Source organism: Vibrio sp. 10N.286.49.B3 (assembly GCF_002873395.1).
Taxonomy (GTDB): domain Bacteria; phylum Pseudomonadota; class Gammaproteobacteria; order Enterobacterales; family Vibrionaceae; genus Vibrio.
Window position 1 is genome coordinate 115343 of sequence record NZ_MCUV01000001.1, and the last position, 389934, is coordinate 505276.

The 389934-nt window shown below is 40.8% G+C and carries 337 protein-coding genes, 4 tRNA genes, 1 riboswitch and 2 other annotated features; of the genes, 128 read left to right on the top strand and 213 right to left on the bottom strand.

Annotated elements, in window-relative coordinates; genetic code table 11:
• The first annotated feature begins 318 nt into the window (after nt 1–318).
• The 3 genes from BCU68_RS00495 (at nt 319) to BCU68_RS00510 (ending at nt 6951) form a co-directional block, all read left to right on the top strand.
• Nucleotides 319–678, top strand: coding sequence for an MmcQ/YjbR family DNA-binding protein (locus tag BCU68_RS00495; RefSeq protein ID WP_102562833.1), 360 nt, complete (start codon nt 319–321; stop codon nt 676–678).
• A gap of 479 nt (nt 679–1157) precedes the next feature.
• A complete protein-coding gene (locus BCU68_RS00505) occupies nt 1158–5876 on the top strand; it encodes a transporter substrate-binding domain-containing protein (protein WP_102562835.1) in 4719 nt (1572 codons plus the stop codon).
• Nucleotides 5860–6951: an HD domain-containing phosphohydrolase gene (locus BCU68_RS00510; RefSeq protein WP_102562836.1), complete on the top strand. Its 1092-nt coding sequence runs from the start codon at nt 5860–5862 to the stop codon at nt 6949–6951. The genes BCU68_RS00505 and BCU68_RS00510 overlap by 17 nt, the downstream gene beginning before the upstream one ends.
• Nucleotides 6952–6953: 2 nt before the next feature.
• Here the strand turns inward: BCU68_RS00510 and BCU68_RS00515 are convergent, their stop codons facing one another.
• From BCU68_RS00515 to BCU68_RS00565, 11 genes are all read right to left on the bottom strand, one after another.
• Nucleotides 6954–8135 (bottom strand): PcfJ domain-containing protein, encoded by a 1182-nt coding sequence (locus BCU68_RS00515; RefSeq protein ID WP_102562837.1) that lies wholly within the window; start codon nt 8133–8135, stop codon nt 6954–6956.
• A gap of 227 nt (nt 8136–8362) precedes the next feature.
• Nucleotides 8363–8671: a hypothetical protein gene (locus tag BCU68_RS00520; protein ID WP_102562838.1), complete on the bottom strand. Its 309-nt coding sequence runs from the start codon at nt 8669–8671 to the stop codon at nt 8363–8365.
• Nucleotides 8672–8986: 315 nt separating this feature from the next.
• Entirely contained in the window at nt 8987–9460 is a 474-nt protein-coding gene (locus tag BCU68_RS00525) for a response regulator (protein ID WP_102562839.1), read from the bottom strand.
• 49 nt (nt 9461–9509) lie between these two features.
• Nucleotides 9510–10928: an SLC13 family permease gene (locus tag BCU68_RS00530; RefSeq protein ID WP_102562840.1), complete on the bottom strand. Its 1419-nt coding sequence runs from the start codon at nt 10926–10928 to the stop codon at nt 9510–9512.
• 265 nt (nt 10929–11193) lie between these two features.
• Nucleotides 11194–11667 (bottom strand): DUF2947 domain-containing protein, encoded by a 474-nt coding sequence (locus tag BCU68_RS00535; protein ID WP_102562841.1) that lies wholly within the window; start codon nt 11665–11667, stop codon nt 11194–11196.
• A 33-nt stretch (nt 11668–11700) separates the two neighbouring features.
• On the bottom strand, nt 11701–12303 hold the full coding sequence (rimJ, locus tag BCU68_RS00540) for a ribosomal protein S5-alanine N-acetyltransferase (RefSeq protein WP_102563151.1): 603 nt from the start codon (nt 12301–12303) through the stop codon (nt 11701–11703).
• 38 nt (nt 12304–12341) lie between these two features.
• Nucleotides 12342–13889, bottom strand: a complete 1548-nt coding sequence (gene tyrR / locus BCU68_RS00545; protein WP_102562842.1) for a transcriptional regulator TyrR — start codon at nt 13887–13889, stop codon at nt 12342–12344.
• Nucleotides 13890–13983: 94 nt separating this feature from the next.
• Nucleotides 13984–15045, bottom strand: a complete 1062-nt coding sequence (locus BCU68_RS00550; protein ID WP_102562843.1) for a TIGR01620 family protein — start codon at nt 15043–15045, stop codon at nt 13984–13986.
• Nucleotides 15042–16424 carry a YcjX family protein gene (locus tag BCU68_RS00555; RefSeq protein ID WP_102562844.1) on the bottom strand — a complete coding sequence of 461 codons (1383 nt, stop codon included), beginning with the start codon at nt 16422–16424 and terminating at the stop codon, nt 15042–15044. Before BCU68_RS00555 ends, BCU68_RS00550 begins: the two co-directional genes overlap by 4 nt.
• Before the next feature lie 114 nt (nt 16425–16538).
• Nucleotides 16539–16724 (bottom strand): hypothetical protein, encoded by a 186-nt coding sequence (locus BCU68_RS00560; protein WP_102562845.1) that lies wholly within the window; start codon nt 16722–16724, stop codon nt 16539–16541.
• A 63-nt stretch (nt 16725–16787) separates the two neighbouring features.
• Complete coding sequence (locus tag BCU68_RS00565; RefSeq protein ID WP_102562846.1) at nt 16788–18305, bottom strand: fumarate hydratase; 1518 nt, start codon at nt 18303–18305, stop codon at nt 16788–16790.
• A 206-nt stretch (nt 18306–18511) separates the two neighbouring features.
• Here BCU68_RS00565 and pabB point away from each other — a divergent pair, with 206 nt between their 5' ends.
• Nucleotides 18512–19921: an aminodeoxychorismate synthase component I gene (gene pabB, locus BCU68_RS00570; RefSeq protein ID WP_102563152.1), complete on the top strand. Its 1410-nt coding sequence runs from the start codon at nt 18512–18514 to the stop codon at nt 19919–19921.
• 83 nt (nt 19922–20004) lie between these two features.
• Here the strand turns inward: pabB and BCU68_RS00575 are convergent, their stop codons facing one another.
• Both BCU68_RS00575 and BCU68_RS00580 read right to left on the bottom strand, forming a co-directional pair.
• On the bottom strand, nt 20005–21720 hold the full coding sequence (locus tag BCU68_RS00575) for an ATP-binding protein (protein WP_102562847.1): 1716 nt from the start codon (nt 21718–21720) through the stop codon (nt 20005–20007).
• A 4-nt stretch (nt 21721–21724) separates the two neighbouring features.
• Entirely contained in the window at nt 21725–22267 is a 543-nt protein-coding gene (locus BCU68_RS00580; RefSeq protein ID WP_102562848.1) for a heme NO-binding domain-containing protein, read from the bottom strand.
• A gap of 270 nt (nt 22268–22537) precedes the next feature.
• On the opposite strand from BCU68_RS00580, the gene BCU68_RS00585 reads away from it, so the two are divergent.
• The 6 genes from BCU68_RS00585 (at nt 22538) to BCU68_RS00610 (ending at nt 29983) form a co-directional block, all read left to right on the top strand.
• Nucleotides 22538–24301: a response regulator gene (locus BCU68_RS00585; RefSeq protein ID WP_102562849.1), complete on the top strand. Its 1764-nt coding sequence runs from the start codon at nt 22538–22540 to the stop codon at nt 24299–24301.
• 19 nt (nt 24302–24320) lie between these two features.
• Complete coding sequence (locus BCU68_RS00590) at nt 24321–24656, top strand: Hpt domain-containing protein (protein ID WP_102562850.1); 336 nt, start codon at nt 24321–24323, stop codon at nt 24654–24656.
• Nucleotides 24657–24685: 29 nt separating this feature from the next.
• Nucleotides 24686–25285, top strand: a complete 600-nt coding sequence (locus tag BCU68_RS00595; protein WP_102562851.1) for a CoA pyrophosphatase — start codon at nt 24686–24688, stop codon at nt 25283–25285.
• A gap of 302 nt (nt 25286–25587) precedes the next feature.
• Nucleotides 25588–26841 (top strand): aromatic amino acid transport family protein, encoded by a 1254-nt coding sequence (locus tag BCU68_RS00600; RefSeq protein WP_102563153.1) that lies wholly within the window; start codon nt 25588–25590, stop codon nt 26839–26841.
• A 351-nt stretch (nt 26842–27192) separates the two neighbouring features.
• Nucleotides 27193–28593 (top strand): asparagine--tRNA ligase, encoded by a 1401-nt coding sequence (gene asnS, locus BCU68_RS00605; protein ID WP_102562852.1) that lies wholly within the window; start codon nt 27193–27195, stop codon nt 28591–28593.
• Nucleotides 28594–28792: 199 nt separating this feature from the next.
• A complete protein-coding gene (locus BCU68_RS00610) occupies nt 28793–29983 on the top strand; it encodes an amino acid aminotransferase (RefSeq protein WP_102562853.1) in 1191 nt (396 codons plus the stop codon).
• Nucleotides 29984–30090: 107 nt separating this feature from the next.
• On the opposite strand, the gene BCU68_RS00615 is transcribed toward BCU68_RS00610, so the two are convergent.
• Nucleotides 30091–30723, bottom strand: coding sequence for an outer membrane beta-barrel protein (locus BCU68_RS00615; RefSeq protein ID WP_102562854.1), 633 nt, complete (start codon nt 30721–30723; stop codon nt 30091–30093).
• Nucleotides 30724–30913: 190 nt separating this feature from the next.
• On the opposite strand from BCU68_RS00615, the gene BCU68_RS00620 reads away from it, so the two are divergent.
• The 4 genes from BCU68_RS00620 to purT all read left to right on the top strand — a co-directional run bounded on the left by BCU68_RS00620 (nt 30914) and on the right by purT (nt 35971).
• Complete coding sequence (locus BCU68_RS00620; protein WP_102562855.1) at nt 30914–32803, top strand: DUF294 nucleotidyltransferase-like domain-containing protein; 1890 nt, start codon at nt 30914–30916, stop codon at nt 32801–32803.
• Nucleotides 32804–32813: 10 nt separating this feature from the next.
• Nucleotides 32814–33530: a 3'-5' exonuclease gene (locus BCU68_RS00625; RefSeq protein WP_102563154.1), complete on the top strand. Its 717-nt coding sequence runs from the start codon at nt 32814–32816 to the stop codon at nt 33528–33530.
• 190 nt (nt 33531–33720) lie between these two features.
• Nucleotides 33721–34608: a cytidine deaminase gene (cdd, locus tag BCU68_RS00630; protein ID WP_102562856.1), complete on the top strand. Its 888-nt coding sequence runs from the start codon at nt 33721–33723 to the stop codon at nt 34606–34608.
• 181 nt (nt 34609–34789) lie between these two features.
• A complete protein-coding gene (gene purT / locus BCU68_RS00635; protein ID WP_102562857.1) occupies nt 34790–35971 on the top strand; it encodes a formate-dependent phosphoribosylglycinamide formyltransferase in 1182 nt (393 codons plus the stop codon).
• Between the two features lie 125 nt (nt 35972–36096).
• Here purT and BCU68_RS00640 read toward each other — a convergent pair whose 3' ends face one another.
• From BCU68_RS00640 to BCU68_RS00650, 3 genes are all read right to left on the bottom strand, one after another.
• Entirely contained in the window at nt 36097–37785 is a 1689-nt protein-coding gene (locus BCU68_RS00640; RefSeq protein WP_241901242.1) for a hypothetical protein, read from the bottom strand.
• 80 nt (nt 37786–37865) lie between these two features.
• Nucleotides 37866–39965 carry a carboxylesterase family protein gene (locus tag BCU68_RS00645; RefSeq protein ID WP_102562858.1) on the bottom strand — a complete coding sequence of 700 codons (2100 nt, stop codon included), beginning with the start codon at nt 39963–39965 and terminating at the stop codon, nt 37866–37868.
• 198 nt (nt 39966–40163) lie between these two features.
• Complete coding sequence (locus tag BCU68_RS00650; RefSeq protein WP_102562859.1) at nt 40164–40817, bottom strand: thiopurine S-methyltransferase; 654 nt, start codon at nt 40815–40817, stop codon at nt 40164–40166.
• Between the two features lie 246 nt (nt 40818–41063).
• On the opposite strand from BCU68_RS00650, the gene BCU68_RS00655 reads away from it, so the two are divergent.
• The gene (locus BCU68_RS00655; protein ID WP_102562860.1) at nt 41064–41843 is read left to right on the top strand and encodes a RelA/SpoT domain-containing protein; all 780 of its coding nucleotides are present in this window, start codon (nt 41064–41066) and stop codon (nt 41841–41843) included.
• A gap of 99 nt (nt 41844–41942) precedes the next feature.
• On the opposite strand, the gene ihfA is transcribed toward BCU68_RS00655, so the two are convergent.
• The 5 genes from ihfA to BCU68_RS00680 all read right to left on the bottom strand — a co-directional run bounded on the left by ihfA (nt 41943) and on the right by BCU68_RS00680 (nt 50723).
• A complete protein-coding gene (gene ihfA / locus BCU68_RS00660; protein ID WP_102562861.1) occupies nt 41943–42239 on the bottom strand; it encodes an integration host factor subunit alpha in 297 nt (98 codons plus the stop codon).
• Nucleotides 42240–42719: 480 nt separating this feature from the next.
• Entirely contained in the window at nt 42720–46376 is a 3657-nt protein-coding gene (pulA, locus tag BCU68_RS00665; protein ID WP_102562862.1) for a pullulanase-type alpha-1,6-glucosidase, read from the bottom strand.
• 394 nt (nt 46377–46770) lie between these two features.
• Nucleotides 46771–49158 (bottom strand): phenylalanine--tRNA ligase subunit beta, encoded by a 2388-nt coding sequence (gene pheT, locus BCU68_RS00670; protein ID WP_102562863.1) that lies wholly within the window; start codon nt 49156–49158, stop codon nt 46771–46773.
• 18 nt (nt 49159–49176) lie between these two features.
• Nucleotides 49177–50160: a phenylalanine--tRNA ligase subunit alpha gene (gene pheS / locus BCU68_RS00675; RefSeq protein WP_102562864.1), complete on the bottom strand. Its 984-nt coding sequence runs from the start codon at nt 50158–50160 to the stop codon at nt 49177–49179.
• Nucleotides 50161–50423: 263 nt separating this feature from the next.
• Entirely contained in the window at nt 50424–50723 is a 300-nt protein-coding gene (locus BCU68_RS00680) for a YkgJ family cysteine cluster protein (protein ID WP_102562865.1), read from the bottom strand.
• A gap of 181 nt (nt 50724–50904) precedes the next feature.
• Here BCU68_RS00680 and BCU68_RS00685 point away from each other — a divergent pair, with 181 nt between their 5' ends.
• Entirely contained in the window at nt 50905–52617 is a 1713-nt protein-coding gene (locus BCU68_RS00685; protein ID WP_102562866.1) for a pseudouridine synthase, read from the top strand.
• Nucleotides 52618–52732: 115 nt separating this feature from the next.
• Here the strand turns inward: BCU68_RS00685 and BCU68_RS00690 are convergent, their stop codons facing one another.
• The 6 genes from BCU68_RS00690 to gyrA all read right to left on the bottom strand — a co-directional run bounded on the left by BCU68_RS00690 (nt 52733) and on the right by gyrA (nt 61408).
• On the bottom strand, nt 52733–54304 hold the full coding sequence (locus BCU68_RS00690; protein ID WP_102562867.1) for a BCCT family transporter: 1572 nt from the start codon (nt 54302–54304) through the stop codon (nt 52733–52735).
• 302 nt (nt 54305–54606) lie between these two features.
• A complete protein-coding gene (locus BCU68_RS00695; RefSeq protein ID WP_102562868.1) occupies nt 54607–54984 on the bottom strand; it encodes a MarR family transcriptional regulator in 378 nt (125 codons plus the stop codon).
• 206 nt (nt 54985–55190) lie between these two features.
• A complete protein-coding gene (locus tag BCU68_RS00700; RefSeq protein WP_102562869.1) occupies nt 55191–55844 on the bottom strand; it encodes an MBL fold metallo-hydrolase in 654 nt (217 codons plus the stop codon).
• 119 nt (nt 55845–55963) lie between these two features.
• Nucleotides 55964–57748 (bottom strand): L,D-transpeptidase family protein, encoded by a 1785-nt coding sequence (locus BCU68_RS17205; RefSeq protein ID WP_277868774.1) that lies wholly within the window; start codon nt 57746–57748, stop codon nt 55964–55966.
• A 180-nt stretch (nt 57749–57928) separates the two neighbouring features.
• A complete protein-coding gene (ribA, locus tag BCU68_RS00710; protein ID WP_102562870.1) occupies nt 57929–58525 on the bottom strand; it encodes a GTP cyclohydrolase II in 597 nt (198 codons plus the stop codon).
• Nucleotides 58526–58771: 246 nt separating this feature from the next.
• Nucleotides 58772–61408 (bottom strand): DNA topoisomerase (ATP-hydrolyzing) subunit A, encoded by a 2637-nt coding sequence (gene gyrA / locus BCU68_RS00715; protein WP_102562871.1) that lies wholly within the window; start codon nt 61406–61408, stop codon nt 58772–58774.
• Between the two features lie 260 nt (nt 61409–61668).
• Between gyrA and ubiG the strand changes: the two genes are divergently transcribed.
• The 4 genes from ubiG to yfaE all read left to right on the top strand — a co-directional run bounded on the left by ubiG (nt 61669) and on the right by yfaE (nt 66722).
• Nucleotides 61669–62424, top strand: coding sequence for a bifunctional 2-polyprenyl-6-hydroxyphenol methylase/3-demethylubiquinol 3-O-methyltransferase UbiG (gene ubiG, locus BCU68_RS00720; protein WP_198591670.1), 756 nt, complete (start codon nt 61669–61671; stop codon nt 62422–62424).
• Between the two features lie 523 nt (nt 62425–62947).
• Entirely contained in the window at nt 62948–65224 is a 2277-nt protein-coding gene (gene nrdA / locus BCU68_RS00725) for a class 1a ribonucleoside-diphosphate reductase subunit alpha (RefSeq protein WP_102562872.1), read from the top strand.
• An 86-nt stretch (nt 65225–65310) separates the two neighbouring features.
• The gene (gene nrdB, locus BCU68_RS00730; protein ID WP_102562873.1) at nt 65311–66444 is read left to right on the top strand and encodes a class Ia ribonucleoside-diphosphate reductase subunit beta; all 1134 of its coding nucleotides are present in this window, start codon (nt 65311–65313) and stop codon (nt 66442–66444) included.
• Nucleotides 66444–66722 (top strand): class I ribonucleotide reductase maintenance protein YfaE, encoded by a 279-nt coding sequence (gene yfaE, locus BCU68_RS00735; protein WP_102562874.1) that lies wholly within the window; start codon nt 66444–66446, stop codon nt 66720–66722. Before nrdB ends, yfaE begins: the two co-directional genes overlap by 1 nt.
• A 102-nt stretch (nt 66723–66824) precedes the next feature.
• Here the strand turns inward: yfaE and BCU68_RS00740 are convergent, their stop codons facing one another.
• Nucleotides 66825–68075, bottom strand: a complete 1251-nt coding sequence (locus BCU68_RS00740) for a molybdopterin-binding protein (protein ID WP_102563158.1) — start codon at nt 68073–68075, stop codon at nt 66825–66827.
• A 268-nt stretch (nt 68076–68343) separates the two neighbouring features.
• Here BCU68_RS00740 and BCU68_RS00745 point away from each other — a divergent pair, with 268 nt between their 5' ends.
• Nucleotides 68344–69213 carry a DUF3943 domain-containing protein gene (locus tag BCU68_RS00745; RefSeq protein WP_241901251.1) on the top strand — a complete coding sequence of 290 codons (870 nt, stop codon included), beginning with the start codon at nt 68344–68346 and terminating at the stop codon, nt 69211–69213.
• A gap of 79 nt (nt 69214–69292) precedes the next feature.
• Here BCU68_RS00745 and nspC read toward each other — a convergent pair whose 3' ends face one another.
• The 11 genes from nspC to uvrY all read right to left on the bottom strand — a co-directional run bounded on the left by nspC (nt 69293) and on the right by uvrY (nt 82770).
• Entirely contained in the window at nt 69293–70426 is a 1134-nt protein-coding gene (gene nspC, locus BCU68_RS00750; protein ID WP_102563160.1) for a carboxynorspermidine decarboxylase, read from the bottom strand.
• A 96-nt stretch (nt 70427–70522) separates the two neighbouring features.
• Nucleotides 70523–71767, bottom strand: a complete 1245-nt coding sequence (locus BCU68_RS00755) for a carboxynorspermidine synthase (protein ID WP_102562875.1) — start codon at nt 71765–71767, stop codon at nt 70523–70525.
• Nucleotides 71768–71784: 17 nt separating this feature from the next.
• On the bottom strand, nt 71785–74685 hold the full coding sequence (locus BCU68_RS00760; RefSeq protein WP_102562876.1) for a pyridoxal phosphate-dependent class III aminotransferase: 2901 nt from the start codon (nt 74683–74685) through the stop codon (nt 71785–71787).
• Nucleotides 74686–75231: 546 nt separating this feature from the next.
• Nucleotides 75232–78810 (bottom strand): DUF6701 domain-containing protein, encoded by a 3579-nt coding sequence (locus tag BCU68_RS00765; RefSeq protein WP_102562877.1) that lies wholly within the window; start codon nt 78808–78810, stop codon nt 75232–75234.
• Nucleotides 78811–78927: 117 nt separating this feature from the next.
• A tRNA-Gly gene (locus tag BCU68_RS00770) sits at nt 78928–79003 on the bottom strand.
• 39 nt (nt 79004–79042) lie between these two features.
• Nucleotides 79043–79129 (bottom strand) — tRNA-Leu (locus BCU68_RS00775).
• Nucleotides 79130–79232: 103 nt separating this feature from the next.
• Nucleotides 79233–79308 (bottom strand) — tRNA-Gly (locus BCU68_RS00780).
• 22 nt (nt 79309–79330) lie between these two features.
• Nucleotides 79331–79404: transfer RNA gene (locus BCU68_RS00785), tRNA-Cys, on the bottom strand.
• A 285-nt stretch (nt 79405–79689) separates the two neighbouring features.
• Nucleotides 79690–80247 carry a CDP-diacylglycerol--glycerol-3-phosphate 3-phosphatidyltransferase gene (gene pgsA, locus BCU68_RS00790; protein WP_102562878.1) on the bottom strand — a complete coding sequence of 186 codons (558 nt, stop codon included), beginning with the start codon at nt 80245–80247 and terminating at the stop codon, nt 79690–79692.
• Nucleotides 80248–80293: 46 nt separating this feature from the next.
• Nucleotides 80294–82126: an excinuclease ABC subunit UvrC gene (gene uvrC, locus BCU68_RS00795; protein WP_102562879.1), complete on the bottom strand. Its 1833-nt coding sequence runs from the start codon at nt 82124–82126 to the stop codon at nt 80294–80296.
• Nucleotides 82126–82770, bottom strand: coding sequence for a UvrY/SirA/GacA family response regulator transcription factor (gene uvrY / locus BCU68_RS00800; RefSeq protein WP_102563161.1), 645 nt, complete (start codon nt 82768–82770; stop codon nt 82126–82128). Before uvrY ends, uvrC begins: the two co-directional genes overlap by 1 nt.
• Before the next feature lie 448 nt (nt 82771–83218).
• Here uvrY and BCU68_RS00805 point away from each other — a divergent pair, with 448 nt between their 5' ends.
• Nucleotides 83219–85594, top strand: a complete 2376-nt coding sequence (locus tag BCU68_RS00805) for a DNA polymerase II (protein WP_102562880.1) — start codon at nt 83219–83221, stop codon at nt 85592–85594.
• Nucleotides 85595–85617: 23 nt separating this feature from the next.
• Here BCU68_RS00805 and BCU68_RS00810 read toward each other — a convergent pair whose 3' ends face one another.
• Entirely contained in the window at nt 85618–86385 is a 768-nt protein-coding gene (locus tag BCU68_RS00810; protein ID WP_102562881.1) for a nucleotidyltransferase domain-containing protein, read from the bottom strand.
• Between the two features lie 135 nt (nt 86386–86520).
• Between BCU68_RS00810 and BCU68_RS00815 the strand changes: the two genes are divergently transcribed.
• Nucleotides 86521–86841: an HI1450 family dsDNA-mimic protein gene (locus BCU68_RS00815; RefSeq protein ID WP_102562882.1), complete on the top strand. Its 321-nt coding sequence runs from the start codon at nt 86521–86523 to the stop codon at nt 86839–86841.
• A gap of 77 nt (nt 86842–86918) precedes the next feature.
• Here the strand turns inward: BCU68_RS00815 and rluB are convergent, their stop codons facing one another.
• The 3 genes from rluB to BCU68_RS00830 form a co-directional block, all read right to left on the bottom strand.
• Nucleotides 86919–87974, bottom strand: coding sequence for a 23S rRNA pseudouridine(2605) synthase RluB (gene rluB, locus BCU68_RS00820; protein WP_102562883.1), 1056 nt, complete (start codon nt 87972–87974; stop codon nt 86919–86921).
• Between the two features lie 161 nt (nt 87975–88135).
• Complete coding sequence (locus BCU68_RS00825; RefSeq protein ID WP_102562884.1) at nt 88136–88756, bottom strand: L-threonylcarbamoyladenylate synthase; 621 nt, start codon at nt 88754–88756, stop codon at nt 88136–88138.
• A complete protein-coding gene (locus tag BCU68_RS00830) occupies nt 88756–89646 on the bottom strand; it encodes a PHP domain-containing protein (protein ID WP_102562885.1) in 891 nt (296 codons plus the stop codon). The genes BCU68_RS00825 and BCU68_RS00830 overlap by 1 nt, the downstream gene beginning before the upstream one ends.
• A gap of 85 nt (nt 89647–89731) precedes the next feature.
• Between BCU68_RS00830 and BCU68_RS00835 the strand changes: the two genes are divergently transcribed.
• The 10 genes from BCU68_RS00835 (at nt 89732) to BCU68_RS00880 (ending at nt 98621) form a co-directional block, all read left to right on the top strand.
• The gene (locus BCU68_RS00835; protein ID WP_102562886.1) at nt 89732–89842 is read left to right on the top strand and encodes a Trp operon leader peptide; all 111 of its coding nucleotides are present in this window, start codon (nt 89732–89734) and stop codon (nt 89840–89842) included.
• Nucleotides 89789–89891: a sequence feature (Trp leader region), on the top strand. It overlaps the preceding gene by 54 nt.
• 170 nt (nt 89892–90061) lie before the next feature.
• Complete coding sequence (locus tag BCU68_RS00840) at nt 90062–91627, top strand: anthranilate synthase component 1 (RefSeq protein WP_102562887.1); 1566 nt, start codon at nt 90062–90064, stop codon at nt 91625–91627.
• A 3-nt stretch (nt 91628–91630) separates the two neighbouring features.
• Entirely contained in the window at nt 91631–92239 is a 609-nt protein-coding gene (locus BCU68_RS00845) for an aminodeoxychorismate/anthranilate synthase component II (RefSeq protein WP_102562888.1), read from the top strand.
• A 15-nt stretch (nt 92240–92254) separates the two neighbouring features.
• Nucleotides 92255–93256, top strand: coding sequence for an anthranilate phosphoribosyltransferase (gene trpD, locus BCU68_RS00850; RefSeq protein WP_198591664.1), 1002 nt, complete (start codon nt 92255–92257; stop codon nt 93254–93256).
• A gap of 4 nt (nt 93257–93260) precedes the next feature.
• Nucleotides 93261–94697 carry a bifunctional indole-3-glycerol-phosphate synthase TrpC/phosphoribosylanthranilate isomerase TrpF gene (gene trpCF, locus BCU68_RS00855; RefSeq protein WP_102562889.1) on the top strand — a complete coding sequence of 479 codons (1437 nt, stop codon included), beginning with the start codon at nt 93261–93263 and terminating at the stop codon, nt 94695–94697.
• 86 nt (nt 94698–94783) lie between these two features.
• Nucleotides 94784–96001, top strand: a complete 1218-nt coding sequence (gene trpB / locus BCU68_RS00860) for a tryptophan synthase subunit beta (RefSeq protein WP_102562890.1) — start codon at nt 94784–94786, stop codon at nt 95999–96001.
• Between the two features lie 2 nt (nt 96002–96003).
• On the top strand, nt 96004–96810 hold the full coding sequence (gene trpA, locus BCU68_RS00865) for a tryptophan synthase subunit alpha (protein WP_102562891.1): 807 nt from the start codon (nt 96004–96006) through the stop codon (nt 96808–96810).
• 195 nt (nt 96811–97005) lie between these two features.
• A complete protein-coding gene (locus BCU68_RS00870; RefSeq protein WP_102562892.1) occupies nt 97006–97599 on the top strand; it encodes a septation protein A in 594 nt (197 codons plus the stop codon).
• Between the two features lie 145 nt (nt 97600–97744).
• A complete protein-coding gene (gene yciA, locus BCU68_RS00875) occupies nt 97745–98143 on the top strand; it encodes an acyl-CoA thioester hydrolase YciA (protein ID WP_102562893.1) in 399 nt (132 codons plus the stop codon).
• 70 nt (nt 98144–98213) lie between these two features.
• On the top strand, nt 98214–98621 hold the full coding sequence (locus BCU68_RS00880) for a GspS/AspS pilotin family protein (RefSeq protein ID WP_102563163.1): 408 nt from the start codon (nt 98214–98216) through the stop codon (nt 98619–98621).
• A 132-nt stretch (nt 98622–98753) separates the two neighbouring features.
• On the opposite strand, the gene metE is transcribed toward BCU68_RS00880, so the two are convergent.
• Nucleotides 98754–101063: a 5-methyltetrahydropteroyltriglutamate--homocysteine S-methyltransferase gene (gene metE / locus BCU68_RS00885; RefSeq protein ID WP_102562894.1), complete on the bottom strand. Its 2310-nt coding sequence runs from the start codon at nt 101061–101063 to the stop codon at nt 98754–98756.
• Between the two features lie 239 nt (nt 101064–101302).
• Between metE and BCU68_RS00890 the strand changes: the two genes are divergently transcribed.
• Nucleotides 101303–102214: a LysR substrate-binding domain-containing protein gene (locus tag BCU68_RS00890; protein ID WP_102562895.1), complete on the top strand. Its 912-nt coding sequence runs from the start codon at nt 101303–101305 to the stop codon at nt 102212–102214.
• Between the two features lie 3 nt (nt 102215–102217).
• Here BCU68_RS00890 and BCU68_RS00895 read toward each other — a convergent pair whose 3' ends face one another.
• Both BCU68_RS00895 and BCU68_RS00900 read right to left on the bottom strand, forming a co-directional pair.
• Nucleotides 102218–102418 (bottom strand): DUF4250 domain-containing protein, encoded by a 201-nt coding sequence (locus tag BCU68_RS00895; protein WP_102562896.1) that lies wholly within the window; start codon nt 102416–102418, stop codon nt 102218–102220.
• Between the two features lie 109 nt (nt 102419–102527).
• Nucleotides 102528–103211 carry a hypothetical protein gene (locus BCU68_RS00900; protein ID WP_102562897.1) on the bottom strand — a complete coding sequence of 228 codons (684 nt, stop codon included), beginning with the start codon at nt 103209–103211 and terminating at the stop codon, nt 102528–102530.
• Nucleotides 103212–103369: 158 nt separating this feature from the next.
• Here BCU68_RS00900 and BCU68_RS00905 point away from each other — a divergent pair, with 158 nt between their 5' ends.
• Nucleotides 103370–105649 (top strand): YgiQ family radical SAM protein, encoded by a 2280-nt coding sequence (locus BCU68_RS00905; protein WP_102562898.1) that lies wholly within the window; start codon nt 103370–103372, stop codon nt 105647–105649.
• Nucleotides 105650–105870: 221 nt separating this feature from the next.
• Nucleotides 105871–106773: a 1-aminocyclopropane-1-carboxylate deaminase/D-cysteine desulfhydrase gene (locus BCU68_RS00910; protein WP_102562899.1), complete on the top strand. Its 903-nt coding sequence runs from the start codon at nt 105871–105873 to the stop codon at nt 106771–106773.
• 79 nt (nt 106774–106852) lie between these two features.
• On the opposite strand, the gene BCU68_RS00915 is transcribed toward BCU68_RS00910, so the two are convergent.
• The 10 genes from BCU68_RS00915 to thrS form a co-directional block, all read right to left on the bottom strand.
• Nucleotides 106853–108505 carry a mechanosensitive ion channel domain-containing protein gene (locus tag BCU68_RS00915; protein ID WP_102563164.1) on the bottom strand — a complete coding sequence of 551 codons (1653 nt, stop codon included), beginning with the start codon at nt 108503–108505 and terminating at the stop codon, nt 106853–106855.
• A 275-nt stretch (nt 108506–108780) separates the two neighbouring features.
• Nucleotides 108781–109419, bottom strand: coding sequence for a pyroglutamyl-peptidase I (gene pcp, locus BCU68_RS17000; protein WP_198591665.1), 639 nt, complete (start codon nt 109417–109419; stop codon nt 108781–108783).
• Nucleotides 109420–109428: 9 nt separating this feature from the next.
• A complete protein-coding gene (locus BCU68_RS17005; protein WP_198591666.1) occupies nt 109429–110334 on the bottom strand; it encodes a DUF979 domain-containing protein in 906 nt (301 codons plus the stop codon).
• 4 nt (nt 110335–110338) lie between these two features.
• Nucleotides 110339–111016 (bottom strand): DUF969 domain-containing protein, encoded by a 678-nt coding sequence (locus BCU68_RS00925; RefSeq protein WP_102562900.1) that lies wholly within the window; start codon nt 111014–111016, stop codon nt 110339–110341.
• Nucleotides 111017–111522: 506 nt separating this feature from the next.
• A complete protein-coding gene (locus BCU68_RS00930; RefSeq protein WP_102562901.1) occupies nt 111523–111963 on the bottom strand; it encodes a GNAT family N-acetyltransferase in 441 nt (146 codons plus the stop codon).
• Entirely contained in the window at nt 111960–113093 is a 1134-nt protein-coding gene (locus BCU68_RS00935) for an NADH:flavin oxidoreductase (protein ID WP_102563165.1), read from the bottom strand. Before BCU68_RS00935 ends, BCU68_RS00930 begins: the two co-directional genes overlap by 4 nt.
• Before the next feature lie 167 nt (nt 113094–113260).
• Nucleotides 113261–113614, bottom strand: coding sequence for a 50S ribosomal protein L20 (gene rplT, locus BCU68_RS00940; protein ID WP_102562902.1), 354 nt, complete (start codon nt 113612–113614; stop codon nt 113261–113263).
• A gap of 37 nt (nt 113615–113651) precedes the next feature.
• Complete coding sequence (gene rpmI, locus BCU68_RS00945; RefSeq protein WP_102562903.1) at nt 113652–113846, bottom strand: 50S ribosomal protein L35; 195 nt, start codon at nt 113844–113846, stop codon at nt 113652–113654.
• Nucleotides 113847–113954: 108 nt separating this feature from the next.
• The gene (gene infC, locus BCU68_RS00950) at nt 113955–114506 is read right to left on the bottom strand and encodes a translation initiation factor IF-3 (protein ID WP_102562904.1); all 552 of its coding nucleotides are present in this window, start codon (nt 114504–114506) and stop codon (nt 113955–113957) included.
• Nucleotides 114507–114508: 2 nt separating this feature from the next.
• Nucleotides 114509–116434 carry a threonine--tRNA ligase gene (thrS, locus tag BCU68_RS00955; RefSeq protein ID WP_102562905.1) on the bottom strand — a complete coding sequence of 642 codons (1926 nt, stop codon included), beginning with the start codon at nt 116432–116434 and terminating at the stop codon, nt 114509–114511.
• Between the two features lie 266 nt (nt 116435–116700).
• Here thrS and BCU68_RS00960 point away from each other — a divergent pair, with 266 nt between their 5' ends.
• Entirely contained in the window at nt 116701–117429 is a 729-nt protein-coding gene (locus BCU68_RS00960) for a DUF3581 domain-containing protein (RefSeq protein WP_102562906.1), read from the top strand.
• A gap of 56 nt (nt 117430–117485) precedes the next feature.
• On the opposite strand, the gene BCU68_RS00965 is transcribed toward BCU68_RS00960, so the two are convergent.
• Entirely contained in the window at nt 117486–118745 is a 1260-nt protein-coding gene (locus tag BCU68_RS00965) for a serine protease (RefSeq protein WP_102562907.1), read from the bottom strand.
• Nucleotides 118746–118924: 179 nt separating this feature from the next.
• On the bottom strand, nt 118925–122011 hold the full coding sequence (locus tag BCU68_RS00970; protein WP_102562908.1) for an FAD-binding and (Fe-S)-binding domain-containing protein: 3087 nt from the start codon (nt 122009–122011) through the stop codon (nt 118925–118927).
• A 208-nt stretch (nt 122012–122219) separates the two neighbouring features.
• Between BCU68_RS00970 and BCU68_RS00975 the strand changes: the two genes are divergently transcribed.
• The 5 genes from BCU68_RS00975 to BCU68_RS00995 all read left to right on the top strand — a co-directional run bounded on the left by BCU68_RS00975 (nt 122220) and on the right by BCU68_RS00995 (nt 125976).
• Nucleotides 122220–122912: a DUF3334 family protein gene (locus BCU68_RS00975; RefSeq protein WP_102562909.1), complete on the top strand. Its 693-nt coding sequence runs from the start codon at nt 122220–122222 to the stop codon at nt 122910–122912.
• Between the two features lie 168 nt (nt 122913–123080).
• Nucleotides 123081–123773 (top strand): DUF2786 domain-containing protein, encoded by a 693-nt coding sequence (locus BCU68_RS00980; protein WP_102562910.1) that lies wholly within the window; start codon nt 123081–123083, stop codon nt 123771–123773.
• A 115-nt stretch (nt 123774–123888) separates the two neighbouring features.
• Entirely contained in the window at nt 123889–124077 is a 189-nt protein-coding gene (locus BCU68_RS00985) for a hypothetical protein (RefSeq protein WP_102563166.1), read from the top strand.
• A gap of 209 nt (nt 124078–124286) precedes the next feature.
• Nucleotides 124287–124709, top strand: a complete 423-nt coding sequence (locus tag BCU68_RS00990) for a SulA-like leucine-rich domain-containing protein (RefSeq protein ID WP_102562911.1) — start codon at nt 124287–124289, stop codon at nt 124707–124709.
• A gap of 163 nt (nt 124710–124872) precedes the next feature.
• Nucleotides 124873–125976, top strand: coding sequence for a phosphoribosylaminoimidazolesuccinocarboxamide synthase (locus BCU68_RS00995; protein WP_102562912.1), 1104 nt, complete (start codon nt 124873–124875; stop codon nt 125974–125976).
• A 62-nt stretch (nt 125977–126038) separates the two neighbouring features.
• Here the strand turns inward: BCU68_RS00995 and BCU68_RS01000 are convergent, their stop codons facing one another.
• The gene (locus tag BCU68_RS01000; protein ID WP_102562913.1) at nt 126039–126449 is read right to left on the bottom strand and encodes a transporter; all 411 of its coding nucleotides are present in this window, start codon (nt 126447–126449) and stop codon (nt 126039–126041) included.
• Nucleotides 126450–126812: 363 nt separating this feature from the next.
• Between BCU68_RS01000 and BCU68_RS01005 the strand changes: the two genes are divergently transcribed.
• The 8 genes from BCU68_RS01005 to BCU68_RS01040 all read left to right on the top strand — a co-directional run bounded on the left by BCU68_RS01005 (nt 126813) and on the right by BCU68_RS01040 (nt 137574).
• Nucleotides 126813–128501: an NAD-dependent malic enzyme gene (locus BCU68_RS01005; RefSeq protein WP_102562914.1), complete on the top strand. Its 1689-nt coding sequence runs from the start codon at nt 126813–126815 to the stop codon at nt 128499–128501.
• 215 nt (nt 128502–128716) lie between these two features.
• Nucleotides 128717–129367: an ElyC/SanA/YdcF family protein gene (locus BCU68_RS01010; RefSeq protein WP_102563167.1), complete on the top strand. Its 651-nt coding sequence runs from the start codon at nt 128717–128719 to the stop codon at nt 129365–129367.
• A gap of 193 nt (nt 129368–129560) precedes the next feature.
• Nucleotides 129561–130931 carry a DASS family sodium-coupled anion symporter gene (locus tag BCU68_RS01015; protein ID WP_102562915.1) on the top strand — a complete coding sequence of 457 codons (1371 nt, stop codon included), beginning with the start codon at nt 129561–129563 and terminating at the stop codon, nt 130929–130931.
• A gap of 134 nt (nt 130932–131065) precedes the next feature.
• Nucleotides 131066–131896 (top strand): DUF2797 domain-containing protein, encoded by an 831-nt coding sequence (locus BCU68_RS01020; protein ID WP_102562916.1) that lies wholly within the window; start codon nt 131066–131068, stop codon nt 131894–131896.
• 195 nt (nt 131897–132091) lie between these two features.
• The gene (gene trxB, locus BCU68_RS01025) at nt 132092–133054 is read left to right on the top strand and encodes a thioredoxin-disulfide reductase (protein ID WP_102562917.1); all 963 of its coding nucleotides are present in this window, start codon (nt 132092–132094) and stop codon (nt 133052–133054) included.
• A 145-nt stretch (nt 133055–133199) separates the two neighbouring features.
• The gene (gene cydD, locus BCU68_RS01030; RefSeq protein ID WP_102562918.1) at nt 133200–134996 is read left to right on the top strand and encodes a cysteine/glutathione ABC transporter permease/ATP-binding protein CydD; all 1797 of its coding nucleotides are present in this window, start codon (nt 133200–133202) and stop codon (nt 134994–134996) included.
• Complete coding sequence (gene cydC / locus BCU68_RS01035) at nt 134989–136710, top strand: cysteine/glutathione ABC transporter ATP-binding protein/permease CydC (protein ID WP_102562919.1); 1722 nt, start codon at nt 134989–134991, stop codon at nt 136708–136710. The genes cydD and cydC overlap by 8 nt, the downstream gene beginning before the upstream one ends.
• 177 nt (nt 136711–136887) lie before the next feature.
• Nucleotides 136888–137574 (top strand): cation transporter, encoded by a 687-nt coding sequence (locus BCU68_RS01040; RefSeq protein ID WP_102562920.1) that lies wholly within the window; start codon nt 136888–136890, stop codon nt 137572–137574.
• An 87-nt stretch (nt 137575–137661) separates the two neighbouring features.
• On the opposite strand, the gene serC is transcribed toward BCU68_RS01040, so the two are convergent.
• The gene (gene serC, locus BCU68_RS01045) at nt 137662–138756 is read right to left on the bottom strand and encodes a 3-phosphoserine/phosphohydroxythreonine transaminase (protein WP_102562921.1); all 1095 of its coding nucleotides are present in this window, start codon (nt 138754–138756) and stop codon (nt 137662–137664) included.
• 152 nt (nt 138757–138908) lie between these two features.
• On the bottom strand, nt 138909–140171 hold the full coding sequence (locus tag BCU68_RS01050; protein ID WP_102562922.1) for a DUF945 family protein: 1263 nt from the start codon (nt 140169–140171) through the stop codon (nt 138909–138911).
• Between the two features lie 234 nt (nt 140172–140405).
• Here BCU68_RS01050 and BCU68_RS01055 point away from each other — a divergent pair, with 234 nt between their 5' ends.
• The 3 genes from BCU68_RS01055 (at nt 140406) to BCU68_RS01065 (ending at nt 143626) form a co-directional block, all read left to right on the top strand.
• The gene (locus tag BCU68_RS01055; protein WP_102562923.1) at nt 140406–142355 is read left to right on the top strand and encodes an ATP-binding protein; all 1950 of its coding nucleotides are present in this window, start codon (nt 140406–140408) and stop codon (nt 142353–142355) included.
• A gap of 44 nt (nt 142356–142399) precedes the next feature.
• A complete protein-coding gene (locus tag BCU68_RS01060) occupies nt 142400–142897 on the top strand; it encodes a response regulator (RefSeq protein WP_102562924.1) in 498 nt (165 codons plus the stop codon).
• 180 nt (nt 142898–143077) lie between these two features.
• Nucleotides 143078–143626: a hypothetical protein gene (locus BCU68_RS01065; protein WP_102562925.1), complete on the top strand. Its 549-nt coding sequence runs from the start codon at nt 143078–143080 to the stop codon at nt 143624–143626.
• A 54-nt stretch (nt 143627–143680) separates the two neighbouring features.
• Here the strand turns inward: BCU68_RS01065 and BCU68_RS01070 are convergent, their stop codons facing one another.
• Nucleotides 143681–144301 carry a TfoX/Sxy family DNA transformation protein gene (locus BCU68_RS01070; RefSeq protein WP_133126117.1) on the bottom strand — a complete coding sequence of 207 codons (621 nt, stop codon included), beginning with the start codon at nt 144299–144301 and terminating at the stop codon, nt 143681–143683.
• 307 nt (nt 144302–144608) lie between these two features.
• Between BCU68_RS01070 and BCU68_RS01075 the strand changes: the two genes are divergently transcribed.
• The 5 genes from BCU68_RS01075 (at nt 144609) to BCU68_RS01095 (ending at nt 150048) form a co-directional block, all read left to right on the top strand.
• On the top strand, nt 144609–145532 hold the full coding sequence (locus tag BCU68_RS01075) for an HDOD domain-containing protein (RefSeq protein ID WP_102562927.1): 924 nt from the start codon (nt 144609–144611) through the stop codon (nt 145530–145532).
• A gap of 33 nt (nt 145533–145565) precedes the next feature.
• A complete protein-coding gene (locus tag BCU68_RS01080) occupies nt 145566–146471 on the top strand; it encodes a lysine exporter LysO family protein (RefSeq protein ID WP_102562928.1) in 906 nt (301 codons plus the stop codon).
• An 86-nt stretch (nt 146472–146557) separates the two neighbouring features.
• Nucleotides 146558–147070, top strand: coding sequence for a hypothetical protein (locus BCU68_RS01085; RefSeq protein ID WP_102562929.1), 513 nt, complete (start codon nt 146558–146560; stop codon nt 147068–147070).
• A gap of 115 nt (nt 147071–147185) precedes the next feature.
• Complete coding sequence (panP, locus tag BCU68_RS01090; protein WP_102562930.1) at nt 147186–148838, top strand: pyridoxal-dependent aspartate 1-decarboxylase PanP; 1653 nt, start codon at nt 147186–147188, stop codon at nt 148836–148838.
• Between the two features lie 355 nt (nt 148839–149193).
• Entirely contained in the window at nt 149194–150048 is an 855-nt protein-coding gene (locus BCU68_RS01095; protein WP_102562931.1) for a MurR/RpiR family transcriptional regulator, read from the top strand.
• Between the two features lie 111 nt (nt 150049–150159).
• On the opposite strand, the gene BCU68_RS01100 is transcribed toward BCU68_RS01095, so the two are convergent.
• Nucleotides 150160–151401: an iron-containing alcohol dehydrogenase gene (locus BCU68_RS01100; protein WP_102562932.1), complete on the bottom strand. Its 1242-nt coding sequence runs from the start codon at nt 151399–151401 to the stop codon at nt 150160–150162.
• 356 nt (nt 151402–151757) lie between these two features.
• Between BCU68_RS01100 and BCU68_RS01105 the strand changes: the two genes are divergently transcribed.
• Nucleotides 151758–152024 (top strand): GrxA family glutaredoxin, encoded by a 267-nt coding sequence (locus tag BCU68_RS01105; protein ID WP_102562933.1) that lies wholly within the window; start codon nt 151758–151760, stop codon nt 152022–152024.
• A gap of 165 nt (nt 152025–152189) precedes the next feature.
• Nucleotides 152190–153872 (top strand): aspartate:alanine antiporter, encoded by a 1683-nt coding sequence (locus BCU68_RS01110; protein ID WP_102562934.1) that lies wholly within the window; start codon nt 152190–152192, stop codon nt 153870–153872.
• Nucleotides 153873–153953: 81 nt separating this feature from the next.
• On the opposite strand, the gene fabV is transcribed toward BCU68_RS01110, so the two are convergent.
• The 7 genes from fabV to BCU68_RS01145 form a co-directional block, all read right to left on the bottom strand.
• Nucleotides 153954–155156 (bottom strand): enoyl-ACP reductase FabV, encoded by a 1203-nt coding sequence (gene fabV, locus BCU68_RS01115; RefSeq protein ID WP_102562935.1) that lies wholly within the window; start codon nt 155154–155156, stop codon nt 153954–153956.
• Between the two features lie 172 nt (nt 155157–155328).
• Nucleotides 155329–157611, bottom strand: coding sequence for an acyl-CoA dehydrogenase (locus tag BCU68_RS01120; RefSeq protein ID WP_102562936.1), 2283 nt, complete (start codon nt 157609–157611; stop codon nt 155329–155331).
• A gap of 90 nt (nt 157612–157701) precedes the next feature.
• Complete coding sequence (locus tag BCU68_RS01125) at nt 157702–158352, bottom strand: TetR/AcrR family transcriptional regulator (RefSeq protein WP_102562937.1); 651 nt, start codon at nt 158350–158352, stop codon at nt 157702–157704.
• Between the two features lie 513 nt (nt 158353–158865).
• Complete coding sequence (gene nhaA, locus BCU68_RS01130; RefSeq protein ID WP_102562938.1) at nt 158866–160017, bottom strand: Na+/H+ antiporter NhaA; 1152 nt, start codon at nt 160015–160017, stop codon at nt 158866–158868.
• Between the two features lie 359 nt (nt 160018–160376).
• Nucleotides 160377–161501, bottom strand: a complete 1125-nt coding sequence (locus tag BCU68_RS01135; RefSeq protein WP_102562939.1) for a lipocalin-like domain-containing protein — start codon at nt 161499–161501, stop codon at nt 160377–160379.
• Nucleotides 161502–163958 (bottom strand): ABC transporter permease, encoded by a 2457-nt coding sequence (locus BCU68_RS01140; RefSeq protein ID WP_102562940.1) that lies wholly within the window; start codon nt 163956–163958, stop codon nt 161502–161504.
• Complete coding sequence (locus BCU68_RS01145) at nt 163939–164610, bottom strand: ABC transporter ATP-binding protein (protein ID WP_102562941.1); 672 nt, start codon at nt 164608–164610, stop codon at nt 163939–163941. The genes BCU68_RS01140 and BCU68_RS01145 overlap by 20 nt, the downstream gene beginning before the upstream one ends.
• Before the next feature lie 208 nt (nt 164611–164818).
• On the opposite strand from BCU68_RS01145, the gene BCU68_RS01150 reads away from it, so the two are divergent.
• On the top strand, nt 164819–166261 hold the full coding sequence (locus tag BCU68_RS01150) for a DUF2867 domain-containing protein (protein ID WP_102562942.1): 1443 nt from the start codon (nt 164819–164821) through the stop codon (nt 166259–166261).
• Between the two features lie 61 nt (nt 166262–166322).
• Here BCU68_RS01150 and BCU68_RS01155 read toward each other — a convergent pair whose 3' ends face one another.
• Genes BCU68_RS01155 through rsuA form a run of 3 tightly spaced genes read right to left on the bottom strand, consistent with a single transcriptional unit; the run spans nt 166323 to nt 168901 of the window.
• Nucleotides 166323–166982, bottom strand: coding sequence for a DUF2913 family protein (locus BCU68_RS01155; protein WP_102562943.1), 660 nt, complete (start codon nt 166980–166982; stop codon nt 166323–166325).
• Nucleotides 166982–168190, bottom strand: coding sequence for a Bcr/CflA family multidrug efflux MFS transporter (locus tag BCU68_RS01160; RefSeq protein ID WP_102562944.1), 1209 nt, complete (start codon nt 168188–168190; stop codon nt 166982–166984). The genes BCU68_RS01155 and BCU68_RS01160 overlap by 1 nt, the downstream gene beginning before the upstream one ends.
• Before the next feature lie 12 nt (nt 168191–168202).
• The gene (rsuA, locus tag BCU68_RS01165) at nt 168203–168901 is read right to left on the bottom strand and encodes a 16S rRNA pseudouridine(516) synthase RsuA (RefSeq protein ID WP_102562945.1); all 699 of its coding nucleotides are present in this window, start codon (nt 168899–168901) and stop codon (nt 168203–168205) included.
• A gap of 91 nt (nt 168902–168992) precedes the next feature.
• Between rsuA and BCU68_RS01170 the strand changes: the two genes are divergently transcribed.
• The 5 genes from BCU68_RS01170 to rplY all read left to right on the top strand — a co-directional run bounded on the left by BCU68_RS01170 (nt 168993) and on the right by rplY (nt 173687).
• Nucleotides 168993–170735: a DEAD/DEAH box helicase gene (locus BCU68_RS01170; RefSeq protein WP_102562946.1), complete on the top strand. Its 1743-nt coding sequence runs from the start codon at nt 168993–168995 to the stop codon at nt 170733–170735.
• 62 nt (nt 170736–170797) lie between these two features.
• Nucleotides 170798–171199, top strand: coding sequence for a PepSY domain-containing protein (locus BCU68_RS01175; protein WP_102562947.1), 402 nt, complete (start codon nt 170798–170800; stop codon nt 171197–171199).
• Nucleotides 171200–171245: 46 nt separating this feature from the next.
• On the top strand, nt 171246–171905 hold the full coding sequence (locus tag BCU68_RS01180) for a response regulator transcription factor (RefSeq protein ID WP_102562948.1): 660 nt from the start codon (nt 171246–171248) through the stop codon (nt 171903–171905).
• Nucleotides 171895–173262, top strand: coding sequence for an ATP-binding protein (locus BCU68_RS01185; RefSeq protein ID WP_102562949.1), 1368 nt, complete (start codon nt 171895–171897; stop codon nt 173260–173262). Before BCU68_RS01180 ends, BCU68_RS01185 begins: the two co-directional genes overlap by 11 nt.
• A 146-nt stretch (nt 173263–173408) precedes the next feature.
• The gene (gene rplY, locus BCU68_RS01190) at nt 173409–173687 is read left to right on the top strand and encodes a 50S ribosomal protein L25 (protein WP_102562950.1); all 279 of its coding nucleotides are present in this window, start codon (nt 173409–173411) and stop codon (nt 173685–173687) included.
• A 141-nt stretch (nt 173688–173828) separates the two neighbouring features.
• Here rplY and BCU68_RS01195 read toward each other — a convergent pair whose 3' ends face one another.
• The 4 genes from BCU68_RS01195 to BCU68_RS01215 all read right to left on the bottom strand — a co-directional run bounded on the left by BCU68_RS01195 (nt 173829) and on the right by BCU68_RS01215 (nt 178684).
• Nucleotides 173829–175370, bottom strand: coding sequence for a hypothetical protein (locus BCU68_RS01195; protein ID WP_102562951.1), 1542 nt, complete (start codon nt 175368–175370; stop codon nt 173829–173831).
• Nucleotides 175371–175465: 95 nt separating this feature from the next.
• Nucleotides 175466–176074 (bottom strand): class I SAM-dependent methyltransferase, encoded by a 609-nt coding sequence (locus BCU68_RS01200; RefSeq protein ID WP_241901243.1) that lies wholly within the window; start codon nt 176072–176074, stop codon nt 175466–175468.
• 484 nt (nt 176075–176558) lie between these two features.
• Nucleotides 176559–177509: a glycosyltransferase family 2 protein gene (locus tag BCU68_RS01210; protein ID WP_102562954.1), complete on the bottom strand. Its 951-nt coding sequence runs from the start codon at nt 177507–177509 to the stop codon at nt 176559–176561.
• Nucleotides 177506–178684: a glycosyltransferase family 4 protein gene (locus tag BCU68_RS01215; protein ID WP_241901244.1), complete on the bottom strand. Its 1179-nt coding sequence runs from the start codon at nt 178682–178684 to the stop codon at nt 177506–177508. The genes BCU68_RS01210 and BCU68_RS01215 overlap by 4 nt, the downstream gene beginning before the upstream one ends.
• 274 nt (nt 178685–178958) lie before the next feature.
• Here BCU68_RS01215 and BCU68_RS01220 point away from each other — a divergent pair, with 274 nt between their 5' ends.
• The 3 genes from BCU68_RS01220 (at nt 178959) to BCU68_RS01230 (ending at nt 181790) form a co-directional block, all read left to right on the top strand.
• Nucleotides 178959–179279: a DUF6804 family protein gene (locus tag BCU68_RS01220; RefSeq protein WP_133126118.1), complete on the top strand. Its 321-nt coding sequence runs from the start codon at nt 178959–178961 to the stop codon at nt 179277–179279.
• 216 nt (nt 179280–179495) lie between these two features.
• Nucleotides 179496–180869, top strand: coding sequence for a sodium:alanine symporter family protein (locus BCU68_RS01225; protein ID WP_102562956.1), 1374 nt, complete (start codon nt 179496–179498; stop codon nt 180867–180869).
• Nucleotides 180870–181025: 156 nt separating this feature from the next.
• A complete protein-coding gene (locus BCU68_RS01230) occupies nt 181026–181790 on the top strand; it encodes a fumarylacetoacetate hydrolase family protein (RefSeq protein ID WP_102562957.1) in 765 nt (254 codons plus the stop codon).
• Between the two features lie 67 nt (nt 181791–181857).
• On the opposite strand, the gene hflX is transcribed toward BCU68_RS01230, so the two are convergent.
• The 4 genes from hflX to BCU68_RS01250 form a co-directional block, all read right to left on the bottom strand.
• A complete protein-coding gene (gene hflX / locus BCU68_RS01235; RefSeq protein ID WP_102562958.1) occupies nt 181858–183189 on the bottom strand; it encodes a GTPase HflX in 1332 nt (443 codons plus the stop codon).
• Between the two features lie 228 nt (nt 183190–183417).
• Nucleotides 183418–184644, bottom strand: coding sequence for an extracellular solute-binding protein (locus BCU68_RS01240; protein WP_102562959.1), 1227 nt, complete (start codon nt 184642–184644; stop codon nt 183418–183420).
• 100 nt (nt 184645–184744) lie between these two features.
• On the bottom strand, nt 184745–185596 hold the full coding sequence (locus BCU68_RS01245) for a carbohydrate ABC transporter permease (RefSeq protein ID WP_102562960.1): 852 nt from the start codon (nt 185594–185596) through the stop codon (nt 184745–184747).
• Complete coding sequence (locus tag BCU68_RS01250; RefSeq protein ID WP_102562961.1) at nt 185596–186513, bottom strand: sugar ABC transporter permease; 918 nt, start codon at nt 186511–186513, stop codon at nt 185596–185598. The genes BCU68_RS01245 and BCU68_RS01250 overlap by 1 nt, the downstream gene beginning before the upstream one ends.
• 345 nt (nt 186514–186858) lie before the next feature.
• On the opposite strand from BCU68_RS01250, the gene ugpC reads away from it, so the two are divergent.
• The 8 genes from ugpC (at nt 186859) to BCU68_RS01290 (ending at nt 196354) form a co-directional block, all read left to right on the top strand.
• Nucleotides 186859–187941, top strand: a complete 1083-nt coding sequence (gene ugpC / locus BCU68_RS01255; RefSeq protein WP_102562962.1) for a sn-glycerol-3-phosphate ABC transporter ATP-binding protein UgpC — start codon at nt 186859–186861, stop codon at nt 187939–187941.
• A gap of 198 nt (nt 187942–188139) precedes the next feature.
• On the top strand, nt 188140–189894 hold the full coding sequence (locus BCU68_RS01260; protein ID WP_102562963.1) for an RluA family pseudouridine synthase: 1755 nt from the start codon (nt 188140–188142) through the stop codon (nt 189892–189894).
• Nucleotides 189895–190025: 131 nt separating this feature from the next.
• On the top strand, nt 190026–190475 hold the full coding sequence (locus tag BCU68_RS01265; protein WP_102562964.1) for an META domain-containing protein: 450 nt from the start codon (nt 190026–190028) through the stop codon (nt 190473–190475).
• Nucleotides 190476–190729: 254 nt separating this feature from the next.
• The gene (locus BCU68_RS01270) at nt 190730–191878 is read left to right on the top strand and encodes an ABC transporter substrate-binding protein (RefSeq protein ID WP_102562965.1); all 1149 of its coding nucleotides are present in this window, start codon (nt 190730–190732) and stop codon (nt 191876–191878) included.
• Entirely contained in the window at nt 191879–193591 is a 1713-nt protein-coding gene (locus BCU68_RS01275) for an ABC transporter permease subunit (protein ID WP_102562966.1), read from the top strand.
• Nucleotides 193557–194222 carry an ATP-binding cassette domain-containing protein gene (locus BCU68_RS01280; RefSeq protein ID WP_102562967.1) on the top strand — a complete coding sequence of 222 codons (666 nt, stop codon included), beginning with the start codon at nt 193557–193559 and terminating at the stop codon, nt 194220–194222. Before BCU68_RS01275 ends, BCU68_RS01280 begins: the two co-directional genes overlap by 35 nt.
• Before the next feature lies 1 nt (nt 194223).
• Nucleotides 194224–194850 carry a CDP-alcohol phosphatidyltransferase family protein gene (locus BCU68_RS01285; protein WP_102562968.1) on the top strand — a complete coding sequence of 209 codons (627 nt, stop codon included), beginning with the start codon at nt 194224–194226 and terminating at the stop codon, nt 194848–194850.
• A gap of 244 nt (nt 194851–195094) precedes the next feature.
• A complete protein-coding gene (locus tag BCU68_RS01290; protein ID WP_102562969.1) occupies nt 195095–196354 on the top strand; it encodes a GGDEF domain-containing protein in 1260 nt (419 codons plus the stop codon).
• 15 nt (nt 196355–196369) lie between these two features.
• Here the strand turns inward: BCU68_RS01290 and BCU68_RS01295 are convergent, their stop codons facing one another.
• From BCU68_RS01295 to BCU68_RS01385, 19 genes are all read right to left on the bottom strand, one after another.
• Nucleotides 196370–197491 (bottom strand): YibE/F family protein, encoded by a 1122-nt coding sequence (locus tag BCU68_RS01295; protein WP_102562970.1) that lies wholly within the window; start codon nt 197489–197491, stop codon nt 196370–196372.
• A 72-nt stretch (nt 197492–197563) separates the two neighbouring features.
• Nucleotides 197564–199786 (bottom strand): 5'-nucleotidase C-terminal domain-containing protein, encoded by a 2223-nt coding sequence (locus BCU68_RS01300; RefSeq protein ID WP_102562971.1) that lies wholly within the window; start codon nt 199784–199786, stop codon nt 197564–197566.
• 666 nt (nt 199787–200452) lie between these two features.
• Nucleotides 200453–201094: an OmpA family protein gene (locus tag BCU68_RS01305; protein WP_198591667.1), complete on the bottom strand. Its 642-nt coding sequence runs from the start codon at nt 201092–201094 to the stop codon at nt 200453–200455.
• The gene (locus BCU68_RS01310; protein ID WP_102562973.1) at nt 201081–201512 is read right to left on the bottom strand and encodes a hypothetical protein; all 432 of its coding nucleotides are present in this window, start codon (nt 201510–201512) and stop codon (nt 201081–201083) included. Before BCU68_RS01310 ends, BCU68_RS01305 begins: the two co-directional genes overlap by 14 nt.
• A gap of 2 nt (nt 201513–201514) precedes the next feature.
• Nucleotides 201515–202105, bottom strand: coding sequence for a tight adherence pilus pseudopilin TadF (gene tadF, locus BCU68_RS01315; RefSeq protein WP_241901252.1), 591 nt, complete (start codon nt 202103–202105; stop codon nt 201515–201517).
• Nucleotides 202098–202640 (bottom strand): TadE family protein, encoded by a 543-nt coding sequence (locus tag BCU68_RS01320; RefSeq protein WP_102562975.1) that lies wholly within the window; start codon nt 202638–202640, stop codon nt 202098–202100. The genes tadF and BCU68_RS01320 overlap by 8 nt, the downstream gene beginning before the upstream one ends.
• Complete coding sequence (locus BCU68_RS01325; RefSeq protein WP_157935154.1) at nt 202627–203436, bottom strand: tetratricopeptide repeat protein; 810 nt, start codon at nt 203434–203436, stop codon at nt 202627–202629. Before BCU68_RS01325 ends, BCU68_RS01320 begins: the two co-directional genes overlap by 14 nt.
• 19 nt (nt 203437–203455) lie before the next feature.
• Complete coding sequence (locus tag BCU68_RS01330) at nt 203456–204337, bottom strand: type II secretion system F family protein (RefSeq protein WP_102562977.1); 882 nt, start codon at nt 204335–204337, stop codon at nt 203456–203458.
• On the bottom strand, nt 204337–205257 hold the full coding sequence (locus tag BCU68_RS01335; RefSeq protein WP_102562978.1) for a type II secretion system F family protein: 921 nt from the start codon (nt 205255–205257) through the stop codon (nt 204337–204339). Before BCU68_RS01335 ends, BCU68_RS01330 begins: the two co-directional genes overlap by 1 nt.
• Nucleotides 205254–206543: a CpaF family protein gene (locus tag BCU68_RS01340; RefSeq protein ID WP_102562979.1), complete on the bottom strand. Its 1290-nt coding sequence runs from the start codon at nt 206541–206543 to the stop codon at nt 205254–205256. Before BCU68_RS01340 ends, BCU68_RS01335 begins: the two co-directional genes overlap by 4 nt.
• Before the next feature lies 1 nt (nt 206544).
• On the bottom strand, nt 206545–207792 hold the full coding sequence (locus tag BCU68_RS01345; protein ID WP_102563169.1) for a chromosome partitioning protein ParA: 1248 nt from the start codon (nt 207790–207792) through the stop codon (nt 206545–206547).
• Between the two features lie 5 nt (nt 207793–207797).
• Nucleotides 207798–208319: a hypothetical protein gene (locus BCU68_RS01350; protein ID WP_102562980.1), complete on the bottom strand. Its 522-nt coding sequence runs from the start codon at nt 208317–208319 to the stop codon at nt 207798–207800.
• Nucleotides 208316–209644 carry a type II and III secretion system protein family protein gene (locus BCU68_RS01355; RefSeq protein WP_102562981.1) on the bottom strand — a complete coding sequence of 443 codons (1329 nt, stop codon included), beginning with the start codon at nt 209642–209644 and terminating at the stop codon, nt 208316–208318. The genes BCU68_RS01350 and BCU68_RS01355 overlap by 4 nt, the downstream gene beginning before the upstream one ends.
• 13 nt (nt 209645–209657) lie before the next feature.
• On the bottom strand, nt 209658–210467 hold the full coding sequence (gene cpaB / locus BCU68_RS01360) for a Flp pilus assembly protein CpaB (protein ID WP_102562982.1): 810 nt from the start codon (nt 210465–210467) through the stop codon (nt 209658–209660).
• 9 nt (nt 210468–210476) lie between these two features.
• A complete protein-coding gene (locus BCU68_RS01365; RefSeq protein WP_102562983.1) occupies nt 210477–210917 on the bottom strand; it encodes an A24 family peptidase in 441 nt (146 codons plus the stop codon).
• A 1-nt stretch (nt 210918) separates the two neighbouring features.
• Nucleotides 210919–211152 carry a Flp family type IVb pilin gene (locus BCU68_RS01370; RefSeq protein ID WP_102562984.1) on the bottom strand — a complete coding sequence of 78 codons (234 nt, stop codon included), beginning with the start codon at nt 211150–211152 and terminating at the stop codon, nt 210919–210921.
• Nucleotides 211153–211525: 373 nt separating this feature from the next.
• Nucleotides 211526–212464 (bottom strand): class I SAM-dependent methyltransferase, encoded by a 939-nt coding sequence (locus tag BCU68_RS01375; protein ID WP_102562985.1) that lies wholly within the window; start codon nt 212462–212464, stop codon nt 211526–211528.
• 11 nt (nt 212465–212475) lie between these two features.
• On the bottom strand, nt 212476–213165 hold the full coding sequence (locus tag BCU68_RS01380; RefSeq protein ID WP_102562986.1) for a TIGR01621 family pseudouridine synthase: 690 nt from the start codon (nt 213163–213165) through the stop codon (nt 212476–212478).
• A 235-nt stretch (nt 213166–213400) separates the two neighbouring features.
• Nucleotides 213401–214828, bottom strand: coding sequence for a sodium-dependent transporter (locus BCU68_RS01385; RefSeq protein WP_102562987.1), 1428 nt, complete (start codon nt 214826–214828; stop codon nt 213401–213403).
• A 385-nt stretch (nt 214829–215213) separates the two neighbouring features.
• Between BCU68_RS01385 and cls the strand changes: the two genes are divergently transcribed.
• Both cls and BCU68_RS01395 read left to right on the top strand, forming a co-directional pair.
• The gene (gene cls, locus BCU68_RS01390; RefSeq protein WP_102562988.1) at nt 215214–216668 is read left to right on the top strand and encodes a cardiolipin synthase; all 1455 of its coding nucleotides are present in this window, start codon (nt 215214–215216) and stop codon (nt 216666–216668) included.
• Between the two features lie 119 nt (nt 216669–216787).
• Nucleotides 216788–217981, top strand: coding sequence for a cystathionine beta-lyase (locus BCU68_RS01395; RefSeq protein WP_102562989.1), 1194 nt, complete (start codon nt 216788–216790; stop codon nt 217979–217981).
• 74 nt (nt 217982–218055) lie between these two features.
• Here BCU68_RS01395 and BCU68_RS01400 read toward each other — a convergent pair whose 3' ends face one another.
• The 7 genes from BCU68_RS01400 to pspA form a co-directional block, all read right to left on the bottom strand.
• Nucleotides 218056–218628, bottom strand: a complete 573-nt coding sequence (locus tag BCU68_RS01400; protein ID WP_102562990.1) for a DNA-3-methyladenine glycosylase I — start codon at nt 218626–218628, stop codon at nt 218056–218058.
• A 70-nt stretch (nt 218629–218698) separates the two neighbouring features.
• Entirely contained in the window at nt 218699–221821 is a 3123-nt protein-coding gene (locus BCU68_RS01405) for an efflux RND transporter permease subunit (protein WP_102562991.1), read from the bottom strand.
• Nucleotides 221818–222921 carry an efflux RND transporter periplasmic adaptor subunit gene (locus BCU68_RS01410; protein WP_102562992.1) on the bottom strand — a complete coding sequence of 368 codons (1104 nt, stop codon included), beginning with the start codon at nt 222919–222921 and terminating at the stop codon, nt 221818–221820. The genes BCU68_RS01405 and BCU68_RS01410 overlap by 4 nt, the downstream gene beginning before the upstream one ends.
• A 1-nt stretch (nt 222922) precedes the next feature.
• Nucleotides 222923–223957 (bottom strand): efflux RND transporter periplasmic adaptor subunit, encoded by a 1035-nt coding sequence (locus BCU68_RS01415; protein WP_102562993.1) that lies wholly within the window; start codon nt 223955–223957, stop codon nt 222923–222925.
• 145 nt (nt 223958–224102) lie between these two features.
• Complete coding sequence (gene pspC, locus BCU68_RS01420) at nt 224103–224489, bottom strand: envelope stress response membrane protein PspC (RefSeq protein WP_102562994.1); 387 nt, start codon at nt 224487–224489, stop codon at nt 224103–224105.
• Nucleotides 224482–224712: an envelope stress response membrane protein PspB gene (gene pspB, locus BCU68_RS01425; RefSeq protein ID WP_102562995.1), complete on the bottom strand. Its 231-nt coding sequence runs from the start codon at nt 224710–224712 to the stop codon at nt 224482–224484. Before pspB ends, pspC begins: the two co-directional genes overlap by 8 nt.
• 42 nt (nt 224713–224754) lie before the next feature.
• Complete coding sequence (gene pspA / locus BCU68_RS01430; protein WP_102562996.1) at nt 224755–225432, bottom strand: phage shock protein PspA; 678 nt, start codon at nt 225430–225432, stop codon at nt 224755–224757.
• Between the two features lie 237 nt (nt 225433–225669).
• Here pspA and pspF point away from each other — a divergent pair, with 237 nt between their 5' ends.
• The 7 genes from pspF to BCU68_RS01465 all read left to right on the top strand — a co-directional run bounded on the left by pspF (nt 225670) and on the right by BCU68_RS01465 (nt 233172).
• Nucleotides 225670–226668 carry a phage shock protein operon transcriptional activator gene (gene pspF, locus BCU68_RS01435; RefSeq protein WP_102562997.1) on the top strand — a complete coding sequence of 333 codons (999 nt, stop codon included), beginning with the start codon at nt 225670–225672 and terminating at the stop codon, nt 226666–226668.
• 126 nt (nt 226669–226794) lie between these two features.
• Nucleotides 226795–228414, top strand: coding sequence for an ABC transporter substrate-binding protein (locus tag BCU68_RS01440; RefSeq protein ID WP_102562998.1), 1620 nt, complete (start codon nt 226795–226797; stop codon nt 228412–228414).
• A gap of 3 nt (nt 228415–228417) precedes the next feature.
• Nucleotides 228418–229380 (top strand): ABC transporter permease subunit, encoded by a 963-nt coding sequence (locus tag BCU68_RS01445; RefSeq protein WP_102562999.1) that lies wholly within the window; start codon nt 228418–228420, stop codon nt 229378–229380.
• On the top strand, nt 229367–230254 hold the full coding sequence (locus BCU68_RS01450; protein ID WP_102563000.1) for an ABC transporter permease subunit: 888 nt from the start codon (nt 229367–229369) through the stop codon (nt 230252–230254). Before BCU68_RS01445 ends, BCU68_RS01450 begins: the two co-directional genes overlap by 14 nt.
• Nucleotides 230254–231288 (top strand): oligopeptide/dipeptide ABC transporter ATP-binding protein, encoded by a 1035-nt coding sequence (locus BCU68_RS01455; RefSeq protein WP_102563001.1) that lies wholly within the window; start codon nt 230254–230256, stop codon nt 231286–231288. The genes BCU68_RS01450 and BCU68_RS01455 overlap by 1 nt, the downstream gene beginning before the upstream one ends.
• Complete coding sequence (locus BCU68_RS01460; RefSeq protein WP_102563002.1) at nt 231285–232070, top strand: ATP-binding cassette domain-containing protein; 786 nt, start codon at nt 231285–231287, stop codon at nt 232068–232070. Before BCU68_RS01455 ends, BCU68_RS01460 begins: the two co-directional genes overlap by 4 nt.
• A gap of 310 nt (nt 232071–232380) precedes the next feature.
• Nucleotides 232381–233172 (top strand): phosphatase PAP2 family protein, encoded by a 792-nt coding sequence (locus BCU68_RS01465; RefSeq protein ID WP_133126119.1) that lies wholly within the window; start codon nt 232381–232383, stop codon nt 233170–233172.
• Between the two features lie 64 nt (nt 233173–233236).
• On the opposite strand, the gene BCU68_RS01470 is transcribed toward BCU68_RS01465, so the two are convergent.
• The 8 genes from BCU68_RS01470 to BCU68_RS01505 form a co-directional block, all read right to left on the bottom strand.
• Nucleotides 233237–233626, bottom strand: coding sequence for a DUF2750 domain-containing protein (locus tag BCU68_RS01470; RefSeq protein ID WP_102563004.1), 390 nt, complete (start codon nt 233624–233626; stop codon nt 233237–233239).
• 39 nt (nt 233627–233665) lie between these two features.
• Nucleotides 233666–234571 (bottom strand): manganese-dependent inorganic pyrophosphatase, encoded by a 906-nt coding sequence (locus BCU68_RS01475; protein ID WP_102563005.1) that lies wholly within the window; start codon nt 234569–234571, stop codon nt 233666–233668.
• Nucleotides 234572–234697: 126 nt separating this feature from the next.
• Complete coding sequence (locus BCU68_RS01480; protein ID WP_102563006.1) at nt 234698–235045, bottom strand: hypothetical protein; 348 nt, start codon at nt 235043–235045, stop codon at nt 234698–234700.
• A 192-nt stretch (nt 235046–235237) separates the two neighbouring features.
• On the bottom strand, nt 235238–235804 hold the full coding sequence (gene yeiP, locus BCU68_RS01485; protein ID WP_102563007.1) for an elongation factor P-like protein YeiP: 567 nt from the start codon (nt 235802–235804) through the stop codon (nt 235238–235240).
• Nucleotides 235805–235975: 171 nt separating this feature from the next.
• Entirely contained in the window at nt 235976–238438 is a 2463-nt protein-coding gene (gene torA / locus BCU68_RS01490; protein WP_102563008.1) for a trimethylamine-N-oxide reductase TorA, read from the bottom strand.
• Nucleotides 238439–238462: 24 nt separating this feature from the next.
• Nucleotides 238463–239644 (bottom strand): pentaheme c-type cytochrome TorC, encoded by a 1182-nt coding sequence (torC, locus tag BCU68_RS01495; RefSeq protein ID WP_102563009.1) that lies wholly within the window; start codon nt 239642–239644, stop codon nt 238463–238465.
• 44 nt (nt 239645–239688) lie between these two features.
• Entirely contained in the window at nt 239689–239865 is a 177-nt protein-coding gene (torE, locus tag BCU68_RS01500; protein ID WP_102563010.1) for a trimethylamine N-oxide reductase system protein TorE, read from the bottom strand.
• A gap of 623 nt (nt 239866–240488) precedes the next feature.
• Entirely contained in the window at nt 240489–241727 is a 1239-nt protein-coding gene (locus BCU68_RS01505) for a hypothetical protein (RefSeq protein WP_102563011.1), read from the bottom strand.
• A gap of 298 nt (nt 241728–242025) precedes the next feature.
• Between BCU68_RS01505 and BCU68_RS01510 the strand changes: the two genes are divergently transcribed.
• Together BCU68_RS01510 and BCU68_RS01515 are read left to right on the top strand one after the other, a co-directional pair.
• A complete protein-coding gene (locus tag BCU68_RS01510) occupies nt 242026–242259 on the top strand; it encodes a TIGR02647 family protein (RefSeq protein WP_102563012.1) in 234 nt (77 codons plus the stop codon).
• Between the two features lie 87 nt (nt 242260–242346).
• Entirely contained in the window at nt 242347–243231 is an 885-nt protein-coding gene (locus BCU68_RS01515; RefSeq protein WP_102563013.1) for an NAD(P)H-binding protein, read from the top strand.
• Between the two features lie 3 nt (nt 243232–243234).
• On the opposite strand, the gene BCU68_RS01520 is transcribed toward BCU68_RS01515, so the two are convergent.
• A complete protein-coding gene (locus BCU68_RS01520) occupies nt 243235–243813 on the bottom strand; it encodes a thymidine kinase (RefSeq protein WP_102563014.1) in 579 nt (192 codons plus the stop codon).
• A gap of 135 nt (nt 243814–243948) precedes the next feature.
• A complete protein-coding gene (gene cysS / locus BCU68_RS01525) occupies nt 243949–245334 on the bottom strand; it encodes a cysteine--tRNA ligase (RefSeq protein WP_102563015.1) in 1386 nt (461 codons plus the stop codon).
• A gap of 227 nt (nt 245335–245561) precedes the next feature.
• Between cysS and BCU68_RS01530 the strand changes: the two genes are divergently transcribed.
• The 4 genes from BCU68_RS01530 to BCU68_RS01545 all read left to right on the top strand — a co-directional run bounded on the left by BCU68_RS01530 (nt 245562) and on the right by BCU68_RS01545 (nt 248805).
• The gene (locus tag BCU68_RS01530) at nt 245562–246056 is read left to right on the top strand and encodes a peptidylprolyl isomerase (protein ID WP_102563016.1); all 495 of its coding nucleotides are present in this window, start codon (nt 245562–245564) and stop codon (nt 246054–246056) included.
• A gap of 56 nt (nt 246057–246112) precedes the next feature.
• Complete coding sequence (lpxH, locus tag BCU68_RS01535) at nt 246113–246844, top strand: UDP-2,3-diacylglucosamine diphosphatase (RefSeq protein WP_102563017.1); 732 nt, start codon at nt 246113–246115, stop codon at nt 246842–246844.
• 102 nt (nt 246845–246946) lie between these two features.
• Nucleotides 246947–248167 carry an EAL domain-containing protein gene (locus BCU68_RS01540; RefSeq protein ID WP_102563170.1) on the top strand — a complete coding sequence of 407 codons (1221 nt, stop codon included), beginning with the start codon at nt 246947–246949 and terminating at the stop codon, nt 248165–248167.
• A 122-nt stretch (nt 248168–248289) separates the two neighbouring features.
• A complete protein-coding gene (locus tag BCU68_RS01545) occupies nt 248290–248805 on the top strand; it encodes a YchJ family protein (protein WP_102563018.1) in 516 nt (171 codons plus the stop codon).
• Nucleotides 248806–248886: 81 nt separating this feature from the next.
• Here the strand turns inward: BCU68_RS01545 and hisIE are convergent, their stop codons facing one another.
• From hisIE to BCU68_RS01590, 9 genes are all read right to left on the bottom strand, one after another.
• Nucleotides 248887–249537 (bottom strand): bifunctional phosphoribosyl-AMP cyclohydrolase/phosphoribosyl-ATP diphosphatase HisIE, encoded by a 651-nt coding sequence (gene hisIE, locus BCU68_RS01550; RefSeq protein WP_102563019.1) that lies wholly within the window; start codon nt 249535–249537, stop codon nt 248887–248889.
• Nucleotides 249534–250307, bottom strand: a complete 774-nt coding sequence (hisF, locus tag BCU68_RS01555) for an imidazole glycerol phosphate synthase subunit HisF (RefSeq protein ID WP_102563020.1) — start codon at nt 250305–250307, stop codon at nt 249534–249536. Before hisF ends, hisIE begins: the two co-directional genes overlap by 4 nt.
• Nucleotides 250289–251026, bottom strand: a complete 738-nt coding sequence (gene hisA, locus BCU68_RS01560; RefSeq protein WP_102563021.1) for a 1-(5-phosphoribosyl)-5-[(5-phosphoribosylamino)methylideneamino]imidazole-4-carboxamide isomerase — start codon at nt 251024–251026, stop codon at nt 250289–250291. Before hisA ends, hisF begins: the two co-directional genes overlap by 19 nt.
• A 74-nt stretch (nt 251027–251100) precedes the next feature.
• Nucleotides 251101–251724: an imidazole glycerol phosphate synthase subunit HisH gene (gene hisH / locus BCU68_RS01565; RefSeq protein ID WP_102563022.1), complete on the bottom strand. Its 624-nt coding sequence runs from the start codon at nt 251722–251724 to the stop codon at nt 251101–251103.
• The gene (hisB, locus tag BCU68_RS01570; protein WP_102563023.1) at nt 251724–252812 is read right to left on the bottom strand and encodes a bifunctional histidinol-phosphatase/imidazoleglycerol-phosphate dehydratase HisB; all 1089 of its coding nucleotides are present in this window, start codon (nt 252810–252812) and stop codon (nt 251724–251726) included. The genes hisH and hisB overlap by 1 nt, the downstream gene beginning before the upstream one ends.
• Nucleotides 252813–252892: 80 nt before the next feature.
• Nucleotides 252893–253933 carry a histidinol-phosphate transaminase gene (gene hisC, locus BCU68_RS01575; protein ID WP_102563024.1) on the bottom strand — a complete coding sequence of 347 codons (1041 nt, stop codon included), beginning with the start codon at nt 253931–253933 and terminating at the stop codon, nt 252893–252895.
• Between the two features lie 10 nt (nt 253934–253943).
• Nucleotides 253944–255245, bottom strand: coding sequence for a histidinol dehydrogenase (gene hisD, locus BCU68_RS01580; protein ID WP_102563025.1), 1302 nt, complete (start codon nt 255243–255245; stop codon nt 253944–253946).
• Between the two features lie 5 nt (nt 255246–255250).
• Nucleotides 255251–256147, bottom strand: coding sequence for an ATP phosphoribosyltransferase (hisG, locus tag BCU68_RS01585; protein ID WP_102563026.1), 897 nt, complete (start codon nt 256145–256147; stop codon nt 255251–255253).
• 57 nt (nt 256148–256204) lie between these two features.
• Nucleotides 256205–256337: a sequence feature (His leader region), on the bottom strand.
• Nucleotides 256338–256553: 216 nt separating this feature from the next.
• A complete protein-coding gene (locus BCU68_RS01590) occupies nt 256554–258128 on the bottom strand; it encodes a Na+/H+ antiporter NhaC family protein (RefSeq protein WP_133126120.1) in 1575 nt (524 codons plus the stop codon).
• 112 nt (nt 258129–258240) lie between these two features.
• Nucleotides 258241–258420: riboswitch (Lysine riboswitch) on the bottom strand.
• Nucleotides 258421–258810: 390 nt separating this feature from the next.
• On the opposite strand from BCU68_RS01590, the gene BCU68_RS01595 reads away from it, so the two are divergent.
• On the top strand, nt 258811–259218 hold the full coding sequence (locus BCU68_RS01595; RefSeq protein WP_102563028.1) for an H-NS family nucleoid-associated regulatory protein: 408 nt from the start codon (nt 258811–258813) through the stop codon (nt 259216–259218).
• A gap of 95 nt (nt 259219–259313) precedes the next feature.
• Here the strand turns inward: BCU68_RS01595 and BCU68_RS01600 are convergent, their stop codons facing one another.
• Nucleotides 259314–260618, bottom strand: coding sequence for an inosine/guanosine kinase (locus BCU68_RS01600; protein WP_102563029.1), 1305 nt, complete (start codon nt 260616–260618; stop codon nt 259314–259316).
• A 103-nt stretch (nt 260619–260721) separates the two neighbouring features.
• Nucleotides 260722–260991: a hypothetical protein gene (locus tag BCU68_RS01605; RefSeq protein WP_102563030.1), complete on the bottom strand. Its 270-nt coding sequence runs from the start codon at nt 260989–260991 to the stop codon at nt 260722–260724.
• A 249-nt stretch (nt 260992–261240) separates the two neighbouring features.
• On the opposite strand from BCU68_RS01605, the gene mnmA reads away from it, so the two are divergent.
• The 3 genes from mnmA (at nt 261241) to purB (ending at nt 264463) form a co-directional block, all read left to right on the top strand.
• Nucleotides 261241–262365, top strand: a complete 1125-nt coding sequence (gene mnmA, locus BCU68_RS01610) for a tRNA 2-thiouridine(34) synthase MnmA (protein WP_102563031.1) — start codon at nt 261241–261243, stop codon at nt 262363–262365.
• Nucleotides 262366–262402: 37 nt separating this feature from the next.
• Nucleotides 262403–263020, top strand: a complete 618-nt coding sequence (gene hflD / locus BCU68_RS01615; protein ID WP_102563032.1) for a high frequency lysogenization protein HflD — start codon at nt 262403–262405, stop codon at nt 263018–263020.
• Nucleotides 263021–263092: 72 nt separating this feature from the next.
• Nucleotides 263093–264463, top strand: a complete 1371-nt coding sequence (gene purB / locus BCU68_RS01620; RefSeq protein ID WP_102563033.1) for an adenylosuccinate lyase — start codon at nt 263093–263095, stop codon at nt 264461–264463.
• A gap of 75 nt (nt 264464–264538) precedes the next feature.
• Here the strand turns inward: purB and BCU68_RS01625 are convergent, their stop codons facing one another.
• From BCU68_RS01625 to htpX, 8 genes are all read right to left on the bottom strand, one after another.
• Nucleotides 264539–265147: a chalcone isomerase family protein gene (locus BCU68_RS01625; protein WP_241901246.1), complete on the bottom strand. Its 609-nt coding sequence runs from the start codon at nt 265145–265147 to the stop codon at nt 264539–264541.
• Entirely contained in the window at nt 265095–265619 is a 525-nt protein-coding gene (locus BCU68_RS01630) for a DUF2878 domain-containing protein (protein WP_102563034.1), read from the bottom strand. The genes BCU68_RS01625 and BCU68_RS01630 overlap by 53 nt, the downstream gene beginning before the upstream one ends.
• A gap of 8 nt (nt 265620–265627) precedes the next feature.
• A complete protein-coding gene (locus BCU68_RS01635; RefSeq protein WP_102563035.1) occupies nt 265628–266890 on the bottom strand; it encodes a cyclopropane-fatty-acyl-phospholipid synthase family protein in 1263 nt (420 codons plus the stop codon).
• Between the two features lie 89 nt (nt 266891–266979).
• Nucleotides 266980–267717, bottom strand: a complete 738-nt coding sequence (locus tag BCU68_RS01640; protein ID WP_102563036.1) for a DUF1365 family protein — start codon at nt 267715–267717, stop codon at nt 266980–266982.
• Nucleotides 267717–268994: an NAD(P)/FAD-dependent oxidoreductase gene (locus BCU68_RS01645; protein WP_102563037.1), complete on the bottom strand. Its 1278-nt coding sequence runs from the start codon at nt 268992–268994 to the stop codon at nt 267717–267719. Before BCU68_RS01645 ends, BCU68_RS01640 begins: the two co-directional genes overlap by 1 nt.
• Before the next feature lie 12 nt (nt 268995–269006).
• Nucleotides 269007–269741 carry an SDR family NAD(P)-dependent oxidoreductase gene (locus BCU68_RS01650; RefSeq protein WP_102563038.1) on the bottom strand — a complete coding sequence of 245 codons (735 nt, stop codon included), beginning with the start codon at nt 269739–269741 and terminating at the stop codon, nt 269007–269009.
• On the bottom strand, nt 269734–270156 hold the full coding sequence (locus BCU68_RS01655; RefSeq protein WP_102563039.1) for a nuclear transport factor 2 family protein: 423 nt from the start codon (nt 270154–270156) through the stop codon (nt 269734–269736). The genes BCU68_RS01650 and BCU68_RS01655 overlap by 8 nt, the downstream gene beginning before the upstream one ends.
• A gap of 187 nt (nt 270157–270343) precedes the next feature.
• Nucleotides 270344–271207: a protease HtpX gene (htpX, locus tag BCU68_RS01660; protein WP_102563040.1), complete on the bottom strand. Its 864-nt coding sequence runs from the start codon at nt 271205–271207 to the stop codon at nt 270344–270346.
• A gap of 271 nt (nt 271208–271478) precedes the next feature.
• Between htpX and BCU68_RS17010 the strand changes: the two genes are divergently transcribed.
• Complete coding sequence (locus tag BCU68_RS17010; protein ID WP_198591668.1) at nt 271479–271643, top strand: hypothetical protein; 165 nt, start codon at nt 271479–271481, stop codon at nt 271641–271643.
• 91 nt (nt 271644–271734) lie between these two features.
• On the opposite strand, the gene bioD is transcribed toward BCU68_RS17010, so the two are convergent.
• Genes bioD through bioB form a run of 4 tightly spaced genes read right to left on the bottom strand, consistent with a single transcriptional unit; the run spans nt 271735 to nt 275439 of the window.
• Nucleotides 271735–272424, bottom strand: a complete 690-nt coding sequence (gene bioD, locus BCU68_RS01665) for a dethiobiotin synthase (RefSeq protein WP_102563041.1) — start codon at nt 272422–272424, stop codon at nt 271735–271737.
• Complete coding sequence (gene bioC / locus BCU68_RS01670) at nt 272421–273227, bottom strand: malonyl-ACP O-methyltransferase BioC (protein WP_102563042.1); 807 nt, start codon at nt 273225–273227, stop codon at nt 272421–272423. Before bioC ends, bioD begins: the two co-directional genes overlap by 4 nt.
• The gene (bioF, locus tag BCU68_RS01675) at nt 273227–274381 is read right to left on the bottom strand and encodes an 8-amino-7-oxononanoate synthase (protein WP_102563043.1); all 1155 of its coding nucleotides are present in this window, start codon (nt 274379–274381) and stop codon (nt 273227–273229) included. Before bioF ends, bioC begins: the two co-directional genes overlap by 1 nt.
• The gene (gene bioB / locus BCU68_RS01680) at nt 274381–275439 is read right to left on the bottom strand and encodes a biotin synthase BioB (RefSeq protein WP_102563044.1); all 1059 of its coding nucleotides are present in this window, start codon (nt 275437–275439) and stop codon (nt 274381–274383) included. The genes bioF and bioB overlap by 1 nt, the downstream gene beginning before the upstream one ends.
• 148 nt (nt 275440–275587) lie before the next feature.
• On the opposite strand from bioB, the gene bioA reads away from it, so the two are divergent.
• Nucleotides 275588–276871 carry an adenosylmethionine--8-amino-7-oxononanoate transaminase gene (gene bioA, locus BCU68_RS01685; protein WP_102563045.1) on the top strand — a complete coding sequence of 428 codons (1284 nt, stop codon included), beginning with the start codon at nt 275588–275590 and terminating at the stop codon, nt 276869–276871.
• A 72-nt stretch (nt 276872–276943) separates the two neighbouring features.
• On the opposite strand, the gene serS is transcribed toward bioA, so the two are convergent.
• From serS to lrp, 5 genes are all read right to left on the bottom strand, one after another.
• Complete coding sequence (gene serS / locus BCU68_RS01690; protein ID WP_102563046.1) at nt 276944–278251, bottom strand: serine--tRNA ligase; 1308 nt, start codon at nt 278249–278251, stop codon at nt 276944–276946.
• 92 nt (nt 278252–278343) lie between these two features.
• Nucleotides 278344–279693, bottom strand: coding sequence for a replication-associated recombination protein A (locus BCU68_RS01695; protein ID WP_102563047.1), 1350 nt, complete (start codon nt 279691–279693; stop codon nt 278344–278346).
• A gap of 27 nt (nt 279694–279720) precedes the next feature.
• Nucleotides 279721–280314 carry an outer membrane lipoprotein chaperone LolA gene (lolA, locus tag BCU68_RS01700; protein WP_102563048.1) on the bottom strand — a complete coding sequence of 198 codons (594 nt, stop codon included), beginning with the start codon at nt 280312–280314 and terminating at the stop codon, nt 279721–279723.
• A gap of 64 nt (nt 280315–280378) precedes the next feature.
• On the bottom strand, nt 280379–283579 hold the full coding sequence (locus BCU68_RS01705) for a DNA translocase FtsK 4TM domain-containing protein (RefSeq protein WP_102563049.1): 3201 nt from the start codon (nt 283577–283579) through the stop codon (nt 280379–280381).
• A gap of 233 nt (nt 283580–283812) precedes the next feature.
• On the bottom strand, nt 283813–284307 hold the full coding sequence (lrp, locus tag BCU68_RS01710; protein WP_102563050.1) for a leucine-responsive transcriptional regulator Lrp: 495 nt from the start codon (nt 284305–284307) through the stop codon (nt 283813–283815).
• Between the two features lie 156 nt (nt 284308–284463).
• On the opposite strand from lrp, the gene ald reads away from it, so the two are divergent.
• Nucleotides 284464–285585 carry an alanine dehydrogenase gene (gene ald / locus BCU68_RS01715; protein ID WP_102563051.1) on the top strand — a complete coding sequence of 374 codons (1122 nt, stop codon included), beginning with the start codon at nt 284464–284466 and terminating at the stop codon, nt 285583–285585.
• Between the two features lie 58 nt (nt 285586–285643).
• Here ald and BCU68_RS01720 read toward each other — a convergent pair whose 3' ends face one another.
• Both BCU68_RS01720 and cysB read right to left on the bottom strand, forming a co-directional pair.
• Nucleotides 285644–286834, bottom strand: a complete 1191-nt coding sequence (locus BCU68_RS01720) for a methyltransferase (protein WP_102563052.1) — start codon at nt 286832–286834, stop codon at nt 285644–285646.
• A gap of 68 nt (nt 286835–286902) precedes the next feature.
• A complete protein-coding gene (gene cysB, locus BCU68_RS01725) occupies nt 286903–287877 on the bottom strand; it encodes an HTH-type transcriptional regulator CysB (protein WP_102563053.1) in 975 nt (324 codons plus the stop codon).
• A 323-nt stretch (nt 287878–288200) separates the two neighbouring features.
• Here cysB and BCU68_RS01730 point away from each other — a divergent pair, with 323 nt between their 5' ends.
• A complete protein-coding gene (locus BCU68_RS01730) occupies nt 288201–288965 on the top strand; it encodes a DNA repair protein (RefSeq protein WP_102563054.1) in 765 nt (254 codons plus the stop codon).
• A complete protein-coding gene (locus BCU68_RS01735) occupies nt 288959–289717 on the top strand; it encodes a tRNA isopentenyl-2-thiomethyl-A-37 hydroxylase MiaE (RefSeq protein ID WP_102563055.1) in 759 nt (252 codons plus the stop codon). The genes BCU68_RS01730 and BCU68_RS01735 overlap by 7 nt, the downstream gene beginning before the upstream one ends.
• Nucleotides 289718–289919: 202 nt before the next feature.
• Here BCU68_RS01735 and pyrF read toward each other — a convergent pair whose 3' ends face one another.
• From pyrF to sohB, 7 genes are all read right to left on the bottom strand, one after another.
• Entirely contained in the window at nt 289920–290615 is a 696-nt protein-coding gene (pyrF, locus tag BCU68_RS01740) for an orotidine-5'-phosphate decarboxylase (RefSeq protein WP_102563056.1), read from the bottom strand.
• Between the two features lie 59 nt (nt 290616–290674).
• Entirely contained in the window at nt 290675–291844 is a 1170-nt protein-coding gene (gene lapB / locus BCU68_RS01745) for a lipopolysaccharide assembly protein LapB (protein ID WP_102563057.1), read from the bottom strand.
• Between the two features lie 38 nt (nt 291845–291882).
• Nucleotides 291883–292200, bottom strand: coding sequence for a lipopolysaccharide assembly protein LapA domain-containing protein (locus tag BCU68_RS01750; RefSeq protein ID WP_102563058.1), 318 nt, complete (start codon nt 292198–292200; stop codon nt 291883–291885).
• Between the two features lie 157 nt (nt 292201–292357).
• Nucleotides 292358–292654 (bottom strand): integration host factor subunit beta, encoded by a 297-nt coding sequence (gene ihfB / locus BCU68_RS01755; protein ID WP_157935155.1) that lies wholly within the window; start codon nt 292652–292654, stop codon nt 292358–292360.
• Nucleotides 292655–292770: 116 nt separating this feature from the next.
• On the bottom strand, nt 292771–294441 hold the full coding sequence (rpsA, locus tag BCU68_RS01760; RefSeq protein ID WP_102563060.1) for a 30S ribosomal protein S1: 1671 nt from the start codon (nt 294439–294441) through the stop codon (nt 292771–292773).
• Nucleotides 294442–294551: 110 nt separating this feature from the next.
• Nucleotides 294552–295229, bottom strand: a complete 678-nt coding sequence (gene cmk, locus BCU68_RS01765) for a (d)CMP kinase (protein ID WP_102563061.1) — start codon at nt 295227–295229, stop codon at nt 294552–294554.
• A 187-nt stretch (nt 295230–295416) separates the two neighbouring features.
• Nucleotides 295417–296481 carry a protease SohB gene (gene sohB, locus BCU68_RS01770; RefSeq protein ID WP_198591669.1) on the bottom strand — a complete coding sequence of 355 codons (1065 nt, stop codon included), beginning with the start codon at nt 296479–296481 and terminating at the stop codon, nt 295417–295419.
• A 132-nt stretch (nt 296482–296613) separates the two neighbouring features.
• Here sohB and BCU68_RS01775 point away from each other — a divergent pair, with 132 nt between their 5' ends.
• Nucleotides 296614–297354 (top strand): YciK family oxidoreductase, encoded by a 741-nt coding sequence (locus tag BCU68_RS01775; protein WP_102563062.1) that lies wholly within the window; start codon nt 296614–296616, stop codon nt 297352–297354.
• A 106-nt stretch (nt 297355–297460) separates the two neighbouring features.
• Here BCU68_RS01775 and BCU68_RS01780 read toward each other — a convergent pair whose 3' ends face one another.
• From BCU68_RS01780 to yceD, 20 genes are all read right to left on the bottom strand, one after another.
• Nucleotides 297461–298399 (bottom strand): chemotaxis protein CheV, encoded by a 939-nt coding sequence (locus tag BCU68_RS01780; RefSeq protein ID WP_102563063.1) that lies wholly within the window; start codon nt 298397–298399, stop codon nt 297461–297463.
• 114 nt (nt 298400–298513) lie between these two features.
• Entirely contained in the window at nt 298514–299731 is a 1218-nt protein-coding gene (locus BCU68_RS01785; protein ID WP_102563064.1) for an ROK family protein, read from the bottom strand.
• A gap of 335 nt (nt 299732–300066) precedes the next feature.
• Nucleotides 300067–301188, bottom strand: a complete 1122-nt coding sequence (locus BCU68_RS01790) for a patatin-like phospholipase family protein (protein ID WP_102563065.1) — start codon at nt 301186–301188, stop codon at nt 300067–300069.
• 48 nt (nt 301189–301236) lie between these two features.
• A complete protein-coding gene (locus tag BCU68_RS01795) occupies nt 301237–301326 on the bottom strand; it encodes a YnhF family membrane protein (protein WP_102563066.1) in 90 nt (29 codons plus the stop codon).
• A gap of 215 nt (nt 301327–301541) precedes the next feature.
• Complete coding sequence (locus tag BCU68_RS01800) at nt 301542–301874, bottom strand: PBPRA1643 family SWIM/SEC-C metal-binding motif protein (protein ID WP_102563067.1); 333 nt, start codon at nt 301872–301874, stop codon at nt 301542–301544.
• A 97-nt stretch (nt 301875–301971) separates the two neighbouring features.
• A complete protein-coding gene (locus BCU68_RS01805; protein WP_102563068.1) occupies nt 301972–304017 on the bottom strand; it encodes a methyl-accepting chemotaxis protein in 2046 nt (681 codons plus the stop codon).
• Between the two features lie 315 nt (nt 304018–304332).
• Nucleotides 304333–305766, bottom strand: coding sequence for a PTS glucose transporter subunit IIBC (gene ptsG, locus BCU68_RS01810; RefSeq protein WP_102563069.1), 1434 nt, complete (start codon nt 305764–305766; stop codon nt 304333–304335).
• Between the two features lie 451 nt (nt 305767–306217).
• Nucleotides 306218–306988, bottom strand: coding sequence for a YchF/TatD family DNA exonuclease (locus tag BCU68_RS01815; RefSeq protein WP_102563070.1), 771 nt, complete (start codon nt 306986–306988; stop codon nt 306218–306220).
• Nucleotides 306979–307944, bottom strand: a complete 966-nt coding sequence (holB, locus tag BCU68_RS01820) for a DNA polymerase III subunit delta' (protein ID WP_102563071.1) — start codon at nt 307942–307944, stop codon at nt 306979–306981. The genes BCU68_RS01815 and holB overlap by 10 nt, the downstream gene beginning before the upstream one ends.
• A gap of 9 nt (nt 307945–307953) precedes the next feature.
• Nucleotides 307954–308583 (bottom strand): dTMP kinase, encoded by a 630-nt coding sequence (gene tmk / locus BCU68_RS01825; protein ID WP_102563072.1) that lies wholly within the window; start codon nt 308581–308583, stop codon nt 307954–307956.
• Nucleotides 308580–309596 (bottom strand): endolytic transglycosylase MltG, encoded by a 1017-nt coding sequence (gene mltG / locus BCU68_RS01830; RefSeq protein WP_102563073.1) that lies wholly within the window; start codon nt 309594–309596, stop codon nt 308580–308582. The genes tmk and mltG overlap by 4 nt, the downstream gene beginning before the upstream one ends.
• Nucleotides 309593–310396, bottom strand: coding sequence for an aminodeoxychorismate lyase (gene pabC / locus BCU68_RS01835; protein ID WP_102563074.1), 804 nt, complete (start codon nt 310394–310396; stop codon nt 309593–309595). The genes mltG and pabC overlap by 4 nt, the downstream gene beginning before the upstream one ends.
• A gap of 77 nt (nt 310397–310473) precedes the next feature.
• A complete protein-coding gene (fabF, locus tag BCU68_RS01840) occupies nt 310474–311718 on the bottom strand; it encodes a beta-ketoacyl-ACP synthase II (protein WP_102563075.1) in 1245 nt (414 codons plus the stop codon).
• A gap of 90 nt (nt 311719–311808) precedes the next feature.
• Entirely contained in the window at nt 311809–312042 is a 234-nt protein-coding gene (gene acpP / locus BCU68_RS01845) for an acyl carrier protein (protein WP_017051317.1), read from the bottom strand.
• Between the two features lie 165 nt (nt 312043–312207).
• Nucleotides 312208–312942, bottom strand: coding sequence for a 3-oxoacyl-ACP reductase FabG (gene fabG / locus BCU68_RS01850; protein ID WP_102563076.1), 735 nt, complete (start codon nt 312940–312942; stop codon nt 312208–312210).
• Nucleotides 312943–312965: 23 nt separating this feature from the next.
• Nucleotides 312966–313889, bottom strand: coding sequence for an ACP S-malonyltransferase (gene fabD, locus BCU68_RS01855; protein WP_102563077.1), 924 nt, complete (start codon nt 313887–313889; stop codon nt 312966–312968).
• A gap of 114 nt (nt 313890–314003) precedes the next feature.
• Nucleotides 314004–314957: a beta-ketoacyl-ACP synthase III gene (locus BCU68_RS01860; RefSeq protein WP_102563078.1), complete on the bottom strand. Its 954-nt coding sequence runs from the start codon at nt 314955–314957 to the stop codon at nt 314004–314006.
• 5 nt (nt 314958–314962) lie between these two features.
• Nucleotides 314963–315988, bottom strand: coding sequence for a phosphate acyltransferase PlsX (plsX, locus tag BCU68_RS01865; protein ID WP_102563079.1), 1026 nt, complete (start codon nt 315986–315988; stop codon nt 314963–314965).
• 11 nt (nt 315989–315999) lie between these two features.
• On the bottom strand, nt 316000–316170 hold the full coding sequence (rpmF, locus tag BCU68_RS01870) for a 50S ribosomal protein L32 (RefSeq protein ID WP_017051312.1): 171 nt from the start codon (nt 316168–316170) through the stop codon (nt 316000–316002).
• Nucleotides 316171–316203: 33 nt separating this feature from the next.
• A complete protein-coding gene (gene yceD / locus BCU68_RS01875; protein WP_102563080.1) occupies nt 316204–316731 on the bottom strand; it encodes a 23S rRNA accumulation protein YceD in 528 nt (175 codons plus the stop codon).
• Between the two features lie 149 nt (nt 316732–316880).
• On the opposite strand from yceD, the gene BCU68_RS01880 reads away from it, so the two are divergent.
• The gene (locus BCU68_RS01880) at nt 316881–317477 is read left to right on the top strand and encodes a nucleoside triphosphate pyrophosphatase (RefSeq protein ID WP_102563081.1); all 597 of its coding nucleotides are present in this window, start codon (nt 316881–316883) and stop codon (nt 317475–317477) included.
• 97 nt (nt 317478–317574) lie between these two features.
• Here BCU68_RS01880 and rluC read toward each other — a convergent pair whose 3' ends face one another.
• Nucleotides 317575–318516, bottom strand: coding sequence for a 23S rRNA pseudouridine(955/2504/2580) synthase RluC (rluC, locus tag BCU68_RS01885; protein WP_102563082.1), 942 nt, complete (start codon nt 318514–318516; stop codon nt 317575–317577).
• A gap of 597 nt (nt 318517–319113) precedes the next feature.
• On the opposite strand from rluC, the gene rne reads away from it, so the two are divergent.
• The 3 genes from rne (at nt 319114) to cobO (ending at nt 324683) form a co-directional block, all read left to right on the top strand.
• On the top strand, nt 319114–322212 hold the full coding sequence (gene rne / locus BCU68_RS01890; RefSeq protein ID WP_102563083.1) for a ribonuclease E: 3099 nt from the start codon (nt 319114–319116) through the stop codon (nt 322210–322212).
• 189 nt (nt 322213–322401) lie between these two features.
• Nucleotides 322402–323958, top strand: a complete 1557-nt coding sequence (locus BCU68_RS01895; protein ID WP_102563084.1) for a SulP family inorganic anion transporter — start codon at nt 322402–322404, stop codon at nt 323956–323958.
• Between the two features lie 119 nt (nt 323959–324077).
• Complete coding sequence (gene cobO / locus BCU68_RS01900; protein WP_102563085.1) at nt 324078–324683, top strand: cob(I)yrinic acid a,c-diamide adenosyltransferase; 606 nt, start codon at nt 324078–324080, stop codon at nt 324681–324683.
• A 61-nt stretch (nt 324684–324744) separates the two neighbouring features.
• Here the strand turns inward: cobO and BCU68_RS01905 are convergent, their stop codons facing one another.
• From BCU68_RS01905 to apbC, 12 genes are all read right to left on the bottom strand, one after another.
• On the bottom strand, nt 324745–325188 hold the full coding sequence (locus BCU68_RS01905; RefSeq protein WP_102563086.1) for a F0F1 ATP synthase subunit epsilon: 444 nt from the start codon (nt 325186–325188) through the stop codon (nt 324745–324747).
• 17 nt (nt 325189–325205) lie between these two features.
• Nucleotides 325206–326591: a F0F1 ATP synthase subunit beta gene (gene atpD / locus BCU68_RS01910; RefSeq protein WP_102563087.1), complete on the bottom strand. Its 1386-nt coding sequence runs from the start codon at nt 326589–326591 to the stop codon at nt 325206–325208.
• A 20-nt stretch (nt 326592–326611) separates the two neighbouring features.
• Complete coding sequence (gene atpG, locus BCU68_RS01915) at nt 326612–327478, bottom strand: F0F1 ATP synthase subunit gamma (RefSeq protein ID WP_102563088.1); 867 nt, start codon at nt 327476–327478, stop codon at nt 326612–326614.
• Between the two features lie 35 nt (nt 327479–327513).
• Nucleotides 327514–329055 (bottom strand): F0F1 ATP synthase subunit alpha, encoded by a 1542-nt coding sequence (gene atpA / locus BCU68_RS01920; protein WP_102563089.1) that lies wholly within the window; start codon nt 329053–329055, stop codon nt 327514–327516.
• 12 nt (nt 329056–329067) lie between these two features.
• The gene (locus BCU68_RS01925; protein ID WP_102563090.1) at nt 329068–329616 is read right to left on the bottom strand and encodes a F0F1 ATP synthase subunit delta; all 549 of its coding nucleotides are present in this window, start codon (nt 329614–329616) and stop codon (nt 329068–329070) included.
• A 17-nt stretch (nt 329617–329633) separates the two neighbouring features.
• Entirely contained in the window at nt 329634–330104 is a 471-nt protein-coding gene (locus BCU68_RS01930) for a F0F1 ATP synthase subunit B (protein WP_102563091.1), read from the bottom strand.
• Nucleotides 330105–330155: 51 nt separating this feature from the next.
• On the bottom strand, nt 330156–330392 hold the full coding sequence (gene atpE, locus BCU68_RS01935; RefSeq protein ID WP_004730405.1) for a F0F1 ATP synthase subunit C: 237 nt from the start codon (nt 330390–330392) through the stop codon (nt 330156–330158).
• Between the two features lie 43 nt (nt 330393–330435).
• Nucleotides 330436–331206, bottom strand: a complete 771-nt coding sequence (gene atpB / locus BCU68_RS01940; protein WP_102563092.1) for a F0F1 ATP synthase subunit A — start codon at nt 331204–331206, stop codon at nt 330436–330438.
• Between the two features lies 1 nt (nt 331207).
• On the bottom strand, nt 331208–331606 hold the full coding sequence (locus BCU68_RS01945) for a hypothetical protein (RefSeq protein WP_102563093.1): 399 nt from the start codon (nt 331604–331606) through the stop codon (nt 331208–331210).
• A 338-nt stretch (nt 331607–331944) separates the two neighbouring features.
• On the bottom strand, nt 331945–334032 hold the full coding sequence (locus BCU68_RS01950) for an AsmA family protein (protein WP_102563094.1): 2088 nt from the start codon (nt 334030–334032) through the stop codon (nt 331945–331947).
• Between the two features lie 158 nt (nt 334033–334190).
• Nucleotides 334191–334832 carry a uridine kinase gene (gene udk, locus BCU68_RS01955; RefSeq protein ID WP_102563095.1) on the bottom strand — a complete coding sequence of 214 codons (642 nt, stop codon included), beginning with the start codon at nt 334830–334832 and terminating at the stop codon, nt 334191–334193.
• 165 nt (nt 334833–334997) lie between these two features.
• Complete coding sequence (apbC, locus tag BCU68_RS01960; RefSeq protein WP_102563096.1) at nt 334998–336074, bottom strand: iron-sulfur cluster carrier protein ApbC; 1077 nt, start codon at nt 336072–336074, stop codon at nt 334998–335000.
• Between the two features lie 160 nt (nt 336075–336234).
• On the opposite strand from apbC, the gene metG reads away from it, so the two are divergent.
• A complete protein-coding gene (gene metG, locus BCU68_RS01965) occupies nt 336235–338295 on the top strand; it encodes a methionine--tRNA ligase (RefSeq protein WP_102563097.1) in 2061 nt (686 codons plus the stop codon).
• Between the two features lie 75 nt (nt 338296–338370).
• Here metG and fadR read toward each other — a convergent pair whose 3' ends face one another.
• On the bottom strand, nt 338371–339210 hold the full coding sequence (gene fadR / locus BCU68_RS01970; RefSeq protein ID WP_102563098.1) for a fatty acid metabolism transcriptional regulator FadR: 840 nt from the start codon (nt 339208–339210) through the stop codon (nt 338371–338373).
• 605 nt (nt 339211–339815) lie between these two features.
• Between fadR and nhaB the strand changes: the two genes are divergently transcribed.
• Both nhaB and dsbB read left to right on the top strand, forming a co-directional pair.
• Nucleotides 339816–341408: a Na(+)/H(+) antiporter NhaB gene (gene nhaB, locus BCU68_RS01975; protein WP_102563099.1), complete on the top strand. Its 1593-nt coding sequence runs from the start codon at nt 339816–339818 to the stop codon at nt 341406–341408.
• Between the two features lie 128 nt (nt 341409–341536).
• Nucleotides 341537–342067, top strand: a complete 531-nt coding sequence (gene dsbB, locus BCU68_RS01980; RefSeq protein ID WP_102563100.1) for a disulfide bond formation protein DsbB — start codon at nt 341537–341539, stop codon at nt 342065–342067.
• Nucleotides 342068–342228: 161 nt separating this feature from the next.
• On the opposite strand, the gene BCU68_RS01985 is transcribed toward dsbB, so the two are convergent.
• Nucleotides 342229–342828, bottom strand: coding sequence for an SEC-C metal-binding domain-containing protein (locus BCU68_RS01985; RefSeq protein ID WP_102563101.1), 600 nt, complete (start codon nt 342826–342828; stop codon nt 342229–342231).
• Between the two features lie 162 nt (nt 342829–342990).
• Here BCU68_RS01985 and dusC point away from each other — a divergent pair, with 162 nt between their 5' ends.
• Nucleotides 342991–343938 (top strand): tRNA dihydrouridine(16) synthase DusC, encoded by a 948-nt coding sequence (dusC, locus tag BCU68_RS01990; RefSeq protein WP_102563102.1) that lies wholly within the window; start codon nt 342991–342993, stop codon nt 343936–343938.
• Between the two features lie 133 nt (nt 343939–344071).
• On the opposite strand, the gene yfbV is transcribed toward dusC, so the two are convergent.
• Nucleotides 344072–344524, bottom strand: coding sequence for a terminus macrodomain insulation protein YfbV (gene yfbV, locus BCU68_RS01995; RefSeq protein ID WP_102563103.1), 453 nt, complete (start codon nt 344522–344524; stop codon nt 344072–344074).
• 326 nt (nt 344525–344850) lie between these two features.
• Here yfbV and BCU68_RS02000 point away from each other — a divergent pair, with 326 nt between their 5' ends.
• On the top strand, nt 344851–346047 hold the full coding sequence (locus BCU68_RS02000) for an acetate kinase (RefSeq protein WP_102563104.1): 1197 nt from the start codon (nt 344851–344853) through the stop codon (nt 346045–346047).
• Nucleotides 346048–346182: 135 nt separating this feature from the next.
• Entirely contained in the window at nt 346183–348348 is a 2166-nt protein-coding gene (gene pta, locus BCU68_RS02005; protein ID WP_102563105.1) for a phosphate acetyltransferase, read from the top strand.
• 176 nt (nt 348349–348524) lie between these two features.
• Here the strand turns inward: pta and sucD are convergent, their stop codons facing one another.
• The 8 genes from sucD to sdhC form a co-directional block, all read right to left on the bottom strand.
• Nucleotides 348525–349397, bottom strand: a complete 873-nt coding sequence (gene sucD / locus BCU68_RS02010) for a succinate--CoA ligase subunit alpha (protein WP_102563106.1) — start codon at nt 349395–349397, stop codon at nt 348525–348527.
• On the bottom strand, nt 349397–350563 hold the full coding sequence (gene sucC, locus BCU68_RS02015; RefSeq protein WP_102563107.1) for an ADP-forming succinate--CoA ligase subunit beta: 1167 nt from the start codon (nt 350561–350563) through the stop codon (nt 349397–349399). Before sucC ends, sucD begins: the two co-directional genes overlap by 1 nt.
• A gap of 245 nt (nt 350564–350808) precedes the next feature.
• Nucleotides 350809–352014, bottom strand: a complete 1206-nt coding sequence (gene odhB, locus BCU68_RS02020) for a 2-oxoglutarate dehydrogenase complex dihydrolipoyllysine-residue succinyltransferase (RefSeq protein WP_102563108.1) — start codon at nt 352012–352014, stop codon at nt 350809–350811.
• A gap of 28 nt (nt 352015–352042) precedes the next feature.
• Nucleotides 352043–354853 carry a 2-oxoglutarate dehydrogenase E1 component gene (sucA, locus tag BCU68_RS02025; protein WP_102563173.1) on the bottom strand — a complete coding sequence of 937 codons (2811 nt, stop codon included), beginning with the start codon at nt 354851–354853 and terminating at the stop codon, nt 352043–352045.
• A gap of 89 nt (nt 354854–354942) precedes the next feature.
• Entirely contained in the window at nt 354943–355656 is a 714-nt protein-coding gene (locus BCU68_RS02030; RefSeq protein WP_102563109.1) for a succinate dehydrogenase iron-sulfur subunit, read from the bottom strand.
• A gap of 14 nt (nt 355657–355670) precedes the next feature.
• Nucleotides 355671–357437 carry a succinate dehydrogenase flavoprotein subunit gene (gene sdhA, locus BCU68_RS02035; protein WP_102563110.1) on the bottom strand — a complete coding sequence of 589 codons (1767 nt, stop codon included), beginning with the start codon at nt 357435–357437 and terminating at the stop codon, nt 355671–355673.
• Nucleotides 357438–357785, bottom strand: a complete 348-nt coding sequence (gene sdhD / locus BCU68_RS02040) for a succinate dehydrogenase, hydrophobic membrane anchor protein (protein WP_102563111.1) — start codon at nt 357783–357785, stop codon at nt 357438–357440. It lies immediately after the preceding gene.
• The gene (sdhC, locus tag BCU68_RS02045) at nt 357779–358171 is read right to left on the bottom strand and encodes a succinate dehydrogenase cytochrome b556 subunit (RefSeq protein ID WP_102563112.1); all 393 of its coding nucleotides are present in this window, start codon (nt 358169–358171) and stop codon (nt 357779–357781) included. The genes sdhD and sdhC overlap by 7 nt, the downstream gene beginning before the upstream one ends.
• A 431-nt stretch (nt 358172–358602) precedes the next feature.
• Here sdhC and BCU68_RS02050 point away from each other — a divergent pair, with 431 nt between their 5' ends.
• Nucleotides 358603–359892, top strand: a complete 1290-nt coding sequence (locus BCU68_RS02050) for a citrate synthase (protein ID WP_102563113.1) — start codon at nt 358603–358605, stop codon at nt 359890–359892.
• Nucleotides 359893–360039: 147 nt separating this feature from the next.
• On the opposite strand, the gene BCU68_RS02055 is transcribed toward BCU68_RS02050, so the two are convergent.
• Entirely contained in the window at nt 360040–360798 is a 759-nt protein-coding gene (locus BCU68_RS02055) for a Nif3-like dinuclear metal center hexameric protein (protein WP_102563114.1), read from the bottom strand.
• An 87-nt stretch (nt 360799–360885) separates the two neighbouring features.
• On the opposite strand from BCU68_RS02055, the gene BCU68_RS02060 reads away from it, so the two are divergent.
• Nucleotides 360886–361635 carry a DUF1853 family protein gene (locus tag BCU68_RS02060; RefSeq protein ID WP_102563115.1) on the top strand — a complete coding sequence of 250 codons (750 nt, stop codon included), beginning with the start codon at nt 360886–360888 and terminating at the stop codon, nt 361633–361635.
• Between the two features lie 122 nt (nt 361636–361757).
• Here the strand turns inward: BCU68_RS02060 and pgm are convergent, their stop codons facing one another.
• Nucleotides 361758–363404: a phosphoglucomutase (alpha-D-glucose-1,6-bisphosphate-dependent) gene (gene pgm / locus BCU68_RS02065; RefSeq protein WP_102563116.1), complete on the bottom strand. Its 1647-nt coding sequence runs from the start codon at nt 363402–363404 to the stop codon at nt 361758–361760.
• A 96-nt stretch (nt 363405–363500) separates the two neighbouring features.
• Entirely contained in the window at nt 363501–364052 is a 552-nt protein-coding gene (gene seqA / locus BCU68_RS02070) for a replication initiation negative regulator SeqA (RefSeq protein WP_102563117.1), read from the bottom strand.
• Nucleotides 364053–364144: 92 nt separating this feature from the next.
• On the opposite strand from seqA, the gene BCU68_RS02075 reads away from it, so the two are divergent.
• The 4 genes from BCU68_RS02075 to fcrX all read left to right on the top strand — a co-directional run bounded on the left by BCU68_RS02075 (nt 364145) and on the right by fcrX (nt 366579).
• Nucleotides 364145–364915: an alpha/beta fold hydrolase gene (locus tag BCU68_RS02075; protein WP_102563118.1), complete on the top strand. Its 771-nt coding sequence runs from the start codon at nt 364145–364147 to the stop codon at nt 364913–364915.
• Between the two features lie 113 nt (nt 364916–365028).
• Nucleotides 365029–365250, top strand: coding sequence for a DUF2788 domain-containing protein (locus BCU68_RS02080; RefSeq protein ID WP_102563119.1), 222 nt, complete (start codon nt 365029–365031; stop codon nt 365248–365250).
• Nucleotides 365251–365299: 49 nt separating this feature from the next.
• On the top strand, nt 365300–365833 hold the full coding sequence (gene fldA, locus BCU68_RS02085; protein WP_102563120.1) for a flavodoxin FldA: 534 nt from the start codon (nt 365300–365302) through the stop codon (nt 365831–365833).
• Between the two features lie 296 nt (nt 365834–366129).
• Nucleotides 366130–366579, top strand: coding sequence for a ferric iron uptake transcriptional regulator FcrX (gene fcrX, locus BCU68_RS02090; RefSeq protein WP_102563121.1), 450 nt, complete (start codon nt 366130–366132; stop codon nt 366577–366579).
• A gap of 133 nt (nt 366580–366712) precedes the next feature.
• On the opposite strand, the gene glnS is transcribed toward fcrX, so the two are convergent.
• Both glnS and nagE read right to left on the bottom strand, forming a co-directional pair.
• Complete coding sequence (gene glnS / locus BCU68_RS02095) at nt 366713–368374, bottom strand: glutamine--tRNA ligase (RefSeq protein ID WP_102563122.1); 1662 nt, start codon at nt 368372–368374, stop codon at nt 366713–366715.
• A gap of 346 nt (nt 368375–368720) precedes the next feature.
• On the bottom strand, nt 368721–370220 hold the full coding sequence (gene nagE / locus BCU68_RS02100) for an N-acetylglucosamine-specific PTS transporter subunit IIBC (protein WP_102563123.1): 1500 nt from the start codon (nt 370218–370220) through the stop codon (nt 368721–368723).
• A 495-nt stretch (nt 370221–370715) separates the two neighbouring features.
• Here nagE and nagA point away from each other — a divergent pair, with 495 nt between their 5' ends.
• From nagA to asnB, 4 genes are all read left to right on the top strand, one after another.
• A complete protein-coding gene (nagA, locus tag BCU68_RS02105) occupies nt 370716–371852 on the top strand; it encodes an N-acetylglucosamine-6-phosphate deacetylase (protein ID WP_102563124.1) in 1137 nt (378 codons plus the stop codon).
• 2 nt (nt 371853–371854) lie between these two features.
• Complete coding sequence (locus BCU68_RS02110) at nt 371855–373072, top strand: ROK family protein (RefSeq protein WP_102563125.1); 1218 nt, start codon at nt 371855–371857, stop codon at nt 373070–373072.
• 85 nt (nt 373073–373157) lie between these two features.
• Nucleotides 373158–374747 (top strand): cation:proton antiporter family protein, encoded by a 1590-nt coding sequence (locus BCU68_RS02115; RefSeq protein WP_102563126.1) that lies wholly within the window; start codon nt 373158–373160, stop codon nt 374745–374747.
• A gap of 227 nt (nt 374748–374974) precedes the next feature.
• Nucleotides 374975–376645 (top strand): asparagine synthase B, encoded by a 1671-nt coding sequence (asnB, locus tag BCU68_RS02120; RefSeq protein WP_102563127.1) that lies wholly within the window; start codon nt 374975–374977, stop codon nt 376643–376645.
• A gap of 121 nt (nt 376646–376766) precedes the next feature.
• Here asnB and rfaH read toward each other — a convergent pair whose 3' ends face one another.
• The 4 genes from rfaH to htpG form a co-directional block, all read right to left on the bottom strand.
• Nucleotides 376767–377282, bottom strand: a complete 516-nt coding sequence (rfaH, locus tag BCU68_RS02125) for a transcription/translation regulatory transformer protein RfaH (protein WP_102563128.1) — start codon at nt 377280–377282, stop codon at nt 376767–376769.
• Between the two features lie 52 nt (nt 377283–377334).
• Nucleotides 377335–378291 carry a ferrochelatase gene (gene hemH, locus BCU68_RS02130; RefSeq protein WP_102563129.1) on the bottom strand — a complete coding sequence of 319 codons (957 nt, stop codon included), beginning with the start codon at nt 378289–378291 and terminating at the stop codon, nt 377335–377337.
• A 95-nt stretch (nt 378292–378386) separates the two neighbouring features.
• Nucleotides 378387–379031, bottom strand: coding sequence for an adenylate kinase (gene adk, locus BCU68_RS02135; RefSeq protein ID WP_102563130.1), 645 nt, complete (start codon nt 379029–379031; stop codon nt 378387–378389).
• 327 nt (nt 379032–379358) lie between these two features.
• On the bottom strand, nt 379359–381263 hold the full coding sequence (htpG, locus tag BCU68_RS02140) for a molecular chaperone HtpG (RefSeq protein WP_102563131.1): 1905 nt from the start codon (nt 381261–381263) through the stop codon (nt 379359–379361).
• Nucleotides 381264–381520: 257 nt separating this feature from the next.
• Between htpG and BCU68_RS02145 the strand changes: the two genes are divergently transcribed.
• The gene (locus BCU68_RS02145) at nt 381521–382399 is read left to right on the top strand and encodes a transcriptional regulator (protein ID WP_102563132.1); all 879 of its coding nucleotides are present in this window, start codon (nt 381521–381523) and stop codon (nt 382397–382399) included.
• 15 nt (nt 382400–382414) lie between these two features.
• Entirely contained in the window at nt 382415–382930 is a 516-nt protein-coding gene (locus BCU68_RS02150; RefSeq protein ID WP_102563133.1) for a regulatory protein ToxS, read from the top strand.
• Nucleotides 382931–383019: 89 nt separating this feature from the next.
• Here the strand turns inward: BCU68_RS02150 and yfcE are convergent, their stop codons facing one another.
• Genes yfcE through BCU68_RS02175 form a run of 5 tightly spaced genes read right to left on the bottom strand, consistent with a single transcriptional unit; the run spans nt 383020 to nt 385888 of the window.
• Nucleotides 383020–383565 carry a phosphodiesterase gene (gene yfcE, locus BCU68_RS02155; RefSeq protein WP_102563134.1) on the bottom strand — a complete coding sequence of 182 codons (546 nt, stop codon included), beginning with the start codon at nt 383563–383565 and terminating at the stop codon, nt 383020–383022.
• Nucleotides 383566–383609: 44 nt separating this feature from the next.
• Nucleotides 383610–384026 carry a CBS domain-containing protein gene (locus BCU68_RS02160; protein WP_102563135.1) on the bottom strand — a complete coding sequence of 139 codons (417 nt, stop codon included), beginning with the start codon at nt 384024–384026 and terminating at the stop codon, nt 383610–383612.
• Nucleotides 384023–384373 (bottom strand): P-II family nitrogen regulator, encoded by a 351-nt coding sequence (locus BCU68_RS02165; protein ID WP_102563136.1) that lies wholly within the window; start codon nt 384371–384373, stop codon nt 384023–384025. Before BCU68_RS02165 ends, BCU68_RS02160 begins: the two co-directional genes overlap by 4 nt.
• On the bottom strand, nt 384363–385157 hold the full coding sequence (locus BCU68_RS02170; protein ID WP_102563137.1) for a DUF1538 domain-containing protein: 795 nt from the start codon (nt 385155–385157) through the stop codon (nt 384363–384365). Before BCU68_RS02170 ends, BCU68_RS02165 begins: the two co-directional genes overlap by 11 nt.
• Complete coding sequence (locus BCU68_RS02175) at nt 385154–385888, bottom strand: DUF1538 domain-containing protein (protein WP_102563138.1); 735 nt, start codon at nt 385886–385888, stop codon at nt 385154–385156. The genes BCU68_RS02170 and BCU68_RS02175 overlap by 4 nt, the downstream gene beginning before the upstream one ends.
• 210 nt (nt 385889–386098) lie before the next feature.
• Between BCU68_RS02175 and BCU68_RS02180 the strand changes: the two genes are divergently transcribed.
• The 4 genes from BCU68_RS02180 to BCU68_RS02195 all read left to right on the top strand — a co-directional run bounded on the left by BCU68_RS02180 (nt 386099) and on the right by BCU68_RS02195 (nt 389727).
• A complete protein-coding gene (locus BCU68_RS02180; RefSeq protein WP_102563139.1) occupies nt 386099–387025 on the top strand; it encodes a TIGR01777 family oxidoreductase in 927 nt (308 codons plus the stop codon).
• A 343-nt stretch (nt 387026–387368) separates the two neighbouring features.
• The gene (locus BCU68_RS02185; protein WP_102563140.1) at nt 387369–388223 is read left to right on the top strand and encodes a co-chaperone YbbN; all 855 of its coding nucleotides are present in this window, start codon (nt 387369–387371) and stop codon (nt 388221–388223) included.
• A gap of 128 nt (nt 388224–388351) precedes the next feature.
• On the top strand, nt 388352–389269 hold the full coding sequence (locus BCU68_RS02190; RefSeq protein WP_102563141.1) for an SPFH domain-containing protein: 918 nt from the start codon (nt 388352–388354) through the stop codon (nt 389267–389269).
• Nucleotides 389270–389274: 5 nt separating this feature from the next.
• The gene (locus BCU68_RS02195) at nt 389275–389727 is read left to right on the top strand and encodes an NfeD family protein (protein WP_102563142.1); all 453 of its coding nucleotides are present in this window, start codon (nt 389275–389277) and stop codon (nt 389725–389727) included.
• Nucleotides 389728–389934 lie beyond the last annotated feature (207 nt).

Sequence of the window (389934 nt, forward strand, 5' to 3'; positions counted from 1 at the left end):
CAATTGCCGATAAGAATTTAGTCTTTTAAGGCTATTTAAAGGGAAACAAGTAGAATTGTTATTTGGTCAAATATGGTTAAAAAACCGAAACATGTAATGAGCGCAAACTTCTTAGTCACATAGTACTTAGGTGAACTGAGTTTTTGATCGACTGTAACACTGAATAGGACATAATAAGTCAACGCAGATCTCTGTTATGCATCTTCGTCAGCATGCCTCTAACCAAAAGTTTGTCAGTGACTCGACTAAACTTTATAGCCGATACGGCTAATCTGAACGATACTATTTGCCACTCCTATTTATACATAAGAGCATTCCATGAACCATAATGATTTCAACCAATATTGCGACTCATTCAAAGCATCAACCTATGTAATGCAATGGGGTGGCTCTCATGTATGGAAAGTCGGTGGCAAAGTGTTTGCCATTGGCTTTACTTTGAAAAATGGACAAGCGGCATATACCTTTAAAGCCTCTGAGCAAAATTACTACTTTTTACATGAAAGTGACGGTTATCGCCCTGCTCCCTATTTTGCTAATCGCGGGATGAAATGGGTTCAACAGACCGACACTTCTGCGAACTTAGATGAGCAGCTAAGATATTATTTGTCTGAGTCGTATCACATTGTATTATCGGGGATCAGTAAACCAAAGCAGATCAAAATGGGTCTGTTGTAAACAGTCGGATAATGCTGTTATCAACTAACTGTTATAAAAGATAAATCTCCCATTCATGCGAGTTTGTGCACATAAAAATATAGCGAATATTAGGGTATATTCAGATTGATACTATTTCAGTGGTGCAGGGAGATTTGATAATTAGCGAACGGAAAAACTTTCATAAGGTCTATGATCTAACCCAAAGAGTGCTACCTGCACATATAGATACATCGATACCTTCACCTGAAGAGCATGCCAGGTTTTTGGTACAAAGTTACCTTGCTAAGTCAAGTCTCGCATTCGAGGCACTGTACCTATGTAACTCCCTCCCCCTAAAATAGACCATTTGATTTCAACTCAACCAAAGCAATAAATAATATTTATATGCGTCAAAATAATAACACCCAGTTGCATATCTGGCTATCAGTGTTAAGCTTAACCAAGTGCATCTATGCACATAATGGGTTTAATTATTCAATTTGATACAGGGAGTTAGCATGAGTCGCTTGATAAGGGTTCTCCGTCTAATTTTCGCCTACTCTATTCCATCACTTTCTGTCAGGAAATTGGTCTACATAGCTTTACTCTTGACCGTTAGCAACCCTTTCTATAGTTATGCCATAACATTAACGCCATCCGATGCTCATGATAATAAGCCTGTTATACGTATTGGTTATCGAACTGATAGCACACCACTGCAGTACCAAAATGAGAAAGGCGAAGCTGACGGAATTTTAATTGATTACTGGCGTACTTGGGCACAAATATCAGGAAGAAGGATAGAATTTATTCCCGGCTCTAATGCTGAAGGGCAAATTTGGTTAGAACAAGGAAAAGTCGATTTACTCGCTGGTGTATTTAGAAATGAAAAACGCGCTCAAACCATGTCTTTTTCTGCGCCACTTTTACACAGTGAATACTATTTATTCGCCAATACTTCGGAAGTTGAATACATTCAACAAGCAATAAACTATCCTATCGGCGTCACTCTCAATAGCTTTCACCATAACTGGCTAAAACAACATTTCCCCAATGCAGATATCCGTACATTTAAAGGTTATAAAGCTCTTTTTGACGCGGCAGTAAGCGGGGATATTAACTTATTCATCAGTCAACCCCTTTATCTTGATACTTATTTAAAACAAACCCCTTCCACAACTAAATTTAGACCGGTTGAAGGTGCATTGTATTCTCATCCTTATCGTGCAGCTGTAAAGAAAGGAAGCTTCAGCTTACTAAAAGAAATCAACTATGTAATACAAGACATCGATATTAATAAAAAAGATGCCATTTCAGCCAAATGGAGTGGATTTCATTGGGAGTATCAACAAATACCTGACCCACAATTAGTTACACCATCTGGAGTCTTACTTACTAAAGAAGAAAAAGCATGGTTAGAAGAGCACCCAGTCATCCCGATAGGTGTTGATGGGCGCTGGCCTCCTGTTGATTTTACCGACCCTAATGGCGATCTTTCTGGAGTTTTACAAGATTATTTGAGTGTTTTTGAAACGCAGTTAGGCGTCATCTTCAATCCAATTGTCTTTGCCAATTTTCAGGATATGCTCTTTTCAGTTCGCAATGGTAATTTAAAAGTCGGTGCTACTATAGTCAAAAAACCAGACAGAGCGAAAAACGTCTGGTTTACCTCACCATACTTTAGTGCTGTCAAAGTTATTGTTTCTCAGAGTGATAGCCAGCAATACTCACAACTATCTGAACTTTACGGTAAAAAGTTAGCACTTGAAAAAGGCTTTTATATCGTTGAAGAAATTAAAACTAATCATCCAGAAATTATCGTCCGTACTTTTGCCGATACTGAAGAGGCATTAAAAGCGGTATCTTTTGGCAAGGTTGATGCCTACATAGGAAACCAAGCTGTTGTGGATTGGTTGATGGATAGCTTACAACTCACAAATTTGACCTTTAGCGGCGACCCTCAATTTCCACCAGGTCATCAAAGGTTTGCTATTTTCAAAGACCCAGAGTGGGAACCTTTAGTTGGCATTTTAAATAAAATATTGGACGCAATGACAGTCTCACAACACCAACAAATACATGCAAGATGGATAAACCAAGAAAACCAACTCACTTCCCCACTCATTCTATCTAATCAACAGCGCCTCTGGTTAGAAGCTCACCCAACTTGGCGTTTAGGCATTGATAATAGCTGGCCGCCATTTGAGTTCATTGATAATGAAGGCGTTTATTCTGGCATTTCCGCTGATGTGATGGGCACACTAGCACGTATGATTGAGACTAGTTATTCCCCTCCAGTAGATAAGCCCTGGTCACAGATTCTGACGGATTTTTCGGCTGGAAAAATCGATATTTTACCAGCGGTAACCCCAACGCCAAAACGGCGTGAACAGATGCTATTTTCTAATCCCTACCTTGAAAGCCCGTATATGATATTAGTTCATCAAGATACTCGCTTAGTTACTAGCCTTGATACACTAATTGATAAACAAGTTGGCGTTGTTAAAGGGCATGCCATCGAAGAGATATTGATGCGCGATTATCCCGATTTAAATTTAGTCTCATTTGAATCAAATAAAGAGGCACTGATGGCATTAAGTGCTCGTGACATTGATGGCTATATTGGTAATTTAAATGCATCATCCTGGACATTAGAAGCACTCGGTATCCGTAATGTAAAGGTGACCGCAACGACTCCATACTCCTTCCAGCAATCTATTGGTATCCGTAAAGATTGGCCTGAGCTACTTGAAATCATCAATTTGGCTATCGAAAATATTAGTGACAAAGAAATTCAAGATATTGAAAATAAATGGTTTTCTGTCCAATTTGAGCATCAGGATAATCACTTTCAAATTTGGCGAGCAATTTTAATTACCTGCAGTATATTAGTGCCGTTTATTATTTATACTCTCGTTTGGAATAGAAAGCTGAATAAAGCACGCCTTAAGTTAACGGAAAGCAGTCTTCACCTTGAAGCCGCCAAACAAGAAGCACTACAAGCCAGCGCATTTAAAAGTCAATTTCTGGCCAACATGTCCCATGAAATTCGCACTCCAATGAATGCCATTATCGGTATGACTCACCTATTGCAAGATACCCAATTAAATACTAAACAACTGGATTACTCTGAAAAAATTCGACGCGCTTCTATAAGCTTACTGGGGATCATCAATGACATACTCGACTTTTCAAAAGTAGAAGCGGGGAAATTAGAAATTGATGAAAATGAATTCTCCCTGCAAGAAGTCTTTACCAATATCGCTAATTTAGTCGGAATGAAAGCTGCCACTAAAGACATCGAATTATTATTTGAATTAGACCCTAGCATCCCTGATCTTCTTATTGGAGATGCACTGCGCATAGAGCAAATATTAATTAACCTGACTCAAAATGCGATTAAATTTACCGAACAAGGAGAAGTACTACTAAGTACTAAAATCATCTCCCAAACGGTTCATAAGCTATCCATAGAGTTCTCGATAAAAGATACCGGTATTGGTATTGACCCTAGCAATCTAGAAGCCATCTTTAACGCCTTTACCCAAGCGGATGGCAGCATTACTCGCCTTCATGGCGGGACGGGCTTAGGGCTTAGCATCAGTAAACAATTAGTCGAATTAATGCACGGAACGATTACCGCAGCCAGTGAACCCAATAAAGGCAGCACCTTTAGCTTTACACTTCCCTTAACTTTACCTTCTACAATTGCTTGTAAAAAAACGGAAATCAATAAGTACGCATCAATTAAAGGAATGAAAGTGCTCGTTGTTGACGATAATGGCAGTGCAAGGAAGATTTTAAAATCATTATTAGAGTCATTTTCCTTTAAAGTGGATACTGCCTCCAATGGTGCTCAAGCCATTGATATGGTAAGTGTCATGAATAATGTGAAAAATGAATCTCCATACCATTTGGTATTTATGGACTGGCAAATGCCTAAAATGAACGGAATTGATGCAAGTCAAAGCATTAAATCTTTACCGCTTAGCAAGCACCCATCAATCATATTAGTGACGGCTTATGGTCGTGAAGATGTGATACAAAAAATTGATGATGAGATTTTCGATGCTGTTTTGATCAAACCAATTAATGCTTCCGTCTTATTTGATACTTTAATGAAAGTATTCGACCCATCACAACCGTCTAGCCCTGTAATAACAAAAAATACGATTGATCAGTTAGAAGGTCATATTTTATTAGTTGAAGACCAAGAGATTAACCAGCAAGTGGCAACAGAGTTTCTACAGCGTATGGGGGTAACATCGACAGTTGCAAACAATGGTAAGCAAGCGATAGAACGACTTGATGAACAAACATTTGATGTCATTTTAATGGATCTGCAAATGCCGATTATGGACGGTTTTGAAGCAACAAAAATAATTCGTACCCGCTACGACCAAAAACAATTACCTATTATTGCTATGACAGCTCACGCAATGAAAGGTGACCGAGAAAAATGCTTAAAAGCTGGTATGAATAATCACCTACCTAAACCTGTCGAGCCTGATCAACTCTTTTCAACTCTGAGCGCTTACCTTAATCATAAGCACATTAAATTACCTGATGATATTCCAGAGAAGCCAGCACAAAACACTCTACTCTCTCCGATAGAAGGCGTTGATGTACACTGGGGAATGAAACGCTTAGGTGGGAACCAAACACTCTATGTCCAACTCATTAGTGAGTTTTACCTTCGCCATAAAGATCAACTACACAAGCTAGAAAATTATAAAGATGCGGGTGATTTAAAATCAACAGTACGTACTGTGCACACGTTAAGAGGTGTTGCGGGTAATTTAGGCGCTAAGCAATTAGAGCAAGTGGCCGCCAAGTTAGAAAGCCAATTAAATCATCACTCCTCTCCTTTTGATGCGCTGGAATGGCAACCTTTTATTGATAGTTTTACCGCATTATTTGCAGAGCTTAAACAGTGCCCATGGATCAATCATAAAACCTTAATAAATTCAGTGAATAATAACAAAGAAACGTATATTTCAGCCACTGATTTAAAAACCATATTAGCCCCTATTGATGAACTATTAGCGGCAGGAAATCCAAAAGTGAAAGAGCAAATTCTCACTCTTGATGGCAAAGTAGATAACGAACTGGTTCAACAACTGACGGCACAGATCAATGAGTTTGAGTTTGATACCGCTAGAGAGTTAATAGCCCAAGCAATAGTCAATGTGAATAACCAAGTAACACAGGGAGCTAACAATGTCACAGCACCTTAAAGATAAAATTTTAATTGTTGATGATGAAACATTCTACATCAGTGTCTTGGTTGAAATACTTGGGGATGAATACCATGTATCAATAGCAAAAAGTGGCGAACAAGCCCTTGACCGCATTGCTAAAGGCTTTATACCAGATCTAGTGCTGCTCGATATTTTAATGCCTGGGTTAGATGGTTATGAAGTATGTAAGAAATTAAAAGATAGCCCTGATACTTCCAATGTACCTGTTATCTTTTTAACCGTGAAAAATGAAGTGGAAGAAGAGATACTCGGTTTTGAGTTAGGCGCTGCTGACTACATCATTAAACCATTTAGTCTTCCTGTTATTCGTGCAAGAGTAAAAACACACCTTGCCCTTTCCGCTGCCAATAAAGCGCTAACCGAACAAAATCATACTTTAGAAGCCAAAGTGATAGAGCGAACGGCTGAGATATCTCGGACGCAAGATGTCGCAATTTACTGTATGGCATCACTTGCCGAAACCCGAGATAATGAAACAGGTAAACACATTCGTCGTACTCAATATTATGTCAAAGCATTGGCAGAGTATTTAAGACTGCATTCCACCTATGCAGACCAAATTGATGGTGATTATATTGATATATTATTTAAATCGGCTCCCCTACATGATATTGGTAAAGTTGGGGTTCCTGATGCTATTTTGCTCAAGCCAGGCAAACTAAATAGTGCAGAGTGGGAGGAAATGAAAAAACACGCCGAATACGGTAAGCTAGCAATGGAGAATGCTGAACATGAATATGGGACTTCGAGCTATCTAAATGTCGCCAAAGAAATTGCTTATGGCCATCATGAGCGTTGGGATGGTAGTGGCTACCCGCAAGGTTTAATGGGAATCAATATCCCTTTATCAGCACGAATTATGGCGCTAGCCGACTGTTATGATGCACTGATTAGTCGCAGGGTTTATAAAGCCGCTTTCTCACACGAAAAAGCGACAGAGATAATTAAGCAAGGTAGTGGTAGTCACTTTGACCCACAAATAGTTGAGGCTTTCGAAGTGATTGAGGAGCAATTTATGAAAATAGCAGACCACTTTCGAGATGACGATTAGCATTAGCTAATTTTTCGGCTCAATTTTTTATTGTTTCGAGCTTGCTCTAGCCACTCATAGACCTTTGTACGAGTTTCATGACTTGGTACTTTATTTCGTAGACCATATATTTGCTCAATCGTATATGGGAATTTATTATTATCATTAATAGTTACGCCAACCGTCATTCGTTCTGGGTGAGTCAACTTAAATGCGGCATAACGACCTTGTGCGATGCGGTTGTGATATACCGCGATGCAATGAAGCATATCCTTACCTTCTTTACACAACTCTTGATAATCAACAATTTGTGATATAGATGCTGTTTCATGAAGATGTTTAGTGTAAGGAATATCAGCATCAGTCGGCTTTGTTGACTCAATTCGCATGTCATTACGACGTCTAACCCACTCATCGTGAAGCTCAACAAGTGATTGATAATCAGTCAGATTGACAATATTTTCCATTGGTGCTTGCACACCTAATGCCTGACCAAGCCTCAGTGTATCTTCAATGCATAAGGTTATTTTAAGACGTGTTGTATAACTAATTTGCCCAATAGCTCTACCAAGATGCGTGCCGGTTAAAAATGGATGCGTATGATCTAAAGAAAGACTTGCGAAGTTAACCTTAGAGTAATGGCTAAAGCGCTTAAAATACCCCGTCCTTGCATCCAGCATTTTCATAACATAAATGATTTCACTCGTGCGGTGATAAGTAAGATCTAATTTATCAATAAATCTTAATACCGCTTTAGTCGAAGCAAATCCTAAATGGTCTAAAATTTGACGTTGGCCCAACTCTGCAACACTCAACGCCTTGCTATTATCTACTGGGTAACGCTCACAAATCAGCGCCAAAATAAGCGGACGTACTGCCAAAATATCTTTTGCTTTATCACTATTTGCTGCAAGCCAAAGCATCTGATACTGGTGCTCTGGGAGAAGGCCTGTTTTACTTAAAAAACCATCAGGAATAGTAGACAACCACTGCTCTTTGTCAGCATCGTCTTGAATAAAATTAAGACCGACACCTACTCCGCCCTCGATAAGCTCAAGGCGACCATTCTCATAACGGCGAAAAGCGCTGAACCCCTCATTCCATGGACTGATTTGAACATCATAGCGGTAGCCGATAGATGTCGTAGGTATCGTCACTAATAAAGACGACGCCGAACGTACTGGCTTATTTAAAAGGGCTTGCATAAGTTATTGTAATCCTAGTTCTTTAAAGCTATTAATTTCCATTTACTATCATACACGATGAAATCAATTCAGGATTCCAAAAATTACTGGTAACTTAAATGTTCTTTTACTAATCAGCGTTAAGTGAATTCAGTGCTTACTTCGTTATATTTACACGTTGTGACAGAATCAATATCACAGTGCAATATAGACCTAATCGATTGAAGGCTAGCCTCAACCTGCGTGGATTACCAGTTAAGCGCATTAAAAGTGAACAACAGCCCAATGAAATTTAATATAGCTATAAACTTAAACCATCTTGATAAGTCTTTGATAGATAATAAATAGAGTGTCGTAAAGAATATGAAAATCATACCTGGAATGGTAATAAATAAGTATGCAAGCCCTTGGGTCATAGCAATACCATCAGTATCACTTGCGATATTGTAATCTTCGTAAAAAGGAGCGCGTAGAAAACTCCAAGCGATAATCTGCACTATCAGGACTGAGAATGCTTTAAGGTTTTTATTTAGATCTTCACTCGTTTCCGTTTTCATATGCACTCGCTAACATTATATTAGTGTACATGCCCATCGATACTTTTCAGATCGACTCATAACTATCAAACGGTTGATAATAACTATAAATAAAACTCGCATGCTCACTTTGCGAATAATATTTTACTCTCTTAAAACATCAAGACAAACGCCTTAGGGTTAATAACAAATATTTCGTTCGGTATGTCTTATTTATGAGTTAGTGATATCACTAGATTGACTTATACACGTGGATCACGGTGCTCTCTTCCAAATACAACCAAGGCAATAACCAATATCTCTATCTATTATTGCCCTGCTTTCGTTGCCTTTGCTTTAACGTAAACGCTTGAGTACGACCATTTGATCAAGGTTTTCTTGATAATCGGTATAATCAAAACCGCGATCAAACACATATTCCGTAATCAAACGTCGAACTGCATCAATCAAGGCTTCGCCATCCCACGGTTTCTCAAAATACTGATGAATGCCAGCGGTATTAATTGCAGTGATGGTGTCGTAGTGGGTAGCTTGCCCTGTTAGCAAAATCTTCTTCGTTTGCGCAAAGCGTGAGTCTTGAGTCACTTCACTTAACAACTCAACTCCCGTTTTACCTGGCATAACATGGTCGGAAATAATCAACGCAATATGCTCACCTTCCGCATCAAGATCATCCATCAGTTCTAGCACTTCATCGGCTGATTCACAGTCTTCAATATGCACCCAACTCGATAACGTATTAAGATCTTGCAACACTGCACTTAATACTTCTCGTTGGTCATCCACACAAATTAGGTTCAACTTTTCCATTTTTACCCTCACCGTATATTTTTCTAATAATTATATTTCAGACCGAGATTTAACCGATATGACCGACATAATGTAAAACCCATACCATGATGAAACTTAAAAACACCCCAACTACGCCTAAAATAATACCCACTTTCGCCATGTGATTGCTTTGTATATGACCGGTTGCATGAGCCAGTGCATTAGGTGGTGTACTAATTGGTAGCGACATACCCAACGAAGCAGCAAACGTCACAACCAGAATCAAGGTCACTTCACCACCAAGCGGCGTCAGTGAAGCCATTGATGAACCAAGTGCAGCCATGATCGGCATCAACAAGTTAGCCGTTGCTGTATGTGACATAAAGTTCGCCATCACAAGACATAAGAACGCAGCACCAAACAAAACAACATAAGGAGAATAAGCATCAAACGGAATGCTATGAACTACTAAACGAGCCAGTCCGGTTTGATCTAATGCTAAGCCAAGTGCTATACCACCAGAAACCAGCCATAACACATCCCAAGAGATCTTCTTCAAATCTTCTTTATTGATGATGCCAGTAATCGAGAATATCGCCACAGGAATCAGTGCGACAGTGTAAGAGTTCATACCATGACTTGAACCCATCAACCACAACAAGATGGTTAGGCCAAACGTGATGTAAACCACGATCGCTTTTGGTGTTTTTAAGAATTTACCTTTGATAGACAGTTCGATTTTTTGCTGCTCTGCTTTAAAGATATAGCAAATCAAGAACCATGCTAATGCCATCATGATAACCACGAACGGGACACCAAAGGCCATCCACTCGCCAAAGGAGATCAGGTTATCACCGACTAAATATTTTAATGCAATCGCATTCGGTGGAGTTCCGATTGGGGTTCCGATCCCGCCGACGTTCGCTGCAACAGGGATACACAATGCAAACGCAATACGACCCGGATCGCTTGGCTTAAAGAGTGCAATCACAGGGGCTAGAATAGACAGCATCATTGCCGTGGTGGCGGTATTTGACATAAACATTGAGAAGATACCAGTGATCAGCATCAACCCCAGCATTACGTATTTTGGTTGGTGACCAAATGGACGTAATAACACTCGCGCTAGGTTGACGTCCAAACGATATTTCGTCGCTGCCATGGCCAGAAAGAAACCACCCAAAAACAGCATGATGATTGGGCTAGCAAAGGTCGCCATGATATCTGAGTAGGTGAGCAAGGTGCCGAAATGATCTTGCCCCTCCTCTAACCTAAAGAAGAAAATACCTTTATCCGATAACATCAATAGCTCTAAAACAATGATAACCACCGAGGTCGCGTAAATAGGAATGGGCTCAAACACCCAACAAAGTGCGGCGAGTAAGAAAATAGCAATCACACGCTGCTGTATAACAGTGATGCCTTCAAACGGAAAGGCACTGAGCGGCAACATTAAAACAATAAATGGAATAACCAGTGGGATAATATATTTGATGTACTGACGCATGAGATGACTACTCTTCCTGAGGTAAAACGGGCTCTAATCTTCTAAAATTTAAAACAAACTCATCACCAATTGACTCGTTTGTCTCTATAGAACCGTAACATGATGTAACATTTAGTATTTATGAAAAGAAAGGGGCTATTCTTGGGGCAGATCAAAAAGAAGTGAAGTTGAGTGTTATTTATTCTATTTATGTGCTTTAACGCATAAAAATAAATAACACTCTGATTTTATAAAGCAATCTCACGACTGCGGAGGATGATGAGGGTTAAGCTCTTTTGCCGAGTTTAACTTTGCCTTTACTGTCAAACCATAATGCTTCGCTACGACGACGACCTAATAGGATTGGACCATCATCGTAAAATAAGAAGTTTTTCCAATGCTTTTTAAACACTGACCATTTGGTTTCAATCACATTGTACTTTTCATAGCAGAAGTACACAGTGACATCATCTTGCCAATCGATAAAGTCAAGAATGCCTTGCGGAAGCGCTTCTTCATCGGCTTCCCACTCTGTCATCCAATCGATAGTATCACTCCAGTTACTCTCTTTACTTGCCCAATCTTGAGGGCTAAAGCGATCAGCATCAGGGCTTTGTGGGCTCACGTTTTCTTGCCATAATTGTGAAGCCCTTGCTTGGCTCATTGGGTGAATTTTAGCTAAATCTTCTGCCGGTACTGGCATTGATTGGTGAGTGAAAATCCACTTTCTTTGATATTCATCCAAAGTGATATATGACATTAACTATCCTTAATGTATTAATTGGAATTCGGGTTAAGCTTGCCAGTTGGGGTTGATAAGCGCCATTAATTTATGATCTTCCCAGCGGCCATTAATTAACAAATACGCTTTTGCATACCCTTCTTCGACAAAACCAAGTGCCTTTAAGACACCTTCACTTTTTTTATTCTCTGGCATGTAATTAGCGGTAATACGGTGCATATTATGCTGATCGAACATGTAATCACACGCTAAGTGCAATGCAGAACGCATGATGCCCTGCCCTTGCGCTTGCTTATCTAAAGAATAACCAACATTACACGCATGCAATGGAAAGCGAGACAGCTGGCTAAAAGAGAGCGTACCTAATACTTCTTGTGTGTGATGATTCAGTATCAAACAATAATAGCCTAAGCCCATACGATGCAGTTCATTGAGCTTGATAAGCTTTTGTGCCCAACCATTGACGGAAAAAAAGACGCTGTCTCTTTTCGGCTCCCAAGGCTGTAAGTGATCGCGGTTATCTTGAAAGTATTGACTCAATAGCAATGCATCGGTATTTCGCACAGTGCGCAAACAAATCGTCAAGTTAGAGTTGGCTAATTTGACGACTTTGAATACCCTCTGCTTGGTGCACACATCTTGTTCAAGAAACATGTTCTGCTTAATAAGCTTATCTTGATCAACAGACACGGTTAACCCTGTTTTTTAATTGAGTAATCACGTAATTTATTCGCAATGGAGGTATGTGATACATTCAAACGTTTCGCCAATTTACGGCTTGATGGGAATGATTGATACAGACGCTCAAGTACTTGAGATTCGTAATCTTTCATTATTTCATCTAAAGAGCCTTCGATGGCTACGTGCGGATTAATCGTGATATTTGCTTCCACTTTAGGCAAATTAAAGTGCTGATAACGCAGAGTATCACCGTCTAGTTGGGTTAATGCTCTTAGTACCATATTGTCTAACTGACGAATATTACCCGGCCATGGATAGGTCGCTAACTGCTCGATTACATCACGTTCTAGCTCTGGCTTTTTAATGCCTAACTGTTGAGTGTACTTGGCAATAAATAGGGCTAACAATGGCGCGATATCATTTGGACGCTCACGTAAAGGCGAAATAGACAGAGTTAAGACGTTCAAGCGATAGAACAAATCTTCTCTGAATGTGCCTTCTTGCGCTAAATCGGCAAGGTTATGACGTGTAGAGGCAATGATACGCACATCAATATGCATTTCATGCTCTTCACCTACGCGGCGGAAAGTGCCATCTTGCAAGAAACGTAGCAGTTTAATTTGCAAGTGAGGGCTCATTTCACCAATTTCATCGAGGAAAACAGTGCCACCGTGTGCTTGCTCAAAAATGCCTTTATGACCTTGCTGGTGATTAAATGAACCAGGTGCATGACCAAATAGCTCGGTTTCCGCAACATCATCAGGCATTGACGCACAACTTAAAATCAAAAACGGCGCACTTGCTCGGTGAGAACGGTTATGACACGCCTTTGCCAGCATCTCTTTACCCGTACCGGTATCCCCTTCAATCAGAAGCGGTTGATCAAGCATCGCTAATTTTTTCGATTGACTCATCAATGCTTTATGACGGTTAGAAATACCAACAAAATGGTCAAAGCCTAAATTGTTATAATCAGCAATCATTTCCACCGACGCACTATCTTTGTGTTCGGTATGGATTGTCACTAGTGCACTGGCAAGAAGTGGCTCATCGGATTCGCTATTTAGGTAGACGGGCATGACTTCCATCATGTAATCCAAACCATCAATAATAATGCGCTCACGTTGACGAACAATATCACCCTCTAACCAACGGCTAAAGTTAAAATATGGCAGCAAAGTAGCGACAGGTTCACCGAGCACTTCATCGCGAAACTTGGCAAACAACTTTAATGCCGCATTGTTAGCTGTATTGATGTTACCTTTTAAATCTATCGACAACACAGGATCAGGCAGGTTAGCAAGAATGGCGACTAACTCGGTGTTTTGTCTTTCGCTTGGCATAAACTGAATGCGTCTCACGTCATTAACGCCAGCAATTCGACGTATTTCTGCCATGAGTTCGCTAAAAGTATCAAAGTCTATTTCCGGGCAATTAAGGTAAATAATGCCCACAGTATCAATTTCAATACCGCGCAAGTCAATACTTCTAGATACGAGTATATCCAGTAGTTCTCGCGTTAAACCAAGTCGATCTTCACATAAGACTTCAAGACGCACAGAGAGATCCCCAAAATTAAAAGTGTCACGAAATATTGACAGTAGTTTGAATTAACCCTGCTATATCGTCAAGTTATGTTGCGCTCCTAAGTCATTATTTTACGACTACCTGTTTGACTTTTGCCGTGATCTGTTTACGAATTGCACTAAGCTTAACCACTTGCGGTTTTTTCCAAGGAATTGGGCGTAATAATGACATCGCTTTGATACCTAATCGTGCTGTTAATATCCCCACACCAAGCCCCTGGCCTGCTCGCGCTGAAACCTTACCAGCTAAGTCCATTGAGAGCATATCCATACTGGCATCAACCGCCACTTCACTCGCCCCAGCCATGGCCATATTCACCAGTACTAGCTTGAACAATTTAAGTCTTGACCAGTAACCTAACTCAACGCCGTAGACTTGAGCCAGTTGATCGACCATTTTAAAGTTACGCCATGCCACCAGCAACATATCGGCTATCGCCAGTGGGCTGATCGCCACCATAACGGCTGATTCCCCTGAGTACTGGGTAACAATTTTAGTGGCTTTTTTGTCTTGCTCACTAATCACAATCGCATCGTACATTTCTAAGATTTCCGCATCACTATGCGCAGGGTTAACACTATTTTTCCAACGGTCAAAGGCTGGGCTTTCCGCTATGATGCCGCCACTTGTCGCTAACTTTTGGCAAAATGCGACACCCTTACCGACACCTTGTCCCTCTAAGAGTTGTTCACTCTGCTCTTGAACCGAGAAGTGACGACGTAACTTAGACAGCGTCCATAACTCTTTACCTAGCGCACCGAAACCTAAACTGGCTATTACAGCAATAAAGCCAGACCAACCTAACGCTAACCAATCGGCTTGCGAGATGGCACTCATGACATTATCCACCGCCTGCCAAGCGAGCAATCCACCAAATGTGGCGATCCCGCTAGCCAATAAGACTAAGCGCCCTTTTTTGGGTCTGATCACTTGCTCAAGCTCTAGTGGGTTATCATCTGTCACATCGACAGTGTTAACGACTTCTTTAAATTCATCATCTTGAGTAAACTCTTGCATACTGGCAAGTTCAGGGCTTTTCTCTTTTCCCACATTCAATTGCTGTGTATTTAAGTCACCAGAAAAGACTTGAGCGGGTTCATAATAGTCACGACTCTCTTTATTGCTCATCGTAATTTATCTCCAATTAAGTAATCTAATGCTTTATCCATTCTTAAGTGTGGGCAAGGTTCATCACTATTGGTCGCAAGTGGTCTAAAGGCTCGAAAATCAAACTGGTTATTGTGCCAGTAATCCTCTTGAGGCAGCTTTTTCGGTACTTGACCTGGAAATAGTGTCATCGCTTGATCATCTAACGTTAGCCCTTGCAATGCTGGTGAGTTCTGTCCTGCTGGTGTGGTAATAAAACCAGTTTTGGTTGCTTGAATTGAAGCTATGCTCATACAGCTCATTTCAATATGTTCAAAGGCGGTATTTTGCCAAGTGGGATGCACCATTTGCTGTAGCAGCGACACTAAATTCGGATGCTGCTCTGGTGTGACATGATCCGCCTTGGTTGCTGCAAATAACACCTTATCAATACGTGGTGAGAATAAGCGTCTTAGAAAACCATTTTGTCCATAACGAAAACTGCCCATCAACTGTTCCAAAGCATCACGCATATCTTGAAAGGCTTCATAACCTGCATTTAATGGCTGCAAACAATCAATTAATACAATCTGGCGATCAAAGGTCGAAAAATGATTACGATAAAAAGCTTTCACTACTTTTTGCTGATATTGCTCATAACGAGATTTAAGCATCATGTAGTTATTCTCTTTATGATTGGCTAATTCTGCCTCTTTTACCAAGTAGGGAAAAAACTGCAAGACCGGCGCACCAGCAAGTTCGCCCGGCAATACAAAGCGTCCTGGTTGTACCCAATGCAGACCGTTATCCTTACACTGATGCAAATATTGCGTATATTGCTCAGCGATGTCACTTAGTTCTTGCTCATTCGCGGGTTGCATTTCATCAAAGGATTCCAGTCGCTCTAGCCAAGGTTGTGCCAGTTGTTTACGCACCCCTTTCATTGCCTGGAACTGACTTTGACTCCATTGCTCATAGTCCATCGTTAACAACGGGAGATCGAGTAACCACTCACCTGGGTAGTCAATAATATCTAAATACAGAGTACTACTTTTGGTCAAAAATCGTTTTGCCCCTTTGGCTGGCTGATACTTTAGTGCTAAACGTATTTCGCCCACATCACGTGTTGGCGTTGGCCAGTTTGCTGGTGTGCTATGTAGTGAATCCATCGCTTGATCATAAGCAAATCGCGGGATCATAATATTGCTTTGAGGGACTCGCTTAGCGCCAATTAAACGTTTATCGCGTGCCGCTTCCATCAAAGGCAGATTTTGGTGTGTCGAGGTATGCAAAAGCTGGTTAACCAGAGAGGTTATAAAGGCGGTTTTGCCTGCTCGAGATAGACCGGTGACGGCAATACGAACATGAGAGTCCATACCACGGTTAATCAGATCGTTTACTTCTTGGGTGATTTTGTTCATTGTGTTACTCCAACCTATAGGCGGCTAGTCTACTTATCTCTATCTTAATGCTAGATGAACAAAAAAGCCCCTGATATGAACCAGAGGCTTAATTTTTACTGCCAAATCAAATTGTTAATCGTCTTCAATAAGTTTCACTATGACGAAAAGGCTGATCACTAACAATACCATTAGGGAAAGTGAAATAGTGATGTACTTATTATCAAAAATAGAGACACCGTATAAGACCAAATCATAGCCAACAAATGCTCCGACTACGACCAGAATGATTAATTGCAATATTTGAATAAAACGAACCATACTTTCTCCTGATATCCCTATTTATTATTGTAATCTATTGAAGATTATAGCATTAGAATTAGACTATGATTCCATTTCTGCAATATTGACTTTCCAGGTATCAGGACCGGTCTGGTGTGCATTTTCTCCCGTTGAGTCAACGGCCACGGTTACTGGCATATCTTCCACTTCAAATTCATAAATGGCTTCCATACCTAAGTCTTCAAATGCGACAACACGTGCTTTTTTGATCGCTTTCGCCACCAAGTATGCGGCACCACCAACGGCCATCAAATACACCGCTTTATGCTGCTTGATTGAGTTTACGGTTGCAGGTCCACGTTCTGCTTTACCAATCATGCCTAAAATGCCAGTTTCATCGAGCATCATATCGGTAAATTTATCCATACGTGTCGAGGTCGTTGGACCAGCAGGCCCTACTGCTTCATCACCTACTGCATCAACAGGACCTACGTAGTAAATGAACTTACCTTTAAAGTCGACACCTTTTGGCAAGCCTTCTCCACTTTCTAACATGCTTTGAATGCGTTTATGCGCAGCATCTCGACCTGTCAAAATTTTACCCGATAATAAAACGGTTTCGCCTGTTTTCCACTGTTCAATATCAGCTTGAGTCACGTCATCAAGGTTAACGCGACGAGTGTTCGCGCCAGCTTCCCAAGTGATATCTGGCCAATCTTCTAATTTCGGTGGCGTTAACTCTGCAGGACCATGACCATCTAAAGTAAAGTGTACATGTCGAGTGGCTGCACAGTTTGGAATTAAACAGACGGGTTTCGAAGCGGCATGTGTTGGTGCGGTTTTGATTTTCACATCAACCACGGTTGTTAAACCACCCAAACCTTGTGCACCGATACCGAGTTTATTCACACGATTGAAGATATCTAAGCGCAATTCTTCTTCAGCATTTTGCGGACCACGAGCTATCAAATCATTGATATCGATATGCTCCATTAATGACTCTTTTGCGAGTACCGCTGCTTTTTCAGCAGTACCACCAATGCCTATACCTAGCATACCCGGTGGACACCAACCTGCGCCCATTAAAGGTAGCGTTTTTTCCACCCACTCTGCAATATCATCAGAAGGGTTAAGCATGACCATTTTGGTTTTGTTTTCAGAACCACCACCTTTAGCCGCAATTTGGATTTCCACCTGATTGCCTGGCACCATATTGATATGAACCACTGCTGGTGTGTTATCTTTCGTGTTGATGCGCTTGCCAGCAGGATCCATTAAGACCGAGGCTCTTAGTGGGTTTTCAGGGTTAAGGTAAGCTTGACGCACGCCTTCATCAACCATCTGCTGTACAGTCAAGTCCGTATTATCCCACTGTACTGCCATACCGATATTAACAAAGCAGGTTACAATCCCTGTGTCCTGACAGATTGGGCGCTTCCCTTCTGCCGACATACGAGAGTTAATTAGAATTTGTGCAATGGCATCTTTAGCCGCTTGGCTCTGCTCTTTGTGATAAGCCTCTTCCAATGCCTGGATGAAATCTAATGGGTGGTAGTACGAAATATATTGAAGTGCGTCAGCTACACTGCTGATGACATCCTGTTGGCGAATAATCGTCATGACTGCCTCTTTATTATCTTTATTTCCATCGTTAACTTTTAGTTACTGCCTTTTGTTTTACTGTCAATCACGCTAAAAGAGCGACCAAAGCAATAAAACTTATCGGCGAAGTAAACTAACAAGCCACCTTTAATTTTAATTTATGATACTCTTGCTTTCCTTCGTATGCCATGAAGTGATTAAACTCTTTGTCACAAATTAAACAAATGAATTATAAAGCATTCCAATCCGATAAAATTATGAATATTCCATATCAGTCAGATATGGCAAGTCAGTTGTTTTCTCATATAGAAAGTCAGCCGTGGGCAATGCTGCTGCGTTCTGCTTCGACCACCCATATTGACAGTCGTTATGACATACTCGTTGCTAACCCTATCGCAACGCTAAAAACAACCGGTAAATGCACGACCATCACTCATGAAGGTAACCAAACTGTCTCTGAGCGAGATCCGTTTGAGCTTCTTAGCGAATATCAAAATAAGCTATTACCACCTAGAGATTGCGAGATCGACTTGCCGTTTATTGGTGGTGCTTTAGGTTACTTTAGCTACGATTTAGGTCGTCGAGTGGAGTCTTTACCGACATTGGCTATTAATGATATTCAAAGTGCTGATATGGCGGTCGGTTTATATGACTGGGGACTTGTCATTGACCACAAGACGCAACAGTCTTACTTGGTCGGTGATAATGCACTTCAGCAGTGGCAATGGTTGAATCAGCAAGCCGATTTGAACATGCAGCAAAAAACGTCAAGTCAACAAACCAAGTTTAGATTGCAAGAGCAATGGCAATCTAACATGACTGTGCAAACGTACGCTGATAAGTTTGCTCAAATCCAAGAGTACCTACTCTCTGGCGACTGCTATCAAATTAACTTAGCGCAACGCTTTAAAGCTCGTTACCAAGGCAGTGAATGGCAAGCCTACCAACACCTTGAGAAACATAATCAAGCACCATTTTCTGCATTTATTCGCACTGATGAAGCCGCGATCTTAAGTATATCTCCTGAGCGCTTCCTACAGCTAAATCGCACCATTATTGAAACTAAGCCGATTAAAGGAACTCGACCACGCTCAACCGACCCTGTTCAAGATAAACGCCATGCGATTGAACTTGCGAATACAGAGAAAGATCAAGCTGAAAACCTGATGATTGTCGATCTATTAAGAAATGATATCGGTCGAGTTGCTATGCCAGGATCAGTACACGTACCAACGCTGTTTGATATAGAAAGCTTTCCAGCTGTGCACCATTTAGTGAGTACGATTCGCGCGAAACTGCGCCCTGAATATCAAGCTTGTGATTTGTTGAGAGCTTCTTTTCCAGGTGGGTCTATCACTGGCGCACCCAAAATACGGGCTATGCAAATCATCGAAGAGTTAGAGCCACATCGTCGCTCTGTTTATTGTGGCAGTATTGGTTATATCAGTCGTAATGGACGAATGGATACCAATATTACTATTCGTACGCTGATTGCAGAAAATGACCATCTCTATGCTTGGGCTGGTGGCGGTATTGTGGCAGATAGCCAATGTGACAGTGAATATCAAGAAACCCTCGATAAACTCAGTCGTATTTTACCGATTTTAAGTCACCCACCTGGCAGTGACAACTAGCCTGACACAGAGGCTGGCACGCTCCCTCATTACGGTTTATTCTTTCGAAAGCGATCACCCTTCCAAAACCGATCGCTTTTTCATTAAATCCATTTACTTAATATTTGTTTTAAATCATTAGCAGTATAAGGTTTGGTTAAAATATCATTCATCCCCACCTCCATACACTTATCACGCTCCTCGAGGGTTGTACCTGCTGTGACGGCTAAGATAGGATTCTTATAACCTTGACCTCTTAATGTTTCTGTAGCCGTAAAACCGTCCATAACAGGCATTCGACAATCCATAAATATAATATCAAATTCACTTTCTGTCGCAGCATTTACTGCCAGCAGACCGTTATCGACAATTTGTGGTTTCACGTCCAACTTTGCCAACATTTTAGTGATGACTATTTGATTCATTTTAATATCGTCGACCACCAGCACCTTTAGTCGAGAGTAGTCAGCTAAAGGCATGGCTGTGATTTCACTTTGATCGCTTTCTTTATCGACTTCCATTAGCTGTAAAGGCAGTGTGACCTTAAACTCAGTCCCGCTTCCTAAAGTACTTTGTAAGGTTATGCTGCCTTTCATTAACTCGACGAGTTGCTTACAAATAGCGAGACCCAACCCTGTTCCTTCGTATTTGCGACTACTAGAACGATCAGCTTGAGTAAAAGGTTGAAACAGCTTTTCCTGAGCCTTTTCAGAGATGCCAATACCGGTATCTTTTACGCTCACCATGAGCTGGTGCTCTGCCCAACAGACACCGACTGTCACCCCCCCTGATTCTGTAAATTTAACCGCATTACCAATTAAATTTACTAAGACTTGGGTAATTCTTTCTAAATCACCAAAAAAACGCTCAGGTACTGACTGATCAGCATGAATCGAAAACTTTATCTGTTTTTCCAGTGCTCTATTTAGGAAGATACTATTCAAGGTATAATGCAAGTCTTGCCACTTAAATGCAGAAGGAATTAACTCCATCATCCCTGCATTAATTTTGCTGTAATCAAGGAGGTCATTAATAATAACGCGTAAAAACTCACCGGATTGACCTAGGTTATGACACAGCGCTTGCTGGTGTTCATCTAACTGTGTATCTCGTAATAGCTCAGCACTACCAAGCAAACCGTTAAGTGGTGTTCGCAATTCATGGTTTATCATTGCTAGAAAGTCACGAGTTGAACGCTCAGATGCTTCTGCCCTTTGTCTCGCTTCTATTGCTCTCAATACATTCAATTGACGTATGATTGCATTAGAAAGAAGTTCAACCACCAACGACATTTGACTCTCTATGTAGCTATTATCTTCTTCATTATCGTGAATTTGAATATTGAGTGATCCAATCACTTTATTTTCTACTTTAATTGGCACATACAACAAATGACCATTCCAATGTAGCTGTGATTTTTTACCTTCTAGCGGTGATGTGATGAGTTCTGCATGCCCATATACGCCACGAGTGACTTCTGGCAATATGTTTGCATCAAGCGTTATTTTACTGTACTCAACAATGCCTATACCGTCATTGGTTAAGTGCTGAATTAAGTCTGATATAAGAATGTCATCAAGGCTTTTTCTTAAAAACATCCCACCAAAGTGAATAAGGATAGTATCTATCTGTTCTTGAAACTGTAAGCGACGGATCTGCCCTTCTGATTTCGTTTCAAGCTGTTTAAGGGCGACTTCTAATTTTTGGTTGGTGCGAAATAGCTCTAAACTTTTTTCCTCTAACAGTAATTCAGCCTGCTTTCTCGAGGCTATTTCTCGTTTAAGTTTTCGCTCTATGGCAGCATGAGTCGGTGTATTCAAAGCACTAAGCTACTTTCGTTAAGTTAAAGCGCACTAAGTTGTCATCATCCGAAATAGATTCCATCGATATATCAATCTCTTCATCGAAGTAATCGGCACAGCCCTTAATTAAACCGAAGCAGACGTGAGACATACAACGTGCACTTTGATAATCTAAAGTCATCTTTGACTCACCTTCACTAATAAAATTAAATGTTGGCGGTGAAGCTTCTGGATAGAGTTTTTTCACCTCTACATGAATATAGGTTTCTACGTGCTTAATAAATTGAAAGGTTCCCGAGCTTTCAATTAAGCTGGCATCTAAAGGAATGGATGCTAATAAGCTTTTAAAAACTGAACGACCAAACACCTGTTGCAACGTCTCTGCGTCTATGTCTGTTTTTTTACTCAAATTCACAATCAATTTGACCAAGCTGCGATGATCATAACTACCGACAGAGGTATAAATCCCCTCATCTTGCGACATAGCCAGCACTTCATCAAGCACATCTAAGCCAAATTGGTCTTCAACGAGTTCCATAAACTCAGTAAAAATGATTCCTTTCATCTCGGCACCTTAATTCGCTATTTACGTTAAAATATTGAAGTAAAAATATTGAAGTAAAAATTCATCTAATAGGTAAATTTTTAGTCACAAAACTGCGATAAATCAACACGAAAACCGCACTATTTTCTAATTTTAGCGACGCTCCCCCCACCACATAAGAATATGCAACAAAGTTAACCTATAAATAGCAGTATAGAATAAAACTGTACTAGACTTAAAAATACCCAACTCAATTGCGCCAATTGCCTAAAGATATGAGGCTCGTAATTCATGAATGACTTTATCTCCGAACATCGAGGGCTTTTAGAGAAGTTAGCTATACTCGTTGTGGATGATTCAAAAACCTCTGCACAGATGTTGGGGCAACAATTACGCCAATTGGAGATCAAGCCTAACCATATTGATTGTGTAAATTGCTATCAGCAAGCGATGAGCCAAGTATCTAAACGTTACTACGATATTATTTTTATTGACTACCATTTAGAACAAAACATTAACGGTAATGAGTTGGCGACCTTACTCTATCGTCGTCGCTTACTCAGTATAAATACTGGCATTATTTTTATCTCATCAGACGCAACACAAACGACTGTCCTTACCGTCTTAGCTGGTCATAGCCCTTATTTTTTGAAAAAGCCGTTCAAAACCGTTGATATTGGTAACAAAATTATTGAGGTTAAAAAGAATCTACACGCAATTCAATATATAGAGCATCAGCTAAAGGAAGGAAAAATAGAACGTAGCACTTTAGATAATATCTTGCGTATGATTGACCGCTCACCTTCACCTATTCTGGTTGAGAACCTTATTTTAAACTCTCTTTATGATGATAAGAACTGGCCAGTTTTAAAGTATTTGATTGAACATTCATCAACCGCAACTTCGCTGACTAAAGTTTTCTTAAATGCTTCTATTGCACTCAATGAAGGTGAGATAGAACGTAGCATTGAAATCGCACAGCACTATCTAGCTAAACACCCAGCATCACCAAGAATTTTAGACCAATTGGTGCATACGTATTTACACTTAAACAATAAAAAAGAAGCCCTGCACTACGCTCAAAAAAGTTTTGACTTAACACCATCGGTCAATTCACGCGCTGTCATGGTATGCCGCATTGCTACTGAATTGAATTTACATAAAACGGTCTTAAAGGTGGGAATGAGCTTTACCCGTCATTTGTCAATTATTGATGTTGGCTGGGTAACCACTGTCTCTATTTATTGTGATTGCATTAAAGCCTTTTATCATAAATACCAAGAGCCTGCGAATAAACAGGAACTTAAGCTATATATTTTTGATTTACTTAGCGCTATTCGAAAGCGATTAACCTCTGGTCAAAAAAGATATCTTGATAGCTACCAACTCTTGATGAAAGCCTATTTTTCATTAGAGGATCAAGATAGTAAAAACGCCAAACTATTCTTATACAAATCTATTTCTCCTTTTTATGATCACTTTGACTCAATACCAAGTATTGTGATGACAAGCATTATCCCAATTGCAGTGACGCTAGGCGAAGTGTGGTTAGTTGACGATCTAATGGCCATTTTACAAAAGCGAGACAAGTTTGATGCAGAAACACAGCAACAATTACAGCGCTTATATAGCAATATAGCGAGCAACTCAGCATTAACTGAACTTCGAGAGCACTTGGCTCAAAATAAGAGGTTTGCAACTGATCCAAGTGTGTTAAATCAGTCATCAGAGTTAACTCAACAATACCAAGCAATTCTGAATCATTATCCGCATTGCAGTGAAGCTCAAGTCGGTTTTATTTTTTCTATTTATCCGCACCAATCATCACTAAACGCGGATAAATATATGACAGATAGAGAAATTGATTCTAAGATAAAAGTACAAGCTAAACAGGTAATTGATGAACTTAGCGTAATAGCGCTACCCAGTTGTTGGCAAGAATGGGCATCATTATCAGCAGAGGGAAAAGGCAATAAAAGTCACTTATCCTCTATTACTAAAGCGCATAACATTTCAATACAGCAACCTGAAAATTCAAACCCATTAATAGAATAACGGCGATAAGGACATACGAATGATAAATTTTGACATACTCAGAAGCTATTTAGATAACGATGACGACATCGTAGAAGCTGTTTTAATGGCTTATGTTGAAGAGCATAGTGAAAGCATTGATAAGCTTCAGTTACAGTTCTCAACACAAAACTGGTCAGAGTTATTCATGACAGCACACTCGCTCAAAGGCATTCTAGCTAGCTTCGGTGAAGATACTGCGGTTGACGTTTTAGAGCGTATTGAAGGACAAACCCGCGATAGTATTGCACCCGATGACAGTGATGTTGCAGTAGTGGTGACTGAACTAGGTAAAATTAATAAACAAGTTGATGATTTTTTGGCATCTTTGGGTTAACCGATCATTTTTTTAACTGATTTTCAGCGATGAGAGATGTCGATAAAGAGACTTTTGTGCAGAGGTTTCAGCTGCATGCTCCCTTGGGTTATCACCCCGAAAGTATCTTGCGAGTCTCTCATCTTAAACCACTAGATCTACGTAAAGCTGCGGTTTTAATTGGGCTTGTAGAGCGAGAGTCTGGGCTAAATGTTATTTTAACTAAACGCTCTAATCACTTACGCCATCATCCTGGGCAGATTAGTTTTCCTGGAGGTAAACTAGAGCCCGATGATCACTCCTTACAAACTGCCGCCATTCGTGAGACGTATGAAGAAATTGGCATTCCTGCTGACAAAATTAAAGTATTCGGTCACCTCCCTCCATTGAGTACGATAAGTCGCTTTTCTGTAACGCCTATTTTAGCCTTTATCGACCACGACTATAGTTTGAAGCTCGATACCAATGAAGTTGAAACGGTTTTTGAAGTACCTCTCTCTTTTCTTTTTAATCAATCAAATCTATATAGCCAACATTTCATCGTGAAAAACACACCACATCGATTATTTGCCATCCCCTATCAAGGACATTTTATATGGGGAGTCACTGCGCAAATTATTCAAGCTTTACAGGTCCAACTCGGCACGTGAGATATTTAATACCGTATAATTTTACAAACCACCATTCACCTGGTCATATTACATACAATCCATAGCAAACGTTTACAGTCAACCGCACACATAAAAATACCGCTCAAGCATTAGATTTACTAATCTCAAAAGACAATCAAACTCACCTGTAGCACACAAAAAACGTGAGGCTAGCGTCAGATTTGATGAAACTATCATTAAGTCTTTATTTATATGATTTAGATCGTTTTCTTCTGCCTTTTACTTAGGCAGAATCTGCGCTCTTAATTTTTCCTGTATCCAATGAGTATCTAAACATGAATATGAAAACGGCGACGACGACCAGTTGTGAAGTATCGTCTAAATCCAAATGGACCTACCAAGACTTTACGTGGGCATTATCTTTATTTGGTACGGCTGTGGGGGCTGGCGTACTATTTTTACCTATTAAAGCAGGTGCTGGTGGTTTCTGGCCGCTTGTAATCCTAGCGCTAATCGCAGCACCGATGACATGGTTTGCACATAAAAGTTTAGCGCGTTTTGTTTTGTCATCAAAAAACCCTGATGCTGATATTACTGATACCGTTGAAGAACATTTTGGAAAAACTGGCGCTAACCTTATTACGTTTGCTTACTTTTTTGCCATTTATCCAATCGTTCTAATTTATGGTGTGGGTATAACAAATACTGTGGACTCTTTCCTTGTTAATCAAATGGATATGGTCTCTATCCCTCGCTGGTTGCTATCTGCAGCTCTTATCACGCTGATGACAACGGGTGTTGTATTTGGCAAAGAGCTAATGTTAAAAGCAACATCATTAGTAGTTTATCCTCTTGTATCTATTCTATTAGCTTTATCTTTGTATTTGATTCCTGATTGGAATACATCGATGATGTCTGTTGCTCCTGTTTGGGGTGATATGCCTAAAACAATTTGGTTAGCAATCCCAATTATCGTTTTCTCTTTTAACCACAGCCCAATTATTAGCCAGTTTGCGAAACAACAACGCCAAACTTACGGTTCAAATGCGGTCAAGAAAACTGATATGATTACCGGTGGTGCAGCGACCATGTTAATGGGTTTTGTAATGTTCTTTGTATTCTCTGTTGTGTTATCTCTAACACCAGAACAATTAACATCAGCACAAGAACAAAATATTAGTATTTTGTCATACCTTGCAAACATCCACGAATCTCCAGTAATTTCTATTCTAGGTCCTATTGTTGCTTTTGCTGCAATTACATCAAGTTATTTTGGGCATTTTCTAGGCGCACAAGAAGGTCTTGTTGGTTTAGGTAAAGCAACAACAAAAGTATCTACAAGTATTGTCGAGAAAGCGTCTCTTGCCTTCATCGTAATCACAACTTGGATTGTCGCAATCATTAACCCAAGTATTCTGGACATGATTGAAACAATGGGTGCACCTATGATTGCAGGTATTCTATTCCTTATGCCTGTAATCGCTATGCAGAAAGTACCAGCAATGCGCAACCTTAAAACATCAATACCAGCACAGATCTTCACCGTTATTTGTGGTATTGCTGCTATGACATCGGTTATTTATGGTGCTTTTTAATTCAATCAATTGAATTAAAATTCTTATATTCACATGAATCAAGGCGACTATTTGGGTCGCCTTTTTATTGATATTCAAACCTTACTCTTTATCTGGTGACATTCTCAATTCACCGCTACTCAGCTAAAAAATTTACCCATACCAATATATCGCCCATAAAAATACTCAATAGTTAACCAGTTACCTGCTTTTCACAAATAATTATTGCTATAAATGACAATAAAGGTTGAAGCTATCAATTTGACAGGTAATATGGAGAATCAAATAAAAATATTTAACAGCTCGTATGTAATGGTGACTTTCCTACAAGTACTGAGCTGAGTTTTAACCTCAATGGAGATTGTATTAAACATGACTTACGCGCCTGTAACTGACGTTCTTGGTGGCAAACTAGCTGTAGACAGTGAAGTAACTGTTCGTGGTTGGATCCGCTCACGTCGTGATTCCAAAGCTGGAATCTCTTTCCTTGCCATTTATGACGGCTCTTGTTTCGACCCGATTCAGGCCGTGGTCCCTAATGATCTTAATAATTACGAAAATGAAGTATTAAAGCTAACCACTGGCTGCTCTGTTGAAGTAACGGGTAAGATTGTTGAGTCTCCTGCTAAAGGACAAGATTTCGAACTAGCAGCGACAGATGTTAAAGTGGTTGGTTGGGTTGAAGATGCTGATACTTACCCAATGGCTAAAACACGTCACTCTATTGAGTACCTTCGTGAAGTTGCTCACCTTCGCCCACGCACAAACGTGATTGGTGCAGTAGCACGTGTTCGTAACTGTCTATCTCAAGCGATTCACCGCTTCTACCACGAGCAAGGTTTCTTCTGGACTTCTGCTCCGTTAATTACTGCTTCTGATGCTGAAGGTGCTGGTGAAATGTTCCGCGTATCTACGCTTGATCATAATAACCTTCCTTTAGATGACAAAGGCAACGTTGATTACAACGAAGACTTCTTCGGTAAAGAAACGTTCCTAACGGTTTCTGGTCAACTTAATGCGGAAGCTTACGCTTGTGCACTAAGCAAAGTTTACACGTTCGGCCCTACTTTCCGCGCAGAAAACTCGAACACAAGTCGCCACCTAGCTGAATTCTGGATGGTTGAACCTGAAATCGCATTCGCCGATCTTGATGATGCAGCAAAGCTTGCTGAAGACATGCTAAAGTACGTTTTCGCAGCGGTTCTTGAAGAGCGTCGTGATGATCTTGAGTTCTTTGCTTCTCGCATCGACAAGCAAGCTATCACTCGTCTAGAGCAATTCGTTGACGCTGACTTTGCACAAGTTGACTACACTGACGCAATCCAAATCCTACTTGATTCAGGTAAGAAATTTGAATTCGACGTTGAGTGGGGCATCGACATGTCTTCTGAGCATGAACGCTACCTAGCGGAAGAGCACTTCAAAGCACCTGTTATCGTTAAGAACTACCCGAAAGACATCAAAGCTTTCTACATGCGCTTAAACGACGACGGCAAAACAGTTGCTGCAATGGACGTACTTGCACCAGGCATCGGTGAAATCATCGGTGGTGCACAACGTGAAGAGCGTCTTGATGTTCTTGACGAGCGTATGATTGCAATGGGCATTGATCCTGAGCACATGAGCTGGTACCGCGATTTACGTAAATACGGCACAGTGCCTCATGCTGGCTTCGGTCTTGGTTTTGAGCGTCTAGTATCTTACGTAACAGGCATGGGTAACGTACGTGACGTAATCCCATTCCCACGTACACCACGCTCTGCAAACTTCTAATCATTTAGATGTTTTGAGATAAATCTAAAACCTCTGCCCTTTGCAGAGGTTTTTTATTGATAAAATCTGCCCTTTCCTCTCTTTTCTGCTTCAAATCAAATTATTTGATATTTTCTGTCTTATTGTTATTGTCAGGCAAAAACCTTAAAGGTATAAATACTACAGTGTATTCCCCTTTCAATTCGCATGGATGAAGATTATGTTTGAAAAAGTCATAGCAGCGCCCGCAGACCCTATTCTTGGACTTACTGAAGAGTTTAAAAAAGACTCAAGAGCTGAGAAAATCAACCTAGGTGTTGGTATTTATAAGAATGAAGCTGGAGAAACACCAGTTCTTGCTACGGTAAAAAAAGCGGAAGCGGCACTACTTGAAACAGAAAAAACCAAATCTTACTTAACTATCGAAGGGACTGCTGAGTATGGCTTAGCTGTGCAAAAACTTCTCTTTGGTGAAGATTCTTCCATCGTTAATCAAAAACTCGCCAAAACAGCACAAGCGCCAGGTGGTACAGGTGCATTACGTGTTGCGGGTGAATTTATTAAACGCCAACTTGATGGGGCTAAAATTTGGATCAGTAACCCAACTTGGGCAAACCATAATGGTGTTTTCGCTGCTGCTGGTATCGAAACCGCGCAGTACAGCTACTACAACTCGGAAACAAAAGATAAAGACTTTGCTGGAATGCTAGCGGATTTAGAGCAAGCTAATGCTGGTGATATTGTTCTTCTTCATGGTTGCTGTCATAACCCGACAGGTATCGATCCAACACAAGATGAATGGGAAACGTTAGCTAAACTGGTTGCTGAGAAATCCTTACTTCCACTGTTTGACTTTGCCTACCAAGGCTTTGCTAGCGGTGTAGAAGAAGATGCTGCAGGTCTGCGTATCTTTGCTCGTTATAATAAAGAGATATTGGTTGCTAGCTCATTCTCTAAAAACTTTGGTTTATATAACGAACGTGTTGGTGCATTCACTCTTGTTGCTGAATCAAGTGAAATTGCTGAAACAGCGTTCTCACAAGTAAAAGGCATTATCCGCTCTATTTACTCAAATCCACCAGCGCACGGCTCTGCTGTTGTTACTCACATTTTAAATAATGCTGATCTACGTGCTGAATGGGAAGCGGAAGTGGCAGAGATGCGTAATCGTATCCAAGAAATGCGTACACTGTTTGTTGATACTTTAAAAGCTGAAGGCGTATCAGCAGACTTTAGCTTTATTGAGCGTCAAAACGGCATGTTCTCTTTCTCTGGTTTGAGCAAAGAACAAGTAAATCGCTTAAAAGAAGAGTTTGCTATTTATATCGTAGGCTCTGGTCGTATTAGTGTTGCAGGTATGACTAAATCAAATATGGGTCCACTATGTAAAGGCATTGCTGCTGTACTTTAAGTGCCAGCACATTACTGCATTAGATAGAACTACCATGCTAGTAAACGGGTGAACGTCAATTCACCCGTTTTTCTTTTATATAGGCCGTAGACAATAACGAGAGTCTCTTAATAATCAAACTGTAAAGATACACCACCTTCATTGGTTGTTTGCCCCTTCGCATCACGATAAGTGTAAGAGCCACCGAGAGAAAATCGTTGACTCATAAAGTAGCGTAACTCAATAGAGTAAATATTTTCATCAAGTAAATCACTACTGTTAAATTGTACACTTGCTGTACTAAACCAACGTGACGTCATCGCGTAATTTAAACCGATATAACCTGCCTGAATAAATTCAGTATCTGATGAATTAGTGATTGATGAATGATCGAGTTCACTTTTTGCTTTCGTTGCTCCTAACTTATAAGCAGCAACGATATCCAAGTTATCTTGCAACGGGAACCGATAACCTCCCCCCACCGTCAATATGTCGAGTTGAACGCTTGCGTCATCTGGATGAATATAGCGAGCGTTATAATCTGCTAATATTAACCAGTGATCGGCAAATTGGTGACTTAAGCCTAAAGTTAATGATGAAACATTAGTGCTATCCCCATACTCAGGATTAAAACTGCCTGAACTAAATCCGAGATTTACATAGTCATAACTTGCTTTTCCACTGCGTTGATCATTCATTGATTGAGCAAAAACATTCATACTGAGTGTGGATATAAATAATAGTGGCCAGCACTTGATCATTGACTTTCATCTCCTTGAAAAATCATCATTATTAATAATATTATACATTATAATTTACTATTATTTCCCTTCAAGGATATTAAATTGCTATTAATACAGGATTGCTTTTGACCTGCCAATAAAATCTTTATTACAATATAAATTAATTGCTGTATTATCAGCTGATTAAAGATCAAAGGACACACCGCAAATGGAAGCTGAATTACTCGAGATACAAAACTTTCTTTCTCAATACCCACCATTTGATAGACTTCCCGAAGATGTTCTCACGACAGTGACTCAAAGCATCGAGATCTCGTATTACCGACAAGATACTCCAATCATACATTTTGGCGATGATATCAAAGACTTGTTTATGGTTCGTAGTGGTGTTGTTGAAGTATATCGCCGTAAAGGGGAGCTCTATAATCGCCTAGATCAAGGTGATCTATTTGGCCAGATGGGGTTACTGACTAATAATAAGATTCGTTTTCCTGTAAAAGCTATTGAAGATTCACTAATCTACTGCATTCCTGGCAGTGTTTTCCAAGATCTCTATGATCATTTTGATTCGTTCGCCGATTTTGTTGAAGTCGCCGATAATGCGCGTTTACGTCAAGCTGTCATGCATAATGAAGAAGCAAATGATCTCACGACATCTAAAGTTCGCACGCTGCTAACTCGCGATGCACCTACAATAGATAAAAACCAAACGATTCAACAAGCTGCTATTTTAATGGCTGAAGAAAACATCTCCTCTATATTGATTAGCGATCCTGATATTGTCGAAAACAGTGACGATGACCAAAACCCGGTGATAGGCATTATCACCGACCGCGATCTCTGTACACGTGTGTTAGCAAACGGATTAAGTCCTGAAGATACAGTAAGTACAGTAATGACACCTGAACTTGTCTCTCTTGATCATAATGCTTACGTTTATGAGGCGATGTTGGTAATGCTGCGCTATAACGTTCATCACCTTCCTGTTTTGAAAGACAAAAAACCAATTGGTATCATTGAGACGACGGATATTATTCGCTATGAATCTCAAAACTCACTGCTTCTTGTTAGTAGTATTTTTCAGCAACAAACCATTGAAGAGTTAGCAAGCCTTGCCGAACAAGTAAAAGACAGTTTTGTTCGCCTTGTGAATGAAGATGCCAACTCGCACATGGTTGGAACTGCAATGTCTGTTATTGGTCGCAGTTTTAAGCAGCGCATCATTGAGTTAGCTGAAGATACTCTAGGCAATGCTCCTGTCCCTTTCTGTTTTCTTGCTTTGGGTTCTATGGGGCGTGATGAGCAGCTTCTCGTTACGGACCAAGACAACGCCATGATATTAGATGACGATTATGATGAAGAAAAACACGGCGCTTACTTTGCCGAATTTTCGAAATTTATTTGTGATGGTTTAGATAAATGTGGCTACAGTTATTGTACTGGCGACATAATGGCAACGAACCCAATGTGGCGCATGAAGCGTGGTGAGTGGGAAGAGTGCTTTGCAGATTGGATCGATAATCCAAATCCAAAGGCACTACTCAATGCTTCAATATTTTTTGATTTAGATGGCGTGTCTGGTCGACTTAAATGGGCGGAGCAGCTACAAAGTTTTATTGTGCGCAGAGCACGTAAGAATAACCGATTCTTAGCCTGTCTCGCTCGTAATGCCTTAAACCGTACTCCTCCATTAGGCTTCTTTAAAGACTTCGTAATGGAAAAAGATGGTCAGCATAAAAATTCGATTAACTTAAAACGCCGAGGTACCGCGCCTCTATGTGATTTGATTCGTGTACATGCTCTTGCTGTTGGTTCTCATTCACAGAACTCGTTTGAGCGTTTAGATGACATCATTGATGCTGGCATTTTACCCAAAGGTCGAGCTCAAGATTTACGCGATGCATTAGAATTTATCTCAATGGTTCGTATTCGCCACCAAGCTTATGATGTTGAGAGCACCATTACTCCTGATAACAACATTGAGCCAGAGAACTTATCTGATTTTGAACGCCGTAATTTAAAAGACGCATTCCAAATTTTAAGCAATGGGCAAAACTTCCTTAAGTTCCGTTACCAAGCCAGCAATAACTTTAAGTAGGATGATTATGATTTCAAAACTATGGCAAAAACCAAGTATTGACTGGCAACGAAAATTCCAAGCTCGCCTTGAGCAAGCTCAAGATGAAAGATTGCAGTCTTTCTATCAGCAAGCTTTACCTCACCCTGAAACACCGCTAAATGAGATAACTTTTTTAGCACTTGATTTTGAAACGACAGGGCTAGATGCAAAAAGCGATGGCATCATCACTATTGGTGCTGTTCCTTTTAATTTAAACCGTATTTTCCTCAGTCAGGCGAAGCACTGGATTGTACGCCCTAAGCAGCAACTTGAAGAAGAATCCGTAATCATTCACGGTATTACTCATAATGACATTTTGGATGCTCCTGATTTAAGCGAAATTATCGAAGATGTTCTTAATACGCTTTCAGGTCATGTCATGGTTGTTCATTACCGTAAAATAGAACGGGAGTTTTTAGATAGAGCTTTGAGATCGCGCCTAGGGGAAGGAATCGAGTTTCCTGTTCTTGATACATTAGAAATAGAAGCCGAATTACAGCAGCGGCTAATGGGTGGAATATGGCAGCGACTGCAAGGGAAAAAGCCAGCATCAGTCCGTCTAGGTCAAAGTCGTAAACGCTACGGATTGCCCTCTTATACGCCTCACCATGCATTAACGGATGCCATTGCGACCGCTGAATTACTTCAAGCTCAAATCGCACATCATTTTGAACCTAATGCTCCAATTCGTAATTTTTGGTTATAATTTAGCTTTCATTTCGCTTGATTAACAACCACTAAGCCTAGGTTTTTCTCTCAATCGATCAACTTGGGCTTACTGTTACCACTCTAACTTGTAACAAAATAACCTGTTACATACACAAGTGAGATCCAGATCACGGTTTTGTTTTTGATTTAAAATAAAATGGCGTTCATAGCTTTTATAAGGATTCAACATGCACTGCCGCATTAAAAACGCATTACAAGAAACGCCACAAAATCTTGCTACGCATCTTACCCCTCTTTTATTATCTGATGACTTTGATGCCACAATTAGTCCAGAACAATTTGAGCAATTATGCCAAGCAACAGGTCTATCTGATAATGAATTACGTATTGCGCTATTACCTTTTGCTGCAGCCTATTCTTATGCACCATTATCTAAATTTTACGTTGGCGCGATCGTAAGAGGCTTATCTGGTCGATTGTACTTCGGTGCTAACATGGAGTTCTCTGGCGTACAACTTGGCCAAACCGTTCATGCTGAACAATCAGCGATTAGCCATGCTTGGATTAAGGGGGAAGAAGGGATCAGTGATATCACCATCAACTTTAGCCCTTGCGGCCACTGCCGACAGTTCATGAATGAATTAACAACGGCTGATAAATTAAAAGTTCAACTTCCACAGCGTGATGAAAAAACGTTGCAAGAGTACCTGCCTGAATCGTTTGGTCCAAGCGATCTCGGTGTCACTTCCGCGCTCATGACAAAGGTTAATCACAACTATCAGTTAGCCAGCGATGACTCAAATCTCGCTGTTGCGATAGGTGGGTTAAATATTAGTCACGCACCTTACACTAAAAACTACAGCGGTATCGCAATCACAACAAAGCAAGGCTCTGTTTATCAAGGTGCATACGCTGAAAATGCTGCTTTTAACCCAAGCCTTCCACCATTACAAGTTGCTCTGATCCAACTACTACTTGCTCAAGACAGCTTCGAGAATATTGATACAATTACATTAGTCGAAATGCAGGATGCCTCCATTAGCCATCTTGCAGATACTCAGGCAACCATCGAATCGATTAACCCTGATATTCCTTTCCTTTATAAAGCAATTTAAGACCAAATAATTTAATTATCGATTTTCGATAAATCAGATAGATAAAAGTAAAAGGACGCATCGTTGCGTCCTTTTTTTCTATCTAGTGTTAAAATCAGCGCGCAAACGTTTGCTTATCATTTAAATTGCAGTATCATCACACCCGTCGAATTGTTCAATTTGTTATATCTAAGGGTTTTCTATGTTTGGTACTGCTTTGCGCAAGAACGCAACTCGTGTTCTTCTTTTAGGATCTGGTGAGCTTGGAAAAGAAGTGGCAATTGAATGCCAACGCCTAGGGTTAGAAGTGATCGCGTGTGATCGCTATGCCGATGCACCAGCAATGCAAGTTGCTCACCGCTCTCATGTTATTGATATGCTTGATGCCGATGCACTAGAAAAGCTAATTAAAATAGAGCAACCTGATTATGTTGTCCCTGAAATTGAAGCTATCGCTACCGATAAGTTAGTTGAATTAGAAGCAAAAGGACTTAATGTTGTTCCAACAGCACGAGCGACTCAACTGACGATGAATCGTGAAGGTATTCGTCGCCTTGCTGCAGAAGATCTAGCACTACCAACCTCACCATATCGTTTTGCTGATACTTTTGAAGACTTCAGTGCTGCAGTTGAGTTCGTTGGTACCCCTTGCGTAGTGAAACCTGTGATGAGTTCATCAGGTAAAGGGCAAAGTATCATCAAAAATCAAGATGACATCAAAAGTGCCTGGGAGTACGCTCAAGAAGGTGGTAGAACAGGGGGTGGTCGCGTTATTGTCGAAGGCTTTATTGATTTTGACTATGAAATCACTTTGCTAACGGTTCGCGCTGTTGATGGTGTTCATTTTTGTGCTCCAATTGGTCATCGCCAAGAAGATGGTGACTACCGAGAGTCTTGGCAGCCTCAAATTATGTCTGAAAACACTCGAAAAGCGGCTGAATATGTTGCTGAGCAAGTTGTTAATTCACTTGGTGGTTATGGGCTGTTTGGTGTTGAACTATTTGTTAAGGGCGATAAAGTTATCTTCAATGAAGTCTCCCCTCGCCCACATGATACTGGCTTAGTTACGCTTATCTCACAAGATCTTTCTGAATTTGCACTGCATGTTCGTGCATTTACCAAAATGCCGATTGGTAACATCGAACAATATGGTCCTGCAGCCTCTGCGGTGATACTTGGTGAAGGCACTTCCACTAATCTTTGTTTTGAAGGGATGCAAGAGTCCCTCGTGACACCGCAAACTCAATTACGTTTATTCGGTAAACCTGATATTGATGGTAGACGTCGATTAGGCGTTGTACTAGCAAAAGATAAATCGACAGAAAAAGCGATTGATAAGTCAGTGAATGCTGCAAAGAAAATAAAAATTTCATATGATAAATAGAAACAATAGCAGTACATTAGGATTAACGATAATTGTCGTATAATTTTTATTGTAGACTAGTAATTAAAAATGGATTGACTCTTACAAAAATCAATCCATTTCATTTTTCAGGCGAATATACTTAGCTAAAAGCGATAGCCTAAATTCACAGTGAACGCTTCACGCGTCTCTCCTTTATTGTATAATGCAGTGATATTATAATGACGTCCAATCTGTTTATTAAAACCAACTAAATAAGCCCATTGATTAATATCAACACCAATATCATATTCAAAATCACCACCAAGTTCTTCAACATAACCTAAGTTACCCTTCATCTTTGAAGATAAACCCTGGTACTCGGCACCGACTAGAATTTGTGCTCTATAATCGACTAATTGATAACCAACCATTGGCTGAGCAACAATCAAAGAATCCCCAAAATCATCCTGACCATCAAGACGTGTCTTTGTCATACTAATATTAAGTGAAGCAAAAAATTCTCGATAACCAACAGATAAAGTTGTACCAATACCTGCAACGTCATAGTCGAGACTAAGAGGGACATTAAGACGTCCACGATCACAGAAGGGTAAGCCATTATCTGCAAGTGTATTACAAATGCCTGTTCCTAAACCTGGTACCTGGCTATTTAATGAGTCACGGATTTCATTCATGGTTTCTGCGGTATATTCAGCATCAACATTCGCCACTACTTTTATTTTTCCTAATAAAGCATATACATTCCAAAAGGGTAAAATATATACGTCACCACGTAAGGTAAAACTTTCAGCAGAAACAGTCGCAAAACTCTTTGTTGGATCAAAATCTTTATTCAGATCCACCTTACCTAAGCTACCTAGACCTAAGTTGAATGACTCAAAATCTATATCCATATCTTGATTACGGTAGGCAACAGAAATACCGTAAGGTAAAGGTAGGTCAATACCTTGACGTCTGACTAAATCTCCCATCAATGGAAAAGTTCTATCAACTTGTAATTCTTTTTCGCGAATACGAGGATCAGAGACATATTGAAGTTTTTCTACATCTTTGACAATGGTACCCAAAGCATCATCATAGAACGCCACAGGTGACATTGTTACTCTCAAGGTTACTGGTTTCTGCTTATAAGTCCCTACCCCAATTATCGATTTTTCATTTACAATAATTCGACCATCTTCCAAGTAATCTAACGTTATTTCTTGTCGATATTGTTCAATATTATACTTTCCATAACTGAAAGGTTGACTATTTGTCATAATCATTGATTTAGGTTGACCATCAACAACTTTAATTTCAACATGCATAAACCTAAAGTAAGCTATATCCTGAGGAAGTGCATATTTTGAATAGTTAAATGAAACTATCGCTGTTTTTTCATCAATATCCCTTACACTAACTGATGAAGTATCATAGGATTGAGCATATTGACGAAGTTTATATTCTATTTTGGTCAAGTTCTCAATAGAATCAAGTCCTCCATCAACTTCAACAAGCCCTGGTTGATCTTTTCCACCACTAATATCTTCATCAAAATATTTAATTCGAAGATCGATATTTCCTTTTTTGTCAGTACTCTGAACGAGAAAAAAGCTATCTGTATTAGTCTTACCATCAATTGTTACTTTTTTATTGACATATTCAACTAAGTGGTCGCCTTGACTTAATGTACTTAAACCAAGTTTAGGTAAATTTTTAGGTATTCCATATTGCTCGAAAATATCGATCTCTTCAGGTAATTCTCGTACTTCTGAAAATACTGGCAATGAAATCAAACAACATAGTAACATCATGATTGATGACATTACGCTGCAAAATAAATCTTTAGACATTTTCATCATACTCCTCCTTGATAACTATAGGTAAATCCAAACTCTTGTTATTATTAAAATGAAAATATCTACAATTAACTTTAATCATAAATTGCCCCACAAATACCATCAAGTGTCTGACTATCTACACCATAATTGATTGAACTATCCCAATCTGAAATTTCTTCTATTTTTCCTATGTCATTTTCACCATCAGAGATATTGTGTATCATCAGCGCATTATCATTTGCATCCACATAAGCATAGTTTTCAAATAGTGCATCGCTAAACCATAACCTCGAAACCTCCTGAATTAAGTCACTATCGACGTCTGTAGGACTAATGACAGAGCCTCTTTCATTATATAAACGATTAAAAATAAAGGGGGTTTCTGCTTTATTACACGCTTTTCCAGAAAAACAGCTTAAATTACCTAGTGTACCAAGAAGTGAATCATCAAGAATATTAGTATTAAAGCTTGCTATGTAATCAAAATGATACATAGTTATATTTTCATCAGATGAATTTCTCTGAATGAAATCTCTAGCTTCACACTTGAAAATAAGTTGATTATTTAATGCATTAAATTTAGACATATTCTCTTTAATACCCGTTAAGTTAGTATCATCTTCTGCTGGAGAAAAATCACTTAAAGATAATGCATCAATGTTATCTAAATGAATAATAGCCGAGAGTATTGTATAGACAGGGATATTAATCGAGTCATCACTATATGTTATAAATTCATCGATATCCGTTGGTAATATGCTGTCATTATTTAACAACCATTGAACAATATCGATAATATTAATACCATCGATGATCTCTAGGTTGATTAAGAATGGTATTTTAAATGCAGCGGTATAAGAATTGGAATTATCACTATTAAAACCAACAACTGATGAGACTGTTAGTTTAGTATCCATCGCTTGTTGGGTAACATGATAGCCAGTATAGTCTGCATACTCTTTGCAGCCAAAAATACCTGATGATATACATTCCCTATGGGATTCTAAGTATGGAGCAAAAGCTATCATCTTTGCTCTTGACTCTATTGCCGCAATTGTTGTTGCATATTTAGCTGTAAGCTTAATTCCTATGGCTGCGGTACTATCACCTGCTTCTATCCAATCTAAGATATCAGTAATAATCTCCTCAACCGTCCCATCAGGTAAACCAAATAATCGCCCTGTAATTTCAGACTTTACTTGAGACTGTATGGTAAGTAATTCATCAACGGATAAATCCTCTAGTGTTTTACCTGAATAGTCTTCATTTTCCAGAATGGCTGCTATCGTCTCATTGGTGTCTTTCGCTAAGCTATAGCTTTTAAAAGGGATTCCAAAAGGTAAGCTTTGCATGATACTTTTATGAAAATATTGTCCTGCTGCATTATCAATATTTAATGTGTCAATGACAGGATCTGGCACTTGATGCATAATATTAACTGCGGTAGCTCCTGCCCCTTGACCAAAAATAGTAATATTTTCCGCAGTACCACCAAAATAGCTAATATTCTCTTTCACCCACTGCAGTGCGCGCTTTTGATCACCAATACCAAAGTTACCCCCTTTAGTATCCCCGTTATCTTCTTGCCACAAAGTACCTAAAAGACCTAACCGGTAATTTAAAGTAATAGCAATAAATGGGGTATCTCTGCGACCTAGCTCTGTATCTGAAACACTTTGTGCCACTATAATATCAGGTATAATATCAACTGATTGTCCAGATCCAGTTTCAAATGATCCACCATGCATGTATACAAATACGGGTAGATCATCACCCTCTACCGTTCCTTCTGGTCTCCATATATTTAAATTTAAACAGGCTTCAGACATCGCTAAATCGGTATTTAATTGTGGGCACACATCGCCAAATTTAGTCGCATCGAAGGGTTGTTGCTGAGCTAAGCTCGATATAGGCAACAATTCACTATGTTCAAATCGTTCAGAATATGCATAAGGAATGCCCTTAATTTCTTCGATATTAATCGAATTTTCTTCACCATTAATTGATGTAATAGTAACGGGAGCAAGTGTTGCGGTCACATCCACTTCACGAATTTGAAGGTTTAGTTCTTCTGGACCAGGTAGTTCTGGTGATGGGGTTGGAGTAAAGGTTAATTCACCCGGATCATCAGTACAACCAGAAGCTAACACCCCTAATATTAGTACTGATGATGTACGTAAAATCCATTTCATAAAAGACCTCAACTTGTTTCCACTTCACTGCCATGGAATGCTTAAATACAAAAATTAGACCTCTAAGAAAGGGCTAATTTTCAGATATATTTAAACTATAGTTAGGTTTTAATGAATTGCGATATGTTTTTGTAACAAAAGCATGCGGTTGATTAACTTAAGCGCAACTTTTTAAGCCGCGCATAAAGTTGATACTTATTACTCTTTATGATTTTCAATTACCCACACTTCCTCAGCAAAGCGTGATAAGCCTTTTTGTATTTTAGGGTGATTGTTATCGGCCTCATCACGAGATAATAATTGAATGTCATAACCACTAAACAGACTCTCAATTTCGACTTTATCAACACTAAATGGAGGACCTGACATCTCTTGTTGAACGTAATCTAAACTAACCAATAAAATTCGACCTTCGGGCTTTAGTAAGCTCTTTAAGCGCTGAACATACACTTCTCGCAACGCTTTCGGCATCGCAACTAATGCCGCTCTATCATAGATAATATCGACGGGTTCAATTGGCGCTGTAAAATAATCCCCAGTATAAATCGTCAGTTCATCAAATAGGTACTCTTCATGCTGAGAGTTAATTTGGGTAACTTGAGGCGTATATAAATGCTCAGCAAAAAAGCTTCTTACCGCAATCTTGCTCAGTTCGACACCTTGAACCTTACTATGCTGAGTCGCTAACCAAACTAAGTCTTCACTTTTCCCACACAGAGGAACAAAGACCGAGGCTTCATAGTGCGGATTTACATGATGCCAATGCTGCTCTAATAATGGGTTCACATCGTTCAAGTGAAAACCAATTTGATTCGCTGCCCACTTATTGTGCCAAAATTCAGGATCGTGCATAAAACGCTCTTTAATTCATCATCTAAAAGGATAACTCTACTCTAATTGATTCGCTCATTTTTATCCTTCTTTTTCTAATCAAGCAGATTTTTCTATATTGATAACATTATTATGTATTCCATCATATTAATTTCAGTTATGTAATACAGATCGCAACAAGCTTCATCTATTATCGATATAATCGTCTGGCAAACTAATGTTACTGCCCTTTTTTATCCCATTTTAGTAACTTAATTAGGAGCATCAATGAGTCCATTTTTACGTACCGCGGCTTTAATGTTTTTGGTACTCAGCAGGGCACCTGCATTTGCAGCAGCGGCACCGCTACCTTCTTCTATCGAGCAAAATTCTCGCTCTACAGTCCAAAATGAAACGTCGTCTCGACGCTTTAGACATAGTTTAAGTGGTTTATACGGCATAAAATCACTCTCCACTGATCCTATTCAGCCCTACTCTGATTTTGATGAGCTTTATAGCCACTCACACCAAGCACAGAGTGAGCTTGAAGCTTTGTGTATTAATACTGCTCTACTTACCGGTTCAACGACCTCCTTTGCTGGGATTAAATCTCAACAACGGGCACTAGAAAAGATCAATCTAAAGTTTAATGGTCAGGTCAATAGGATAACTGATATAGCCAGGGCTACCATTGTTTCCAATGATGTTGAAAGCCTAGTTGATGTGTATGAGAAATTGAGTCAAGAAGCAGAAATCGTACAAGTCAAAAATCGCTTTAAGTCGCCAAAAGCATCAGGCTATCGCGATCTGAATTTATTAGTAAAATTACCAAAAAGCGAAATAGTGGCAGAAGTTCAGTTGCATCTGGAGGCGATTGCCCATGTTAAAAATGGTAAGGAACACGGATGGTATGAAGATATTCAAGCCATTGAAAGGCAAGCATATAGCCAGCAGCGCTCGTTAAATGAACTTGAAAGCGCTAAAATTGCCATGATACGTAGCCAATCAGCACAACTTTACCAAGAGGCATGGCAGCCTTATATCACTACGCATATACAAGCAGCCTAGACTTCCCTCTCTGTATAACAGCCCTACGCTCCATCCCGTTACTTTTATTTATCTCAAAACCAAAAAGACCACGCGATTAGGCGTGGTCTAGTGCTTGGCTTACTTTTCGATCTTGATATCTTCAACACGAGCTTTGAGCTTTTGCCCAGGTCTGAAGGTAACAACACGTCGAGCAGTAATTGGAATGTCCTCTCCGGTTTTAGGGTTGCGTCCTGGTCGTTCATTTTTGTCACGTAGATCAAAATTACCGAAGCCAGAAAGCTTAACCTGTTCGCCATTTTCCAGTGCTTTACGAATTTCTTCAAAAAACACTTCAACCGTTTCCTTGGCATCCCGTTTACTATATCCAAGATTTTCAAACAGGTTCTCAGCCAAATCGGCCTTTGTGAGCGCCATAAACTATCCTCAGAGCTGTGTTAAACATTGCTACTATTTTAGTAGCGCCAAAGCATTTCATTCAGCCAATCAATAAGATATTCGCTGTATGAAGAAAGTGTATGCCAAGCTTCTGATTTTCGCCAACTTTTTTATTGATAAGAAGAGACTATTTATATAAAACAAATACATAAAAAGACTATTTACTGAACAGTAAACAAGATTTAAATCCATAATAACATGATATAACAGATAATAATACCAGTTACATCATGATATGCAAATTAAAAAACTTATCTATGTTGCGTAATTCTCTGTAAAAAAAAATTAAAAAAAAATTCTTTATCATTATTTATCAGTGCTTTGCACACAAATTTTTTATGAACATTGTTTTCTATATTCTACTTTTATACACTAAACTGGTTAATATAAAAAAATGCCACTAACCAATAAGCTAGTGGCATTGAGTGGTTATATGGTTAATAACCCTTGATTAAACCCTTACTCTTTTACTACAGAAACAACCGGTTTTTCGATGCTATTAGAGTTAACATAGCTGGCATCAAGTGTGAAAGAGTAGCTACCAGCCTCTTCAATGGTGACTTTGCAGTTGCCATCAACACCTAAGTCCATAGAGCCATCTGCTTGCTCTGTTGACTCTGGACTACAACCGATATCTGGCGCGCTCCAAGAGCTATCCGCAAACTTAAAGCTATACTCGCCTACTTCTAATGGCGTAGAAAGCGTATAGATACCCTTACCAGTAAATGATAGTGCAAAGTCCTCATCATCACCCCAACCATTCATATCACCCTTAACATAGACGGTTGTGCTGCCGTATGGTGGGATATTAGATTCATCTTTATCGCCATCAATAGGTAAGCCCGCACCTTGTTCGCCATTTTGTGGTTGAACAAAAACCGCAGTGGTTAATGCTGGAACAGTGAAATTGCCTTGATCAAAACTGGCTTCTTTTACTATGCTATCGGCAGAACTTTGTTGAACATCATGCAGCTCAAAGTTAAGGCTGTTTTCGATGTTAAACACTTGTTCTTCACTAGTAGCGTTAATCACAACGACAACGGCGTCGTAATTAGGGTCTAAGTCTGCTCCAGCCAAAGTGCCATCATCAATCGACATAACAATAAGACCACGAGTTTGCTCTTTGCCTACATTACGGAAATCGACTCTGTCTTTCACTTCATCAGCCGTTTCTAAACGGAACAGTTCACTACCACTACGAATACTCAGTAAGTCAAAGAACTGCTGTTTAGCGGCTTCGATTTCTAATGCTGTTGGACCTTCTGGGGCATTGTTTAAAATCTCTTTGATTAAATCATAGTTTGAACCATCTTTATCTTCACGTGGCAAACCAACATTCCAGTTGTTGTCTGATCCGTCAAAGCGTACACGGTTAAACCAGTCACCTGAATCGTATGAATCTCGCTGCATAGATTTTGAACGCAGTAATTCTGAACCCATGTGAATAAATGGAATACCTTGACCTAACATGACCGTTGATAGAGCCACAGTCTGCATTCTGGCTTTTTCAGCATTAGTGACAGCATAATCCGCTTTGTAAGCATTGTTATCCCACAACGTTTGGTTGTCATGCTTAGAGACATAGGAGATGTTCTCTGATGGGTGCATTGTATAACCGGCTGGTGCGCCATTATAGTCAACCTGCTTGCCATATTTGAGTTCATCATTAGAATCAATCAATAGATAATCGGCTAAGTTCCCCGCCATGCCTAAACGAATTAAATCTTGATTATGCAGTGCACTATCTCTAAATGCAGCCTCATCACTATTGTTGTCATTTAAGTATGCAGCGTTAGCAAAACCTTGATTTTTACGAATAGAGCGTGTGTTATCTGCTGGGTTCAGAGTGCCATCATCAAATGGGCTACCACCACGCACACCATCTCTTAAGCGATCAGAGAATGTACCAATTTCAGTACCTGCCATTTCGATTTGAGTCGCTTGGGTAAAGCGCGCATTTTGTGCCACTTCACCAAAGTCCCAACCTTCACCATAAAATAACGTGCCAGAATCAATTTTGCGCACTTCTTCTAATGCTTCAACCATCAAATCTTTTGGCTGGTGACCCATTAAGTCAAAACGGAAACCATCTACGTTGTACTCTTGTGCCCATACCTTCAGAGAATCAATCATGAGCTTGCCCATCATCAAGTTCTCTGTTGCCGTATTGTCGCAACAAGTCGACTGCTCTACACCACCGGTATTGGCATCTAAGCGGTGGTAGTAACCAGGGACGATCTTATCCAGCACCGACTTATCATTGATTCCGGAAGCATTGGTGTGGTTATACACAACATCCATGATAAGTTTTAGACCCATATCATGGGTTGCTTTGACCATCTCTCGGAACTCTTTAATACGAGCAGAACCTTGAGCGTCTGAAGCATAACTCCCTTCAGGCACTGTGTAATGGAATGGATCATAACCCCAGTTGAAGCCATCCAGTGCACGCAAGTCATTCATTAATGCTTGAGCATCTGTAGTGGTTGGATCATAAGAAGTCAGTAGATCCTCAATGATCACTTCTGATCCTACTTCATCACACACCGTCGCATCTGGTTTAATGCTACAGAGTTTTTCTACGCTATCAGTAATTTCAACGCGAGTTTGTGGATTTTCATCAACCGTCGCAATATCAAATGCAGGTAGAATGTGTAATGTCGTTAAACCAGCATCAGCCAATGCCTGTAAGTGTTGGACTGACTCTCGATCACTTTCCGTTAATGCTAAGTATTTACCTTGATTGCCCGTTTGCCCTTTCGTATCACTAAAACTAAAGTCACGAATATGCGACTCATACAAAATATGATCAATATCTTTGTTCATTTCTGGACGAGTATAATTATCCCAATCTGCTGGTTTTAATAATTCATCATTTTCTAAATCCACAACATGTGAATATAGTGAATTCATCGACAAGCTTAATGAATATGGATCCGTCACTTCACGAGTTTCGATTTCTTTCGTGGTTGGATGATAAACAGTAACGGTATATCGATAAAACTTATCAACGACATCAGAAATGGACTCTGACTGCCAAATACCGGTATTTGGGTCTTCGGTCATCTCATGTGTTGAAAGTACGCTGTGCTGACCTTCAACATAATCATAAATGGTTAATGATACGTTTTGTGCGGTTGGTGCCCACAATTTAAACTCAGCATCCGTACCACTTACAATGGCGCCAAGTGTTTCATTAATAGCATTACCAGCCTCTTCCTCAACAAACACATCATCAAGAACGCCTGGCTTTTGCACTTCGGTTGCCGCTAAAGTTTTACCGTCTGAGTCATAGGCTGCTAAAACGATCTGACTTTTTAAAATGGTGTGTAACAGCTCACTATCAACATCAATTTCAGCGGCAGATAGACCTGATAAGTGTGGAAACTTCGCTTTTAACTCATCACTAATTGAACCAGCAGATAGGGTAATAATTTCCCCACCCTCTAACTCTTTAGTTTCGGCATCCATGACGATTTTATTATTTAAGTCATAGCGTAATTCGACGCTATCGGCTCCTGCGATGGATTCCCATGCAATCGTTGTTTCATCTAACCAATGCGCTTTTTGACCATCAATCAGCACTGGGCGCTCTGCGGTTGGCACATAATACAACTCACTGCTACCATGGAACCCAAATAAACCTTTACTGTCACCTACACGTTCTAAATGGACTTTTTGGTTAGCACTTCCAAATCCTTTATCATCGCCCTTATGCAAAATAAAATTCATACATTTATGCGGATCTGATGCCATAGGATCAAATTTTATGACGTAATAAGCACCGTAAGTATCACTAATTCCTTTGAATAAATAAGGTGAATTCCAATCTGTTCCACCTGCTGGCAAACCCATTGCTTCTAAATCAGTACTAGTACATCCTTCTCCATTCCAAAGATGTAAGCCCCAATCATTATAAACAGAGTCACCACTGCGTGTTTGTGCATCATCACGCTTGTAGTAGATGACCACTTCATTGTCAGCGGCTGGATATAAACCATCAACTAAGTCACCAGGAGTTTGTGGATTATCATCTGAACCTCCACAGCCCACCACTAGTGCAGAAACTAATAAAGGCATAGTTAGTTTCGCTAAGGTACTTATTTTCATTTCCATATATTATGTCCTAGGCGTTAATTAAATTAACGTCTTGTTTATTGTTATTTAGAGTATTGATTCACTGTTGAATAAAGCATCTAAATAATAAAAACAATCTATCTACACATAATGTGATTGATATAGGAATTATTGCAAAGTGGGCATTATTAGTGATTTTATTGATACTAAATCACACATTGTATATATACAGAGGTCGATCTAAGTCAATATTTGTTAATATCAAAATAAGCACATATAGGGCGTAGAAGGTACGCCCTATATATAAAAACTACGCCTTATAATTCACCCTTAGTATTATATTTATTAAAATAAGGCTATTCTAAATGCATAAAAAAAGCAGACTTATAATAAGCCTGCTTATATCAATATGACTTAATTAATAGGGTATTAATTAGTCACGTAATGCTGCACCAAACTGTTCTGAAATTGCCGCAACAATTGCTTCTACAGAGCCAGCAATATCAGCATCTTCCAATGTACGCTCTAAAGACTGTAGGCTTAAAGCGATAGCAAGACTCTTCTTACCTTCTTCAACGCCTTGTCCAACGTATACGTCAAACAGTGTTGCATCCGTTAAGAATTCGCCACCAGCAGCGCGACATGCAGCCACGATATCACCAGAAGCGACCTCTTGATCAACAACAACGGCAATATCACGACGGTTTGCAGGGAATTTAGATACCGCTACTGCTTCAGGAAGCACGCGAGTATTGATTGCTGCCCACTCAATTTCGAATACGATAGTACGACCGTTAAGACCAAATTTACGCTCAAGTTCTGGGTGAACGGTACCAATGATGCCAACTTCTTTACCATCAACGATAATCGCTGCAGTTTGACCTGGGTGAAGTGCTGGGTGCTTAGCCGCTTTAAAGCTGTATGCTTTTTCGTTCGCAGAAAGCTCAAGAACCGCTTCTAGGTCACCTTTAAGATCAAAGAAATCGACAGTGTTCGTTGCCATATCCCAGTGCTCTTCACCACGTGTACCTGAGATAACGCCCGCAAGCATCATTTCTTGACGCATGCCGTTTTCAGCGCTTGTTTCAGGGATGAAACGTAGACCCGATTCGAATAGACGAACGCGAGACTGTTGACGCTTCTGGTTATGAACAACGGTGTTTAGCAGACCTTGGATTAGACCAAGACGCATCGCTGACATATCCGCAGAGATTGGGAATGGCAGGATCAGTGGCTCAACACCAGGAACAATCAGTTTTTGCTGTTCTGGTTCTACAAAGCTGTATGTGATCGCTTCATGGTAACCACGATCAACAAGAAGGTCACGAACACGCTTAAGCGGTTGGTTTGCTTCTTTATGGTCATTCATCACTAATGCGGCAATAGGTGCTTGGTTTGGAATGTTATCGTAACCGTAAATACGACCTACTTCTTCAATTAGGTCTTGCTCGATTGCGATATCAAAACGCCAAGATGGAGACGTTGCCGTCCAACCTGCATTTGTGCTTTCTACTTCACAACCTAGACGAGTTAGGATCTCAACCACATCTGTCGATGGGATTTCGTGACCTAGTAAGCTGTCTAGTTTAGCGCGACGTAAAGCAACAACATTTGCTTTAGGAAGGCCTGCTTCTGACTCGCTACCGTTCACTGGCGCAACTTCACCACCACAAATTTCAACAAGAAGCTGTGTTGCACGCTCCATTGCCGTTAACTGTAGCGTTGAATCAACACCACGTTCAAAACGTAGAGAAGAATCCGTGTGAAGACCGTAAGCTCTTGCACGACCACGGATATGATCTGGTGCAAAGAATGCTGCTTCAAGAAGTACGTCAGTGGTTTCTGTCGTTACACCAGACGCTTCACCACCAAAGATACCAGCGATTGCTAGTGCTTTAGTGTGGTCAGCAATAACTAATGTCTTGTTGTTAAGCTTTGCTTCGTTACCGTCAAGTAAAGTCAGTTTTTCACCTTCTTCTGCTAGACGTACAACGATGCCGCCTTCGATCTTAGCAAGATCAAATGCGTGCATTGGTTGACCTTGCTCAAGCATCACGTAGTTAGTGATGTCGACAACAGGATCGATTGAACGAATACCACAACGGCGCAGTTTTTCTTGCATCCAAATTGGAGATTCGGCTTTCACGTTTACGTTCTTAACCACACGACCAAGATAACGTGGACATGCCTCTGTTGCTTTGACTTCAACAGATACCGTATCTTCAATGCTTGTAGCTACAGCTTCAACCGTTGGCTCTGTAACGTCTGCGCGGTTTAGTACGCCAACTTCACGAGCAAGACCGCGAATGCTGAAGCAGTCAGCACGGTTCGCTGTTAGATCTACGTCGATAGTTACGTCGTTTAGCTCTAGAAGCTCACGAACGTCCATACCAAGTGCTGTACCTTCAGGCAGCTCAAGGATACCGTCAGATTCAACATCGATACCTAGCTCAGAGAAAGAACAAAGCATGCCGTGTGATGGCACACCACGTAGTTTTGCTTTCTTAATTTTGAAGTTGCCAGGAAGAACAGCACCAACCGTCGCAACAGCAACAGTAAGACCAAGGCGACAGTTAGAAGCACCACATACGATGTCTAATAACTCTTCTGCGCCGATATCAATTTTTGTTACTTGAAGTTTATCTGCGTCTGGGTGTTGACCACACTCAACCACTTTACCTACTTTAACGCCGGTGAATTCACCAGCAACAGGTGCTACTTCATCAACTTCCAAACCAGCCATAGTGATTTGGTGAGCTAGCTCTTCGCTGTTAATTGCGGGTTTAACCCACTCGCGTAGCCAAGATTCACTGAATTTCATAGTTTTGACTGCCTCGGATTACTTGAATTGTTTAAGGAAACGAAGGTCGTTCTCAAAGAACGCACGAAGGTCGTTTACGCCGTAACGGAGCATCGTTAGACGTTCAACACCCATACCGAATGCAAAACCAGAGTATTTCTCAGGGTCAATGCCTACACTACGTAATACGTTAGGGTGAACCATGCCACAACCTAAAACTTCTAACCATTTACCATCTTTACGTTTTACATCAACTTCAGCAGAAGGTTCTGTAAACGGGAAGAATGATGGACGGAAACGAACTTCAACATCTTCTTCAAAGAAGTTGCGTAGGAACTCAGCTAGAATGCCTTTTAGTTGTGCGAAGTTTACATTTTCATCAACCAGCATACCTTCCACTTGGTGGAACATTGGCGTATGAGTTTGATCGTAATCGTTACGGTAAACACGACCAGGTGCGATGAAGCGGAATGGTGGTTGACCATTTTCCATCGTACGGATCTGAACGCCTGAAGTATGCGTACGTAGCATAAGGTCAGGGTTAAAGAAGAAAGTATCGTGGTCAGTACGCGCTGGGTGATCGTCAGCAATATTCAGTGCATCAAAGTTGTGGAATGCATCTTCAATTTCTGGACCTGATTCGGTATTGAAACCTAGTTCACCAAAGAACTGCTCAATACGCTCAACGGTACGAGTTACAGGGTGAATACCACCGTTCTCGATACGACGACCTGGTAGGCTCACGTCAATCATTTCAGCCGCAAGTTTTGCTTCAAGCTCAGCGCGTTGAAGTGCATCTTTGCGCTCTGCAATTAGTTTTTGAACCGCGCCCTTCGCTTTGTTGATCTCTTGACCAGCAGTACGACGCTCTTCAGGTGGAAGTTTACCTAGGCTTTGAAGTTGAAGGGTTAATTCACCTTTCTTACCTAAATACTGAACACGCACCTCATCAAGTGCGACTAACGAATCAGCGCTTTCAATCGCTGTCGTTGCATTAGCAATGATCTCTTCTAGATGTTGCATCGTTTCCTCATCTACCCTGTGGTCTGCCCATAGGGAGTAATGGTATTTTTCGGATAACTATACATATTAATCAAACCCGCAACCAATGCCAAATTGAATCTGAAAATTCGCTTTAATATGACTAAATAACCATCATATCAGGACAATTTTCTAAGATTTAACTTCATTACTCACTGTATCAAGAGCATGAATTCACATCTGCTGGGTTTAGAGCAATAGTATAAGAATGATTGACTCGTTATACTTAAGCGACAAATAGCACTTTAATCAATAATATTGTGCTCTGTTCTTTCAATACGACACTCATAAGAACCCATTTCAAATTCACGGCAAATCCATGGGCGAACTTCGTAAATAGTACACATTTTGGTTTCTCGATCTAAAGCTGCACACCAACCATCATCGAGTCGATTCATCACTTCCCCACCCCAAGCATCAGTGGCAATGAACTCTTCAGGGACACCAGTTTCAGTAATGAGCATAACTTCAAGTCGACAGCAGCACGCTTGGCAAGTACTACACGTCACTTCTTTTGTTGGTATTTGGGTGATAGGAATTGTCATTGAAATGGTCTTTATAAAAGTTTCTAATATAGTAACTCAATTTACCCTCAATCACCGAAATATCTTAGTGACCTGATATTTCCTAGCAGGTACACTCCTCGATCATCGACGCATACCGTGCGAGTTGTCGCTAGCTCCTCTACACTATTTTTATCGCACTCACAGGCAGAACGTTCTCATTATGATTTCATCACACGATTCCTTTACTCCATTTCAGCAAAGTACTGAAGGCTACACCAAGCCCGAACGCTTCACCTTCCCGTTTTACTATGAGCCGCATCCATTGAGTGTACTCGCCGCTTCCGAGTTACAACGTCACTTAAATCAAGCGCATGAATGGCAGCATGACTTTGGTGTTGATGCACACGGTCACTTAAAGCCTCAAGAGCAGACTAAAGATGCGATCGGCAAAATGTTTGGTGTTTTAGTGGTTGAAAATGCTCAAGGTCAATTAGGTTATCTGTCCGCTTTTTCTGGCAAGATTGCCGATTCCAATCAAATTCCAAACTTTGTTCCCCCTATTTTCGATATGCTCGAGCAAGATGGTTTCTTTCGCGATGAGCACAATGCCATAAACAAAGTAAGCCGTGAGTTCAAAGCCCTTGAGAAAAGCCCAGATTATCAGCAACTTTTAACCCTGCACTCACAGCAAAAACAACTTGCTGAGCAAGAGATTGAAAATCATCGTGCGCTGATGATAGAGAACAGAAAGAATAGAAAGTTGCAACGAGAACAAGCTGAGCATACCTTGGATCACGAACAACTGACTCAGTTACAGATCCAAATGAGTCGTGAAAGTGTAATGGACAAAAATGCCCTAAAGCAATTAAAAAGCACTTGGCAAGCGAAAATCACGGCTATTGAACTGCAGTTAACAGAGTTTAAGCGTCAACTTGATGATAAAAAACAACTGCGCAGAAAAATGTCGAACACGCTACAGCAGAAGTTATTCGACCAATATCAATTTTTAAATGCCAATGGGGTGACAAAAAGCCTCACCGCTATATTTGAACCAACACCTAATAAAGTCCCCCCTGCTGGTGCTGGTGAGTGTGCTGCCCCTAAGCTATTACAATATGCTTTTAAAAATAACCTCACCCCTATTGCACTTGCTGAGTTTTGGTGGGGATGTGCACCTAAATCCGAAATTAGACAACATAAAAAATTCTATGCCTCTTGTATGGGTAAATGCCACCCTATTCTCGGCCATATGATGTTGGGGTTGCAGGTGGACGATAATCCATTACTGATCAATCCGGCGCAAGGAAAAAGTGTCGATATTCTTTATCAAGATGAAGACATCGCGGTGGTCAACAAACCTGCTGATTTCCTTTCTGTACCAGGAAAAACCATTCAAGACTCGGTACTATCACGCATGCAGGAGATATTCCCTGAGGCGACGGGACCTTTAATTGTTCATCGTTTAGACATGGCAACATCAGGGTTAATGGTGATTGCAATTTCAAAACGAGCGAACAAAAGTTTGCAGAAACAATTTATTGGTCGCTTTGTACAAAAGCGCTATGTAGCTCTCATTGAAGGTGTGCCAGAAGTAACATCTGGTACTATTGAACTCCCTTTGCGTGGCGATTTATACGATCGACCGCGTCAATTAGTCTGCCATACCCACGGCAAGCCCGCGAATACCTTCTGGCAGGTCATTGAGACTAACTCAGAGACATCACAAACAAAAGTTTACCTCTACCCTAAGACAGGTCGTACTCACCAGTTAAGAGTGCACTGTGCACACCCTGATGGGCTCGGTATGCCAATTGTTGGTGACGGCTTATATGGTCAAAAGAGCAAGCGACTGCACTTGCATGCTGAATCCATTGAATTTACCCATCCGATTACAAATGAAGTTATTCATTTTCAAGTTGATGCTGACTTTTAAGCCAATAGATATTGCATCTATTCACGAAATTGAATTGATTTAAAGATATTGAATATAAAAAAAGAGAGCCACTGGCTCTCTTTTTCATTTCATAATATAACGATTTAACCGAGTTCTATCGTTCTTCTGTACGCATACCCATGATAAGGCTGACACACATCATCAATAGAATGAAGGTAAATGGTAAGGCTGTTGAAATTGCACCAGCTTGTAGTGCTTGAACAGCTTCATTGCCGCCAATCCACAATAGCGCAACAGCAATAGCACCTTCCATGAAGGCCCAGAATACACGCTGAAGTACAGGTGCATCAACTTTACCACCAGCGGTAATGCTATCGATAACCAATGATCCTGAGTCTGACGATGTAATAAAGAAAATCAGAACAAGTAGAACAGCAATAACCGATAAGATTGCGCCAAATGGTAATACATCAAACATTTGGAACATAGCCAAAGAAACATCCGTTAAGCCATTTGCGCCTAACTCACCAACACCGTTAATGATTTGGTCAATTGCCATCCCACCGAATACTGACATCCAGATAAGAGTCACTGCCGTTGGAACAATTAATACCGCTGTCATGAACTGACGAATGGTACGACCTTTAGAAACGCGAGCAATGAACATACCTACGAATGGTGACCATGAAATCCACCAAGCCCAGTAGAATACCGTCCAACCGTGCATCCAACCTTCATCTTCACGGCCATGAGGGTTGCTTAATTCAATAATATTACCAAAGTAAGCACCAAATGTTATCGCTATAGATTCAAACGTAACATGGTAACCAATCACGCCGACAAGTAGCAGTAAGACAAACGCAACGATCATGTTGATGTTACTGATAACTTTTACGCCACCATCAATACCACGTAGAACGGAAACCACAGCTAGTAACGTTACAATGGAAATAACGGCAACTTGCAGCCCCATGCCTGCATCAAGACCAAAGACGTGATGAATACCACTTGCCGCTTGTTGAGCACCTAAGCCAAGCGATGTCGCTAGACCAAATAGGGTTGCAACTACAGCTAAGATATCAACAACATGCCCAGGCCAACCCCACACTCTATCACCTAAAATAGGGTAGAAAATTGAGCGAATAGAAAGTGGTAACCCTTTATTATAAGTAAAGAATGCTAAAGATAATGCAACAACACCGTAAATAGCCCAAGGATGGAAACCCCAGTGGTACATTGTTGCACCTAGCGCTAAACGAGCAGCTTCTGGTGTGTTAGCTTCTACCCCTAGTGGTGTTCCATACCAACCAGTGAAGTAAGCTGCTGGCTCTGCCACACTCCAGAACATAAGACCAATACCCATACCTGCAGCAAAAAGCATTGCTATCCAAGACATGAATGAGTAATCAGCCGTTGCTTCTTTACCACCTAAACGGATCTTACCAAATGGCGATACAATTAGAGCTAAACAAAATACAACAAATACGTTACCTGACCAGATAAATAGCCAATCAAAAGAATGAATTATTGTATTCTTAACACCATCTAGTGACTCTTTTACTGTATGAGCATCAAAGATCATAGTGATAACAAGAAACAGCGCAATAAAACCTGCACTGATACCAAATACAGGGTTATGAACATCAAACCCCCACTTTTGTACATTATCTTGACCTACAGTGTAATCTGTACTGTCAATACTGTACTTATCAATACCTTTTGTCATCTTCCCTCTCTCTTATGAGTAAATAAATTCAGATCAAAAAACTTCGGTTAAAATACGATAGATATAAACCATCAATTGTTTATTTCTGGTTATATAAGTTTCTCCACTGAAATACCCCTTTAGTCTACACATCTTATTTTACTAATCCACTAAACGGTTGTTTTTCGACCTAAAATAATTCAAGAGCCGAATCAATTGATGAATATATAGCTAAAGTATATAGGTTTCATTCCCTTTGCTCAGACCAAAAAAAAGCCTCAAATCATTGAGGCTTTTATCACTACATAGGATCGAAAAAGATATTAGATAGCTTTATAGATAACTTTATTACCTGCTAGTTGTTCTTTAGCAACTAGGTTTTCTTCTAAAAGTTTCTTTAGTGCTCCTGTTGCCCAAGAGCCCGCTTTTGCATCTTCCTGACCAGCAGCAAGACCAATACCTTTTGGATTGATACCATCGGCATTACTCACAACGATATCTAAAACTTGTTGCTGTTTAGGCGTTAGCGCTACAGTGATTGCTTTTGGAGCTACAGCTTTTGGAGCTACGGCTTTCTCAACTGCTTGTTTAGCGACTACGACAGGCTTAACTGTTTTAGATGCTGCTGCAACATTAGCAACAGTCGCTTTGATACGCTTTTGCAGTTTAGCCTGCACTTTGCGTTTATGAGCAAGTCTCATTGAATATTTCTCCAGTTCACTGCTCTAACGCAGTGGTGAAAATTTGAAGCGCGTGTTATACCAAAAAAACATCGTAATTTGTAGTATCTAGACCCAAAAGAGGCCTAAAAGTCGATATTTCGCACCTGACCGATGAAAAATCATACAAATATAATTTCTGTTACTTTACTCTCGCAAAGAAGGTAATGCATGCAATTGCGTATATTTTAATACAACGGCATTTCATCAGCGACAAATGGATTTGATGCTCTTTCATGACCAAATGTTGATTGCGGACCGTGACCAGGAACAAAAGTAACGTCTGAACCTAAAGGCCAAAGTTTGGTTTTAATTGAATGGATTAAGGTATTGAAATCCCCTTGAGGAAAGTCCGTTCGACCGATAGCACCATTAAATAATACATCACCTACAAAGGCTAAACGAGCTTCTTCACTGAACAAAACAACATGACCTGGCGTGTGACCGGGTGTATGAATAACTTGCATTGTTTGATTACCAAAGACAACACTGTCACCTTCTTGTAACCAGTGGTGCGGTTCAAATGCATGTGTCAATGGGAAACCAAACATCTGACTCTGACCTTCTAAGCCCTGCAGCCAAAAGTTATCATCTTTATGAGGACCCACGATTTCTACGTTTAAAATATCAGCGAGTGGCTCTGTTCCACCCACGTGATCAAGGTGTCCATGAGTTAAAACTAGATTGACTACCTCAACACCTAGCTCTTCAATTAACATCGCGAGTTGCTTTACATCACCACCAGGATCCACAACCACACCTTTCATGGTCTCATCACACCATACAATCGAACAGTTTTGTGCAAAAGAAGTCACTGGAACAACTTGATATTTAAGGGACATGCTATACCTTCAAAAACATAAAATGATTTGAATAATGACATTGAGAAAGTGGTTTTACAAGCCTAAGTATTAAACACAAAGGGCATCTTGAGGAAAGATACCCTTAAATATTTTTATCATTAATTAGCAGCTAAGTGATCGTATTCATAAATATCATCACGATAATTTATATTGCCATTATCAAACCACACCGTTTGATAAATAATATGAACGGGTACTTTTTGATGCAGTGGAACACGGGCGTTAGATGACCGTGTTGAGTTCTCTAAGCGACTTTTTTTATACGCACCTTGAGTATCAACCAGCGACATAGCGAACTGTCGAGCACCCTCAACCCGAATGCAGCCCGAACTGTATGCACGAGAGTCTCGATTAAATAAACCTTTGCTTGGTGTATCATGCAGATATATTGCTTGAGCATTTGGCGTGTTAAATTTATATAATCCTAATGCATTATTAGACCCCGAACGTTGACGCATTTTATATGGGAAGTTTTTAGGATTTAACGTATTCCAGTTAATATTCGCTGGGTTTATTGTTCGTTTTGAGCCCCACTTTGGAATGATTTCGATTTTATTTTTACTCAAATAACTCAAGTTTCGCTTCGCTTTCGGTAAAATATCTTCAACCATTATCTTTCTTGGTACATTCCAACTCGGGTTTAGAATCACCGAATCAAGCTTAGTGATCATTAAAGGTGTTTTGCGCTCTGTTTTGCCAACGATAACTCGTGATTCAAAAACCGTTTTTCCTTGATACCAATACTTCATATTAAACGCTGGGACATTCACCATGATGATGGATTCTCTATCTTTCGGCCATAAACGCATACGCTCAGCATTTAGCGCTAATAGCTTAATTCGATCATCAACATCGATATTGATCCATTTCATTGTTTTAGGTCCAATCACCCCATCAGGGTTTAGACCATGCATGGTTTGAAATTTCTTAACAACCACCAATAAGTCGTTATCTAATGTATCTTGGTACGGTTGTGGCTTGGTGACTTCAACAGCGCTCTCCTGTTGTGTTAAATCAACTTCTGTAGCCATCAATGATGCAGACTCCATGCCCACTAGCGCATCATCTTCCGTCATTGGGTTTGGCTCTTCAACCGCTTCAATAGGCTCAATCGATTCATCGATAAAAGTAGCCATCGCAATTTCTGCTTGTTTTTTATCCTCTCTCATTTTGCCTTCAAGAGCAGAGACATCAATACCAGCGAGACTGATTCTATCTAGCAACTGAGATTTGTTAGGTAGTGCATCTCCTGATCTTTTTAAACCTTCTTGTTGGTATAGAGGGGTCTTTAATTCGTTCTGCTGCTCTAGCAAGGCATAAGCTTGCACAAAAGCATCATAGTGCTGAACTGGCGGTGCATAATGATCGAGCAGTTTAGATAACTGTACAGCACTGGATTGTGGATTTTTGACGACAGCATCTGCAAAGATAGGGGTAATTTCCTCTCCTACCGCTAATGAAGATTGGTTTAGCGAACCTATTTTTTGATCTTCAAAAAACCATGTCATGCCAAGCTTTGGGGCTTGCTCCACATAATTCAGATAAGAAATTAATGTATCTGTTGCCAATAAATCATATTCAAAGGCTTGGTTTTGCTTACGATATGTACGCAGCATCTCAACATTACGGCTAAATAGAGGGCTCAGTTGTGCTTTATCCAGAATACCTATTTGAAACTCAAGCTGGTTAGCTAATTCATCATTATTCCACATGAGCTCATGCTGATTAGTAAAATATAACTCATCAACTAATTTCGGGTATTGAATAAGTTTCTCAATTTTCGCCCCTGGCTTTATCCAACCTAGTTCATAAAAACTATCTAAAGCCCAAAGTTGAGTTGACACAAATAGTGACAACAACGCTATATATTTATTTAAATTCATACACCACCTCAAACATGTCTAAATTCAAGTATGGCAAAGATCTCACTTTTCGATAGTTTGATTTGCATCAATTTCACAAGTTATGTTATGTACTGTTCTAGTTGAGATGAAAAGCTCTATCTCACCAAAACAAAAAACCTCACCGAAGTGAGGTTGTTAAATAAGAGTAGCTATATAGTTTTATAACTTAAGATCATGTTTACCATGGGAGACTTTAGCCTGCAAATAACTCTCATTACCAGACTTAATATGGGCTGCTGTATTGACCACAGACTCGATTTCTACCCCATTATCTTGCAGTTCTTTAATTTTTTTAGGGTTATTAGTGACTAAACGAATCTTTTCAATCCCAAGCGCCTTTAACATCTGAGCTGCTTCTGTAAAGTCACGTAGATCATCACCAAAGCCAAGATGGTTATTCGCTTCGTAAGTATTCATCCCTTCACTTTGTAAGCGATAAGCATCTATTTTATTATACAATCCAATACCACGACCCTCTTGGCGTAAGTAAAGAATAATGCCACCTTCCTCACCCATCATATTGATCGTTTCTTCTAATTGTTCGCCGCAATCACAGCGTGATGAATGAAACACATCACCTGTCAGACACTCTGAATGCATACGAACTAAAGGCGTTTCTGGACATTGATCCGCTAGCTTGAAGATCACGGCAACATGCTCTTTCTCTGTTTTTAGCCCATGAAAAGATAAGATTTCAGCATCAATATCACTTTTAACACCGACTTTAAATTCTACTCTGGCACGCACTTCAGCCATATTATCACTCACTTGAAATTATTTTGATTGTGTCATTGAAATCATTAACCCGACTAATTGACTCAACTATGGGGGCTAAACCTGATATTTTCAACAAGCACGATAATAAATTATTAATGTTATAATATAACATTATTGCCAAACAGCAACATAAATGAACCGTTGCGTATAAAATAAGCTAAGTATGAAATTTAAAACAAAAAACCGAGCACTAGGCTCGGTTTTTCTAAGATATCAGCAGTAAACTTATTCTTCGTCTACACTACCATCTTCTTTCGGTGCTTCAGCATCTAGAGTAGCATCTGTTGTTTCAGATTCTGAATTTTCTAATTCATCACCTTCAACTAATTCTGCTTCTTCAAGCTCTTCGATACGTTGAAGACCAACAACGCTTTCATCTTCAGCAGTACGGATCAGAGTGACACCTTGAGTATTACGACCCACTTGGCTTACTTCTGATACGCGTGTACGAACTAAAGTACCAGCGTCGGTGATCATCATCATCTCGTCGCCTTCTTCTACTTGTACTGCTCCAACAACTGGACCATTACGTTCAGAAACTTTGATTGATACCACACCTTGCGTTGCACGGCCTTTCGTTGGGTATTCAGCAAGCGTTGTACGCTTACCATAACCATTTTGCGTTACTGTTAGAATGTCACCTTCATTTGAAGGAACAATCAGTGACACAACTTGATCATCTTCAGCCAACTTCATACCGCGAACACCTGCTGCAGTACGTCCCATTGCACGTACTTTATCTTCACTAAAGCGAACCACTTTACCCGCTTTAGAGAACAACATAATGTCGCTGTCGCCATCAGTAATATCAACACCAATTAGCGAGTCATCATCACGTAAGTTAACAGCGATTAGACCGTTAGCTCGTACGTTAGAGAAGCTTGCTAGTGATGTTTTCTTCACTGTACCGTCACCTGTCGCCATGAAGATAAACTTATCTTCAGTAAACTCAGAAACCGGTAGAATTGCTGTAATACGCTCTCCCTCTTCAAGAGGTAGAATGTTAACAATCGGCTTACCACGAGCTGTACGACTTGCTTGAGGCAGTTGATAAACCTTCAAGCGATATGTCTTACCACGCGTAGAGAAACATAGAATGTTATCATGCGTATTCGCAACAAGAAGACGTTCGATGTAATCTTCATCTTTCATCTTCGTAGCACTCTTACCTTTACCACCACGACGCTGAGCTTCGTAATCGCTTAGGATTTGGTACTTCACGTAACCGGCATTAGAAAGCGTCACAACCACATCTTCTTGAGTGATCAGATCTTCCATATCGATATCGTGAACTGCTGCTGTAATTTCAGTACGGCGCGCATCACCATAGTTAGCACGAACCATTTCTAGCTCTTCACGAATAACTTCCATTAGACGCTCTGTGCTAGCAAGAATATGCATAAGTTCAGCAATTTCTTCGAGTAGTACTTTATATTCATCTAGAATTTTTTCGTGCTCTAAACCGGTTAGACGGTGTAGACGAAGTTCTAGAATCGCTTGTGCTTGCTGTTCAGTTAAGAAGTACTGACCATCACGGATGCCGTATTCATCTTCTAACCAATCAGGGCGAGCAGCATCAGTACCAGCACGCTCTAGCATTGAAGCAACATTACCTAGATCCCAACCACGAGCAACTAAGCCCGCTTTAGCTTCTGCAGGTGTTGCTGCGTTACGAATTAACTCAATGATTTCATCGATGTTCGCTAATGCTAGTGCAAGTGCTTCAAGAATGTGTGCACGATCGCGCGCTTTCTTCAATTCGAAGATAGTACGACGAGTAACCACTTCACGACGGTGATCAACGAAACACTTGATCATCTCTTTTAGGTTAAACAACTTAGGTTGGCCATTATCAAGCGCAACCATATTGATACCAAATGTCGTTTGAAGTTGTGTTTGTGAGTAAAGGTTATTTAAAACAACTTCACCGACAGCATCACGCTTACATTCAATAACAATACGCATACCATCTTTATCAGATTCGTCACGCAGTGCACTAATGCCTTCAACTTTTTTATCTTTAACTAGCTCTGCGATCTTTTCAATCAAGCGAGCTTTGTTCACTTGATAAGGGATCTCAGTAACGATAATGGTTTCTTTGCCATTTTTCTCTACTTCAATATCCGCTTTCGAACGCATGTAGACTTTACCACGACCAGTCTTATAAGCATCAACGATGCCTTTACGACCACTAATGATCGCAGCTGTCGGGAAGTCAGGGCCAGGGATATAATCCATTAGCTCATCAATGGTAATGTCTTCGTTACCAATGAACGCCAAGCAACCATCAATCACTTCATTTAAGTTATGAGGTGGGATGTTTGTTGCCATACCTACAGCGATACCAGAAGAGCCGTTCACTAATAGGTTAGGAATTTTAGTTGGTAGAACCGCTGGAATGTGTTCAGTACCATCATAGTTAGGTACGTAATCCACCGTTTCTTTTTCTAAATCAGCCAATAGTTCATGGGCGATCTTCGCCATACGAACTTCGGTATAACGCATTGCCGCTGCTGAATCGCCATCGATAGAACCAAAGTTTCCTTGGCCATCTACAAGCATGTAGCGCAACGAGAATGGTTGTGCCATACGTACGATAGTATCGTAAACTGCACTGTCACCATGTGGGTGATATTTACCGATTACGTCACCTACCACACGGGCAGATTTTTTATATGCTTTGTTCCAATCATTACCCAGCACGTTCATCGCGAACAACACGCGACGGTGAACCGGTTTTAGGCCATCGCGAACATCTGGAAGAGCTCGACCAACGATAACAGACATCGCATAGTCTAAGTATGAACCTCTAAGCTCATCTTCAATGTTTACGGGCGTGATCTCTTTAGCTAGATCGCTCATAGAGCCATTTTCCCTCTATAGTCAGATCGTATTTTTGAATACGTATAAGACCAAAAAATATAACACAAAATTACCCAATTCGGCATCTCTTTCCCCGACCTTTTATCATGTTGTGACCTTTGTTGCGAATCAATTGATGATAAATCGTCCATTCAGCCTAGATGTTACAGAATGAAGGTTGTTTAATGCCCAACAAATAGGCAAATTATAGACTATTACTTTTCAGTAAATTTCTTCTCGATATAATGCTAAACACTATCATGGATGCATTATTAACTATGGACCAAACCATTATGACCAAAATGACACTGAATAAAGCCCAGAATGTCGACCCTAATGAGATCAAAAAATTTGAGGATATGGCTTCTCGCTGGTGGGATCTTAACGGTGAATTCAAGCCGTTGCACCAAATCAACCCACTGCGTTTAAATTACGTTTTAGAGCGCTCAAATGGGCTATTTGGCAAGCATGTCCTCGATGTCGGTTGTGGTGGTGGTATTTTGACAGAAAGCATGGCACGCGAAGGAGCAATTGCTACAGGGCTAGACATGGGGAAAGAGCCATTAGAAGTTGCACGCCTACATGCTTTAGAAACAGGAACTCAAGTCAGTTACATCCAAAGTACAATTGAGGACCATGCCCTAGAGCACCCAGGTCACTATGACGTTGTGACATGCATGGAAATGTTAGAGCATGTGCCAGATCCTCTATCTGTCATTCAGTCTTGTGCAAAATTAGTCAAACCTGGTGGTCATGTGTTTTTCTCCACCTTAAATCGCAACTTAAAATCCTACCTCTTTGCTATTGTCGGGGCTGAAAAGCTCTTAAAAATTGTTCCCGATGGTACTCACGACCATGATAAGTTTATACGCCCTTCAGAAATGATCAAAATGATCGATCAAACCCCACTGCAAGAGTTAGGGATCACTGGGCTATTATATAACCCTTTAACAGATACCTATAAACTGGGTAATAATGTTGATGTCAATTACATCGTGCATACCTGTCTCGTTTAACAATCCCACAGCATAAACAAAAGAAAAAACGGAGCTGATTGGTATTTATATCTATACTCCGTTTCATTCTCACTTGATGACCCTCTCATCTTTCATATCCCCTATTTTGCTTGGAAAATTTTCGATTTATTACCATACTCACAGCGAGAGTTGATTTAATTTTAATCGATAGAAATAACGCTTAAATTTAATTAAAGATCAAGCCATTTTTTTTAATAAGCCATAAATCTCAACTATTTCTAAAATGGATGATTATAGACAACTAAGTGTGGTCTAACCCCATCAGTAAGTAGCTACTAACTGTTTTTTTTATTCCATGTATAAATCATCCACATGCTCTAAAAGTCAATATTGAAATTTCATGAAAATAGCACTATCTTGTAGCCACGAAACAAAGCACCCCTATATATAGTGTTTCTATCACTATTTGTTAGGACGATTTAGCTCACAAAGCCACCATAAAATTGATAACAATTACACTAAAACATGGCTTTAATCAGTTTTGTTAGGGAAATAAAGCAGAATGAACCAAAAACTTACCGTTACTAAGCGTGATGGCCGCAAAGAAAGTATTGAACTAGAGAAACTTCACCGTGTCATTACATGGGCAGCTGAAGGTCTCCATAATGTCTCAGTATCACAAGTAGAATTGAAGGCTCACATTCAATTCTATGATGGTATTACTACCACAGATATCCATGAAACGATCATCAAATCGGCCGCTGATCTGATCTCAGAAGAGACGCCAGATTATCAATATTTAGCAGCCCGTCTGTCCGTTTTCAATTTACGTAAAAAAGCTTACGGTCAGTATGAGCCACCAGCTCTTTACGACCACATCAACAAATTAGTTGATATGGGTAAATATGATAAGCACATCATTGAAGACTACAGCAAATCTGAAATTGATGAGCTCGATGCTTATATTGATCATACTCGTGATCTTAATTTTTCCTATGCAGCCATCAAGCAATTAGAAGGGAAATATTTTGTTCAAAACCGAGTAACCAAAGAGATTTATGAAAGCGCACAGTTTCTCTATATTTTAGTTGCCGCGTGTTTATTCGCGAAATACCCAAAAGAGAGTCGCCTACAGTACGTTAAGCGTTTTTATGATGCGGCTTCTACATTTAAAATTTCATTACCTACGCCAATTATGTCTGGTGTACGTACCCCTACTCGTCAATTTAGTTCATGTGTACTCATTGAATGTGGCGATAGCTTAGATTCAATTAATGCGACAGCAAGTTCGATTGTTCGCTATGTTTCTCAGCGTGCTGGCATCGGCATCAACGCCGGAAGAATTCGTGCATTAGGATCTGAAATCCGTAATGGCGAAGCTTTCCATACTGGTTGTATCCCGTTTTATAAGTACTTCCAAACCGCGGTTAAATGCTGCTCTCAAGGCGGTGTACGTGGTGGTGCTGCAACTGTATTTTACCCACTATGGCATGGTGAAGTTCAATCTCTATTAGTATTGAAGAACAACCGTGGCGTAGAAGAAAACCGTGTCCGTCATATGGATTACGGTGTACAACTGAACAAACTGATGTACTCACGCCTTGTTCAAGGTGGCAACATTAGCTTATTTTCACCGTCAGATGTACCAGGCCTATACGACGCTTTCTTTGAAGATCAAGATCGTTTCGAATCTTTATATGTACAGTATGAAAATAACCCACTAATTAAGCGTGAAACGGTTCGTGCTGTCGAACTATTCTCTCTTCTGATGCAAGAGCGGGCTTCTACGGGTCGTATTTATATTCAAAACGTTGATCACTGTAATACCCATAGCCCATTTGACTCAAAAGTGGCACCTGTACGCCAGTCGAATCTATGCCTTGAAATTGCTCTGCCAACAAAGCCACTAAGCAATGTTGAAGATGATGAAGGTGAAATTGCCTTATGTACTCTATCGGCATTTAACTTAGGCGCTATTGAATCACTCGATGATTTTGAAGAGCTATCTGAACTTGTCGTTCGTGCTCTTGATGCGCTATTAGACTATCAAGATTACCCGTTACCAGCGGCTCATAAATCAACAATGAACCGTCGTACACTAGGTGTAGGTGTCATTAACTACGCCTACTACTTGGCAAAAAATGGGGTTCGTTACTCTGATGGTAGTGCGAATAACCTCACTCACCGCACCTTTGAAGCGATGCAATATTACTTGCTAAAAGCGTCGGTTAAGTTAGCAAAAGAGCAAGGTAAGTGCCCTCTTTTTGATGAAACCAATTATGCGAAAGGTTTACTGCCTATCGATACTTATAAAAAGGATCTGGACTTAGTTTGCCAAGAGCCTTTGCATTATGATTGGGATACATTACGTGAAGAGATTGTCGAGCATGGTCTTCGCAACTCAACGCTAACAGCATTAATGCCTTCAGAGACCTCATCTCAAATCTCGAATGCTACCAATGGTATCGAACCCCCGCGCGGTTTCGTCTCTGTCAAAGCATCAAAAGATGGGATCTTGAAGCAAGTTGTACCTGATTTTATCAATCTTAAAAATAATTATGAACTCTTGTGGAATATTGGCAGTAATAATGGTTACCTCCATTTAGTTGGTATTATGCAAAAGTTTATCGATCAATCGATTTCAGCCAATACAAACTATGATCCGAGCTTATATGGAAATGGCAAAGTGCCAATGAAAAAGCTACTACAAGATCTATTAACTGCTTATAAATATGGTGTGAAGACACTCTACTATCACAATACTCGAGATGGTGCCAAAGACGACCAGGGTGATACTGCTCAAGACGATGATTGTGATGGCGGCGGTTGTAAAATTTAACGCTTGTTACTTTATAACGCTCTGAACATAAAAATTAGCATTGCCTCTTTAGTCAAATAAAGAGGCTTAAGGAAATTGAGGCATTTATGGCTTACAGTACTTTTTCTCAAAAAAAGAACGACCAGTTAAAAGAACCTATGTTTTTAGGCCAATCTGTTAACGTGGCGCGCTACGATCAACAAAAATTCGAAATATTTGAAAAGCTTATCGAAAAGCAATTATCCTTCTTCTGGCGCCCTGAAGAAGTGGATGTGTCAAGCGATCGCATCGACTATAACAAGCTTCCTGATCATGAAAAACACATTTTTATTAGTAACTTAAAATACCAAACGTTATTAGATTCGATCCAAGGTCGCAGCCCAAATGTGGCGCTTCTTCCTCTTGTTTCACTGCCAGAAGTTGAGACATGGATTGAGACATGGTCATTTTCTGAAACGATTCACTCACGCTCTTACACGCATATTATTCGTAATATAGTTAATGACCCGAGTGTTGTTTTCGATGATATCGTTGAAAATGAACAGATCTTAAAGCGTGCGAAAGACATTGCTAAATATTACGATGAGTTAATTACGCTCTCAAATGATTATCACCGCTACGGTGTTGGTCAGCATCAAATCAATGGACAATTGGTTACCGTCAGCTTAAACGAACTAAAGAAAAAACTGTACGTGTGCCTAATGTCTGTCAATGCATTAGAAGCGATCCGTTTTTATGTTAGCTTTGCTTGTTCATTTGCGTTCGCTGAGCGTGAATTAATGGAAGGTAATGCCAAAATCATTAAGCTAATCGCTCGTGATGAAGCACTTCACCTCACTGGTACTCAGCATATGATCAATATCCTGCGTAACGGTCAAGATGACTTTACCTTTATGCAGATAGCTGAAGAGTGTAAGCAGGAATGTTTTGATTTATTTAAAGATGCTGCTGAGCAAGAGAAAGAGTGGGCAGAATACTTATTTAAAGATGGCTCTATGATCGGATTAAATAAAGATATTTTATGCCAATATGTTGAGTATATAACTAACATCCGTATGCAAGCTGTAGGCTTAGGTGTGGCGTACCCTGAAGCAACTTCAAACCCAATCCCATGGATTAATGCTTGGCTATCTTCTGATAATGTCCAAGTTGCTCCACAAGAAGCCGAAATCAGCTCTTACCTTGTTGGTCAAATTGATAACCAAATTAATGCCAATGATTTTGAGGGATTTGAGCTCTAATGTCTGTTATCAAGATCAACACGCTCACCTCTATTCGTTCCAACCCTTCTAGTACATTATTAGAAACAATGGAAAAAGCAGGACTTAAACCCGAATATAACTGTCGTGATGGGCACTGCGGAGCATGTCGTTGCACGCTTGAATCAGGTAAAGTTGAGTATGTTGGTTTTGCTATGGCCTATACCGAGAATAGTGAAATATTGCCTTGTATATGCCGAGCGAAAACAGATTTAGTATTAACAAATGTCAATTTCACGCTCAACCAAGAAGCCGTCTAACACTTAATTGGTCCAATCAAAAGCTTGTTAAAAATGCCCTCTTGAGCCAAAAAATTCAACTCCACTCTACATAACGTGTGGAGTTGAATCTTATTTAAATCATTACATATCAGCAAGTGGAGTAATGCCTGCTGGAATATATATCTCTCTTACTCTGTTCACACTACCATATTTCGCAAATATCGGTTTAGCCACAAGGTGACGACGTAACATATCAAGCGCTAATGCTCCTATGATAGTACGTGCATCATCCTCTGGATAATCGCGTTTGAACTCTAATAGCTGTGACCACTCCCCTGTTACCGTCGATAAAGCAAGTGCAAACTGATTCCCAGTTCGCTTTCCGGTAATAAGACCAATATCACCTAAACACTTTACACGGGTTGCTGTCGCGAGTGCCAATGCTGAAGCTAAAATATCACCGCTGTCATCTAGCTCTTGACTACCACTATCCAAGATCCAGCTTGCTGTTGAGCATTGCTCTATGTACGGTTCCGATCGTAACCAAGCGCTTAAATGCCCTTGAGTTGAGGTTTCAGCTACCGAAATGCGTTTATTATGAGCTAAAAGTAACAGTCCAACATGATTCAGCATCGTCTCATTAAAGCTGACCACATTAGGCTCTAAGATACTGTGGATAATATCGACAACTCTGTCTCTGGTTAGCTCATCTTCACTAGGACCAAATACCTTCACTTCAATAAATGGCAGAGACGAACGGTAACCGAGTTCATAACCAGGTGGAAGCTCAACGGGTGCCAATGAATCTGAAATTCCTGATTCTGATAACCCTAAAGTGTATAAACGGGTACATTCAAAACCTTCGACATCAGGATGGTTTTTCTTTAAATCGACGAGTATTTGCTCTTCAACCATCATTTTAAACTCCTTGGGAACGCCCGGAGTAAAATAAAATGTTGCGTCATTAATTTTCATCTTAAAGCCACAAGCTGTGCCAATTGGATTATCTAAAATCGTAGCACTCTTGGGCAGCATAGCTTGCTTTAAATTGCTATTGGGCATGACACTGCTTCGGCTACTAAACATCGTTTCCATTCGTTGCAACCAACTTGGAGATAGCACTAACTCTTCGTCCGCTGCTTGAGCTGCAGCCGAGGCTGTCATATCATCACTTGTTGGCCCAAGGCCACCATTAACTATGACCACATCACTATTAAAACTCAGCATTAACAGCTCTTCAATAAGGGCCTGCTCTTGATCGCCTACTGTCGAGCGTTTTGATAGTGAAAAACCATTTTGATAAAATAAGCCAGATAGCCAACTTGCATTTGTATCAACAATATCCCCATGAAGAATTTCTTCGCCTGTACTCAGCATTGCAATTTTCAACACACCACTCCTTTGTTCTGATTCTAGAAATGTCGAGGTCATCATTCCCTCATTAAAGATATTACTCTACTTTTACAGATATTACGAAATGACCGCTCTTTTTTAAGGTATAATTCTCAATAATAAATAATAAGTAGGCATACACCAAACTCATACTTAACCTACTATTTATTAACAAGTGATCAATTCTAACTACTGCGACTTTTAGGAGTGCTCTTTGCTAAACATTGCGACGCTAAAACCGTTTTTGCGTACAGGCCTATATGCCACACTGATTTTACCAATACCTACATTGGCATCATCATTTGACAGTGAATCTCACAACGCCATAGAGTTATCTTATCCTTCAAATTGTGATAATGTTTTTTGCAATCCTAGCTTTTATACATATCAAAATAAGAGTATTAATGCATTTGCAGAGGAAGAGTCTGGTCTCGATTTTTCTGTTCCTGACCTACCTGCTTATTTACACCCTCGCAGTGAGAAAGATTGGGATTACCTTATGGAGCAGACTTACACTATTTTAGGCTTAAGTGTTATTACTGTCGGCTTTATGACCTTATTACCAGAAAGTATTACTAAATGGGATCCCGATGATCGTGATTTAAGTAATCTAGGCAAAAAATGGAAAGAGAATGTCAGATCGGGTCCGGTGTGGGATCGTGATGAACACTTTCTCAACTACGTAATGCACCCTTATTTCGGTGGTGTGTACTACACTGCTGCCCGTCACTCTGGTTTTAATGAATTTGAATCATTTCTATATTCTTTTACTATGTCGGCATTTTTTTGGGAGTATGGGGTTGAAGCATTCGCCGAAGTTCCTTCATGGCAAGATCTATTCATCACTCCATTCTTTGGCGCTGTTGCCGGTGAACTGATGTTTGAAGCTGAGCAAGATATAGTGGCAAATGGTGGTGAGGTTATGGGATCAGAAACAATGGGAAATGTCTCTTTGTTTTTCCTAAACCCTGTTGGTCATATTCATTACTGGGTTAAAGATGCATGGGGTGGCTCTGCGGAGTTTCAGTTTACTCACACGCCTTGGTTTGGTAATACAAACGCTGCTCAATTTGCTATGGATGCGGGTGCTTCATACGATAGCCAATTTTATGGTGTTAACTTAATGCTTAAATACTAATCCGCACTCTACCTATGAATGGGTAGCTTTGACGAGAAAGAGTCAAAAGGCTACCCATTATAATCAAACCATCACAACATTAAGAAATAGACCACTGTGATAGTGAGCGCTTAAAGTCGTCATAACCAAAGCTATTAAGCAGTTCAATATCTCCCGAAGCTCTCTCACAATAAATTGAAGGCATCTTCAAGCCATTAAACCAGTTCAATTTCACCATGGTATAGCCTGCGCTATCCATCAAGTGTAATTTTTGACCAATTTCTAATGGCTGCTCAAAAGAGGTTTCACAAAACTGATCACCAGCAAGACAAGAGCATGAACCAATGACGTAGTCAAACTCGCCCTTATCTGATGCTTCTAATACTGACGCTGGCTCATTATAAATAAGCGTATCAAGACGGTGCGCTTCGGTTGCTGAGTCAACAATGGCTGTTTTTTTACCGTTTTCTACGATATCAACCACACTCACAACCAAATCTGTCGTCTTAGTGATGATGGCTTCACCAGGCTCTAGATACAGTTGAACTTGGTGTTTATCTGCAAATGCTTTCAATGCAGCAGCTAACTTCTCGACGTTGTAACCAGGCCAAGTGAAGAATACGCCACCACCTAGGCTAACCCAGTCAAGCTTATCTAAATATTGACCAAACTGCTGAGAAATAGAGTCTAATAGAGCGGTAAATGCATCAACGTCTTTATTTTCACAGTTCATATGGAACATCACGCCATTTAAACGATCAAACACACTTGGATCTATCTTATCGGCTTGAACACCTAAGCGAGAGAATGGACGAGCTGGGTTGGCTAAATCTTGCCCTGCATAGCTAACACCAGGGTTTAATCGCAGCCCAATCGATACTTTATCTTCAACAAGATGGCGGTATGCAGCAAGTTGAGATTGTGAGTTGAAAATCATCTTATTACAGATGCTTGCCACTTCCTTCACGTCATCTTCGCTATAGCCCACACTATAAGCATGAGTCTCTCCACCAAAAGTCTCGTGACCTAGCTTAACCTCGTTTGGACCACTACTCGTTGTGCCATCTAAATAAGGCTTAATGATGTCAAAAACACCCCATGTTGAGAAACATTTTAACGCTAGAACGAGCTTCACACCTGATAACTCTTTTAAGCGCTTAGCAATTTCTAAGTTAGCGACCAGTTTCGCTTCATCAATCATGAAGTAAGGGGTTTTTAATTCATTTTTTTTCAGTGATGATGTCATGATTATCTCTCTAAAATCCAAAAAGCCGACATGAAATCATATCGGCTATATTTGCTTAACTTTTCTACCAGAATTATCGCAAGATTATTTTAAAATCTTAATATCTGGCTGTCCTGGCTCAAGTTCTTGAACATGCCAATCTAAACCAATCTCTGGCATTGTTGCTAGGAACGGATCAGGGTTTAGCTGTTCCATGTTGAAGACACCTGCATCTGCCCACTCACCACGGAAGTACTGTAGCGCTGCAGTAATTGCAGGTACACCTGTTGTGTAAGAGATCGCTTGATGCTCAACATCTTTATAAGCAACTTCATGGTCAGCATTATTGTAGATAAATACGCTGCGTGGCTTACCATCTTTTGTACCTTGAACCCAAGTACCAATGCACGTCAAGCCAGTGTAGCCTGGTGCTAATGAGGTTGGATCAGGTAGCAGTGCTTTTAACACATGTAGAGGCTGAACAACGGTGCCATCATGTAGTGTTAATGGATCAGGGCTTAGTAGACCAATGTCACGCATACAGTTGAAATAGTTTAGGTATTTATCACCGAAACCCATCCAGAATTCAATACGCTTTGCAGGGATAAATTCTTGCATTGAACGAACTTCATCGTGCGCCATTGAGTAAACTTTATGTGTGCCACAGTTAGGGAAATCAAACTCAAGCATACGTGTATGACAAGGAACCTGTTTCCACTCTTCATTTTCCCAGTAGAACGAGTCACCTTGAATTTCTAGCATGTTTGTTTCTGGATCAAAGTTAGTTGCAAACTTCTTACCGTGATCACCATTGTTGATGTCCATTACATCAATCGTGTCGATCTCATCAAACAAGTGCTTCACTGCGTGAGCAGCAAAAACACTCACTACGCCTGGATCAAAACCTGCACCTAAAATACCAGTGATGCCTGCTTTCTCAAACTTCTCACGGAAGCCCCACTGCCAATCGTAAGCTTCTGGTACTTGCTGACCTTCCGAACATAAATCAACCGCTACAGAAGTATCTAAGTACGATACTTTCGCCTGTAGACACGCTTCCATGATAGTAATGTTTACCCACGGAGGACCAGCATTAATAACAAGGTCAGGTTTTACTTCTTTAATCAATGCAACTAGAGCATCAACATCATCGGCATCAACCGCTTTTGCTTCTAGTTTCTTGCTTGCATCTTTAAGGTTATTTTTACCTTTAATCGATTCAATGATTTTTTCACATTTAGATACAGTGCGTGATGCGATAGTAATATCACCTAAGGTATCATTATTTTGAGCTGCTTTATGTGCAACAACCCAGCCAACGCCGCCTGCACCAATTTGTAAAATGGACATTATCGCTTTCCTTTCTATTAATTCACTTGTACCACTAGCTCTGCAGCTAGTTTATTCAATTTCTGTAATAATGACTGAAAATCCATCATCGTTAAGCATGGGTTTAGAATAGTAAATTTCAGAGCAGTCTGACCATTCACTACTGTTTCACCCAATACAGCAACACCACGAGTCAGTGCTTCCATTCGTAATACATTATTAAACGCATCTAAATCACTTACACCATCATGTACTGCACGGAATAATACCGTTGATAATGATGGTTCGATAAGCAGCTCAAAACCATCTGTCTGGCTCACTAAATCGGCAACTTGTACTGTCTGCTCTAGTAAATGATCATACATTTGACCAAGTGCTTGAGGACCAACATTTTGCATTGTCATAAAGACTTTTAATGCATCAAAACGCTTCGTGGTAGCAATTGACTTATCCACTAGGTTTGGTAGTTCATCATGCTCACGATTTAAGTAATCAGCATGATGTAATAGATACTTAAAGTTATGTTTATCTTTTACCAGTATAGCGCCACAGCTAATTGTTTGATAAAAAAGTTTATGGAAATCAACACTCACCGAATCTGCACGCTCAATTCCTTGTAAGCGATCTTTATGACTGCTCAGAATTAATGCACCGCCATAAGCGCTATCAACGTGGAACCATAACGACTCTTTTTCAGCGATTGTTGCTAAGGCATTAAGATCATCAATTGCACCGTGATCGGTTGTGCCTGCTGTGCCAACAAGAGCAAATGGAATTAAGCCCTGCTGCTTCAACTCAGCCACAGCTGACTCAAGCGCTTTAGGTTGAATCGTGCCATTTGGGTTAGTCGCAACGCAATGTACGGCTTTCTCACCTAAACCAAGTAACGAAGCTGATTTCTGCACCGTAAAGTGAGATTTATCAGAGCAGATAATACGCAACTTATCCGCGTAGTCTGGTAGACCTAACTTTTGAATTGAGTGTTGATTTTGACGGTCAGCAACCCAATCACGAGCCAATAGCAGCCCCATGAAGTTACTTTGTGTGCCGCCACTGGTGAATACACCGTCAGCGTTTGCACCTAATTGGTACTTTTCACACATCCAATCAACAACTTTCTGTTCAACATAAGTTGCCGAAGACGCTTGATCCCATGAATCCATTGATTGGTTCAGTGCCGCAATCATTGATTCAGCCGCAACAGCTGATAGTAATGGTGGCGTGTGTAAGTGTGCAATACAGTCTGGGTGTTGAACAAAAATCGAGTTTTTAGCAACAAGCTCAGCGGTGTCTGAAACTACGTCAACTAAACTCGAGTGATCGCTATCTAGATTGACATCACGGATAGCTTGCTCTAGTTGTTGCGGTTCAAATGCTGAATATGGCGCTTCAACCTGTTCAAAAACGCTCTTCATCGTTTGAGTCGTATGGTTTAAAACTTTCTCAAACTCTTTACTGCCTTGCATGCCAGTATGAATAAAGTGCTGACGCCAGTTACTTTGAGCCACTTCATTCTTCACTACTGATTCACCACCAGCAACTAAAATTGCCGATTCAATCGTGCTTAATGCAAAATCGATTTGTTCGTAAGAGATGATCAGCGGTGGTAAGAAGCGAATAACAGAGCCATCACGTCCACCCTTCTCTACCATCAAGCCACGCTCTAAAGCTGCACGTTGAATAGCAAGCGTCAGTTCACCATCAGCGACAGGCTCACCAAAACGGTTTTGCTCACCGTTAGATTTGATAATTTCAACACCTAGCATTAAGCCTTGGCCGCGAACTTCACCAATGCAATTTACACGCTGTTGGATCGCTTCAAGACCTGCACGTAGGTAGTCACCGGCTTTTTGAGCGTGCTCAACTAAACCATCGCGCTCAATGATCTCAAGTGCTTTTGTGCCCGATACCATTGCAAGTTGGTTTCCACGGAAAGTACCGGTGTGCTCACCTGCATTCCATGTGTCATTGCGCTTATTAAATACCAGCAATGACATTGGTAGACCACCACCAATCGCCTTAGATAAACAAAGGATGTCTGGCATCACATTCGCAGCTTCAAAAGCAAAACGGCTGCCTGTTTTACCAACACCACACTGGATTTCATCAAAGATAAGTAGAATGCCGTGCTCATCACAAACTCTACGTAACTCTTTAAGCCAAAATGCAGGTGCAGGAATAACGCCACCTTCACCTTGAACGGGTTCAACGATAATAGCAGCAGGCTTCATAATCCCTGCTTCATCATCATGAAGTAAACGTTCAATATAACGAATGCTTTGTTTAGCACCCGCATCGCCACCTAGCCCAAATGGACAGCGGAAGCTATATGGGAAAGGCATAAAGTGAACATCTGACATCAAACCAGTACGACGAGCTTTCGTCCCCAGGTTACCCATCATCGCCATAGTGCCATTCGTCATACCATGGTAACCACCACGGAATGCAAACATCGTATTACGACCTGTCGTTTGTTTCGCTAACTTAATCGCAGCTTCAACAGCATCAGCACCTGAAGGGCCACAGAACTGAATCACGCTATCTTTAGCAAACTCTTGAGGAAGGAAAGCTTTAACACGCTTCATGAACGTATCTTTCACTGGCGTCGTAATATCTAACGTCTGATATGGCAAACCAGAATCAAGTTGATCTTTTAGCGCTTGATTGATTTCTGGATGGTTATAGCCCAGAGCCAATGTTCCTGCACCAGCCAAACAATCCAAGAAAACTTGGCCTCGCGTATCTTCAACTAAAGCACCAAAAGCACGCTTGATGGCAATAGGTAGACGTCGAGGATAAGAACGAACGTCTGATTCATTCTCAATTTGATCTAGCAATGCTTGGTCTAAGCTCAGATCATAAGTTCCATCAACATGTGGAACCTGGATAGACAATAGTGGGGTGATGCTCGATGTTTCAATATTAAAGGCTGTACTCATTTACCTAAAACCTTAGAACTAGCTATCTTCACATCAATAATGGTTACTGATGAGCGAAAGCAATTAGAATTTTATTTTGAATAATGAAGAAGTAATACCCATGCAAAATGCATCAGCACAACAAATGGCTACTACTTTTGAATAGCAAAAAACGCGGATACTAGAATCAAGGTTCAGTGATGCTGCTGTTTTCTAAAACAGGGCAAATTGGTAATACAACGCTGATTAATACAATATGATTATTTGGATTCAATGTTGGGTTTCCCATGAACATGATGCAAGCACCATTAGTATCCCGTCTATTAGTTAAAGGCTTAACTAATACCTACCCTACGCAATGTCACAATCAGCAAGAAGGTCATCACGCGTATCCCCCAGAAGCATTCCGAGATTGCGGCAGAAAATAGCACAATCTCGGATATGAAATCAATATTATTGCTTGAGATTTGTCAAATAAAAGCGCTTTTGTAGTTTACAGTACTCCATTAATATGCAAGTTGTTTACAGTGCTTCATTTATATGAGTGTATTCCACACCACTTTCCTATCAGTAGCCAGTCATCCTTGCTTCACCTCGGAAGATAACTCTGTCATTCCCTCGGTAAACACCAAAGGTAACTAATGCTGCTGGATCTCCATCGCCAAGGTTATCCCAGTTATATTGTAGCCATGGGCGATCGCCGTGACTGCCAACACATGATTGCGCTTCATAGCGTGTTTCTAAGTATTTTGAGCTTTCACTACCAAAACGCAACCACATCTGTACTTGTTCACGTACATAGCCCTCTTCTGCGACTTGGGACATCGCAAGCTCATTGGAAATACCTGCGAGCACCTGCCCTTCACCAATCAGCAAAGGATCCGCTTGACCCTCTTGCTCATGCCAACGCGTATCAAAACAATAGTTAGCACTGCTAAACTCAGAGCCACTATCTAAACTATTAGTTTCAAATTGGCGACCATTCCAGAATTCCACTTTAAGCGGCACAGTAAGCGTGCTACCACTACTCCCATTGATATCTTGCAAAGCTGCGCGTCCATAGCGAAAATGAGGTTGAGTTAATAGAGGCGACTCGGTTTCATCGTCACTCCCTGGTGCAAAATCAACACCATCAACTGTATTTGATATAGCAAGTTTAAAACCTTCTAAGAATGGACCATCCGGTATCGTTGCCACTCTTTTATCATCTTCATTACTTTGTGCACCATCTTTATGGAAAACAAAGGTATCAAATTCAACACGTAAACCTTGAGGTGTCCAATCTTCAGCAGTCCATGACAAATCATTAAAGCTCGACACTGAACTCGCTTTATCTACTACTCTCTTGGTTATTCGCTCACCATGCCTGTCATAAATTTGATAATTCAAGTCAACAACATTGCCATTGCTAAACAGGCCATAATTACGCGTTTGTCTATCATGCTTATTAAAAGCTTGCACAGCAAAAGTATGCCCTATACCTTGCCCCATATAAGCAAATCCATGGTGCTTGCTTGCATACTGCCAAGTAGTGTCAGTGACTGCGATATAATCCGGGACAAAGCGACCAATTGGACGCTCACCAACCACTCCAGTTTCAATACCACCAAAATCTGGAATAACAGAGAGATCGCTATAAAATGAGGAGTGATCATGAGCGATAAGCGTCATACTGCCCACTTCACTGTATTCCAACTCATCAAAAGTGCTTTCTGAGATATCAACTAATTTACGATCCAATTCCTTTGCGCTGCTTAGTACCCCACTTGTACCGTCAACAGGTGAATGTAACTGATGTGATAATGCAATCGCAGCATTAGGGTATTGACTAATCGGCAGCCAGTAATTATTCACACGAGTACTCGAGTCGCACTCCATCGCCTTATCTTGGTAACGAACCGGGATGATCTGCAAATCAAAAGCTTCACCTGCGATGGCAAATTTATCCCCTGAAGACGAAGTGCCGTTCAAAGGTTGCTGGGTTGGTGAGCATATATCAAAGCGCCAAGGTTTTACATTTACAGCAAAGCGCCCCATTAAATCGCCACCGCCATCAATTGGGCAATCAATACTTGGGTAATCATGACAGTTAAACTGATTATCGGTGATATTAACGGTAAAACTGCCCACTTCAGAAAGCGTTAAATCATCGCTTGAAATGCCGTTGGAAAAACGAGGCTGATAAGCCAATGAACCTTGCTGACCTTGAACAGGAAAGTTAAGCGTAAAATAAATCTCTGGCTTACCTGCATAGGCAACGTCAATCGGTTTATCGTTTGTATTACATGATAAAACCGCTGCATTGATATTGGTCTTCATACCAGCGATCGCATTAACCCCTGCTACCTCAAATTTATAAGGGACAAAGTTAATCACCGTGGTCGCATCACTATCTTGCGTACTGTTTTTTATCTTGGCAGTAAGAGCAACATCAAGTTCTGGTTTATCATGACTTGCCGTAAACCATAACTCACCATTTGGGTTTGGCTGATAGCTATTGCCCACCTGACTGCCATAGTTAGGAACAAGCTCTATCCGATCAAATTCATGATCCAATTCAACAACCGTACCACTTGGCAGCGCACTTGGATTACCGTCTTGATCAGTAATTAAAAATTGAATTTGTGGCGATTGACACGTTAATGCCATCTGCTCAACCTGCTGCACTGAGATAAAATACTCGTCACTCGGTGCTGCAGGGCGATCGTAGCAATAACCCGTACCGATCACTTTTGAACCATTAGTCATCTTAAGGTGATTCGCTGTGATCCCTCCATTGATATTGGTCTTATTACTCAACTCTAAATTATCAGCCACAATAAAGGCATACACATTTTCATTATCAGTACTGGTGTTATGGATGGTGATATCTGCACCTGGTCCATAAATAAACAGATCCCTCATATCTCCAACATCCTGATAGCTAACAGGGTTTCTTTGCGTCAAACTATTCACAATATTGAGTACTACATGAGATTCAGTTTCAACAACCTTTAAGCCACCACCGCCAAAGTTCAACTCACTAAATGTATAGGCATTATTTTCACGAAAACGTAAATTGAGATCAGAGCCAGTATCAAAAGAGTTAAAAAACAATGGCTGCCCTTCAGAACTTTCAAAAATAATGTATCTAATCGGTTTTGGCGCGCCGCTTTGATAATAAACATTAATATTATAATCAAATACCGACTTTCTCATGGTTAACGTCTGAGTCGCTAAGTCATAACTGCAGGCATTAGCTAAAGTTTCACAATGCGTATCAGGATCGGAGCTATTGTAGCCTTGGAATGTTAATAGCGGTAAGCCGGAGATAAATTCTTCCTCTAATGCATGTGGTGTTTTTGCTAGCGGTCTTTTATTTTCATCTCCTGAAAACGGACTACAAACCCCTCCTGCACCACAGCTGTTCTTCGTGACATTGTTGACAAGGCTACTTCCACTATAGCCTGTCATTACTGCGTCATATTCTTTGTTACCTTGCGTAACTGTGGTTTTATATTGCGTTAAATAATCACTAGACCAACCTGTTATATCCTCTCCTGCTACGTTAGAAATAAACAGAGAGGAGTCTTTACTCCAAGGTTGGATAGGTTCAGGAAAGTATTCACAATACGCATCGCGAGTTGGTGGTGTATAAGCTTGTTGACAATGTAAGGATGTAAAACGCCACTGATCATCAGCATTGCTATGATCAGTGCGAAATACAACAGTTTCATTATGGGATAATGAGGATGTGACGATTTGTGGTGTTGTCCACTCTCCCCATCGCCCTCTTGATTTGATTCTTTTTGAGTAGCTAAACTGATTCAGGTCTGCATCGTAGTTGAGTCGATACTGGTTTTCTAAGTAATCACTCAGTGCAAATAAGGCATCATCGTAAAAATACGTATTGGGTTGCTTGCTATTGCCGCTTAGCCAAAAAATTTCTTGAGATCGATTAGTAAAACCCTGAATAGCCAATACATTATGATTTGCTTGATCATAACCATCGACACTCCAAGTTAATTCAAAATCATTATGAGTCGTCACTTGGCAACTGTAGATTGATCTTGCATGAGCTGTCGACACTACAAACAAAAAACCAAACAAGATAAGAAACAGGTAAGATATACTATGGCGAGTCGGTTTTGATAACATAAATGGCATGATGCCCTATTTATTTAATATAAAATAGGCAGTTATATTAATTAAGTGACAATAGCTGTCAACCTTTAAATTCAAAACAAAAAAAGCCCCGATATTTCTATCGGGGCTTTCTTTATTTGGAGCGACACACGAGGTTCGAACTCGTGACCTCAACCTTGGCAAGGTTGCGCTCTACCAGCTGAGCTAGTGTCGCATGCTATATTCTCAACAAAAAGAATATAGATTTAATAGATGGTGCCCCGGGCCGGACTTGAACCGGCACAGCGCGAACGCCGAGGGATTTTAAATCCCTTGTGTCTACCAATTCCACCACCAGGGCACGCAATTCTTTATTGCGATGCTCCTAACCAATGTGCTTTAAAAGCAGGTTAGACACCATCTTTATAACAGCCTGCCATATAATGGCTGTTAGGTACAAAATTTGGAGCGACACACGAGGTTCGAACTCGTGACCTCAACCTTGGCAAGGTTGCGCTCTACCAGCTGAGCTAGTGTCGCATATCAAATCACTAATAAGTGATGGAGGCGCCTCCCGGAGTCGAACCGAGGTCCACGGATTTGCAATCCGCTGCATAGCCACTCTGCCAAGGCGCCTTTAATCTTCACTACCCTTTAAAGTATGTTGCCATCCTCTTGGGTACGGGATGCATTCTACGGATTCTCAGGGATGAGTCAATAGTTTTTTCTACTTTTTATTTCATTTGAATGAAAGTTGAGCTAACTGGTCATATTTAGCACTTAATTTACTTTATTAAGCGAGTTATAAGCAAATATTACTGTTATTACTAAGCCCTTAGTGCTTTATTGTACGCGGATAAGAACACTCTAAAAGTCAACTCAAGGCTATTTAAACGAAAAAACGAGCCGAAGCTCGTTTTTCTAATGATAGTCTTTGTTTAAAAGATCGCTTTTAGCCGCAGATAAATACTGCATCATCGACCAATAAGTTAAAGCAGTCGCAATATAAAGCCCAATATAGCCAGCCCAGATCATTGCGTCATTGTAGCCCCAAATTAAAAACCATAATGCGAACATTTGAGATGCTGTTTTTACTTTTCCAACCCATGAAACGGCAACACTTGCTCGCTTACCTATTTCAGCCATCCACTCCCGTAAAGCTGAAATGATAACTTCTCGCCCTATCATTGTAATGGCAGGAACTGTCACCCAAACCGAATAATATTGCTCAGTGATCAAAATTAATGCCGTGGCAACTAATACCTTATCAGCAACGGGATCAATAAAAGCGCCAAAACGAGAGGTTTGCCCTAGCTTCCTCGCCAACATACCATCTAGCCAGTCAGTAAAGCTAGCAATGAAGAAAATCGTTGCTGCAGCGAAAGGTGCCCATGCATAAGGCAAATAATATGCCACAACAAGAACAGGTATAAGAAATAATCTCAATAATGACAAAATGTTAGGTATATTAAAACGCATAGTATTAGGCTCTTTTGGATTGCGTGTTAATGGTGCGTGATTTTTACTATTGTTTCAATGCTTGATAAATGATTTCTGCTAAAGAAATACTAATACCGGGTACTTTGGCTATTTCTTCAACAGTTGCACGCTTGAGTTCTTGTAATCCACCCATATTTTTAAGCAAAGCTTGTCGGCGTTTTGGTCCGACACCTTCAATACCTTCTAATGGGCTAGTACGACGAGTTTTCCCTCGCTTAGCGCGGTGACCAGCAATGGCATGATTATGACTCTCATCACGGATATGTTGGATTAGATGTAAAGCTGGAGCATCACTCGGTAAATTAAACTCCTCACCATCAATATTGATTATAGTTTCTAATCCAGGCTTACGAGTCACACCTTTGGCAATACCAAGTAATAGTGGTTTTTTAGGCCACTCATGCCAATATTGGCTAATAATCTCATGAGCTCGGTTTAGTTGTCCTTTACCACCATCAATAAAGACAATATCAGGGATTTTATCGACATCAATTTGCTTCGAGTAGCGGCGCTCAAGCACCTGTCCCATGGCTGCATAGTCATCCCCGCCCGTAATGCCACTGATATTATAACGACGATACTCTTGCTTTACAGGCCCTTCATGATTAAAAACCACGCAAGAAGCTATCGTACTCTCCCCCATCGTATGGCTGATATCAAAACACTCCATACGCGAGATAGATTCTAGTCCAATTTCTGCCTGTAATGCTTTAAATCTCTGATTTATCGTCATCTTATGATTAATCTTAGTGGTAATAGCAGTCAAAGCATTAGTATTTGCCAATTTTAAGTAACGCTGGCGAACACCTGTTGGGTTAACATGAAAGTGAATTTTTCTTCCTGCCACTTTGGTTAGTGCTTCTTGTAATGAATGATAATCATCACTTAATTCTGGATTTAGAATTAAACGGCTTGGAATCGTACGCGCTTCATTATGGCTCAAATAATATTGGCTCAAAAAACTATAAAATACTTCTTCTCGACTCGTTTTATTTGGTATTTTAGGAAAGTGGCTACGGCTTCCGAGTACCTTACCGTGACGAACCATTAGGATATGAATACACGCAACACCGTTTTCTTGAGCAAACCCTAAGACATCAATATCATCCATGCTGTCTTCGGATACAAATTGCTGCTCTTGAACTCGACGGATAGCTTGTATTTGATCACGAAAATTAGCGGCTTGTTCAAAATTAAGACTTCGACTCGCTGTATCCATTTTCTCAATCAAGGTTTCTAAGACTTGTTTATCTTTACCTTGCAAAAAAAGTCGTACATAACTCACTAACTCGGCATAGTCTTCATCAGAGATAATTCGCTGAACGCAAGGCGCAGCGCAGCGACCTATTTGATACATCAAGCAAGGACGAGTTCGGTTGGCATAGACACTGTCTTCACACTGTCTAACGGGAAAGATTTTCTGGATAAGATGTAAAGACTCTCGCACGGCACCAGAATCTGGGTAAGGACCGAAATACTCGCCTTTACGTTTTTTCGCACCTCGGTGCATCGATAAACGAGGATGTTTATGATGGCTAATAAAGACATAAGGGTAAGACTTATCATCTCGCAATAATACATTGTATTTAGGCAAGTATTGCTTGATGTAATTATGCTCAAGAATTAATGCTTCAGTTTCAGTATGCGTTACCGTCACATCAATTTTAGCGATATTACTCACTAAGGCTCGAGTCTTTTCACTATCTACTCGCTTACGAAAATAGCTCGTCAGCCTTTTTTTTAAATCTTTCGCCTTACCAACATAAATCACAACAGCATCGGCGTTATACATACGATAAACACCGGGCTGATGCGTCACAGTCTTTAAAAAAGCAACTGAGTCAAACAATTCACACACTATAATGTCTCTGCGTCTAGCATTCCGTGACGTATAGCTAAATGAGTTAACTCAACATCACCACTGATATCTAGCTTACTAAATAAGCGATAGCGGTAACTATTTACTGTTTTTGGACTTAAGCTTAACTGCTCTGATATATCGGTCACTTTCTGTCCCTTGGTGATCATCATCATAATTTGAAGTTCACGTTCAGAAAGATCTTTAAAAGGGTTCTCAGAGGCTGGCGAAAGTTGACTTAATGCCATCTGTTGTGCAATTTCAGGCGAAATGTATCGTTGCCCACTGTGAACAATTCGAATTGCATTAACCATCTCATCTGGTCCAGCACCCTTCGTTAAGTAACCTGAAGCTCCTGCCTGCATTACTTTTGTTGGGAACGGATTCTCAGTATGAACCGTTAATACTATAATTTTAACATCTGGATTAAATCGTAAGATTTTCTTGGTTGCTTCTAAGCCACCAATTCCAGGCATATTCATATCCATCAAAATAACATCAGCGTTATTTTCGCGACACCATTTTACAGAATTTTCACCGCTTTCAGCTTCCCCTGCTACGTTCATACCACGGACGTCTTCAATTATACGTCGTATCCCTGTGCGAACCAGCTCGTGATCATCTACAAGGAAAACATTTATCACACTTGTATCTCCACACTTATCAATCGGCTCTGCCACTGCATATTCTGCGTAGCATCATTCTCTATTTTACCGCATCTAAAAAAAAATGCTTGGACTCAATATGTGCTGAAACGCAAACTTTGGCAAGAAGTAATTGATTGGTTGCATATAATTCCATCAAACCAGCGCTATATCTCACCAAATAGCAACATAAGTGTACAATTCACCTGTCATCAATGACGAGGAATTTAAACTGGTTGTACCAATTGATTGACACTTATAACATCTTAATTATTAATTGAAAAACGATTTTATCTACTACTTTTACCGGTTATCTACCCCTTTAAGGATGAAGCCCCACAATAACCAAGATTTTAGTGTAGAGCATTCTCTTATGGCGCTTTATTCCTCTCTCCTACTTCGTTATATTAGCACCTCGATTGTGTACCACTAGAGCTAGGAATACAGAGTGACTATTGAGCAAGGATTTATCTTAACTCGCCAAGCACGAGACTATAATGGCAATGCTCATATTGAATTGTGGGTCAGTACCGCACAAGGTCCAGCTTTACTGACTACGCCAGCAGAAAAGCCGGTTTTCTTTATTACACAATCTGACCAAAGTGCCGTTGAAACGCTGATTACGCAAGGTCAGTATGCAGCGCAATGTAAACCTTTAGCCCTCACTACTTTTCAATCGCAACCAATCTCAGGCGTCTATTGCCAGGCGAATCGTCAAGCGCAAGCCCTTGCTCAAGTCATTACCCAGAACAACATCATCACTTTCGAAGCTGATATTAAATTGGCTGATCGCTACCTAATGGAGCGATTTATTCAAGGTGGCATCGAGTTCTCTGGTGAACAAAAGCGGATCCATAAAGGCGCTCTCACCTACCAGCATTTTTCACAAGTAAAGTGCCGTAGCACCGATTTCACTCCGACACTCTCTATGGTCTCTCTCGATATTGAGTGTTCAGAAAAAGGGATTTTATACTCTATTGGACTCGACAGCCCAATAGATAGCCGGGTGATAATGATTGGTCCAGAGCAAGAATGTGAAACACCAGTACAATGGGTAGCCGACGAGAAAGCGCTCTTACTTGCTCTCATAAATTGGTTTCATCGCTTTGATCCTGACATTATTATCGGGTGGAATGTCATTGATTTTGATTTTCGATTATTACATCGACGTGCTGAGTGGCATAAACTAAAACTCACCATTGGGCGCGGGCAGCAATCTAGCTTTTATCGCCAATCGAATCAAAGCCAACAAGGGTTTATTACCATTCCAGGTCGCGTAGTTCTTGATGGTATTGATACCCTAAAAACGTCAACCTATCAGTTCCGTTCATGGTCACTAGAGTTTGTCTCTCAAGCACTATTGGGAGAAGGCAAAGATATTCATAATGTTCATGACCGCATGGACGAAATCAATCGTATGTTTCGTGATGATAAGCCGGCATTAGCCAAATATAACCTTCAAGATTGCACCCTTGTTCAGCAAATTTTTGCCCATACTCACCTGCTCGATTTTGCCATTGAACGATCGCGCCTGACCGGGTTAGAGTTGGATCGTATTGGTGGCTCAGTGGCGGCATTTACTAACCTCTATTTGCCGCAGATCCATCGTGTCGGTTACGTTGCACCAAACTTAGCCCCAGAAGCATGGAGTGCCAGTCCTGGTGGTTATGTTATGGACTCTATCCCTGATCTCTATGACTCGGTTTTAGTGTTCGATTTTAAAAGCCTATACCCTGCTATTATTCGATCGTTTTTAATTGATCCTATTGGCTTGATTGAAGGGTTACAGCTGCCTATTGGTCATCAATCTGAGCAATCTGTGGAAGGATTTGTTGGTGGGCGCTTTCATCGCTCTAAGCACTTTTTACCTAAGATGATCGAGGATCTATGGGCTGCGCGCGATCAAGCGAAGAAAAATAATGACAAAGCTTTTTCTCAAGCGATAAAAATTATTATGAATTCGTTTTATGGCGTTTTAGGTTCATCTGGCTGTCGATTTTTTGATGTTCGTTTGGCCTCATCAATCACCATGCGTGGTCATGAAATAATGAAAACGACTAAGCGCTTAATTGAAGAACAAGGCTATCAAGTTATTTATGGGGATACTGACTCAACGTTTGTTTCTCTCAATGCTCGCTTCTCACAACAAGATGCCGATCGTATTGGTAATAAACTGGTCGAGTTAATCAACAATTGGTGGACGAGTCACCTACAAACCGAGCACAACCTAACTTCTATTTTAGAGATTGAGTATGAAACCCATTATCGAAAATTTCTGATGCCGACGATCCGAGGTTCCGAAACAGGTTCAAAGAAACGCTATGCTGGTTTAATTGGTGAAGGTGATAATGAGCGTATTGTTTTTAAAGGGCTAGAGAGTGCTCGTACAGACTGGACACCGTTAGCTCAACAGTTTCAGTTAGCGCTCTATACCATGATATTTAATGGTGATGATCCCAGTGACTACATCCGTCAATTTGTACAAGACACGGCAAATGGCGTCTATGATACTGATCTCACCTATCAAAAACGCTTACGTCGTAACTTGCATGATTATCAAAAAAATATCCCACCGCAAGTGCGCGCTGCCCGTATGGCTGATGATATTAACGCCCAACTCGGTCGTCCTTTGCAATATCAGAATAAAGGTCGCATCGAGTACGTTATCACACTTGCCGGTCCTGAGCCTAAAGAGTATCAAAAGAGCCCTATTGATTATCAGCATTATATTGATAAACAATTAAAACCCGTTGCAGAGGCTATTTTACCTTTTATCGATTTAGATTTTGAACGGCTCAATGCTCCACAGCTTGGTCTCTTTTAATCGATAACCCCATTGCAGCAGGACTAGCCAATGCGAAACTCTGTTTTTTGGTATTGCTTAACAAGCCAACCACCAAAACTATCGAGTAAACCAACCACAGAGCGTTTGGGAATTAAACGACCCGATAACAAAATACCTAAACGTTCAATCTCTTGCTTTTTATCATTATGATAGCGTAAAAAATGCTCGCCACACTCAATAGGATCATCATACCAACTTTTATCTTTATGCATGATTAATGAGTAACTGGCTCTTAGTAACTTTTTAGCAATGATAGTTTGAGCGTCAACAAGCTCTTGAGGGGTTGCAGCTGCCACGATTTTTTGACGATAAAGTACAAGCCATTCATCAACATCCATATTCCAGTATTTCGCAATTTCCCAACTAGGCTCATACTCACCATAACAGTTGGCTAGATCCTCACCATACACACAAACGCTACAGTGTTTAAGCATAAAGCCCCACGTAAAAATGCTCTCTAAGCTTGCCACCTCTTTAACCAGTGCCGTCTGAATTGAGATGCCACGAACTTGCGGGAAACTTTTTTGAAAACGCCACTTGATGCTATTAAATAAGGTCGCCTGTTGCTGACTAAACTCCGACTTTGTCACCACAACAACATCTAAGTTAGACACGCCGACTTTAGCCGTTTTGCGGGCAACACTGCCAAACAGGTAGACACTGTGCAGATTGCCCGCTAAGCCACTTTTGAGAAAGCGAAGTAAGTCCGCAATAGCAGGTGTGAATTCGGTTTGAAAAGGCGCATTGGGATCAATGATAGGTAATGGCATAAGCACTATAAATAAAAGGTACAAATAGAAGCTTTATGATCGCCTAACCGACGAGGGTTATCAAGTTATTCCTTATCATGCTCAATAGTTAAGGTATACTATTATAAAATTACTCCGATAAAATTAGGGTTACACATGACTGAATTAATTTCTTACGATGATGCTATCGATGCCGCTTATGATATTTTTCTTGAGATGGCTGAAGATAACCTTGAAGCTGCTGACGTAATTTTATTTACCGCTCAATTTGAAGACCGTGGTGCTGCAGAGCTTGTAGAAACAGGCGATGACTGGGCAGGCCATGTTGGCTTTGATGTCGATAAAGAAATCTATGCTGAAGTGCGAATTGGTCTTGTCAACGAAACCGATGATGTATTAGATGATGTTTTTGCTCGTATGTTGATTAGCCGTGATCCAGAGCATAAATTCTGCCACATGTTATGGAAGCGTGATTAGTTTTTATTGCGTTGAATGTAAAAAACCTGCTTTCGGCAGGTTTTTTATTAACGATAACTCAGTCAATTAAATATTGATTATTGACGAGTACGTGGCTTATTGGGACCAGTATTGCGAACATTGCGCGAATTTGGTTTACCGTTACCACGTTGAGTAGAACCGCCTTTATTATTTGCGTTTCCACCTTTATTCGTTGGTGTTTTTGGCTTTGCATCACCTGTCGTTGTGCCGCGAGTGTCTGGTTTTGGACGCTTCGCTTGATTACTACGACCTTTTGGTGTTGTTACTCGCTCTTCGTGACGCTTAACAGCACGACGAATCTTTTGGCTACGAGAACGCTCACGCTTACGTGAAGTATTGTTTGGATCTAAGTCTAATAGTGTATCTTTCTCATGACCAAGCTCAACAAGTTCACGTAAGTAGTTAACTTCTTTAAGATCAAGCTCTTTCCAACCGCCACGAGGCAGTTTTTTATCAAGATAAATATCACCGTAACGAACACGCTTCAAGCGGCTAACGGTAGTTTCTTGTGATTCCCACAAACGACGAACTTCACGGTTACGACCTTCGTTAATCGCAACATAGAACGTGTGGTTCATACCTTCACCACCCGCATAAACTACGTCTTCAAAACGAGCCATACCATCTTCTAGCTTAACACCACGCACTAAGTTTTTAACTTTTTGCTCAGTAACTTCACCGAAAACACGTACTAAATATTCACGTTCAACTTGGCGACTTGGGTGCATTAGACGGTTTGCTAATTCACCATCAGTGGTAAACAGTAGTAAGCCTGATGTATTAGCATCTAGACGACCTACTGAGATCCAACGAGAACCACGAATTTTAGGTAAACGGTCAAATACAGTACGGCGACCTTCTGGATCGTTACGGGTACATAACTCACCTTCTGGTTTGTAATAAGCTAAAACGCGACATACGACTTCTTCTGATGCCTTACCTGTAATGATATGACCATCAATACGGATAACCGCAGTGTCGTCTTCTAAACGTTCGCCTAGTTTTGCCACTTGACCATTAACACTTACACGGCCTGACTTGATTAAAGTTTCAAGTTCACGACGAGAGCCATGACCAGCTCGTGCTAATACCTTCTGTAATTTTTCGCTCATTTACTTACTATCTACCTTTGTGTCGTCTTCACAGACGTCGAATGAATTAGGTGCGAATAGAATCGCGGGCGCATATTATCTCAAATTCAACGTAAGAAAGCATCTGTTATTTATGATTACAGAATAAGCGCATTATAATGCTACTTTATTCTCAGTTCGATTTACTCAAATGGTGCAGGATCGCCCGCTCCAACTCGCGCAATAGCTACCTCATCATCACTAAAGTCGACCACCGTTGTGGGCTGTTCACCCAAATAGCCACCATTTAAAATAACATCAACCGAATGCTCTAGATTATCGCGGATCTCTTCTGGATCAGATTCAGCATAATCGTTACCAGGTAAAATCAAAGACGTTGACATTAATGGCTCGCCCATCGCTTCCAATAAATCTAACGCGATACGGTTATCTGGCACACGTATGCCTATCGTTTTACGCTTCGCATTCATCAAACGTCGAGGCACTTCTTTTGTTCCTTTAAAAATAAAGGTGTATGCCCCTGGCGTATTATTTTTCAACAAACGAAAAGCCGTATTGTCCACACGAGCATAGATAGACAGTTCAGATAAATCACGACATAACAAAGTAAAGTTATGTTTATCCGTTAAGCGACGAATTTGACAAATACGCTCTAAGGCTTGTTTATTTTCTAACTGGCAACCTAAAGCGTACCCTGAATCGGTTGGATAAACGACAACACCACCCTTACGAATAATAGAGACGGCTTGATTGATTAATCGCGTCTGCGGGTTATCTGGGTGTACATAAAAAAACTGACTCATTACTTTCCCTCATCATCGAGTCGTTCGACCCTATTTTCTGCGATCTCTTTTGGTGACACAAGACCCCAGTCTGTCCATACCCCTTCAACTCCTGAAGGTAACCAGAGATTTCGTCCTAACTCCATCCACGGAGACGGGTAATGAAAGTCACTGCCTTGAGAAGCAAGTAGTTTATAGTGTATAGCATAGTCAGCAAGTGTGCGTCTTTCTTGTTGCCCTTGTTGAGGTTGAGCCACTTCCATAGCGTCACCATTGGCTTCAACAAAAGCTGTTAATAAGCGCTTAACCCATTTAGCCGTTAAATCATAACGACCTGGATGAGCAAGTACCGCTTGGCCACCAGCAGCATGAATAGCGGTGACAGCATCAGCCATACTACACCAAGTAGGTGGCACATAACCTGGCTTGTCTCTAGTTAGGAATTTCTTAAATACCTGCTGCATATTTTTTGCGTAATTATTTTCAACTAGCCATTTGGCAAAGTGAGCACGAGTAATCGGCGCATCTCCAGCAATGGCTTGCACTTCTTCAAGTACACCTTCACGCGTTGCTTTTTGTAATCGATGAGCAATTAATTCTGCTCGCCCAATACGGTGCGCTTTTTGCTGCTCTATTAATGCCTGTAGCTGTGGATTGTCTGGATCAATATTTAAGCCAACAATATGAATATCTTTATTTTGCCATACCGTCGAGATTTCAATTCCGTTGATTAAACCAATCGGTAATGCATTATCTTCTATGAAGCGTCGAGCAGGAGCAAGACCATCTATGGTGTCGTGATCCGTAATGGCTAAAAACTCGATGCTAAAACTCAGCGCTCGGTCAACTAAATCTTGTGGTGACAAGCGACCATCGGATGCTGTGGTGTGACTATGTAGATCTATTCTCATATTTCCATACTTTTTGACTTGACTTTTTACCTCTGCACTAGTTAACTAGTACACAAATACACGAAGCTATTTCATTAGGTTGATCATGGTACAAGAATTAAGCCCAAATCATAATAACAATACTCGCTCAGCGAAGGCTGCGCTATGTTGGTGGCGCTCTTGGACTCAATCTTGGCGGGTGAACGTGTACTTCTAATATCGAAAGTATATACCTTCAAGCCCGCTCACTCAGCGGGCTTTTTCATATTTATCATTTTATTTATTGTATTAATCATAGCATCTAAATCACTTTTACTTGAAATGCTGTCTAAACGGCTAATAAATAAACAAAATTAATCGATTGCTATTTGGGTGAGTCTGCGCTTTATGCGACTATGTACACAATAGGTTGTTTTAACAAATTAAAGGAGGTCTTGTGAATAAGGCCATTAAAATTGAAAAGTTAGGTCACGTTGAAGTTCTATATACTGACGTTCCTTACGCGCAAGATCCAACTCGTTTATTTCATACTCTTTGTGAAAATAAGCGCGATAGTTTGCTCCTTGAGTCCGCTGAAATTGACTCTAAAAAAGATCTAAAAAGCTTATTACTGATTGACTCTGCTGTGCGTATTATTTGTTATGGTCATGAGGTCACTTTTCAAGCATTGACCGATAATGGTCGTCAACTATTAGCACATCTCGCGATGAATATTCGTGATGATGTTACGATGACTTATACACCAGATAACCTGGCGCTTACTTTCACTGCACCGAATGACCTCCTTGATGAAGACAGTCGATTGCGTGAGGCCTCTTCTTTTGATGCTTTGCGTCTTGTGCAACATAGCTTTGATTTAGAAGGCAAGGATCGTCATGCTATTTTCCTAGGTGGTTTATTTGCTTATGACTTAGTGGCGAATTTTGAGTCCCTTGGCGATGCTGCTAGTAATAACCAGTGTCCTGACTATGTTTTTTACCTTGCAGAAACATTGATGATTGTTGATCACCAGCAACAGTCTTGCACACTACAGGCCAGCATCTTTGAACCAACAAAGTCCACCACACACGAATTAGAGCAACGCTTAGCATCCATTTCCGAGCAATGTCAGACGCTTGATTTACTGCCACCAGCGACGAAAGTAAAAGACCTCAGTGTTGCCACCAATGTTAGTGATAACGATTTTTGCCAAACCGTTCGTGACTTAAAGCAATTGGTTATCAAAGGGGATATTTTCCAGGTAGTGCCATCGCGCCGCTTTACCCTGCCATGCCCATCACCACTTTCAGCATACAAGGCACTAAAAGAGAGCAATCCAAGCCCTTACATGTTCTATATGCAAGATGAGCTCTTTACTCTGTTCGGTGCTTCTCCGGAAAGTGCATTGAAGTACGCAACGGACAATAACCAAATCGAAATATACCCGATTGCAGGTACTCGCCGCCGCGGTAAACACAGCGATGGTAGTATTGATTTTGATTTAGACAGTCGCATTGAACTTGAACTGCGTACAGATACGAAAGAAAACGCCGAGCACATGATGTTGGTTGATTTGGCTCGTAACGATGTCGCACGCATTGCAACTGCCGGCACTCGCCACGTTGCCGATTTACTCAAAGTGGATCGTTATAGCCATGTTATGCATTTAGTCTCTCGAGTGGTGGGTCAGTTACGTGACGATCTTGATGCTCTGCATGCTTATCAAGCTTGTATGAATATGGGGACACTAACGGGAGCACCAAAGATCCGTGCTATGCAGTTAATTCGTGATGTAGAAAAAACGCGCCGTGGCAGTTATGGCGGCGCTGTTGGTTACCTTACTGGTGAAGGTGATTTAGATACTTGTATTGTTATCCGCTCTGCCTACGTAGAAAACGGTATCGCTCAAGTACAAGCCGGTGCTGGTGTTGTATTTGACTCGGACCCTCAAGCAGAAGCCGATGAAACTCGTGGTAAAGCTCAAGCAGTGATCGCCGCAATTCAAGCCGCTCATAAGGAGTAACTCATGGCGAACATCGTATTTATCGACAACTTTGACTCATTTACCTATAACTTAGTTGATCAGTTCCGCTCGCTTGGTCATCACGTCACTATTTACCGCAATAGTATCTGTGCACAAACGATTGAGCACGCTGTTAAACAACTTGAAAACCCAGTTGTGCTTTTATCTCCTGGACCTGGCGCACCATCAGAAGCCGGTTGCATGCCAGAACTTATTCAGCGCCTAAAGGGACAGGTACCAATGATTGGTATTTGCCTGGGTCACCAAGCCATTGTTGAAGCATATGGCGGTACGGTGGCTGGCGCTGGTGCGATTATTCACGGCAAAGTGTCGATGATGGCGCATCAAGATCATGCAATCTATCAAGGTTTACCTTCACCACTCGCAATTGCCCGTTACCACTCTCTGGTAGCAACATCCATTCCAGACAGTTTAACGATTACTGCAGAAGTGGATAGCCTAGTTATGTCTGTCACTCATGAACAAGATAAGGTTTGTGGTTTCCAGTTCCACCCAGAATCTATCATGACCACTTATGGCGCAACACTACTCGCTAATGCTATCAACTGGGCACAAGAACCAAGTGCACAATCAACCATCGCCAACGCTTAATCAAGGATAGAGATTATGATACAAACGATTATTAACAAACTTTATGACCAGCACTCTTTGACCCAACAAGAGAGCCAAACATTGTTTGATGCCATTATCCGTGGTGAGCTTGAGCCTATTTTAATGTCGGCTGCGCTAACAGCGCTGAAAATAAAAGGGGAAACACCCGATGAAATAGCCGGCGCAGCAAAGGCACTACTTGCAAACGCTAACCCATTCCCTCGCCCAGATTATGATTTTGCTGATATTGTCGGCACAGGTGGTGACGGCTCAAATACGATTAACATTTCAACCACAGCGGCCTTTGTTGCTGCCGCTTGTGGATTGAAAGTGGCAAAACATGGTAACCGTGGCGTTTCAAGTAAGTCGGGCTCTTCTGATTTGTTAGACTCTTTTGGCATCAACTTAGCCATGAGCGCAGAAGATACCCGTAAAGCGGTTGATGAACTTGGCGTGGCTTTTCTCTTTGCTCCTCAATACCACAGTGGCGTTCGTCATGCGATGCCTGTACGTCAAGCAATGAAAACGCGCACTCTATTCAATATCTTAGGACCACTGATTAACCCTGCACGCCCGAACATTGAGTTAATGGGTGTTTACAGTAAAGAGTTAGTCAAGCCTATCGCTGAAACTATGTTGCAAATGGGGATGAAACGCGCGGCTGTCGTTCACGGTAGCGGCTTAGATGAAGTGGCGATTCATGGCGAAACATTGGTTGCTGAAATTCGCGATGGTCAAATCTTTGAGTACACGCTCACTCCTGCTGACTTTGGGGTGAATAGCCATCCTTTAGAAGCGATTAAAGGTGGAGAGCCAGAAGAAAACCGCGCCATCATAACCAACATATTGACTGGCAAAGGAACAGAAGCACAACTAGGCGCAGTAGCGGTAAATGTGGCACTATTGATGCGTTTATTTGGCCATGAAGATTTAAAAGCAAATACTTTACAAGCCATTGAAGCGATGAACTCAGGTAAAGCATTTACTCTTGTCGAACAACTAGCAGCACGAGGCTAACAACATGACACAAAATACCCACCAAGGTTCAGAGCATATTTCTCAGCAAAATAAAGAAATGGCTCAAGTACTAGTGAAAATTGTCGCCGATAAAGAGATTTGGGTTGCCGAACGTAAGAAGTCACAACCTCTGGATTCATTCCAGTCACAACTCACAGCCTCTGACCGTGACTTTTATGCGGCATTAACCAGTGATAAAACTGCTTTTATCTTAGAGTGTAAGAAAGCATCGCCATCAAAAGGCTTGATCCGTGATGACTTTGATCTTGATTACATTGCCAGTACTTATAATCGTCATGCTAACGCTATTTCAGTATTAACCGATGAGAAGTACTTTCAGGGTAATTTTGATTTCTTACCACAAGTTCGTGCTATCGCTTCGCAGCCAATCTTGTGCAAAGACTTTATGATCGACCCTTACCAAGTTTACCTAGCTCGTTATTATCAAGCTGATGCCATTCTATTAATGTTATCTGTGCTAAATGACGACCAATACACTGAACTTGCCGATATTGCTCACTCATTGGGCTTAGGGGTGTTAACTGAAGTCAGTAACGATGAAGAGCTTGAGCGTGCACTCGCTTTAAAAGCAAAAGTTGTCGGTATTAACAATCGTAACCTGCGTGATTTATCAACAGATTTAAATCGCACAAAAGAATTAGCTCCAAAAATCCCTTCTGGTACGATTATTATCTCAGAATCTGGCATTTACACTCATCAACAAGTTCGTGATCTCTCTGAATTTGCCCATGGCTTCTTAATTGGCAGTTCATTAATGGCGGAAGACGATCTTGAACTTGCCGCGCGCAAAGTCATTCTTGGTGAGAATAAAGTCTGTGGTCTAACTCATGCTGACGATGCTGCAAAAGCTTACCAAGCTGGTGCTATCTTTGGTGGTCTTATTTTTGTCGAAGCCTCAAAACGGCATGTTGATTTAGAAGCCGCTCGTTTCGTGATGAGTGGAGCTCCGTTACGTTATGTGGGTGTTTTTCAAAACCACAGTATCGATGACATCATTAGTACGTGTAAAAGCTTGCACTTAGCGGCAATTCAATTGCATGGACAAGAAGATCAGCTTTTTGTTAATGCATTAAAACAAGCACTAAATAATCAACAGTTAGAGCAAGTTGAGGTTTGGAAAGCTTATGGCGTTAGTGCTATTGTACCTGCACTACTCACTGAAAATATTGATCGTCACTTGTTAGACTCTCAAGTTGGTCAGCAAACCGGTGGGACAGGTGTCGCGTTTGATTGGTCACTACTTGACGCACAATTAAGCCAAAATATCATGTTGGCCGGTGGTCTAAATCCAGACAATGCACAGCAAGCAGCAAAACTGGGCTGCTTAGGTTTAGACTTCAATTCTGGCGTTGAAACAGCACCAGGCACAAAAGACAGTAATAAGCTTGCGCTTGCATTTGCAGCCGTTCGCCAATTTTAAATTTTTTACGGTTCCGCCCTCTCTTGCTTTTCAAGATAAGTGAAGTTAGGGCGTAACTGAACAACAGAATAAAGGAATACACAATCATGGCTAAACTCGATGCTTATTTTGGCGAATATGGTGGGCAATATGTACCTCAAATTCTTGTTCCTGCACTTGACCAATTAGAACAAGCCTTTATCGATGCTCAAGCTGATCCTGAATTTCAAGCTGAGTTTATGGGGTTACTACAAGAGTACGCTGGTCGTCCAACTGCACTGACGCTGACTCGTAACCTAACGAAAGGTACAAAAACAAAACTTTACCTAAAACGTGAAGACTTACTGCATGGTGGCGCGCACAAAACAAACCAAGTTCTTGGACAAGCGCTACTGGCAAAACGTATGGGTAAGACAGAGATCATTGCAGAAACCGGCGCTGGTCAACATGGTGTTGCAACCGCTCTTGCTTGTGCTTTACTCGATCTAAAATGCCGCGTTTACATGGGGGCAAAAGATGTTGAGCGTCAAAGTCCAAATGTATTTCGTATGGAGATGATGGGAGCAACCGTTATCCCGGTGCATTCAGGTTCATCAACACTAAAAGATGCCTGTAACGAAGCGCTGCGTGACTGGTCGGCAAGCTATGAAACGGCACATTATCTGTTAGGCACCGCAGCAGGTCCTCACCCATTCCCAACGATCGTACGTGAATTCCAACACATGATTGGTGAAGAGACAAAAAACCAAATTTTAGCGCGTGAAGGTCGCCTACCCGATGCTGTTATTGCTTGTGTTGGTGGTGGTTCCAATGCCATTGGTATGTTCGCTGATTTTATTGAAGAAGAGAACGTGCGCTTAATTGGTGTTGAGCCAGCTGGTAAAGGTATTGATACCGACCAACATGGTGCACCATTAAAGCATGGTAAAACTGGTATTTTCTTTGGTATGAAAGCCCCTCTTATGCAAGATGAAAATGGTCAAGTTGAAGAGTCTTACTCTGTTTCTGCTGGTCTAGATTTCCCATCAGTGGGTCCTCAACATGCCCACCTAAGTGCAACTGGTCGTGCTGAATACGAAAGTGTTACTGATGATGAGGCATTAGATACATTCCAGCTCATTGCTCGTAAAGAAGGTATTATTGCTGCGCTTGAATCTTCTCATGCATTGGCTCATGCACTTAAAATGGCATTTGATGAACCAGAGAAAGAGCAACTACTCGTGGTTAACCTATCTGGTCGTGGTGATAAAGATATCTTCTCTGTTCACGATATTCTTAAACAAAAAGAAGCCGAGCAACGCAACACTGAAACTCAAGGAGAGTAATTATGGATCGTTATCAAGCTCTATTTCAGCGTTTGGCTGACAAAAATCAAGGTGCATTTGTTCCTTTCGTGACTGTGGGTGATCCAAACCCTAAACAGTCATTAAAAATAATGGAAACCCTCATTGAAGCCGGTGCTGATGCGCTAGAGTTGGGGATTCCATTCTCTGATCCTCTTGCTGATGGCCCAACGATTCAAGGCGCTAACATCCGCGCCCTTGATTCACAGACGACACCAGCAATTTGTTTTGATCTTATTGGTCAGATCCGTAGCAAATACCCAGATCTACCTATTGGTCTACTGACCTATGCCAACCTTGTGTTTGCTCGTGGTATTGAGAACTTTTATGCTCGTTGCGAAGAAGCTGGCATTGATTCCGTGCTGATTGCCGATGTACCAACTGGTGAAAGTGCTGAGTTTGTTGCTGCGGCAAAAAAACATGGTATTCACCCAATATTTATTGCTCCACCAACAGCAAGCGACGAAACACTAGCAGAAGTCTCTTCTCTTGGTGGTGGTTACACCTACCTACTGTCTCGCTCTGGGGTCACTGGCGCTGAAACAAAAGCAAATATGCCCGTTGGTGCTTTGCTTGATCGTTTAAATCAGTTTGATGCACCACCTGCTTTATTAGGGTTTGGTATCTCTGCACCCGAGCAAGTAAAAGAAGCCATTCAAGCTGGGGCTGCTGGAGCAATTTCGGGCTCTGCTGTGGTAAAAATCATTGAAAAAAATGTTGATGATCACGAGCAAATGCTCACGGAACTACATCAATTTATTGCTCCAATGAAAGCGGCGACTCAAAAATAGTAATAATTATAAATAGTTACTATTGATTCAATATTATTAGAGTGGCTCTTTAGCCGCTCTTTTTTATTTCTAAAGATTATAAATACAAAGAACAATCTAATATTCCCTTCTATCTTCAGGATAAATTTGCAGTTGTTATTATTTGAAATTTCTGGTTAAACTGTCATCACTCAATTGACTAGGATGCTCTGCACCATGAAGCAAATTATTGATTTTATTCCACTGATTATCTTTTTTACTCTCTATAAAATGTTCGATATTTATACCGCAACTGGGGCGTTAATTGCCGCTTCAGCTGTACAAATTATAGTGACTTATTTCATCTATAAAAAAGTTGAAAAGATGCAGGTCATTACTTTTATTATGGTAGCTATTTTTGGTGGCATGACTATTTTCTTACACGATGATAATTTCATAAAATGGAAAGTTACCATTGTGTATGCGATATTTGCCTTAGGTCTGTTAATCAGCCAACTAATGGGTAAGTCAATAATTAAAGGTATGCTTGGTAAAGACATTAATTTACCTGATCGAATATGGAATCGCATCAATGGTGCATGGATCGGTTTTTTCTCTATATGTGCCGCATTAAATGTCTATGTCGCTTTCAACCTCCCTTTAGATGTGTGGGTGAACTTTAAAGTCTTTGGCTTACTCGCTGCTACATTGACTTATACCGTCCTGACGGGAATGTATATTTATAAGCACTTACCAAAAGAGTCATTAGCCACTGAAAATAATACCGCTAATCATCACAGTGCTAATAACGACTTATCGGATAAAAAGTAATCGTTATTAATACACTAATTTATATGTTAATGAATAATTAACAACAGTGTACTAACGTACTCACTGCAACTTTGATATGATAGCGATTATGCTAATACAGCGGTCATCAAGGTCGCTGATTCATTTGTAACACTAAGGTATTGTTATGACAGATATAGACTCACCAAAGGGACAGCTCCTACTTCGCACGCTTGCAATGCCAGCAGATACGAATGCGAATGGTGATATTTTTGGTGGTTGGATTATGTCTCAACTTGATTTAGCGGGCGGCATCCTTGCGAAAGAAATATCCTGCGGTCGAATTGTAACGGTATCGGTTTCAAGTATAACGTTCAGAAAACCCGTTAAAGTGGGTGATGTTGTCTGCTGTTATGGTGAATGCACTAAGATTGGCCGAACGTCCATGAGCATTGATTTAGCCGTATGGATTAAACCAATTAAAGAAAATGGCGTTGGTGAACGTTTCATGGTTTGTGATGCAACTTTCAACTATGTTGCGATTGATAGCAATGGTAAGCCTCGCCCTATCCCAACCAATGGTTAGTAGCAATCTCCCTAAAAGTGATGTTGTTTATGGCAACATCACCATAAACCTTTTAAAAAAGTATTCTAATATGAAAAAGTTTCCTCTCATTGCAGGTGTGCTCGCTGCAATTGCCTTGTTATCAGGATGTGCAAGCTCGGCTGACAAAGAAGAGCAGCAGCGTATTGAAATGATGGCAAAAAATCGTGCTGCGGTTTTATCAACAGGGCTACCACTAAAATCGGGGCCACTTTCCATTATGCGAGCAACGGCAAAATCTGGCGTAGTTGAAATGATGATGCTCTATAACGAAGATGCTGAAGGAGCAAAACCTATCAGCCAAGTGATGGCAAGTAGCATTAATTATTACTGCCATAACGTTGAAGTAAAAGCCAGTCTAGAGCAAGGGTTAGCGTACCGTATTCAATTGCGAAACTCGCGTGGTCAATTAATGGTTGATGAGTTTATAACGAAGGCAACCTGTAGCCCTGTGCAATAACAATGACAATGACAACCTTGTCATATAATGAACCTTAATTAACCGCTGCGTTAACAAGTAAAGTCATTTAGATATAAAACACAACAGCCTGATATTCATAATGAGTATCAGGCTGTTTCTTTATCTAGTTAATTATAACTGCCACTCTTTACGCAGTGCTTTGGTTGCTGCTACCAAATTGGATAACGCGGCTTCCGTCTCCTCCCAGTTACGTGTTTTTAAACCGCAATCAGGGTTTACCCATAAACGCTCATGTGGGATTTTCACTGCGGCTTTACGCAATAAATCGGTAATCCATGCTTGCGATGGTATATTGGGTGAGTGAATATCATACACACCAGGACCAATTTCGTTCGGGTAATTAAAATCTTCAAACGCTTGCAGTAACTCCATGTTTGAACGCGAAGTCTCTATGGTAATCACGTCGGCATCTAAATCAGCCACCGACTGAATAATTTCATTAAATTCGCTATAACACATATGAGTATGAATTTGAGTTTCAGGCTTTGCACTCCCTGCTGAAATCTTAAATGCATCAACTGCCCAACGTAAATATTCACTATGTGCCGCTTTTTTTAAAGGTAAACCTTCTCGAATAGCCGGTTCATCAATTTGAATAATATTAATGCCTGCAGTTTGTAAATCGTTAACCTCATCACGCAATGCAAAAGCCAGTTGGTTAGCAATCTCTTTACGTGATACATCCTCACGCGGGAACGTCCAACATAAAATAGTTACAGGTCCTGTTAGCATGCCTTTCATTTGCTTTGACGTTAATGACTGTGCATAGGCCGACCACTCCACGGTCATAGGTTTTTCACGTTCAATATCGGCAACAACAATGGCAGGTTTCACGCATCGTGAGCCGTAACTTTGTACCCAGCCAAATTGGGTCGTCTGAAACCCTGCCAGATTCTCAGCAAAATACTCGACCATATCATTACGCTCGGCTTCACCATGGACTAATACATCAAGATCGAGCGCTTCTTGGCGTTTAACGGCATCGCTGATATGCCCTTTTAATGCAATCTCATACGCCTCTTTTGTTAACTCTCCACGGCGGAATGCACTGCGCTGAGTTCGGATTTCACGGGTTTGTGGAAAAGATCCTATCGTCGTGGTCGGTAACGGTGGCAATTGTAGTACTTCCGCTTGATGGTGAGCACGCTCAGAATATGGGGCACTTCGACGCGTCAACTGATCAGTAATACTATTTAAGCGCTGCTGAACTTGCGCTTTATTGACCTGAGTTGATAAGCGACGCTCAATAATCGGTTGGCTGTAAGCTTTGCAGGCAGCAATGGCCATTAGATCGCCATCAAGTGCAGAGCCTAAGAGACTGATCTCTGAAACTTTTTGTTTAGCAAAAGCAAACCAGTTATAGGTTTCCTCGCTAAGACCTTCTTCTAATGTGACATCAACAGGGCTATGCAGCAACGAACATGAGCTAGCGACCCATAAGCGCTCACCTAATGCGGCTTTAATGGGTTGCAGTGTCGTGACAAGATTAGCTAGATCAGCACGCCATACATTACGTCCATTAATGGCTCCAACCGATAACACCCACTCGTTTGGCAATGCATTAACGACGCTATTTAACTGCTCTGGTGCCGCCGAAATATCAATATGTAAACCGTCGACAGGCAACTCAACGATTTTATCCAGTACGCCGTCAACAGCATCAAAATACGTCGTTAAAAGTACCTTCACTTCACTTTGCAATACTTGATAAGCCAGTTTAAAAGAATCTAACCACGGCTTTGCCAAATCTAAAGCGAGAATGGGCTCATCTATTTGTACCCACTCCACTCCTAATGCCGCCAGTTTAGCGAGAATCTTTTGATAAGCCGTCAACAGGCGCGGTAATAAACTCAGTCGATCAAATTCATCATCATTAACTTGTGCATCAACCTCTTTGCCTAAAAACAAGTAACTCAGTGGTCCAAGTAAAACTGGCTTTACGTTATGACCGTGTTTTTTAGCTTCGCTTATTTCATCAAAGAGCTGAGGCCAACTTACTTCAAATGTATCATCACGGCTAAACTCTGGGACAATATAATGGTAATTCGTGTTAAACCACTTGGTCATATCAGACGCTGCACTGCCCTCATTAGCGCAACCACAGACAACTTGTGATTGCCCACGACCAACACGAAATAGCGTATCTAAATCAGGAAAGCCTTGATGGTGACGTTTGGGAACATGACCCAGTAATAAGCTTGTTGTTAGCACATGATCATACCAAGCAAAGTCTCCTGCTGTTGCAAAGGTCAGCCCAGATTCTTGCTGTGTATCCCAGTTCTTTTTACGAATACCGTAACCAATAGATTTAAGCTCTGCTTGATCGATATCACCACGCCAATACTTCTCTAGTGCAAATTTAAGCTCGCGTTTTTCGCCAATGCGTGGGTAACCTAAAATATGCGTAGTTGTTTTTGTCATTGTTGAATTCCTTTCCTAAATAAACGTTGCTGACACTTTCAATAAGATGTCTGGATGGCTAAACTATCGCGTTTTTTGTAAACATGAACAATCGTTAAATATTCATTTCAACTATGAGAAAAATTCAACTTAAGTGGGGCAATAGCCATCTAGCCGTTTACAAATGGTCGATATACACGTAATTTAACTCTGAAATATTGATTTATGAATTCAAGCTTAAGGAAATATGAGGACTTCTCATGATAGAGCTAAAACATTTACGCACATTGAGTGTATTAAGAGATACAGGGTCATTAACGGCTACAGCGACCAGTTTGCACTTAACACAATCAGCCTTATCACATCAATTAAAAGAGTTGGAGTCGAGGTTAGGTGGACCACTTTTCTTGCGCAAAACTCGCCCAGTAAAATTCACCTCTGAAGGTAATATTCTATTAAAATTAGCGGATGATATTCTTCCTCGAATAGGCAAAGCTCAAAATGAATTAGCCAGCCTAAAAGAAGATGTAAATGGCAGATTGCATATGGCAATTGAATGCCACTCTTGCTTCCAGTGGCTGATGCCAGCATTAAAGGAATACCAAGTTGCTTGGCCAAGTGTCACTCTCGATTTTTCTTCTGGATTTGGTTTTGAACCTCTACCTGCGCTGCTTGCTGGAGAGCTCGATTTGGTTATCACTTCCGACATACAACCGCGCTCGGAAGTACATTACGAGCCATTATTTGATTTTGAGATGTGTTTGATCACCTCAACTACCTCTCCCCTTGCCAATGTAGAGTCTATTCAACCCCATCACCTTAGCGATCAAACCATGCTATCTTATCCCGTACAAAAGCAGCGCTTAGATATCGTGAAGCATTTTTTACAGCCAGCAGGGGTTGAACCAGCAAAGTGGAAACAGGCTGACAATACATTAATGTTGGTGCAGATGGTATCGGCAGGCTTAGGGGTTGCCGCTTTACCTAACTGGGCAATTAATGAATTTTCAAGACAGGGATTAATTACTAGTAAACCGTTAGATACAGGGTTATGGCGACGCTTATTTGCCGCAACGAGAAATTCAGAAAAAGAGAAACATTATCTGCAAGCCTTTTTTAACACTGCCCGCCTACAATGTAAAAGCCACCTTGATGGGATCAAGATGGCATAATATTCAAGATTTACTGGCTTTAAACTGATTGGTAAGTGGATCGTATTGATAGCCTAATACATCAAACTTACCAACAACATGCTCGACATCCATTTCGTAAGCAATAACCAACTCATCAAAACTATCGCATTCTAAGCGTAATTTTTCATTGACTATACCCAGCAAAATCGTACTGTCGAACCCCTTAACATTACTTAAATCCATAGCCGTTCTCCAATGTGAGGTTAACGTTTTAAGCATAGTTCGATTTAGGCCAATGAGGAATATTCTCTGTCACATTCCTTACGATTAAACCTTATAATGAATAAACACCTTAAAACACGCTAAGTACCATTTGAAAATAAGTCGCAGCCATCAAGCCAACAGCCACGCTAATAAATAACTGGATTTTTTCCGCACTTTTCTGGGTAAATAAATGCCAACAACTGATCACAATCGTCGTAACTAGTAATGCAAAACCCATTAAAAGTGCTGGCGTCATTGCTGATAAAGTATCGTCTGACAGAGTGTAAGTATGAAAAATGATCGAGAGTACGATGAACATCCCTGAGACAAGAGCAGCAAGTGGCAATATATGGTGGAAAGCCTGTAAGCGAGTACGCGCTATAGTTAGGAGTAGATGAGTAAAGCCTGAACCTAAAAAAAGAATAAAGAGGCAATAAGTTATACCACCAGCCAATGAGTTTTGCTCAAAGGCCTGCATCAGCATAATGATAGAGGCAAAAATATTCGCACCATACAGTAACCACATAGGTCCTTGATCACGGGTTTTCTTGGTTTGAACTTGAGAGAAAAAATAAAATATTGTCGCAACAACAAGAAAAGCTTCAATATGATGCAAAGTCACGGTTAACCACAAAACACCAATCGCGGGTAGTACTTTATGTATACGCCCTCTTTGGCCTGGGCAAATATCTCCCTTTAACAAAATTAGCGTTAAAATCAGTTGTGTACCTAATAGCATAGGAACAAATACAGTTAATAGGGCATCCAGCATTTTTCTTCATCATTTGGTCAGGGTAATGTTTGATAATAGCAAAACCTGCTACGATCTCTCTATTCCTTTTTCATTTCTGGCTTTATAAGCAGTGATGGGTGTAGATAAGCCTATAACATATCGCTATAATGCCCCGCTCTTCAACCTGAGGCCGTAATATGTACAGCGACGATATCACCCCAATTCATCAATACAAAAAATACTGGGCCGAGTGCTTCGGTAGCGCACCCTTTCTTCCAACCAGTAGAAAAGAGATGGATGCCTTAGGATGGGACAGTTGCGACATTATTATCGTCACTGGTGATGCCTATGTTGATCACCCAAGTTTTGGTATGGCGATTATTGGTCGCTTATTAGAAGCCCAAGGCTTTCGCGTCGGTATCATTGCGCAACCAGAATGGAATAACAAAGACGACTTCATGAAACTCGGCCAACCAAATTTATTCTTTGGTATCACCGCCGGCAACATGGATTCGATGATTAACCGTTACACTTCGGATAAAAAACTACGCCACGATGATGCTTACACGCCTAACAATGAAGGTGGTAAGCGCCCTGATCGTGCAACTCTGGTTTATTCTCAGCGTTGTCGTGAAGCCTATAAAGGTGTCACGATTGTGCTAGGTGGCATTGAAGCGAGCTTGCGTCGTGTTGCCCACTACGATTACTGGTCAGATAAAGTCCGCCGCTCAGTACTTTTGGATGCCAAAGCCGATATTCTTCTATTTGGTAATGCTGAACGCGCACTTGTTGAAGTGGCTCATCGCCTTGCTAATGGTGAAGAAAAAACGCAGTTAACTAACATTCGTGGTACTGCAGTTAACTTAGCAGCGGTACCAGAAGGTTACACTGTGATTGATTCATCGCGCATTGAAAAACCAGGCAAGGCTTATGTGCCGGTTAATCCATATGAAGTGGAAACTCAATGTGAGACCAACAAAGAAGCAAAAGCAGAAGTGGTGGCTCAACCTATCACTATCCGCCCTTCTCGACATGACTCGAAAACTACCGCCGTTCGTCTGCCTCCGTTTGAAAAATTAAATAATGACCGCATTTTATACGCGCATGCTAGCCGTGTAATGCATTTAGAAACCAACCCATACTCAGGTCGAGCACTGATCCAACGTCACGGTGATCGTGAACTATGGGTTAACCAAATGCCGATCCCGCTAGAAACGGAAGAGATGGATTACGTTTTTGCATTGCCTTTTGCACGAGTCCCTCACCCGATGTACGGCAAAGCTAAAATCCCAGCTTATGACATGATCAAAACTTCGGTCAATATCATGCGTGGCTGTTTTGGTGGTTGTTCTTTCTGTAGTATCACTGAGCATGAAGGTCGTATTATTCAAAACCGTTCAAAAGAGTCTATTTTGGATGAGTTAGAAGAAATTCGCGACAAAGTTCCAGGTTTTACAGGCACAATTTCAGATCTTGGTGGTCCAACGGCGAACATGTATCGTCTAGGCTGCTCTGATCCTAAAGCGGAAAGAAACTGTCGACATCCATCATGTGTTTTCCCTAAAATTTGTAGCAAATTAGATACGGATCACAAGCACACCATCGATCTATATCGCTCTGCTCGTAAGCTAAAAGGGATTAAGAAGGTCATGATTGCTTCTGGTGTTCGCTATGACTTAGCGATTGAATCACCAGAGTACGTCAGAGAGCTGGTTACTCACCATGTCGGTGGCTACCTGAAAATTGCACCAGAGCACACTGAAAAAGGTCCTCTGGATATGATGATGAAACCAGGTATGGGCTCTTACCATCGCTTTAAAGAGATGTTTGAGAAGTACAGTAAGGAAGCAGGTAAAAAACAATACCTTATCCCTTACTTCATTTCAGCTCACCCAGGCGCTGAAGATGAAGACATGCTAAATTTAGCCTTATGGTTAAAGAAAAATAACTATGAGTGTGATCAGGTACAAAACTTCTACCCTTCACCTATGTGTAATGCAACGTCTATGTACTACTCAGAGACGAACCCATTAAAACGTGTGAAGTATAAGAAACGTGAAGAAGTACCGGTTGCTAAAGGTGAACGTCAACGTCGCCTACACAAAGCATTACTTCGTTACCACGATCCAGCAAACTGGCCTCTTATTCGTGAAGCATTGATCAATATGGGTAAAAAGTACCTTATCGGTGATAAGCCAAGCTGTTTGATCCCAGAAGAAGATCTTGAAGCACAAACGCCAGCTCAACGCCGTAAATCAGGCCGTCATGGCGCGAATCGTTTTGCGACTAAGCATACGGGAGCAAAAGGACAACCTGGATTAGGTGGTGAGCAAAGCCGCGATAACCGAGGGCAACGTAAAAAGCCAGCGGGTAAAGCGCCAGGACAAAATAAGTCGGGTAACCGTAATAATACTGGCAATGGTCAGTCTAACGATAGACCCGCTGCAGCAAGAGGAAAACCTAAGACGCGTCGATAGCAAGTTGCTAGTTGCTAAGTTGCTAGTTGCTAAGAAAGCCGGTTTCCAATTGAAAACAAAAGCGCAGACTATTCTGCGCTTTTTTTATTGCTTGAACATCCATTTACCTCATCAATATTTGCAGCATAAATATTAAAATATAAAAAGTTATCATCTAATCATTTACACCAGATGCAGAGTGCTAGATACTGTCGCCCCACAAAAATGCAATGTCTTGAACCATGAAGCTAAATAACAGCCCGATAACGCAACACCGCTTTGATAACCAGACCTTTTTTATTAAGCGTGATGATAAGCTACATCCTCTATTCTCTGGCAATAAAGCGAGAAAGTTTATGAGCTTACTCGAAGGTGACTACCCAGGTGTCAGCACCTTAATTGGTTATGGTTCAGCTCAAGCTAACTCACTTTATTCTTTAGCAGCACTGGCGCATATCAAAGGTTGGCAATTAGAGTTTTACGTTGATCGTATTCCGCAATGCCTCAAAGATAATCCATCGGGTAACTACCGTGGTGCTATGGAGCTTAACGCGAAAGTTATCGAGGTCGCTCATCTTTCGGATTTACACCCAGCTGAATACATTAATACCATTCGTCAACCCGATGCGAGTTGTCTATCGGTACCTGAAGGTGGTCGTTCAAAAATCGCAGAGCATGGTGTGAAACAACTGGCACAAGAAATTGTCGACTGGATACGATTTGAACCTAAACATGATTTCGTGGTTGCCTTACCATCAGGAACGGGCTGTACTGCTCTGTATTTAAATAAACACCTAAAGCCGCATAATATTCCGGTGATCACCTGCGCATGTGTTGGTGGGGATGACTATTTGACAACCCAGTTTAATGAGCTTGAAGAAAGCCAGCATCCTGATATTTTACCACTGGAAACTAAGCATCACTTTGGCAAGCTGTACGAAGAAGATTACGCGATATGGTTAGAGCTTGAAGAAGAAACAAATATTGAATTTGATCTACTTTATGATCCATTGATGTGGCAATGTTTACGCAACTGGCAACAAGAGAACCCGGAAAAAACCATCTTATATATTCACCAAGGGGGGATTCTAGGCAATGAAAGTATGTTGCCAAGGTACCAACGTCGGTTTCCTGAACTAAGATAATGCTAAATTAAAGTAATTCTGAGTCTGATAACCTTTCCCCATGGTTATCAGACTTTATATAAACCATATATTTTTTGACTTAGCTCTTTTCAGGAGTATGTGTATATAAATGAACATCTCGCTGTGGGAATGGTATCGAAACACCTTCAGCATCTAAGCGCTTTTTAACTTGCTCAGTGACATCCCAGTACACATCCCAATAATCGGTGGTTTTAACCCAAGGTCGAACAATAAAATCAACCGAAGATTCATTTAATGTATGCAGCTTTACCATAGGATTCGGCGTTTTTAAGACACGCTCATCGCTGGTTAAAATGTCCATAAAAATCATTTTAGCTTTATCAATATCATCGGCATAACCAATGCCAAAGACCATATCAACCCGACGTGTTTTTTCTGCTGTAATATTATTAATCACATCACCCCAAATTTTATTATTCGGGATCACCAACCTCTGATTATCAATCGTTTGTACTGTGGTTGACACCAAACTCATATTTTTAACAGTACCTTGAATACCAGCCACTTTAACCATGTCGCCAACATCATACGGACGATAAACCAGAATCATAAGACCAGAAGCAAAGTTTGATAAGGTATCTTGCAAGGCGAAACCAATAATCACCCCAGCAACCCCGAAACCTGTTAATAGTGGGGCGAGTTCAATACCGACCTGAGATAGAGCGATGAGTAAGCCAATGAAAATGACCACTTTAGCAGCGATAGAAACAAAGAAATCTTGCATTAATACGCTAAAATCCATCTTCGAGCGCTTAAGACTTTTACCCACGGTTTTCGCGACTAAACGTGAAACCTTACGCGTTAGATATAAGATACCGAGAAATACTGCAACCTTAACAATAATTGAAGGTGTATTCTCAAAAAGCCACGCTTTGAATGAAGTGACCCACTCTTCAAGTAAGCCATAGGCAACACTTGCATCCAGAACATCCGCATTAATATTACCCGTGAGTAACACTAATAATTGCTTATAATCTGTGACATTAACGCCCATAGGCTCCATTAGCTTCATGCCAGCTTCTAAGCTCTGCACAATCATCGCAATTCGCTCATTATATCGAACGACCACATCTTTTAACTCAGCTTTCTCAGTCGCGCTGACATAAGCGAGTCTTGCTTCCACTTCTTTCTTCTGTGTATCGGTATAAAGAATTAAGTTAGATAGCATTTCAGCTCGTTCAATAAGCGTTAGCTTAAAGCTATCCTGTGTTTCAGTAATGTCTAATCCATTATCTGCAGCTAGCTTCAACGTGGTATCAAGCTGTTTATAATAAACATCCATTATTGAAATACGTCTTTGCATTTTAAGTTCTAGCTTTAGCTTTTCTTCATCACTGGCAGCGCGAACCTCTGAGGCTAAGCTGTGTAACTTAGTGTCGCTTAATGCCAATAAATCTTCCAGTAACTTGATTTGTCCAAGTAACAGGTCAGTAACAAGTTCAGGTCTCCCCTCTACCTTCTCTGTATTCTCTGTATTCTCTGTATTCTCTGTATTCTCTGTATTCTCTGTGATTTTAAGCCTAATCTGGTCACGTAAATGCTCATTTTTACGACGCAGAATATCCTCTAGAAACTCTTTATCATTCTCATGAGCTTGTTCTAACTCGACAAGATCGGCGGTTAACTTTTGCTGTAATTCAATAAGAGCCTGAGCATAGACCGGAGTTGCCAATAATACTCCACTCAAAATTAGTATTTTAAAAAAAGCCATCACACACTTCATACACACCTTCCCTGTCTCTAATAAGCTATTAATAAACGCTGTGACCGCCTATCAATAACAACTCATTAAGTGTATGTAGCGCTTAGTTATCTATCCATCTGATCACGATAAAAAACAACGATTTGTGACCTTAATAACAGATAATGGTGAGATATTATTCACGACGCCGAAACTAAGCCCTTATTACCGAAACAAGATCAAAAAAGCCTAACAACAATACGTTATTAGGCTTAATAAGATGAACTCGTTTTCAGCGTCCACAGTTAGCAGATTGTTCCGCCACCTTGCTGAATATCTTGTTCATTATCAATGATAGCTTGTGCTGCAATAGCCAAACCTTCAGCGATAACCTCAAGCTTCATAGTTGGTTGCGAACCATCAACGGACTGCTCAGGTAAAAGAGGAATATGAACAAAACCATGTCGAATATTACTATCTTTTAAATAATGCTGAATACCGTAAAATAAGTGGTTGCAAACAAAAGTACCAGCCGTATTAGAAAGCACCGCTGGAATGCCTTGCTTTTGCATTGCATCTACCATTGCCTTTATCGGTAATGTCGTAAAGTAGGCATCTGGACCACCTTGAACAACTGGCTCATCAATCACTTGAATACCATCGTTATCTGGGATGCGGAAGTCATCAACATTAATCGCTATACGCTCAGGAGTAATGGCAGCACGTCCAGATGCTTGCCCAACAGTAATCACCGCGTCTGGCTTTTGCTCTTCAATCGCTTTTTGTACAACATCAATCGATTTATAACGAACAACAGGCACCTGACAAATTGTAATTACCCCACCATTCAACTGACGGTTTGCAATTAACTTCACTGCTTCTAATGCAGGGTTTATCTTATCATTGCCAAATGGTTCAAAACCTGTAATTAAGATTTTTTTCATAATAAACTCCTAAAAAGCAAACATATACATAAATGCAGTGTTAATCACTAACATAATAAGACCAGGAATAAATTGAGTCATGATGACTTGGTTCTTATTTTCTAATTCTAATAATGCTGCAGGAACAACATTAAAGTTGGCTGCCATTGGCGTCATTAAGGTACCGCAATAACCTGAAATCATACCAAGAACACCAATAACTATCGGATCTCCGCCCATTTCAACCATAAGCAGCGGGATACCAATGCCGGCAGTAATCACAGCAAAAGCTGCAAATGCGTTCCCCATTACAATGGTAAATATCGCCATTCCGAATGTATAAGCAATCACATAAGCCAGTACACTGCCATGAGGAACGATCTCTTTTACTATCTGTGAAACCGTATCACCGACACCAGCTTGACCAAATAAGTAGCCTAGTGCCGCGAGAAATTGAGATAAAATTGCTGCCCAACCAATGGTATCAATTAAGCGACGCCCTTCATGAATACTTTGTACAGGCTTGCATTTAGTTAAGACATTCGCCGCTAGCAGTGCCAAAATAGAACTAAAACCAAGACCAATTAACGCACTTGTCCCCGTCAGTTGACTCCATAAAATAGTACCAATCGGCACGATAATGGCTGGTAGGAATAATTTATTTTTCAGTGATTGTGCACTGGCTGCTCTAAATTCATTGTTACTAGTGTTATAAGACCCGATGCCCATCAATCCAGATGCCGCTATCAGTGTCATGACTAAAACAAGTACACCAACAAACCAATCTGGTAAGACACTGCCAAGACAAAAAGAGACACCGTAAGCGAGCCAGAAACAGCCTGTTCCGATGGATTTAGCATTTTGTTTATCTGCAAAACTCTGAATAGCAAATGCAATTAATAGTAAACCTGTTGCTTGATAAATATACTCTAACATTGTCTTACTCCTGCTCACCTGCTTTCTTTAAGCGAGAATCTTCAATCCAAGCTCTAATATAAAATACGACGCATGAAGCAAGTGCTGTCGGAATTGCCCACATGAACATTTCATTTAATGCCACGCTATAGCCATGATCTTCTAGAACACCTTTGATGAGTAATAATCCACCAGCACCAATAAAGATTAATTGACTAAAGAAGTTAGCAAAGTTTTCACTCATTGCTGCTAATGCTCGTAGATGCTGTCTTTCTTTATTTGATAGTGGCTTTCTTCCCTTTTCTGCTGCCGCTTCTGCCATTGGTGCAACAAGAGGACGGATCATTGAAGGGTGACCACCTAAGTTAAGACCTAACCCATTAGTAACTTTGCGAAGTAATAAGTAAGTCAGCATCACACGCCCCGCTGAAGCTTGCTTTATCGAGCCAATTAGCGTTTCAGCACGCTCCCTTAAACCAAACCTTTCTAGCACACCTATCATAGGCAACACTAAAATAAACAATGACATGTAGCGGTTCTGTGTAAAAGAAGCACCGAGAATCGATAAGATCTCAATAAAATCAATCTTAGCAACCAGTCCTGTTACTATCCCTGCAATCAAAATAACCAATAAGGTATTTAAGCGTAACGCTAAGCCAATGGTGATAATTGCTACACCAATTAAAGGCCAAAAATCAATCATGATAAACCCTTTCATAAACATCGTACGCGCGTGGGTGCAATGAAAGCTATTGAACTTTATCGCCAATAACTTCCCCGCTCTTTAAGGAACATAATTATTCCATTTAAAGTACTATATTATAATTACCAACAATAACAAGCATGCTGAATTCACATGCTCACTAATCAACCACACAAGAAGATTATTTGTTAATACTATAATTAATACTGATTAATATGGCGAGACACACCACAACAAAGTAAATATATGAATATTTAATCCAATAAATAGAAATAATTATAGCGATGGTAGCTCGTACTATAAAAGACGCTCCTCGAAGCTAGCATTAAGCATACTGAATATTTATTCATTTTAATTATTTATATCTAATTTATAAATAATAGAGGTGAGGTTTTATAAGCCGCTCAGATAGTATTACGCAGTAATTAATCTGAACGGTTTATTAATGGCGTAGAAATACCTTTAAATATCGTATATTTGATAGGTATTGGTTAAAAGCGTGAGCGTTATTTTACTAGTGTTTTTATGAAGCTGATTTTACTGTCTGATGTTGAGCCATTATCTTCATAGCCACTAATTTGATATTGGCTAGAAATAAGTAACTGGAGCATAGCTGGGTAGCGGTTCATCGATTTTACACTTAATTTACTATACCCTGCACTTAAAGCCCACGCTTCTTGTTTCTCTCGTAAAATAGTAGCAATCCCTTGTTTACGATAACTAGGAATGACCCCACCTAACCAACTATAGAATTCACTGTCGGATAGCTGGTAACCGACTTTATAAGCAACAGGAGTATCACCTGACTTGGCAATCAAGATCAGAGATGGCTTATTTACGAGTCTTGCTTCGATTTTTTGTCTTGTGGTACGACCGTCGAACTCTGGCACTTGAGCATCAACCAATAAAAGATCATCAATAGTCCCCAGCGAAAAAGTTAACGTCACAATTTCCCCTCTCTCAATTGCACTGATCTTTCTTTATTACGATTGGCATTATAGACAACACAAAAATTACCACGCCTGGTTCGACATTTAGAGCAACGCTCACAATCAACAGGGGCTTGCTGACCTTCTTTCCAACGCTTAATTAAATGTGGTTCTGCAAGTAATGGTCTAGATACAGCAAAAAATTCAATCCCTGTTTTCTCAGCCATACTTTCTATTGCATGAATATCACTTAAGCCACCAACAGTTATAACGGGAATATCAACCTCTCGACTAATGATATCTCCGTATTCATGAAAATAACCTTCCGCTTGCAAAGTACAGCCATCAAATGACTCACCCACTAATGCACTGGCATTACCATGAATATTACCTGAGACAATAATGGCATCGACACCAATTTGTTCCAGTTTTTTACATATTTCACGCGTTTCAGTAAATGTTAAGCCACCTTCAAAAAACTCGCTTGCTGTTAGTTTAACTAAAAGTGGAAAGTCATCACCAACTAACTGTCTCGTTTGTTCTAGTATTTCGATTAAAAAACGCAGACGATTATCTAAACTACCACCGTGCTGATCATCACGACGATTGTAGTAAGGACTTAGAAACTGATTAATCAGATAAGTATGAGCAGCGTGGATTTCTACACCATCAAAGCCTGATTTTTTAGCCCGTAAACTAGCATGAGCAAAAGCATTCACGATGTAATCTATTTCATCTTTTGTCATCGCCTTACCTTGGGTTTTTGTTCCCCGCTCAGGCACTTCACTAGGAGAAAAAATCACTCGCTCGCCAACATTGTAAGTCGTTTTTGTTCCACCATAGGCTATCTGCATAACTATTTTAGCGTCGTATTGATGCACAAGATCGGTCAATGTCTGGTATTCATCAATGAAGCTATCGTTATAAATACCCATCATGCCAGCATTAGGCTTCTCTTCTTCAACAATATTGGCATAGCCCGTTACGATAAGCCCAACCTCTCCTTGAGCTAACTTTTCATAAATATCATACAGTTTTGCCGTCATATGCCCATCATCTGTTGCCATATTTTCCCAAGTTGCACTACGTACAAACCGGTTTTTTAATGTCATATTGCCAATACGGGCTGGTGAAAATAATATGCTCAAATCTAACTCTCTTACCATTTGTTGAGGAGGTACCAATGCAAAATAAAATCTTAATGAAGAATGCCAATCGTAGTAAATGCTGGTATAGCGTTACTTTTCTTAAATGACAGGCAATAAAAAAGGAGAGCCGAAGCTCTCCTTTTTCTTAAACCTTACGGCAACTCTAATTAAAGAGCAGCTTTCGCTTTAGCAACTAGAACTGCAAATGCAGCCTTGTCGAATACTGCGATATCAGCAAGGATCTTACGGTCGATCTCGATAGATGCTTTCTTAAGACCGTTGATGAAACGGCTGTAAGATAGACCATTTTGACGAGATGCAGCGTTAATACGAGCAATCCATAGCTGACGGAACTGACGCTTTTTGTTGCGACGGTCACGGTAAGCGTATTGGCCAGCTTTAGTAACTGCTTGGAAAGCTACGCGGTAAACACGTGAACGTGCTCCGTAGTAACCTTTTGCTTGTTTTAGAACTTTCTTATGACGTGCACGAGCTTGTACACCACGTTTTACGCGAGGCATTATGTCTCTCCTAAACTAAAATAAATAAACTAAAAAATTAAGCGTATGGCAACATACGTAGTACAGCAGCAACTTCACACTTAGGTAAGATTGCGTTTGGACGTAGCTGACGCTTGTTCTTAGTAGTACGTTTAGTCAGGATGTGGCGTTTTGTAGCGTGCTTAAATTTGATACCACCAGCAGTTTTCTTGAAACGCTTAGAAGCACCTTTGTTGCTTTTCATCTTCGGCATGATGAAGACTCCGCATTGTTAGTTGTTAATAAACATAGTAATCAGGGCGAATAAAACACCATCGCTGTATAATACAGCAATGATGTCATATTACTTGTAGGCCGTTAATTACTTCTTTTTAGGCGCCAATACCATAATCATCTGGCGACCTTCAATTCTCGTTGGGAAAGATTCGACTACTGCAAATTCTTCAGTATCCGCTTTCAAACGATTTAGAACGTCAACACCGATGTTTTGGTGGGCCATTTCGCGACCACGGAAGCGAATTGTTACCTTCACTTTGTTGCCGTCTTCTAGGAAACCAGTCAGGTTGCGTAGTTTTACCTGATAGTCTCCAATATCAGTCCCAGGACGGAATTTAATTTCCTTGATCTGGACCTGCTTTTGCTTCTTCTTCTGCTCTTTCGCAGCTTTACTCTTTTCAAAGAGGAACTTACCATAGTCCATCACACGACAGACTGGTGGCTCGGCGTTAGGGCTGATCTCTACAAGATCCATACCAGCTTCAGCAGCTGCTTCTAGCGCTTCGTTGATCGATACGATACCTACGGCTTCGCCGTCTGCACCAGTTAAACGAACTTCACGAACGCCACGAATGTCACCATTTAAACGGTGCTGGTTTTGTTTGGCCGGTTGTTGGCCACGTCTTCCGCCTTTAATAGCTATTCCTCCAGATTGAGCTTACGGTTTGAAACCTCAGCTTGGATGTATGAAATAAAGTCATCCACTTTAAATTTGCCAAGGTCATTACCTTTACGTGTACGTACTGCAATTTCGCCGGCTTCCATTTCTTGGTCACCACAAACTAACATGTACGGAACACGCTTCAAAGTATGTTCACGGATTTTAAAGCCTATCTTCTCATTTCTCAAGTCTGCTTTGACTCTAAATCCACTTTTTTGCAATTTTTTTGTAATTTCTTGCACATATTCGGACTGTTTGTCCGTAATGCCCATTACAACAGCCTGCTCCGGCGCCAACCAAGTTGGGAAGAAGCCTGCATATTCTTCAATTAGGATACCGATGAAACGTTCAAGAGAGCCTAAAATCGCTCTGTGAATCATAACTGGCGTGTGACGCTCGTTATCTTCACCAACATAAGTTGCACCTAAACGCTCTGGTAATGCAAAATCAAGCTGCACTGTACCACATTGCCACGCACGATCCAGACAATCATGCAAAGTAAATTCAATTTTCGGTCCGTAGAAGGCACCTTCACCATCTTGAATTTCGTACGGTATCTCCATCGACTCAAGCGCTAGCTTAAGATCGGCTTCGGCACGGTCCCACATTTCGTCAGAACCAACGCGTTGCTCAGGACGAGTCGATAGTTTAACAACAATGTTCTCAAAACCAAATGTTGTATACGTATCGTAAACCATCTCAATACAGCCTTTCACTTCTTCTTGTACTTGTTCTTCAGTACAGAAAATGTGAGCGTCATCTTGAGTGAAGCCACGAACGCGCATTATACCATGTAATGCACCAGAAGGCTCGTTACGATGACAAGAACCAAATTCAGCCATACGCAATGGCAAATCACGGTACGATTTCAGACCTTGGTTAAAGATTTGAACATGACCAGGACAGTTCATTGGCTTAATTGCATATTCACGGTTCTCAGAACTTGTTGTGAACATCGCTTCAGCATATTTGTCCCAGTGACCAGAACGTTCCCATAATACGCGATCCATCATTAATGGACCTTTTACTTCTTGGTAATCGTATTCTGTTAGTTTCTCACGAACAAAAACTTCAAGATCACGGAAGATAGACCAACCATTATGGTGCCAGAATACCATACCAGGTGCTTCTTGCTGCATGTGGAATAGATCTAGGTGCTTACCGATTTTACGGTGATCACGCTTCGCTGCTTCTTCAAGACGCGTTAAATGTGCTTTCAGTGCTTTTTTGTCATGAAATGCTGTACCGTAGATACGCTGAAGCATTTTATTGTCACTATTACCACGCCAGTATGCGCCAGCAACGTTTAATAACGTAAAGTGCTGACAGAAGCTCATGCTTGGTACGTGAGGACCACGGCACATGTCAATGTATTCTTCATGATGATATAAGCCTGGGCGATCATCTTTTGATACATTTTCATCTAGAATTTCAATTTTGTACGTTTCGCCGCGTGCTTCAAATGCATCGCGAGCTTCCTGCCAGCTAACTTTTTTCTTAATTACTTGATACTTAGTTTTAGCTAGCGCCTTCATGCGCTTTTCAATTGCATCTAAGTCATCTTGAGTTAAAGATTGCTCAAGATCGATATCATAGTAGAAGCCGTTGTCGATGGTCGGACCAATCGCCATTTTTGCTTCAGGGAAAAGTTGCTTAATTGCATGACCTAGTAGGTGAGCACACGAGTGACGAACAATCTCAAGACCGTCTTCATCTTTTGTCGTGATAATTTCTAGGCTAGCATCGTGTTCAATAAGATCACAAGCATCAACACGGGTACCGTCAACGCGTCCAGCGATTGTCGCTTTAGCAAGGCCTGGACCAATAGATGCAGCAACATCCATCGTAGATACAGGTGCGTCGAATGAACGTTGACTACCGTCAGGAAGAGTAATTACAGGCATTTTATATCCTTTACAGTGGTGTTGCATACCAAGCAACACTTGCTAAGTTTATCTCTCTAATCAATACAATGCTTAGAGATACGGGTAAATCATCTGATTTGAGATAACACAAACTAAGTACAAATACTGATGCACCTAAATTGAGTCAGTTGCACATTGTAACTGACACTACAAAAATAACAACCTTATGCCAAATAACTGGATAGACCATTTAGCACCTCCTAGTTGTTTATAATCACTGCAGTTCCCATTACCGATAGATATTTATGTTTTTAACACCCTACCACTCAAATACCAATAATCAGTTCCAATTCACTCGTGAGCAAGCGAGTCACTTTGCCAAAAAAGTGGCTGGAGACTTTAACCCCATCCACGATGAAGACAATAAGCGTTTTTGTGTCCCTGGTGATCTGCTATTTGCAGTATTGCTTCAAAAAGAAGGGATAAGCCAAAAAATGCAGGTGAAATTTTCAGGGATGGTTAGCGATAATACCCCACTACAGATCATGAATATTAGTGCGAGTGATAGTGCGCTCGTTGATGATAACGGCAAAGAGTATCTACACATGACTCGTCAAGGTGATTCATCACAGGATCTTAGCTTTATCGAGCATGTTGTCACCAATTACGTACAGTTTTCTGGCATGAACTTCCCACACATCATGGTACCGCTAATGGAAGAACAGCAGATGATGATCAATTGCCAACGTCCTTTAGTTATATATGAAAGTATGGATATTGAGTTTAGTCGCCTTGATCTCTCGCATCCTGAAGTCGATTTTACCGGTGCTACTTTCAATGTTGACGGTAAACGTGGCGTTGTAACATTAAATTTCGCCTTTAAAGAAGAAGGAGAAGTGGTTGGTCATGGCATAAAACGCATGGTTGCTAGCGGACTAAAACCTTACCAACAAGACGCTATTGACGATCTTGTTGAGCGCTTCAATGCCTGTAAGTCTGCTTTTTTGGCCGCAGAGATAAGCACTTCTCTTTAGGGAAACCGACATTTCAATCAGTCCCCCTTATTAAGGTTAATTAACGATAATTGAACTTAATCATTATATCGAGTGATGCCCTTAAAAATCACTCGAGTACACCTCCTGCTCAATCGCTTCCCTACCATGGCGAATAAAACCAAGAGCCACCAACCCATAGCACCACCACTTGAACCACTATCTAATTCTATTTCTGCTGCATCCATTCCTATATAATGTATTTCCAATGTGAATGGTTCAATACCTTCTACATCATGACTCAACACGATGGCACTTTGCGCTTCACCGTAATCTAATACTGAAAAAATGATGCTGACAGTGCATGAACCACCATTATTGATCACTAAATCACTACAGTTATCTTCATCTAAGGTTGCATTCTCTAATTCGCTAAGTTGATACACTACGCTCTGTGAATTGTTATTCTCAATAGTGAAAGTATGCGAATAATGTTGTGAGCGAATTTCTAATACACCAAGATCGTCTTGATTAATAAAGTGCTGGCCTGCTATTTTCTGCGCTATCCACTCTTCAAAATACCCAACATTGGCATATACACCGTAAGCATTTTCTTGAGCGCAGCCAACACCCCAACTGACAATGCCTAACTGTTTATATTCACCATTATCATTAAATACTATCGGACCACCACTATCCCCTTGGCAAGAATCTTTTCCACCTGCTAAGTAGCCCGCACAAAAAGCATCATCTCCAATACCTGCATAGTCACCACCTAAACTGCGACACTGAGTTTGTGAAACTAAAGGGACATCGACTTGATAAAGCAGCTCTGGATAGTCAGCAACTAAATTGGGATCGGATTGTAAATTCCCCCACCCCATAACCGTTAAAGTTTCTCCTGTATTAACTTGACCATAATCTAGCCAAGTCGCTAATAAGGCTGTTTCGACGGATGGAAGTTGCTCCAGTTCTATAAGCGCAATATCATAATCAGTGCTATTTAAATTATATAATTCATGTACATATAACTCTTTTATTGCAATACGCTCACCAACCAAAGGGGAATCGGTCAAATCACTGACACCCAGAACAACCTCAATCTCATCAGCGTCTTTATCTGCGACACAGTGAGCAGCGGTCAATACATACCCGTCACCAATATAGTTTCCACCACAAAAATGACCATCAAATGCATTCACTCCAGCCTGTATAAGTGCCGCCATCGAAGGCCATTGCCCTGACTTTGCCTCTTCTCCACCAATAATTCGAGTTGACGAGTCAGACTCTTGCGCATGTAAAGGAAAAAAAGCAAAACAAAAAAGTGCTGTACTTAAAATAAGGCGTAACAATCGCATGGTCACTATGTCCTTTCGAGTAATCAAAGTCGTCAGTGATAAATATAAGCCATGAATCGATTTTCTGACACTTACGCACCAAAAAGCCTCCTAAAATAGATTCATTTTAGGAGGCTTTATTTGATAACTAGTGGTTATTGAGTTGATTAATAAAGCAAACAGAAAGGCATCACTAAAAATTACAGCATCTCATTTAGTGCTTGCAGTGGATGTAACAATACTTGTCCTTCAAAGCGCTTAACTTGACTTCGACACGAATACCCAGTGATCAAACAGCGCTCTTTAGGTAGTGTTTGTAGGCTTGGTTGCCAACTTAAATCGTAAATATCTTTCGACATCTGTAATTTATCGGCTTCGTGCCCAAAAGTACCTGCCATGCCACAGCAACCAACAGGAACTGTATTTAACACCCCACCAAAGTGAGTAAATATAGCGCCCCACTCTTTTTCGGCATTAGGAAGCTTGGTTTTCTCAGTACAGTGAGCAAGCAGGTACCAAGGTTTGGTCAGCGCATCACTCTCTTTTTGTGCAGTCGATGGAGTAAATTGTGCCAAATTCGGCATAAGCCACTCATGCACCGTTAATACTTCAAAATCACCTCGTTTATCCCCTAGTACTTCGGCATATTCATCTCGATAGCAAAGTACTAAAGCAGGATCAACACCAACCATAGGTATTGATAAGCTAGCCACATCAGTTAAAAAGTCAGAGGCTGTTTGTGCACTCTTCGCAAACTGTTTTAAAAAACCTTTAATATGCTGCGCTTTACCATTGGGTTTAAACGGTAACATAACAGGAACTTTATCCAGCTTGCGTACTAATGAAACAAAGTCGGCTACAACTTGCGCATCGTAATAGCTAGTAAAAGGGTCTTGAACAATCAATACATACTGTGCTTTTTCCTCAACCGTCAGAGCATCTAGCATCGCTAAATCAAAATCAACCACCCCTTGCTCAGCCTGCATTGTTAAATGGCGCTCTAATGTTGGTACTGATAATAAAGGAGTATCAACATAGCCGACCGTTGCTTTGGTTAACCCTTTCACCCAAGGTTGGGCAATAACGGTATTCACCACTTTAGGAAACTTCGCCATTAACGGCAGCATTGTTTCAATATTTGCAACTAAATAGTCTTTTGCTGGGCGCTGATAACGAGAGTAGTAAATATTTAAAAAACGCGATCGAAAGCTTGGGACATCGACTTTGATCGGGCACTGCGTAGCACAAGCTTTACAAGCTAAACATCCATTCATCGCTTCATAAACTTCATGTGAAAAATCGTACTCATGGCGTTTATTTATCCCATTGCGTACTTTTTCTATCATGGTTTTAATTGACGGTGTTGATTCAAGAACCAGTTTTTCTAGGTCAAGAATATCAATCCCTTGTTCGGTTAATTGACGCAGCCACTCTCGAACTAACCCAGCGCGCCCTTTTGGTGAGTGACGACGATCAGCGGTAACTTTCATTGAAGGACACATCGGAGAACTTGTATCGTAATTAAAACACAAGCCATTACCATTACACTCCATCGCCTGCTTAAAGCTATCTCTAACTTGAACATCGATCTGGCGGTCGTAATAGCCACGTTTAACCGCACTAACCTTGACTAAACCTTCTGTATGCGCAGTACGTGCTGCTGCATTCGCTTCTAGCGGTGTACAAATTTTGCCAGGGTTCATCTTATTATGAGGGTCAAAAGCCGCTTTGATACGACGCAGTTCTGTAAATAATTCATCACCAAAAAAAGCGGGACTGTATTCAGAGCGAAAGCCTTTACCATGCTCACCCCACATTAATCCACCATATTTAGCGACTAATGCGACAACTTGATCAGAGATTTGATGCATCAATGCTTCTTGTTTTGGATCGCACAAATCAAGCGCTGGGCGAACGTGTAAAACCCCTGTATCAACATGCCCAAACATACCGTAGCGCAGCTGATGGCTGTCTAAAAGCTGTCTAAACTCAGCAATAAAGTCCGCTAAATTTTCAGGTGGTACACACGTGTCTTCTGCAAATGGAACCGGTTTAGCACGACCTTCTGCAGCTCCTAATAACCCAACGGCTTTTTTCCGCATGGCATAGATACGCTGGATACTCACTAATTCTGAACACACTTGAAAACCAATAATACCAGACTGCTGCGCTGCTAATTGTTCATCCAGCTTATCGGTAAGATCCTCAACCTGTTGCAGCACTTCATCTTTACTCTGCCCAGCAAATTCGACAATATTAATACCGAGCATTTCCTGATTAGGCACATCGGTTAATAGATCGCTAACGGTATGCCAAACAATATCTTGCTTAGCGAGATCAAGAACTTTTGAGTCAATGGTTTCGACTGATAAAGCCTCTGCTTCAACCATAAATGGCGCATTACGCAAAGCAGCATCGAAACTATCGTATTTAACATTCACTAATATTCGAGTTTTCGGTATTGGCGTTAGATTAAGTTTCGCTTCCGTTATAAACGCCAATGATCCTTCAGAACCACAAAGTATGCGTGTAAGATCAAATTGATCCGTTTTGTCATTAAGGGCATTTTTTAGATCATAACCCGTTAAGAAACGGTTGAGCGGCGGAAATTTGGCGTTAACTTGCTCTCGCTTATCTCTACAAACCTGTTCACTTACCTTTAATGCATTCGCAGCGTACTCTTGCTCTAAAGGAAGGCCATGAGATAAATCTGACTCTAGGCATGAACCGTCTGCTAATACAGCTTGAACCGATAAAACATGGTCTGAGGTTTTTCCATACTTTAACGAACCTTGACCTGAAGCATCGGTATTGATCATTCCACCAATTGTGGCACGATTACTGGTTGATAGTTCTGGAGAAAAGAAATAACCATAAGGTCTAATAGCATCATTGAGCTGATCTTTAACAATGCCAGTTTGAACCCTAACCCACCCCTCTTTTTCATTTATTTCAATAACCTTATTCATATATCGGGAAAGATCAACGACGAGGCCTTGAGTGAGAGATTGCCCATTCGTACCTGTCCCCCCCCCACGAGGTGAAAAAGTAACACGCTCATAAATAGAGTCCGTGCTTAACTGACCGATAAGAGTGACATCGTGGGTGTTTTTAGGGTGTACCACAGCTTGTGGTAATTGTTGATATACACTGTTATCCGTCGCTACAGCAAGTCGGCTTGAATAGTGTGTTTCGATATCTCCGCTAAAACCAGCCGTTTTTAGTGCTTCTAAAAACTGGACAATAACGGGATCAACATCTGAATGTAATTGAAGTCTTGGTAACATAGTGCTTCCTGCCCCCTAAAACACTGATCCAATCAGTTATGGGTTAAATGTTCATTAATAATCTTTGAATCTGATCACTTTACACCATCTAAAAAGGCGATCAAATCATAATCTCAACTCAAAAATACAACTCATGCTTTCTTTATTTTAATTTCACGGCACAATAGCTGACGTTAATTTAGAGCACAGGACTCATTGAGCATAAAAAATGAAAAAAAATAAAGTAATAACCACGGAAGATATTCTACTAAAATTATGTCAGTCGGTTTCAAGCGTGCTAACTTCAGCCACAGATTCTCAAGTCTCTTATTCGGCGATGGTACAAAAAATCAACAAAACGAGTCTAAAGCCTGACTTTGGTTGTTTTGTTCTCTTTGATGGTGGTTTTTCAGGTTTAGTTGTTATCAACTTCACGGCAAAAGCGGCATTAGAGTTATATAGCAATTATATGCGCAATATGGGAATGCCTGAAGAAACACTAGCGATTTCACATACCTCAGATGAAGTTGCCGATGTACTTGGTGAGCTAATGAACCAACTTGTTGGCAATTTTACCAATAAGATCCGTAAAGAACTACAGACACATATCACGCAAAATCAACCTAAAATGCTGGCACTAAATAAGCAAGTTATCTTATCTGTTGATACTAATTTAGACCGCCCACAAGCACGCCGCGTTAGCTTCTCAACTGAACAAAATAATATTTTCTATCTTGAGCTTGCTATGGATAAAACGGAGTTCATTCAGCTAGAAGAGTTTGAAGTCGAAACCGACGTTTGCCCAGATGAGATTTTAAAAGAGACACAATCAAACATGCAAAAAGTGTCAAAAAACTCTGACAATCAAGCGGCTTCAAACAAAAACGAAGCTAATGACTTGTTAGATGAGTTAGGTATTTAGCCCCTTCTTGCCTTTACACTCCTACACCAAAATCCTTTTCTATTATTTCGATCTGCTCCACAGAATGAACTGTGAGGCAGATCTATTTTCTCACTTCATTTGAGTTCATAGCAAAAAACAGTAAAATGATTGGCTATTCAAAAATCGTAGATCGTTGTATTAAATTTGATGGATAAGAAAAAAGCTCTAAAAAAAATCGCTAAATGCCTTGAACTCGGTAACTCAGCAAATGTAAACGAAGCAGCCAATGCCATTAAGATGGCGCATAGGTTAATGATGAAATATGGTCTTGATAAAGACGATATTGAATTCATTAAAATGGGAAAAACACAATCTAGCCATCTTTTACCTGCGAATGTCGGGTCGACTATCTTGCGTATTGTGCGCGGTATCAATACAAAGTTTGGCGTTGAAGCTGTTTTACTTAACCATAAAGGTCTTAAGCGCTTAGAGTTTATTGGTGAAGCGGATCGCGCTATTTTTGCCGCGTTTGCTTTTGATATTGTTTATCGTGAAATGAATGAACACACAGGGCAGTTCCGTAATAGCTTTGCAGGTTCAGGGACAAGCAGTGCAGAAGTCACGCGCCGTGTTAATTCATTTGTTTCTGGTTGGGTTGAGGGGGCTTTAGAAAAGTTACCGACTATCACGCCTGATGATGAATCGAATAACAAAATCAATGATTATATTGATCGCGAATTTCAAAATATTGATCGCGAAACTTTCAAACAACAACTACGTGATGCAATGAAAAATATCACTGCAGATTATGAAGTTGGGCTTAAAAAAGGACGTAAAGTTTCGGTTAATCGTCCAGTCAATGGGGCTCAAGAAATCAAACGTATCAGCAAAGAATCTTAATAATAATATTCAACGATACTTTTTAACAAAAACGTCATGAATTATTCACTTGATTGAACTCAATATGCCATACTCTTTTTCAAAAATAAGAAAAACAAAAGCAGCGGAGTATCTAATGTTAAAGCAAGAAGGGATTTGTGATTGGTGTAAACAACATAATTATGTCATGAGACATGATTATCTCGATGGCCTTTTTCACCACTCATGCCAAAACTGTAATGAGTGCGCTACACACGATGTGCGTCAATTTAATAATGAAGAGCAAGAAGAACGAGATAAAGAGAAGCTGAAACAAGCCAGTTAATTTATCTTATTGTTTAAAAGCTTCAACAACCTAGTTACAGGCATATAATCGCCTGAGGTTATACCGCCTGAACAAAAGCGCCTATTGGCGCTTTTTTTATATTCGTTACATCAAACATATTTTATTAGAACAATCATACTTTTCTCTTGATCTCACTCCCAAAAAAAACTACTGTATACACACACAGTATGTACAAGGGAACAGTATTTATGTTTAAGGTTGAATCACACAACGACACACCATTAGAGCAACATCATTTCTATGATCACCACTCATACTTTACTGGTCTAAAAGTCATACAGAATGATAAGAAGAAAGTAGATTATTTAAATAATTTAGCTCAATTATCATTAACTAAAAAATGGATCTTGTTCACAGCAGAATGCGATCGCCCTTCGAAGCAGAACTTAAAAAAACATGCGATACAATACGATTACATTATTCATATGAAACGTTCCCTACAGTTATCTGAAGCCGATGTGGTCGAAAAAGCCATTCGAACAGGTACGGCAAGTGCCATTGTTGCGAGCGATAGAGTAAGTTACTTATCTCAACGCCATTTACACCGCTTAGCAATCATTCACCATTGTGAGGTGTTTTTTATTCCCGCAAAGGTTTATTCCGTACATTAATCATTTCAGTGCCTCTTTCAGTTAGAGGCACTAATTTTGCCCACCAAAGGCAAACGTTTGCTTTTTATCTGGAAGCTAGTAATAGTTCTGGTATGATAGAGCCTTACCACCTGTGTAAAGCATATTTTTTGTGTGACATTTGATAAAAGATAGGAATGTCTAAATGAGTCTCGCTGATCAAGTTCTTGCCGTAAATGATGACCTACCCATTCGTACTGACAAACCCGTTCATAGCGGTAAAGTGCGCTCTGTCTACTGGTTAACTGAAGCTGATAGCCAACGCTTAATTAAAGAAAAAGGCTACGATGTATCACCAGATGCCCCGCTTGCTATCATGGTAATTAGTGACCGAATATCTGCTTTTGATTGTATCTGGCATGCTGAAGGCAATATAAAAGGAGTTCCAGGTAAAGGTGCTGCACTGAATGCTATCTCTAACCATTGGTTTCAATTATTCAAAGATAATCAATTAGCCGATAGCCATATTCTTGATATCCCCCACCCTTTTGTCTGGATCGTACAAAAAGCAAAACCGGTTATGATTGAGGCAATCTGTCGTCAATATATTACTGGCTCAATGTGGCGCGCCTACGATAATGGTGAGCGTAACTTCTGTGGCATTGATATGCCAGAAGGGCTAATTAAGGATAGTATATTACCAGAGCTTTTGATTACCCCATCGACAAAAGGGATCTTAAAGAACATCCCAGGAGTTCCTGAAGCTGACGATGTCAATATTACTCGTCAAAACATTGAAGATAACTTTGCTGCTTTTAACTTTTCTCAAGCTGAAGACATTGCGCGCTATGAAAAGCTACTAAAAGAAGGGTTTACTGTTATTAGTGAGGCATTGGCTAAAGCTGAACAAATTTTCGTAGATACTAAATTTGAGTTTGGCTACGTTAATGATGCAAATGGCAATGAAAAGCTAATTTATATGGATGAAGTTGGAACCCCCGATTCCTCACGCATTTGGGATAAAAAACACTATGAGCAAGGGCGTATTGTTGAGAACTCAAAAGAAGGGTTTCGACAATTTCTGCTTAATTACTTCCCAGATCCAGACATTTTATTAAACAAAGAAAGAATGCCTGAACGTGAAGCTTTAGCACGCGACAATGCATTACCTCTATCTGCTTTAATGGATATATCAAAAACCTATCTTGGTATTGCTGAAAAAATCATTGGTAAGCCTGTCGAGCTCAGCCAAAATCCAAAGCAAGAAATCATTGATGTATTACGTTCTAAATACAACTTAATTGATTAACAAAGTTAACTGAATTGAGCATATGACCAACCATGCAGGTTCTACCCATGGTTGGTCAATAACTAAACCATCACATTGTCTTTCACTTTATCATCCGCGCCTAAGTCAACCACAAACTCTTCTAAACCTTTACAGCATACTTTCAAATGACTTCGCTGTTCCATGTACTGAATTTGCTCTGGCTCCAATGCATAAGGCATTATTACCGTAAGCTTGCTAATACCTTCAAGCCTCGCTAATTTAAATAACACCACTAAATTAACTTCATCACTCTTACGTGCTGAAAGTGATTTAAGTGCCATGTCCCATAAGCGATCTTCTGGCTTGGTATTCTCTTTAATACTATCTTTCCACACCGTTGAAAAAACGGGAGCAAATGTGGTCATGGCTTCTAAAAAGGTCCACTTTTTATTGCATGATGCCCCTAAAAAAGATGTGTAATCAAAAATCACATGATTAAGATGATTCATCATATCCCCTGACGTATTCACCACTGTTAATACATACTATCAACCAACTTTATCTATATAGCAATAGGATATAAAAGAATGGTCTTTTATTCCCTATTTAACTATCAAAAGGCTATATTAAAATCAAAGGTGTAACAAAAGGTAAACAAACCGACTACCTATGCATCTGGTTGCTGTCATTTTTCTTACATTTATTCTCATTTCAGGCGCTTCTAGCTATTTATTTAGCAATATTACTTTCAGCCCTATCACTAACACTTCTTGCAACACTTATTTACTGATCAAATATGCCGAAATTCGTTATCATTTTATTGTAAAATAGCAATGTAACATCCTTATTCTTCTACACTCGACGATAGGCACCCAATGATCAACGATAAACGCCCATTATATATCCCTTACGCAGGTTCAGCGCTTCTTAGTACCCCTTTACTCAATAAAGGCAGTGCATTTACAGCAACAGAAAGAAGCGCTTTTAACTTAGAGGGTTTATTACCGGAAACAGCGGAAACCATTCAAGAACAAGTAGAGCGTGCTTATCAACAATACCGTAGTTTTGAAAGTGATATGGATAAACACATTTATTTACGTAATATCCAAGATACTAATGAAACCTTATTCTACCGCCTAGTACAAAACCATATCTCCGAAATGATGCCTATCATTTACACCCCTACCGTTGGGGCTGCTTGTGAGAACTTCTCTAATATCTATCGTCGCGGTCGTGGTCTTTTTATCTCTTATCCAAATAAAGACAAAATTGATGACTTACTAAACAATGCCGCTAACCATGATATTAAAGTCATTGTTGTAACGGATGGTGAACGTATTCTTGGTCTAGGCGATCAAGGTATCGGTGGTATGGGTATTCCGATCGGTAAGCTTGCTCTTTATACGGCATGTGGTGGCATTAGCCCTGCACATACGCTACCTATCGTGTTAGATGTAGGTACTAACAACCCGCAACGTTTAGCTGATCCAATGTATATGGGTTGGCGTCATCCTCGTATTACTGGTGCTGAATATGATGCTTTTGTTGAAGCGTTTATTCAGGCAGTACAACGTCGCTGGCCTGATGCCCTCATTCAATTTGAAGATTTTGCGCAAAAGAATGCAATGCCTCTATTGGAGCGTTATAAAGATCGTATCTGTTGTTTTAATGATGATATTCAAGGAACGGCAGCGGTAACTGTCGGCTCTTTACTTGCAGCATGCCAAGCCGCAGGCACAAAACTTTCTGATCAACGTATCACTTTCTTAGGCGCTGGCTCAGCTGGCTGTGGAATCGCCGAAGCAATCATTGCTCAAATGGTTTCTGAAGGCGTCAGTGATAGCCAGGCACGTTCACAAGTCTACATGGTTGACCGTTGGGGCTTACTGCAACAAGGTATGCCAAATCTTTTAGATTTCCAACAACGCTTAGTGCAAAAAACAGAAAATACACAAAGTTGGGTCTCTGCTGATTCAGATTTCTCACTATTTGATGTCGTTCACAATGCAAAACCAACGGTACTGATCGGTGTTTCAGGAGCGCCTGGCTTATTTAGTCAAGAGATCATTCAAGAGATGCACCAGCACTGTGAGCGTCCAATTGTTTTCCCACTATCAAATCCAACAAGTCGTGTGGAAGCAACCCCTAACGATATTCTTCGCTGGACGAATGGTGAAGCATTAGTGGCTACCGGCAGCCCTTTTGAGCCTGTGTTACACGATGGCAAAACCTACCCTATTGCGCAGTGTAATAACAGTTATATCTTCCCAGGTATTGGCTTAGGTGTACTGGCTGTTGGAGCTTCGCGTGTAACGGATGAGATGCTAATGGAATCGAGCCGTACATTAGCGATGTGTTCGCCATTAGCACTCAATGGAGAAGGCCCTCTACTTCCTCCACTTGAGGAAATTCACTTAGTGTCAAAGAAAATTGCTATCGCCGTTGCTAAAAAAGCCATTGAGCAAGGTGTCGCACTTGCTTTAACTGATGAAGCGTTACAGCAAGCTATTGATCAACATTTTTGGCAACCTGTATACCGTCGCTACAAACGCTCTGCCTTCTAATATCTAACGATATAGCGATATAGCAGTAAAGCCCTTACCACTTCTTATATTCTTTTCTAATAGAAAGAGGATAAGAAGTGGAAGGGCTTTTTCGTTTGCGCTATATTTAGTTACCTGCTGCATGATCAATGACATAGGATCTAGTTGTCACAGTGAAATTACAACCGCTTATACAATTCTTTACTGCTAAAAAAATCAAGCATATTGCCTATCATATGACGAAATGGACTGGCATTTTATTATTACTTTTTGTCCTTGTCGTGGCGGGTATTGATCGCTGGGTGTCATGGCAGTCTCAGGACCGTATTATTCGTAAAATAGATGATGTACCACTTTTTGATGTTGCTGTCGTTCTAGGAACTAGCAAGTATTTAGGTAAGACACTCAATGAATACTATACCCATCGAATTGACGCTGCTATCACCCTTTATAAGCAGAAGAAGGTGTCACAGTTTTTATTAAGCGGTGATAATGCACACCGCTCTTATAATGAACCATGGACCATGAAACGAGACTTACTGAAGGCTGAGGTCCCTGAAGATGTGATCTATTTAGATTATGCCGGCTTTAGAACCCTCGATTCTATCGTGCGTACAAAAAAAATCTTCGACCGCGATCGCTTTCTTATCATCACCCAAAAATTTCATTGTGAACGCGCTTTATTTATTGCCCACTCATTTGATATCGATGCGCACTGCTTAGCGGTTTCTGGTCCCACTCATCATTCTGGTTATAGCATCCGCTTACGTGAAGTTTTTGCTCGCAGCAAAGCTTTTCTTGATTTGTTTATTCTAAACACTCAGCCAAAGTTTCTCGGTCCCAAAGAGCCAATTGCTGAAAAAAAAGTCTCGATTGATAATCAATAATGTTGTTATGGGTAAGTTTCTACCCATTTTGTTTTCTCATCTCACACTTTCACCACTCCTCGCTGATTCATTCCGATCTTCATCAAATAGCGCTAGTAACATTAGACTGACAATAACAACACCATCAGCTGAACATTAAATGAATACCTCACTAATAAAAAATAAATAGAGGTAAACATAAGGAACCTGCCCTATGACGACACTTGCACTAACCTTTAAACATTGGTTTTTTACGCGCAATAGCATGATTTTGACTGCTAATGCCGCCCTATTCATCACTCTATTAAATACCTTACCTTTTGACCCCAATGTGGTCATTGGATTAAGCATTCTCGTCTTTGTCGCTGTACTTTGGTTGACCGAGGCGATACACGTCAGTATCACGGCTCTGTTAGTACCAATGCTTGCTGTTATACTTGGTGTTTTTGATACTCAAACTGCACTAAATAATTATTCTAACTCCATCATTTTTCTATTTTTAGGAGGCTTTGCTCTTGCTGCAGCTTTACATGCTCAAGAGTTAGATAAAGCTATCGCTGATAAAGTACTCATTTTAGCTAAGGGAAAGATGTCGGTTGCCGTATTTATGCTCTTTGGTGTAAGCGCTGGACTATCAATGTGGATCTCGAATACTGCAACGGCAGCAATGATGTTGCCTCTAGTTTTAGGGGTTATGACAAAGGTCGATCCAGACAAAAACCGCAGCACATACGTTTTTGTACTGCTCGGCGTTGCTTACTGTGCATCGATTGGTGGGATTGCCACTCTCGTTGGTAGCCCTCCCAATGCTATTGCCGCAGCAGAAGTTGGACTCAGCTTTACAGAGTGGATGGCACTAGGTCTTCCTATTTCATTGATTTTACTACCTATCACCATGATAGTTCTCTATACCGTGACAAAACCAAAACTGAATCATACCTTCAAACTCAACCATGAGCCTGTAGTATGGTCGAACAGTAAAAAAATCACCCTCGCTATTTTCTTACTAACCGTAACGTGTTGGATATTTAGTAAACCGATTAATGCCCTGCTTGGCGGATTTTCTAAGTTTGATACTTTGGTTGCGATTGGCGCGATTGTGTTACTTGGAGCCTCTCGAGTGGTTAACTGGAAAGATATCGAAAAGACTACAGACTGGGGCGTTTTAATCTTATTTGGCGGTGGTATCTGCTTAAGTAATATATTAAAAGCAACCGGAACCAGTGTTTTTCTTGCTCACTCTTTAAGTGGTTTCCTAGAGCAAGCTGGGCTTTTCCTCGTCATATTAACCATTGTGGCTTTTGTGGTTTTTTTAACTGAGTTTGCGAGTAATACTGCCAGTGCAGCGCTACTTGTCCCTGTATTTGCAACCATTGCAGAAGCGCTCGGGGTATCACCGGTTATCTTATCAGCGTTAATTGCCGTTGCTGCCTCTTGTGCATTTATGCTCCCTGTTGCTACTCCACCAAATGCCATCGTTTTTGCTTCTGGGCATATAAAGCAATCAGAGATGATGCGAGTAGGTATGATCTTAAATATTGTTTGTATTGCTATACTGACCCTATTCGCTTGGATATTTTGGTAATACTATTGTTAATACTCCTCTCTTTTAGGTGGCTGAAATGCCACCTTTTTCATTTAAAGAAAAGCACTAAGTTGATTACTTAGAGTGTTCAAATTACTATGAAAGAAACAAAAACAACAATAATGAGTTCAGTCATGTCGATTATAGCCAAAGGCACTTTATCAAAAATGCGTGCATCGCTTGAAAATAGCCATGTACTCTATCAACTACCGGTTGGAGAGGCGTTTGTTGATTTAAACCCTTTCATCGGACACCCTCTCACTCTGACCCATACTGGGCGTATTTTTTGCTCATCCTGCGGTAAGAAAACCAAGAAAAGCTATTCACAAGGTCACTGCTTCGTCTGTATGCGTAAGTTAGCGAGTTGCGATCTTTGCATCATGAAACCAGAAACTTGCCATTATGATGCTGGTACTTGTCGTGAGCCTGAGTGGGGAGAAGCTAACTGTATGGTTGACCATTTTATTTATCTCTCTAATACCTCAAGTTTAAAAGTCGGCATTACTCGCCACACGCAGTTGCCAACCCGTTGGATCGATCAAGGCGCAACGCAAGGACTCGCGATTTTAAAAGTTAAAAACCGTCATATTTCTGGTCTAATTGAAGTTGAATTAGCCAAACATATTGCCGATAAAACTAACTGGAGAACGCTACTAAAAGGGGATAATGACCCACTAGCTCTAGCGCAATTAGCAGAGCAACTACTCCCTTTAGCCGATGCAGTTATTGCTGATATCCGTGCTAAATATGGTGACAATAGTGTTGAAGTTCTCTCTGAAACGATTACGGATATCCACTACCCAGTTACGCAACATCCAGTAAAAATAACCTCACATAACTTTGATAAAAACCCAGAAGTTAGTGGCCTTTTGCAGGGTATCAAAGGGCAATATTTAATTTTTGATAACGGGGTTATTAATATTAGAAAATTTGGCTCATACGAAGTTGAAGTAACCGCTAAATAACATCTTGATATCGTAGATTCAGTAATCTTAAGATATTTCTGGGCAAGCTACTTCATTAAGTATGCAGTGCATTCGAGGGACTGGAAAGTATGGGCTATTTTTGATTAGCCCCCTTGTTTATTACATCTTCCTCCCTCATATACGTAATAATCGCATGATTTTTTTTGGTGGAATAGCCACCGGTTTGGAGACACTATGAGCAATGTAAAGCACTGTAATCTATTAATTCTTGGGTCTGGCCCTGCTGGCTATACGGCTGCAGTCTATGCTGCTCGTGCAAATCTAAAGCCTGTCCTAGTGACTGGGATGCAACAAGGTGGTCAACTAACAACCACCACTGAAGTCGAGAACTGGCCTGGCGATCCTGAAGGGTTAACGGGACCAGGTTTAATGGAGCGCATGAAAGAGCATGCAGAACGCTTTGAAACTGAAATGGTATTCGACCATATCAATGACGTTGATTTTTCTACCCGTCCTTTCCGACTAAAAGGTGATAGCTCTGAGTACACCTGCGATGCATTAATTATCTCAACAGGTGCATCTGCTAAATACCTTGGCTTAGAATCTGAAGAGGCATTTAAAGGTCGTGGTGTTTCAGCGTGTGCAACATGTGATGGGTTCTTTTATCGCAATCAAAAAGTGGCTGTAGTTGGTGGTGGTAATACGGCTGTTGAAGAGGCCTTGTACCTTTCAAATATCGCTTCTGAAGTACATTTAATTCACCGCCGTGATACATTCCGTTCAGAAAAGATCTTAATCGACCGTTTGATGGATAAAGTCGCAACGGGCAATATCATTTTGCACACTGATCGCGTTTTAGATGAAGTCCTTGGTGATGAAATGGGAGTTACGGGCGTACGAATCAAAGATACTAAATCAGATCAATTTGAAGAACTTGATGTGATGGGTGCTTTCATTGCCATCGGTCACCAACCCAATACTGCTATCTTTGCAGACCAACTGGAAATGAAAGATGGTTACATCGTGGTGCAATCTGGCTTAAACGGTAATGCTACCCAAACCAGTATTCCGGGTATTTTTGCCGCAGGTGATGTTATGGATCACAACTACCGCCAAGCCATTACGTCTGCCGGTACCGGTTGTATGGCAGCTTTAGATGCTGAGCGCTATTTAGATGCGCTTGCTCTTAACCAATAAACTTTACTGCGTCGTATTCTAAGCAAAGTAAAGCTTATTTTTCATTTCTGAGCAAAAACCCTAAAACCCAGTGGTATATACACTGGGTTTTCTTTTGTATACTAGATAACTCCAATCATATAATAATTATCATTAAGCCTTCGATATGGATAAAACGAAACAAAGAAATTTAAATAAATGGCTCAAGCAGCAAGGAAAACTAGCTCAGCGCTGGTTGATGGTTGCTATCGGTCTTGGGATCGTTTCAAGTCTATTCTTATTGGTACAGGCGGCTTTAATTGCCTCTATATTGCATCAATTAATTATTGAACATACTGATAAGTATGAGCTTATTCCTCACTTTATCGGTTTACTTTTTACTGTTGCAGCCCGTGCTGTTTGCTCTTGGGGGCGAGAAGTTGCCGGATATCGCAGCGGTGAACAAGTTCGTCTTTACATTCGCCAACTTATCCTTGATAAACTTCGAGAGTTAGGTCCTGCGTACATCAAAGGAAAACCTGCGGGGAGCTGGGCAACATTACTGCTTGAACAAGTGGAAGATATGCAAGACTTTTTTGCTCGTTATCTACCTCAAATGTCCTTATCTGTCTTAATTCCCTTTATTATATTAGTGGTTGTCTTCCCTATAAACTGGGCTGCTGGGCTGATCTTTTTGATCACTGCCCCACTCGTCCCTATGTTTATGGCCTTAGTGGGGATGAAAGCCGCCGATGCAAATCGAAAAAACTTTAAAGCAATGCAGCGCCTTTCTGGTCATTTTTATGACCGGCTACAATCGATGACAACGATACGTTTATTTAATCGTGCTGATGAGGAAACAGAAGTGCTAAAAGGTGCATCTGAAGTTTTCCGTGAAAGAACGATGGATGTATTAAAAGTTGCCTTTTTGTCCTCTGCGGTCTTAGAGTTTTTCACTTCAATTTCAATTGCAATTACTGCTGTTTACTTTGGTTTTAGCTACATTGGTGAACTTAATTTTGGTCACTATGGTACTGGTGTGACACTCTTTGCTGGGTTATTCATATTGATTCTCGCCCCTGAGTTTTACCAACCACTTCGTGACTTAGGTACCTTCTATCATGCGAAACAGCAAGCCGTTGGTGCAGCAGAAAGTATTGTCGATTTCTTAAATACGGATGCAACCGAACTTAAATCTGGTGCGACGTCTTTACCTACTGAGCTTACCGATGGGATCACGATTGAAGCCAAAGGGTTATCGATATTAAGCCCTGATGGTACCAAACTCGTTGGTCCTATTACCTTTCACTTAGACGCTCAAACTCGCACTGCACTTGTAGGGCCAAGCGGCGCTGGAAAAACCAGTTTGGTCAACGCCATTTTAGGTTTCATGCCCTATGAAGGCAGCTTAAAAATTAATGGCATTGAGATCAGCGATCTCGATTTAGCCAGTTGGAGAAAACAGATTAGCTGGATTGGGCAAAATCCATTACTACTGCACGGCTCAATACGTGACAATGTCACATTGGGCAAGGAGAATGTTAAGGATGAACGTATTCAACAAGTTCTTAATGATGCGTATGCCAGTGAGTTTGTCAATAAACAAGGTCTAGAATATGCTATCTCTGATCGCTCTGGTGGACTATCCGTTGGTCAAGCACAACGTATTGCCTTAGCGAGAGCCATGCTACAAAATGGACAGTTCTGGCTACTCGATGAACCGACAGCTAGCTTGGATGCACGTAGTGAGCAGCTCGTTGTACAAGGTATCGAACGCTATACCCAATCAACGACTTCGCTGATGGTAACGCACCAATTACTACCACTACAGCATGTCGATCAAATTTTTGTCATGCAAGATGGCCAATTAGTTCAAACTGGATCTTATCAACAACTTTCAACTCAAGATGGGCTTTTTGCCACCATGCTAAAAAGTAACCTTTCCGAGACTCAAACAACCTTGAAGGGGAACTTAGATGCGTGATTTACTCCCTTACCTTAAGCTCTATAAAAAACACTGGTTTGGTTTATCGCTTGGCATGTTATTAGGCTTCGCTACCCTATTTGCTTCAATTGGCCTACTGACGCTATCTGGTTGGTTTATTGCAGCTTCCTCAGTGGCAGGTTTAACCATTGCACGTGAAACTTTTAATTACATGCTACCTGGCGCGGGTGTGCGTGGGTTAGCAATGAGCCGCACCGCTGGCCGATGGGGAGAGCGTGTTGTTAGCCATAATGCGACCTTTAAACTACTCACTGACTTACGTATTTTTTTCTTTCAAAAGTTAACCCCTCTGATCCCTGGCAGAGTTTCAACCTTGCGAGATGCCGATTTACTCAACCGCCTTGTTGCTGATGTTGATGCCATGGATCATGTCTATTTGCGCTTAATTAGCCCTATTACGGTTAGCACATTAGGGATCATCTGTTTAACCGCAGTGCTTTGTTGGTTCGATATGACTCTAGGCTTATTGCTTGGTGGGATCCTCTCTGCTTTGCTTATTATCTGGCCCATTTTATTTTATAAACTCGGCAAACGAAATGGCAGTGAGTTAACGCAAAATAAAGCAGATTTACGCATCGCAACCCTTGATTGGCTAGAAGGATACAGTGAACTGACACTGTTTGGAGCTGAAGAGCGCTACCGTAATGCTATTTTAGACGCGCAGCATAAACTCATCAGCAATCAATACATCCACGCTCGTTTAACTGGATTAGCATCGGCATTGCTCATGCTCGTTAATGGCTGGACCTTAATTCTCATGCTGTGGCTTGCTGCCGATGGTGTTGGCGGTGATATTCCTAATCCATATATTGCTCTGATGGCGTTTGCCACAATGGCCAGTTTTGAACTATTAATGCCGATTGCAGGTGCATTCCAATATTTAGGTCAAACACTAACTTCAGCACGTCGACTGAACGAGATCATTTTAGTTGAACCTGATGTTCTGTTCCCGCAAGAAGAGGTCAACCATTCTAGCAACTATGATATTCAGTTTAATAATATTCACTTCCATTATCCAGATAGTGATCAAACGGTTATCAATGATATCTCTATTGATATAGCCGCAGGGCAGCGCATCGCAATCGTCGGACAAACAGGCTCTGGTAAATCTACGCTACTGCAACTATTATGTCGCTACTGGGATCCACAACAAGGTAGTATTTCTATCGCTGGGCAGCCAATAACGACCTGGAGTGAAACACAATTACGTCAAGCAATCAGTGTTGTTAGTCAGCGTGTTGATATATTAAATGGCACATTGCGCGATAACCTACTCATGGCAGCACCAGAGGCTACTGATGACCAACTTGAAGCGATTTTAACGCAAGTAGGACTAGAAGGGTTACTTGAAAACCATGGTCTAGATGCCTGGCTGGGTGATGCTGGTCGCCAATTATCTGGCGGTGAAAAGCGTCGAATTGGTATTGGTCGAGCACTCCTGCATGATGCGCCAATCTTATTACTTGATGAGCCTACTGAAGGACTAGATAAGCAGACGGAAAGTACGATTATGGCTTTATTGGAACAACATTTTTCCGATAAGACGGTTATCTTTATTACTCACCGTTTAATCCAACTTGATCGTATGGATTCAATTTGTCTACTTGAAGAAGGGAAAGTCATTGAACACGGTCATCATGATGAGTTGATAGCAAGCAAAGGTCGCTACCACCAGCTATGCCAAACACTTTGATTTCTTAATATTCCCCAATACGAGCCATTTCACAAAAATGTAATCGTGGTATGGCTTGTAAACTAAATCATTAGCGGCTAACAGCTAATAAATACTGTTCAATTTCTTCTGATATCCATTTAGTTATCACACTTTTTGGTTATGCTCTGACTTAATTATTTCACCATAAGGCTACCAATGCATAGTTCGAATCTTCAATCGAATAAAAAAAACTCAACACACATCCAAAAAGAACAACAATTACTCTTATTTTCAACATTATTCGCCCTTTTCTTTGCTTTACTTGGTATTGGGCTAGGTTGGTGGATGGGCTCTCTCGTTATTTTATTTGATGGCGTTTATTCACTGGTCAGTTTAGCACTTACTTTAGTTTCATTAATGGCTGCTACTTTTATAAATCATCCTAAAAATAATAGTAACTCAGCTTTTATTGAACATGCCGTCATTGCATTTAAGGGCTTTATTATTACCTTAATGTGCCTTTTTTCATTCTACTCTGCACTAGCCACACTGCTTTCTGGTGGTCATGAAGTAGATGCTGATCTAGCCATCGTTTTCGCGGTTGTGAATGTCATTGGGTGTGTTGTTTCGTATCGAATTATGAAGCAAGGGGCAAAAGCAATTCGTTCGTCATTAGTTGATGCTGAGGCTAAGCAATGGATGATGGATGCAATAATTAGTGGTGCTGTTCTGGTGGGCTTCTTTATTGCCAAAGTATTAAGTTTAACCTCATTGAGTGCCTATGCGGCTTATGCAGATCCTATGATGGTTATTATTGCTTCACTCTACTTTGTTATTATTCCAATAAAAATGACCTTGAATGCCAGTAAAGAGCTATATCGGAATCAGTTTAGTCAGTTGTAGATTAATTTAATCATACCCAAGTTTTTACAATTTAGTTGCTCTAATCCAACTATTTGATTATGACCTGGGTATGAAATCTAGCTATGATTAAGCATTCTGTGCTTCAAACTCACCCATAAACGTCACGAGTGCCTGAACACCTTCCAACGTCATTGCGTTATAAATAGATGCTCTCATACCGCCAACCGCTCGGTGACCTTTTAGCGCTTGTAAGCCTCTTTCTTCTGCTTGAGATAAGAAAAGTGCATCTAACTTAGGGTTCGCCAATTGGAAAGGAACATTCATTAAAGAACGGTTATTCGGATGAATCGTATTTTTATAAAAAGAGGACTCATCAATGCATGAATACAATAATGCCGCTTTTTCACGGTTTACTTTTTCAATCGCTTGCACGCCACCTTGTGCTTTTAGCCACTTAAACACTAAACCAGAAAGATACCATGCGTAAGTCGGTGGAGTGTTAAACATCGACTCTTTTTCAAACAAGACTTTGTAATTTAGAATACTCGGCAAAGTGTCACAGGCAAGATCTAATAAATCATCACGAACAATAACAATGCAGATCCCTGCTGGACCGATATTTTTTTGTGCTCCAGCATAGATAACCCCATACTGAGACACATCAATTTCACGAGATAAAATCGTTGATGACATATCAGCGACAATTGGCTTATCCGTTACAGGTAAATCATTAATTTCAACACCATCAATCGTTTCATTTGGACAAAAGTGAACATAAGCCGCATCGGGATCAATCACCCATTCACTGGCTGGAAGAATCGCACTTTTACCATCAATGACCGTTTTGGCATCAAAGGCGTCTATTTCGCAATACTTTTGCCCTTCATCAACGGCACTTCGAGCCCAGTAACCGCCATCGATATAAGCCGCTTTCTTTTTATTGCCTAAAAGGTTCATCGGCACAGCAGCGAACTGAGCACGAGCACCACCTTGACAGAACAGTACTTTATAATTAGCTGGAATAGAGAGTAACTCAATCAAATTTTGCTCAGCTTCTGCAGCAACGTTAAGAAAGGCTTTACTACGATGACTGATCTCCATCACTGAAGTTCCTAGTCCTTCCCAATTAACAAATTCGGCTTGTGCCTGCTGCATGACTGCTTTTGGTAAGCCTGCTGGACCGGCACTAAAGTTAAAAACGTTATCCGATGTTAATTCCATGATGTCATTGCTCCTGCTAGTGATAATAAGTTCTAAATATTGCTAACCTAAATTAATACCATTTTTTTCTCGACATAAAAAGCAAGAAAAGAGACCTTTCGATCTCTTTTCTTCTTTTATTGCCTACTTTTATTCATATGCCTGCAAATAACTTAATATTGCCCAAGCAGTAGCGGTAAAAACAATGTCATTGCCGGGATCTCATAACCGCTTTCAAACACAAAGTTACCTTGCACTAAGTTAGCCTTCATTTCATAACCATCCTCTGTGCTATTAATCATTTCCATAACCACTAGCTCATCAATACCTTGTTGAATAAATGGGTATGACTCGACCAGTTGATTAGAAAAATACGTTGAGAACTCACCGGTTAAAGCGGGTAATAATCCCATCATATTTTGCGTAATATTATCGGTACCTTGAGGAACGCTCAATAACCACTGCGAAGAGAAATCCCCCTCACCGACTTTCAACGATAAATCATTCAATGCCAGGCTAAAACCTTGTGAGAATAGGATATCAATATAAGGCAGCATTCCTTTAATATCCTGATCCGATAACTGTGGTGCATTACGGTAACGAGTTAAAACCTCATCAAAAGCGCCTTTATCTAAATCTGTTAAAGCAAAATCAACCTTAACATCATTCACGGCACCATCTGTGGTCGTCAAGTTAGCAACATCAAGTTTAATTTGGCTATTTAAACGCGAAGTAGCTTCATCTTGTACGGAGTTAAACCAGTAAGTTGAATCGTTCATAGAAAAAACAGACTGTTGAGCCGTGTCTGTAATATCAACACCTCCAACGGCCATCGTTTGTGTGCCTAACCAATAGCCTTGTGCTTGCTTTCCTTCTCCTTGCCCTACGATATCGGATAAGTGAAGAGCCTCACCACTGGCAAAGTTAATATGAATAGACGGCGCATCAACTTGATAATCGATCTGACCTAAAACGGTGACATGACCTGATAATGTTGCCGGCGATATCGAGAAGTCCGTGCCAGATTCACTCTGATGATTCCAATTGGCTAAATTTAGCTCAAAGCTAGTATTACCATTGAGTTGTGTTGTCGTGTTTAGCACTAAAGGTAATGCATCCATATCCTCTAGTGTTGATGTCGATGATAAGCTAAATAAACCATGCTTAACTTTACTATCTAAAACAAACTCTGTTGGTAAGCCATCAACGACTAATTGCTCTCTCAAAGACGGATCTGAAATACTATAACGCGTCTGAACGATAGAAGATAAATAACCACGGTCGTAATCGACAATTTCAGCCTTTACTTGACTACTGTTGAGCTCTTGGATCCCATCAGTAATGACTTTTTGACCAATCTGCCCAACAGCTAGTGGCCAACATAAAACTAAAACAACAGCACCACCGATGGCACCTAACTTTTTCAATTGTTGCATGATTACTATTAATTCCTTGATGTGAATAGTTTGAGTCTACCTTATGTCATTGCAGGTTGAAATCTTTGCGTCATAGGTAGCAACACTTTCCCGAAAAGAATATAAGGGGCTATATCAAAAAATATCGTCATAATTGTTTTTTACTAACGTTTTTATACTTAGCTCTCAACCCTATTGATCCATATTTGCTACTTTAATTAGAATTAACATCATTTTAGCATTGAAGGAGTATGTGTGAGTCGTTATGCATTGTTATATTTAGAGAACCAGCCCATGGTCGCCAAGCAAATTGCCAGTGATCTAGCCTGCTTTGCCTCTAAGTTTGATATTCATAGCGCACGAACTATTGAAGATGCGGAACATGCACTCTCATCAATGAAGCTTCAAGGGCAAACATTAGCACTTGTTATCGCAAGCCATGAGCAAGCACTGAATGGAGCTCGATTTTTAACCCATTTAGATAAACAATCCCATACCCAACAAGCACGAAAAATTTTAATCAGTGATGCAAATGATATACACACTATCTTAAGCGTAGTTAATGATGGTCGACTTGATCACTGCTTAACAAAACCGCTGCAAAGTAACCAACTGCACGATATTGTTTTAAAGGAACTCACGACCTTTATTCTAGCCTGTAAAGAAGCGGATTTACTCCGTTATAGTAGCATCCTGGATCAACCCAAAATCATGCGAGGGCACATTGAGCGCCAGTTGCATGACTATCGTGTCGGTTTTATTCATGATTTTCACAAGTTATCGGATGTTGACTTAGCACAGCAAGTCATCAATGCCCTACGTCAGTTTTTTTCACAACAAGATGACTCTCACGCCTGTCGTACCTATTCAACCGATCACTTACTAACAAAAGAAGGAGAACCTAACCGCTTTCTATGGTTCATTACACGCGGTGAGGTTTCATTGTATAAAAAAGATGATATGGGGGTGCAACGTGAAGTTGTCAGACATAAGAAAGGTAACATTGTCGGTGGGATGTCTTTTGTTACTGGAGAGGACTCATTTTCAACGGCGATAACTTTGACCCAAACTGAAGTGATTAAACTCGATAAAGATATTTTTGCTCAAGTGATGCACACTAATGATAGGCTATTACCACTTTTTACTAACTTGTTATTACGTCATTTTAATCGTCGATTACAGCGCAGCATTGATACCAAAATCATCTTGCAGAAAACCTTAGAGTCACTTGAACTCGCCCATCAACAGTTAATTGAACGCGAAAAAATGGCAATGCTTGGTCAGTTGGTCGCAGGGGTTGCTCACGAACTCAACAATCCAATAGCAGCAATTTTACGTGGCGCAGAAACACTCACCCAAACACTCAATGAGTTAATGCAGCAACCGATCAGTACTGATAATCAGCAACAAGCAATAAAGCTAATGCAGCATGCACTATGTTCACATCCTATGTCGACGTCACAGATTCGCTCTGAAACTAAGTCACTGACAAGCTTAACTAATGATCGACTAGCTGCAAAAAAAATAGTCCAATTTGGTCTACATCAAAACGAACCGTTTATTCAGCAATTGAAAAAAAATAAGAAATTAGCACTCGCAAATATTAATGAGTTTGAAAAATGCTACTTAGCCGGTACAACCTTACGCTCGATTAATGTTTGCGCACAGCGTATTGCCGATATGGTAAGAAGCTTAAAAGGTTACGCTCGCCCTGATGACGAATCTTTACAAGTTGTTGATATACACGAAGGAATAGAAGACACACTTGTTATCTTCGAAAATAGATTAAAACGTCATAATCTCACCAAAGAGTATCAACCCTTGCCAGAAATCCAATGCCAACCTGTCGTTTTGCAGCAAGTATGGACCAACCTGATCTCTAACGCCTTAGATGCATTACCTAGTCAAGGTCAACTATTGGTAAAGACCGAGCTAAGTAATATCAACAACCGTGAATATATTGTTATCTCTATACGCGATGACGGCTGTGGAATGTCTGAGGACGTTATAGAGAAAATATTTGAGTTAAACTACACCACCAAAAAAGAAGGACATTTTGGCTTAGGTATTGGTTTGTCTGTGTGCCAACAAATTATTAATAGTCATAACGGCTGGATAAAAGCAGAGTCAAAACCTGGCTTGTATACGCTTATGCAAGTCGGTCTTCCAACGGGCAAGCACATCGAGCCTGCTACTTTACGATAAAACGATAGTGATCATTAAACCGATTTTTTATGGAGAAATAAACGATGAATAAATACCTTATCTTATGCGTCGATGATGAACGTGAAATTCTCGATTGTGTCCTCCATGATCTCGCTAGGTTTGAATCACACTTCATTTTGGAAGGCGCTCAATCGGTTCATGAAGCCAAAAGTATCATTGCTGAGTGCGCAGAGGATGGAATAGAGCTTGCGCTTATCTTATGTGATCACATCATGCCAGGAGAAACTGGAATTGACTTTTTAATTGAGCTCAGTGAATCAACTGCTACACAAGATACACGGAAAGTCTTACTAACAGGTCAAGCGGGCTTAGAGGAAACGGTTGAGGCAGTTAACCATGCGAGCCTAGATTTTTATCTATCAAAACCTTGGGATGGTGAGGCACTGTGCAATATAATCACAGCTCAATTAAGCCAATATGTTATTTCTCATGACTCACAATTGCTATCTTGGGTATCGATACTTGATAGTGAAGCTATCTTAAATGCGGCAGCTAAAAACCGTACTAACTTTAGTGATTAATTCAACAAGCAATGCCAAAAAGGAAGCTTAGCTCTCTTTTTTCGGTACAGAATGTAAATGAGAGGCAACTTTTGATGGTGATTATGCCATTGAATGAATTAAGATATACTATCTGTTAATGGGAGAGATACCTTGGATTACTCTCCCAACAATTTTTTTGAACATAGGTTTGTCGTTATTATGCGTAAAGCACTTATTACTGTTGGTTTATTATTAGCCTCTACCTCATCGTTTGCAGCTCCTAATGAGCAAAACCAAGCAATTATGAGTAACTTCAATTACGATTTTTTTGAAGCTCGCATTGGCGCAGGTCCAATGACTATGGGTGCAGCATTGAGTAAATCTATTCACCCTAATGCTCACTTTATTGCCCGTGTTGATTCTGAATTTGAGAGTGACTTTGATGTTGCTACAGGGCTAGGTTTTCATGCTCCGATTAATAACTGGGCTGATTTCACCGGTGAGATGCTAATGCGCATTGTACAGCCAGAAAAAAGCAGCAGTACCGATCTTGGTATGGAGCTTAATTTAGGTGTTCGCCAGTGGTTAGGTCCACAACTTGAAATTGGTGGTAAAGCGGGTTATGTATCCATTGATAACAGCGATGACTGGATTGGTTCTGTTTATGCTCGCTTCCACTCTACTGAGCTATTTTCAATTGGTGCAGAAGCTCGCATTAATGACACTTACAATGAACAATTAATGCTGACAGCACGTTTTAAATTTTAAACAACTTTTCAGCTTTTTGTCACACCGAGTATCACAAAATACTCGGTGTTTTTATTAGTGAAACATAGACTTTTCATAGTTTGTCAATTTACATTTAACTAATAATTGCTCTCTATCTTCCTGAGAAATAAGACTCCAGTGCTTACCTTCAACAGCGCCAGCTAATTGCCACAATAAAGCAACGCCAATTCTAGGACCCACACTTCGTCGAATCTGCATAAACGATCGAACTGCGCCCTCCTCTCTAAGCTTAGACACGGAATCAATCCCTATGTTTTTTAACAAGCGAACATGGCGATTATCAATATTGGGTAACTGCTTAAAATCCCCATTAGCTGCAGGTCTATCTGACTCTTTTTGAACGTCTAACTCATCAACGGCTTCTTTTATCAGCTGCTCACAAAACTCGCGTTGAGAATTGAATAACCGAGTGATATTGTAATATGGATAGAGCAAAAACCTATTTTTCGGCATATCCCTTCGATATTGACAACAGTTGTGATCAAGTAACGTCCCTGCAAGCTGTCCTTCGGACTTTAAATAGATATCATTTTTTACAATCCGTATTAAAGCTGATTGATTAACATATAACGTATACTCACCAAACTTCTTCCGAGTTTTAAAATAACCTAATGTCATAAGGTACTGATATAAATCTTCCATTATTTCTTTCACATCCCTCTTCGTATAAGCTTATCTTCCTAAATACTTCCACTTGCAACAAATTTGCAACCAGATTATAACAACACTAGTGAACAAAAAACCATCACCACCTTGGAACGAAGATCACACTTTCAAGAGTTAGAATTAAATAAAACGTTGATTTAGATCATTGAAGGCTAAATAAGATCGTAAAATTTTGACGAAGTGTATCCTAAGCCAAAAAAATGTCACATCAGTTGCTATTTTCTACTTAGATAAGTTGCGGTTAGCATCCTCCTAAAGGTAAACTGCTCAATACCGCCCTTTAGACCTTTACAACATGACAGAACATTTATCTCTTTTTTGGTTACCTAGCAGTAAAAACCTACTCATTAAAAGTTTAGAGGCTGAATTCTCAACACTGGTTATACAATCGATTCAAGCTGGCAAAATATCACTACCTCCCATTCCTGAAGCTGTTGTTAAAATCCAACAACTATGTGCTGATGAAGACAGTTCTGTTAATGATATCGCTGAATGCTTAATTCAAGATCCGAGTTTAGCGGCTGTTGTTATACGTATTGCCAACTCCGTTATTTTTAATCGCCGTAATATTACTTTCCACGATATTAATACTGCGGTTTCTCGCCTAGGGATTTTTAGAGTTCGTGACATTGTGACTGCACAATCTATCGACCAATTAAAAAATGCCACCACACTAAGTGATGAATGTCGTGCTATTTTAGTAAAAAGTGCTGCTATTTCGCGTCAGTTAGGTGCAACAATGGTATTAGTGACCAATGAGTTTAAGCGACTTGAGCCAAAGGAATACAGACATTTAGAACAAGAAAAGGCACTGTTGGTCGGCCTGCTTGCTGATATTGGTCTATTTTGCTTGGTGAGTGAGTATCATAACTACTTAGACAACGGCAATTACCTTGACCCTGCTATCGCCTTACAAATCTTCCACTCTCGTTGTTCAAGCAGTAGCCAGTTAGTATTGAAGCAATGGGGTTTTGATCAAGATTATATTGAAGTTGCCACTAATGAATTATTAGCTGAGTCTCGACCAGAAGTGTCTTATCTTGATATTGCACGCATTGCCAATCACCTACTGATGTTCCGTAATAACGATGATGGTATTGATGATCATGAAGTCGAAATCAATGTGACAGGTGCCGAAGTTTTATATTCCTTAACCAACTTAAGTGATATGGAGTTTAATACTCAAATTAATGATATTATCAAAGTGAGCGGCCTATAGGCTTGTAACTTACTAAGGAATATCGAATATATTATGTTTTCAGGGATGATTTTTATTTTTGCTCCACTTGTTGCTGGCTACCTATTCTCAATTAATAATAAGCGAGTATTAACAAGAATTAACCAAGCCACATCGTATCTAATTTATGTCATTTTATCCTTGATGGGATTAAGCCTCGCTGCTCTAGATAATTTAAGCGCTAACTTACAAACTATTTTATTGTATACCTTTACCTTCTTTACCTGTCTAAGTGTATGTAATTTAATGACGCTGCCCATCATAGATAAAATCCTCCCACTAAAAACGACTGAAAACCAAACTAAGCTTCCCCTATCTAGCATGGCATTTGAGTCATTAAAGTTAGTTTTTGTCGTTGGTGGCGGTCTAGCCGCGGGATTAATTTTACCTATATCTTTGGCTTGGGTTGATAGCGCAAGTGAATGGATTCTATTTCTTCTGCTCTTTTTTATTGGTATTCAATTAAGAAATAGTGGACTTACACTACGTCAAATTTTACTCAATAAACATGGTCTTATTATCTCTCTAGTGGTGATAATAAGCTCATTGATAGGTGGTTGTATTGCTGCCTTAATTCTTAATATTCCTCTTTTCCAAGCGCTCGCCATGGCATCTGGGTTTGGCTGGTACTCTTTATCAGGTATCTTAATGGGTGATGCGTTCGGGCCTGTTTTTGGTGGCGCATCTTTCCTTATTGAGCTTTCAAGAGAATTAGTCGCTCTTATTATGATCCCTTTGCTTATTCACTCTCGACCTTGCACTTCTATTGGATATGCTGGCGCAACAGCAATGGATTTCACTCTTCCTGTAATACAAACAACAGGCGGGGTTAAATGTGTCCCTATTGCGATTGTCAGTGGCTTCATCCTTAGCCTATTAGTCCCAGTTATGATGCTGTTTTTTATCTCATTAGCAACTTAGCTTACGTGACAAATGAAACATTTATCTTACAATAGATACACAAGTGACTTACTTGTTATCGAATGAGAATAATGAAAGGATTCAATATGAAGCGTTTTTTTATTGGCTTAGTATTAGCGACGACGTCAACCTTAACTCTTGCAGAAGATACACAGTGCTTAAACGGTAAATATGACGCATATATTGATGCCTCATTAACTTGGTACCAAGATCTCATTGCACTGACCACAGAACAATACCCTGACTTGCAAGACGTCGGTGAGTGGTTTCTAGTTGGTAGAAATAACCATTTTGAGTTAAATCGTGCAGCAGTACATTATTATCTTGAAAATGAACCGGCTAAAGTCGCTACCGAGCAATCGGTTGAGGCTTGGTTACAGTTAGAGCAGCAAGACATCAAGAGCTTATCGGCTCGACAAGACAAATTAGGCCAATTGGCATTGGTGACTTTTACTGATCGTCAAGCTACCCCTCACCAGCAAAACTATCAATTACGCTCCGCATTTGCAGAGTTGCTTAGTCATCCAAAACAGATCGATGAGGCTCTACAAAAATATAACCTTGCTATCGCAAATATTGCAGCAATCTCTTGCTTATAAGCGAGGCTTTTTAGGTGCGGAAAATTAGGTTTACATAATAAAGACGGGACATTAGTTCCGTTTTCGTTTAGATTATTCCGCTCGCGCAAAATAATAGATCAAATAGAACGCTGTCATGGTAACAGAACAGAAAACTGCAGATGTAAATTTCGAAAACCTACTTCGAATTTTTACTGTGCCCGAAGGGCCAGATTCAACACTCACTCAAATTGAAAATAAACTCTCGCAAAACCTTAATGAGTTCTTACGAGAGCACATTGTCGCAGAAGAAAAGCCTTTAAAAGAGATTGAAAAAGACTTCTCTAATGCGCATATTCCAGAACACGCTGAATTTGTTTCTGAGCATACAGAGCACCTTCTGAGCTCTCTAGTCGCTCACTCTGTTCATACATCCGCACCAAGCTTTATTGGCCACATGACATCAGCGCTGCCTTATTTTTTAATGCCGCTATCTAAGATCATGATTGCTTTAAATCAAAACTTAGTAAAAATCGAAACGTCCAAAGCATTTACACCGTTAGAGCGTCAAGTTCTCGGTATGCTACACCGATTGATTTATCAACAAAGCGATGAGTTTTATCACCACTGGATGCACAGTGCTAATCATTCATTAGGCGCTTTTTGTTCTGGTGGCACAATTGCGAATATTACCGCTCTTTGGGTTGCTCGTAATAATGCCCTCAAAGCCGATCAAGATTTTGCTGGTGTTGAAAAAGCGGGATTGTTTTCTGCAATGAAACACTACCATTATGATGGTTTAGCCATATTAGTTTCAGAACGCGGACACTACTCGTTAAAGAAAGCCGCTGATTTACTTGGCATCGGTCAACAAAGCCTCATTTCGGTAAAAACGGATCATTTCAACCGCATTTGCCCACAAGATCTAGAGCTGAAAATTCAGCAACTAGAAGAGAAGAGCATTAAACCATTCGCTGTGATTGGCGTTGCGGGCACGACTGAGACTGGGAATATTGACCCTTTAAAAGCCATTGCAACTATCTGCAAGAAATACGGTTGTCACTTCCATGTTGATGCCGCATGGGGAGGCGCGACTTTAATGTCGAATAACCATCGACATTTGCTCGATGGCATTGAGTTAGCCGATTCCGTCACTATTGATGCTCATAAGCAACTTTACATCCCTATGGGCGCTGGGATGGTGTTATTTAAAGATCCTGATGCAATGAAAGCAATAGAGCACCACGCTCAATATATCCTGCGTAAAGGCTCTAAAGATCTTGGTAGTCATACACTAGAAGGTTCTCGTTCGGGTATGGCGATGCTTGTCTATGCCAGTATGCATATCATTAGTCGTCCAGGTTATGAGTTACTTATTGACCAAAGCATTAAGAAAGCTCGTTACTTTGCTGATGTTATTGATCAACAAGATGACTTTGAACTCATTTCAAAACCAGAGCTTTGCTTATTAACCTATCGCTATATCCCTCATAATGTGCATAAGGCTCTCCGATTAGCAAACAATGACGAGCGATTATTACTCAATGATAAATTGAACACTCTTACTCAATTTATTCAGAAAAAGCAGCGTGAAACTGGTAAATCCTTCGTTTCTAGAACTCGTTTAAACCCACAATATTTGAATGGATTAAATACCATTGTATTTCGAGTAGTGCTCGCTAACCCTCTCACCACTAATGATATCTTAAATGGTATTTTAGATGAGCAACGTGACATTGCTAAAATGGCACCAAACCTACTTGATGATATTGAGTTATTAAGCCAAGCAATTCTTGCTAAGTATTTATAAGCTTGTGCTATTAATGTTGAGCAATTGTAGATAAAACTACATGGCTGATGAAATTTAATTTCTTAACTGTGTAGTTTTAAATCATCAATATCGATTTTTCGTTTAAAAATTTATCGTTCATCAAATAATTTTGTATTTTTGCAATTTTTTTGTTTGATGAGCGTCAAATTATTACTAAAATATTCGTTACTTTTATTACGCAGTTAGCCCTATAGGTTTATACTCTTTATATGGCGTTGATTTGACCTTGCCTTAAGAGTCTCTGATTTAGAGATCTGATTATTTTGTGCACAACTACTGATTTGACACGTTTTTCCCCAATCAGACTGTTGTTCTCTATACTCCAGTGAAAACTATGAATACATTAGAAAAAATACAGAAAAATCTAGAAAACTTTAGTAAATCTGAGCGTAAGGTTGCAGAGGTTATCATGGCCTCCCCTCAAACAGCTATTCACTCGAGCATTGCTACTCTAGCTAAGATGGCTGATGTGAGTGAGCCAACCGTCAATCGCTTTTGTCGTCGTCTAGACACAAAAGGCTTCCCAGATTTTAAACTTCATCTTGCACAAAGCTTGGCTAACGGTACACCTTATGTAAACCGTAATGTTGAAGAAGAAGACGGTCCTGACGCTTACACCCACAAAATTTTCGAGTCAACAATGGCTTGCCTTGATGTCGCAAAAAATAGCATCGACTCCATGCAAATTAACCGTGCTGTTGATCTGTTAACTCAAGCTAAACGCATTTCTTTCTTTGGTTTAGGCGCATCATCCGCTGTCGCCAAAGATGCACAAAATAAGTTTATTCGTTTTAATATCCCAATCACTTGTTTTGAAGATATCGTCATGCAACGTATGAGTTGTATTAATTGTAGTGATAACGATGTTATCGTCCTGATTTCACATACAGGACGCACCAAAAGCCAAGTAGAAGTTGCTAATTTAGCGCGTGAAAATGGTGCAACGGTCATTTCTATTACTGCAAAAGACTCTCCATTAGATAAAGCGAGCTCACTATCGATTTCTTTAGATGTACCTGAAGATACAGATATGTATATGCCAATGGCGAGTCGTGTCGTGCAAATGACAGTGATTGATGTTTTAGCGACAGGCTTTACGCTACGTAGAGGTTCACGCTTCCGCGATAATTTGAAGCGTGTAAAAGAGTCTCTAAAAGGCTCTCGTTACGATAAATTGCCTCAGCTATAATTGATCGATTGACTTTAAAAACGTCTTATTCAATAAAAGCCCTCCATCAACGACCTTAGGTTAGTGTGAAGGGCTTTTGTTTTTTATACACGGTTAAGTCTATGCACATATTTAAGAAGGCTGCTCACTCTCTTGCTCTGAGTCTAACTTCATGACAAATGCACCATTCACTGTTTCTGTATTTGATGCCTCTGTTTCTAAGTGACAACTACAAACTTGAGATAAAATATAAACCAACCGCTCCTCATTGAGTGGTAAAGGGTTACCCTTAATTGCAGTCGACTTTAAGGCATCTTGGGCCACCTGCTCAAACGAGGTATTACATAAACCAAAGTGAGATAAGGTCGGTAGTTCTAGTTTGTCTAATACCATCTGTACCCATAACACCGAATCTTGGCGACCTGCATTTGTTCTTCCTGTCACGATCTGGGCAATACGCTTATATCGATTTAATACATCTCTGCGCCCTGCTTTTTTCGCTGCCTTGATGTTTTCCTGCATCACATAAGGCGCTAAACGTCCACTAATAATGCTATGCGGCGCATCTAACTTACCGCCTAAAGCAGACGCTAGACCATGCGCAGCACCTAATTTAGCATTGGTAATCGCCATTCCACCGAGCATAGCAGCGAACGAGAGATCTCGACGCGCTTTATGATCGTCATATTTACAAGCGGCAATGATAGACTGGCTCAAACGGCGCAGCCCCTCTTCACAGACCATATCAGTTAACGGGTTTGGTTCGCCACAGACATAGGCCTCCATCAAGTGGGTAAAGGCGTCCATAGCACCACGACCTGATGTCATTTGATCGGTTCCATACGTTAAGGTTGGGTCGACAATAGCTACATCAGCGAGCATTTCAGGACTGCGTAAGCTCACTTTTACTTTATCTTGACCCGATTTTAAAACTGCATTTTTAGTGACTTCAGAGCCGGTACTGGCCGTGGTTGGGATGGCAATAAAAGGGATAGGCTTTGTTTTCAGCGGCACGTTGCGCCCAACAACTTCGACGTAGTCATAAACATTGCCTTGGTTAGGAATAATAGCAGCGAGTGCCTTACCCATATCAATGACACTACCACCACCAATTGAAACCACCATATCAGGCTGAAAATGTCGCCCTGTAATCGCGCTTTCCTCAATCATAGTAATGTTAGGTTCGCCTGAGATAGCGATATGCTGATAGCGCATTGATTGTTGCTTGAGATATTGAATGATAGGAGCGGCGCGCTGCTGATCTTTGCCGGTGACGAGCAAAACGCTATAACCAAATTGATTTAATACTGAAAGTGAGTCTATCAATGCTCCTTCACCAAAAATTATCCTGGTTGAAGTCATAAATTGAAACATGATATATCCTTATTTTTTCTAAATTTAAATCATTCACTCTGTGCTTAATCACTTTTTATCCGCACTTCAATTATAGGCGGTATCTTTAACCTGTTGCCTTTTATTGTTAGAGCTCTGCTGTTCAGAATGCACTCAATCGGTATTAAAAAATTTGATGTAGACCAATTTTTAAGCATTGAATCAGTTCATTATTTATAATTTAGCCCTAAATCACACTGACCTATCCATATTTCTTATATTGATTTTAATACACGCACTTATCATCGCTTTTTACTATCAACTTAACGCAAAAAACCCACTTTATTTCCTCTTCAGGTTAGTGCATAGTGACTACAAAGAAAATTAAGGAGAAAGTTATGTTTGTTGTTATTTTTGGTCGCCCTGCTTGTCCATTTTGTGTCCGTGCTAAAGAGCATGCTGAGACTTTAAAAGCAAAACGTGATGACTTTAACTACCGTTATGTTGATATCCATGCTGAAGGTATCAGCAAAGCCGATCTTGAAAAGACTGTTGGTAAGCCAGTTGAAACGGTTCCACAAATTTTCATTGATCAAGACCATATCGGTGGCTGCACTGAGTTTGAAGCATACGCAAAAGAGCACCTTGGTTTATTTGACGAGTAATCTAAATCAATTTCTACATCAAGCCTGCGATATAAACGCAGGCTTTTTGGCATTAGGTCAATTAATGGTAAAAATAAATAAACTTCACTTATCTTTTGACTTGTTTACGTTACAATCTCACCACCTGTCTGTTTTACCTAACCACACGCTTAATCGAGCTCAACTGTGAATATTGATGTTGTTTTACTTTTAGAACAAAACCCTATCCTTCTTATCTTTGTTGTTTTAGCTATGGGCCTTGCCATTGGTAAGATCCGCTTTGGCAGCTTACAACTTGGGAACTCCATTGGTGTGCTTATTACTGCACTGATAATGGGGCACCTTGGCTTTTCATTTAATGCTGATGCTTTAACTATTGGCTTTATGCTCTTTATTTACTGCGTTGGTATCGAAGCTGGTCCTAACTTTTTTGGTATCTTCCTTAGAGATGGTAAGCATTACCTGATCCTAAGCTTAGTAGTACTCACCACTGCCGTTGCCTTGACCTATTTCTCTAGCCATTACCTTGGACTGGATTTTGGTTTAGCCGCTGGCATGATGGCTGGTGCGCTCACAGCAACGCCCGTTTTAGTTGGTGCACAGGATGCCTTAACTTCTGGGTTAGCTACCCTGCCAAGAAATGCTGATTTAAGCCTTATTATTGAAAATCTTTCTGTCGGTTATGCCATGACGTATTTAATTGGCTTAATTAGTATGATCTTTTTCGTACGTTTACTACCTCGATTACAAAAACAGAACTTACATGATTCTGCTCAGCAAATTGCTCAAGAGCGTGGACTCGAAGGTAGTTCACAACGTAAGGTATATTTACCTATTATTCGCGCCTATCGTGTTGGCCAAGAACTGATTGATTGGACTGATGGCAAAAACCTACGTGAATTAGGTATCTATCGTCAAACGGGTTGTTATATAGAACGTATTCGCCGTAATAGTATTCTTGCCCACCCTGACGGTGATGCTATTTTGCAAGAAGGTGATGAAATCGCATTGGTTGGCTTTCCTGATAGCCATGCCCGACTAGATCCGAGCTTTCGTAATGGTAAAGAAGTTTTTGACCGAAACTTACTTGATTTACGCATCGTTGAAGAAGAGATTGTCGTTAAAAGTGACAGTATTGCAGGTAAGCGTCTATCTGATCTGAACTTATCGGAATATGGCTGTTTTTTGAACCGTGTGGTTCGAGCTCAAATCGAAATGCCAATGGACTTAAATATCGTGCTTGCTAAAGGGGATATTTTACAAGTTAGTGGTGAAAAGAGCCGTGTTCTTGGTTTAGCTGAAAAAATTGGTTTCATTTCAATTCACAGTCAAATGGCAGATTTGATGGCTTTTTGTAGCTTCTTCATTCTCGGCGTTGTCTTTGGCTTGATCACTATGACCTTTGGTCAAGTTTCATTTAGCCTAGGTAATGCGGTTGGCCTATTACTATCAGGGATTACGCTTGGATTTTTAAGAGCTAACCACCCAACGTTTGGTTATGTGCCTCAAGGGGCGTTAAATATGATCAAAGATCTAGGCTTGATGTTCTTTATGGTTGGTATCGGATTAAGCGCTGGTGGCAAAATTATCGAACATTTAGCACAAGTTGGTCCTCAAATCTTAGGTCTCGCACTTATCGTTAGTGTATTGCCTGTTATTGCTGCCTATTGCGTGGGGGCTTATATCTTAAAAATGAACCAAGCGTTATTACTGGGTGCACTTGTTGGCGCTCGTACCTGTGCCCCGGCTATGGACGTCGTTAACGAGTATGCCAAATCAACAATACCAGCTTTAGGCTATGCGGGCACTTATGCGATAGCCAATATATTAATGACACTAGCAGGTACGATTCTGATTATTCTCAGTTAGCACTCTTTAGTTGAATAATTATAAACATAAAAAATGCGCTCACTAAGAGCGCATTTTTATACTTAATAACATGACTATTATCTAAATATCGATAACATCAAAATCTAATGCTGTTGCAACATCAGCATCATAATCAACGCCATCAACACCAAAGCCAAATAACTTCAAGAACTCTTCTTTATACTCAACGTAATCGGTTAATTCTTTCAAATTTTCGCTGGTGATCTGTGGCCATAGTTGACGGCAGTGATCTTGGATATCATCACGCAATTCTAGATCATCTAAACGTAAACGATTTTCGCTATCGGTCTCTGCTGCGCTTTGATCTTCTTTATAAAGACGTTGGCTAAACATGCGATAGATTTGTTCCATACAGCCTTCATGGATACCTTCTTCGCGCATCTTTTTAAATACCATCGCAATGTAAAGAGGCATAACTGGAATAGCAGAACTTGCTTGAGTCACAACCGATTTAAGCACAGCTACATTTGCCGTACCTGAAAGCGGTGTTAACAATTCTGTTAATGCACCAGCAGCACGATCTAGATCCATTTTAGCTTTACCTAATGCGCCATCCCAATAGATAGGCCAAGTAAGCTCAGTACCAATGTAGCTATAAGCAACGGTCTTACAGCCATCAGACAATACGCCCGCATCATTGAGTGCATGCATCCATAATTCCCAATCTTCGCCACCCATAACGGTTACGGTATCTTGGATCTCTTGCTCTGTAGCAGGATCGACACTTGCTTCAATAATCTGGTCTTTATTCGTATCAACCGCTGTTGAAGTGTAAACCTCACCAATAGGCTTTAATGATGAACGAATCACTTCACCCGTTTCTGGCATTTTACGCACAGGTGAAGCAAGGGAGTACACCACCATATCGATTTGACCAAGATCTTGCTTAATAAGATCAATCGTCTTTTGTTTTGCTTCATTTGAGAATGCATCACCATTTAAGCTCTTAGCGTATAGACCTTCTTCTGCCGCTAATTTTTCAAATGCTGCTGAGTTATAATAACCAGCCGTTCCCGGTTTTTTATCAGTACCCGCTTTTTCAAAAAAGACACCGATCGTTGCAGCACCGCCACCAAAAGCAGCTGCAATACGAGAAGAAAGACCATAGCCACTTGAAGCGCCAATAACTAAAACACGTTTAGGTGCAGAAGTAATTGATGGTTGTGCTTTCGTATAAGCAATTTGTTCTTTTACGTTGGCTTCACAACCAGCAGGGTGAGCAGTAGTACAGATGAATCCACGGATTCTAGGTTTGATTATCATATTAAAATTCCTTTAAAAATCACAACTAGGATAAAAGGTTCGTTATGAATTCGCATCTAATTTCTGCAAAAATAACACTAAAATAGCAGTGGTTGGATCACTCGCTGCATTTTTGTGCTTAATACAAACAAAAAGACACCTATAAAAGGTGCCTTTCATCTTATCCGAGTCACTAAGCGACGCTGTTAAGTTTCGCTTTACTACCTTGGTGAGTTCGTGTTTCAGTTAAATCATGACTAAAGTGGTCAACTTGAATCGCTCGATAACGAAGCTCATCTGCTGCCTTAATTTGATCAACTTCTGCTTGTGTTAGGACATTCTCAGCCAGTGCTTCTGCAAGCCTGATTGATAGTGAACCCTTACGTGCTACTTTACCATCCTTAACCGCTTGTACCATTTTACGCTCTAAATCTTTAATGCCGTACATTGCAATAAACGCCGACTCAATCAGTCCAACACTGTCATTGTCTTCTTTACCGACATAACACAGGTTTGTGAGTCGATTACGATGCTCGCCTGGTATCATCATGCTGGCTGCAACTTTAAGTGATAGCTCATCACTCGGTTTAGCAAAATGATTGCCTACAGGGAAAATAAGCGTATTTAAGATACGACCTACTCCTTTACTTGGGAAGTTGGTATACGCCTCTTTTAATGATTTAGCCGCATTATGTAAACAGTACTGCACAGCATAATGCACATAATTTAAGTCTTCTGCTTGCTGTCCTTCATCTTGATATTTTTTCAATACCGCTGAAGACATATAAAGGTAGCTCAACCCATCACCTAAGCGCGCTGAAATCATCTCTTTACGCTTCAAATCACCACCTAAAGTTAACATAGCAAAATCAGCACTGACCGCTAAGCTACGACTCATTCTGGTGATCTCTTGGTAGTACACCTTGGTTGATCCATCCACTGGTGACTTAATTAGACGTGAGCCTGTGAGTGCAGCGCCAAATGCACCAAAGCTGTTTTTAGTCGCATGCGCTATATGTTTAAACAGTAACTGGTCAAACTGCTCTGCCCCTTCTTTTTCATCTGGGTTAGCTGCAGCTGTCATTTCTTTTAAAACATATGGGTGGCAACGTGTGGCACCTTGACCAAAAATCATCAAGTTACGCGTTAAAATATTGGCACCTTCTACGGTAATGGCTACCGGAATACCAAGATAAGGGGTAGCTAGGTAATTCATAGGACCACTTTGAATAGCTCGTCCTGAATGAATATCCATGGAGTCATTCATTAACGTGCGTGCTATTTCAGTCATGTGATATTTAGCGATCGCAGTAACTATGCCTGGCTTTTCTTTCAAATCGAGCGCCGTTGTTGTTAACGTTCGACTCGCTTCAAGTAGGTAAGTCAGTCCACCAATACGACCAAGACTTTCCGCAACGCCTTCAAAACGCCCTATCGACATACCAAATTGCTTACGTACATAAGAGTATGCACTGGTGGTCTTAGCGGTAAGGTGCCCCACTGCCGTGCCTAATGCCGGCAATGAAATCCCACGCCCTGCCGATAAACACTCAACCAGCATACGCCAGCCTTTCCCAGCATATTCAGAACCACCAATCAGCCAGTCCATTGGAATGAATACATCTTGCCCACGTGTTGGACCATTCATAAAAGCGAGCCCTAATGGGTCATGGCGCTCACCAATTTCTACACCTTGATGATCTGCAGGGATCAATGCACAAGTAATACCTAACTCTTTAGTATCACCAAGCAAGCCATCAGGGTCATTAAGCTTAAATGCAAGCCCTAGCACCGTAGCAACAGGGGCAAGTGTAATATAGCGTTTATTCCAACTAAGGCGAATACCTAGCACTTCCTCGCCATCATGCATGCCATAGCAGACTGTGCCTTGATCTGGTATTCCACCGGCATCTGAACCCGCTTCTGGCCCTGTTAGCGCAAAGCAAGGAATATCCGTGCCATCAGCCAACCTTGGTAGCCAATAATTTTTCTGCTCTTCCGTCCCATAGTGCGTTAATAGTTCACCAGGTCCTAGCGAGTTTGGCACCATAACACTAACGGCCGTACTGATACTGCGCGTTGCTATTTTAGTGACTATGGTTGAGTTAGCCAGTGAAGAAAACTCACGTCCACCATACTCTTTGGAAATAATAAGAGAGAAAAAGCGCTCGGTACGTAAAAAGTCCCACACTTCTTTGGGTAAATCTCGATCTTCTTTGACAATTTTATGATCATCAATCATTGCTAATAGCGTCTCTAACTCATTATCAATAAATGACTGTTCTTCAGCACTTAATGTTGGTGTAGGGTATTGATGTAACGTATCAAAGTTCGGCTTGCCTGAGAAAAGCTCCCCATCCCACCAAACACTTCCTGCCTCCATGGCTTCCTTCTCGGTATTAGAAAGTGGTGGCAGTACCTTTTTAAACATTTTAAACGCTGGGTCACTTATCCATTTTTGTCTTAAAGAGCTCATAGTTCAGATCCTTTTGTTCTTGCACATAACTCATCATTAACGTGAGATTTATTAGTAATGCATGTTGTAGGGCATGCTAGATTATTTTTTCTACTCATTGACGAGTACTTGAGGTGTTTTAGCCGTTACGCCTGCTGCTAAATAGGGAATGATTTGATCAATCACAGACTCAATATGTACCTTTTGCGAGAAATCATTCTCAACCATATCAACTAACGCTTTGCTTGATGCCATAGTGAAAACACAAGCACCTAAGGTGAAGTGTAAACGCCAAAAAAGCAGTTCTGGGGTTAAGTATGGGTTCGCTTTGAGCACTGACTTAGTGAATAAATTCAATACTTCCGAATAGTGGGCAGAAATAAACCAACGTAAATGCCCTTGAACATCGGTATAACCTCTACCGATAAGCAACATAAAGCGATTGGTTCCATTTGGGCGTAACGAGTTGAGTGATACGAGTGGGGAGCGCAATGATTCAAACACTTCAACCATCTCTACACTCTCTTTTTTATCTAAAGAGAGCAGTGATTGCTGAACATTAGGCATGAATGATTCTAAGTATCGATTTAATACCGCACGTACAAGACTTTTCTTATCACCGAAATGATAATTTACTGATGCAAGATTCACATTCGCTTTGCTGGTTATTGCGCGCAAAGACGTATCGTTAAATCCACGCTCAGCAAATAAGCTTTCAGCAACATCAAGTATCTTTTCTTTTGTTTTATTCTTGCGGGTCATTTCAATCACTCGTATTAAACAACTGTTTGAAATATACATCCATGCAATATAATTAACAACCCCTTAACAGGTTAAAATCGAGAACTGATCAGACCAGATATCCAGAACAAATGTAAGGCATTGAATTTTAGTTAAATTAAATTTATTTATCTTTTTTTAATAATTTAAGGAACTGTTTTAATAAAGGCGGGTCTTAATATGTGTAGGTAGTAGAATGCAGCAAAGTTTAACTGGCCGTCGAACTTATTTTCCCTGCTACCTCTGTAACTACACTGTTTTTTTTCATATTTAACTCCTATTTTTTGTATCCGCCCAAACCCTCCTTTCGGTTTGGGCTTTTTTTTGCCTCTAACATTTTTACGCACTGGATTGAGCCGCTACCCGTAGCGTTTGCATAACTCACGATGATTAGCCTAACCACTACCAACCTTTTACGCATAAAAAAACCCTCACAGTTACCTGTAAGGGTTTCGACTCATTAGTTAGTAATGCAGCGATAAATTTCGCTTTATATTACTCAGCTTTTGCTTTTGGTAGCGTGAAGTGCAACATAGTGTAGCCAATAATAGCCGCAATTGTTGAGCCCATCAGAATACCAAGACGCGGGTCTGTCATGCCTTCAAGATCAGCAGGACTAAATGCTAATGATGAGATGAAGATTGACATTGTGAAACCGATACCACATAGAACAGAAACTGCGAAGATGTGTAGGTATGTAATACCTTCAGGTAACTTAGCTACACCTAGTTTTACTGCAGCCCAACTAAATGTGAAGATACCTAGTGGCTTACCAATTAGGAGACCAAGTGCGATACCGACTGGTAGCATTGACGTTAGACCATCCAATGATACGCCTTCTAAAGAAATACCTGCGTTAGCAAAAGCGAAGATAGGTAAAATTAGGAAAGCAACGTAAGGGTGCAACGTATGCTCCATATGTTTTAGTGGCGAATGCTCACCTGGCTTGCCTTTCAATGGAATAGCAAAACCTAGCACCACACCAGCTAGCGTTGCGTGAACGCCAGATTGTAAAACACTAAACCATAAGATTAAGCCAGCAATGATATAAAACGTAAGGTTAGTTATACGTTTTGCATGCATCATGAATAAAACACCAGTCATCGCAAAACCAATCGCTAATGCTAGCGTTGAAAGGTCGCTGCTGTAGAAAAGTGCGATAATAACAATAACACCAAGGTCATCGATAATAGCAAGTGCTAGCAAGAATACTTTTAAGCTTACCGGTACACGTTTACCAAGTAGTGCCATAACACCTAAAGCAAATGCGATATCGGTTGCCGCTGGGATTGCCCAACCTTGAAGTGCCGTTGCATCACCGTAGTTAAACATCACGTACACAAGTGCAGGTGCTAGCATACCACCGACTGCAGCAATTGCAGGGAAGATAGCCGTTTCTTTTGACTGTAGGGCACCTTCTAGTAGCTCACGTTTTACTTCTAAGCCGATTAATAAGAAGAAGATAACCATTAGACCATCATTGATCCAGTGAGATACCGACATTTCTAGTACTTTAGCATGCAGTACTGCTTGATATGTATCGTTCAGTGACGTGTTAGCAACAATCATCGCGATTGCTGCTGCAATTACGAGAATGATACCGCCAGCTGATTCCATTTTGAAAAAGTCACGAATGACTGCGTTCATGATGTTAACCCTTTAGCTTATTAATTTTATTACATAAGTAACGAATAGTATGATTTTATCCATTCCCTACACTAAGGAATAATCAGTTGTTTGGATGATTAACTTCGGTTTTTCCGATGGTTTATATAATTAATACGAAACCGATCACAATATAGGCACAAAATACCCACATATGTAGATACAAGCCCAACATAAACCTTACAACACCAGATCAATTGTAGTACAAATTAGCTATTGAACGTTTGTCATTTACTCACTGATATGATATGGAGCCCTTAATGAAGAAGATTACATCGCCTAATGAGCCACACTATATGTGAATAGTTTAATAACTATAAATGTATCAAAAGTAAATGCCTTTAATAGCCGCTTAACTGCATAAAACCAACAACGCGGTGACTGCCTGATGTGATAATTTCACCTTGCCATCCAGGAAGCAGCAAAGGATGCCACTGCTCTTTATTCTTGGTTCTCACGGTTAAATGGATACCATAATCAGGAATTTTTATCGCCCAATGCAAAGGTAACTGAACACCATTATCAAGCGTAGTTGTGATCAATGGCGTCATCATTATGTCTTCATCCTTTAATGCTATAGCTTCACCTAAACGATTAGATAAGGTAGCTGATAGATAAGGCTTCTGGTTCTTATAGCGATAGCGGTTTAATGTTATCGATTGATTATCATCGAGAGGGATAACAAATCGATCACTACCAAGTCGCGGCTTTTCATATTGATCACTTCCCCACTCTTTATAAATCCAAGCAGGACCTGAAACCGTTATTTCCTCATTATTGATCTCTAATACACCTTTAGTCTGTAAATAAGGTGCAGCAAAGCTATACGAAGCAATCGGTAAAAAGTCATGTTGCTGCTGATAGCCCTTATCAGCATTGAGCACATAAGCCCCTGCATTTGTCGTAAAAAGTTCCACCTCAAAGTCATCGGATTGGATATCTAAATGACCTGGAAACGGGGTTGAATTCATTGAACGCCAACTCCAGTTATCAATCCACAAACGAAATGGTCGATTCTGCATACCAGCTTGACCAATACCGGCTCTAGATAAACGTTGCTCTCGCCATACTTTATCTTCTGCGGTAATGATAATATTCGACGCAAAAATATTAGGATTCTGCCAGCCCTTACCTTCCCTTTCATCTAAGGCAACACGGTAATAATTCCACTGCGCGGTATAACGCTTTCCATCGCTCCCCTTAAGGCTTGCAAAATACTGCCAACGCTCATACTGAAAGCCAGAGTGAAGCTGAAAATCTTTAGGTAAGGAAATCTCATAGCCCGGCAAAACTGGATCAAAAGTGACTTGATCTTCCTCTTCAAGTCGCTCTGTTTCACTTTCTCTAGCTTGTACCTCATCGTATCGATCGGGTGAAACTAAGATATATACAGAAAAGATTAACGAGATCACCAATGCAACGATTAATACCGTTAATAGATTTGATTTAAAGCGATTCATTTGCATTTATAAAGCATCTCGTAAAGATTTCATTGGCGTATTTCTTATCAACCTCAATACCGGTAAAGCGCCAGCTAACATAAGCGCTGAAATGGTCCAAAGGAATGTCTCTAAATATTCCCAAGGCATCACTTGTAAATCGATAGACCAACCAAAAGAATGAGTGATTATAATATCAACAATAAGGCGAGCTAATAACAACCCCAGCGGTATCGAGACAAGCATGGCGATTAAACTAAATACTAATAGCTGTAAACTGCCCGTTATTATTAATTCTTTACCAGAAACGCCCAAGCAGCGTAATAAAGCAAAATGGCGCTGCCTTGAAAACTCCCCTGCAAGCGTAGAAAAGAAAATACCAAAGACAGCGATCACTAAGGTAATATTGCCTAATAAAGCTGCAACAGAGAATGTTCGATCAAACACTTTCATCGCTTGATTATGAATATTGCTATTATCAAAAATACGCTGCGAGTTAATTCTAAAGACACGCTCTAAACGACGTTTAAAATTGAGAGTATCAACATCACTATTATCAAATAACACCCCTAAAGCCACATTGCCTGCGCCCGCATAAGAAGCAAGCCAATTTTGATGTGACATCATAACTTGGTGATAAGGGTTGCCATAGTCATAATAGACACCTAAAACTTGCCACTGAGTATTTGAAACATCGCCAAGTGTAATCCGATCACCAGGACGTATATTCGATTTAATAGCCATTGACTCACTGATCATTATCCCTTGCGAGTTATGTAGGTAATACCAGTAATTAGGGATACCAACTTTAACGGTGAGTGAGTGCAACTCCCCCTGCGACTCACCAGAGCTGACAACTTCTATTGCTCCGTTCGGCGTCTGTAACTCTTTCTCCCAGCGCCACCAAACTGTATCAACCTCAGGCTGTTTTTCTAACCATTGGCTCATATTTGAAGCGGAGTGATTAGATGGATAAATATAAAGGTCAGCAGCTAACCTCTGAGTCAACCATTTATCTGTGGTGTCACGGAAGCTACCCACCATGGTTTCGACACCAATATTGGCTGTCAGTGCCAATATAAATGCCATCACAGCAACACCACGGTAACTCATACTCACTGCTGCATCGGCAAAAAACCAGCGAGCTTTAACCCACTTAAGTGAATAACCAAAGAAAGTAAATAATTGCCAAATAAGGAATGGAACGATCAGCGCCACACTGAGCAGAATAAAGGCGATAATCAAAAAACCCGACTGCTGAGTTTGCGGCGTATGATAAACCGCAATCGCGGCAATAAAGAATGCACCACCCATAATGGCTTGCCACAAGAACTCAGAGCCAGCAAAGCGCACTAAAGAGAGTCGAGCAGATAAACGAATAGGCTGCGCTCTTAATAAGCGTGTCGCAGGCCAACCACAAGCAACAACAACACCAGCAATGGCCATTAATAGTGTATAGCGGCTCCAGTCCCAGCTCCACTGAACCGATAGACCAACATTCGCATCATAAAGTGCGCCTAAGCTTGCAGATACGGTTGGAATTAATTCGTTCGCTAATAATAAGCCAAAGACATTGCCACACAGCCAACTAACAACAATCAACAGCATCAACTCTAAACATAAGGCTTGAGCCAGCTGCCAGCTCGATACACCATTTTGGCGTAGAATACCGACTAAAGGTTGTCTTTGTATAAAAGAGAGTGACATTGCTTGATAGAAAATAAACAGCCCGACGACAAAGGCAAGCATCCCCATCGCTGTTAAGTTTAGATGAAAAGCTTTCGTTAATGATTCCAGTTCAAGCTTAGTGCTGCGGGTGATTTGTAGCCCATTTGGCAATAATTCACGTAGTTTAACCAGTTTCTCTTCTGGCATATCACCACAGCCAATAACCGTTAGGCCTGATCCGCGCTCAAGCTGCCTCAATAAAGAGATATCTGAAATGATACGTGTTCCGCTGATTTTATTATCTTGATCGAGATAAAGCGGTCCTATTGAAGTACCATCTCTTAATTTAAGATAATCACCATTTTCCCATTTAAAATGATTAGCAAGATCCTTACTCACTAATAAAGGATAAGGTGACTTCATTAGGTTTAGATTTTGAACATCCGTTAATATCGCATTACCTACTAGTTGTAGCATTGCAACAGGATCAATGCCTAAGATAGAAAAGCCTTCGCCATCCTCTGTAGTGACGTTGGTTAATTCAAACGGCACGCACTGTTCAAAGCCTGAACGGCGCAATTGAATATAGAAACCTTGTGGAATTTTGTTAGCACTGTGCTTAGGTCGAATTCGATATGGAAGAGGATTAGAAAAAAGTTGTTCTCCATAGGTATAACTTTGCTGAGCATGCTTATTGACCGCCATAACTCCGACCAATAAAGAAATCCCTAGCGTTAGACCTAACCAAACTAAGATAATTTGTAACGGATAGCGACGGTAGTGGCCGAGTAATGCTTTAATTACGGGCCATAACATTGAGTAGCCCCCCTTGTAAACGAACACAACTATCCATGTGCTCGGCGACCTTTTTACTGTGGGTAACTAAAAGCAGTGTGCAATCTAGTTTACGGCTTAATGTGGTCAATAAACGCATCACAGCTTCAGCATTACGCTCATCAAGACTACCTGTTGGCTCATCGGCCAATAATATTTGCGGTTCCATATAAAGGGCACGCGCAATCGCAACTCGTTGCTGTTGACCACCTGAGACTTCTTCAGGATAACGACCGAGCAATGGCATAAGATCCAATGCAGAGAGAATGAGTCGCCATAAACCTTTATCTTCACTTAACCCTTTAAGTTGACGACAAAAGCGAATGTTATCAGCAATATTTAATGTCGGTATTAGGTTAAACTGTTGAAATATATTACCGATATTATTTCTGCGATACGCTGTTCTTTTGGTTTCTGGGCTGTTACTCATCGAAAAATCAGGGAAACTAACATCACCTGAGTCCACCATATCTAAGCCTGAAATTAAGTTTAGTATCGTACTTTTACCCGAGCCACTTTCCCCCATGAGAGCAACTTGATCCCCTCTATTTAATGTTAATTCTGCCCCTTGTAATACAGGGTGAAATTCGCCACCATCGACATACCCTTTGCAAAGGTTTGACAGTTTTAACATTAAAGCACTCATATTTTTATGGAAATGGGAAAATGAATCTACACTAATTCTTTGTGAGTAGAAAGTATTTTGAACACAAGATCACAGACTAAGAATTTAATTGCATAAATAACGAGTTTTATGTCTAAATTACATACAACAAAGTGCAGTTTCTTACTGTTTCATTCACATTGGTGATTAATGGGTTTTCTTGTCTGAGGCTGTGAGTATGAAAAATAAAAATATATTGATATTAGGTGCATCTGGTTACATAGGCTCTCAGTTAATATCGATATTACTTAACGAAAACCATCGTATTACTGCTGCTTCTCGTCAAATTGATTACCTTACCGCTAGAGTACAGCCTCACCCTAACTTAACTATCGAGTATTTAGATTTAGCGGATAAAGAGGCAACCAAAAACCTTATTCCACAGTTTGATTTAATTTTCTTTCTCGTGCATGGCATGGCACAAGGGCATGATTTTATTGACTATGAACTTGATCTCGCTGACAATTTCAAGCAAGCACTGCAGGGAAGCAATGTACAGCATGTGATCTATTTAAGTGCCATCCAACCACAAACAGGAAACTCCGAGCATTTACTTGCCAGACAAAAAACAGGAGAAGTCATCCGCCAAGCTGGTATCCCAGTCACAGAGTTACGAGCAGGGGTTATTATTGGTTCGGGTTCCGCTGCCTTTGAGATAATGCTCGACTTCATTTATAACCTCCCCCTCATGATTGCACCGAAATGGGTTGACTCAAAGGCCAACCCCATCGCTCTAGAGAACTTAAATTACTATCTTGTCGCGCTTAGCCAATCTGAAGTGACTGAGCATCAAACCTTCGAAGTTGGTGGTCCTGACACGCTAACTTATCGCGAGCAATTTATGATGATTTGCAGCGTGATCAACAAACCATTGCGCTTATGGTCAACGGCATTACTCACCCCTAAAATGGCATCATATTGGCTAGGCTTGGTGACCTCAGTACCCTCTACTATAGGCAGTGCGCTACTGGCTGGATTGGAGCATGATTTCATTGCTAACTCGGCACCAATCAGGCAACGCTATCCGCAACCACTGATCTCCTATCGTGACGCGGTTAGTGATGCCATTAATCAAGAAGGTAAATTTACCCGTAGCAACGTTTGGGGCTTTGACCCTGCAGCATTACAACGTTGGCAGCCGGGTTATGGCTACTACCCGAAACAAGCAGGTTCAACAATTAAAACCGACAAAAGTGCCAGCGATTTATGGGAGGTGATAACGGAAATAGGCAGCCGTAGCGAAGGGTATTTTTTTGCGAATATATTATGGCGTACGCGGGAGTGGTTAGATCTCTTATTCGGGGGAGGATTACCAACGAGGCGCTCCCCTGCAGGACCTAAGTTAAAGGTGGGCGATTATATCGACTCTTGGAAAGTGATTCGTTGTGAAGATAATCGATTCTTATCACTCTTTTTTGGTATGAAAGGTCCAGGACTAGGACGTTTAGAGTTTACCATTACAGATAAAGGCAGCTATCGAGAGTTGAATGTGACCGCTTGGTGGCATCCGCAAGGCTTTCTTGGCTTGCTTTATTGGTTTGCTATGATGCCAGCCCACCTGTTTATCTTTAATGGTATGGTAAAAGCAATTAGTAAAAAAGCAGCCCCTGTGGATACATAAACAAAAGGTCTTCTTTTATCATTGGTTATATGATTAACAAGAAGACCTTTATATTCAGCGTTTACCCAATAACACTAATTGGGATTTCTGCTAATTCTGGACCATGATTTGCTGGGTAGACTACATATTCACCATGATATTTTACTAGTGACTTGTAGTCGGTATGCTTATGCAACATAAAGCCCGCTTTCGATGCCATTTCAATGAACTGCGCATGGTTACCACGTACAAACCAGTTCATTGGTCGTGCCATGATTTCACCATCAAATGCGTTGTCACACTGATCACCACACAGTGCAAACGAATCCGCACCATCAGTGAAAAATTGCACCTTCTCACCGTTAGTTAACACTTCGGTATTGGTGACACACCAACCCGCTTCATCCATTTGGTCGATAAATGCTTCAACATCACTATCTTTCAACTGACGAACCGGTTCGCCTTCTGGAACATGTTGACCATAAAAAGCGGAAATACGTTTAAAGGTAAAAAGAAGATCCGATTGGTTTCCTTTTGAACGTCCAGCTTTTTGCCAGCGCTGTAAGTCCGAGCTAATGCAGCGGTTAAAACGTTGTGTTTTAATCGTTTTTGTTACCCAACGAACCATAAAGTGATTATTAGGTACTGGTGCATCAATAACCTTACCACTCGCATGTTCAGCCGCTAACTCATCGAGCGCAGAATTAACCAGCTTTTGTATTTCTAAATAATAGTCTGACATTATGTCTTTTTTCCTAATAACCAATAAGATAAAGATGACAATACAGCACATGCACCCATACCTAGAACCATAGGTAAAGGCGATGTCGTCGGTAGCAGTGCAATAATCAACCCAAGTATCGAACCGGTACCAAAACGAATCGTTCCAGCTAAAGAGGAGGTCGTTCCCGCCATTTGTGGATATTGACTCATTAATAGCGCCATCGAGTTACTGCCGATTGTGGATATCATACCAATAAATAGCATCACAAACGGTGCAATCCCCCACAGCCCAATATCAGCCATCCAACCAAAGAACAAACCAATACCAGCAAGCAGCTGAATAAATAGACCAACCTGCAGCATTTTATGTGAACCGATTTTTTTCACAACACGACCGTTAATACTGGTCATTACCACCAGCGCAGCCGCATTTAAACTAAACAAGTAGCCAAAGACTTCGCTATCAACACCATAAATATCAATATAAACAAACGAACCGGCATTAAAAAACACGAACATACCTGAAAAAGAAAATGCCCCTGCAAACATCAAACCGAGTGCGGCGCGATTATTAAATAATGTGCCATAGTTTTTTAACGTTGTACGTAAGTTCAGAGGCTGACGATGCTCTTCTGATAATGTTTCTGGAATTTTCCACATGACGGCTGCAATCACAACCATAGAGAAAATACCGAGTACCCAAAAGATTGAGCGCCAACCGAACCAAGCCGCTAAGTGCCCACCTAACATCGGAGCAATAAGTGGCGCTGCCATAGTAACGAGCGTGACAAAAGACATCGTACGAGCGAAATCTTCTTTATCAAACATATCTCGAATAACTGCTTGTATGATAACTGCCGCTGCAGCACCAGCAAAACCTTGCGCTAAACGAACATACATCAGTGCTTCAATACTTTCTGTCGTCGCACTAATCACACTAGCAATAGCAAAAAGGATAATACCAATCACTAAAATTGGTCGGCGACCATAGCTGTCTGATAATGGTCCATGTAAAAGCTGACCAAGTGCAAAACCGATCGTATAAGTGGTTAACGTAATTTGCACTGCACCAGGTAGGACACCTAAATCTTTCGCAATGGCGGGCATCGCGGGCAAATACATATCAATCGCAAGCGGTGTTAACGCACCCACGGCCCCTAGCACAATAAACAGCATTAAACCTAACGTTGGCGTAGCTGCCTGAGTGCCCATATTCTTAGTTGTCATGATGTTCCAAAATTAGCGCCAAACAGAGTCGACTTCTTCTTGAGTTAAGTAGCGGTATTCGCCAAGTTCTAAGCCATCTTCATCAAGCTCTATTTCACCAATTTTTTCACGATGTAGGGCTTCAACTTTATTACCCAAAGCAGCAAACATACGCTTAACCTGATGGTACTTACCTTCATAGATAGTCAGTAACACTTCTTTCTCTGCTCTCACTTCTAAAATAGCTGGTCGAGTTAAGCCCGTTTCGCTACGTAGTTGAATACCTTCTTGGAACTTCTCAACATAATCATCTTCTACCGGCTCTTCTAACCAAACACGGTATGTTTTTGTGCATTTATGCTTTGGCGAAGTAATACGATGCGACCATTTACCGTCATCAGTAATTAAAACCAGACCGGTGGTATCAACATCCAAGCGACCTGCAAAATGAAGATCTTCCATCTTAATTTCATCAAGTAACTCAAATGCGGTTTGATTAAAACCATCTTCATGCGAACATACAAAACCTTCTGGCTTATACAGCATGATATAACGAGGGCCTGAGATCTTAATTTGGCGATCTTGCCATTCAACTTTACACTCAGTCGTCACTTTAAATGAGCCAGTTTTTTGTTTTTGATCATTAACCGTAACACCACCACCACGAATAATGATAGTTGCTTCTTTTCGAGTAACACCAAGTGCATCGCACAAAAATTTATCTAAACGCATGAATACCTCTACTTATCTGTGCGGGTATTATAAGCCGCTTTGCTACAATAGTTGAGCTATTTCACACTTTTTATCGAATAATAAGAACTTTATGTACACACTGCGCCCCTATCAGGCTGATTCCGTTAAAGCTGTTATCCATTATTTCCGTCAGCACCAGACCCCATCTGTGCTCGTCTTACCTACGGGTGCAGGCAAAAGCCTCGTTATTGCCGAGTTAGCACGACTTGCCAAAGGGCGAGTACTGGTGATGGCGCACGTTAAAGAACTTGTCGAACAGAACCATCAAAAGTATGAAGGCTACGGTTTAAAGGGCGCGATATTTTCAGCAGGCTTAGGACGCAAAGAGACGGACCAACAAGTGGTGTTTGCATCAGTGCAATCGGTGGTGAGAAACCTTGACGCCTTTGCCAACCAATTCTCCTTACTGGTTATCGATGAGTGCCACCGCGTTCCTGATGAAAAGACCAGTAGCTATCAAAAAGTGATCACACATTTACGCTCGGTGAACCCAGGCATCAAAGTATTAGGTTTAACCGCAACGCCCTATCGACTGGGCATTGGTTGGCTCTATCAATACCATACGCGCGGACAAGTACGCTCTGAAGAACCACGCTTTTTCCGTGATTGCATCTTTGAGTTACCGATTCAATATTTACTCGATGAAGGCTTCTTAACCCCTGCTAAAATCATTGATGCACCAGTACTCAGTTATGACTTCTCGCAATTAAAACCTGCGAATTCAGGACGATATAAAGAAGCAGAACTGGATATGGTCATTGAGCAATCAAAAAGAGCCACACCACAAATCGTTGAGCAAATTATTCATCTTGCCGCAGATAAACAAGGCATTATGGTTTTTGCTGCAACCGTGCGTCACGCCCAAGAAATCGCTCAGCTATTACCGGCAACTGAAACCGCGTTAGTTATTGGTGATACCCCTTTGCCTGAAAGAGATCGCATAATTAATGATTTCAAAGAGAAAAAGATTAAATACTTAGTTAACGTTTCAGTTCTAACGACAGGATTCGATGCGCCACATGTTGATTTAATTGCCATTTTGCGCCCGACGGAATCTATCTCTCTTTATCAGCAAATTGTAGGGCGTGGGCTACGTTTATCTCCCGGTAAAACAGAGTGCTTAGTCTTAGATTACGCGGGCAACAGTTACGATTTATACCAACCCGAAATAGGTGACCCTAAACCGGACTCTGAAAGTGAGGTGGTTACTGTTCCTTGCCCTGCCTGCGGTTTTAATAATAACTTTTGGGGCAAACTCGATACTAATGGCTTTTTATTGGAGCATTTTGGCCGCCGTTGCCAAGGTTATTTTACGGATGAAGACACGGGCGAGCGTGAACACTGTGGCTACCGTTTTCGTGCTAAGTATTGTGGCGAGTGCGGGGCTGACAATGATATTGCCGCCAGAATTTGCCATGAGTGCGATGCCACATTAGTTGATCCCGATAAAAAACTAAAAGAAGCACTAAACCTTAAAGATGCCCTTGTATTTGAATGTTTAGACATGCAACTGAGCGTTCATAAAGATTCGAAAGGTAAATCACAATTAAAAATCAGTTACCTTGGTGACAACAACGCCCAAGTTCATGAATTCTGGCCTCTGACAACGAAAAAACAGAAACAAACTTTCCAAGCACAATTTGTCCGTCCTCACCTTGCTGACAGACATCGTCCCTTTGAAGAATCATCACCAACGAAAGTCGTTAACCACCAGCACCGTTTTCGCTTGCCTCAATTCATTATCGCCCGTAAATCTGGTCGCTTTTGGAAGATGCGCGATAAGATATTCGCCGATGAACTGCAAGAGCGTTAGATTCAGCTTGTATTCATTTTCCATCTTTATACTAAACTTATTATCTAGTTAGGAGCATTCTTATGTATCGCATTAATCATAAAACCATCATCACTTGTGCCCTTTTAGGTTTAATGAGTCCATTTGCCTTAGCCCAACAAAGCGATACCAATGGCTATCATTTAGTTCAAGATAGTGAGCAAATATCCAACGTCAATATCAAGTTTGATGAAGATCAAGATGAAGTTTATGCCGCTGTTCAGGCGGGGCTTATTCAACCTTTCTCTGAACTATACGCAACGGTTAATCGCCAAATTAAAGGCCGCATTATTCGCGTTGAACTTGAAGAAGATGACAATGAGTGGGCCTATGAGTTAAGGCTAATGCATAACGACCAGATCATTAAGGTCGAGTATAACGCTGCAACACTTGAGTTACTCGAACTCAAAGGGCGCGATCTATATAACGTTATAAAACACCCATAAAGCACTATGCTTAACAAATAGAATTTGATTAGAAGAGTGAGCCGTTTTGAAGATATTAGTCGTAGAAGATAACCCGCAATTAGGTCAACAAATTATTGAGACGCTCGACAATACCGGTTGGGTCACGGAACTGGCTCAAGATGGTGTGGATGCGCTGTATCGTGCGACCTCTGAAGAGTGGGATGCGATTGTGCTTGATCTTGGATTACCAAAAATGGATGGGCTCACTGTATTACAAGGTATACGCAATGAGAATATCAATACGCCGGTTATTATTCTCAGTGCGCGAGACACCTTAACAGAGCGCGTTGAAGGTCTAAATGCTGGAGCAGATGATTATCTAACTAAACCTTTTGAGATGGTGGAGTTGATTGCTCGAATAAGGGCGCAGTTACGCCGAGCCGCGGGCAACACTTCACCTGTGATGCAAGTGGGCGAATTGAGCTTAGATACTCGATCTTCAAAAGTCTTTTGGCAAGGCGAAAGCGTTAGCCTGACAGCATTAGAATATAAAGTGATTGCCTATTTTATGCATAATCCCGAAAAGGTTATTTCACGCACAGAATTAGTCGAACATATCTATAAACAAGACTTTGATCGCGACTCTAATACCATTGAGGTCTTTATTGGTCGTCTACGCAAAAAAATTGATGCGAAAATCATTAAAACAGTACGTGGATTAGGGTATCAATTGAATGCTGCTTAGTCGCTACTTTCACCCTAGGAAAAACTTTAAAAACATTAGCTTAAAAAGCCGATTACTCACCGCAGCAGCGATCTGGTTATCAACTATGATTTTAGCGGCTGGTGTCGGCATGCCCATGCTTGTTAAAGAGTTTTTAATGGATGAACTTCACTCCCAGTTAAATTTAACCTTAGATGAAATTACCGCTAATTTAGACTCAACACCACAAGGGCAACTGACCTTAACTCGCCGGTTATCCGATTCGCGCTTATATCAACCCTATAGCGGTGCTTATTGGTCTATCTCCTCACAAAATAACTTGTTACGCTCACGATCATTGTGGGATAAAAACCTAACTATCAAGAAAAAAGGTCATGGCAATATTGTTTTAGGCGCTAAAGGTGAAAAACTCATTTATCTGCAGCGAAGTATTTATTTACCTGATATTAAACAACCTATCACTATCACTCTTGGCGTCGATGAAGCACCATTAGTGCATACCCTGCAACAACTCACCGGTCAACTATGGCTTATTTTGCTTTCCCTCTTTACTGGCGTTCTTTTACTCATCGGTGCGCAAGTGAGTTGGTCTTTGTTACCGTTAAATCGCATGCAAAAAGAACTCAAGCAATTACGCTCTGGAGCGCAGGTTAAGCTCAGTGATAATTACCCGAAAGAAATTGATCCTTTAGTTTCCGATCTCAATGCCCTACTATTTCATTATCAAGAAGTACTAGAGCGAGCACGAAACCATTCAGGTAACTTATCTCATGCGCTAAAAACGCCATTGTCGGTACTCAGAAATGAAGTCAGTCAACTCGAGCCTGGGATAGCCAACAAGCTAACTCCGTCGTTACAGCAAGTACAAACACATATTGATTATCATCTCAGCCGCGCAAGAATGGCAGGGGCGATGAACATACTCGCGGTAAAAACCTCCCCTGCTGCGCGTGTCGATGAGATATCCATTGCCTTTGATAAAGTCTTTGCCCATAGAGAAATAATGCTTATCAATGAACTAGAGAGCGAATTATGGGTGGCTGCTGATAGTGCTGATTTTGATGAGATGATCGGTAATATCTTAGAAAACAGTTATAAATGGGCAACATCCATGATCAGGGTGTATAGCGAAGAGGACGCTATACAAGGCACGATTACCTTATGTATAGAAGATGATGGTCCAGGTATCGCACCTGAAGACTACCATCACGTCCTTCTGCGTGGCATTCGACTCGATGAAACAACGCCCGGTTCTGGTTTAGGGTTAAACATTGTGAGTGAAATGGCACATAGCTATCGTGGTCATCTGCAACTAAATCGGGGTGCAATGGGCGGTTTAAAGGTGGAACTCACTCTAAAAAGGGCAATTATAGAGTAAACATATTGCTCTCTGCCGAGCGTGATGATAGTATCCGCGCTCGTTAGAATAGTTACTACCAATTTCTATTTTAACTTTACGATATATGACAAGGTCGCATTGTCAGTATTGATTTTTTTAATTTTACTATTTTGAGAGTAAAAACTATGAATTTTGAAGCAGTAGTACGTACTGAACTAGGTAAGGGTGCGAGCCGCCGCCTACGTCACGCGGGTCAATTCCCAGCAGTAGTTTACGGTGGCGAAGCAGCTCCAGTTGCAATCGCTCTTGACCACGACTTAGTGATGAACCAAATGGATAAGCCTGAGTTCTACGAAGCAATCACTCTTATGATTGACGGCGCAGAAGTTAAAGTTAAGCCACAAGATGTTCAACGTCACGCGTACAAGCCAAAAGTTGAGCACATGGACTTCATCCGTATCTAATTCCTTTTAGGATTTAGTGGATTAATTCCATTCCTTTTGCATTAAGATCATCGGCCTTACCATCCGAGAAGTCTAGAAATTCGAAACCCCGATGCTACCAACATCGGGGTTTCACCGTTTTTGAGCACCTCTAATCTAATATTATGGCGCATAAAGGTATGGTCGATGATTTAAATTACTTTCTTTCAATAAAGAAATAGCTTCTGAAGAAAAGAACCAATGTAGTTTACAATGACCTTTTTTAGCAACCATTGTATTTAAACCAGATTTAAGCCATACTTTATCTCCCGACACTATATTTTCTTCATTTACTAAACAAGCATTTAACTCTGAGTTAGTAATTAAATACCAACCTTCTCGTAATACCTCTGCCTGTTTTATTGATTCTGTTTCAAACCCCATAACTAAAACAAATGGGGCTAATTCTATATAATGATTATAAAGTTGCGATCTGTCTTTTTTAGTTAACCATTTAGGAATACGGTAACTTTCTATCACTAAAATAGGTGCTGTTTTATTAATTTCATACCAAACACTATAATTACCTTCATAATAATTGCTCAATTTAATTGCAGAAGTTCGCCAGTGGTAAGTAGAAGGTCGATAAAGACCAATACCCTCAAAAGCAAAGACAGCATCATTTTCTTCTGTATTTTTATTTATAAATTGGTGTAGTGCTATTTGATGTTGATTATTATTTTTAAATGTATAGTAAAAACCTCGATAAAGAAGAAATAAACAACTAATAAAAACTATAAAAGATGACATAATACCATTCACCTTAGATATTTTGTGAATAGTAAAAGCAACAAAAGGAGTTAAAAGAGAGTAGAGTGTCACTAAATTATATGCATGATAGTGAGGGTTTGTAACGATCGAAAGTAATGCTAAAATGAGTATAGATACTAAGCATTGGGCCTGATTAAAGGACAATTCTTGACTTTTAATCATTATAATTGACGAACCTATACCTGCTATAGCAGGTAGCCAAAACATAATGTCTAAGACCATGTATGACTTTAGCACTTCAAATTTAAGTAAATTTGCCGTACTACTATTACTTGTTGAATATAATATTAAATCTATTGTTGTATCAATAAATAACTTAAAACCCCCTCCTCCTTCGACTGCTATAAATAATAAAAAACACCCTAAAAAACCGAATATAAAAGCTATTATTTCACTAAATGATTTTTTAATGCTTTTATTTACCACCAATCTAAAAACCCAGTAATAAACAATGATAGGACAAATTACTATTGCTTTAAACTTAAAAAGAATTGCTAAAGATATAGTAAAACCAATGATTATCATTTTGTATATCCCATTAAAAGAATATACATAAATCACAATGATAATTTGCAACCATAAAGAAGTAATTATCAAGTCAGGACGAATATCTAACCCTCGCACTACCAATGCTAAAGATGTTAATAATAAAAACAAAGCTGATATTGCAGATGACTTAGGAATAAAAAAACGCATCAATATATAAGATTGATACGAGATAATAGTGATTACTATCGAAAAGATAAATCTAAATGCATATATAACTTCAAATTCGTTACCCAACAAGTAATAAATTGGCTTTAGTAGACTAAATAATAATGTATAACTATCTACATTAAAATCAACATTCTCTTCCATACTTATACTAAGTAACCAAGATGTATAAAGTGCCATATAGTCATCATTAACTAGCACTGTGTTAGTTAATGATATTATATACAACACGGCACACGCACAGAAAATAATTAACCGGTAACTATGTAGGGTGTTCATTTTTTCTTAAGAATCCATATTTTTTTTGTTTTTAGGTTACTTGGCCATATAGACTCTAATTTATCTAATAAGGTTATTAATAATTTAGGTAAGAATTTATATATAAAACTAGGGAGTATAAGTATTGATTCAGAGTCAACAATGGTAAAGCCATGATTGTTAGCCAAAGTTAATATACTTATGTCAGAGTTTGTATAAATATTACCTCCTAACCTAGAAGAGAAAAGTGATGTCCAAGTTCTAGGAGACCAGCGTAAAGTATCGAATATCAAATAACCATCGGCCTTAATTAAACGGTTGAACTCAGTGAACAATCGCTCTTGATCGTCACAATGGAAAATAAAGCGACTAGAAAGCAGAACCATGAAACGTTGGTCATTAAAGCTTGTATTATATATATCTTCTTCTGAGAATTTTATTGATGTAAATGAAGAGTTAGATTTGCAAACTAGAAGCATCTCACTTGAATAATCTGCAGCATAAATACTTATAAAATCTAATTTTTTTAATGTAGGAAGCAACCGACCAGTGCCGCACGGGATGTCTAAAACCTCTTCGCGCTGATTGCAATTATCAAGGTATTTTCTAAATAACCTCTCTTCCAATTGATGAACTAGTTTACCACCAGGATTAGAAAACCGTAAAGACTGATACTGACTGACTGTTTCAGGTTTACTATAAAATTCCTTTTTTTCTTGCTTATTAGTTTTTATAAATCCTCCTTTAACTCATCAATATGAGTTATCTTAGATATACACATTCTTTTTTATCACAATATATACAATTGGAAATCTAATACATACAACAAGTACTTGAGCTATTAAAACATTTATATTTAGCATAGTCTTTAATATAAAGAGCATGCCTATACTTATCAATAATGAAAGACACATTATAGTAGAAAATTTCAATAATGATTTAGAATCCATTCGACGAGAAAAGGTTAATCTTGTATTTAAGACATAGCTAACCAAAACGCCTAGAGAAAATGATATAATTGAAGATAAAATATAATAGACTTCAATATAAATCAAAGTACAATACACAGCATAACTAAAAAGTGTATTCAACACTCCAACAGAAAAAAACCTAGCTAGCTTCATTGTTTTTTCTTATATTCTTAGTCTCACGAATAATATAGTCAGGTCTTCCTTGCCCCTGTTCAAATATCCTTCCTACATACGAACCAATTAAAGCGATAAAGAACAATAGAACTCCTGAAAAAAACACTTGAAAAAAAATTATTGATGTCCAACCATCTATCGTAGTTCCAAATATAAACTTACTTATTAATGCCTTCATTAAATATATTAACCCGACCGACCACATTAGTGTTGATATAATAAACATCAGTTGAATTGGAAAACGTGAGAAATTGAGTACAGCATCAGAGGCAAGAGATATCATTTTAGCTAAAGAGTACTTGCTTTCTCCAGCGTGACGACCATCTCTTTTATATTGAATAATACTTTGATTGAATCCCAATATAGAAAATATTCCTCTCAAGTATTTATGCTTTTCTCTATATAAGCTAATTGCCTCTCTTACAGGCTTAGTAAATGCTCTAAAGTCACCACAATCTTTAACTAGATTAGCTTTCGAAGTCATCGATAAAAATCTGTAGAAAAATTTGGCACTAATTAATTTGAACCATGTTTCGTCCTTACGGGATAAACGTTGCCCATGAACAATATCAAAACCTTCATCTATTTTTTCAATAAATTTATCAATTAGCTCTGGCGGGTCTTGAAGATCTATATCAATAGTTATATTAATATCTCCAGTAGCTACCTCAATACCGGCAAATAATGCAGCTTGCTGACCTACATTTGCAGCTAGATGTACTACAACTAAACGAGGTTCTTTTTCTGCTAACTGATTTAGAATTAATGCACTACTATCTTCACTAGCATCATTAACAACCACAAATTCGAACATATAATCTGAATAAGTTTCGGATATCGCACATAATCTCGCTATATATTCATAAATAACTAACTCTTCATTAAAACATGGGGAAATGAAACTGATTCTTTTCATATGATTTTTAACTCTCTAGAGTAGCAATAAATAAATGAATCTAAGTCATAGTTATTGCTTGCTTGTTTATATTGATAGTTTAGTAAGGTGGTCAGTGTTTTTTTATCATGCATATTTTCAATTGACTTTGCACTAACTACCATATCTTTTAAATCAATTCTTATCGCATTTTCATCAAATTTAATAATATTCTTTAGTTGAATAAACTCTGGAATAGCAATAGGCAGTCCACAAGATATTGCTTCAACTATGACATTTGGCGTTAAACTCGTTCCAACACAGGTTCTCAATGGCAAAATTAATAAATCTGCATTAGTCATTTCTGATGCAACATCGATTTCATTCTTAAAGGTTATATATGGCTCTAATTGATGTTTTTTTATTAGGATGTCGACTTCCTTCTGCCCTCCGAAACCACTTAAACAGATAGTTAGATGAAATTTTTTCTGATCACGCTCTATTAATTTAGCCATTATTTCTATCAGTTTATCTACTCCCTTTGAAGGTTTAGAGTGACCAATATAAAGTAATTCTAATCGATTACTATTCCTTCTGTTTTTTAGTGAAAAGATCTTCTTTGGGAAAACTCCATTCTGAATAAATATTGTTTTTTTATCAGAAAGAGCATTTAATTGTTCTTTTTGGTATTGACTATGCACAATGACTTTATCAAAAAATGACAACAAACAGCGATAAATAATGGCACTAACAAATGAATTAAATATCAACAAATGAAAATATTTATGTATATTTTTAAAGTAAAATAGCCAATCATTTTTAAACTCTTTGTAAGTTAAATATGATTGCCAAATAGATAACGTTATATACTTAAAGTATTTTGATTTCAATGTACAAGACATGATTAATAACTCAATAGGCGTTGCTATATGTATATTAACTTTAATTTTATTATTTTTGTTTTTTTCAAGTAGAGCATTTAGCAGTCGACAAAGCATTATGAGATTAATGATACTATCTATCAATGACTCATATCGAGTATGTTTCCTGAATGTACGTTGTTGTATAGAGTTTTCTGATTCAAACCCAGTTGGAGATATCGCTAAAATAGAGTGTCCCTTTTTTGTTAAACCTTCTGCCAGGTTAACAAAATTCTTACTCATGGCTTCTTTTTTATCGCTACGAAACCTGGCTATAGCTAAAACTAAAAGTTCCATTTTTCCACATCAATTGCTTATTGCACAATGAATTAAACTAGACATCCTGTCTAGTTGCTAATAACTTTTATATCTTGAATAAAAATCACTTTTTGTCAATCTATATAAATAGAATGCGTGACAGACTAAACACTAAAAATATTAACTATAGTATGCTTCTGTTATCTCTCGTTAAACTCATGTAACAATATAAAGTATGACAAGTCATTTATAAAAATGTAAACTCGATTTTGTCAACTAGTTACAGGCATCATAAGGATAGTGAGAAGTACTGATGGGCATACCAAAAATAGCAATATTCTTCGTTTCAGGCTTGCTGTTTTTAGGAACATTATCACTGCCGAACGCCTATTATGTATTCATGCGCTTTCTTGCTTGTGGTGCATTTACATGGGCAGCAACCGTTGCATTCGACCGTAATTTACCTATCATCTTTTGGACTTCCGTTGCCCTTACCATTCTGTATAACCCTATCATTGATCTCTATATTTCATCTCAAATCTGGATTGCTTTAGATTTGATCAGTGCTGCTTTTCTATTACTGATACATAAAAGAATTCAAGAACACCCAAGTCAACCTTACCGCACCACATAGTAGCAAGCCCTGCCCCAACATGGTGCGCATTTGCTTTTTCTTATTGAAAATAAAACTGTTTTTTAACAGTACTATCCTCTTAATCTGCCCTTAGATTCGACTGTATATACTTTGACCATGAAAATATAATTCACTTACAATAACTAAGGTTAATGGAATGCGAATTGCATTAATCAAATAAGGAATATTATTTACTCATCTATGTAGGACAAATAAATGGAATTTTTAACTCAACTCGTCGGCACGATCAACGGTATCGTCTGGGGTGTACCAATGCTGGTATTGATACTCGGTGTCGGCATTTTTCTCAGTGTTGGCCTTAAATTCATGCCACTCTTTAATATCTTTAATGCGTTTCGCTTACTTTGGAGTGGACGTGAAAAATCCAAAGGTGATGGGGAGATCCCACCTTTCCAAGCACTAATGACGGCGATGTCAGCAACCGTTGGTACTGGTAATATTGCGGGTGTAGCAACCGCGGTTTTCATTGGCGGTCCTGGCGCTATTTTCTGGATGTGGATAACGGCTATATTTGGTCTTGCAACAAAATACGCAGAAGCGGTACTCGCAGTAAAATATCGTGAAAAAGACAGTCAAGGTCGTTACCTTGGTGGTCCAATGTATTACATTAAAAATGGTATGGGTGAAAAATGGGCATGGCTAGGCTCACTATTCGCTATGTTTGGTATGTTTGCTTGCTTTGGTATTGGTAATGGGGTTCAAGCAAACTCTATCGCTCAAGTGCTTGAATCTAATTTCTCATACTCTCCATTAGTGGTTGGCATTATCGTCATGCTGCTATCTGGCGCAGTTATCATTGGTGGCTTAAAGCGCATCGGTGCATTCGCTGGCGCACTAGTTCCGCTAATGGCTTCTGCTTACGTACTTTGTGGTGTCGTCATTTTGGCTATGCACGCAACCGCTATTCCATCAGCATTAGCGCTTATCGTTGAGCAAGCATTCACACCAACATCGGCGCAAGGCGGCTTTGCTGGTGCGACCGTTTGGATGGCGATTCGTTTTGGTGTCGCTCGAGGCGTATTCTCTAACGAAGCGGGTTTAGGTTCTGCTCCAATCGCCCATGCAAGCGCACAAACCAATGATCCAGTACGACAAGGCTTAATCGCTATGTTAGGGACATTCATTGATACTCTGATCATCTGTACGATTACTGGTCTTGTGATCATTATATCTGGTGAGTGGACTTCTGGTATTTCTGGTGCTGCATTAACTTCAGCGGCATTTGGTAGTGTTGTACCTGGCGTTGGTAACCTCATTGTTGCGGTTAGCTTAGCGATCTTTGCCTTTACAACGATTGTTGGCTGGTCTGTTTATGGTGAGCGCTGTGCTAAATACCTATTTGGTAATAAAGCGATTCTTCCATTTAGAATTATCTTTGTTCTAGCCTTACCTGTTGGTGCAACTATTGACCTTGAGTTTATCTGGTTACTGAGTGATACGTTGAATGCCATGATGGCAATTCCAAACTTAATCGCGTTAGCAATACTTAGCCCAGTCGTCTTTGCATTAACAAAAGCCTACTTCTCTAAAAGTGATGACAAAGAAACACAAGATACAATCACAGGATAAATAACCCTATTTATTCGATGCTGGCTCATTGGTTAACGCTTCTTGATCGGAAAGTCGTGATCATTGAGTCAGCTTTTAAAACAAACGATTTGATAACCTATTCAAAATCAATAAATTCCTATATCATCAAAGAATACTACTTAAAGGTGATATGATATGACAAATAAATACTCTCAAGCAGCGACTGAGTTGCTAAGCCGCCGTGTTGCAGGAACTAAAGCTGCTCGTCTAGATGAACAGTACCGTCCAGACACTGTTGAAGATGCACTTCAAATCCAAGCATCAATGATTGATCTTCATACTGACGCAGTTAGCGGTTGGAAATGTTTATTACCTCTTGCTGAAGACAAGTTTGTTGTTGCACCTATCTTCTCAGGTAGCGTACAACAAGGTGATAACTGTGCACTTTTTGCTGATAAAAATGTTGTTCGCATCGAACCAGAAATTGCATTTGTTCTTGGTAAAGATTTACCAGCAAGCACTGAAGGCTACAGCGAAGAGCAAATCAATGACGCGATTGGTTCATGCCACATGGCTCTAGAACTAATGCAATCACGTTTCTCTGATGAAAGTGGTGCTGAGTTCTATGAAAGACTCGCGGATGGTCTAGTTAACCAAGGTCTATTCATCGGTCCTGAAATTGATCGTGAAAAAGCATTTGCTGCTTCACAAATCGATATCACGGTCACTCAAGGTGAGAGTGTTCAAACATTTGCTGGTAAGCACCCTAACACAATGCCTGCAACGCCAATTTACTGGCTAATTAACCACATGACTCGTCGTGGTGTATCATTCAAAACTGGTGAAGCGATCATTACAGGTTCTTACTGTGGCATCGTTGAAACTGGATTTGAAAAGAAAACAACAATTAACTACGCTGGTATCGGCGAGTACACTGTTGAATTTAATGAAAAGAAATAACTACGCTTAATCATTAATCGTAGCTAAACAGCAGGAGATCCCCTCTTCTGCTGCATTGCAATAACAGTTACAGTTTTGACATACGCTTTCTTAAGCGAGCTAAATCAATTTCACTCGAACGCACTGTCAGTTTAATATGGCTGTACTCATACTCTTCCTTAATTACACTCATCGTCGAGCGGATCTCACCAATAATGCCATTGGCTGTGTAAGGAACAATAATCTCATCTTCGATCATTTCATTTTGAGCAACAGAAACAATGTACTCGTGCAACTTAGCAATATCGAGCGGGTTTCGTGTTGAAGTCAACATTGCATCAGGAAACTCTTCCATCAAGGCTTGCTGCTCTTCTAAACTTAATTGGTCTGACTTATTCAAGACCAATAGCTTATTAATATCATCAACACCCACTTCGCCTAATACCTGATGTACAACATCGAGTTGAGAGCGGAACGAAGCATCAGAAGCATCAACAACGTACAAAAGCAGTGAAGCATCGTGCGCTTCAGCCAGTGTCGAGTGAAATGAAGCAACCAGATCGTGAGGTAGCTTTTTAATAAAACCGACCGTATCTGACACTAATATGCGCGGTTGAGTCTCTGGGTACAAAGCACGTACCGTGGTATCAAGCGTCGCAAACAGTTTATTCTCACCCTCGACATTGCTTCCGGTGATCGCACGCATCATCGATGATTTACCAGCATTGGTATAGCCAACTAAAGCCACACAGAAAAGCTCTGAACGCTGCTTACGTCGACCTTTCATCTCATCTTGAACGCTAACCAGTTCACGGCGCAAGTCGGCTAATTGGTCGCGTACTTTACGACGATCCAGCTCTAAAGACGTTTCACCTGCACCCTTACCCATTTGGCGTTCATTATTATCACCTGCTGACTCTCGAAGGCGTGGTACTAAATAGTTTAACCGTGCAATTTCAACTTGTAATCTTGCCGTACGAGTACGAGCATGGCGACTGAATATTTCAATGATAATGCCGGTGCGATCAAAGACTTCAACACCGAGTTGCTCTTCAACATTACGTAATTGAGAAGGGCTTAAATCACAGTCAAAAACCACCACATCAGCACTAGAAAATGGTAAATCTTCTGTCGGCAGTTCCATAAAGCCAGAATCATCGAGCAACTCATCATCGTCTTCAACTAAGCCTCGATTACCCGTAAGGTGTGCAATTTCTGCCAGTTTCCCTGACCCTAAAACATTTAGTTTCTGAGTTGAGTTCTGTCGTTGTGATTGCGTCCCGACCACTTTAAAACCTAACGTCGTCACAAGGCGGGCAAGTTCTTCTACTGACGCTTTTGCTTCCTCGCCTTTAAACTGTGGCGTGGTAATCGAAATCAGTAAAGCGTGATTAAGTGATGGTGATTCTGTTAACTTCATAATGGCTATATTATGCACCGCAGTGCAAACCTAATTTTATCTAGAATGGGGCGATCCTACGCTGTTATAGAGTGTCTTTATAGAGGGAGAGGAAAGTAAATACAGATATTATTTAAGCTTCTTATTTATCAATTAGATAGAAAATGGCTTCCGGTTAAAAATCAGAAGCCATTGGGTAAATTTAGCTATAAAAAATCCAATCTGTTTGCTATCAATATGCTCGTGCTGCTACTTAAACGTACGTTTTCTGGTTTTTTCTAATTGGTCTAGGATCTTATCAATACGATCAGGGTGTACCATGAATTGTTGGAAGCCTTTCATGCCCTCTTTTGCCATTGCAGGATCGGTATCACGGTCATAGAATTGAGCGGTACCCTGCGCGGTATTTAGCATTTCAACTCCGGTATTGAGGAACACATCGTCTTTTACTTTTGCTTTATTATTCGTTGGGATCTGCATCATCATTTCATTGATTAACTGCTGATTCTCCGCTTGAGCAACAAATGCTAAGAACTTACGTGCATCGGCTTTATTTTTTGCTTTTGCTGGAATGTGAATCGTATCCATTGGCGCATCTTCTGCCAACGCTACATTGGCATCAATCACAGGGAATTGGAAAAAGCCCATATCGTCTTTTACATTGTCAGGGAAGTTTGGCGTAATGAAATTCCCCATCAAATACATCGCTGCTTTGCCGTTATAAAGGAAAGGTTGTGCCTCTTGCCATGAATATGAAGCATGACTATCTAAGAAGTAACCCGGTTCAATGAGTTGCGCCCAATTGGCAAAGGTCTTTTTCACTCGATCATCGTTATAAGCGACTTTGCCATCCATAAGATCAATATGGAAATCTAAGCCATTGGTACGCAAATTCATATAGTCGAACCAACCGGCTGCCGTCCAAAGGTATTTAGTACCAATGGTAAAAGGCGTCACTTGATTCGCTTTTAACGTTGCAGAGACATTAAGCAACTCGTCCCACGTCTTAGGCGCTTCTAGATCATACTTGGCAAAAATATCTTTGCGGTAGTAAATACCCCACTGATAGTAAGTGTAAGGAACACCATATTGCTTATCATTTATCGTCATTGCTGGCTTAGCCGACGAAAAGTCGTCATACATCCCTTCCGCTTGCCAAATATCACTGACATCTTCAAATAAACCTCGATCAACAAAGGTTTTCATTCTGTTGCCGGCATACCAGAACACCACATCAGGCGGAGACGTTACTAGCCAGTTACGGATTGTTGTTTTGTACGCCTCATGATCATACAAATTATACTTCACGGTAATATCAGGATTGGCTTGTTCAAAGCGATGAATGATCTCTGCCCATGCCTCTTTCGGTGCAGGATCAGAGGCATCTGAGTTAATCACTAAGGTGCTCGCCCAACTCGCGGTTGATAATGTTGCCCCGAGTATTGCGGTCGCAACAATACTTTTCACATCTTTCATATTGAGGTCCTTGTTTTATGAGCAAATGCCCATGATTCCAATGTTATATTTCTCTCAATGTTGTAGGGTATAAAATTTTGAAACAACCACTGCCAGGCAGTTACCCTTTGGTTGCTCCTAAAGTTAATCCAGCAATAAAGTGTCTTTGCATCGTAAAAAACAGCACAACCGGTGGAATAGCAGCAACCACTGCGCCTGCCGACATCAATTGCCATGACGCTAACCACTGCCCCTGCAGAGAGCTGAGCCCTGCCGTTACTGGTCTCACTTCATCACTCTGCACTAGCACTAATGCCCAAAAGAAATCATTCCAAATAAAGGTAAACACCAGAACAGACAGCGCAGCCAATGCTGGGCGAACCAAAGGCAGAACCACATGCCAGAATATTTTCCATTCAGAGACCCCTTCGACGCGCGCAGCTTCAATCAGCGCATCAGGAATTCCAACAATGAAGTTACGCATGAAGAGAGTACAAAAACCAGATTGGAAAGCGACATGAAAAAAGATAAGTGCCCAATGAGTATCGTACAAACCAAAGCTAATGGTTAGATCTCGCACCGGTATCATTAATATCTGAAATGGAACAAAATTGCCGGCAATGAACATGGCAAAAATCCAGATGTTAGCTCTAAAGTTGTACTTTGCTAGCGCGAAACCTGCCAAGGTTGATAGTGCTACTGCACCCGCAACCGCTGGTAGGGTAATCATCAAACTGTTTATCAAGTATTGCCCCATCGCTGTTGAGGTAAAGACTTGCGTATAGTTTTCAATAAATTGGACTTCTGACGGCATACCCCAATAGTTACCCACATTAATGTCTTCAATGGAGCGAATCGAAGTCATCATTACCGCAATCAACGGCAACAACCATAAAATGATCGCAATCGGTAATGCTATTCGATAACTGATATTAGTGAAGCGTCCTGACTTTTGAATAGGTTGTGGAAACATTACTTTTCACTCCTTAACATACGCCATAGGAAGTATGCGATATAGATATCCATTATAAGGAATAAGACAACGGAAACCGCAGCACCATATCCCATTCTGTAGTTAAAAATTGACTCTTCATACATCTGATAGGCCAATACGGTTGAACTGCCCCACGGTCCACCAGCGGTCATGGTTGCCACTAAATCAAACGATCGTAACGCACCAATAACGGTAACCACGATGGCTATAAATGTCGCAGGTCTTAATTGTGGTAAAACAACATACCAAAGCATGCGCCATTTTTTCGCACCATCCAAACGTGCTGCTTCTAACTGCTCAGGATCAAGGTTATTTAAGCCCGTGAGATACAAAATCATGCAATAAGAAATTTGCGGCCATAAACCTGCAGCAATAATACCGAAGGTGACGTATTTCTCATCAGCGAGAATAGAGATAGGTTCAATACCAAAGTGACCAAGAAAGATATTAAACAGCCCAAATGATGGGTCATAAAACCAGGCAAACACTAAACCGACAACAACTTGGGAAATAACAAACGGGAAGAAAAAGAGCGACTTCACCACCCGAATCCCCCTCACTTGCTGATTCAAAAAAAGTGCAATTGCAAGCCCAGCTGGTGGAGCAAGCATAAAGAATATCAGCCACAATAAGTTATTTTTCAGTGAGGTATAAAAGGCTGCAGAATCAAACAGCTCTTGATAATTACCAAGCCCGACCCAGCGCTTTTCTCCTAGACCATCCCATTGATAAAAACTAAGGGCAATGCTGTCAAATATTGGATAAACAACATAGATAGAAAAAACAATAATGGCTGGAGTAAGAAATAGCCAAGGCGCTATTTTTATCCGACTGCGCTTTTTTTTAGCAGAAGGAAGTCGATTTTCTGGGTATCTCTCTTTTACCAATGACGTCATTAACTTATGCTCCTTGATTCACATTCAATTGTGTTATTACTCTTTTGAAAATCAATAACAAAAAAGAAATAACCAAAATATGAACTCATACAGTAGATAAGTATTTATATTAGAAGTAATACAAAATAAATGCTTAACAAACAAACCATATTGTAAACGTTTTCACATATTTTGTTAAAACTTTGTGTAAATGCATGACGGTGATCAACATTTCACCAATGAGAGATAACAAAATCAAGCACAAACAAGTATGTTTATTATGAATTTGTGTATAGAGATCGATCAAATATGTTGCATCAGCATCTCTATATACCGACTATTTAATGGCTATAGCAAGGAGTTGATATGGCTGAGATCAGCTTAAAACAAGTAATTAAACGCTTTGGCGATATTCAAACTATTCATGGTGTTGATTTAGAAATTGAAAATGGTGAGTTTGTCGTTTTTGTTGGTCCATCTGGTTGTGGTAAATCAACCTTGCTTCGCCTTATTGCGGGTCTTGAGGATATAACGGAAGGCGATATTTATATTAATAATGAGTTAGTTAATGATGTTGACCCTGCAGAGCGTGGCGTAGCGATGGTTTTTCAATCCTATGCTCTATACCCACATATGAGTGTCGAAAAAAACATGGGCTTTGGTCTAAAAATGAATGGCCACCCTCAAGAGTACATTGATAAACAAGTCAGCAATGCCGCAAAAACGCTGCAACTCGACCAATTTTTAACCCGCAAGCCCAAAGAACTCTCTGGAGGTCAACGCCAACGAGTGGCTATTGGCCGAGCAATCGTACGTAACCCGCAAGTTTTCCTATTTGATGAGCCGCTATCAAATCTTGATGCTGAATTGCGTGTTGATATGCGCCTACAGATCGCGAAACTGCATAATGATCTACAAAACACCATGGTTTACGTGACCCATGATCAAGTCGAAGCCATGACACTGGCAGATAAGATCGTGGTATTAAAAGATGGTCATGTTGAGCAGGTAGGTTCGCCACTTGACCTGTATCACAAACCACAAAACGAATTTGTTGCAGGCTTTATTGGTTCACCTAAAATGAATTTTATTCCAGTTACAGTGATCAGTAGCGATAGTACTAACTTAACCTTACAAGCGGATAAAAATACCATTATTACACTCCCGCCAGTAGAGCAAACTCTAACACCTGGCACAGCAATAAAGTTAGGCATTAGACCAGAGCATTTAGAGATCAACCATCAACACCCTATCAAACTGCTATTTACAAGTGAAGTTGTCGAACGTTTAGGAAATAGCACTTATATGTTTGGTCAAACGTGTAATATTGATGGCTTCAAGGTACACCTGCCTGGCGATCAAGAGGTTGAAAAATTTCAGGAAGTGGCGCTCAGTTGTCACACTTCATCTTGCCATTTATTTGATCAACAAGGACTGCGGATTGCGTAACGGCAAACGCTGGGAAAAATAGAATGGGTTCGTCACATCGGACCCATCGTAATATAGGACCCACTTGACGCGGCATATAACAGTGTGCCTTGAAAACTATCAACATATTAACCAACGGCCCTGCTGATAGATTCGTTAGTCACATCGACTATTCATCGCTATACTAGAAGCTATTTTCCTTGCTCTAGGTCGATACTCATGACTGATAATCCTCACCCTTATCTTAGATCGTTTAAAAGTGACATTAGTTGTGTCGATCTGCCTAATTGTTTTCCTTTCCCTTATTACTATACGCCCCATGCATTGAGCGAGCTGGCAATGGAAGCGTTACAAGCGGAGCTTATTAAGCAGCCCTATTGGCAAGAGAAGAACAATAGATCAAGCGATGCTATCGGCGCGATGTTTGGTGTCTTAGTCGTTGAGTTACCCAATGGAAATATTGGCTACCTTTGCTCTTATGCTGGCAGTCCTATTGCTGAAGCGGATGCCGAGCAATTTGTCCCTCCTGTTTATGATATACAGCAAAAACAAGCCTTACTGCGCCAGCATCAGCATGACCTATCTCGCTGTCAGGATGCAATTGAGCACCATCACAACTCACAAGAGTCCTTACAACTACTAGCCACTTATGCCGCCAAGCAACAGCAAGCAGAACAAGACATTGCTGATTTTCAGACACAAATGACTCAAGCCAAAGCGCAACGTAAACAAACTCGCTCTGCCGCTCAACATTCAGCAAATCCAGATGAACTTAACGAAATAATTAAACAACTTGGCATTGCAAGTAGTAAAGAGAAAAGTGCCTTTAAAACCCTCAAGCAATCATGGGCAAGCGAGTTGGCAGCATTAGAGCAGCAGGTTGCCAAAATGGAGACCGTTACCGAAACGCTCACACAAGCTTATCAGCAGCAAGTGACACGCAACCAACAACAACTTACTGACCTTTGCCATTTCAACGCTTACTCGGGTAACAGTAAAACTCTTAGCGATATTCTTGCTGATGACCCCTCTCACGCGCTTATTATCGGCTCTGAAGATGAAAATGCGCCTAAACTACTCAACTATGCTTTCAAGGCTGGACTAAAACCACTAACCATCGGTGAGTTTTGGTGGGGTAATCCACCCGCTAAAGAAGTAAGACAACATAAAAATATCTACCCTGTCTGCCAAAGTCGCTGCTTTGAAATATTGACTCATATGCTCAACGGCTTAGCCATGGATCCAAACCCTTTGATTATTAATCCAGCGCTAGGTAAGTCATTGGAAATAGTCTATGAAGATGAGGTTTTAGTTGTAGTTAATAAACCCGCTGAATTTCTCTCGGTGTCAGGCAAGAGTATCGAGGATTCGGTGCATAGCCGTATCAAAGCACGCTACCCTCATGCGACTGGTCCGCTTATTGTCCATCGATTAGATATGTCGACCTCTGGACTATTAGTGCTCACTCTAAACCCTCAAGCCAATAAACATATACAACAACAGTTTATTCAACGCACTGTTGCTAAACGCTATACTGCATTACTAGAGGGAGCGTTAGATCAAGCTGAAGGGAAAATAAACTTACCATTGGCTGGCGATATCACCGATAGACCTCGCCAATTAGTCTGTTTTGCACAAGGTCGTAGTGCCGAAACACGCTTTGAAGTGGTTAGCCGTCATACTAATCAAGCATTCGATAAAGCATCAAATTCGCAACAGCTAAATTCGCAACAACCAAGTTCACAACAGCCAGCGCCAAGAACAAAAGTACATCTATACCCTAAAACAGGTCGAACACACCAGTTACGTGTGCATTGTGCGCATCATTTAGGTTTAGGGATGCCGATTGTTGGTGATGACTTATATGGCTATAAAGATCAAAGACTCTATCTGCATGCCGGATATTTAGCCTTCCAACACCCAGTCACGGGAGAAACCATGGAGTTTGAGGTGGCGGACAACTTTATGATCTAATGTTAAGAACTAGATCTCCAATAAACCGCTACTTATCATTATATTTATCGCTATATTTATAACCTAGCATTGACAATAATATTCACAATCAGCCTATAATATTAATTACTGATAACTTTGAGAGACTTACTATGATTTTTCGTTCAAAAAAATACCTTCTTGCCCTCTCTTTACCTATGATTTTAGCGGCTTGTGCAAGCAATAATAGCCAACCAGCACAAGTATCAGCGCAAGATTTGCAACACCATAATTGGCAACTGATTCAGGTTGATGAACAAAACGTTGTAATGGATGCGAATAACACACAGGTTTCTCGTTTAGAGATCGGAGAAAAAATGACCGCTAATGGTAATGCAGGTTGTAATAATTTTTTCGGTCAAGCTGAGATAAAAGACGGCAAAATTCGTATAGAGAAAATGGGCATGACAATGAAGATGTGCCCTGATGCTGAAATGGCGGTTGAGAGAGCAGTAACGACCACACTTTCTAACTGGAGTGACATCACTCTCACAAAAGAAACGATGGTATTAAAAAATGAAGCTCACACCTTAACTTACCAATTAAAAGATTGGGTTAAGTAGACTGTTAATTGAAAAAAACACCTATCAAGCGATACTCTACGTATCGCTTTTTTATTGCCTGCCATTGATACTCATACACTAACTGTATTAAATCTAGAAAGTTATTGATTGGAATTGGTATTAAGAATTTATTTCTATCATAATGCATGTAATGAACAATAAACACGGTCTGCTAATGGATAGTGCAAATACCGATAGTCATTATCAGTAATAACAACGAGCTGGTAAAATGCTGCCAATCACAAGGATGTCATATGAAGCGCCTCTCCACATTAATCATGGGCTTTTGCCTATCAGTTCCGACGCTTTCTTTCGCAGATTCCCACTGGGAAAAAATCGAAGCACAAGCTAAAGGGCAAACAGTCTACTTTCATGCTTGGGGTGGTAGCCCTGAAATTAATCGCTATTTGCAATGGGCATCGAAACGCTTATCTGAGCAATATGGTGTAATTTTAAAGCATGTTAAGGTCACAGATATTGCTGAAACGACTACTCGCTTACTGGCAGAAAAATCGGTAGACAAAGATACCAATGGCAGTGTCGATATGGTGTGGATCAATGGTGAAAACTTCAAATCGATGAAGCACAATGAGCTATTATTTGGTCCTTTTACTGAGCAGTTAGCAAACTGGAAGTATGTTGATAAAAGTCTACCGATTGATCGTGACTTTTCTGTACCAACTGAAGGACTTGAAGCACCATGGGGGGTTGGTCAATTAGTTTTTATTAATGATAACCAATCACTTAAAAACCCTCCGCACTCTTTTGCTGAATTGCTCAGCTATGCTCAGGCATACCCAAATAAGATCAGCTACCCTCGCCCACCAGAGTTTCATGGCACCAGCTTCCTAAAAGCATTATTAATTGAATTAACCGATAATAGCCCTGAACTTTCTCAAGCCGTTAATGCTGATAACTTTGCCGAGCTCACTCAACCTCTGTGGCAATATTTAGACAAACTGCATGCCGTTGCTTGGCGACAAGGTAAACAGTTTCCAGCTGGAACGGCACAAACCATACAGATGCTCGATGATGGTCAATTAGACTTAGCGGTCACCTTTAACCCTAACGCTGTTTTTTCTTCTCAAGCAAACGGGACATTGGCACCATCAACACAAAGTTATGCATTTAGCCGCGGAGCGTTATCCAATATCCACTTCCTAGCAATACCTTGGAATAGTGATGCCAAAGCTGGCGCACAGGTTGCGATTAACTTTTTACTCAGCCCAGAAGCACAATCTCGTAAAGGCGATTTATCCATTTGGGGCGATCCCTCTGTGCTGCAAAATCAATACCTAACGGGTAGCGCAAAGAAGACTCGCTTATTTAAATCACTGCCAGAGCCGCACCCAAGTTGGCAACAAGCGCTCGAAGATAAGTGGCAACAACGATATGGTCACTAAATGCTGCGCTTAGGCTACTTACTCGTTATTATTGTTTGTATCACCCCAACGATTCCAGGATTGTTGGGGGTGTTAGCCTCTGCGTTCTCTTATGCTCCCGTCCTTGGATTAAACCAACCATCGGTCGCAGCATTTTGGCAAGTATTCACATGGAGTGGTGTTGAGAAATCAATACTCATCAGCCTCTTTAGTGCATTAGGCTCCACCTATTTAGCCTGTCTGATGACTTTTGCCATATTACAAAGCTGTTGGCACCGTCGACAATGGCGCTGGATAGAGAATAGTTTAGCGCCACTACTTGCCATGCCGCATGTCGCCTTTGCAATTGGCTTTACCTTTTTATTTTCTTCAACAGGCATAATCGCGCGGCTGCTTGCAACTTTTATCGATCATAATCATCCCATTTTTAACCAAGCAGGCGCTGACCTTGTCGTTAATGATCCCTATGCGTTAGGCTTAACCCTTGTCCTTGCAATGAAAGAAGTGCCTTTTTTATTGCTGATGAGCATTCCGATCCTGCAACAATTAAATATCGATAAAACGCGTCAAGTCTGTGCATCTCTTGGCTATAGCACTTCACAAATGTGGTGGAAATGCCTCTTACCTCAATGGTTAAACAAGATTCGCTTCCCACTGTTTGCTGTTATTGCCTATGGCGTTTCTGTGGTTGATTTGAGTTTAATCGTGGGGCCCACTAACCCACCAAGTTTTGCGGTGCTAGTATGGCAATGGTTCAATGAGCCTAACTTATCATTACTGCCTAGAGCTGCAGCAGGCGCAATTATCCTACTTGGTCTGGCAAGTTTATTATTGCTAACCATTGTGCTTATCGAGCTTGCGATTAAGTACTATTTAGGTCGATGGTTCTATGCAGGTCGCAGTGGCGTTAACCTTCCTGGTCGCAGCCTATTTACCATCATCGCGAGCATCATCCTTGCTATCATACCGTTAATGCTGATTTGGAGTATTGCACAGCGTTGGCGCTTTCCTGACGTACTCCCAAGTCAATATAGCGCTAAATTCTGGATCTTTGAGTGGACCAACATATTACCAACAATCAGTGATAGCTTGATTCTTGCACTAATCAGTGGCTTTTGTGCGTTACTATTAGCGATGATCAGCCATGAGTATCGCTTACGTTATCAGTTAAAATTACCCGTCTATATTATTGCATTGCCGATATTAGTTCCGCAGTTATCCATTCTATTTGGCTTGCAAGCGATGACATTTTATCTCTCCAGCGAGCATTATATTTTCTGGGTTTATTGGGCACATATCTTTTTTGCCTTCCCCTTTGTCTATTTAACTCTTGAAGGGCCGTGGCAGAGCTTCAATGATAACTATATCAAGGCAGCATTAAGTTTAGGTAAATCTCCATTGCAGGCTTTTTTAACGATCAAAGCACCATTACTACTGCCAGCCATTTTCTATGCGTGGGCAATTGGCATCAGTGTCAGTTTAGCTCAGTACCTACCCACCTTGATGTTAGGTGCTGGACGCATTGCCACTATCACAACTGAAGCCGTGGCTTTATCCAGTGGATTTGACCGCAGGATCACCGCGATCTATGCATTGTGGCAAGCCTTTTTACCCGTTTTCTTCTTTGCTCTGGCACTCTGTTTAAGCCGCTGGCAACGTCGAATACCCTGTCAATCAAACACGAAGAATACGAGGCAGCATGAGCTTTTATCTCAACAATCTCACCATCACTAAGCGCGATGGAATGCCTTTATTTTCTAATTTAGACATTGAGGTCAAACCTGGGTCCATACTCACTATTATGGGTCCGAGTGGCTGTGGAAAATCTACCCTACTTAATTATATTGCCGGTCACCTATCTAGTGCATTTTCATATACTGGACAACTGCATTTAGACCATATTGATATCACAACACATTCGCCTCATACCCGAGGTATCGGTATTTTATTTCAAGACGATCTATTATTTCCTCATATGACTATTTGGCAAAACCTTGCATTTGCTCTGCCTGATGAGATAAAAGGTAAAGATAGGCAATATCACGCTATCAACGCATTAGAAAATATTGCACTACAACACCTTGCTGGTTCATTCCCAGATCAAATTTCAGGTGGGCAAAGAGCAAGAGTGAGTTTAATCCGAATGTTACTCGCCAAGCCTAAATTAGCCCTGTTAGATGAACCTTTTAGTAAGCTCGATCAAAAGTTAAGATCGAAGTTTAGGTTGTGGGTTTTCCAACAATTACAGCTAGCGAATATTCCAACCATCATTGTCACACACGACAGCAGTGACATTCCTCCTCATGGTCAAATTTTAACTTGGCCTTGGGAGTCTATTCATCTGCCAACACCTGTAGAGTCATAGTATGTTAGACCGATTTAGTATCAAAATTATCAAATGGCCACTTAAACAAGCCGCAAGTTTACTTCATAAGAGTGGCGTCACCGCGAATCAAGTCACAGTGGTGGGATTTCTTATTGGCTGCCTTGTTTTACCTGCATTATGGGCTAAGCAATATGAACTGGGCTTAGCCATCATCCTCATCAATCGGATCTGTGATGGCTTAGATGGCGCTTTAGCTCGTATACAAGGGATCACAGATGCTGGAGGATTTTTAGATATTAGCCTAGATTTTCTTTTTTACTCTCTTGTTCCATTTAGTTTCATTCTTGCTAATCCTGAACAAAATGCCATTGCTGGTGCACTACTTATCTTTTCATTTATTGGCACAGGTACCAGCTTTTTGGCCTTTGCAATCATGGCGGGCAAACAAGGTATAGAAAACCCAGTTTACAAGCATAAGTCGCTCTATTATATGTCTGGGTTAACGGAGGGTACGGAAACTATTTTCTGTTTTATTCTGCTGTGCTTGCTCCCTCAACACTTTGATTTTATTGCTTTTTCATTTGCTGCTTTATGCTGGATCACAACATTTATGAGAATTTATTTTGGCTTTCAAACATTGCAATCAAGCACCACAAAAGCTTCTTAACTCGATCTAAATTTAGCCATTTAAAAAACAATATTATCAATATAAGTAAGAGTACTGCCTTTAGCCTTAATTAACGCGATGTTGCTTCAGAAATCAATGTAAGTAATGTAAACCAATGGGGTTAGTTTTGTGATCAAGTGCTAACTTACGCGCCAATAGGCAACTAATGGCTTATAATTATGTGCTTGTTATAATAGAGTAATATATAATCAATTCGGGTTAGGAGGATATCTCGAGATTGGTCATGTCTAAAAGAAAAACAACAAAAAAGCTATCTAACTATATTATTGGCTTATATATTATTTATTCAGTTATTCCTGCCTCTATTTTACTTTCAATCTTGTTTTTATCGAAAGAGCACCTAGGTATCAATGATGGCAAAGTTGAACTCACCTCGTGGCAGGAACTTATCATATCTTCATTGCCAGAAATCATTCTTATTGCCCTTATTCTACTCTTAATGGCTATGCTATTTAGCCGTAAAATTCTGCAAATTGTATCCACACCCTTCTATGAAGCTAAGCGCTATGGTTACTTGATTTGTGAAGGTAAATTAAACACACAATCGCCTTCCTATCGTTTCGATGAATTTTCACAACTTTTTTCATCGATTGATCAACTGCGTGATCACTTAATATCGAGCTTGGATACTATTCAAAAAAATGAGTTAATCTATCAAAAAACCTATGATTTAACTCAAGTCTGCCTATTTGTTATCGATACCAAGAACAAAAAACTAATCCGTGCTAATAATGAGTTCGAATCTGCTTTTGGTGACTTACATATCGTCAATAACCAGCAAAATAGAACCAAGCGTGAAGCGTTTATTGTTAAAGCGATGCAGGGAGAGTTCAGCCATGGCGGTCGTTTTATGATTCGATTAACAAATGGTTGGCGCTACTTCAAAGTGAATACTGCCATCGTCAATGAATATCAATTAGAATGCTCAGCGCTTGATATTACGAAACTGATTAATGCTCATAAGGATACTGAAAAGCAGATGGTCACTGACCCATTAACGGGGATCAATAACCGTCTTGCTTTTAACAAGCACATCGCACAAATAAAAGGTGGCAATAAATCCACCCCTACTATTTTTATGCTCGACCTAAATAAATTCAAACCAATCAATGATAAGTATGGTCATTCTGCTGGTGATTACTTATTACAAACCGTGGCGAAGCGTATCACCAATACGGTTAAAGGTAAGGGTGTGGCATATCGCTTAGGGGGGGATGAATTTATTATCATTACGCATAAACATTATAATAAAAATGAAACCACTCAACTCATTAGCGATCTACAACGTAAAATCAATAACGATATCGTTTTCAATGGTATTCACTTGAAAGTCGGCGCTAGTATTGGCTTTTGTCATTACGATAAAAAGAAGCATAAGGATATTGAAGAGACGATTCATTATGCCGATGTTTCAATGTACAGCGCTAAACGTCATCGTAATAGCGCTGTTGTTGAGCCAGCAACCTTGAATCCTGAATCCTGAATCCTAGAATTGATACTACTTTTGCTCTCTGTTGTATATCCAGTGGCAAAGTGCAACAGTAATAGGAATGGTTAGCGTCAAACCAATGCTGCCAGCAAGTCCGTGAATAATAGATAGTGCAATAGCTGGAATATTAATAAATTGTATATGCGGCATCTGGAAGCCCCAAATCATCATAATCGTTGTTAGCGAACTACCCACAAAGGCTAAAATTAGCGTATTGGTCATGGTGCCTAAAATATCTCGCCCAATTCTCATTGTTGCTATAAATCGCTGTTTTTTCGATTGGTTAGGGTTTGCTTCAAGTAATTCTTGATAAGATGAAACCATTGAAATAGCTACATCCATCACAGCACCTAATGCTGAAATCATAATGGCAACAAATAGTAGCCAGCGCACTTGCACTTGATTGCTCCCACCTAAAAATAAAATGTCCTCACCCTTATCAAGGTACAGACCATTTAAGTTTGCCATTTCACCAAACAGTTGCGCACAAAAGCCTGCAACGACTAAGCCTGATAGTGTGCCTAGCATTGAGATTAGAGACTTTTTATTCCAGCCTGCGATAAGTAAAAAGCTAACGACAACCTTGAGCGTAATAAGGCCTATCGCTAATATAACTGGGTGCCAACCTGCAAATAGTCCAGGGACTAAAACACCAATAATCAACGCACCGGTAAAATAGAGAGAGACCAGTGAGTTAACGCCTTGCCAACCACCTAAAGCAACCACTAATGCAATCAACACAAATAACATGGAATAGATTGCTGGTGCTCGGTCATGGTTAAATGCCCAATAAAGTAACTCATCTCCACGCTCACGAATCAAAAGAATAAAGTCATCCCCTTCTGATAAATGTACATTGTGCAGACGACTAATACTGTTTTCGACTTGTACTTGATTCCCTTCATGCTGCCCTTCATTGATAACGACTTGAACGGTCTGATTCCCCGTATAAATAGAAGGTACACGTGGATCACGCTGGACGTGACTTGCTGTTACTTCACTCACTGTTGCTGCTACAAATGCTTGGCTATGCACTGTCGATGGACGAAATTCTTGTGACCATTGCATTGAAAAATATAAAATTAAGCTAGAGAGTAAAAATATAGATAAAGGGAAAATCGAACGTTTCATGGTAACTTCTACTAAAAAAGCGGGAGTAGTAGGCTCCCGCTTGGGTTTTATTTAAATGATAAAGCTATAAATCTATTTAGCTTGAGCTGCGTGGGTACAACCTTCGTATGGATTTTCTTTATCAGTATTGATGAAGTAAGAGCTGTCATTCTTGTAGTTAACGGCTTCAACAAGTGAGTTATCACGATTATCATCACGAACTACACAAATTTCTTTATTTTGCAGTTTCTTCCACAGTGCGCTACCTTCTTCAGTTTCACGAGCCTTAAGAATATCGCCTTTAGTTGCTTCATCCCATGTGCCGTCAAGGTTCATCTTACCGAACTGTTTGATGTACCAGTTTTGATTAACAAACTGCTCAGCATCAAGTGTTCCAGCTTCATTTACGTACGCTGTCAACATGTCACGGATAGCATAAACAGGTTCATCTGCAGAGATCCAAAGCATGTCATCTTCAGTAATCCAGCCTTTGCTAATTAATGTTGAAGAGTAGCGATAATCATTGACTGCAACAGTGTATTGAGCTGCAGGGTCAAAAGCAGTACCTGCGATTTCACTGATCGTAATACGCTCGCCTTCATCTTTTGAGATATCAACGACGTATTGGATCGTGCCATCAAAATGGTCGTAGTTGTAAGCACGTACATCAGTATTGAAAGAAACAATAAGGTCGCCGTCTTGCCATTGGTTTAGGTAACCGTAAGACCATTCCATGTACTCTTTTAGTGCTGAACCTTTCATTGAAACAGCCACTAACTGGTTGTCATACATGTAAAGGTTTGAGCTATCCATGTTACGGTACTCTTGACCGTCAATCAGGTTAGACTCATCACTAAATAACGCTGCTGCAGATACATCAACGCTTAAGTTCAGTGGGTTGTTATCAGCGTCAACGGCTTTTTCTTCAATGTTCTTAATTTGAATTTGGTTAATCAAATCAACTAAAGGCATATCGGCAACTTTTGCCATATGAATAGTGGTATACAGACGTGCACCTTCACTATTTTCAACCGTGCCTTCACCAGTCGCTTCATCACCACCAACACCTAGTGCATCGTAACCTGGGAAGACAAAGTTTCCATCAACGATACCAACGGTTGTTTCTGCATGCTCAATTGACTGATCATGGATATGTTGGAATTGTTGCTGAATTGCAGGATCTTCATCAATACCATTCACAGTGCGGTTTGCCAGTGTGGTATCAACGATTTGCCATTGACCTTGTGCATCTTTTTCAAGTTCAATTTCAGCTTTAGCCAATGCCCAACCCCAGTTACCTGGTTCAATCACTTTCACAGAATTGTGGCGAGTTTCACTGTTGTGTACGATAGATAGCTCTTTATCTTCTAGTTCATTACTGCCACCTTCTGAGATGTCAGTCATGTCTTGGCTGTGATCGTTATTAGCAAATACTTGCTCGATATGCTTTGAGTGCTCGTGACCATTAAAGATAACATCAAAACGATCCGCCAGTTCAACGGCTATTTTATGAACGCCTGTTCCGCCATCTTTACGACCGTAGTGAAGTGCACCAATAACAACATCTGGGCTGTATTTTTCAATCGCTTCATCAACAGCAGCACGTACTGATTCAAGCTCTTCTTTAAAGCCAAGGTTACGGAAGTTTTCTGGCGAAGATGACTGCCAGTTAGTTACCCAAGAAGGTGTCAGACCAACAACAGCAACTTTTGCACCATTGATTTCAAAGATTTGGTAACCTTTTAGGAAATCAACTTCTTCACCACTTGTGTCACATTCTGTAGAGTTTTTATCCCAAACGATGTTTGAAGAAACAGCAGAACCATTAAAGCCTGCTAAGTTACGATCTAAGAAAGAACGTTCGAAATCAAACTCGTGGTTACCTGGAACCCATACATCAAAATCCATTGCATTCAATGTTTCAACAACAGGGTGTACAGGAAGGTCATTAAACAACTCAGCAGAGTTACCTTGAACGGTATCGCCTAAGTCAATTAGCACCATATCAGGATTTTGCGCACGCTCTTCTTGCATCAACGTTGAGATCTTAGTGAAACCAGCGTTAGCATCTGCACGGTTAGTCGCGTAGTCATGGGCAAAAATACGACCATGCATATCACCTGTAGCAGCAATAGTTATAGTTTGCTGCGTCAGTTCATCACCATTACCGCCTTTAACAATAATCTCTGGGCTATTATTAAATGTTTGACATTCTTCAATAACAATATCGTTATTATCATCCGATGAGCTATTACAGCCGACTAATGCTAGTGCAATACTTGTCGTAAGTAGTGCTTTAGTAGTTGTTAATTTCATTATCCCTTCCAAAGTAACCAAAATAGAATTTACTGTTTTTACATGTCGATAAAAACTGGAAAGAATATTATTCGGGAAATATTTCATACATATTTCACTTTATTAGTGATGAGCCCCCTAAAAAGTTGATATATACAAAAAAAACATACAGAAAGATGCTTTTTTATACAATTCAATACAAATTAGCCCTCTAATGTGAGGTATGTCACAGCAATAACTTTCATGACATTGCAAATTTCAATCCATTTCGTGACGTGAGTCACATTATGAAATTGATAATACCAAGCCATCACTCCAACTGGAAATATTAATTAGATTGCTATTTAGACAAATTAAATAAAAGTGACACGAAAGAGAAATATAAGTGAAATAAATATCAATAAGGAATGTAACAATAAAAATAGCAGTAAGCAGAGGGGATGAATAATTTATTGCCTAGCTAACATAATAAATAGTCGCTTATGATTAAAATAAGATCGTTGGTTAGTTAGTTAGTTAGTTAGTTAGTTAGTTAGTTAGTTAGTTAGTTAGTTAGTTAGTTAGTTAGTTAGTTAGTTAGTTGCAGGTTAAACACTTACCAATAAAAAGCCCTTTAAATTTTACGAAATAAAGGGCTCGTTAGCTAAACCTAAACACGAACAAGGTATATTTATCGTGATAGAAGCGTTATTTAATTTCTACTCGACGGTTTTGTGCTCGACCTTCAGCTGTACTATTACTCGCTATCGGCTGCGTTTTACCACGAGAGACTGAATCAACAAGTCCAGGATCGACACCCAAACGAGTCAAGTGCTGCTCTACCGCTTGCGAACGCTTTAAGCCCAATGAAAAGTTATAGTCATGACTACCTACTTCATCGGTATGCCCTTCGAGAACGATATCTTGCGTATTCATCTTAATAAGACGGATAACGTTATCGAGTACATAACGAGACTGATCAGTGAGCGTTGCTTTATTGAAGTCGAAGTACACACGAGCAATAACACCATCATCATTAACGGGCTTAAATAGACCATTGGTTAATAAAAACTCCGAACAGTCTTCATTAACACCCGTACTGATAATTTGTTTATTAATAAAGTCTAACGTTGGCTCATATTCACCCGCTTGCTCTATTTGATAAAAAGGCCCTTCGTTTAAAAAGACACGCGTGCCCTTACCAACCGTGATGTGCTTTTCAAACTCAACATTCTTGCCGCCACAGTAGTAACTTAGTGCTTGATTATCAACTGAACTTGCTTGTACGCCGGATGCCATACATAGACTAACTGCGACTGCTATGGCCTTCCATGGTTTATTTTTCATCATTATTCTCCTGATACTCGACGACTAGCGCATTGAGTAGCTTCAATCCGTAAAAATCTAATCGATAATGTTGTACAACTTTGCCGCGAAATACTTCGACAACTTCGGGGATCTCTCTTGGCATAAAATCACCAACGTATGTACCATCTTTATCATGCACATAAGTGATTTCGCCACGAAAGTCCTTCGCTTTTTCAGCAATATCGATTAAATATACTCTGTTCTCTAACTGCTGAGCTTGTAATAAAATATTGTTTAAATGGTTAATAGTGACTTGTTGATTATCAATATCACTGTTAATAAAAATATAGGTTTTTCCATCTCTTGCCATCTCGCTATCAGTGCCTGCTGCTGCATAACCAGAAAAAAGATAAAGCAAGACAACGGGCAATAAGAGTTTAATTCGAGCTTTTATATTCATAATTAACGCCCAATCATAAAAGAAGAAGAACTCACAGTACTAAACTGCGTTCCCAGTAAGTCGCCAATCCAGTTATCCGTTTCATAGCATAGCGTCACACGATATAAAGGCACCTTACGATCCCAAGAAGAGAGTATCGCTAAACTTTCTAAGTCCTCAAGTGAATCAGACACACTGCAGTGATTACCCCCACGTTCAAGACTTTGATAATATGGAGAAGCATAAGTACTGTTATCGTCTGGATCATAAAATGCCAGTGACTCAATGAGTAAGCCATAATTACTATTTTCAAACGTAGGCATGGTTCGCTGAAGTGACTGTTTTGATATCTTATTTAGTACCTTACCATCTGCGGTAAAATCAGGATCACTCGAGTAAAACTGAGTGCGCTCTTTTAAAATATTGACCAATGAATAGGATAAACGATCCAATTTACCCTTGACCGATAGTTTAATAATCACATCGCCACTAAAGGCAATCAGAAGGCTAAAGAAAACCCCAATAATGGCAAATTCTATGCTAAACGTGCCTTTTTGCTTACCTCGTGGCTTAGGACTTAAACGAGATCTAGAGCTTAAATGTGACCTAGAGATTAAATGCTTCACGCTCATACTCCTGTATCACTATCACTTCACGACTAAACACCGAGGTCGTATCGATAAAGTAGGTAAACATAAAGTTAAAATCGTAATCAATACGATAGATAGCAATAGCCATATTAGGTTGTGCATCACACTCAACCTCTGTTGCTTCCTCTCCGTCATCATCTTCGATAACACAAAAATCCTCGAACTTGTTTAACGCATCTTGATCGGCCAAATGCTGAACGGTTAAACGAAAATTACTGGTATCAACTAACCCTGCCCATAAAGCGTCACTACTATTAATCACTTCACGAAATTTAGCTAAATATTGCGGATTATCCTCGTCACCAGCGGTTTTCGATTCACGGGCCGCTTCAGCCACAGCAAGATCACCGACGGCAGACACATACGACATATAACTCATCTCAACCCACGCCATACACATCAACCAAAAACCCATAAAACCTAACACGAACTCTATAGTCGCCACGCCTTTTGACTTAGATTTAGCTTTATTTTTACTATTCCGTTTAAAGCGTTTCATGGGATTCACCATTATTCACATTAACCGCCTGGTCGAGTGGCGATTCCTCACTCAAAGGCACTAAAGTCGCGGTCGGTGGATCAATCGCTAGGCTTGCTTCTTGCGTGGTAATACTCTTTAGACCTCGCAGCGCTGCGTAGCGTTCTGAAATTTCATGATTACTAAACTTCTGTATCAACAGCGATTTTACGTAGTCATAGTTACCCAGCTTTGCCATCGCCAGCGTCAAGTTGGCTTCCACTTGCTTATCGGCTTGACCATTGAGATAGACAGGTAATAAGCGTTGGACACCTTGTTTATAATCACCTTCGATAATATCCAATACGGCTAAATTATTTTTTATCTTCACGTCATCATAAAAATGCGTACGCGCTAAATTAAAATAAGTTCTCGCTTGTGGGTACTTGCCATTACCGGCGTAAATCACTCCGAGAAAGTTTTCGATTTCAGCATTTTTCGGATCAAGTTCATAGGCTCTCTTTGCCGTGACTTCAGCGCGGGTAAAGTCTTCCAGTTCATATTGGCTATGGGCTTGAATCAACAAAGCCTCAACCGGTGGCTTTTGACCAAAGGTTGCGGGGGAGATAACAAACAACGCCGATTCAGGATCGCCCGATTGCAGGTAAGAGTTCGCCAGTTTGATACGCATCTCAACAGAATCCTTTACTTTCAGCTCTTCTTTATAAAGTAAAATAAGCTTACTGTGGTTCTGGGTCTGAGCTAACATACTCTCTTGGCTATCAAAAGAGTTCAGACTGGACTTTGGTGCGGCGCAACCAGATAAAATGCCCAACATAATCAACACCATGCTATATCTATACATCGGCCATCATCCTCATAATTCCTGGAGCTGTGATCAAAATAACAACCGGGATCATGATGAATAATACTAACGGTATCGACATCTTGGCTGACAATTGACCAATTTTCTCTTCGATATCCAACATTTGCACTTCACGGATATCTTTAGCAAGCGTCGTCAGGACATGATAAATCGAAGTCCCATACTGCAAACTTTGCTTTAACGTCATCACAAAACTGCGCATCTCATTGGAAATAATCGTTGCGTACAGTTCATCCAGCGCTTTATCTAAACCAACAATTCTGGCTCTATCGGTGGTTTTATTCAGCATGTGCGAAAGATCTTTATCAAAACTTGCCATCTCTTTACCCAAATAACTCATCGACGACTCAATCGTCATCCCGGTTTGCACGCAGACTGCCATTAAATCCAGTAGATAAGGCAGTTGCTTGGAAATTTTACGCGTTAATGCCTTAGCCTTTGATGCCAGAAAAGCGTCGGGGGCCAAAATACAAATCATCAACCAAATGGCAAAAGCAATCATCACATTATTAGCCGATAACCATTGCTCTTGATGAATAAAATAGAGCCCAACTAGACCGCCAAGCAGGCTGATATATTTTAACGGGATATAATATTTAGCGTATTTAAAGTGATAAAAACCCGCAGCATAAAACTTTTTAAACACCTCTTCCTCATTACTGGTAAAGGCGCGAGTAATGGCAAATAATATCACATCTAAGAATGGCTTTTTCTGCTGCTCTTTCTTATCACCAACAAAGTTATCAAAGTGTTGGCGTCTCTGAATACGGTTAAAAATCTGGCTAAGCAAGATAAAAAAACCAGCAACTATAAAAACCAAGCAAAGAAAAATTGTGTGTTGTTCAGTTAACATTAGTCCACCGCCTTCATTAGTTTCCAGACAATAAATATCCCGATGGCTTCACTGCAAATTACGTAATAGAGAATCGGTCGCCCACTGGGGTTAAACATCACGTACTCAAAATTTTCTGGGCTTAAATACTGCAAGATAAATAAGAAGAAAAAGGGAATCGCAGCGACAATTTTCACCGAAGCACGCGCTTCCGAGGTCATCGAAAATTTCTTTTTTTCAACCGAGCGCGCCATAAACATCAAGCGATTTAATTGCGTCATCACCTCTTTCAATTGCCCACCGCGATTCATATTGGCGCGCAGGGTAATAACAAAAAATTGAAAAGAAGAATAAGGAAAACGGCGGCAAGATTTACGAAACACACTGTCAGGCGTTTCACCAATTTGTAAACGTTCGCCCATTTTCTTAAACTCTTTGCCCACTTCCGAGTCCAGTGAACTGCCGACAAACATAATCGCATGCATAATACTTTCACCGGCACTGACCGCACTGGTTAACATATTTAATGCATCAGGAAAAGATTCCTCAAATTGCTTTTTCTCACGCTTTTGCAACCACATAACTCCCCATATTGCCGCGAGAATATTAAAGGCAATAATGGCCACCAACCAATGGGTTTGAATAAACATACGATTGAGATAATTGGCCGCAATGGTCGCAACAACAAAGTATATGGCAACTTTTATTAGCGCCATTGAACCAAGTTGTCGCAAAATGTTATTCCAATAACGCTCAACCTTCTGTGAAAAGGTTTCTGCAGTTAAACTTTGCATATTAACTGCTTGTTTATCCGTATCCATGGAGTCAACAAAAACGGTTTTATTCATCTCTTCTAAGTAATGATTCCCTGCCTTTTGGTCACGGCGTGATGCCCAAAATAGTAAACCACCGCCCAATATTAATGCTAGCCAATAGATCATAAGTGTTGCCCTCGAATAAAGGCGCTGTTTAGCTTCTCTTCTAAACCAAAAAAACGGGCTTTTTCAACTAGGACTGAGCGCTGCATCAAACCGGCGGTCATAAAACTGCCCTTCACTTTCCCATCGCCATTTTCATTCTGTTTTGAAGAAGGATGAAACTTAAATATCTCTTCTAACACCACATTGCTGCCCTCAAGCCCTACGACTTCAGAAATGCTCATCACCTTACGGCTACCATCATGCAAACGGCTGATTTGAATCACTACATCCACTGCGCTGACAATCGTGCGACGAATCGCATCTAAGGGTAAATTATTGGTGGCCATCATCACCATGGCTTCTACACGTGCCAGCGCATCTCTCGGCGTATTGGCGTGCAAGGTCGACATCGAACCATCATGACCAGTGTTCATCGCTTGCAGCATTTCAAACGCTTCACCACCACGACACTCACCGACAATAATGCGATCGGGACGCATACGCAGAGAGTTAATCACCAGGTCGCGCTGATCCACCGCGCCATTACCTTCGATCCCCGCTTTACGTGTCTCTAGACGTACTACATGCGGTTGCTGTAGCTTCAATTCCGCCGCATCTTCTATGGTGACAATACGCTCATTTTCTGAAATATATTGCGATAAGGCATTGAGCATGGTGGTTTTACCCGAACCCGTACCGCCAGAGATGAGTATATTTAATCGACAACGGGCAATAATCATCATCACCTGGCACATCTCAGGGCTCATAGCGCCAAATTCAACCAACTTAGGCAGATCAATACTGTGCTTTTTAAACTTTCGAATCGAAATGGATGTGCCGTCGATGGCAATGGGAGGAACAACAATATTGACACGACTGCCATCGGCAAGACGCGCATCACAGGTTGGCTGCGAGTCATCAACTCGACGGCCAACACGGGTAGCAATGCGTTTGGCTATTTGCAATAACTGCTCTTCATTAATAAAGTGAATCGAGGATTTTTCAACCATTCCACCACGCTCAATAAAGACATTTTTATGACCATTAATCATGATGTCACTGATTGAGTCATCGTCCATTAAGGTTTGCAGTGGGCCCAAACCCAACAGTTCATCAACCAAGCTTGTAACAAAGTCAGCCCGTACAATGGTGGCAACCGATAAACCTTCACGCTCAATAAGTAAATCAATCGCTTTGGCAAGTTGCTTACTTAACTGTTCACGAGATAAAGTATTAACCGCCTCAGCTTCCAGTGCTTCAAAGATTTGGTCACGGATAGAGATAAATATCGATTTCGATTGGTCCATATTATCGTCTCCGCATTAAACGTTTCATAAACCCACGTTGAGAAAATTTATTGTCTTGCCCCAATAAAAGTGCCGTGATTTTGGTTAAACTCTGGCTGAGCGGGTACTGATGATCATAAAGATGGTTACCTTCCAGCACCATTTGATTCAGTTTTGGCTCATGTGGGCAAACCACATCAATTTTTTGACGTATGTATTTTTCAATTTCGTCTTTGGTCACCGTTGCATATTTTTCTGGCAAGGTGTAATTAAGAATCTTAAAACAGCGCACATTCGATTTGCGTTTGTCCAAGTCACTCAAAAAACGCGTCGCCTGGCGTAAGCACGACACCGTTGGTTCAATGATTAGCAATAACATTTCACACTCAGTGGCAATATAATCAATATCGGTTTGGCAGTGCGATGAGCTGGACAAATCTTCTAAAATAAAGTTACTTTGCACAGCCAGTTCATTGGACAGCGTACGCACATAATCTTTAAGTTCAAACTCATTGAGCTCTTCCGATTCAATCGCCAGCAGTGACAGCATTTCATTGACTTTTTTGGTCATATTCATCGCATAGGTCACATCGAGGCTATTGGATAGCACCCCAGGTGAGACTGCTTTTTTTTCAAAGCGGCTTAAGCCCAGTAAAATATCAAGATTGCCACCAGAGAACTGATGATCAACGATGACACAGGAACTATTTTTATTGACCGACAAGTCTGAAGCAATTTCTGCCGTCAGCAACGAGGCGCCTACGCCACCTTTTGCTCCCCACACTGCGACTTTTTTTGCTCGGCGGTTTTTTCCTAAACCGCTATTTCTAAATCGGTTATCATTAACATTAATGATAAAATCAATTAATTCCTGCTTAGATATTGGCCAAAACAGATAATAAAAGCCCATCGCCTTTAAGTTACGGATAGTCGAAATGGCATCTTCGCTACCAATCACAACCACAGAAGCGTGGTTAGGCAATAAATGACGGATGCGCTCCATATCTTCGGTCACATTGTCACTGAGATTCAGCTCAACGATAACAATTTCAATCGTCGATTCACGCACATGCTGCTTGATCTCACTATCGCTATTGTTCAGAATCGCCGGTAAGCTGATCCCTTCAAAACGAAACGCTTCTGAAACCAACTCTCGACACTGAGTAGTTTGATTAAACAATACCGAGGTCAGTTTGGTTTCTGCGTCCCCTTCAGCACCTGAGGCGGTGTTGGTGGTCTCTTTTTTTAATAGATCTACTAAATCAAACATAGGCATCACTTATTCACGTTATCAGCGTCAAGATAATGATTAAGCATTTTCTCAGGGTTGACCATCGAACCCCAACGAGCATTATCGGTATAACAACCATTATTCGGTTCACCAAAATGCCCCACTTGCGCATAATCACACACAGAAGCCATCACTTTGTGCACCGTGGCTTTCACTTCAAAGTCAAAACGCTCACCAAAGCCAGCACTGACCTGTGACACGCTTAGGTTATCTCTATTCACCCCACGCTTTAATAAGTCTTGCTCTATTTTAGTTGCCCACTTTTGACCTTCTTTGGTGCGCCAATTTAGCTCCACCGTTTGGTTAACAATCACATTCCAATGATCATTAATAAATTGATCGACCTCTTTTTGTGCCGCTTTTGACTGTTTTGGCTTAACCTTCACTGCCATTGAATAGTGGACGGGAATAACATCCATCTGAGTACCCTGTCTTTCACCGATATGCTCTGCGCATCCACTCAACAGTAAAAATAAAACGCCGATACCACTCCATTGTTTAATCATTTTTTAAACCCTCCGGTTGCAAGCACTTCATCCGCCCATTTTTCACTGGCATGGGTATAGTTTCTCTCCACAGCAAAGAAGCGCTGCAATGTGGTGGTTTTTTGCATCGTCGGCAGTTGAATTTGTGATGGATGAATCGGTTGTACTAAGTTCACGGTGGCAACAATAATCAACTCGGTCTTGCTGCGTTCGGTACCACTGTTACGAAATAACGCGCCCAGGATAGGGATATCGCCAATAAAAGGAATGCGTTGCAGGGTCTCTTTATCTTCGGTATTCAATAGCCCACCTAAGACAAAACTTTGTCCATCGCCAAGCTCAACGGTAGTACGAGCGCGGCGGGTTTTTAGCGAGGGTAAATTATAGGTTTCATTGGAGTATTGCGTATCTAACGAACTCACTTCTGGCATCAGTGACAGTTTAATTTTGTCATCGTTGAGCACTTTAGCCATCAGGTCCAGACGGATACCAAACTCTTTATAGATAACATTGGTACCACTATCAACGATGGTCACCACCGGCAACTCGCCACCGACTAAGAAGCTAGCACTTTCCCCAGAAATCACCGATAAGTTTGGCTCAGCAAGCACTTGCCCTACCGTGTCATCGCCAATAGCGGTAATCACAGAGATGATATCAGAAGCACTAAAACTGGTCAGTTGGTTAACAAAAACGCCATTGCTATAGCCTGCACTGCCGTATTGAAAACCAACTTGTTCTAAAAAGGAGTGTGATACTTCAGCTATCGACAGTTTGACATTCACTTGCTTGGTGGTGGCAACTTCAATGTTATTGACAATGCCCTGGAATTGACGACGCTGCATAAACGCAACGGGGCCCGCCTCTTCCTCACCATCCCAACTAATTTCAGTATTGCTGGCGCTTTTACCCAGCAGTTCACCGACCAAAATATTAATTTCATCTTTTTCTTGCTCAGTGGAAACCACCCCGCTTAACACGACTTGCTCGCCTAAGTTATAGATGGTCACTTCAGCCAATGGGTATTTCAATTGGATCTGTTGCTGGATATGCAACATGCTTTTGTTGACCACCAACTTACGACTGGCGAGTGTTTTGCCTTCTTCATTAAAAATCAATAATGAGGTGGTACCAATTTTCTTACCAAAAATGACCACTTTTTGCTTATCAATCACTTGGTAGTCGGCAATGGTTGGGTCAGAGACAAACACTGAGGTCATCTCTTGTGAAAGGGCGATGGTTCTTGCATCCCCTTCGGCTAAATTCATGATTCGTTGCGCGTAACTTGATACTGAAAACAGCGCAAGTACCAGGCTTATTCCGATATATTTACTTAGTTGCCACATAGGTATCCTTGCCTTATCGTATTTGTGCGTCGCTAGCACGAAATTCTGTAATGGATTTAAAGTCTGCTAAAATATCCCCAGCATTGGCTTTTAAATCCGCCGGTTTATAATCACCGATGGATTTATGCACTTCCAGTTCAGCAATTCGTCCCGCTACGGTTAATTTCGCCACCTGCTTACGAGTTAGTTCCAATATCAAGTCGACTTTCTCAACATTGTCACTCTTCTCTTCTTTACCGAAGGTTTTCTCGACTTTCAGTACCTTAATGTTCATCAGCACCGGGGCAACCGACAGTTGGCGCTTGCGTTGGTTGCTGGCATTGGTGACTTCAATCGAGGCGAGTTCTTGTGGTAGGGTCAGAGCTAATACATCAATTAAGGTACCGTTACCAATCACGCCGCCAATGATCGACTTTGGCTTCACACCAATCGCGAAGGGCACCATGTCTGGGGTAATGATAAAATCGATATATTCAGCATCACGAGGTTGGACCATAGTGTGCGCGAACAGCAGCGTGCCTTGCGGCGCATCAGTGCGATACACCGCGCCTAAACTAAAGTCAGCCGACATATCTTGATCGACACCAATACGGTGCGCGTCACTTTCCAGCATCACTTCTAAGGTAAAGTCGCTGCGCTTAACGTATTGACCCAACTCAACATCTTGATTGATGCGCCATACCTTGAATTTCACTTCTTCAACCACAGGCTCAGGTGCAACAACGGACTCAACGATTTGCTGACCGGTAAGGTTATTTGCTAGCCCATATAAGCCAACGAGGATAACCAGCCCCGCGATGAGCGTTATTATTTTTGTTTTCACCTTTTCTCCCTATAAGGATGCCGCTATCCCAAATAAACAACCGAGACAAATAGGCACCCCATATGGTACGCCTCGCTGTCTAACTGCTTTTTCATTACCGCTCCACTTGCCATACAGGTAATACCCTATGCCCATGACACCGCCGATGAAGGTTATTATCACTAGTGTGAGTGGTAAATAGACCGGTGAAATCGCTAATGAAAAAGCGGTTAATAGTTTAATATCCCCTGCAGCAATAATTCTAAATATTGTTGCAATAAAGCCAATGATTAATATCGCGCCACTATAAATAAGTACTTGCCACTCTTGCTGAGCGACAAACATCATGCTTGACAATATTAACACTAAGCCACACACCAAATTGGATATATGCCGATGCTTGATGTCCATCACCGATATATAGATGGAAAGGGTGGCTACGGATAGCCACCATAGTATTAGAAGACTCATATTAAGGCGTAGTAGTAGTAGTAGAGCTTCCACCGGTAGTAGCTTCTTTAATATTGTCTGTTATTGCAGACATAGCGCCCTCTAAGGCTTCTTTTAGGGAGCCATTAAATACCGCCAGTACAATCGCAGATATTGCTACACCAATGATTGCGTATTCAATCGCTGTTACGCCGCGTTGGTCTTTTTTAAAGTTTTCAACTGCAAGTTGTGTATTCACATAAAGTTTAGTTAACATATTGTCTTCCCTTTTGTTTTAATATAGGACCTATATAAAATAGCATCCTGCCGTAAGTGATATAAACATAGCATTGTCAAATAAAAGGTACAACCAGGCTCATAATAGATTATTAGTTTTGAGACAAACAGTATTGGTAATAGATATAACTAACTATAGAGTTAATAGATAATTAGGTAATATAATGAATTAACAGGTAGTTGAATTGATATTTTTGTTATTACCGAACAATATAATGATAAATATATCAAAGGATAGTTATATTTATTCAACAACTATGAATAAGATAATAAAAAGCCCAAATTAATTAAATTTTAATTTGGGCTACATATATTGACCTAACTCACGAGATGTCAGTTTATCTGTCTTATATTTAAGACTTCTGAAATAATAAAACTTTTAAACAAGAATCAGAATCGGTATCAATAAATTCAGCAGGATTTTGCAATCGCGATTTATATTCAATTTGTGACGCATCTCTCATCATTGAGTCGACTAAAAAGCTTGCTTCGACCATTGGCGAATTGACACAAGCCAAAACCTGACCATTGTCAGTTAATAAATCCGGTAAACGACGTAAAATTTTGCTGTAATCTTTGGTTAATGCAAAGCTGCCTTTTTGAAAAGAAGGCGGATCAATGATAATTAACTCGTATGGACCACCTTTCTTTATCTTACCCCAAGACTTAAAGATATCATAGCCTAGAAAGTCCACACTACGCATATCATGCTCATTTAAGCGATGATTATCGCGCCCTGTATTCAGAGCGCCACGTGCCATATCGACATTAACTACCTTTTTTGCCCCACCAGCGATGGCTGCCACAGAGAATCCGCAGGTATAAGCAAACAGATTTAATACTTTTGCCCCATCACTGTTGGCTTTAACCCAATCACGACCATTGCGCATATCAAGGAAAAGACCAAAGTTCTGATTACGACCAATTTTTAACTGATATTTCAAGCCGCTTTCAACGACAACGGGCGCATCATCTAGCTCACCCCATATCACCTCACAAGGCGAACCTTCCAGATAGCGCGATTGAATTACAATACTGGTTGGTTGCTTCTCAAGCCAATAGGGTTGCTCGGAAAGCTCTTGTAAACCCTTAACTAGTTGCTGCTTAAAAGCGTCATCGACCTCTTTAAAAACGGTGATTAACAGTTGCCCTTGTAACCAGTCACAGGTGATCTGCTCTAACCCTGGCCAATAACGACCACGACCATGAAATAGACGGCGCACTTCATTGGGCGCTGCAGGAATTTGCTCTTCTAAGTGAGTGAAGAAAGTGTGTAACGCGCTTGCTTGCATAATCGTTCTCATTATTTAATCGCGGGCCATAATAAAGACCAAGGTTGCTGCCATGCCTCAAGCGCTTGCTTTGTCGCTGGCTGCTGCCATTTATTGCCTAACGCTAATTGACTAGGATCACAGACCACTTGATAGCTCTGCTGCTGATATTCAAATTGAATGGCAAAAGCATGCAGGTAACCTCTGTCTGCCTCACTGGATGGATTATAAATAGGATCACCGACAATCGCTGAACCGAGCGATTTCAGTGCCACACGAATTTGATGGGTACGGCCAGTATATGGTTTGCATAAAAATAGTCGCTCACCGGGTTCGCCTGCCAGTGAAAAGAACTGAGTGAGCGCGGGGTTATTTTGACTGGCAAGCAGTTTCCATGCAGAACGGCGTGAACGCTCCATATCCCCTTTGATCAAACCTTGTTTCTTTTTCGGCTTCTTACTGCCAATCGCTAAGTAGTACTTATTCACATTGCGATCGGCAAAAAGCTGCGATAATTCACGTGCAGCCGATTGGCAACGAGCCAGTAATAAAATACCCGAGGTCATTTTATCCAGGCGATGAACTAAATAAAGTTGCTGATCACCGGTTATCTTGCCGACTTCTTGCAACAACATGGTGTCGCCATCGTCTTTATGTACACTCACATTGGGGTGTTTATTAATTACAATAAAGTCAGGATGGTCTAAAAGAATATCAAACACACAAGGCCTATTCATCATTATCGAGTTGAAAGGCAAAGTATAACGCTTGCTTATTTGAGAGTCATTCAAATGTTTACCGATAGCAACGGTGGCAAGTATTGAGGCATAAAAAAACGAGAGCCTCACTGGAGACTCTCGTTATACGGTTTACAGCGTCAAACGCTAAACGAATGGCTTAATGTTTGTCGACTGCTATAAACCGTTACAGCTTCTTGGACTGTTATTGCTTAGACAATTACAGTTTCTTAGACAACAGCGCAGCAATCACAATAACAGCAATACCGGTCACCATTATCGCGCCATTACCGTTTTCAAATCCAGACACAATGCCGGCAATTGCCACGATCGCAATCGCAACAGGAATGACGTACTTCACTAGGTTGTACCATAGACCAAATAGTGGGAATGAAATTTCACCATCATTGGTAATTTCTTTCTCTAACTCAGCGCGGTTCAGTCTCCAGCCAGCAAAGATACACACAAGTAGACCACCAATCGCTAGGAAGATCTTATCGGTTAGCAAGTCAAAGACATCAAATGCGCCCGTACCAAATAGTGTTGGTCCTACGCCACCTAAAGAGAGTGAAGAGAAGATACATAGGAATGCCATCACACTCGATGCAGCTAATACGGCGGTTGAGCGTTTCAGTTTCTTCTCATCAATCAGGTAAGAAACCACCACTTCAAGCAATGAAACAGATGAGGTTAATGCTGCCACACTTAAACCGATGAAGAACATAAGCGCAAATAGTAAGCCTATCATGCCACCCATTTCAGCAAAGATTTGCGGTACCACAACAAAGACAAGACCAGGACCGGCTGCAGGCTCCATACCGAAGGCAAACATAGCAGGGAACATAGCAATACCAGCAAGTAGAGCAACACAGGTATCCATACCAATAACCATACCGGTTGTTTGTACTAGGTTTTCTTTCTTCTTAAGGTAGCTACCGTAGGTCATCATACAACCCATACCTAAGCTCAATGAGAAGAAGGCTTGACCAAGTGCAGATAAAACAACACTGCTATTTACTTTAGAAAAGTCTGGGCTAAATAGGAATTCAAGACCTGCGCTTGCACCTGGTAGGCTCATCCCTTTCACAGAAACAATAATAAGGATAAGGAACAGCAGCGGCATTAAGATCTTACCCGCTTTTTCAATACCGCCTGAAATACCTTTCATTACGATAAGAATATTAAAGCATAGGTATAAGCCCATCCACATTAATGGCTCAATCGGGTTAGAAATGAAACCACCAAAGCTGTCACCAATCGCCGCTGGCGTGTTTAATAAGCCAGTAGCAATTTTATAGATATAAGCAATCGACCAGCCACCAACGACTGGGTAAAAGCCCATAATCAACAGACCACTGACGACACCGATAACACCAGCAAACGTCCAACGACGGTCAGTCGACTTATAAGCACCTACCGCTGACTTTTGCTTCATACGACCGATAGTAAATTCGGTAAGCATGACACTAAAGCCAATGAAAATAACGAAGAACAGATAAATAGCAACAAAAGCGCCACCACCACTTTCACCAGCGGTATAAGGGAACTTCCATATATTACCTAAACCAACAGCTGATCCTGCTGCTGCCATAACAAAGCCCAATTTTGAGCCCCACGTATCACGTGGTGATGAGTTAGCTGTAGCCACACTTGCTCCAAATATATTTTTAATATGATAAATAATACCAATCGAAGTCACTCAATGATTGGTAGAAGCGCAGAGTTAAAAGGGTGTATAGCAAAGTTTACACTTCAAAAAATAATTACTCGCACTCGACCTGTAGTAAGTAAACCAGTTAACCGATAAGATTGGAAGCCCAAAACTTGTAAATAGTGCATTTAGCAACATTTTCCTTACTAAATGATGCTTTTTTGAGCTTTAACGCCAACTTACCACCAATTTAACACCCTGTTAACCATATAATACAAAGTGGCTAAAAGTCTAATTTATTAATAAAAATTAGGCTTATTATTTCTATTCAACCTATTTGCTATTACTATCATTATTCATTCTTTTAGGCTTAAATTTCCCTATGGACAAGGTTTACCATTTCCTTACGATTGCTTCATTAGTGCTTTATTGGCTACTTGTTGCCGGAGTTACCTTTCGTGTTGTGCTTAAGCGCAGGGCGGTCAGTGTTTCTCTTGCTTGGCTAATGATCATCTATATCCTGCCAATTGTTGGGGTTATCTGTTACTTTTTATTTGGTGAACTGAACCTTGGTCGCAAGCGAGCCGAACGTGCAAAAAATATGTTCTCCCCTTTTGGCGCTTGGTTTAATCAACTCAACGACTGCCAAGCCCACTTGCCTGAATCATTAGGTGTGCATATTCATAAAATCGATGAGTTATGTAATAACCGCATGGGGCTACCGGCATTAAGTGGTAATACCCTCTCTTTACAAAATTCTCCCGACAAAATCTTACGTTCTATTATTAAAGATATTGAAAGTGCACAAAGCAGCATTCGCATGGTTTTCTATATTTGGCATCCTGGCGGGTTAGTTGATGCAGTGGGTTCGGCACTGATCCAAGCGGCTAAACGTGGAGTGAAAGTAAAACTATTGCTTGATTCTGCGGGTAGCCCTAAGTTTTTCCGTAGCCATTGGGTTGCCATGATGGAGCAAGCCGGAATTGAGGTCGTTCAAGCATTAGAGGTCAGTCCGTGGCGAATATTTTTACGTCGCCTCGATCTGCGTCAGCACCGAAAAATTATCGTAATTGATGACTCTGTTGCCTATACAGGCTCAATGAATATGGTTGATCCTGCTCACTTTAAACAAAACTCCGGTGTTGGTCAGTGGATTGATATTATGGTGCGTATTACAGGTCCTACGGTTAACGTACTCTCAGCGATTCATGGTTGGGATTGGGAAGTAGAAACCGGTGATCGTGAACTGCCAAATCAACCTGAGTGCCATATTGATCCTCAGCAGAGCTTACATCCCGTACAAGTGGTGCCATCAGGTCCTGGTATGCCTGAATATCTCATTTTACAAGTGCTGCATATTGCCATTAACCAAGCAAATAAATCGGTACGCATCACCACGCCCTACTTTGTCCCAAGTGCTGATCTGCTAACCGTACTCAAAATGACCGCTCAACGCGGGATCATTGTCGAACTGATTATTCCGCATAAAAATGATTCTTTAATGGTTAAGTGGGCATCACGTGCTTTTTATGGTGAATTACTGGCTGCTGGCGTAAAAATTTATGAATTTGATGGTGGACTGCTGCACACTAAATCGGTAGTAATTGATGAGCAGTTCTGCTTAGTTGGTACCGTTAATATTGATATGCGTAGCTTATGGCTCAACTTTGAAGTCACCCTAGCGGTCGATGATGCGGAGTTTACCAAAGAGATGTATTGGCTACAACAAAGTTACATTGACCAATCTTATGCTATTGATCATCAAGAGTGGGAAAAGCGCGACCTCTCTAATCGCTTCTTCGAGCGCCTGTTTTATCTATTCAATCCTTTGCTTTAATCGCTATAAGCCAACTCTGCTTACTATCCCATCGCATTAATTTTATTATTAATACTTGCAATAGTTATGCTCAATATGATTTATATAGAGCATAACTTTGACACTGATAAGGGATCTCAATGTCTGAAAAAAAACAAACTACACTGATCACAGCTGGTCGCGATAAGAAGTGGACAAATGGAGTCGTCAATCCTCCAGTACAAAGAGCTTCAACGGTTGTATTTAATAGTGTGGCTGAAAAACATCAAGCTACCTTAAACCGTGCGAATAAAACGCTATTTTATGGACGTCGTGGCACCAATACTCACTTTGCCTTGCAAGATGCGATGGTTGAAGTAGAAGGTGGCGCTGGTTGTGCGCTTTACCCTTGTGGCACCGCTGCGATTGCCAATGCGATTTTATCTTTTGTGAAAACAGGCGATCATATCCTTATGGTTGATACCTGTTATGAGCCGACTCGTGATTTCTGTGACACTATGCTGCAAAAAATGGGCATAGAAACCACCTATTATGCACCAACCATTGGGGCTGATATCAGCGAACTTATCCGTCCCAATACCACGGTACTTTTCACTGAATCGCCAGGCTCGATTACTATGGAAGTGCAAGACATTCCAACCTTAGCCGCCATTGCCCACCAGCATGATATTGTGGTGATGTTAGATAATACCTGGGCGGCTGGGGTTAACTTTTCTCCGTTCGATTTTGGTGTTGATATCTCAATTCAAGCCGCGACTAAGTACATAGTCGGTCATTCGGATGTCATGATAGGCACTGCCATTGCGAATGAAAAGCATTGGGATCAACTACGTGAACAAAGCTACTTAATGGGTCAGTGCATCTCGCCCGATGATGCCTACCTGGCACTGCGTGGCTTGCGTACTTTAGATGTGCGTTTACGCCAGCATGAGACAAGTAGCCTTAAAGTGGCTCAATGGTTAGCAAGCCGACCTGAAGTGGATCATGTTCGTCACCCTGCACTGGATTCTTGTCCGGGTCATGAATTCTTTGCCCGTGATTTTACTGGTGGCAATGGCTTATTTTCATTTGTGTTAAAAACGACCAATCCAAAAGCAACAACAGCGCTACTCGATGGTATGACTCACTTTAGTATGGGCTATTCATGGGGTGGGTTTGAAAGTTTGATTTTAGCCAATGAACCTAAATCATTTAATAGTTTGCGCACGGTTGCCAATCCAAACTTTACTGGCACACTTATCCGTCTGCATATCGGTTTAGAAGATGTCGATGATCTCATCGCAGATCTTGAAGCAGGACTTGAGCGTTACAACGTAGCGAATAGTGAAAGCTAAAATTGAGACCATAAATACATTTTTTTTCATGCCTATCAATGCAGCAATGTTTGATAGGCATGAATGTGCTGTGATTAAACCTGATGATATCTCGGGCAATCAATCACATGATCATTAACTAAACCCATTGCTTGCATAAACGCATAACAAATCGTCTCACCAACAAATACAAAGCCTCTTTTTTTTAAAAACTTGCTCATTGCCAATGACTCTGCTGTTGAAGTTGGTACATCTTGCATCGTTTGCCAGCGGTTAACGATCGGTTTTCCATCAACAAATTGCCACAATGCCGCCGATAATGAACCAAACTCTTCTTGCAGCGCTAATGTCGCGCGTGCATTTTTATACACCGAATTAATTTTTAGCTTATTTCTGACGATATCATAATTTTCAATGATATAAGGCACTCGGCTTTCATCATAAGTTGCGAGTTTAGCGATATCATACTCTTCAAAGGCAGCTCGATAAGCCGTGCGCTTTTTTAAGATAGTCAGCCAACTTAATCCAGCTTGCGCCCCTTCTAAAGTCAAAAATTCAAACAGCTTAATATCATCGTAAACCGGCACGCCCCACTCTTTATCATGGTACTCGCGATCCAACTCATGATTGCATGCCCAAGCGCAGGTGCTATCAAGTAATTGACTCATAATGAACTCCTAAAAATAAATGCACCTAACCACTTTAGAAGCGTTAGGTGCATCGGTAAAACAATATAGATTAATGAACGTTAATACGATGGAATAATCGGTAAAATACCGGTACGGCAATTAACGTTAACACCGTCGCAAAGCCTAAACCAAACATGATGGTCACCGCCATAGGTTTAAAGAATATATCAGGAAGCAATGGCACCATACCCAAAATAGTGGTGATCGCTGCCATACAAACGGGTCTCACACGGCTAAGAGCTGCATCAACAACCGCGAGGTATGGATCTTTACCTGATTTCATTTCTATATCAATTTGATCGAGCAGCACAATACCATTTTTAAGTAACATCCCCGATAAACTCAGAAAGCCCAGTAGCGCCATAAACCCAAAAGGTGTATCAAGCAAGAGTAGACCTGTGGTAACCCCCATCACCGCTAATGGCACGGTTAACCAAACAATCAATGGCTCTTTTACCGAATTAAACAAGAATACGGTGATTAAGAACATAAATAAGTAACCTAACGGCATCGTTTGGAATAGTGACTCTTGAGCATCACGCGATGATTCATATTCTCCCCCCCACTCTAAAGAGTAACCCGATGGCATCTCAATCGCTTCAATCTGATCTTGGAGACGTTTTTGCAATGTTGACGCGGTTTCCTCTCCTAATAGATCGGGATCAGCCATGACGGTTAGCATACGTTTACGGTTTTTACGCACAATGAGCGGATCTTCCCAGCGTATTTCATATCCTTGGGTCACTTGTTGCAGAGGAATAAACTCATTATATGCTGGGCTCCAAATGTTCATGCCTTCGATATTACGAATATCCACCCGTTCATCTTCTGGCAATCGGGCAACAATCGGCATTAAGGTGGTTCCATCACGGTATACACCAACGGTTTTACCAGAAAAAGACATCATTAGGAACTCATCAATATCTGACTTAGTGATCCCATAGCGACGTGCCTGACTTTCATTAAATAATGGCTCTAACACTTTGGTTCTTTCGCGCCAGTCATGACGAATATTATAAGCGCCAGGATCGGCATGCATGATATCCATCACTTGCTTAGCAAGACCACGTAAAATGGTAGGATCGGAGCCAACTAATCGTGCTTCAATTTTTGCTCCACCACCAGGACCGAGTTCTATTTTTTTCAGCTTATAGTTAATTTCTGGAAAGCGATCATCTAGATAACCTCTAAAGCGCTTCATTAACTCATCAAGTACTTCGTAGCTCTTCACTCTAACGCTAATTTCACCATAAGCGGCGTAGCTTTTTTCCGGTGAATAAGTCAGCATAAATCGTTGCAAACCCTTACCTGCTGTGGTGGTGATATGGGCAACTTCATCTTGTTCATCTAACCAGTTTTCTAGCACGGTGAGCTTGGTATTGGTGGCTCGAATGTCGGTCCCTTCAGGCATCCATACATCCACTAGGAACATTGGCGTTGTTGAGGATGGGAAGAAAGATTGCTTAATTTTGGTAAAGCCATAGAGACTCGCTGCCAGACCAAGAATAAGTACAATGACCGTCAGCCAAGCACGGCGCATACAAAACTCTAAGAATTTGCGATAAACCGTAAACACAAAGCCGTTATAAGGATTTTTGCCCTCTTCCATGCTTGGCGTTTTTTGCCCCTTAAAGAAAATATCAGCAAAAAATGGAGTCAAAGAGATAGCGGTGAACCAACTGAGCATTAATGAGATCAGTAAAACGCTAAATAGTGTTCCACAATACTCACCCGTAGCGTCTTGTGATAGACCAATTGGGGCAAATGCTGTCACGGCGATGATAGTCGCGCCTAATAAAGGCCACTTGGTTTGCGTCACAATATCAGTGGCCGCTTGTAAGCGAGTTCGACCTTTTTGCGTCCCAATTAAGATCCCTTCAACCACCACAATGGCATTATCCACCAGCATACCAAGCGCAATCACCAAAGCGCCTAAAGAGATACGTTGCAGATCAATTTTCATGTACTGCATAAAGATAAACGTACCCAGTACCGTGAGCAGGAGAATTAACCCAATCAATAAGCCTGACCGTAGCCCCATAAAAAACAGCAAGACAATGATCACAATGGCAATCGCTTGCCCTAAACTGACCACAAAACCACTCACCGATTTATCGACTTCTTTCGGTTGGCTATACACTTCGGCAATTTCAATACCGACGGGTTGTTGATACTTTAACTCGGCTAAACGGCGGTCAAAACGCTCGCCGACTTCGACCACATTAACCCCTGATGCAAAGGAGACCCCAAGGTTTAAAGCTAAATGGCCGTTATAATTAATAATATTGCTCGGTACTTCCACGTAACCACGGCTAATGTCAGCCACATCGCGCAGATAGATAAGCCCTTCTGAGTCACCACTATTTATAATAAGGTTACCCAGTTGCTCAACATCCTGAAATTCACCGGTTGGTTGAATGCGAATATATTCCGTACCGATACGCACCGCCCCTGCATCAGAGACGATATTTTGCGTTGAGAGTAAATTATAAATCGTACTCGGTGCGAGTCCTAACGAACTCATTTTTTTCATCGAGATTTCAATAAAAACTTGTTGCTGTTGCTCCCCAGACACGGAGACTTTACTCACGCCATCAATAAGTTCTAATTCTCGACGCATGTAGTCAATATAATCAGACAGTTCTTTATAGCTATAACCATCACCTGTTATGGCAAGTAGAATGCCATACACATCGCCAAAATCATCAATCACCGTTGGATCAGCAACACCGGGTGGAAGTTGTGAGCTTAGGTCATTCACTTTACGGCGTAATTCATCCCATATTTGTGGCAAATCATCCGGACCATAATTATTTTTCATGCTGACGGTAATTTGTGATAAGCCTCGACTGGACAATGAGTTAACCTCATCAACATAGGTCAATTGCTGAATGGCTTTTTCTAATGGATAAGTGACTTCCTCTTCGACCTGCTGTGGAGTAGCGCCAGGGTATGACGTTACCACCATGGCATCTTTAATGGTAAAGGCTGGATCTTCTAGTCGACCTAAATCAAAAAAAGCAGCAGTACCACCAATTAAGAAGATCAGCGATAACATCCAACTGATCACCCGATTACGAATAAAGTAAGCGGCAATACCGGTAATTTGATCATCACTGTTTGGCTCAGTAACGCTCTGTGTTGGCTCGTTTTTTTCCACATCCGTGCTCATAAGCCGGCCTCCGAATCGATCACTGATACTTGCATTTTGTCCCTAAGCCTTGTTATTCCTGCAATCACTACGGTGTCTGAACTGCTTAACCCACCAATAATATGTATGTTTGATTTGGTCGCCTGACCAACCTGAACCTGTCTTTGGCTGACGGTATTGTCGCCATTAAGTACCCAAACAAACATATTGTCTCGATTTAGTGCCTGCCCATCTGGATTAAAAATGGCTTCAATTGGTACTAAAATACTTTCCGCCAAATTCAAGCCAATATCGCCCCCTTTTGCCGTTACCTCTACGGGCATACCATCGAGTAAATATTCATTTTCTGGCATGGGTATCGTCAAAGTGACAGTAAATGTCCCGGTGGCAGGATCAGGCTCAGTGGTGAATTCCTTCACTGTTGCAGGATATTCATTGCCACTTGGCACACGGACAACGGCAGTTAAATGACTTTCATCAAGATCGGGCTCTTGGCTCGTGTGCAGCCTATCGGGCAGCTGAATAAAAATATCGACAAAGTCGACACTATGTATATTAAGAATTTGTTGTCCGACTTGGATATTTTCATATTGCTCAGCATTAATCCGCGAAATGATGCCGTCAACTGGTGCAATAAGCTTGGTAAATGAGAGATGCAGTTTCGCCAGATCTAACTCTGACAGTGCTATTTGTCTTTGCGCTGCAAGTTCATCAAATTGTGATTTTGCTAATAACCCTTTTTTTACCAGTGGTTGAGAGCGTCGATACTGACTATCAGCAACGGTATATTTGGCTCTGGCATTATCCACATCTAATTTAAAGTCCGTTGGGTCTAAAATAGCAATCACATCGCCTTTTTTAACACTATCCCCCTCTTTGATCGGAATTTGACTCACTTCACCTGCCACGCGAAAGCTTAACCGAGAGCGATCGGATGCATTAGCAATTGCAGGGAAATACAAGCTATCTCGACGTTCAGCACTGCCCAGTTGCATCACTTTCACTAACGGTTTTGACAGCGCTTCTGGCTGAACTTTTTCTGCATTACATCCTGTTAATAAGAGTGCACTAGCTGTCAGTAGTAAACTCAACTTGCATAGGCTTTTAGCTTGCTTGTGCATATTACAGCCCTCTTTCCTTAATCCACTCTCTAACACGAATACCACTGGTAATATCACTTACACCAGAAATAACAATCCGATCGCCATCTTCTAATCCGCTGATTACATGCCGTTTTTCATCCAGATTTACTGGTACTTTGGAAACAATGCCATCATCGGCAACACGCCATACACAAGTCTCGCCATCTTGTTCAAACAGTGCACTTAACGGTACTTCGGTGGCTTTTCCTTTCGCTGCCGTTGCGGTAATTGTTCCTGCCATACCGGGTAAAATGCCAATCCCTTGCGGACGAGCCATAACCATTGTCACTTTATAAGCGCCAGTTGATGGGTCAGCTTCAGTATCGATTTCTTGAAACTCAAGCGGAAAGGAGGTTTCTGGTAGAGCATCAAACTGCATCGTACTTGTTGCTCGAGCCCGGCTTGAATAACGAGTTAATAGATGCTCTGGTAGCTGAAAAATAACTTTAAGAATTTGATTGGACTGAATATTCATCACAGCTTCATTGGCTGGTAAATACTCAAAGACTTCAGCAGGAACTAAAGAGATAGTGCCATCATAAGGCGCGGTTAATTTGGTATAGCGTAAATTAGCTTCCGCTTGATCGAGAAAAGAGCGTGCAGACTTATAATCGGCTTGGGCTTGATCAAAATCTTGCTCGGAAACCACTTGGCTTTTACGCAATTTTTTCATACGTAAATACTGCACTTCAGCCAAACGAAACTGTGCTGATGCTTGCTTTTTTAACACTGAATATTCATCCGGGTTTAACGTTGCCAGCACTTCACCTTTGCTCACTTGCTGCCCCGCTTGCACAAGGATATTATCTAACTGACCAGGAACACGAAATGCTAGCACAGCACGATCACCCGCCTCAGTCGTTGCAGGAAAGTCTCGCTGATATTGATTATTGCCGACAGAGACCATAAAAAGCTTTGCTGGTCGGGAGCTTGGTTCAGGCACTGGAGGGAGGTCTTTACCACAACCTGAAATACCAAGCAGCACACTAAACAGAAGGATTGAAACTCTGCGCATATTATCGTCCGTAATTTATATTAATCTCTATTAACATAGATGACGAAAATTAAACCTGCCAATATTTAGTATTGATAATAATATGAATTGCAAAGAAAAAGGGTAGCAACGATCTGTCACTCCCCTTTTGAAATATATTCTGTCGTTATAAGTTTCTAAACTCGCGGTTAACTTTAAAAGCATCTGAAGTCACGTACGCTTCCATATCCCTAATTTTCGACTCTAGTTGATGGAAATCGTCATCTAAAATCATTAATAGCTGTTGCGCATTTTGCCCTTTTTTCCATGGCTTATCTTTTAACTCATGGTCCTGTTTCGCTTTTAAGCTCTCTGCATAATCGCGCGGCTGTTTTTCAATCATAAAGCTCATAGCAACATAAGCTAATATAGGCAGAAAAAAACCACTAAGCAGGACTGCGGCTATAAATAAGATACGGACTAGCCACACTTCCCATGCCAGGTAGTTAGCAATTCCGGCACAAACCCCCGACAGTTTGCCATTTTGCGTATCTCGATAAAGCTCTCTACTCATAATTGCGTCTCCAATTGGGCGCCTCTGCATCAAGTATTCTTTCTAACGTTTGCACGCGATATTGGATCTTCTCTGCTTTTTGAGACAGATCTTGTAGCTTTTGAAAATCTTCACTTGATAACGTATTCACCGAATTTTTCTTACTGCGGTAGTGTAAAAATAACCACAATGGCGCAACAAAGATTAAAAATACAATCACGGGTACGGTAATAATCCAAGACATAGTTACTCCTGTATCTTGTTAAGGCTAAATAGTGGCTTTCAGCTATGAACTGGTTTTGTTTTGCTCAACTTGCTGCTTTAATTTTTCAAGTTCTTTCTCAATATCATCTTGTGCTTTCAACTCAGCAAACTCTTGATCTAACGATTTATTTTGACCAGCTTGCGCATAAGTATCGGCTTCGGCTTCTAATTCATCCACCTTACGTGAATATTGTTCGAATTTTGCCATGGCTTCATTAGTACGCCCTGAGTGCATCTGTTTTTGTACGTCACGACGATTGAATGCCGTTTGACTACGAATGGTTAATGCTTGTTGCTTGGCGCGAGTTTCGGCGATTTTGCTTTCTAATTTAGCAATTTCACCCGCCAGTTTATCAATCGTCTCTTCGACTAACTCTTGCTCTTGATGCAACCCTTTCAACAAGTCCTCAACTTTCTGCTTTTCAATCAGTGCCGAGCGAGCAAGATCTTCTCTTTGCTTGACCAGCGCTAATGTTGCTTTTTGTTGCCAGTCAGAAACCAAATCTGTCATTGATTTTATTTTACGTGCTAACTCTTTTTTATCGGCTAGTGAACGCGCTGAGTTAGTGCGCACTTCTACTAATGTATCTTCCATTTCTTGAATAATAAGACGGATCATTTTTTCCGGTTCCTCTGCTTTATCGAGCAGTGAACTGATGTTCGAATTAATGATGTCTGCAAAACGCGAGAAAATACCCATAATATTCTTCCTTACAATGTAATGAATAAATGTTGTCGATGTCGACATTTCGCTTAAATATAAAACAATATCTGTGCCAATTTTTTCATCTATACTTTTCAATAAGTTAATCTAAGGTTAATAATTAGACTAAAATGACATTGATAAAATTAACCTACTATTGGTAAATTTAACGCATTATTCTCAGCTACCTTATGAGGATAACACCTATCAGCAACGCTATTTTTAGGTACGCTTATGCCACAAACATTGATTGGTGAATCTGCTCTATTTCACGCGGTACTCGATAAGGTTGCTAAACTTGCTCCTATCGAACGCCCAGTGTTGATCATGGGAGAGCGCGGTACGGGTAAAGAGCTCATCGCCCAGCGTCTGCACTACCTTTCTAAACGGTGGGATAAAGCGCTTATTTCTCTTAACTGCTCGACTCTGAGCGAAGGTTTGATTGATTCGGAATTGTTTGGTCATGAATCTGGCGCATTTACTGGAGCAAAAGGTCGTCATCAAGGACGTTTTGAGCGCGCTGAACATGGCACACTTTTTTTAGACGAATTAGCCACAGCTCCCCTCGCGGTACAAGAGAAATTACTGCGCGTTATAGAGTATGGTCATTATGAGCGTGTTGGAGGACAGCAGAAACTCAGTGCTGATGTTCGCGTGATTTGTGCAACCAACGCAGACCTTCCTTTGCTTGCTTCACAAGGTAAGTTTCGTCCGGATTTATTAGACCGATTAGCCTTTGATGTCATTCATTTACCACCATTGCGCTACCGTCCAGATGATGTGCTTCTATTAGCTCAACACTTTGCGATTAAAATGTGCCGTGAACTCAATGTGCCATTTTTTGTTGGTTTTGATCCCAAAGCGCAAAAGCAACTTATCGAACACGCTTGGCCAGGTAATGTGCGTGAGCTAAAAAATGTCGTCGAGCGTGCTATTTATCAACACGGCATGGCAACACAACTCATCCATTCCGTTAGCCTTAACCCTTTTGATAACCAATGGTCGGCATCTATTAATTCCGATTCGCATCAGGCTATAGATATTGCAACTTCTCCTGAAAACGCTTTTACTTTCCCGCTTGATTATAAAACTTGGCATGAAGAGCAAGATCAAACTCTACTACGCCAAGCGTTAAAAGTGGCTAAGTATAATCAACGTGAAGCAGCGGACATGCTTGGTTTGAGCTACCATCAGTTAAGAGGAATGGTTCGAAAGTATCAGTTAATCAAATGAATTAGCGTCTTTCTGTATTTTTCTCGCTATAGTTTTTTGTGCCTATCTGTAAATAATGTTAAATTAATCAGATCCTGAGGGCTAATAATGGTGATTATACCCCTCGTTTCTCAGCTTGTTTCTTGTATGAAAATATTATTAAAATTAACGTTAACTCTCTGTTGTTTTAGCCTTTTAGCTGGCTGTAATGATGAACTCGATCATAGTGAAATTCGTCAGCATGGGTTTATCGTTTGCGGTCACAGCACCCCTAGTTCATTTAATCCGCAATTGGTGGATAGTGGCGTGACATCGGAAGCTTTAAGTACGCAAATTTTCAACTCGTTAACGCACCTAAATCCGGTGACTCATCAACCAATACCTAGCCTAGCGAAAGACTGGCAAGTAAACGATGCTGGTACAGAATATACTTTCACCTTACACACTGATGTTTGGTTTCAATCCACACAATGGTTTACACCGACACGTCCACTAAATGCTGAGGATGTCGTTTTCAGTTTTAAACGTATTATTGATCACACTCACCCCTTCCATTACATCAATAATGCCCGTTACCCTTGGTTCTCTGGAATTGGTTTTCAAAATCTACTCGTTGATGTGCAAGCGATTGATACAAAAACGGTTAAGTTTATATTGAATCGCCCAAACAATACTTTTCTCTCCAATATTTCCACCAGCCATGCCGTGATTCACTCGGCTGAATATGCAAAAGTATTGATTGCTAAAAATGAAAAACACCTACTTGATTCTAAGCCAATAGGTACTGGTCCTTTTTACCTTGATGAGTACCAAGCCAATGACTTTATTCGCTTACGCCGCCACGACAATTACTGGCATGGCGCGGCTAAGGTAGACCAGGTTGTTTTTGATATTTCGCACCGAGGTACGGGCACCCTAGCAAAATTATTGCGCCATGAGTGTGATGTTTTGCATGCACCCATTTCAAGTCAGCTGCCTATCATTCAACAGCAAACCGAACATTTGGAAATTACTGAAAAGCCAACCATGAATGTGGCGTTTATTGCCTTAAACACTATGCGTCCAGCCCTTAATGACCCAAGAGTACGCAAGGCACTAAGTTTAGCCATCAATCGTCAGAGCATCTTAGATTCTGTCTATTATGGTACAGGAACGAAAGCCTTCACTCTGCTGCCACCTTCTTCTTGGGCTTATCAAAAAGATACTTCTCAAATCCGCTATGATCGTAATTATGCATTAGCACTGCTCAAAGAAGCGGGTTATGAGTCAGGATTAGCGCTAACCATGTCAGTGCCTCTTGAACCACGTATTTATGACCCTAGCCCAAAGAAAACCGCAGAGCTAATTCAGTCCAATTTAGCCAACATCGGTGTTGAAATCACGCTATTAACCGATGAACGTTATAGCCGCTCAGATTCCGCACAAATGATCCATGCCGATCTCTCTCTCACCGGTTGGATTGGTGATACTGGCGATCCGGATAATTTCTTCCGTCCGCTACTTTCCTGTCATTCTGATCAAGCTGGAATCAATGTCTCCATGTGGTGTAATTCTGATTTCGACTCTTTACTTGACCTTGCTTTAGAGGCAGATCATGGGCGCTATCGATTAAATTTATACCATCAAGTGCAAAATATTCTCAACGAAGAGCTTCCTGTGATCCCACTCACCCATGGTGTGCAGCTTCAAGTACATACCAAAACATTGACGGGATTCAAAACAAGCCCATTTCATACTCAGTCATTTGATTTAGTGGAGAGGAAGTAATTTATGTTTTGGTATACGATTCGACGATTCAACCTCTTTGCTATCACTTTGACCATTTTAACCATTATTGGCTTTTCCATTCTAAGATTAGAAGAGACGTCCCCTTGGGCAATACAAGATTTCTGGCAAGGTTGGTTGGTTTATCTTGGTGAAATTTCGCAACTTAATTTTGGGGTCAGCCGTAATGGCAATTTGATTTTTGATGAGTTAATACTGGTTTTCCCTGCAACATTAGAGCTGTGTCTTGTCGCTTTAGTCATTTCGTTATTGATTGGGATTCCACTTGGTACTCTCGCTGGTATGCGTCAAGGAAAGTGGGTAGATGCTGTCATCTCTTTTAGCTCGATGTCTGGCTACTCTGCACCTATTTTCTGGGTAGCGTTAATGATGATCATGGTGTTTTCATTACAACTTGGCTGGTTCCCGGTATCTGGTCGCTATGACTTACTGTATGAAATTCAATATGTCACCGGCTTTGCAACCATCGATGCCTTTCTTGATAAAGGTGCTTATCGTGCACATGCCCTACAAAGTGTTCTACACCATTTAATCTTACCGAGCTTAGTGTTAGCCCTGCCACCAACCACACAGGTCACGCGTTTGATGCGCGCCTCTGTTGCAGAGGTGATGAGCAAAAACTACATCCGAGCAGCAAGAATTAAAGGCTTAACTAAGTACGAGATTATTACTCAGCACGTGTTGAGAAACGCGATTCCACCGATTGTCTCTAAAATTGGTATTCAACTGTCGAGTATGCTGACTTTTGCCATTATTACCGAATCTATTTTTAACTGGCCAGGCATTGGGCGCTGGTTACTTGACGCACTATCTAACCAAGATTATGTGGCTATTCAAGCCGGCGTTATTGTGGTGGCTACGTTTGTTTTAACTGCGAATATTTTATCCGACCTGCTCGGTGCTATGATCAATCCGCTAGTAAGGAAAGAGTGGTATGCTAACAAATAACATTTATCAAGAAGAGCATATTCCAACTCAGTTTGAACGCTTTTGGTGTAGTTTCCGTTCCAATGGCATGGCGATGCTGGGTCTGTGGTGTTTTGCGTTTTTAATTTTAATCACACTGTTAGCTTCGTGGATAACCCCGCATGATCCACAAGCGCAATCATCGGTTCTGTTAATGCCACCGTCATGGAACCCCGCAGGGACTGTTGTCTACTTTCTTGGCACGGATGACTTAGGTCGAGATATTCTCTCGCGCCTTATTTCCGGTACTCAGTATACTTTTGCTAACGCGATTTTAATTACAGTGATCGCAGGTGTGATTGGTTGCTTTATTGGTGTATTAGCAGGCATGACGCGCGGTTTGATTTCCAGTACTTTAAATCACTTACTCGACACTGTGATGTCCATCCCCTCTCTATTGCTCGCGATTATCTTTGTCGCATTTCTCGGCTTTGGTGAGTTTAATATTTTGCTGGCAATAGGACTGGCTTTGATTCCTCGTTTTATTCGCGTGGTCTATATTGCCGTGCATGACGAAGTTGAAAAAGATTATATTATGGCTGCTCGCTTAGATGGGGCAAATAACTTCTACCTGCTGTGGAGCTCTATCTTACCTAATGTCCTTTCTGCTATTGCCGCTGAAGCGACACTGGCTCTTTCTAGTGCGATTTTAGATATCACGGCGTTAGGCTTTTTAGGCTTAGGGGCTCAAGCGCCAAGTTCTGAATGGGGTGCTATGCTAGGCGATTCTGTCGAGCTTATTTTCCTTGCCCCATGGACCGTTACTTTACCTGGTTTAGCCATTATGTTTAGCGTTATCACGATTAATCTTGTTGGTGAAGGTGTCCGCCAAGCATTAAATGCAGGAACAGAATAATGCCGTTACTTGATATTCGTAATCTAACGATTGAAATTGAGACTCCTCAGGGTCGAGTTAAAGCCGTTGATCGTATGAGTTTGACCTTAAATGAGGGAGAAATTCGCGGTTTAGTGGGGGAATCAGGATCAGGCAAAAGCTTAGTGGCTAAAGCGATTGTTGGCGTATGTAAAGAAAACTGGAAAGTCAGTGCTGATCGGATGCGTTTAGGCAGTATTGATCTATTGCAACTCACTCCAAAAGAACGTAGACGAGTCATTTCACGTGATATCGCCATGATATTTCAAGAGCCATCAACCTGTTTAGACCCTTCCGAACAAGTTGGCAAGCAATTGACCGAATCTATCCCATCGACCTCCTTTACTGGCAAATGGTGGCAGAGATTTAAATGGCGTAAGAAGCAAGCGATCGTCCTGCTGCATAAAGTCGGTATTAAAGATCATAGCCGGGTGATGGACTGTTACCCTTATGAGTTAACCGATGGTGAATGTCAAAAAATCATGATTGCAATGGCCATCGCGACTAAGCCTAAGGTACTGATTGCCGATGAGCCAACCAATGATTTAGACCCAATTACACAGTCACAGATCCTGCGCTTATTGAGCCGGATGAATCAAATCAACAATACGACGATTGTTTTGGTTGGTCATGATTTAACGACGATTACCCAATGGGCTACCCGCATTACCGTAATGTATTGTGGTCAATCTGTTGAGTCAGCGGATACGAAAAAAATCCTCACCGCACCTAAACACCCTTATACGGTTGCGCTACTGAAAGCGATGCCTGATTTTAGTGATTGGATTCCACACAAACAGAAACTGCAGTCGTTGCCAGGTACCATTCCACCCTTGCAGCATTTACCTATTGGTTGCCGTCTAGGACCTCGCTGCCCCTATGCACAACGTCAATGTGTCGAGATACCTCAGGCACAGCGAATTAAAAACCATAAATTTAGCTGCCACTTTCCACTGAATATGGAAAAGAAAGTGACCAATGCAGATAAACATAAAAAAGTTGAGAGCAAATCATGAGTAGTTTATTAGAAGTGGACAACTTATCAAAAAGCTTCACAACGCGTTCTGGTTTCTTTCGCCGCCATGTGCATCATGCAGTAAAACCGATTAGCTTTAGTTTAGAGCCTGGGCAAACTATTGGCTTTATCGGTCAAAATGGTTCGGGTAAATCAACGATTGCGCGTATGCTCGCAGGTATGATAGCCCCAACCTCTGGTGAAATCCGAGTGAATGGTGAGCCTTTAGCCCATAAAGATTACTCCACTCGTTGTAAGTTGATCCGCATGATCTTTCAAGATCCCAATACATCACTCAATCCACGCATTCAAATTGGTCGTATTTTAGAAGGTCCGCTTAAGCGTAATACTAATATGACTGAAAGTGCGCGGATGCTGAGAGTTAAACAGACGTTATTAAGAGTGGGATTATTAGCAGAGCATGCTTATTTCTATCCACAAATGCTCGCTACCGGTCAAAAGCAGCGTGTTTGTTTGGCAAGGGCTTTGATTCTACAACCTTCGATTATCATTGCTGATGAGGCGTTAAATGGCTTAGATATGGCGATGCGCTCACAAATTATTAATCTATTTCTAGAGTTACAAGAAGAAATGGGAGTATCGTTTATCTATGTGTCACAACATATTGGTATTGTTAAACATATCTCCGATAAAATTGTTGTTATGCACGAAGGAAATGTTGTCGAGTCAGGGGAAACCCAAACTGTACTCTCACAACCACAACATATTGTTACCCAGCGCTTAGTTGAAAGTCATTTTGTAAAGGCGCCAACCTACAAATAAGGATTTTGTTTTGATAAGGACATCTTTTCTCCTACCACTGTTTCAGACCGTGGTAAGGGATAGGTTTATCTATTTTACTACTTTTGCTATTTTCTCCATCAGTGTTGCTATTTTATATCAGTATGATTTAACCGATAATATTGTTATTAGCCACTATCTAGCCTTCTTTTTTTCCGCGATTAAATACTCAATCGCCGTTTATTTAGTTTGCTACTATTTTTACCTCATCACAAAAAGAGAGCCAAGACCAACTCGAGCTTACTTACACGCAATCAAACGTGTTTTCGTCAAGTGGTATGAAATAGTTAACTTGTTATTTATCATCATTGCTATCTCATTTTGCTTTTCTAGTTTTACCGCTATAAAGCAATCTATCCCCTACATTGTGCCTTTCTATTTAGACGATCTATTAATTAAGCTCGATTATTTGATGCACTTCAATTCTCATCCATGGGAGTTAACCCATTACCTTTTTTCCGGCCAAGTTTGGTCTATGGTTATCAACTTTTTGTATAATGTTTGGTTTCTTATTTTGTGGTTCTTTTTAGTTACTATACTGATTTCAGTTAGCAAACCACAGCGACCAACCATCATTATTTCATTTTTGCTCTGCTGGTTTATCAACGGTAATATCCTGGCTATCTTACTCTCCTCAGTTGGGCCTGTTTTTTATGGCAATCTCGTTGATGGAAGTACACCATATAGCGAGCTTATGACGATGCTCTATCAGCAACACGAACTCTTAATAGAGAGTGACGCATATATCACGTTATGGGCACTAACCACCCAAGAAGCGCTCTGGGCTACTCATTTAGCGGCTGAAAATAATATTGGCGCGGGTATTTCTGCGATGCCAAGTATGCATGTCTCCATCGCTGTTATGATGGCTTTGGCTTGCTCGAGTTTGAATAAAAAATTAGGTGTGGTGATGTGGCTATTTGCCGGCATGATTATGATTGGATCTGTGCACTTAGCTTGGCACTATGCTCTTGATGGTTATGTCAGCTTTATTACTACAACTCTTATATGGAAAACCGTTGGTTATTTCTGCCGCAAGCCTAGTTTGCAACAAGATCGGCGGTTTATACCAGTCAGTCAGTAATAAAAAAGCACAGGCTATTACTTTATTAGTAGTAGACCTGTGCTTTAAGCTTTTTCAACCAATATTAACGGCGAGCAGCCTGTTTCTTCAATTCAAAGTCGAATTCGTCAGGGTATAAAATAACCCCTTCTTCATTTTCATTTGGAAACACAACCACAGCAAGCTCATCATCTTCTAGGCCAACAGTCCAACGGCTATGCCATTTATTTAATGAGATAGCTTCCGCTTGGCACGCTTCCCATTCACCTGTTGCCCACTGCTGAGCAAACTCTTGATTTGGCCATACAGGAACACAATCTTCATCTTCCGTATTTAACATGACACAGCCATGCTCATCTTTCAGAATCCAAACTTCACGATTAGCAACAATTTCTTTAATACAATATTTGAAACGTTGCTCACCATCGTATTTATTAATTGCTTCTATTTGTGTTGTATCCAGCTCTTTTGACATAAGAGATCTCACTTAGATATTGATTTGTAAAATAACAGCTTAAACCAATTCACCTTGTAACCAAGGCCAACCTTGCTTCTTACGGCTTAATGTATTTTCCATCATTAGCATGCCATCTTTTTCATGCTTTTGAAGTTTCGCGGCCCACTCACCTTTGTATAGAAGACGAGTTTGCGCTGTTGTGATGTCCGTTAGCATTACCGCTGCAAAAGCCAGTTTCTCTTCTTCACAACGACGAGCAAGGTCTGCTTCTAAAGCTTCAATCATGCCATCAACTTGAGTTAAAGTTGCTAGTTCAATTTGACCAACAACCACGTCAGCACCATTGAATGGGTATGCTTTTAGATCTTTCTCTACCAGCTCAGGTGCAGAAAGACCTTCGATGTCCGTTTTCGCAATTAGTAGCGCTTGAATGAAAGCATCAAGATCTTCAATACCAGCAATTGTCGCCAGTTCTTGAACGGCATCTTTATCTTTTTGTGTACACGTTGGAGAAGCAAAGCCAACCGTATCAGATAGGATTGCAGACATCATTAGAATCGCTAGAGGGCGAGTAATTTCAGCCTGTTCCATTTTGAATAAGTTAAACAAAATAGTACAAGTACAGCCAACAGGCCAAATCCAAGCTTCAAGTGGATTGACTGTCATCACGTCACCTAGACGGTGGTGATCAACGATACCTACGACTTGAGCTTCGCTAATATCATCAGGTGCTTGAGCAAGATCGGTGTAATCAACTAGCCACAGTTTCTCACCAGCAACACTTGTACGTAGCTCTGGTTGAGCAACGCCAGCTGTCTCTAGGATATGCTGAGTTTCACGGTTGATTTCACCTTGACGAATTGGCATCGCTTCAAGACCACGTGCTTTTAGAAGTTCTGTCGCTACTAGAGCGCTACAAATGCTATCACTATCTGGGTTTTTATGACCAACAACTAAAATCATCTTTCTTCCTATCTTATTTTCATTCGTCTGATACCAATTTCAGACTTCTTTAACTACTAACGATACTTTACCTGAATTTTCAAGTTTGTCATCGCTGAGAAAGCATTTCCTTTTCAATAGGAAAGCTTATAAGCCAAATCCAATATTCTTCAGTTTGCGTACTGACCTTACACCCCAAGGTGCTAGGTTTGGTTTAGGGTCGCCCGTTAGGTTACCTAAACAGATGTACCCTTTCTTAAGGTAAAGGTAGAGAAAATCTCCAGCTTCATCTTTATTTAAAAATGGATTTTCAGATAAGGTTACTCGCTCAACACGGTGATCTCTTGCTGCCTTAAAAGCTGGGTATGCTTGAGATTTTACTTCCCAATCATCAATGTTATTTAACAAGACCTTGTCAGACATGTTTGAAGTGGTTTTGCTAAATATCATCATCATTCGCTTTTGTTGCTCAGATGAAATTATGATCATTTCCATAAGTGGAGTTCTCTTAAATAAAAAAGTTATTGTACCAACAAGAACGCAAGAAATATTGAGTAATCGTCTTTTCCACTAATTTTAGCCATAAAAAAACCATTTACCCCTACACTTCGATAAGAAATAAGGAATAAATGGCATTTAGTTAGCCTTACTGATGAGATAAACGCTATCAGTAATTAGTTATAATGACTAAGCACGGCTCATGTATTTGTGCTCAGCAGTATTAACTTTAATTTTGTCACCAGAAGCAATGTACTCAGGTACTTGAACAACTAAGCCAGTTGAAAGCGTTGCTGGTTTAGTACGAGCACTTGCTGATGCACCTTTAATTGATGGATCCGTTTCTGTGATAACGAGCTCAACCATAGCAGGTAGTTCAATAGCAACAGGTTGACCGTCAACAGTGAGTACTTGCAGACCTTGTGTATCTTCAGTGATGCAAAGTAGCTCTTCTTCAATCGCTTCTTTGTTGAAGTTGTATGGTGTGTAATCTTCATTATCCATGAAGACATACTCGTCACCATCGATGTAAGAGAAGCTTACTTGATGACGTTGAAAATCCGCTAAGCTAATCATTTCGTCAGCTTTAAAGCTTTCATCAGCTTTGCTGCCCGTTGCTACATCGTAAAGACGCATGCGGTACAAGCTTGCACCAGCACGGCCACTTGGCGTTAATTTACTGATTTCTTTAACAAGGTAAACTTTACCGTTATGTTCGATCGCAGCGAACTTTTTAATATCACTTGCCTTTGGCATATTACTTTACTCACATAATTTAGTGTTAGGCACAAAATATCATGATCTTAGCCATTCATAAATATTTCAAAGCATATTTACGCTAAAAAACGGCGGAAAACATCCAGTCGTTTCGATTGATATAAAAAATGCCCACCAGAGGTGAGCATTTATATCGACTAGTGTATCAACTTATACGATTTCGAGTGGTCCACCGAATGACGTAACTGGCGGTAATTCACCTGTGAACTTCTCAATATTAACCTGACATGTGTTAGCACTGGTTGCTTGAGCAAGCTCTGACGATGGAATATCCTGCGTTAAGGTGTTTGGATCACCATAGGTATCAATCGCACCCACTTTCTCGTTAAGTGGGCCATACCATGCCCCTTCTTCGATACGAACCACACCAGGTGCATAAGCATCCATAAGGACAGCACCGGCAAGAAGTTGACCACGGTCATTAAAGACACGTACCACATCCCCCTCTTTGATGCCTTTTTTCTTAGCATCTTCGGGGTTAATGTAGATCGGCTCGCGCCCTTGTACAGCATAGGTGGCACGGAACTCTTCTGATTCACACATCTGTGAGTGCAAACGCTTGTCAGGGTGACAAGATTGCAACCAGTATGGGTGTTTATCAGAACCAGGACCACCGTGAGAACGCTCCGATTTTTCAAACCACATCGGGTGCTCTTGGCAGAACTCATAGCCCATGTTACCGATGGTACGACTCGTGATTTCAATGAAGCCTGAAGGAGTACCTAGTGCATTGATCTCTGGGTCTTCACGGAATGCCGCATGACGAGTCCATGATTTACCAAGACCAAAATCTAAGTAGCCTTTCTCCCAGAACGCTTCAAACTCTGGCATATCAAACTTGCCTTCGTTTGACGCTTTACAACTGTCGTACAGTGACTTAACCCATTCCATCTCTGTCATGCCACGAGTGTAATCTTTGTCACGGCCCCAACGAGCTGTTAAGCCTGTCATGATGTCGAAGTCAGTTTTTGATTGGAACAGTGGATCAACTAACTTTTGCATCGCGATCAAACCACGACCTGAGTATGCGCCGTAACCATCAATATCGTTACGCTCAAATTGAGTACAAGCTGGCAGAACGATATCAGAGAAACGACATGTTGCAGTCCAAGCGAAATCAATCGATACAACGGTCTGAAGTGCTTTAAAGGCTTTCTTCATGTTATTGCGATCTTGATGGTGATGCCATGGGTTATTACCACTAAATACCATCATCTTAACGTCTGGCAGTGTCACAACTGAACCATTCGAATTGATTTTTTTGCCCGGCTCTAACAAGCTATCAACCCAACGTGCGACAGGAATAACACGGCTGTAACCGTTAAAGTCTTGGTTAGTGTATTTTGGTGTCTGACCTTGATCAATGTTGAGCGGGAAAGAACCCGGTGCTGCAAAGCCAGTCGCTGGTACACCAATACCTGAGTAATGGTGACCATAAGAGATACCACCACCTGGTAGACCAATTTGACCAATCATCGCCGCTAGTACAGCTGCCATCCAATAAGGTTGCTCACCGTGCTCTTGACGTTGCACACTCCAACCAACCAAGATTTGTGTACGACCATTAACTAGCATGCGAGCAAAGTCACGGATCTCTTGTGCTGATGCACCACAGATCTCAGCCGCCCATTCCGGCGTTTTCTCAACTTTATCTTTGGTTTCACCTTGAACGTACTTAATGAAATCTTCAAAGCCTAAACAATAAGTATCAATAAAGTCTTTATCATGTAGATCTTGATTGTAAAGTTCGTGAGCAACACCAAGCATAAATGGAACATCGGTATGCGGGTTGATATAACGTAAATCATTACCTAAATAACGAGCGGTTTTATTGCGCACAGGGTCAACAGAGATCACGTTGATCTCTTTGTTCGCGACTTTCTCTTTTAGCTGCTCTAAGTATGCAAACGAATCATGTGTTTCACACGTCCAACCAACTTGCAGGTTCTTAACAGGATCATTACCCCATAGAATAATATTATCACTGTTCTCAAGAATTAAATCCCAAGATGTACCTTGTGCATACACCTCTGTTGAACCTAAAACGTACGGTAAGATCGTTTGACCTGCACCTGTTGAGTAGTCACCAACTTTCTTCACCGAGTAACCATGAAGACCCGTTGCTCGTGCCATGTGGTTAGTACAGCTGTGGAACTGACCCGTTTGGCGCCAACCGGTTTGACCTGTGTGTAAAGCCCATGGACCATAATCTTTTTGAACACGCTCTAACTCACGATAGAACAGATCTAAAGCTTCGTCCCATGTCACACGTACAAAGCGGTTATTACCACGAGTGTCCGCTGAATACTTGTGCTTTTTCAGCCAATCAAGACGTACCATAGGGTAGCGAACACGTGATGGACTATAAATAATCCCTTTGATGCCGTTAAGCATCTCAGTTGGGTATTTATCTGTCTCTAGTGGCTTAATTTCTTGAACTTTACCACCCCACACTCGAGCGCGAAATGCACCCCAGTGAGAGCCAGATACTCGCCAAGTACCTTCTGTTTCAGCCGCACTAGCAGACGCCGAGGCAAGCAAGCTTGGACCAATAATAGACGCCGCACTTGTACCCGCTACACCTTTAAGAAAACTTCTTCGTGTAATTGCCATTTTTAAACTCCAATTGACGTCTTATTAGTGGTGACCTTCAGAGAAATCAGAAGAGTGTTTTTGTAGGTACTTCAATACCAACGCCTCTGTATCTGTGTCAAAGTTAACAAATGCGATCATACCGTCTAGCATCCCAACCCAACCATTAGCGCTAAAGTGCCCTTCGTCTGGTTGTGTATGACAAGTTGAACAGTTGCTTGTGTATGCTTCACCTGCTGCACTCCAAATCGGTGCAAAATCAGGAACCATAGATTCCTTCTTCATCCACAGGCTAACCGATACCTCTTCCCAAGGAAGACCCGTTAGCTCATCTTCTTTTTTCTCACCCACTTCAATGATGTCACTGGTCGCCACTTCACGCGTTAAAATAGCGGTAGAAATGTTCATACCAAAGTCTTCTTGTAGCACTCGACCAAAGCCTTTCGCCTTACGCCAACCGTCAATGTGAACTTCAATCATATCGCCTTTTTCAGCAATAATTTCAACTTGGCTTGCAGGGCTAAGCAAACCCGCTTCTACACTTGCTGTTTCATCGGTGTACAGCGGTAAGTGGCGAATAGAAACAACATCGTTACCACTTGAGTAACTCGTATTATTTGCTACTTGCTCAAGATCGCCAACAATGCCGCTAGCTGCTGCCATATCCTGTGGAAGGTGGTGAGCAATGCCTTTGTGACAATCAACACAACTCTGATCTCGTTCTGCTGCAGAACTCATTTGGATACGTGCCGTTGGAGACATAGTATCAAAATCCATAGACTCGTAGTTGTGACAGTTTTTACATTCTAGTGAACCGTTAGCAGAGAAACGATCCCACTCGTGGCGAGCTAACGCTAAACGACGAGCTTCAAATTTTTCTGGCGTATCAAGATCACCGAAAATTTGTGCAAAGACCTCTTTTGAAGCCTGCATTTTACGTGCAATTTTATCTGTCCAGTTATGTGGTACGTGACAGTCAGGGCAGGTTGCACGAACACCTGAGTTATTTTTCCAGTGAACTGTATCTTGTAATTCTTCGTATACGTTTTCACGCATAGTATGACAACTGATACAAAACTCTTCTGTATTGGTTGCTTCTAGGGCAGTGTTAAATCCTCCCCAGAAAATAACACCAGCGATAAAGCCACCCATGGTCAGTACACCTAAACTGATGTGTACTGCAGGACGCGTCATCGTCGTCCATAGTTTGGAAATAAAAGATTTCATTATTTGCTCTCTTAAAAAATGGTTACAACAAAAGGATGGCTAAATTAACCATGTACTCCTGGTGGTCCCCATACGAAAACCTGTAACGCCCAAACTAAGAAGCCGTAGCCACCTACAAATGCCACACTTAAGATAGGGAAAAGAATGACGGTAATGAATAGAAATGATTTCCACTCTAACCCACTTTTCTCACCACTTTCGATTTTGTTAACATCACTCATACATTTTGCCTATTTTGTATTTAGTAACTCAAGATTAATGCTTACTACACATCATCATTTTTAATATCTCTATTAAAAAATATTAGACTATTCTGCCCCTCAGGTTCAATCAATAACCATCGACCAGACCTTGTTAAGTAACAGTTTTTTGAGCTCATCCAGAGTTGTTAATGATTAAATTATCATGTGTAAAAACGTGACTAAATATGAAGAAATAATCTATTTTCATATTCCTTCACATATTCACATGTTAACAACATCTTCCATTAACAAACCGTCTTAAACATAACTGATAAGAGGCTTAAACCTGCATATACCACACGTAATGTTAATGCAATGTTACTTAGGAAGTACTCATATAAATATAGGCTTTGCAGATAAATTCGACACAATTATTGATTGATAATTAACATTAGGTGCGTAGGAAGGTGGCTACATTGAAAGCCCAAAAATCACATTTATGCCTTTGCATTTAGGGATGCGATTGAACAAGCAAAAGAAAAAGTGGAGTTGGAAACATGTTATCCACAATTTTTGTGGATAACATTGCTATTGATAGGATAAAAAATAGGCTCATTATTGTCATAATGAGCCTATTTAAAAATGAAGGTCTACAAGTTAAGTTATACGGCGTCATCACTCAATGATGAGGAATAAACGGTATCGTTGAGCGCTTCACCTGCTGGCTCTATGGCTAAACGATCCTCATCTAAACTCTCATTGTCATGGCTTGCATTATCGGTCTCTAAATCGAGTATTTGCTGCTTATAAGTCTCAACTTTCGCTATCTTACTTCTCAGTTGATTGGCCAACTTTTTATTTTCAGCGATTAAATTTTTAACCTGCTTCTGCAATGTTAAGGTTTGATCACTTGAATGCATTTGAGTGATCGATTCAATGATTTTTTCCTTTTGCTGCTCAACCGATAAGTTTCGATAATCTCCATTATCAATCGCTTGAGAAATCGCATAAAGTTGCTTTTCCGTATCCACAACAGCAGGCTCAAATCGATTACTACGGATGCTAATTAAAGACTCCACATCTTTTGCACGATGATGAACTCGATCCATTTCAAATTGACTAGCAGCCACGGCTTTCTCTATCAATTCAAGATCTCGTGGGTAAGCAGCAATAACATTCTGCGTTGTCAGAATACTTCTCGCTGCCTGTGCATAGCTTTCTGGTACATAATTGTCAGCATACTGCCCTTTTAATACCTGTAGCTTGGCATTAAGCGGCTTAACATACTTCTCTTTCATGACCTGAACTTCTAGTTCCTTTGCATCTTTTAAAAATTGAGTTTGCTGCTTTTCTGCTCGTGCAATATCATCGACAACAATATAGCTAAATAGGTTACGATACTGTCTATGAATTCTGCGATACGTACGGTTAAAAATAGACTGTGCTTCTATCCTATCCAAATACTCCATTTGCGATATCGCATCAGCTAAAATCACATCCGCCTTCTGTTTAAGCTCAACAATGGCATGATAGTTTTGTTCTACTATCGTCAAACGGTCATTAAACGCTTGTTGGTAGGTTTCATTGGAAAAAATAGAGTAGTTAGACGCTACTTTTTCAGGGTTACTTTGCAGATCGGTATAAATGGATTGGCTACTTTTCCAAGCCGACATCAACTCATGATAATTTTCTGGGGCATAGATTTCTAACTCATCAACGGTCGATAGCTTTGCTGCCCAATGATCATGCAGATCGATCACTTGTTGGTTCGCAGCATTTTGTATATTATCTTGTTCTAACTGCACCGCTAACTCACTGCTGCTCATTTCCTTCGGAGTACTTTGGCAGCCAATTAAACCAAGCAGCATACTCATTAGTACGGTTATATGTATTAGCTTCATGTCTAATTCCTAAAAAACAATCCCTATTTAAACTTTAAATGCAGTTTAGATAATGAAAAACATCCCTTTTTTATCTAAACGAATGAAGAAGGTTAACTATAAATCATCAGCTTTAAAAATCACATCACTAACGTAGTTATATGAATGAAAAATTACTTTAATATTACAAATCGCTTAAAAGTCGTATAATTTAGCACCAATTAGGGTATAGGTAACACTTTGCTGAGATTATCATTGCGGTAAAATCACACTCGCACTATGGTGAATTTAAAGCAAATGAATAATACAAGGTGCATGAATGAAATACACAACACAAAATATTGCCGAACTGAACCTACTACTTCAATTTGATTTAAGCAGCGCTGCTACTGGCATCAAAGTTCACCAAGATGCTGCACCAGAAGTGTTAGATGCTGTAAAAAGCTTATATAGCAAAGGGCTTTGTACCATGCCAGATGGTGGCTACCTAACCGATGAAGGTATTGTCGTTGCTGAACATGCTGACCGAGTTATACGTATACTCAGCGCATAGTTTTACTTAGCTATAGTGGGAGGAAATAGCTTCCTCTCATTTATCTGCTCGCAACAAATTAACACTTCCCTTCTAGAGGCATACAACATGGCTGTCATCACAATTATTGGGGCTGGATGGCTAGGTAAGCCTCTCGCTGACTCTTTAGTCGACCTCAACCATATCGTTTATGCCAGTCATACCACACCGCCTCTTTTGCAAAATTCCACCGGTGATACTGCTATTATTCACTACTTCCAATGTCAATTAGTCGGTGACAAGGTAAGCGCTCAGTCAGACTCAGTGCTAACGTTAGCCCAACAATTCAAGCAACAACAGTGTGATGTGGTCATCGGATGCTTTCCGCCAGGCTTTCGTCGTGGTAACAGTGAACAATATCAGCATTATTGGCAACAACTGACACTTGCGGCTCAACAAGCCAACGTTAAAAAAATTATTATGGTGAGCTCTACAACGGTTTACCCTAACCAAGCACTGCCTATGAGCGAAGACAAAGCGTCATTGGAGCAAGTCCATAACGGTGGTGATATGTTTTCAGATAACGCACGTATCATGCTGCAAGCTGAGCAGTACGTTATTGATTCAGCTATCGACTACGTCATTGTACGTTGCAGCGGTCTTATTGGTCCAAACCGCCACCCCGCTCGCTTTGTGGCAAAACTGAAGCAAGTGAGTACGCTCGCTCCAGCTAATATGCTTCTCCTTAATGATGCTATTGGTATTTTAAACTTTGCCATCACGCATATACATAATGATGTGATTAACGCCACTACCCCGAACACCGTTGATAAAGCACACTTTTACCAAGCTGCATTAGACACTATGGGGTTAGACAACGCTTTACCCAAGCAAGTTGCTCAAGCCGATAAAAAAATTGTCGCCGAGAAAATCCAAAGCCTAGGCTATGAATTTATTTATCAGCATACGCTTGATGCCGTTATGGATTTACCAAAAATATTGGATATGAATTAAAGCCTATTTGCCTAATGCTTCTTTATAGTGCTGACGACAAGCGGATACATATTTATCATTGCCACCGATTGCAACCTGATCGCCTTCAGAAATTGCTACGCCATGCTCATCAGTGCGAATCACCATATTGGCTTTACGTCCACAATGACAAATAGTTTTCAATTCAACTAGCTTATCAGCCCACGAAAGCAAATATTTACTACCTTCAAAAAGCTCGCCGAGAAAGTCTGTACGTAAGCCATAACAAAGCACTGGGATACGCAGTTTATCCACCACTTCTGTTAGTTGGTACACTTGATCTTTGGATAAAAACTGGCACTCATCAACGAGAACACAATGCAGTTTTTGATCTTGGTTTAATAGCGTAATTTCATGGAAAAGATCCGTTTCCTCGGCAAATAATTGCGCCTCAGATTGCAAGCCAATACGAGAACTCACCTTTCCTACACCGTAGCGATTATCTAACGCTGCAGTAAAGATAACGGGGTTCATACCACGCTCTTGATAGTTAAAAGAAGATTGAAGTAATGTCGTTGACTTACCTGCATTCATTGCAGAGTAATAAAAATACATCTGAGCCAAGGGAGAAGATCCTGTGGTTAATAATAAAACTCAACCCAGATATTGAATTCCTTTTTAGCAAAAGGGATATCTGGGTTGTTATACATTTGGCTTATACCAAATAATGTCTGACGCTTACGCCATTAATCTAGAAGATTATTTTTTACGCCAAGTCGTTCCTTCAGCGCCATCTTCCAGTTCAATGCCCATCTCATTAAGCTTATCACGCGCTAGATCGGCATTTGCCCAATCTTTTGCAGCACGCGAATCATTACGCAGCTTAATCAATGCTTCAATTTCTGCCACTTCATCATCATTTCCAACAGCCTCACCTTTTAGGAAAGATTCTGGGTCTTGATGAAGAATACCGATGATATCAGCAAGCTCACGCATCAAGGCACCAAGTGCACTCGCTTTTTCAACGCTTTCAACTTTAATACGGTTAATATCACGAGCCATATCAAATAGAACTGAGTACGCTTCTGGTGTATTAAAGTCATCATTCATCGCTGTAGCAAAACGAGTCACATACTCATCACCGCCCGCTGGTGCTGCGGTTAAATCTAGACCACGCAAAGAAGTGTAAAGGCGCTCTAACGAAGCACGCGCTTGAGTTAAATTCTCTTCGCTGTAGTTTAGTTGGCTACGGTAATGCCCAGACATTAAGAAGTAGCGTACTGTTTCTGGATCGTAGTGACCTAATACATCACGGATAGTAAAGAAGTTACCTAAAGATTTAGACATTTTCTCTCTATCGACCATTACCATGCCACTGTGCATCCAGGTATTCACATATTGAGTACCGTGTGCGCAGCATGATTGTGCGATTTCATTTTCGTGGTGTGGGAACTGTAAATCAGAACCACCACCATGAATATCGAAGTGATTGCCTAAGATTGAAGAGTTCATTGCAGAACATTCAATGTGCCAACCAGGGCGACCTGGACCCCAAGGTGATTCCCATGTTGGTTCACCTGGTTTTGACATTTTCCATAAAACAAAATCAAGAGGGCTACGCTTAGCACTTTCGATATCAACACGAGCACCTGCTTGTAGCTGATCAAGATCTTGCTTAGACAGTTTGCCATATTCATCAAACTTGCTTACTTCAAACATCACATCGCCATTGCTCGCAACATAAGCAAAGCCACGTTCAATCAATGTCTCGACTAAAGCAACAATCTCTTCGATATAGTCTGTCGCACGCGGCTCAACATCTGGGCGTTGCATATTTAAAGCATCAAAGTCAGCATGCATTTCAGCAATTAAACGCTCTGTTAATGCTTCACATGACTCACCATTTTCAGCGGCACGCTTGATGATTTTATCATCGATATCCGTGATATTACGTACGAAGTTCAGATCATAACCTAAGTAGCGCAAGTAACGAGATACCACATCGAATGATACAAAGGTACGACCATGGCCAATATGACAGAGATCGTAAATGGTTACCCCACAGACATACATGCCGACTTTGCCAGCAGTAATTGGTTTAAATTCCTCTTTTTGTCTTGTGAGTGTGTTATATATTTTTAACATGATCTCTATCTATTCAGTAAGTAAACAAAACTAATTATGAGTATATCAACTCATGAGTTTTAAGGTAATACCATTTCTATCCAAATGCTTTAAATATGCTCATTAATCCCTTAAATAAACCGTCTACTAGCAAACTTCTGATACGGAAAACCATTTCGTCATTTGAAAGTACATCAACTTAGGCTAGAATCCGCATTCATACTGAAAATATAAATAAGGTAACAATCATGATCATCCTTCACACTAATTTTGGTGACATCAAAGTTCAACTAAACGAAGAAAAAGCACCAGCAACAAGTGCTAACTTCCTACAGTACTGTCGTGACGGTTTTTACGATAATACCCTTTTCCACCGCGTTATCGATGGTTTCATGGTTCAAGGCGGCGGCATGACTTCTGGCCTTAAAGAGAAAGCATCACGTGCAACAATCAAAAATGAAGCAAACAATGGCCTAAGCAACAAAGTTGGCACATTAGCGATGGCACGTACTATGGAACCGCATTCAGCAAGTTCTCAGTTCTTCATCAACGTAAACAACAACACATTCCTTGATTTCCGTTCAGAAAGCCTAGATGGTTGGGGTTACTGTGTATTCGCTGAAGTTGTTGAAGGCATGGATATCGTAAACAAAATTAAAGGTGTAAGCACTGGTACTATGGGCATGCACCAAGATGTTCCACTAGAAGAAGTGATCATCACTGGCACAACTATCGAAGCTTAATCGCTGATAGTCACAAAAAGGATTTTGGGGAGCTGCGTGCTCCCCTATTTATATCAATGACTACATTATTTATCGCAGATCTACACTTAACCCCTTCTCGCCCTGATATTACAGAGTGCTTTTTACGCTTTATGCAAGAAGAAGCCCCTCATGCTGATGCCTTGTATGTCTTAGGGGATTTATTTGAGTTTTGGATTGGTGACGATGACCGCTCTGATTTCTCACAACAGATTAAACACACATTTAAAACGCTCGTTGATAGTGGTGTACCGTGTTTCTTTACTCAAGGTAATCGTGACTTTTTAATCGGTAAACGTTTTAGCAAAGAGACAGGCGTCACTTTACTTGATGAAACAAGCATTATTGATTTATATGGCTCAAAAGCAGTAGTTTTACACGGCGATACTTTATGCACCGATGATGTAAAATATTTAGCTTATCGTCAAAAGGTACATCAGCCTTGGTTACAATGGGTTTTCAACCGAATTCCATTTTTTATTAAAAAGAAAATAGTCTCGCGTGTACAAAGCGATATTCAACAAGAAAAACAAACAAAATCCATCGATATTATGGATGTCAATCAACAAGAAGTTGACCGCGTTTTAGCAACATATAATGTCGATTTAATGATTCATGGTCACACTCACCGCCCTAATGTTCATACCATCCATACCTCCACTGGTGATAAAACACGCATTGTATTGGGTGATTGGTATAGCCAAGGATCAATTTTAGTCGCAACACGAGATGGTCAGTGGCTAGAAAATAGACCATTTAAAGAAAAATAACCAAATTTAGCGTAAATGATTAAAAAATAAGAGCTATCGCATAGAAATATTCTCTAATTTCGTTATTATTTAATGATTATATTTAACGAATGTTCGGTTATTTTGAAGTATTCTTACGTAGCACGCCAACCAATTTTAGACCGCGAAAAAAAGACGATTGGCTATGAGTTACTATTTCGGGATGGCCCTAAAAATACCTTCCCAGAAATAGAACCTGAGCTTGCCACTAGCCGTTTACTTTGTGATCATTTTTTATCTATTCACTACAGCACACTGGGTAATAAACTCGGCTTTGTGAACTTTCCTTATAAAAGCTTAATCACTTTAGTTCCGACCTTATTTCCTAAAGAGCAGTTAGTCATAGAAGTTTTAGAAGACTGCCCTCCTACGGATGAACTTTTACTCGCGATTAAAAAACTTTTTGATGCTGGGTATACCATCGCATTAGATGACTTTATTCCCAATAAAGCATGGCGACGTTTCTTACCTTACATCGCTATTATTAAGTTTGATATCCGCTTGGTTCCTATTAATAAGTCGGCTATTTTTATTCAGCGTCTAGCACAATATGATATTAAATTTATTGCCGAAAAAGTAGAAACCTATCAAGAGTATGAGCAAGCTAAAACCGCTGGGTTTGATTACTTTCAAGGTTACTTCTTTAGTAAGCCAGAGATGATACAGCGACGTGCTTTGAATCCAGCATCACTGACTATATTTCAGCTGTGTAAAGAAATATCCAATGATCCGATCAATTTCACTGAGGTTGAAAGGTTGGTTTCATTAGATATGACACTTTCATTTAAGTTGCTTACTTATGTCAATGCAACCGTCTCAATTCGAGCAAAAATAAAATCATTTCGCCAAGCTCTCGTCTATTTAGGTGAGCAAAGATTGCGTCAATTTATATCGCTTGTTGCGATTGCTTCGGTTGATAATGATAAGCCTGACTCACTGTATGGTTTAGCGGTTCAGCGAGCTCGATTATGTGAATTACTTGATGCTAATCTTCCCACTCATATTAAAGGGCAAGCATTCCTGACTGGGTTATTTTCTTTGTTGGACTCGTTATTAGATCAACCTTTAGCGGTGATCCTTGAGTCCGTTCCTATTGACGAAGAGATAAAAGCGGCATTGACTAATAATGAGGGGGTGTTAGGTCAGTTACTTGCTCTTGTTCTTGCTTATGAAAAAGCAGAATGGGAAACGGTGATTGCATTACGTGAATCACTAGGGTTAAGTGAGCAAAATCTCGCTCAAGCTTATGATAATGCAATGGTATGGTCACAAGAGTTGCTCACCCCAGAACTCGCGGTGTCATAGCAAACTTAACGATAACAAGGCGACCTTCTGTGCTAAACCAGCCTACTACGCTGGTTTTTTATTGCATGCTACCTTTGTTTCAATAACAATACTTTTCTTTTGCCTCACTCATAGGGTGCACTATGTTAATTTGTCCATGTGGTTCAAATAAAACCTATCCAGACTGTTGTGAAATTGCTCACCAGAATCATGCTGCTGTTACATCGCCAGAACAACTTATGCGTTCGCGTTATAGTGCCCATGTCCTTGGTTTGGTTGATTACGTTATCAAGACTTATCACCCAAGTTGTCATGCTGAGTCTGAGCGTGAAGGGATTGCAGATTCTGTCAATAGTGATTGGCAAAAGTTAGAAATTGTTGCGACTCAACCAGGTGAGCATGCTCAAGAAGGTTTTGTTGAATTTAATGCTTATCTTAATGATAACGGGCAAGAATTTTGTTTAAGTGAAAAGTCGCGCTTTATTCAAGAAGATAACTTATGGTTTTACATCGATGGAGTTTTCCCTGATCAACAAAATGAAAGTAGCGACATAGTGACTGATCAAAGATTAACTCAATCTATAGAGAGCTTAAAAGTAGGTCGCAATGATCCCTGCATTTGTGGCAGCGGTAAAAAATTTAAGAAGTGTTGCGGTTAAAACACATTAAAAAGCCAGCAACTTGCGTTACTGGCTTACTTAAAATCGTCAATCTATTTTAGGCGAGACCGAGTATTAATGTTACTGGTGTCTTTCCTTTAGCTTATTAATGACATCGTTCATCGATAAGCCTTGATCTTGCAACAGTACCATCAGGTGATACATTAAATCAGCTGACTCACAAACTAGTTCCGCCTTATCACCCGACGTCGCTGCAAGCGCGACTTCAACCCCTTCTTCGCCCACTTTCTGCGAAATACGCTTGGTGCCACGGGCGTACAAACTGGCGGTATAAGAAGAGTCAGGATCGGCATTTTTTCTTGCAGCCAAAAGCTGTTCAAGTTGATGAAGCCACACCATTTGACTCTCTTCTTGCTGATCGTTATCCCAACAAGTTGTTGACCCTGTGTGACAGGTAGGACCAATAGGCTCCACTTTAACCAGCAGAGTATCGTTATCGCAATCTAGAGCCATATTTTTAAGCTGTAAAACATTCCCAGAGGTTTCCCCTTTCGTCCATAAGCGTTGCTTAGTGCGAGAAAAGAAGGTTACTTGACCTGTGGTAATCGTCTTATCTAATGCTGCAGGGTCCATATAACCGAGCATTAGAACTTGGCTCGACTGAAAATCTTGTACCACAGCGGGAATCAATCCCTCTGTTTTTTGCCAATCAATACGAGCAGAAAGTGCCGCAACATCCTGTACATCTGACGGTTTATTTATTTCGCTCATAAACGTATCTCCACGCCTTGTTGTTTTAAATACTGTTTTAACTCACCAATGTTTATGATCTGTTTATGAAAAACAGAAGCCGCAAGCGCTCCATCAACATTCGTTTGCTGGTAAGCATCGGCAAAGTGAACCATTTCACCAGCGCCACCAGAAGCAATCAAGGGCACATGACAAACTTCACGAACCATATTAAGTTGCTCAATATCATAGCCATTACGCACGCCATCTTGGTTCATCATATTTAATACAATTTCACCTGCGCCGCGTTTTTGTACCTCTTCAACCCAATCTTTGGTTTCCCATTTGGTCGCTTTAGTACGCTCTTCATCACCGGTAAATTGATAGACTTGGTACTTTCCTGTCTCTTTATCAAAATATGAGTCAATTCCAACTACGATACATTGCACACCAAACTTATCGGCAAGTTCAGTAATCAACTCTGGATTGGCTAAAGCGGGAGAGTTAATCGACACTTTATCTGCGCCAAACTCTAAAATTTTCGCCGCATCATCCGCCGTTTTTATGCCACCAGCAACGCAGAAAGGAATATCGATAACTTCAGCAACACGTGCAACCCAACTTTTATCTACAACACGCCCATCGCTTGAAGCCGTAATATCATAGAAAACCAGTTCATCCGCCCCTTCTTCCGCATAACGCTGCGCTAGAGGGACAATATCACCAATAATTTCATGGTTACGAAATTGAACACCTTTTACTACTTGGCCATCTTTTACATCCAGGCAAGGAATTATTCGCTTAGCCAACATGAAAATGCCTCCTCTGCCGTAAATTTACCATCTAGTAAAGCACGACCAACGATAACGCCAGCAACACCAGATCCTTTTAGTGCTGCAATATCATCAAGTGATCCAATACCGCCAGAGGATTGAAACTGTACTTGTGGGTACTGCTTACAAAGGTCGATATAAAGCTCAACGTTAGAACCTTGTAATGTGCCGTCTCGCGAAATATCAGTACATAACACGTGCTTAAGCCCTACCGTAAGGTAATCATTGATCAATGCTTCAATGGTGACACCTGAATCTTCTTGCCAGCCAGAAATGGCCACTTTACGTACGCCACTTTCATCGATGTTGATATCTAGCGCTAAGACAATTTTCTCTGCGCCATACTTTTCCATCCAACCTTTAACTCGCTCTGGTTGCTTCACTGCAGTAGAGCCAACAACCACACGTTGAGCACCTGCATCTAATAAGTCAACAACATCTTGCTCAGTGCGCACACCACCACCAATTTGAATATTAGCAGGTGTACTTGCTAGCAAAGTCGCGATCAAATCTAATTGACGTGCTGTGGTATCTTTTGCCCCAGTTAAATCAACTAAGTGCAGCCAGTTCGCGCCAGCTTGATGGTACAAATTAAACTGCTCAGCTGGATCAACTTTATATTCTGTTACTTGTCCATAATCGCCTTGAAATAGACGTACAACCTGACCTTCAATAAGATCTAATGCTGGGATAATCATGTTAATTCCTTTTAATCGATAAGCACTTTTGGGCTACTTACCGTTTGTAATACCAATGCTACTTAATCATAAAACTATAATTCTAAGAAGTTTTTGATTAACTGTGAGCCAACTTTACTTGAGCGTTCTGGGTGAAACTGAACGCCATAATAATTGCCAGCTTGTAGTGCTGCAGTAAATGGTTGACCATATTCACAAGATGCGATGGTAAAATCACCGACTTGCATACCAAAGCTGTGCACAAAATAGAAGTAGCTCTCGCAAGGAATATCTTTAAACAAAGGATGCTCAGCTTGAGGTTTAATTGTATTCCAGCCCATATGAGGCAGAGGTAAATCACCCGTTTCAAGCTTACGAACCTCTCCCTCACAAAGACCCAAACACTCAACGATTTGATCTGCTTTTTGCCCTTTTTCTTCTGATATTTTACCTAGCAGTTGCATACCTAAACAAATACCTAAAAGTGGCTTCTCAACTTGTTTTACTAAGTCGATCAGGTTTCGCTCAGTCAAGTTGTTCATCGCTTCACTTGCCGTCCCTACACCGGGTAGAAACAGCTTATCGGCAGCAAGAACGATTTGTGCATCTTTGCTTATTACGACGTCGTAACCTAGACGCTCAATGGCAAATTTAACGGAGGATACGTTTGAACATCCGGTATCAATAATGACAACTTTTTGCGCAGATAATTCTTCCATTACAGTACACCTTTTGAACTTGGTAGCTCATTACCTTCCACTTTTACCGCTTGACGTAGTGTGCGACCAAAGGCTTTAAATAGGCTTTCAATAATATGGTGATCGTTATTACCTGACGATGAAAGGTGCAACGTACAGGCTAAGGTATCCGTCAACGAGCGGAAAAAGTGAACGACCATTTCTGTCGATAAATCACCAACTTGTTCACGGCTAAATTCAGCTTCGAACTTTAAGTAAGGGCGGCCTGATAGGTCTAATCCACACTGCGCTAAACACTCATCCATTGGTAAGCTAAAGCCAAAGCGACCAATACCACGTTTATCCCCTAGTGCTTCTTTTAATGCTTCACCTAGTGCTAATGCAGTATCTTCAATCGTGTGGTGATCATCGATATGCAGATCGCCATCAACGGAGATATTCATTTGGAAACCACCATGAGTCGCGATTTGATCCAGCATATGGTCGAAGAAACCTAAGCCAGTAGTAATGCTATTGCCGCCCTGCTCATCTAAGTTTACTGCAACACGAATATCGGTTTCTTTCGTCGTGCGGACCACGGTTGCTGTGCGTGCGTTAATGGTTAAATCTTTTACAATTTGTGGCCAGTTTAATGTCTCAGGATTATCACTCGCTGGTCCGTATTTGATTCCACGAATCGCCATGTTTTCAGCTAATTGTAGATCGGTAGGTCGATCGCCAATCACAACAGAGTGTTGGAAATCTACTTTGCCACTTTGTAGATACTCTTTAACCATTCCAAGTTTCGGTTTACGACATGAACAATTATCTTCATCAAAGTGTGGGCAAATAAGTACATCATCAAACTTAACGCCTTGTGATGTGAAGAAGTCCATCATCATATTATGTGGTGCATCAAAATCGGCTTGAGGGTAACTGGCTGTCCCTAAACCATCTTGATTCGTCACCATAACTAACCGATAGCCTGCATCTTGAAGGGCTAATAAACTTGGAATAACGAGAGGTTCAAATTTTAATTTATCTAAACGGTCAACTTGAAAATCAACTGGAGGCTCAACAATTAAGGTGCCATCACGATCGATAAATAGAATTTTTTGTTGATTACTCACAGAAGTATCCTTTTCTTAGTCTCTGTACCAAGTTCTATCAATGCATTTAGCAAAGAATAAAACTTGGTATCATTTTTAATTTATAAATAGTAGTTTCGAATAAACTCGAGTGTTTTCTCACACTCTTGACGGTTACCGATACTAATACGTACACAATTTTCTATTGGCGAATTGCGTAATATAATGCCGCTATCCCAAGCCGCTTTAAACAGAGCATCACCATCTGGAAACTGAACCAATAAGTAATTACCGTATCCATCAAATACTGTGACCGCATTTAATTGTGCTAATGCTGCTTGTAAGTAATCTCGGTTATCACTTAATTCAGCCAATTGCTGATTCATTCGCGCTAACCCAGTTGCCGATAAAGCTTGCGTTGCTATTTCGGTCACTGGCAATGGCACAGGATAAGGCGCAATAACTTTCAGCAAAACATCAATCAATTCTTTATTAGCCAGCGTAAACCCACATCGTAACCCAGCTAGTGCAAAGGCTTTTGATAGGGTTCGTAAAATAGCTAAGTTAGGGTAACGCGCTAATAAATCAACCGTTGAAGCTTGCATACAAAAATCAATATAGGCTTCATCCATCACTACAATTGCGCGATCCTTGGTCATTTCTAATAACGTTATAATATCTTCTCGTGCCACCAAGTTCCCAGTTGGGTTATTCGGGCTGCACACAAAAACTAATTTAACATTATCTAACTGAGCTTCAATTGACGGTAAATTCAGTTGCCAGTCACTGGTTAACGGTGCTGTTTTTATTTCAACACCAATGGTTTCTGCACTAATTGAATACATACCATACGTAGGAGGGCAATATAGAATTGCATCTTCATTTGGCTCACAGAAGGCACGAATCAATAACTCAATCCCTTCATCAGCACCACGCGAAGTAAGCACCTGCTCTGGTTTGACACTAGCATAAGCAGCATAACCATTAATTAATGAGTCTGGCTGACATTCACTGTAGCGATTTAAGCGCGTCAAATTCAGCTGATATTCGTTATCATACGGCGATTCATTGGCATTTAGCCACACATCCCCACTACCACCAATGCGACGAGCAGAAAGGTATGGTGTTAATGCTTGCACTTTTTTACGTGCTAATTTTTCCATTACCTTCCCCTTATTGATTATCCATTTGCGCCAATTTGTCGATACGAATAGTGACCGCTCGCTTATGCGCATCCAAACCTTCAGCATCAGCCATAGTGACGACTGTCGGGGCTAAATTTCTCAAACCATCGGCACTCAACTCTTGCACTGTCATGCGTTTTGAAAAGTCCGCTAAGCCTAAACTAGAGTAGGTTTTTGTATAGCCATAAGTTGGTAGCACATGGTTAGTCCCCGATGCGTAATCACCGGCTGACTCTGGTGACCAATCCCCTAAGAAAATTGAGCCTGCATTATCAAGTAATGGTAATAACTCTCTTGGGTTTTGAGTCTGTACAATAAGGTGCTCTGGGCCGTAATAGTTAGAAATTGCGATACTTTGCGTTACGGAGTCTGCAACAATTATCAAGCTAGATGCCAATGCCTGTTGAGCAATGTCTGCTCGTGAAAGTTGTTGCAGTTGCTTTTTAACACAATCTGTCACTTTATCGGCCATCACAATCGATGGTGTGACTAATACGACCTGTGAGTCTGGTCCGTGCTCAGCTTGACTTAATAGGTCAGCAGCAACAAAATCAGGATCAGCACTGTCATCAGCAATGACAAGTACTTCGGATGGTCCTGCTGGCATATCAATCGCCGCACCGCGAAAATCATTGCTTACTTGACGTTTAGCTTCGGTAACATAAGCGTTACCTGGGCCAAAGATCTTATCCACTTTTACGACAGTCTCAGTGCCATACGCCATTGCAGCAACGGCTTGACCACCACCGACATTGTAGACTTCATCAATATTACACAGTTTTGCGACGTATAAAATTTCATCGGCAATCGGCGGCGGTGAACAAAGCACAACTTTACGACACCCTGCTATTTGTGATGGCACACCAAGCATTAATACCGTCGAAGGTAAAGGCGCACTGCCACCAGGGATATACAAGCCGACAGTGTTAATCGGGCGTGTCACTTGCTCACACATTACGCCTGGTTGCGTCTCAACCTTAATCCCTTGAGGTTTTTGAGCTTGGTGGAATTTCGCAATGTTTTGATAAGCTTGCTCTAGAGCTTGCTTCATTTCCGAGCTTAGACGCTGTGCAGCTTGATCAATTTCTTCATCAGTAACACGAATTGATTTAGGGGTTACTTTATCAAACTTTTCTGTTAGCTCAGTTAGCGCTTTATCACCGCTTTGACGAACTTGCTGGATAACATCAGCAACCGCTGCGGTAATATTTGCCCCTTCAGTAATAGCAGGACGCTCTAAGACAGCATCTTGCTGTGATTCACTTAATGATGACCATACCAGAGTTCTCATTGGCTTTACCCCATCATTTTTTCAATTGGCAGCACAAGAATAGAGCTTGCACCTAGCTCTTTTAGTTGCTCCATTGTTTCCCAAAACAGATTTTCAGTACTCACTAAGTGAACAGCCACTTTATCTTGATCGCTCGCCAGTGGTAGTACTGTTGGATCTTCTGCTCCTGGTAGGAGCGCTTTAATCTGCTCTAGCTTATCGGTTGGTGCGTGCAACATGATGTACTTTGATTCTTTAGCTTGTTGAACGCCCTGCATGCGAGTCAGCAGCTTTTCAATCAAAGCCTCTTTATCTGCATCAAATTCACCATCACGTTGGATTAGCGTCGCTTTTGATTGGAAAATAACTTCTACTTCTTTCAAGCCATTCGCTTCTAGCGTAGCACCTGTTGATACTAAATCAGCAATAGCATCAGATAGACCTGCACGCGGTGCAACTTCAACAGAACCCGTTAGCATACAAACGCTAAAGTCTACACCTTGCTCATCCATATAGCTCTTTAGCAACTGAGGATAAGTCGTTGCGATACGCTTACCAGCTAAATCTTGTGGTCCGTTGTACTCATCACCTTTATTAATCGCAATCGATAGGCGACAGCCACCAAAATCTAAACGACGTAATGTTGTAAATTTATTAGGTTCGTTGCTTGCTTGACGATCAAGACGAACTTCTTCCAGTTCATTTTCACCAATAAAGCCTAAGTCAACGACACCATCCATGATCAAACCAGGGATATCATCATCACGAACCAACAGTAAATCAATTGGCATATTTTCTGAATGAACCACCAAACGCTCGCCCATGACGGTGAACTTTACACCACATTTTTTAAGTAAGTCCTGACACTCTTTGCTCAAGCGACCTTTTTTTTGAATAGCAATTCTTAGGCGTTGTGTTTGCATGACATTTTCCCTGTGCGCTAGTAAATATATTATGTTGGTTTAATTAAACATCTTAAAATGAAAAAACCCTCGGGAGGTTTAGTCTCCGAGGGTTTAAATCTGAATTATTTGATTTAACCTCCGGGAGCTTCCTCTCTCCCGGGTATGCGTACACCTCCCGAAAGACTAGATTGGGTGATGATGGTGACGATGAATATTCACGGCATATTTACGCATACTTATTACTCTTGGTTGTTTTCTTTCTTGTCTCCACACTAACTAAGCTGCTTACATTTTTCAACTACTAATTTTAACTTTTTTGAATGTTTTTAGGTAAGCGATAACAAAACTATCATTCTCATTTTCATTCGATACAAAAAAGGGAAGCAAACGCCTCCCTTTTGTTTAATATCAGTTTAAATCAATGTTAACTAACTGTTTTAATTTTTGATTTTGATAACATCGATAAAGCGAAGCAAACCGCAATAAAGGTTACCATTGCCGCTGAGAACGACAACCAAACTGAATCAGTCATGCCTAAGACAATAAAGCCAACAACAGAAACAAGAGCGACTGATAATGCATAAGGTAACTGTGTCGCTACGTGGTCAATATGATTACAGCGAGCACCGGTTGAAGATAGAATCGTCGTATCAGAGATTGGTGAACAATGGTCACCAAAAACAGAACCAGCTAACACTGCACTTAGCATTGGTAGCATTAGCGCGATATCCGTTGCTGCAGACATATCACCAGCGATTGGTAACATGATGCCGAATGTACCCCATGACGTACCGGTAGAGAATGCCATTATCCCTGATAACAAAAATAGGATAACTGGCAACCAATGTGGGTTAATCGAGCCTTGAACAAGCGATGATAAGTAAGTACCCGTTTGCATGTCACTAATTACAGATGCAATTGACCAAGCAAACACTAAGATAAGCACAGCGCCAAACATTGACTTAGCACCAATCCATAATGTGCGTACGATATCAACGGTTGGTAGTTTTTGCTTAAATACCGTAATAAGCGCAACGATTAGACCAATCAAGCCACCATATACTAATGAAGTCGTTACATCTGTATTTTCAAATGCACCAAGTACACTAAATGGTAATTCTTCTGATGCTAATGCTTGTGCACCGGTTAACATTAATGCAGAAACCGTCGCAATAATCAGTGCTGAAATCGGTAAGACTAAATCTGATACCTTACCATTTAAGCTTTCATCAATGCCTAGCTCTTCATGTAAGCTTTCGCCATCATTGTCAAAACCACGACCTTGCGATGCTTCAATTTCATGTTTGCGCATTTGACCAACATCAAGTTGGAACCAAATTACGGCAAAAACCATTAACACAGCAAATACAGCATAGAAGTTCATTGGGATTAGACGTGCATAGGCGCCTAATGCTGAATATTCAGTCACACCATGGCTAACGAGAATACCACCAATGATCGTCATGATATAAGCACCCCAGCTCGATACTGGCATGATCACACACATAGGTGCAGCGGTAGAATCTAGAATATAAGCAAGCTTAGAGCGAGAGACTTGAAAACGGTCAGTTACAGGGCGAGAAATCGAACCCACAGCTAAGCTATTAAAATAATCATCGACAAAGATGAAAACACCTAAGAATGCTGCTAAAAGCTTTGAGCCACGCTTACTTTTCACTCGAGCTTGAGCCCATTCGGCAAAAGCACGGGTACCGCCAGAGAGTGTTAATAAGGCTGTCGTCATTCCTAGCAGTACTAAGAAGACAATAATACTTAAGTTCCAAGTATTTAAACTGCCGTCTTCAACAGCAATATTAGCGATCTTAGTTGCTGAGTAAGTGAGTGCGTTAGTAAAAGAAAAGTCTGTAAGAAGCAATGCCCCCGCTACAATACCGACACCTAATGAAAGGATGACACGGCGAGTAACAATCGCAAGACTAAGAGCCACTAGTGGTGGCAAGAGAGATAAAGGTGATGTTGCAAAATCTATTAAATTCATGATCTTCAAAAACCAGTTGTTTGGTTAGAGATCTACTGCAGTAAAGCACTAATGATACATTTCATTATTGCAATGTTGAACTAAGCGAAAGGGAAGCGAACACTTCACCCAACCCCACAGTAGCGCTCCATAGTTTAAAAAATAAGACTATGGCAGTGTTGACCCTATTCGGTGACAACCCCAGCAAATTGCATCGATATACAACTCACTTCGGCAACCATACCTTTCACTATTACTCATTGGTATCACCCCAATAATAGTTACTTATTATGCTCGCGCCTCTACGGCAAGATAGGTATTTAATTCATTATTAACGTAAGTTAACAACTTTTTAACTACCCTCCTGCACAGGTACGAACTATTGTACTCATAATATCTACTTTTGCAACAGGACATTCTAAAATGATATTAATGTGATGTTTTGTCATATGCTCGCACGCATGTATGGACCTAAACTATGATGAATGAGTATTAGACTAGATTCATTTAAGTTCGCCCTCAGTAACTCGCCATCATTAATAATATTTAAACTGTCAGTCTAAATCTGTTCTTCTCTTTGTTTAAATAAATTAAAAATATAACTGTTAATTACATTTTAATTTACTTTTATTATTGTCATAATAGATTTCACTGTTTATTATTAGAAATACTGAAGTAGTAATTTAATCCAATAGGAAAAGTCATGTCGGAACTAACTAAAACTTTATTAAATATACGTAGCCTACGTGCATTTTCACGTGAACTAACTTTAGAGCAATTAGAAGAAGCTCTAGAAAAATTAACGACTGTTGTTCAAGAGCGTCAAGAAGTTGAAGCTGAAGATCGTGCAGCAAAAGCTGAGCGTGAAGCTAAACTTGCAGAATATGCAGCAATGATTGCTAAAGATGGTATTGAGCTTGACGATTTAATTGCGGCACTTTCTGGCGAAGCTAAAGCAACACCGAAAAAGAAACGTGCACCTCGTCCTGCTAAATACAAATATATCGATGGCAATGGCGACGAAAAAACATGGACAGGCCAAGGTCGCACACCTTCAGCTATCCAAGACCAACTTGATGCTGGTAAATCTCTAGAAGAATTCGCACTGTAATTTTTAATTGCAGTAAATAAAAAGGCTCCTATTAATTAGGAGCCTTTTTTCGTTGCTATAATATTTGAGCAAATACTTTAGCCTATCTATTATACTTAACGTTCCCAGTAAGCTTCTTCTAAACTATCTTCTCTTTCTGGTAAACCACGAGAAAGTCGTGGTGAGTGCTGCACTAATACTTCATAGCTTGCACGATTTGAATATTTACACACTTGAGAGAATGACGAGTATGTTAAAAATGAATGCTGGTGCTTACTTGAATTTGGCACATTCTCTTTATGATACTTATTCGCCGCCATATCATGCAACAGAGCGGATAATGCCGCATCACCTGCACCATTAGTATTCTTAATTTTTTCTGGACCACCCATATAAGGCGCAATATGAGAATATACGCGTAATGGGTTTTCACATAATGCTTTTACGGCAGGGCGACTAAATTCAAAGCGATTAAACTCAGCAATTGAACCTGGTAACAAAGGTAAGCTTGTTTCACGCTTAGCTTCATTCTCTGTATAACCTGCCATAAACAAGCCAACCGGTCCTGCAGTACATAATACTAAATCAACCCAATCTAGCGTTCTATCAGCAGCAGCAAGAGGATCACTCTCTCCTGTTAGTGCTTCTGCTTCATCTTCATTCATTGCAACAACAGATACGTGTTGCTCTAAGAAGTCACGCCAAAACTCAGGATCATCTTGAATAACAAATTTAGTTCCCAGTGTTAATACCACTGGTACATCATGCTTTTTCGCATACTCAATAGCTTTCATGGTTGCATCAGGCATTGGATCACCTGGTTTACAACGCACTAAATAAGCCGTTAGAACAAGCGCAGAGGCATTATTAAAAATAGATTCTGAAATACTTTCTGGTTTTAATTGGTTCATTTGTCCTTCACTAATAGCAAAGGTACGTTCACCACCTTCAGTAATTAATGCAAAACAGCGCCCAATAGCACCATCAACACCTTGTAGGTGGTTTAAGTCAACGCGACTTGATGTATTACATAAGTAGCGGTAACCATAGCTACCAATTTTAATATCTTCACTCATTACACCAAGTAGTGTTGAGCGATCATCAGCTAGTACAGAGTAATTATGCAGCGTATTACCTATGGTTCCACCAGCATATTCATTCGTAATCAAATTATTTTCTTTCAGCTCTTTATATAAAGCTTCAGCTGTTTGATCATTAATTACTAGAGAGTGCCCTTCGCTCAGCCCATATTTTTCAATTAGCTCAGAAGTCACTTTAGCTTCAATATCCACTAAGGTTTGATCAATGCCAATGATATGCGTACGCGACATTTTTTTATTATGTTGTGCTTGTGCAACTAATGGATCACGAGCATGTACGGGAAAATAGTGCTTAGATTTACGCTGTCCAGGAAATTTCATAATAGAAGTCTGAGTAGAGGATGATAATGGGTGCCGATTCTACCGCGCCCTTTTTAGCGCGGCAATATTAGAGAGTATAGCAAACGTTTGCAGGGGCGTTTTTTTATTCCCCCTCCATAAACCCTAGGTCAGGAAGCATATCTAAGTGCTCTGCATAACGCTTTTCATTAAAGGTCGCACCATTTTTCATCACATCAAAAACCTCAACAGCCAGTGCACAAGCCATGGCTTCAATCGCTTCTTCACGTGGCGTTCCTGTCATCATTAAACGCATTAATGTCGCTTTAACTTTTAATGGTTTCCCCTCTTCTAATTGATTTTCAATCGTCTCAATTAATACGGTTTCATCCATATATTCATTCTGGTCAGTCATACGGTAACTCTTCGTTAAAATAATAGGTTCAATAAAAAGAATATTTCCACATTGAGACTATGCCACAGCCTCAATGAGTTTGATTCAAGAACTTATCAATATCTCGCTAAATAAGCGCAAATTTTGTATTAAACCGCCTAATTTGGTTACCAAGTGCACAATTAAAATTGTGATTCACCTCTCGGATCTGTTGCGACTGAAATCTTTCTGATAGAATCTGCACCCAAGTCATTTTAGTGGTATTAAGTCATGTCTAATAACAGCCAAAAGAAAGTTATTGTCGGTATGTCCGGCGGTGTTGATTCATCAGTATCTGCTTACCTTCTCCAGCAACAAGGTTATCAAGTTGAAGGTTTGTTTATGAAGAACTGGGAAGAAGACGATAACGAAGAGTATTGTACAGCTGCCGAAGATCTAGCTGATGCTCAGGCTGTGTGTGACAAGCTTGGTATCCATCTGCACACGATCAATTTTGCGGCAGAATACTGGGATAACGTCTTTGAATACTTTTTAGAAGAGTACAAAGCAGGTCGCACACCAAACCCAGATATTCTTTGTAATAAAGAAATTAAATTCAAAGCCTTCCTTGAGTTCGCTGATGAAGTACTTGATGCAGACTACATTGCAATGGGTCACTATGTTCGTCGCACTTTCCCAAGCGCAGAAGCTCTTGAGCAAGGTGAGAAACCACAAATGCTACGTGGTTTAGATAACAATAAAGATCAAAGCTACTTCTTATATACACTTAGCTCTGATCAAGTTAGCCGTAGCTTGTTCCCCGTTGGCGATCTTGAAAAGCCAGAAGTACGTCGTATTGCTGAAGAGCAAGATCTGATCACAGCGAAGAAAAAAGATTCAACTGGCATCTGCTTTATTGGCGAACGTAAATTTACTGAATTCCTAGGTAAATATTTACCAGCACAACCAGGTAACATTGAAACACCTGATGGCATAGTTATCGGTCAGCACCAAGGTCTGATGTACCACACTCTTGGTCAGCGTAAAGGCTTACATATTGGTGGCACTAAAGGTGGTGGTGGTAATGAAGAACCTTGGTTTGTTGGTGAAAAAGACCTAAAACGCAATGTTCTAATTGCTGTGCAAGGTAAAGATCACCCTCTACTTAAATCTGAAGGGTTACTTGCAAGCCAACTACACTGGGTTGATCGCGCACCAATTACTGAAACTATGCAGTGCACCGTTAAAACTCGTTACCGTCAAACTGATATTCCTTGTACAATCATCCCTGTTGATGCTGAGAATATTAAAGTTATCTTTGACGAACCTCAAATTGCGGTAACGCCTGGTCAATCGGCTGTATTTTATCAAGGTGAAGTTTGTCTTGGTGGCGGCATTATTGAGCAGCGCATTTAATCAGTACTATTTTTCACTATTTATTAGGAGTCGTTAAGTGGCTAACACAATCTATGATCGTACCATCGCTTTCGCTGGCATTTGCCAAGCCGTTGCTTTGGTTCAGCAAGTTGCAAAAGATGGCCATTGTGACAAGGATGCTTTTGAAGCTTCTATAAATGCGATTGTAAGCACTAACCCTGCTAATACTCTGGGTGTGTTTGGTCAAGAGGCCAATTTAAAGCTTGGTCTCGAATGCTTAATTAAAGGCATTGACAGCACACCACAAGGTAGTGATATCACTCGCTATATAATTAGTTTAATGACCCTTGAACGCAAATTAAGCAGCCAAAGTGATGCGATGTCTCAATTAGGTAAGCGTATTCAAATGATTGAGCGCCAAGTGGATCACTTTGATTTATTTGATGAGCAGATGATCAGTAATATCGCCAGTATCTACCTTGATGTGGTTAGCCCTGCGGGTCCTCGAATCCAAGTCTCTGGTACCCCAGCAGTACTGCAGCAAGTCGGTAATCAGCATAAAGTTCGTGCCTTACTACTTTCAGGCATTCGCAGCACTGTATTGTGGCGCCAGGTGGGCGGTAAACGCCGTCATCTAATTTTCGGTCGTAAAAAAATGATCGAACAAGCTGAGATTCTTTTAGCTCGAATTTAACATTAAGCTCGCATAGATTTGCGAGCTTATTTATATCCTTATACCTAAATAAATTACTATCAGGAGAAGACCATGGAACTGTCAGCATTGACAGCCGTTTCACCAGTAGACGGTCGTTATGGAAGTAAAACAATTGCATTACGCAGCATCTTTAGTGAATTTGGCCTACTAAAGTACCGTACTATTGTTGAAATCCGTTGGCTACAAAAGCTTGCAGCAACCTCAGCTATTGCTGAAGTACCAGCATTTAGCGCTGAAGCAAATAAGTTCCTTGATGAATTAGCGGCAAACTTCTCTGAAGAAGACGCTGGACGTATCAAAGAAATTGAACGCACAACTAACCACGATGTTAAAGCAGTTGAATACTTCTTGAAAGAGAAAGTAGCAGCACTTCCTGAGCTAGATGCTGTTAATGAATTCATCCACTTTGCCTGTACTTCTGAAGACATCAACAACACGTCTCACGCTCTAATGCTAAAAGAAGCACGTGAAACTGTGATTCTGCCTGAGATTCGTAACATTATTAATGCTCTAAAAGCACTTGCTAACGAGTACCGTAATGTTCCTTTGCTTTCTCGTACACACGGTCAGCCAGCTTCTCCATCCACAATGGGTAAAGAGATGGCTAACGTTGCGTACCGTATGGAACGTCAATTTAAGCAAATCGAAAACGTTGAAATCCTGGCAAAAGTCAATGGCGCTGTAGGTAACTACAATGCTCATCTTTCTGCTTACCCTGACGTTGACTGGCACCAGTTCAGCGAAGAGTTCATTACAGAATCTCTTGGTGTAACTTGGAACCCGTACACAACACAAATCGAACCACATGATTACATTGCTGAGCTATTCGATGCCGTTGCTCGCTTTAACACTATCTTAATCGATTTCGATCGTGATGTTTGGGGTTACATTGCTCTAGGTCACTTTAAGCAAAAGACTATTGCTGGTGAAATCGGTTCATCAACAATGCCACATAAAGTTAACCCAATTGATTTTGAAAACTCAGAAGGTAACTTAGGTTTAGCGAATGCTGTCTTTGGCCACTTAGCGCAAAAACTGCCGGTTTCTCGCTGGCAACGTGATCTGACTGACTCTACTGTTTTACGTAACTTAGGTGTTGGTGTTGGTTATGCAATTATTGCTTACACATCTACGCTGAAAGGAATTAGTAAGCTAGAGATTAACCGTGAGGCACTACTTGCAGAGCTAGACCAAAACTGGGAAGTACTAGCAGAACCCGTTCAAACTGTAATGCGTCGTTACGCTATCGAAAAACCATACGAGAAGCTAAAAGAGCTAACTCGTGGTAAGCGTATTACCGGTGAAGGTATGCGTAATTTCATCGATAGCCTAGAGATCCCTGCAGAAGAGAAAACTCGTCTTAAAGAGATGACACCTGCAAACTATATCGGCCAAGCAATTGAGCTAACTGATAAACTGTAAGTGTTATCGTTCAGGTTAATTACCTGAGTTAAAAATAAAACCTGAACCGACTCGACGGTTCAGGTTTTTTTACTTTTATCTAGCTCCAATTAATTGCTGGCGTAATTTAGGGTATTGAGTCTTAGTTGATAACCAAATAGATAAAAACGCATCGTTTAATCGTGGGTCCTCTATTTTTCCAATCACAACAGCCTCGCCATTTGTCTTAGTACTGGCTAAATCATCAAAATGAAAACTTCCTTGCAGACCATCGGAAACATAAATAAGACGCTGACCTTTTTTAATATCGGGGAAAATAACGGCAAGTTGGCGGCTCCAATTAATTTGGTCATCAGCAGCGAAATCTAAATGCTGCCATTGATCTTGAGTGGCATCTAATAGCTGTTGCCCAGAGACATCTCGCTGATATTCAATTTCCAGCGCTAAAGCATGTGGGGAAATATCGGAATTAACAAGATAGCTTCCACTTGGGCTATGCAGCGTTGACTGATAAACATCGAACACCAACCAAGAGAGTTGAGCACTGCCTACCGATTGCCATTGTTGCCAATTGGGTTGGCTACTTGATGTTGCTGCGCTAGTGGTAGCTGGCGTTATCCCAAATCCAATACAACATAATGCAATCGCAGCATTAGACTTTAGGTAGTGAAGAAGTGTCTTGCTTTGCAGGTAGTGATTGATCATATTGATAAACCTTAATAACTAAGAAACACAATAGGAACCACTCAATCATAAGCACGCTAATTGTCATTGCTATGGGGTAGCTCCAGGCAACAGCGTCAAATTTAAGCCCCGCATAATAGCTCAAGCCACCACTGATACCACCAATAACTGATACGATAGAAATCGGATATTGGTTCACTATGGTCATCATTTGATAAGCATACCAAAAGAAGATACCCCACAAAGCCACCAGCCAATAAGGTAACCAAGGCGTTGAAAATACAAGTAAACCTGACCACTGGTTGAATGAATCAACGGTTATACCAACGATAAAAAGAGACAGCCATTTAATGAGAGGCAATGATTGTCTCTTCACACTGATAAATATCGTGATTAACACGGCAAAAACCAGCAGCCATTGCAGTGACTGCTGCCCTAGAACGGCAGCAAACCAAAGTAGCTGAAACCAACTCGATAACAATAATAGCTTCATATCAAAAGTTAACTGAATGGTCGCTCAAAAGTCATCTGTACTGCACTAATCCGCTTGGCTCTAAACCCGCCTTCACAATAGCTAAAGTAGTAGCGCCACATACGGATAAACTGCTCATCATAACCTAGCTTTTGTACTAATTGTTCTGCCTGATTAAATGTTACCTGCCACTGCTGCAGTGTTTTTGCATAATCAAGACCAATATCATGTAAATCCCTCAATACAAGATCACTTTTACTGCTCGTTTGCTGCAGTAGTGCAGAAATTGACGGTAAAAAACCACCAGGGAAGATGTATTTCTGAATAAAATCGACACTGTTGCTATAACTTTGGTAACGCTGATCTGCAATAGTTATCGCCTGAATCGCCATTAAGCCACCGGGTTTTAATAGTGACTGGCATTTGTCTACATAGGAAGGTAGAAACTCACGCCCAACGGCTTCTATCATTTCAATAGAAACCAATTTATCAAATGTCCCTTCTAATAAACGGTAGTCCTTTTTCAGTAAGGTGATCTTCTGCTCTAAACCTAATTGGCGGATTTTATTTTCTGTATAAGCATATTGCTCGTCTGAAATTGTCGTTGTGGTCACCTGGCAATTGTATTTCGTTGCCATATAAATCGCCATCGCTCCCCAACCTGTACCAATTTCAATCACGCTATCATTTTCATTGAGCTTAAGTTGCTGACATAAACGCTCCATTTTATTAATTTGTGCCTGCTCTAAATCATCCTCTGCCGATAAATAGAGAGCCGAGGAATAAAGCATATTACTATCTAAAAATGTATTATAGAGCGTATTGCCTAAATCATAATGAGCATGAATATTCTCTTCCGATTGATCAATGGTATTACGGTTAAACCAGTGACTGACCTTATAGACTAGCTTTGTCATGATGCTGCTTTTCGATTCTATTTTATCTAACGCGGTCATATTGAGTGCCATTAACTCCATCAATTGGGTTAAATTGGGCGTATCCCACCAACCATCAATATAAGATTCGCCCGCTGCAATACTGCCACCTTGTAACAGACGACGATAAAACTCTGGGTGCTTGACTTCAATTGTAGCGCCAATACCGCTTTGACCCTCTAGACCAAATCGTTCTGTTCTTTGCGCTTTTGCATCTTGATTAGGCACATCATAATTTTCTATTAAAGTTAAATGCCCGTGCTCTAGCTTTTCTAAGCATTTGAAAGCAATTGTTCTGGCTGTTTTTTGAATATGGGTCAGACCAATAGGTAGCGCGATAGAAGGGGTGTTTAGCATGATAATGTCTCCTGAATCTTATCGATAATATCTGCTGGTAACCATTGAGAGGTTTCTCAAAGCATAAATCAGCAATCAAGTATGAGCCTTTAGTGGGAATAAAATGGCGCTCCCTTAAGCCATAGTTTTAATGCTTGCCAATAAATACCAACCATAACCTTTACGGCCATGATGGGCGTTTTGATCAAATGCTTAAGTAAAATTTTTGAATTAAATGGCTGACTTTGCATCGATAGAGTCGCATCAAATATTTTACGCTCTTGATGGCATTCAAGATGGACCATTAAACGTTGGGATAACGGCTTTAAGCACCATACATACTGCTGATCCATTGGGTTAAAAGGTGAAACGTGAAATGCTTTATCATGCTGCCACCCCTCGCCATTACCGCCCTTATCAGCAGGAATCGCGTAATAATGTCTTTCATTCCAAGGCGTATTACTCACCTCTGCCAGTAAATAACACCACCGCCCTTCATCGTCATAAAGATAATAAAAGTTAACCGGACTAAAATAGAGACCTAAATAGCGCAAATGGCATACTGCAACAACCCTACCGGTTAACCGTATATCTGTTAGCTCATGAACTTTATCTTGCACTGCTTGCTTTAAATTCCCATCGCCTAAGTAGTCTGAGCGCTGGAAGCGAGCCCAATGCCACCAACGCTGCCCAAATCCCCATACCTTACGCTCGAGTAAATCAATTTCATCTAAATCTAAACAAGGCATAAATAAAGGATAAGTCATCGAGTGCTTTATCGGACTCAAGCGTCGATGACGGACATTACCCACCATAAGCTGACTCTTGAAAGCCGTTAGCTGGCTCATTACGCAGCCCCTTCTTCAGCAACTAACGCAGAGCAACGGATGGACTCGACCACATCTAACGCACTTTTTACCCCGTCTTCATGGAAGCCATTGTGCCAATACGCGCCACAGTACCAAGTATTAAGCTGACCACTGACTTCCTCTTTACGCTGTTGAGCTGCCATCGATTCTGTCGTAAACACTGGGTGGTGATAATGGAAAGTGCGTAGTACCTTTGATGGGTCGAGGCGCTTTGAACTATTGAGCGAGACACAAAAGGTTTCATCGGATGCTATATGTTGCAGAATATTCATATTATAAGTAAGGCAAGGCAGACGATTTTCTTGCCCCTCTTCGCCCGTTAAACGATAGTTCCAAGATGCCCAAGCCGCTTTTCTTTGCGGTAAAATCGAGGTATCAGTATGTAATATCACTTCATTTTCTTGATAAGCCATCGCACCTAAAATCGATTGTTCACTATCACTTGGGTCACTTAATAAACGCAATGCTTGATCACTATGACAAGCAAATATAACGTGGTCAAAGCGGTAAGATTGACCATTAGCAATGATGCTTACACCCGCTTTATCTCGCTCAACAGAACTAACCGGGCTGTTAAGTAATATTCGCTCACTGAACCCCTGTGTTAATGGTTCAATGTAAGCGCGAGAGCCCCCTTCGATTACATACCATTGCGGTCTGTTCACTACATCTAATAAACCGTGGTTCAAAAAGAAACGCAAAAAGAAAGCAAGAGGAAATGCCCGCATATCTGCCAGAGTTGATGACCAAATAGCCGCGCCCATTGGCAAAATATAATTATCACAGAAATCTGCATTAAACTGATGTTGATGCAAAAAGTCGCCAAGGGTAATCGAACTGGCTAAATCACTCTCAACACTTTGTTTGGCTAATTTATTGAAGCGAACTATCTCGCTGATAAAACGATAGAAGCTAGGTTTTAGCCAATTACGTTTTTGTGCAAACAGTGTCCGTAATGTGTGCCCATTGTATTCAAGACCAGTAGTATCATTGCGTATACTAAAGCTCATTTGGCTCGGCTTACCTTTGACTCCTATCTCATTCATCATTTGCATAAAGTGAGGGTAAGTACGATCGTTATAAACAATAAAACCAGTATCGATTGAATATGACTTGCCGTTACTTTCAACATCCACCGTAGCAGTATGACCACCAATATAGTCATTAGCCTCAAAGAGAGTCACGTCGTGCTGTTTGTGTAAATGATACCCACAGGTTAACCCTGATATTCCTGTACCAATAATGGCTATTTTCATCATTAAATCCTTCTAATTTTTTATTAATCGAGCAACTAACTTCGCTTGCCAATAATATGGAAGTAAGCCTATTAACCTAAGCGCCCAAGTAAATCCCGCTGGAAAATAGATCTGCTGTTTATTGGTAGAAAGCCCGGAGCGAATGCTGTTGGAAGCTTCTTCGACAGTGACCATCATTGGCATAGGAAAGGTATTTTTATCCGTTAAAGGCGTTGCAACAAAGCCAGGGTAAATACTCACCACGCTCACTTGCTGCTGCCTTAATGCTAAACGCAGGCTTCGCGCAAAATAACTCACTGCCGCTTTTGACGCGCCATAAGCTTCTGCTCTTGGTAGTGCTACTTCGCTCGCAATTGAACCAACAATCGCGATTTTATGCCCGGGTTGGAAGTCTTTTTGAACCGCTGCAATACAGTTAGCCACACCGAATACATTGACGGTCATTACTCGCTTTATAACTGCAGCATCGATTTGACCATCATCGATATACTCACAGTCACCAGCATTTAAGATCCAAAGGCTAGGCAAAGGTTGTAGGTTGGCTAAAGCTTGCTGCGTCTCATGCTCGCTCGTAACATCAAAGCACAAGGTCATAATGTCAGCCTCTGTGGTTAGCTCAAATAATTTGTCTTGATTGCGACCACAGGCATAAACTCGCCACCCTTGCTGAGCATAATCTAACGCTAATTGTCGACCTATTCCTGATGAAGCCCCTGTAATTAATACGCACCTTGCTTGGTTACTCATCGCCTAACCTCGCCTTAATCCGTTTAACTATTGAGCCGAGAAGCGGAAGGTGTTCATAAAGCATTGCACCTAAATCGAAATAATCGCGGTGATAAATAACTTTATTTTCGAAAAATCTAATATGGCTTGTCCCATGCACTTCTATCGTTGCCCCTGCTGATAACTTGGGGTGTTCTAAATACATAATCCAAGTAATAAAGCCCGAATTACCCACCTCTTGCTGATCTTGAATATCAAAGTCACAGCGAATGACATTTTTATACAAGGCATCAAAATAACGGTTAAGATTGTCAATACCACTGATTTTATGCGCTGCGTCTTCAAAGATAATATCGGTGTGATATATCTCATCAAGCCGATGAACAGTATCCTTACTAAGTGTTTGATAAAAATTGGCAACTGAGCTTATATTCATCGCGTATCTTCCATACTTGACTGCCCAATCTTCAAGTTAGTACATCACTGCGGTTTATGCCGTAATTTACCTTGATTATGAGCGAGTGGTCGATTAAAAATAGATTATGCTTAGATACGCAATTTTTTGAGGCAGGATCAAAAAAGGCTTGGAAAAACCAAGCCTTTTATTTATTCAATTATCGCAATTACATATTACGTAGTGATTCAATTCGCTTATCAAGTGGCGGGTGGCTCATTAATAATTCAGAGATTGAACGCTTACCATTGATACCAAAAGCCATCATTGAACCTTCTAGTTGTGGCTCATGACTGACTTTAAGGCGTTCTAAAGCAGCAATCATTTTATGTTTGCCGACCAGTTGCGCTGCACCAGCATCAGCATAAAACTCACGATGACGGCTGTACCACATCGTAATGAAGCTCGCTAGGAAACCGAAAACTAACTCAAGCGCCATGGAAACACCAAAGTAAACCATCATGCTGCTACCACCGCCCTCTTCATCATCATTTGAAGCGACAATATTAGCAATGAAACGAGATAGGAAGATAACGAACGTGTTCACAACACCTTGCATCAAAGTCATTGTGACCATATCGCCGTTAGCAATGTGGCTGACTTCGTGAGCAAGAACCGCCTCTGCTTCATCACGAGTCATGGTATGCAGTAACCCTGTTGATACCGCAACTAAAGAGTCATTACGCTTTGCACCGGTCGCAAAAGCGTTCATATCTGGAGAGTCGTAAATCGCAACCGTTGGCATACCGATACCGACTTGTTGAGCTTGGCGGCTTACTGTTTCTAATAACCAATGTTCTGTTTCGTTGCGAGGACTTTCAATTACTGAGCCACCGACTGAACGTAATGCCATTTTTTTTGACATTAGTAACGAAATGATAGAACCACCAAAACCAAATACTGCTGCCATCACTAATAGACCAGACAAGCTACCAGGTTGCATTCCTGTAACGGCATAAACAATATTCAGAACCACACTTAGCACCATAACAACGGCTAAGTTAGTGATTAAAAATAACATGACTCTTTTCATTACTTTTCTCCGACTGGGTAATTTTTATTATAGCTACTGCCATTTCTATCTAAATAAAAAAGATAGGCAGTATTAATAGTTATATAGTGTCTAAGATTTAGAATGCAAGGTTAAGCGATAAATTGAAACATTTAGTGAATGAAATGCTGTGGTCCGATCTATTGAGTGAGAGATTAATTAGACTTTGGTCTTATTGCTTGTGTGGTTCAAGCAAGGTAGATTTCTCATTGATTCGATATTAACCAAATCATTCAGTATATAAGGGATAAATATGACTGATGCTAACAACTGTCAGATGGCAATCGACTTACTTCGAGTCCATTTACACTTAACAGAAGATGAAGCAAAACAGCAGCTTGGATTGGATAATACCGCTGTTAACCGTTCAATTTCAGAACCTCATCAAGCCTTGATAGAATTAATCGATGATAAATAAATCGACAAGAATAAAAAAGGGTCACATAAAATACTCTTTCTAGTTAAAAGTATATGAGACCCTTTTTCTTTTATGCTTAATTTACTAATGTTTACAATTCAAGATCCAAAACGGGCTGGATATTAATGTATTTACCATTATCTCGCTTCATTACATGCGGGATATAAGGAATTTCGCCCAACTTAGGTGCATCAATTCGCTCTTCTAGCATAGTGATAATGTCAGCATAGTGTTCAGTACCTGGATTTACACGGTTTGCAACCCAACCAACAATGTTTAAACCATCCGCTTTAATCGCTTCAACCGTCAGTAGTGCGTGGCTTAAGCAGCCTAATTTAATGCCGACAGCTAAAATAACCGGTAGTTTTTCTTGCTGTACCCATGTCGAGAGGCTATCTGTATCTGATATAGGAACACGCCAACCACCAGCCCCTTCCACTAACACAATGTCTGAATTCTGTTTGTGCTGAGCTAATTTATCACTTAAGACTGAATAATCGATGATGACATTATCGTGCTTGGCTGCAATATGTGGCGATGCTGCTAAAGATAAAGCATACGGGTTAATATCGTTATACTCAGTATCAACCGTCGCGGCTTCTTGCAAGTGCAATGCATCGGAGTTACGCATTCCAGCATCCGTTAGTTTACTGTCTGATGCCACAGGCTTATAACCAATCGTTGATAAATCTTGTGCTGCGAGTGCATGTAAAATCGCTTTAGAAACGACGGTTTTCCCAACTTCGGTATCCGTACCTGCAATGAAAAATGCATCAATCATAATTGAATAACCCCTAAACAAACTTGATATGTTGCTGGCAAGAGACCCTGATAATTTTGAAACCTTTGATACTCACTTTCAACACGTCGTAACTTATTACGACTTGTTAACCCTTGTGAACGCCCATTGACATGGTTCGCACCGATTCCTTTGAGGTCTCGCATCAATTCAAAAGCAGTGTCATACCATACTTTAATGACTGGCAAGTCTAATCGATGACTTTTACAATTAGTTTGCGCTAACGCAACTTTTACTCGGTTCAGAGTAACAAAATCATTAACATGGTACGAATTATCGACTTTTTTCCACGATTCTTTCAACTCTAGTAGAGATCCTTCTAATAAAGTTGAGAAAAATAGTTGCCCTTTTGTACGAGTCACTCGCTTCATTTCAAGCAGTGGTACCTCGAGATGATGACACCATTGCAGCGCTAAACTAGAAAAAACATAATCAAAGCTGTCATTAGCAAAAGGCAGAGCTTCTGCATCTCCGACTCGATATTGGCAGACTTTATCTCCACAACGTAATTGCGCTTGTGCTAGCATTTGTGCAGAGAGATCCACGCAAGTCACAATCGCACCGCGTTCACTTAAAAGCGCTGATATATACCCGGTCCCACAGCCTAAATCTAAGATCTGTTTACCTTGCAAATCGGCAGGTAACTTAGCTAAGAGCTTTAAACCCACATCCCGTTGAAATGCTGCATGCTGATCATAACATTGAGCCGCTTTACCAAATGCTTGAGCTATCGCCTGTTTCTGACACTGCTCAATATTCTTACCGAGAACCTGACACGCACTCATCACTGACTCCTTTCTATCACCTGCCGTAATGACAGCGCTAATTGTTTAATCTCTTGCGGGGTATGATTGGTTGATAACGTTATACGCAGTCGAGCTTGCTTTACCGTTGGCGGGCGAATTGCCGTCACCCAGCAACCTTGCTTCTTTAGATCTTCAGCAACAGTTGTCGCGATCAGGCTACTTGCCAGTAAAAAAGGCTTAATCGGCGTTGTCGTTGCGACATAGCCCGGTAGATCATGTAATGCTTCATGGTAGTAGGTTTGTAACTCATGCAACTTATCTCTACGCCACTGCTCACCTTGCACCATAGTAATCGCATGGCTAATGGCATGAGCTTGTGCTGGAGGTAATGCTGTTGAGTAGACGTGATGGCGAGCAAATTGCGTCAAATACTCCCCTGTTAAGTCATTACACAAAATAGCGGCACCCGATAAGCCCAGTGCTTTGCCAAAAGTCACCACTAAAATATCCGGTTTGATCTGCGCGGCATGGCAACTTCCCTTGCCATATTCGCCAAGGACGCCGATACCATGTGCATCATCGACCATTAACCAAGCTTGTTGTTGCTGACAAATTGATTGAATATCACTAAGTGGAGCACAGTCTCCATCCATGCTAAATACGCCCTCCGTCACCACCAAAGCGGAATCACTTTTACTCAATTTGTTTGCTAGATCGACGGTATCGTTATGGTGAAATCGACGCATTGTCGCAGCAGACAACATACCGGCTTCCATTAATGAGGCGTGATTTAACTTATCTTGCAGCAGCGTATCTTGTTGCTCTAGTAGCGCAAAAATTAACGCTTGATTAGCACTAAAACCAGAACTGAATAAGATAGCGCTTTCAAAGCCTAGCCATTCACACAGTTGTACTTCCAGATTTTGATGCGCTGGGCTAAAACCTGTCACTAATGGTGAAGCGGCACTCCCTGCTCCATACAACGTTAAGCCATGTTGCCAAGCTTGAATTAAGTCGGCATCACTGGCTAAACCTAAATAGTCATTGCTAGCAAAGTTGCTATAACAGCGGTGACCATCATTCAACAGTAATTGATTAGCATTAGATAGCGGCTGTAATGCTCTTGTTAACCCTAAGCGTTCGCGCTCTTTTACTGCCTGCTCGATTCTGGCAATAAACGTTGAACTCGCCATTAATTTGCGACACTCGCATCATAAAAAAGGTCATGTTCACCAGGGCGCGACATCACTCGCTGTTCAACTTCAGCCAATAACTGATCCGCTTGTATATCATCTGGTTTTTGATTTACATGTTGGCGATTAATACCCAGTTTTGTGAATAAACGCATATCGGTATCTTCTGCAGGGTTAGCGGTGGTTAATAGTTTACAGCCATAAAAAATAGAATTAGCTCCAGCCATAAAACACAAGGTTTGCATTTGCTCGTTCATATCTTCACGTCCAGCGGATAAACGCACCGCAGACATCGGCATCATGATTCGAGCCAGCGCGATCAAGCGAATAAAATCAAATGGCTCAACATCATCGACATCTGCCATTGGCGTGCCTTGAACCTTAACCAGCATATTAATCGGCACACTTTCAGGGTGTGTAGGTAAGTTGGCAAGTTCAACTAATAGCCCAGCTCGGTCATTGTGACTTTCCCCCATGCCAATGATCCCACCCGAGCAAATTTTCATACCTGAATCACGCACATGACTTAACGTATCTAATCGATCTTGATAGGTTCGTGTAGTGATGATGTTGCCATAAAATTCTGGTGAGGTGTCTAGGTTATGGTTGTAATAATCAAGACCGGCTCCAGCTAATTCACCGGCTTGTTCAGGGGTCAGCATCCCTAATGTCATACAAGTCTCTAGCCCTAACGCTTTCACTCCTTTGATCATATCGGTGAGGTGTGGCATATCGCGCTGTTTCGGGTTTTTCCAAGCTGCCCCCATACAAAAACGGGTAGAGCCAGCATTTTTTGCCTTTTGCGCCGCATCTAACACACGCTCAACTTCCATTAACCGCTCACGATCAACCTCTGTTCGGTAATGTGCACTTTGCGGGCAATATTTACAGTCTTCTGGGCAAGCACCTGTTTTTATAGAAAGTAATGTACTGACTTGCACTTCATTTGCAGGATGAAATTGGCGATGAATAACCTGAGCTTCAAAGAGTAAGTCCATAAACGGCTTCTCAAGCAAATGGCGAACTTCCGGTACTGTCCAATTGTGACGAACTTCCACGTATCCATTCCTTATTCATTACTGATGGTTTTGGTTTATCTCAACTTGATGCTTGGATACTCTACTAACAAACGGTAGACTGTCAACAGTAAAAGTAATTTTAGGTTTACACTAGCGTAAATAAAAACCAAGAGAGTATCAAAAAGCAATGGATTTAACTTTTGACCGCCAGCATATTTGGCACCCTTATACCTCGACACTATCACCGCTAACTTGCTATCCCGTCACCAATGCTGATGGTGTTCATATTCAATTAGAAGATGGGAAGCGTCTTATTGATGGGATGTCGTCATGGTGGTCAACAATACATGGCTATAATCACCCATATTTGAATCAAGCAGCGCATGATCAAATTGATAAAATGTCACATGTGATGTTTGGTGGCTTAACGCATCAACCAGCTATTGATGTCGGTAAGAAGTTGCTGAAAATGGTACCGGATAACTTAGAGCATGTTTTTCTTGCCGATTCTGGCTCAGTTGCTGTTGAAGTTAGCCTAAAAATGGCACTGCAATATTGGCACGCCAAAGGGCAATCACGCTGTAAATTTTTAACCCTGCGTGATGGTTATCATGGTGATACTTTTGCTGCGATGTCGGTGACCGATCCAGATAACTCAATGCATAGTCTGTATAAAGGCTTTTTACCTGAACATATTTTTGCTACTTCACCTAAAACAGGTTTTCGACAAAGTTGGGATCCAAGCGATATCAATGACTTTAAACAAAAAGTAATGACCCACCATCAGGATATCGCTGCTGTTATTCTTGAACCTATAGTACAAGGCGCTGGCGGGATGAGGATCTATCACCCTAAGTATTTACAGCAAGTTAAAGCGCTTTGTGAGGAGTATAACCTGCTACTTATCGCTGATGAAATTGCAACCGGTTTTGGACGTACTGGTAAGTTATTTGCTTGTGAGCATGCCAATATTAAGCCCGACATACTTTGCGTTGGGAAAGCACTCACGGGGGGATATATGACGCTATCTGCAACCTTAGCTAGCAAAGAAGTGGCTGATACCGTTTGTGGTGGTGAGGCTGGATGTTTTATGCACGGTCCTACTTTTATGGCTAACCCTTTAGCATGCGCCGTTGCAAGTGCCAGTCTAGACCTCATTGAAAAAGGTGATTGGAAACAACAAACTCAGCAAATTGAGGCGCTTTTCGCGAGGTTACTGCCACCACTACAAAGTAATGATCGCGTAAAAGAGGTGCGTTGGTTAGGTGCTATTGGGGTTATAGAAACCCATCAAGCTGTCAATATGGAGGCTATACAATCTCTATTTGTCGAACATGGCGTTTGGATCCGCCCGTTTGGTAAATTAATTTATATGATGCCGCCTTTTATTAGCCAAACTGAGCACATTGAGGCATTAGTTCAAGCCGTTGCCACCGCCTTAAAAAAACCATCTTGTTTTCTTGCCAAGTAAAAACTGTTCAAATAAAAAAAAGCCTGACACTTAGGTCAGGCTGTTACATTTGCATCATACACACACGATCGATTAACCGATGTGAGTTGCGCCTGCCATGTATTTCTGTAATACCGCTGGAACAGCAATACGGCCGTCAGCTTCTTGATTATTCTCAAGAATAGCAACCATTGTACGACCAACTGCTAAACCTGAACCGTTTAGTGTGTGTACAAGTTCTGGTTTCTTCTCACCTTTACGACGGAAGCGAGATTGCATACGACGAGCTTGGAAATCCCACATGTTTGAACATGAAGAAATTTCACGGTACGTTTCTTGTGCTGGAACCCATACTTCTAAGTCGTAAGTTTTCGCAGCGCCGAAGCCCATGTCACCAGTACATAGAATAACTTTACGGTAAGGCAGCTCTAAAAGTTGTAGTACTTTTTCAGCGTGACCCGTTAGTTCTTCTAGTGCAGCCATTGAATCTTCTGGCTTAGTGATTTGAACTAGCTCAACTTTATCAAATTGGTGCATACGGATAAGACCGCGAGTATCACGACCATAAGAACCGGCTTCAGAACGGAAACATGGAGTATGTGCCGTCATTTTAACTGGAAGATCTGCTTCATCAGTGATGGTATCACGCATCATATTTGTCACTGGTACTTCCGCTGTTGGGATCAATGACAATGTTTTTAGTGGTACATCACTTACTTGCTCAGTTAATGGGCTAGTGTGGAAAAGGTCTTCACCGAACTTTGGTAGTTGACCAGTACCAATCAAGCTGTCTTTGTTAACAAGGTAAGGTACATACATCTCTGTATAACCGTGCTCGTCAGTATGAAGATCAAGCATGAACTGAGCAATAGCACGGTGTAAACGTGCAAATTGACCTTTCATTACGATAAAACGAGAACCTGAAATTTTCACTGCACTTGCGAAATCTAATCCACCAGACATTTCACCAAGATCAACGTGATCTTTCACTTCAAAGTCGTACGCTTTTGGGTTGCCCCAACGCAAAATTTCAACGTTATCGTCTTCGCTTTGACCATCTGGCACTGAATCATCTGGTAAATTTGGTACCGATAAAGTTACTTGGTCGATTTGAACTTGTAGATCAATCAACGCTTTTTTTGCTTCATCTAGGTCAGCACCTAACGTACCAACTTCTGCAAGAATACGCGCAGCTTCTTCATGTTCGCCCTTTGCTTTCGCTTGGCCGATGGACTTCGAGCGAGAGTTACGTAACGCTTGTAGATCTTCAGTTTTGATCTGAAGGGACTTGCGTTTTTCTTCAAGTTCACGAATAGTCTCTACATCAAGGGTAAAACCTCGACGTGCTAATTTTGCCGCTGTTTCATCCAGCTCAGCTCGAAGTAATTTAGAATCCAGCATTGCTAATCCTATGCTTATAGTTATTTTGAGAATACGGCAGCTACTGCTACCGTTAAAGAATTTTTTAACCGGTTAACGATATCCAAAAAGGACTACTTTTCATAGCGCTTTCGTGGGCTTTTTGCGTCTAAATTGGCTAGATACGCTAACTTCTCACCAATTTTAGTCTCTAAACCACGATTCGTCGGGAAATAGTAACGTGTATCGGCAATTTCGGTCGGGAAGTAATTTTCCCCTGCAGCAAAAGCACCTGGCTCATCGTGAGCATAACGGTACTCTTCTCCATAGCCCATGTCTTTCATTAAGCTAGTTGGCGCATTGCGTAAATGGTGCGGCACTTCATACTCAGGCTGATTTTGTGCATCAGCAAGTGCATTTTTCCAAGCGCTATATACAGCGTTACTTTTGGGTGCACAGGCTAAATAAACCACCGCCTGAGCAATGGCTCTTTCACCTTCGGCAGGACCAATACGCGTAAAGCAATCCCATGCAGACATTGCCACTTGCATAGCTCTAGGGTCGGCATTACCAATATCTTCTGATGCAATGGCTAATAGGCGGCGCGCAATATAAAGCGGATCACAGCCCGCCGTGATCATACGTGCTGACCAATACAAAGCGGCATCAGGGTTTGAACCGCGAATGGATTTATGCACCGCCGATATCAGGTCATACCAAATATCACCTTTATTATCAAAACGAGCAACCTTTTCGCCAGCAACTTCCGCTAATAAGGATAAGGTCACCTGCTTAATGCCTTGCGCGTTTTCTTGGGCCATATCATAAAGCAGCTCAAGGTAGTTCAGCGACATGCGCGCATCACCACCCACCAGTTCTGCTAAGCGCTCTAACACATTATCATGAAATTCCGCCTCGACTTCCCCTAGCCCTCGAGTTTTATCCTCGATAGCTTGAGTCAACACATACTGAATATCCTGCGTAGTCAGCGATGTTAGCTTATAAACTCGCGCGCGGGATAAAAGTGCATTATTTAATTCAAAGGATGGATTTTCCGTCGTTGCGCCAATGAATGTAATCGTACCATCTTCAATATGTGGTAAAAATGCATCTTGTTGGCTTTTATTAAATCGATGTACTTCATCAACAAATAAAATCGTTCGTCGCCCTGCCATTTTATTTTCACGAGCTTTTTCTATCGCTATCCGGATATCTTTAACACCCGAGGTTACCGCAGAAACACGCTCAACTTCAGCACTGGCATAGTTGGCTGCAACTTCAGCTAATGTGGTTTTTCCTGTCCCAGGTGGACCCCACAAAATCATTGAATGTATGTGACCGGCTTCCAACGCTCGGCGCAATGGCTTACCTTGCCCTAAGATATGCTGCTGACCAATATATTGCTCTACCGTTTCAGGACGCATGCGGGCAGCAAGAGGACGAAAATCTTCCTCCCCCATAAAATCTAAACTGAAATTACTCATGAATAATTAAGGCTCGCTGGCATAGGTTTAGCGTTGATCGTCAACTTCAACACCATTAGGGATATGAAATACAAAACGATCTTTACTTGGTTTACCTTGCTTAATGTTAGAAAAAACAAACTGACCTTTCTGACCATCTTGCTCAAGCACATTAAATCCTTGCACTAAACCTTGTTGATCAATCTTAATTTCAAATTGGCCTTGATTAGAGTCAATTGCCGTTGGAGTTAAGGTAAAGGTATTATTATTCTGCGCAACAAGGTAGTTATCCCAGTCACTTGCACGATTACGAGTGAGCAGTATAAATGGCGTTTGGGAAGTAGCTTGGTCTTGATTATAGATACTGACTTGCTCAATGAATGGGCTGTAATACCAAAGGTTTTCACCATCGGATACCAGTAAGTTTTCATCAGGGAATTCTGTTGACCAACGAAATAGGCTTGGGCGAGCAATTTCAACCGTCCCTTCACCTTCCATAATAATGTCCCCATCTGGGCTCGTTACTATTTGTTCAAACTCAGCGCTAAACCCTTCACTTAATGCAAGTCGATTACTGAGCTCTTCTTGCGGTGTCGCAAATACTGAGCCGCTAATAACTAACAAGGCAAATAACTTTTTCATGCAAATTTTTCCTAAATAAATAATTGCTCGCCTTTATTTGGACTTAATAAAGGCGAAACAGTTCCTAATCTTTGATGGGTGGCGGCGCTAACACTTCACGGTTGCTGTTATGTCCTGGCGCACTCACTATGCCATGAGCTTCTAACTGCTCGACAATACGTGCTGCTCGGTTATAGCCAATTTTAAAGCGTCGTTGCACACCAGAGACCGAACCACGGCGAGTTTCAGTAACATGTTCAACCACTTGATCAAATAGTGGATCTAGCTCTTCTTCACTTTCAGATTTTTCACCTGGTAATAGTGACTCTGCACCCTGGTCACCACTGATAATCTCTTCAATATAATTCGGTTTACCACGCGCTTTCCAGTTGTTCACTACAGCATGCACATCATCATCGGAGGCAAAGGCACCATGAACTCGCACCGTATGATTAGATCCTGGTGGTAAATACAACATATCACCCATGCCTAATAACGACTCTGCACCGCCTTGGTCTAAAATGGTACGTGAATCTGTTTTCGTCGATACTGTAAAGGCAACACGGGTCGGGATATTGGCTTTAATCAAACCAGTAATAACATCAACCGATGGGCGCTGAGTTGCTAAGATCAAATGAATGCCAGCCGCTCGTGCTTTTTGTGCAAGACGAGCAATCAGTTCTTCAACCTTTTTACCCACGACCATGATTAAGTCAGCAAATTCATCAACGATAACGACAATATAAGGTAGCTTTTCTAGCAATGGAGCATGTGTATCCATACTATCGCCCTCTTTCCAGAGAGGATCGTGAATAGGATAACCAGCCGCCGCCGCTTCTTTAAGCTTCTCGTTATAGCCTTTAATATTTCGCACACCAAGTGCTGACATCAGCTTATAACGACGTTCCATCTCGCCAACACACCAACGTAGTGCATTAGCAGCATCCTTCATATCGGTGACAACTTCCGACAATAAATGTGGAATACCTTCATAAATAGAAAGTTCCAACATTTTCGGGTCAATCATAATAAAACGAACATCTTCAGGTCCTGCTTTATACAAGATACTTAAGATCATAACGTTCACACCCACCGACTTACCTGAACCTGTGGTACCAGCTACCAGCACATGAGGCATTTTCGATAAATCTGCAATAACCGCTTCACCTGCAATATCCTGCCCTAATACCACCGTTGTTGGAGAGGTCGCTTCTGCAAACTGTGGACTATCGATGACATCGGATAAATAAACGGTTTGGCGGCTCATATTAGGCAACTCAAGACCGATATAAGGCTTACCAGGAATCGTTTCAACAACACGTACTGCCATCGCTGATAATGAACGCGCTAAATCCATCGATAAGCCTGAAATACGACTTACTTTTACCCCTGCCGCCAGATCTAATTCAAAACGAGTGATCACAGGCCCTGGGAAAATATCAACAACACGAGCCTTAATTTTATAATCAGCCAGTTTAAGCTCAACTAAACGTGCAATATCTTCTAAAGCATCCCTATCGATAAAGTTTTCACGTTTTTCTGGGTAGTACAATAGATCCAGCGTTGGCAATGGCTCCGTCGGTTTAGGCAAATTAACATCTTGCTGAACTAAGAATGGATTCAATGTTGCTGCCATATTCGCTTGAGCTTCTGAGATCAAACCTTGGAATGCGGCAACATCCTGATCTTCAGGCTCTTCAACAATGCCTTCTAATGGTTCGTTTTCTAATTCAGGCGTCGAGAAAACAGGTGCTTCAGAGGTCGCTAAATCAGGACTATCTGGTGTGATAGACTCTAAATCTGAAATACTTGGTTCGATATGATCCGCTTTATGTTCTGGCACTTGTTGCGTCACCGTCTCTAGATGTTGAGAAGAGATATGTGGCTGAGTAATATCTTCATCAATTTCAACGTCCGTAAATACAGGTGTGCTCACAGGCTCAGCAATAGGAGAAACGGGCTGCGATGCTACATTCTGGCTGGTTAAGTACTCTTCGAAGGCAACATTATCATGAGGGTGCTCTTCGGTCTCTTCTGGCTCACTGGCAAATTCATAAGAAGGTGTCTCTTGCGCATAGTCATCATCACTCATCGCAGCAAAATCGAGCTCTTCAATCGTTGCTCCTAACTGATTAGTACGGCTAGGTACTTCGCTGTCTTCCGGCTGATCTTGGCTGGTCGCAATACCTTGCTGACTCCAAAGTGGCTCTTCAGCAACAGAAGCTAATGGTGAAGCCATTGATGGTTCTGGTGTTGCAATTGGTTCTTGTGGAGCAATAGGTTCTTGTGGAGCAATAGGCTCATGTGGAGCAACGGATTCTTGTGGAGTAACAGGCTGTGGCTCTATAAATTCAGGCTCGGCAAGTTCAGGTGCTACGCTTGCTATTGTCGGCGCAGCCCTACTAGGAGTAGGCTTAGCACTTTCTGGCATATGAATAGTAAATTTACGTGCAGGCTGCTCTTCCTGTTTAGGCTCAACCTTTGCTTGTGGCTCAGGCTCTTTTTCTACCGGAGTGGCAAATAGAGGGTCATCAATAGCCTCAATAAAGCTTGGCTCTACCTTTTGTAGTGGATCATGCGCTAACTCGGGTTGATCGCTTAATACATTATCTAATACTGGCTCTAAAACCTCACTTTGCTCGCCACGTACTTTATTTAGCAACCAAGAGGATGAGTTAATTGCAAAATCACCGATGATTTCCACAATTCTTAACCAAGAAACACCACTAAATAGCGTAAAGCCAGCCCCCCATAAGAATAATAGGATAATCGTGGTGCCTAATGCATTAAACGTTGGTAGAGAGCGGCTAGTAAGAACATCACCAATCACACCACCCGATGAAAACGTCCAAATATCATCAAAATTCATATCGGCTAAGCCACAGCTGGTTAGAATAAGGACCGTTATGCCAAGGAGTTTGGTTCCTAGCAATAAAAAGTCGACATTATCCTCTGGACTGCGATGACGAAAGAATACCCACACGCCTAACGTAAGTAAAACAGGTAAAAGGTAGGCGAGTAAGCCAAATATGTTGAATAGGATATCCGCTATCCATGCTCCGACTAGACCAGTAGCATTTTGAATATCCCCACCCCAAGCGGTTTGTGACCAAGAAGGATCGGCGGGGTGAAAGGTCCATAATGCGACGGCAAGAAAAATGGAAGAAAGTACACCAATAATGAAACTGGACTCTTTGAGGCGTTGAATGCCATTTAAGCGTAAAGACTGAGGCTCTTCACTGGTCTTAATAATTGTTTCAACTTTATTCTTGCGTTGTTTGAACATAAACCACTTGACTGTTTTTTGAAAAATAAAAACAACTCGAGCGGCATTAAGAGCCGCTCGGTTTGTTAAGGCTATATTGATTTAACCATATCAAAGCAAAAAACCCAATATTTGATAAACAGAAACCATATTATGATCATACCGTTTCTGACTAATGATGCGTTCATTGAGCAATGCCAACTCCCACCTCACTACCAAATATCTGACTTTGTCGCTAAACCTTAATTATTACATTAGCGAGTTCGGATCACTAACTGGTTAGTTTGTTTCACTTCTTCCATTACAACATAGGTTCGCGTGTCATTAACACCCGGTAAACGTAGTAACGTATCACCAAGTAATCGACGATATGCACCCATATCTGATACACGGGTTTTTAGAAGATAATCAAAATCACCAGAAACAAGATGACACTCTTGAATATCATCCAGCTTTTGTACCGCAGTGTTAAATTGCTCAAAAACATCTGGAGCACCGCGGTTAAGTGTAATTTCAACAAATACCAGCAGTGATGCATCCAAATATTGTGGATTCAGCAATGCTGTGTAGCCCATGATGTAACCTTGACGCTCTAATCGACGTACACGCTCTAAACAGGGTGTTGGCGACAAACCAACGCGTTTAGAAAGTTCTACATTCGAGATACGTCCATCTTTTTGCAACTCATTTAAGATATTGCGGTCAATACGATCTAAGTCCTTGGACGGCTTTTTATAACTGTCTGCCATTTTTTATTCCACCTTATTACTTCCTTGCAAAAATATATACCACAACTTCTTAATATTTAGCATTAAATACCACGAAAATACAACTATACTGGCTAATAACTCGACAACAATTCCTTTATAGCAGATGAAAAAACCAAAATAAAGCAAGGAGTCAGTATGATCATTGGTGTTCCCAAAGAAATCAAAAACCATGAATATCGCGTTGGCATGACCCCCGCGAGTGTAAGAGAGCTCACATCACGTGGTCATCACGTTTTCATAGAAACCACTGCTGGTTCTGGTATTGGCTTTTCAGACGATGATTACATCGCTGTCGGCGCATCCATTCTTCCTACTGCTGCTGATGTTTTTTCAAAAGCAGAACTGATTGTCAAAGTTAAAGAACCGCAAGCTATTGAGCGAGCCATGCTTCGTGAAGGCCAAATATTATTTACATATTTACATCTTGCACCAGATCTTCCACAAACTGAAGAACTTATCAAGAGTAAAGCTGTCTGCGTTGCTTATGAGACTGTAACAGATAATATGGGTCGCTTACCACTACTTGCGCCAATGTCTGAAGTTGCTGGCCGCATGTCTATCCAAGCTGGTGCGCAAACTTTAGAAAAATCTCACGGTGGTAGTGGGCTTTTAATTGGTGGCGTTCCGGGAGTTGAGCCAGCGAAAGTCGTTATTATTGGTGGCGGTGTTGTGGGCGCCAATGCCGCTAGAATGGCTATTGGCTTACGTGCTGATGTGACTATTTTAGATCGAAATTTAGATGCTCTACGTAAATTAGACGAAGAATTTCAAGGTCGCGCAAAAGTGGTTTATTCTACGGAAGATACCATTGAAAAGCATATCCTTGCTGCCGATCTCGTTGTTGGCGCCGTACTGATCCCTGGGGCTGCAGCACCAAAACTGGTAACAAAAGAGCACATACGTCAAATGAAGCCAGGCAGCGCCGTTGTTGATGTCGCTATCGATCAAGGTGGCTGCTTTGAAACCTCTTATGCTACAACTCATGCTAAGCCAACCTACATTGTTGATGATGTGGTCCATTACTGTGTCGCTAATATGCCCGGAGCTGTAGCAAGAACTTCAACCTTCGCCTTGAATAACGCGACACTACCTTACATCATCAAACTCGCTGATAAGGGCTACCAACAAGCCTTGAGTGAAGATGCAGGCTTCTTAAAGGGACTTAATGTCATTAATGGCAAAGTGACCTGCAAAGAGGTTGCTGAAGCTTTTGGTTTAGATTATTTCGACCCAATGACACTTTTAGGTACTTTTTAAGAATAACATTCTGTAACATTTTATTTTTATTGCGAAATGATAGCCGGCAGCAACCTGGCTATTTTTTCGCATGAATCAATATATTTCTTGGTGTCACTTCTCGCTGGCAAAAAGTACTCATCTCAACCTGATAGCCATTTTCTTGTAAATACAGAGCTTTATCCATCGCTAGCCATATCTCTATCGCACGACGATACACTTGCTGGACTAAGCTTAACCTTTCCATTTGCTTAAAACGTTTTTCACCCTCATTGGCATAATAGTCCCAATCACAATCAACAAGACCGAGTTGTTTTTTTTCACTCGCCCAATGGCAAAAAGCTTGAAAGCCATTAGCTAACAGTGACTTTTTGATACTTGGGATTGGAATATAACTCTGAGCCCCATACTGCTCGGTCAACAATAGTTGTAAACCTAAACGATAAATCATCTCTAAACGGCGATGGCGCTTCACTCGCTCACCACCAGTGACGGTTTCGTGCAATGGAATACTCAATTCGCTACGTGTGAACAACAACGTCGACAGCTGAGCCTGCTCAGATAGCGGTCGATAGTGCTCACTATTGATTAGATGGTAACAACAAGGTGAAATGGTTATCGCTGGTAATTGATAATAAACACTTAACTCAAGTAAACGTACATGCAAATCGCCACAAGCATGTAAAGCAACGGCATGTTGATTAGGATTAAACACCGCTTTCGCTTCAGGAGTAAAAGCATCGCCTTGAATAAAGTGCATCGGTATTGATTGTTTATCCGCAATCTCTTGACCACTATCACACAGTGCCTGCTGCCACTCAAAACTCGTGACCTTCTGGTGTGATTGTTGAGCTAAAATACGTCCTAAAAACCCCTTCCCTGCACACCATTCAAGCCACTCCGTACCCACATGATCGTATAAAGCTACTTCGCTCATCGAAACAATTTGCGCCAACTTACGTCCAGGGATCCCAGTATCAAGTCCTCTGGGCAAAACTAACGAATGTGAACGAGACGAGGGTAGTAAAACAATATCATTAATGATAGAAAAACCAGGAAAGAGCGTAAGCCACTCTTGTGTTAACGCTTCAGGGTGTAATTTAAGGTGTTCGACTTTGTCATCGCATAGACTCTCAAGCCAAGCGGTTAATTGAGGAAATTGTGAATGCCAAGGGTATGCGCGATTAAAACAAGCGTGAAAGGGCTCAAAACGCCAAAGTGCTTGGTGTGCTAATAAAAGTGAGTCTAACTGGGTAAAAGTATTGCGCATAATCCCTCCCTTAAATGGCGCATTTTAGGGAGGAAAGCATCAATTGCAAGTGAAGTTTATATCAATGCCTAACGGACAGGTAAAACGATATCCTTGAACATTTCTTCAATTTCAGCATTCGACTTTAGAGAAATAGCTTGCTCAACAACAGGCTTTGTTAAATGAGGCGCAAAGCGTTCAACAAAATCATACATATAAGAGCGTAAGAAAGTGCCTCTTCTAAAGCCAATGCTTGTGGTACTTGAACCAAATAGGTGGCTAGCATCGATAGAAACAAGATCTGAATCGGTTGCTTTATCAATCGCCATACTCGCTATGACGCCAACGCCAATACCCATTCGTACATAGGTTTTAATCACATCGGCATCGGTTGCGGTGAAAACAACTCTCGGCGTTAAACCTTCACGATTAAAGGCGGTATCGAGCTCTGAGCGACCAGTAAAACCAAAAACATAGGTAACCAATGAGTAAGCGGCTAAGTCTTGAATAGTGATCGTCGTTTTATGTGCTAGAGGATGATCTTTGGTGACAACAATCGAACGATTCCAATGATAGCAAGGCAGCATAATCGCATCTTGATACAAGTGTAAGGCTTCTGTTGCAATGGCAAAGTTAGCCGTGCCTTTCGCAACGGCTTCTGACATTTGACTTGGCGTACCTTGATGCATATGAAGTGATACTTTAGGATAACGAGCAGTAAAGCCTTTGATCACATCAGGTAGAGCATAACGAGCTTGAGTATGGGTCGTGGAGATATTCAATGTCCCCATTTCTGGATGAGTATGCTCACCAGCCACCGACTTAATGCTTTCGACACGCGCTAATATTTCCTGAGAAATGCGAATAATTTCCTCACCAGCAGTCGTCACTTGAGTCAAGTGCTTGCCACTTCTCTCGAAAATTTGAATACCAAGTTCATCTTCTAATAAACGTACTTGCTTACTTATACCTGGTTGAGATGTGTATAAACTCTCCGCAGTCGCCGATACATTTAAATTATGATTCAACACCTCAACAATGTACTTCAGTTGCTGTAATTTCATTCTTACCTCGTCATCCTTTACTGGTACCGATGAGCGCTAATATCAAAGTATTACGTTGATACTAAGTCATACCTATATAATAAATAGTTATATCGTCATCTGTATCAAATTGACAGTAAAATGCACTTATTTTTTAATATGATAGTAACTATTTTCTTCCATTAATTCATCTTTTTGGAAGCTAACACTCATTATTGATGCAATTTCACCACTATTAGTTACTAAAATATGTCAAAAAGTAAATAATTGTCGCGATAGAGATACTTAAAATCGTGTATCATTTTACAAGTCGTTATTAAAAACTAACTGTAGATATATTTATTATGAATTTTGGCTTAATCCTTACTCTCGTTGCTCTTCTTCTTATATTGATAATTGGCTATAACATTATGCTGCAATATCAAATAAAAGCGGAAACCTCTCGTAAGCAAGAATCTCAACGCTATATTCTTACCATAGATGCAACCGAAGAATTAATTGGTAATGCTCACCATATTCCCTTCAGTCAAGAGCTTTTAATTTGCTTGCATACACGAATTTTAGATGCATTAAAGAACATGCATGACCTTGATCCTAAAAATAAACAGCTTGCACAACGCATAGGACAAATTGAACTGCAAATCTCTCAAATCAAAGAAAATTTTACAAATAGTGATTCTAATAACTTCAAAGTACCAAGCAATGATAGACAAGCCATTTTAATGCTTAAATTGGTCAAGCGCTTACGAGACACCATACGCAATGAGCACAACAAAGGTCGATTTGACACTCAATCTTATGTCGTAGAAAGCCAACGACTAGAAACGATCCAAGTACGAATTAATATTGAAAATGTCATCAAAAGAGCCAAAGATTCCATTGCACGTGGTCAAGTGGGTACAGCGATTCAATTGCTCAAGAAAGGTTTAGATGTCTTAAATAGTAAAAATGATAACTACTCCAAACAAGCGCGCGAAAAACTACAACTCACATTGACAGAGCTAGAAAGTAAACGACAGGCAAAAAGTGCCCAAGAACTACAATCTATTGAAGAAAAAAATCGTGATGATGATATGGAAGCCTTATTTGGAGAGAAGAAGAAATGGTAGTAAAACTATTAGCGCCAATACATGCTTTTCTACAATGTGAAACGCCAGACTCTTGGATTGAAAAAGCCTGTCAGCCTAATAATTTAGCGACTATCTTACGTGATCATTTATTGTGCGAATTAAAAGCGGGTCAATCTGCCATGTATTTAATCCGTAAATATGCTGCTGATAAGAACAGTAATGAGATATTGCTAGAGTGGTTTCAACCTTATGAAGCCTTCGCTTATCGCCAAGAGGGCTCACTTGATACGCTTAAAGGTAAAAGCAATATATCAAAATCTATCATCGCCAAATCAGACTCAATCTATAGCCAAAACTTAATCGATAAGATGGTCATGTTGATTAAAGAAGAGCTTCACCATTTTTATCAAGTTCTTGAAATAATGAATAAACGTGGCATCGCTTATGAAGCTATCCCTGCCAGTCGTTATGCAAAAGGGATGCTGAGTCACATTACAACTCACGAACCCTATACGCTCATTGATAAGCTTATTATTGGTGCTTATATTGAGGCGAGATCATGCGAACGCTTTGCAAAATTAGCCCCTTATTTAGATGAAGAGTTACAAAAATTTTATTTATCACTACTAAGATCGGAAGCGAGGCATTACCAAGATTATTTAGCTCTTGCTCAGCAGATCGCTGGCGATGAAGATATCACTAGTAGAATTAAGTTTTTCGGTCACATTGAAGCTGATTTAATTACAAGTCCAGATCAAGACTTTAAATTTCACAGTGGTGCACCACTTTAATCCGGTCCGGTAGCGTACCATTGTTTCTGTTGCCAACTTTCATATCTATTGTTTATTATCAGCTATCTAATCGTATTAAATGCATTCACGAGCCTTCTTTACGAAAAAAACCCTAAAGCATCATACTTTAGGGCTTTCACTGCTAAAAATACCACTGCTATTTAATACCTATCGTAATAAATAGCAGATATAGCATAAGAAATTAATTCAGTGTTTTATTAATTTCTGCCAATACCGCTGCAGGATCAATTGCTTGTGTAATAGGACGACCAATGACTAAGTAGTCTGAGCCATTTTGAATCGCATCGACCGGCGTCATGATACGCTTCTGATCGCCAACATCAGCGCCAACAGGGCGAATACCTGGGGTCACTAACTTAAACGACTGCCCTAAATCCCCTTTTAGTAGTGACGCTTCTTGAGCTGAACAGACAACCCCATCTAGCCCAGCATTTTTTGTTAAGTTCGCTAAACGCATCACTTGCTGCTGCGGTGCTAAATCCAACCCAATACCAGCCAAATCTTGCTGCTCCATGCTCGTAAGCACTGTCACACCAATAAGCAGTGGGCGATCTTTTCCATAAGGTTCTAAAATTTGACGTGAAGCCGCCATCATTTTTTCACCACCACTCGCATGAACATTCACCATCCAAACACCTAATTCAGCGGCTGCTCGTACTGCTTTTGAACACGTATTCGGGATATCATGAAACTTCAGATCAAGAAATACAGAAAAACCACGCTTGTGTAGCTCACGAACAAAATCAGGACCAAATAGAGTAAACATCTCCTTGCCAACTTTTAAACGGCATGAGCTTGGGTCTATTCTATCAACAAAAGCTAATGCGTCTTCTTGTTTATCGTAATCCAGTGCAACGATGACTTTTTGGTCGATCATTTCATCTCCTAATCCAGTTTGAGCTTAAAAAAATGCAGCTCAAAAGCTGCAAGTAATCATTATTCGCCATCTAAGCCGCGAATAGGCTTAATCGTTCCCCACCCTTTGCAGGAAGGACAATGCCAATACATCGAATGCGTAGAGAAACCACATTTTCGACAACGATAATGTGGCTTCACTTTTAATTGTTCACCAACCATAGATTGCAGCGTCGTTAAACTCTCTTTTGCTCGCCCAGTCTCTGCTTCTGCTAAATGATAATCCATAAGGCGATAAAAACCTTTCATGGTTGGGTTTTTAACTAACTGTTGAGTTAATAGCTCTTGTGCTTCAGCAACACTCTGATGACTGGCTACCATCTGAGCTAACATGAGCTCTGCAGATACACCTGCCTTCTTGTCAATACAGCGCTTTAAAAATTCAACCAATTGATCTTCTTGACCTAAGTGGTGGTAACTATCGGCTAAAATTGGCAGAACCTCACTAACAAAATCAATATCTTGTTCAAGAACTTGCTCTAAATATTCAACAGTGCGTGCATATTGTTGCTCACCTAAATAAAACTTGCCAAGAGAAATACTAGCCCGAACACATTTAGGGTCAACTGAGAGTGCTTTTTTGAAATATTGTACCGCTTTATTATTTTGCCCCTCGGCTTGCTCTTGCTGAGCTAACTCACACCAGAAGTGGGCAATATTACTCTTCATTCGCTTTTTGCCAATTTTCACCAATGCATTGGCAAATTTAATCGCTTTATCCCACTCTCTTGTTTGCTGATAAATAAGAACTAACTGAGTTAATGCACTCTCTTTATGAGAGGGTTCATCGACGAGCTGTTCAAATATTCGCTCAGCTCGATCAAGAAAGCCAGAAACCATATAGTCTTTAGCGAGTTGTTGTAAGGCTAGGTTTTTTTGATCCAGTGTTAAACCAGAACGAGAGATGAGATTTTGGTGGATACGAATCGCCCTATCAACCTCACCTCGAGAGCGGAATAAGTTACCGAGCGCAAGATGAGTATCAATGGTTTCATTATCGACTTGGAGAAGTTCTATAAAGTGATCAACGGCTTTATCAGATTGATCAGAGAGCAATAAGTTAAGACCCGTAACATATTGACGGGAGATTTGATGCGATTGTGCTTGTTTATCTTGCTGAGCGTTACGGTTGCCCATATACCATCCGTAGGCAGCAGCAATGGGCAACAGCAAGAAAAGAAGTTCCAGCATTAAATCATAGCCTCTATCACTCTAATGCGCTTATGCATTTATGCTTTTGTCTCCGTCATGACCGTTGATGATGATTTAGATTCAACTTCTGGGGTTGGTTTTACGTCAACAGCTTGATGCTTTTTAAGTTGCTTTTTCAAACGTCGAACTTGAATCTGAGATTTTAATTGAAGACTGCCAAAAATAACCCAAGCCACAACAAAGCCAGAGACAAATACACCACCTAGCAAAGTAGATAAATGAAAATCCCCTTGGGCTACTAAATAGTTAAATGTAACAACAGCTTGATTTTGTGCGCCTAATGCTAACGCAATAAGAAAAAGTGCGATAACTGCAATTATTTTTATAATCTTCATATTCCATCACCTTAAAATTATTTATCCCTACAATTATGCAGGAAAAAGAGCTTATAGACCATGTGTAATCCGCTTAATTATAGATAAAATAAACGATAAAAAAGCGGCACACTAGATAGTTATGCCGCTTTTTTTATCATTCTGTAAGGTAATGGACTTATAAGCTAGCGTTTACGCGCTCACGAAGCTCTTTACCTGGTTTGAAGTGAGGAACATATTTTCCTTCTAATTCAACCTTATCACCCGTTTTAGGGTTACGCCCTGTACGAGGTTCTCGATAGTGCAGTGAGAAGCTACCAAAACCACGGATCTCAATACGATCACCACCAGCGAGTGTTGAAGCCATATGCTCCAAAATATCCTTCACTGCATCTTCAATTTCTTTTGCAGAAAGATGTGTCTGTTCAGCACAGAGTCTTTCAATTAATTCAGACTTAGTCATAGTTCCTCTCATGATTATTTTATCATTTTTATTGCTGTTCTCTATTAATATAATCCATAGAAGCAATAAAAGCAGGCACTTATCAAAAAAAAAGGAGCCTTTCGGCTCCTCTATTAGCGATTTTTTAATTATTCGCCTTTAGCAGCCTTAAATGCGTCTGCCATAGCGTTACCGAAACCGCCATCTTCTGACTTGTTCAGTGAAGCCATTGCTTCTTGCTCATCAGCTTCATCTTTAGCTTTGATAGATAGGTTGATTACGCGGTTCTTACGGTCTACACCGGTGAACTTAGCTTCAACACTGTCGCCAACGCTTAGGATTAGTGATGCATCTTCGATACGGTCACGAGATACTTCAGAAGCACGGATGTAACCTTCAACGCCGTCTACTAGTTCAACAGTAGCACCTTTCGCGTCAACAGCAGTTACAGTACCGTTTACTAGAGTACCTTTCTTGTTGTCAGCAACGTATGCATTGAACGGGTCGTTTTCCATTTGCTTAACGCCAAGAGAAATACGCTCACGCTCTGCGTCTACTGCTAGAACAACAGCTGAGATTTCATCGCCTTTCTTGTATTCGCGTACTGCGTCTTCACCAGCAACATTCCAAGAAATGTCAGATAGGTGAACAAGACCGTCGATGCCGCCTTCAAGACCGATGAAGATACCAAAGTCAGTGATAGACTTGATCTTACCAGTAACTTGGTCGCCCTTAGCTTGCATTTCTGCAAATGACTGCCATGGGTTAGCTTTACACTGTTTCAGACCTAGAGAGATACGACGACGTTCTTCGTCGATATCAAGAACCATAACCTCAACTTCGTCGCCAACATTAACAACTTTAGAAGGGTGGATGTTCTTGTTAGTCCAATCCATTTCAGAAACGTGTACTAGACCTTCAACGCCTTCTTCGATTTCAACGAAGCAGCCGTAGTCAGTTAGGTTTGTAACACGACCAGAAAGTTTGTGACCTTCTGGGTAACGCTTAGCGATTGCTACCCATGGATCTTCGCCAAGTTGCTTAAGGCCTAGAGAAACACGAGTGCGCTCACGGTCAAACTTAAGTACTTTAACTAGGATTTCGTCACCAACGTTAACGATCTCTGATGGGTGCTTAACACGTTTCCACGCCATATCAGTGATATGTAGTAGACCGTCAACACCGCCAAGATCAACGAATGCGCCGTAGTCAGTAAGGTTCTTAACGATACCTTTAACTTCAGTACCTTCTTGTAGAGTTTCAAGAAGTTCGTCACGCTCAACACTGTTTTCAGATTCGATAACAGCACGACGAGAAACAACAACGTTGTTACGCTTCTGGTCTAGCTTGATTACTTTGAACTCTAGCTCTTTATTTTCTAGGTGAGCAGTGTCGCGGATTGGACGCACGTCTACTAGAGAACCAGGAAGGAAAGCACGGATACCGTTTAGTTCAACAGTGAAACCGCCTTTAACTTTACCGTTGATGATACCAACAACAGTTTCAGCTTCTTCACAAGCTTTCTCAAGAACGATCCAAGCTTCGTGACGCTTCGCTTTCTCACGAGAAAGTTGAGTTTCACCGAAACCATCTTCAACAGCGTCAAGAGCTACGTCTACTTCAGCACCAACTTCAACTTCAAGTTCGCCAGCAGCGTTCTTGAATTGTTCAGCAGGGATAGCAGATTCAGACTTAAGGCCAGCATCAACAAGAACGTAACCGTTCTCGATAGCTACTACAGTACCTTTAACGATACTACCTTGTTGGAATTCAGTTTCAGATAGAAACTCTTCAAAGAGTTGAGCAAAAGATTCAGTCATTATTTAATCTTCAATAATTAAACGTCCATGGGTATCCTACCGCATGGGGTTGATAAATTCGCCAGTCATCATCCTTGCGACCAACGTTCTTAACTCGCTTAGCGGAATTGCTAAGCCAGCTTAGATTCTATAAATTGTAGCGCGTTCTCTACGACTTGTTCAATTGACATCGACGTAGAATCTAATACAAGTGCATCATCAGCAGGGCGTAAAGGAGAGACAGCACGGTTACGGTCTCGGTCATCACGCTCTTGTATCTCGCACAAAAGGTCGTCAAAGTTAACATTTAAGCCTTTACCTTGCAACTGTTTAAGACGTCTTTGTGCGCGTTCTTCTGCACTAGCATCAAGGAATATTTTAGCAACCGCTGTTGGAAAAACAACCGTCCCCATATCTCGACCATCAGCAACTAAACCCGGTTGAGCTTCAAAAGCACGCTGACGACGCAGCAAAGCTTCACGTACACGAGGTAAAGCCGCTACTTTAGAAGCCGCCATTCCGGTTTCTTCTTTACGTAGTTCGCCTGATACATCCTCACCCTCTAAGATCACTTTAACTAAGTCACCTTCAGCAATAAACTGAACATCTAAATGCGTTGCTAAAGGGACAAGTGCTTCTTCAGATTCCGTATCAACACCATGATGAATAGCAGCAAGAGCAAGTACTCGGTATATCGCTCCAGAGTCAAGTAAATGAAAGCCTAATTTGTTCGCTATCAACATACAAAGGGTACCTTTACCTGCACCGCTAGGACCATCTACTGTAATTACTGGCATTTGAACTGACATGTCTATCTCCATGTTATTGAGCCGCTAACGCTATCTCATCGTTGTAACGAGAAAGGAATATTGCCGCTTTTATCGCGGCATATTATAGAGGGAAATAAAAGATCGAGCGAGGGAAATATTAATTAGATGAAAATAGGCTTAACGCACATTGCCATTAAGCCCATTGGTAAAATGCCTACCTAGCACTCTACATGATTGGCTTTTGACCTCTTTCAGCCAACTTTAATAACAGACTGTCCGCCGACTGCCCTGCTGCACCCGCAAGTTTATCTGACAGTTTTTTCTTAGCGACATAGCGCACCGACAATACAGTCTTGTCTTTACATGCTGCCATAACCAAGTCATCTGATGTTTTAATTTCATCGACAAGACCCAGTGTTAATGCCTGAGTACCAAACCAATGCTCACCCGTTGCTACTGATTCCAAGTCTAAATCTGGGCGACGTTGATGGATAAAGTCTTTGAATAAGCCATGTGTTTCTTCAAGCTCTTGCTTAAATTTATCACGCGCTTTATCACTGTTTTCACCAAACATGGTTAAAGTACGTTTGTATTCACCTGCCGTCATTTGTTCAAATTCAATATCATGCTTTTTAAGCAGCTTGTTGAAGTTGGGAATTTGTGCAATGACACCGATAGAACCGACGATAGCAAAAGGGGCTGATACGATTTTATCCGCAATACAAGCCATCATATAACCACCACTAGCCGCGACTTTATCCACTGAAATCGTTAATGGTAGATTGGCTGCTTTTAGGCGATCAAGCTGTGAAGATGCTAACCCATAGCCATGCACCATACCACCGCCAGACTCTAATCGTAGTAAGACTTCGTCGCCTTCGCGTGCAATAGCGATAATCGCTGTCACTTCTTCTCTTAGTGACATCACCTCTTTTGCATCTATGCTGCCATTAAAATCCAAGACAAATAAATGAGGCTCACGCGCACTGTCCAGCACACCATCTTTATTGGCTTTCTTCACTTCTTTCTCGCGTAGCTTAGTTTTCTCTTTTGCTATTTTTTTCTCAGCTTTATCGCGAGCTTTAATAAAAGTACTATCATGCAAATGGTGCTCTAATTGCTCTATCGTATCTTTATGCTGCTCTGATAGGTTTGTAACTTCTAATTCACCTTTTGCCGATGATTTACCGCTGACTGATTTGCTAATAACAAGTAATGCAATTATCGCAATCACAACCGTTATAATCTTGGCTAGAAATAAGCCGTAATCCAACAAAAATTCCAATGTCATATCCCCTAATGTCTGAATTAGTGTATTGTAAACCACTTGATGGATTTACCAAGAAATTAAACTAATCTGATTGATTATATGTGGCTTTTTAAGGCTAAAATCAATCGATAGAACCAGAAAAGGGTCGTAATAGTGGAATATTTTATTTCAGATGACGGATTAAAAGAAAAGATTATTTTAGTGACTGGCGCTGGTGCTGGTATTGGCAGACAGGCAGCAATGACTTACGCCCAGCACGGAGCGACTGTAATACTACTTGGGCGTAACGTTAAAAACCTTGAATTAGTCTACGATGAAATTGAAGCTGCAGGTTACCCTAAGCCGGCTATTATTCCTCTTGATTTAAAAGGTGCAACCAAACAAAACTACCTGGATATGGCGGATACAATTTTGGCGCAATTTGGCCGTTTAGATGGTTTATTACATAATGCAGGGGTTTTAGGTACGTTAAGTCCCTTTGAGCAAATTGATGAAGAGACTTTCGATGATGTTTTGCAGATCAATGTAAAAGCGGAGTTCTTAATGACCCAAGCCTTATTGCCAGCATTACGCAAAGCAGAAGCCGGTCGTATTATATTTACCTCATCTACTGTTGGTCATGTAGGTCGCACTTTCTGGGGATCTTATGCAATATCGAAATTTGCTACTGAGGGCATGATGCAGGTATTAGCCGACGAACTCAGCACTAGTAAAATACGCGTCAATGCGATTAACCCAGGTGCGACACAAACACGCATGAGAGCAAAAGCTTACCCAGGTGAAGATGCGAATACACTTAAAACACCTCTGGATATCATGCCTCTTTATTTGCACTTAATGAATCCAGCCTTAACTGAGATCAACGGTCAGTGTATTGATGCTCAGCCTAAGTAAAAGCGCTTTAGATCATGAGTAGTTAGCTCTTAAGCCACTGAACAATGTATGAATCAATAAGCAAATGGGTTCGCAAAATTCGAACCCATTTAAAAATAGCAGCGCACTACATCATGCGTAAACGAGACTGAACCACATCGACTAATAAATCCGGTTGGAACTTTGATATAAATCGATTACAACCGACCTTATCGACCATTGCTTGATTAAAGCTACCACTTAGCGATGTATTTAATGCCACAAACAAGTCTTTCATTCGTGCATCACTACGAACTTCATGCGTTAACTTATAGCCATCCATTTCTGGCATCTCAGCATCCGTTATCATCAGCAAAATATCTTCATAGATATCCTTACCTTCATCACACCACTGTTTAAGCAGCGTCAGTGCCTCTAGTCCATCATTACATTCAATAATATTGAGCCCAAGTTGAGATAGGGTTGCTTTAATTTGATTACGTGCGGTCGATGAGTCATCAACAATAAGAACATTACGCCCTACCATTTTATCCACTAAATTCGGATCTAGCACCCCTTCCGAAATGGAAATATCGTAATCAATTATCTCTGCCAATACCTTCTCTACATCGATAATTTCAACAATTTTTGATTGTTGTTCTTCGCTAATTTGGGTAATTGCAGTGAGATAATTAGAACGTCCTGTCGTTTTTGGTGGTGGTTGGATTTCAGTCCAAGTCGTATTGACAATATTACGAACCTGCCCAACAAGAAAACCTTGAATCGAGCGATTATATTCCGTAATGATTAAGTTTTGCTCTTGAGGTTGCTCTGCCAATGCAGGAAAGCCAATAGCACGACGCAAGTCAATGACAGGAACCGCTTCCCCTCGTAGTGAAGCAACACCAGTAATATGATGATGACTACCAGGCAATTTTGTCATAACTGGTACTTGTAACACTTCTTTTATTTTAAAAACATTGATTGCAAATAGTTGACGGCTATTTAAACCGAATAATAATAGCTCAAGACGATTCTCACCAACTAACTTTGTTCTCTGATCAACGGAATTTAATACCCCTGACATACTTCATACCACCTTAATTGAAGCAATTAATATCCTTATAAGATCAGCATCTTACCTATTTTTTCACTGTAATTGGAGTATAAATCGCAACGACTGCACCAAACTGAGAGCCAACTAACCTTCTATAACTTTCATTAATAGCAAACCATCGTACAGCGCTTGCTTCACCAGCGCAGCCCCTGGCATCGTAGCTTGCTTATAAAAACGGGATTCAACGAGTTCTAAATCTTGATGATAAACGGCTAAACTTTGCTCTTCTATACAAGACTGAATCGCTGGATAGAGTACATTTTTTGCCTGATTAATTACGCCACCAATTAATATTTTCTCTGGATTAAATAGATTAATCACAATCGCAATAGCTGAACCAAGGTAACGCCCTAATTTTTCGATGACATCAACCGACAAAGGATCGCCTTGTGCTGCCGCTAAGCATACATCTTCAATGCTAATGCTCTCATGAGATTCCAGTATTGAAGACTCACCTTGCAAAATACGCTGCGTCACTTCTTCGCGAATCGCTTTTGAGCTTGCAACCGTTTCTAAACAACCTCGATTACCGCAATCACATAGCTTACCATTAGGATCAATTTGAATATGACCAAGCTCACCGATGTTTCCGTGTCGCCCCTGTAGTACTCGACCGTCTAAAATAATGCCTGCACCAAGTCCATGGTGAATCGATATCAGCACTGAATTATCATTATTTTGCGAGTTGCCAAATAACTTTTCAGCAAGCGCCCACGCCCTAGTGTCATTGGCAATAAAAACGGGCAGGCCTGTTGCTTGATGAATCTCTGGTCCAAGCTGTAAGTTTTTAACATTATAATGTGGCATTTGCAGTACGAGCCCTTGCTCAGAATTAACTAAGCCAGGTAACGCAATCGCAATACTTGTTAATCGATCTAACTGCTCAGAATAAGCTTGAAAGAAATCTTCTATTTCATATAACAAGCGAGCAAGTAGATCGTCTTGATCTCGTTCATGGATTTCAATTTTTGTATCGATTAAGACATCACCACCAAGCTCATGCAAAGCGATAATCAAGTAACCACGCCCAAGGCGCATAGACAAAAACTGCCACCCTTCATTATGGGTTTGTAAACCAACAGCCGGACGCCCTCGAGAAATACTTTCTTGGACCACTGTCTCGTGGATGAGGTGGGCTTCAATTAGCTCACGTGTGATTTTCGTGATACTCGCAGGTGCCAACGCACTTAGCTTTGACAAATCAATACGAGAGATGGGACCAAAATGGTCTATTAATTTATATACACGACCAGCATTGACCTGTTTGATATGATCAATATGGCCCGGTTGAGCCATGTACATGTTACACTCCAAAAATCAATAACCTGATGATTTTTTTACTTTGCGAAGTAATTGTGAAGTCACTTAGCATATCGCCGTGATCTGCATCACGAAGATTACGCTTTGAAAGTGATAATTCAACTTAAATCTAATGATAAAAGATAGGAAGAAGCTCTTATTTATTTGAGAAAATTAAGAATCCTCTTTATTAGGTAGCACCATACCATTAAGCGAGTTATGTTCGAGTAAATTAGTAATAAAAGTGCATTTGATTACACAGAATTGAATATCTATCGCAAAATCAAGATATTAATTTCGTATCTCTAAATTATATTTTTAAACAGAGACGTAGGTTTTTATTCAACGTTTTTTGTATACCAATCAACAAATCGGTATCCAGCAATTAAACCTTGCTCATAATCAAAAATAAGCTCGTCTTCATCACTTAAAAGTGACGTTGATTTCAAAGGCTCATCTGGAGCAATTTGCAAAACAAATACATCATCAGGTGGCTTAGCTAAAAAATCCAATGTTAATGAATACGTTTGGTAATGGACCATCAGCATGTCCGCTAAACTTGCATCGAAACTATCACCAAATAGATGTCCTAAGCGATAAATATCATCCGCACCAAATAACCAGCGCCCCCCATTTAAACGCGTTAACTTTTTCTTATCTGATTCTTGATACTTTACTTGAGACCACTTTTCTTGAATAAAATCAGACCAATTATCGCGCCACTGATCTAGCTTCATTTGCCACTGGTCGGTCAAAAGGGTCGACTCTTGCGGTTGCCGATTCAAAGTAATAGAGTCACTTTTCTCATCCGATAATACCGCTATCGGTTCAGTACGAATTACAATGATCGATCTCGACCCTCGCCGCCAAGCCTCTTGAACAGGGATAGAAGCCGATACACCACCATCAACATAGTTGCGCCCTGCTATACTCACTTCGCCATCATATAGGCGTGGTATAGCGCACGTAGCGAGCATGACATCGTACCAGTTGGGCTTGAGCATTGATAAGTAGTGGTCTGAGAAATGATTGGCATCAGTAACGGCAGCAAAAGCCTTACGCTTACCTAATACTCGATGGCCTAAGTCTAAATCTAACTTATAAGGATAATTGGTGATGCTATCTAACGCCCAATTCAAATCCATAAATTGCTTTTTACGAATATAGGAAAATAGATTAAAAAAGTGCGAGGATGTCGTTAAATCGACTATGAATGCTTTACCTAAACCGGGCTGTCTACATAAATAACCACAAACATTAAGAGCACCTGCTGATGTACCATAAAACTCATCAAATGGATCAAAATTTGATAGTAAAAAAGCATCTAGCACACCGGAGGTAAAAATACCTCTTTGCCCTCCCCCTTGTGCAACAAGTGATATCTTTCCATGCGAGTATTTTGCAAAATCAATAGCATCAATTAATTGTGCTTTATTGGTGATATACCCAGAATTATTCATACAACTCCAATGTGAAAAATAGTGAGTTGACAGGTTCTGATAGCAAAGTTAGTGAGTAATGACAATCAAACCATATGCGAATAAAATACTAAATGTGCCGGCAATAATGCTTAAAGCTATTTTAAGATCGGTTTCCATAATCGTGCTCCTTCGTACAACCTGCTCTACTATTAGGCAAGTTTGTCAATGCAACAATAAATTAATAACAGGTGTCTAATTAATGTTCAAGTTATCACTACTTCTAACCTGTCAATATAAAGTAATCATCACATTTTCTGACCGAACAAAAAAATACCGATATTAATTTATAATATCGGCACTCAGACGTAATATGTCAAATTATCGCAGTGTACTTATGCACAACACTTTTTGTATTTTTTGCCACTTCCACAAGAACAAGGATCATTGCGGTTAGGTGTTTTTTCAAAATGTGTTGGTTGTGGTTTATTTAATAGCGTCTCTAGCTCTAAAGTATTTTCATCGCTCTCGGCATCAATCGTGATGCTCGCGATAATGTTATGCTCTGCTAATACTTTTTCAACTTCTTGTTGACGCTCTTCGCTCTTTACCTGAACTGAAATCGGTGCTTCTTCTGTACCTAATTTCACATCACGGTTCACGTTATAGCCGGATAAAACATGGTTCTGACGTGTTTCAATACGGCCTTTAAAAAACATTTTTGACATGGTTTGATTTCTCGTAAGTTTGCAGCTTATGCATAATTAGCGCGATTATACGTGTTCTGCCTCACGGATAAAGCCTAAAAATGAATGCCTGAATAAATTACGATACTTTATGTAAGATATATTTATGCAACATTGCCTGTTGATGTCCTGATATATCAGCAACCTGCTCTGTATTTTCAACCATAGAATCTAGCTGTAACTTCGTATTTTCACCTTGGTCAGAAACCAATGTTATTGACTGAGATACTTCTTCTGTTGCTGATTTTTGCTGTTCTGTTGCAACCGATATATGTTCAACCTGCTCACGAATATGATTTACGATTTGGTTAATTTCAGTAAATGTCTCTGTGACTTCATCACTAGAGTGCAATGCGTTCGTCATCTCTTCACGTGAATCACGCACAGCTTGACGCGATTTTTCAGCGGCAATAACAAGCTCATTCATTCTCTCACTAATATTCGTGGTCTGCAGAGAAGTATCACTAGCCAGTTTACGTACTTCATCAGCAACAACGGCAAAACCTCGACCTTGACTACCCGCTCGGGCGGCTTCAATCGCTGCGTTTAGTGCCAGCAGATTGGTGTTATCCGCAATACCACGGATCATATCTACCATTTCTCGAATTTGTTTAACACGCTGATCTAACTCTTGCATTGATAGCTCATTAAGATCGAGTGCTTCTTCTAAAGATTTTAAACGCTGACGGTTACCATCGATAACCTGTGCACCCTTAAGCGTTTTTTCTGTTGCTGTTTGGCTCTCATCACAACAGTCATTTGTTACTATAGCAATCTCTTTAATCGATGCTTCTAGCTCTACCACTGTTGATATCATGTTGGATAGTGCCGTATTTTGCAGCTGTAAACTTTGATTGGATTGTTCAGCTGCATCATGATTAATTTCTGCCGTTTGGTATAACAATTCACAATTACGAGTCACACTCGAAACCGAATCGTGTGTAGAACTAATCACTTGATTGAGCTTATGAGCAATCTCTTTTAACTCAAAAGGACCAATCAATGGCACTTGACCACGATAATCATGCTCAACCAATAGCGATAGTCGCTGCATGATATTACTTAAGCCTTTTTTAACCCATAACCTTAAACTGAACCAAGAGATCAAGATCACCATAACCATCACCAAACAGCCAATAAGTATGGTGGTACTTAATGTACTAATAGTGCTATTCACCACTGCTTCACTTTGATGGATTAGCTGTACCGCTGAGTTGGAAATATTTCTCAATATTTCAATTGTTTCATGCGCTACGATTGTTGCCTGCTCGAGTTCTTGGCGTTGAATGATGCTTTGATCTAGTTTCTCTAAGATCATCATAATCACACCATCGGATCCAAATCCATCTTGAACCATCTCATAAGGCGCAGTCAGACTGGCAAACTCAACGATATCAGGATGCCAATCTTTAAAATCATCATACGCTAATTGAATACCAGCGATACGATTACGCATTTCACGATATTCTCGATCTGCTTTTGTTTTATCATCTTGCATCATTAATGTGAGAAATGAGCTTTCCAATGAACTAGCAGAGGCAATAAAGCGATTCGCTGCATCACTTGATTGAGGGTTTTGAGCGGCTAAAAAAGAACTAATTCGATTCATTTCAGGACCAATAGAGCTCAGTCCATAGCGAAAGCCGGTAACGGCTTGATTAATATCTTGCTGAATCGCAATAACATTTGATTGTTTGGTAATAATTGAATGCGTGAGCTGTAAGAGAGTCTGGATATTATCCGTTAAGGCATGCTGTTGAGGTACGCTAATCACACCGTTGAAATGCTCAGCGATAGTGGCAACACTTTCCACCAATGTTTCTGTCTGTGATGCAAGCGTGGCAATATCTGCTTCAACCGAATTAAGTGCCTCGGCCTCTTGCAATTGAATACCATAGTTAAGTAATTTTACTTGCTCTAAAATGTTTTCAGTAAGAGCACTGTTTGTCATCGCAAGTGGTAAGGCATTTTGAGATAAGTCATCAAATTGGTCACCAACTTGATTAATACCACGAAAGCTTGCCATTGAGACCCCAATAGCCAATAGAGTAATGGTAAGTAGAGTAAGGCTAATTGCTTGGATTAATGAGAGAGACCACTGTTGCTTATTCTTTCGGTATGTCATAAAAAACCATCACAGAGTCTCAAGTTGCTTAAAACGAGACATGAAAAGATGGTTATGAATGTTAACCAAGAATGATGACAGTTTTATTTCACTCATTAGAAATTAATACTGTATGCCTTTATTTTTTAATCACTTAGAGTGGAAATGAGAGTAATATTTGGTAAGTGATGGGTAGAGTGACGCCTAAACATAGATTTAATACATCAAATTAGTGATTTAATGCATTTGTAGTTTCAGTCTATGTAACCTCGTAGCTGAAAACTAAAAAAGGAGACCATTGGCCTCCTTTTGTTCATTTTGATAAGGTCTGTAAGTTTAGCCGTTATTACGGATCCACTCATCCATATCTGTTTTTAAGTTATCTGATTTAGTACCAAAGATAGCTTGAACACCACCAGATACCACAACCACACCAGCGGCACCTAATTGCTTAAGTTTTGCTTGGTCAACAACTTCTGTATCAGCAACAGAAACACGTAGACGAGTAATACAAGCATCTAGGTTTGTGATATTCGCTTTACCACCGAAGGCAGCGACAAGCTCACCCGCAAGCTCAGAACCTGTGCTTGTTGATGCAGCTTCATCTGATTCATCTTCACGACCTGGCGTTTTTAAATCCATAGCTAGAATGACACCACGGAATACAAAGTAGTAAATCGCTGCATAAACTAAACCAACACCAACCATCAACATCATTTTCTGAGCGTTGCCAGAAAGAACGATAAAGTCAATTAAACCGTGCGAGAAAGAAGTACCGTGAACAAAACCAAGTGTGTTAGCAACAACGTATGCTGAACCTGCTAGCAATGCGTGGATTGCGTATAATACAGGTGCGACAAACAAGAATGAGAATTCAATTGGTTCTGTAATACCCGTCAAGAATGACGTTAGCGCTGCAGAAACCATAATACCCATAACTTTCGCGCGGTTTTCTGGCTTAGCACAATGTGCCATAGCAATAGCAGCAGCTGGAAGACCAAACATCTTGAACATGTAACCACCAGATAATTGACCGAAGCCATTACCAGCGATACGTGATGCTTCATCAGCCACTAGGTAACAAGTTAAGATACCATTTTGAGGTTCGCCAGCAGCGTTTACACAAGAACCTGCTTCAAAGAAGAAAGGCACGTTCCATACATGATGAAGACCAAAAGGAATCAATGAACGTTCGATAACACCGTAGATACCGAAAGCTAACTGTGGATTCTGTTCTGCAGCCCAGTGAGAGAAAGTACCAATCGCTGCGCCAACTGGAGGCCAAATGATAGAAAGTAAGATACCAAGACCAATGGATAAAAAGCCTGTAATAATTGGTACCGCACGTTTACCGGCAAAAAATCCTAGATATTCTGGTAGCTGAATTTTAAAGAAACGGTTAAATGACCAAGCAGCAACACCACCAACAAGGATGCCACCAAGCACACCAGTATCGATAGACTCTACGCCCATAACGCCAGCCATAACTGACAAGGTGGCAGTCATAATACCGTAACCAACGATTGCAGCAAGACCTGCAACACCGTCGTTATTGGTAAAGCCTAAAGCAACACCAACTGCAAATAGCAATGCCATTTGACCGAATACTGAGCCACCAGCTTGTTCCATTAGATTAGAAACAATTTCTGGTATGAAAGATAGATCGGCAGCACCAACCCCTAACAAAATACCTGCAACTGGAAGTACTGATACTGGTAGCATCAGCGACTTACCAACTTTTTGCAGCTGGGCAAAAAGGTTCTTAAACATATTTATGCTCCTGATTAATTTTTAGAATTGTTTGAGAGCTAACGACATACCCCCGTAGTCATAATATTAGCACTCATAAAAAATGTAACTAGCTATTGCAGTACATTTTCAGCCACTAAATATATAGTGTTGCTACCCTAACATTCCAGTAGCTTATGAAAATTAGTTTCAAAATTCGTTATAGATCACATACACTCATTAGATAAAACCTATCACTAACCAACAAAAAAACATTATAAAACAACACCATAATCATAAAAGGAATTAATTTCACTGCTAAAATAAAATACACTCTAATGTTAATTACTGAAACAAAATTACATCTGTGTATTTATTCACCTTTACCTTCAACATATTTAGTAAATACTAAAAACAATCAATCAATATGTTTCTAATGTTAAAGATAAATACTTTTTAGCTCTCTTTTTATACACGTAATTATGATAGTTGATTATTGTCGCAAAAAAAGATCTTGATAGTTTGCTGTTGTCACTTTACCGACTTCAGCAAGAGACAACCCCTTTAACTGAGCAATATATGCAGCAACCTCGACAACATAAGCCGGTTGATTTTCACTACCCCGATGAGGAATAGGGGCAAGATAAGGTGAGTCTGTTTCTATCAATAAGCGCTCTAAAGGAAGTTGTTTTACCACTTCTTTTAACTCTTTTGCTTGCTTAAAAGTCACAATACCTGAAATAGAGATGTAAAAACCTAGCTCCATTGCTGCTTGTGCAAATGCCAGATCTTCAGTAAAACAGTGAATCACTCCGCCACACTTCTCTGCTCTCCCCTCACGTAAAATACTTAATGTATCTTCACGTGCTTGGCGAGTATGGATAATTAATGGCTTATTCAATTTCACTGCTAATTCTACATGTTGTTTAAAACGTGTTTTTTGCAGTTCTGCAGTTTCAGGTTGATAGTGGTAATCGAGCCCAGTTTCACCAATTGCAACAACCTTAGGGTGACGGGCATGTTCATATAAACGCTCTAAAGAAAATTCACTCTCTACATCTAAAGGATGCACGCCACACGAAGCGTGTACATTATCATGCGGTGCGATCATGTCGATCATCGCAGGAAAAGCTTCAAGCGTAACGCCAACAGAAAGTAACTGCTTTACATTTGCCTTCATGGCTTTTTCGATAACATCTTCAACACCAGTGTGAACATCATCATAATTAAGTTTGTCTAAATGACAGTGTGAGTCTACGAACATATGACCTCTTGGGACTGTAAAATCCAATTAGTAACAATTAGCTCAGCATTTAAACCAGCATAAGTGGATAACTGTGCTATGACCTCCAACAAAAGAGAGGTTACTTGATACGTTTGTGTATAATTTATAACCTGTGCCAGTGATTTAGCTCCAGGCATCAAATAATCATCTCGTAAGCCAAAATGATATTTTTGAGTATCTATTAATAAGTGACAAAGCCAATTTAGCTTAACTTCAACATCACTGGAAACCTCATTCCATAAAGTAGTCGGCATGATGACACCCTGCTGGAGCTGTTCGATAAAAACTCGCTCCAATTGGGTATATTGGCTTATTTCACCGTCTTCTACTAACGCTAAGGTATGCAGTGGTGAATGGTTAGCCAAACTAGCCGCAAAGCTTGGCACTGTTTTTGTCGTTTGAGCTTGAGCCCACTGGTGCACAACATCAGTTTGAGGTTGTGGGATATGCCACTGCTGGCAGCGGCTCACAATGGTTGGTAATAGTTTATCCATCTGGTGTGCCACTAACAAAAACAAACACTGAGCCCCCGGCTCTTCGAGTGTTTTCAACAGTGCGTTAGAAGCCGATTCATTCATGGCTTCTGCTGGCTCAATAATGATCAAACGGTAGCCATTAAGATGTGACTTACCCTGAGCTAATTGATTCGCTTGTCTAATTTGATCAACCGTAATTCCTTTACCTAGTTTCTCTGGCTTTATCCAATGCACATCTGGATGACTATGAGATTTCATTAAATCGCAGCTATGACAAAAACCACACGCTTCGCTTGGATAATTACGACACATCACAGCTTGTGAGAACTGTTCAAGTAGTTTATCTACTCCCATCCCTTGCGCAGCATGAAGTAGCATCGAACCAGATAAACGATCCTGATCTAAATTCTGTTTCCAGCTCTCCCATGTAGGAAGTAGCCAAGGGTACAGTTTTGTCATTCTTTAACCTTATCTTTGTAGCCAGTTAGCAAGTGCTGCCTTGATATCACTTGCAACAGCATCAACCGTTTGCTCAGCGTTAATCACAATAACACTCTCATCTTGAGCTGCAATTTCAAGGTAACGAGCACGAGAGCGATCAAAAAAGCTGATATCCATTTTCTCGATGCGATCTAACTCTCCTCGCCCTCTTGCACGCTCAAGACCAATACGAGGATCTAAATCAAGATACAGTGTCAGATCTGGACGAAAACCACCTAAGGTTGTCTGTTTTAACTGACTCATAGTTTCATGAGCGATTTGGCGTCCACCACCTTGATATGCCTGTGAAGACATGTCATGACGATCACCAACAACCCACTGCTGATTCAACAGTGCTGGTTTTATAACATTTTCAACTAACTGAACACGAGCTGCGTACATCAATAGAAGCTCTGTCATATCCTGCAGAACTTCTCCTTGGTGCTCTTCTTTCACCAATGAGCGCATCTTTTCAGCTAATACTGTTCCGCCAGGTTCACGAGTCTTAACGATATCGGTAATACCAACTTGGTTTAGAGTGTCTAATATTGCATTGATGGCTGTGCTCTTACCGGCACCTTCTAACCCTTCAATAACTATAAATTTTGCTTTATTCATCGGTTTTTTCTTAATTCTTTTAAGTAAGCGCGTACTGCGCGATTATGTTCTGCGAGTGTTTTAGAGAACACATGTCCCCCTTTACCACTAGCAACAAAATAGAAATATGGACTATCTTCAGGATGCAATGCTGCATGAATCGATTCTCGACCAGCCATGGCAATCGGTGTTGGCGGTAACCCTGACATGGTATAGGTATTATATGGCGTTGGCGTTCTTAGATCCTTTTTACGAATGTTGCCCTCGTAACTATCTCCCATGCCGTAAATAACGGTAGGATCTGTTTGCAGACGCATACCAATATTTAAACGATTAATAAACACTGAAGATACGCGCTCACGCTCTGCAGCTACGCCTGTTTCTTTCTCAATAATAGAGGCTAATATGAGTGCTTCATAGGCATTGTTAAGTGGTAGCCCTTGCGCTTTTTCTTGCCACTCTTGCTCTAAAACGGTATTTAACTTTTGATGCGCGCGCTTGAGGAGATCTAAATCTGTCGTACCTAGAGTAAAGTAGTAAGTTTCTGCGAGAAATAAACCCTCTAACTTCTCCTGATCGCTACCGATGAGTTGAGCAATCTCTTTTTCACTGACATCATTGAGTGTATGACGTAAATATTTATCTTGCTGCAACTGTACAAGCCACTCGCTAAAACGACTGCCTTCCACAAAAGTAATAGAAAACTGGTGCTCTTTGCCTTCAATCAAAGCCAGTAAAGCCTGCTCAAAGGTTAAGCCTTGCTCTAATTGGAAAGTGCCTGCCTTTAGTTGTGTTAGCTCTGGTCGCAATTTCGGTATAAGGCGAAGATAAGGAGAAGCCTCAAGCCACTCATTATCGGTTAACTGCTTAACGACACTATTAAAACTACTTCCTGCTGAAATCGTAATAATCTCATCATGTACATTTGTTAAAGGGGTTGCTAGGTAACTTTTAGCTTGATTCAAAGTGTAAAAAGCCGCGCCTGCGAGCAAAATAAGAAGAAAAGATATAGCGATGAAAATTTTTTTTATCACGAGTTAAGAATTCCTTGCAGTGCCTTGGTATGAGGCCCAATTGAGTAATAAGATGTCTGTATCGCTGTTATAGGGGCTACGCCAAGAATTGAATTAGTCATAAATACCTCTTCACTATCAAGCAGGTGTTCAAAAGTATACTGACCTTCTTTAACGATTAAGCCCAGTAAATCCGCCTTTTTCAGAACTTGTTTTCGCATCACGCCTGCAACGCCAGATTGATCCAACGCAGGAGTATATAATATATTGCCACAAGTCCAAAAAATGTTTGCCATGGTGGTTTCAATAACATGGTGATTAATATCGAGCACAATACCATCCACTTCACCCTGTTGATCCATTTCGGCTTTGAGTAATACCTGCTCCAGACGGTTATTGTGTTTGTGGCCAGCTAGCATAGGGACAAGTCCTAATCTCTGCTGACAAACACCAAGTTTAACCCCTGAGTGTTGCCAAGATAAATAGTGTTGAGGATATTCAAAGGCTGAGATAGTCACCACTGGCGACCCAACGCCTTTAAAGCTATAACCTCGCCCACCCTGCCCTCGGCTAATATGTAGCTTTATACCGGCAAGAGACGACGATGATACCGCTTTATCTAACCAGATTTTTACCTTAGTCCAATCCAGAGCCGGCATTGCTAATACCGCAAGACAAGCATCGACTCTTTGCTGGTGCTGTTCAAAAAGATCAATCTGCCCGTCTCTTGTTTGCATCGTTGTAAAACAACCATCACCATACTGAAATGAGCGATCACTTAATTCTAATTGCTTGGTACGCTCTCCATTTACCCAGTACATTCCATTTACCTAAAAAATAAAAAACGGCTCAATGCTAAGCATTGAACCGTTTAAAAACAAGTCAGAGTTGAGTCAAACTAGATTTTTTTGAAGATCAGACAGCCGTTAGTGCCACCAAAGCCGAAAGAGTTACATGCTGCATAAGTCATTTCTGTCTTACGTGCTGTATGAGGAACAAGGTCCACGCCTTCTAGCTCTTCTTCTGGATTATCTAAGTTTATGGTTGGCGGTACAATTTGATCAACCAGAGACATTGCCGTAATAATGGCTTCAGCAGAGCCTGCAGCACCAAGTAGGTGACCAGTCATTGACTTAGTTGAAGAGATTAGTACATTTGCAAATCCTTCTTCACCTAGAGCACGCTTGATGCCTTTAATTTCAGCAAGATCACCAGCCGGTGTTGAAGTACCGTGAGCGTTAACATACCCAACCTGTGAACCTGTTAGACCAGCATCACGCATTGCCGCTTCCATAGCTAATGCTCCACCAGAACCATCAGCACTTGGTGATGTCATATGGTAAGCATCACCAGACATACCAAAACCAACTAATTCACAATAAATTTTAGCGCCACGAGCTTTAGCATGTTCGTACTCTTCAAGTACCATCATACCTGCACCATCACCAAGAACAAAACCATCACGGTCTTTATCCCAAGGACGAGAGGCTCTTTGTGGCTCATCATTACGAGTAGAAAGTGCTTTAGCGGCAGCAAAGCCACCCATTCCTAACGGTGTTGATGCTTTCTCAGCACCACCAGCAAGCATAGCTTCAGCATCACCATAAGCGATCATGCGCGCAGCGTGGCCGATGTTATGTAAACCTGTTGTGCATGCTGTTGAAATGGCAATGTTAGGACCACGCATACCGCGCATAATCGATAAGTGGCCAGCTATCATATTAACAATTGTTGAAGGCACGAAAAAAGGACTGATTTTACGTGGACCTTTTTCAGTTAATGCTTGATGACCCGCTTCAATTAAACCAAGACCACCGATACCAGAACCAATAGCAACACCAACACGAGGTGCGTTATCTTCTGTAATCGTTAAGCCGGAGTCATCAAGAGCTTGAATACCTGCTGCGACGCCGTACTGGATAAATAAATCCATCTTACGAGCATCTTTTTTAGACATATACTCTTCGCAGTTAAAGTCTTTAACTAAACCTGCAAAACGAGTTGGGAAATTGGTGGTGTCAAAGTGCTCGATATCAACGATACCGCTTTGACCAGCTAGCAGGGCTTTCCAAGATGATTCTACATTGTTGCCTACCGGCGACAACATACCCATGCCAGTAACAACTACACGACGCTTGGACACGATTTTATTCTCCGGGAATTGAAATGATTTGAAAGGATTAAAGAAGGAAGATAAAACTCAGGCGGTCAATTGACCGCCTGAAGAGAAATATTACTGAGCGCTAGTTACGTAATCGATAGCAGCTTGAACAGTAGTGATTTTCTCAGCTTCTTCGTCTGGAATCTCAGTGTCAAATTCTTCTTCTAGAGCCATTACTAGCTCAACTGTATCTAGAGAATCAGCACCAAGGTCATCAACAAAAGAAGCTTCGTTTTTAACTTCTGCTTCATCAACACCTAGCTGTTCAATAATGATTTTTTTTACGCGTTCTTCGAGGTTGCTCATTTTTATTTTCCTTTACAGAGTTCGCTTTAATGCGATGTTTTCCGTAGTTTATTCAAACTTTTAAAAGTTGCAAGGGCGACGTTGCTGGTCAAACCACAATTTATGGAATTTTAACCGAATTTACATACAATATTGACCTAAATCATACACTGGGGAGTGTAAAATTTAAACCATGTACATGCCACCGTTTACGTGAAGTGTTTCACCAGTGATGTAAGCTGCCGCTGGTGAAGCCAAAAAAGCCACCGCTTCAGCAATTTCACGTGGATCACCTAAACGACCAGCTGGCACATTAGATAACGTTGCCGCACGCTGTTCATCATTTAGAGCTTTAGTCATATCAGTCTCGATAAAGCCCGGAGCAACCGTATTAACCGTTACCCCTCGAGAAGCGACTTCACGAGCCATTGATTTAGTAAAACCAATCACACCTGCTTTCGCTGCAGCATAGTTTGCTTGACCAGGGTTACCCATAGTACCAACAACTGAGCCTACGTTAACAATACGACCATTGCGTTTCTTCATCATACCACGAAGTACAGCTTTAGATAGACGGAAAATCGAAGTTAAATTCGTATCCATAATATCTGTCCACTCGTCATCTTTCATGCGCATTAGAAGATTATCGCGTGTAATACCTGCATTATTAACTAAAATATCAATGGCACCAAACTCTTCAACAATCGCTTTTAACGTCGTTTCTATTGATGCTGGTTCCGTCACATTAAGCGCAAAGCCTTTGCCATTTGCTCCTAAATACTCACTGATAGCAAGTGCACCATGATCGCTTGTTGCTGTACCGATTACCGTCGCGCCACGCTCAACTAAAAGCTCAGCAATTGCACGACCAATACCACGGCTTGCACCAGTAACCAGTGCAATTTTGCCTTGTAAATTCATATTTATTCCCTATAAGAACATGACTATTTTGCTGCGTCTAGTGATGCTACATCATTAACAGGGGCAGCAGTAAGCGCCTTAACAATACGCTTAGTTAACCCTGTCAGAACCTTTCCTGGACCTAACTCAAACAATTTAACCACACCTTGAGCATGCATTTTTTCTACCGCTTCTGTCCAACGAACAGGGCTATGCAGTTGACGCACTAATGCATCTTTAATTTTGGCAGGATCAGTTTCTGCTGCTACATCTACGTTATTAATAACAGGGATAGATGGCGCATTAAATTCAATACTTTCTAACGCGATAGCTAGCTTATCGGCTGCTGGCTGCATTAATGCACAATGTGAAGGCACAGAAACAGGTAGAGGTAATGCACGTTTTGCGCCAGCTTCTTTACATAATACACCTGCACGTTCAACCGCGGCTTTATTACCAGCGATAACAACTTGACCTGGTGAGTTAAAGTTAACTGGAGAAACGACTTCACCTTGCGCTGCATCTTCACAAGCTTTTGCAATAGCAGCATCATCTAAGCCGATAATTGCGAACATTGCACCAACACCCGCTGGTACGGCTTCTTGCATTAATTGGCCACGAAGCTCAACGAGCTTAATCGCTTCTTTAAAGTCAATCACACCCGCACACACTAGTGCAGAATACTCACCTAAGCTATGACCTGCAAGGTTCGCTGGTTGCGCTAAACCTTGCTCTTGCCATACACGCCAAATCGCAACTGAAGAAGCTAGCAGCGCAGGTTGAGTTCGATGAGTTTGGTTTAGATCTTCCACTGGGCCCGCTTGAACTAGAGCCCAAAGATCGTAACCTAAAACCTCTGAAGCTTCGGCAAAAGTTTGTTTTACAACATCATATTGCTCGCCTAGCTCAGCAAGCATACCAAGAGCTTGAGAGCCTTGACCTGGAAATACGACAGCAAACGTATTCATAAATATTCTTCCTTTAAAAATGCTTAAGATAGGTAAGTATCAAAAAAGCTTGAGCTTATATTTAAGCCAATGAGCCGAGATAAGTTACTCACCTATTTACAATCATTAATGATCTTAAAATTTAACCAGCGCAGAGCCCCAAGTGAACCCGCCACCAAACGCTTCTAGTAGTAAAGTTTGACCACGCTGAATGCGACCATCACGTACGGCTTCATCTAATGCCGTAGGAACGGTCGCAGCTGAAGTATTACCGTGTCGGTCAAGGGTAATAACCACTTGATCAAGTGACATCGATAACTTCTTCGCTGTCGCTGAAATAATACGATAATTGGCTTGATGCGGAACTAACCAATCTAGTTCCGATTTATCCATATTATTCGCTTCAAGTGTATCTTTAACAAGGCGCGATAACTGCGTCACAGCGACTTTAAATACTTCATTACCAGCCATGTGTAACCAATGATCGACATTGGTTTTATCACGGCTTGGCGTTGGTAGACTTAAAAGTTCGCCAAAACGACCATCTGAGTAGATGTGAGTCGATATGATACCTGGCTCTTCACTTGCACCAATCACAACTGCACCTGCTGCATCACCAAACAAGATAATGGTTGAGCGATCCGTTGGATCACATGTCTTAGATAATGCATCAGCACCAACAACAAGAACGTTTTTACACATTCCAGATTTAATATGTTGATCAGCGACAGATAATGCATAAACAAAACCAGAACAAGCTGCGGCTAAATCAAATGCTGGGCAACCTTTTATCTCTAATTGTGCTTGCAACTGACAGGCAGAAGAAGGAAAGCTATGGCTAGCGCTCGTGGTCGCAACAATGATTAGGTCAATATCATCATTATTGATACCGGCCATTTCAATTGCATTTACCGAAGCATGGTAAGCCATATCAGCAACGGTTTCACCTTCTGCTGCAATGCGGCGTTCTTTTATACCCGTTCGAGCAACGATCCATTCATCATTGGTCTCCACCATTTTCTCTAAGTCTGCGTTTGTTCGCACCTGAGATGGCAAATAGCTGCCAGTACCTAAAATTTTGCTATGCATAAAGACTAATAATGCCTCTCGAGTAAAACCGCTTCCAAACGATCGCTAATGCGACTTGGTATTTGTTCTCTGACTTCATGTACTGCTTCACCGATTGCATTCACAACGGCTGAAATATCAGCACTTCCGTGACTTTTGATAACAATACCTCGCAATCCTAACAAACTTGCGCCGTTATACTGGTCGGGGTTCAATGTTTTTAATTCAGTAAATAACTCAGAAAATAATATTCTTGCAATCCAACCCTTTAGTGATGAAGCCATCATGCTCGATTTTAGCTTATCAATAAAAAGTTGAGCCGTCCCTTCGCAGGTTTTTAAACAGATATTACCCACAAAGCCGTCGCATACAATGACATCAGCCACCCCTTGAAGCAGCTGATTACCTTCAATATAACCGATGTAGTCCACAGATTCACTCTGTGAAAGCATTTCAGCACAGCGTTTGACTAAATCATTACCTTTAATCTCTTCAGCGCCAATATTTAAAATAGCAACGCGAGCTGGGCGAGAAAGGTGCTGTTCTGCAAGAGCACTACCCATGATGGCAAATTGAAATAGAGAGTCAGCATCACTCGATACATTTGCACCAAGATCAAGCATCCAAGTTTTTTGACCAGAAGAAGTTGGCAAAGATGAGACAAGCGCAGGACGGTCAATACCAGGTAAAAGCTTTAATCGAAAACGTGATAATGCCATTAAAGCACCAGTATTTCCGGCACTAACACAGGCATCCGCTTGATGGGATTCCACGGCATCGATGGCCAAACGCATGGAGCTACCTTGGCTATTACGTAATGCTAAAGAAGGCTTTTCTGAATTGGAGATGGTTCGCTCGGTATGCTGCACACTCAATCGAGGGTGAGAAGCTAGACCAAGTCGCGATAGTTGAGGCGTGATCAAATCTTGATCACCAATAATAATCACTTTTAGCTCTGGGAAATGTGACAATGCCTGCACGGCGGCAGGCACTGTAACGCGAGGACCAAAGTCCCCGCCCATTGCATCAAGTGCAACGGTAATACTTTGCAAAGGAATCAACCTTACTTGTTGATAACCTTTTTGCCACGGTAGTAACCGTCAGCAGTCACGTTGTGACGTAGGTGAGTTTCACCTGAAGTTGCGTCTACAGAAAGTGCAGCTGTAGTTAGTGCATCATGTGAACGACGCATGCCACGCATTGAACGTGATTTTTTGCTCTTTTGTACGGCCATTGACCCTACTCCTTTGTCTTAGCTTTAAGCAAATTAACGCTTTAAACTTTTTAAAACATCGAATGGATTCGGCTTTTCATCTTCCAAAATTTCTTCTGGAAGTTCACCAAATACCAAGTTATTTGAGTTAACGCTACATTCCGCAGTATCGTGCATTGCTATTTGTGGCAATTCAAGGATGAACTCGTCTTCAACTAACTTAATGATGTCTAGCTCACCGTACTCGTTTAGATCTACCAAATCATACTCTTCCGGGGCTTCTTCTTCACTCTTCTCGCTGTAAACAGGAGTACAAGTAAAGTCGACTTCACACAAATGTGTGTAGACTTCATTGCAGCGCTGACACTCTAAATCGACTTCGACGTTAGCTTTACCAGAGATAACGACTAATCGCTGTTCATCAAGCCCAAATGACAATGAGACTTGTGCGTCGCGTTTGACGCTTACGACTGTCTGACTTAAACGCTTAAAAAGACTGACTTGGATGATACCATCGAAATCAAGACGTTTCTGAGCATTTTTGGCAGGATCAACCGTTCGCGGTAATTTTACCTTTTGCATAGGGCGCGAATATTATCTTCCAAAATGTATTTAGTCAAAGGAAAAGGGAAAAAAAATGTACATTTCCACTCATCCCACAAAGAGAATTAGGATCGCAATCATAAGTTCATATATGCTAAACCATAGACTCACTAAGATTGTAAATTAAAATGAAAAATTACCAACTAGTTTTAGCGTCAACTTCACCTTTTCGTCAACAATTACTAAATAAACTGGCTCTGCCCTTTAAAACACTAGAGCCCAACTGTGATGAAACGCCATTTGCAGGCGAAACACCAATCGAATTAGTGCAGCGATTAGCAGAGAATAAAGCTCGTTCTTGTACTGTTGATAAGCCAAGTTTAGTGATTGGCTCCGATCAGGTTTGTGTTATTAACGATCAAATAGTAGGAAAACCGCTCACACGTGAAAAAGCTATCGAGCAGTTACTGGCACAAAGTGGACAGCGCATCACTTTCTATACTGGGTTAGCGGTCTTTAACAGCCAAACCGGTCACTGCGATATCGAAGTTGATGTTTTCCATGTCCATTTCCGCTCTCTATCAATGGCTATGATTGAATATTACGTTGATACCGAGCAACCATGGTATTGCGCAGGTAGTTTTAAGAGCGAAGGTTTAGGCATCGCTCTGTTTGAAAAACTAGAAGGCAAAGATCCGAATGCATTAATCGGTTTACCACTCATCACTTTGATTGACATGTTAAATCAACAAGGCATTGACGTACTGAGTATAAATAACCAGTAAATCAAAGCTCTCACATGCCCTGGCAGCATCCATACTGACTCGGCATGTGAGACTAAATGTACGTGAATAAATCAACCAATAGATAAAGTGTCCCTAATTAAGCGCGTAATTTTTTCAAAGCGTACTCTAGTTTTGCTTCCATAGGCGCTGAAATATCCATCTTTTCTTCATTCGATGGATGGGCAAACTTAATATTAGCAGCATGCAAGAATAAGCGCTGCAAACCAACTTTTGCAGTATAAGCATCAAATCGACGATCACCGTAACGATCATCCCATGCAATTGGGTGACCAGCATATTGGCAATGCACACGAATTTGGTGCGTACGCCCTGTAATTGGGCTTGCTTGCACTAACGTAGCATGTTCGAACTTCTCTAGAATACGATAGCGCGTTTCTGATGCCTTACCCTGTGGGTTAACACGTACAATGCTGTTTACTTCATTTTTAAGCAGTGGTGCATTAATCACTTTACAAGTCGACTTCCACTGGCCCATAACAAGGGCAAAATAGTACTTCTGCACTGTTTTCTCTCTAAATTGCGCCTGTAAATGACGTAAAGCAGAGCGCTTTTTAGCGACTAATAAAATGCCCGACGTATCACGATCGATTCGGTGAACCAGTTCTAAAAATCGAGCATCTGGACGTAAAGCTCTTAGCGCTTCAATCGCACCAAACTTCAATCCACTGCCACCATGAACCGCAGTTCCTGACGGCTTATTTAAAATTAGCAGATGATCATCTTCGTAAATAATGCAATGTTCTAGCTCAGCGACTTTATTTAGCTTCGTACTTGGGACTTTATCTTGCGACTCTTCTTCCATTGTAACCGGAGGAATGCGTACAATATCGCCCGCTTGTAATTTGTAATCCGCTTTAATACGCTTTTTATTTACCCGCACTTCACCCTTACGCACGATTCGGTAAACCATGCTCTTAGGAATATTTTTTAATTGGTTGCGTAAGAAGTTATCAATACGCTGACCCGCCATATCTTCGTCAATATCGACTAATTGGACTTTCGTTCTTATTTCACTCATAGGGTCATTATATCACTCAAACAAGGCTTGCATCACATTTTCTTAAATTAGTATTTAAAGCGCAAAAAGTACAAAAGTTGGTGAGGAATCAATCAAATAGTAAAAAGCTATGTACAAAATCACGCTCTGTACATTGCAAATCATAAAATATACCGAATAAGTGAATAATAAACAGACACTTAAACCTTGAGAAAATACGACTCATATTAATTTTTTTTAGCGTTTATGCTAAAGCAGATTGCTGAGATTTACTTGCACTGCTATAGTTCACAGCTGTGATAGATAAACTGATTATATTTTATACTACATCACTTATCTTAAGCAAAAATGAGTAGATCACTTCGGAACAAATGCAGCAATTGGCGTCAGACATGATGTCCGAAGAATAATTGTCGCTCTACTCTCGTACACTCATGCTGAGTATTTCACCGCAAATCGCGGATCATAGTTAACCCTATGATGACTGACGTGCCCTCGAGCATCCCTTCCAGCCGGGAGGCTGCACACTTAGAGCCATGGGATCAGGCACCATGAGAAACGAACCAAAGCGACAAATCAAAAAATGAAATATAAAAAAAGACAACGAGAATTTCTAAAATGAAAAGAATGTTAATTAACGCAACTCAAAAAGAAGAGTTGCGTGTTGCTTTGGTGGATGGCCAAAGACTGTTCGATCTTGATATCGAAAGTCCAGGTCATGAATCTAAGAAAGCAAATATCTACAAAGGACGTATTACACGTATTGAACCAAGCCTAGAAGCTGCATTTGTTGATTATGGTGCAGAGCGTCATGGCTTCCTTCCTCTAAAAGAAATTGCACGCGAATATTTTCCTGCTGGCTACACCTACCAAGGTCGCCCAAGCATTAAAGAAGTGCTGCAAGAAGGTCAAGAAGTTATTGTTCAAGTTGAAAAAGAAGAACGTGGCAGCAAAGGTGCTGCCCTTACGACTTTTGTTTCTCTTGCTGGTAGCTACTTAGTTCTAATGCCAAATAACCCTCGTGCCGGTGGTATTTCTCGCCGTATCGAGGGTGATGAACGTACTCAACTAAAAGCGGCTTTAAGCACTCTTGAGCTACCTCAAGGTATGGGTCTTATCGTTCGTACTGCTGGTGTTGGCAAAAGTGCAGAAGAGTTAGAGTGGGATTTAAATGTTCTACTTAACCACTGGGGAGCCATTAAACAAGCTTCTGAGACTAACTCAGCACCTTTCCTAATTCACCAGGAAAGTAACGTTATTGTACGTGCGATTCGTGACTACCTACGTCGTGATATCGGTGAAATCCTAATTGATAGCAATACGATCTTTGAACGAGCTCAAGCTCATATTCAATTAATTCGTCCTGACTTCTTAAATCGTGTGAAAAAATACGATGGCGAAGTACCGCTATTTAGTCACTACCAAATCGAAAGCCAAATTGAATCGGCCTTCCAACGTGAAGTTCGCTTACCATCGGGTGGTTCAATCGTTATTGATCCAACTGAAGCACTGACTTCTATCGATATTAACTCTGCTCGTGCGACAAAAGGCAGTGATATTGAAGAAACAGCGCTTAATACTAACCTAGAAGCGGCTGATGAAATTGCACGTCAATTACGTCTACGTGACTTAGGTGGTTTGGTTGTTATTGACTTCATCGATATGACACCAGTTCGTCACCAGCGTGAAGTAGAAAGCCGTTTACGTGATGCTGTTCGCCTTGATCGTGCACGTGTACAAATTGGTCGCATCTCACGCTTTGGTCTATTAGAGATGTCTCGTCAACGTCTGAGCCCTTCTCTAGCTGAAGCAAGCCACCATATCTGCCCTCGCTGTACGGGTACAGGTGTTGTTCGTGATAATGAATCTCTAGCACTTTCTGTTCTACGTTTAATCGAAGAAGAAGCACTAAAAGACAACACGGCACAAGTACTTGCCGTCGTTCCTGTTCCTATTGCTTCTTACTTATTGAACGAAAAACGTCGCTCAGTAAACCACATTGAGAAGAATCAAGAAGTTAAGATTACTGTTGTTCCTAACTCCGATATGGAAACCCCTCACTTTGAGGTAATCCGTGTTCGTGAAGGCGAAGAGTTTGATCTTCTTTCTTACCTACTGCCGTTAAAACTTGATGCTTTAAAAGAAGCAGAAAGCAACGCTCCAGCTGATGTAGACATTAAGCCTAAGCGTATTGAAGAACCAGCATTAAAAGGTTTTGCTGCTCCTGCTCAATCTGCACCTATTGCGGCTCCAGCTGCAACTGAAAAAGAAAAAGCGCCTGAAGCAACAGCGCCAACACAAGCGCAACCAGGTCTTATCGGTCGTTTCTTTAAAGCTATCAGCGGCTTCTTATTTAGTGCATCTAAAGAGGAAGTTGTTGCTGATAAGAAAGTTGAAAAAGAAGCAACGGAAACAAAAGAGACACAAAACAACCGTCAACGTCGTGAGCGTAATGATAATCGTCGCCGCAATCAGCAGCGCGATAATCGTGATAACAAGCGTCGTCGTAAGCCAAACGGTCGTGATGAACAGAATGAGCAAGAAAAAGAGACGGCTCAAACTACTCGTCAGCAAAACCGTAAGCCAAAAAACAATGATCGTCGCCCTGCGAAAAAAGAAGACTCTGTTGCCTCTACAAAGCTTGCAGAACAAGGTCAACTTTTAGCTGCAGAAGCAAATGCTGCCGTTGAGAAAAAGCAACCTCAAGCAGCGAAGTCGGAAGAGAAGGCAGCTAAAATTAAAGAGCGCCGTCAACGCCGTAAAATGAATAAACAGGTTCGCGTAAAAGATCAACAAAAAGCTGCTCAAGCTGAAGAAGCTAAAGCGACTCAAGAGATCAAAGCACAACCTGAACAGCAGAACACCCACGAGCCAAAAGCTGCACAAGCAAAGAAAGTGGCTGATAAAGTAGAAACGGATATTGCTCAAGCAGAACAAACTGAGCAGGAAGAACCTAAACAACGTCGTAATCGCCGCTCACCTCGCCATCTGCGAGCAAGTGGTCAACGTCGTCGTCGTGGTCGTGATCGTAAACCAAATCCATTCCGTCTACGTAAAGGTGGCGTTGCTTCACCTGAGATGGCGATGGGTAAAGTTATGCCTCGCTTTGTGCCAAAAGCACACCACAATAAACCGGTTAAAGCACTAGAAGCAGCAGTTGTTAACGCACCTGTTGAAGCCATTGTTAATACTCGTATTGAAGAAGTGGCAGCAGTGATTCCTACTGGTGGTTTTGCTTTCCCTGAAATGGCGATGGGTAAAATCATTATTCGTCACGAAGAAAGCGCACCAGAAACAACGGAAAACTCTTTTGAAGTCGCTAAAGTTGAAGAAACGGTACCGCTTCAAACTGAACCTGCTGTTGAAACAACGGTAGAAGTCGAACCTGAAGTGGCTGTAGAAACCGTTGCAGAGACGAAAGTGGAAGCACCTGTTGAAGCGAATGATGTTACAGAAGTGAATAACACGATTGAACCGGCAGTTAAGCCTGTAATCGAACCTGTAATAAAACCCGTCATCAACACACCAAGCGCTAAGCCTACAGCTAAAGCTCATGCAGCAGCACCAATGGCAAAAGCAGCTGGTCCTCAAGATCTAAAAGAGATTGAGATTGTTGCTGCACCATTCCGAGCAGAACGCTACCAAGCAACAGGCGCAGGCAGTCAAGTTGCTCGCAGCCAAGCTGGTGCGAAAATGACAAAACCACAAAGTTATTAATATAAACTATTGATAGCGAATGAAGCGGGCTACTTTGGTAGCCCGCTTTTTTTTGTCCAAAAGCAATCTATAATCTTGCTATATGTATACTACAATTAGGTTTAGCAATTGAATTGAATGGTTATATTATGTAACATCGACACCACTTATAAAGAGTTTCTTCTCACCTTTTTACAATACTGAGTAAATATGTTCGAGTTCCCACAGTTTTCTAAACACTCCGTCAAAAACGATGTTCTATCTGGTTTGACCGTTGCCTTAGCACTGGTACCTGAAGCGGTTGCTTTCGCTTTTGTTGCTGGCGTTGATCCTATGGTCGGTTTATACGCTGCTTTTATTGTTGGCTTTATTACGTCCATATTTGGTGGGCGCCCTGGCATGATATCTGGTGCAACAGGTGCTATGGCTGTTGTTATGGTGAGCTTAGTGGCTACCCATGGGATACAGTATCTATTTGCCGCTATTTTATTAGCCGGTTTACTACAGGTGTGTGCTGGTGTTTTTAAATTGGGTAAATTTATCCGTATTGTTCCCCATCCTGTAATGATTGGTTTTGTTAATGGTCTGGCTATCGTCATTTTCTTAGCCCAACTTGGCCAGTTTAAAGCGCCGGATATGAGTGGTGCTCTAACTTGGTTACCTAGCGATCAGATGATATTGATGATTGGTCTTGTCTTGCTAACGATGTCCATTATTCATTTTTTACCTAAATTGACCACTGCTATCCCCTCTTCATTAGTCGCGATTATTTTTGTGACCTTATTAGTTCAACTGCTAGGGCTCGATACGCGTACTGTTGTCGATTTCTTACGTACCATGTCAGGTGACGACTCTGCAACTCTCGCCGGTTCATTACCAACCTTTTCGATTCCTGCAGTGCCATTAACTCTTGAAACACTGACAATTATCTTACCTTATGCGCTTATTTTAGCTGCTATTGGCTTAATTGAGTCGCTACTAACTTTGACCGTTTTAGATGAGATGACTAATACTCGTGGTCAATCAAATAGAGAATGTATTGGTCAAGGCTTTGCTAATATTACTTGTTCTATGTTTGGCGCTATGGGGGGGTGCGCGATGATCGGACAGTCTATGATCAACGTGAACTCAGGTGGACGCGGGCGCCTTTCTGGCATTGTTGCTGCTGTTGCTTTACTTGTCTTTATACTTTTTGCTTCTGGCTTAATTGAGATGATCCCTCTAGCTGCATTAGTCGGAGTGATGTTTATGGTCGTCATTGGTACATTTGAGTGGGCAACCTTTAAACTAGCTCGCCGCGTGCCAAAACAAGACTTCTTTGTTATTGTACTTGTTACCATTGTAACTGTATTAACCGACTTAGCCGTTGCTGTTGGTGTTGGTGTCATCGCTTCAGCACTAATGTTTGCTTGGCAGCATGCAAAACACATTTATGCTAGCAGCAGTATAAATGAAGAGGGTTCTAAAATTTATCAAATACATGGACCGATTTTCTTTGGTTCAACAGCCAACTTCTTGGAGTTATTTGATACCTATAATGATCCTGACGATATTATCGTTGATTTTGCCAACTCAAGAGTGACTGATCACTCTGCGATTGAAGCCATTGAAACCATTGCTGAGCGTTACCAGAATATTGGTAAAACCTTACATTTACGCCACTTAAGCCAAGACTGTCGAGCTTTGTTAGATAAAGCGGGTAGCTTAGTTGAAATCAATGTCAAAGAAGATCCAAGCTATAAGGTCGCTACTGACGTACTTGCTTAGTACATTGCTTAGTACATTGCTTAGTACATTGCTTTCTTAGCATAAAAAATTAAGAGCTTATGCAAATCAAATGCTAAGCTCTTTTTTGTACACAATATTTATTGATAAGGAATAACCCCATGCCCTCTCAGGATCATAAAGATAGCCGCCATAAAGCTAGGCAACAAAAAGTCAAAGAAGCTGTTGATAAAAAAATCGCAGCCGCTCAAATAGAGAAAGGCTTATTACTTGTTATTACAGGTGATGGTAAAGGGAAATCGACTGCCGGCTTTGGTGTCATTACACGTGCTATTGGTCATGGTCAGCGTTGTGGCGTCGCTCAATTTATAAAAGGAACATGGGATAATGGTGAAAAAAACGTTCTGGCAAGGTTAGGGGTTGAATTCCACGTGATGGCTACAGGGTTTACTTGGAATACTCAAGATAAAGCGGGCGATACCCTAGCTGCACAGAAAGTGTGGCAAGAATGTTTACGCATGTTGGCAGATGAAATGATTGATGTCATTTTACTTGATGAACTCACCTATATGGTCCTTTATGACTACATTGATCTAGATGAAGTACTCACTGCTTTAGAAAATCGTCCGCCTAATCAATCGGTTGTGATTACAGGTCGAGCAGCTCATAGAAGAATCATTGAAGCTGCTGATACCGTATCTGAAGTGAAAAGTATCAAGCATGCATTTGATTCAGGCATTAAGGCGAGAAAAGGCATCGACTGGTAAAAAAAAGCATGGAAATCATGACTGATTTTCATGCCTTTAATAAAGCGTTAGTTCGCTATGATTAACGACGAACTTGCTTACTCGTTAGCTCAATAACACGCAACTGTGCTAATGCTTTTGAGAGCTCTAAATGTGCCTGAGCGAAACTAACATCATCACCCATTTGCTGTATATTATTTTCTGCATCTTGGCGAGCCGCTTCCGCTCTTGCTTGGTCAATATCTTTACTGTGTAGTGCTGTATCTGCAAGAACGGTCACCACATCAGGTTGTACCTCTACCATACCACCTGATATATATAAGATCTCTTCTGGTTGTTTAAGATCAATAACAAAACTAGCAACACCAGGTTTAACCTTACTAATTAAAGGTGAATGACCAGGACGAATACCAAGTTCACCATCAGCACCAGAGATTGCTAATGCATGAGCATCCCCAGAAAACAAAGTGCCTTCTGCACTAACAATGTGCAACTTAAATGTATTTTCACTAACACCAATGGCCATACTCATTCCTTATCTTTTTATAAAGATTTTGCTTTTTCTAATACTTCATCAATAGATCCACAGTACAAAAAGGCTTGCTCTGGAATATCATCATACATTCCTTCTAATAGGCCTTTGAAGCCTGCAATCGTATCTTTAAGGGATACAAACACCCCTTTTTGCCCAGTGAATACTTCAGCAACATGATATGGTTGAGTTAAAAAACGCTCAACTTTACGTGCTCGAGATACTAGTTGCTTATCTTCTTCAGAAAGCTCATCCATGCCTAAGATGGCAATAATATCTTTAAGCTCTTTGTAGCGTTGTAGCATCATCTGAACGCCTTGAGCAATATCGTAGTGCTCTTGACCAACAAGAAGCGGATCCAATTGACGTGACGTTGAATCGAGTGGATCGATCGCTGGATACAAACCCAGAGCTGCAATATTACGCGACAAAACAACCGTTGCATCTAAGTGGGCAAAAGTCGTGGCTGGTGATGGATCGGTTAAATCATCTGCTGGTACGTATACCGCTTGAATAGAAGTAATTGAACCGGTTCTTGTCGATGTGATGCGCTCTTGAAGTACACCCATCTCTTCAGCAAGTGTTGGTTGGTAACCTACCGCAGATGGCATACGACCTAATAGTGCTGAAACCTCAGTCCCTGCTAATGTATAACGGTAAATGTTATCGATAAACAATAATACGTCTCGACCTTCATCACGAAAACGCTCAGCTATTGTTAAGCCAGTCAGAGCAACACGCAAGCGGTTTCCTGGTGGCTCGTTCATCTGGCCATATACCATGGCTACTTTATCAAGAACCCCAGCGTCTTTCATTTCGTAATAAAAATCATTACCTTCACGGGTACGTTCACCAACCCCAGTAAATACAGATAGGCCTGAGTGAGCTTTTGCAATGTTATTGATAAGTTCCATCATATTGACGGTTTTACCGACACCAGCACCACCAAACAAACCAATTTTACCCCCTTTTACAAATGGGCAAATTAGGTCAATAACTTTCACACCCGTTTCTAGCAATTCGGTACTATTTGCTTGTTCTTCATAGCTTGGCGCGCTGCGATGAATTTGATAGTTAGCTTTTTCACCAATAGGACCACATTCATCAATAGGTTCACCAAGCACATTCATGATACGACCTAGCGTTTCCTCACCAACTGGAACTTCTATTGCCCCACCCGTTGATTCAACTTTTAATCCGCGACGCAAACCATCCGATGTCCCCATGGCAATACAACGAACAATACCGCCACCAAGCTGCTGTTGAACTTCCAAAACAAGCGAAAGATCCCCACCATCGACCAAACGCAATGCATCATAAACACGTGGACCACTATTTTGTTCAAACTCGACATCCACAACAGCGCCGATCACTTTTACAATTTTACCAATACTCATTTTAAAACCTCGGAATACTTTTATACTGCTTGGGCGCCAGACACTATTTCGCTTAACTCTTGTGTAATTGCTGCTTGTCGAGCTTTATTATAAACCAATTGAAGATCTTCAATTAACTGGTCAGCATTATCTGTTGCAGCTTGCATTGATACCATTCTTGCCGCTTGTTCGCAGGCAATACTCTCTACCACACCTTGGAAAACCTGTGATTCGATATATCGCAGCATGAGCTCATCTAAAATCTCTTTAGGCGCTTGCTCATAGATATAATCCCAACGAGCCATTTCACCTTTGACTACTGGCTCACTACTTTTGGGATTGGGTAATAGCTGCTTTAATATTGGCTTTTGAACCATCGTATTGACAAATTCATTATGGACGACATATAAACGATCAATTTGACCTTCATTATAATGTTCCATCATTGCATTAACGGCACCTAGCAAATCTTGTAGTTTAGGCGTATCTCCCAATCCCGATGTTTGTGCAATGACATTACCCATTTTTTGAAAGAAACTGATTGCTTTGGCACCAATTAGTGTTGTATCTACTTCAACACCTTTCGCTTTCCATTGCTGCATATCTTGCATAACAAGTTTAAATAAGTTTGTATTTAAACCGCCGCACAAGCCTCGATCCGATGAAACAATAATGTATGCGACGCGTTTTACTTCTCGTTCCAACAAATATGGGTGTTGATATTCCAATGAACCTGATGATAAGTGACGAATAACACGACGCATGTTATGAGCATACGGTCTTGTTGCTTGCATATTATCTTGTACTTTGCGCATTTTGCTCGCAGCAACCATCTGCATTGCACTGGTTATTTTTTGCGTACTCTGCACACTAGCAATTTTACTGCGTATCTCTTTTGCATTTGCCATGGTCAGCTCCTATTAATTATCGCTAGGTCACTTAATTACCAAGACTGCAAAGCAACAAAGCCTTCTAACAATGATGTTAATTGCTGTTCAATTTCATCGTTATAGAGACCTGAAGCATTAATAGTATCGAGTAATTGCGGGTTGTTATTACGAGCATAAGCAAGCAATCCAGCTTCAAATTCACTAATACTTGCTAGTGGTACATCCGTTAAATAGCCTTTTTCTGCTGCAAAAATAACCGCGGATTGATCAGCGACACTCATTGGAGCGTATTGCTTTTGTTTCATCAATTCCGTTACTTTTTCACCATGATCTAACTGCTTACGAGTTGCATCGTCCAAATCAGATGAGAATTGTGCAAAAGCAGCTAATTCACGATACTGTGCGAGTGCAGTACGGATACCACCAGAGAGTTTTTTAATTATCTTTGTCTGAGCCGCACCACCAACACGAGAAACAGAAATACCTGGGTCAACCGCAGGACGTAGACCAGCATTAAACAACTGTGTCTGTAGGAATATTTGACCATCAGTAATCGAAATTACATTGGTTGGGACAAAAGCAGAAACATCCCCCGCCTGAGTTTCGATAATAGGTAAAGCTGTTAATGTACCTGTTTTGCCTTTTACCGCGCCTTCAGTCATTCGTTCAACATATTCTTCATTCACTCTTGCTGCACGCTCTAAAAGGCGTGAGTGAAGATAAAATACATCACCAGGGAATGCTTCACGACCTGGCGGGCGTTTTAATAGCAGTGAAATCTGACGATACGCTACCGCTTGCTTAGAAAGATCATCGTAAATAATGAGTGCATTTTCACCTTTATCGCGAAAATACTCACCCATAGTACAACCAGCATATGGTGCTAAATATTGTAGCGCTGCTGATTCCGATGCAGATGCCACGACGATAATAGTGTTATCAAGTACATTATGTTCTTCGAGTTTGCGTACAACGTTAGCGATAGTCGATGCTTTTTGACCAATTGCAACATAAATACATTTAACGTCAGAATTTTTTTGGTTAATGATGGCATCAACAGCCATTGCCGTCTTACCTGTTTGACGATCTCCAATAATCAACTCTCGCTGACCTCGCCCAATTGGAATCATCGTATCAACGGCTTTATAACCTGTTTGAATCGGTTCATCGACAGATTTACGATCGATAACACCAGGCGCTATGACTTCTACAGGCTCAAAGCGCTCGGCAATAACCTCACCCTTGCCATCAATAGGTTGACCTAGTGTATTAACAACACGACCTAGCAAACTTGGTCCAACAGGTACTTCTAGAATGCGACCTGTGCCTTTCACTTTCATACCTTCTGAAAGATCTGCATAAGGACCCATTACCGCAGCACCTACCGAGTGATGTTCTAGGTTCAACGCAAGTGCGTATCGATTGCCAGGTAACTCAATCATTTCACCTTGCATAGCATCTGTTAATCCATTGATAGTAATGATGCCATCGCTAACAGAGACAATAGTACCTTCATTACGAGCTTGAGTTGACACATTAAATGTGGCTATTCTCTCTTTAATTAACGCACTGATTTCATTTGAATTTAATTGCATATTTAATACCTATTACCCTTGCAGGCTAGTGGCTAAGCGTCGAATAGATGTTTTCAAAGAGCCGTCAATAACTAACCCTCCTACTTTTATAATTAATCCACCGACAACGGACGGATCAACTTCACTGTGTAATTCGACACTACGCTCAACTTTGATTTCTAGTGCTTGTTTAATTTTAACAATTTGCTCATCTGTTAATGGCTCAGATGAAGTAACCGTTGCTTCTAAATGTTTTTCAAACTCATTTTTAAGCTCGATAAATCCAGCGGCTATTGCACTAAGTGCTGATAAGCGACCATTTTCAATAATAATGCGGATAAAGTTATGAACGTGTTCATCGATTAATCCATCGCAAATCATGAAAAACATGCTGACAAACTCATCCGAAACTTTACCGCCAGAATTATTCAGATCTTCAATGTGCATCGCAATTGTTGGATCTTGTGCAACAGCAGCAACGGTATTCAGCATCGACTGCCACTCTGTTAGTGCCGCATTTTCGTGAGCAAAATCAAAAGCAGCTTTCGCATAAGGGTGGGCAATGGTTTGTAAATCTGACATGTTGCTACCCTCTTAAGTTAAATCTCACTGATAAATTTATTGACAAGTTCACGGTTAGTTTGAGTATCTAGATTTCGATTAATCAATTTCTCTGCACTTTCTATAACTAAATCAGCCATTTCCGCTTTTAATTCGCGACGAACTCGTTGGCGCTCTGCCTCGATATCCGTTTTTCCTTTCGCAATAATTCGTGCTTTTTCTTGTTCCGCTTCGGTGACGGCCTCATCAATAATTTGCTGACGGCGTTGAGAGCCTTGCTCAAGCATCTTATTCACACTTTCTTTTGCATCACTAATAAGCTGTGCACCATTTTCTTTGGCTAATGCTAATTCTTTCGATGCATTTTCGGTATGACGAAGACCTTGTGCAATTTCCTTTTGACGTTCATCTAACATTGCTGTTAATGGTGGCCAAACATATTTCATGCAAAGCCAAACAAAAATCACAAAGGAAATTGCTTGACCAAACATGCTTGCATTTAAGTTCATACCATCCTCTCTTTAATAACCGACGTTAATTAAACAACCGATTGTGGTGAATTAGGCCACTGCGAAGATAATGTATAAACCAATACCAACACCAATCATCGGTACCGCATCTACAAGACCCATCATAATAAAGAATTGTGTTCGTAACATTGGGGTTAAATCTGGTTGACGAGCAACACCTTCTAAATATTTACCCGCTAAATTACCAATACCTGATGCTGCACCAGCTGCACCTAACCCAATTAATAGCGCACCAGCTACGTAAAGAACGGCACTAACAATATCCATGAATAACTCCAATAAAAAATTAATAAACTATTTTAATTTATAACTAATGACTTTCTTCTGTAGCCATACTTAAATAAACGACGGTAAGAACCATAAATATAAATGCTTGTAAGAACACAATTAAAATATGGAATAATGCCCATGGAACACTTAACGCCCATTGCATCCACCACGGCATGAGTGCGATTAAAATGAAGATCATTTCACCCGCATACATATTTCCAAACAAACGTAACCCTAATGATATTGGTTTAGATATAAGCGTTATTAATTCTAATACCAAGTTAACTGGGTATAGTAATGGGTGACTAAATGGTTGTGTTGTTAGCTCTTTAATAAACCCTTTTATTCCTTTGTGCTTTAACGTATATCCAATCACAAGAATAAACACGCCAATAGCCATAGACATGGCAACATTTACATCAGCCGATGGTAAATCACGGAAGTGAGCAATCCCTAACTCTCTTGCTAAAGAAGGCACTAAGTCTACGGGCAATAAATCAATGGCATTCATAAGAAATACCCAAACAAAAATAGTTAAAGCCAATGGACCAATTAACTTATCTTCCGCTTGAAAAATCTCTTTCACTAGGTTGTTTACAAATTCAAAGGTAATTTCTATAAAACATTGTAACCGACCAGGAACACCACTTGTCCCCTTGGTAACAGCATAACGAAATACACCAATAAAAGTTAAGCCTAATATCCATACCATCAACATAGAGTCTATATTGACTGCCCAAAAACCATCACCTGAAGTTAAGAATGTTAAATGATGCTCAATATATTCATGAGCAGTCTGTACATTTTCCACTTTAGATAGTCCTTAATACTGGTTTATTAATCATTGGTGCAATAAAGTAACCAATAAATGTAATACAGTATGCTTCTATAACAACAGTATTGCTTAACGCCATAAACTTAAATGCTAAAACAAACATTATTACTGTATAAACAAGCTTAATATTTCGACTTAAATGCATTAAGTCTTTCATATTGATATTGGGTTTATACTTTACCTTCCTACTTGCTATATACATTCCAAAAAGGGCTGGGATGATAGCAATAACTACACCAATTAATGAAGATTCAACACTTAAACTATTGTTCATAATAATTTCATACGCAATAGCTAAAACACCAAATAAACATTGACTCATTAACATTGTCTTTGCGGCTAATACAATATCTGTACTAGCATTATCATGCTGCATGTACAAATCCTCTGTATATCTGCTGATTTTAAATTCCATTACTTTTATAAAATACTACTTACTAAATACTATTCTAAAAAAATATGGCTCTTCGCTCTTATCAATCTGAACTGATTAGCGGGTAGAAGTAATATACCCTTACACATAAGGTGACGTACATCACAAATACTGCACTTTATATTTCCATAAATGGAACGGTTACCCTGGCTCATTTCATTTATGAATGTATAGAGACTAAGTTCAAATGCCTTCGTTATAACATTCTATGCTCAACCTATATTTTACATAAAAAAAAGCGCTCACAGAAATCTGTAAGCGCTTGTTTATATTGCAAATATCTAATTAAATAAGCCTTTTAATAAGCTATTAACGGCCTCTTTCGTTTTATCATCTTTAATTTTGTCCGTTAACTTATCAACACCGCGCTGAACTTCTTTTTCTACTTTTTCTTTGAGAACATCATCAAATATCAGTTTAAATTTCGGTTGTGCCCAAGAGCCAGTAATTTGAATTGGAATCGTCACATCTTTCAATTCGCTAATGTCTTGACCTCCCTGCCCCTCTAGCGAGCCGACAATTGAAGTACTGACTAAGAAATCCGTCGTTTCTTGTAAGTAGTTAGCTGTGCCTTCTCCAGTGACACGTAGCAATGGAGATTGGGCATGAAGATTATTGGTCGTCATTTCACCATTCGCTAATACGAAAGTTCCTGTCATAGCACTAAAATCTGTTTTCTGAACGCCTTCATTACCGTCCAAACTCTGCCCTTTAATCTTGGCATAATTCTCACGAATCATTTGGGCAATATTAATCCCATTAACCGCTCCATCAGCAAAGTTAATAGCTATCGTTCCTGTTAGGTTTTTCTTCATATTTGTTGGGGCTAAATACTGACCTTTGATATCGATATCGATATTGCCCGTACCTTCAAGCTTATCGTTATCCGCAACATCTGCTAGCAATGGTTGTACTTTTACCGCTTTGATTTGATTTTTAAATTGGTAGGTCGTGACTGCTTGTCTAGCATCTAGGCGCGCTGTTGCTGCGATTGAACCTTGATATAACTGAGCGCTCAATGATGAAAGATCGACAACACCTCGGTTGACTGAAAAATCTGCTGCGACATTTTGTAAATGAGCCCCTCCGGCTTTAAAGGCATCAATGTTTATTATGCCCTTTACATCAAGAGATTTTAACGCACTGAGATCTGGTTCAATTTCTGCTGCATCAGCAGGCTGAGACCCACTCTTAGATGAAGTATCCGTTCCTTCAGTCTGTGTATCCAAACCTAAAAATTCATCAAGATCGATATTAGCACTATGTAAAGCAAAGCGAACCTTTGGGATCGCGGCCAAGGTAACGTTAGCATTACCATCAAGTTGAATAGCATTTAAAGCCAGTGTTTTTAAGTTGAAATCTAAATAGCTTTTAGCCAAATCAAAGGTTAACGCTGAGTTCATATTAACGTTAAGTGGCGACTGCGGTAAACCCTCACCAATAAGTGTTGAGTCTAATTGCATATTAGTTACGTCAACAAAATTCATTGCTTGATCTATGCTGACACTTAAGTTCCCTTTAGCTTCCATTGCTAAATCAGAAAAATCACCTTTGATAGCAAAGTTAACCATACTAGGGCTCGCTAGTTGAAATTGATCAAGCTGGATAGAAGCAGATTCAATACGATTAATACCATCATCGAATGTCACATCCATCTCCAACTCTTTTATCATCGACTCTAAGACATTCTTGGCGAGTTTGAATTGCGTTTTTCCATGAGCAGAAAACTGTTGCTGATTATTTTCACCTTTCAACTGAAAACCCAATTGAGTCCACTCGTCAAATGAAAACTCAGATAGGGTTAGCCCTACATCGTATAACTTGCTGTAGGTTTTCGTTTGATGATTTTGAATTTCAAGTAAAGCGTTAGAAATAGTGACACCTTGCAGCACAATATCCCACGCTTGCTCTGCTGGTGTAGAAGCTTCATCAACCACAGGATCATTAGCCGTGCTTTGCTCTTGTTCCACTGGTGATTTCTGAGTTAACTCATCGAGATTTGTGCGACCATCGGCAAGTGTTTCAAGGCGTATTTGAGCACCATCTAGTACCACATTGCCTATGTTCAGTTTTTGACTCAATAATGGCATCACAGAGACTTCAATGCCTACTTTGCTAACATCGAGTAATGTGGATTGAGAGAAACCTGGGGGGTTTTTAAGTGATGTCTCTCCCATCTCAAAACCAATAGTTGGAAAAAACGTCCAGCTAATATCACCTTCAATAGCAATATCTAGACCTGCTTTTTGCTTGGCTTGTTCTGTAATGAGAGGTTTAAATTGGTTAGGGTCAACAACGACAATCAGTGTAATAATTGCAGCAATAATAATGGCAAATATTACACTAATGAATAACAGGAGTTTCTTCATGTACTTCTTCCTTGCAACAAACTAGACAAAAGAAACTGGTGCTTTTATAAGCACCAGTTATTCTTTATAAAATAGAATCTTACAAGGAGTTTAGTCGCCACAAATTAGAGTTGCAACAACACTCACGTTAATTCGAACAAATACGTGAGAGAAGCAAACTACGACTTAAGCAGTTTCGCGATATGTGCCTTTAGTACATCAATAGCAATTCGGTTCTTACCACCTCGTGGTACGATGATATCGGCATGCTGTTTAGACGGTTCAATAAACTGTAAAAACATTGGGCGAACTGTTTTTTGGTATTGTTTAAGAACCGAGTCCATCGTACGTCCGCGCTCTTCTACATCACGTTTCACACGACGAAGTAAACAGATGTCTAATGGTGTATCCATAAAAACAGATGCATGCATTAGATTGCGTAAACGAGGGTCTGTCAAAAGTAAAATACCTTCCAGAATAATTACTTTCTTTGGAGTCAGAGGCGTTGTGTTTGATGTACGTGTATGTTCTGTATAGCTATACTCTGGAACTTCAACTGCTTCACCTTGGATTAGTTTTTCCAAGTGTTCGCACAGTAAGTCGTGATCAAGTGCATTAGGGTGATCGTAGTTAGTTTTAACTCGTTCTTCCATGCTAAGGTGACTTTGATCACTGTAATAGCAATCTTCCGTGATAACACCAATTTGATGGTCGCCAACTTTCTCTCTTATTTCGTTATAGATGGTGCTAGCGATCAAGCTTTTTCCTGAAGCGGAAGCGCCCGCGATACCTACGATGACGCATTGATTATTATCAGACATTGTTGTGCACTCAATTCTGTATGTTGGGGAATAATAAAACCCCGTGATTATAGGGAGTTCATAACATAGATACTAGTAAGAAACTGCGCTATCTGTAGCTATTTATGAATATAAGTGATGAAAAACCCATAGAATGAATAATTCAAGCGACAGTTTAGTGACTACTTATTCAACCATGCTAATATTAATCGCTTCTGGCTTCTCTTCACCCTGCCAATATAGTTGACAGGCGACACGGTCAGCTAATTGACGATAAAGGAGACTATGCTCACTGTCAGGACGAGCAATCACTGTCGGTTTACCCTGATCAATATCTTCTCTTAATGAAATATGCAGTGGAATTTGAGCAAGTACATTCAATTGCATTTCACTGGCCATCTGAACAGCACCACCCGATCCAAATATAGCTTCTTTATGACCACATTGACTGCATATATGGTAGCTCATATTCTCGACAACCCCAACGACAGGAACCTCAACTTTATCAAACATCGCCACCCCTTTTTGCGCATCGGCAAGAGCAAGATCTTGTGGGGTTGTTACTACTAATGCCCCTGTTACGGGGATCTGCTGAGATATAGTAATTTGAATATCGCCCGTACCTGGAGGCATATCAATAACCAGATAATCCAATTCTGGCCATTGTGTTTCATTAAGCAGTTGTGCAAGTGCTTTTGATGCCATTGGTCCACGCCAAATCGCCGCATCACCTTTATCAACAAGATAACCAATTGAATGCGTGTAAATACCATGCGCGTCAATAGGTTGCATCCATTTGTCATCTTTCACCGCTGGTTTAGCATCTAGCTTACCGATCATCATAGGCACTGAAGGCCCATAAATATCGGCATCTAATAACCCCACACTTGCCCCGTTACTGGCTAATGCTAGTGCCAAGTTAACGGATGTTGTTGATTTACCGACTCCACCTTTCGCTGATGACACTGCAATGATATTTTTTACATTTTTAACGTTTGCGGCAACATGAGTTTGTAACGCTCTGACCTTAGTTTTTACTTGGTATTTAAATGTCGCAACGTGCTGCTCTTGCTGCTGAGTAGAAATCCATTGATTTAATAATGACTCTAAATCACTCGCAGCAAAGGGAAGGGTTATCTCAAAAATACCACTGGCTAAAACAGTGACAATGCTAGGTTGTAGTGCCCATTCATTAATTAAAAGAGGATGTTGAAATTCATTCAACCACTGACAAAATTGCTGCTTATCTGAAAATTGACGCATACTAACTCCTTTTTCACCCATGCTATCACTCGCTTACTTTATAAAGAACCCTTAAAAAACTATGGGATTACTCCTTCTGATAACTTGGAGTCAAGCCATGCATAAGGTAGTATTGATTCCTAATTTATTTATCCTCATCTAGTAAAGCGAAATATTAAGTATGGCGACTGATCCAAGAAAAATGCTGGTAACTTGTGCCCTTCCGTATGCTAACGGTTCAATTCACCTTGGTCATATGCTCGAGCATATCCAAGCTGATATTTGGGTTCGCTACCAACGCTTACGTGGTAACACGGTAAACTTCATCTGTGCTGACGATGCTCACGGCACGCCGATTATGCTTAAAGCTCAGCAGATGGGTATCACACCTGAAGAGATGATTGCTGCTGTTAGCGAAGAGCACCAAAAAGATTTTGCTGGCTTTGATATCAGCTTCGATAACTACCATAGCACACACAGTGATGAGAACCGTGAATTGGCTTCTCATATCTACCTTGAACTTAAAAAGAACGGTTTCATCTCAAGCCGTACTATTTCTCAGCTTTTCGATCCTGAGAAAGAAATGTTCCTACCCGATCGCTTTGTAAAAGGGACTTGCCCTAAGTGTAAGTCAGAAGATCAGTATGGCGATAACTGCGATAACTGCGGTGAGACATACAGCCCAACCGAGCTAATTAACCCTAAATCGGCGGTTTCTGGCGCAACTCCAGTAATGAAAGACTCAGAGCACTTCTTTTTCGATCTGCCTCAGTTTGAAAGCATGCTTAAAGAGTGGACTCGTTCTGGTTCTCTACAAAATGAAACTGCAAACAAAATGCAGGAATGGTTCGAGTCGGGTCTGCAACAATGGGATATCTCACGTGATGCGCCTTACTTCGGCTTCGAAATCCCAGGCGAAAAAAATAAGTTCTTCTACGTATGGCTAGATGCTCCTGTTGGCTACATGGCGTCTTTCAAGAATCTATGTGATAAACGTGATGATCTTGATTTTGATGAGTACTGGAAGCAAGATAGTACAACTGAACTTTACCACTTCATTGGTAAAGACATTGTTTACTTCCACTCTCTTTTCTGGCCTGCAATGCTTGATGGCGCTGGTTTCCGTAAGCCAAACAACATATTCGTCCACGGTTATGTAACGGTTAACGGTGCTAAGATGTCTAAGTCGAAAGGCACATTCATCAAAGCAGGTACTTACCTAAATCACTTAGATCCAGAATGCTTACGCTACTACTACGCAGCAAAATTAAACAGCCGTATTGACGATCTTGATTTGAACCTTGAAGACTTCACTCAACGTGTTAATGCTGATGTTGTAAACAAGATTGTAAACCTTGCTTCTCGTAACGCAGGTTTCATTACTAAGCGCTTCGAAGGGAAACTTTCAGCTGAGTTTGCAGAACCTGAGCTTTACAATGAATTTGTTGCTGCTGCTGAGCGTATTGGCGAGCTATACGAAACTCGTGAATTTAGTCGTGCTATTCGTGAAATTACTGCTCTTGCTGACAAAGCAAACCAGTACATCGATGAAAAAGCACCTTGGGTTCTAGCAAAAGAAGAAGGCAAAGAGAAAGAGCTACAAGAAGTCTCTTCTGTTGGTATCAACTTATTCCGTGTATTAATGGCTTACTTAAAGCCTGTAATGCCAGAGCTTGCCGCACGTACTGAAGCTTTCTTAAATGAAGAACTAACATGGGAAAGTATTGCAACGCCACTAACTGACCATGAAATTACTAAGTTCAAAGCGCTATTTAGCCGTATTGACCCTAAGAAAGTGGAAGCAATGATCGAGTCTTCTAAAGAAGATGCTGCAGCAGAAGCCGCTGCAAAAGAAAAAGCAGAAGCAGAAAAAGAGCAAGCAAGCCAAACAGAGCTAGACAAAGAGCCTATTGCTGATGAAATTGAGTTTGACGCGTTTGCAGCAGTTGATATGCGTATTGCTCGCATCATCTCTTGTGAAGAAGTGCCAAAAGCAAATAAGCTACTTAAGTTCCAACTGGATATCGGTGGTGAAACACGCCAAGTATTCTCTGGTATCAAATCAGCATACAAACCTGAAGAGCTAGAAGGCAAGCTAACCGTTATGGTGGCAAACCTAAAACCTCGTAAAATGAAGTTTGGCATGTCTGAAGGCATGATCTTAGCGGCTGGTCCTGGCGGTAGTGATCTTTGGATCTTAGAGCCACATGAAGGCGCACAGCCAGGTATGCGTGTTATGTAATTCAGCTTTCTGAATTTAGCTGTACACTAAAACAAAAAAGCCTCTAAGAGGCTTTTTTTATATCCGACGTTCTAATTAACTGTCATCTTCAGTGAAGTTTGTTGGTAATGTTTTTTTCATTTCATTCCAAATCTGCGCCCCATCAACCCCGTATTGGTAAATCAGTGTTGGTAAAGCTTCACGATTGCCATTTTGACAAATTAGTAATAAGTCACGATAAAATTTTAATGATAATTCACGTGCCTCAGGACTTGAGTAATAATAACTACCTACACGGTCATAAAGCTTTTTAACACCGTTAAAAATTAAGCCGTAGATATTATTACCAGAATAGAAGGCTAAACGTTGGAAAAGCATATAATCGTAAAAGTTAAAGGTCTTAGAGGTGAGAATCACTTGTCGTTTTAGTTCATCTTTCTCGTTATCATCTTTAATTGTCTGTTTGATCTTATCGCCATAAGGTGATGAGTCGACAAACTGCTCCCATGATTCAGCGGCAAGTAATTGCTCACAAGATACAATAACGTTTTCGATTATTCTTTCAGAGTCTTCTTTATTAATTTTGAAAGCATAACGCATGAATATTGGACTGATACTAGTACGAGCCGCTAATAAATCCTCCACGATACTGGTCGCATTATCAGCATCTAACGTCATTAATGTATCTAAGATATGTAACCCTGAGGTTTCCATAAATTGATTTACTTTCGTTGGTTTACCATGTTGAATCGTCAACCAACCATCACGCGCTAAACGTTGTAACACTTCTCGTAACGTTGTTCGTGTCACACCAATCAGTTCTGATAACTCTCGCTCCGCAGGTAAGATAGACCCTGGTGCAAAACGACCATTCCAGATACTTTCAATAATATACTTCTCTGCAAATCCTGCAGGGCTTTTTGCCTTAATAACCATTTACAGTGTTATCCGCTTTAATAAATTGGAATGATATAACTCATCATACCACCAGTTGGTGGTTAGCGGAAAGCAAACACCACCAAATGGCACATATAGCCAACAATAGAGCAATAACTCTAAAACTTTTTTTAAACAACTTTATTGTTGGATTTATCAGTATCTGTTGGTAATTTTATGTGTTAGATCATAACTAACTGTAAATAAACGTTTGTTAGATCACATTTTTTAACACTAAAAATGCAATTTTAAGTTGAATCAATCATTAAGAAACTTGTAGTAGTATTAGATTTTGTTTCATTTCTTTACATAAAGCTCTTTATACATAGAAAGCTTTTAAGTTCATTTATGCTTATTTAGAGTTAAATCATGCGATAAATACGACATGGTCATCATTTGCTGTTGACTAAATGTTAACAACTAGTAAAGTTCTGACTATGCTTGAGCTGTATCTAATCATTAACTAATGAGTCACTTAGTAAGTGGTGGTGACTGCTTTTCACCGACTAAGTCGTAAGTCATAGCCTGTGGATGGCTTATTATCATTCACTTTATTTAGACCATGCTTTGTTATCTATTCACCATTAATAAAAGAGTTTATAAACATGCCGATGTCTCTTGGAAATGCTTTTATCAAAAACTTTTTAGGTAAAGCGCCCGATTGGTATAAAGTTGCAATTATTGCCTTTCTTATCATAAATCCACTCATCTTTTTCTTTGTTGATCCTTTTGCCGCTGGTTGGTTACTTGTCGTTGAATTTATTTTTACTCTTGCTATGGCGCTAAAGTGCTACCCATTACAACCTGGAGGCTTATTAGCAATTGAAGCGATTGCCATTGGCATGACCAGTGCTGAACAAGTTAAACATGAGTTGGTTGCTAATATCGAAGTTTTGCTATTGCTTATATTCATGGTCGCTGGTATTTACTTCATGAAACAGCTGTTGCTGTTCATTTTTACTAAGATCTTACTGGGCATACGCTCCAAAGCTATGCTCTCTGTTGCTTTCTGTTTTACCGCTGCATTTCTATCTGCTTTTTTAGATGCATTAACTGTTATCGCTGTGGTTATCAGTGTGGCTGTCGGCTTCTACGCGATTTATCATAAAGTGGCTTCAGGGACAGTCGCTACTAGCATCCACGATCATACAACTGATGACTGCATTTCAGAGCTAACTCGTGATGACCTTGAGAATTATCGTGCCTTTTTACGTTCACTGCTCATGCATGCTGGTGTTGGTACTGCTCTTGGTGGTGTAATGACAATGGTCGGCGAACCACAAAACCTGATCATTGCAGATCAGGCCGGCTGGTTATTTGGTGAATTCCTCATTCGAATGGCACCAATCACTGTTCCTGTTTTTGTCTGCGGATTACTGACTACCGTTTTGGTGGAAAAATTAAAAATCTTTGGATATGGTGCTGAGCTACCAGAAAATGTGCGTCATATTTTAGTCGATTTTGACAATAAACAACGCGAGAACCGTACCAAGCAAGATATAGCAAAGCTTTACATTCAAGGTGCTATCGCAGTATGGCTTATTGTTGGTCTCGCTCTCCATTTAGCCGCTGTTGGTCTGATCGGATTATCCGTTATTATTTTAGCCACTGCATTTACCGGAATCATCGAAGAGCACTCCCTTGGTAAAGCTTTTGAAGAAGCGCTGCCATTCACAGCTCTACTTACGGTCTTCTTTTCTATCGTTGCCGTCATCATCGATCAAGAACTCTTCAAGCCAATCATTGATGCTGTGCTTGCTGTAGAAGATAAAAATGATCAACTTGCCCTGTTCTATATGGCCAATGGTTTGTTATCTATGGTGTCTGATAATGTCTTTGTTGGTACGGTCTATATTACTGAGGTAAAAACGGCACTATTAGAAGGAATAATCAGTCGTGAACAGTTTGACCTGTTAGCCGTTGCAATAAACACGGGAACGAACTTGCCATCGGTTGCAACGCCAAATGGCCAAGCTGCTTTCTTGTTTTTATTAACATCGACACTGGCTCCGCTAATCCGTTTATCCTACGGTCGTATGGTCATTATGGCCTTCCCATATACAGTGGTACTCGCCCTAGTGGGTTTATTTGGTATCGAATTTTTACTCGAACCCGTGACTCACTTATTCTATGACTGGGGATGGTTAACTCTCCATTCCGTTGATCCTTTATCCGCAGTTCTACCCATTGGACATTAATTTTTTATTTTTCAGGGAACAATTACTCATAAAAAGGTTCTGATTAGTCAGAACTTTTTTATGGCTTTCTATATACTTGAGCTTTATTAATTACCTTCGTGACTCTATTTAGGAATAAAGGATTATTTGTGACAGTGCTTCGTATCATCAACGCTTTTTCTCGTAGCCGTTTAGCTTGGTTACTACTTTTCATCTGCATAATGGCATTTGAGGCATGCGCCCTATTTTTTCAACATGTCATGATGCTGCCACCTTGTGTGATGTGTATTTATGAACGTGTCGCAATGCTAGGTATTAGCGCAGCTGCTTTAGTGGGTATGATTGCACCGAATAATGCTTTTATACGTTGGATTGGATTAGCTGGCTGGGGATTAAGTAGCTATAAAGGGCTGCTACTGGCGCAGCAACATGTGGATTTTCAGTTTAACCCTTCACCTTTTGCCACTTGCGATCTTTTTGTTACTTTTCCTAACTGGGCACCGCTCAATCAGTGGGTACCTTGGATGTTTGAGGCCTATGGAGACTGCAGCAAAGTGGTATGGCAATTTTTATCACTATCAATGCCGCAATGGTTAGTGATTATTTTTGCTGGCAATTTAGTCGCTTTGGCTATCATCTTAGTTGCTCAGTTTGTAAAACCCGTTAAACAGCACAAATAGGCTTCCATGCCCATTTATGTACTTAACAACCAGCATCTAGTGCTCTTTCTCGTTAAAAATATATAATCTGAACGGTTCATTAATTGGTTGGTATAAATTTTATCCTCTGTATAGATTTATACCAAGCAAAAACCCTATCACCGCTATTGACTGCGATTAGTCTAACTACAACACTGTTTAAACTTTTTACCACTCCCACATGGGCAGGCATCATTACGACCAATATCTTTAAATGGATTAACACTTTGTGCCTTTGCGCCAAGCATTAGCTCATCAGCAGCGAGTGTGACTTCCATGATCATGACATCAAGTTGACCCATAAAATCAGCTAACTGAGGTGGCGTATCGATCCCTGCGCTAATCATCGCTTGCTGAGTGCCCTCTTCGTCGACGGCAAGCATAAAAGTGGTGAGTAGAGCTTGTAGCATACGTAGAGTACCATCACCGACCTGAGCTTCTTGCCAATGCGCCTCTACCATCGACCAAACGACCATAAAGCCTTCCGCGTATACTGCCAAATCGGTGACAGAATCAGCTAATAGGCTATCAAGAGCATATTCGCTGCGCTTAAGTAGGTTGTACTGCTGATTGATACGCTCAACGACGGCAGCGTTAATATTTTCACTTTGCTCACCAACCACTAACGGTAACCAAGTTTCAGGCTCAAGAGGTTTTGTTGCCATATTAGAAGCCAATATCGCGCCTTCAATATATAAAGCGCTTTCCCCCTGCCAATCGGCTGGTAATGTGATTAGTTGCATTATTCTATCTTCTTAGTATCTGAATTGAGTTGGGTAGAATTATAGCGATAGAGTTCAGATCAACAAGCTTTATAGCCTTTACGTTATGATTAAACCTGCTAAGAGTGACATTTTCCTACTCAGCTATTACAATCTCGCCTCTTCTTTTTAGAGCGATGAATTATGCGAGTTATTTTAGGCCCAATGGAGGGCGTTCTTGATCATTTAATGCGAGAAATCCTAACCGAAATTAATGATTATGATCTCTGTGTTACTGAGTTTGTCCGCATTGTCGACCAAGTCCTTCCTGATCATGTTTTTCATCGCCTTTGCCCTGAACTGCTACAAGGTTCTGCTACCCGATCTGGTGTGCCAATCCATATTCAACTTTTAGGGCAAGAACCTAACTGGATGGCAGAAAATGCTATTCGTGCTGCTGAATTAGGTGCGAAAGGGATCGATCTTAACTTTGGTTGCCCAGCTAAAATGGTCAATAAAAGTCGTGGTGGCGCTGCTCTACTCCAGCACCCTGAACTTATCTATCAAGTCATTAAATCCTGCCGTGACGCGGTACCTGACCATATTCCGGTTAGTGCCAAAATCCGCTTAGGCTGGGATAATCCTGATGATTGCTTTGAAATTGTTGATGCTATCGAACAAGCTGGAGCAAATGAGCTAACTGTACATGCGAGAACAAAATCGGCGGGCTATAGAGCAGAAGAAATTAAGTGGCAGTATATTGATAAAATTCGCCAAAGAAGCTCGATTCCTTTAATTGCCAATGGGGAGATTTGGAACTATCAAGATGGACAAGATTGTATCAAAACAACCGGTGTTGATTCGCTGATGGTATGTCGAGGTGCATTTAATGTCCCAAACCTTGGTAATGTTGTTAAACACAACCAAGCCATTATGCCTTGGAAAGAGGTGGTCGATTTATTGATCTACTACTCGCAATTCGAAATGAAAGGTGACAAAGGGCTATATTACCCGAATAGAGTAAAACAATGGTTTGCCTACTTACGCCAGCAATACCCACAAGCTGATGCCTTATTTAGAGAAATTCGTACATTTAAAAAAGCTCAACCGATTGTTGATATCATTCATCAGCATCGAGATACATTAGCTTAAAGACTTCGAGTTTGCTTTTAGCTTTTACTCTGCTCATTTAATTTATGAATGCGTTAGACAAAGTCCACGTTTTACCTTTTCGTACAATGAAAGAGTAAACGTGGATACTATTGTGTTTGTAGGCTGAGGAGACTTAAAACCAACGCTCAAAGGCTGAGCGATCGAGCTGTTTAAAGGCGCGATTTAGAATTCCCGCTAACTCTTTATATCTTGGCTGTGCTTTAGGTGGTTCTAAACGACATCCAGATTCAAGGATTTTCGCATGCAACTCTCGATACCACTCAGCAAGGCTTGGTGGTAAAGGGCTATTTGAGCGATGACCTAACCACCACATACCCTGCAAAGGTAAACTTAATGCAAATAATGCGACAACGACAGCTTGTGGCATAGCCTGACTATTTTGAAAAACCATTTGAGTCAAAACACTGATAGCGGCAATCGCAGGCATAACCTTGATACCGAACTTGGTTGCTTTGATAATACGTTGCTCTGGAAAAAGTGCTGTCAGCTCTTTTCTCATTGGCCAAAGTTCCATATAACTTTGACCATCTTTTAAACTGTGGGCTAATCCGACTTTATTGTTCATATCGTCCTCGCTCTAAAATTAAGTTGAAAAGTTCAACTAAAAACGCAAAAAATTGATTAAAGTTAATATTAATTAAATTTTTTTTGTTATATTTACCCAATATCGCTATCCTTTGCACATCTTAATCTTATTGTTGCTGTTATTTTAACTTTAGGCAACTCTAAGTAAGCTTTTGCAAGGAAAGCACAGGTGTTTTTTTGTAAAAATTCATCTCCACTATACGGAATTTGATATAATTTTGACCAAGGCTTGAATTAAGATTCAATCTTGCAATTAATTTTCACTTTTAACTGATTTTTATCAGTCGAACAAAACAGGTAGCACTCATGTCTAAGCTGGTTTTAGTTTTAAACTGCGGTAGTTCTTCTCTTAAATTTGCTATTGTTGATGCAGTCTCTGGTGACGAGCATTTAACAGGTCTAGCAGAATGTCTTCACCTTCCAGAAGCTCGCATCAAATGGAAACTTGATGGTAAGCACGAAGCACAACTTGGTGATGGCGCAGCACACGAAGAAGCTCTAGCGTTCATGGTTGAGACTATTATTGCTTCAAAACCTGAACTTGCAGCAAACCTTGCAGCAATCGGTCACCGTGTTGTTCACGGTGGTGAGAAATTCACAAAATCAGCTCTAATTACTGATGAAGTACTAAAAGGTATCGAAGACTGTGCAACACTTGCTCCTCTTCATAACCCTGCTCACATCATTGGTATTAAAGCAGCACAGCACAACTTCCCTGAACTGAAAAACGTTGCTGTATTTGATACTGCTTTCCACCAAACAATGCCTGAAGAGTCGTACCTATACGCTCTTCCATACAACCTATACACAGATCACGCGATCCGTCGTTACGGCATGCACGGTACTTCTCACCTATTCATTACTCGTGAATGTGCAAACATTCTTGAGAAGCCAGTTGAAGAACTAAACATCATCAACTGTCACTTAGGTAACGGCGCATCTGTATGTGCTATTAAGAACGGTCAATCTGTTGATACATCTATGGGTCTAACACCTCTAGAAGGTCTAGTAATGGGTACTCGTTGTGGTGATATCGATCCTGCGATCATCTTCCACCTACACGACACTCTTGGTTACTCTGTTGAAAAAATCAACAACATGCTAACTAAAGAGTCTGGCCTACAAGGTCTAACTGAAATCACTTCAGATTGTCGTTTCGTTGAAGACAACTACGGCGAGAAAGCTGAAGCAACTCGTGCGATGGATGTATTCTGTCACCGTCTAGCTAAGTACGTTGCTGGTTACACTGCATCGCTTGAAGGTCGTCTAGACGCTATCGTATTCACTGGTGGTATCGGTGAAAACTCGGCTCCAATCCGTGAAATGGTTCTTAACCGCCTAGCTATCTTCGGCATCGAAGTAGACGGCGCAGCTAACCTTAAAGCACGTTTCGGCGGTGAAGGTACAATCACGACTGCTGACAGCCGTGTTCCTGCAATGGTTATCTCAACTAACGAAGAGCTAGTAATCGCAGAAGATACCGCTGAATTAGCAGGTATCTAATAATGATGTCTGTGTAGCCTCCCCCCTATATTGGTTACATAGGCATATTCTCTAAGGCTCAACTGCAACTCTAATTAAAGAGCATGTCGTTGAGCTTTTTTCGATATAGTTTACATAGTTAAAGGTTTCTTATTTATGTCTCGTACTATTATGCTTATTCCTATCAGTGCTGGTGTTGGTCTAACCAGCGTTAGCATGGGTGTTCTTCGCGCTATGGAGCGTAAAGGCGTTAGTGTTTCTTTCTTCAAACCAATCGCTCAACCTCGTAGCGGTGGTGATCAACCTGATCTAACTTCTACTATCATGGCTGCTACAAGCGACGTTCGTATCGCAGAGCCAACGCCAATGTCAGAAGCGGAAGCGTTAATTGGTAGCGAGAAAATGGATGTATTACTTGAGCAAGTTGTTGCTCGATACAACCAGATCAATACAGAAGCAGAAGTCACTCTAATTGAAGGTTTAGTTCCTACTCGTAAGCACCCATTCGCTAACCAAGTGAATGCGGAAATTGCTAAAACGCTAGGTGCTGAAATCGTATTTGTTGCTACTCCAGGCACGCACAATGCGACTCAACTTAAAGAGCGTATTGAAATTGCTTGTTCTAACTTCGGTGGCACAAAAAACAAAAACATCTCAGGCGTTATTATTAATAAACTTAATGCTCCTGTTGATGAGGCTGGTCGTACTCGTCCAGACCTATCTGAAATCTTTGATGGCTCAGATGGCGCAACTCAAGCGAACATCGAAGTTATGCAAATTTTCAACTCTAGCCCTATCCGTGTCCTAGGTTGTGTGCCTTGGAGTATCGACCTAATTGCAACTCGTGCAATCGATATGGCTAAGCACCTTAATGCAGAAGTTATTAACGAAGGTGATATCAACTCTCGTCGTATTAAGAGCATCACTTTCTGTGCACGTTCTTTACCGCACATGATTGAGCACTTCAAACCAGGTTCTCTACTAGTAACTTCAGCAGACCGTCCAGACGTTATCGTTGCTGCTGCATTAGCGGCAAAAAATGGCGTTGAAATCGGCGCTATTCTACTGACTGGCGGTTACGATATTCCTGAATCAGTGATGGACCTATGTAAGCCAGCATTCGAAAGTGGCCTACCTATCTTCAAAGCAAATGGTAATACTTGGCAAACTTCGCTAAACCTACAAAGCTTTAGCCTAGAAGTTCCTGCCGATGATAAAGAGCGTATTGAATACATCAACGATCACGTTGCTGGTCACATCGATGGTCCATGGATCGACTCTCTATCTGAAGGTACTCAAGGTATCCGTCGTCTAAGCCCACCAGCATTCCGTTACCAGTTAACTGAATTTGCTCGTAAAGCGGCAAAACGCATTGTTCTTCCTGAAGGTGATGAGCCACGTACTGTTAAAGCTGCAGCTATCTGTGCTGAACGCGGTATCGCAACTTGTGTACTTCTAGGTAATCCTGCAGAAATCCGCCGTGTTGCTGAGCAGCAAGGTGTTGAACTTGGCGCTGGCGTTGAGATCATCGATTCTGAAACCGTTCGTGAAAACTACGTTGCTCGTTTAGTTGAGCTACGCGGCGCGAAAGGTATGACGGAAGTAGTTGCTCGTGAGAAGCTAGAAGATTCTGTTTTCCTTGGCACAATGATGCTTGAAGCGGGTGAAGTTGACGGCCTTGTATCTGGTGCGGTTCATACCACAGCAAATACTATCGTTCCTCCATTCCAAATCATCAAGACTGCACCTGATGCATCAATCGTATCTTCAATCTTCTTCATGCTTCTGCCTGATCAAGTACTTGTATACGGTGACTGTGCAATCAACCCAGATCCAACGGCTGAGCAACTGGCTGAAATCGCAATCCAATCTGCAGATTCTGCAGCGGCATTCGGTATCGACCCACGCGTAGCAATGATCTCTTACTCTACGGGTGAATCAGGTAAGGGTGCTGATGTTGATAAAGTACGTGCGGCAACTAAGCTAGCACAAGAAAAACGTCCAGATCTTGTTATCGATGGTCCTCTACAGTACGATGCTGCTATCATGGAAAACGTTGCTGCTTCTAAAGCACCAAACTCTCCAGTAGCAGGTAAAGCAACAGTATTTGTATTCCCAGACCTAAACACTGGTAACACAACATACAAAGCGGTACAGCGCTCTGCAGACCTAGTATCTATCGGTCCAATGCTTCAAGGCATGCGTAAGCCTGTAAATGACTTGTCTCGCGGCGCACTAGTAGACGATATCGTTTACACAGTTGCACTAACAGCAATTCAAGCTGACCAAGCAGCTCAAGCTGAAGAAAAAATCATCAACTAATTCATTCCTGACTATCAGGTATACGAATAAGTGATAAAAATAAAAACCCCTGATTCATATCCTGAATCGGGGGTTATTTTTTATCCCGTTTAGTCTCAATCGTAAAAAATAGCTGGCTACCCTAGTTTGTTAAAACTCTCGATAACAGCGTTGAACATTTTTGATTATTAATTGAATTACCAACCCGTGATTTCACGCAGACCTTTACCAATATCCGCTAAACTTTTCACCGTTTTTACGCCAGCGGCCTCCAAAGCTGCAAACTTATCATCAGCCGTGCCTTGACCGCCTGAGATAATAGCACCAGCATGACCCATACGCTTACCCGGAGGCGCTGTAACACCTGCGATGTATGACACCACTGGTTTTGTTACATACTCTTTAATATAGGCTGCTGCTTCTTCTTCCGCGGTACCACCAATTTCACCGATCATAACGATCGCTTCTGTTTCAGGGTCATCTTGGAATAAAGTTAAAATATCGATAAAGTTTGAACCTGGAATTGGATCACCACCAATACCAACACAAGTCGACTGGCCAAAGCCTTCATCTGTTGTCTGCTTTACAGCTTCATAAGTCAATGTACCCGAACGCGATACGATACCGACTTTGCCTTTTTGGTGAATATGACCAGGCATGATACCAATCTTACATTCATCCGGTGTAATGACGCCAGGACAGTTAGGACCAATCATCACAACACCAGATTCATCTAAACGTACTTTAATATCCAGTAAATCAAGTGTTGGAATGCCTTCAGTAATAGTAACGATCAGCTTAATGCCAGCATCAATCGCTTCTAAAATAGCATCTTTACAAAATGGTGCTGGAACATAAATGACCGAAGCCGTAGCACCGGTTGTTTCTACAGCATCGCGCACAGTATTAAATACCGGTAATCCGAGATGTACTTGACCCCCCTTACCTGGTGATACCCCTCCAACCATTTGCGTACCATAGGCGATCGCTTGCTCTGAGTGGAATGTACCCTGACCGCCAGTAAAACCTTGGCAGATAACTTTTGTCTCTTTATTAATTAATATTGACATTATTTGCCCTCCGCAGCTGCAACAACTTTTTCAGCAGCTTCTGTCAATGACGTTGCTGCAATGATATTTAAACCACTTTCTGCTAATTTTTGTGAGCCTAACGGAGCGTTATTACCTTCTAAGCGGACAACCACAGGCACTTCTACACCGACTTCTTCAACAGCACCAATAATACCGTCAGCAATCAAGTCACAGCGGACAATACCACCGAAAATATTCACTAATACCGCTTTCACATTACTATCTGAAAGGATAATTTTAAATGCTTCTGTCACTCGCTCTTTTGTTGCACCGCCACCAACGTCAAGGAAGTTAGCTGGTTTACCGCCATGTAAGTTGACAATATCCATAGTTCCCATAGCAAGGCCTGCACCATTGACCATGCAGCCAATGCTACCATCAAGAGCAACATAGTTAAGCTCCCATTGAGCCGCATGTGCTTCTCGTTCATCTTCTTGAGATGGATCGTGCATTTCACGTAATTTTGGTTGGCGATAAAGAGCATTGGCATCAATGTTTATTTTGCCATCAAGACAAAGTAAATCACCTTCACCAGTAATAACGAGTGGATTAATTTCTAGCAAGGCTAAGTCATACTGGGCAAACATTTTGCCTAAGCCCATAAAGATTTGTACAAACTGTTTAATTTGGTTGCCTTCTAAGCCAAGTTTGAAAGCTAACTCTCTTGCTTGGTAAGATTGTGGACCAACCAATGGATCGATAGCAGCCTTATGGATCAGTTCAGGCGTCTCTTCTGCTACTTTTTCAATCTCAACACCACCTTCCGTTGAAGCCATGAAGACAATTCGACGTGATGTCCTGTCTACCACAGCACCTAAGTACAGTTCATTAGCAATATTAGAGGCTTCTTCTACCAAGATTTTGGTTACTGGTTGTCCATTTGCATCCGTTTGGTAGGTGACTAAATGCTTACCTAACCACTTTTGAGCAAATTCACGGATACCTTCCTTGTTATCGTGCAGTTCTACGCCACCGGCTTTACCACGGCCACCAGCATGTACTTGGCATTTAACAACCCATTTATCACCACTAATTTTACCAGCGGCTTCAGCTGCTGCTTGTGGTGTCTCACAAGCGTAGCCTTCTGGCACAGGTAAACCGAACTCTGCAAACAGCTGTTTGGCTTGGTATTCATGCAAATTCATTGTCTTATTCCATTTGTTTATCCCTTAAGGGATTTATTATGTCCATTAGACTGACGGTGCATTACCGCGTCCTTCTTCTGTAGGGTTTTTCTAAATTAATCAATTGAAATGACGTTAGTTGGAAAGTCAGCGTTGAGCAAAACTCACCTAGGAAAAGAAACCAAATAGCACTATGGCTAACCAACGCCATAGTGCCTATTTGATACTCTATCGGCTATAAACTTAACGCTTAGAAAATAAAGCGCTTAAACATCAAGTAATAGGCGAGCTGGATCTTCAAGTAGCTCTTTAATTGTAACTAAGAACCCAACTGACTCACGACCATCAATTAAGCGATGATCATAAGAAAGGGCTAAGTACATCATGGGTAAAATTTCAACCTTACCATTAACAGCCATTGGACGATCTTGGATTTTATGCATACCAAGAATGGCTGCTTGTGGTGGGTTAATAATTGGTGTTGACATCAAAGAGCCAAACACACCACCGTTAGTAATCGTAAAGTTACCGCCCATTAGCTCATCAACCGTCAACTTACCATCACGACCTTTAATCGCAAGATCTTTAATGCCTTTTTCAATATCAGCAAAGCCTAGTGTGTCGCAATCCTTTAGAACAGGCGTGATAAGACCACGAGGTGTAGATACCGCCATACTGATATCAAAGTAGTTATGATAAACAATGTCCTCACCATCAATAGATGCATTGACTTCTGGGTAACGCTTTAATGCTTCGGTAACGGCTTTAACGTAAAAAGACATAAAGCCTAAACGAGTACCATGACGCTCTTCAAATTGATCTTTGTATTGCTTACGTAGATCCATAATTGGCTTCATGTTCACTTCGTTAAAAGTGGTAAGCATGGCAGTATTGTTTTTTGCTTCCAGCAGACGCTTAGCAACGGTTTTTCTCAAGCGCGTCATGGTTACGCGTTTTTGAGTACGTCCTGCTTTAGGCGCTTGAACTGCAGCAGCCTCTGGAACTTTCGGTGCTGATTTTGCCGCTAGATGCGCTTCAATATCTTCACGCGTAATTCGCCCACCGACTCCACTACCTTTAACATCGCTGGCCTGCAAGCTATGTTCTGCTAATAAGCGTCGAACGGCTGGGCTAAGCGCATCATTTGATTCTTGCGTTAATGCCGCTTTATGGCGCTTATCTGGTGATGACTCTGTCGCTGAAGTCGTATCTTTCGTCGGTTCACCTGCAACTGCACCTTTTTGAATGCGTGCCAGTAGCTGCTTGGAAAGAACCGTTGCCCCTTCTTCCTCAAAAATAGCCTCTAAAATACCTGCCTCTGGTGCTGGTACTTCAAGAACAACCTTGTCTGTCTCTATGTCTACAATAACTTCATCTCGAGCAACTGCCTCGCCCGGTTTTTTGTGCCATGTGGCAACGGTAGCATCGGCTACTGATTCAGGTAAATCGGGAACCAGAATTTCTATTGTCATATCCGTGTCTTCCTTTTACTTCTAGCTCTTAATCTAGGGTCAGCGCGTCATCGATTAACGCTTTTTGTTGTTTCAAGTGTACCGACATATAACCAACGGCAGGTGATGCTGAAGCAGGACGCCCTGCATATTTCAGATCAGCCCCTGTTGGAATTGCGGCACGGAAGTTATGCTGGCTAGAGTACCAAGCACCTTGGTTTTGTGGCTCTTCTTGACACCATACATAATCAACAACATTGGTATAACGTTCTATTGCAGCTTCAACTTCTTCTGTCGGGAATGGGTAAATCTGCTCAATACGTACAATAGCAATATCGTCTTGTTCGCTTTTACGTCGCTGATCAAGTAAGTCGTAATACACCTTGCCCGAACAGAAAACAACGCGTTTGACTTTATCGGTTGGTAAATTATCAACTTCTGGAATAGCAGCTTGGAATGTTCCCGTTGCCAGCTCTTCTAATGTTGAAGTACATAGAGGATGGCGCAGCAAGGATTTCGGTGACATCACAATCAGCGGACGACGCATAGGGCGCACGACCTGACGACGCAGCATATGGTAAACCTGCGCAGGTGTAGACGGAACGACCACTTGCATATTTTGTTCAGCACATAGCTGCAAATAACGTTCTAATCGTGCTGATGAGTGCTCAGGCCCCTGACCTTCATAGCCGTGTGGAAGTAGCATAGTTAAACCACATAAACGCGCCCACTTTTGCTCACCTGATGATATGAACTGATCAATAACAACTTGGGCTCCATTGGCAAAATCACCAAATTGAGCTTCCCACAGCGTTAAACCGCCAGGCTCTGCCGTTGCATAGCCATACTCAAATGCCAGCACTGCCGCTTCTGATAGAACCGAATCAAAGACTTGGAAAGTACCTTGATTATCATGCACATTAGCCAATGGCATATAAGTACTCGCGTCATTTTGACTATGAAGTACTGAATGGCGATGGAAAAACGTTCCGCGACCAGAATCTTGCCCTGAAATACGAATGCGTTTGCCTTCATCAACAATTGTTGCATAGGCCAGTGTTTCAGCCATACCCCAATCTAGTGGTTTTTCACCGTCCATCATTGATTGGCGATCGTTGTAGAGCTTATTCACACGGCTATGCAGTTTATGGCTCTCTGGATATTGGCAAACGCTATTACCGAGTGCTCTCAAACGCTCTAAGTCTATTTTATCTGCCCATGCCATATTCCACTCATGGCCAATATAAGGTGACCAATCAACAGAGTGTAGAGCCATTGGACGCCACTCTTTAACCACAACTTCACCATGATCAAGAGCATCTCGATATTCATTAACCAATTGAGTCGCGGTTTCGATATCAAATTCATTACGATCGATAAGCACATCGGCATATAGCTTACGCGGTGTAGGATGCTTTTTGATCTTTTGATACATCAAAGGTTGAGTTGCATTAGGCTCATCCGCTTCGTTATGACCATGACGGCGATAACAAACCAGATCAATCACAACATCACGCTTAAAAGTATTTCGATAATCAAGTGCTATGCGAGCAACAAAAGCAACGGCTTCTGGATCATCAGCATTAACGTGGAAAATAGGTGCCTGTACCATTTTGGCAATATCGGTACAGTACATCGTCGAACGAGTATCTCTTGGGTTTGATGTGGTGAAACCAACTTGGTTATTAACAACAATACGAACCGTTCCACCCACACAGAAGCCACGAGCTTGAGACATATTAAACGTCTCTTGTACTACACCCTGACCAGAAATGGCTGAATCACCGTGGATAGTTATCGGTAATACACTACTACCGTTTTTATCACCTAAACGGTCTTGGCGCGCTCGTACTGAACCAATAACCACAGGGTTGACAATTTCAAGATGAGAAGGGTTAAAAGCAAGGGCTAAATGGACGTTACCACCTGGCGTAGCAAAGTCAGCAGAGAAGCCCTGGTGGTATTTAACATCACCCGTACCCCATGAGTCATCATGCTTACCAGCAAACTCATCAAATAAATCTTGAGGTTTTTTCCCTAATACATTGACGAGCATATTCAAACGACCACGGTGAGCCATTCCAACCACAACCTCGCGCATACCAGTACTACCAGCATGGCGGATTAACTCTTTTGTCATTGGGATTAAGGCATCACCACCTTCAAGAGAAAAGCGCTTAGCTCCTGGGAATTTCGCACCTAGGTAGCGCTCTAAACCTTCTGCAGCGGTGAGTTCATCAAGAAATGTTTTTTTCTCTTCGAGATTAAAGGAAGGTTGACCTGATACAGATTCTAAACGTTGTTGAATCCAACGCTTTTGCTCTGTATTGGTCATGTGCATATATTCTGCACCGATCGAACCGCAATAGGTTTGTTTTAGTGCTTGGTATAAATCCCTTAGAACCATGGTCTCTTGACCGATAGCAAGTGACCCTACATTAAAGGTTTCATTAAGATCATCTTCTGTAAGCGTATGGAACTCTAAGTCGAGATCGGCGACTGGAGCACGCTTCCATAACCCTAAAGGATCTAAATTTGCGGCTTGATGCCCTCGGAAACGATAGGCATTTATGAGCTGCAGTACTTTTACTTGTTTTGCATCGACATCAGGATCACTAACTTGGACATTGTAATGCTTAGTTTCTTTTGCGAGCCGACGGAAGTATTCACGGACACGTGAGTGTGGTTGTTCTACCACTTCTTGAGGTTGCGAAGGCAACTCATCAAAGACACGCTTCCATTCATCACTAACCGAATCAGGATCACTAAGATACAATTCGTAGAGTTCTTCTACATACGTTGCATTGGCGCCAGCCAAGTGTGAAGACTCGAGCCATGCCTTCATCACGCCGTTGTGCATATTTTCCCTTAACCAGTGGTTTTTCATTCGCTGCAATGATGCTGAGCGAGAAAATGCTGATACTTTCATATCAGCGTATTATTCATATTTTAAACAGAGCGACTAACCAGCATAGATTTAATATGCCCAATCGCCTTTGTTGGATTCAAACCTTTAGGACAAACACTGACACAATTCATAATGCCATGACAACGAAAAACGCTGAATGCATCATCAAGATTTGATAAACGCTCATCGGTTGCAGTGTCCCTACTATCAATTAGCCAACGGTAAGCCGCCAGCAATCCAGCAGGACCTATAAACTTATCAGGATTCCACCAAAATGATGGGCATGATGTCGTACAGCATGCACACATAATACATTCATACAGTCCATCGAGGTGTGCCCGCTCCTCCGGTGATTGTAAATTTTCACGCGCTGGAGGTAGATTACCATCTGAAACTAAAAATGGCTTAACTTTCTCATAATTATCATAGAACTGAGTCATGTCAACAATCAAATCGCGCACAACAGGCAAACCTGGTAATGGGCGAATGACGACCATGTCTTGAGTTTGTAAATCCGAAAGTGGTGTAATACAAGCCAGACCGTTCTTCCCATTCATATTCAAACCGTCGGAGCCACAAACCCCTTCTCGGCAAGAACGGCGAAACGCTATCGATGGATCAAGCTCTTTTAAGGCAATAAGAGCGTCTAACACCATCATATCGGAGCCTTCCTCAACCTCTAAGTCATACTCTTTCATATGTGGCTTTTGATCAATGTCAGGATTGTATCGATACAAAGAGAACTTAACTTTCATAGTGCTTACCTCTCCTAGTATGTGCGAGCTTTGGGTGGGAACGCATCACGATACACAGGTTCCATATTGACATTACGCTTCGCCATCATCTCAGTGTCAGGATTATAGATAGAATGACATAGCCAATTAGCATCATCACGCTCTGGGAAATCAAAGCGAGCATGTGCTCCACGACTTTCTGTTCGATAATTTGCAGCTATCGCTGTAGCAAAAGCCGTTTCCATTAAGTTTTCTAACTCTAAGCATTCAATTCGTTGTGTATTGAATTCTTTAGATTTATCAGAAAGGTAAGCATTTTTCAAACGTTCACGAATAACTTTTAGTTCTTCTAAACCTTTTGCCATTGCCTCACCTTCACGAAATACCGAAAAATTATTTTGCATACATTGCTGCAAGTCTTTACGAATTTGCGCTGGATCTTCCCCACCGGTACTATTTTCCCAGCGATTATAGCGCACCAAGGATTTTTCAATATCAGCATCTGTTGCAGGTTTTGCCTCTGCTTGCTTTTTCAGTGTCTCACCAAGGTGAAGCCCTGTTGCTCGACCAAAGACCACTAAATCTAATAATGAGTTACCACCTAATCGATTCGCGCCATGCACTGATACCGAAGCAATTTCTCCACAAGCAAATAGCCCCTGTATCTCAACATCTAAACCATTTTGATCTTGCTTAATTGCCTGTCCGGAAACCTGAGTCGGTACTCCACCCATCATATAATGACAAGTTGGGATCACAGGAATAGGCTCTTTAACAGGATCGACATGCGCAAATGTTCGTGATAATTCACAAACACCAGGTAGACGCGACTCTAATGTTTCTTGGCCCAAGTGATCGAGCTTCAGTTTAATATGTGGTCCCCACGGCCCATCGCAGCCTCTACCTTCACGGATCTCAATCATCATTGAGCGAGCGACAACATCACGACCGGCAAGATCTTTGGCATTCGGGGCATAACGCTCCATAAAGCGCTCACCATCTTTATTCAATAAATAACCACCTTCACCGCGACACCCTTCCGTTACCAGTACCCCCGCACCTGCTATACCTGTCGGGTGGAATTGCCACATTTCAATATCTTGCATCGGCACACCAGCACGAATAGCCATGCCAACACCGTCGCCAGTATTGATATGTGCATTGGTGGTTGAGGCATAAATGCGCCCGGCGCCACCTGTTGCCAATATGGTTGCTTTTGATTTGAAATAGCAGACTTCACCGGTTTCCATACATAATGCTGTTGTACCTAGAATGGCACCCTCATCATTCTTTACAAGATCAAGGGCATACCACTCAGAAAAAATGGTGGTTTTGTGTTTAATATTTTGTTGATAAAGCGTATGTAATAGTGCGTGCCCCGTGCGGTCCGCGGCAGCGGCAGTGCGAGCAGCTTGTTCACCACCAAAATTCTTTGATTGACCACCAAATGGACGTTGATAGATAGAGCCATTATCAAAGCGAGAGAAAGGTAAGCCCATCTTTTCTAGCTCAATAACGGATTCAGGACCATTTTTACACATGTACTCAATCGCATCTTGGTCACCAATATAATCAGAACCTTTAACGGTGTCGTACATATGCTGTTCCCAGTGATCTTCATGGGCATTACCGAGTGCAACTGTAATCCCCCCTTGCGCTGAAACGGTATGAGAACGAGTTGGAAAAACTTTAGATAACAAGGCACATGAGAGACCTTGCTCTGAAATTTGTAATGCTGCGCGCATACCTGCACCACCAGCACCAATAACAACTGCATCAAATTCACGAACAGGTATAGTCACTTAAGCACCCCACAAAATAAAGAAACCAGAAAATAAATAGCCAAATAAAATCGCAACAACCAAAAGCTGTAAACCACTACGTAACTTGGCACATTTGATGTAATCAGTGAGGACTTGCCATAAGCCAATCCAGGCATGAATTAATACTGAGGTCAGTGCTAGCATAGTAAAAGCTTTAGTAAAGATACCGCCAAAGAACTGCGTCCAATCTGCGTAAGAAAGCGTTCCAGAAAAGGCAAAAAAGCTAATAAGATAAATAGTGTATAGGGTCATAATAATGGCAGTAGCACGAATCAATAAAAAATCGTGAACACCATTACGCCCAAATGATGAGACGTGATTTACCATACTAAAACCCCTGCTAATAATGAAAGTACACCCGTTGCAATGAAAACAACTTTTGCACTTTTAAGACCAGATTCAAGTTCCTCGCAATAGCCTAAGTCCATAATTAAGTGACGAATACCACCAGCAATATGGTAAGCCAAGGCTGTCAGGATTCCCCATAAGATAAACTTAACAAAAAAGCCATCTACAATATTCTGTGCTTGGATAAAACCATCTTGGGAATGAAGAGAAATAGATAGTAGCCAAAGTAAAATTCCAATTGCGACAAAAGTCATCACACCGGAGATGCGGTGTACAATCGATGCAATTGCAGCGATTGGAAAGTGGATTGTCTGTAAATCGAGATTAACAGGTCTTGCCTTTCTTTCTTTCACGGGCTTGCTCACTCAGCTCCATTGAGCATTATTGTTATAAATGAAAGTGCGACAAAAATGACTCTAACGCACTTCTTGAGTTTAAATCTTGCACAAAACCATAAAAAACAACATACGCTTAACATTTAGTCCTATACTACTATGCGAAATGTGTAAAACAGCGATGAAATTCAAGCCTAAAAATACGGCTATAATTCTTTTCTTGCCTTGAGTTTAAAGGTTTCATTCAAGTTTATTTTGTAACTATACGACCGGTAACAATTCTTTACAATTAGCGTAACAAATAATGCCACATAGGACGTATTTTTCGCAAAATTAATGTAAAAAATCATAACAAGTGCACACAAAGCTGTAGAAAAATTGACTTTAGCGCTTAAGATCAGTAAAAAATGTCAGCATAAACATCCTGGATGGATATAAAACTATAAACAAAGGAGATTGTTATGGCGGATAAGAAAGCGACCCTTCATATCGAAGGTCAAGCACCAATTGAGCTAGCAATTACAGAAGGAATACTCGGTACTCCAGTAATTGATGTTCGTAAATTGGGTTCAAACGGCTATTTTACATTTGACCCTGGTTTTCTTGCCACTGCATCTTGTGAGTCTCAAATCACTTTCATTGATGGTGATAAAGGCATCCTGCTCCACCGTGGGTACCCAATTGATCAACTTGCGAATAATGCCGACTATTTAGAGGTGTGCTACATCCTTTTAAATGGTCAAGCACCAACTCGAGATGAATACGAAGACTTTAAACAAATAGTCACGCGCCACACTATGGTGCATGAACAAATTGCTAGCTTTTTCCACGGTTTCCGCCGTGATGCTCACCCTATGGCTGTCATGTGTGGTGTTGTTGGCGCTCTCGCTGCGTTTTATCATGACTCTCTTGATATCAACAACGATGTTCACCGTGAAATAACAGCCTACCGTTTATTATCTAAAATGCCGACTTTGGCAGCGATGTGTTATAAATATTCGATTGGGCAACCTTTCATTTATCCACGCAATGAACTTAGCTATGCAGAAAACTTCCTGCACATGATGTTTGCTAACCCATGTGAAGAGTATGATGTAAACCCTATTGTTTCTCGTGCTATGGATAAGATTTTCACTCTGCATGCAGATCATGAGCAAAACGCATCGACGTCAACGGTTCGTCTTGCTGGTTCATCAGGCGCTAACCCGTTTGCTTGTATCGCTGCTGGTATTGCTTCTTTATGGGGACCTGCGCATGGGGGTGCTAATGAAGCATGTCTGCGTATGTTGGAAGAGATCGGTACTGTCGATAAAATTGAAGAGTATGTCGCACGAGCAAAAGATAAGGATGATCCATTCCGCTTAATGGGCTTTGGGCACCGTGTTTATAAAAACTACGACCCACGAGCGACGGTAATGCGTGAAGCTTGTCATGATGTACTTAAAGAGTTAAATATCCAAGATCCACTGCTTGATGTTGCCATGGAACTTGAGCGTATTGCTTTATCTGACGAATATTTTGTTTCGAAGAAGCTTTACCCTAATGTCGATTTCTATTCTGGTATTATCTTGAAAGCTATCGGTATCCCTGTATCTATGTTTACCGTAATTTTTGCCATGTCACGCACTATTGGCTGGATTGCGCATTGGAATGAGATGCATCAAGATCCAACAAATCGTATTGGTCGCCCTCGTCAGCTTTATACTGGTGAAGAGCAACGTCCATTCAAACCACTTCATGAACGTGAATAGTCTTTTGATTATCAAATAGCTGTCTCGTCCTAAAATAGATAGCATAAAAAAACAAAAGGCAGCCTTCATAAAAGCTGCCTTTTTTATTGAGTCCATTTGCATCAATATAGGGGAATCCCACTAACTGATAGCCGTTATTTATATTGGCTATACCGGATTATCAATATCGATAAATTCAACGTCAAATCCATACTCTTTAGCCAACCACTCACCTAGCGCTTTAACACCATAACGTTCTGTTGCATGATGACCAGCTGAGAAATAATGAATATCTTGCTCACGTGCGCTATAAGTTGTACGTTCCGATATTTCACCAGATATAAAAGCATCCAAGCCTTCTTTTGCGGCTAAATCAATATAATCCTGACCACCACCCGTACACCAACCAACGGTTTGAATTGGTTTATCCCTATTCTCTGGCGCAATATGCAGAGCACTACGCTGTAAAACAGAGCTTAAACGATCACTAAGTTGTTGACCGGTTAAAGGGCTTGAAAAACGCCCGTGCATCGCTACAGACTGCGGATGACCTTCTAGACCACCAATGACTTCAATATCAAGCAATTGAGCCAACTGAGCGTTGTTACCGAGCTCTGGATGGATGTCTAATGGAAGGTGGTATGCAAGAAGATTAATATCATTTTGAATCAGTGCCTTAATTCGCTTTCCTTTCATGCCACAAATCGACTCGGTTTCCCCTTTCCAGAAGAAACCATGATGGACCAATAAGGCATCAGCTTTAAGTTCTATCGCTTTATCAATCAATGCTTGGGAAGCCGTCACACCGGTGACAATTCGCTTAATATTATCGCGACCTTCCACTTGCAATCCATTCGGGCAATAGTCTTTAATTAGATGAGGGGATAACTTTTGGTTTAATACTTGCTCTAGCTGTAATGTCTTCATCATTAACACCTAATATGTTGATATAGAACTAAGGGTATTCTCGGCACTATGTCATTTTAATATACTGAAATCAAATGAGAGGATGATATGAATCAGTATCAAATGCTGTCTCAATGGGTTTTAGATACGCCTAGTCTATTTATCTCTGATGAGCCAATTGTTAACGGTTTTCCTCATCACCAATCCTTGCCATTCCCGAGCGTTGAATATCAAGGAAACTCCCGATTAGGTTTTCTATATCAAGATGTTTGTGCCAAGCTTTTTACTCACCATGACCACTCTATTTTAGCCGAAGAAATTCAAATACATGACAATAAGAAAACACTTGGTGCTATCGATTTTATTTTACACAATCAACGAGCAGACCAATTAGAGCATTGGGAAGTCGCCATTAAGTTTTATCTTCTTTATCACGGCCAGTGGTTTGGACCAAATGCCCATGACCGATTAGATAAAAAGCTTAACCATATGCTTACCCATCAATTAGCCATGTCTCACTCGATTAGCTTTCAGCAGCAATACCCACAATGGTCCAACCTTGAAGCTAAATTATTAATGCAGGGGCGTTTGTACTGTAATCCTTTTCTAAACGAGGAGATCCCTAGCACATGCTTAGGCGTCACGATCAATCCTCTGCGCATGAATGGCTACTGGTGCTTTGCACATCAACAGCACCTTATTAATCAACCATTATATCAACTAAGCAAACCCGAGTGGATTATCGGTAAGTCCATTCAGGCCACTTTAGCTAGCCCAGTTAAAGATAGATTTATCCATGCACAAACCTTATCAGGAGAGTTTTGGTTTATTGTCCCAGATACATGGCCTAATGTTTAATACCCCTAATTTTTAATATCAGGGATCAGGGATGTAATTATCAAATTTCAGTACGCTGACAATAGAGATAAAAAAAGGAACCATTCGGCTCCTTTTTATCTTCTCAATAAATAAACTAGCGCTTATAAACCAGCGTCAGCAAATACTTGATTAACAATATCTTGTGCTTCCGCTTCAATTAACTTCAGATGTTCAGTGCCTTTAAAGCTTTCACAATAAATTTTGTAAACATCTTCTGTTCCTGATGGGCGAGCAGCAAACCAACCATTTTCAGTTGTTACTTTCAGACCACCAATCGCAGCACCATTACCTGGAGCATGAGTCAAACGAGCAGTGATAGCTTCACCAGCTAGGGTTTGCGCTGAAACCATCTCTGGTGACAGTTTAGATAATACCGACTTTTGAGCACCGTTCGCTACCGCTTGGATACGGTTGTAAGCTGATTCACCGTGCTTAGCCGCTAACTCTTCATAATACTCTTGCGGGTTCTTACCTGTTACAGCCGTAATTTCAGCGGCAAGTAGACATAAGATAATACCATCTTTATCTGTCGACCAAGGCGTTCCATCTTTACGTAAGAAAGAAGCACCAGCACTCTCTTCACCACCGAAGCCAAATGAACCGTTATACAGACCATCAACAAACCATTTAAAGCCCACTGGCACTTCGCATAGTTCACGACCTAGATCAGCAACCACGCGGTCAATTAGAGCACTTGATACCAGTGTTTTACCAACAGCAACCTCTTTACCCCAGCCTTCACGGTGGCGGTATAGGTAATCAATACAAACAGCGAGGAAGTGGTTTGGATTCATTAAGCCTTTTGGAGTAACGATACCATGACGGTCATAATCAGGATCATTACCAAAAGCAAGATCGTAGTTATCTTTAAGACCCAATAAGCCCGACATTGAATAAGGCGATGAACAATCCATACGGATCGCGCCATCTTTATCTAATGACATAAATTGGAATGATGGATCAATCGCTTCACTTACTAGCGTTAGATCTAAGTTGAATGCTTTACCAATTTGACGCCAGTAATCGATGCCAGAACCACCAAGAGGATCAACACCTAATTTTAGTTTTGCTTTTTGGATCGCTTCAATATCAATAACATTAACTAAATCTTCGATATATGGAGCGACAAGATCAACTTCTTTAAATAAAGGAGATAAACGTGCTTGTGCAATAGGTAAACGCTTAACACCTTGCATCTCTTCAGCAATAATAACGTTAGCACGATCTTGGATAGCTTGCGTTAGTTCACCTTCAGCAGGGCCACCGTGAGTTGGGTTGTATTTAATACCGCCATCTTGAGGTGGATTGTGTGATGGAGTAATAACAACGCCATCTGCTTTTTCATCATGCTTACGATTAAAATTTAAAATAGCATGAGAGATCCCAGGTGTTGGAGTAAAGCCATTATCTTCTTGCATAATAACTTCCACACCATTGGCAATAAATACCTCAATGGCACTTGATAAAGCTGGCTCTGATAGAGCATGCGTATCTTTACCCAAGAACAGCGGACCTTTTGTTCCTTTTTCTGCACGTACTTCCGCAATCGCTTGAGCAATAGCTAAGATATGGTTTTCATTAAATGAACCTTTATCTGCTGTGCCACGGTGCCCTGAAGTACCAAATAATACTTTTTGATCAGCATTATTTGCATCAGGTTGAATCAAAAAATAATTCGCAACTAAAGCCGGTATGTTATGCAAATCTTCTTGCAGGGCTTTTTGTCCCGCACGAGGGTGTATAGCCATTATGTGACATCCTTTTTTATATAAAATAACCAAAACAAAAAAAGCCTCATAATAACGTGGTTTAATCGTTAACTATGAGGCTTAAATCAGATTTCTTTAAATTGAACCTGTTACTTTTTCAATTAATTCAGCAGGAAAGCTCATTCTGCTCATCAACTGCTCAACCATTTGTTGTTTTCGACTCGTATTGTTATTCGTAATTACCCAAAACGGAGAATTAGGAATCGCTTTTGGTTTTGTCGTTGTACCGTGTGCAAGTAACGTCTCTTCATTATCGGCAAAGTAAACGCGTTTACGGCCTTTAACTTGAGTGGCTTCAGAGAAGCTACTTGGATTAATACGGTGCAATGTCGATAGCACTAGCATGAACCGATCAATTGCTTTATTTAATGCCGCAAACTCATCAGAAATAAGCAGAGAACGCATCTCTTTTACTTCATCAACCTTTGTCACATTACCAGCATCTTTACTTACGACTATACCTTTAGGCTCATCTACAACTTGAACAGGAACAACCTGTACCTGTACTTGCTGCTGGGCATCCATATCTAACAAACGGCGTAAGATATCTGATGCACTTTCACCAATATGTTGTGTTTGGCTAGCTATAAAACGGTATAGATCCTCATCAACCTCAATTGTTTTCATTCGCTTTTCACAATCTCAATGTTTAAACTCTTTGGGATTATAGCGAGATCCGCACGGATACTCTACGTTAAACCCATCACGAATAAGATAAAATGTCAGTACAGCTCAACTATAAACTCGAAGGTGAGGGTCACACCATAGTTTTGATCCATGGTTTATTTGGTAATTTAGATAACTTAGGCTTACTTGCAAGAGATCTATGCCAAGATCATCAAGTACTTAGCGTTGATCTTAGGAATCATGGTAAATCTTTTCACTCTGATCAACATAATTACCAGCTTATGGCAGAAGATGTTATATCGTTAATTAAAGATCTTAATTTATCTTCTGTGAGTGTGATTGGCCACTCGATGGGAGGCAAAGTTGCGATGAAAATGGTCGATATTTCACCACAACAGATCAAAGATCTCATCGTATTGGATATGTCCCCAGTGCCCTATTACGAAAATCGACACGCTAACGTCTTTTTAGGTTTGCAGAAGGTCATCAATTCAAAGCCAACGACACGCCTCGAAGCACTCACACTGTTAAGTGAAGAGATTAAAATTGAAGGTGTACGTCAATTTTTAAGTAAGTCGCTGAAAAGATCCGATGATAATGTCATGAGTTGGCATTTCAATGTCGCAGCTCTATATAACCAATATGATCAAATTATGAACTGGCAAACAATAGAGCAAACAAGTACACCAACGCTATTTATCAAAGGGGGGGATTCTGACTATCTGCTGCCTGAACATCAAAGTGCAATCCAAGCACAATTTAGCCATGCCAAAGCGCATATTATTGCCAGAACCGGTCACTGGTTACATGCCGAAAAGCCAAAAGAAGTTTTAAGAGTGATTCGCAAGTTTTTACAGGGCTAAGTGAAAGCTTGACTGTATTAAATTAAGTCACATTATGAGGAGTGAGGTGGATTAACTTTCCCTATTAACAATGCTATAGTGCACACAAGTAAAATTGGCATAAAAGGGATGATATGCTTTACGACAATATCAATATGTTGGAATCTCTTGGTCTGGATCTTCTTTTTGCTGCTATCTTTTTTTTAATCGGTATGGCAATTAAAGATGTCTTACAACAAGGCAATGTTCCTGCATATGGTCGTCGAATTGTATGGGCTGTACTGTTTTTAGGTTGCGCTGGGTTTATCGCTAAAGGCATTATTCAGTTAACTTGGGAAGGTGCAGGATTAGGTTAATCCCTAATATCTCTCGCCAACAACAGATTAAATTAAAGGTAATGATTCTATGGCAAGTGTAGGTCTCTTCTTTGGTAGCGACACAGGTAACACTGAAGCTGTTGCTAAAATGATTCAAAAGCAACTGAGCAAGCAACTTGTTCACGTTCAAGATATCGCAAAAAGTAGTAAAGAAGATATTGATAACTTTGATCTTCTTATCCTGGGTATTCCAACTTGGTACTATGGTGAAGCTCAATGTGATTGGGATGACTTCTTCCCTGAACTTGAAGCAATTGATTTTTCTACAAAATTAGTTGCTATCTTTGGCTGTGGTGACCAAGAAGATTACGCTGAATACTTTTGTGATGCTATGGGTAATATCCGTGATATCGTTGAAGCAAAAGGCGGTACAATCTTGGGTAATACCTCAACTGAAGGCTATGAGTTCGAAGCTTCTAAAGGCTTAGTTGAAGGTGATGATTCACTATTCGTTGGTCTATGTATCGATGAAGATCGCCAACCAGAATTAACTGAGCAGCGTGTAACTAGCTGGGTTGCTCAACTTAATGATGAAATGTGCCTTTCTGAGTTAGCCGATTAATCATTAATCTCGCCAACTGATAACGAAATCCTGATTTTTTAATTAAAGTCAGGATTTTTTATTTCAAGTCTATTTTTTATCCTATCTGCTGCTTTCTAAGGCTATCTAGAGCCTATTATTTGTATCAATTCCTAGTTTATAGCTGCCAATATCTCAATAAACGCTGACAGACATCATGATTAATAAAGTAGGTAATAACCCTTTGAAGTTCGTGGTTTATTGTTGAAGCAGACTAACCTATAATAATGAAAGTATGGATTTCTGTTCGTAACCAGCAGATCAACATGGGAAAGAATATGTCAGATAATAACCAAGCACTAAAAAATGCTGGACTAAAAGTTACCCTTCCAAGGCTCAAAATTTTAGAAGTATTACAAGCACCGGATTGCCAACATGTCAGTGCTGAAGATTTATATAAAAAACTGATCGATCTTGGCGAAGAGATTGGATTAGCAACCGTATATCGCGTATTGAACCAATTTGATGATGCCGGCATTGTTACTCGCCATCATTTTGAAGGTGGTAAATCCGTATTTGAACTATCATCACAACATCACCACGATCACTTAGTTTGCTTGGATTGTGGCGCTGTTATTGAGTTTTCCGATGATATTATCGAACAGCGCCAACGAGAAATTGCCGCGAAATACAATGTCCGCCTGACTAACCATAGTTTATACCTTTACGGTAAATGTGGTGACGGTACTTGTAAGGATAACCCAGACGCGCACAAAGCAATTAAATAATATAAAAATATCATACTGTTTATATTAATCATTTGATTGCCTTGGATTAGATTTCATGCATAAAAAAACCAGCTCATGAGCTGGTTTTTTATTGGCGATTAGTTATACCAATCGTAGTAACTAACGAGTCCGCTTAGCTATCTGCTTTTGCCCACGTATCACGTAGACCAACAGTACGGTTAAAGACTAATGCTTCTGGCTTAGAGTCTTTGTTATCCATACAGAAGTAACCAGTACGTTCAAACTGAATACCTGCTTCTGGTGCAACCGTTGCTAAGTTAGGCTCAACAAAACCATTCATAACAACAAGTGATTCAGGGTTTAGTGTCGCCGCAAAATCATCTGCCGCTGCTGGATTTGCAACGGTGAATAGACGATCATATAAACGAATCTCAGCTGGTATACCTTGCTCTGCAGATACCCAGTGGATCACGCCTTTAACTTTACGACCATCGGCTGGGTTTTTACCCAACGTTTCTGAATCGTAAGTACAGTAAATCGTCGTGATATTGTCTTGCTCATCTTTTTCAATGCGCTCTGCTTTAATCACATAAGCACCACGTAGACGAACTTCTTTACCAAGAACTAAACGCTTGTATTTCTTATTTGCTTCTTCACGGAAGTCATCACGCTCAATCCAAACTTCACGCGTAAATGGTACTTCACGAGTTCCCATTTCTGGCTTGTTTGGGTGATTAGCAACCGACAGTGTTTCAGCAGCATCAAAATTTTCAATCACAATTTTGATTGGATCTAAAACAGCCATTGCACGTGGTGCATTTTCGTTTAAATCATCACGAATACATGATTCTAATGAACCAAATTCGATCATGTTTTCTTGCTTAGTCACACCAATTCGCTTACAAAATTCACGAATAGAAGCAGCAGTGAAACCACGACGACGTAAACCAGAAATAGTCGGCATACGAGGATCGTCCCAACCATTAACTAACTCTTCAGTAACGAGTTGGTTTAGCTTACGCTTAGACATTACCGTGTATTCTAAATTTAAACGACTAAATTCATACTGGCGAGGTTGGCAGTCAATCGTGATGTTATCTAGAACCCAATCGTACAAGCGACGGTTATCTTGGAATTCAAGAGTACAGATCGAGTGAGTGATACCCTCTAGCGCATCCGAAATACAGTGAGTGAAATCGTACATTGGGTAAATGCACCATTTATCACCCGTTTGGTGGTGATGAGCAAAGCGTACACGGTAAATAACCGGATCGCGCATAACCATAAATGGAGATGCCATATCGATTTTAGCACGTAGACAAACTTCGCCTTCTTTAAAGCCGCCATCACGCATCTTTTCAAAGAGTGCTAGGTTTTCTTCTGGAGCACGATCACGGTATGGGCTGTGTTTACCAGCTTCCGTTAACGTACCACGGTACTCGCGCATTTGCTCAGGACTTAGCTCATCAACATACGCTAAGCCTTTATTAATTAATTCAACTGCATAGCTATAAAGCTTATCGAAGTAGTTTGATGAGTAACAAATCTCACCAGACCAATCAAAACCTAACCAGCTTACGTCATTCTTAATTGACTCAACGTATTCAACGTCTTCTTTCTCAGGGTTTGTATCATCAAAACGAAGATTACATTGCCCTTGATAGTCCTGAGCAATACCAAAGTTTAAACAGATAGATTTCGCATGACCGATATGAAGGTAACCATTCGGTTCAGGCGGAAAACGAGTATGCACACTTGTGTGTTTGCCATCAGCCAGATCTTTATCAATAATTTGGCGAATAAAATTTGATGGACGAGCCTCAGCTTCACTCATCTATAGCACCTCTAGTTTTTAGTATTGTCAGAATATATATAGTTAGCAATGATCCACAATTCTAGACCTTTGCACAATAAGAACCGTCAATTTCTTACGATTATTTCCCCTATTGATGAATAAAAGAGCTTCGCTTCGCCTATTTATAGTCAAAGTGATCAATATGACGGTGATTCCGCACGCTAAGCTGACTCCCCTGCTCGCTGCATCATCGCTATTTAACTTGAAAAAATACCCGTTTTATAGTGATAGTCCTTTTAATATAACCACTATCTGACCTTGCTTCTAAGTTAGCAGTAATAAAAAAGCCTCCCATTGGGAGGCTTCAAAGTATCGCTATCTTACTTTAGTTAAAAGAAGGTAGCTCGATATCAGATAAATCTTCACTTGCAGCAATCGTTTTCATCTCACCAGCGACTATTTCAGCCAGTGGACCAAGGATAACTTGTAGGTTATTTGAACCTAAACGTACAACCCCCATCGCTCCCAATGCTTTTAATGTTTTCTCGTTCACAACGTTGCTGTCTTTTAGAGTAAGACGTAGGCGTGTGATACATGCATCGATATTTTCTAGGTTTTCATGACCACCTAGTGCTTTTAGGTATTGTTTTGCAAGCTTGCTTGTATCTTTAGAACCTGTAACCGCTGAGCTAGTCTGCTCATCATCTTCACGACCCGGTGTTTTTAAGTCAAACTTAACGATAACAGCGCGGAAGATTGAGTAGTACAGTCCGAAGAAAACTAGACCTTGTACAATCAACATGTACCAATTAACGGCAAGTGGGTTACGCGTCGATAGAACCATATCGACAAGACCAGCAGAGAAACCGAAGCCAGCAATCCACTGCATAGATGCCGCAATGTAAACTGAGATACCCGCTAGTAATGCGTGAAGAACATAAAGTGCCGGTGCAAGGAACATAAACGCAAACTCTAGAGGCTCAGTAACACCAGTAAAGAATGATGCGAAAGCGGCAGCAATCATGATAGAAGCGACTTTCTCTTTGTTCTTAGCTTTTGATGTGTGGTACATAGCAAGTGCAGCACCTGGTAAACCAAACATCATAATTGGGAAGAAACCAGCTTGGTACATACCCGTTACGCCAATCGTTGCAGTACCTTCAGCAATCGATTTTGCGCCACCAAGGAAGTTTGGAATATCGTTAATACCAGCTACATCAAACCAGAAAACTGAGTTTAGAGCGTGGTGTAAACCGACAGGGATAAGTAGACGGTTAAAGAATGCGTAGATACCAGCACCTAGCTCGCCCATACCTTGGATAGTTTCACCGAAGTTGACCAGACCACCGTAAACCGCAGGCCATACATACATCAGAGCAAATGCGATAACAATACCAGCAAAAGAGGTCAAGATAGGAACTAAGCGCTTACCAGAGAAGAAGGCTAACGCTTTATGCAGCTCGACAGTAGAGAAACGGTTATAGATCTCAGCAGACACAATACCAACTAAGATACCTACAAACTGGTTTTCAATTTTAGAAAACGCTGCTGGTACTGCGCTTGGGTCAATGCCTTGAATCTGAGCGACTGCCCCAGGTGAAAGCAGTGTTGTTACAACTAAGAAACCTACAAAACCCGATAATGCCGCTGCACCATCTTTATCTTTCGACATACCATACGCAACACCAATTGCGAATAGAATCGACATGTTATCAATAATAGCGGCACCAGCTTTAATTAAAAATGCTGCTAGAGCGTTATTGCCACCCCATGCAACAGGATCAATCCAGTAACCGATACCCATTAAAATTGCTGCTGCAGGTAATGTAGCAACTGGAACCATCAGTGCTTTACCTACTTTTTGAAAATATCCAAGTACATTCACGATAAACTCTCCCTATAGGACTTTAATTTTTTGGTTAAGGACTTTTTTTAGTCACTCAATTTAGTCCTGTTCAGTGTATGTTTTTAATTTCGCTTCGCAAATTAAAAGGTGGTCATTTGTGATCATAATCACCAGTTTTAGTTTAGTTACTAGGATTTTGCTAGCCAGATCATAAAACTTATTTTATCATGCGAAAAATGATACAAACAAAGCTAATATAAACACTAACTGATTCGTTATCTCCATCACGTTATTTTAATATCGGTAGCATTTAGACGTAATAAGCGACATAATTACATTCGCTTAGTTAATAAATAAACTTAATCTATCAATAGGTTGATTACTTCTTTGCTGTTTCAGTTGATGTGCAGAAAGAAGAACCTGTTATCTAAATACTGTAAGAAAAATAAGTCTTTATAAGGCATAAAAAATCAGCAGATAAAGATAGCAACATACTCGATTATTCAAATTATCAAAAATAAGGACTAACTCGCCATGTATGCATTAACTAATGCCAAAATATTTACTGGTAATGATGTTTTAACCGATCATGCGGTCATTATTGAAGGCAATCTTATCAAGCAGATTTGTTCTCTCGCTGATTTACCGGCAGGAATTGAGGTTAAAGATCTTAATGGAGCAAACTTAAGCCCTGGATTTATTGATTTACAGTTAAATGGCTGTGGAGGAGTGATGCTTAATGACGAAATTAATGCCGATACTATCCACATTATGCACCAAGCCAATTTGAAATCGGGTTGCACGAGCTTTTTACCAACACTGATCACATCATCAGATGAAGATATGCGAAGTGTTCTAACTGCAGCTCGTGACTATCAAAACCAATATGATAATCACTCTCTCGGTTTACACCTTGAAGGCCCTTACCTCAATGTCATGAAAAAAGGCATTCATAGTGCCGATCACATCCGCAAGTCTGATGACGAGATGATTCAACTACTTTGCGATAACCGCAACTTAGTGACGAAAGTAACGCTTGCACCTGAAAACAATAAACCAGAACACATTGAGCGTTTGCACGCAGCAGGGATTGTGGTTTCTATCGGTCATACCAATGCCACTTATAAAGAGGCGCGTAAGGGGTTTGAGTCAGGCATCACTTTTGCTACCCACCTTTTTAATGCAATGACACCTATGGTTGGTCGTGAACCTGGCGTAGTTGGCGCTATTTTCGATACGCCAAATGTATACGCAGGCATTATTGCAGATGGCTTTCATGTCGATTATGCAAACATCCGTATTGCCCACCAAGTCAAAGGCAATAAGCTTGTATTAGTGACCGACGCCACAGCTCCAGCAGGCGCAGACATGGAATACTTTATTTTTGTTGGTAAGAAAGTATATTATCGTGATGGAAAGTGTGTCGATGAAAATGGCACTCTAGGCGGCTCAGCTTTAACTATGATTGAAGCGGTACAAAATACAGTAGAGCACGCTGGAATCGCATTGGATGAAGCTCTTCGAATGGCAACATTATACCCAGCCACAGCAATTGGTGTAGAAAACAAACTAGGCCTGATTAAACGAGGAATGGTTGCTAACCTTGCTGTGTTCGATAGAGACTTCAATGTCCAAGCGACGGTTGTTAACGGACAATATGAGCAAAATTAAGCATGAATGGCGGACAAATAGGTAACGTAGATTTAGTTAAACAACTAAATAGCGCAGCAGTATATCGACTCATTGACCTTCAAGGTCCTATCTCTCGTATCCAAATAGCGGATGTGAGTCAACTTGCACCTGCGAGTGTTACAAAAATAACCCGCCAGCTTCTTGAGCGCGGTCTAATTAAAGAGGTCGCGCAACAAGCCTCTACAGGAGGACGTCGAGCCATATCATTAACAACGGAAGTAGAACCTTTTCACTCTATTGCCGTTCGACTTGGCCGTGACTATATTCAAGTAAGCCTCTACAACTTAGGCAGTCAAGAACTTGCAACCACTTATCATGAACTCAAGTACCAAAATCAAGAGCAATTGCTACAAGGGCTAATCTCTTGTTTAAATGATTTCCTTGAGCAAGAAAAATATCAAATAAATCAACTCATCGCCATTGGTGTCGTCCTACCCGGACTGGTCAACCCAACGACTGGTGTTGTTGAATATATGCCGAATACTGATATCGATAAGCTATCATTAGGTGACATTATTCGCGATACATTCAAAGTCGAATGCTTCGTTGGTAACGATGTTCGAGGAATGGCGCTTGCTGAACATTACTTCGGTGTCAGTAAAGATTGCCAAGATTCTATTTTAGTCAGTGTTCATCGCGGTACTGGTGCTGGTATTATCGTCAATGGACAAGTATTTTTAGGCCATAATCGTAATGTAGGTGAGATTGGTCATATTCAAATTGACCCTCTAGGCGAGCAGTGTCAATGTGGTAACTTTGGCTGCTTAGAAACCGTTGCCGCTAACCCTGCGATTGTCGCACATGTGAAAAAACTCATTGCTCAAGGTTACGAGTCATCTTTATCTGACCTTCCTCACATCACCATTAATGATGTATGCCAACATGCCTTAAACGGTGATGAACTCGCTAAACAAAGTTTAATTCGTGTGGGTAATCAACTTGGTAAAGCGATAGCAATGACAGTTAACCTTTTCAACCCACAAAAAGTGATCATTGCTGGTGATATTACGGCTGCAGAAAGTCTTGTTTTTCCAGCTATTCGTCGCAACATTGAAAACCAATCATTAACAGCCTTTCATAAAGCACTGCCTATTGTTGCCTCTGAAATCGATAAGAGACCAACCATGGGCGCGTTCGCTATGATTAAGCGCGCAATGCTCAATGGCGTATTATTACAAAAGCTGCTAGAAGATTCATAACCCTTTAGTATTAATAATGATAATTTGATAGAATTTTGGGATGTACTTAGTGCATCCCTTTTTTATTATGGATAAATAACTGTTTATGGAATTAACTCTGATTATCTCTGTTGCTTTTGTTGCAGGTTTCATTGCTCTTAAATGCCAACTTCCCCCCTTAGTTGGATTTCTTTTGGCTGGTTTTGGATTACACGCCTTTGACTATCACACCAATGACACTTTAATTCTACTTGCTGATTTGGGCGTTACCCTTCTGCTCTTTACTATTGGTCTTAAGCTCGATATTAAAACGCTCTTATCCAAAGAAATTTGGGCCGGTGCCACTTTGCATAACCTCTTTTCTACCGGTCTCTTTACTCTTTTATTACTAGGCTTAAAAGTACTCGGCGTCTCTTCTTTAATCGGCATGTCTTTTGAGCAAATTGTTTTACTCGGCTTTGCCTTATCTTTTTCAAGTACTGTTTTTGCCGTTAAGACCCTGCAAGAAAAAGGAGATATGAACGCCACCTATGGCACTATTGCTATCGGTATTCTCATCATGCAGGATATCTTTGCCGTTGTTTTCTTAACCGCATCAACCGGTAAAATGCCAGAATGGCACAGCCTTGCCCTTTTTGCCCTACCCCTCCTTCGCCCTATTTTCTATAAACTCTTAGATAATGTCGGTCATGGCGAGATGTTAATTTTAGCCGGTATCTTTTTTGCCCTAGTTGCAGGTGCTGGTCTATTTCAGGTCGTCGGTATGAAGCCTGATCTTGGTGCTTTAATACTAGGAATGCTGTTAGCTGGTCACAATAAAGCTTCCGAGCTATCTAAATCACTCTTCAATTTAAAAGAAGTCTTTTTAGTCTGCTTCTTTTTGAATATTGGTCTTTCTGATAAACCAACATTAGAAGGCTTTGTACTCGCGATCCTATTTCTGTTGTTGCTGCCACTTAAAGGGCTACTTTACTTCACCGTATTTAGCCTCTTTAAGTTTAGAGTTCGCACTTCTTTGCTCGCCTCTCTTTCTCTTTTTAACTACAGTGAATTTGGTTTAATTGTTGGTGGGCTCGCCTATAAACAAGGTTGGATATCAGGCGATATTTTAGTTGCTATTGCCATTGCTGTTTCCCTGTCTTTTATCATCTCTTCCCCACTGAATCGCATTGGACACTTACTGTATAAAAAATCGAAAGGCATTTTAGTCGATCCTCCTGTCGATAAAATTCATCCGAAAGATCAATTAATTAATCCAGGAAATGCACAAATACTCATTCTTGGTATGGGTCGAATTGGCACAGGTGCTTATGATGAGTTACATGCGCGTTATGGCAAGATTTGTTTAGGCATCGAAGTCCGTGAAGAGTCAGTAGCAGGACATCATGCACAAGGGCGTAATGTCATCATCGGAGATGCAACCGATCCTGATTTTTGGGAGCGTATATTAGATACGGCCAATGTTAAGCTTGTTTTACTCGCTATGCCGCACCATTTAGGCAACCAAACAGCACTTGATCAACTAAAGCAAAACCATTTCAAAGGTCAAATTGCTGCGATTGCCGAATATCAAGACCAACTCGATATACTCACCGAGAATGGCGTAGATGCCGCTTTCAATATTTATAGTGAAGCCGGTAGTGGTTTTGCTCGCCATGTTTGTAAGCAATTAGCCCCCTCATTTAATAAAGCCTAATTAATACACCTGATCGCTTCTTAAGTTACCGATTTCCGCTAAACTTAAGAAGCCTTAGCTCAAAAAACACTCGCAACATTGCATCCGTTTAACAAAAGTGCCATTTGGTTAAATGTTTTCTAACTCTAGTGGTTAATTATCATTTTTTTCATCATTGATGGTTGCTTTTTTTAGCGATCATGGCAAATTGAAGTCAATCTCATTTTAATTATTGAAAAGGAATTTGTATGTGTTCTATCTTTGGCATCCTAGACATTAAGAGTGACTCTGCTGCACTACGCCCTATCGCGCTAGAGATGTCGAAAAAGCTTCGTCATCGTGGTCCTGATTGGTCTGGTATCTATTCTTCTGAAAAAGCCATTTTAGCTCATGAGCGTTTAGCTATCGTAGGTCTAAATAGTGGTGCTCAACCATTATATAGCCAAGATAAAAAACACATCCTAGCGGTGAATGGTGAGATTTATAATCACAAAGAAATTCGTGCTCGTTTAGAAGACAAGTACCAATTCCAAACAGACTCAGACTGTGAAGTTATTTTAGCGCTTTACCAAGAGATGGGTGATGAGCTTCTAGAAGAACTCAACGGTATCTTTGCTTTTGTTCTTTATGATGAAGAAAAAGATCACTACTTAGTTGGTCGTGACCATATCGGTATTATTCCTTTATACCAAGGTCATGATGAACATGGTAACTACTACGTTGCTTCTGAAATGAAAGCGTTAGTATCAGTTTGTAAAACAGTCAGTGAGTTCCCACCAGGCAGCTTCTACCGCTCTGGTGACAGTGAACCACAACGTTACTACACTCGTGACTGGAACGAATATGCTGCAGTACAAGGGAATAGCACAAGCAAAGAAGAGCTAACTCAAGCTTTAGAAGATGCGGTTAAACGTCAACTAATGACCGATGTTCCTTATGGTGTACTTCTATCGGGCGGCTTAGATTCTTCTATTACTTCTGCTGTCGCTAAGCGTTATGCTGCACTACGTATTGAAGATAATGATCAGTCAGAAGCTTGGTGGCCTCAACTGCACTCATTTGCGGTTGGTCTTGAAAATGCACCGGATCTAAAAGCGGCACGTGAAGTAGCAGAACAAATCGGTACAGTTCACCACGAGATGACCTACACAATCCAAGAAGGTTTGGATGCTATTCGTGATGTTATCTACCATATCGAAACCTATGATGTCACTACGATTCGTGCATCAACGCCAATGTACTTATTAGCTCGTAAAATTAAAGCGATGGGCATCAAAATGGTACTTTCTGGTGAAGGTGCAGATGAAATATTTGGTGGTTACTTATACTTCCACAAAGCGCCGAATGCTCAAGAATTCCATGAAGAGACAGTACGTAAGTTACTCGCTTTAAACATGTTTGACTGTGCGCGTGCCAACAAATCACTTGCCGCTTGGGGTGTAGAAGGTCGTGTTCCTTTCTTAGATAAAGAGTTTATTGATGTCGCAATGCGCTTAAATCCTGAAGATAAGATGTGTGGCAATGGTAAGATGGAAAAACATATTCTACGTGAGTGTTTTGAGGATTACCTACCAGCTTCTATTGCATGGCGTCAAAAAGAGCAGTTCTCAGATGGCGTTGGCTATGAGTGGATTGATACACTAAAAGCAACAGCCGAAGCAAAAGTAACGGATCAGCAAATGGAAACGGCGGCATTCCGCTTCCCATACAACACTCCGACAACAAAAGAAGGTTACTCATACCGAGAGATCTTTGAAGAGCTATTCCCTCTTCCATCGGCTGCTGAGTGTGTTCCTGGTGGACCATCTGTTGCCTGTTCTTCAGCAAAAGCGATTGAGTGGGATGAATCATTCAAAAACTGCGTTGACCCATCAGGTCGTGCTGTTCAAACCGTGCACAACGACGCTTATGATGCATAATTAAAATCAACATGTTGCGCTGATATCTAGCGCAACATATTGATCAAAAAAATCCCCCAGAGCTTTTAATCCTTACTTTAAAGATTTTCAGCCGCTGAGGGATTTTTTTTATCTGTTTATTTTACTGAAAATGACTATTGTCGACGGTTACAGCAACGGGTCTATTGATCATTTGAATAAGCATAATAGAACGATTCTCGCCACTACTCTCTTGATAGATAGCATCAATACCAGCAAATTGACCACTGCTAAGTTGTACTTTATCACCTTTTTTCAGCGATACTTCTGCGCTAGATTCAGCAGCTAACGCTTGCTGATCAGTGGCCATCTCTTCTTCAAGACATTTAAGCTCATAAATCAAACTGCCTTCTAACACCTTTGGGTGCGGTCCCATACGAATAAAGTCTGAGACACCACGAGTGGATCGAATGGTGGTAAAGCTAGGACCTTGCTCAAAATCAAAATGGATAAACATATAAGAGGGAAAAAGTGGCTCTGCAACCATCTTCTTTTTCTTTCTAACTATTTTTTCTATTTGAATTTGTGGGTAATAGCACTCTATACCTTGGTTTTCTAGATGCATTTTCGCACGAGGCTGATCACCTCGTTTACAATATAATAAATACCAACGCTTCATTATCTACCCTTACTTCTGAGCAAAAAACTATAATTTAAATCTTCGAAACTAATTATCTTGTCACGAGATCCGCCATCATATCAATATGCAAATCATCATCGTTAAGACAAGGTATATAGTGAAATGACTCGCCACCAGCCTCAATAAATAACGCTTTACACTGATCGGAGATCTCTTCTAATGTTTCTAAACAGTCCACTGAAAAAGCAGGGGCAATAACATGAATATTCTTCACACCTTGCCCAGGAAGCTTCTCAAGTGTTTTATCGGTATATGGTGTTAACCACTCTTCACGACCAAAGCGGGATTGGTAAGTCATACCAATTTGATCGACTGTTAATCCTAATTCATTTGCTAGTAGCTCTGTCGTTTTTTCACAATGTTGAGGGTAAATATCGCCCTCATCAGCTAAACGCTTTGGGATGCCATGATAAGAGCATAATAAATAATCACCTTGACCATGTTGTTGCCAATGAGCACGAACGCTAGATGCTAATGCTTGGATATACAATGGGTGCTGATAATAATCACGAATAAAACGATAAGCCGGAAGCACAGGCATCTGTTTAAAAGCTTTAGTTAAACCGTCCGAAACAGCTGCTGTTGTCGTACCAGAATACTGAGGATATAAGGGAAGTACAATAACTTCTTCCACCCCTTGTTCTATTAACTTTTCAATGCCAGATTTTAAACTAGGATTACCATAAGTCATTCCTAGTTCTACAGGGCAATCTAGCTGCTTTCGTAATTTGACGACTTGACGCTGTGAATAAACCAGTAATGGCGATCCACCTTCAAGCCAAACACTCTTATATAATTTCGCAACTTTCGGGGCACGAATAGGTAAAATCACACCATGTAGTAATGGACACCACAGCCAGCGACTTAAGTTAACCACACGATGATCATGCAGAAACTCACTGAGAAAACGCTTGATTGCTGGTGCATTTGGGGCGTCAGGAGTGCCCAAATTCACCACTAATACACCTTGTTTTTGACTCACTTCCATGACGTAATAATTCCTAATAGCATAAAAAAAACGACCGATAACGGTCGTTTTAATATATCAAATTTTACTAACCTGAGTTAGTTCAATTCTATAAATTACGCTAGTGCTTCACGCAACTCTGCACTTACTTCTGCAACTTGCTTAGTACCATCAAATTTTAGGTACTGAGTTTTTGCTGTTTCAGCTTCTTTAGAGTAGTAAGCGATTAGAGGTGCAGTCTGCTCATGGTAAACACCTAAACGAGCAAGAACGGTTTCTTCTTTATCATCATCACGTACAACAAGGTCTTCACCTGTTACGTCATCTTTACCTTCAACTTGAGGCGGGTTGAAAGTAACATGGTAAGTACGACCTGAAGGAAGATGAGCACGACGACCAGCCATACGCTCAACAATCACGCTATCAGCAACATCGAATTCAACAACGTAATCAACTTCAACACCCATCTCTTTTAAGCCATCAGCTTGAGGAATAGTGCGTGGGAAGCCGTCTAGTAGGAAGCCTTTTTCACAATCATCTTGTGCAATACGCTCTTTAATTAGACCTAAGATGATGTCATCCGATACTAATTTACCAGCATCAATAACTGCTTTCGCCTGCTTACCCATTTCTGTACCAGCTTTAATTGCAGCACGTAGCATGTCACCAGTAGAGATTTGTGGAATACCAAATGTTTCCATGATGAACTGAGCTTGAGTACCTTTACCAGCACCTGGAGCACCCAGAAGAATGATGCGCATGTTTAATCCTCTTTGAAAATGATGATTTATACCGAAGCTCACTGCTTGTCGAATATAAAAACGATAAAAGTAAAAGCTAAACGATAAGTTTCGGTATAACCGTTTATATATAAGCCATATTGAATTGCTCATATTCGATTCGGGCTAGATTCTACCATAAATTTGAAACATTAGATCATTTCTACTCTTAAAGAGTACGAGAAAAGACGCTAATAGTATGACAATAAATAAAACCAAACTGAGTCAGCTGATACCTATAAGCACAATAATCTATGTCGATAAAAAGCTCACCGAAGTGAGCTTGTAATCATACCAATTTAACGATTCTTACGCTTTAACAAGTAGAGCATTGATAGAAGTTAAGAATTGAGTGGAATCTTCCATCGTTCCTTTTTCTGCTAACATTGCTTGACCAAGCAATACCTCAACCCAGCGACCAAAAGCTTCTTCGTCCGCTTCATCTGCCATACGCTTAACCAATGCGTGCTCTGGGTTAATCTCAAAGATATACTTAACTTCAGGCGCCGCCTGGCCAGCCGCTTCTAATAGCTTCGCCATTTGCGTGCCCATTTCAAAGTCATCAGTAACAACGACCGCTGGGGTTGTCGCTAGCTTAAAGGTAGTACGTACTTCTTTTACACGCTCACCTAGGTAAGACTGAGTACGCTCAATAACCGATTTGAACTCTTCTTCTGTCTCTTTTTGCTTCTCTTTTTCCGCTTCATCTTCAAACTTGCTAAGATCTAAGCCCGCTTTAGTGATCGACTGGAACTGCTTACCATCGAACTCTGTTAAGTAGTTCATCAACCATTCATCTAAACGATCAAACATCAGCACAACTTCAATGCCTTTCGCCTTAAATTGCTCTAAGTGCGGGCTGTTTTTCGCGGCTGCGTAGCTATCTGCCGTCAAGAAGTAGATTTTTTCTTGGTCTTCTTTCATGCGCTCAACATAAGCAGCAAGACTCACGGTTTGCTCTGCTGACTCTTTCTCTGTTGAAGAAAAACGTAATAGACCAGCAATTTTCTCTTTGTTTGCCATATCTTCCGCAGGACCTTCTTTTAGCACTAGGCCAAATTCTTTCCAGAAAGATAAGTACTTATCATGATCATTTTTCGCCATGCGTTCTAGCATAGTAAGCACACGTTTAGTACAAGCGCTGCGCAGTGATTGAGTTACTTTGTTATCTTGTAAAATTTCGCGTGACACATTCAAAGGAAGATCATTTGAATCAATTAAGCCGCGTACAAAACGTAAGTAAGACGGCATAAATTGCTGTGCATCATCCATAATGAAGACACGTTGAACATACAGTTTTAAACCACTCTTATGATCACGGTTCATCATATCCCAAGGTGCTTTTGCTGGGATGTATAACAAACTAGTGTAATCATTTTTACCTTCAACTCGGTTATGGCTCCAAGTTAAAGCGTCAGTAAAGTCATGCGATACATGCTTATAAAACTCTTGATATTCTTCCGCTGTTATTTCTGATTTATTACGTGTCCATAGCGCTTGAGCTTTATTAATTTGCTCCCAGTGTGTCTCTTCCGTATCTTTGCCTTCGTCATCTTTAACAGCAGTTAAAATAGAGACAGGAATACCAATGTGATCTGAATATTTGCTGATTACATCACGTAAGCGCCACTCAGAAAGGAACTCTTTTCCTTCTTCACGCATATGCAAAATAATGTCAGTACCTCGAGAAGCTTTGGTCACGTTCTCGATGGTGTAATCACCTTCACCTTCAGAGTGCCATTGTACGGCTTCGTCAGCATTAAGGCCTGCAGCACGAGTGCGTACAGTTACAGCGTCAGCAACAATAAATGCTGAATAAAAACCAACACCAAACTGGCCAATAAGCTGTGAGTCTTTGCTCTGGTCATCAGATAATTTAGAGAAGAAATCTGCAGTGCCTGATTTTGCGATAGTACCAAGATGTTCAATCACATCTTCACGGTTCATCCCGATACCGTTATCAGAAATGGTTAATGTATTCGTTTCAGCACTAAAAGATAATTTAACACCTAGATCGGCATCACCTTGATATAAATCTGGCGATGATAGTGCCTGAAAACGTAATTTGTCTGAGGCATCTGAAGCATTTGAGATCAACTCGCGTAAGAAAATCTCTTTGTTTGAGTACAAAGAATGGATCATTAAATGAAGTAATTGCTTTACTTCCGATTGAAAACCACGGGTTTCTTTATTATTCATTACTGTTTCGCTCATTTGAACTCCATCGAATTAACGCTTTAACATGACTAACAAGGCTTAATCATGTTGAACAACTTTGATATAGAAATGAGGATGCCAGCAGCAAATTCAAGGTCAAAAGTAATAAAAGCACTCTTTTTTTTATTTATTTTGATTATCCTGATGCACAAATACATAAAATAAAATAAAATGATGCCGTTTTTGCTCAACAACGGATTGAAAGGCAAGAATTTAGACTATTGACCGCCCATGACACTACAAAGAAGAATTTAATGAGCAATATTGGTACTAAATTTATCCTCGCACAGCGATTTGTTTTTGATCCTAATAACAATTCTTTAGTCGATCAAACGGCTGATAATGAAGAGATAATCCGCCTAGGCAGCAATGAAAGCCGTATTTTATTAATGTTGTCAGAGAGACCCAATGAAGTCATTACCCGTAATGAACTGCATGAGTTTGTTTGGCGAGATCAAGGCTTTGAGGTCGATGATTCAAGCCTAACTCAAGCGATCTCAACTCTGCGTAAAATGCTAAAAGATTCTACGAAATCGCCAGCTTTTGTCAAAACAGTACCAAAACGCGGCTATCAAATGATAGCCAGTGTTGAACGCTCAATGCCTTTATCATCAAATGAAGCGCAAGAAGACGTTATCGAACCATTCTCTCATAATGAAGCAGTGATTCTAACGGAAAAGAGCGACGATTTAACCAATAAAGAAGAGGCTTTAACTGCGGTAACATCCTCGCACATTGAAGCTAAGCAAGATCTTCAAGCTTCATGGAAAATGACGGCATTGACCTTCTTTTTATGCTTCTTGAGTGTAGCTTTACCTTTTTATGTGATGAATTCAGCTAATCTGGCACCCACTGTATTTGATGAAATTGATATTGTCGATGGTATAAAAGTCAAAACACCGATGAACCATCCTGACTTAAATAGTTGGATGCCAAGGATTGAAGATTGTATTCAAAAGTACAATAAAGTGCACACTGACGAACTTAAGCCGATAGAGGTCATTGCCACCGGTGGGCAAAATAATCGTCTAGTTTTAAACTATATCCATTCATCTGATTATGCATATGAAAACGTTTCTGTTCGTATTTATACTGACCCTAAAAATCGTAATAATATCTGTGATAATTTGTAATAAAGGCTAAAAATAATGAAACTTAAATTTGCATCTCTATTACTAGTTATCTCCGCGATACTTACTAGCTGGTTATACTGGGGAAGTGATCTAAAAATAGAACAAATGCTCACAGCTAATGAGTGGCACTCACGCATGGTTACTATTCTTCTTAGTGATGAGCAGGAAGATATATTAGGTCCATTAAGTAAAGTGGTCGTGACATCGAATGTAAAATATTTACCTAATAGCACGTATATTCGTATCTCATCTATCCACGTATTTGGCAATAATGAGCTAGGAAAGAATATTATCAATATCTCAGAAACTGGTAATTGGGATATTAGCGATAATTACCTATTGGTATCGCCGACAGCATTTTCCGATTCATCATCGACTACAAGCCGTGAGTTTACTTCTCAGCAGTTAAAGGTTATCACTCAAGTCTTTAAGTTGGACTCTGAGTTAAGCCGTCGAATAGATATCATCGATTCAAAAACATTACTGCTTACCAGTCTAAGTCATGGCTCTACTGTACTGTTTTCCAATTAAACCTAAAAAGGCTTACTCTGTACTCCATAGGTAAGCCTTTTCATCACACCATAAATCTAAACGCGATTATTATTAATCTTCAGCTTTTTTTATAATGATACCTGACAAATTATCTTTTGCTCTAGAGAGAAAACCGCATAGTGATTATCTTCTAGAATGGCATAACTCGCTGGGTAACCTTCACGCGGAAAAGTGACAGAACCTGGGTTAAAGACATTGTTATTTTCTTGAAAATGAGCAACAGGGATATGAGTATGACCGTGGACTAAAATACCCTTTTCACCTAATGAAGGTCGTGTTTGTTCCGTATATAAATGACCGTGCGTTAAAAATAATTTATGCCCGCTTTCCAGTAAAATCCACGCGTAATCACTCATCATAGGAAACGATAGAAGCATTTGATCCACTTCACTATCACAGTTACCTCTGACGGCGATAATCTGCTCACTATATTGATTCAATAATTGGGCAACACCAGCAGGATCATAACCTTCAGGTATCGGATTTCTCGGTCCATGATTCAAAAGATCACCAAGCAAGATTAAATGATCCGCTTTTGAATGTAAGTAAAGCTCAATCACCTTTTCAGCCGCGACTAATGAACCATGTATGTCAGATGCAAAAAACAGTTTCACCGTATATCCTTTCTTCTTATCAAATGGCACTCTTGATTGTACGTTTAGTTCGCGAATGCGTCATCAACTGCCATACCATTTAGCACAATATTGTTATAACTAACGATGCCAATAACCGTACCATCATCAATAACCGGCGCACGACTGATACCAAAATGCTCAAACAAGCGAGCACAATATTTTACATTCATCTCTGGCGCAACAGATAATGCTGGCTTTGTCATTATTTCATAAATATTGGTTCGTTGAGGTGAACGATTTTTAGCTAATACTTTCTTGGCGATATCATTCATCAAAACAATTCCGTACTCATCTTCCGAGTGCCGTTTATTGACGATAATAGCTTTAACTTGATGCTTTTTAGCTAACTGAATCCCCTCTTCAACCGAGGTAAGGCCATCTACCATGACATAAGTATTACTCATGACTTCCTTTACTTTCACTTGCGCATAATGACTCATAGTTCATCCTCAACAATTTTGGTTAGCTCTGCAACTTGATGAGCGACGCCAACCGCATCTTCAATATCAATTTGAACTGCTATTCCTTGCCCAGACTGACTATCAAACTCCCCAACATCACTAATTTTTTCCAATATATGCCGAGATAAATGTTCTTCAACCACAAATAGCAGTACATCTTTTTGAACCTCAAGCGTTAAGCCAAAAAAAGTGCGTTTTTGATTCATGCCTTGTCCACGGGCATTGGTTATTACTGTTGCTCCTGTCGCGCCAGCCTCTCGTGCGGCATCTAACACTGCATCCGTTTTGGCATCCTCAACAAAAGCTAAAATTAGTTTAAAGCGCATCTTTATTCTCCTTTTTAGTCGAACGTTTAACCATCCATTGTGTTAGTTGAGCGTAACCCAGCACCGAAATAATTGGGCACAAGCTAGCAAAAGCAATCAGACCAAAGCCATCAAGCATTGGATTGCGACCTGGAACGGTTGAAGCTAGCCCTAAACCCAGCGCAGCCACCAGCGGAACGGTCACTGTAGATGTAGTAACGCCCCCTGAATCATACGCTAACGGAATAATCTGCTTTGGAGCATAAAAGGTCTGACAAACCACAATTAGATAGCCCACAATGATGTAGTAATGAATAGGATCGCCAACCACAATTCGATAGCTGCCCAAGGAGATGCCCCCTGCGACCCCAAATGCAACGGCAATTCGTAAGCCAGTCGCACTAATACTGCCTCCTGAAACTTGATTAGCTTTTAAAGCAACCGCAATTAATGAAGGCTCAGCGATCGTCGTACTAAAGCCAATACAAAAAGCAAATAAGTAGACCCAATAGTAATCAAACCAAGCCAGTTGCTCACCTACGCTTAGTTTAAAGCGATGTAGAAACTCTGGAGCGGTTAGCTGTTCAGCCATCATTTCACCTAAAGGAAACAGCGCTAACTCAAGCCCAAGAAGAAATAAAGACAAACCTAAAGTGACATAAACAAAACCAAGAATCACTCGCGGTAAGTGACTCACTGGTTTACGTAATACACCAACTTGAAAACCAAATAAAATGACCACTATGGGAGTAATATCCCGCACAGTGCTTAGTAAGCTGGTCAAAAAATCACTTAAGGTGATCATGATAACCATATCCCATACAGCATCACGAACATCATCGGCAACAAGGAAGCAAAAGCGATAAGACCAAAACCATCAATCATTGGGTTGCGACCTTTAATTGATGAAGCAAGACCAATTCCTAGCGCGGCAACAAGTGGCACTGTTATTGTTGATGTCGTCACCCCGCCGGAATCATAAGCTATTCCAATAATGCTTTGTGGGGCAAAGAACGTGAGCGCCACTACACCGATATAGCCCCCTATAATCATGTAATGGATGGGCCAACCTTTTAAGATGCGTAGCACACCAACAACAATGGCAATGCCCACAGACAATGCAACGGTCAAGCGCAGACCATTCGCATACTCCTCCATCTCTTGCTCACTATTCACAATCATTCCTCCTTCAGCAGCCACTTGTGACGCCTCAGCAGCAACAGCAGTTAGCGCGGGTTCAGCCATGGTCGTGCCAAAACCTAAACAGAAAGCAAAGCTCAACAGCCCGACAATACTGCCTTTACGAGAAAAAGCTTGTGCCATTGACTCACCAATAGGAAACAGCCCCATATCCAAGCCAAAGATAAAAAAAGTTAACCCGACAACGACGAGTACTAGCCCAACTAAAACGGACATGATGTGAGGCAGTGGTTGCTGCAGTACTACTAATTGGAAGAAAATAATGACCATAATAATTGGCATTAAGTCTCTTAAACTCCCGAGCATTGCTTTTAAAAAAGCCAAAACTGATGACATAGGTTGACCTTTGCTTCTCCATCTCATCTAAGCATTGTAGATGAAGTTATCTAAAGGTGTGATCTAGCTCTGATATTGCCACTTCAGCACTGATGCTTATGTTATTTAATCATCAAGCAAACGTCATAACATCATTGTGCTTAGGTAAAACTATAGATTGGTATTATCGTCGAGGCGACTATACTAACTATATTCAAATAAGGAGGTTGCATGAAGATATTGCTTACTGGAGGGACTGGTTTTATAGGCTCTGAGCTACTTAAAAGTATGACGACTCATCAGGTTGTGTTACTAACGAGAGAGGTTAAGTTAGCCAAGCAAAAACTTAATCATACCGATCTTGGTAATATTCATTATGTAACTTCACTTGATACCCTTAGCGATCTTAATGGTTTTGATGCAGTAATAAATTTAGCTGGCGAACCCATTGCAACCAAACGCTGGACAAAACAACAAAAGAACAAAATATGTCAAAGCCGCTGGGAAATAACAGAGCAAATCGTTGCATTGATCCATGCCAGTACCAAACCACCAAGTGTTTTTATTAGTGGCTCAGCCGTTGGTTTTTATGGCGATCAGCAAGCCCACCCTTTTGATGAAAGTTTGCAAGTACACCACAATAGCTTTACGCATGAAGTGTGTGCTAAGTGGGAAAATATTGCTAAACGAGCTCAATCTGATTCTACCCGTATCTGTTTAATAAGAACGGGGGTCGTACTAGGTTTAGGTGGTGGTGCGCTCGATAAAATGATCTTACCGTATAAATTAGGGCTTGGTGGACCAATAGGTTCTGGTCAACAATATATTCCGTGGATTCATATACTTGATATGGTGCGTGGTATTATCCACTTATTAGAAACCGACCATGCGCAAGGTGAATTTAACTTGTGTGCACCTCACCCTGTAAGTAATAGAGAATTTAGCCAGACACTCGCAAAAGCATTGCATCGACCACATTTATTTTATACACCTAAGTGGATTATGAATGCTCTCCTTGGTGAAGCGAGTTGCTTATTATTTGATAGCATACGCGCTAAACCGAAAAAACTAACCGAACTCGGCTTTGATTTTAGTTATTCACGAATTCAACCTGCTTTAAAAAACCTTATTGAGCATCACCACAAACAAATGCCTTAAAATGGTTGCAATGTAATTTTTCCGTAACATAGCTATGACATAGTAAAAATCAAATAGCTGGTGTCTATCCCCTAGCGCCATAAATATAAGCACCTTGTGGAACATCTATGTCATTAAATCAATTAAATTTAATTGGTGTAAGCATTGTTTTAACTCTTTTTATTTTATTTTGAATAACCTGTGTCTACACCACCCTGCAAATCTCGGCAAAACATCATGAGTAAGTGAAACTATTCATGATGTTTTTTGTTCGACCTTGATATTATACCAACCCTCCCTCATCTATTAAGCTATAACACTAAATAAGGTCATGGGGCGCTCCCCAGTGAACAAGGATACCATCATGCAAGCTGCCAATATTGTTGAACTTAACGAACAAAACTTTCGCCAAATTCTTGAAAGTTCGATGCAAACGCCGGTTCTTATCCATTTTTGGGCACCAATGAACCCAGAAAGTGCGCAAATTATTCCGCAATTACAAACGCTTGCTCAACAGCATCAAGGTAGCTTTACTTTAGCGCTATTAAACTGCGAACAAGAGCAAGCAATTGCAAGTCAGTTTGGTGTGCAAGCTTTGCCGACCATTGCATTATTTATTAATGGTCAAGCTGTTGATGGAATGGGAGGCGCACAATCTCTTGAGGCAATCAATGAAATGTTAATGAAGCACCTACCGAGCCAAGATGAAGTCACGCTAAAACAAGCTCTAGAGCACTTACAAAACAATGAACACGCTCAGGCACTAGCGCTCTTCACTACCCTACCTGATGATATAAAAGCAAAAGGGGAAGTTAAATTAGCAATGGCAGATTGTTTATTAGAAACTCAACAATTTGATAGTGCTGCCTCGGTTCTTCAAACCATACCATTAGAGTATCAAGACAATTACTACAAAGGGTTACTGGCTAAGCTTGAGTTACATAACCAAGCAGCAAATAGCCCTGAGATTCAAGCGTTAGAAGCACAATATCAAGTTAATGCCAGTGATGAACGAGTGGTTACCGATCTTGCACTCCAATATCACCAAGTCAATAGAGATGAAGAAGCTCTTGCCCTACTTTGGACTCTACTCAGCAAAAACCTCAATGCATTAGATGGCGATATGAAAAAGCTCTTTATGGATATATTAAGTGCTCTTGGTCAAGGTAATGCACTTGCTGGCCAATACCGCAAACGCCTGTACTCATTACTTTATTAATCAGCACACATTAATTCATCACAATAAAGCTATAATATTAACTCAGCCAGTTGTCATCAGTAACTTGGCTGAGTTTTTTATGCAGTTAATAAGTAAACCTGTCTATGTATCTATAAAAAGGAATAAAAATGAATATTGATATTCTCGCAACAGTCGGTGGTTTTATTATCGTGGCAATCGTATTTATCGTTGCTGGCGTTAAAACGGTCCCTCAAGGGAACAACTGGACAATCGAACGCTTTGGTCGCTATACCCAAACATTAAAACCTGGACTGAATCTGATTATTCCTTTTATCGATAAAGTAGGCTCGCGTATTAGCATGATGGAACGCGTGATGGATATTCCAGCGCAAGAGGTCATATCAAAGGACAACGCCAATGTCGTCATTGATGCGGTCTGTTTTATCCAAGTTATTGATGCTGCAAAAGCAGCGTATGAAGTTAACGATTTAGAGCATGCCATTCGCAACTTAACGCTAACCAATATTCGAACGGTTCTTGGTTCGATGGAACTAGATGAAATGCTCAGCCAGCGTGACATGATCAACACGAAACTGTTAACGATTGTCGATCAAGCGACGAACCCGTGGGGCGTTAAAGTTACCCGTATCGAAATCAAAGATGTGCAACCACCTGCCGATCTCACTGCAGCGATGAATGCACAAATGAAAGCTGAGCGAAATAAGCGTGCCGATGTATTAGAAGCCGAAGGGATCCGCCAAGCTGAAATTTTAAAAGCCGAAGGTCATAAGCAATCTGAGATCCTAAGAGCTGAAGGTGATAAGCAAGCAGCGATCTTACAAGCAGAAGCGCGAGAGAGAGCGGCAGAAGCCGAAGCACGCGCAACTGAAATGGTTTCAAAAGCGATAGCCGAAGGTGATATGCAAGCGGTAAATTACTTTATTGCACAGGGCTATACCGAAGCGATAAAGAGTATTGGGCAAGCTGAAAATGGTAAAATCATCATGCTACCTCTTGAGGCAACGGGTTTAATGGGATCGGTTGCAGGTATTGCTGAAATGTTCAAACATGACCAAAAAGATTAATGCCTATGTTATTTGATCTCTTAAATAGCATTAACCACTGGCACTGGCTTGCCTTTGGGCTACTACTCTTAGCCACTGAACTGCTTGGAACTGCTGGGTATTTTTTATGGCTTGGTATTTCAGCCCTAATTGTTGGTGTCATACTGGCTCTTTTACCGCTCAGTTGGCAAATGCAGTGGATTGCCTTTGGCAGTTTTTGTTTAATAACGACTTGGCTATGGTGGCGTAAACAATTTAGCCAAGACAAAAAAGATGACCAATTACGCGATCTTAATCAGAAGCAAAAGCAGATGATCGGTCAAACCGCTATCTTAGAACAAGATATGATCGCAGGAAACACACGCCTCAAAGTTGCGGATACCACTTGGGCTGCGCAATGCGATCAAGACTTAAAAGCAGGCACTCAAGTGAAAATTGTCGGTTTTAATGGCATTATTTTACTTATTGAGCCGATTTAATTATCCGACTTTATTAAAATAAGGGAGCATTTGGCTCTCTTATTTTTTATCTTAATCAGAATAGTGCTAGTTTTCATCTTGTTGAGTAATTTGTTCTTATAAATAAACTTTCTCTAATCACAGCTCAAATTGAAATAGTATCCCTAACTTCTACTAACCTTAAATAAATAATCAATTAGATAGTAAATTCAATGCGTTATTTTTACC

Excerpts from the sequence above, each read along its gene's own strand:
- BCU68_RS01705 (WP_102563049.1), bottom strand. The coding sequence starts at position 283,579 with ATGTTCAAACAACGCAAGAATAAAGTTGAAACAATTATTAAGACCAGT.
- BCU68_RS00690 (WP_102562867.1), bottom strand. The coding sequence starts at position 54,304 with ATGACAAAAGGTATTGATAAGTACAGTATTGACAGTACAGATTACACT.
- BCU68_RS01650 (WP_102563038.1), bottom strand. The coding sequence starts at position 269,741 with ATGAGTAACCAAGCAAGGTGCGTATTAATTACAGGGGCTTCATCAGGA.
- BCU68_RS01895 (WP_102563084.1), top strand. The coding sequence starts at position 322,402 with ATGTTCGAGTTCCCACAGTTTTCTAAACACTCCGTCAAAAACGATGTT.
- BCU68_RS02190 (WP_102563141.1), top strand. The coding sequence starts at position 388,352 with ATGAATATTGATATTCTCGCAACAGTCGGTGGTTTTATTATCGTGGCA.
- BCU68_RS01695 (WP_102563047.1), bottom strand. The coding sequence starts at position 279,693 with ATGAGTAATTTCAGTTTAGATTTTATGGGGGAGGAAGATTTTCGTCCT.
- BCU68_RS01280 (WP_102562967.1), top strand. The coding sequence starts at position 193,557 with ATGAGCTTTTATCTCAACAATCTCACCATCACTAAGCGCGATGGAATG.
- BCU68_RS00870 (WP_102562892.1), top strand. The coding sequence starts at position 97,006 with ATGAAGCAAATTATTGATTTTATTCCACTGATTATCTTTTTTACTCTC.
- BCU68_RS01335 (WP_102562978.1), bottom strand. The coding sequence starts at position 205,257 with ATGATCTATTGGCTAGCATTAATATTGGGCGGTGGTTTACTATTTTGG.
- BCU68_RS01290 (WP_102562969.1), top strand. The coding sequence starts at position 195,095 with ATGTCTAAAAGAAAAACAACAAAAAAGCTATCTAACTATATTATTGGC.
- hisA (WP_102563021.1), bottom strand. The coding sequence starts at position 251,026 with ATGATTATCCCAGCATTAGATCTTATTGAAGGTCAGGTTGTACGTCTA.
- BCU68_RS02160 (WP_102563135.1), bottom strand. The coding sequence starts at position 384,026 with ATGAGTCATTATGCGCAAGTGAAAGTAAAGGAAGTCATGAGTAATACT.
- BCU68_RS00915 (WP_102563164.1), bottom strand. The coding sequence starts at position 108,505 with ATGGCTTTTTTTAAAATACTAATTTTGAGTGGAGTATTATTGGCAACT.
- BCU68_RS01785 (WP_102563064.1), bottom strand. The coding sequence starts at position 299,731 with ATGTACATGGCTCAACCGGGCCATATTGATCATATCAAACAGGTCAAT.
- glnS (WP_102563122.1), bottom strand. The coding sequence starts at position 368,374 with ATGAGTGAAGCTGAGGCTCGTCCATCAAATTTTATTCGCCAAATTATT.
- fadR (WP_102563098.1), bottom strand. The coding sequence starts at position 339,210 with ATGGTTATTAAGGCAAAAAGCCCTGCAGGATTTGCAGAGAAGTATATT.
- atpD (WP_102563087.1), bottom strand. The coding sequence starts at position 326,591 with ATGAGTATTGGTAAAATTGTAAAAGTGATCGGCGCTGTTGTGGATGTC.
- yeiP (WP_102563007.1), bottom strand. The coding sequence starts at position 235,804 with ATGCCAAAGGCAAGTGATATTAAAAAGTTCGCTGCGATCGAACATAAC.
- BCU68_RS01545 (WP_102563018.1), top strand. The coding sequence starts at position 248,290 with ATGTTAATTTGTCCATGTGGTTCAAATAAAACCTATCCAGACTGTTGT.
- BCU68_RS01930 (WP_102563091.1), bottom strand. The coding sequence starts at position 330,104 with ATGAACTTAAATGCAAGCATGTTTGGTCAAGCAATTTCCTTTGTGATT.
- purT (WP_102562857.1), top strand. The coding sequence starts at position 34,790 with ATGTTTGGTACTGCTTTGCGCAAGAACGCAACTCGTGTTCTTCTTTTA.
- BCU68_RS01805 (WP_102563068.1), bottom strand. The coding sequence starts at position 304,017 with ATGACATACCGAAAGAATAAGCAACAGTGGTCTCTCTCATTAATCCAA.
- pheT (WP_102562863.1), bottom strand. The coding sequence starts at position 49,158 with ATGAAATTCAGTGAATCTTGGCTACGCGAGTGGGTTAAACCCGCAATT.
- BCU68_RS01640 (WP_102563036.1), bottom strand. The coding sequence starts at position 267,717 with ATGAGCCAGCTAACGGCTTTCAAGAGTCAGCTTATGGTGGGTAATGTC.
- BCU68_RS00645 (WP_102562858.1), bottom strand. The coding sequence starts at position 39,965 with ATGAAATGGATTTTACGTACATCATCAGTACTAATATTAGGGGTGTTA.
- BCU68_RS01730 (WP_102563054.1), top strand. The coding sequence starts at position 288,201 with ATGAATTTTGGCTTAATCCTTACTCTCGTTGCTCTTCTTCTTATATTG.
- rplT (WP_102562902.1), bottom strand. The coding sequence starts at position 113,614 with ATGCCTCGCGTAAAACGTGGTGTACAAGCTCGTGCACGTCATAAGAAA.
- pulA (WP_102562862.1), bottom strand. The coding sequence starts at position 46,376 with ATGGAAATGAAAATAAGTACCTTAGCGAAACTAACTATGCCTTTATTA.
- BCU68_RS01595 (WP_102563028.1), top strand. The coding sequence starts at position 258,811 with ATGTCGGAACTAACTAAAACTTTATTAAATATACGTAGCCTACGTGCA.
- BCU68_RS01445 (WP_102562999.1), top strand. The coding sequence starts at position 228,418 with ATGTTTTGGTATACGATTCGACGATTCAACCTCTTTGCTATCACTTTG.
- BCU68_RS00765 (WP_102562877.1), bottom strand. The coding sequence starts at position 78,810 with ATGCCATTTATGTTATCAAAACCGACTCGCCATAGTATATCTTACCTG.
- BCU68_RS01325 (WP_157935154.1), bottom strand. The coding sequence starts at position 203,436 with ATGTTGGGCATTTTATCTGGTTGCGCCGCACCAAAGTCCAGTCTGAAC.
- BCU68_RS01860 (WP_102563078.1), bottom strand. The coding sequence starts at position 314,957 with ATGCATAGCAAAATTTTAGGTACTGGCAGCTATTTGCCATCTCAGGTG.
- rluC (WP_102563082.1), bottom strand. The coding sequence starts at position 318,516 with ATGAGTGAAATAAGAACGAAAGTCCAATTAGTCGATATTGACGAAGAT.
- BCU68_RS00815 (WP_102562882.1), top strand. The coding sequence starts at position 86,521 with ATGACTGAATTAATTTCTTACGATGATGCTATCGATGCCGCTTATGAT.
- BCU68_RS01265 (WP_102562964.1), top strand. The coding sequence starts at position 190,026 with ATGATTTTTCGTTCAAAAAAATACCTTCTTGCCCTCTCTTTACCTATG.
- BCU68_RS01000 (WP_102562913.1), bottom strand. The coding sequence starts at position 126,449 with ATGATGAATCATCTTAATCATGTGATTTTTGATTACACATCTTTTTTA.
- fabV (WP_102562935.1), bottom strand. The coding sequence starts at position 155,156 with ATGATAATCAAACCTAGAATCCGTGGATTCATCTGTACTACTGCTCAC.
- pspB (WP_102562995.1), bottom strand. The coding sequence starts at position 224,712 with ATGTCTTGGATTATTACCGTACCCGTGATTGTATTTTTAATCTTTGTT.
- BCU68_RS00495 (WP_102562833.1), top strand. The coding sequence starts at position 319 with ATGAACCATAATGATTTCAACCAATATTGCGACTCATTCAAAGCATCA.
- BCU68_RS00830 (WP_102562885.1), bottom strand. The coding sequence starts at position 89,646 with ATGAGAATAGATCTACATAGTCACACCACAGCATCCGATGGTCGCTTG.
- BCU68_RS00590 (WP_102562850.1), top strand. The coding sequence starts at position 24,321 with ATGATAAATTTTGACATACTCAGAAGCTATTTAGATAACGATGACGAC.
- BCU68_RS02170 (WP_102563137.1), bottom strand. The coding sequence starts at position 385,157 with ATGATCACCTTAAGTGATTTTTTGACCAGCTTACTAAGCACTGTGCGG.
- BCU68_RS00600 (WP_102563153.1), top strand. The coding sequence starts at position 25,588 with ATGAAAACGGCGACGACGACCAGTTGTGAAGTATCGTCTAAATCCAAA.
- rimJ (WP_102563151.1), bottom strand. The coding sequence starts at position 12,303 with ATGTTTCTTGAACAAGATGTGTGCACCAAGCAGAGGGTATTCAAAGTC.
- trpD (WP_198591664.1), top strand. The coding sequence starts at position 92,255 with ATGATACAAACGATTATTAACAAACTTTATGACCAGCACTCTTTGACC.
- BCU68_RS01020 (WP_102562916.1), top strand. The coding sequence starts at position 131,066 with ATGTCGATTATAGCCAAAGGCACTTTATCAAAAATGCGTGCATCGCTT.
- BCU68_RS00680 (WP_102562865.1), bottom strand. The coding sequence starts at position 50,723 with ATGACAATTCCTATCACCCAAATACCAACAAAAGAAGTGACGTGTAGT.
- BCU68_RS00610 (WP_102562853.1), top strand. The coding sequence starts at position 28,793 with ATGTTTGAAAAAGTCATAGCAGCGCCCGCAGACCCTATTCTTGGACTT.
- cobO (WP_102563085.1), top strand. The coding sequence starts at position 324,078 with ATGCCCTCTCAGGATCATAAAGATAGCCGCCATAAAGCTAGGCAACAA.
- adk (WP_102563130.1), bottom strand. The coding sequence starts at position 379,031 with ATGCGCATCATTCTTCTGGGTGCTCCAGGTGCTGGTAAAGGTACTCAA.
- bioA (WP_102563045.1), top strand. The coding sequence starts at position 275,588 with ATGGATTTAACTTTTGACCGCCAGCATATTTGGCACCCTTATACCTCG.
- BCU68_RS01630 (WP_102563034.1), bottom strand. The coding sequence starts at position 265,619 with ATGAAGCTATTATTGTTATCGAGTTGGTTTCAGCTACTTTGGTTTGCT.
- BCU68_RS01880 (WP_102563081.1), top strand. The coding sequence starts at position 316,881 with ATGAAAAATTACCAACTAGTTTTAGCGTCAACTTCACCTTTTCGTCAA.
- BCU68_RS01240 (WP_102562959.1), bottom strand. The coding sequence starts at position 184,644 with ATGAAAGATGTGAAAAGTATTGTTGCGACCGCAATACTCGGGGCAACA.
- BCU68_RS00835 (WP_102562886.1), top strand. The coding sequence starts at position 89,732 with ATGGTACAAGAATTAAGCCCAAATCATAATAACAATACTCGCTCAGCG.
- rpmI (WP_102562903.1), bottom strand. The coding sequence starts at position 113,846 with ATGCCGAAGATGAAAAGCAACAAAGGTGCTTCTAAGCGTTTCAAGAAA.
- BCU68_RS00810 (WP_102562881.1), bottom strand. The coding sequence starts at position 86,385 with ATGCCATTACCTATCATTGATCCCAATGCGCCTTTTCAAACCGAATTC.
- sohB (WP_198591669.1), bottom strand. The coding sequence starts at position 296,481 with ATGACATTGGAATTTTTGTTGGATTACGGCTTATTTCTAGCCAAGATT.
- pgm (WP_102563116.1), bottom strand. The coding sequence starts at position 363,404 with ATGGCTATACACCCTCGTGCGGGACAAAAAGCCCTGCAAGAAGATTTG.
- torC (WP_102563009.1), bottom strand. The coding sequence starts at position 239,644 with ATGAAATCTTTTATTTCCAAACTATGGACGACGATGACGCGTCCTGCA.
- BCU68_RS00620 (WP_102562855.1), top strand. The coding sequence starts at position 30,914 with ATGGAAGCTGAATTACTCGAGATACAAAACTTTCTTTCTCAATACCCA.
- BCU68_RS01400 (WP_102562990.1), bottom strand. The coding sequence starts at position 218,628 with ATGAGTCAATTACTTGATAGCACCTGCGCTTGGGCATGCAATCATGAG.
- cysS (WP_102563015.1), bottom strand. The coding sequence starts at position 245,334 with ATGTTAAAAATATATAACACACTCACAAGACAAAAAGAGGAATTTAAA.
- BCU68_RS01135 (WP_102562939.1), bottom strand. The coding sequence starts at position 161,501 with ATGCAAATGAATCGCTTTAAATCAAATCTATTAACGGTATTAATCGTT.
- thrS (WP_102562905.1), bottom strand. The coding sequence starts at position 116,434 with ATGCCTGTAATTACTCTTCCTGACGGTAGTCAACGTTCATTCGACGCA.
- BCU68_RS01150 (WP_102562942.1), top strand. The coding sequence starts at position 164,819 with ATGAAAAATAAAAATATATTGATATTAGGTGCATCTGGTTACATAGGC.
- rpmF (WP_017051312.1), bottom strand. The coding sequence starts at position 316,170 with ATGGCCGTACAAAAGAGCAAAAAATCACGTTCAATGCGTGGCATGCGT.
- ptsG (WP_102563069.1), bottom strand. The coding sequence starts at position 305,766 with ATGTTTAAGAACCTTTTTGCCCAGCTGCAAAAAGTTGGTAAGTCGCTG.
- BCU68_RS01075 (WP_102562927.1), top strand. The coding sequence starts at position 144,609 with ATGACAGAACATTTATCTCTTTTTTGGTTACCTAGCAGTAAAAACCTA.
- BCU68_RS02075 (WP_102563118.1), top strand. The coding sequence starts at position 364,145 with ATGTCAGTACAGCTCAACTATAAACTCGAAGGTGAGGGTCACACCATA.
- rluB (WP_102562883.1), bottom strand. The coding sequence starts at position 87,974 with ATGAGCGAAAAATTACAGAAGGTATTAGCACGAGCTGGTCATGGCTCT.
- sucC (WP_102563107.1), bottom strand. The coding sequence starts at position 350,563 with ATGAATTTGCATGAATACCAAGCCAAACAGCTGTTTGCAGAGTTCGGT.
- BCU68_RS02145 (WP_102563132.1), top strand. The coding sequence starts at position 381,521 with ATGAGCAATATTGGTACTAAATTTATCCTCGCACAGCGATTTGTTTTT.
- BCU68_RS02165 (WP_102563136.1), bottom strand. The coding sequence starts at position 384,373 with ATGCGCTTTAAACTAATTTTAGCTTTTGTTGAGGATGCCAAAACGGAT.
- BCU68_RS00560 (WP_102562845.1), bottom strand. The coding sequence starts at position 16,724 with ATGGTTCGTTTTATTCAAATATTGCAATTAATCATTCTGGTCGTAGTC.
- BCU68_RS01605 (WP_102563030.1), bottom strand. The coding sequence starts at position 260,991 with ATGACTGACCAGAATGAATATATGGATGAAACCGTATTAATTGAGACG.
- BCU68_RS01720 (WP_102563052.1), bottom strand. The coding sequence starts at position 286,834 with ATGCGCAATACTTTTACCCAGTTAGACTCACTTTTATTAGCACACCAA.
- BCU68_RS02110 (WP_102563125.1), top strand. The coding sequence starts at position 371,855 with ATGAATGGCGGACAAATAGGTAACGTAGATTTAGTTAAACAACTAAAT.
- BCU68_RS02115 (WP_102563126.1), top strand. The coding sequence starts at position 373,158 with ATGGAATTAACTCTGATTATCTCTGTTGCTTTTGTTGCAGGTTTCATT.
- BCU68_RS01985 (WP_102563101.1), bottom strand. The coding sequence starts at position 342,828 with ATGCAACTAATCACATTACCAGCCGATTGGCAGGGGGAAAGCGCTTTA.
- atpG (WP_102563088.1), bottom strand. The coding sequence starts at position 327,478 with ATGGCAAATGCAAAAGAGATACGCAGTAAAATTGCTAGTGTGCAGAGT.
- ald (WP_102563051.1), top strand. The coding sequence starts at position 284,464 with ATGATCATTGGTGTTCCCAAAGAAATCAAAAACCATGAATATCGCGTT.
- BCU68_RS01270 (WP_102562965.1), top strand. The coding sequence starts at position 190,730 with ATGAAGCGCCTCTCCACATTAATCATGGGCTTTTGCCTATCAGTTCCG.
- BCU68_RS01175 (WP_102562947.1), top strand. The coding sequence starts at position 170,798 with ATGTATCGCATTAATCATAAAACCATCATCACTTGTGCCCTTTTAGGT.
- BCU68_RS01350 (WP_102562980.1), bottom strand. The coding sequence starts at position 208,319 with ATGATTAAACAATGGAGTGGTATCGGCGTTTTATTTTTACTGTTGAGT.
- nrdB (WP_102562873.1), top strand. The coding sequence starts at position 65,311 with ATGGCTTACAGTACTTTTTCTCAAAAAAAGAACGACCAGTTAAAAGAA.
- BCU68_RS00510 (WP_102562836.1), top strand. The coding sequence starts at position 5,860 with ATGTCACAGCACCTTAAAGATAAAATTTTAATTGTTGATGATGAAACA.
- BCU68_RS01470 (WP_102563004.1), bottom strand. The coding sequence starts at position 233,626 with ATGTCAAAAGAGCTGGATACAACACAAATAGAAGCAATTAATAAATAC.
- BCU68_RS01120 (WP_102562936.1), bottom strand. The coding sequence starts at position 157,611 with ATGAGCTCTTTAAGACAAAAATGGATAAGTGACCCAGCGTTTAAAATG.
- BCU68_RS02000 (WP_102563104.1), top strand. The coding sequence starts at position 344,851 with ATGTCTAAGCTGGTTTTAGTTTTAAACTGCGGTAGTTCTTCTCTTAAA.
- BCU68_RS01155 (WP_102562943.1), bottom strand. The coding sequence starts at position 166,982 with ATGTCAGACTATTATTTAGAAATACAAAAGCTGGTTAATTCTGCGCTC.
- BCU68_RS01100 (WP_102562932.1), bottom strand. The coding sequence starts at position 151,401 with ATGTTTCAATTTATGACTTCAACCAGGATAATTTTTGGTGAAGGAGCA.
- hisH (WP_102563022.1), bottom strand. The coding sequence starts at position 251,724 with ATGGAAGAATTATCTGCGCAAAAAGTTGTCATTATTGATACCGGATGT.
- BCU68_RS00555 (WP_102562844.1), bottom strand. The coding sequence starts at position 16,424 with ATGAACAAAATCACCCAAGAAGTAAACGATCTGATTAACCGTGGTATG.
- metE (WP_102562894.1), bottom strand. The coding sequence starts at position 101,063 with ATGACAAAAACAACTACGCATATTTTAGGTTACCCACGCATTGGCGAA.
- BCU68_RS01625 (WP_241901246.1), bottom strand. The coding sequence starts at position 265,147 with ATGATCAATCACTACCTGCAAAGCAAGACACTTCTTCACTACCTAAAG.
- BCU68_RS01515 (WP_102563013.1), top strand. The coding sequence starts at position 242,347 with ATGGCTGTCATCACAATTATTGGGGCTGGATGGCTAGGTAAGCCTCTC.
- BCU68_RS01925 (WP_102563090.1), bottom strand. The coding sequence starts at position 329,616 with ATGTCAGATTTACAAACCATTGCCCACCCTTATGCGAAAGCTGCTTTT.
- cydC (WP_102562919.1), top strand. The coding sequence starts at position 134,989 with ATGCGTGATTTACTCCCTTACCTTAAGCTCTATAAAAAACACTGGTTT.
- BCU68_RS00615 (WP_102562854.1), bottom strand. The coding sequence starts at position 30,723 with ATGATCAAGTGCTGGCCACTATTATTTATATCCACACTCAGTATGAAT.
- BCU68_RS02180 (WP_102563139.1), top strand. The coding sequence starts at position 386,099 with ATGAAGATATTGCTTACTGGAGGGACTGGTTTTATAGGCTCTGAGCTA.
- BCU68_RS00980 (WP_102562910.1), top strand. The coding sequence starts at position 123,081 with ATGGATAAGAAAAAAGCTCTAAAAAAAATCGCTAAATGCCTTGAACTC.
- BCU68_RS01340 (WP_102562979.1), bottom strand. The coding sequence starts at position 206,543 with ATGGACCAATCGAAATCGATATTTATCTCTATCCGTGACCAAATCTTT.
- BCU68_RS00760 (WP_102562876.1), bottom strand. The coding sequence starts at position 74,685 with ATGAGTACAGCCTTTAATATTGAAACATCGAGCATCACCCCACTATTG.
- BCU68_RS01455 (WP_102563001.1), top strand. The coding sequence starts at position 230,254 with ATGCCGTTACTTGATATTCGTAATCTAACGATTGAAATTGAGACTCCT.
- sucD (WP_102563106.1), bottom strand. The coding sequence starts at position 349,397 with ATGTCAATATTAATTAATAAAGAGACAAAAGTTATCTGCCAAGGTTTT.
- BCU68_RS01735 (WP_102563055.1), top strand. The coding sequence starts at position 288,959 with ATGGTAGTAAAACTATTAGCGCCAATACATGCTTTTCTACAATGTGAA.
- BCU68_RS00755 (WP_102562875.1), bottom strand. The coding sequence starts at position 71,767 with ATGTCCATTTTACAAATTGGTGCAGGCGGCGTTGGCTGGGTTGTTGCA.
- BCU68_RS01275 (WP_102562966.1), top strand. The coding sequence starts at position 191,879 with ATGCTGCGCTTAGGCTACTTACTCGTTATTATTGTTTGTATCACCCCA.
- BCU68_RS00520 (WP_102562838.1), bottom strand. The coding sequence starts at position 8,671 with ATGAAAACGGAAACGAGTGAAGATCTAAATAAAAACCTTAAAGCATTC.
- serC (WP_102562921.1), bottom strand. The coding sequence starts at position 138,756 with ATGGAATTAACATCGGATAACGTTTTTAACTTTAGTGCCGGTCCAGCA.
- BCU68_RS17010 (WP_198591668.1), top strand. The coding sequence starts at position 271,479 with ATGACTGATGCTAACAACTGTCAGATGGCAATCGACTTACTTCGAGTC.
- serS (WP_102563046.1), bottom strand. The coding sequence starts at position 278,251 with ATGCTGGATTCTAAATTACTTCGAGCTGAGCTGGATGAAACAGCGGCA.
- fabD (WP_102563077.1), bottom strand. The coding sequence starts at position 313,889 with ATGAATACGTTTGCTGTCGTATTTCCAGGTCAAGGCTCTCAAGCTCTT.
- gyrA (WP_102562871.1), bottom strand. The coding sequence starts at position 61,408 with ATGAGCGATCTAGCTAAAGAGATCACGCCCGTAAACATTGAAGATGAG.
- hemH (WP_102563129.1), bottom strand. The coding sequence starts at position 378,291 with ATGGAAGTGAGTCAAAAACAAGGTGTATTAGTGGTGAATTTGGGCACT.
- rpsA (WP_102563060.1), bottom strand. The coding sequence starts at position 294,441 with ATGACTGAATCTTTTGCTCAACTCTTTGAAGAGTTTCTATCTGAAACT.
- cdd (WP_102562856.1), top strand. The coding sequence starts at position 33,721 with ATGCACTGCCGCATTAAAAACGCATTACAAGAAACGCCACAAAATCTT.
- trpA (WP_102562891.1), top strand. The coding sequence starts at position 96,004 with ATGGATCGTTATCAAGCTCTATTTCAGCGTTTGGCTGACAAAAATCAA.
- BCU68_RS02185 (WP_102563140.1), top strand. The coding sequence starts at position 387,369 with ATGCAAGCTGCCAATATTGTTGAACTTAACGAACAAAACTTTCGCCAA.
- BCU68_RS01310 (WP_102562973.1), bottom strand. The coding sequence starts at position 201,512 with ATGAATATAAAAGCTCGAATTAAACTCTTATTGCCCGTTGTCTTGCTT.
- BCU68_RS17205 (WP_277868774.1), bottom strand. The coding sequence starts at position 57,748 with ATGAATTTAAATAAATATATAGCGTTGTTGTCACTATTTGTGTCAACT.
- pyrF (WP_102563056.1), bottom strand. The coding sequence starts at position 290,615 with ATGATCGACCAAAAAGTCATCGTTGCACTGGATTACGATAAACAAGAA.
- BCU68_RS01510 (WP_102563012.1), top strand. The coding sequence starts at position 242,026 with ATGAAATACACAACACAAAATATTGCCGAACTGAACCTACTACTTCAA.
- BCU68_RS01145 (WP_102562941.1), bottom strand. The coding sequence starts at position 164,610 with ATGTTAAAACTGTCAAACCTTTGCAAAGGGTATGTCGATGGTGGCGAA.
- BCU68_RS00925 (WP_102562900.1), bottom strand. The coding sequence starts at position 111,016 with ATGATTGATTTTTGGCCTTTAATTGGTGTAGCAATTATCACCATTGGC.
- BCU68_RS02080 (WP_102563119.1), top strand. The coding sequence starts at position 365,029 with ATGCTTTACGACAATATCAATATGTTGGAATCTCTTGGTCTGGATCTT.
- BCU68_RS01245 (WP_102562960.1), bottom strand. The coding sequence starts at position 185,596 with ATGTTTCCACAACCTATTCAAAAGTCAGGACGCTTCACTAATATCAGT.
- BCU68_RS01065 (WP_102562925.1), top strand. The coding sequence starts at position 143,078 with ATGCGTAAAGCACTTATTACTGTTGGTTTATTATTAGCCTCTACCTCA.
- lapB (WP_102563057.1), bottom strand. The coding sequence starts at position 291,844 with ATGCTGGAACTTCTTTTCTTGCTGTTGCCCATTGCTGCTGCCTACGGA.
- BCU68_RS01140 (WP_102562940.1), bottom strand. The coding sequence starts at position 163,958 with ATGTTATGGCCCGTAATTAAAGCATTACTCGGCCACTACCGTCGCTAT.
- BCU68_RS01320 (WP_102562975.1), bottom strand. The coding sequence starts at position 202,640 with ATGAAACGCTTTAAACGGAATAGTAAAAATAAAGCTAAATCTAAGTCA.
- BCU68_RS01655 (WP_102563039.1), bottom strand. The coding sequence starts at position 270,156 with ATGAATATAAGCTCAGTTGCCAATTTTTATCAAACACTTAGTAAGGAT.
- BCU68_RS00650 (WP_102562859.1), bottom strand. The coding sequence starts at position 40,817 with ATGCACGATCCTGAATTTTGGCACAATAAGTGGGCAGCGAATCAAATT.
- pspA (WP_102562996.1), bottom strand. The coding sequence starts at position 225,432 with ATGGGTATTTTCTCGCGTTTTGCAGACATCATTAATTCGAACATCAGT.
- BCU68_RS01815 (WP_102563070.1), bottom strand. The coding sequence starts at position 306,988 with ATGTTCGTAGACTCACACTGTCATTTAGACAAACTTAATTATGATGAT.
- BCU68_RS01355 (WP_102562981.1), bottom strand. The coding sequence starts at position 209,644 with ATGTGGCAACTAAGTAAATATATCGGAATAAGCCTGGTACTTGCGCTG.
- BCU68_RS01790 (WP_102563065.1), bottom strand. The coding sequence starts at position 301,188 with ATGAATAATTCTGGGTATATCACCAATAAAGCACAATTAATTGATGCT.
- cls (WP_102562988.1), top strand. The coding sequence starts at position 215,214 with ATGGACAAGGTTTACCATTTCCTTACGATTGCTTCATTAGTGCTTTAT.
- BCU68_RS01480 (WP_102563006.1), bottom strand. The coding sequence starts at position 235,045 with ATGGAAATGATCATAATTTCATCTGAGCAACAAAAGCGAATGATGATG.
- BCU68_RS01080 (WP_102562928.1), top strand. The coding sequence starts at position 145,566 with ATGTTTTCAGGGATGATTTTTATTTTTGCTCCACTTGTTGCTGGCTAC.
- BCU68_RS01295 (WP_102562970.1), bottom strand. The coding sequence starts at position 197,491 with ATGAAACGTTCGATTTTCCCTTTATCTATATTTTTACTCTCTAGCTTA.
- BCU68_RS00595 (WP_102562851.1), top strand. The coding sequence starts at position 24,686 with ATGAGAGATGTCGATAAAGAGACTTTTGTGCAGAGGTTTCAGCTGCAT.
- BCU68_RS01160 (WP_102562944.1), bottom strand. The coding sequence starts at position 168,190 with ATGACAACTAAGAATATGGGCACTCAGGCAGCTACGCCAACGTTAGGT.
- BCU68_RS00505 (WP_102562835.1), top strand. The coding sequence starts at position 1,158 with ATGAGTCGCTTGATAAGGGTTCTCCGTCTAATTTTCGCCTACTCTATT.
- hisF (WP_102563020.1), bottom strand. The coding sequence starts at position 250,307 with ATGTTGGCTAAGCGAATAATTCCTTGCCTGGATGTAAAAGATGGCCAA.
- BCU68_RS00565 (WP_102562846.1), bottom strand. The coding sequence starts at position 18,305 with ATGACGATTATTCGCCAACAGGATGTCATCAGCAGTGTAGCTGACGCA.
- BCU68_RS01185 (WP_102562949.1), top strand. The coding sequence starts at position 171,895 with ATGCTGCTTAGTCGCTACTTTCACCCTAGGAAAAACTTTAAAAACATT.
- BCU68_RS01410 (WP_102562992.1), bottom strand. The coding sequence starts at position 222,921 with ATGCACAAGCAAGCTAAAAGCCTATGCAAGTTGAGTTTACTACTGACA.
- BCU68_RS01905 (WP_102563086.1), bottom strand. The coding sequence starts at position 325,188 with ATGGCCATTGGTGTTAGTGAAAATACATTTAAGTTGCACATTGTTAGT.
- BCU68_RS00960 (WP_102562906.1), top strand. The coding sequence starts at position 116,701 with ATGTTTTTAACACCCTACCACTCAAATACCAATAATCAGTTCCAATTC.
- sucA (WP_102563173.1), bottom strand. The coding sequence starts at position 354,853 with ATGCACAACGGCGTGATGAAGGCATGGCTCGAGTCTTCACACTTGGCT.
- BCU68_RS01300 (WP_102562971.1), bottom strand. The coding sequence starts at position 199,786 with ATGAAATTAACAACTACTAAAGCACTACTTACGACAAGTATTGCACTA.
- yciA (WP_102562893.1), top strand. The coding sequence starts at position 97,745 with ATGACAGATATAGACTCACCAAAGGGACAGCTCCTACTTCGCACGCTT.
- BCU68_RS01370 (WP_102562984.1), bottom strand. The coding sequence starts at position 211,152 with ATGTTAACTAAACTTTATGTGAATACACAACTTGCAGTTGAAAACTTT.
- BCU68_RS01405 (WP_102562991.1), bottom strand. The coding sequence starts at position 221,821 with ATGAGCACGGATGTGGAAAAAAACGAGCCAACACAGAGCGTTACTGAG.
- ihfA (WP_102562861.1), bottom strand. The coding sequence starts at position 42,239 with ATGGCGCTCACAAAGGCCGATTTGGCTGAGAACCTGTTTGAAAATCTT.
- BCU68_RS00825 (WP_102562884.1), bottom strand. The coding sequence starts at position 88,756 with ATGAGTCAGTTTTTTTATGTACACCCAGATAACCCGCAGACGCGATTA.
- BCU68_RS02195 (WP_102563142.1), top strand. The coding sequence starts at position 389,275 with ATGTTATTTGATCTCTTAAATAGCATTAACCACTGGCACTGGCTTGCC.
- BCU68_RS01010 (WP_102563167.1), top strand. The coding sequence starts at position 128,717 with ATGACGAAATGGACTGGCATTTTATTATTACTTTTTGTCCTTGTCGTG.
- BCU68_RS01950 (WP_102563094.1), bottom strand. The coding sequence starts at position 334,032 with ATGAAGAAACTCCTGTTATTCATTAGTGTAATATTTGCCATTATTATT.
- rsuA (WP_102562945.1), bottom strand. The coding sequence starts at position 168,901 with ATGCGTTTAGATAAATTTTTGTGCGATGCACTTGGTGTTACTCGAAAA.
- pcp (WP_198591665.1), bottom strand. The coding sequence starts at position 109,419 with ATGAAAAAAATCTTAATTACAGGTTTTGAACCATTTGGCAATGATAAG.
- BCU68_RS00965 (WP_102562907.1), bottom strand. The coding sequence starts at position 118,745 with ATGCGATTGTTACGCCTTATTTTAAGTACAGCACTTTTTTGTTTTGCT.
- fldA (WP_102563120.1), top strand. The coding sequence starts at position 365,300 with ATGGCAAGTGTAGGTCTCTTCTTTGGTAGCGACACAGGTAACACTGAA.
- BCU68_RS01600 (WP_102563029.1), bottom strand. The coding sequence starts at position 260,618 with ATGAAATTTCCTGGACAGCGTAAATCTAAGCACTATTTTCCCGTACAT.
- apbC (WP_102563096.1), bottom strand. The coding sequence starts at position 336,074 with ATGCGTCAATTTTCAGATAAGCAGCAATTTTGTCAGTGGTTGAATGAA.
- BCU68_RS00515 (WP_102562837.1), bottom strand. The coding sequence starts at position 8,135 with ATGCAAGCCCTTTTAAATAAGCCAGTACGTTCGGCGTCGTCTTTATTA.
- fcrX (WP_102563121.1), top strand. The coding sequence starts at position 366,130 with ATGTCAGATAATAACCAAGCACTAAAAAATGCTGGACTAAAAGTTACC.
- rne (WP_102563083.1), top strand. The coding sequence starts at position 319,114 with ATGAAAAGAATGTTAATTAACGCAACTCAAAAAGAAGAGTTGCGTGTT.
- BCU68_RS00975 (WP_102562909.1), top strand. The coding sequence starts at position 122,220 with ATGAAAAAAAATAAAGTAATAACCACGGAAGATATTCTACTAAAATTA.
- fabG (WP_102563076.1), bottom strand. The coding sequence starts at position 312,942 with ATGAATTTACAAGGCAAAATTGCACTGGTTACTGGTGCAAGCCGTGGT.
- BCU68_RS00550 (WP_102562843.1), bottom strand. The coding sequence starts at position 15,045 with ATGAGCAATAAAGAGAGTCGTGACTATTATGAACCCGCTCAAGTCTTT.
- nhaA (WP_102562938.1), bottom strand. The coding sequence starts at position 160,017 with ATGAACGCAGTCATTCGTGACTTTTTCAAAATGGAATCAGCTGGCGGT.
- ugpC (WP_102562962.1), top strand. The coding sequence starts at position 186,859 with ATGGCTGAGATCAGCTTAAAACAAGTAATTAAACGCTTTGGCGATATT.
- htpG (WP_102563131.1), bottom strand. The coding sequence starts at position 381,263 with ATGAGCGAAACAGTAATGAATAATAAAGAAACCCGTGGTTTTCAATCG.
- nhaB (WP_102563099.1), top strand. The coding sequence starts at position 339,816 with ATGCCGATGTCTCTTGGAAATGCTTTTATCAAAAACTTTTTAGGTAAA.
- ubiG (WP_198591670.1), top strand. The coding sequence starts at position 61,669 with ATGGATGCATTATTAACTATGGACCAAACCATTATGACCAAAATGACA.
- trxB (WP_102562917.1), top strand. The coding sequence starts at position 132,092 with ATGAGCAATGTAAAGCACTGTAATCTATTAATTCTTGGGTCTGGCCCT.
- BCU68_RS00655 (WP_102562860.1), top strand. The coding sequence starts at position 41,064 with ATGAGTCCATTTTTACGTACCGCGGCTTTAATGTTTTTGGTACTCAGC.
- BCU68_RS01330 (WP_102562977.1), bottom strand. The coding sequence starts at position 204,337 with ATGTTAACTGAACAACACACAATTTTTCTTTGCTTGGTTTTTATAGTT.
- BCU68_RS02050 (WP_102563113.1), top strand. The coding sequence starts at position 358,603 with ATGGCGGATAAGAAAGCGACCCTTCATATCGAAGGTCAAGCACCAATT.
- ihfB (WP_157935155.1), bottom strand. The coding sequence starts at position 292,654 with ATGAGAGGAACTATGACTAAGTCTGAATTAATTGAAAGACTCTGTGCT.
- nrdA (WP_102562872.1), top strand. The coding sequence starts at position 62,948 with ATGAACCAAAAACTTACCGTTACTAAGCGTGATGGCCGCAAAGAAAGT.
- asnB (WP_102563127.1), top strand. The coding sequence starts at position 374,975 with ATGTGTTCTATCTTTGGCATCCTAGACATTAAGAGTGACTCTGCTGCA.
- BCU68_RS00890 (WP_102562895.1), top strand. The coding sequence starts at position 101,303 with ATGATAGAGCTAAAACATTTACGCACATTGAGTGTATTAAGAGATACA.
- yfaE (WP_102562874.1), top strand. The coding sequence starts at position 66,444 with ATGTCTGTTATCAAGATCAACACGCTCACCTCTATTCGTTCCAACCCT.
- BCU68_RS00990 (WP_102562911.1), top strand. The coding sequence starts at position 124,287 with ATGTTTAAGGTTGAATCACACAACGACACACCATTAGAGCAACATCAT.
- mnmA (WP_102563031.1), top strand. The coding sequence starts at position 261,241 with ATGTCTAATAACAGCCAAAAGAAAGTTATTGTCGGTATGTCCGGCGGT.
- BCU68_RS01345 (WP_102563169.1), bottom strand. The coding sequence starts at position 207,792 with ATGTTTGATTTAGTAGATCTATTAAAAAAAGAGACCACCAACACCGCC.
- lpxH (WP_102563017.1), top strand. The coding sequence starts at position 246,113 with ATGACTACATTATTTATCGCAGATCTACACTTAACCCCTTCTCGCCCT.
- BCU68_RS01015 (WP_102562915.1), top strand. The coding sequence starts at position 129,561 with ATGACGACACTTGCACTAACCTTTAAACATTGGTTTTTTACGCGCAAT.
- htpX (WP_102563040.1), bottom strand. The coding sequence starts at position 271,207 with ATGAAAAGAGTCATGTTATTTTTAATCACTAACTTAGCCGTTGTTATG.
- BCU68_RS01590 (WP_133126120.1), bottom strand. The coding sequence starts at position 258,128 with ATGAATTTAATAGATTTTGCAACATCACCTTTATCTCTCTTGCCACCA.
- BCU68_RS00585 (WP_102562849.1), top strand. The coding sequence starts at position 22,538 with ATGAATGACTTTATCTCCGAACATCGAGGGCTTTTAGAGAAGTTAGCT.
- BCU68_RS00700 (WP_102562869.1), bottom strand. The coding sequence starts at position 55,844 with ATGTCCCTTAAATATCAAGTTGTTCCAGTGACTTCTTTTGCACAAAAC.
- BCU68_RS01505 (WP_102563011.1), bottom strand. The coding sequence starts at position 241,727 with ATGAAGCTAATACATATAACCGTACTAATGAGTATGCTGCTTGGTTTA.
- BCU68_RS02175 (WP_102563138.1), bottom strand. The coding sequence starts at position 385,888 with ATGTCATCAGTTTTGGCTTTTTTAAAAGCAATGCTCGGGAGTTTAAGA.
- BCU68_RS00685 (WP_102562866.1), top strand. The coding sequence starts at position 50,905 with ATGATTTCATCACACGATTCCTTTACTCCATTTCAGCAAAGTACTGAA.
- BCU68_RS01795 (WP_102563066.1), bottom strand. The coding sequence starts at position 301,326 with ATGGAAACCGATCTTAAAATAGCTTTAAGCATTATTGCCGGCACATTT.
- BCU68_RS00905 (WP_102562898.1), top strand. The coding sequence starts at position 103,370 with ATGTACAGCGACGATATCACCCCAATTCATCAATACAAAAAATACTGG.
- rplY (WP_102562950.1), top strand. The coding sequence starts at position 173,409 with ATGAATTTTGAAGCAGTAGTACGTACTGAACTAGGTAAGGGTGCGAGC.
- yfbV (WP_102563103.1), bottom strand. The coding sequence starts at position 344,524 with ATGAACAATAAAGTCGGATTAGCCCACAGTTTAAAAGATGGTCAAAGT.
- BCU68_RS02055 (WP_102563114.1), bottom strand. The coding sequence starts at position 360,798 with ATGAAGACATTACAGCTAGAGCAAGTATTAAACCAAAAGTTATCCCCT.
- BCU68_RS01635 (WP_102563035.1), bottom strand. The coding sequence starts at position 266,890 with ATGCTAAACACCCCTTCTATCGCGCTACCTATTGGTCTGACCCATATT.
- hisIE (WP_102563019.1), bottom strand. The coding sequence starts at position 249,537 with ATGAGCGAAATAAATAAACCGTCAGATGTACAGGATGTTGCGGCACTT.
- pabB (WP_102563152.1), top strand. The coding sequence starts at position 18,512 with ATGAATTATAAAGCATTCCAATCCGATAAAATTATGAATATTCCATAT.
- BCU68_RS01250 (WP_102562961.1), bottom strand. The coding sequence starts at position 186,513 with ATGACGTCATTGGTAAAAGAGAGATACCCAGAAAATCGACTTCCTTCT.
- BCU68_RS01085 (WP_102562929.1), top strand. The coding sequence starts at position 146,558 with ATGAAGCGTTTTTTTATTGGCTTAGTATTAGCGACGACGTCAACCTTA.
- BCU68_RS01450 (WP_102563000.1), top strand. The coding sequence starts at position 229,367 with ATGCTAACAAATAACATTTATCAAGAAGAGCATATTCCAACTCAGTTT.
- BCU68_RS01395 (WP_102562989.1), top strand. The coding sequence starts at position 216,788 with ATGTCTGAAAAAAAACAAACTACACTGATCACAGCTGGTCGCGATAAG.
- hisG (WP_102563026.1), bottom strand. The coding sequence starts at position 256,147 with ATGCAAACACAACGCCTAAGAATTGCTATTCAAAAAAAAGGTCGCTTG.
- nagA (WP_102563124.1), top strand. The coding sequence starts at position 370,716 with ATGTATGCATTAACTAATGCCAAAATATTTACTGGTAATGATGTTTTA.
- bioC (WP_102563042.1), bottom strand. The coding sequence starts at position 273,227 with ATGAGTGCGTGTCAGGTTCTCGGTAAGAATATTGAGCAGTGTCAGAAA.
- seqA (WP_102563117.1), bottom strand. The coding sequence starts at position 364,052 with ATGAAAACAATTGAGGTTGATGAGGATCTATACCGTTTTATAGCTAGC.
- bioF (WP_102563043.1), bottom strand. The coding sequence starts at position 274,381 with ATGGCGAGTTCAACGTTTATTGCCAGAATCGAGCAGGCAGTAAAAGAG.
- BCU68_RS01005 (WP_102562914.1), top strand. The coding sequence starts at position 126,813 with ATGATCAACGATAAACGCCCATTATATATCCCTTACGCAGGTTCAGCG.
- BCU68_RS01645 (WP_102563037.1), bottom strand. The coding sequence starts at position 268,994 with ATGAAAATAGCCATTATTGGTACAGGAATATCAGGGTTAACCTGTGGG.
- odhB (WP_102563108.1), bottom strand. The coding sequence starts at position 352,014 with ATGACAATAGAAATTCTGGTTCCCGATTTACCTGAATCAGTAGCCGAT.
- torA (WP_102563008.1), bottom strand. The coding sequence starts at position 238,438 with ATGGCAATTACACGAAGAAGTTTTCTTAAAGGTGTAGCGGGTACAAGT.
- BCU68_RS01210 (WP_102562954.1), bottom strand. The coding sequence starts at position 177,509 with ATGAAAAGAATCAGTTTCATTTCCCCATGTTTTAATGAAGAGTTAGTT.
- trpCF (WP_102562889.1), top strand. The coding sequence starts at position 93,261 with ATGACACAAAATACCCACCAAGGTTCAGAGCATATTTCTCAGCAAAAT.
- BCU68_RS01170 (WP_102562946.1), top strand. The coding sequence starts at position 168,993 with ATGTACACACTGCGCCCCTATCAGGCTGATTCCGTTAAAGCTGTTATC.
- pta (WP_102563105.1), top strand. The coding sequence starts at position 346,183 with ATGTCTCGTACTATTATGCTTATTCCTATCAGTGCTGGTGTTGGTCTA.
- BCU68_RS00845 (WP_102562888.1), top strand. The coding sequence starts at position 91,631 with ATGGCGAACATCGTATTTATCGACAACTTTGACTCATTTACCTATAAC.
- atpA (WP_102563089.1), bottom strand. The coding sequence starts at position 329,055 with ATGCAATTAAATTCAAATGAAATCAGTGCGTTAATTAAAGAGAGAATA.
- hflX (WP_102562958.1), bottom strand. The coding sequence starts at position 183,189 with ATGAAGTTAACAGAATCACCATCACTTAATCACGCTTTACTGATTTCG.
- BCU68_RS01780 (WP_102563063.1), bottom strand. The coding sequence starts at position 298,399 with ATGTCAGGGGTATTAAATTCCGTTGATCAGAGAACAAAGTTAGTTGGT.
- hisD (WP_102563025.1), bottom strand. The coding sequence starts at position 255,245 with ATGAGAACTCTGGTATGGTCATCATTAAGTGAATCACAGCAAGATGCT.
- sdhD (WP_102563111.1), bottom strand. The coding sequence starts at position 357,785 with ATGGTAAATCACGTCTCATCATTTGGGCGTAATGGTGTTCACGATTTT.
- BCU68_RS00985 (WP_102563166.1), top strand. The coding sequence starts at position 123,889 with ATGTTAAAGCAAGAAGGGATTTGTGATTGGTGTAAACAACATAATTAT.
- BCU68_RS01095 (WP_102562931.1), top strand. The coding sequence starts at position 149,194 with ATGAATACATTAGAAAAAATACAGAAAAATCTAGAAAACTTTAGTAAA.
- lolA (WP_102563048.1), bottom strand. The coding sequence starts at position 280,314 with ATGAAAAAGTTATTTGCCTTGTTAGTTATTAGCGGCTCAGTATTTGCG.
- cmk (WP_102563061.1), bottom strand. The coding sequence starts at position 295,229 with ATGTCAGTTCAAATGCCAGTAATTACAGTAGATGGTCCTAGCGGTGCA.
- BCU68_RS01460 (WP_102563002.1), top strand. The coding sequence starts at position 231,285 with ATGAGTAGTTTATTAGAAGTGGACAACTTATCAAAAAGCTTCACAACG.
- BCU68_RS01285 (WP_102562968.1), top strand. The coding sequence starts at position 194,224 with ATGTTAGACCGATTTAGTATCAAAATTATCAAATGGCCACTTAAACAA.
- dusC (WP_102563102.1), top strand. The coding sequence starts at position 342,991 with ATGCGAGTTATTTTAGGCCCAATGGAGGGCGTTCTTGATCATTTAATG.
- BCU68_RS00640 (WP_241901242.1), bottom strand. The coding sequence starts at position 37,785 with ATGTCTAAAGATTTATTTTGCAGCGTAATGTCATCAATCATGATGTTA.
- BCU68_RS01415 (WP_102562993.1), bottom strand. The coding sequence starts at position 223,957 with ATGCGCAGAGTTTCAATCCTTCTGTTTAGTGTGCTGCTTGGTATTTCA.
- BCU68_RS01105 (WP_102562933.1), top strand. The coding sequence starts at position 151,758 with ATGTTTGTTGTTATTTTTGGTCGCCCTGCTTGTCCATTTTGTGTCCGT.
- BCU68_RS01220 (WP_133126118.1), top strand. The coding sequence starts at position 178,959 with ATGGGCATACCAAAAATAGCAATATTCTTCGTTTCAGGCTTGCTGTTT.
- BCU68_RS01750 (WP_102563058.1), bottom strand. The coding sequence starts at position 292,200 with ATGAAGATTATAAAAATAATTGCAGTTATCGCACTTTTTCTTATTGCG.
- BCU68_RS01945 (WP_102563093.1), bottom strand. The coding sequence starts at position 331,606 with ATGCAGCATGATAATGCTAGTACAGATATTGTATTAGCCGCAAAGACA.
- cydD (WP_102562918.1), top strand. The coding sequence starts at position 133,200 with ATGGATAAAACGAAACAAAGAAATTTAAATAAATGGCTCAAGCAGCAA.
- BCU68_RS01375 (WP_102562985.1), bottom strand. The coding sequence starts at position 212,464 with ATGCAAGCAAGCGCGTTACACACTTTCTTCACTCACTTAGAAGAGCAA.
- BCU68_RS01440 (WP_102562998.1), top strand. The coding sequence starts at position 226,795 with ATGAAAATATTATTAAAATTAACGTTAACTCTCTGTTGTTTTAGCCTT.
- BCU68_RS02060 (WP_102563115.1), top strand. The coding sequence starts at position 360,886 with ATGAATCAGTATCAAATGCTGTCTCAATGGGTTTTAGATACGCCTAGT.
- BCU68_RS01125 (WP_102562937.1), bottom strand. The coding sequence starts at position 158,352 with ATGACCCGCAAGAATAAAACAAAAGAAAAGATACTTGATGTTGCTGAA.
- BCU68_RS01040 (WP_102562920.1), top strand. The coding sequence starts at position 136,888 with ATGCATAGTTCGAATCTTCAATCGAATAAAAAAAACTCAACACACATC.
- atpE (WP_004730405.1), bottom strand. The coding sequence starts at position 330,392 with ATGGATATTGTTAGTGCCGTTCTTTACGTAGCTGGTGCGCTATTAATT.
- pabC (WP_102563074.1), bottom strand. The coding sequence starts at position 310,396 with ATGTACTGGGTAAATGGAGAGCGTACCAAGCAATTAGAATTAAGTGAT.
- BCU68_RS01195 (WP_102562951.1), bottom strand. The coding sequence starts at position 175,370 with ATGGCACTTTATACATCTTGGTTACTTAGTATAAGTATGGAAGAGAAT.
- lrp (WP_102563050.1), bottom strand. The coding sequence starts at position 284,307 with ATGGCAGACAGTTATAAAAAGCCGTCCAAGGACTTAGATCGTATTGAC.
- BCU68_RS02030 (WP_102563109.1), bottom strand. The coding sequence starts at position 355,656 with ATGAAAGTTAAGTTCTCTTTGTATCGATACAATCCTGACATTGATCAA.
- BCU68_RS00525 (WP_102562839.1), bottom strand. The coding sequence starts at position 9,460 with ATGGAAAAGTTGAACCTAATTTGTGTGGATGACCAACGAGAAGTATTA.
- BCU68_RS01530 (WP_102563016.1), top strand. The coding sequence starts at position 245,562 with ATGATCATCCTTCACACTAATTTTGGTGACATCAAAGTTCAACTAAAC.
- pheS (WP_102562864.1), bottom strand. The coding sequence starts at position 50,160 with ATGCAACATCTAGAAGAGATCATTGCTAATGCAACGACAGCGATTGAA.
- BCU68_RS01215 (WP_241901244.1), bottom strand. The coding sequence starts at position 178,684 with ATGGAACTTTTAGTTTTAGCTATAGCCAGGTTTCGTAGCGATAAAAAA.
- BCU68_RS00580 (WP_102562848.1), bottom strand. The coding sequence starts at position 22,267 with ATGAAAGGAATCATTTTTACTGAGTTTATGGAACTCGTTGAAGACCAA.
- BCU68_RS00895 (WP_102562896.1), bottom strand. The coding sequence starts at position 102,418 with ATGGATTTAAGTAATGTTAAGGGGTTCGACAGTACGATTTTGCTGGGT.
- pspC (WP_102562994.1), bottom strand. The coding sequence starts at position 224,489 with ATGAGTAGAGAGCTTTATCGAGATACGCAAAATGGCAAACTGTCGGGG.
- torE (WP_102563010.1), bottom strand. The coding sequence starts at position 239,865 with ATGAGTGATGTTAACAAAATCGAAAGTGGTGAGAAAAGTGGGTTAGAG.
- yceD (WP_102563080.1), bottom strand. The coding sequence starts at position 316,731 with ATGCAAAAGGTAAAATTACCGCGAACGGTTGATCCTGCCAAAAATGCT.
- tmk (WP_102563072.1), bottom strand. The coding sequence starts at position 308,583 with ATGAATAAAGCAAAATTTATAGTTATTGAAGGGTTAGAAGGTGCCGGT.
- BCU68_RS01475 (WP_102563005.1), bottom strand. The coding sequence starts at position 234,571 with ATGATTTTAGTTGTTGGTCATAAAAACCCAGATAGTGATAGCATTTGT.
- BCU68_RS01260 (WP_102562963.1), top strand. The coding sequence starts at position 188,140 with ATGACTGATAATCCTCACCCTTATCTTAGATCGTTTAAAAGTGACATT.
- trpB (WP_102562890.1), top strand. The coding sequence starts at position 94,784 with ATGGCTAAACTCGATGCTTATTTTGGCGAATATGGTGGGCAATATGTA.
- BCU68_RS01225 (WP_102562956.1), top strand. The coding sequence starts at position 179,496 with ATGGAATTTTTAACTCAACTCGTCGGCACGATCAACGGTATCGTCTGG.
- BCU68_RS00995 (WP_102562912.1), top strand. The coding sequence starts at position 124,873 with ATGAGTCTCGCTGATCAAGTTCTTGCCGTAAATGATGACCTACCCATT.
- ribA (WP_102562870.1), bottom strand. The coding sequence starts at position 58,525 with ATGGCTGAAGTGCGTGCCAGAGTAGAATTTAAAGTCGGTGTTAAAAGT.
- holB (WP_102563071.1), bottom strand. The coding sequence starts at position 307,944 with ATGACAAAACTGTACCCTTGGCTACTTCCTACATGGGAGAGCTGGAAA.
- BCU68_RS01060 (WP_102562924.1), top strand. The coding sequence starts at position 142,400 with ATGAATAAATACCTTATCTTATGCGTCGATGATGAACGTGAAATTCTC.
- BCU68_RS01305 (WP_198591667.1), bottom strand. The coding sequence starts at position 201,094 with ATGATGAAAAATAAACCATGGAAGGCCATAGCAGTCGCAGTTAGTCTA.
- hisC (WP_102563024.1), bottom strand. The coding sequence starts at position 253,933 with ATGGAAAAATTAGCACGTAAAAAAGTGCAAGCATTAACACCATACCTT.
- BCU68_RS00535 (WP_102562841.1), bottom strand. The coding sequence starts at position 11,667 with ATGTCATATATCACTTTGGATGAATATCAAAGAAAGTGGATTTTCACT.
- BCU68_RS00530 (WP_102562840.1), bottom strand. The coding sequence starts at position 10,928 with ATGCGTCAGTACATCAAATATATTATCCCACTGGTTATTCCATTTATT.
- pspF (WP_102562997.1), top strand. The coding sequence starts at position 225,670 with ATGCCACAAACATTGATTGGTGAATCTGCTCTATTTCACGCGGTACTC.
- udk (WP_102563095.1), bottom strand. The coding sequence starts at position 334,832 with ATGTCTGATAATAATCAATGCGTCATCGTAGGTATCGCGGGCGCTTCC.
- BCU68_RS01050 (WP_102562922.1), bottom strand. The coding sequence starts at position 140,171 with ATGCAACAATTGAAAAAGTTAGGTGCCATCGGTGGTGCTGTTGTTTTA.
- rfaH (WP_102563128.1), bottom strand. The coding sequence starts at position 377,282 with ATGAAGCGTTGGTATTTATTATATTGTAAACGAGGTGATCAGCCTCGT.
- BCU68_RS17005 (WP_198591666.1), bottom strand. The coding sequence starts at position 110,334 with ATGTTAGAGTATATTTATCAAGCAACAGGTTTACTATTAATTGCATTT.
- bioD (WP_102563041.1), bottom strand. The coding sequence starts at position 272,424 with ATGATTGATGCATTTTTCATTGCAGGTACGGATACCGAAGTTGGGAAA.
- acpP (WP_017051317.1), bottom strand. The coding sequence starts at position 312,042 with ATGAGCAACCTCGAAGAACGCGTAAAAAAAATCATTATTGAACAGCTA.
- BCU68_RS00695 (WP_102562868.1), bottom strand. The coding sequence starts at position 54,984 with ATGAGACTTGCTCATAAACGCAAAGTGCAGGCTAAACTGCAAAAGCGT.
- metG (WP_102563097.1), top strand. The coding sequence starts at position 336,235 with ATGGCGACTGATCCAAGAAAAATGCTGGTAACTTGTGCCCTTCCGTAT.
- cysB (WP_102563053.1), bottom strand. The coding sequence starts at position 287,877 with ATGAAATTACAGCAACTGAAGTACATTGTTGAGGTGTTGAATCATAAT.
- BCU68_RS01800 (WP_102563067.1), bottom strand. The coding sequence starts at position 301,874 with ATGTCAAAAATGTTTTTTAAAGGCCGTATTGAAACACGTCAGAACCAT.
- BCU68_RS00970 (WP_102562908.1), bottom strand. The coding sequence starts at position 122,011 with ATGTTACCAAGACTTCAATTACATTCAGATGTTGATCCCGTTATTGTC.
- pgsA (WP_102562878.1), bottom strand. The coding sequence starts at position 80,247 with ATGCGTTTTAATATACCTAACATTTTGTCATTATTGAGATTATTTCTT.
- BCU68_RS01365 (WP_102562983.1), bottom strand. The coding sequence starts at position 210,917 with ATGAGTCTTCTAATACTATGGTGGCTATCCGTAGCCACCCTTTCCATC.
- asnS (WP_102562852.1), top strand. The coding sequence starts at position 27,193 with ATGACTTACGCGCCTGTAACTGACGTTCTTGGTGGCAAACTAGCTGTA.
- BCU68_RS02150 (WP_102563133.1), top strand. The coding sequence starts at position 382,415 with ATGAAACTTAAATTTGCATCTCTATTACTAGTTATCTCCGCGATACTT.
- BCU68_RS01230 (WP_102562957.1), top strand. The coding sequence starts at position 181,026 with ATGACAAATAAATACTCTCAAGCAGCGACTGAGTTGCTAAGCCGCCGT.
- panP (WP_102562930.1), top strand. The coding sequence starts at position 147,186 with ATGGTAACAGAACAGAAAACTGCAGATGTAAATTTCGAAAACCTACTT.
- BCU68_RS00910 (WP_102562899.1), top strand. The coding sequence starts at position 105,871 with ATGAAGCTAAATAACAGCCCGATAACGCAACACCGCTTTGATAACCAG.
- BCU68_RS00880 (WP_102563163.1), top strand. The coding sequence starts at position 98,214 with ATGAAAAAGTTTCCTCTCATTGCAGGTGTGCTCGCTGCAATTGCCTTG.
- purB (WP_102563033.1), top strand. The coding sequence starts at position 263,093 with ATGGAACTGTCAGCATTGACAGCCGTTTCACCAGTAGACGGTCGTTAT.
- BCU68_RS00900 (WP_102562897.1), bottom strand. The coding sequence starts at position 103,211 with ATGCTGGATGCCCTATTAACTGTATTTGTTCCTATGCTATTAGGTACA.